The 456633-nt window shown below is 65.8% G+C and carries 427 protein-coding genes, 4 tRNA genes, 5 pseudogenes and 1 riboswitch (1 of these 437 only partly in view); of the genes and pseudogenes, 190 read left to right on the top strand and 246 right to left on the bottom strand.

The genetic code is table 11. From position 1 onward, the window contains the following. The 4 genes from G3545_RS02180 to G3545_RS02165 all read right to left on the bottom strand — a co-directional run. Positions 1-833 carry the 5' portion of a GGDEF domain-containing protein gene (locus tag G3545_RS02180; RefSeq protein WP_170009426.1) on the bottom strand. The gene continues 358 nt to the left of window position 1, outside the view, so 833 of the gene's 1191 nt are visible here — the first part of the coding sequence; it begins with the start codon at positions 831-833; its stop codon lies off the left edge, out of view. Between the two features lie 161 nt (positions 834-994). Continuing rightward, positions 995-1471 carry a 30S ribosomal protein S9 gene (rpsI, locus tag G3545_RS02175; RefSeq protein WP_170009424.1) on the bottom strand — a complete coding sequence of 159 codons (477 nt, stop codon included), beginning with the start codon at positions 1469-1471 and terminating at the stop codon, positions 995-997. A gap of 1 nt (position 1472) precedes the next feature. Further along, on the bottom strand, positions 1473-1934 hold the full coding sequence (gene rplM, locus G3545_RS02170; RefSeq protein WP_170009422.1) for a 50S ribosomal protein L13: 462 nt from the start codon (positions 1932-1934) through the stop codon (positions 1473-1475). A 162-nt stretch (positions 1935-2096) separates the two neighbouring features. Next, the gene (locus tag G3545_RS02165) at positions 2097-2516 is read right to left on the bottom strand and encodes a PaaI family thioesterase (protein WP_170009420.1); all 420 of its coding nucleotides are present in this window, start codon (positions 2514-2516) and stop codon (positions 2097-2099) included. A 116-nt stretch (positions 2517-2632) separates the two neighbouring features. On the opposite strand from G3545_RS02165, the gene G3545_RS02160 reads away from it, so the two are divergent. The 7 genes from G3545_RS02160 (at position 2633) to G3545_RS02130 (ending at position 9056) form a co-directional block, all read left to right on the top strand. Further along, positions 2633-2884: a cysteine rich repeat-containing protein gene (locus G3545_RS02160; RefSeq protein ID WP_246702655.1), complete on the top strand. Its 252-nt coding sequence runs from the start codon at positions 2633-2635 to the stop codon at positions 2882-2884. 211 nt (positions 2885-3095) lie between these two features. Continuing rightward, a complete protein-coding gene (locus G3545_RS02155; RefSeq protein ID WP_170009418.1) occupies positions 3096-3932 on the top strand; it encodes a hypothetical protein in 837 nt (278 codons plus the stop codon). Beyond that, complete coding sequence (locus tag G3545_RS02150) at positions 3929-4372, top strand: CoA-binding protein (RefSeq protein ID WP_170009416.1); 444 nt, start codon at positions 3929-3931, stop codon at positions 4370-4372. Before G3545_RS02155 ends, G3545_RS02150 begins: the two co-directional genes overlap by 4 nt. A 235-nt stretch (positions 4373-4607) precedes the next feature. Then, positions 4608-5903 carry an O-acetylhomoserine aminocarboxypropyltransferase gene (locus tag G3545_RS02145; protein ID WP_170009414.1) on the top strand — a complete coding sequence of 432 codons (1296 nt, stop codon included), beginning with the start codon at positions 4608-4610 and terminating at the stop codon, positions 5901-5903. Positions 5904-6301: 398 nt separating this feature from the next. Next, a complete protein-coding gene (locus tag G3545_RS02140; RefSeq protein ID WP_170009412.1) occupies positions 6302-6466 on the top strand; it encodes a DUF1127 domain-containing protein in 165 nt (54 codons plus the stop codon). A 107-nt stretch (positions 6467-6573) separates the two neighbouring features. Then, the gene (gene trmFO, locus G3545_RS02135) at positions 6574-8004 is read left to right on the top strand and encodes a methylenetetrahydrofolate--tRNA-(uracil(54)-C(5))-methyltransferase (FADH(2)-oxidizing) TrmFO (protein WP_170009410.1); all 1431 of its coding nucleotides are present in this window, start codon (positions 6574-6576) and stop codon (positions 8002-8004) included. Then, positions 8001-9056, top strand: coding sequence for a serine/threonine protein kinase (locus G3545_RS02130; protein WP_170009408.1), 1056 nt, complete (start codon positions 8001-8003; stop codon positions 9054-9056). The genes trmFO and G3545_RS02130 overlap by 4 nt, the downstream gene beginning before the upstream one ends. A 10-nt stretch (positions 9057-9066) precedes the next feature. Here the strand turns inward: G3545_RS02130 and G3545_RS02125 are convergent, their stop codons facing one another. From G3545_RS02125 to yajC, 6 genes are all read right to left on the bottom strand, one after another. After that, positions 9067-9864, bottom strand: coding sequence for a peptidoglycan-binding domain 1 protein (locus G3545_RS02125; protein WP_170009406.1), 798 nt, complete (start codon positions 9862-9864; stop codon positions 9067-9069). A gap of 76 nt (positions 9865-9940) precedes the next feature. Then, complete coding sequence (locus G3545_RS02120; protein WP_170009404.1) at positions 9941-10786, bottom strand: phytoene/squalene synthase family protein; 846 nt, start codon at positions 10784-10786, stop codon at positions 9941-9943. A gap of 147 nt (positions 10787-10933) precedes the next feature. After that, positions 10934-11311, bottom strand: coding sequence for an Mth938-like domain-containing protein (locus G3545_RS02115; protein ID WP_170009402.1), 378 nt, complete (start codon positions 11309-11311; stop codon positions 10934-10936). Between the two features lie 14 nt (positions 11312-11325). Continuing rightward, positions 11326-12285: a protein translocase subunit SecF gene (secF, locus tag G3545_RS02110; protein WP_170009400.1), complete on the bottom strand. Its 960-nt coding sequence runs from the start codon at positions 12283-12285 to the stop codon at positions 11326-11328. Between the two features lie 17 nt (positions 12286-12302). Next, the gene (gene secD / locus G3545_RS02105; protein ID WP_170009398.1) at positions 12303-13901 is read right to left on the bottom strand and encodes a protein translocase subunit SecD; all 1599 of its coding nucleotides are present in this window, start codon (positions 13899-13901) and stop codon (positions 12303-12305) included. Positions 13902-14053: 152 nt separating this feature from the next. Beyond that, positions 14054-14392: a preprotein translocase subunit YajC gene (yajC, locus tag G3545_RS02100; protein ID WP_170009396.1), complete on the bottom strand. Its 339-nt coding sequence runs from the start codon at positions 14390-14392 to the stop codon at positions 14054-14056. Between the two features lie 186 nt (positions 14393-14578). On the opposite strand from yajC, the gene G3545_RS02095 reads away from it, so the two are divergent. Then, positions 14579-15484, top strand: a complete 906-nt coding sequence (locus G3545_RS02095) for an ATP-binding protein (RefSeq protein ID WP_170009394.1) — start codon at positions 14579-14581, stop codon at positions 15482-15484. Between the two features lie 110 nt (positions 15485-15594). On the opposite strand, the gene G3545_RS02090 is transcribed toward G3545_RS02095, so the two are convergent. From G3545_RS02090 to G3545_RS02025, 14 genes and pseudogenes are all read right to left on the bottom strand, one after another. Next, entirely contained in the window at positions 15595-16818 is a 1224-nt protein-coding gene (locus G3545_RS02090; protein ID WP_246702654.1) for a M23 family metallopeptidase, read from the bottom strand. 296 nt (positions 16819-17114) lie between these two features. Beyond that, positions 17115-17786 (bottom strand): protein-L-isoaspartate(D-aspartate) O-methyltransferase, encoded by a 672-nt coding sequence (locus G3545_RS02085; protein WP_170009392.1) that lies wholly within the window; start codon positions 17784-17786, stop codon positions 17115-17117. 159 nt (positions 17787-17945) lie between these two features. Then, the gene (gene surE, locus G3545_RS02080) at positions 17946-18710 is read right to left on the bottom strand and encodes a 5'/3'-nucleotidase SurE (protein WP_170009390.1); all 765 of its coding nucleotides are present in this window, start codon (positions 18708-18710) and stop codon (positions 17946-17948) included. After that, positions 18710-20068 (bottom strand): serine--tRNA ligase, encoded by a 1359-nt coding sequence (gene serS, locus G3545_RS02075; RefSeq protein ID WP_170009388.1) that lies wholly within the window; start codon positions 20066-20068, stop codon positions 18710-18712. The genes surE and serS overlap by 1 nt, the downstream gene beginning before the upstream one ends. A 28-nt stretch (positions 20069-20096) precedes the next feature. After that, entirely contained in the window at positions 20097-20894 is a 798-nt protein-coding gene (tatC, locus tag G3545_RS02070; protein WP_170009386.1) for a twin-arginine translocase subunit TatC, read from the bottom strand. 527 nt (positions 20895-21421) lie between these two features. Further along, positions 21422-21727, bottom strand: a pseudogene (gene tatB, locus G3545_RS02065) (Sec-independent protein translocase protein TatB); the annotation flags it as partial. A 60-nt stretch (positions 21728-21787) separates the two neighbouring features. After that, entirely contained in the window at positions 21788-22015 is a 228-nt protein-coding gene (locus G3545_RS02060; RefSeq protein ID WP_170009384.1) for a twin-arginine translocase TatA/TatE family subunit, read from the bottom strand. Positions 22016-22204: 189 nt separating this feature from the next. Further along, complete coding sequence (locus G3545_RS02055; protein ID WP_170009382.1) at positions 22205-23293, bottom strand: ABC transporter ATP-binding protein; 1089 nt, start codon at positions 23291-23293, stop codon at positions 22205-22207. Between the two features lie 140 nt (positions 23294-23433). Continuing rightward, the gene (scpB, locus tag G3545_RS02050; RefSeq protein WP_246702653.1) at positions 23434-24126 is read right to left on the bottom strand and encodes an SMC-Scp complex subunit ScpB; all 693 of its coding nucleotides are present in this window, start codon (positions 24124-24126) and stop codon (positions 23434-23436) included. Continuing rightward, entirely contained in the window at positions 24123-24926 is an 804-nt protein-coding gene (locus G3545_RS02045; RefSeq protein ID WP_170009380.1) for a ScpA family protein, read from the bottom strand. Before G3545_RS02045 ends, scpB begins: the two co-directional genes overlap by 4 nt. Before the next feature lie 20 nt (positions 24927-24946). After that, positions 24947-25969: a beta-N-acetylhexosaminidase gene (nagZ, locus tag G3545_RS02040; protein WP_170009378.1), complete on the bottom strand. Its 1023-nt coding sequence runs from the start codon at positions 25967-25969 to the stop codon at positions 24947-24949. Between the two features lie 196 nt (positions 25970-26165). Next, on the bottom strand, positions 26166-28010 hold the full coding sequence (locus tag G3545_RS02035) for an SPOR domain-containing protein (protein ID WP_170009376.1): 1845 nt from the start codon (positions 28008-28010) through the stop codon (positions 26166-26168). Positions 28011-28124: 114 nt separating this feature from the next. Next, positions 28125-29891 (bottom strand): arginine--tRNA ligase, encoded by a 1767-nt coding sequence (gene argS / locus G3545_RS02030; RefSeq protein ID WP_170009374.1) that lies wholly within the window; start codon positions 29889-29891, stop codon positions 28125-28127. Positions 29892-29954: 63 nt separating this feature from the next. Further along, positions 29955-31127: a deoxyguanosinetriphosphate triphosphohydrolase gene (locus G3545_RS02025; RefSeq protein WP_170009372.1), complete on the bottom strand. Its 1173-nt coding sequence runs from the start codon at positions 31125-31127 to the stop codon at positions 29955-29957. 114 nt (positions 31128-31241) lie between these two features. On the opposite strand from G3545_RS02025, the gene erpA reads away from it, so the two are divergent. The 3 genes from erpA to xth are packed head-to-tail and all read left to right on the top strand — an operon-like array spanning position 31242 to position 33161. Further along, a complete protein-coding gene (gene erpA / locus G3545_RS02020; protein WP_170009370.1) occupies positions 31242-31595 on the top strand; it encodes an iron-sulfur cluster insertion protein ErpA in 354 nt (117 codons plus the stop codon). Then, positions 31595-32350 (top strand): 5'-methylthioadenosine/adenosylhomocysteine nucleosidase, encoded by a 756-nt coding sequence (locus tag G3545_RS02015; RefSeq protein ID WP_170009368.1) that lies wholly within the window; start codon positions 31595-31597, stop codon positions 32348-32350. The genes erpA and G3545_RS02015 overlap by 1 nt, the downstream gene beginning before the upstream one ends. 25 nt (positions 32351-32375) lie before the next feature. Next, positions 32376-33161, top strand: coding sequence for an exodeoxyribonuclease III (gene xth / locus G3545_RS02010; protein ID WP_170009366.1), 786 nt, complete (start codon positions 32376-32378; stop codon positions 33159-33161). Between the two features lie 149 nt (positions 33162-33310). Here the strand turns inward: xth and G3545_RS02005 are convergent, their stop codons facing one another. From G3545_RS02005 to G3545_RS01990, 4 genes are all read right to left on the bottom strand, one after another. After that, the gene (locus G3545_RS02005) at positions 33311-34159 is read right to left on the bottom strand and encodes a tetratricopeptide repeat protein (protein ID WP_170009364.1); all 849 of its coding nucleotides are present in this window, start codon (positions 34157-34159) and stop codon (positions 33311-33313) included. After that, on the bottom strand, positions 34146-35873 hold the full coding sequence (gene ilvD / locus G3545_RS02000; protein ID WP_170009362.1) for a dihydroxy-acid dehydratase: 1728 nt from the start codon (positions 35871-35873) through the stop codon (positions 34146-34148). Before ilvD ends, G3545_RS02005 begins: the two co-directional genes overlap by 14 nt. A 190-nt stretch (positions 35874-36063) precedes the next feature. Continuing rightward, positions 36064-36780 carry an MgtC/SapB family protein gene (locus G3545_RS01995; RefSeq protein ID WP_170009360.1) on the bottom strand — a complete coding sequence of 239 codons (717 nt, stop codon included), beginning with the start codon at positions 36778-36780 and terminating at the stop codon, positions 36064-36066. 10 nt (positions 36781-36790) lie between these two features. Further along, positions 36791-39544, bottom strand: a complete 2754-nt coding sequence (locus tag G3545_RS01990; protein WP_170009358.1) for a valine--tRNA ligase — start codon at positions 39542-39544, stop codon at positions 36791-36793. A 262-nt stretch (positions 39545-39806) separates the two neighbouring features. On the opposite strand from G3545_RS01990, the gene G3545_RS01985 reads away from it, so the two are divergent. Further along, on the top strand, positions 39807-40880 hold the full coding sequence (locus G3545_RS01985) for an aldo/keto reductase (RefSeq protein ID WP_246702652.1): 1074 nt from the start codon (positions 39807-39809) through the stop codon (positions 40878-40880). Between the two features lie 45 nt (positions 40881-40925). Here G3545_RS01985 and G3545_RS01980 read toward each other — a convergent pair whose 3' ends face one another. The 3 genes from G3545_RS01980 to G3545_RS01970 all read right to left on the bottom strand — a co-directional run bounded on the left by G3545_RS01980 (position 40926) and on the right by G3545_RS01970 (position 44350). Beyond that, positions 40926-41678: a DUF2497 domain-containing protein gene (locus G3545_RS01980; protein WP_170009356.1), complete on the bottom strand. Its 753-nt coding sequence runs from the start codon at positions 41676-41678 to the stop codon at positions 40926-40928. 419 nt (positions 41679-42097) lie between these two features. Next, positions 42098-43507, bottom strand: coding sequence for a TolC family outer membrane protein (locus G3545_RS01975; protein WP_170009354.1), 1410 nt, complete (start codon positions 43505-43507; stop codon positions 42098-42100). A gap of 180 nt (positions 43508-43687) precedes the next feature. After that, a complete protein-coding gene (locus tag G3545_RS01970; protein ID WP_170009352.1) occupies positions 43688-44350 on the bottom strand; it encodes a protein-L-isoaspartate O-methyltransferase in 663 nt (220 codons plus the stop codon). 217 nt (positions 44351-44567) lie between these two features. On the opposite strand from G3545_RS01970, the gene G3545_RS01965 reads away from it, so the two are divergent. The 7 genes from G3545_RS01965 to G3545_RS01935 all read left to right on the top strand — a co-directional run bounded on the left by G3545_RS01965 (position 44568) and on the right by G3545_RS01935 (position 50972). Then, a tRNA-Cys gene (locus G3545_RS01965) sits at positions 44568-44641 on the top strand. A gap of 242 nt (positions 44642-44883) precedes the next feature. Continuing rightward, on the top strand, positions 44884-46683 hold the full coding sequence (locus G3545_RS01960) for an ABC transporter ATP-binding protein (RefSeq protein WP_170009350.1): 1800 nt from the start codon (positions 44884-44886) through the stop codon (positions 46681-46683). A 165-nt stretch (positions 46684-46848) separates the two neighbouring features. Then, positions 46849-46924: transfer RNA gene (locus G3545_RS01955), tRNA-Asn, on the top strand. 395 nt (positions 46925-47319) lie between these two features. After that, positions 47320-49260, top strand: coding sequence for a PAS domain-containing protein (locus G3545_RS01950; RefSeq protein ID WP_170009348.1), 1941 nt, complete (start codon positions 47320-47322; stop codon positions 49258-49260). After that, positions 49257-49904, top strand: coding sequence for a response regulator (locus G3545_RS01945; RefSeq protein ID WP_170009346.1), 648 nt, complete (start codon positions 49257-49259; stop codon positions 49902-49904). The genes G3545_RS01950 and G3545_RS01945 overlap by 4 nt, the downstream gene beginning before the upstream one ends. Then, a complete protein-coding gene (locus G3545_RS01940; RefSeq protein WP_170009344.1) occupies positions 49901-50290 on the top strand; it encodes a response regulator in 390 nt (129 codons plus the stop codon). Before G3545_RS01945 ends, G3545_RS01940 begins: the two co-directional genes overlap by 4 nt. Next, complete coding sequence (locus G3545_RS01935; protein WP_170009342.1) at positions 50280-50972, top strand: response regulator transcription factor; 693 nt, start codon at positions 50280-50282, stop codon at positions 50970-50972. The genes G3545_RS01940 and G3545_RS01935 overlap by 11 nt, the downstream gene beginning before the upstream one ends. A 35-nt stretch (positions 50973-51007) precedes the next feature. Here the strand turns inward: G3545_RS01935 and G3545_RS01930 are convergent, their stop codons facing one another. The 5 genes from G3545_RS01930 to G3545_RS01910 all read right to left on the bottom strand — a co-directional run bounded on the left by G3545_RS01930 (position 51008) and on the right by G3545_RS01910 (position 56826). Continuing rightward, the gene (locus G3545_RS01930) at positions 51008-52204 is read right to left on the bottom strand and encodes an MFS transporter (RefSeq protein WP_170009340.1); all 1197 of its coding nucleotides are present in this window, start codon (positions 52202-52204) and stop codon (positions 51008-51010) included. A gap of 318 nt (positions 52205-52522) precedes the next feature. Beyond that, positions 52523-53359 carry an alpha/beta hydrolase gene (locus tag G3545_RS01925; protein WP_170017857.1) on the bottom strand — a complete coding sequence of 279 codons (837 nt, stop codon included), beginning with the start codon at positions 53357-53359 and terminating at the stop codon, positions 52523-52525. A 288-nt stretch (positions 53360-53647) separates the two neighbouring features. After that, positions 53648-54067: a cupin domain-containing protein gene (locus G3545_RS01920; protein ID WP_170017856.1), complete on the bottom strand. Its 420-nt coding sequence runs from the start codon at positions 54065-54067 to the stop codon at positions 53648-53650. An 89-nt stretch (positions 54068-54156) separates the two neighbouring features. Continuing rightward, the gene (locus tag G3545_RS01915) at positions 54157-54912 is read right to left on the bottom strand and encodes an SDR family oxidoreductase (protein WP_170009338.1); all 756 of its coding nucleotides are present in this window, start codon (positions 54910-54912) and stop codon (positions 54157-54159) included. A 444-nt stretch (positions 54913-55356) separates the two neighbouring features. Next, a complete protein-coding gene (locus tag G3545_RS01910) occupies positions 55357-56826 on the bottom strand; it encodes a mechanosensitive ion channel family protein (RefSeq protein ID WP_170009336.1) in 1470 nt (489 codons plus the stop codon). Between the two features lie 253 nt (positions 56827-57079). Here G3545_RS01910 and G3545_RS01905 point away from each other — a divergent pair, with 253 nt between their 5' ends. From G3545_RS01905 to G3545_RS01870, 8 genes are all read left to right on the top strand, one after another. Continuing rightward, the gene (locus tag G3545_RS01905; protein ID WP_170009334.1) at positions 57080-57289 is read left to right on the top strand and encodes a hypothetical protein; all 210 of its coding nucleotides are present in this window, start codon (positions 57080-57082) and stop codon (positions 57287-57289) included. Positions 57290-57332: 43 nt separating this feature from the next. After that, complete coding sequence (locus tag G3545_RS01900; RefSeq protein ID WP_170009332.1) at positions 57333-58250, top strand: MBL fold metallo-hydrolase; 918 nt, start codon at positions 57333-57335, stop codon at positions 58248-58250. A 180-nt stretch (positions 58251-58430) separates the two neighbouring features. After that, entirely contained in the window at positions 58431-58964 is a 534-nt protein-coding gene (locus tag G3545_RS01895; RefSeq protein ID WP_170009330.1) for an Rrf2 family transcriptional regulator, read from the top strand. A gap of 220 nt (positions 58965-59184) precedes the next feature. Continuing rightward, the gene (locus G3545_RS01890) at positions 59185-59835 is read left to right on the top strand and encodes a response regulator transcription factor (RefSeq protein WP_170017855.1); all 651 of its coding nucleotides are present in this window, start codon (positions 59185-59187) and stop codon (positions 59833-59835) included. A gap of 86 nt (positions 59836-59921) precedes the next feature. Next, on the top strand, positions 59922-60329 hold the full coding sequence (locus G3545_RS01885; protein ID WP_206151372.1) for a response regulator: 408 nt from the start codon (positions 59922-59924) through the stop codon (positions 60327-60329). Beyond that, positions 60310-62391 (top strand): ATP-binding protein, encoded by a 2082-nt coding sequence (locus G3545_RS01880; RefSeq protein ID WP_348644615.1) that lies wholly within the window; start codon positions 60310-60312, stop codon positions 62389-62391. Before G3545_RS01885 ends, G3545_RS01880 begins: the two co-directional genes overlap by 20 nt. 298 nt (positions 62392-62689) lie before the next feature. Next, entirely contained in the window at positions 62690-63097 is a 408-nt protein-coding gene (locus G3545_RS01875) for a cupin domain-containing protein (protein ID WP_170009326.1), read from the top strand. 68 nt (positions 63098-63165) lie between these two features. After that, a complete protein-coding gene (locus tag G3545_RS01870; RefSeq protein ID WP_170009324.1) occupies positions 63166-63627 on the top strand; it encodes a carboxymuconolactone decarboxylase family protein in 462 nt (153 codons plus the stop codon). Positions 63628-64186: 559 nt separating this feature from the next. On the opposite strand, the gene G3545_RS01865 is transcribed toward G3545_RS01870, so the two are convergent. The 3 genes from G3545_RS01865 to G3545_RS01855 all read right to left on the bottom strand — a co-directional run bounded on the left by G3545_RS01865 (position 64187) and on the right by G3545_RS01855 (position 68183). Beyond that, complete coding sequence (locus tag G3545_RS01865) at positions 64187-65806, bottom strand: gamma-glutamyltransferase family protein (RefSeq protein ID WP_170009322.1); 1620 nt, start codon at positions 65804-65806, stop codon at positions 64187-64189. Beyond that, entirely contained in the window at positions 65803-66225 is a 423-nt protein-coding gene (locus tag G3545_RS01860; protein ID WP_170009320.1) for a DUF2059 domain-containing protein, read from the bottom strand. The genes G3545_RS01865 and G3545_RS01860 overlap by 4 nt, the downstream gene beginning before the upstream one ends. Positions 66226-66356: 131 nt before the next feature. Beyond that, entirely contained in the window at positions 66357-68183 is a 1827-nt protein-coding gene (locus tag G3545_RS01855; RefSeq protein ID WP_170009318.1) for a glycoside hydrolase family 15 protein, read from the bottom strand. A gap of 259 nt (positions 68184-68442) precedes the next feature. Between G3545_RS01855 and G3545_RS01850 the strand changes: the two genes are divergently transcribed. Continuing rightward, entirely contained in the window at positions 68443-69123 is a 681-nt protein-coding gene (locus G3545_RS01850; RefSeq protein ID WP_170009316.1) for a hypothetical protein, read from the top strand. Here the strand turns inward: G3545_RS01850 and G3545_RS01845 are convergent. The 10 genes from G3545_RS01845 to G3545_RS01800 all read right to left on the bottom strand — a co-directional run bounded on the left by G3545_RS01845 (position 69120) and on the right by G3545_RS01800 (position 80475). After that, the gene (locus tag G3545_RS01845; protein WP_348644614.1) at positions 69120-69770 is read right to left on the bottom strand and encodes a carbon monoxide dehydrogenase subunit G; all 651 of its coding nucleotides are present in this window, start codon (positions 69768-69770) and stop codon (positions 69120-69122) included. The two genes, G3545_RS01850 and G3545_RS01845, sit on opposite strands and share 4 nt — an antisense overlap. A gap of 16 nt (positions 69771-69786) precedes the next feature. Then, positions 69787-70614 (bottom strand): XdhC/CoxI family protein, encoded by an 828-nt coding sequence (locus tag G3545_RS01840; RefSeq protein WP_170009312.1) that lies wholly within the window; start codon positions 70612-70614, stop codon positions 69787-69789. A gap of 11 nt (positions 70615-70625) precedes the next feature. Then, a complete protein-coding gene (locus G3545_RS01835; RefSeq protein WP_170009310.1) occupies positions 70626-71810 on the bottom strand; it encodes a VWA domain-containing protein in 1185 nt (394 codons plus the stop codon). Position 71811: 1 nt separating this feature from the next. Beyond that, complete coding sequence (locus tag G3545_RS01830) at positions 71812-72690, bottom strand: MoxR family ATPase (RefSeq protein ID WP_170009308.1); 879 nt, start codon at positions 72688-72690, stop codon at positions 71812-71814. A 20-nt stretch (positions 72691-72710) separates the two neighbouring features. Beyond that, positions 72711-75125, bottom strand: a complete 2415-nt coding sequence (locus G3545_RS01825) for an aerobic carbon-monoxide dehydrogenase large subunit (RefSeq protein WP_170009306.1) — start codon at positions 75123-75125, stop codon at positions 72711-72713. Continuing rightward, positions 75122-75643 (bottom strand): (2Fe-2S)-binding protein, encoded by a 522-nt coding sequence (locus G3545_RS01820; protein ID WP_170009304.1) that lies wholly within the window; start codon positions 75641-75643, stop codon positions 75122-75124. The genes G3545_RS01825 and G3545_RS01820 overlap by 4 nt, the downstream gene beginning before the upstream one ends. A 2-nt stretch (positions 75644-75645) precedes the next feature. Then, entirely contained in the window at positions 75646-76515 is an 870-nt protein-coding gene (locus G3545_RS01815) for a xanthine dehydrogenase family protein subunit M (RefSeq protein ID WP_170009302.1), read from the bottom strand. Between the two features lie 249 nt (positions 76516-76764). Further along, positions 76765-77892, bottom strand: coding sequence for an MHYT domain-containing protein (locus G3545_RS01810; protein WP_170009300.1), 1128 nt, complete (start codon positions 77890-77892; stop codon positions 76765-76767). A 368-nt stretch (positions 77893-78260) separates the two neighbouring features. Continuing rightward, positions 78261-79271 carry a FecR domain-containing protein gene (locus G3545_RS01805; protein WP_170009298.1) on the bottom strand — a complete coding sequence of 337 codons (1011 nt, stop codon included), beginning with the start codon at positions 79269-79271 and terminating at the stop codon, positions 78261-78263. Between the two features lie 454 nt (positions 79272-79725). After that, the gene (locus tag G3545_RS01800; protein ID WP_170009296.1) at positions 79726-80475 is read right to left on the bottom strand and encodes a FecR domain-containing protein; all 750 of its coding nucleotides are present in this window, start codon (positions 80473-80475) and stop codon (positions 79726-79728) included. Positions 80476-80686: 211 nt separating this feature from the next. On the opposite strand from G3545_RS01800, the gene G3545_RS01795 reads away from it, so the two are divergent. The 4 genes from G3545_RS01795 (at position 80687) to G3545_RS01780 (ending at position 88546) form a co-directional block, all read left to right on the top strand. Next, a complete protein-coding gene (locus G3545_RS01795) occupies positions 80687-81994 on the top strand; it encodes a hypothetical protein (protein WP_170009294.1) in 1308 nt (435 codons plus the stop codon). Between the two features lie 138 nt (positions 81995-82132). After that, positions 82133-84358 (top strand): adenylate/guanylate cyclase domain-containing protein, encoded by a 2226-nt coding sequence (locus G3545_RS01790; protein ID WP_170009292.1) that lies wholly within the window; start codon positions 82133-82135, stop codon positions 84356-84358. 24 nt (positions 84359-84382) lie between these two features. Next, positions 84383-85231 carry an MBL fold metallo-hydrolase gene (locus tag G3545_RS01785; protein ID WP_246702650.1) on the top strand — a complete coding sequence of 283 codons (849 nt, stop codon included), beginning with the start codon at positions 84383-84385 and terminating at the stop codon, positions 85229-85231. Between the two features lie 291 nt (positions 85232-85522). After that, entirely contained in the window at positions 85523-88546 is a 3024-nt protein-coding gene (locus tag G3545_RS01780; RefSeq protein WP_170009290.1) for a cyclic nucleotide-binding domain-containing protein, read from the top strand. 9 nt (positions 88547-88555) lie between these two features. Here the strand turns inward: G3545_RS01780 and G3545_RS01775 are convergent, their stop codons facing one another. The 6 genes from G3545_RS01775 to G3545_RS01750 form a co-directional block, all read right to left on the bottom strand. Next, entirely contained in the window at positions 88556-88765 is a 210-nt protein-coding gene (locus G3545_RS01775) for a hypothetical protein (protein ID WP_170009288.1), read from the bottom strand. Further along, a complete protein-coding gene (locus G3545_RS01770; protein ID WP_170009286.1) occupies positions 88762-89517 on the bottom strand; it encodes a COG4280 domain-containing protein in 756 nt (251 codons plus the stop codon). Before G3545_RS01770 ends, G3545_RS01775 begins: the two co-directional genes overlap by 4 nt. A gap of 28 nt (positions 89518-89545) precedes the next feature. Further along, entirely contained in the window at positions 89546-90589 is a 1044-nt protein-coding gene (locus tag G3545_RS01765; protein WP_170009284.1) for an ABC transporter ATP-binding protein, read from the bottom strand. Then, positions 90586-92415 (bottom strand): ABC transporter permease subunit, encoded by a 1830-nt coding sequence (locus G3545_RS01760; RefSeq protein WP_170009282.1) that lies wholly within the window; start codon positions 92413-92415, stop codon positions 90586-90588. The genes G3545_RS01765 and G3545_RS01760 overlap by 4 nt, the downstream gene beginning before the upstream one ends. A 34-nt stretch (positions 92416-92449) precedes the next feature. Next, complete coding sequence (locus G3545_RS01755; RefSeq protein WP_170009280.1) at positions 92450-93454, bottom strand: extracellular solute-binding protein; 1005 nt, start codon at positions 93452-93454, stop codon at positions 92450-92452. A gap of 95 nt (positions 93455-93549) precedes the next feature. Further along, positions 93550-94461, bottom strand: a complete 912-nt coding sequence (locus G3545_RS01750) for a MurR/RpiR family transcriptional regulator (RefSeq protein ID WP_170009278.1) — start codon at positions 94459-94461, stop codon at positions 93550-93552. A 210-nt stretch (positions 94462-94671) separates the two neighbouring features. Between G3545_RS01750 and G3545_RS01745 the strand changes: the two genes are divergently transcribed. From G3545_RS01745 to G3545_RS01730, 4 genes are all read left to right on the top strand, one after another. After that, positions 94672-95286 carry a hypothetical protein gene (locus tag G3545_RS01745; RefSeq protein WP_170009276.1) on the top strand — a complete coding sequence of 205 codons (615 nt, stop codon included), beginning with the start codon at positions 94672-94674 and terminating at the stop codon, positions 95284-95286. 1 nt (position 95287) lies between these two features. After that, positions 95288-96088: a hypothetical protein gene (locus tag G3545_RS01740; RefSeq protein ID WP_170009274.1), complete on the top strand. Its 801-nt coding sequence runs from the start codon at positions 95288-95290 to the stop codon at positions 96086-96088. A gap of 84 nt (positions 96089-96172) precedes the next feature. Continuing rightward, positions 96173-96844, top strand: coding sequence for a response regulator transcription factor (locus G3545_RS01735; RefSeq protein ID WP_170009272.1), 672 nt, complete (start codon positions 96173-96175; stop codon positions 96842-96844). A 37-nt stretch (positions 96845-96881) separates the two neighbouring features. Next, the gene (locus G3545_RS01730) at positions 96882-98243 is read left to right on the top strand and encodes a HAMP domain-containing sensor histidine kinase (protein ID WP_246702649.1); all 1362 of its coding nucleotides are present in this window, start codon (positions 96882-96884) and stop codon (positions 98241-98243) included. 13 nt (positions 98244-98256) lie between these two features. On the opposite strand, the gene G3545_RS01725 is transcribed toward G3545_RS01730, so the two are convergent. The 4 genes from G3545_RS01725 to G3545_RS01710 all read right to left on the bottom strand — a co-directional run bounded on the left by G3545_RS01725 (position 98257) and on the right by G3545_RS01710 (position 102158). Further along, complete coding sequence (locus G3545_RS01725) at positions 98257-98880, bottom strand: tyrosine-protein phosphatase (RefSeq protein ID WP_246702648.1); 624 nt, start codon at positions 98878-98880, stop codon at positions 98257-98259. A gap of 204 nt (positions 98881-99084) precedes the next feature. Beyond that, positions 99085-99867: a GntR family transcriptional regulator gene (locus G3545_RS01720; RefSeq protein WP_170009270.1), complete on the bottom strand. Its 783-nt coding sequence runs from the start codon at positions 99865-99867 to the stop codon at positions 99085-99087. A 136-nt stretch (positions 99868-100003) separates the two neighbouring features. Then, positions 100004-101089: a Gfo/Idh/MocA family oxidoreductase gene (locus G3545_RS01715; RefSeq protein WP_170009268.1), complete on the bottom strand. Its 1086-nt coding sequence runs from the start codon at positions 101087-101089 to the stop codon at positions 100004-100006. A 190-nt stretch (positions 101090-101279) separates the two neighbouring features. Then, entirely contained in the window at positions 101280-102158 is an 879-nt protein-coding gene (locus tag G3545_RS01710; RefSeq protein ID WP_170009266.1) for an outer membrane protein, read from the bottom strand. A 322-nt stretch (positions 102159-102480) separates the two neighbouring features. Between G3545_RS01710 and G3545_RS01705 the strand changes: the two genes are divergently transcribed. Further along, on the top strand, positions 102481-102801 hold the full coding sequence (locus G3545_RS01705) for a hypothetical protein (protein WP_246702647.1): 321 nt from the start codon (positions 102481-102483) through the stop codon (positions 102799-102801). A 90-nt stretch (positions 102802-102891) separates the two neighbouring features. Here the strand turns inward: G3545_RS01705 and G3545_RS01700 are convergent, their stop codons facing one another. Further along, positions 102892-106413: an autotransporter outer membrane beta-barrel domain-containing protein gene (locus G3545_RS01700; protein WP_170009264.1), complete on the bottom strand. Its 3522-nt coding sequence runs from the start codon at positions 106411-106413 to the stop codon at positions 102892-102894. Between the two features lie 671 nt (positions 106414-107084). Between G3545_RS01700 and G3545_RS01695 the strand changes: the two genes are divergently transcribed. After that, entirely contained in the window at positions 107085-107675 is a 591-nt protein-coding gene (locus G3545_RS01695) for a hypothetical protein (protein WP_170009262.1), read from the top strand. 36 nt (positions 107676-107711) lie between these two features. Here G3545_RS01695 and G3545_RS01690 read toward each other — a convergent pair whose 3' ends face one another. Further along, positions 107712-108395 (bottom strand): sulfite oxidase-like oxidoreductase, encoded by a 684-nt coding sequence (locus G3545_RS01690; protein WP_170009260.1) that lies wholly within the window; start codon positions 108393-108395, stop codon positions 107712-107714. Positions 108396-108494: 99 nt separating this feature from the next. Next, positions 108495-109232 (bottom strand): TerC family protein, encoded by a 738-nt coding sequence (locus tag G3545_RS01685; RefSeq protein ID WP_170009258.1) that lies wholly within the window; start codon positions 109230-109232, stop codon positions 108495-108497. A 279-nt stretch (positions 109233-109511) separates the two neighbouring features. Between G3545_RS01685 and G3545_RS01680 the strand changes: the two genes are divergently transcribed. The 3 genes from G3545_RS01680 (at position 109512) to G3545_RS01670 (ending at position 111881) form a co-directional block, all read left to right on the top strand. Further along, complete coding sequence (locus G3545_RS01680; RefSeq protein ID WP_348644611.1) at positions 109512-110450, top strand: transglycosylase SLT domain-containing protein; 939 nt, start codon at positions 109512-109514, stop codon at positions 110448-110450. Positions 110451-110542: 92 nt separating this feature from the next. Then, entirely contained in the window at positions 110543-111541 is a 999-nt protein-coding gene (locus G3545_RS01675) for an MBL fold metallo-hydrolase (protein WP_170009256.1), read from the top strand. Positions 111542-111629: 88 nt separating this feature from the next. Continuing rightward, a complete protein-coding gene (locus tag G3545_RS01670; protein ID WP_170009254.1) occupies positions 111630-111881 on the top strand; it encodes a DUF3297 family protein in 252 nt (83 codons plus the stop codon). A 10-nt stretch (positions 111882-111891) separates the two neighbouring features. On the opposite strand, the gene cutA is transcribed toward G3545_RS01670, so the two are convergent. Next, positions 111892-112227: a divalent-cation tolerance protein CutA gene (gene cutA / locus G3545_RS01665; protein ID WP_170009252.1), complete on the bottom strand. Its 336-nt coding sequence runs from the start codon at positions 112225-112227 to the stop codon at positions 111892-111894. A gap of 29 nt (positions 112228-112256) precedes the next feature. On the opposite strand from cutA, the gene G3545_RS01660 reads away from it, so the two are divergent. Further along, positions 112257-113099, top strand: coding sequence for an NAD kinase (locus G3545_RS01660; protein ID WP_170009250.1), 843 nt, complete (start codon positions 112257-112259; stop codon positions 113097-113099). Between the two features lie 129 nt (positions 113100-113228). Here the strand turns inward: G3545_RS01660 and G3545_RS01655 are convergent, their stop codons facing one another. After that, complete coding sequence (locus tag G3545_RS01655) at positions 113229-114380, bottom strand: DUF2336 domain-containing protein (protein ID WP_170009248.1); 1152 nt, start codon at positions 114378-114380, stop codon at positions 113229-113231. A gap of 86 nt (positions 114381-114466) precedes the next feature. Further along, positions 114467-115537 (bottom strand): hypothetical protein, encoded by a 1071-nt coding sequence (locus G3545_RS01650; protein WP_246702646.1) that lies wholly within the window; start codon positions 115535-115537, stop codon positions 114467-114469. Between the two features lie 113 nt (positions 115538-115650). On the opposite strand from G3545_RS01650, the gene G3545_RS01645 reads away from it, so the two are divergent. The 4 genes from G3545_RS01645 to parA all read left to right on the top strand — a co-directional run bounded on the left by G3545_RS01645 (position 115651) and on the right by parA (position 118496). Further along, complete coding sequence (locus G3545_RS01645) at positions 115651-116214, top strand: nitroreductase (protein WP_170009246.1); 564 nt, start codon at positions 115651-115653, stop codon at positions 116212-116214. Further along, positions 116214-116816 carry a flavin reductase family protein gene (locus tag G3545_RS01640; RefSeq protein WP_170009244.1) on the top strand — a complete coding sequence of 201 codons (603 nt, stop codon included), beginning with the start codon at positions 116214-116216 and terminating at the stop codon, positions 116814-116816. Before G3545_RS01645 ends, G3545_RS01640 begins: the two co-directional genes overlap by 1 nt. A gap of 246 nt (positions 116817-117062) precedes the next feature. After that, positions 117063-117785: a L,D-transpeptidase gene (locus G3545_RS01635; RefSeq protein WP_170009242.1), complete on the top strand. Its 723-nt coding sequence runs from the start codon at positions 117063-117065 to the stop codon at positions 117783-117785. Positions 117786-117854: 69 nt separating this feature from the next. Next, positions 117855-118496 (top strand): ParA family partition ATPase, encoded by a 642-nt coding sequence (gene parA / locus G3545_RS01630; RefSeq protein WP_170009240.1) that lies wholly within the window; start codon positions 117855-117857, stop codon positions 118494-118496. Between the two features lie 182 nt (positions 118497-118678). On the opposite strand, the gene thrS is transcribed toward parA, so the two are convergent. Both thrS and yidD read right to left on the bottom strand, forming a co-directional pair. Further along, on the bottom strand, positions 118679-120643 hold the full coding sequence (gene thrS, locus G3545_RS01625) for a threonine--tRNA ligase (RefSeq protein ID WP_170009238.1): 1965 nt from the start codon (positions 120641-120643) through the stop codon (positions 118679-118681). 59 nt (positions 120644-120702) lie between these two features. After that, entirely contained in the window at positions 120703-121044 is a 342-nt protein-coding gene (gene yidD / locus G3545_RS01620) for a membrane protein insertion efficiency factor YidD (RefSeq protein ID WP_170009236.1), read from the bottom strand. 108 nt (positions 121045-121152) lie between these two features. On the opposite strand from yidD, the gene G3545_RS01615 reads away from it, so the two are divergent. After that, positions 121153-121848 carry a phosphatase PAP2 family protein gene (locus tag G3545_RS01615; RefSeq protein ID WP_170009234.1) on the top strand — a complete coding sequence of 232 codons (696 nt, stop codon included), beginning with the start codon at positions 121153-121155 and terminating at the stop codon, positions 121846-121848. A gap of 133 nt (positions 121849-121981) precedes the next feature. After that, complete coding sequence (locus tag G3545_RS01610; protein ID WP_170009233.1) at positions 121982-122437, top strand: hypothetical protein; 456 nt, start codon at positions 121982-121984, stop codon at positions 122435-122437. 14 nt (positions 122438-122451) lie between these two features. On the opposite strand, the gene G3545_RS01605 is transcribed toward G3545_RS01610, so the two are convergent. Continuing rightward, positions 122452-122910, bottom strand: coding sequence for an iron-sulfur cluster assembly scaffold protein (locus G3545_RS01605; protein ID WP_170009231.1), 459 nt, complete (start codon positions 122908-122910; stop codon positions 122452-122454). Positions 122911-123144: 234 nt separating this feature from the next. On the opposite strand from G3545_RS01605, the gene folE reads away from it, so the two are divergent. Both folE and hisI read left to right on the top strand, forming a co-directional pair. Next, on the top strand, positions 123145-123774 hold the full coding sequence (gene folE, locus G3545_RS01600) for a GTP cyclohydrolase I FolE (RefSeq protein ID WP_170009229.1): 630 nt from the start codon (positions 123145-123147) through the stop codon (positions 123772-123774). Positions 123775-123788: 14 nt separating this feature from the next. Beyond that, the gene (gene hisI, locus G3545_RS01595; RefSeq protein WP_246702645.1) at positions 123789-124256 is read left to right on the top strand and encodes a phosphoribosyl-AMP cyclohydrolase; all 468 of its coding nucleotides are present in this window, start codon (positions 123789-123791) and stop codon (positions 124254-124256) included. 122 nt (positions 124257-124378) lie between these two features. Here hisI and G3545_RS01590 read toward each other — a convergent pair whose 3' ends face one another. Continuing rightward, positions 124379-124810 carry a CBS domain-containing protein gene (locus G3545_RS01590; RefSeq protein WP_170009225.1) on the bottom strand — a complete coding sequence of 144 codons (432 nt, stop codon included), beginning with the start codon at positions 124808-124810 and terminating at the stop codon, positions 124379-124381. A gap of 153 nt (positions 124811-124963) precedes the next feature. Then, positions 124964-125743 carry a rhomboid family intramembrane serine protease gene (locus G3545_RS01585; protein ID WP_170009223.1) on the bottom strand — a complete coding sequence of 260 codons (780 nt, stop codon included), beginning with the start codon at positions 125741-125743 and terminating at the stop codon, positions 124964-124966. Positions 125744-126166: 423 nt separating this feature from the next. On the opposite strand from G3545_RS01585, the gene G3545_RS01580 reads away from it, so the two are divergent. Further along, positions 126167-126778, top strand: coding sequence for a PilZ domain-containing protein (locus G3545_RS01580; RefSeq protein WP_170009221.1), 612 nt, complete (start codon positions 126167-126169; stop codon positions 126776-126778). A gap of 301 nt (positions 126779-127079) precedes the next feature. After that, on the top strand, positions 127080-127727 hold the full coding sequence (locus G3545_RS01575) for a transglutaminase-like cysteine peptidase (protein ID WP_170009219.1): 648 nt from the start codon (positions 127080-127082) through the stop codon (positions 127725-127727). 108 nt (positions 127728-127835) lie between these two features. On the opposite strand, the gene G3545_RS01570 is transcribed toward G3545_RS01575, so the two are convergent. The 5 genes from G3545_RS01570 to G3545_RS01550 all read right to left on the bottom strand — a co-directional run bounded on the left by G3545_RS01570 (position 127836) and on the right by G3545_RS01550 (position 131823). Further along, positions 127836-128366, bottom strand: coding sequence for a gamma carbonic anhydrase family protein (locus tag G3545_RS01570; protein WP_170009217.1), 531 nt, complete (start codon positions 128364-128366; stop codon positions 127836-127838). 7 nt (positions 128367-128373) lie between these two features. Next, the gene (locus G3545_RS01565; RefSeq protein WP_170009214.1) at positions 128374-128586 is read right to left on the bottom strand and encodes a DUF3126 family protein; all 213 of its coding nucleotides are present in this window, start codon (positions 128584-128586) and stop codon (positions 128374-128376) included. A gap of 117 nt (positions 128587-128703) precedes the next feature. After that, the gene (cysE, locus tag G3545_RS01560) at positions 128704-129552 is read right to left on the bottom strand and encodes a serine O-acetyltransferase (protein WP_170009212.1); all 849 of its coding nucleotides are present in this window, start codon (positions 129550-129552) and stop codon (positions 128704-128706) included. Between the two features lie 475 nt (positions 129553-130027). Then, positions 130028-130780 (bottom strand): alpha/beta hydrolase, encoded by a 753-nt coding sequence (locus G3545_RS01555; protein ID WP_170009210.1) that lies wholly within the window; start codon positions 130778-130780, stop codon positions 130028-130030. Positions 130781-130815: 35 nt separating this feature from the next. Continuing rightward, positions 130816-131823, bottom strand: coding sequence for a hypothetical protein (locus G3545_RS01550; protein WP_170009208.1), 1008 nt, complete (start codon positions 131821-131823; stop codon positions 130816-130818). A gap of 138 nt (positions 131824-131961) precedes the next feature. Here G3545_RS01550 and G3545_RS01545 point away from each other — a divergent pair, with 138 nt between their 5' ends. The 4 genes from G3545_RS01545 to G3545_RS01530 all read left to right on the top strand — a co-directional run bounded on the left by G3545_RS01545 (position 131962) and on the right by G3545_RS01530 (position 134657). Then, a complete protein-coding gene (locus tag G3545_RS01545; RefSeq protein ID WP_170009206.1) occupies positions 131962-132210 on the top strand; it encodes a zinc-finger domain-containing protein in 249 nt (82 codons plus the stop codon). A gap of 11 nt (positions 132211-132221) precedes the next feature. Beyond that, complete coding sequence (locus tag G3545_RS01540) at positions 132222-133406, top strand: FAD-dependent monooxygenase (RefSeq protein WP_170009204.1); 1185 nt, start codon at positions 132222-132224, stop codon at positions 133404-133406. Then, positions 133403-134038 carry a YoaK family protein gene (locus G3545_RS01535; protein ID WP_246702644.1) on the top strand — a complete coding sequence of 212 codons (636 nt, stop codon included), beginning with the start codon at positions 133403-133405 and terminating at the stop codon, positions 134036-134038. Before G3545_RS01540 ends, G3545_RS01535 begins: the two co-directional genes overlap by 4 nt. A gap of 103 nt (positions 134039-134141) precedes the next feature. Further along, complete coding sequence (locus tag G3545_RS01530) at positions 134142-134657, top strand: VOC family protein (protein ID WP_170009200.1); 516 nt, start codon at positions 134142-134144, stop codon at positions 134655-134657. A gap of 232 nt (positions 134658-134889) precedes the next feature. On the opposite strand, the gene eutC is transcribed toward G3545_RS01530, so the two are convergent. Next, positions 134890-135690, bottom strand: a complete 801-nt coding sequence (gene eutC / locus G3545_RS01525) for an ethanolamine ammonia-lyase subunit EutC (RefSeq protein WP_170009198.1) — start codon at positions 135688-135690, stop codon at positions 134890-134892. Next, on the bottom strand, positions 135687-137075 hold the full coding sequence (locus G3545_RS01520) for an ethanolamine ammonia-lyase subunit EutB (protein ID WP_170009196.1): 1389 nt from the start codon (positions 137073-137075) through the stop codon (positions 135687-135689). The genes eutC and G3545_RS01520 overlap by 4 nt, the downstream gene beginning before the upstream one ends. Before the next feature lie 215 nt (positions 137076-137290). Between G3545_RS01520 and G3545_RS01515 the strand changes: the two genes are divergently transcribed. Both G3545_RS01515 and G3545_RS01510 read left to right on the top strand, forming a co-directional pair. Next, positions 137291-138034 carry an alpha/beta fold hydrolase gene (locus G3545_RS01515; protein ID WP_170009194.1) on the top strand — a complete coding sequence of 248 codons (744 nt, stop codon included), beginning with the start codon at positions 137291-137293 and terminating at the stop codon, positions 138032-138034. A gap of 14 nt (positions 138035-138048) precedes the next feature. Next, entirely contained in the window at positions 138049-138747 is a 699-nt protein-coding gene (locus G3545_RS01510) for an aspartate/glutamate racemase family protein (RefSeq protein WP_170009192.1), read from the top strand. Between the two features lie 24 nt (positions 138748-138771). On the opposite strand, the gene G3545_RS01505 is transcribed toward G3545_RS01510, so the two are convergent. Further along, on the bottom strand, positions 138772-139788 hold the full coding sequence (locus G3545_RS01505; RefSeq protein WP_206151370.1) for a hypothetical protein: 1017 nt from the start codon (positions 139786-139788) through the stop codon (positions 138772-138774). A gap of 348 nt (positions 139789-140136) precedes the next feature. Here G3545_RS01505 and G3545_RS01500 point away from each other — a divergent pair, with 348 nt between their 5' ends. Continuing rightward, positions 140137-141096, top strand: a complete 960-nt coding sequence (locus G3545_RS01500) for a DMT family transporter (RefSeq protein WP_170009190.1) — start codon at positions 140137-140139, stop codon at positions 141094-141096. Here G3545_RS01500 and G3545_RS01495 read toward each other — a convergent pair. After that, positions 141048-142079 carry an LLM class flavin-dependent oxidoreductase gene (locus G3545_RS01495; RefSeq protein ID WP_170009188.1) on the bottom strand — a complete coding sequence of 344 codons (1032 nt, stop codon included), beginning with the start codon at positions 142077-142079 and terminating at the stop codon, positions 141048-141050. The genes G3545_RS01500 and G3545_RS01495 overlap by 49 nt on opposite strands. Before the next feature lie 147 nt (positions 142080-142226). Between G3545_RS01495 and putA the strand changes: the two genes are divergently transcribed. Beyond that, on the top strand, positions 142227-146087 hold the full coding sequence (putA, locus tag G3545_RS01490) for a trifunctional transcriptional regulator/proline dehydrogenase/L-glutamate gamma-semialdehyde dehydrogenase (RefSeq protein ID WP_170009186.1): 3861 nt from the start codon (positions 142227-142229) through the stop codon (positions 146085-146087). Positions 146088-146242: 155 nt separating this feature from the next. Here putA and G3545_RS01485 read toward each other — a convergent pair whose 3' ends face one another. From G3545_RS01485 to G3545_RS01455, 7 genes are all read right to left on the bottom strand, one after another. Then, positions 146243-146701 carry a tetratricopeptide repeat protein gene (locus G3545_RS01485; protein ID WP_170009184.1) on the bottom strand — a complete coding sequence of 153 codons (459 nt, stop codon included), beginning with the start codon at positions 146699-146701 and terminating at the stop codon, positions 146243-146245. Positions 146702-146703: 2 nt separating this feature from the next. After that, entirely contained in the window at positions 146704-147540 is an 837-nt protein-coding gene (locus G3545_RS01480) for a S1/P1 nuclease (protein WP_170009182.1), read from the bottom strand. Between the two features lie 108 nt (positions 147541-147648). Next, positions 147649-147735, bottom strand: a tRNA-Leu gene (locus G3545_RS01475). 99 nt (positions 147736-147834) lie between these two features. Then, positions 147835-149529, bottom strand: coding sequence for a formate--tetrahydrofolate ligase (locus G3545_RS01470; protein WP_170009180.1), 1695 nt, complete (start codon positions 149527-149529; stop codon positions 147835-147837). A gap of 65 nt (positions 149530-149594) precedes the next feature. Continuing rightward, positions 149595-150101: a xanthine phosphoribosyltransferase gene (gpt, locus tag G3545_RS01465; protein WP_170009178.1), complete on the bottom strand. Its 507-nt coding sequence runs from the start codon at positions 150099-150101 to the stop codon at positions 149595-149597. 109 nt (positions 150102-150210) lie between these two features. Then, a complete protein-coding gene (locus tag G3545_RS01460; RefSeq protein WP_170009175.1) occupies positions 150211-150402 on the bottom strand; it encodes a hypothetical protein in 192 nt (63 codons plus the stop codon). 108 nt (positions 150403-150510) lie between these two features. Continuing rightward, complete coding sequence (locus G3545_RS01455; protein ID WP_170009173.1) at positions 150511-151254, bottom strand: molybdopterin-binding protein; 744 nt, start codon at positions 151252-151254, stop codon at positions 150511-150513. A 204-nt stretch (positions 151255-151458) separates the two neighbouring features. Here G3545_RS01455 and G3545_RS01450 point away from each other — a divergent pair, with 204 nt between their 5' ends. The 6 genes from G3545_RS01450 to G3545_RS01425 all read left to right on the top strand — a co-directional run bounded on the left by G3545_RS01450 (position 151459) and on the right by G3545_RS01425 (position 157507). Next, positions 151459-152880, top strand: a complete 1422-nt coding sequence (locus G3545_RS01450) for a circularly permuted type 2 ATP-grasp protein (RefSeq protein ID WP_170009171.1) — start codon at positions 151459-151461, stop codon at positions 152878-152880. A 142-nt stretch (positions 152881-153022) separates the two neighbouring features. Continuing rightward, positions 153023-153646, top strand: a complete 624-nt coding sequence (locus tag G3545_RS01445) for a LysE family translocator (protein WP_170009169.1) — start codon at positions 153023-153025, stop codon at positions 153644-153646. Positions 153647-153655: 9 nt separating this feature from the next. Continuing rightward, positions 153656-154600 (top strand): alpha-E domain-containing protein, encoded by a 945-nt coding sequence (locus tag G3545_RS01440; protein ID WP_170009167.1) that lies wholly within the window; start codon positions 153656-153658, stop codon positions 154598-154600. A gap of 21 nt (positions 154601-154621) precedes the next feature. After that, the gene (locus G3545_RS01435) at positions 154622-155458 is read left to right on the top strand and encodes a transglutaminase family protein (protein WP_170009165.1); all 837 of its coding nucleotides are present in this window, start codon (positions 154622-154624) and stop codon (positions 155456-155458) included. Between the two features lie 423 nt (positions 155459-155881). Continuing rightward, positions 155882-156628: a DUF930 domain-containing protein gene (locus tag G3545_RS29550; RefSeq protein ID WP_246702643.1), complete on the top strand. Its 747-nt coding sequence runs from the start codon at positions 155882-155884 to the stop codon at positions 156626-156628. A 132-nt stretch (positions 156629-156760) separates the two neighbouring features. Beyond that, a complete protein-coding gene (locus tag G3545_RS01425) occupies positions 156761-157507 on the top strand; it encodes a peptidase (RefSeq protein WP_170009163.1) in 747 nt (248 codons plus the stop codon). A gap of 63 nt (positions 157508-157570) precedes the next feature. Here the strand turns inward: G3545_RS01425 and G3545_RS01420 are convergent, their stop codons facing one another. Beyond that, on the bottom strand, positions 157571-157777 hold the full coding sequence (locus tag G3545_RS01420) for a hypothetical protein (protein ID WP_170009161.1): 207 nt from the start codon (positions 157775-157777) through the stop codon (positions 157571-157573). A 26-nt stretch (positions 157778-157803) separates the two neighbouring features. On the opposite strand from G3545_RS01420, the gene G3545_RS01415 reads away from it, so the two are divergent. Then, complete coding sequence (locus G3545_RS01415; protein WP_170009159.1) at positions 157804-158553, top strand: SDR family oxidoreductase; 750 nt, start codon at positions 157804-157806, stop codon at positions 158551-158553. 182 nt (positions 158554-158735) lie between these two features. Here G3545_RS01415 and G3545_RS01410 read toward each other — a convergent pair whose 3' ends face one another. The 3 genes from G3545_RS01410 to G3545_RS01400 form a co-directional block, all read right to left on the bottom strand. Beyond that, positions 158736-159338, bottom strand: coding sequence for an exopolysaccharide biosynthesis protein (locus G3545_RS01410; RefSeq protein ID WP_170009157.1), 603 nt, complete (start codon positions 159336-159338; stop codon positions 158736-158738). Positions 159339-159646: 308 nt separating this feature from the next. Then, complete coding sequence (locus G3545_RS01405; protein WP_170009154.1) at positions 159647-159931, bottom strand: usg protein; 285 nt, start codon at positions 159929-159931, stop codon at positions 159647-159649. Between the two features lie 169 nt (positions 159932-160100). Continuing rightward, complete coding sequence (locus G3545_RS01400; RefSeq protein WP_170009152.1) at positions 160101-160589, bottom strand: hypothetical protein; 489 nt, start codon at positions 160587-160589, stop codon at positions 160101-160103. 312 nt (positions 160590-160901) lie between these two features. Between G3545_RS01400 and groES the strand changes: the two genes are divergently transcribed. Further along, positions 160902-161216: a co-chaperone GroES gene (gene groES / locus G3545_RS01395; protein ID WP_170009150.1), complete on the top strand. Its 315-nt coding sequence runs from the start codon at positions 160902-160904 to the stop codon at positions 161214-161216. Between the two features lie 63 nt (positions 161217-161279). Further along, positions 161280-162920, top strand: coding sequence for a chaperonin GroEL (gene groL, locus G3545_RS01390; RefSeq protein ID WP_170009148.1), 1641 nt, complete (start codon positions 161280-161282; stop codon positions 162918-162920). Between the two features lie 176 nt (positions 162921-163096). On the opposite strand, the gene G3545_RS01385 is transcribed toward groL, so the two are convergent. Genes G3545_RS01385 through G3545_RS01370 form a run of 4 tightly spaced genes read right to left on the bottom strand, consistent with a single transcriptional unit; the run spans position 163097 to position 166825 of the window. Further along, on the bottom strand, positions 163097-164242 hold the full coding sequence (locus G3545_RS01385; protein ID WP_170009146.1) for an ABC transporter permease: 1146 nt from the start codon (positions 164240-164242) through the stop codon (positions 163097-163099). Next, a complete protein-coding gene (locus tag G3545_RS01380; protein ID WP_170009144.1) occupies positions 164239-165174 on the bottom strand; it encodes an ABC transporter ATP-binding protein in 936 nt (311 codons plus the stop codon). Before G3545_RS01380 ends, G3545_RS01385 begins: the two co-directional genes overlap by 4 nt. Further along, complete coding sequence (locus tag G3545_RS01375; RefSeq protein ID WP_170009142.1) at positions 165171-166136, bottom strand: HlyD family efflux transporter periplasmic adaptor subunit; 966 nt, start codon at positions 166134-166136, stop codon at positions 165171-165173. The genes G3545_RS01380 and G3545_RS01375 overlap by 4 nt, the downstream gene beginning before the upstream one ends. Beyond that, on the bottom strand, positions 166133-166825 hold the full coding sequence (locus G3545_RS01370) for a TetR/AcrR family transcriptional regulator (RefSeq protein WP_170009140.1): 693 nt from the start codon (positions 166823-166825) through the stop codon (positions 166133-166135). Before G3545_RS01370 ends, G3545_RS01375 begins: the two co-directional genes overlap by 4 nt. Positions 166826-167001: 176 nt before the next feature. On the opposite strand from G3545_RS01370, the gene G3545_RS01365 reads away from it, so the two are divergent. The 3 genes from G3545_RS01365 to G3545_RS01355 all read left to right on the top strand — a co-directional run bounded on the left by G3545_RS01365 (position 167002) and on the right by G3545_RS01355 (position 170329). Then, complete coding sequence (locus G3545_RS01365; protein WP_170009138.1) at positions 167002-167517, top strand: hypothetical protein; 516 nt, start codon at positions 167002-167004, stop codon at positions 167515-167517. A gap of 222 nt (positions 167518-167739) precedes the next feature. Beyond that, the gene (locus G3545_RS01360) at positions 167740-168765 is read left to right on the top strand and encodes an extracellular solute-binding protein (RefSeq protein WP_170009137.1); all 1026 of its coding nucleotides are present in this window, start codon (positions 167740-167742) and stop codon (positions 168763-168765) included. Between the two features lie 10 nt (positions 168766-168775). After that, complete coding sequence (locus G3545_RS01355; protein ID WP_170009136.1) at positions 168776-170329, top strand: iron ABC transporter permease; 1554 nt, start codon at positions 168776-168778, stop codon at positions 170327-170329. Between the two features lie 207 nt (positions 170330-170536). Here the strand turns inward: G3545_RS01355 and G3545_RS01350 are convergent, their stop codons facing one another. Beyond that, the gene (locus tag G3545_RS01350) at positions 170537-172750 is read right to left on the bottom strand and encodes an esterase-like activity of phytase family protein (protein WP_170009135.1); all 2214 of its coding nucleotides are present in this window, start codon (positions 172748-172750) and stop codon (positions 170537-170539) included. A 309-nt stretch (positions 172751-173059) separates the two neighbouring features. Between G3545_RS01350 and G3545_RS01345 the strand changes: the two genes are divergently transcribed. From G3545_RS01345 to G3545_RS01335, 3 genes are all read left to right on the top strand, one after another. Beyond that, complete coding sequence (locus tag G3545_RS01345) at positions 173060-174187, top strand: TRAP transporter substrate-binding protein (protein WP_170009134.1); 1128 nt, start codon at positions 173060-173062, stop codon at positions 174185-174187. A gap of 181 nt (positions 174188-174368) precedes the next feature. Further along, the gene (locus G3545_RS01340; protein WP_170009133.1) at positions 174369-174971 is read left to right on the top strand and encodes a TRAP transporter small permease subunit; all 603 of its coding nucleotides are present in this window, start codon (positions 174369-174371) and stop codon (positions 174969-174971) included. Beyond that, positions 174971-176296, top strand: a complete 1326-nt coding sequence (locus G3545_RS01335; RefSeq protein WP_170009132.1) for a TRAP transporter large permease subunit — start codon at positions 174971-174973, stop codon at positions 176294-176296. Before G3545_RS01340 ends, G3545_RS01335 begins: the two co-directional genes overlap by 1 nt. A 13-nt stretch (positions 176297-176309) precedes the next feature. On the opposite strand, the gene G3545_RS01330 is transcribed toward G3545_RS01335, so the two are convergent. Further along, positions 176310-177788 (bottom strand): ATP-binding protein, encoded by a 1479-nt coding sequence (locus G3545_RS01330; RefSeq protein ID WP_170009131.1) that lies wholly within the window; start codon positions 177786-177788, stop codon positions 176310-176312. 129 nt (positions 177789-177917) lie between these two features. On the opposite strand from G3545_RS01330, the gene G3545_RS01325 reads away from it, so the two are divergent. Then, positions 177918-178379, top strand: coding sequence for a DUF488 domain-containing protein (locus G3545_RS01325; protein WP_170009130.1), 462 nt, complete (start codon positions 177918-177920; stop codon positions 178377-178379). Here G3545_RS01325 and G3545_RS01320 read toward each other — a convergent pair whose 3' ends face one another. The 4 genes from G3545_RS01320 to G3545_RS01305 all read right to left on the bottom strand — a co-directional run bounded on the left by G3545_RS01320 (position 178380) and on the right by G3545_RS01305 (position 182481). Beyond that, entirely contained in the window at positions 178380-179606 is a 1227-nt protein-coding gene (locus G3545_RS01320) for an MFS transporter (RefSeq protein ID WP_170009129.1), read from the bottom strand. A gap of 186 nt (positions 179607-179792) precedes the next feature. Next, the gene (locus G3545_RS01315) at positions 179793-181460 is read right to left on the bottom strand and encodes a molybdopterin-binding/glycosyltransferase family 2 protein (RefSeq protein ID WP_170009128.1); all 1668 of its coding nucleotides are present in this window, start codon (positions 181458-181460) and stop codon (positions 179793-179795) included. After that, positions 181457-182158 (bottom strand): XdhC family protein, encoded by a 702-nt coding sequence (locus G3545_RS01310; protein ID WP_170009127.1) that lies wholly within the window; start codon positions 182156-182158, stop codon positions 181457-181459. Before G3545_RS01310 ends, G3545_RS01315 begins: the two co-directional genes overlap by 4 nt. Continuing rightward, on the bottom strand, positions 182158-182481 hold the full coding sequence (locus G3545_RS01305; protein WP_170009126.1) for an XdhC family protein: 324 nt from the start codon (positions 182479-182481) through the stop codon (positions 182158-182160). The genes G3545_RS01310 and G3545_RS01305 overlap by 1 nt, the downstream gene beginning before the upstream one ends. A 98-nt stretch (positions 182482-182579) precedes the next feature. Between G3545_RS01305 and G3545_RS01300 the strand changes: the two genes are divergently transcribed. After that, positions 182580-183644, top strand: a complete 1065-nt coding sequence (locus G3545_RS01300) for a lysine-2,3-aminomutase-like protein (protein WP_170009125.1) — start codon at positions 182580-182582, stop codon at positions 183642-183644. 139 nt (positions 183645-183783) lie between these two features. Here G3545_RS01300 and G3545_RS01295 read toward each other — a convergent pair whose 3' ends face one another. The 13 genes from G3545_RS01295 to G3545_RS01235 form a co-directional block, all read right to left on the bottom strand. Further along, positions 183784-184551 carry a CHAP domain-containing protein gene (locus G3545_RS01295; protein WP_170009124.1) on the bottom strand — a complete coding sequence of 256 codons (768 nt, stop codon included), beginning with the start codon at positions 184549-184551 and terminating at the stop codon, positions 183784-183786. Positions 184552-184758: 207 nt separating this feature from the next. Continuing rightward, positions 184759-185934 carry a VWA domain-containing protein gene (locus G3545_RS01290; protein WP_170009123.1) on the bottom strand — a complete coding sequence of 392 codons (1176 nt, stop codon included), beginning with the start codon at positions 185932-185934 and terminating at the stop codon, positions 184759-184761. Beyond that, positions 185934-186863, bottom strand: coding sequence for a MoxR family ATPase (locus tag G3545_RS01285; RefSeq protein ID WP_170009122.1), 930 nt, complete (start codon positions 186861-186863; stop codon positions 185934-185936). The genes G3545_RS01290 and G3545_RS01285 overlap by 1 nt, the downstream gene beginning before the upstream one ends. Before the next feature lie 184 nt (positions 186864-187047). Then, the gene (locus G3545_RS01280) at positions 187048-187851 is read right to left on the bottom strand and encodes a xanthine dehydrogenase family protein subunit M (protein ID WP_170009121.1); all 804 of its coding nucleotides are present in this window, start codon (positions 187849-187851) and stop codon (positions 187048-187050) included. Between the two features lie 20 nt (positions 187852-187871). Beyond that, entirely contained in the window at positions 187872-190241 is a 2370-nt protein-coding gene (locus tag G3545_RS01275) for a xanthine dehydrogenase family protein molybdopterin-binding subunit (protein ID WP_170009120.1), read from the bottom strand. Between the two features lie 176 nt (positions 190242-190417). Next, entirely contained in the window at positions 190418-190912 is a 495-nt protein-coding gene (locus G3545_RS01270) for a (2Fe-2S)-binding protein (RefSeq protein WP_170009119.1), read from the bottom strand. A gap of 226 nt (positions 190913-191138) precedes the next feature. After that, positions 191139-191897, bottom strand: coding sequence for an ABC transporter permease (locus tag G3545_RS01265; RefSeq protein WP_170009118.1), 759 nt, complete (start codon positions 191895-191897; stop codon positions 191139-191141). Positions 191898-191907: 10 nt separating this feature from the next. Continuing rightward, positions 191908-192669, bottom strand: coding sequence for an ABC transporter permease subunit (locus tag G3545_RS01260; RefSeq protein WP_170009117.1), 762 nt, complete (start codon positions 192667-192669; stop codon positions 191908-191910). Continuing rightward, the gene (locus G3545_RS01255; protein WP_170009116.1) at positions 192666-193481 is read right to left on the bottom strand and encodes an ABC transporter ATP-binding protein; all 816 of its coding nucleotides are present in this window, start codon (positions 193479-193481) and stop codon (positions 192666-192668) included. The genes G3545_RS01260 and G3545_RS01255 overlap by 4 nt, the downstream gene beginning before the upstream one ends. A 95-nt stretch (positions 193482-193576) precedes the next feature. Next, positions 193577-194530 (bottom strand): ABC transporter substrate-binding protein, encoded by a 954-nt coding sequence (locus G3545_RS01250; protein WP_170009115.1) that lies wholly within the window; start codon positions 194528-194530, stop codon positions 193577-193579. Positions 194531-194611: 81 nt separating this feature from the next. Next, entirely contained in the window at positions 194612-195490 is an 879-nt protein-coding gene (locus tag G3545_RS01245; RefSeq protein WP_170009114.1) for a kelch repeat-containing protein, read from the bottom strand. Between the two features lie 518 nt (positions 195491-196008). Then, a complete protein-coding gene (locus G3545_RS01240) occupies positions 196009-196479 on the bottom strand; it encodes a carbon monoxide dehydrogenase subunit G (protein WP_170009113.1) in 471 nt (156 codons plus the stop codon). 96 nt (positions 196480-196575) lie between these two features. Beyond that, the gene (locus G3545_RS01235; RefSeq protein WP_246702642.1) at positions 196576-197076 is read right to left on the bottom strand and encodes a flavin reductase; all 501 of its coding nucleotides are present in this window, start codon (positions 197074-197076) and stop codon (positions 196576-196578) included. 312 nt (positions 197077-197388) lie between these two features. On the opposite strand from G3545_RS01235, the gene G3545_RS01230 reads away from it, so the two are divergent. The 6 genes from G3545_RS01230 (at position 197389) to G3545_RS01205 (ending at position 203272) form a co-directional block, all read left to right on the top strand. Beyond that, the gene (locus G3545_RS01230) at positions 197389-198306 is read left to right on the top strand and encodes a branched-chain amino acid ABC transporter permease LivH (RefSeq protein ID WP_170009111.1); all 918 of its coding nucleotides are present in this window, start codon (positions 197389-197391) and stop codon (positions 198304-198306) included. A 7-nt stretch (positions 198307-198313) separates the two neighbouring features. Further along, a complete protein-coding gene (livM, locus tag G3545_RS01225) occupies positions 198314-199774 on the top strand; it encodes a high-affinity branched-chain amino acid ABC transporter permease LivM (RefSeq protein ID WP_170009110.1) in 1461 nt (486 codons plus the stop codon). After that, positions 199774-200781 carry an ABC transporter ATP-binding protein gene (locus G3545_RS01220; protein ID WP_246702641.1) on the top strand — a complete coding sequence of 336 codons (1008 nt, stop codon included), beginning with the start codon at positions 199774-199776 and terminating at the stop codon, positions 200779-200781. The genes livM and G3545_RS01220 overlap by 1 nt, the downstream gene beginning before the upstream one ends. Before the next feature lie 68 nt (positions 200782-200849). Continuing rightward, positions 200850-201563, top strand: coding sequence for an ABC transporter ATP-binding protein (locus G3545_RS01215; RefSeq protein ID WP_170017846.1), 714 nt, complete (start codon positions 200850-200852; stop codon positions 201561-201563). 100 nt (positions 201564-201663) lie between these two features. After that, a complete protein-coding gene (locus G3545_RS01210) occupies positions 201664-202035 on the top strand; it encodes a DUF6867 family protein (RefSeq protein ID WP_170017845.1) in 372 nt (123 codons plus the stop codon). A 136-nt stretch (positions 202036-202171) separates the two neighbouring features. After that, entirely contained in the window at positions 202172-203272 is a 1101-nt protein-coding gene (locus tag G3545_RS01205; protein ID WP_170009109.1) for a branched-chain amino acid ABC transporter substrate-binding protein, read from the top strand. 255 nt (positions 203273-203527) lie between these two features. Here the strand turns inward: G3545_RS01205 and G3545_RS01200 are convergent, their stop codons facing one another. Continuing rightward, a complete protein-coding gene (locus tag G3545_RS01200) occupies positions 203528-204259 on the bottom strand; it encodes a cytochrome c biogenesis protein CcdA (RefSeq protein ID WP_170009108.1) in 732 nt (243 codons plus the stop codon). Positions 204260-204378: 119 nt separating this feature from the next. Here G3545_RS01200 and G3545_RS01195 point away from each other — a divergent pair, with 119 nt between their 5' ends. From G3545_RS01195 to G3545_RS01180, 4 genes are all read left to right on the top strand, one after another. After that, the gene (locus tag G3545_RS01195) at positions 204379-205383 is read left to right on the top strand and encodes a P1 family peptidase (RefSeq protein WP_170009107.1); all 1005 of its coding nucleotides are present in this window, start codon (positions 204379-204381) and stop codon (positions 205381-205383) included. A 98-nt stretch (positions 205384-205481) separates the two neighbouring features. After that, positions 205482-206687, top strand: a complete 1206-nt coding sequence (locus tag G3545_RS01190; protein ID WP_170009106.1) for a glycine betaine/L-proline ABC transporter ATP-binding protein — start codon at positions 205482-205484, stop codon at positions 206685-206687. Between the two features lie 11 nt (positions 206688-206698). Further along, entirely contained in the window at positions 206699-207553 is an 855-nt protein-coding gene (locus G3545_RS01185) for a proline/glycine betaine ABC transporter permease (protein ID WP_170009105.1), read from the top strand. Positions 207554-207607: 54 nt separating this feature from the next. Further along, the gene (locus tag G3545_RS01180; RefSeq protein WP_170009104.1) at positions 207608-208462 is read left to right on the top strand and encodes a glycine betaine ABC transporter substrate-binding protein; all 855 of its coding nucleotides are present in this window, start codon (positions 207608-207610) and stop codon (positions 208460-208462) included. A 135-nt stretch (positions 208463-208597) separates the two neighbouring features. Here the strand turns inward: G3545_RS01180 and G3545_RS01175 are convergent, their stop codons facing one another. Continuing rightward, the gene (locus G3545_RS01175) at positions 208598-208975 is read right to left on the bottom strand and encodes a hypothetical protein (RefSeq protein WP_170009103.1); all 378 of its coding nucleotides are present in this window, start codon (positions 208973-208975) and stop codon (positions 208598-208600) included. Between the two features lie 173 nt (positions 208976-209148). Here G3545_RS01175 and rpe point away from each other — a divergent pair, with 173 nt between their 5' ends. After that, complete coding sequence (gene rpe, locus G3545_RS01170) at positions 209149-209844, top strand: ribulose-phosphate 3-epimerase (RefSeq protein ID WP_170009102.1); 696 nt, start codon at positions 209149-209151, stop codon at positions 209842-209844. An 82-nt stretch (positions 209845-209926) separates the two neighbouring features. Continuing rightward, a complete protein-coding gene (gene purB, locus G3545_RS01165; RefSeq protein WP_170009101.1) occupies positions 209927-211234 on the top strand; it encodes an adenylosuccinate lyase in 1308 nt (435 codons plus the stop codon). A gap of 195 nt (positions 211235-211429) precedes the next feature. Here the strand turns inward: purB and G3545_RS01160 are convergent, their stop codons facing one another. The 3 genes from G3545_RS01160 to G3545_RS01150 all read right to left on the bottom strand — a co-directional run bounded on the left by G3545_RS01160 (position 211430) and on the right by G3545_RS01150 (position 213466). Beyond that, a complete protein-coding gene (locus tag G3545_RS01160; RefSeq protein ID WP_170009100.1) occupies positions 211430-212098 on the bottom strand; it encodes an SH3 domain-containing protein in 669 nt (222 codons plus the stop codon). A 217-nt stretch (positions 212099-212315) separates the two neighbouring features. Continuing rightward, complete coding sequence (locus G3545_RS01155) at positions 212316-213110, bottom strand: aldolase/citrate lyase family protein (RefSeq protein WP_170009099.1); 795 nt, start codon at positions 213108-213110, stop codon at positions 212316-212318. A gap of 32 nt (positions 213111-213142) precedes the next feature. Continuing rightward, a complete protein-coding gene (locus tag G3545_RS01150) occupies positions 213143-213466 on the bottom strand; it encodes a DUF1476 domain-containing protein (protein WP_170009098.1) in 324 nt (107 codons plus the stop codon). 428 nt (positions 213467-213894) lie between these two features. Between G3545_RS01150 and purC the strand changes: the two genes are divergently transcribed. The 8 genes from purC to G3545_RS01110 all read left to right on the top strand — a co-directional run bounded on the left by purC (position 213895) and on the right by G3545_RS01110 (position 219594). Then, positions 213895-214689: a phosphoribosylaminoimidazolesuccinocarboxamide synthase gene (gene purC / locus G3545_RS01145; protein WP_170009097.1), complete on the top strand. Its 795-nt coding sequence runs from the start codon at positions 213895-213897 to the stop codon at positions 214687-214689. 98 nt (positions 214690-214787) lie between these two features. Beyond that, positions 214788-215030 carry a phosphoribosylformylglycinamidine synthase subunit PurS gene (gene purS / locus G3545_RS01140; protein WP_170009096.1) on the top strand — a complete coding sequence of 81 codons (243 nt, stop codon included), beginning with the start codon at positions 214788-214790 and terminating at the stop codon, positions 215028-215030. Positions 215031-215039: 9 nt separating this feature from the next. Then, positions 215040-215738, top strand: coding sequence for a phosphoribosylformylglycinamidine synthase subunit PurQ (gene purQ / locus G3545_RS01135; protein ID WP_170009095.1), 699 nt, complete (start codon positions 215040-215042; stop codon positions 215736-215738). Positions 215739-215764: 26 nt separating this feature from the next. Continuing rightward, the gene (gene purL / locus G3545_RS01130) at positions 215765-217972 is read left to right on the top strand and encodes a phosphoribosylformylglycinamidine synthase subunit PurL (RefSeq protein WP_170017844.1); all 2208 of its coding nucleotides are present in this window, start codon (positions 215765-215767) and stop codon (positions 217970-217972) included. A 16-nt stretch (positions 217973-217988) separates the two neighbouring features. Continuing rightward, positions 217989-218222, top strand: coding sequence for a BolA family transcriptional regulator (locus tag G3545_RS01125; RefSeq protein ID WP_170009094.1), 234 nt, complete (start codon positions 217989-217991; stop codon positions 218220-218222). 47 nt (positions 218223-218269) lie between these two features. Next, positions 218270-218608 (top strand): Grx4 family monothiol glutaredoxin, encoded by a 339-nt coding sequence (grxD, locus tag G3545_RS01120; RefSeq protein ID WP_170009093.1) that lies wholly within the window; start codon positions 218270-218272, stop codon positions 218606-218608. A 27-nt stretch (positions 218609-218635) separates the two neighbouring features. After that, entirely contained in the window at positions 218636-218923 is a 288-nt protein-coding gene (locus tag G3545_RS01115) for a hypothetical protein (RefSeq protein WP_170009092.1), read from the top strand. A gap of 287 nt (positions 218924-219210) precedes the next feature. After that, positions 219211-219594, top strand: coding sequence for a DUF1232 domain-containing protein (locus G3545_RS01110; RefSeq protein ID WP_170009091.1), 384 nt, complete (start codon positions 219211-219213; stop codon positions 219592-219594). A gap of 73 nt (positions 219595-219667) precedes the next feature. Here the strand turns inward: G3545_RS01110 and rpsD are convergent, their stop codons facing one another. From rpsD to G3545_RS01085, 5 genes are all read right to left on the bottom strand, one after another. Further along, positions 219668-220285, bottom strand: a complete 618-nt coding sequence (gene rpsD / locus G3545_RS01105) for a 30S ribosomal protein S4 (RefSeq protein ID WP_170009090.1) — start codon at positions 220283-220285, stop codon at positions 219668-219670. 191 nt (positions 220286-220476) lie between these two features. Next, entirely contained in the window at positions 220477-221715 is a 1239-nt protein-coding gene (locus tag G3545_RS01100; protein WP_170009089.1) for a lytic murein transglycosylase, read from the bottom strand. Between the two features lie 94 nt (positions 221716-221809). After that, on the bottom strand, positions 221810-222679 hold the full coding sequence (gene murI, locus G3545_RS01095; protein WP_170017843.1) for a glutamate racemase: 870 nt from the start codon (positions 222677-222679) through the stop codon (positions 221810-221812). 251 nt (positions 222680-222930) lie between these two features. Beyond that, complete coding sequence (locus G3545_RS01090) at positions 222931-223770, bottom strand: cycloisomerase (RefSeq protein WP_170009088.1); 840 nt, start codon at positions 223768-223770, stop codon at positions 222931-222933. 87 nt (positions 223771-223857) lie between these two features. After that, positions 223858-224667, bottom strand: a complete 810-nt coding sequence (locus G3545_RS01085; RefSeq protein ID WP_170009087.1) for an RNA methyltransferase — start codon at positions 224665-224667, stop codon at positions 223858-223860. Positions 224668-224872: 205 nt separating this feature from the next. On the opposite strand from G3545_RS01085, the gene G3545_RS01080 reads away from it, so the two are divergent. After that, positions 224873-226084 carry an NADP-dependent isocitrate dehydrogenase gene (locus G3545_RS01080; RefSeq protein WP_170009086.1) on the top strand — a complete coding sequence of 404 codons (1212 nt, stop codon included), beginning with the start codon at positions 224873-224875 and terminating at the stop codon, positions 226082-226084. Between the two features lie 88 nt (positions 226085-226172). Here the strand turns inward: G3545_RS01080 and G3545_RS01075 are convergent, their stop codons facing one another. The 4 genes from G3545_RS01075 to recA form a co-directional block, all read right to left on the bottom strand. Then, complete coding sequence (locus tag G3545_RS01075; protein ID WP_170009085.1) at positions 226173-227456, bottom strand: cyclic nucleotide-gated ion channel; 1284 nt, start codon at positions 227454-227456, stop codon at positions 226173-226175. Between the two features lie 124 nt (positions 227457-227580). Continuing rightward, a protein-coding gene (locus G3545_RS01070; protein ID WP_170009084.1) for an IS5 family transposase occupies positions 227581-228350 on the bottom strand; the annotation gives its coding sequence in 2 pieces (ribosomal slippage) (positions 227581-228033 and positions 228036-228350; 768 coding nt in all). A 71-nt stretch (positions 228351-228421) separates the two neighbouring features. Beyond that, on the bottom strand, positions 228422-231076 hold the full coding sequence (gene alaS, locus G3545_RS01065) for an alanine--tRNA ligase (RefSeq protein WP_170009083.1): 2655 nt from the start codon (positions 231074-231076) through the stop codon (positions 228422-228424). A gap of 150 nt (positions 231077-231226) precedes the next feature. Next, positions 231227-232309 (bottom strand): recombinase RecA, encoded by a 1083-nt coding sequence (recA, locus tag G3545_RS01060; RefSeq protein ID WP_170009082.1) that lies wholly within the window; start codon positions 232307-232309, stop codon positions 231227-231229. A gap of 332 nt (positions 232310-232641) precedes the next feature. On the opposite strand from recA, the gene G3545_RS01055 reads away from it, so the two are divergent. Together G3545_RS01055 and G3545_RS01050 are read left to right on the top strand one after the other, a co-directional pair. After that, entirely contained in the window at positions 232642-232896 is a 255-nt protein-coding gene (locus G3545_RS01055) for a hypothetical protein (protein ID WP_170009081.1), read from the top strand. A gap of 21 nt (positions 232897-232917) precedes the next feature. Further along, positions 232918-233274: a hypothetical protein gene (locus G3545_RS01050; RefSeq protein ID WP_170009080.1), complete on the top strand. Its 357-nt coding sequence runs from the start codon at positions 232918-232920 to the stop codon at positions 233272-233274. A 327-nt stretch (positions 233275-233601) separates the two neighbouring features. Here G3545_RS01050 and G3545_RS01040 read toward each other — a convergent pair whose 3' ends face one another. Beyond that, entirely contained in the window at positions 233602-234498 is an 897-nt protein-coding gene (locus tag G3545_RS01040; protein ID WP_170009078.1) for a LysR family transcriptional regulator, read from the bottom strand. Positions 234499-234619: 121 nt separating this feature from the next. Between G3545_RS01040 and G3545_RS01035 the strand changes: the two genes are divergently transcribed. Together G3545_RS01035 and G3545_RS01030 are read left to right on the top strand one after the other, a co-directional pair. After that, complete coding sequence (locus G3545_RS01035; protein WP_170009077.1) at positions 234620-235789, top strand: MFS transporter; 1170 nt, start codon at positions 234620-234622, stop codon at positions 235787-235789. An 8-nt stretch (positions 235790-235797) separates the two neighbouring features. Beyond that, on the top strand, positions 235798-235971 hold the full coding sequence (locus tag G3545_RS01030) for a hypothetical protein (RefSeq protein WP_170009076.1): 174 nt from the start codon (positions 235798-235800) through the stop codon (positions 235969-235971). A gap of 9 nt (positions 235972-235980) precedes the next feature. On the opposite strand, the gene G3545_RS01025 is transcribed toward G3545_RS01030, so the two are convergent. The 6 genes from G3545_RS01025 to G3545_RS01000 all read right to left on the bottom strand — a co-directional run bounded on the left by G3545_RS01025 (position 235981) and on the right by G3545_RS01000 (position 240423). Next, the gene (locus G3545_RS01025; protein ID WP_170009075.1) at positions 235981-236835 is read right to left on the bottom strand and encodes an IclR family transcriptional regulator; all 855 of its coding nucleotides are present in this window, start codon (positions 236833-236835) and stop codon (positions 235981-235983) included. Between the two features lie 154 nt (positions 236836-236989). Next, positions 236990-237379 carry a RidA family protein gene (locus G3545_RS01020; RefSeq protein WP_170009074.1) on the bottom strand — a complete coding sequence of 130 codons (390 nt, stop codon included), beginning with the start codon at positions 237377-237379 and terminating at the stop codon, positions 236990-236992. Between the two features lie 14 nt (positions 237380-237393). Then, complete coding sequence (locus G3545_RS01015) at positions 237394-238164, bottom strand: amino acid ABC transporter ATP-binding protein (RefSeq protein WP_170009073.1); 771 nt, start codon at positions 238162-238164, stop codon at positions 237394-237396. Positions 238165-238175: 11 nt separating this feature from the next. Next, the gene (locus tag G3545_RS01010) at positions 238176-238841 is read right to left on the bottom strand and encodes an amino acid ABC transporter permease (protein ID WP_170009072.1); all 666 of its coding nucleotides are present in this window, start codon (positions 238839-238841) and stop codon (positions 238176-238178) included. A gap of 4 nt (positions 238842-238845) precedes the next feature. Then, entirely contained in the window at positions 238846-239508 is a 663-nt protein-coding gene (locus G3545_RS01005; protein ID WP_170009071.1) for an amino acid ABC transporter permease, read from the bottom strand. 63 nt (positions 239509-239571) lie between these two features. Next, positions 239572-240423 (bottom strand): transporter substrate-binding domain-containing protein, encoded by an 852-nt coding sequence (locus G3545_RS01000; protein ID WP_170009070.1) that lies wholly within the window; start codon positions 240421-240423, stop codon positions 239572-239574. Positions 240424-240603: 180 nt separating this feature from the next. Here G3545_RS01000 and G3545_RS00995 point away from each other — a divergent pair, with 180 nt between their 5' ends. The 3 genes from G3545_RS00995 (at position 240604) to G3545_RS00985 (ending at position 244341) form a co-directional block, all read left to right on the top strand. Continuing rightward, the gene (locus G3545_RS00995) at positions 240604-241680 is read left to right on the top strand and encodes a D-TA family PLP-dependent enzyme (RefSeq protein ID WP_170009069.1); all 1077 of its coding nucleotides are present in this window, start codon (positions 240604-240606) and stop codon (positions 241678-241680) included. A gap of 1709 nt (positions 241681-243389) precedes the next feature. Then, entirely contained in the window at positions 243390-243704 is a 315-nt protein-coding gene (locus tag G3545_RS00990; protein WP_170009068.1) for a PepSY domain-containing protein, read from the top strand. Between the two features lie 31 nt (positions 243705-243735). Beyond that, positions 243736-244341, top strand: a complete 606-nt coding sequence (locus G3545_RS00985; RefSeq protein ID WP_170009067.1) for a hypothetical protein — start codon at positions 243736-243738, stop codon at positions 244339-244341. 422 nt (positions 244342-244763) lie between these two features. Here the strand turns inward: G3545_RS00985 and G3545_RS00980 are convergent, their stop codons facing one another. The 4 genes from G3545_RS00980 to G3545_RS00965 form a co-directional block, all read right to left on the bottom strand. Next, entirely contained in the window at positions 244764-245258 is a 495-nt protein-coding gene (locus G3545_RS00980) for a DoxX family protein (protein WP_170009066.1), read from the bottom strand. 2 nt (positions 245259-245260) lie between these two features. Then, positions 245261-246025: a DNA-binding domain-containing protein gene (locus tag G3545_RS00975; RefSeq protein ID WP_170009065.1), complete on the bottom strand. Its 765-nt coding sequence runs from the start codon at positions 246023-246025 to the stop codon at positions 245261-245263. 8 nt (positions 246026-246033) lie between these two features. Beyond that, complete coding sequence (locus G3545_RS00970) at positions 246034-246921, bottom strand: DUF692 domain-containing protein (protein ID WP_170009064.1); 888 nt, start codon at positions 246919-246921, stop codon at positions 246034-246036. A 67-nt stretch (positions 246922-246988) separates the two neighbouring features. Beyond that, positions 246989-247276 (bottom strand): DUF2282 domain-containing protein, encoded by a 288-nt coding sequence (locus G3545_RS00965; RefSeq protein ID WP_170009063.1) that lies wholly within the window; start codon positions 247274-247276, stop codon positions 246989-246991. A gap of 171 nt (positions 247277-247447) precedes the next feature. Here G3545_RS00965 and G3545_RS00960 point away from each other — a divergent pair, with 171 nt between their 5' ends. After that, positions 247448-248341, top strand: a complete 894-nt coding sequence (locus G3545_RS00960) for a LysR family transcriptional regulator (protein ID WP_170009062.1) — start codon at positions 247448-247450, stop codon at positions 248339-248341. A gap of 5 nt (positions 248342-248346) precedes the next feature. Here G3545_RS00960 and G3545_RS00955 read toward each other — a convergent pair whose 3' ends face one another. Beyond that, complete coding sequence (locus G3545_RS00955) at positions 248347-249216, bottom strand: peroxiredoxin-like family protein (RefSeq protein ID WP_170009061.1); 870 nt, start codon at positions 249214-249216, stop codon at positions 248347-248349. On the opposite strand from G3545_RS00955, the gene G3545_RS00950 reads away from it, so the two are divergent. From G3545_RS00950 to G3545_RS00890, 13 genes and pseudogenes are all read left to right on the top strand, one after another. Then, positions 249215-250039: a 3-hydroxybutyrate dehydrogenase gene (locus G3545_RS00950; RefSeq protein ID WP_170009060.1), complete on the top strand. Its 825-nt coding sequence runs from the start codon at positions 249215-249217 to the stop codon at positions 250037-250039. The two genes, G3545_RS00955 and G3545_RS00950, sit on opposite strands and share 2 nt — an antisense overlap. A gap of 22 nt (positions 250040-250061) precedes the next feature. Next, on the top strand, positions 250062-251252 hold the full coding sequence (locus tag G3545_RS00945) for a patatin-like phospholipase family protein (RefSeq protein WP_170009059.1): 1191 nt from the start codon (positions 250062-250064) through the stop codon (positions 251250-251252). 189 nt (positions 251253-251441) lie between these two features. Then, a complete protein-coding gene (locus tag G3545_RS00940; RefSeq protein WP_170009058.1) occupies positions 251442-251663 on the top strand; it encodes a hypothetical protein in 222 nt (73 codons plus the stop codon). A 123-nt stretch (positions 251664-251786) separates the two neighbouring features. Beyond that, positions 251787-252260: a DUF302 domain-containing protein gene (locus G3545_RS00935; RefSeq protein ID WP_246702640.1), complete on the top strand. Its 474-nt coding sequence runs from the start codon at positions 251787-251789 to the stop codon at positions 252258-252260. 205 nt (positions 252261-252465) lie between these two features. Beyond that, positions 252466-252966: a cupin domain-containing protein gene (locus G3545_RS00930; protein ID WP_170009056.1), complete on the top strand. Its 501-nt coding sequence runs from the start codon at positions 252466-252468 to the stop codon at positions 252964-252966. Between the two features lie 80 nt (positions 252967-253046). Beyond that, a pseudogene (locus tag G3545_RS00925) lies at positions 253047-254275 on the top strand (MFS transporter). 632 nt (positions 254276-254907) lie between these two features. Then, positions 254908-256323: an APC family permease gene (locus G3545_RS00920; protein WP_170009055.1), complete on the top strand. Its 1416-nt coding sequence runs from the start codon at positions 254908-254910 to the stop codon at positions 256321-256323. 99 nt (positions 256324-256422) lie between these two features. After that, the gene (locus G3545_RS00915) at positions 256423-257160 is read left to right on the top strand and encodes a 3-oxoacyl-ACP reductase family protein (RefSeq protein WP_206151369.1); all 738 of its coding nucleotides are present in this window, start codon (positions 256423-256425) and stop codon (positions 257158-257160) included. Between the two features lie 128 nt (positions 257161-257288). Continuing rightward, positions 257289-258116, top strand: a complete 828-nt coding sequence (locus tag G3545_RS00910) for an IclR family transcriptional regulator (RefSeq protein ID WP_170009054.1) — start codon at positions 257289-257291, stop codon at positions 258114-258116. Beyond that, positions 258113-259021, top strand: a complete 909-nt coding sequence (locus G3545_RS00905; protein WP_170009053.1) for an NAD(P)-dependent oxidoreductase — start codon at positions 258113-258115, stop codon at positions 259019-259021. The genes G3545_RS00910 and G3545_RS00905 overlap by 4 nt, the downstream gene beginning before the upstream one ends. Then, the gene (locus G3545_RS00900) at positions 259011-259568 is read left to right on the top strand and encodes an ureidoglycolate lyase (RefSeq protein ID WP_170009052.1); all 558 of its coding nucleotides are present in this window, start codon (positions 259011-259013) and stop codon (positions 259566-259568) included. The genes G3545_RS00905 and G3545_RS00900 overlap by 11 nt, the downstream gene beginning before the upstream one ends. A 48-nt stretch (positions 259569-259616) precedes the next feature. After that, complete coding sequence (locus G3545_RS00895) at positions 259617-260525, top strand: polysaccharide deacetylase (RefSeq protein WP_170017841.1); 909 nt, start codon at positions 259617-259619, stop codon at positions 260523-260525. 23 nt (positions 260526-260548) lie between these two features. Continuing rightward, a complete protein-coding gene (locus G3545_RS00890) occupies positions 260549-261226 on the top strand; it encodes a DUF2848 family protein (protein WP_170009051.1) in 678 nt (225 codons plus the stop codon). 2 nt (positions 261227-261228) lie between these two features. Here G3545_RS00890 and speB read toward each other — a convergent pair whose 3' ends face one another. The 8 genes from speB to G3545_RS00850 all read right to left on the bottom strand — a co-directional run bounded on the left by speB (position 261229) and on the right by G3545_RS00850 (position 270739). After that, positions 261229-262212 carry an agmatinase gene (speB, locus tag G3545_RS00885; protein WP_170009050.1) on the bottom strand — a complete coding sequence of 328 codons (984 nt, stop codon included), beginning with the start codon at positions 262210-262212 and terminating at the stop codon, positions 261229-261231. Between the two features lie 106 nt (positions 262213-262318). After that, positions 262319-263263: an ABC transporter permease gene (locus G3545_RS00880; RefSeq protein WP_170009049.1), complete on the bottom strand. Its 945-nt coding sequence runs from the start codon at positions 263261-263263 to the stop codon at positions 262319-262321. Then, positions 263256-264350 (bottom strand): ABC transporter permease, encoded by a 1095-nt coding sequence (locus G3545_RS00875; RefSeq protein WP_170009048.1) that lies wholly within the window; start codon positions 264348-264350, stop codon positions 263256-263258. The genes G3545_RS00880 and G3545_RS00875 overlap by 8 nt, the downstream gene beginning before the upstream one ends. Continuing rightward, a complete protein-coding gene (locus G3545_RS00870; protein ID WP_170009047.1) occupies positions 264350-265861 on the bottom strand; it encodes an ABC transporter ATP-binding protein in 1512 nt (503 codons plus the stop codon). Before G3545_RS00870 ends, G3545_RS00875 begins: the two co-directional genes overlap by 1 nt. Positions 265862-265928: 67 nt before the next feature. Next, positions 265929-266888 (bottom strand): BMP family protein, encoded by a 960-nt coding sequence (locus G3545_RS00865; RefSeq protein ID WP_170009046.1) that lies wholly within the window; start codon positions 266886-266888, stop codon positions 265929-265931. 257 nt (positions 266889-267145) lie between these two features. Then, a complete protein-coding gene (locus G3545_RS00860) occupies positions 267146-267889 on the bottom strand; it encodes a substrate-binding domain-containing protein (RefSeq protein ID WP_246702639.1) in 744 nt (247 codons plus the stop codon). Between the two features lie 330 nt (positions 267890-268219). Next, the gene (gene hutH / locus G3545_RS00855) at positions 268220-269737 is read right to left on the bottom strand and encodes a histidine ammonia-lyase (protein ID WP_170009044.1); all 1518 of its coding nucleotides are present in this window, start codon (positions 269735-269737) and stop codon (positions 268220-268222) included. 9 nt (positions 269738-269746) lie between these two features. Continuing rightward, positions 269747-270739, bottom strand: coding sequence for a zinc-binding dehydrogenase (locus tag G3545_RS00850; RefSeq protein ID WP_170009043.1), 993 nt, complete (start codon positions 270737-270739; stop codon positions 269747-269749). 187 nt (positions 270740-270926) lie between these two features. Here G3545_RS00850 and G3545_RS00845 point away from each other — a divergent pair, with 187 nt between their 5' ends. The 3 genes from G3545_RS00845 (at position 270927) to G3545_RS00835 (ending at position 274134) form a co-directional block, all read left to right on the top strand. Beyond that, positions 270927-272318, top strand: coding sequence for an amidohydrolase (locus G3545_RS00845; protein ID WP_170009042.1), 1392 nt, complete (start codon positions 270927-270929; stop codon positions 272316-272318). Positions 272319-272340: 22 nt separating this feature from the next. Next, a complete protein-coding gene (locus G3545_RS00840; protein WP_206151368.1) occupies positions 272341-273114 on the top strand; it encodes a creatininase in 774 nt (257 codons plus the stop codon). 78 nt (positions 273115-273192) lie between these two features. Beyond that, the gene (locus tag G3545_RS00835; protein WP_246702842.1) at positions 273193-274134 is read left to right on the top strand and encodes an agmatinase; all 942 of its coding nucleotides are present in this window, start codon (positions 273193-273195) and stop codon (positions 274132-274134) included. On the opposite strand, the gene G3545_RS00830 is transcribed toward G3545_RS00835, so the two are convergent. Further along, the gene (locus G3545_RS00830) at positions 274106-274372 is read right to left on the bottom strand and encodes an aldehyde dehydrogenase family protein (protein WP_246702638.1); all 267 of its coding nucleotides are present in this window, start codon (positions 274370-274372) and stop codon (positions 274106-274108) included. The two genes, G3545_RS00835 and G3545_RS00830, sit on opposite strands and share 29 nt — an antisense overlap. 124 nt (positions 274373-274496) lie before the next feature. Here G3545_RS00830 and G3545_RS00825 point away from each other — a divergent pair, with 124 nt between their 5' ends. Then, the gene (locus G3545_RS00825; protein ID WP_170009040.1) at positions 274497-275141 is read left to right on the top strand and encodes a cysteine hydrolase; all 645 of its coding nucleotides are present in this window, start codon (positions 274497-274499) and stop codon (positions 275139-275141) included. A 51-nt stretch (positions 275142-275192) separates the two neighbouring features. Here the strand turns inward: G3545_RS00825 and msrB are convergent, their stop codons facing one another. The 7 genes from msrB to G3545_RS00790 all read right to left on the bottom strand — a co-directional run bounded on the left by msrB (position 275193) and on the right by G3545_RS00790 (position 281305). Next, complete coding sequence (msrB, locus tag G3545_RS00820; RefSeq protein ID WP_170009039.1) at positions 275193-275594, bottom strand: peptide-methionine (R)-S-oxide reductase MsrB; 402 nt, start codon at positions 275592-275594, stop codon at positions 275193-275195. 236 nt (positions 275595-275830) lie between these two features. Next, positions 275831-276010: a Myb-like DNA-binding domain-containing protein gene (locus tag G3545_RS00815; protein ID WP_138397655.1), complete on the bottom strand. Its 180-nt coding sequence runs from the start codon at positions 276008-276010 to the stop codon at positions 275831-275833. 377 nt (positions 276011-276387) lie between these two features. Further along, entirely contained in the window at positions 276388-277008 is a 621-nt protein-coding gene (locus G3545_RS00810) for a DJ-1/PfpI family protein (protein WP_170009038.1), read from the bottom strand. 66 nt (positions 277009-277074) lie between these two features. Continuing rightward, complete coding sequence (locus tag G3545_RS00805; protein ID WP_170009037.1) at positions 277075-278025, bottom strand: substrate-binding domain-containing protein; 951 nt, start codon at positions 278023-278025, stop codon at positions 277075-277077. 82 nt (positions 278026-278107) lie between these two features. Then, complete coding sequence (locus G3545_RS00800) at positions 278108-279100, bottom strand: ABC transporter permease (RefSeq protein WP_170009036.1); 993 nt, start codon at positions 279098-279100, stop codon at positions 278108-278110. Further along, a complete protein-coding gene (locus tag G3545_RS00795) occupies positions 279093-280658 on the bottom strand; it encodes a sugar ABC transporter ATP-binding protein (protein ID WP_170009035.1) in 1566 nt (521 codons plus the stop codon). The genes G3545_RS00800 and G3545_RS00795 overlap by 8 nt, the downstream gene beginning before the upstream one ends. Next, on the bottom strand, positions 280655-281305 hold the full coding sequence (locus G3545_RS00790) for a GntR family transcriptional regulator (RefSeq protein WP_170017839.1): 651 nt from the start codon (positions 281303-281305) through the stop codon (positions 280655-280657). Before G3545_RS00790 ends, G3545_RS00795 begins: the two co-directional genes overlap by 4 nt. A gap of 197 nt (positions 281306-281502) precedes the next feature. Here G3545_RS00790 and G3545_RS00785 point away from each other — a divergent pair, with 197 nt between their 5' ends. From G3545_RS00785 to G3545_RS00775, 3 genes are read left to right on the top strand one after another with little or no spacing between them, the layout of a single operon-like run. Further along, on the top strand, positions 281503-282759 hold the full coding sequence (locus G3545_RS00785; RefSeq protein ID WP_170009034.1) for an iron-containing alcohol dehydrogenase: 1257 nt from the start codon (positions 281503-281505) through the stop codon (positions 282757-282759). After that, a complete protein-coding gene (locus G3545_RS00780) occupies positions 282756-284246 on the top strand; it encodes an NAD-dependent succinate-semialdehyde dehydrogenase (RefSeq protein ID WP_170009033.1) in 1491 nt (496 codons plus the stop codon). Before G3545_RS00785 ends, G3545_RS00780 begins: the two co-directional genes overlap by 4 nt. A gap of 4 nt (positions 284247-284250) precedes the next feature. Further along, complete coding sequence (locus G3545_RS00775; RefSeq protein WP_170009032.1) at positions 284251-285147, top strand: alpha/beta hydrolase; 897 nt, start codon at positions 284251-284253, stop codon at positions 285145-285147. 52 nt (positions 285148-285199) lie between these two features. Here the strand turns inward: G3545_RS00775 and G3545_RS00770 are convergent, their stop codons facing one another. Both G3545_RS00770 and G3545_RS00765 read right to left on the bottom strand, forming a co-directional pair. After that, complete coding sequence (locus tag G3545_RS00770; protein WP_170009031.1) at positions 285200-286285, bottom strand: tripartite tricarboxylate transporter substrate-binding protein; 1086 nt, start codon at positions 286283-286285, stop codon at positions 285200-285202. Positions 286286-286327: 42 nt separating this feature from the next. Beyond that, complete coding sequence (locus tag G3545_RS00765) at positions 286328-288295, bottom strand: tripartite tricarboxylate transporter permease (protein ID WP_170009030.1); 1968 nt, start codon at positions 288293-288295, stop codon at positions 286328-286330. Between the two features lie 521 nt (positions 288296-288816). Between G3545_RS00765 and G3545_RS00760 the strand changes: the two genes are divergently transcribed. The 5 genes from G3545_RS00760 (at position 288817) to G3545_RS00740 (ending at position 296843) form a co-directional block, all read left to right on the top strand. Further along, on the top strand, positions 288817-290166 hold the full coding sequence (locus G3545_RS00760) for an MmgE/PrpD family protein (RefSeq protein ID WP_170009029.1): 1350 nt from the start codon (positions 288817-288819) through the stop codon (positions 290164-290166). Between the two features lie 284 nt (positions 290167-290450). Beyond that, positions 290451-292049 (top strand): hypothetical protein, encoded by a 1599-nt coding sequence (locus G3545_RS00755; protein ID WP_170009028.1) that lies wholly within the window; start codon positions 290451-290453, stop codon positions 292047-292049. A gap of 37 nt (positions 292050-292086) precedes the next feature. Then, positions 292087-292842, top strand: coding sequence for a GntR family transcriptional regulator (locus G3545_RS00750; RefSeq protein WP_170009027.1), 756 nt, complete (start codon positions 292087-292089; stop codon positions 292840-292842). A gap of 556 nt (positions 292843-293398) precedes the next feature. After that, positions 293399-294376 (top strand): tricarboxylate transporter, encoded by a 978-nt coding sequence (locus G3545_RS00745; RefSeq protein ID WP_170009026.1) that lies wholly within the window; start codon positions 293399-293401, stop codon positions 294374-294376. Between the two features lie 184 nt (positions 294377-294560). Continuing rightward, positions 294561-296843 carry a xanthine dehydrogenase family protein molybdopterin-binding subunit gene (locus G3545_RS00740; protein WP_170009025.1) on the top strand — a complete coding sequence of 761 codons (2283 nt, stop codon included), beginning with the start codon at positions 294561-294563 and terminating at the stop codon, positions 296841-296843. A gap of 36 nt (positions 296844-296879) precedes the next feature. Here G3545_RS00740 and G3545_RS00735 read toward each other — a convergent pair whose 3' ends face one another. After that, positions 296880-298202, bottom strand: a complete 1323-nt coding sequence (locus tag G3545_RS00735) for an NAD(P)/FAD-dependent oxidoreductase (protein WP_170009024.1) — start codon at positions 298200-298202, stop codon at positions 296880-296882. A 430-nt stretch (positions 298203-298632) separates the two neighbouring features. On the opposite strand from G3545_RS00735, the gene G3545_RS00730 reads away from it, so the two are divergent. Further along, complete coding sequence (locus tag G3545_RS00730; protein WP_170009023.1) at positions 298633-299088, top strand: acyltransferase; 456 nt, start codon at positions 298633-298635, stop codon at positions 299086-299088. A 71-nt stretch (positions 299089-299159) separates the two neighbouring features. Here the strand turns inward: G3545_RS00730 and G3545_RS00725 are convergent, their stop codons facing one another. Then, positions 299160-300023 carry a glycosyltransferase family 92 protein gene (locus G3545_RS00725; protein WP_246702637.1) on the bottom strand — a complete coding sequence of 288 codons (864 nt, stop codon included), beginning with the start codon at positions 300021-300023 and terminating at the stop codon, positions 299160-299162. Positions 300024-300593: 570 nt separating this feature from the next. Here G3545_RS00725 and G3545_RS00720 point away from each other — a divergent pair. Continuing rightward, on the top strand, positions 300594-301295 hold the full coding sequence (locus tag G3545_RS00720; protein WP_170009021.1) for a glycosyltransferase: 702 nt from the start codon (positions 300594-300596) through the stop codon (positions 301293-301295). A 196-nt stretch (positions 301296-301491) separates the two neighbouring features. Here the strand turns inward: G3545_RS00720 and G3545_RS00715 are convergent, their stop codons facing one another. The 3 genes from G3545_RS00715 to G3545_RS00705 form a co-directional block, all read right to left on the bottom strand. After that, a complete protein-coding gene (locus G3545_RS00715; protein ID WP_170009020.1) occupies positions 301492-302211 on the bottom strand; it encodes a membrane-anchored protein in 720 nt (239 codons plus the stop codon). A gap of 33 nt (positions 302212-302244) precedes the next feature. After that, positions 302245-303078, bottom strand: a complete 834-nt coding sequence (locus G3545_RS00710) for a 3-deoxy-manno-octulosonate cytidylyltransferase (RefSeq protein WP_170009019.1) — start codon at positions 303076-303078, stop codon at positions 302245-302247. A gap of 286 nt (positions 303079-303364) precedes the next feature. Then, the gene (locus tag G3545_RS00705; RefSeq protein ID WP_170009018.1) at positions 303365-304069 is read right to left on the bottom strand and encodes an FCD domain-containing protein; all 705 of its coding nucleotides are present in this window, start codon (positions 304067-304069) and stop codon (positions 303365-303367) included. A 187-nt stretch (positions 304070-304256) separates the two neighbouring features. Here G3545_RS00705 and G3545_RS00700 point away from each other — a divergent pair, with 187 nt between their 5' ends. The 7 genes from G3545_RS00700 to G3545_RS00670 all read left to right on the top strand — a co-directional run bounded on the left by G3545_RS00700 (position 304257) and on the right by G3545_RS00670 (position 310181). After that, positions 304257-305261, top strand: a complete 1005-nt coding sequence (locus tag G3545_RS00700) for an ABC transporter substrate-binding protein (RefSeq protein WP_170009017.1) — start codon at positions 304257-304259, stop codon at positions 305259-305261. A 26-nt stretch (positions 305262-305287) separates the two neighbouring features. Further along, positions 305288-306121 carry an ABC transporter permease gene (locus G3545_RS00695; protein ID WP_170009016.1) on the top strand — a complete coding sequence of 278 codons (834 nt, stop codon included), beginning with the start codon at positions 305288-305290 and terminating at the stop codon, positions 306119-306121. Position 306122: 1 nt separating this feature from the next. Next, entirely contained in the window at positions 306123-306932 is an 810-nt protein-coding gene (locus tag G3545_RS00690; RefSeq protein WP_170009015.1) for an ABC transporter ATP-binding protein, read from the top strand. 10 nt (positions 306933-306942) lie between these two features. Further along, a complete protein-coding gene (locus G3545_RS00685) occupies positions 306943-307695 on the top strand; it encodes an ABC transporter permease subunit (protein ID WP_170009014.1) in 753 nt (250 codons plus the stop codon). Next, complete coding sequence (locus G3545_RS00680; protein WP_170009013.1) at positions 307695-308399, top strand: fumarylacetoacetate hydrolase family protein; 705 nt, start codon at positions 307695-307697, stop codon at positions 308397-308399. The genes G3545_RS00685 and G3545_RS00680 overlap by 1 nt, the downstream gene beginning before the upstream one ends. A 240-nt stretch (positions 308400-308639) precedes the next feature. Further along, positions 308640-309155 carry a DNA starvation/stationary phase protection protein Dps gene (dps, locus tag G3545_RS00675; protein ID WP_281411726.1) on the top strand — a complete coding sequence of 172 codons (516 nt, stop codon included), beginning with the start codon at positions 308640-308642 and terminating at the stop codon, positions 309153-309155. 453 nt (positions 309156-309608) lie between these two features. Next, positions 309609-310181 carry a MarR family transcriptional regulator gene (locus G3545_RS00670; protein ID WP_246702636.1) on the top strand — a complete coding sequence of 191 codons (573 nt, stop codon included), beginning with the start codon at positions 309609-309611 and terminating at the stop codon, positions 310179-310181. Positions 310182-310433: 252 nt separating this feature from the next. Here G3545_RS00670 and G3545_RS00665 read toward each other — a convergent pair whose 3' ends face one another. The 3 genes from G3545_RS00665 to G3545_RS00655 form a co-directional block, all read right to left on the bottom strand. After that, positions 310434-312062 carry an alpha-D-glucose phosphate-specific phosphoglucomutase gene (locus G3545_RS00665; RefSeq protein ID WP_170009011.1) on the bottom strand — a complete coding sequence of 543 codons (1629 nt, stop codon included), beginning with the start codon at positions 312060-312062 and terminating at the stop codon, positions 310434-310436. A 129-nt stretch (positions 312063-312191) separates the two neighbouring features. Further along, the gene (pgi, locus tag G3545_RS00660) at positions 312192-313835 is read right to left on the bottom strand and encodes a glucose-6-phosphate isomerase (RefSeq protein WP_170009010.1); all 1644 of its coding nucleotides are present in this window, start codon (positions 313833-313835) and stop codon (positions 312192-312194) included. Positions 313836-313864: 29 nt separating this feature from the next. Continuing rightward, complete coding sequence (locus G3545_RS00655) at positions 313865-316396, bottom strand: ATP-binding protein (protein ID WP_170009009.1); 2532 nt, start codon at positions 316394-316396, stop codon at positions 313865-313867. A 211-nt stretch (positions 316397-316607) separates the two neighbouring features. On the opposite strand from G3545_RS00655, the gene G3545_RS00650 reads away from it, so the two are divergent. Continuing rightward, positions 316608-318158 carry a flagellar biosynthetic protein FliO gene (locus G3545_RS00650; RefSeq protein ID WP_170009008.1) on the top strand — a complete coding sequence of 517 codons (1551 nt, stop codon included), beginning with the start codon at positions 316608-316610 and terminating at the stop codon, positions 318156-318158. Positions 318159-318373: 215 nt separating this feature from the next. Here the strand turns inward: G3545_RS00650 and dksA are convergent, their stop codons facing one another. From dksA to G3545_RS00635, 3 genes are all read right to left on the bottom strand, one after another. Beyond that, entirely contained in the window at positions 318374-318790 is a 417-nt protein-coding gene (dksA, locus tag G3545_RS00645; protein WP_170009007.1) for an RNA polymerase-binding protein DksA, read from the bottom strand. A gap of 516 nt (positions 318791-319306) precedes the next feature. Next, positions 319307-320167 (bottom strand): MipA/OmpV family protein, encoded by an 861-nt coding sequence (locus tag G3545_RS00640; RefSeq protein WP_170009006.1) that lies wholly within the window; start codon positions 320165-320167, stop codon positions 319307-319309. 72 nt (positions 320168-320239) lie between these two features. Further along, positions 320240-321568, bottom strand: coding sequence for an FAD-binding oxidoreductase (locus tag G3545_RS00635; protein WP_170009005.1), 1329 nt, complete (start codon positions 321566-321568; stop codon positions 320240-320242). Between the two features lie 106 nt (positions 321569-321674). On the opposite strand from G3545_RS00635, the gene G3545_RS00630 reads away from it, so the two are divergent. From G3545_RS00630 to G3545_RS00620, 3 genes are read left to right on the top strand one after another with little or no spacing between them, the layout of a single operon-like run. Continuing rightward, entirely contained in the window at positions 321675-322193 is a 519-nt protein-coding gene (locus tag G3545_RS00630) for a histidine phosphatase family protein (protein WP_170009004.1), read from the top strand. Continuing rightward, positions 322193-323656 (top strand): YcjX family protein, encoded by a 1464-nt coding sequence (locus tag G3545_RS00625; RefSeq protein ID WP_170009003.1) that lies wholly within the window; start codon positions 322193-322195, stop codon positions 323654-323656. Before G3545_RS00630 ends, G3545_RS00625 begins: the two co-directional genes overlap by 1 nt. Before the next feature lie 2 nt (positions 323657-323658). Further along, positions 323659-324699, top strand: coding sequence for a TIGR01620 family protein (locus G3545_RS00620; protein ID WP_170009002.1), 1041 nt, complete (start codon positions 323659-323661; stop codon positions 324697-324699). Positions 324700-324708: 9 nt separating this feature from the next. Here G3545_RS00620 and G3545_RS00615 read toward each other — a convergent pair whose 3' ends face one another. From G3545_RS00615 to G3545_RS00605, 3 genes are all read right to left on the bottom strand, one after another. Further along, on the bottom strand, positions 324709-325350 hold the full coding sequence (locus tag G3545_RS00615; protein WP_170009001.1) for an FMN-binding negative transcriptional regulator: 642 nt from the start codon (positions 325348-325350) through the stop codon (positions 324709-324711). A 126-nt stretch (positions 325351-325476) separates the two neighbouring features. After that, the gene (locus G3545_RS00610) at positions 325477-325857 is read right to left on the bottom strand and encodes a DUF427 domain-containing protein (RefSeq protein WP_170009000.1); all 381 of its coding nucleotides are present in this window, start codon (positions 325855-325857) and stop codon (positions 325477-325479) included. Between the two features lie 55 nt (positions 325858-325912). Next, positions 325913-326233 carry a 2Fe-2S iron-sulfur cluster-binding protein gene (locus G3545_RS00605; protein WP_170008999.1) on the bottom strand — a complete coding sequence of 107 codons (321 nt, stop codon included), beginning with the start codon at positions 326231-326233 and terminating at the stop codon, positions 325913-325915. 184 nt (positions 326234-326417) lie between these two features. Here G3545_RS00605 and G3545_RS00600 point away from each other — a divergent pair, with 184 nt between their 5' ends. After that, positions 326418-326711, top strand: a complete 294-nt coding sequence (locus G3545_RS00600; RefSeq protein WP_170008998.1) for a hypothetical protein — start codon at positions 326418-326420, stop codon at positions 326709-326711. A 13-nt stretch (positions 326712-326724) separates the two neighbouring features. Here the strand turns inward: G3545_RS00600 and G3545_RS29545 are convergent, their stop codons facing one another. Further along, positions 326725-327996 carry a S8 family serine peptidase gene (locus tag G3545_RS29545; RefSeq protein ID WP_170008997.1) on the bottom strand — a complete coding sequence of 424 codons (1272 nt, stop codon included), beginning with the start codon at positions 327994-327996 and terminating at the stop codon, positions 326725-326727. A 96-nt stretch (positions 327997-328092) separates the two neighbouring features. Between G3545_RS29545 and G3545_RS29540 the strand changes: the two genes are divergently transcribed. Both G3545_RS29540 and G3545_RS00585 read left to right on the top strand, forming a co-directional pair. Next, entirely contained in the window at positions 328093-328611 is a 519-nt protein-coding gene (locus tag G3545_RS29540) for an RNA polymerase sigma factor (protein ID WP_170008996.1), read from the top strand. Next, positions 328608-329297, top strand: coding sequence for a hypothetical protein (locus G3545_RS00585; RefSeq protein WP_170008995.1), 690 nt, complete (start codon positions 328608-328610; stop codon positions 329295-329297). The genes G3545_RS29540 and G3545_RS00585 overlap by 4 nt, the downstream gene beginning before the upstream one ends. 104 nt (positions 329298-329401) lie before the next feature. Here G3545_RS00585 and G3545_RS00580 read toward each other — a convergent pair whose 3' ends face one another. Beyond that, positions 329402-329647 carry a hypothetical protein gene (locus G3545_RS00580; protein ID WP_170008994.1) on the bottom strand — a complete coding sequence of 82 codons (246 nt, stop codon included), beginning with the start codon at positions 329645-329647 and terminating at the stop codon, positions 329402-329404. 242 nt (positions 329648-329889) lie between these two features. Between G3545_RS00580 and G3545_RS00575 the strand changes: the two genes are divergently transcribed. Both G3545_RS00575 and G3545_RS00570 read left to right on the top strand, forming a co-directional pair. After that, positions 329890-336597 (top strand): hypothetical protein, encoded by a 6708-nt coding sequence (locus G3545_RS00575; protein WP_170008993.1) that lies wholly within the window; start codon positions 329890-329892, stop codon positions 336595-336597. A 101-nt stretch (positions 336598-336698) separates the two neighbouring features. Further along, complete coding sequence (locus G3545_RS00570; protein WP_170008992.1) at positions 336699-337145, top strand: nuclear transport factor 2 family protein; 447 nt, start codon at positions 336699-336701, stop codon at positions 337143-337145. Positions 337146-337156: 11 nt separating this feature from the next. Here G3545_RS00570 and G3545_RS00565 read toward each other — a convergent pair whose 3' ends face one another. The 6 genes from G3545_RS00565 to G3545_RS00540 form a co-directional block, all read right to left on the bottom strand. Continuing rightward, a complete protein-coding gene (locus G3545_RS00565; RefSeq protein WP_206151365.1) occupies positions 337157-337648 on the bottom strand; it encodes a hypothetical protein in 492 nt (163 codons plus the stop codon). A 26-nt stretch (positions 337649-337674) separates the two neighbouring features. Further along, the gene (locus tag G3545_RS00560) at positions 337675-338061 is read right to left on the bottom strand and encodes a DUF6152 family protein (protein ID WP_246702635.1); all 387 of its coding nucleotides are present in this window, start codon (positions 338059-338061) and stop codon (positions 337675-337677) included. 107 nt (positions 338062-338168) lie between these two features. Next, a complete protein-coding gene (locus G3545_RS00555; protein WP_170008991.1) occupies positions 338169-338798 on the bottom strand; it encodes an ABC-type transport auxiliary lipoprotein family protein in 630 nt (209 codons plus the stop codon). 47 nt (positions 338799-338845) lie between these two features. Then, positions 338846-340138, bottom strand: coding sequence for an MlaD family protein (locus tag G3545_RS00550; RefSeq protein WP_170008990.1), 1293 nt, complete (start codon positions 340136-340138; stop codon positions 338846-338848). 10 nt (positions 340139-340148) lie between these two features. Beyond that, on the bottom strand, positions 340149-340964 hold the full coding sequence (locus tag G3545_RS00545; protein ID WP_170017835.1) for an ATP-binding cassette domain-containing protein: 816 nt from the start codon (positions 340962-340964) through the stop codon (positions 340149-340151). Between the two features lie 19 nt (positions 340965-340983). After that, positions 340984-342138: an ABC transporter permease gene (locus tag G3545_RS00540; RefSeq protein ID WP_170008989.1), complete on the bottom strand. Its 1155-nt coding sequence runs from the start codon at positions 342136-342138 to the stop codon at positions 340984-340986. 248 nt (positions 342139-342386) lie between these two features. On the opposite strand from G3545_RS00540, the gene dgcA reads away from it, so the two are divergent. Next, complete coding sequence (gene dgcA, locus G3545_RS00535; RefSeq protein ID WP_170008988.1) at positions 342387-343364, top strand: N-acetyl-D-Glu racemase DgcA; 978 nt, start codon at positions 342387-342389, stop codon at positions 343362-343364. Positions 343365-343507: 143 nt separating this feature from the next. Here dgcA and thiD read toward each other — a convergent pair whose 3' ends face one another. After that, positions 343508-344311: a bifunctional hydroxymethylpyrimidine kinase/phosphomethylpyrimidine kinase gene (gene thiD, locus G3545_RS00530; protein WP_170008987.1), complete on the bottom strand. Its 804-nt coding sequence runs from the start codon at positions 344309-344311 to the stop codon at positions 343508-343510. Between the two features lie 58 nt (positions 344312-344369). Further along, a riboswitch (TPP riboswitch) is annotated at positions 344370-344469 on the bottom strand. Positions 344470-344589: 120 nt separating this feature from the next. Between thiD and G3545_RS00525 the strand changes: the two genes are divergently transcribed. Next, a complete protein-coding gene (locus G3545_RS00525; RefSeq protein WP_170008986.1) occupies positions 344590-344826 on the top strand; it encodes an Lrp/AsnC ligand binding domain-containing protein in 237 nt (78 codons plus the stop codon). A 2-nt stretch (positions 344827-344828) separates the two neighbouring features. Here G3545_RS00525 and G3545_RS00520 read toward each other — a convergent pair whose 3' ends face one another. The 5 genes from G3545_RS00520 to G3545_RS00500 form a co-directional block, all read right to left on the bottom strand. Continuing rightward, positions 344829-345749 carry a DMT family transporter gene (locus G3545_RS00520; RefSeq protein ID WP_170008985.1) on the bottom strand — a complete coding sequence of 307 codons (921 nt, stop codon included), beginning with the start codon at positions 345747-345749 and terminating at the stop codon, positions 344829-344831. A gap of 80 nt (positions 345750-345829) precedes the next feature. Next, positions 345830-346465: a cytochrome b/b6 domain-containing protein gene (locus tag G3545_RS00515; protein WP_246702634.1), complete on the bottom strand. Its 636-nt coding sequence runs from the start codon at positions 346463-346465 to the stop codon at positions 345830-345832. Between the two features lie 95 nt (positions 346466-346560). Beyond that, on the bottom strand, positions 346561-346992 hold the full coding sequence (locus tag G3545_RS00510) for a cytochrome c (RefSeq protein ID WP_170008984.1): 432 nt from the start codon (positions 346990-346992) through the stop codon (positions 346561-346563). 140 nt (positions 346993-347132) lie between these two features. Then, on the bottom strand, positions 347133-347981 hold the full coding sequence (locus G3545_RS00505) for a fumarylacetoacetate hydrolase family protein (RefSeq protein WP_170008983.1): 849 nt from the start codon (positions 347979-347981) through the stop codon (positions 347133-347135). A gap of 64 nt (positions 347982-348045) precedes the next feature. Next, positions 348046-348447 carry a YciI family protein gene (locus G3545_RS00500; protein WP_170008982.1) on the bottom strand — a complete coding sequence of 134 codons (402 nt, stop codon included), beginning with the start codon at positions 348445-348447 and terminating at the stop codon, positions 348046-348048. A gap of 205 nt (positions 348448-348652) precedes the next feature. Here G3545_RS00500 and G3545_RS00495 point away from each other — a divergent pair, with 205 nt between their 5' ends. The 3 genes from G3545_RS00495 (at position 348653) to G3545_RS00485 (ending at position 351225) form a co-directional block, all read left to right on the top strand. After that, positions 348653-349246: a LysE family translocator gene (locus G3545_RS00495; RefSeq protein WP_170008981.1), complete on the top strand. Its 594-nt coding sequence runs from the start codon at positions 348653-348655 to the stop codon at positions 349244-349246. Between the two features lie 108 nt (positions 349247-349354). Beyond that, entirely contained in the window at positions 349355-350161 is an 807-nt protein-coding gene (locus G3545_RS00490; protein WP_246702633.1) for a UDP-2,3-diacylglucosamine diphosphatase, read from the top strand. Continuing rightward, a complete protein-coding gene (locus G3545_RS00485; protein WP_170008979.1) occupies positions 350161-351225 on the top strand; it encodes a glycosyltransferase family 1 protein in 1065 nt (354 codons plus the stop codon). Before G3545_RS00490 ends, G3545_RS00485 begins: the two co-directional genes overlap by 1 nt. 118 nt (positions 351226-351343) lie before the next feature. Here the strand turns inward: G3545_RS00485 and G3545_RS00480 are convergent, their stop codons facing one another. Together G3545_RS00480 and G3545_RS00475 are read right to left on the bottom strand one after the other, a co-directional pair. After that, entirely contained in the window at positions 351344-352348 is a 1005-nt protein-coding gene (locus G3545_RS00480) for a threonine/serine dehydratase (RefSeq protein WP_170008978.1), read from the bottom strand. A 57-nt stretch (positions 352349-352405) separates the two neighbouring features. Then, positions 352406-352879 (bottom strand): SRPBCC family protein, encoded by a 474-nt coding sequence (locus G3545_RS00475; RefSeq protein WP_170008977.1) that lies wholly within the window; start codon positions 352877-352879, stop codon positions 352406-352408. A gap of 284 nt (positions 352880-353163) precedes the next feature. Here G3545_RS00475 and G3545_RS00470 point away from each other — a divergent pair, with 284 nt between their 5' ends. Further along, a complete protein-coding gene (locus tag G3545_RS00470) occupies positions 353164-353784 on the top strand; it encodes an XRE family transcriptional regulator (protein WP_170008976.1) in 621 nt (206 codons plus the stop codon). A gap of 152 nt (positions 353785-353936) precedes the next feature. Here G3545_RS00470 and G3545_RS00465 read toward each other — a convergent pair whose 3' ends face one another. The 6 genes from G3545_RS00465 to G3545_RS00440 all read right to left on the bottom strand — a co-directional run bounded on the left by G3545_RS00465 (position 353937) and on the right by G3545_RS00440 (position 364548). After that, complete coding sequence (locus tag G3545_RS00465; protein WP_170008975.1) at positions 353937-357128, bottom strand: multidrug efflux RND transporter permease subunit; 3192 nt, start codon at positions 357126-357128, stop codon at positions 353937-353939. A gap of 17 nt (positions 357129-357145) precedes the next feature. Continuing rightward, positions 357146-358372 (bottom strand): efflux RND transporter periplasmic adaptor subunit, encoded by a 1227-nt coding sequence (locus G3545_RS00460; RefSeq protein ID WP_170008974.1) that lies wholly within the window; start codon positions 358370-358372, stop codon positions 357146-357148. A 153-nt stretch (positions 358373-358525) separates the two neighbouring features. Then, positions 358526-360058, bottom strand: coding sequence for a murein biosynthesis integral membrane protein MurJ (gene murJ, locus G3545_RS00455; protein ID WP_170008973.1), 1533 nt, complete (start codon positions 360056-360058; stop codon positions 358526-358528). A gap of 223 nt (positions 360059-360281) precedes the next feature. Further along, positions 360282-361436 (bottom strand): DegT/DnrJ/EryC1/StrS family aminotransferase, encoded by a 1155-nt coding sequence (locus G3545_RS00450; protein ID WP_170008972.1) that lies wholly within the window; start codon positions 361434-361436, stop codon positions 360282-360284. 12 nt (positions 361437-361448) lie between these two features. Beyond that, positions 361449-362441, bottom strand: coding sequence for a Gfo/Idh/MocA family oxidoreductase (locus G3545_RS00445; protein ID WP_170008971.1), 993 nt, complete (start codon positions 362439-362441; stop codon positions 361449-361451). Positions 362442-362607: 166 nt separating this feature from the next. Beyond that, positions 362608-364548, bottom strand: a complete 1941-nt coding sequence (locus tag G3545_RS00440) for an SH3 domain-containing protein (protein WP_170008970.1) — start codon at positions 364546-364548, stop codon at positions 362608-362610. Positions 364549-365155: 607 nt separating this feature from the next. Here G3545_RS00440 and G3545_RS00435 point away from each other — a divergent pair. After that, positions 365156-365925, top strand: a protein-coding gene (locus G3545_RS00435) for an IS5 family transposase (protein WP_170008969.1) whose coding sequence is annotated in 2 segments (ribosomal slippage) — positions 365156-365470 and positions 365473-365925 — 768 coding nt in all. Because the reading frame shifts where the segments join, the coding sequence is not laid out codon by codon here. Here the strand turns inward: G3545_RS00435 and pncB are convergent. The 7 genes from pncB to G3545_RS00400 all read right to left on the bottom strand — a co-directional run bounded on the left by pncB (position 365922) and on the right by G3545_RS00400 (position 372244). Beyond that, the gene (gene pncB / locus G3545_RS00430; protein ID WP_170008968.1) at positions 365922-367214 is read right to left on the bottom strand and encodes a nicotinate phosphoribosyltransferase; all 1293 of its coding nucleotides are present in this window, start codon (positions 367212-367214) and stop codon (positions 365922-365924) included. The genes G3545_RS00435 and pncB overlap by 4 nt on opposite strands. Before the next feature lie 89 nt (positions 367215-367303). Beyond that, positions 367304-367483: a hypothetical protein gene (locus tag G3545_RS00425; RefSeq protein ID WP_170008967.1), complete on the bottom strand. Its 180-nt coding sequence runs from the start codon at positions 367481-367483 to the stop codon at positions 367304-367306. Positions 367484-367493: 10 nt separating this feature from the next. Next, the gene (locus tag G3545_RS00420) at positions 367494-368405 is read right to left on the bottom strand and encodes a dihydrodipicolinate synthase family protein (protein ID WP_170008966.1); all 912 of its coding nucleotides are present in this window, start codon (positions 368403-368405) and stop codon (positions 367494-367496) included. Between the two features lie 35 nt (positions 368406-368440). Next, positions 368441-368758 carry a hypothetical protein gene (locus tag G3545_RS00415; RefSeq protein ID WP_348644610.1) on the bottom strand — a complete coding sequence of 106 codons (318 nt, stop codon included), beginning with the start codon at positions 368756-368758 and terminating at the stop codon, positions 368441-368443. A gap of 155 nt (positions 368759-368913) precedes the next feature. Then, a complete protein-coding gene (locus G3545_RS00410; protein WP_170008965.1) occupies positions 368914-370473 on the bottom strand; it encodes a DHA2 family efflux MFS transporter permease subunit in 1560 nt (519 codons plus the stop codon). 114 nt (positions 370474-370587) lie between these two features. After that, entirely contained in the window at positions 370588-371763 is a 1176-nt protein-coding gene (locus tag G3545_RS00405) for an HlyD family secretion protein (RefSeq protein WP_170008964.1), read from the bottom strand. A gap of 10 nt (positions 371764-371773) precedes the next feature. After that, the gene (locus G3545_RS00400; RefSeq protein ID WP_170008963.1) at positions 371774-372244 is read right to left on the bottom strand and encodes a MarR family transcriptional regulator; all 471 of its coding nucleotides are present in this window, start codon (positions 372242-372244) and stop codon (positions 371774-371776) included. A 169-nt stretch (positions 372245-372413) separates the two neighbouring features. Between G3545_RS00400 and G3545_RS00395 the strand changes: the two genes are divergently transcribed. Next, positions 372414-373514 carry an alkene reductase gene (locus G3545_RS00395; protein WP_170008962.1) on the top strand — a complete coding sequence of 367 codons (1101 nt, stop codon included), beginning with the start codon at positions 372414-372416 and terminating at the stop codon, positions 373512-373514. 34 nt (positions 373515-373548) lie between these two features. Here the strand turns inward: G3545_RS00395 and G3545_RS00390 are convergent, their stop codons facing one another. The 7 genes from G3545_RS00390 to G3545_RS00360 form a co-directional block, all read right to left on the bottom strand. Next, a complete protein-coding gene (locus tag G3545_RS00390; RefSeq protein WP_170008961.1) occupies positions 373549-374445 on the bottom strand; it encodes a transglutaminase family protein in 897 nt (298 codons plus the stop codon). A 37-nt stretch (positions 374446-374482) separates the two neighbouring features. After that, entirely contained in the window at positions 374483-374710 is a 228-nt protein-coding gene (locus tag G3545_RS00385; protein WP_170008960.1) for a hypothetical protein, read from the bottom strand. An 89-nt stretch (positions 374711-374799) separates the two neighbouring features. After that, entirely contained in the window at positions 374800-374997 is a 198-nt protein-coding gene (locus G3545_RS00380) for a hypothetical protein (protein WP_170008959.1), read from the bottom strand. A 101-nt stretch (positions 374998-375098) separates the two neighbouring features. Then, positions 375099-375174 (bottom strand) — tRNA-Lys (locus G3545_RS00375). 86 nt (positions 375175-375260) lie between these two features. Continuing rightward, on the bottom strand, positions 375261-376760 hold the full coding sequence (locus G3545_RS00370) for a tripartite tricarboxylate transporter permease (protein WP_170008958.1): 1500 nt from the start codon (positions 376758-376760) through the stop codon (positions 375261-375263). Positions 376761-376775: 15 nt separating this feature from the next. Beyond that, positions 376776-377249 (bottom strand): tripartite tricarboxylate transporter TctB family protein, encoded by a 474-nt coding sequence (locus G3545_RS00365; protein ID WP_170008956.1) that lies wholly within the window; start codon positions 377247-377249, stop codon positions 376776-376778. Between the two features lie 203 nt (positions 377250-377452). After that, positions 377453-378433: a tripartite tricarboxylate transporter substrate binding protein BugD gene (locus G3545_RS00360; RefSeq protein WP_170008954.1), complete on the bottom strand. Its 981-nt coding sequence runs from the start codon at positions 378431-378433 to the stop codon at positions 377453-377455. Between the two features lie 203 nt (positions 378434-378636). Between G3545_RS00360 and pabB the strand changes: the two genes are divergently transcribed. From pabB to G3545_RS00345, 3 genes and pseudogenes are all read left to right on the top strand, one after another. Further along, positions 378637-380043 carry an aminodeoxychorismate synthase component I gene (gene pabB / locus G3545_RS00355; RefSeq protein WP_170008952.1) on the top strand — a complete coding sequence of 469 codons (1407 nt, stop codon included), beginning with the start codon at positions 378637-378639 and terminating at the stop codon, positions 380041-380043. Next, positions 380040-380603, top strand: a pseudogene (locus tag G3545_RS00350) (aminodeoxychorismate/anthranilate synthase component II); the annotation flags it as partial. The gene pabB and the pseudogene G3545_RS00350, both read left to right, overlap by 4 nt. A 131-nt stretch (positions 380604-380734) precedes the next feature. Next, complete coding sequence (locus G3545_RS00345) at positions 380735-381550, top strand: aminotransferase class IV (RefSeq protein ID WP_246702632.1); 816 nt, start codon at positions 380735-380737, stop codon at positions 381548-381550. On the opposite strand, the gene G3545_RS00340 is transcribed toward G3545_RS00345, so the two are convergent. The 4 genes from G3545_RS00340 to G3545_RS00325 form a co-directional block, all read right to left on the bottom strand. Further along, a complete protein-coding gene (locus tag G3545_RS00340; protein ID WP_246702631.1) occupies positions 381543-382580 on the bottom strand; it encodes a serine hydrolase in 1038 nt (345 codons plus the stop codon). The two genes, G3545_RS00345 and G3545_RS00340, sit on opposite strands and share 8 nt — an antisense overlap. Before the next feature lie 11 nt (positions 382581-382591). Continuing rightward, on the bottom strand, positions 382592-384142 hold the full coding sequence (locus G3545_RS00335) for a 2-isopropylmalate synthase (protein WP_170008949.1): 1551 nt from the start codon (positions 384140-384142) through the stop codon (positions 382592-382594). 382 nt (positions 384143-384524) lie between these two features. After that, the gene (locus tag G3545_RS00330; protein WP_246702630.1) at positions 384525-386081 is read right to left on the bottom strand and encodes a DHA2 family efflux MFS transporter permease subunit; all 1557 of its coding nucleotides are present in this window, start codon (positions 386079-386081) and stop codon (positions 384525-384527) included. 228 nt (positions 386082-386309) lie between these two features. Next, a complete protein-coding gene (locus G3545_RS00325) occupies positions 386310-387542 on the bottom strand; it encodes an HlyD family secretion protein (protein WP_170008945.1) in 1233 nt (410 codons plus the stop codon). 141 nt (positions 387543-387683) lie between these two features. Here G3545_RS00325 and G3545_RS00320 point away from each other — a divergent pair, with 141 nt between their 5' ends. After that, on the top strand, positions 387684-388340 hold the full coding sequence (locus tag G3545_RS00320) for a TetR/AcrR family transcriptional regulator (protein WP_170008944.1): 657 nt from the start codon (positions 387684-387686) through the stop codon (positions 388338-388340). A gap of 43 nt (positions 388341-388383) precedes the next feature. On the opposite strand, the gene G3545_RS00315 is transcribed toward G3545_RS00320, so the two are convergent. From G3545_RS00315 to G3545_RS00305, 3 genes are all read right to left on the bottom strand, one after another. Further along, complete coding sequence (locus G3545_RS00315; protein ID WP_170008942.1) at positions 388384-389634, bottom strand: cyclopropane-fatty-acyl-phospholipid synthase family protein; 1251 nt, start codon at positions 389632-389634, stop codon at positions 388384-388386. Between the two features lie 81 nt (positions 389635-389715). Beyond that, complete coding sequence (locus tag G3545_RS00310) at positions 389716-390510, bottom strand: lytic murein transglycosylase (RefSeq protein ID WP_170017831.1); 795 nt, start codon at positions 390508-390510, stop codon at positions 389716-389718. 151 nt (positions 390511-390661) lie between these two features. After that, the gene (locus G3545_RS00305) at positions 390662-391405 is read right to left on the bottom strand and encodes a DUF3750 domain-containing protein (RefSeq protein WP_170008941.1); all 744 of its coding nucleotides are present in this window, start codon (positions 391403-391405) and stop codon (positions 390662-390664) included. Between the two features lie 157 nt (positions 391406-391562). On the opposite strand from G3545_RS00305, the gene G3545_RS00300 reads away from it, so the two are divergent. The 4 genes from G3545_RS00300 (at position 391563) to G3545_RS00285 (ending at position 396741) form a co-directional block, all read left to right on the top strand. After that, the gene (locus G3545_RS00300; protein ID WP_170008939.1) at positions 391563-392903 is read left to right on the top strand and encodes an Nramp family divalent metal transporter; all 1341 of its coding nucleotides are present in this window, start codon (positions 391563-391565) and stop codon (positions 392901-392903) included. 112 nt (positions 392904-393015) lie between these two features. Further along, positions 393016-394398, top strand: coding sequence for a malonyl-CoA decarboxylase (locus G3545_RS00295; RefSeq protein WP_170008937.1), 1383 nt, complete (start codon positions 393016-393018; stop codon positions 394396-394398). Between the two features lie 4 nt (positions 394399-394402). Next, positions 394403-396034 (top strand): GMC family oxidoreductase N-terminal domain-containing protein, encoded by a 1632-nt coding sequence (locus G3545_RS00290; RefSeq protein WP_170008935.1) that lies wholly within the window; start codon positions 394403-394405, stop codon positions 396032-396034. After that, positions 396031-396741: a substrate-binding domain-containing protein gene (locus G3545_RS00285; protein ID WP_170008933.1), complete on the top strand. Its 711-nt coding sequence runs from the start codon at positions 396031-396033 to the stop codon at positions 396739-396741. The genes G3545_RS00290 and G3545_RS00285 overlap by 4 nt, the downstream gene beginning before the upstream one ends. Here G3545_RS00285 and G3545_RS00280 read toward each other — a convergent pair. The 3 genes from G3545_RS00280 to G3545_RS00270 all read right to left on the bottom strand — a co-directional run bounded on the left by G3545_RS00280 (position 396738) and on the right by G3545_RS00270 (position 399531). Further along, positions 396738-397502, bottom strand: a complete 765-nt coding sequence (locus G3545_RS00280) for an FCD domain-containing protein (RefSeq protein WP_170008932.1) — start codon at positions 397500-397502, stop codon at positions 396738-396740. The two genes, G3545_RS00285 and G3545_RS00280, sit on opposite strands and share 4 nt — an antisense overlap. Next, a complete protein-coding gene (locus G3545_RS00275) occupies positions 397492-398778 on the bottom strand; it encodes a sigma-70 domain-containing protein (RefSeq protein WP_170008930.1) in 1287 nt (428 codons plus the stop codon). The genes G3545_RS00280 and G3545_RS00275 overlap by 11 nt, the downstream gene beginning before the upstream one ends. Before the next feature lie 63 nt (positions 398779-398841). Then, on the bottom strand, positions 398842-399531 hold the full coding sequence (locus G3545_RS00270) for a fumarylacetoacetate hydrolase family protein (RefSeq protein ID WP_170008929.1): 690 nt from the start codon (positions 399529-399531) through the stop codon (positions 398842-398844). Between the two features lie 353 nt (positions 399532-399884). On the opposite strand from G3545_RS00270, the gene G3545_RS00265 reads away from it, so the two are divergent. The 3 genes from G3545_RS00265 to G3545_RS00255 are packed head-to-tail and all read left to right on the top strand — an operon-like array spanning position 399885 to position 403808. Further along, the gene (locus G3545_RS00265) at positions 399885-401603 is read left to right on the top strand and encodes an iron ABC transporter permease (protein ID WP_170008927.1); all 1719 of its coding nucleotides are present in this window, start codon (positions 399885-399887) and stop codon (positions 401601-401603) included. Further along, positions 401603-402709, top strand: a complete 1107-nt coding sequence (locus G3545_RS00260) for an ABC transporter ATP-binding protein (protein WP_170008926.1) — start codon at positions 401603-401605, stop codon at positions 402707-402709. Before G3545_RS00265 ends, G3545_RS00260 begins: the two co-directional genes overlap by 1 nt. Before the next feature lie 58 nt (positions 402710-402767). Next, positions 402768-403808, top strand: coding sequence for an extracellular solute-binding protein (locus tag G3545_RS00255; RefSeq protein ID WP_170008924.1), 1041 nt, complete (start codon positions 402768-402770; stop codon positions 403806-403808). Positions 403809-404094: 286 nt separating this feature from the next. On the opposite strand, the gene mepA is transcribed toward G3545_RS00255, so the two are convergent. Further along, positions 404095-404994, bottom strand: a complete 900-nt coding sequence (gene mepA / locus G3545_RS00250) for a penicillin-insensitive murein endopeptidase (RefSeq protein ID WP_170008922.1) — start codon at positions 404992-404994, stop codon at positions 404095-404097. Further along, positions 404991-406031, bottom strand: coding sequence for a L,D-transpeptidase (locus tag G3545_RS00245; protein ID WP_246702629.1), 1041 nt, complete (start codon positions 406029-406031; stop codon positions 404991-404993). Before G3545_RS00245 ends, mepA begins: the two co-directional genes overlap by 4 nt. 147 nt (positions 406032-406178) lie before the next feature. Between G3545_RS00245 and G3545_RS00240 the strand changes: the two genes are divergently transcribed. Then, positions 406179-407360, top strand: coding sequence for a hypothetical protein (locus G3545_RS00240; protein ID WP_170008920.1), 1182 nt, complete (start codon positions 406179-406181; stop codon positions 407358-407360). Between the two features lie 203 nt (positions 407361-407563). Here the strand turns inward: G3545_RS00240 and G3545_RS00235 are convergent, their stop codons facing one another. Then, complete coding sequence (locus G3545_RS00235) at positions 407564-407899, bottom strand: hypothetical protein (RefSeq protein WP_170008918.1); 336 nt, start codon at positions 407897-407899, stop codon at positions 407564-407566. A gap of 129 nt (positions 407900-408028) precedes the next feature. On the opposite strand from G3545_RS00235, the gene G3545_RS00230 reads away from it, so the two are divergent. Then, positions 408029-408412: a PRC-barrel domain-containing protein gene (locus tag G3545_RS00230; RefSeq protein ID WP_170008916.1), complete on the top strand. Its 384-nt coding sequence runs from the start codon at positions 408029-408031 to the stop codon at positions 408410-408412. Between the two features lie 78 nt (positions 408413-408490). Here G3545_RS00230 and G3545_RS00225 read toward each other — a convergent pair whose 3' ends face one another. Together G3545_RS00225 and lepA are read right to left on the bottom strand one after the other, a co-directional pair. Next, positions 408491-408685 (bottom strand): YegP family protein, encoded by a 195-nt coding sequence (locus G3545_RS00225; RefSeq protein ID WP_170008914.1) that lies wholly within the window; start codon positions 408683-408685, stop codon positions 408491-408493. Between the two features lie 87 nt (positions 408686-408772). Next, positions 408773-410578: a translation elongation factor 4 gene (lepA, locus tag G3545_RS00220; RefSeq protein ID WP_170008913.1), complete on the bottom strand. Its 1806-nt coding sequence runs from the start codon at positions 410576-410578 to the stop codon at positions 408773-408775. A gap of 113 nt (positions 410579-410691) precedes the next feature. On the opposite strand from lepA, the gene G3545_RS00215 reads away from it, so the two are divergent. Together G3545_RS00215 and G3545_RS00210 are read left to right on the top strand one after the other, a co-directional pair. Further along, positions 410692-411330 (top strand): MBL fold metallo-hydrolase, encoded by a 639-nt coding sequence (locus G3545_RS00215; RefSeq protein ID WP_170008911.1) that lies wholly within the window; start codon positions 410692-410694, stop codon positions 411328-411330. A 212-nt stretch (positions 411331-411542) separates the two neighbouring features. Beyond that, on the top strand, positions 411543-412358 hold the full coding sequence (locus G3545_RS00210; RefSeq protein ID WP_170008909.1) for an MBL fold metallo-hydrolase: 816 nt from the start codon (positions 411543-411545) through the stop codon (positions 412356-412358). A 137-nt stretch (positions 412359-412495) separates the two neighbouring features. On the opposite strand, the gene G3545_RS00205 is transcribed toward G3545_RS00210, so the two are convergent. From G3545_RS00205 to pdxY, 5 genes are all read right to left on the bottom strand, one after another. Further along, the gene (locus G3545_RS00205; protein WP_170008907.1) at positions 412496-413788 is read right to left on the bottom strand and encodes an amidohydrolase family protein; all 1293 of its coding nucleotides are present in this window, start codon (positions 413786-413788) and stop codon (positions 412496-412498) included. 81 nt (positions 413789-413869) lie between these two features. Beyond that, complete coding sequence (locus G3545_RS00200) at positions 413870-414901, bottom strand: BMP family protein (protein WP_170008906.1); 1032 nt, start codon at positions 414899-414901, stop codon at positions 413870-413872. Positions 414902-415090: 189 nt separating this feature from the next. Next, a complete protein-coding gene (locus G3545_RS00195) occupies positions 415091-415813 on the bottom strand; it encodes an NUDIX hydrolase (protein ID WP_246702628.1) in 723 nt (240 codons plus the stop codon). Continuing rightward, on the bottom strand, positions 415813-416721 hold the full coding sequence (locus G3545_RS00190; RefSeq protein ID WP_170008904.1) for a PhzF family phenazine biosynthesis protein: 909 nt from the start codon (positions 416719-416721) through the stop codon (positions 415813-415815). Before G3545_RS00190 ends, G3545_RS00195 begins: the two co-directional genes overlap by 1 nt. 5 nt (positions 416722-416726) lie before the next feature. Further along, positions 416727-417575 (bottom strand): pyridoxal kinase PdxY, encoded by an 849-nt coding sequence (gene pdxY, locus G3545_RS00185; RefSeq protein WP_170008903.1) that lies wholly within the window; start codon positions 417573-417575, stop codon positions 416727-416729. A gap of 182 nt (positions 417576-417757) precedes the next feature. On the opposite strand from pdxY, the gene G3545_RS00180 reads away from it, so the two are divergent. Next, positions 417758-419026 carry an amidase gene (locus G3545_RS00180; RefSeq protein WP_170008901.1) on the top strand — a complete coding sequence of 423 codons (1269 nt, stop codon included), beginning with the start codon at positions 417758-417760 and terminating at the stop codon, positions 419024-419026. Between the two features lie 10 nt (positions 419027-419036). Here the strand turns inward: G3545_RS00180 and G3545_RS00175 are convergent, their stop codons facing one another. The 5 genes from G3545_RS00175 to G3545_RS00155 form a co-directional block, all read right to left on the bottom strand. Further along, complete coding sequence (locus tag G3545_RS00175) at positions 419037-419840, bottom strand: LssY C-terminal domain-containing protein (RefSeq protein ID WP_170008900.1); 804 nt, start codon at positions 419838-419840, stop codon at positions 419037-419039. A gap of 2 nt (positions 419841-419842) precedes the next feature. Continuing rightward, on the bottom strand, positions 419843-423583 hold the full coding sequence (gene metH, locus G3545_RS00170; protein ID WP_170008899.1) for a methionine synthase: 3741 nt from the start codon (positions 423581-423583) through the stop codon (positions 419843-419845). A 13-nt stretch (positions 423584-423596) separates the two neighbouring features. Beyond that, positions 423597-423968: an endonuclease domain-containing protein gene (locus G3545_RS00165; RefSeq protein WP_170017828.1), complete on the bottom strand. Its 372-nt coding sequence runs from the start codon at positions 423966-423968 to the stop codon at positions 423597-423599. 113 nt (positions 423969-424081) lie between these two features. Beyond that, entirely contained in the window at positions 424082-425005 is a 924-nt protein-coding gene (gene metF, locus G3545_RS00160; protein WP_170008897.1) for a methylenetetrahydrofolate reductase [NAD(P)H], read from the bottom strand. Next, entirely contained in the window at positions 425005-426015 is a 1011-nt protein-coding gene (locus G3545_RS00155; RefSeq protein WP_170008895.1) for a metalloregulator ArsR/SmtB family transcription factor, read from the bottom strand. Before G3545_RS00155 ends, metF begins: the two co-directional genes overlap by 1 nt. 108 nt (positions 426016-426123) lie before the next feature. Here G3545_RS00155 and tsaA point away from each other — a divergent pair, with 108 nt between their 5' ends. The 4 genes from tsaA to G3545_RS00135 all read left to right on the top strand — a co-directional run bounded on the left by tsaA (position 426124) and on the right by G3545_RS00135 (position 429608). Next, positions 426124-426672 (top strand): tRNA (N6-threonylcarbamoyladenosine(37)-N6)-methyltransferase TrmO, encoded by a 549-nt coding sequence (gene tsaA, locus G3545_RS00150; protein WP_246702627.1) that lies wholly within the window; start codon positions 426124-426126, stop codon positions 426670-426672. A 152-nt stretch (positions 426673-426824) separates the two neighbouring features. After that, positions 426825-428090 carry a L,D-transpeptidase gene (locus G3545_RS00145; RefSeq protein WP_170008894.1) on the top strand — a complete coding sequence of 422 codons (1266 nt, stop codon included), beginning with the start codon at positions 426825-426827 and terminating at the stop codon, positions 428088-428090. Between the two features lie 347 nt (positions 428091-428437). Beyond that, positions 428438-429238: a methyltransferase domain-containing protein gene (locus tag G3545_RS00140; protein ID WP_170008892.1), complete on the top strand. Its 801-nt coding sequence runs from the start codon at positions 428438-428440 to the stop codon at positions 429236-429238. A gap of 40 nt (positions 429239-429278) precedes the next feature. Further along, positions 429279-429608: an antibiotic biosynthesis monooxygenase family protein gene (locus G3545_RS00135; RefSeq protein WP_246702626.1), complete on the top strand. Its 330-nt coding sequence runs from the start codon at positions 429279-429281 to the stop codon at positions 429606-429608. A gap of 443 nt (positions 429609-430051) precedes the next feature. On the opposite strand, the gene G3545_RS00130 is transcribed toward G3545_RS00135, so the two are convergent. Together G3545_RS00130 and G3545_RS00125 are read right to left on the bottom strand one after the other, a co-directional pair. After that, positions 430052-430375, bottom strand: coding sequence for a hypothetical protein (locus G3545_RS00130; protein ID WP_170008891.1), 324 nt, complete (start codon positions 430373-430375; stop codon positions 430052-430054). 77 nt (positions 430376-430452) lie between these two features. Then, the gene (locus tag G3545_RS00125; protein WP_170008890.1) at positions 430453-431076 is read right to left on the bottom strand and encodes an MOSC domain-containing protein; all 624 of its coding nucleotides are present in this window, start codon (positions 431074-431076) and stop codon (positions 430453-430455) included. 222 nt (positions 431077-431298) lie between these two features. Between G3545_RS00125 and G3545_RS00120 the strand changes: the two genes are divergently transcribed. Genes G3545_RS00120 through G3545_RS00105 form a run of 4 tightly spaced genes read left to right on the top strand, consistent with a single transcriptional unit; the run spans position 431299 to position 434765 of the window. Next, complete coding sequence (locus G3545_RS00120; protein ID WP_246702958.1) at positions 431299-431811, top strand: HdeD family acid-resistance protein; 513 nt, start codon at positions 431299-431301, stop codon at positions 431809-431811. A 34-nt stretch (positions 431812-431845) separates the two neighbouring features. Beyond that, on the top strand, positions 431846-433096 hold the full coding sequence (locus G3545_RS00115) for an OpgC domain-containing protein (protein ID WP_170008887.1): 1251 nt from the start codon (positions 431846-431848) through the stop codon (positions 433094-433096). A gap of 44 nt (positions 433097-433140) precedes the next feature. Continuing rightward, on the top strand, positions 433141-433887 hold the full coding sequence (locus G3545_RS00110) for an SGNH/GDSL hydrolase family protein (RefSeq protein ID WP_246702957.1): 747 nt from the start codon (positions 433141-433143) through the stop codon (positions 433885-433887). A gap of 2 nt (positions 433888-433889) precedes the next feature. Further along, a complete protein-coding gene (locus G3545_RS00105; RefSeq protein ID WP_170008886.1) occupies positions 433890-434765 on the top strand; it encodes an SGNH/GDSL hydrolase family protein in 876 nt (291 codons plus the stop codon). Positions 434766-434814: 49 nt separating this feature from the next. Here the strand turns inward: G3545_RS00105 and G3545_RS00100 are convergent, their stop codons facing one another. Both G3545_RS00100 and G3545_RS00095 read right to left on the bottom strand, forming a co-directional pair. Next, entirely contained in the window at positions 434815-435495 is a 681-nt protein-coding gene (locus G3545_RS00100; protein ID WP_170008885.1) for an O-methyltransferase, read from the bottom strand. Further along, the gene (locus G3545_RS00095) at positions 435495-435791 is read right to left on the bottom strand and encodes a hypothetical protein (protein ID WP_170008884.1); all 297 of its coding nucleotides are present in this window, start codon (positions 435789-435791) and stop codon (positions 435495-435497) included. Before G3545_RS00095 ends, G3545_RS00100 begins: the two co-directional genes overlap by 1 nt. Positions 435792-435969: 178 nt before the next feature. Here G3545_RS00095 and prmB point away from each other — a divergent pair, with 178 nt between their 5' ends. Then, on the top strand, positions 435970-436878 hold the full coding sequence (prmB, locus tag G3545_RS00090; RefSeq protein WP_170008883.1) for a 50S ribosomal protein L3 N(5)-glutamine methyltransferase: 909 nt from the start codon (positions 435970-435972) through the stop codon (positions 436876-436878). Positions 436879-436884: 6 nt separating this feature from the next. Here the strand turns inward: prmB and G3545_RS00085 are convergent, their stop codons facing one another. From G3545_RS00085 to G3545_RS00075, 3 genes are all read right to left on the bottom strand, one after another. After that, positions 436885-437259: a type II toxin-antitoxin system VapC family toxin gene (locus G3545_RS00085; protein ID WP_170008881.1), complete on the bottom strand. Its 375-nt coding sequence runs from the start codon at positions 437257-437259 to the stop codon at positions 436885-436887. Then, complete coding sequence (locus G3545_RS00080) at positions 437243-437536, bottom strand: type II toxin-antitoxin system prevent-host-death family antitoxin (protein ID WP_170008879.1); 294 nt, start codon at positions 437534-437536, stop codon at positions 437243-437245. Before G3545_RS00080 ends, G3545_RS00085 begins: the two co-directional genes overlap by 17 nt. Positions 437537-437765: 229 nt before the next feature. After that, on the bottom strand, positions 437766-438986 hold the full coding sequence (locus tag G3545_RS00075; protein WP_170008877.1) for a lytic murein transglycosylase: 1221 nt from the start codon (positions 438984-438986) through the stop codon (positions 437766-437768). A 141-nt stretch (positions 438987-439127) separates the two neighbouring features. Between G3545_RS00075 and G3545_RS00070 the strand changes: the two genes are divergently transcribed. After that, the gene (locus G3545_RS00070) at positions 439128-439610 is read left to right on the top strand and encodes a VOC family protein (protein ID WP_170008875.1); all 483 of its coding nucleotides are present in this window, start codon (positions 439128-439130) and stop codon (positions 439608-439610) included. A gap of 54 nt (positions 439611-439664) precedes the next feature. On the opposite strand, the gene ettA is transcribed toward G3545_RS00070, so the two are convergent. After that, the gene (ettA, locus tag G3545_RS00065; RefSeq protein WP_170008874.1) at positions 439665-441320 is read right to left on the bottom strand and encodes an energy-dependent translational throttle protein EttA; all 1656 of its coding nucleotides are present in this window, start codon (positions 441318-441320) and stop codon (positions 439665-439667) included. A gap of 314 nt (positions 441321-441634) precedes the next feature. Between ettA and otsB the strand changes: the two genes are divergently transcribed. The 4 genes from otsB to G3545_RS00045 all read left to right on the top strand — a co-directional run bounded on the left by otsB (position 441635) and on the right by G3545_RS00045 (position 446783). Continuing rightward, positions 441635-442381, top strand: coding sequence for a trehalose-phosphatase (gene otsB, locus G3545_RS00060; protein ID WP_246702625.1), 747 nt, complete (start codon positions 441635-441637; stop codon positions 442379-442381). Beyond that, positions 442378-444174 (top strand): glycoside hydrolase family 15 protein, encoded by a 1797-nt coding sequence (locus G3545_RS00055; RefSeq protein WP_170008871.1) that lies wholly within the window; start codon positions 442378-442380, stop codon positions 444172-444174. The genes otsB and G3545_RS00055 overlap by 4 nt, the downstream gene beginning before the upstream one ends. After that, the gene (locus G3545_RS00050; RefSeq protein ID WP_281411697.1) at positions 444144-445589 is read left to right on the top strand and encodes a trehalose-6-phosphate synthase; all 1446 of its coding nucleotides are present in this window, start codon (positions 444144-444146) and stop codon (positions 445587-445589) included. Before G3545_RS00055 ends, G3545_RS00050 begins: the two co-directional genes overlap by 31 nt. Before the next feature lie 243 nt (positions 445590-445832). Next, positions 445833-446783, top strand: a complete 951-nt coding sequence (locus G3545_RS00045; protein ID WP_170008870.1) for a diguanylate cyclase — start codon at positions 445833-445835, stop codon at positions 446781-446783. Between the two features lie 42 nt (positions 446784-446825). Here G3545_RS00045 and G3545_RS00040 read toward each other — a convergent pair whose 3' ends face one another. Beyond that, a complete protein-coding gene (locus tag G3545_RS00040) occupies positions 446826-447713 on the bottom strand; it encodes an aldose 1-epimerase family protein (RefSeq protein ID WP_170008869.1) in 888 nt (295 codons plus the stop codon). 95 nt (positions 447714-447808) lie between these two features. Here G3545_RS00040 and G3545_RS00035 point away from each other — a divergent pair, with 95 nt between their 5' ends. Together G3545_RS00035 and G3545_RS00030 are read left to right on the top strand one after the other, a co-directional pair. Continuing rightward, positions 447809-449122: an MFS transporter gene (locus G3545_RS00035; RefSeq protein WP_170008868.1), complete on the top strand. Its 1314-nt coding sequence runs from the start codon at positions 447809-447811 to the stop codon at positions 449120-449122. A 207-nt stretch (positions 449123-449329) separates the two neighbouring features. Then, positions 449330-449482, top strand: a pseudogene (locus tag G3545_RS00030) (DUF1328 family protein); the annotation flags it as partial. Positions 449483-449602: 120 nt separating this feature from the next. Here G3545_RS00030 and G3545_RS00025 read toward each other — a convergent pair. Beyond that, positions 449603-450780, bottom strand: a pseudogene (locus G3545_RS00025) (IS481 family transposase). Between the two features lie 187 nt (positions 450781-450967). Beyond that, positions 450968-451645: a superoxide dismutase gene (locus G3545_RS00020; protein WP_246702623.1), complete on the bottom strand. Its 678-nt coding sequence runs from the start codon at positions 451643-451645 to the stop codon at positions 450968-450970. Between the two features lie 152 nt (positions 451646-451797). Here G3545_RS00020 and G3545_RS29840 point away from each other — a divergent pair, with 152 nt between their 5' ends. Then, complete coding sequence (locus tag G3545_RS29840; protein ID WP_281411696.1) at positions 451798-451929, top strand: hypothetical protein; 132 nt, start codon at positions 451798-451800, stop codon at positions 451927-451929. Positions 451930-451950: 21 nt separating this feature from the next. On the opposite strand, the gene G3545_RS00015 is transcribed toward G3545_RS29840, so the two are convergent. The 3 genes from G3545_RS00015 to dnaG form a co-directional block, all read right to left on the bottom strand. Next, on the bottom strand, positions 451951-452382 hold the full coding sequence (locus G3545_RS00015; RefSeq protein WP_170008865.1) for a hypothetical protein: 432 nt from the start codon (positions 452380-452382) through the stop codon (positions 451951-451953). Between the two features lie 19 nt (positions 452383-452401). Next, positions 452402-454405: an RNA polymerase sigma factor RpoD gene (rpoD, locus tag G3545_RS00010; RefSeq protein WP_170008864.1), complete on the bottom strand. Its 2004-nt coding sequence runs from the start codon at positions 454403-454405 to the stop codon at positions 452402-452404. Between the two features lie 256 nt (positions 454406-454661). Further along, complete coding sequence (dnaG, locus tag G3545_RS00005) at positions 454662-456569, bottom strand: DNA primase (RefSeq protein ID WP_170008863.1); 1908 nt, start codon at positions 456567-456569, stop codon at positions 454662-454664. Between the last annotated feature and the right edge of the window lie 64 nt (positions 456570-456633).

The raw sequence follows: 456633 nt of genomic DNA, 5'->3' as shown, positions 1-456633 counted from the left end.
GCGAGCAGGTCGTCGCCGGCGGCATGGCCGTGACGGTCGTTCACTTCCTTGAAACGGTCGAGATCGAGCGCCAGCACCGCGAACGGCCGGCCCGGCTCGCAGCCCCCTGTAGCGCTGCCCATGAAGCCGCGCCGGTTCAGGAGGCCGGTCAGTTCGTCGATCATCGAGGCCTGCTTGTAGGCCAGTTCCCGCCGCTCGCGCACCAGGGCGACCATGGTGAACGCCATGACCACCAGGAAAGCCAGGCCAGCAAGGCCGTACCAGGCGAAGACCGGATCGGTGCGCAGGATGAAGCCGCTGCCGCTGTCGAGATCCAGGGTCTGCACCACGAGGATACGGCTCGCCAGCACCGCTACCTGCACCGCCAGCACGACGATGGCCATGGTGCGCGCGACGATGCCCTCATAGGCGCCACGCCGGAGCTCCCGGATGCAGGCCAACAGGATCACGATGAGCATGATCGATGCGAGCACGACGCGGTTGGTGGTGGAGCTCTGGAATAGCGGGAGCTGGCAAGCGGCGATCCAGGCGATCGGCGGGATGAAGACGACCGGGAGATGCAGCGGACGCCGGTCGAAGCGCCGGAATCCGGTCCACATCAACCCGCCGCCGAGGAAGGTGGCGGCATTGGCGAGTTCGATGGAGACGAAGTTCGGGATGTAGCCGCGCGCGGCGATGCCCGCCACGCTGACCCCGCTGAGCAGCAGCGCCGCGGCCCAATGGCTCAGCGCGCTCGAATCCGGTGTCGTGGCCCAGGTGAGCAACAGGATACCGGACGTCAGCATTGTGATGAAGACGACGAGCAGCCAGAGGGTCAAAGGATCGTAAGGCATGGCGCCCTGTCGGATCGCGGGAGGCGTGTATGTCCCGGCCCTCTATCGACCTCAGGGCGTGAAGGATTATTGAATCGAATAGTCGAAAATTCGAGGTATCCGGCTCCCTAAACGAAAAAGGCGGGCCAGGGGCCCGCCTTCCGTATCGGATGCACCGAGGATCAGCGCTTCGAGAACTGGAAGCTGCGGCGAGCCTTGGCCCGGCCGTACTTCTTGCGCTCGACCACGCGGCTGTCGCGGGTCAGGAAGCCGCCCTTCTTCAAGGGACCGCGCAGCTCCGGCTCATAATAGGTGAGCGCGCGGGAGATGCCGTGGCGCAGCGCGCCGGCCTGGCCGGAAAGGCCGCCGCCGGAGACGGTGCAGACCACGTCATACTGGCCACTGCGGGCCGCGGCCGCGAACGGCTGCTGGATGATCATGCGCAGCACCGGACGAGCGAAATACACCTCGAGGGTGCGCTCATTGACGGTGATCTTGCCGGTGCCGGGACGCACCCAAACGCGGGCGACAGCGTCCTTGCGCTTGCCGGTGGCATAGGCGCGGCCGAACTTGTCGAGCTTCTGGACGTGCTTCGGCGCTTCCGGAGCCTGCGGCTTCAGGGATTCGAGACCCCCGAGGGACTGGAGAACCTCGGCCATGTCAGTTCCTCGCATTCTTCGGGTTCAGGGCGGCGACATCGAGCGCGACGGGCTGCTGCGCCTCGTGCGGATGGGTCGGGCCCTTATAGACGCGCAGATTGCCCATCAGCTTGCGGCCGAGCGGGCCGCGGGCGAGCATGCGCTCAACCGCCTTCTCGACGACGCGCTCCGGGAAGCGACCGTCCAGCAGGAACTTCGCGGTGCGCTCCTTGATCCCGCCGGGGAAGCCGGTGTGGTGGTAATAGACCTTCTGGTCGCGCTTGCGACCGGTCAGGACCACCTTCTCGGCATTCACCACGACGACATTGTCGCCGCAATCGACATGCGGGGTATAGATGGGCTTGTGCTTGCCCTTGAGGCGGGTAGCGATGATCGTCGCGAGGCGGCCGACCACGAGGCCGGAAGCGTCGATCACCACCCACTTCTTCTCGATGTCGGCGGGCTTGGCCGAAAACGTCTTCATGGGATTGATCCGTGGGATTCAGGAACGTGCAGGCCGCAAACGAGCAACCCTTTCACTTGAGCGCGGCTTGTAACCGAGCAGCGATACAAAATCAATGTGCGAGTGGGCGAATTTCGCAATGAAAATCAGCGCCTTATCGTTTAGGTATTATATTGCCTCTCGCTAAGTGCCGCTCCCCGGGATGGAATAGGTCGCCACCGCGTGGGCGCAGAGCTCGTCCCCGCCATCGGCCCGCAGATCCACCTCGCACACCGCGAGCCGCTTGCCCAGTTTCAGCAGGCGGGCTTCTGCGAGGACGGCACCGGGCGCCGGCTTGCGCAGGAAATTGATGGAAAAGCTTGTGGTTACCGCCAGCGGCACCTCGCCGATGGCGGTGAGGATGGCGACATAGGCGGCAATGTCGGCAAGCCCCATCAGTGCCGGGCCGGACACCGTGCCGCCGGGCCGCAGATGCTGGTCGTCCGCCTCCAGCCGCACCAATGCCGCCCCCTCGCCCGCCGCCTCGACGCGATGCGCCTGTCCCGGGCCGAACGCCTGTGGAAACTCCGTGACGAGATAGGCCTGAAGTTCGTCCGCCGTCATGCGCGCTCCCCGTCCCGGTCTTGTCGGGCCTTCCGCTCCGCTGTAGCACTGATCGGCATCGACGCATCATCTCGACCTTCTGGTCTTATCGGGCAGGTCTTATCGGGGACGTCTCCATGCGCATGATCCACGCCATTCCGCTCGCTTTCTCCATTATGCTGCCGCTGCTCGGCACCGGCGCATTGGCCCAGCAGCAGCCACAGCAGCAGGAGAACGGGACCGCCGCCGAACGCATGGCCTGCACGGCGGACTACCAGAAATTCTGCGCTGGCGTGTCGCCAGGCGACGGACGGGCGCTCGCCTGCCTCTCCAAGCAGAAGGCCAAGCTTTCCCCCGCGTGCCGCGCCGTGATCGATAAGCGCAGCTAGGCGCATGCTCCGCAGGAGCTGAATGAGCTCCTGCGCTCGGAACACGCACCAACACCTTGAATCGAGGGCACTTTCATTTCGCTCGGATAATTTATCCGGACGGTGAGGCTCGATACTTCCGCACGGCGCCATGCCTGCCTATGTTGCACAGCGAAACCGGGTGGTTCATGCCGCCCGGAACTTTGCGATTCCGGGGTGGATAATGCGTCCAATGCGGTGGACCGTCGGCGTGCTCGGCACGATCGGCGTGGTTTGTTCGATGTGCGTGGCAGCCGGCGCGCAGGATCGGCCGCTGCGCCGCTACAAGCCGGCGATCATCAGCTACGACCTCAAGGGCGCGGACGATCCCGGCCTCGTCGCGCTGCTCGACCAGCTCCGCGCCGCCGCCACCGCGAAGAACGTCGCCGTCATCCGCGACGCCGCCGCTGCCGACCTCGCCATCATCACCCCGCCGATCGGCTTCCCGCCGGCAGGAGCGCAGAAGCCGCTGAAGCTGGAGCCCGCCATTGCCGGCCCCGAGCGGCTGGACAAGGCGGTGGGCCTGCTCGCCACCGGCGATGCGGAGCCGAACCGCAAGATGCTCGATGGCCTGATCCTGATGACGGTCTCGGATGCGCTGGGCAAGGGCTCGGTCAGCCGCTCGCGCCAGGTGCCCGGCGCCTTCTGCGCCCCGGCCGAGCCGCGCTTCGATCGTGGCCAGGTGCTCGCCATCGCCGAGGCCGCCGACGAGGTGCCGGACAACCTGGTCTTCCTCGCCGAGGAGACCCCCTTCCTCGAGCAGCCGGACCGTGCCGCCGCCACTGCCGCGACCTTGAAGCAGGGCGCCGTGGTGCCCTTCATCGAGGGGGCGGTCGAGGGCAAGGACGGCCAGCGCGACTGGTATGCCGTGGCGCTGCCGAACGGCAAGCGTGGCTTTGCCAAGGGCGACCGCACCTTGTCCTTCGAGGCGACGCGTTTGTGCTTCGCCAAATCCGGCAAGGGCGAAGAGGCGAAATGGTCGCTTTCCGCCGTGGTGGTGCCGACCCTGACAACGATAACGACCCGATGAACCACGACCACTATGACGACGCCTTCATCGTCGGCTGGCTGGAGCGGGTCCGTACCATCGCCGTGGTTGGGGCGAGTCCCAATCCGGCACGGCCGAGCCACGGCGTGGCGCGCTATCTCGCCGGCAGGGGCTACAAGGTGTTCGCGGTCAATCCCGGACAGGCCGGCCGCGACATTGCCGGACTGCCGACCTATGCCCGGCTCGCCGATATCCCCGAGCCGATCGACATGATCGATGTGTTCCGCGCCCCGATCTATCTGCCGGGGGTCGTTACTGAGGCGCTGGCCATGGCCCCCAGGCCGAAGCTGATCTGGGGCCAGCTCGGCGTGCGCGACGATTCGGCAGCCGCGACCGCGGAGGCCGCCGGTGTCGCCGTCATCATGGACCGCTGCCCGGCGATCGAGATTCCCCGGCTCGGGCTGAAGCCAATCGGCGCCTGAACCCATTTCACTCTTGAGGCGCGCCGCTGCATCAGTCGGCTCGCATTCATATTTGCACGGATAGCGTGCCGGCGGGCCTGACTGGAGACACCGCCGACGGCGGACAAATGACCGCGGCAACTAATTCCACGCACAAATCACGCGATTAATTTCTCTCACACAACGATATTGCGTTTTTTCCGGCCGGCGCGCGACACTGGCGCCGAGGGCCTGCGAAACGCCACAGGAGACGCCTATGACCGACAGCGCCGACGCCCATACCCCCGGCTTTGCCACGCTCGCCATCCATGCCGGCGCGCAGCCCGACCCGACCACCAAGGCCCGGGTGACACCGATCTACCAGACCACCTCCTTTGTGTTCGACGATGTCGACCATGCCGCGGCACTGTTCGGGCTGCAGGCGTTCGGCAATATCTACAGCCGCATCGGCAACCCGACCAATGGCGTGCTGGAGGAGCGCGTCGCCGCGCTGGAAGGCGGCACCGCGGCGCTCGCCGTCGGCTCCGGCCATGCCGCGCAGCTCATCACCTTCCAGACCCTGCTGGCACCGGGCGACGAATTCATTGCCGCGCGCACGCTCTATGGCGGCTCGATCAACCAGTTCAACCACGCCTTCAAGAGCTTCGGCTGGAATGTGGTGTGGGCCGATTCCGACGACATTGCCTCCTTCGAGCGCGCCGTCTCGCCGCGCACCAAGGCGATCTTCGTCGAATCGATCGCCAATCCGGGCGGCATCGTCACCGACATCGCCGCGATCTCGAAGGTGGCGAAGCGCGCCGGCGTGCCGCTTATCGTCGACAACACGCTGGCGACGCCCTACCTCATGCGCCCGATCGAGCACGGCGCTGACATCATCATCCATTCAGCGACCAAGTATCTTGGCGGCCACGGCAATTCCATCGGCGGCGTGATCGTCGATTGCGGCACCTTCAACTGGATGCGCGATGGCCGCTATCCGTTCCTGTCACAGCCGCGCCCCGAGTATCAGGGCGTCGTGCTTGGCGAGACCTTCGGCAATTTCGCCTTCGCCATTGCTGCCCGCGTGCTCGGACTGCGCGATCTCGGGCCGGCGCTCGCGCCCTTCAACGCCTTCCTGATTCTCACCGGCATCGAGACGCTGCCGCTGCGCATCCAGCGCCATTGCGACAATGCGCTGGCGGTTGCCGAATATCTGGCGGCGCATCCGAAAGTGGACTGGGTGAGCTATCCGGGCCTTGCCGGCGACCGGTACCACAACCTCGCCAAGCGCTATGCGCCGAAGGGCGCCGGCGGCGTCTTCACCTTTGGTCTGGCCGGCGGCTATGAGGCCGGCGTGGCGGTGGTGTCGAACGTCAAGCTGTTCTCCCACCTCGCTAATATCGGAGACACCCGCTCGCTGATCATCCACCCGGCCTCGACCACGCACCGCCAGCTTTCCGACGAGCAGAAGACGCTCGCCGGCGCCGGGCCGGACGTGGTGCGGCTCTCGGTCGGGCTGGAGGATGTGGCGGACATCATCGCCGACCTGGAGCAGGCGCTGGCAGCGGCGTAGCGCGCTTTCGACGCCATCACCATTTGTATCCTCGACATCGCTATCGACGTCATCCCGCCGGAGGCGAAACCGGAGAACCGGGATTGTGCGACGAGAGGCACCCAGTCCTGCCCACGATCCCGGATCGGCCTGCGGCCGTCCGGGATGACGGCCATTGGACCGGAATGACGGCAAACCGGAAATATCTTCCGCAGCGCACCATCCTGGATGCGGCCGGACCGTGGCAAACGTCTCAGAAAGTGAATGGAATATGAACTTCGCATGCGCAGCATGCAGGGCTGGAATGCCACATGCCAGCTACCGGATGAGCAGGGTGTCGAATATATAGGCAGCAACATGCTTAGCGAGTGTGCAGCCGAACCGGCCGTCACCCCCGCTGTCTGATAGGAGAATGAACCATGCTGCTCTTCGGCTTTATCGCCAAGCAGATCCGTCGCTGGCAGGCTTACCGCCGCACGATGATCGAGCTTTCGGTGCTGGACGATCGCACGCTGGCCGACATCAACGTGTCGCGCAGCGAGATCGCCAACGTCGCCCGCCGGGCCGCCGCTTCCGCGGCCTGAACGGACCTGCAAATAAGACCAAAACGGCCCCGGCTTTCCGGGGCCGTTTTGTTTTGGCCGGCTTCATTCCGTGCTAACAGGCCCCTCCAATATTCGGACGGAGCGGAATGACAGCAACGATGCGCCCGGTTCATGTGATCGGTGGGGGGCTTGCGGGCTCGGAAGCGGCCTGGCAGCTCGCCCGGCGCAGCGTGCCTGTGGTGCTGCACGAGATGCGGCCCGAACGCGGCACCGACGCCCACAAGACCGACGGGCTCGCCGAGTTGGTCTGCTCCAATTCCTTCCGCTCCGATGATTCGACGTCGAATGCAGTCGGCGTGCTGCACGCCGAGATGCGCCGGCTCGGCTCCCTGATCATGAGCTGCGCCGATCGCCACCAATTGCCCGCCGGTGGCGCATTGGCCGTGGATCGCGACGGCTTCTCGCAGGCGGTGACCGCCGCGCTCGAAGCTTCCCCGCTGATCGAGATCGCCCGCGGCGAGGTCGCCGGCCTGCCGCCGGAGGACTGGGACAGCGTGATCGTGGCCACCGGCCCCCTCACCTCGCCCGCGCTCGCCGAGGCCGTCCGCGCCCGCACCGATGAGACCGCGCTCGCCTTTTTCGATGCCATCGCGCCGATCGTGCATTTCGATTCGATCAATATGGACATCGCCTGGTTCCAGTCGCGCTACGACAAGCCGGGACCGGGCGGCACCGGCGCCGACTACATCAATTGCCCGATGGACAAGGCGCAGTACGAGGCCTTCGTTGCCGCCCTGATCGCCAGCGACACCGTGCCGTTCCGCGAATTCGAAGCCGCCACGCCTTATTTCGACGGCTGCCTGCCGATCGAGGTGATGGCCTCGCGCGGGCCCGAGACGCTGCGCTACGGCCCGATGAAGCCGGTCGGCCTGACCAATCCGCGCTCGCCGGACGTGAAGTCGCACGCCATCGTCCAGCTACGGCAGGACAACGCGCTGGGCACGCTGTTCAACATTGTCGGCTTCCAGACCAAGGCCCGCCATGCCGAACAGGTGCGCATTTTCCGCATGATCCCGGGACTGGAGAATGCCGAGTTCGCCCGGCTAGGCGGCCTGCACCGCAACACTTATCTCAATTCGCCGAAGCTGCTCGACGGCACTCTGCGCCTGAAAGCCGAGCCGCGACTGCGCTTCGCCGGCCAGATCACCGGCTGCGAGGGCTATGTGGAGAGTGCGTCGATGGGCCTGCTCGCCGGCCTGTTCGCCGCTGCCGAGCGTCGCGGCGAGGCGCTCACTCCGCCGCCATCGACCACAGCGCATGGCGCACTGCTCGGCCACATCACCGGTGGACATATCGAGACTGTGGAAGCGGGTCCGCGTTCCTTCCAGCCCATGAACATCAATTTCGGCCTGTTCCCGCCGCTCGACGCGGTGCCGACCCGCGATGCCGAAGGCAATCGCCTGCGCGGCAACTCCAAGACGGTCGCCAAGAAGCAGGAAATGGCGCGCCGCGCGCTGCGCGATATGGATGCCTATGCGACCAATATCGCCGGCGTTCCGCACGAGGCCGCCGCGTGACATCAGGTGCGTTCATCCTGGATTCGGTGCTGAAGCGCGACATCTTCAGCACCATCGAGCGCGGCATCTGGCGCGATGCCACGGGTGAGCATCCGGCGGTGCGCCGGCGCTATGACGACGTGAAATGGTGGGTGAAGCCGCTCGCCCGCAGCTTCGCCCGGCGCGAGGCCAGGGCGTTGCGCCGCGCCGAGGGGTCCGGCCACACCGTGCCGGTCTATGAACTGGCCGAAGGCTATCTGGTCCGCGGCTTCGTCGACGGGGTGCCGCTGCAGCTGGCCCGTCCCCATGGCGACCTGGCCTGGTTCCGCTCGGCGCGGGCGGGCCTGCGCGAAGTGCACCGCCGCAACATCGCCCATAACGACCTCGCCAAGCAGCAGAACTGGCTGCGCGCGGCGGACGGCTCGGCGGTGCTGATGGATTTCCAGCTCGCGGTCTGCTTCCGGGGCCGCTCGAAGCTGTTCCGCATCGCCGCCTATGAAGACATCCGCCACCTCCTCAAGCACAAGCGCAGCTATTGCCCCGAGGCGCTGACGCCGCGCGAGAAGAGGATTCTCGCCCGCAAGAGCGTCTTCAACCGGGTGTGGATGGCGACCGGCAAGAAGCTCTACATCTTCGTCACCCGCCGCCTGCTGTCCTATCAGGACACCGAGGGCCGCGGCCCGCGCGCCATGCAGGAAGGCCCGCGCATCGCCCCCGAGATCGCCGGGTTCGCGGGCGTACGGGACGTGCACATCACCGATTTCCCCACCGCCGGCGGCAGTTTCGGCCTCTATGCCTTCGTGGAGGCGGACCCGGCGGTCACCGCCGAGGCGCTGCACGCTCATGTGGCGGGTCGACTGCCCGGCCAGCTTCCGCCCGAGCACATCCAGGTCGTCGCCGCCCTGCCACGCAGTGCGGACGGCACCGTGCGCGACGACTTGCTGCGCCTCGTCGCGCTCAACCAGATCGATCAGATGGCGCTCTTGCCGAAGTCCGACGCCGAGGCCGCGGCGCTGGAGCCGATTGTGCGCGGACGGCTGAACCTCACCGACCGCCTGCGGCGCGGGATCTGACGGTGCGCTTTTACAAGCCGAAGCGCGAAAAGTCCCACGCGCCGGAATTCACCCAGCCGTCGCCCATGGCGATCGTGCCTTTTCGATTGAGCACGACATGGCGCCAGGCGCTCGAAGCGGTCTTGGAGCGCAGATAGCTCATGGCGAGGATCTCCAGCTTGTCGCCGTCCGCCTTGTTGCGCCAGGCGTCGGCATTTTTGCGGGCGTCGCGCACATGGCCGCTATTGCCCCGCTGGGATTTCAGGAAGTCGCAGATCAGGTCGTCGGTGCGCTGCGGCCCGGTCGCCGCGATGAAATCGGTCACTTCCTTGCGGGATAGCCCGTCGAGTCCGCCATTCTGCGTCACCAGATCGAAGAACCAGCAGAACAGCCGTTTGCCGGGCTCGACATTCTTGTTCCAGGCCTTGGCCTGATCCATCGCGGTCTGCGCCACTCGGCCAATCTTGGCGTCCTGCTGGGCGCGCATCTTGGCGGTGTCCATGAGCGCGCGCAGTTCCGCCTTGGCCTTGGGCTTCAGCGCCGAACCGTTCTGCCAGCTGCGCACGATGGAGAGGCCGCGCGAGATCGGGGAATTGCACGCCTCCCACATCGCAGCACCGAAAGTGGGCATGGCGCCGAGCACCGCCGTCTTGCCGGCGGCCTTCACCATGGGCTGCAGCGAGTTCTGCCCGATATTCCATTGCAGCGCGCCGCAGGAGATCCCCATGCCGTCGAAGTCGCCCGAGACCCCGAGATAAGGATCCCCCTTCACCTCGAATCCCGGCGTGATCGCGACGGCGGCTTGTACCCATCCATCCGGTATCGCCATGACACGGCCCCCCGTTGCTGGCTTCACGAGAATGTCGCAAATCCGCCACTTAGGCGAGCGTCTTTTGAGGGCCGGCTCAGATACTCCGCGACGCCCGCCACAGCCGCCACAGCCGCGCCAGCGGCGGCAGCGAGGGCACCGCGACGAAGGGATCATGCTCGCGCCGCTCCATGCGCGCGAGATCGCCCGGTACCAGAGCGAGCGGCAGGAAGGCCGGCAGGTTCTCGCGTGCCACCCCGCGCAGCGCCGCCTGCGCCTGCTCATAATGCCGGCGAGCCAGGTTGAGCATGTCGGCAAGCGCGGCGCGCAGGCCCGGCGTGACGGTGCCGGACACCGCCTCCTCCCGGCCGACGCCATGGGCTTTCAGCAGATCCAGCGGCACGAAGCATTGGCCGCGCCTTGCATGCAGCGGGAAGGCGCGCAGCAGGCCGGTCACCGCATAGGCGACGCCGGCATGGCCGGCCGCCTCGGCGGAGGCCTTGTCGGTGGCGCCGGTCAGCACCAGCGTTGCCAGCCGGATGAGAGCTGAGGAGGTCTCGCCGGCATAGCCTTCGAGATCGTTCACGTTCGGCATCGGATCGTCATAGAGATCGAAGATGCGGGCATCGACCAGTGCGAACAGCGCCTCTTTCGGCAAATGATAGGTGGTGATGGCATCGAGCAGCGCCGCCGCCACCGGATTGGCAGCAACGTCGCCGCGCGCCTCGCCGATCAGCGCGTCGCTCCACCATTGCAGGCGCACCTCGCCGGCCATCGGATTGGTGATGGCTTCGCGTACCCGCGACACTTCGATGTTGAACGCATGCAGCGCGAACAACGCGTCGCGCCGCTCCGCCGGGGCGAACAGGTCGGCGACATAGCGGTCGCGATCGAGCGTGCGGACCAGCTCGGTGACGTGCGCGATGGCGGTGGGATCGGTCATGGGTCCGTTGAATCGTGTTCGGCTTCAGCATCCTTCGAGGCTCGCTGCGCGAGCACCTCAGGATGACGTGGTTCTATAAGCAACGTCATCCTGAGGTGCGAGCCAAAGGCGAGCCTCGAAGGATACTCAAGCGATGCCACGTCACTGCTACGGCAATGCCAGCAGCGCCGCCGCCACCAGCCGGCCCTCGCCCAGCAGCACATTGTAGGTCGAGGCGGCGGCACGGGTCGGCATGGCGTCGACGGAGAGGCCGGCATCGCGCAGTCGCCAGCGCAGGGCGTCGGAGATCGCCCAGGGGTCGGTGCCGGTGCCGATAATCAGCAGTTCCAGCGCCCTCGCCTCTGCGAACACCAGGGAAAGCGCGGCAGCGTCGATCTCCGCCGTGGTGCGGGGCGCCCAGCCATGGATGCCGGAGGGCAGCGCGAGGATCGAACCTTCCGAGGCCATACCGGCGAAATGGAAGAAGCCGTGGCCATAGCCTTCGATCGGCACCTGTCGCGGCAGATGGGCGTCAGGAGTGGCCATGGGAATTCGGGCGATCAGGTCGTCGCCCGCTCCGCCTTGGGGTTCGGCCCCTTCACGTCGGCCTTGGCCTCCATCGTGCGCGTCGTCACGCCGAGATAGATCAGAAGCGGCGAGGCGATGAAGATGGAGGTGTAGGTGCCGACCAGCACCACGCCGAACATCATGACCACCGAGAAGGAGTGGATCGCCCGCCCGCCGAACAGCACCAGGGCAAGCAGCGCCAGCGTGACGGTGACATGGGTGATGACCGAGCGCGACAGCGTCGAGTTCACCGAATGGTTCAGCAGCTCGTCCGTCGGCATCTTCTTGTAGCGCCGCAACATTTCGCGGATGCGGTCATAGATGACGATGGTGTCGTTCAGCGAGTAGCCGAGGATGGTCAATAGCGCGGCGACGCTGGTCAGGTCGAAGTCGATCTGGAAGATCGACATGAAGCCGATGGTCAGCACGATATCGTGGAAGTTGGCGATCGAGGCGCCGAGCGCGAACTGCCATTCGAAGCGGAACCACAGATAGATCAGGATCGCCACCACGGCGAGCATCAGGCCGATGATGCCGTAGCTGAGCAGCTCCTGCGAGACGCGCGGCCCCACCACCTCGACGCGGCGATACTCCACCTGGTCGCCGAGCGTGGCGCGCACCTTGCCGACCACGGCCTGCTGCGCCTGCTCGCCGCCGGGCTGCTGGGCGACGCGGATCAGCACCTCGCCGTCATTGCCGATCTCCTGGATCTGTACCTCGCCGAGGTTCAGGTTCTCGAGCTTGGAGCGGACATCGGAGATGTTCAGCGTGTTGTTCGGCCAGCGCACCTCGAGCAGCGTGCCGCCCTTGAAATCGATGCCGAAATTCAGGCCGAACGTCAGGAAGGCGACCAGCGCGACGATGGAAAGCACCGCCGAGATCGGAAACGAGATGCGCCGGAAGCGCATGAAGTCGAAATTTGTGTCGTCCGGTACGATGCGGAGCAAGCGCATTTTTCTCTCCGCCCTTGTCAGATCGGTACGTGCTGCGGGCGCTTCCAGCGCACCCACATCGCGACCATGAGGCGCGTCAGCGTGAAGGCAGTGAACACCGTGGTGATGATGCCGATGCCGAAGGTGATGGCGAAGCCGCGCACCGGACCCGAGCCGATATAGAACAGCACCGCCGCCGCGATGAAGGTGGTGATGTTCGAATCGAGGATGGTGGCCAGCGCCCGGGTGAAGCCGTGGTCGATGGCAGAGATCGCCGAGCGTCCGGCACGGGCTTCCTCGCGGATGCGCTCATAGATCAGCACGTTCGAATCCACCGCGATGCCGACGGTGAGCACGATGCCGGCGATGCCGGGCAAGGTGAGCGTGGCGCCGAGCATGGCGAGCAGGCCGAGGATCATGCCGACGTTCACCGCCACCGCGAACACCGCAATGACGCCGAACAGGCCGTAGGTGGCGATCATGAAGGCGGCGACCAGGGCGGCGCCGACATAGGAAGCCAGCATGCCCGCCGCGATCGAATCGGCACCGAGGCCGGGACCGACGGTGCGCTCTTCCACCACCTGCAGCGGCACCGGCAAGGCACCGGCGCGCAGCAGGATGGCGAGGTCGTTGGCCTGCTGCACAGTGAAATTGCCGCTGATCTGGCCGGAGCCGCCGGTGATCGGCTCGCGGATCACCGGCGCCGAGATCACATGGTTGTCGAGCACGATCGCGAAGGGCCGCCCGACATTGGCCTGCGTCGCCTCGGCAAAGCGACGTGCGCCATTGGTGTTGAAGCGGAAATTGACGACCGGCTCGCGGGTGTTGGAATCGAAGCCGGGCTGGGCATCGACGAGATCCTGGCCTGCGACCAGCACGCGCTGCTCGATCAGATAGGGCGTCGGCGGATTGTCCTGCGACATCAGCACTTCGGAACCAGCAGGCGGGCGCGTCTGCTGCGCCTGCTGCGCGCTCATGGTGCTGTCGACCATGCGGAAGGCGAGTTGCGCGGTCTGGCCGAGCAGCGCCTTCAGGCGCGAGGGGTCCTGCAAGCCCGGCACCTGCACCTGGATGCGGTCAGCGCCCTGGCGCTGGATCGAGGGCTCGGTGGTGCCGAGCTGGTCGATACGCTTGCGAATGATCTCGATCGACTGCGACACCGCCTGGATGGTGCGCGACTGGACACCGGCAGAGGTCGGCGCCAGCGTGATGGTGTTGCCGCTCTGGGTGACGTCGGTGTCGAGCTGCCCGGCACCGGACATCACCCCACCGATCGGCTGCGCCAGTTCGCGCAGCTTGGTGAAGGCGGCCGAGGAATCCTGGCCGTCGCGGATCGTCACCACCACCGCATTGCCCTGGATGGCGAGGCCGCTATAGCCGACGCGGGCATCGCGCAGCAGACGGCGGGCGTCGTCGCGAAGCGTCTCCAGCCGGCCTTTGCGCACATCGTCGGCGCTGACCTGCAGCACGATGTAGGAGCCGCCCTGGAGATCGAGACCGAGCACGATCTTGCGCTGCAGGAAGCCCGGCAGCTCGGCAAAATGCGCGGGCGCCAGCAGGCTCGGCACCGCCATGAGGCAGATGATCGCGCAAACCGCGGCGATCGCCAGAGCCTTCCATCGGGAAAAATAAAGCATGTACGTCTTTCCGGGGCGGCGCTTTTGCCCTTATCGTTCGGATGGCAATCCGAACGATAAGAAAGTGCTCTAGATTCAATAAGCTAGAGCATATTCTTGTCGCAAGGGTCATTCAACTTTTGCGGAATATGCTCTCAGGCGCCGCCAATGCGTCAGGCCGCGCCTTCGTCCTTGGCCGGCTCACCCTTGGCGCGCACGTCCGAGATCATCGAACGGAGCTGGCGGATCTTCACATTGTCCGCGAGCTGAAGTTCGATCTCATTGTCGTCGATGACGCGCGACACCTTGCCGATGAGGCCACCCGAGGTGACGACGGTGTCGCCGCGGCGGACCCCCTTCACCATCTCCCCGTGCGCCTTCACCTTGCGCTGCTGCGGACGCAGGATCAGGAAATACATGATCACGAAGATCAGCACGAAGGGAATGATGGACGTGATGAAACTGGTGGCGTCCGGGCCGGCGGCCTGCGCATAGGCGGGCGTAATGAACATGGAAGTCCCTTGTCCGTCGAAATACGTGACGGGCGCGAACCGCCCGGCGAAGCGGCGCGGACTATACTGACGCGCCTGCGGTTTGCAAACGCAGATAAAGCCGGACAGATCACGTTACGGAAGATGGCGCCTTCACTTGCAGGCAAACGCCGCGCCCGGTATCTCCCGGCCGGCAAGGAGCCTCACATGACCACCGCTTCCCCGGATGCCGCCGATCTCAGCCTTCTGCTCGTCCGTATCGCCGACGCGCTCGACCGTCTCGCCCCGCCGCGCGCGGCGAATGTCGACTTAGCCGCCGCCGATGCGTTTGTCTGGCACGCCGATTCCGGCCGCCCGGAGCCGGTAGCGAAGGTCAACCGGGTCGACATGGAGCTGTTGAAGGGCATCGACCGCACCCGCGACGTGCTGGTGGACAACACCACCCGCTTCGCCCGCGGCCTGCCCGCCAACAACGCCCTACTGTGGGGCGCGCGCGGCATGGGCAAGAGCTCGCTGGTCAAGGCCGCCCATGCGGCGGTCAACGCCGACCTCGGCAAGGACGGCAAGGCACCGCTCAAGCTGGTGGAAATCCACCGCGAGGACATCGAGACCCTGCCGGCCCTGATGGCGCTGATGCGCCCTTCGGCCTTCCGCTTCATCGTGTTCTGCGACGACCTCTCCTTCGACGCCGACGACACCTCCTACAAGTCGCTGAAGGCGGTGCTGGAAGGCGGCATCGAAGGGCGGCCGGAGAACGTCATCTTCTACGCCACGTCGAACCGCCGGCATTTGCTGCCGCGCGACATGATGGAAAATGAGCGCTCGACCGCCATCAATCCCGGCGAAGCGGTGGAGGAAAAGGTCTCCCTTTCAGATCGTTTCGGCCTGTGGCTCGGCTTCCACAAATGCAGCCAGGACGAATATCTGGCGATGGTGAACGGCTATATCGCGCATTTCGGCATCCGGATCGATGCCGACGAACTGCGCCGCGAGGCGCTGGAATGGGCGACCACGCGTGGCGCGCGCTCGGGCCGCACCGCGTTCCAATATGTGCAGGATGTGGCGGGGCGGCTCGGCGTGGCCCTGACGGAGAAGCCGGCCGCCCCGCAGTGACCGGCGCCAAGGTCCAGACGTCGCGCCGGTGTCCACTCGCCAGCGCCACAAGGCACTGACGAAAAAGGGCTCGGTGTTCCGAGCCCTTTCTTTTTTAATCCTCGTTCGGCTCAGAGCCCGGCGAGGTGGGAGCTCGGATCGACCGGCTGCGAGCCCTTGCGGATCTCGAAATGCACCTGCGGCGAGGTCACCGAGCCGGTCTGGCCGGCCTTGGCGATGGTTTGGCCGCGCTTCACCGTCTCGCCCTTCTTCACGTCGATCTCGCTGTTGTGGGCATAAGCCGTCACCCAGCCGTCGGCGTGCTTGATGAGCACGAGATTGCCGTAGCCCTTCAGCTCATTGCCGGCATAGGCGACGACGCCGTCCTCGGCGGCCTTGACCGACGTGCCTTCCGGCACCGAGACATTGATGCCTTCATTCTGCTGGCCGCCCGGCTTCGGGCCGAAGCCGGAGATGATGCGACCACGCACCGGCCAGCGGAACTGCATGCCGGCCTGCTTGTCGTCATCCTTCACCGCGTCTTCGGCGGGCTCCGCCGGCTTCACCGCGGCGATGAGCTGGGCATTCTTGTCGGCGGCGCCGGCCGCTGCGACCTGCCCCACCGCCTTGTTGTCGCCCGGCTTCGGCTTGGCCGGAGCTGCAGCCACCACCGGAGCGGTCGTGGCAGGCTTGGCAGCCACGTGCGCGGCAGGAGCAGCCGTCGTTGCTGCCGGCTTGGCAGCATTCGCCGCCAGCGAGCCGGAACCCGGGATGGTGATGCGCTGGCCGATGCGGACCGAGCCGTTGACGTCCATCTTGTTGGTCTGGGCGAGCGTCGTGCGCGGCACGCCATAGAGACGGGCGATGGAGGTCAGGCTCTCGCCGGACGTCACCACATGAGTGCCGCCGCCGGCCGAGGCCACGGGCGTCCGCGCGGGGGCGGCGGATGCATGGGGCGCAGACAAGGTCTGCGGGCGGGCGCCGTAGATCGGCTGCGCCGCCGGCGGCGGATTGGAAGCGTAGGAAGCCGGAGCCGCCGGGGCTGCCGCGCCATAGGGCGAGCCGCCATACGGCTGGCCGCCCTGCGGAGAGATCTGCGCCGGCGCGCCGTAGGACGGAGCCGGCTGGTAGCCGCCCGGAGCGCTCATCGGCGCGCTCTGCACCGCCGCGGTCGGCGCCGAGCCCACCGAGCCGGTATAGGCCGGAGCCATGCGGTCGCTGGCGGCGAACGGGTTGGAATTGGGATCACTGAACCGGTTGGTATCGGCGCTGCACGCGGCGGCCGTACCGGCCAGAAGGGCTACTGCGGCAAGCCGCACCAAGGGCGCCGAACCCGACATTGGAAAGCTACGCATCGCACCACACCCGAACGCTACACACGTCCGCATTAAGGGGGCGTATAGGTAAACACGGGTTTAAACGACGCAGCGGCGGGAAAAGATTCGGGCGGATTCGCGGCGACTTGCGGATTGACGGTTGCGAAAAAGACACAGTCGCGACGTGAGTCGACGGAGGCGGGTCGCTCGGCTTCAGCATCCTTCGAGGCCGGCCGTTGGCCGGCACCTCAGGATGAGGTCGCTCTAAAAACCACGTCATCCTGAGGCGTGAGCGAAGCGAACCTCGAAGGATGCTCAAACCGAGCGCCCTGCCCTCACAGCACCTGCGCCACGCCCTTCAGCAGCGGCACGAAGCGCACCGGCACCATCTCGCGCTTGACGATGCCGTCGGCGGTGAGCGCGAAGCGGGTGAGCATCTGCGTGTCCTGTGGCGGACCCACCGGGGCGACCAGCACCCCACCCTGCCGCAACTGGTCGAACAGCGCGGGCGGCACCTCATTCACTGCGGCCGTGATGATGATCCGGTCATAGGGCGCGCGCGGCGCGTAGCCGGCCGAGCCATCGGCCACGACCACCTCGATATTGGTATAGCCGAGCCGCCTCAGCCGCTCCGCCGCAGCCTGCGCCAGGGTGCGGAAGCGCTCCAGCGTCACAACCCGCTCGGCGATCTGGCCGAGGATGGCGGCGTGGTAGCCGCTGCCGGTACCGATCTCCAGCACTGAATGCGACGGCTTGAGGTCGAGCGCCTCGGTCATCAGCGCCACCACCGCCGGCTGGCTGATGGTCTGGCCGCAGGAGATCGGTAGCGCCTGGTCGACCCAGGCCAGCGAGCGGCAGGCAGGATCGACGAAGCGTTCGCGCGGCACCTGTTCAAAGGCGCGCATCAGCAGCGGATCGCGTATGCCGCGCTTGCGCAACGTCAGCAACAGCTCGGCACGCTCCAGCGCATCGTCCGCCTCGGGATCGGGCACGAAGGTCACTCGCATTACGGATCGGCCTTATAGTTAATCTCTGCGGCCGGCGATGCCAGCGAATAGAGGTGCTCTGCTGCAACATCCTTCGAGGCTCGCTGACGCTCGCACCTCAGGACGACGTAGGAGGTGCTCGGGCAATGTCCGAGCCTCGAAGGAGGCTCAAGCCAAGCGCTACCTTCCGAAGCGCTGGGCCAGCTTCGTCATCATCGGCTCGTCGGTCATGTCGAGCCGTAGCGGTGTCACAGAGATGCGGCCCTGGTCGAGGGCATGCAGGTCGGAGCCGTTCACCGTCTCGAACCGACGCTTCTCGAAGGCGATCCAGTAATAGGGATTGCCGCGCCCGTCATTGCGCTGGTCGATGCGCAACAGGTCCTGGTTGCGCGTGCCCTGCGCGGTCACCGCAACGCCGGCGACCTGGTCGACCGGCCGGTTGGGGAAGTTGATATTGACCAGGATGCCGGGCGGCAGCCCCTCCTCCAGCAAGGTGCGGATCACGCCGGGGCCGAAATGCTCGGCGACGGTGTAGGGCGGGGCGCTCCTGGTCTCCAGCCCGTAGGCCTGCGACAGCGCCATGGAGGGGATGCCGAGCACCGTGCCTTCGATGGCGCCGGCGACCGTGCCGGAATAGCCGACGTCCTCGGCGACGTTCTGCCCGCGATTGACGCCGGACAGCACCAGGTCGGGCCGCACATCGGTCATGATGTGCCGCACCGCCATGATCACGCAGTCGGTCGGCGTGCCCTTCACCGCGAAGCGCCGCTCCTCGACCTGGCGCAGCCGCAGCGGGTCGGACAGCGACAGCGAATGCGAGACGCCGGACTGGTCGAACTCCGGCGCCACCACCCACACATCGTCCGAGAGCGAGCGCGCGATGCGCGCGCAAGCCTCGAGGCCGGGCGCGTGAATACCGTCGTCATTGGTGACAAGGATGCGCATCAGCCGATTTTCTCGATCCGGTTCAGCCCACCCATATAAGGCTTCAAAGCCTCCGGAATTGCGACGGAGCCGTCGGCATTCTGGTAGGTCTCGAGGATCGCCACCATGGCGCGGCCGACGGCGACGCCAGAGCCGTTCAGCGTGTGCACGAAGCGCGGCTGCTTGCCCTCTTTCGGGCGGTAGCGCGCATTCATGCGCCGCGCCTGGAAGTCGGTGCAGGTCGAGCAGGAGGAGATCTCGCGATAGGCTTTCTGCCCCGGCAACCACACCTCGATGTCGTGGGTCTTGGCCGAGGCGAAGCCCATGTCGCCGGTGCACAGCGTCTGCACCCGGAAATGCAGGCCAAGCTTCTTCAGCACCGCCTGCGCGCAGGCCAGCATGCGCTCATGCTCGAACGCCGACTGCTCGGGCGTGGTGATGGAGACCAGCTCGACCTTGGAGAACTGGTGCTGCCGGATCATGCCGCGGGTATCGCGCCCTGCCGCGCCCGCCTCGGCGCGGAAGCACGGCGTGAGCGCGGTGAGCCGCAGCGGCAGCTCTTCCTCCGAGAGGATCGATTCGCGCACGAGATTGGTGAGCGGAACCTCGGCGGTGGGGATGAGCCAATAGTCATCGCCAGCGCGGAACTGGTCGTCGCGGAACTTCGGCAGTTGCGCCGTGCCGAACATCACCTCGTCCTTCACCAGCAGCGGCGGCGACACTTCGGTGTAGCCGTGCTCGCTCGTGTGGGTGTCGAGGAAGAACTGGCCGATGGCGCGCTCCAGCCGCGCAAGCTGGCCCCGCAGCACCACGAAGCGAGCGCCGGAGAGCTTGGCCGCCGCCTCGAAATCCATCATCCCCAGCGCTTCGCCGATCTCGAAGTGCTGTTCGGGCTTGAACAGATAGGCGTCCGGCGTGTCGTCCATCACGCCACGCCACATCGGCACCGGAACATCACCGGAAGGCAGATCGGGCCGCGGCACAAGTTCGTAGGAGACGTTCTCGCTCTCGTCCTTGCCATCCGGCACGTCATCGAGCGGGACGTTGGGAATGCCGGCGAGCGTGTCGTGCAACTCGGCCTCGACCGCCTTCACCTCGGCTTCGAGCGCCGGGATGCCGTCCTTGAGGCTCGCGACCTCGGCCATCAGCGCTTCGGCCGTCGCCTCGTCCTTCGCCTTCTTGGCGGCGCCGATCTCCCTGGAGGCGGCATTGCGGCGAGCCTGCAGCTCTTCCAGTTTCACGATGCCGGCCCGGCGGCGCTCGTCCAGCGAGACCAGAGCGTCCACCAGCGCCTGCGCTTCGGAAGCGTCCGTCCCGCGCCGAACCAGTGCGCGCACGAGCCCCTGCGGCTCCTCGCGGATCCATTTGATGTCGTGCATGGACGTCTCGCCTTAGCCTCGATCCCGTTTATGCGGCGGGGCTCGACGCCTCGCCATTCTCTGCCGCCGCGCGCCTGCGCTCGACGATGCGCACGAGGTAGACCGAGACCTCATAGAGAAGCAAGGTCGGGATGGCGAGTGCGAGCTGGCTGATGACGTCAGGTGGCGTGAGCACCGCCGCGGCAATGAACACGCCGACGATGGCATAGCGGCGGGCTTTCTTGAGCTGCTCGGAGGTCACCAGCCCGATCTGCGCCAGCAGCGTCAGGATCACCGGCAGCTGGAAGCAGATGCCGAAGGCGAAGATCAGCGTCATGATCAGCGAGAGATATTCGCTCACCTGCGGCAGCATGGAGATTTCCGCCGAGCCCGGCCCGGCCGCCTGCTGCATGGAGAGGAAATAGGTCATCGCCAGCGGCATGGCGACGAAATAGACGAACGATGCCCCCAGCAGAAAGCATACCGGCGTCGCGATCAGATACGGCCGGAAGGCACCGCGCTCGTGCTTGTAGAGGCCCGGCGCCACGAACATGTAGATCTGCGTCGCCACCACCGGAAAGGAGATGAAGGCAGCGCCGAACATGCCGAGCTTGATCTGGGTGAACAGGAATTCCTGCGGCGCGGTGTAGATGAGCTTCACGTGCTCGGTGCCGCCGGCTGCGAACTCATACGGCCACAGCAGGATGTTGTAGATCACCTTGCCCAGCATGAAGCAGGCGAAGAAGGCCACGAAGAAAGCGATGAGCGACTTGATGAGCCGCGAGCGCAGCTCGATCAGATGCTCGATCAGCGGTGCCTTCGAGGCATCGATATCTTCCTGGCTCATGCTGCGTCCGGCCCTTCATCGCCGGCAGTCGTTGTCGTGTCGGTTGATGTCTCGGTAGTCGGCGTCTTGACCCGCGCCCGCGGCTTGCGCTTCGGCTTCTCCGCCGTGCTCGCGGTGTCGTCCAGCGCCGCGACCGCCTCGCTCAGCTCCGGCTCGGCCGGCGCCGTCGCCACGCGGGGCTTGCGCTTTGGCTTGGCAGGCACTGCCGCGGGCAGATCGTCGGCAAACAGATCGGCCGGCGCACCCTCGATGGCCACCCGCGCCGCGGCGGCATCCGGTTCGACGGTCGCGGGCTTCACGTCATCAAGTTTGGAATCCAGCGGCCTGGCTTCGACCGGCGTTGTCGTGGCCGCTGGCAGCGCTTCGGGTTTCGCCCCGCCCGAAACGATGTCCTCGAACGCATAGGGCTCCAGCGGCGGCGGCTCTTCCGGCTTTGGCAACTGCGCCTCGACGGCGGCGGTCGCCGGATCGATGCCGGTCGCCTGGGCAGCGGCGTCCTCGATCTTGGTCGCCGGCTCGCCCTTGCGGCCCTCGATAGCGTCCTTGGCGGCTTTCACCTCATTCTCGAGGTCAAGCAGCGGATTGCTCGGCAGCGCGCCGGCAATGCTCTTGTTCGCGTCTTCGGTGAAGTCGGTGAAGCTCTTCTTCAGGCCGTCAAGTTCGGCCTCGCGCAGCGCTTCCTGGAATTGTCCCTGGAATTCGCCTGCCATACGGCGCAGCTTGCCCACCATCTGCCCGACAGTGCGCAGGACTCCCGGCAGCTCCTTCGGCCCGATAACGACGAGCGCGACGATGCCGATGACGAGAAGCTCGGACCAGCCGATATCAAACATAGATCATGCTGGGGCCGCGCGGCGCGGCCCCTCCCCGTTCCGTTCGGGCCGAGGATCGGATCAGCCGACCTTGCTGCGCTCGGCTTCGACGCCGGGCTGATGGTCGATGGTGCGCGTCGGCTCGGCCGGCTTGGTCGCCGCCGTGTCCTCGTCGTCCGCCATGCCCTTCTTGAACGCCTTGATGCCCTTGGCAGCGTCACCCATCAGCTCGGACAGCTTGCCACGGCCGAACAGCAGGAGCACGACCACCAGCACGATGATCCAGTGCCAGATGCTCAAACCACCCATAACATTACTCCTCTACGGTATGCGGCCGGCCCCTTGCGGCGGCGTACCTGAAATCAGTTGGGACACTAGAGCACGATCGTTTTTCAGGGAAGCGCCATCGCTTTCCCCACAAACGTAAATTGTCCTCTAGCATTTTAAAGGGAGGCAGATTCAGGCGCTTCGCGGAAACCCTTCACGTTTCGCGTAGCGTCATCCGGCTCCCGCCTCTCCCGCGGCGAAAACAAGGACCTCTGCCGGGTCTATGTGCACGCCCACATCATGGCCACGCGCGAGTCCGGCGGTAGCGCGGCGCCTTGATACCAGCGGCTCGTCCAGCCCATCGACGGCGATCTCGTAGAGGTCAAGTTCCCCGAGGAAACGGTGTGCGACGATGCGCCCCGCACGCCCGGAGCCCGGCGCACGCAATTCCACGCCCTGCGGGCGGATGGCGGCAACGGCGGCCGCTCCCTCGCCCAGCCCGCTGGCAGCGAAGCTGCCGAACGGCGTCTCGAGCCGCCCGGCCGCGACCTTCCCCGCGATCTCGTTGATCTCGCAGAAAAAGCGCGCGGTCGCGAGATCGGACGGCGTGCGATAGAGTTCCTCCGGCGTACCAACCTGGGCGAGGCGTCCGCCGCGCATCAGCGCGATGCGATCACCGAGCCGCATCGCCTCCTCCGGATCATGGGTGACGATGATGCAGGTGGCGCGGGCCTCCCGCAGCACGTTCAGCGTCTCGGTGCGCACCGTGTCGCGCAGCCGCCGGTCGAGGCCCGAGAACGGCTCGTCCATCAGCAATATGCCCGGCCGCGGCACCAGCGCGCGGGCCAGCGCAACGCGCTGCTGCTCGCCGCCGGAGAGCGCGTGGGGATACTCCTCGGCATAGCGTTCCAGCCGCACGCGGGCGAGCGCCCGGCGCGCCTCGTCCTCTGCCTGGGCGCGGCTGAGGCTGCGCAGGCCGAAAGTGACGTTCTCCAGATTGGTGAGATGCGGGAACAGCGCATAATCCTGGAACACCAGGCCGATATTGCGCTTCTCCGGCGGCACGAACGCGTCGGGTCCGGCGACCACCATGCGGTCGAGGGCGATGCGCCCGCCGGTGGGGCGCTCGATACCGGCGACGAGGCGCAGCAGCGTGGTCTTGCCGCAGCCGGAGTGGCCGAGCAGGCAGACGATCTCGCCCGGCTCCACCGTCAACGAGACGCCGCGCACCGCTTCCACCGTGCCGTAGCTGTGGCGCACATCATCGATGGTGAGGCGGCTGGCGAGCGAGACCGGGGTGCGGGCGGTGGCGGCAGACATAGGCGGCTCCAGTGCGGGTGCCGCGTCGGCGGCTCGAGCATCTGCCTGTCGTTCCATCGAAACGGCAGGCAGATGCTCTAGTTTCAATGGGCTGGAGCAGGTTCTGATCGCAAAAGTCATTCAACTTTTGCGGAACATGCTCAGTCCTCGTCGTCCTCCGGCACCGCGCGCGGCACCAGACCGAGGTCGATCACGTCAGGCTCGAGGGGGTCCTCGTCATCCTGGAGCGTCACATCGTCATTGGGTATGGGCACCGTCAAGCCCGCCGGCACCCGCGCGTCGATTAGGCCGGTGCCCTTCAACTCTTCGATGCCCGGCAGATCCTGGATCGAATCGAGGCCGAAATGCACGAGAAACCCCTCGGCCGTGCCGTAGGTGACCGGCCGCCCGGGGCTGCGGCGGCGCCCGCGCATGCGGATCCAGCCGGCCTCCAGCAGCACGTCGAGCGTGCCCTTGTTGGCGGCGACGCCGCGTATCTCCTCGATCTCGGCACGGGTGGCCGGCTGGTGATAGGCAATGATGGCCAGCGTCTCCAGCGCCGCGCGGGAGAGCTTGCGCGGCTCCGGCTTGTCGCGGGCGAGCAGGAAGCCGAGATCCGGCGCGGTGCGGAACATCCATTTGCCGGCAACACGCGTGAGGTTCACGCCGCGCGGCGCATACTCGGTGGCAAGCTCGGCGAGCAGGGCTGGCAGGTCGGCGCCCTCCGGCAGGCGCGCCAGCAGCGTCGCCTCGTCCAGCGGCTCGCCCGCGGCGAACAGCATGGCCTCCAGCAGGCGCAGGGCCGGTGCGCGACGGGGCTCCTCGGTGCGCTCGCGGACGGGCTGCATGTTCATGCCCCGTCCTCGTCACCGGAACCGAGCGGTCGGATCCAGATTGGCGCGAAGGCGCCATCCTGCTGCAGCTCGATCATCCCCTCGCGCACCATCTCAAGGGTCGCGGAGAAGCCTGAGGCGAGCGCGGTGGCGCGCATCTTCGGATCGGCCATCCAGTTGAGCAGGAAGCCGTCGAGCCGCGCCCAGTCGCCACCCGGCGGCAGCCGGCCGATCAGCCGCTCCAGCCGCTCGCGGGCGTCCGCCAGCGAGAGCACGTGACGGGGCGCGAAGCGCACCTGGGAGAGCGCAATCCTTTGCCGATGCGCGCCATAGGCAGCGAGCAGGTCATAGAGGCCCGCCTCATAGACCACGGCCCCTGCGCTGTGCAGCGGCTCGGCATGGCCGCGCGGGAACACGTCCTGCCCCATCCGGTCACGGGTAGCGAGATGCGCGGCGGCGCTGCGAATACGCTCCAGCCGGCGCAGCCGCTCGGCGAGATCGGCGGCCAACTCGGCGGCGCTCGGCCCATCCTCCTTTGGCGGCTCCGGCAGTAGCAGGCGCGACTTCAGAAACGCGAGCCACGCCGCCATGACCAGATAATCGGCGGCGAGCTCGAGGCGCACCTTGCGCGCTTCCTCGACGAAGGTGAGGTACTGCTCGGCAAGCTGGAGAATGGAGATGCGGTGGAGATCCACCTTCTGGGTGCGGGCGAGCGCCAGCAGCAGGTCGAGCGGACCTTCGAAGCCGTCGACATCGACGACGAGCGCGGGCTCGCTCGCGCCGCGCTCAGCCGTTTCGAAGGCGAATTCGTTCTGCTCCATCTATACCGGCAGCGTCCTGTTCACGTCGCCGCGATCATAGCGGAAAATTGCGCGCGCGCCTGCGAAACCTCGAAGGCGCCGGGGCTGCGGAGCCGGTCGAGCGCCGCCGCACAACGCCGCGCCGCCTCGCCGGAAAGCTGCGGCGTCTGGGACGCCACCTGCACCATCTCCTCCATCTTGCCGTTGCAATGGAGCGCGAGATCGCAGCCCGCGATGAAGGCGGCTTCGGTCCGGCTCGCCAGCGTGCCGGAGAGCGCACCCATTGAGAGATCGTCGCTCATCAGTGCACCATCGAAGCCGATATGGCCGCGAATGATCTCCTCGATCACCCGCTTCGAAGTGGTCGCAGGGTTCTCCGTGTCGATCGCGGAATAGACGACGTGCGCGGTCATGCCGAGCGGCAGGTCGGCGAGCAGGCGGAACGGCGCGAAGTCGGTCGCCTCCAATTCCTTGCGCGAGGTCTCGACGACCGGCAGGCTCTCATGGCTGTCGGCGCGGGCGCGGCCATGGCCGGGGATATGCTTGAGCACCGGAAGCACGCCGCCCTCGATCAGACCTTCCGCGGCAGCGCGGGCGAGGCTCGCCACTTGTGCCGGGGTGTCGCCATAGGCGCGGTCGCCGATGATGCCGTGACCTTCCGGCAGGCGCAGGTCGGCGCACGGCACGCAATCGACATTGATGCCGAGGCTCGCGAGATCGTCCGCCATCAGCCGCGCGCCGAGCTTGGCCGTCGCCTTGGCGCCCGCCATGTCGCCGGCCTCCGCTATGGCAGCGAACCCCGCAGCCGGCGGATAGGCCGGCCAATGCGGCGGCGCCAGCCGCTGCACGCGTCCACCCTCCTGGTCGACCAGCACCGGCGCGTCAGCGCGCCCGACGATGGAACGGAAGGCGGCGACCAGCGCCCTCACCTGCCCCGGCGTCTCGATATTGCGGCGGAACACGATCAGCCCCCACGGATCGCTCTCCGCGAAGAAGCGCTCTTCCTCAGGAGTGAGGACCGGGCCGGCGCAGCCGGTGATGAAGGCGCGGGGCGTCGTCGGCATGGATGAACCGTAGGTTGCTCGGGCTGATTGCGGGTAGCGGCGTGACGACCTTAGGTCAAGCGAGCATCCTTCGAGGCCCGGCTATGCCGGGCACCTCAGGATGAGGTTGTGCTTTTAAGAAGAACCTCATCCTGAGGTGCTCGCGCAGCGAGCCTCGAAGGATGCTCAAGCAGGACTTGGCCCTAAGCGCAGCGGATCAGTTCCGCTGCACCATGCAGTCGCCGCCCTGGGCGCGCAGGCTCTGGCACAGCTCATTGGCCTGGTCCTTCGAATTAAAGGGACCGACCTGCGCGCGGTAATAGATGCCGCGATCGCCGAGATCGGCGCGGCGGATATTGGCGCTGTAGCTGCCGAGGATGCCGGGATACTTGCCCTGCGTGGCGCGCCAGGCAGACTGCGCCTCACCCTGGGTGCGCTGCGCTGCTATCTGCACGAAATAGCCGTTAGACCCCGCCGCGTCGGTTGCCGCGGGCGCGGCCGGCGCTGCGGTGGTCGGGCTCGCTACCGGAGCTGCAGCGACGCGGGTCGGCGGCAGCGGCACGTTCGCCGGCATCGCCGAGGATGACGCATCATCCTGCGCGTAGGAGCTGACCTGCATCGGCGCACCAACCGGGGCCGGAGCCGGCGAGAGCGACGCGCTTGGCGCCTGGAGCACCGGCGCGGACGAACCGTCCACCACCGTGCCATCGGCGCGCACGGTAAGGGTGCGCACGCGCTTCGGCTCGGTCGGATTGGCGGAACCGGAGCTGGGCTGCTGTGCCTGGGGCGGGCTCGCCGACGGCATCGCGCCGAGCGGAGCCGGCGCGGAAGGCGACGGCACCGGGCCGCTGCCGCCGGTGGGCGGCAGGATCACGCGCGGCTGGGCCGCCTGCGGCTGCGCCGCCTGCGAAGGATCGACCGGCTCTTCCTGGCTCGATACCACCCGCTCATTGCCGGAGGGATCACCGCCGACGCGGTCATAGATCAGCTTCTGGCCGTCGGCGCTCTGGTCGCCGCCAGCCTGCTGGGGCGGCGCGACCTTGTTCGGCCCATGATCGGCCTTGATGACCGGCGGCTGACCGGATGCGACCAGCGTGCCGCCGCCCCCGTTCATGGCACGCAGGCCGAAATATCCACCTGCGATCAGCAGGATGGCGCAGCCAATGGCGGTGCCGAGCAGGGCCAGCCGGCGGCTGCGCGGTGGGCGCTCTTCCTCATACGCCTCGTACTCGTAGCCATCGTCGGCCTCGCCGGAGGCCTCGCTTTCATAGCCGTCGCGCTCGATGGCGGTACGGCCATAATCATAGGCATCGTCGTCCAGCGTATAGCCGCCGCGCGACTGCGGTTCGGTGCGTGCGGTCGGCCGCGCGGCAGCATTGCTGGCCGGCGCGTCGAAGCCAGGCAAGGAAGCGGGCGCGGCGCGGCTGGTGGTCGCATCGCGGAAATTGGCGTCGCGCGCCGGTGCAGCGGACTGCGTCCGCGCGGTCGGCGCACTGGTCGGCTGAGCCTTGCTGGACGGCGCCGGCGTTGCGAACAACGCCTCGGCGACCGCCGCCTCCGCACGATCGGAGATGCGCGGCGCGCGCTCGGCAGCTCGCGGCGCTTCAGGCTCGCGGACCGGACGGCTGGTGGGCCGGGCCGGCTCCTGGTGATCGCGCGGCTCGCTGCGGCTCTGGCGGGGGATCGGCTCTGCATAGGCTTCCGCGGCAAGCGCAGAGAACGGACCGGGCGCCGGACGCGAGGGTTCCTGACGTACAGGTTCGTGACGGGCCGGCTCCGGACGAACCGGCGGCTGCTGACGAGCCTGCGGCTCCTGACGGGCCGGCTCGGAGCGCGCCGGCTCCGCATGGGCCGGGCGCGGCGCTGGAGCGGCGGGACGCGCCGAACGCGCGGCAGGTGCTGCATGGGACGCCGGCTGGCCGGCGTCGGCATTCTCGCGGAAGAATTCGGCGAAGGGATCTTCCTGGCCGATCAGCCGGGCCAGCTCGGCAAGCGGGTCATCCGCGGACGGCCGTGCTCCGGCGGAGCGCTGCCCATAGGCTGCATCGTCCCGCGTGCGCATCCTGCTCTCGTTACCCATTGCACCGAACCCGTTCTACTAACCGCAAGAATGCCGGTCCGTGCGAACCGGCATCAGAACGGCGGCGGTCGGCCCAGATCGGCTAACGCGACACACTCACCGCATTTCTTCGGGGGCATCGACTCCGAGGATGGAGAGTCCTGAAGCGATAACCAGCGCGATGGCATGCACAAGTGCCAGCCGCGCGTAGGTCAAGACTCGATCATCTTCGATAATGAAGCGTAAATGAGGCGATTCCTTCCCTCGATTCCATTGTCCATGCAAGGCACTGGCCAGATCGTAGAGGTAGAATGCCACCCGGTGCGGCTCTTTGGCGAGGGCCGCCTGCTCGATCAGCCGCGGATAGCCTGCAATGAGTTTAGCAAGCGCAATCTCGCCTTCGTCGTCGAGCCGGTCAAGCGCCGAATCAACGAAGCCCACCGGTTCCGACGCTAGGCCGGGGAACGCTTCCCGCGCATTGCGCAGGATGGAGCGCGCCCGGGCATGGGCGTACTGCACATAGAAGACAGGATTGTCACGGCTCTGCTCGATTACCTTCGCAAGATCGAAATCGAGCACCGCATCGTTCTTGCGGTGGATCATCATGAAGCGCACCGCGTCGCGGCCCACCTCGTCGACCACGTCGCGCAGCGTCACAAAGTCGCCGGCGCGCTTCGACATCTTCACCGGCTCACCATTGCGCAGCAGCCGTACCAGCTGGCACAGCTCGACCTCGAGCGCGCCCTCCCCGCCGGTCGCCGCCTTCACCGCCGCCGTCATGCGCTTGACGTAGCCGCCATGGTCGGCCCCCCAGATGTCGATCATCCGGGAGAAGCCGCGGTCGAACTTGTCCTTGTGATACGCGATGTCGGCAGCGAAATAGGTGTAGCTGCCGTCCGATTTCATCAGCGGGCGGTCGACATCGTCGCCGAATTCGGTGGCGCGGAACAGCGTCTGCTCGCGATCCTCCCAATCCTCCACCGGTGCGCCCTTGGGGGGTGCCAGCCGTCCTTCATAGACGAGGCCACGACGGCGCAGATCGTCCAGCAGGAAATCGATGATGCTCGGCCCATTGTCCGCGCGGACATGCAAAGTGCGCTCGGAGAAGAATACGCCGTGCCGGATGTTCAGTGCCTCGAGGTCGGTGCGGATCATCACCATCATCGCGGCGATGGAGGCGTCGCGTACGATCGGCAGCCATTCGGCTTCCTGCATCTCCGTGAGCGCCGGTCCATGCTCGGCGGCGAGGGCCTGGCCGACCGGGACCAGATAGTCACCGGGATAGAGCCCTTCCGGAATGGTGATGGCCTCGCCCAGTGCCTCGCGGTAGCGCAGATAGGACGAGCGGGCGAGCACATCGACCTGCGCCCCGGCATCGTTGATGTAATATTCGCGGACCACATCCCAGCCGGCGAACGCCAGCAGGTTGGCCAGCGCATCGCCGAACACCGCGCCGCGGCAATGGCCGACATGCATCGGCCCGGTCGGGTTGGCGGAGACATACTCGACATTGACCGGCCGCCCGGCGCCGAGATCGGCACGGCCATAGGCGCCGCCCTGGCGGAGCGCGTTCGCCATGGCGCCGCGCCACAGCGAGGGATCAAGCGCGATATTGATGAAGCCCGGTCCGGCAACCTCGATCCCGGTGACGCCCTCGATCGCCTTCAGCTTGACCGCGAGCTTCTCGGCGAGGTCGCGCGGCTTCATGCCGGCTTCCTTCGCCAGCACCATCGCCGCATTGGTGGCGAGGTCGCCATGGCTCACCTCGCGCGGCGGCTCGACCACGACGCGGGCGGCATCGATCCCGGCAGGCAAGGCGCCCTCGCCGGCGAGATCGGCAAGGGCGGCGCGGACGTGATCGGCGAAGATCGCGTAGAGATTCATGCGTGGCTCCGGAACGGCGTTGCCGGCGAGGTAAGTCGATTGGAATGCCGGGGGCGGCTGCCGCTAGCGCAGTTCCGGGGTCGAGTCAAAGAGCCGGGCATGCTCGGCAAGCGCATAGCGGTCGGTCTGGCCGGCAATGAAATCGGCGATGCGCCGGGCCCGGCGCTCCTCTTCGGCGCCTTCGATCGTTACCTGCCATTCCGGCGGCAGCGCGGCGCTGTCCGCCATGTAGCGGGTGAAAAGATCGCGCACCACTTCGCCGGCATCCGTCATCACCCGCATCAGCCAGGGGTGGCGGTACATGTGCGGATAAAGGAAAGCCTTCATCCCCCGCTCGGCCTCCGCGACCGGCGCCGAGAAGCCGACCAGCGCGCCGCCGAGCCGGCGCACCGCGTCGGCCGACTGCGGTTCATGCTGACTGACGCGGCGGCTTGTCTCCGCCACCACGTCTTCGATCAGCAAGGTGATGAGCCGGCGGCCGACCTCGTGCACCGTGCGCGAGGCATCGAGCGTCGGCCATTGCGCGCGGATCTCCGCGATCACCGGGCCGACCAGCGGCAATCCCGTGAGATCACCGACGCCGAACATGCCGGCACGCAGGCCGTCATCCATGTCGTGGACGTCATAGGCGATATCGTCGGCGATGGCGGCGACCTGCGCCTCCGCCGAGGGCCAGCTCCACAGCCACAGATCCTGCCGGCCGGCATGGGCGGCGACGGCATGCGGCAGCGGGGCCAAGAGGGGTCCATTGTGCTTGACGATGCCCTCATGGGTCTCCCAGCTGAGGTTCAGACCGTCGAAGCCCGGGTAGCGGTTCTCCAGCCGCGTCACCACGCGCAGCGCCTGCGCATTGTGGTCGAAGCCCCCATAGGCGGCCATGCAGGCGTCGAGCACGCGCTCCCCGGCATGGGCGAAGGGCGGGTGCCCGAGATCATGGGCCAGCGCCAGCGCCTCGGCGAGATCCTCGTCCAGCCCCAAAGCGCGAGCGATGGAGCGGGCCACCTGAACCACCTCTAGCGTATGGGTGAGCCGGGTGCGGAAATGATCGCCCTCGTGATAGACGAAGACCTGCGTCTTGTAGGCCAGCCGCCGGAATGCGGAGGAATGGATGATGCGGTCGGCATCACGACGGAAGGCGCTACGCGTACCGCTCGCGGGCTCGTCGACGAGACGGCCGCGACTTTCCTCGGCCTTCGACGCCCATTCCACACGCGGCTGCGCCAGCGCGACCGCCATATTTCCCCTCCCCGCACATTATTCGTTCGCTGCCCCGTGCAGCACACCCCTTTGACTCGGGCGCGGCAGCACTTAACTATCGGGGTAGTTCATATTCAACCTGAAGGCTGCGACATGAGCGCAACCGAATTGAGTGCGGAATCAGCAGGGGTGGCCGTCACTGGTCGCGCCGCCCGCCGCATCGCCCAGATCCTCGCCACCGAGCCGCCCACCAGCGTGCTGCGGGTGAGCGTGGAGGGTGGTGGCTGTTCCGGCTTCCAATACAAGTTCGACATCACCCGCGAACGGGCCGACGACGACATCGTCATCGACAATGACGGCGCCACCGTCGTCATCGATCCGGTCTCGCTGGAATATATGTCCGGCTCGCATATCGACTTCGTCGACGACCTGATCGGCGCTTCCTTCAAGATCGAGAATCCGCACGCCATCGCCTCGTGCGGCTGCGGCACCAGCTTCGCGCTCTGATGCGTCCGGTCGGGGTGCTCTGCGCCCTGCCGCAGGAACTCGCCGTCCTCACCGACAATCTCGAAGGTCAGGAGACCAGCGAGCGCGCCGGCATGCGCTTTCATGCCGGCGCGCTCGACGGCCATGACGTGGTTCTGGCGCAGGCCGGCATGGGCAAGGTCAATGCCGGCATCGCCACGACGCTGCTGATCGAGCGCTTCGAGGCGCGCACCGTGGTGTTCTCCGGCATCGCCGGCGGCCTCGATCCGGAACTCTCCATCGGCGACGTCGTGATTGCCGAGCATGTGGTGCAGCACGACACCGGATGGCACGGCGCAGAGGGCTTCAACGCCTATCAGGCCGGGCATCTGCCCTTCTTCAACCCGGTCGACGACCACGGCCACCACGCCGATGCCACGCTGATCGCGCGCAGCCGCGAGGCGCTGGCCGAACTGGCGCTGGCGCCGCTCTCCCGCGCCGCCGGTGGCGAGGAGCGCCCGCCGCTGGTCCATTTCGCCCGGGTGCTTACCGGCGACCAGTTCGTCAACAGCGAAGCCGTCCGCGACCGGCTGTTCCGCCAGTTCGGTGGCGCCGCGGTGGAGATGGAGGGCGGCGCCATGGCGCAGACCTGCGCCGCCTTCGGCGTGCCGTGGCTGGTGATCCGCGCGCTGTCGGACCTTGCCGGCCACGATTCCCATTTCGACTTCGCGCGCTTCGCCGACGAGGTCTCGCGCTCTTCCGCACTGATCGTGCGGCGGCTGCTGCCGGTGCTATAAGCCCTGATCGACAGCGGGGATTCCGATGCGCATCGCCACCTGGAACGTCAATTCGATCAAGCAGCGGCTCGACCATGCGGCGATCTGGTTGAAGGAACGCCAGCCGGATCTGGTCTGCCTCCAGGAGATCAAATGCGTCGACGAGGCTTTCCCGCGCGAGGCGTTCGAGGCGCTCGGCTATAATGTGGCGGTGCATGGCCAGAAGGGCTTCAACGGCGTCGCCGTGCTCTCCAAGCTGCCGTTCGACGAGGTGACGACCGGTCTGCCCGGCGACGAGGCCGATGTGCAGTCGCGCTTCATCGAGGTGGTGGTGTCGACGCCGAAGGGTGCGGTGCGGGTCTGTGGCATCTATCTGCCGAATGGCAATCCGCCCGACACCGAGAAATACCCCTACAAGCTCGGCTGGATGGCGCGGCTGAAGACACTGATCGCCCAGCGCCTCACCTATGAGGAGCCGCTGGTGATCGCCGGCGACTACAATGTCATCCCGGCGCCGGAGGACGTGCACGACCCCGCCTTGTGGGTGGGCGACGCGCTGTTCCTGCCGAAGACCCGCGCCGCCTTCCGCGAACTGCTCAATCTCGGCCTGACGGAAGCGGTGCGCGCCACCACCGACGAGGCCAAGCTCTATACGTTCTGGGATTACCAGGCCGGCGCCTGGCAAAAGAACAACGGCATCCGCATCGACCACCTGCTGCTGTCGCCGCAGGCCGCCGACCGCCTCAAGGGCGTCGGCATCGACAAGCACACCCGCACCTGGGAGAAGCCTTCCGACCACGTGCCGGTCTGGGCGGACTTCGATCTCGGATGACGCTGGATAGACGTGCCGTTCCCGTAATCGTCGCCCCGGACGGCCTTTAGGCCGATCCGGGATCGCGAAAACATTCTTCACCTTCCAACGATCCCGGCTCTGCGGCTTCGCCTTCGGCCGGGATGACGTCGCTGGCTTGAATCAAATACTTACCGGTCAACCTTCAGGTGCTGCTCGAGATAGAGCAGCGCCATCGCCCGCTCGTCCGAGGTCGCCGAGGCGAAGGCGTCGTCATAGAGCTTGACGATCCACTTGTCGTCGCCGGTCGCGGCGGCGTCGCGCGCCAGCGTCAGCCACATCAGGCCGCGTGCGGCCTGGCGCGGAATACCCTCGTCGCCTTTGAACAGCAGGCCGCCGAGCAGCGCCTGGGCCTTGTACTGCCCCTTCTGCGCGGCAAGGCCGAGCCAGCGGGCGGCGAAACGCGGGTCGCGCTTGACGCCGCTGCCGTCGATATAGAGCCGGGCCAGCTGGTACTGCGCATCCGGATCGCCGAAGTAAGAGGCGGCATAAGCGAACATGTCGCGCGCGCGGCCGAGGTCGCGGCGCACCTGGCTGTTCGGGATGCCGCTCAGATAATAGCCGCCCAGCGCCACGAAGGCGTCGGCGACGAAGCGGGCCTGCGGTGCCGACGGGTTGTCGTCGGCATGCATGTTGGCGATCTGGGTGAAATATTCGAACGCCTTGATGTCGTCGCGCTGCACGCCCTCGCCGTCCGCATACATGCGGCCGAGCTTCCACTGCGCGCCCGGATGGCCCTGGTCGGCGGCGTAGCGCAGCGAGTCGATGCCCTTCTCGGTTTCACCGGAGCGCAGTGCCTTGGTGCCGAGCCGCACCGCCTCCTCCAGCGGGCGCGAACCGGCGCCCGGCGGCGCCACCGCGCCGGGGACCCGGCCGGGCGCCGGCGGGGAATCGGTGTTGCCGTCGAAAGCCGACGCCGTCACCGGCGCCAGGCTGATCGCCAGCGCGACCGCAAGTGCGAGAGCCTCAGATATCCGCATAGCACGATGTCTCGGCTGCGCCGCCCGGATGGGTCACAGCGCCCTTGCGGGCGGACCCAACGGTCTGCGCGAACTTCCAGATGGCCCCCGAGCCAAAAGTGGTGGGACGCGGCTTCCATTCCTTGAGCCGCTCGGCAAGCTCCTCGTCGGAGAGCTCGACCTCGAGCGTGCCCTCGACAGCATCGATGGCAATGATGTCGCCGTCGCGAATGAGCCCGATCGGGCCGCCGACCGCTGCTTCCGGGCCGACATGGCCGATGCAGAAGCCGCGGGTCGCGCCGGAGAAGCGTCCATCTGTGATGAGCGCGACCTTGTCGCCCATGCCCTGGCCATAGAGCGCCGCGGTGGTGGACAGCATCTCGCGCATGCCGGGGCCGCCCTTCGGCCCCTCATAGCGGATCACCAGCACCTCGCCTTCTTCATAGGCGCGGTTGGTCACCGCCTCGAAGCAGGCCTCCTCGCCATCGAAGCAGCGTGCGGGACCGGTGAACTTCTGGTTCTTCAGGCCCGCCACCTTCACGATGGCGCCATCGGGCGCGAGATTGCCCTTGAGGCCAACCACGCCGCCGGTCACGGTGATCGGATCGTTGGCCGGGCGCACCACATCCTGGTCCGGGTTCCACTTCACCGAAGCGAGGTTCTCGGCAATGGTGCGGCCGGTCACGGTGAGGCAGTCGCCGTGCAGAAAGCCATGGTCGAGCAGCGTCTTCATCAGCAGCGGGATGCCGCCGACCTCGAACATATCCTTCGCCACATAGCGCCCGCCCGGCTTCAGGTCGGCGATATAGGGCGTGCGCTTGAAGATCTCGGCGACGTCGAACAGGTCGAACTCGATGCCCACCTCGTGCGCGATGGCCGGCAAATGCAGCGCCGCATTGGTCGAGCCGCCCGAGGCGGCGACCACGGTTGCGGCATTCTCCAGCGCCTTCAGGGTGACGATGTCGCGCGGCCGGATCTGGCGGGCGACCAGTTCCATCACCTGCTCGCCGGCGGTCATGCAGAACCGGTCGCGGATCTCGTAAGGCGCCGGCGCGCCGGCCGAGTAGGGCAGCGCAAGGCCGATCGCCTCGGAAACGGTCGCCATGGTGTTGGCGGTGAACTGCGCGCCGCAGGCGCCGGCCGACGGGCACGCCACCTGCTCGAGTTCGTCGAGATCCTCGTCCGACATCAGGCCGACGGAATGCTTGCCGACCGCCTCGAACATGTCCTGCACGGTGACCGGCTGGCCGCGGAACGAACCCGGCAGGATCGAGCCGCCATAGATGAAGATGGACGGTATGTTGAGGCGCACCATCGCCATCATCATGCCCGGCAGCGACTTGTCGCAGCCGGCGAGACCGACCAGCGCGTCATAGGCATGGCCACGAATGGTGAGTTCGACCGAGTCCGCGATGACGTCGCGCGACGCCAGCGAGGCCTTCATGCCCTCGTGGCCCATGGCGATGCCGTCGGTGACGGTGATGGTGCAGAATTCGCGCGGCGTGCCATTGGCGGCGGCGACGCCCTTCTTCACCGCCTGCGCCTGGCGCATCAGCGAGATGTTGCACGGCGCGGCCTCGTTCCAGCACGAGGCGACGCCGACCAGCGGCTGGTGGATCTGCTCGCGGGTGAGACCCATCGCATAAAGATACGAGCGATGCGGCGCACGCGACGGACCTTCCGTCACGTGGCGGCTCGGAAGCTTCCTTTTGTCGATGATCGTCCTGGCGTCCATTGTACGCACGCTTCCCGGCGTCGGCGGATCTCGCGGGCAACTGCGCCCGGACGCTACTCTCCACCGCGTAAGGGACGGATTTCGTGCCGGTTTGTGGCGGCATCGCGGCACCTAGCGTCAGCACCTCCCAACAGGGTTGCGAATGCGTGACACTGTGACGTGAATGACACAAATTTGAGAGGGATTGCGGTTAATCCGAACCGCTTCGCGTCCAGTTCGCCGCCAATATTCCGGGCATCCGTTTCAGCTCGGCAATCACGGCGTCGAGCTCCCTCGGACGCACCGAAGTATTGACGAGCGTAGCCCGCAATTCCGTGCGGCCTTCGGCCCGCTCCAGGGTCTCGATGTCATCGACCGGGAATTGCGCCGCATCGAGCCGGGCGACGAGTATCCCCTGCGCCTCTGGCGCCCCGGCCGCCGGCACGACGATGCCGACCTCGTAGGTGGCCTCGGTTGCCGCCTCGTCGCGCGGCAGGCGCTCCAGCGCATCGATGAGCGGCCGCAGCATTGTATTGCCGGCGAGCACGAAGACGGTGAGCAGGACCGCCTGCGCCACCAGGTCGGCACCGGCGCAAGCGCCGACCGCCGCCGAACACCAGAGCGTCGCCGCGGTGTTTAGCCCGCGAATATTGGTGCCTTCCTTCATGATGACGCCGGCGCCGAGGAAGCCGATGCCGGTCACCACATTGGCGATGATGCGCACCGCGCTGTCGGCACCACCGAGATGGATGCCCATGTCGACGAACTGGCAGGCGCCGACGGCGACGAGCACATTGGTCCGCAGGCCGGCGGTGCGCTGGCGGTATTGCCGTTCCGCGCCGATCGCCGTCCCCAGGACAAAGGCGACCACGAGGCTCACGACACTGTCGAGGAAGTCCAGGGCGTGGAAGGTAGCGAGGAACTGCATGGCACCAGCGTCACGCCTTGCCGAGACGCGCCAGCGCCTCGCGGATCTTCGCCGCGCGGGCCTCCGCAGCATCGCGGCGCTCGCGCTGCTCTTCGATCACCTCTTCCTTGGCGCGGGCGAGGAAATCCGGATTGCCTAGCTTGACGTCGACCCTCGCAACATCGTCCGCCGCCTTGGCCAGTTCCTTGGAAAGCCGCACCGCCTCCGCGTCCATGTCGATGATGCCGGCCAGCGGCAGCGCCGCGGTCTCGCCGCGCACCACCAGTTGCACCGCGCCGGCCGGCGCCTCGCTCGCGAACGCGATGGAGGAGAGCCGGGCAAGGCGCACCAGCGCGTCGTTCCAAAGCTTGGCGCGCGCCGTGGTCTCGTCCGACGCGCCGACCAGCGCCAGCGGGATCTGCGCGCCCGCGGGCACGTTCATCTCGGCCCGCACCGAGCGCACCTCGGTGATCAGATCGACCAGCCAGCCGAGCTCGGCCTCCGCATCCGGCGCATCCAGCCCTTCAAGCGCCGGCCAGGACGCAAGCGTCAGCAGGCCGTCGCCGCCGGTGCGCTCCCACAGCTCTTCGGTGAGGAAGGGCATGAAGGGGTGCAGCAGCCTCAATGTCTCGTCGAGCACGAAAGCGGTGGTGGCGCGTGTCTCCGCCTTCCAGGGGCTGTCGGCGCTCATGAACACCGGCTTGGCGAGTTCCAGGTACCAGTCGCAGAAGATGTTCCAGACGAAGCGGTAGGCCGCGCCGGCCGCCTCGTTGAACCTGTAGGCCTCGATCGCCTCGGTCACTTCGGTGATGGCGCGCTGCGTCTCAGAGAGGATCCAGCGGTTGAGCGTCGAGGACGCAGCCGCAGGCACGAAGGCCGGATCGCGCCGGCATTCGTTCATCTCGGCAAAGCGGGCGGCGTTCCAGAGCTTGGTCGAAAAATTACGGTAGCCCTCGACACGGTTGGTCGACAGCTTGATGTCGCGGCCCTGCGCCGCCATCGCCGCGAGCGTGAAGCGCAGCGCATCGGCGCCATACTCGTCGATCAGCGAGAGCGGGTCGATGACGTTGCCCTTGGACTTCGACATCTTGGCGCCCTTCTCGTCACGGACGAGGGCGTGGATATAGACGTCCTTGAACGGCACTTCGTCATCCATGAAGTGCAGGCCCATCATCATCATCCGGGCAACCCAGAAGAAGATGATGTCGAAGCCGGTGATCAGCACCGAGGTCGGGTAGAAGCGCTTCAGCTCCGCCGTCTCGTCCGGCCAGCCGAGCGTCGAGAACGGCCACAGCGCCGAGGAGAACCAGGTGTCGAGCACGTCCTCGTCGCGGGTGATGAACGCGGCAAGCTTGTCCGGATCCTCGGCAAGCGCCCTCGCCTCCTCGTCGGTGATGATGCGCGCCTCGACGCAGTGCGCCAGCGCCGCCGCCATCGCCTCCTCTTCCGTCTCCTCGACGAAGACAGTGCCGTCCGGTCCATACCAGGCCGGGATCTGATGGCCCCACCACAGCTGGCGCGAGACGCACCAGGGCTGGATGTTCTCCAGCCACTCGAAATAGGTCTTCTCCCAGTTCTTAGGCACGAACGAGGTCCGCCCCTCGCGCACCGCTTTCAACGCCGGCTGGGCCAGCGTATGGGCGTCGACATACCACTGGTCGGTCAGCCAGGGCTCGATCACGACGTTCGAGCGGTCGCCATGCGGCACGGTGTGGACGTTCGGCGTGATCTGGTCGAGCAGGCCGCGCTCCTCCATCAGCGCGACGATCGCCTTGCGTGCCGCCTCGCGGCTCTGGCCATGCAAGGCGAGCACGGCGTCGAGGTCCGGACCCGGGGCGGCGCCGTCGAGGAAATCCTCATTGCCGGCGAGCAGCATGCGCGCCTCGGCATCGAGCACGTTGATCATCGGCAGGTCGTGACGCTTGCCGACCTCGAAATCGTTGAAGTCGTGCGCCGGGGTGATCTTCACCGCGCCGGTGCCCTTCTCGGGATCGGAATACTCGTCCGCGACGATCGGGATGCGGCGGCCAACCAGCGGCAGCACGGCGAACTTGCCGACGAGGTGCGTGTAGCGCTCATCGTCCGGATGCACCGCGACCGCGGTGTCGCCGAGCATGGTCTCCGGCCGCGTGGTGGCGACCGTGATGAACTCGTCGGTGCCCTCGATCGGATAGCGGAAGTGCCAGAGGTGGCCCTTCACCTCGACCTGCACGACCTCCAAGTCGGAGATGGCGGACTGGAACTTCGGGTCCCAGTTCACCAGCCGCTTGTCCTTGTAGATCAGCCCTTCCTTGTAGAGCCGGACGAACACCTTGAGGACGGCGCGCGAGAGCCCCTCATCCATGGTGAAGCGCTCGCGCGACCAGTCGCACGATGCGCCGAGGCGCTTCAGCTGATTGATGATGGCGCCGCCGGATTCCTCCTTCCACGCCCAGACCTTCTCGACGAAGGCCTCGCGCCCGAGTTCGCGGCGTCCCGGCTGCTGGCGCTCGGCGAGCTGGCGCTCGACCACCATCTGGGTCGCGATGCCGGCATGGTCGGTGCCGACCTGCCACAGCACGTCGCGCCCGCGCATGCGCTGGAAGCGGCAGAGGATGTCCTGCAGCGTGTTGTTGAGCGCGTGCCCCATATGGAGCGAGCCGGTGACGTTCGGCGGGGGGATGACGATGCAATAGGGATCGGCCCCTGCCCGCTCCGGCCGCCCGGCCTTGAAGGCGCCGGCGTTCTCCCACGCCTGATAGATGCGGCCTTCGACGGCGGCGGGATCGAACCTGTTGTCGAGCATGACGGCTCCGGGCACTCGGCTTGATAAGGAGCGCGAGAGAAAGCGGAGGCGGCGTTGGGAGTCAATGATGACATCCGGCGAGCGCGTGGCTCGGCATCGCCGGTGGCGGGATCTGTATCAGATCGTCTCACCGACCGCGCCTTTCGACGGATCACGACAAACGGCCTGCCGGCGGGGACAACCCCGCGACGTTCGCGCTCTATAGCGTCCCGCACCGAGCGGCTGCCCTACCGGCAGCGGATCGCATGGCGAGGGAGCGGATATGAGCGACGGGCAGAAGCAAATCGAGCCGGGCATGAACCGGCGAGACCTGATGGCGGGACTGGGCGCCGGGCTGGCGGCGGTCGCCGCGGCGCCGGGCGGCGCGCTGGCCCAGCAGGCCGCGACGGGCACGCCGGCCGGCGCGCCGAATGTCCGCCCCTTGCCGCGCGGCGGCGAACTCCCGCTCATCGGCCTCGGCACCTTCCTGACCTTTGACCTCCTGCCCGGCCGGCCGCGCGACCATTTGCGGGAGGTGGTGAAGACGTATTGGGATGGCGGCGCCCGCGTGATCGACACCTCGCCGCTCTACGGCACCGCCGAATACACGGTCGGTGTGTCGGCGGCGGAGCTCGGCATCACCGATCAGGTCTTCCTCTCCGACAAGATCTGGTCGACCGGCGAATTCGTCGCCGACGAGAGCCACGCCGCGCGCAGCCTGGAGCAAACGCAGGGACGGCTCTGGCGTGAGCGCATCGACGTCATGCATTGCCACAGCCTGACCAATGTCGATGCCGTCCTGCCCATCCTGCGGGCCTGGAAGAAGGAGGGCCGTATCCGCTATGTCGGCGTGACCCACCATGAGAACGACTACCATGTGCCGCTGACGAGCTGGATCGAACGCGGCGGCGTCGATTTCATCCAGGTGAATTATTCGATCTTCAACCGTGCGGCGGAGAATCGCGTGCTGCCGGCGGCGCAGGAACGCGGCGTTGCGGTACTGGTCAACATGCCGTTGGAGAAGGCCCGGCTGCACAAGGCGGTAGAGGGCCACCCCCTGCCCGATTTCGCCCGCGAGATCGGTGCCGAGAGCTGGGCCCAGTTCTTCCTCAAATGGGTGATCTCGAACCCGGCGGTGAATTGCGCGCTGCCTTCGACCTCGAATCCGGCGCACGCCCGCGAGAACATCGGTGCGTTGCGCGGGCCGTTGCCTGACGCCGCCATGCGGCGGCGCATGGTCCAGCACATGGAGACGATCCCGGCATTCAGCCGCATCGCCCAGATGCCCTGGTATCCGGACAAGACATATGAAGGCGTCATTCGCCGCGCGCAGGCGCAGATGCGCGCCCGCTCATAGCGGAACCGTATCTTGAAGCATGACCCTTATCGCGCTGCCGCGCCCTTACCGGCCGCCGCGCGAGACCCGCTCGATCTCGGCTTTGACCAGACGCTCGACGATGGTCGGCAGATTGTCGTCGAGCCAGGAGCGCAGCATCGGCTTTAACAGCTCCGCCACCACATCCTCCAGCGACCGGCTGTTATTGGACATGATGGTACGGGCCAACGTGCCGAAGGACGCGCTGACCGCCGCATTGGTCGGCGCCGAAACCAGGCGATCCGGCTCCGGCGCGCGCGACGGCGTGACAGGCGGCCGCGGCGGCTGGCCGAAATTGAAGGTCGGGCGGTGCGGCAGGCCGTGAGCCGGAGTGACGGGCGGCGACGGCGGCGCCATGGGCGTGCGCAGCGGATCGGCGGGCGTCGGCGGTTGCGCTGCGGCGAACGCGCTAACCGGCGCCGCAGGCGCGGCCGCGACAGGCGCGGCTTGCGCCGTGGCCGCAGCACGCGGCTCGCCCGGAAGGGAGCCGCGCAGCGCCATCGCAACCTCGGCCTGCACCTGGTCCTCGACTGCGGCAAGGTCGACCAGACGACGCACCGGATCGGGCAGCGGCAGATCGGCGGCGCCCATCAGCGAGGGTTCCGGAGCGCGGCGCGTAGCCGCGACGGGTGGCGGCGTCACCACCTCCTCCCGCACGTAGTCCTCAAGGGAGAAATCATCCCGCGGCGCGCTCGCCACTTCGAGAGCAGGACGCAGCTCACGGCGCGACGGCAGGTCATCGGCAATGATGCGGCGGATGGAGGCGAGAATCTCCTCCATCGAGGGGTCGGCCGCCCTCGCATTCATCGACATACGCTTCACCCGATCGCTGCGCCGGCCCACGCCCGCTCGCCGCCACCCCGCGACGAATCAATGCTTTGAGCCCGAATAATATGACATCGGACCGCTCCGGGCGCCAAGCGAGGCTGGGATTTCCATTGTGGATGGGAAGACGCGCCGACCCAACATGTTGTGGAACGTAGTTCCCGCGTACCGCGAAGCGGCCTCTAAGGATACCTGCCCGCCCTGTCATCCTCCGGCTTGTTCCGAGAACCCACGTCCTTGACGAGCGAACAACCGTGGATCGCCGGGACAAGCCCGGCCATGACGGTGCGATTACGGCGGCCCGAGAATCGAAATGGCCGGCACGAGGCCGGCCATCACGTTGTAAAGCACTGTCGCTCTGAGCGGTCTGCCGCTCAGCGCCCGTCGGGCGTACGCACCCCGAACCAAGCATCGCGCACCTGGTCGTAATGGACCTTGGGATTGTACTGCTGCACCTTCAGGCCGAGCTTGGAAGCGCTGAGCTGGCCGGTCGCGGAGAGCAGCGAGTAGGAAGCCACCACGCGGTCGCGCTGTGCGATGACCAGGCTGGCGCGGGCATCGAACAGCGCGGTCTGCGCATTCAGCACGTCGAGCGTTGTGCGCTGGCCGACGCGCCATTCCTCGCGGACGCCCTTCAGCGCGATCTCGTTGGCGGCAACAGAGGCCTGCGCGGATTCGATGGCCGCCTTCGCAGCGACGAGCGCACCCCAGAACTGCACGACATTGGCGCGCACCTGCTCGCGATTTACGTCGACCTCGATACGCGACTGGCCGAGCAATTCCTTGTTCTGCCGAATCGTCGCGTACTCGCCGCCGCCTTGGTAGATCGGCACCGAGAGGTTCAGCGTCAGCGATGCCGAAGACTGGCGCTCGATCTGATCCGAGGAGGCGTAGTCTGAAGCGGCCGAGCCGTTGAGGCTGACTGAAGGCGACAGCGCACCTTCGGCAACCTTCACGTTCGCCATCGCAGCATCCACCGAGAACTGCGCGGCCTTGACGGCCGGATGGTTGGCAAGACCGATATCGACCGCGGTGTTCTGCACCTTGGGCAGCAGATTGTCGATCGGCCGGCCCGGAGAGAGCTTGACCGGCTTCAGGCCGATCACCTGGAAGAAGGTAGCCCGGGCCGAATTGAGGTTGGATTCGGCGAGTGCCAGTTCGCTCTGTGCATTGGCGACGCTCGCCTCTGCCTGCGCGACGTCGGTGCGTGTCACTTCGCCGACCGAGAAGCGGTCGCGCGTGGCGCGCAGTTCTTCCTGCAACGCTTCGAGGTTCTGCCGCTGGAGTTCGACCAGCGCCGAATTCTGCAGCACATTCATATAGGCGGTCGCGGCGTCCAGCAGGACGAGCTGCTCGGTGTTGCGCAGCAGCTCGCGCTGGCCGCGCACCTGGAACTCCGCGCCGCGCACCGAATTCGCCGTGCGCAGGCCATCATAGATGGTCTGGCTGATGGTGACGCCGAAGCCGTACGGCTGGGTCTGGCTCTGCGTGGTGGTGGTGCCGGACAATGGGAAATTGGAGATCTTGGTCTCCGTCCATTGCGTGCCGACATAGGCACTGCCGAAAACCTGCGGGCGGTAGCCCGACAGCGCGATCGGCACATATTCGTCGGTGGCGCGGGTCGCCGCCCGCTGTGAATTCAAAGTTGGATTGTTGGAATAAGCCGCCGAGAGCGACTGATCCAGCGTCTGGGCACCGGCCGGAACCGCAGACGCCGCGGCTCCAACAAATATTGCGATCGCCGCATACGCGACGACCCTGCCCCCGGCAGCGAAATGCCACATGGTTCAAACCCCTGCATACGCAAGCTTCTCGGCGGAGCCGCCTCGTCGTGCGACTCTCATCTCTGTCCGACGTGAAGGTCAGAATAGGTGCTCGATAGGGGGCTGTGAACCGCTCGGTTCGATTCACCCGCTACTTTGCGGCAGCGCGCGGCAGAAGGGCCACAGCTGGAGGGAAGAATCTCAGAATACGAAGCCCGGGCGAGCCTCGAAGCCGAGCAGCACCGGCACCGCGGCGTCGAAAACAACGCGCGAACCTACGCCGCCTGACGTGTTCGTGAACACGGTGGCTCTCCCCGCCCGGCCACGGCCGACTACGGCAACGAGACGCCCGCCCGGCTTCAACTGGCTGAGCAGCACTTCGGGTGGCGAATCGACCGCACCATTCAGCAGAATCACATCATAAGGTGATTCGCCCGGCCAACCGGCGGTAAGCGGGCCCTGCACGAAGGCGGCATTGAGCAGGCCGAGTTCAACGAGCAGGTTCGAGCCCTGCGCGGCGAGTTCGGCATCTTCCTCCAGCGCCACGACTTGTCCGGCGAGCCGCGCCAGCACGGCGGTGGAATAGCCGGTCGCCGCGCCGACATCGAGCACCAGCGCATCCGGGCCGATTTCCGCCGCCTGCAGCAGCTTGGCGAGCACCATCGGCTCCATCAGATAGCGCGCCGGCGCGCCTTCCTTCACCAGGAGGTCGTCATCGATATAGGCAAAGCTCGAGAGGCTGGCGGGCACGAAGCGCTCCCGCGGCGTCTCCAGCATGCTCGCGACGATTCGCAGGTCGGTCACGTCGTTGGCGCGCACCTGCGCGTCGACCATGGCGCGGCGCATCTCAGCGAAATCGATCATGCGGGGGCAACCTCTAGGGGTGAAGGCAACGGCGCAGGATTGCGGCAGCTGCCGCGTTATTGCAAGGGCTCGCGGCGCATTCCAGTGCGCCGGTGCCGCACCTTGGCTCCCTCCTGCTTCGCGCATCGCCATGCTTCGGACGATGATGCGTTGCCGACCCCGGCGCGCTCTGTTATGAGGCCCGCCTGCCCGGCCGGTTTTACCGGCCACGCCTTTTGGCCACGTGGCGGAGTGGTTACGCAGCGGACTGCAAATCCGCGTACGGGGGTTCGATTCCCTCCGTGGCCTCCAGAATCGCACATGCGCCGCCGACCGCTAAGTACCGGGTCGGCGGCGCATGGCGCGGCTCCTCGGAGTGTGCGTCCCGAACGTCGCCGGCCTTGCGGCACGGCCGGACCACGGCTCCGCCGCGGCGGTGTGCCGGTTTGACATGCCCGGGTGATCGCGGTTCATGGACGCCAGCGCTCGTCCGGCGCGCCCAGGGGGCACAGGTCGGATCATGAACGCGCCTAAAGTCTCGAAGGATCCGCTTGATGCTGCCAGAGAAGTTGCGTGCCGCCCTCAACAAGGCGATCGGCCCGGAAAGCCTGGATGCGATCCGTCGCCTCTTCCTCGATGACGGTCGTCGCCACTGGAAGGGCTATGCGATCGCTTTCGTCTTCATGGGTCTGGTAGCGGGCACCACCGCCGGCCTCGCCTATCTGATGGGCGACGTGATCAACCGCATCTTCGTCGAGCAGAGCTCCGGCGCCATCTGGCTGCTGTCGGGCGCGGTGATCGCGCTCAGCGTCATCAAGGGCCTCGCCGGCTACGGCCAGGCAGTGGTGCTCGGCTCCATCGGTAACCGCATCGTCGCCGACAACCAGAAGCGCGTCATCGACCAGTTGCTGCGGCAGGATGTCAGCTATTTCGCCCAGCGCCACACCGCCGAGATCTCGCTGCGCATCAATCAGGGCGCGCAGGCGGCGCGCAACGTGCTGAACCTCGTCATCACCAGCCTCGGGCGCGACCTGTTCTCGGTGATCGGCCTTACCGCGGTGATGATCATCCAGGACGCCGGCATGGCGATGGTCGGCCTCGTCGCCATGCCGATCGCGGTCGTCGGGGTGCGCGGCCTGATCCGCAAGGTGAAGCGCGTCTTCAAGAAGCAGTACAGCGACGCCGCCCAGATCATGTCCGGCTCGGTGGAGGCCTTCCAGGGCATACGCACCGTGAAGTCCTTCAACATGGAGGATGCGCTGCGCACGCGGATCTTCGGCAAGGTCGACGAGTTGGAGAAGGCGTCGAACCGCATGGTGCGTGCGCAGTCGCAATCCGGCCCGATGATGGAGGCGCTCGCCGGCGTCGCCATCGGCGCCGTCATCATGTATGCGGGCTACGGCGTGCTGCACATGGGGCGCACGCCGGGCGAGTTCTTCTCCGTCATCACCGCGCTACTGCTGTGCTACGAGCCGGCCAAGCGCCTGGCCCGGCTCAATATCGACCTCGCCACCAACCTGCTTGGCGCGCGCATGCTGTTCGAGGTGCTGGATTCGGTGCCGGCCGAACAGGAAAGCGCCAACCTGCCGCGCATTGCGGTCGACAAGGGCCGCATCGTCTTCGAGGACGTGGTGTTCGGCTATCGTCAGGGCGAGCCGGTGCTGCGCGGCCTCAGCTTCGTCGCCGAGCCGGGCGAGACCACGGCGCTGGTCGGCCCCTCCGGCGGCGGCAAGACCACGGTGATGAACCTCATCGAGCGGTTCTACGACGTCGAATCCGGCACCATCACCATCGATGGCCAGCCCATCGCCGCGGTGTCGCGGCACTCGGTGCGCGCAAGCGTGGCCATGGTGAGCCAGGATGTCTTCCTGTTCTCCGGCACCGTTCGCGACAACATCGCCTATGGGCGACCCGGTGCGAGCGCGGCCGAGATCGAGGCGGCGGCGCGCGCCGCCCACGCCCATGATTTCATCATGGGCTTTGCGAAAGGCTATGAGAGCCTGGTCGGCGAGCATGGCGCCCAGCTCTCCGGTGGCCAGCGCCAGCGCATCGCCATCGCCCGCGCCTTCCTGAAGGACGCGCCGATCCTGCTGCTCGACGAGGCGACCGCCGCGCTCGATTCGGAATCCGAGGCCGAGGTGCAGCGCGCCCTGCGCGACCTCCAGGCCAACCGCACCACGCTGGTCATCGCCCATCGCCTGCAGACCGTGGTGAATGCCGACCGCATCTGCGTGATCGATGCCGGCCGCGTGGTGGAGAGCGGGCGCCACGAGGAACTGCTGGCGCGGCGCGGGCGCTACTACAATTTCCACCAGCTTCAGTTCGCCGACCAGCGCGAGCGGCTGCTGGCCTGAGCCCGAAGGCTACCGGGCACCGTCCGCCCTTTCCGGCCGGTGCCCCTTTCCGAACGATCCCTGAGGACTAAATTCACTTTAAGGCGCAAGCGACTTCACAAACCCGTCGGGCGTTGCTATACGCCGCCCCCAACAGGTGACGCGCCCACCGGATGGGTGCCCTGTTCCCTGATAGCTCAGTTGGTAGAGCGTTCGACTGTTAATCGAATGGTCGCAGGTTCGAGTCCTGCTCAGGGAGCCATCCTTCCCCCTCCGTGGGAATTTTCCGATTTCGTCTCGGTAGCGATATCAATGGCTTGGTGGATTCGACGTCCGCAGCCATCATCGAGCAGATCGACGTCCCCGGCCTTCGCCCAACGCCTCGGCACACGTTCCAAGATCGGACCGGGAACGCGGGCGCGTCCGATCGCATGCAGGCCGATCTGACGGGGCACGAATTCATCAGGCCACCCCACGGCGACGGCAGGAGGCCACAGCGGCCATATCTCCGGGCAATGCATGGATTTCCATGACGTGCGGCTTAGGCATGGCGGGATTAGGATGAAATGCGATTTCGCCAGCCCGGATATCGAGGCCAAGTGCCGGACGTAGCGTCGACAGTCCAAGGCATTCTTGGTGCGGGAGGAGCAGCCGATCATGACAGCAGTGCTTCCCCAACACGGCCTGGCCCTCGCGCTTGCGACATCCGTCGTCGGGCTCGCCGCGTCCTGGCTGACGGCGACACCGTTTGGCCTGCTGGCCCCGGTTGCCGCGCTGTTCCTTTATGCGCCCGGCCGCACGGTCCCGCTGCTCAATGTGACATTGGCGATCGCATTCGCCGGCTCGCTACTGGCCGCCATCTTTTCTGCGGGCGGCACGCGCGACCTGGGATTGTCGTGGGCGGCGTTCTCTGCCCTGGCGCTTTGCATCGGGGCAATCGTCGCCGCCGGTGTCTCTGCGTCTACGGCGTCCTCCTTCATCAGTCGGTTCACGGACGTGGCCAGTGCTCCTCTCAAGGCGAGAACCGCCTCAGAACAGCCGCCTGTCCCGAGCGGCGTTGACATCGACGCCTACAGGAAAACCGTGGCGGCGTTGCGCGACCGGGAGCAGGAGCTCTCGCAACTCGTGGACATGGTTCCGAGCCACCTCTGGCGACTGAGCCCGGACGGTGAGCCGACCTTCTTCAACCGGCGCATGGTCGATTTCCTCGGCCTGGAGGTAGCGGATACCGACAAGCCCGGCATGAGCCGGCTGGAGATGCTCATAGAGACCGTCCATCCGGACGACGCTCCGGAGTTCAGGGACGCGCTCAGCCGCTGCCTCGTCACCGGCGAGAGCTTTTCCATGAGGTATCGCCTGCGCCGCGCCGATGGTGTCTATCGCTGGATGTCGAGCCGCGCGGAGCCGATGCGCGATCACGCGGGACGCATCGTCCAGTGGTATGGCCTCTGTCACGACATTGACGATCAGATGCACGCCGAAGAGGCGTTGCGAAGCCGGGAGCGGGAGCTCTCGCTGCTCGTGGACATGGTCCCGAGCAACCTCTGGCGCTTGAGCCCGGACGGCGAGACCACCCTCGCCAACAAGCACATGGCCGACTTTCTCGGCATGGACCTCAGGGACAAGCGCCAGTTGGAAGTGATGTTCGACACCATCTTCCACCCGGACGATGTGGGTGCGGTGTGGGACGTCTTCAGTCATTGCCTCGCGACGGGCGAGCGCTTCGCCATGAAGTACCGCCTGCGTCGTGCAGATGGCGTGTATCGCTGGATGTCAGGCCGCGCCGAGCCGATGCGGGATGAGAATGGCCGCATTGTCCAGTGGTTCGGCCTCTGTCACGACATTGACGATCAGGTGCACGCCGAAGACGCGCTGAGGCGCGCATCCGACAGGCTCGCACAGGCGACCCAGGCCGCAAGCCTGGCCGAGCTTTCCGCCTCGATCGCGCACGAAGTGAATCAGCCGCTGGCCGCGATCGTCGCCAATTCCCACGCATGCCACCGTTGGCTGTCCGCCGAGCCTCCGAATGTCGAGCGCGCGAAGATCACGGCCGAGCGCATCACCCGCGACGCCAACTCGGCTGCGGATGTCGTCAGCCGCATCCGCGCCCTCTTCCGTCAGGCGCCGCAAGCCAGGTCGCCTGAAGACGTCAACCGCCTGATTAGTGAAGTTTGCCGACTGATGGCCGACGAGATCGCGGCGAAGGACATCCGTATCAAGACGGCTCTCGAACCGGATCTGCCTTCGGTCGCGCTCGATCGCGTCCAGGTGCAGCAGGTAATCGTGAACCTGATCCGGAATGGAATCGAGGCGATGGGCGCCGTGGTCGGCGACGCACGCGCACTCCATATCCGCTCATTTCGCGACGGCCTCGGCGCGATCCGCGTCGAGGTTCGCGACGGTGGAACGGGTTTCAAGGACGCCGATCGCGCCTTCGAGCCATTCTTCACGACCAAGCAGCATGGGATGGGCATGGGGCTCGCCGTCTGCCGTTCGATCGTCGAATCGCATGGCGGCCGCCTCTGGATGGCCAACAACGAGGCATGCGGGGCGACCGTCGCCTTCACGCTTCCTTTGGCGGTGGGTGAAGCGCCATGAGCCAGCGCGAGGAAATCGTCTTCGTGGTGGATGACGACGCCAGAGTGCGCGAGGCGGTCGGCGAGCTATTGGAGTCCCTGGGGTGGCGGTCCCAGGCGTTCGCTGCCGCCGCGGACTATGTCGCCCATGCGAAGCCTGATCTTCCGGCGTGCCTGATCCTCGATGTCGAACTGCCGGACATCAACGGCCTGGAGTTCCAGAAGCAGCTGTCGGGCGACGTCCATCCCCCGATCGTTTTCATCACGGGGCATGGCGATATTCCATCCTCGGTGAGCGCCATCAAGCTCGGCGCCGTGGACTTCCTGACCAAGCCCTTCAGCGATGCGGACCTTATGGCCGCAGTCCAGGCGGCGATCGCTCAGGATCGGGAAAGGCGATCGGAGCGCGCCGAACTCGGTGTCTTGAGGCAACGCTACCTCGACCTGACGCCGCGCGAACGTGAGGTGCTTCCGCTCGTGGTGAGCGGTCTTCTCAACAAGCAGGCCGCTGCTGAATTGGGGATCAGCGAGGTCACTCTGCAAATCCACAGAAGGAACGTGATGCAGAAAATGGCGGCGGCATCGCTCGCCGATCTCGTGCGCGCCGCCGAGAAACTGGAAATTCCGGTCACCCACTCGCGCCGAGTGGGAGGGAGTCGCGCGTGAACAAGCCAAGACCTGTCGTGGCGATTGTTGATGATGATCCAAGGTTGCTCGAGTCGCTGGAGGAACTCCTGGAGTCAGCTGGCTATGTGACCCGTAGCTTCTCGTCGGCAGGGTTGCTGCTCATCAGCGGGCTGTCGGGCCTGGACCTGCTCATCACCGACATTGGAATGCCCGGCATGAACGGCTTTGAGCTTCGTGACCTGGTGAAGAAGGCGCGTCCCGAGTTGCCGGTGTTCCTGATCACCGGCCGCCACGAAATAACGGATCAGGACCGTGCCCAGGGCATAAGCGGATTCTTCCGCAAGCCCTTTGATGCCAAGGCCCTGCTTGCGGCTATAGGCGACGTCTTACGCGGTCGAGAGATGGAGGGTGATCATGCAAGTTGACCAGCAGCTTCAGCGAAGATCGACACCGTTGTCACCGCAATGGCGGAGTGAAGCGGAACAGCCGCTCGTCATTATTGTCGATGACGATACATGTGTCCGGGAGGCACTGTTCGAGTTGATCCTGTCCGCCGGGCTCCAGCCCGCCTGCTTTGCCTCGATCAACGAATTGCTGCACGCCGACGTCATGGACAGCCCCGGCTGCATGATCCTCGATGTGCGCTTGCCAGGAGCGAGCGGTCTCGATCTACAGCATCATCTGGCGAAAAACGGCAATCCCAAACCGATCATTTTCCTCACCGGCCACGGCGACATCCCGATGACGGTCCAGGCCATGAAGGCCGGCGCCATCGATTTTCTGACCAAGCCGGCACGCGACCAGGCCTTGCTGGACGCCGTCCTGATCGGCATCGAGCGCGATGTCGCGCGGCGAGCCACGGCCCGGATCGCCCGGCTGCATCTCGGCCGTTACAAGACCCTGACCCCGCGCGAACGGCAAGTGATGGGCGCCGTGGCACTGGGGCGGCTCAACAAGCAGATCGCCTTCGACCTCAACATCAGCGAGGTCACCGTCAAGCTCCACCGCAGCAACGTCATGCGCAAGATGGAGTTGACCTCCGTCGGCGAACTCATCCGCCTGTGGGAGGCGCTGCCTGCCGAGGTGCGCGAGAGGGTGGAAGCCTGACCGCACGTCGACCGAGGTCAGGTTCCATGGCCGCTTCACGCCGGAGCACCGGCGCGGCGCACGGCGCGAGCCGTCCCACCGAGACGCCGATTGACGACCATGGCGAGCACCCAGGCGGCGGCCGTGATTGCGACGCAGGCCGCGGCGAGGCCACCATAGCCCGTCGTCGAGATCGCCAAGCCCGCGACCAGGGGGCCGGCGGCAAAACCGAGCAAATAGGCCGACCCCGCCGCGGCGGCCCAGCGACCGCTGCGGTCGAGCGCGGCGGCGAGGCCGAACAAATAGGGCATCGAGAAGTAGAAAATGACGACCGACGCCACGAGGGCGACGACCCAGGCGGTCGGGTTGCGCCAGAGACAGAGCGCGAGCACGACCAGTATGAAGCTGACGAAGAAGCCCGAGATGGGAATCGCCCGTCCCCAGCGCACGTTGAGCGCAGTGGCGGCTCCCGCGCCCGCGAGACCGACCAGCGACGCGATGGTCAGCACATAGCCGACCGTGCCGGTGTCGAGGCCCGCGCGCTCGCCCAGGGGAGCGCTGAACGCGTAGACTGCGGCGGAGGCGGTCAGATAGAGCACGATCGCCGCGAAAGTCATGGCGCCGAGCCGCAGTGAGGCCTGGGCCGCGCCCGCCGTCGCTCCCTCGTCGCTTCTGGCGCGAGTGTCCGGAATGAGGAGCAGGAGCGGCGCGAGCGCGAGCGTCACACCCGCGATCAGCGCGAGGATGCCGCGATGCGCGTGGGCGGCGGTGAGCTGGCCGCCGATCGCAAAGAGCGCGACGCTGCCCAAGGCCCAGACCACCTGAAAGTAGCCGTAGATCTTGTCCGGATTGCTGGAGCGCGAGGCGACGAGGGAGAGCGAAACCGCATAAAGCGCCCCCTCGCCGACCCCTGCGAGGCCGCGCAGCGCGGTGAGCGACGCCAGCGAACCGCTGAAGATCGATGCGCCTTGCGCGAGCAACGCCACCGCGACGGCGATGAGGCCGACGCGCCGATAGGAAATCCGCGGCATGACGGGCGCGATTGCGATCGCGGTTACCGCGAGGGCGAGGAACTCGACGAAGACGACGAAGCCGGCGTCGCGTTCCGAGAGCGAAAGACCGTCCATGAACCCGCCGATCATGAAGGGCGACATCTGCGCGACCAGTCCGCCGATCACCTGCGCGGCGATCGCGCCGATCACGAGGGAGGCAGGATCGCGAGGCGTCGAGGGATGGCGCGGAGTTGCGGTCATGGATCGACGGCGCTCCTCGTTCGCCCGCCGGAGCGTCCTGGCCTACCGCCGGCACGCCCTGGGCCGATGGCCAGGTCACCGGCACTCAAGCAATTCGGATCTTGCTGATCAGCTGTATCCTATCTCGATGCGCTCGCTTCCGTCACGGCCTGCGGACCGGTCACCTCGACGCCAAGTGCCGCATCCCACGCGACATGGCTGGGGCATGTCCATGATCTTCAATTCCTATGAGCCGGCTGCATGGTCCGGCCCACACCGTTCATGTGAGAGTCGCCCGCCCACGGTTCCGGGCCGAACTCGGCGTCTGGAGCCGCCGCTTCAGGCCTTGATGAACGCCAGAAGGTCCGGGTTCACCACCTCGGCATGGGTGGTGCACATCCCGTGCGGGAATTTCTCATAGACCTTGAGCGTCGCCTTCTTCAGCAGCTTTGCCGATAGCAGCGCGGAGTCCGCGATCGGCACGATCTGATCGTCATCGCCGTGCATGACGAGCGTGGGGACATCGATGGTCCTCAGATCTCCGGTGAAGTCGGTTTCCGAGAAGGCCTTGATGCCTTCATAGTGAGCCTTGACGCTGCCCATCATGCCTTGCCGCCACCAGTTCTGGATGACACCCTGGATCGGCATCGCGCCCGGCCGATTGAAGCCGTAGAAGGGGCCTGACGGGAAATCCAGATAGAATTGCGGCCGGTTGTCGGCGAGCGCCTTGCGCAGGCCGTCGAACACCTCGAGCGGAAGGCCGCCGGGATTGGCCTCGGTCTTCACCATGATCGGCGGCACGGCGCCGATGATGATCAGCTTGGCGACACGGCCCTTGGGCTGACCGTGACGGGCCACATAGCGCGTTGCCTCGCCACCTCCGGTCGAGTGGCCGATGTGAATAGCGTTCCTGAGATCGAGATGCTCGACCACGGCAGCTGCGTCCGCGGCGTAGTGGTCCATGTCGTGACCGTCACTGACCTGCGCCGAGCGGCCGTGACCACGCCTGTCGTGAGCGACGACACGATAGCCCTTGTTGACGAAGTAAAGCATCTGAGCGTCCCAATCGTCGGAGCTCAACGGCCAGCCGTGATGGAAGACGATCGGCTGGCTATTCTTGGAACCCCAGTCCTTGTAGAAGATTTCGACGCCGTCCTTTGTGGTGATGGTGCCCACGTTCTTATCTCCGCTTTGTGAATGAGTTGATTGAGTACCCTGCGCGGACGGTGGAAACGCGGGCAGGCCGGCAAGCAGCCCCGAACTCAGGGCGAGGGCGAGGATATCGCGGCGAGCCGGGCCCGACGGACCAGGCAATTCTGGTTCGGCCATTTACTGCTCCGATTTTGGGTGATGTCTTTTCGCGACGTGGACTGGTCGCTCAGCAGAGGCTCATGGACCACGGTCGCCGGCGTCCGCTGTCCGTGCGGTTGGCAGCGTACGCCGGCTGCCGTGGCGATTGACGTCTCACTTGATGGGAAACGTCAGTTCCTTCTCCTTCGTATCGACGACGAAGACCGCAAGGAGCCGGGCGGGCTCGGCCTTGCTGGCGTTCTCACTCACGCCATGGCGGTCGCCGGGATACTCCGAGAAGCTCTCGCCGGCCCGATACGTCTTGACCGGTCCCTCATTGACCTGGCTGCGGATCGCTCCTTCCAGGACAGTCGCGTAGATGAAGGCCGAGTCAGGGTGGGTATGTGCGGCGTCGACACCACCAGGTTCGTACTCGACGAGAACACCCTTCATGCTCTTGCCGGGCACATTGGGAAGCTCATGCTCATAGACGAGGCTGACTTTGGAAGGGGGACCGCTGGCAGCGACGTCGTGGGCACTCGCGACGCCCAGGGTTACCAGAAGAGCGACGAGTGCACTGACGCTCACAAACACTACGCCGGCGGCATTTTTCGGTTCACTGGTCATTTGACTGCCTCTCGAAATAACGGCGTTTGTCGAACGATCTTCGCTTTGTGCTCCTGTCAGGCAGGAACGGCGCGCGCTGCGAACCACTGGTCGAAGTTGATCTTTCCGAGGCGCGGAGTGTTGTGCGAAACGAGCGCCGTCTCATCGAGCTTCACGCCGAAATAGAGCGCCTCCGGTGAGGCCTCGACGGGCCGCTTGTCACCGGTCGCCGTTAGGTACCTGGTGAGCAGGTCACTCATCCGCAGGCGTTCCGGGCCCGAGATCTCGATGATGCCGTTTCGCGGCGACGCCAATGCCACCTCCGCCATGATGTCCGCCACATCGTCGGAGGCGATGGGCTGTATCAGGGTCGCAGGCACCAGCACCTTGTCGCCCGCCGCCGCCGATTTCGCGATGGCGCCCAGGAATTCGAGGAACTGCGTGGAATGAATGATCGTATAGGGGATGCCGGACTCGCCGATCAGCGTTTCCTGCAACAGCTTCGCCCGGAAATAACCGCTGCCCTGGAGGCGCTCGGTGCCGACCACCGACAGCGCGACATAGTGCTTGATGCCATGTGCTTTCGCAGAAGCGATCAGGTTTCCGGTCGACTTGCGGAAGAAATCGAGGGCCGGTTCGTCTTCGAACGACGGGGAGTTCGAGAGGTCGATGAGGACTTGAGCTCCATTGAGCGCCTCATCCAGCCCCTCTCCGGTGAGCGAGTTGAGCCCGGTCTGCGGCGAGCCGGCGACAACCTCGTGTCCGGCGCGACGCAGGCGTTCCACAGTCTTTGATCCGATAAGGCCGGTGCCGCCATTCACAACGATCTTCATGAAGTGCCTCCTTTGATTTCTCTGGCCAGCCATTGGTGGAGAAGCGGACGCGACGACGCCCGATGGAAACGTCAATCGGGACGCCTGCAGTGACGAATGAGCGCGTTCCCGCCAATAATTTCGAAGTATCGACGTGTTTTGTGACGTCCGTAGTCGTCACACAGGGACCACTTCGTCGCTGAACTTCTGCTCAGCGAGAATGGATACCATTGAGAGCAACGAGCCAGAGTATCGCATCGCGGACGGCTGCCGGGCTATTACGCCAACGAACGGCCCACCTAGTGTCAGGGTCTAGGAAAGCACGACCTGGGTCTAGGTTCGGGACAGGGCTCCAGAGCCCTTTCCGCTCGGATGGAACCATCCAAACGACAAGAAAGGGCTCTAAATTCAATAGCCTGGAGCATTTTTCATCGCAAAAGTCATTCAACTTTTGCAGAAAATGCTCTAGGCGCGAAGTATCGTCTGGATCGCGTTCAGAAACACGCGTGCGCCGCCTTCATGCTTATGATCCTGAGCATCGGCAGCAGCACCGGGCCGTTCACGCTCCGTGAACGTCTCTGCCAATTTCTCGGCAATGATCGGTCGGCGGCCAAGCACACTGCTGATCATATTGTCGTCGATCTCGTAAGCCGCGACGTCGGTCAACGTTTTCAAGGTTCCCGGCTCGACACTGGCCCAGAGACGTGTTCGCCCGAAATAGTCTCCCGGCGCGAGCCGTCCCGCGTCGCGCCCGTCAATGGATATGGCGACGACACCGCGACCAACCAGCATCAGTGTCGCCAGGGCATCGCCCTGCTGAACGATCACCTGCCCCTTCCGAAACTCCCGGAGAACCGCGGCACCAGCAAGCTCCTGCCGTTCCTCTGTCGTCAGCGACCCAAATGCGGGTATCGCCTTCAGCAGTTCGAGCGGTGTCATCGGCGCCGCTGGCTCATCCGCTGGCATGTGCGCCAGATAGGACACGGACGTGAGCGGCGCAGCAAAAGCGAGGCCCATCGACTTCGCGTGACGATATACGAGATCGAGGACCTCGTTTCGCGCCGCCATCGTCTGCGATGGAGTGGCCACCCAGAACTGCAGCTCGATCTCGATGGCCACGGCGTCCAGTGACTTGAGAACGACGAGCGGCTGGGGTTCGGTCAGGATCGAGGCAGAATTCAACAATGCGTTCCGCATGATCTCGGTCACGATCGAGGGCATGCGCGTTGGCGCAATTCGAACGGACAGGCTCACGCGATGGCGTTCGTCCGGCCGGCTGACATTGGTCAGATCCAGCTTGGCCAGGGAACTGTTCGGCACGACGACAAGGTTGCTCTCGGCTGTCAGTATATGGGTCGAGCGCCAGGTGCTTTCGATCACCCGACCCTGAACGCCATTGTTGAGGAGGATCCAATCTCCCAACGTGTACGGTCTGCCTAGCGTGAGCGCGATGCCCGAGAACACATCGCTCAGCGTATTCTGAAGCGCCAGGCCGACGATGATCGCAACGGCGCCGGATGTCGCGATCAATGCTCCGATGGGTACTCCGAACACGAATGCAAGCATCGACAGCGCCACGCCGAGATAGACAATGCCGACAACGAGGTCCTGAAGGAGTCTGGCCTCCCGCGGCTTGCCCTCCAGCACGAGATAGATCCGCACCACGCCGATGATCGCCCAGGCGAGATGAAGCCACCAAAGCAGTTTGGCTGCGCTCCAAAGCAATGCGCTGGTGTCCGTGGCCTCACCATCGTAGCTGAACGGGACCAGGTTCGCGGAGACCAGGATCGCCGACATGACGCCGAAGAACGCAAGTTGCGCCAGCATTCTGGCATTGGCCCGATACGCCGGCATCAGATGCCAGACGATGATTCCCACGAGGCCGACGAGGATCAATTGCCAGGTCGGCGACCAAACGAGTGAGCTCAGCATCATCCTGGACGGCTCTGATCATCTTGACGGGCGAGACGCAATTTGCACGATCTCGTGGAGGGTGAATCCTCTCCGTCCGGCCTCGACAAACAATATATCCGCAAGTCGTGGTTCGAGCTTGAGGTTCTATCCGAAGGTGTAGCCGGAGTACTGCCGCAGGAGTAGTACTGTCCTCTTCGATCGTGGCTCGTCGCGACAGCAGCGGGGATTTGTCCCGCTCTGCGAGGGATCAAGCCCAAGGTGCCGCAGCTCTTGGATGATCCACCGCGCAGGGCGGCCCGACCGCCGAAGCGGGTGGAAGAACCAGAAAGCTTTGCGTCTCTCGCCAATGCGGTTTGGCGGCGAGCTGGGTCATGACAAGTTCGTCGGCTATTCGACACCCCGCAACCTGAACGACAGAACCTATACCGTGGTCTGGCTCGCCCTCTCCCTCGACCCAATCGACCCCAAACACGCCTCAAACTAGCGTCGTCGATGCCGTGCCGAGCGGCGGTCAGCAGGAGGCAAACATGAGCCTGGACATTACCTCTCATACCGATGCAACGGGACCCGAGGAGTTGGTTCCGTCGCGCTACGCGGTGCGCGTCGGCGAGATTGACGTGCTGGTGATCAGCGATGGTGTACTGCCGCTCCCAACCAAGATGTTGGGACACAACGCGACCGCCGATGTGCGGGCGGCCTGGCTGAAAGACATGTTCCTGCCGCCGGACGCTTTCGATTGGTCGCTGAACGTGGTCCTGGTGCGCAGCGGCGATCAGACCATACTTGTCGACGCCGGTCTCGGGCTGGACCCGAACTTGAACCTGCCACGGGCCGGGCAGCTGGTGAGGCGACTGGCGGCCGCCGGAATCGATCTGGCGTCCGTGACCGACCTGGTGCTTACCCACATGCACATGGACCACATCGGCGGGCTCCTCGTCGACGGGGTCAAGGACCGGCTGCGTCCGGACCTGCGGATCCACGTGGCGGCCGCCGAGGTCAAGTTCTGGGAATCGCCCGACTTCACCCACGTCAACATGCCGCCGGGCTTCCCGGACGCGCTTCGGTCCGCCGCCAAGCAGTTCGCGAAGGAGTATCGCAGCCATTTGCGGCTGTTCGACGAGGAGCATGAGGTGGCACCGGGAGTGGTCGTCTGTCGCACCGGCGGCCACACCCCCGGGCACAGCATCGTCCGCCTGGCATCCGGGGGCGACCGGCTGACGTTCGCCGGCGACGCCGTGTTCGCCGTCGGATTCGAGCACCCCGACTGGTACAATGGTTTCGAACACGACCCTGAGGAGGCAGCCCGCGTTCGGGTGCGGCTCTTGACGGAGTTGGCGGCGAGCGGCGAACAACTGGTGGCCACTCACCTGCCGTTCCCATCCGTCGGCCGGGTGGCAGTCGACGGCGACGCCTTCCGTTGGGTGCCGGCCTTCTGGGACTACTGACCGCTCGTCGCGTCAGGTTGAGCCAGGGTGCGTACTCGTAAGCGACGTCCCCTGCCCCACGCTACGTGGATAACCATGCGCCCGGGCCAAAATCGGCAATAATTGGCAGCCATGAAACCCGGACCGTTCTGGTCCGGGTTTCGCTTGCGTGCCAAAACGCGGACTGATATTGTCTGAGTTATGGCGCATATCACCGCAAGCGTAGAGTATGGCATCCACAGCCTGTTATGGCTGGCCGCATTCGATGCGGCCCCGGTGAGCAGCCGTGACCTGGCGGAGTTTCAGGGGCTCTCCCCGAGCTTCATCGCCAAGATATTTCCCAAGCTTGAAAAGGCAGGGATTGTAAAGGCGTCGGAGGGAGTGCGTGGAGGATATGTCCTCGCCAAGGCCCCCGAGGAGATCAGCGTACTTGAGATCGTCGATGCGATCGAAGGACGCAAACCGCTTTTCGACTGTCTCGACATCCGTGGGCGATGTGCGGTCTTCGGGGATAGCCCCCCGGCTTGGGCGACCGCGGGCGTCTGTTCAATACATGCGGTGATGTTGCGGGCTGAGAAAGCGATGCGGGAAGCCCTCGCGAGCCAGTCATTGGCCAGCATTTCACGGGCGGTGGATCGCAAGGCGCCCGCTGATTTTTCTGATGAGGCGCGCAATTGGCTCGAGTCCAGGGTCGTCGCGCGTACCGGCAGAACGAAAGCCGGGATTTCCTCCTGAATCGCGGGGGGCTTTGTGTGTTGCAACATCAAAGCCCGGCTGCGCCGAGACGAGTATCGCAGCCGGGCAGATGAAAGATGCAAAGCGAAGCGAGTTGTCATCGCCATGCATGGCGGCAACGGGCGCAACGCGGGTTCAAGGGAGCTGGAACATGGAAGGACTGGAACGGCGACAGGCGATCGGATCGTCTTCCCGCCTGGCCGACCTCGGAGATAGATTCATGCCTGCGTCCCGTGCGGAGGCGAACAGGCCAGTCGTGCTCATCGTTGACGATGACGAGGAAGTACGGACTTCGCTTCAGGAACTGATGCTGTCGGTCGATATCGAGACGAGTTGTTTCGCCTCATCCCGTGAGTTTTTGGAAGCCAGGCTGCCGGAGCGACCCGGGTGCCTGTTGCTCGACGTGCGCATGCCCGGCACCAGCGGGCTAGATGTCCAGCAGCAACTCGCCTTGAGAGGGAATGCAAAGCCGATCATCTTCCTCACCGGCTACGGCGACATTCCCATGACGGTCCAAGCAATGAAGGCTGGGGCGGTCGACTTCTTGACCAAACCATTCCGAGAGCAAACCGTCCTTGATGCCGTGGTGATGGCGATCGAACTGGATGTCGCACGGCAAGCCGAAACCCGGACCGCCCGGCGCAATATTACGCAGTTCGCAACACTCACACGGCGTGAGCAGCAAGTAATGCGGGAGGTTGCGCTTGGTCGGCTGAACAAACAGATCGCCCACGACCTCGGCATTACCGAGGTCACCGTCAAGCTCCACCGCGGCAATGTCATGCGCAAGATGCAGGCAGCTTCAATCGGCGAGCTCATACGAGCGTGGGAATCCTTGCCGGGGGAAGTCCGGGACAAGGAACTAGCCTAGACGTTGGTATGGTTCAAATGCTGGGGCATTTAAGCGAGACCTTGGTGCGACGGCCCGATCGGGCCGAAATAGCAAAGGCTGCGCCCTTGTTCGATCCGCTTACCATCGCGATCGTGGATGACGACGATGCCATGCGAGAGGCCCTGTCGGAGCTCCTTCAGGTGTTCGGCTTCACCTGTCGCGCCTTCGACCGGGCCGAATCGTTTCTTTCGGCTCACGGCTCGGGGAGCTTTGATTGCCTCATCACCGATATCCGTATGCCTGGTATCGGTGGACTGGAGCTGCTCCGGCGCCTCAGGTCGGCGGGCTCGACCATGCCGGTGATCGTCGTCACGTCTTACACCGATCCAGCAGTCCGCGAACGCGCCATGGACTGTGGCGCACGCGCATATCTGACGAAGCCATTGGCGGACGAGATCCTCCTTCACAGCCTTGAATCCGCGTTGGGCGAAGGGGGCGGCCGGTTCGACGGAGATGGGCAACCCAATGGTTGAGAGTGCTGCGAGGCACCTTTCCCATACTCGGGGCGACGCTGCTCCCGGCTCGTCTGATCCGGAGCTTGCGGACCACGCATCCGAAAGCATCATCGTGTTCGATCTTGCGGGAAAGATCCGGTACTGGAATCCCGCGTCAGAGCGCCTCTATGGCTGGACGGCCATTGGCGCGGTCGGTCGCAACATCGAGGATCTCTATTCGAACGAAGCGTTTCACAGCAAGGATTGGCGCTCGCTGCTCCAGGAAGGCCGATGGCAGGGAGTGATCCGCCGGCGCACCTCGTGGGGAGGCCACATCACCGTTGCGGTCAGGCAGATCGTAAGGTGCAATCCTGAAGGCCAGCCGCGAGACGTAGTCGAGTATGGTGCAAGTGACGGCACCGGCGCGGGCACCTTGCAAGATCCCGCCCCACATCGTCTTGCCGCCGCCAGTTGGGAGCTCGACACATCGGGTGCCCGCTCTCTCCTGGAGGCGATTTCACTCACTCCGAGACAGGCAATGTCTGAACGCTTGGAGCAGCCGGATTGGACCGACCAGCTCCTGGCTCATACCCGCATTGTCGACGTCAATGAACGCGCGGCGCATCTCGTCGGCGCCTATGCAGGCCGGGCGCGAATGATTGGCCAGGCAGTTCGCACATTCTGGCCCCCCGAAAGCCGCGGCGTCCTGGCCGAACTTATCGCCGACGTGGCCACAGATCGCCTGGGCGACATGCCCCGCACGCGCAGACCTGCTTCGGATGGCATCCTGCGCGACCCGATCGTCACCGTATGGCGCGGCAAGGCGTTGGAGCGTTCACACACAGTCTTTGTTGCCGTAAATGGCGAGGCCGACGATGATCGCTCGTTCTGGTATCTCCGAGCCAGCGAACAGCGATATCGCAATCTCATACATCACCTGCCCACAGCCCTGCTGCAAGTGGACGCAAGCCGAATCGGGCTCGTGCTCGCCGAGTTGAAGGATAGTGGGGTTCGTGATCTTAACGCCTATATCGATACGCACCCTGAATTGGTCGATTTCGCCAACAATGTGGTTCGCATTACCGAAGTGAATCAAAAGGCAGTGACGCTCCTTGGCGGAGCCGCGCCGGCAGACCTCATAAGACCGATCAGCTTCTTGTTCGCAGCTTCTCCGGACATGGCCCGACGGGTGATGGTCGCTCGCTTTGAAGGAAAGCGAAATTTTGCAGAGATCTTGAAAGTCAGGACTCTGGGCGGGGAGACGCTCGACGTTCAGTTGTCAGCGACCTTCCCGGCGCCGCCGGAGATGCTCGATAGAACGCTGATTGCCTTGGAGGACGTCACAGAGACGTTGCGCACGGAGAGGCGCCTTCGCCAGCTGGAAGCAGACTTTGCCCATGCTGCTCGTATATCGACACTCGGGGAGCTCGCGACTTCGATCGCCCATGAGGTCAATCAGCCGCTTTCCGCCATCGTGACGAATGGTGAAACAAGTCTCCGCTGGCTAACGCGGGACATCCCCAATCTGGCAAAGGTCGAGCAGCTCACCGCGCGGATCGTCGCGAGCGCTCGTCGCGCAAGCGAAATCATCCATCGCCTGCGAGCCATGGCGGTACGAGACGCACCGGAACGGACGACACTCCACCTCAACGAAGTTGTCGAGGAGGCATTGTTGTTCGTTCGCCATGACCTCGAGGCCAGGTCGATCGAACTCTCGCTCAAGCCCGACGCAGGGCTTTCCCCGATCGTTGCCGATCGCGTGCAATTGCAGCAGGTAATCGTCAATCTGCTCGTCAATAGTATCCAGGCGATTTCAAACGGCGATCGCGCCGTCCGAAAACTGGACATTGTGACGCGCGACGATGGCGCCGGTTCGGTGTCCTTCGCGATTCACGATAGTGGGCCGGGGATTGCCGATGAAGACCTGGATCGGATCTTCGATAGTTTCTTCAGTACAAAGAGTGCCGGGATGGGCATTGGCTTGACCATCTGCAAATCAATCGTCACGTCGCATGGCGGCAGCATCGTAGCCTCGAACCATCCTGATGGCGGAGCGCAGTTCGAGTTCGCGCTTCCCGCCGCGTTACCAGAAGCGGCGTAAAATCCCCTCGCCTCACTTGGCGGCATCGGCCGGCGCTGTTGGCAGCGTCAGTTAGGATCAGACTTTTGGGGAGGTTTTGTCCCCCCATCCTAGACCTCAAGCACAGAAGCCTAGACCAACTCCGTAAGCGCCCGCGTCACCAGCACAATGGCGCCATCTCAGCACGCCATGCAATGCTTCGTATGCAATGAAGCTGCGATGCAAACAACGCGATAGCTCATGAATACCGAATTCGTGGCGCGCGCAACTTAAAGTTAGAGCTAGCGTCTGACGTTTCCTTTTTTCAGGGAGATAATCGATGAAATTACTTCTCTGCGCGCTGGCGTTTGCGCTTTTCGGTGCGACCACCGCCCGAGCTGATGACGGCAATGCCAAGGTAACCCTTGTCTACGAGCACGCGCTCCCGAACGTTCCCGGCAAGAGCATCAAGGGCGTGCTGGTGGAGTATGGACCGGGAGGCTCGTCGGCGGCTCACACGCATCCAACCTCGGCCTTCATCTATGCCACCGTGCTCGAAGGGGCGATCCGAAGCCAGGTGAATGACGGGCCGGAACGCACTTATCGCGCCGGCGAGAGCTTCTCCGAACTGCCTGGGGACCGGCACGGGGTGAGCGCCAATGCGAGCACCACCGAAAAGGCCAAGCTTCTCGCCGTGTTCGTCGTGGACAGCGGCGAGCGGGAAATCGTCTTGCCGTACCACAAGTGACGCTGCCGAGCGCAGGACCACGAACCACACGCGGTACCGCGTTTGGCTTTCCTCCCACGGAGACGATTATGACCCCGCGCCTGAACGAACCCTTCAAAGCCGCCCCTGCCGCCATCAAGGCGTTGATGTCGCTGGAAGCCGCGCTCGGCGCCAGCGGCCTCGAGCAACGCCTGATCGAACTGGTGAAGATGCGCGCCTCGCAGATCAACGGCTGTGCCTTCTGTATCCATCTGCACGCTACCGACCTGCGCAAGCAGGGTGAAAGCGAGATGCGCATCTATATGCTCAATGGCTGGCGGGAATCCTCACTCTACACCCCGCGCGAGCGGGCGGCGCTCGCCTGGACCGAGGCGCTGACCCGGCTCGCCGACACCCACGCCCCGGATGCCGACTACGAATTGGTGAAGGTTGTATTCACCGAGTCGGAACAGGTGAACCTGACGCTCGCCATCGGCGCCATCAATGTCTGGAACCGGCTCCAGGTCGGCTTCCGGGTGGCCCCGCCGGAACGAGCCAGCAACGCGGCCTGACTTCTCGGCATCGCGGATCGCCGAAGTGCTTCCAGCAAGCCTTCAGAAGCTAGTATCCTCGGCGGCCGCCACTAAAGCGGCCGGCGACGCCTCGGTATGCAAGCGCAGCGGCCGCGTATGAGAGCCGGGCTTTTTCGTGGACCGTTCTGCTGGTACCATTTCGCTCGCACGAGAGCTGACAGCGAGGACCCTATGAAAAAGATCTTGGCGTCTTTCCTTCTGGCCGCACTCTTGGGGATGCCAACCGTGGGCGCCCCGGCACTTGCTCAGAATGCGGACGGCACGCCGGGAGGCACGAACAGTCCGCCGTCGCAGCAGATCGCCCCTAACCTGGGCCAGGACGCTCCTTCGCCTGTGACTGGGGAGTTGGTGCCGCCGCCCGGCCCACCGCCGGAAGGGGCGGCGGCAAATATCAAGCTGCCGGATTGCACGCCGGGAAAGTGCGGCGTGCCCCAGATCATGAGCCAGTAGGCGCGACAACGCCGGATGAGTTGGGCGTGGACATCGCCGGGTTGATCGGCCTTGTTGAAGCCGTGGGCGCAACCTCGAGGCGTTGCGTTCAATAGCCGACGGCGATGCCGTCCAGGCGTGGATCGGAAGCTCCGCAAAGCGCGGATCCGGAAATCGCGATGGCTTGCGCGCTGCCCTCGAAGGACCGCATGAAGTCGTGCGGCGCCTCCCAATCCTGTGGAATCTCGTCTCCCACCGAAACCTGATGGCCCATGGCCGCGAGCTTGTGGGCGACCCTCGGATCTGCGTGTGCCTCCGCCGAGATGCGCCGGCCATCGAGAACGCGCACGCGGGGTGCGTCCAGCGCTTCCTGGAGGTTCATGCCCCGATCCAGCAGATTGACCAGGATCTGCACCTGCCCCTGCGGCTGCATGTTGGCGCCCATGCAGCCGAAGGTCATCGTGAATTCACCAGCGGGGTCCAGCAGCATGGCGGGCAGGATGGTGTGGCGCACGCGCTTGCCGGGCGCGGCAACGTTCGGGTGATCGTCCTCCAGTTCGAAGTCGGCACCGCGATTGTGCAGCACGATGCCGGCACCGGGCACGATCAGGCCGGAGCCGAACACGTCGGAAATGCTGGTGATGAGCGAGACCGCATTGCGATCCTTGTCCATCACGGTGAGGTAAGTCGTGTCGCCATAGACCCGCCCGGCGCACGGATTGTCGAGGGCGCGCGCGGGATCGATGAGCGAGCGGCGGGTGGCGATGTAGTCGTCCGACAGCATCCGCTCGACCGGCGCCTGGCGAAAACGTGGGTCGGCCACATGGCGCTCGGCATCCGCGAAGGCGATCTTCAGCGCTTCCAGGATAAGGTGCGAGGCCACCGCCTCGTCGCTCGCAAACGACGCCTTGAGGTCATGGTCCTCAAGGATGCGCAGGGCTTCCAGCACGACGATGCCCTGGCCGTTGGGCGGCAGTTCAAGCACCGTGTGATCACGGTACTTGGCGCGAATGGGCTCGACCCACTCGGCCTGAACGGTGTCGAAATCGACAGCCTCGAGAAAGCCGCCGCGTGAATTGACGATATCCAGGATCGCGTCCCTTACCGGCCCGCCATAGAAGGCTGCCCGTCCGTGGCGGCCGATGCGCCGCCACGTGGCGGCGAGGTCCGCCTGCTGGAATATGTCGCCGGCGATCGGCGGGCGGCCGCCGGGCAGATAGGCTTCGGGCATCGTGTTGAAATGCTGGAGCTTGGACGCGCCCCAGTGCCAGACTTGGGCGATTTTCAGCCCAACGGGATAGCCCTCCTCCGCATAGTCGACGGCAGGGGCGACGAGGTCGGCAAGGTCCATGGAGCCGAAACGCTCGTGGAGCGCCAGATAGCCGTCGAGGGCACCCGGTACGGTCACGGTCGCAGCGCCGGCCTTCGGCATCCTGCTGTGGCCTTGCGCCCGGATGGCCTCCGCCGTGCAGCGCGACCCGGATCGCCCGCTGCCGTTAAGGGCGAAGATCTCGCCGTCGAAGCGCACCAGTGCGAAGCAGTCCCCGCCGAGCCCGTTCATCATCGGCTCGGTAAGGTTTACCATTGCCGCCATCGCCACGGCTGCGTCCACGGCATTGCCGCCGGCACGCAGAATATCCCGCCCGACCGCCGCGGCGAGGGGTTGGCTCGAACAGGCGAGCCCGTGACGGGCATAGACCGGTGCGCGGCCCGCGTTGAAGGGCTTCATGGGGCGGGTCGAATAGCGTTCAGCAGGGTCACCAGTTTCATGATCTGCTGCTCGATCTGGGCGTTCACCGCCGCCGGCTTCTGCTCCTCGACGCGCAGCGCCTTCTGTCCGAGCGGGCCTTGATAGAAGGCGAGAAGTTCCTTCAACTCGGCGCTCGAAAAGGATCCTGCATAGTATCCCGCGAAGACCTTGAGGAGGTCCTCGCGGATCCCCGTCGCCGCGGTGGAGAGGCTGGTTCGCACCTCTGCCTGCTTGTCGGCCGGCTGCTTCGCAACGGCATCGCCGATCATCCGTTCGATGCGCCCGTCGATGCCGGGCGCAACCGAGAGGCTCACCACCTGGCGCGCGAGTGCCGACGTTTCGGCACCATCATCCGCCGCGGCCGCAACTGGCATAAGAAGAGCCGCGACCACGAGCATTCTGCACGCATACCGCATCAACAAGCCTCCCCCGACGCGCCCATTGCGCCCAACACGCAAGAGCTTCCGTCGCTTCAAGATACTACATCCAACCTGGTCAGCGGTGACGCGTTGAAGTAATCGCGCGGCAGTCAAGCGTGAGCCTGGTCAGGCGCTTCATCAGCACCTTCCGCACGCTCCTCCGCCGGGCCGCTGGCGCGGGCAAGATTGAGTGCGGTGTTGATGAGCCCGACATGGCTAAACGCCTGCGGGAAATTTCCCAGCATCCTGCCAGCGACAGGATCATATTCCTCTGCCAGCAAACCGACGTCATTGCACAGGCCTGTAAGCCGGTCGAAGAGCCGCCGCGCATCTTCAAATCGCTCTTGCAGCACCAGGACGTCCGCCAGCCAGAAGCTGCACGCCAGAAAGGCGCCCTCCCCGGGCGGCAGGCCGTCGTCGGTTAGCTCGGTGCGATAGCGCAGCACGAGCCCGTCGCGCACCAGCCATTTTTCAACCGCGGCCACGGTGCCGACGACGCGCGGATCATCCGCAGGCAGGAAGCCAACCAGCGGAATCTGCAGCACGCTGGCATCAATGGTTTTCGAACCATAGGCCTGGACAAAACTGGCCAGTTCCTGGTCATAGGCCTTCGCACAGACGTCGGCGTGGATCGCGTCGGCGACGCTTCGCCAGCGGGCGGCGACCTCGCTGCCGCCTTCGGCATTCGTGGCAAGCGTGGCTGCGCGATCGAAAGCTACCCATGCCATCACCTTGGAATGGGTGAAGTGCTGGCGCCCTCCTCTCACCTCCCATATGCCCTCGTCGGGCTGGCGCCAGGCCTGCTCCAGGAACGGCAGGGTCACGCTCCTGATCGCCTGCGAGCGCGGGTGCGGCGGCAGCCCGCCCTTGAGCGCCTGCGCCATGGCGTCCGCCACTTCGCCGAAGACATCGAGCTGGAGCTGGTCCGCGGCAGCGTTCCCGATGCGGACCGGCCGTGAGTCGCCAAATCCCCGCAGCCACGGCACCTCCCATTCGAGCAATTGGCGCTCGCCGGCGACGCCGTACATGATCTGGATCTGGTCCGGAGCTCCCGCGATTGCCCGCATCAGCCATTCTCGCCACGCGGATGCTTCCTCGTAGTAGCCAAGCTTCATGAAGGCCATCAGCGTCATGGTGGCATCGCGCAGCCAGCAATAGCGGTAGTCCCAGTTTCGCTCGCCGCCGAGTTGCTCGGGCAAGGATGTGGTGGCGGCGGCAACGATGCCCCCCGTCGGAGCGTAGGTCAGAGCCTTGAGGGTGATGAGCGAGCGCTTGACCGCCGCCGTCCAGGGGCCGACCGGCGGGCAGCGAGCGGCAAAGTCCCGCCAGTAAGCCTCCGTGTCGGCCAGCACCGCCTCCACGTCCTGATGCGCAGGACGAGGTCCATTCGACGGCCCGTAGGTGAGTACGAACGGGATACGCTCGCCGGCAGAGACACGGAATGTTCCACCGGTATGCAGGTCCTCGCCATCGAGCGCGACGGGGGTCACCAGAGTGAGCCGGTCCGGCCCCGCTACCGCGCAGATCGAGCCGTCCTGATCCCGCGTCACCCAGGGAACAGTGCGGCCATAGTCGAAGCGCACGACGAAATCGGTATCGAACTCGACGTGTCCGCGCTCCCCGACGACCAGGCGCACGAGGTCGCTGGCACCGTCGCGCGGCGGCATGAAGTCGATCAGGGTCGCGACACCGTCGGCGGTCTCGAACGTGGTCTCGAGAATGAGCGTATCCGGCCGATAGCGGCGGGTTACGCGTGCATCGGGATCCCTCGGGGCGATGTACCAGCGCCCATTCTCGGCAGTGCCGAGCAGCGCGGCGAAGCAGGCCCCGGAGTCGAAACGGGGGAAACAGAGCCAATCGATCGAGCCGGTGCGCGATACCAGCGCGGCGGTCTCGCAATCGCCGATCAGCGCGTAGTCTTCGATACGGGATGTCAAAACCTGCCTCCCTTGGCCGACCTGGCGCGGCAACTCAGCCCGACCTCATCGGTCTTGTCCAGCGCGTATGATCGGCCGCGTGCCGGGCGGGCAGCGCGCCAGGTGGGCAACCCATCACCGAGCCGCGCCGTCTCGCGGCGGAATATTCCGTCGGGTCGGCTACCGCAGCCGTAGGAGATAAATACGCCCCGGCAATGGCTGCCCCGACTTGGCCGAAGTCGTGCCGGATGAGAATGTTATCGATCAGGAGTCGCGACGCATGGAAGACGAGTTCGGATATTCGCGCCCCCGCACGACAGTTGCGCTGGTGGTCGGCTTGATGGCTCTCGCGCTCGTCACTCTGCTGGGTGTGGCGACCGTCTATATGGCCATGTGGCTCGCGATACTCGACAAGGATAATGCACGGCTGCAGGCGACCCAGACGGAGCTGAAGGACGCTGTCCGGGCGCTGCAGGCGAGCGCGTCTGCCACGCCGGCCGCGCCAACCGTGCCCACGATACCCGATGTACCGGCCTCTGCGCCGGCTCCGCCACCCCCGGCTGCGAATGCAGCTCCTCCGCCACCGACGGCGGTTCCGGCAACCGGCGCCGCGCCCACGCCACAACAGCCGGGCCAGCCGCAACCGGCGCCCGCTGCTGACCGCTACAGCGTACGCATCTTCGCCGCCGCGGCCGGCACCTCGAACAAGAACAAGCTCGAGCGCTTCGTCAATGTGATCCGGTCTCTTGGCTTCGACGTCGATGTTTCCGAGACCAACATCTCGGATTCGATGAATTCATCGATCCTCTACCAGCCATCGGCGCTCAATACGGCGAACAAGCTGGCGAACTCGCTCAAGGCGAGGTACCCGGCCTTGAATTTCGAGATGAACACCGGCGCTGTGAATGACAACCTCAAGCGCGTCCTGATCCTTTCCCTGAACCAGGACGCGCTCAACTAGACCGTTCCCGCCAGCCCGGTGCAGATCGGAAACCCATTCGCCATCCCGGCCTGTGCCGGATGGAAGAGGCAGCAGGCGTGGCCGAGGAGCGCGCCGGCAACGATCAGCGCGATCAGTGTCGTCGCGGTGCCCGGCTTCGAGAACAGGCCGCCGAGCCAGCCTTTCTTGACCGCGCCCTCCCCCGCTTCCTCGGACACCGGCTCCGGCGCTGCGGGGGCCAGGATGCCGGCGAGATTGTCGAAGAATTCGGCAGCGAGCTTCTTCGCGGTGGAATCGATCAGCCGCCCGCCAAGCTGGGCCAGCTTGCCACCGATCTGCGCATCGACCTCGTAGTGAAGGATGGTGGCGGCAGGGCCGTCCTCCTCCAGCCGCACCGTGGCGCCGCCCTTGGCAAAGCCGGCGACGCCGCCCGAGCCCTCCCCGGTGATGCGGTAGCCGTTCGGCGGGTCGAGGTCGGACAGCGTGACCTTGCCGGCGAACTTCGCCTTCACCGGCCCGACCTTGAGCACCACGCTCGCGGTCATCTCATTGGGCGAGGTCATCTCCAGGCTCTCGCAGCCGGGAATGCAGCGCTTCAGCACCTCGGGATCATTGAGCGCGGTCCAGACCTGCTCGCGCGGAGCGGCGATGCGTTGGCTGTCGGTCATCTGCATGGCGTGTCCCTCAATGATTGGCGGCGATCTGCCGGCCCTGCCGGCGCACGGCGAGAATCTCGGCAAGGATGGAAAGCGCGATCTCTTCCGGGGTGACGGCGCCGAGGTCGAGCCCGGCCGGGCCCTTGAGCCGGTCGAAGCGCTCCGCCGGCAGGCCGTTGGCGAGGATCTTCTCGCGCAGCGCCGCAACCTTGCGACGGCTGCCGACAAAGGCGACATGGTCGGCCTCCGCCGACAGCGCGGCAGTGAGCGCGGCCTCGTCGCCGCGCCCCTGCGTCGAGACGATGAGGAAGCGATGCCCCTCCTCGGTCGCCGGCAAGGCGTAGCCCTCGATGCGCCGGTCGGCTTCCGCGAACAGCGGCTGATCCTCGGGCGGGGCGCAGACGGTGACGCGGTAGCCGAAGCGCGGCGCGATGTCCGACAGCGCCACCGCCACCGGGCTGGCGCCGAAGATCACCAGCGAAGGCGCGAGCAGCATCGGCTCCACGAAGATATCCATGGTTCCCTGGCTCGGGCACATGTTGCGGGCGAAGCGCACGCCCTCACGCTCCTCGCCCTGCTGCAGTTCGCGCTCGGTGAAGAGGTCCTTGGGCAGCAGCGAGACGAGGCGGGAGCGTCCGTCGGCAATGGCCTCGCGGGCAGCGGAAAGCACCGCGGCGCGGGCACAGCCGCCGCCGATCCACCCCTCGGAGACGGTGCCGTCCGGCCGGATCACCGCCTTCGCCCCGGCTTTCGCGGCGGTGACGGAGACGGTGCGCACCACGGTGGCAAGGGCGAACGGCTCGCCACGAGCCTTCAGATTGGCGATGAGATCGATGACATCGGGCTGAGGTCTCATGTGAGCCTCCTTCACAACCGGGCGAGATAGGGTTCGAGCGCCGCGAGGCTCTCGAGATTATGGGCGGGGGCGAACAGCGCGACGTGCGGCAGCGCGGCGGCCATGCCGCGGGCAACCGGCTCGTAGCCGTCCCAGCCGATCAGCGGATTGAGCCAGACGATGCGCCGGCAGCGGCGGCGCAGCGCCGCCATTTCAGTGCCAAGACGTTCCGGCTCGCCGGTGTCGTAGCCGTCGGACAGGATCATCACGCAGGTGCGCGAATGAATGACCCGCGCCGCGTGCCCGCGATTGAAGGCGTTGAGGCTCTCGCCGATCCGCGTGCCGCCACCGACGCCTTCCGCCATCAGGCTCATGCGGTCGAGCGCACGGGCGGCGTCCCGCTCGCGCATGGCATCGGACACATGGACCAGGCGGGTATGGAACAGGAAGGCTTCGGCCTCGCGGAAGGCGTCGAGCACGCCGTGCACGAAGCGGAAGAACACGCCGGTATAGAGGCTCATCGAGCCGGAAGCATCGAGCAGCACGACGAGCCGCAGCGGCCGCGTGCGGCGGCGCTTCATGACGAGGTCGAGCGGCACGCCGCCGGTCGGCAGGCTGGCGCGGATGGTGCGGCGCAGATCGATACGCCGGCCGCGCCGGGCGATGCGCTCGCGCCGGGTGAGGCGGGCGCGCATGGAGCGGGCCAGCCGTTCCGCCAGCGCATGGGCCTCGGCCAGTGCCTCCGGGTCGGCGATCTTGCGGAAATCAGTACGGGCGAGGCTTTCGACCCGGCTGGCGCCTTCGCGGCGGCCCGAGGGCTCGGCCTCGATCTCCATCTCGCCGCCACGTTCCACATCGCTGGCGGGCCCGTGAGTACCGTTCGGCCCTGCCGCCGGGGCCTTGAGCGAAGGCTTGGCGGCGCCGGCAGTGCCGGAGGCGGTCACCCGGGACTTCACGCCGCGCCCGAGCCAGAAGGCCTCGAACAGCGCGTCGAACGCTTCCCAGTCCGAGCGGCGCCCGCACAGCAGCGCGCGCAAAGCCGGCCTTAGGATGGAGGGACGCTCCATGCCCGGCGCGGCGAGGACGGCGAGCGCGTCGCCGGCCTCGGCGTGACCGAGCTTGAAGCCGTTGTCGCGCAAGGTGCGCACGAACCCGGCGAGCCGGGTGCGGACCGCAGGTCCGATGTCATCGGGGGAGCGGAAAGCCAAAGCAGCCATCTCACGCCACCTTCCCGATCAGCCGGTCGCTCACTTCGCGGGTAAGGCGGGAGCGGTCCTCTCGGGTCTTCAGCACGCAGGCCAGCGTTTCGAACACCGCCTCGCGGTCGGCATCCAGCCGCGACACGCCGAGGCCGACCAGCGCCGCCGCCCAGTCCAGCGTCTCCGCGACGCCGGGTGTCTTGGACAAGTCCTGCTTGCGCATCTCGCCCATCAGCCGGGCGATCTGGAGGGCCAGCGCGGTGTCGATCCCAGGAGTGCGGGCGAGCAATATGCGCGCCTCGCGATCGACGTCGGGGAAGTCGATGGCGTGGTAGAGGCAGCGCCGGCGCAGCGCATCGGACAGTTCGCGAGTGCCGTTGGAAGTCAGCACCACGCGAGGGATCGCGACGGCGCGCACCGTGCCGAGTTCCGGGATCGACACCTGGAAGTCGGAAAGCAGTTCCAGCAGGAAGGCCTCGAACTCCTCGTCGGCACGGTCGATCTCGTCGATCAACAGTACCGGCGCCTGCGTCCGGCGGATCGCCGCCAGCAGCGGGCGCTCCAGCAGATAGTCCTCCGAGAAGATATGCGCCTCGACTGTGTCGGGGTCAGCGCCCTCGCGCGCCTTGATGGCAAGGAGCTGGCGCTGGTAGTTCCACTCATAGAGCGCGTCGGCGCGGTCCAGCCCCTCATAGCATTGCAGCCGGATCAGCTCGGCGCCGTGGATGGCGGCAAGCGCCTTGGCGACCTCGGTCTTGCCGACGCCCGCCTCGCCTTCCAGCAGCAGCGGGCGCTTCAGCATGTCCATCAGGGTGAGCGCGGTGGCGAGGCCGGCGTCGGCGATATAGCCGACGTCGGCAAGACGTTCCGCGATGCGGGTGCGGTCCGCGATGCTCATGGTGCTCAAGCCTCGCGGCGTCAGACGCCGAGTGTCTTCGCCAATTGCCAGAGCCGCCACGGGTGGTGCGGCATCTGCATGTGCGTCGACCCCAGGAACCCGAAGGCGTCGTTGACCGCGTTGGAGAAAGCCGGCACTCCGCCGACATTCGGGCTCTCGCCCACCCCCTTGGCGCCGATCGGATGGTGCGGCGAGGGCGTGACGGTGAAGTCGGTCTCCCATTTCGGGGTCTCGACCGCCGTAGGCAGGAAGAAGTCCATGAAGGACGCGCCCATCACATTGCCGGTCTCGTCGTATTTGATCTCCTGCCCCATGGCGATGGCAAAGGCCTCGGTGAGGCCGCCATGCACCTGGCCCTCGATGATCATCGGGTTGATGCGGGTGCCGCAATCGTCGAGCGCGTAGAAGCGCCGGATCTTGGCGACGCCGGTATCGACGTCGATGTCCATCACGCAGAAATAAGCGCCGAACGGATAGGTCATGTTGGGCGGGTCGTAGTAGTTCACCGCCTCAAGCCCCGGCTCCAGGCCCGGAGGCGGCGAATTATAGGCCGCCCAGGCGATCTCCTTCATGGTCTTGGAGCGCTCGGGAACACCCTTCACCCGGAAGCCGTCAATATCCCATTCGAGATCGTATTCCGAGACTTCGAGCAGGTGCGCGGCGATCATCTGCGCCTTCGCCCGGATCTTGCGGGCGCACAGCGCGATCGCCGCGCCGGCCACCGGCGTCGAGCGCGAGCCATAGGTGCCGAGGCCGTAAGGCGCGGTGTCGGTGTTGCCTTCCTCGATCATGATGTCGTCGGCGGGGATGCCGAGCTCGGTGGCGATGATCTGCGCCCAGGTGGTCTCGTGGCCCTGGCCTTGGCTCTTGGTGCCCATGCGGGCGATGATCGAGCCAGTGGGGTGGATGCGGATCTCGGCGCTGTCGAACATGGCGACGCCGAGGATGTCGCAATTTTTGGAAGGCCCGGCGCCGACGATCTCGGTGAAGAAGGAGACACCGAGCCCCATGATCTCGCGGGTCTCGCCGCGCCTGAAGGCTTCCTGTTTCGCTTTCTGCTCAGCGCGCAGGCCGCGATAGTCGATGGCATCCATCGCCTTCTGCATGGCGAGGTGGTAGTCGCCGGAATCGTATTCCCAGCCAAGTGCCGAGTGGTAGGGAAACTGCTCGCGGCGGATGAAGTTCTTCATCCTGAGGTCCGCCGGATCCATGCCGAGCTTTTGCGCGAGGATGTCCATCGCCCGCTCGATGCAATAGGCCGCCTCGGTCACCCGGAACGAGCAGCGATAGGCGACGCCGCCTGGTGCCTTGTTGGTGTAGACGCCGTCGACCTCCAGATGCGCCACCGGGAAATCATAGGAACCGGTGACGATGTTGAAGAAGCCGGCCGGCCATTTCGAAGGATCGGCGCAGGCGTCGAACGCGCCGTGATCGGCCAGCACATGCACGCGCAGGCCGGTGACGCGGCCTTCCCGCGTCGCCGCGATCTCGGTGGTCATGTGATAGTCGCGGGCAAACGAGGTGGTGGAGAGGTTCTCCATCCGATCCTCGACCCATTTCACCGGCAGGCCAGTGACGATGGAGGCGACGATCGAGCAGATATAGCCGGCATAGGCGCCGACCTTGTTGCCGAAGCCGCCGCCAATATCCGGCGCGATCACATGGATCTTGTGTTCCGGGATCTTGGACAACAGAGAGGCCACGGTGCGGATGACGTGCGGCGCCTGGAAGGTGCCGTAGAGCGTCAGTTCACCCTTCACCTTGTCGAAGGACGCCAGGCACTGGCAGGTCTCCAGTGGCGAGGGATGGGTGCGGTGATAGGAGATCAGTTCCTTGATCGTCACCTCGGCGCCGTTGAATGCCTCGTCGGTAGCCGCGCGATCGCCGACCGCCCAGTTGAAGATGTGGTTCGGGTGCTTGCGCGGGCCGTGAGCGCCGACGGTCTTGCCGTCGAGGTCGGGGCGCAGGATGGGCGCGTCCGGGTCCATCGAATGGAACGGATCGACCAGCACCGGCAGCGCCTCATACTCCACCTCGACCAGCTGGATGGCGTCGTCGGCAATGTAGCGGTTCTCGGCGACGACGAAGGCGACCTCCTGGTTCTGGAAGCACACCTTGCCGTCCGCCAGCACCGCCTGCACGTCGCCCGCGAGCGTCGGCATCCAGTGCAGGCCGAGTGGCTTCAGTTCCTCGGCGGTGATGACCGCGATCACCCCCGGCAGCGCCGCCGCCTTCGAGGTGTTGATGCGGGTGATTTTTGCGTGGGCATAGGGCGAGCGCACGAAGTCGCCGTGCAGCATGCCCGGCAGCTTGATGTCGTCGACATAATTGCCCCGGCCTTGCGTGAAGCGGATGTCCTCGACCCGCTTGCGCTTGCAGCCCATGCCTTCCAGGCGCGCCTCGCGCTGCTCGCGCGTGATGACCATCTCGTTCATTCCGCGGCCTCCTGGAAAGCATGCCCATTGAGCTTGGCCGCGGCGTACTGGATTGCCTTGACGATGTTCTGGTAGCCGGTACAGCGGCACAAATTCCCGGCAATGCCGAAGCGGATCTCCTCTTCGCTCGGGTCAGGGTTCTCCTTCAGCAGCACATGCGCCCGCATGATCATTCCGGGCGTACAGAAGCCGCATTGCAGGCCGTGCATCTGGCGGAAGCCTTCCTGCAGGGCGGAGAGCGTGCCGTCCGGCGCCGCCATGCCCTCGATGGTGGTGATGGTGCCGCCATCGGCCTGTACGGCGAACACGGTGCAGGACTTCACCGACATGCCGTCGAGCTCGACGGTGCAGGCCCCGCAATGCGAGGTGTCGCAGCCAATATGCGCGCCGGTGAGATTCAGTTGCTCGCGCAGGAAATGGATCAGCAGCGTGCGCGGCTCGACAAAGCCGCGCTGGCGCTTGCCATTGACGGTGAGGGAGACGGCGACCTCCTCGATCGCCTCGGATGCATCAGCCATGTTCAGGCTCCTTTGGCGCGAGAGGCGGCTTTGAGAAGGGCGCGGGCGACCATCACGCCGGCCATCTCGCGGCGATAATCCGCCGGGCCGCGGCCGTCCGCGGCGGGGTCGGTGATGGCCTTCGCGAGTTCGGCAACACGCTTTACCGTGGCGGTATCGAGCGTGGCGCCGATGGCGGCGGCGCTGGCGTCCTCGGCGAACAGCGGCCGGTCGGCGACATTGGTGAGCGCAATGGCGCAGCCGGCGACGGCGTCGCCTTTCAGCGTCAGCACCACCGCGGCAGCGGCCGTGGCGTAGTCGCCGATCTTGCGCTTCAGCTTCTCATAGGCGGCACCCTGCCCGGCGGGCGGGATGGGAATGCGCACGCTGGCGAGGATCTCGCCTGGCCCCAGCGCGGTGTCATAGGCGCCGTTATAGAAGTCACGCGCGGCGATGCGGCGCTCTCCCGCGACGCCCTCCAGCACATAGGCGGCATCCAGCGCCATCATCAGCGCCGGCATGTCATTGCCGGGATCGCCATTAGCGACATTGCCGCCAAGCGTACCCATGTAGCGCACCTGCGGATCGGCGATCAGCAGCGAGGTCTCGCGGATGACCGGCAGCTTCGTAGCAAGCAGTTCGGAGCGGACCATCTCGGCCTGCGTCACGCCGGCGCCGATGACGATGGCGTCGCCATCCTCTCTCACGCCCTTCAACTCGGCGATACCGGCTAGGTCGATAAGGTGCTCCGGCGCGGCCATGCGCAGCTTCATCATCGGGATGAGGCTGTGGCCGCCGGCCAGCGGGCGGGCATCGTCGCCGAGCGCAGCGAGCAGCGTGACCGCATCGGTCAGGCTCGACGGCCGGTGAAAGGTAAATGGACCCGGGATCACGGGGGCACTCCTCCTCGGTTTCACGCCGTGGCTTCGCGCCACTTTTGGGACGGTTCCAGGGTGAGGATGCGAGGCAGTGCGCCGCACAACAACGCGACATGCACAAGCGAGCGGGCGCGCGCACGAACGCAGGCTTTTTGCACGAATTGCGTCAGCATTGCTGGCGCACTTGGTGGGAGCGTGTCTGTTATTCCAGATGCACGCTCATGAATTCCGGCCTAGCGCGCCGCAGTGCAGCACCGCGCTGAATCACTCGGCGAGATGCAGCCTTTCCTCCAGCCGCTGCCTCAGCCAGCGCCGGCGCGAGCGGCTGACCGGCGCGCGGTAGGGCGTGTGCGCCATCATCGCCACGGCCGCGGCATCGGCGACATTCTTCAGCGAGGACACCCGATCGAGATTGACGATATGGCTGCGGTGAACCCGGACGAACACCGCCGGGTCGAGCCCGGCCTCCACCTCGGAGATGGAGAGCGGGCAGAACCACGTCGTGTCGCCGTCGAACAGCTGGCTGTAATGCGCCTGTGCCTGCACGGCGACGAGATGCCCGACATCGAGATGGCGGTGCAGTCCGTCCCGTTCCACCGGCAGGGTGCGGACATAGCTCCCGCTCGCGGGCGGGACGGGTGCGATCTCAGTGGCGGGATTGGGTTCGATTGCCGCCGCGTGTGCTCCCTGTCCTTCGGGGATCAGCGTCAGCAGGAACAGGCCCGACACCACGAACGCCACCACCGAGACCACGATAGCGAGCAGGCCCGGCGAGAACGCCGGCATCTCCATCGGCATCGCCATCTCGTGAGTCTGAAAGGTCACGCCGGCCATGGCGGAATAGTGCATGGCAGAGATGGCAAGGCCCATCAGCACGGCGGGGACCAGCACTGGCCCTTTGGCCCCCTCCCCGAAGCCGAGCCACAGCGCGATGCCTGACGAGGCGACGCCGACCAGGATGCTCGCCGCCACCCAGCGCGGATCGTGCGTCATGTGCAGGCTGGCATGCAGCGCATACATGCCGAGATAATGCATGGCGACGATGCCGGCGCCCATGAAGACGGCGGCCAACGCAATGCGCGTTCGGCTCGGTGCGCCGGCGCTGACTGCAAACACGGCGAAGCCGACCACCAGCACGCAGATCAGGAAAGAGAGCAGCGTCGGCAGCACCAGGAAATCGACGGCGACCGGTAGCCTGACCGCCAGTATGCCGACGAAATGCATGGTCCAGATGCCAAGCGCCAGCGATAGCGCGGATGCGCCGATCAGCGCACGGCGACGCAGGCCACCCGCAGCTTCCACCTGCCGTGCCAGATGCAGCCCGACATAGCTGCCCTGGAACGCCACAAACAGCGAAAGCGCAACGAGCCAGGGCTCGTGCGACGGGTTCATGAGGGCGCCTCCTTCACCCTGCCGCGCGCCTTGACGGCGTCTTCGGCTTCAGCCGCTCAGGCTAGCGGAACATTTCGACCAATTCCACAATGAGTACATGGGCGGGAGACTGTTCACACACTCATGCGCGGTTCGAAGCGGCAGTGGCCCAAGCCTCGGGATCCGGCCCGACTTGTGTTCGGCTTCGATCTAACTGCGAATGAACGCAGGGTTGGGACCTTGGAGCCTGGCCGGCCGCGAGCAACTCGGCAGTGAACGGTTGATGCACGAAATATCGAAAGGCGGCGTCGATCCGACGCCGCCTTTCCCGTAATCACTATCGAGCCGGCGCGGCTTTGGGCGGCTAACGCCGTCCACGGTCCACCCGGCTATTTGCCGTTGGGGCCATTGCTGCGGCCGGATCGCGAACCGCCGAAGCTGCTGCCGGTCTTTTGGCCCTTGCCGTCGCGTGATCCGAAGGCACCCCCAAAGCCTCCGAAGCTCCGGGCACCCCCGCTGATGGTCGAGTCTGCGGTCGAGAAGGTACCTGTACGCTGGGCCTCGCCACCATACCCGCCCTCTTCACCACCATATCCGCAATGCGGATCGTGCTCATGGTCGGGCGGGTCCGGCTGAGGTGGGGAACTCGCGCGCGCCCGCGGGCTTGTCCGCCCCAAGTCGGCATCAGTGGCGCGCTCGCGTGCGCCGCTACGGCCATTGCATCCCGCCGTGTTCACCCGGAACGCGGGAAGCAAGCTGTCCTGCGATTCGACATAGGGGAACTTGGTGGCAACGGGTGCGCCCCAGTTTGCCGGCTGGACGCCGCCGCCCGGCGGCGTAATCACCACCTCGCAGCCGCCGCGCACATCCCGGCAGACGCCGCTGCGGTCGCAGACCCGCGCCTGGCCCTCGAAAATGGCGAAGGTCATTTCGCCGTTGCCCGCCACCGTGAAATCGAAGCGCGTGCCGCGGACGCCGATCGTCGCGGTCGGCGTGTTGATCGTATAGGCCTGCTTCGCGCTGCTACCGGTGATGAAGCGGAACGCGCCCTTGGTCGCGTTCATGGTGACCTTGCGCGCCGTGTTGCTCTCGTCGAACACGAAAGCGTCGATCGTCATCGAGGAATTCGGGCCGACCACCAGCTTGGTCGAGTCCTTGAACTGGATCTGGGCTTCACCGCCCGGTCCAGTCTGGACCTTGTCACCCATGAAGACATCGCCATCCACCTGAAGCGTACGACGCCCCGTGGTGCCGGCCGCAGCCGCTGCGGGCACCACCGAAACGGCGACGCCGCTCGCCGTGATGGCGTGTGCGGGATCCACCGCAGTGAAAGCCAATACGAATGCGAACAAACAAACGCTCGCACATCTTCCCAAGTACTCGTGATATCGAAAGCGCATGACGGAGCCCCCCGTTCTGTTCACGCTCATGAAGGAGCCGACCGCGTTCAGACGCTCGGCGCGTCAGCTCACGCTTGGCCAAGTAAACATCATAGCAAAGCTTCGACCTTATAGCGAGTTTCGAAACTTCTCTACTTTCCGTAGGGTTTACGGGCGGCCCGCGCTCGATAGCGCAATCGTGACCGGGCCCGGTCGAGACGTGCTCGCGTGCAGCGGTTCGTCATGCTGCCGATCAGCATGACGTTCCCATTTCGTCTCGCGCATTGAACTTGGTCGTGACGAAGCCGAAACAATCGGCGATCACTTCATGATATCGCAGCGGTCAGGATCGCACGTCCTGCGCGTTGCAGCGATCACTGGAAAAGATTCGCAGGAAACTAGAAAATCTTTGCGATCAGAGCATGCCTTGAATACTTCCATTCGCTGGGATGAATCCATCCAGGCGAATGGAACTCTAGCCGCCCTCGCCGCCCGAAGGCAGGGATTGTGTCTGTCCCCGGAGAATGCCGCCCGACCGCAGGCCGGGAGCCACCGTGTCGCGCGTGCGGTCGTTCTCGAAGCGATAGCCGAACAGCGGCCAGGACGTCAGGCCAGCCTTCTGGTAGATGCGCCCATCCCACACCTTCGGCCCGTCGATGGTGCCGCCCTGCCCGATCACCACGGCGTCCCCGGGCTTCGTCACCGACACGCAGCGCCCGCCCTTGACGCACACGTCGGTCGCGCCCTCGGTAAGGATCACATAGACCTTGCCGTCGACGTAGCGCACATCGATGACCGTGCCGCGCACGCCGATGACGGCGAGCGGGGTCTTGACCTCGTAGCGGCGCGGATCGGAAGCGCCGGAGACGAAGCGCAGCGCGCCCTTCGACAGATTGACGGCGACGCTGGTGGCGCTTCCTGAGGGATCGAACACGAAACGATCGAGCGTCACTTCCGACGACGGGCCGATCGAGAGCGCGGTCTCGTCGCGGAACAGCAACTGCGTCGAGGCATCGCCAGCGGTGCGGATGACCTCGTTCTGGCGAACCCCGTCACCCGTGGAAAGCCGGCGCTGGTCGCCCGGCAGCGCCCCGGTGACCTCGTTGAGCACCGCCGCTGCGACACCAATGCGGCTCTGTGCGCCAGCCGGCGTTGCGGCGACAATCGAAGCGGCGGCCAGCGAGGCGGCAACGACCGCGCAAAGCGGAGAAAACAGGCGCGGCATTGATGGGCCTCCCCGCAGGCACGAGTCACGTCGATGTGGAGAGAAAAGCACATTACCCGGGAAGTTGCGACTCAGCCGCATTTCGACGGTCGTCAACGGGGTACGGATGATCCTATCGTAGCCGGCAACCGGTCCAGGCGGGGAATCGGCTGTCTCTGACGAAAGGGAATGATGCATGCGGGCGTCAGGGGCGATGGAGGCGGAGCGGCAAATGAAAAGGCCGCTCCCCGCCGGGCGTACGCTTTGTCTGTGCATATTGGCGGTGGTCGCCTCGGTAAGCGCACGGGCCGACGAATTGTCGGATTTGTCGACCCGGATCATGGCCGATCCCGGCAACGTCTCCACCAGCCTGGAATATGGCAAGCTCGCCGAGACGAAAGGCAAGCCGCGATGGGCGCTCGCCGCCTATGAGCGCGTGCTGATGCTCGATCCCACCAATATGGAAGCCTGGGAGGGACTGAGCCGGGTACGCTGGCACATGGAGCCGGCAACCACCGTCTGGACGCTCGACGGCGGCGTGTTCGTCGACACCAATCCCTATCGGACCGGCACGTTCGACGTTTATGGCTATTCGCCCAACCCCTATCTGAACATCTTCTCCTCCTATCCCGAGAAGACCGACACCTTCTTCACGGCGGGCGTGTCGATGCGCGACGACCGGCCGGCCGGCGACCTGCGCTGGCGCACCACCGCCCGCGTCGAGCAGCAGATGTGGGTCAATAATTCCCAGCTCGACGGCGGCTACGTCACCGCGGCATCGGGCCCGATGTTCCAGATCACGCCGCAGATTGCCATGCGCCTTGCGCCGATGGCGACGTTCTCATGGCTGAACAACGGGCTCGACAGCGTCGAGATGGCCAATCCCTGGTACGATCCCGTCTGGTATCCCGAGAAGACCATCAAATACGGCCCGGGCGGAGACGATCGGGTTCGCTTCTGGGAGGTCGGCGGGCTGATCGGCTTCGAAGGCTATCTCAACGGCGCGATGCAGCGCGTCGACATCAGTGTCGGCTATCGCACCTATGGCGAGGCCTACAGCGCCAGCGAGGGCTTGGTGGTCGGCGTGGTCGGGCGTTTCACCCGCCCGGGCGTGTTCGCGCAGGATGACGCCTTTACCATGCAGCCCTGGTTCCGCTGGGCTGATCTCGGCGAGCCGGAGGACAAGGACGACTATATTTACTGGGACGGCGCCCGCGCGGGCTCGATCACCGAAGCGGGGATGAAGCTCGGCTATTCCAAGCCCGTCGCGCCGTGGCTTACCGTGGTCGGGACGATGGATGTCACTTACCGCGAGACCCAATTCTCCTGGGAGAATGCTCCTTATAGCTATAGCGACCGGCCCAGGAACGAATTGCAGGAAGTCGTGTTCGCACCCGGCGTGGCACTTGTGCTGCCGAACTTCTTCCGGGACGGGCTCGACCTGCGTTTCGAATATTCCTACGAGTTTACCGACACCAACGTCGATAGTGGCGAGATCGACGCACAGCTGTTCGGCACCAGCTTCGCCTATCGCTTCTAGGGGATGTTCCGCAGCGCCCGGCTGAGATTTGCGGCGGAACAGGCTCCAGTATAGTGAATCCGGAGCACTTTCTCGTTGCCCGGATGATTCCATCCGAAAGCAAAAGGCCCTGGTAGCGCGGCGCGCTTTGGAGGCACGATGATCCGCCGGCATGCGCTCTACGCAGCGGCCGTCTCCATTCCCCTCCTCGCGGCGCTCGCGCTCACCCTCTGGCAGCCGCGCTATTACGTCGTCATTCGCAACAACCTGTTCGACCTCTACCAGCAGGCCCAGCCTCGTGCCTGGACACCGGACCTGCCGGTGCGCATCGTCGACATCGACGACGCCTCGCTGGCGGAGTTCGGCCAGTGGCCATGGCCGCGCACCCGCATCGCCGAGATCATCTCACGACTGACCGAGGACGGCGCCGCGGCGATCGCCTTCGACGTGATGTTCGCCGAATCGGACCGCACCAACCCGGAAGCGCTCGCGGCGCTGCTGCCGGAGGGCCCGGTGCGCGAAACCGTGGCCAAGGCCATCGAGGGACTGCCGGGCAATGACGCGCAATTCGCCGATGTGCTGAAGTCCTCGCCGGTGGTTCTCGGCATGGTACTGACGCCCAATCCGGCCGACGCCCCGCCGGAGGTTCCGATGAAGTTCGGCGTCGCCGCCGCCGGCGACAATCCGCTGCTGTTCGCCCCGAAGCTGGCCGGCGCTGTCTTGCCGCTGCCGCCGTTCGTTGCGGCGGCCTCCGGCCTCGGCGCGCTGAACTGGCTGCCGGACGGCGACCAGATCGTGCGCCATGTGCCGATCTTCCTGCGCTACCGCGACCAGCTGGTGCCGAGCCTCGGGGCGGAAGCGCTGCGCGTCGCGCAAGGCGCCTCGACCTATGTGGTGCGTTCCTCCAATGCCAGCGGCGACGAAGCCTATGGCACGCATACCGGCATGCTGGCCGTGCGGATCGGCGCCATCGAGACCCCGACCGACGCCACCGGCGAGGTGCGGCTGCGGGTCGGCCCGACCGAACCGGGCCGCTTCATGTCCGCCGCCAAGCTGCTGGCCGGGAAGGTCCCGCGCGAGGAGATCGAAGGCCGCATCATCCTGGTCGGCTCCAGCGCTGCGGGCCTGCTCGACCTGCGTGCCACCCCGATCGACGACGCCGTGCCGGGCGTCGAGATCCAGGCGCAATTCATCGAGCATCTGGTAAGCGGCGCGCGGCTGGCACGCCCGGATTGGGCGACCGGCGCCGAACTGGTGCTGGCGGCCCTGCTCGGCATCGCCATGGCCGTGGCGCTGCCGTTCGCCGGCGCGGTGGGCGGCGCGATCGCCGGCGGCCTCGTCGTCGCAGCGCTGTTCTTCGCCAGCTGGTGGGCCTTCGGGAACTGGAATCTGCTGCTCGACCCGTTCGGGCCGGTGGCATCGGCAAGCGGGGTCTATGTCGCCGGCACCATGCTGCTCTACAGCGCCGAGCAGCGGCAGAAGCGCTGGGTACGCGACGCCTTCGGCCGCTTCGTCTCGCCGGCGGTGATCGAGCAGCTCGCCTCCGATCCGGCCCGGCTGGTGCTCGGCGGCGAGACCCGCACCCTCACCGTGATGTTCACCGACGTGCGCAACTTCACCTCCATCTCGGAGCGCATGGACGCGCAGGAACTGACGCGCTTCATGAACCGCTATCTGACGCCGATGACCGACGTCGTGCTGGCACAAGGCGGCACGCTCGACAAATATATTGGCGACGCCATCATGGCGTTCTGGAACGCGCCGCTCGACGATCCGGCTCACGGCGCCCACGCCGCGGGTGCAGCACTGGCCATGCTGAACGAACTGGAAGGCTTCAACCGTGCCCTGCGCGAGGAGGCGGACGCTGCCGGCAGCACCGCCATAGAGGTGCGCAACGGCATCGGCCTCGCGACCGGGGATTGCTGCGTCGGCAATCTGGGCTCAACTAAGCGTTTCGATTATTCGGCCCTCGGCGACACCGTCAACCTCGCCTCCCGGCTTGAGGGGGCGACCAAATTCTACGGCGTCGACGTGCTGGCAACGCAGACCACCCGCGACCTCGCCGATGGCCTTGCCTGGCTTGAAGTCGATGTCACCCGGGTGAAGGGACGCGCTCAACCCCAGCGGCTGTTCACCCTGGCGGGTGACGCCGCTTTCGCCCGGTCGCCGGACTTCGAACGGTTGAACGCGCGGCACCAGGCCATGCTCGATGCCTATCGTCGGGCGGACTTCGTGAAAGCAGAGGCACAAGCGGTGCGTGCCGGGCGTGTCGCCCCGCGCGGCATTGCGCGGTTGTATAACGTCTATGCCGAGCGTTGCCGGCTTCGCGCGGGCCAGCCCGTGGAGGAGACCTGGGACGCGGTGACGACGCTCGATGAGAAATGAGCATGTTCAGGCGAGGATCCAGCTGTGGCTAACAAGGGACATGGCACGGTGCTGAGCATGACGTTCTGGGGCGTGCGGGGCTCGGCCGTCATGCCGGGGCCGACGACGCTGAAATATGGCGGCAACACCACCTGCATCGAGCTCATGGCGGGGCGGCGGCGCGTCATCGTCGATGCCGGCAGCGGCATCACCAATCTAGGCATGGCGATGCGCGAGGAGCCGCCCGGCCCGATCGACATCCTGCTTACCCATCTCCACCACGATCACATCGAGGGACTGTTCTTCTTCGCTCCGATGTTCACGCCCGGCACCGAGATCACGCTCCATTGCGGCAATCTGGGTGGAGAGAGCCCGGAAGCAGGGCTGCGGCAATGCTACTCCCCGCCCCTGTTCCCGCTCAGCTTCGACGACGTGCCGGCGCGCGTGCGCTTCCGTGGGTTCAAGGCGGGAGAGACACTCGACCTTGGCGGGCTCGCGGTGCGCACCCATCCGCTCAATCATCCCGGCGGGGCGACCGGCTACCGCATCGACCATGGGGGCGCCGCGGCGGCGGTGCTGACCGACAATGAGCACACCGAGCCGTGGCCTGACCCGGCGCTGGTGGATTTCGTGGCTGGTGCCGACCTCGTCGCCTATGATGCGATGTGGGAACAGGGCGAGTATCCGAAGTATCGCGGCTGGGGACATTCCACGCCGCAAATGGGCGCGGCGCTGGTCCGAGCCGCCGGCGCCAAACGTCTCGCCTGCATCCATCACGCACCGCACTGCGACGACGAGCGGCTGGCACGAATCGAAACCGAGATCGCGGCGATCTCGCCCGGAGCTTTCCTCGCCCGCGAGGGCATGCGCGTCGCGCTTCCCGCCACGCAATAGCGGCGGACGCTCCCCGCATGAGGTCATCGGTCAATTTGTTCGAAAATCCCTAAGTCTCCGGAACAAATGAGCCGCATAAGCTTGCTTTGACCGACGGCAGCCGCCAATGTCCGTACGTGGCGGCCGGGGGCCGCCATCTGTCTACTTATTGTGAATCTTGGGTCGGAGGACTGCGATCCTCAGAACGACATGCCGCAATGGCGTGTCAGCCAACGGATCGTTGTGATTGGTGTAGTCACCGTGGGGACGGGGCTTTTCTCTTATATCTGGCGGAACAGCCGGCGCGAACAGGTGACGATACTCGTCGTCGTCGTGCTGTCGTTCCCATTTTACTATCTTTCGCTCGACTTGCCGAAATACATCGTCTCCGACGCCTTGCAGGGGCGGGCTTTCCCGAGCGGTGCCGACACCGCCCGCCTGTTCCACATTGCGCTCGATCTGCCGAGCTGGCTGGGCGGCCCGCGCGTCTTCTTCGAGGGCCTGCAGTTCGAGCGCCTGTCCTATCTGTTCATGCTGTCGGCGCTGTTCCTGCTGCTCGTCCTCATCAATAACGTCTTCAAGTACGTCATCAACATGCGCAAGGGCGCGCTTGGCGAGCGCGTGCTGCAACGGCTGCGTTTCGACCTCTTCTCGACGCTGCTGAGCTTCAAGCCCGAGGCGATGCACCGGCTGAAGCCATCGGAAGCGGCAACCATCATCAAGGACGAGGTCGAGCCGATCGGCGGCTTCGTCGGCGATGCATTCGTGCTGCCGGCCTTCCTCGGCGGACAGGCCTTGACGGCGCTGGCCTTCATTCTCATCCAGAACCTCGCGCTCGGGCTGATCGTGATGGTCATGGTCCTGATCCAGGGCGCCATCATCCCGCGCCTGCGGCGCGAGCAGATCCGCCTCGGCAGGCAGCGCCAGATCGTCTCGCGTGCCTTCGCCGGCAAGATCGGCGAGGTGGTGGAGACCATCAGCGAGGTGTCGAACCACGGCACCGCGGCGGTGGAGAAGAGCCTGGTCGCGGAGCGGCTGGAGGCGCTTTTCGGCATTCGCTACCAGCTTTACGGCCGCAAATTCGCGGTCAAGGCGCTGAATAACCTGCTGGCCCAGCTCACCCCGTTTCTGTTCTACGCGGTCGGCGGCTACTTCGCGCTTACCGGGCATCTCGATCTCGGCCAGCTCGTCGCCGTGATCGCCGCCTATCGCGATCTGCCGCCGCCGATCAAGGAACTGATCGACTGGGACCAGCAGCGCCTCGACGTCGAAGCCAAGTTCCATCAGGTGGTCGAGCAGTTCTCGCTGATCGAGGATCCGGAGGAGCAGGAGCCGCGGATCCACCTCCACGCCGCCGGCAGCGAGATCCCGACGACCGGCACCATCGCCGCGCAAGCTCTCACCGTGGTCAGCAACACCGGCGACAATCTGCTCGACCGGCTGTCGCTCACCTTGCCGCTCGGCGGGCACATTGCGATGCTCGGCGGCGCCGGCGAGGGTGCCGGGTGCTTCGCGCAGATCCTCGGCGGGCGCATCACCGCCTTTGACGGCAGCCTGACGATCGCGGGCGCTCCGCTGGCCGACTTGCCCGCGGGCGTGCGCGGACGCGAACTTGCTTATGCCGGCCCGGAGCCGGTCGTGCTCGAAGGCACGCTGCGCGACAATATCCTCTACGGCCTGCGCCTGCCTGGACGGAACGGCGAATGGACCATCGACCATCCGAGGGCCGGCGCCGCCTCTCCGCTCGAGCTGGAATCGAGGCTCGCGGACGTACTGAACACGGTCGGCCTCGCCGAGAGCGTGTTCCGCTTCGGCCTGGCGCGCCGGCTCGACCCTGACGAGCCGACGGACCTTGTCGCGCGGGTCGCCGAACTACGCGCCGGCATCAGGGCGAAGCTTGCGGCCAGTGGAGCCGAGGACGCGGTCGAGCCCTACGATCCGGATCGGTACACGAAGAACGCGACCATCGGCGAGAATGTGCTGTTCGGCGTGCCGATCGACGAGGCCCTGGCCGGCGCAAGCCTCGCCAGCCATGCCTTGACGCGCCGGGTGCTCGACCGGTGCGGGCTGACGGAACCGCTGATCCGGATGGGACGGCTCATCGCGGCGACGATGCTCGAAATCTTCAGCGATCTCACCCCCGATCACGTGCTGTTCGAACAGTTCGCCTTTGTCGCGGCGGAAGAGTTTCCGGAATATCGCGAGATCCTTGCCCGCGCCAATACAGGAACGATCGACGAGGAGGATCGCTCCCGGCTGCTGGGGCTTGCCATGCTCTATGTCGAGCCACGCCACCGGCTGGGACTGCTCGACGCCGACCTCCAGCAGCGTATCCTGGCGGCGCGCCACGCCTTCCACGACCAGGCGACGGCCGCCATGGCGGATGCGATCGCCTTCTATGACCCGCAACTTTATTGCAGCGCCGCGCCGCTGCGCGACAATCTGCTGTTCGGATTGGTCGCCCAGGGCGCGGCCATGGCGGCGGAGCGCGTCACGGATGCCATACGTGAGACCCTGGGAGAGTTCGAACTCGACCGAGAGGTCTACTCCTGGGGCCTTGAACAGCCGGCCGGCTATGGCGGCCGTCTGCTGTTCCCGGCGGAAAAAGCCCAATTGGCGCTGGCGCGTTGCCTGATCAAGCAGCCAAGCGTTCTCATCCTCAACAATGCGCTGGCCGCCTTCAGCCCCGCCGAAGCGGGCGCGCTGCTCGCGCGCATCAAGACCGCGATGGCCGGGCGAACCTTGATCGTGGTGGCGCGCGAAGTCGGCCTGGAGCACAGGTTCGATGTGCGGGTCGCCTTCCAGGGCCCGAAGCTGGCGCCGATGACCGATGCGCTCGCCGGATCGGTCGGCCGGACCGAACCGACGGTTGGAACTGATGCGGGCCCGGAGAATGAGGAACTCACAGCGCTGGGGGCGGTCCCGATCTTCGCCAATCTCGACGTGCCTCGATTGAAGCTGCTGGCCTTCACCAGCGAGCGCATGAACTTCGCCCCCGGAGACGTGCTGTTCCGCCAGGGCGACGATTCAGACGCGGCCTATGTCCTCGTCAGCGGTTCCGCCGATGTGCTGATCGATGCGCCGGACGGGCCGGTCGTGGTCTCGACGGTCGGGGCCAATGCCATCGTCGGCGAGATGGGCATCGTCACCGGCGATCCCCGTTCCGCGACCATCATCGCGAAAACACCGCTTGGGGCGCTGCGCCTGCGCAAGGAGGTGTTCCTGTCCCTCCTCGCCGAGTTCCCCGACATGGCCTTGTCGGTGACGCGCCTGATGGTCAAGCGCCTGCAGGACAATCTGACCACCGTCAGCCGCCGCAGCCGCGACACGCACTGACCGAAAGATCTAGCGCCGGCGCGCGGCGCGATGGACACTTTCCGTCAGGATGACGAGGCAGCCCGCCAGCAGCAGCAGGCCGCCCGGAAATGGCGGCAGGCCGAACAGCTTCACCGCCGCCGTCACGGCGACGATCAGGATCATCGCGAACAGCGCCAGGCTGCCGTCGTCGATGAACATGCCTAGAAATTCCCTCACGATCAGACGAAGCGTACTCATCGGGCGAGATCTCCGGTCGATACGGGAAAGGCGTTACGCAGCCAGCGAGCCAGCGCCAGCGACACGGCGGTGACGACCACGAAGATGGCAAGGAGCGCAAGGTCGGCGCCCGGCCAGTCGGCGCCGAGGCCTTCACCGGTCCAGAAGATGCCGAAGCTGGTGAGCATCAGTCCGACGGTGAATTTGAGCGCGTTCTCCGGCACCCGCGCCAGCGGGCGGTGCACGACGAGGCCGATGATCATCACCAGCAGGAACGCCGCCAGAGCGCCGAGGCTCGCATAGAAGGTCTGGCCGTGGGCGGCGCCGACCGCGATGACGATGAACACCACCTCGATGCCTTCGAGCAGCACCGCCTTGAACGACGCCACCCCCGCCAGATAATCGGCGCGGCGGTCGCCGACCTGGCGTTGCAACAGCTCGGTCTCCTTGGAGAAGGCCGCCTCCTCGTCGTGCAGCGCGATGACGCCCGCCGAGCGCAGGATCGCCTTGCGCAGCCACCGCATGCCGAACAGGATCAGCAGCACGCCGACGACAAATTGCAACGCCTCGATCGGCACTAGCGCCAGCAGCGGCCCAAAGACGGCGACGATGGCCGCCAGCACGGCGAGCGCCAACGCCGCGCCGATGAGCGCCGGCCGCCAACTGCGCGTCACGCCCACGGCAAGCACGATGGTGAAAGCTTCGACGACTTCCACGAAGGAGCCGAGGAAGGCGGCGGTGATCGTCGAGAGGATGGGTGTCAGACTGCTCATCTAGGCGCCTTTGTAACGTGCGAAGCTTCTAGGCTGCGAGGACCACGCAGCGCTCGGGTGGCAGGGAAAACGCGAACGGCGCGCCGACCGGCGGAGCCTCCGGCCAGTCCAGCCGGATGCGGTGCGGCCCGAGATCGACTGACAGCCGCCAGCATCGGCCCTGGAAGGCGCGCGACTGCACTGTTCCCTCCAGCCGGTTGGTGGGGTGGACGTCAGCCGGGCGTGCATCCTCGGGGCGGACCACCAGCATGCCCTCGCCGGAGCGGGCGCCGGGCGTACGCAGCGGCTGCGCATCGGTGCTGCCGATCCTGAACAAGCCGTCCCTCACCTCCCCGCGCACCACGGAGAATCCGCCGATGAAGCTGGCGACGAAGGAATCCGCCGGCGCCTCATAGATCGCCTGCGGGGTGTCGAACTGGGCAATGATGCCGGCGCGCATGACGGCGATGCGATCGGAAACTGCCATGGCCTCTGCCTGATCGTGCGTGACATAGACCACGGTGATGGCCTCGCGGCGTACCAGTTCCATCATCTCGATCCGCATATCCTCGCGCAGTGCCGCGTCGAGATTGCTGAGCGGCTCGTCGAGCAACATCAGGGCGGGCCGCGCTGCGAGGCAGCGCGCGATCGCCACGCGCTGCTGCTGCCCGCCGGACAATTCGCTCGGATGGCGGTTGCGATAGGCGGTCAGGCGGGTCACCTCGAGCGCATGATCGAGCCGCGCCGCGATCTCCGCCTCCGGCAGGCGCTGCGACTGCAGCCCGAAGCCGAGATTCTGCGCGACCGTCATGTGCGGCCACAGTGCATAGTCCTGGAACACCATGCCGATGCCGCGGCGCTCGGCCGGCACAACGGTCCGCGCGCTCCACACCACGCCGCCATCGAGCGTGATGATGCCGCGCTCCGGATGCGCGAGGCCGGCGATGATGCGCAGCAGCGTGGTCTTGCCGGAGCCACTCGCCCCCAGCAGCGAGACCACCTCGCCAGCCTCGATCTTGAGATCGAGGTCGCGGAGCACGGCACGGCCGCCGAGCGATTTGCAGACATTGGCGCACTGCAGGGAGGCCGTCATGGCGCGTGCTCCGTGACCAGATTGCCTGTCCCGGAAACGACCGCACCCCGCGGGCGCGCGAAGCGCCGTGCCAGTATCCAGACCAGCGCCGCACTACCCCCCGCGGCCACCATGGCGACCAGCGCGATGGCGGAAGCCAGGCCATCGCGATCATGGCTGAACAGTTTCAGGATCAGCGTCGGCGCCGGCGGACCGCTTTGCGGGATGAGCATCTGCGACATCGGCAGCTCGAACACGGTGCGGATGAAGGTCAGCAGGAACGCCGTCACCACGCTGAGGAACACCAATGGCAGCGTGATGGCGAGGAGGCGCCGCATGCTGCCGACCCCGTGCAGTCGCGCCGCGTCAGTGAGGCTCGGCGCCAACTGGCCGATCGCCGCCATGATGACGACGAGGCAATAAGGCAGCGCCGCGGCGACATAGCCCATGACCAGCAAAGAGCTGTCGCCATAATGCGGGAACGGCCAATCCCGAAATCCCGGTAGCCGGTTCCACAGCAGTATGTAGCCGAACCCGAGGACGATGCCGGGAATGGCGACGGCGCCCAGCGACAGTCCGATGACGATGGTGCGCAGCACCGGGTTGGAGCGGTCGAGCTGGGCCGACAGCAGCAGCGCGATGCCGCTCGCGACCAGCGCAGTAAGGCCGGCGAAGCCAAGGCTGCGCAGCAGGCCCTCATTCGCCTGCGTGCCTAGGCTTAGCGCAGTGGCGACATTCGCCGAAGTGAGATTGCTCCATTCGAGCCCGTGGCCGAGCGTGCGGCTGAGCGCCCGCGCGGCGATGGCGGCCAGTGGCAGCAGCAGCGCAAGGGTGGCGATGGCGAGGGCCACGGCCGCAGCCGGCCAGCGCCAGCCACCGAGATCATAGGGCCGCGAGGGCCTGGAACGGCCCGAAATCAGGCGCGGATCGGCCCGGCGTCGCAACAGCCGGTCAGCCAGCACGACGAGTACCACGAGCAGCAGCAGCACCAGCGCCTGCGCCCCCGCCGCGGGAAAATCAACCGGATAGTCGCTGGCGGCGGCATAGATGCCGTAGGTCAAGACGCCGAAATCCGACACCCGTGCAATGGTCGAGGCCAGGCCGAAATCCGACAGCACTTCGGCGAAGGCGGCGATAACGCTTAGGGCGATGGCCGGGGCCAGCAAGGGTCCGTTGATCCTGAGCCAGATCCGAACCGGGGACGCGCCGGACAGCCGCGCCGCGTCCTCGAGCTCGCCGCCGAGCCCGGTCAACGCGCTGCCGATGATGAAGCCGGCAAGCGGGAACAGGCTGAGGGTATGGACGAACACCAGGCCTGCGAGCCCGAAGAAGGCCGAGCCCAGCGCCGGCGGCAGCACGCCGAGTTGCGCCAGATAGCCGCCCGGCGACATCAGCAGCACCCAGGCCAGCGCCTTCAGATAGGACGGCGTCAGGAACACCAGCCAGGGCACCATCGCGATCGCCCCGCGCAGCGGAATTTCGCAGCGCTGCACCAGCAACGCGAAGGCACCGCCCAGGACCGTGGTGGTGACGGCAACGGTTGCGGCGAGTTCGAGCGAATGCAGGATCGATTGTGTAACGCGCGGCTCGGCAAGAGCGTGCGCCAGCGGCGCGAGGCTCAGCGCAGCGCTGGCGTCGCGCGTGTCGAACAGCCCGGGCATGATCGCCTGGATCAGCACCAGCGCCAGCGGCAAGCCGATCAGCAACGCGAACACGGCATAGATGGCGAGCGGCCCGCCGGCACGGCACAGGAGCGCCAACGCTCCCTCGCCTGCCAGCCGCACCCCACCAAGACTGCTGGCGCCGCGGGAAAAAGCCGCGGCACCGTGCTGCTGGAGAATGGCCATCGTCAGACGTTCCGGCCTGTGGAAACGCGCCGGATCACGGGACGAACGTGTTCTTGTACCACTGCTTCCACTCGCTCTCGTGGGCGGAAGCAGTGGCGTCGTCGAGACGAACGAAAGCGATCTGAGTCTCGCGGCCGGGCTTGGCTTTGACCCCGGCAATGATCGGGATGAAGAAGAAGTCGGTGTCGTCGCCATTCTGCATCGCCGCCTGCCCTTCCGGGCTGGTGACGAACGCAGCGAACTTTCTCGCCGCGTCCATGTGCTGGGTCCTGGCGCTGATGCCGAGCCCCTGCGGCAGCGCGATCGAGCCTTCGCTCGGATAGACCGCGACCACCGGCTCGCCGCTGGCGATCTTGGCGAAGATCGCGCTGTCCTGGTTGATGCCGACCTTGGCATTGCCGGTCAGCACCGCGGCATTGACCTTGCCGCCGCTGGAGAGGCCGGACAAGGATTTTGTGGTGAGCACCTTCGCCAGCAGCGCCTTGCCGTCCGCGGTGCCATTGGTCTGGAAGAAGCCGGCGAGCCATTGATAGGCCGGACCCGACAAATTGGGATCCTTGGCCGCCACCGCGCCGGCGAAGGCCTGCAGGTCGCTCCACGACTTCGGCATCTTGTCGGCGGGCACCTTCCTGGTGTTCACCTCGATGGCGGTGGTGCTGGTGCCGGTCGGCAGGAAGGCGTGGCTCGCCGGGATCAGCGACTTGCCGAGATCGGTGAAGGCCACCTCGGCATAGGTGTCGGCCGGGATCGGCTGCAGCACGTGGTCGGCGGCCATGCGCTCCATCACCGCCGAGCCGTCGAGCCAGACGATGTCGAACTGCGGATTATTGCCCTCGGCGGCGATCTTGCCGAGCGTCTCGCCGGTGCTGCCGGGCTCGACCACGTCGACCGTCAGACCGGTCTTGGCCTGGAAGGCCTTGGCGACCGGCCCAGCGAAGTCGAGCGCATCATAGAGCACCAGGTCGGCGGCCAAAGCCGGCACCGAGATAGAGGCCACCGTCATGCACAGAGCGATTCCGAAGGCGGTTCGGATCCTCATTTCATTCTCCCGTATATACTAAATGAAGACAGAATAATTGCCTCCACATTGTACATTATTACTTTGAACTATTTATGTATCTGATGCATGCATTTCTATTTCGAGCGCGTCTTCTTCGTTCCGCGCTTGACCCAGGCCTTGTCGATCGAACCGCGCAGCACGCTCAGCCGGTCGAGACTGTCGAAGGCGGTCTGGCTGGCACTGCCCGCTAGGCCGATGATCAGCGCCTCGATCAGCACCATGGTGCCGCCATGCATGGCGAGGTGATCGGCCTTGCCGCGCGGCACCGGGAGCACCTCGGCGACCTTGTCGGCGACCAGCGGGCCGAGGTTGTCGCTGATGAGGACCACCGGCGCGCCGTATTCTCGGGCCTGGTCGAGCACGATCTCGACCTCGCGATAGAGCGGCGCATAGGCCAGCATCAGCACCGCATCGTCCTTGCCGAGCCACAGCAGACGATCGGCCAGGGCGACCCCGGAGGCGGAAAGCGCGCAGGTCGGCAGGCCGATCCGGTTGAACTGGAGGCTGGCATAGTCGGCCATGGCGCCGGACGGGCCGATGCCGAATACGTGGCGGCGCTTGGCGCCGGCCAGGATGGCGACGGCACGGGCGAAGCTTGCCGCGATCTCCGGACGCTTGAGCACCTCGAGCACGCCCTCATGGAGCTCGATGACGTGCCGCAGCGCACCGGCGGCGCCCTCGCCGGTCTGCTCCAGCGTCCGCGCTAGGCGTTTGCCGGGCGAAGGCGCGCCGGTCAGGTCGGCGAGCAGCACTTCGCGCAGTGCCGAGAGCCCGTCGAACCCAAGCGAGCGGGCGGTGCGCACTACGGTCGCATCGCTGGTGCCGGCCAGTTGGGCGATCTCGGCGGCCGAGTTCAGCAGCACTGCCTGCTTCTGGTCGATGAAGAACCGCGCCATGCGCTGCTCGGCCGGTGGCAGGCTTTCGAGCGCCTGCCGAACCTGCACGTCGAATGTCGCCAGCGGCGCCCTGGATGCGGTTTCCGTCATGAACGACGCTCTCACTCAATCATCGATTCCGTAGCAGACGCTACAATGACGAATGTGAGTAGTGTTCATTACATCAATGTGACGGGTCGGCTTCGGGACAACCGCCGCGGGCCTTACAAATCCGTAAAGCGGCGGACAGCTCAGCGTATAGCGGGCGAAGCATTCTCCGGCCTGCGCGGCTCGTCCCGCGTCCAGTTCCGGAGAATCCTCATGAAAAGGCTATTGCTCGCCTTCACCTTCGTCTCGCTGGCGATCGCCGCCACGTCCGCACTCATGACGCCGGCCTATCCCGCAACGGCCGGCGAGTTGGGCGATCTGTCGCCCTATCAGGCCATCGTCGCCAATGTGCTCGATCTCACCAATGCCGACGATATCCCGGCCGCGAGGAAGCGCATCACCGATTTCGAGACCGCCTGGGACGACGCCACCACCCAGATGCGCCCGCTCAATCCCGAGAAATGGACCGCGATCGATCACGCCGCGGACGCGGCCATCGATGCCCTGCGGACCACATGGCCCAACAACCAAAAGATACTGCTCAAGCTGAACGCCCTGCTCGCTGTACTCGACAGCAAGGGAGCGACACCAGGGGCTGCACCGGCGGTGAACGCCAAATTCTCGGTGACGAACCCCGATGGCAGCCCGATACCTTGCGAGGTGACGCTGCAGAAACTGCGGGACATCACCGCTTCGGTTGCGCCGGCAAGCGTCGACCAGGCCAGGTTCGACACCCTGAAGAATAAGGGCATCGAACGTTGCAATGCCGATGACGACAAGCGCGCCAATGGCTTCTTCATGGAAGCGCTCGCTCTGGTGGGGCACTGACATGAAGCAGGATCTCGCAACCCGGACCGCGGATGATCGCCGCGCGACGCCCAACCGCGTCCCCCAGGTCACCGTCGACTTCTGGCTCATCAAGCTCTTGGCGGTGACGGTCGGCGAGACTGCCGCCGACTATCTGGCGGTCAATCTGGGCGTCGGGCTTTCGCTCACCTCCGCCATCATGACGGCGGTGCTCGCCGTGGCGCTGGTGCTCCAGTTCGTGCAGAAGCGGTATGTGCCGTGGATTTATTGGCTGGCAGTGGTGCTGATCAGCGTCGTCGGGACCCTCCTCACCGACAATCTGGTCGACAATTTCGGCGTGCCGCTGGAGGTGACGACGATCGCGTGCGCCATCCTGTTGGCGCTGACTTTCATGGTCTGGTACGCCAGCGAACGCACGCTTTCGATCCACACCATCATCACGACGAAGCGCGAGGCCTTCTATTGGCTGGCGATCCTGCTGACCTTCGCGCTCGGCACCGCCGCCGGCGATCTGGTCGCGGAGAAGCTCGACGTCGGCTACCTGATGACGAGCCTTCTCTTTGCCGTCATCATCGCGATCATCGCCACCAGCTACTTCGTCTTCGACCTGAACGGCATCCTCGCCTTCTGGCTGGCCTATATACTGACCCGGCCGATGGGCGCCTCATTTGGCGACCTGCTCTCCCAGCCGGTAGAATATGGCGGGCTTGGGCTGGGTACGATCGTCACGAGCGTGCTGTTCCTCGGCACCATCTGCGCGACTGTTCTCTATGCCAGCATGATGAACGGCGGCCGCGAGTACGCTACCGCCGACGCGGATTAGAGCCCGGTACGCTCAAGACGGGCAGTGACGGCGTACATATCCTCCGTCACTGCCGCGCAACAGGCCGGCCAAGGATCGTACAGCATGCGCATACTGGTGGTGGAAGACGACAAGCGCACCTCTGACTATATGAGGAAAGGCTTCACCGAGCGTGGCCATGTCACGGACACGCTGGCCGACGGGCGCGATGCGCTCGCCCACGCCTCGCGCGAATTCTATGACGTCCTTGTCGTCGACCGGATGCTTCCGGGGCTGGACGGGCTGGCGCTGGTCAAGGCCCTGCGGGCGTCGGGCATCACTACGCCCGTGCTTTTCCTCACCGCTGTCGGTGGTGTCGATGATCGCGTCGATGGGCTCGAAGCCGGTGGCGACGACTATCTGGTCAAGCCCTTCGCGTTCTCCGAACTGATGGCACGATTGAACGCCCTCGCCCGTCGTCCGCCGGCGCAGACCGAAAAAACCAAACTCGAAGTCTTCGACCTCGAGCTCGATCTGGTGCGGCGACATTGCCGGCGCGCCGGCCACCCGATCGATCTGGTGCCGCGCGAGTTCGCGCTGCTCGAATTCCTGATGCGCAATGAGGGACGCGTCGTCACCCGCACCATGCTGCTGGAGCGGGTCTGGGAATTGCATTTCGATCCGCAGACCAGTGTCGTCGAGACTCACATCAGCCGCTTGCGCACCAAGATCGACAAGCCGTTCGACCACCAATTGCTGCATACGGTCCGGAACACGGGCTACAGCCTGCATGCTTGACAGGTTCCTACGCAGCACGCCGTTCCGCCTGACGGTCGTGCTGGCCGTCGCCTTCATCGTGGCGCTGCTCATCGGGGGCGGTGCGGTCTATCTGTTGATCCAGCGGGAACTCAACGCGCGGGTCGACGGCAACGTGCTCGACACCTACGGCGTCATCAAGGAGGCCTATGGCGAAGGCGATCTCACCGATCTGGTGGATTCGGTGGCGAGCCACGTCCGCGGCACCTTCCAGGACGACCGTGTCTATCTGCTGATCGACCGCGAGGGCAAGCCACTCGCCGGCAACGCGACGATCATGCCGCCGGGAGATGGCCTCTCGACGATCAGCGGCCGGGAGCTGGGCCTCACGGATGAGGAAGACGACGAGTATCGCGTCAATATCGGCTCTGTCGACGGCCTGCGTCTCATGGTCGGCGCCAGCTACAGCGAGACCCGGGAGATCGGCTGGCTGATCCTGACCAGCCTCGGCTGGGCCGGCGCGCTTTTCCTGCTGCTGGTATTGGCGACCGGCCTGCTCCTCGCCAGCCGCGGGCAGCGGCGGCTCGACAGCATCGCCGAGACCATGCGCCGCGTCGGACGCGGCGAATTGCAGGCACGCATCGCCTCAAGCGGGCGAGGCGACGACGTCGATGCACTGATCCGGGATGTAAATGCCGCTTTGGACCGCCTCGCTTCGCTGGTCGAAGGCATGCGTCAAGTGAGCGTGGACATCGCCCATGATCTCAAGACGCCGTTGAACCGCCTTGCTATCACCGTTGAAAGTGCGATCGAGGCCGACGGGGCTGGGAAACCCGTCACCGAGTTGCTGGCGCAGGCGCAGGAGGAAACCTTGCGCATCAATGCGATCTTCGATGCACTGCTACGTATCGCCCAAATCGAATCCGGGGCTCGACGCTCTCGTTTCACCAGCCTCAGGCTGGCTGGGGTGATCGAGACCCTGGTCGATATCTATGGTGAGGTCGCAAAGGACCACGGCCAGAACCTGATCGTCGTCTCCGGCGACCCGTTTCCGGAGATCATCGGCGACAGGGATCTGCTCACACAGATGCTGGCAAACCTCATCGAGAACGCCATCCGCCACTGTCCGCAGGGCTCGCGCATCGCCATCGAGTCGCAGGTGTCGCCGCTGCATATTTCCGTCATCGTCGCCGATGACGGCCCCGGCATCAGCGACGATGAGCGAGGCAAGGTATTTCAGCGGCTCTATCGCACCGAGAAAAGCCGGACCTCGCCGGGGAACGGGCTCGGACTGAGCCTCGTCAAGGCGATTGCCGAGTTGCACGGTGGGACGGTATCCCTCGCCGACAACCGCCCGGGCCTGCGGGTCGTCGTCACCTTGCCCCTGCCGGCATTCCGAGCCGATACCGGCAGCAATGGCGCTCTCTCCGTGCCCGGTTAACCATGGCGCTCGCTCAGGAGTTGGGAAAGCCGAGCCAGGGCTCGATCCGCTCCCAGGTCTCGTCCATGGCCCAGGCCGGCGCGAACGGCAGCGGAATGTGGCCATAGAAGGGGGAGAGCTGCCATTCCGCAGCATATTCCCCGGCCTTGGCGATGGCGCCGAGATAGAGCGCGGCGGCAATGCCCGACCGGTCGGCGCCGCCGGTGCAGTGCACCAGGATCGGCTTCGGCGCGTCCCGCATCATGGCGATGAGCGCCTCCACCTGGCTTTGCGTCAGTTCCTTCGACGCCGATAGACGAAAATCAAGGTGGGCAATGCCGAGCGCCTCGCTCTGCGCGATTTGCTGCTTGTACCAGTCGGAGCTATCGGCGCCGCGCAGATTGATAATGGTGCGGATGCCGTAGTCTTTCTGGAAGCCCGCAATCTCCGAGGCGTCGAAACGCGCGGCGCGATACAACTGGCCCGCTACCACGGTGTGGAAATTGCCGATGAGCTGCTGCACCCCCATCCAGATCCCGCACAGCAGAAGCAACGCCAGGAAGCCGCGCACGGCATATATACATAGCCGGCGAACTTTACCCGCCCGCCGCGTCTCGCTTGTGACGGCTGTCGGCGCGTCGCCCGTGCGAAATGTCATGAAGATGGCTCCCAACGTCCCGGCCGGGATATGCCGCTGGAGTGTGTCGGTATTTGGCCGGCAGCCGTGCGATTTTGAGCACTGGACTTCCTAGAGCTCTTTCCGTTCGGATGGAAACATCCAAACGATAAGAAAGCGCTCTAGATTCAATAAGCTGGAGCAATTCCTCTTCGATCAGATGATTCCATCTGATCGGGAAATGCTCTAGCGCCGTTCGAACTCGATGTTCAGCGAGAACCGCCTCTCCGGATGGACCGAATAGGTGACGAGGAAGATCGCCCCGTCGGCGCCGCGATAACGCCGGATGATGATGAGCGCCGGATCGTTCTCCTGCGCCATCAGCGGCTCCGCCAGTTCAGCGGTGACGTGGCCGACCAGGATCTCGATCTGCGCATGCGCGGCGCGATGGCCCAAATGCTCCTCGATCTGCCGCACCACCGGCGCTCCGGTGGAATTGGGCAAGTCCAGCACGCCGGCGAATTCCGGCAGCACATAGACGTCGAGATAGGAGATCGGCGCGCTGGAGGTGCGCGTCAGCCGCATCGCCTTCATCCGAACCCAGGATTCTCCCACCTTGCCCTTGAGCAGCACCGCCAGTTCGGGCGAGGCCTTGATGCGATCGATCTTCAGCGGCCGGCGATAGGTCTCGGAGGGATATTGCAGCAGCTCTTCCATCGAGCTCAGCGTCTGCACGAAGCCTTCGGGTTTGCGGCTGGCGATGACGACTGTGCCGACGCCGGGCGTCGCCTCGATCAGCCCCTGGTCACGCAGGTTGGAGAGCGCCTGGCGCACGGTGAAGCGGCTGACATCGAAGCGAGCGCATAATTCATGTTCAGTCGGCAAGCGAGCGCCGAGCTTGTGCACGCCGGTCTCGATCTCGTGGCGCAGCACGCCCTCGATCTCCAGATAGCGCGCGCCCTGCCCTCCCGAGGCGGGTCGTCCAGAGGAAGTCCTCGCACCGGCACCGCCTGACTTCACCGCCGTCATCGGCCCTCACCCGCACTGCGCCGTCCCGCAGCGCCGAGAATCGCGCTGCCGGTCACCACGATAACGCGAAGTTGCGCCGCGGACGCGATGGCATCTCGAGCTGTTATTTGTCTGGACAAAATACGCGAACGCCGGTTCAAACCGCCGCCAGCACGCCGCTCTTCAGGTCGTTGATCTGCGCGATCGACTGGTTGGACAGCGGCAGGTCGACCGGCTCGTTGATGGCCGCGGACAGGTCCGCCGCGGTGTAAGTCTCCATCACCATCCGGGCATGCTCGGGCGCCACCATCACCGGCGTGTCGCGTAGCACCGATTCCAGGAAATGGATGGTCTCCGGACCCATCTGGCCGGCAAACACATGGTCCACCTGCTCGCCCGGCATGGTCGACATCGGAAAGCGCGTGCCCTCGCTCACCGTGCTCAGCCAATTGTCGCGCTGGGTGTCGTCGAGGATCAGCGCGCCCTCGGTTCCGGTGATCTCGATCCAGGTGCCGCAATAATTCGGGTAGGCCGGCGGCAGGTTCCAGCCGCCGCCGATCACCACCAGCATGCCATTGTCCATGGTGACGGTGGACCACATGCAGTCATAGGAGCCGTTGATCTCCTGCATGTAGCCATAGGAGCCCTGCGAATAGACCCGAACCGGCTTGGCCGGCTCCAGCATCCAGAACACGAAGTCGAGATCGTGGGTGGATTCCATCGCCGCGGGGGACAGCTTCACCCGCGAGGCGATCTTCTTGCCGAGGCTGCGCGAGAGATGGCGGCTGACCATGACGCTGACGATCCGGCCGAGCGTGCCGTCGGTGATCTTCTTCCTGGCGTAGGCGATCTTCGGATTGAAGCGCTGCGAATAGCCGATGGTGAACTTCACCCAGTTGCGCTTCGCGATCTCGATGAGTTCGCCCGCCTCCCACATTTCCAGCGCGATCGGCTTCTCCAGCAGCACATGCTTGCCGGCGCGCAGGCAGTCCCGGGCGATCGGGAAATGGGTGTGCTCCGGCGTGGTCGAGATATAGACCACCTTGATGGCATCGTTGCTGACGATGTCCTGGTAGTCGAGCGTCGCGGTCGCCGGCCTGGTGAGCTGGCGCACCTCTTCGAGGCGCTCGGGGCGGATCTCGCAAATGTGCAGTTTGTCGACCAGCGCCGAGCGCGACAGCGTCTCCGCGCGAATCCCGCCGCACCAGCCGGTGCCAATCACCGCCACCTCGACCTGCCGCATATCCTTAAAGCTCCCTGCCCTCTTGTCAGCGACGCCTATCGATCGCGTGGCTGGATCATTTGTCCGGACATATACGGGAGTTGGCGGCACGTGTCCATGTGGGCGGGGCCCTGCCCGGCCAGGCGGTACCATGAATCAAAAGCGCCGGCCTCGCGGCCGGCGCTTCCAATATCGGTGATGTCCGGTCAGACTACCACTTGTAGTTAATGCCGGCCTTGATGGTGTGGAACGTGGTCTCGACGTCGACCTTGGCGCCCACGACGAGGTAATCGTTGCCGACATACCCTTCCGTTCCGTCATCGAACAAGGTCTGGCTGCCGAGATCGACATAGAGGTATTCGGTCTTGAAGGTCCAGTGATCGGTGATGGCGTATTCGATGCCCGCGCCGACAGTCCAGCCCCACTGGGTGTCGGAGGTCGAAACCGAGTCGCCGAACAGCTCTCCCATGTCGTCGAAAACGGAGATGCTGCCGTGCGACTTCACCTTGCCGTAGGCCGCGCCGCCGGTGCCATACAGGAACACGCGATCCCATGCGTAACCCAGGCGGGCCCGGATGGTGCCGAACCATTCGACTTCGGAGCCGGCGCTGAAGTTGGCGCCGCCAAGCAGATCATCATTGAGGAAGAGATTGCCGTTGCCGCTGATCTCGCCCTCGATGCCCGACCATTGGAAGTCCGTCTCGACGCCGATCACCCAGTTATTGTAGAACTGGTAATTATAGCCGATCTGGCCACCCCCGAAGAAACCGCTGGAATTGAGTTTGAATTCTCCACTGAGATCCAGCGAATTCTCGAGTACGTAATCGTCCGGAATAGCTGCGACCGCCACCTCGGACTGCGGGTTGCATTCGCCCCGACACTCACGCTCATATTGATCCGCGAAAGCGCTGAACGGATAGCGGAACCTGTCGCCGCCATAGCCGCCGTTCGCGCCGATATAGAAGCCGGTCCAGGAGAAGGCCGGAATTATTACCGGCGGCGGCGCCTTCACCGGATACGACATGTCCGCCGCGAGCGCCGGAGCTGCCAGCGCCGCGAGACTAACCAGACCGAGTGCAAGTGACTTCATATCCCGACCCCCAGGGTAACTAGCCCAGTTTGAATGTTGCTTTGAGTCCGAACGTTGGGGAAGTGTTTTTAAGCAACACTCATACATTACTTGAGCCGATTATACGCGCACATTCAATGACTTAGGTATCCGGATGCAGTATTCGCAATATTCATTTTGCATTAACCGGAATAAATAGTTCGCACAGCAACAATATCGCTCGCGGCATAACGTATTGCAGCGAAGGCCGAGAAACCCGCGCCGCTTGCGAAGAATCCAACGACGCCTCGCGCCAGCCAGGCTGCAACCAATACCGCCCCGGTAGCGTTACACGCAGGCCATGATGCCGCGCGTCGCATTGAGCTTTCCGGTGCTTTTCCTACTGGCGGCCCAGGTTCCGCTCGCGGCCCGCGCGCTCGCGCATGACGCGCCGTCCGGCTGGACCTATCCGTCATCATGCTGCTCGGGCCATGATTGTTACCCGGTCAGCGGACCGGCGCTGGAGACCACCGCCGACGGCTATCACATCAAGGCGACCGGCGAGGTCATCCCCTTCACCTCGCGCCGGATCAAGCCCAGCGGGGACGGCTCCTACCACCGCTGTTCCTGGGGCGGCGACGTGAATTCGTCGACCATCTGCCTGTTCATTCCATCGGGGTCGTGAAACGAAAACGGCCGGCCCCGCATCGCGCGAAGCCGGCCGTCCAAGATCTCAAGAAAAAGGGGCGGCGCCGCCGCCCCTCTCAACTCCTGCTTACCAGCGGACCTTGATGCCGCCGGTGCCGGCCCAACCCTCGACGTCACCGAAATTGTACTCGCCGCTGCCATAGAGCGCGACGTTCTCGGTGATTGCGGCGTTGAAGCCGAGGCCGGCATTGTACCAGGTGCCGCCGATGTCGCTGGTCAGCACCGTGCCCGCGACATTGGTGTCGTTGTCGCCCATGAACTCGGACAGCACGTTGAATACCGCCCAGGGCGTGAAGCTCTGGCCGTTGATGCCGGGGATCGTCGTCTGCAGCTGGATGCCGAGGCGGCCGATCAGCGAGTCCGCATCTTCGGGCCGGATGCGCAGGCCGTAGGAGTCGGTGTAGTCGTCCTGGCTCACATTGGCATAGGTCAACTGTGCCTGCGGCTGGATCACGAAGCCACTGCCGACATCGAAGCCATAGCCGACTTCGCCGGAGCCGCCCCACACCGAAGCATTGGTGTTGGCCGTGATCGAGAGCGCGTTCTCGAGCTGGCGGTCCGCATTGATATCGACGTCGAGGCTGTCGTACTTGAAGACGAAGTCCGCATAGCCGCCGACGCCGGGAGCACTGCCGCCGACCTGGCGGATGGTGGCATAGGCACCAGCGTTCCAGCCGTCGAGCTTCAGGCGCGAGCGCGAGCCGAAGTCGCCATACACATCGGCATCCGACCAGCCATAGCCGCCGAAGGCACCAATGCTGACCCGGGCGTCGGTCAGATCGAAGGTGTAGTCACCGCCGATCTGGAAGCCGTAGGTCTGCTGGTCGAAGTTCCAGCCCTTGTTGACCTCATAGGACAGGTCCGCACCACCGCCCCGGCCCCACACTTGGAATTGCGGCGCGGGGGCCGGCACGTAGGCCGGCGCCTTGGTCGGCATGGCGAGGTCGGCATTGCGGCCTTCCAGCGCGTCCTGCTGCTTCAGTTCGCCGATGCGCTTATAGAGCGTGTCGACGCCGGCGTAGAAATGCCGCTGCGCCGCGGACGAGGCCGTCACGTAGCCCGGCACGGATTCCAGCAGGCTCGACTGCAGGAACTCGTCGCCGGCAGTCGGGCCGGACTGCGACTGCACCAGCTGATAGCTGAAGGCGCCGACCAGCAATTCGCGCCCGCCGGAGAACTGGTTCTGCGCCAGCTGGAAGCCGTCGGCCGGCGAGGCGCCATTGACATCCACCAGGCGGATGCCGTCACCATCGGCATGGCCGGTGAAGGTGCCTGCCCCTTCATTCAGGTTGTTGACGTAGATCGTCGTGGTGCCGCTGACATTGCCGTTGATGGTCAGCAGGTCGGTCGACGAGGCCGCGTTATAGACAAAGGTGTCGAGCAGCAGGTTGCCGCCGCCGCCGTTCGGCCCGCCGAAGGTGGCACCGCCGAAATAATTGCCCACGATGGTGTGCTGATCGTCGGCAAAGCCGTCGGTCAGCAGGATCGTGCCGTTATTGAGATAGGTGCTGGGGCCCTGCGCCGTGATCGTGGTGTTGCTGCCAAGCCCGCCACCGGACACGTCCAGCAAGCCACCATAATCGGCGAGCAGGCCGGCATCATTGCCGGTGAACAGGGGTGCATAGTAGCCGGTGCCTGCCTGCAGCTCGAAATGATCAGTCGTCAGGCTCGCACCGGTGAAGGCGAGCGACAGTGCCGAGTCGCCGCCGACCGTTACATTGCCATCAGGGACGCCGTTGGTCAGGTGCCGGAAATCATAGGTCGTGGCGGTCAGCGAGACCGCCGAATGCCCGCTGATGTTCAGGTGATCGATGCCGAGAATTTGGCCGAACGCGACGTTCGAGCCGCCATTCACGTTCATCGTGTCGTTGCCGGCATCGGCAAGGCCGGTAGCGGCACCATCGCCGCGCACGTCGCCGCCGAGTGCGAAATTGTTGCCGTTGACGCCGGTAAAGGTGAGCGTGTCGTCACCGTCGCCGCCGTCAATATTGCCATCGATGTCGACGAGCGCGGTCGAGGCCGGGCTGAAGAGCAGCGTGTCGTTGCCGGCCCCGCCAAGGACATTGCCGCCGATCAGCACCTGGCCGGAGCCGGTCGGCGAGAAAGTCAGGTTGTCGCCGTCAGCTCCGCCATCGACATTGCCGGTCACGGTGACGCGGCCCTGCTGGGACGGCACGAAGTTCAGCGTGTCCACGCCGGCCCCGCCATCGACGTTGCCATTGATGGTGAGGATCTTCTGCGTGGCGTTACTGACGAAACCATTGCCGTTGAAGGTCAGCGTATCGCCGCCGTCGCCGCCGAACACGCCATTGCCGGCCACGCCGGTGCCGACCGTGCCGGAGGTGAGCGTGATGTTGTCGGCCTCGGTACCGCCGTCGATGAGGGAGCCGATGGTCGCGCCGTTCAGGGTGATGATGTCGGCGCCGGCACCGCCGAGCGCTTGCGCCGCCGAGCCCTTGAGCAGATCGATCGTGTCGACGTCCGCGCCGCCGTCGATATTGCCCGAGATCGTCGCGCCGTTCAGCGTGATGTGGTCGGCGCCGGCTTCGCCGAGCACCGCCGCCGCGGAGCCGGACGTCAGGTTGATCGTATCACCGTCGTCGCCGCCTTCGATATTGCCGGCGATCGTCGCGCCCTTCAGCGTGATGATGTCCACGCCGGCACCGCCCAGCACGGCCGCGGCCGAACCGGAGGTCAGATCGATCGTGTCGCCCTCGGTGCCGCCGTCGATATTGCCCGAGATCGTCGCGCCATTCAGCGTGATGTGGTCGGCGCCGGCGCCGCCGAGCACCGCCGCCGCGGAGCCGGAGGTCAGATTGATCGTGTCGGCCTCGGTGCCACCGTCGATATTGCCTGCGATCGTCGCGCCCTTCAGCGTGATGATGTCGATGCCGCCGCTGCCCAGTACCGCCGCGGCCGAACCGGACGTCAGATTGATGGTGTCGCCGTCCGCGCCGCCGTCGATATTGCCGGTGATCGTGGCGCCGTTCAGCGTGATGCTGTCAGCACCGGCGCCGCCGAGCGCTTGCGCCGCCGAGCCCGAGAGCAGGTTGATCGTATCGGCGTCGTCACCACCGTCGACATTGCCGGTAACCGTGGCGCCGTTCAGCGTGATGTTGTCCACGCCGAGGCCGCCCAGCACGTTGCCACCAATGGTGGTCGCGACATTGGGGTTGCCGCCGACGACGATCGTGTCGCCACCCGAGCCGCCATCAACGTCGCCATTGACCTGCACGGTGCTGCCGGCCGGCGGGGTGCCGACCACGGTGCCGATATTGAGCGTGTCCGCATCATCGCCGCCGAGCACACTGCCACCGATGACGATATTGCCGGAATTGATGCCGCCGGTCGGGGTGATGGTGATGTTGTCGGCGCCGGCGAGACCTTCGACATTGCCGGTACCGGTGGTGACCGAGCCGCCGATGACGCGGATCGTGTCGGCCCCTGCCGTGCCGGCGACCGGGCCATACGGGTTCGGAGCAGCGTTGTCGCAGGTCAGGTTGTCGGCGGGACCGCTGCACCCGGCGAGCGCGGCGTTCGGTCCATAGGTGAGGGCCAGAAGCCCTGTCGCCAGCGCGCTGCATAGCATCAGCGCACCGCGGCGGTTCTTTACGGTCGAAACGGGAAGCCGCGCCGGCCTCGAACCAACCCGAACCGCCGACGTTTGGCGTTCCTCAACTCTTATCGACATTCTGGAGCCCCCAAAAGATGCCCGTCGGGATTACTGTCCCGTGTGTACAAACAAAGGAGAGCACTTGCCGATCTCGACTGAAAGGTATCTGGGAAATATATGCGGTATTCAATAATACAACCATGGATATGCAAATCCGCCATATCCTACCTTCGCGAGATTTACGCATTAAACGAGAAGGATATAATCACGATTTCGATGCAAATAAATATGTTCAATATCAATAGGTTATGCTGAAATGGTACTGCAGTGATGCTTCATGTTTATTTAACTTTACGAGCAAGAGTCGGAATTGTTGGAGTCGCCTTCCGAGTCACGTGTGGCTTTCGTGCAACGAAAATGGGTCAGGAATTTAAGTATTTTGTAACCCGGATGTGGCTGCGGATAGTAATTTCTGCCACACCGCAGCAACCAGATCATCGGGCGAATATAAATGAACAGTTAAGATCGCCTCCGGAGCATTCCTCAAAAATTGCCGACGGACCCGGACGCGACAACGCGCGCATCAGACAAAGCGCGGCGGAAGCCCGCGAATCGCCTATCCTCTCGCCGGATCGGCGGAGGGATGAATGCCGCACACTTGGCGTGCCCCGGCTTGCTATGTCAGCGTGGCACTTATCTGCATGCTCTATATCTGGATCATGCCCTTTGTCGGCCTGACCGACCTGTTCGCCGGTGCCGGCATCGGCGCCGCGCTGATGTGGGCGTTGAATGATTGGGAAGTCCGGCAGCAGGCAAAACAGCACCACAATGAAACGCGCATTGAGCCGGCTTCCGTGGTGATGTCCCGCCTCCGGGCTATGGCGCGTGCCGCGCGCGGTCTTGAAGGCGCCGGGCGATCCACCGAGGCTCCTCCCGACAATGAGGAGATGCGACGCCTCGCCCGCGCGGCTGGAGCGCTCGATGGCGACGCCGTCACCTCCGAGGCGCCACGACCGGACCCGAAGCCGACGGCCAGGCGCGAAACCCCGATCGAGGCCTGGCGCCGCGAGGTGCGTAATCGCGATATCGACAAGATGGAAGCGCAGCTGCGCGCGCTCGCCGAGCAACCGGAAGCCGAACCCTACGGGGCGCCCGACCGCAAGCCGGCGGACGCTTCGCACCGGGACGTACCGGATCGCTGGCAACGCCCTGCCCGCTCCCGCTCATTCCCGCGCTAACGGCCCTGCGCTTACCGTCCGGTCGCTCGTCGCCACTCACTCATCGTCGGAATAGCGCTCTTCCCTCCACGGGTCGGCATGGTTGTGATAGCCGCGCTCCTCCCAGAAGCCACGCCGGTCCGCGGCGATGAACTCGATGCGCTGCAGCCACTTGGCGCTCTTCCAGAAATACAAATGCGGCACCACCAGGCGCATCGGCCCGCCATGCTCGCGGGTCAGCGGCGCGCCTTCCCAGCTATGGGCGAGGATGGCGTCCTCCGCCGCGAAATCCTCCAGCGCGAGATTGGTGGTGTAGCTGTCGCGGCTGTACAGCACGACGAAATGTGCTTCCGGCTTCGGCATGACGACATCGAGCAGGTCGCGCACCCGCACGCCCTCCCAGCCATTGTCGTAGCGCGACCAGGTGGTGACGCAGTGGATGTCGGTCACTTCCCGGGCCTGCGGCAGCGCGAGGAAGGCGTCCCAATCCAGCACGACCGGGTTCTCGACCAGGCCGAACACGTCGAGCTTCCACACCCGCGTCGGGATATGGGGCTGGATGCCGAGATCGAGCACCGGCCAGTCGCGCACCAGATGCTGGCCGGGCGGCAGCCGGTCCTCTTCCGGCCGCGTAACCTTGCCGGTGAGGAATTTGCCCTCGCGCGCCCATTTCTGCTTTGTCGTGGTCAGCTTGCTGTCGGGCGGCAAATCCTCGTCGCGAGGCGCGCTGTCATCGGCCATGTCCAAACTCCGGAGCTGTCAGCGCGCAGCATAGCATCGCGACCAGCCGCGGCACCGCCGAATTGCTCGGCGACGCCGCGGCACAGCTTCACGTCACCGTCACGCCTGTGCCTTGGCCTTGCGGCGGCGCGACAGCATGTTGAGCGCTTCCACGCCGGCGGAGAACGCCATGGCGGTGTAGATATAGCCCTTCGACACATGGGCGCCGAAGCCTTCGGCGATCAGCACCGTGCCGATCATCAGCAGGAAGCCCAGCGCCAGCATCACGATGGACGGGTTGTGGTGGATGAAATTGGCGAGCGGATTCGCCGCCAGCAGCATCGTCAGAACCGCCACGATGACAGCGATCACCATGATCGGAATGTGGTCGGTCATGCCGACCGCGGTGATGATGCTGTCGACCGAGAACACCAGGTCAAGCACGAGAATCTGCGCGATGGCGGCGGTAAAGCCGATCTGCAATGCACTGCCGGCTGCCCCGTCCTCCTCGGGAGCCTCCATGGTCTGATGGATTTCCTTGGTCGCCTTCCACACCAGGAACAGGCCGCCGCCCATCAGGATGAAGTCGCGCCAGGAAAAGGCGTGACCGAACAGCGTGACCACCGGCTCGGTAAGTTGCACGATGTAGGCGACCATGCTGAGCAGTCCGAGCCGCATAACCAGCGCCAGACTGATGCCGATGCGTCGCGCCCGCGGGCGCATCTCTTCCGGTAGCTTGTTGGTCAGGATGGAGATGAAGAGCAGGTTGTCGATGCCCAGGATCACTTCCATGGCGATGAGCGTGACCAGCGCCGCCCAGGCAGCGGGACTGGCGGCGAGCTGCATCAGATAATCCATGGGTATCACTCCGATCCGGACGTGGAGGGGAGCCCGCATGCGGACGCACGCGAGTCGCGGGTGGCGGTGAGATGATACATGTCTGGTCGAGCCTCGCAGCCGGCGATGACGTCGGGAAAGATCCGACATCACGCGATCGCCGGCATGGCTCGCGTCAGAGGGGCCCGGATCAGGGGTTGCCGCAATGTAGTGCACCCCTCGCCGTGGGGACAGCCGCGCAATGGAATGACAGAATGTCGCACTACAGCTAAGTCATGCCCGGTCGATTTGAACCGAACGATGCCGATGCCGCCTCATCTGTTCCTCGCCGCTCTGTTGCTGTTGGCCGGCGTGGGCATCGCCCTCGGCGAGCCCTCGCGCGTGCCAGCCGAGGCGCCGCCGGATCCGCCGGCCACCGCGCCGGCGCCGCGAACCGAGAGCGTCGAGGACACGCTGTGCCGGCTGATCGAGCGGTCGGCGCGGGCGAACGGATTGCCGGTCGAGTTCTTCACCCGGCTGATCTGGCGCGAGAGCAGTTTCCGCTCGGATGCCGTCAGCCCCAAGGGCGCGCAGGGCATCGCCCAGTTCATGCCCGGCACCGCAGCGGACCACGGCCTCGCCGATCCGTTCGATCCCGAGACCGCTTTGCCCGCCTCGGCCGCGCTGCTCGCCGACCTTCGCGCGCAATTCGGCAGCCTCGGCCTCGCCGCCGCCGCCTACAATGCCGGCCCTGCCCGCGTCGAGAAATGGCTCGCCGGTCAAGGCGGGCTGCCGCTGGAGACGCAGGCGTACCTGCTCTTCATCACCGGACGCGAGGCCGAGGACTGGGCAGCGGAGCGCCGCCCGCCGGCCAAGGGCGCGCCCGCCGAACCGCCAGCGGTGGCACCCCCCGATCCGCCGTCGGCGGCAGCTCTCGACTGCCATTCCACGACGGTGGCGATCCGTAAGCGCGGTGGGCCGGTGGCGCAGGAGATTGCCACCATCACCGCGCCATGGGGCGTCCAGCTCTCCGGCAATTTCTCCAAGGCGCGGGCGCTCGCCTCCTACCAGCGGGCGCAGAAGCAATATGCCAAGCTGCTGGAGGGCACCCAGCCGATGATCATCGGCTCACGCCTGCGCTTCCGCGGCAGCCGGGCGTTCTACCGGGTGCGCGTTGCGCAGCAGACCCGCAAGGCGGCGGATGCGCTATGCAATCGGCTGAGAGCGGTCGGCGGCGCCTGCGTGGTGTTCCCGAGCTGATCTCACCCGAACGTGAAGCCACACGTCGTGACCCTGCGTGACGCGACAACTAGCTTGCCCATCCAACCAGTACCGACGAGGAGTAGAGCGCCATGACTGAACCTTCCCGCCGCGGCCTGATCGCCGGGGCTGCTGCTTTCGGCGCCACTTTGCCCCTCACCGGTGCTCTGTCCACCTTCTCGCCGGATTCGGCGCAGGCGGCCGTGCAGCCGATGGGTCAGCAGGTTCCCAGCATCTATCGCTACAAGGTCGGCAGCATCGAGCTCACCGCGGTCAATGACGGCGTGCGCACCTTCCCGCTCGCCGAGAACTTCGTGAAGAACGCCAAGCCCGACGAGATCAATGCCGCCCTCGAGGCCGGCTTCATGCCGAAGGGCCAGATCACCGCGCAGTTCAACCCGCTGCTGCTGAACACCGGCGGCAAGCTGGTGCTGATCGACACCGGCAACGGGCCGCAGGCCGGCACTGCCACGGTCGGCCGCCTCAATGCCAATCTCGGCTGGGCCGGGGTGAAGCCGGCGGATGTCGACATCGTCATCATCTCGCATTTCCACGGCGACCACATCAACGGCCTGCGCACCGATGACGGCGTTCTCGCCTTCCCGAATGCCGAGATACTGGTGCCGGCGCCGGAATGGGCGTTCTGGATGGATGAGGGCGAGATGAGCCGCGCCCCCGAGGGCATGAAGCCGGCATTCGCCAATGTCCGCCGCGTCTTCAAGGACCTCGACAGCCGCGTTCGCCGCTATGAGTGGGACAAGGAGATCGCCCCCGGGATCACCACGGTGGCGGCGCCTGGCCATACCCCCGGCCACACCGCCTATGTCGTTGCTTCGGGCAAGGACAAGCTGTTCGTGCAGTCCGACGTCACCAATACGCCGGTGCTGTTCGTCCCGCATCCGGACTGGCAGGTGCAGTACGACATGGACGGCGCTAAGGCCGCCGAGACCCGCCGCAAGGTCTATGACATGCTGGCAGCTGAGCGCCTGCAGCTGACCGGGTACCATTACCCGTTCCCGGCGACCGGTTTCATCGCCAAGGACGGATCCGGCTATCGCTTCGTCCCGGCAATGTGGAATCCGGCGCTCTGACCACGCGCCGATGGATTTACGTGCGGGAGACCGCTATCACTCGCGGCTTCCCGCACGATTCCGGACACTGCCATGACTGAGCACTGCCATGACTGAGCTCTTGCCCGACCGCCTCTCCTCCGACCCGAACAGCCCGTTCTACGACGCGGAACTGCTGGAGCGTGGCGTCGGCATCCGCTTCAAGGGCGCCGAGAAGACCAATGTCGAGGAATATTGCGTCAGCGAAGGCTGGATCCGCGTCGCCGTCGGCAAGGCCAAGGACCGCGCCGGCAACCCGATGACGGTCAAGCTCAAGGGCGATGTCGTGCCCTATCTGAAGGACGCGCCGGAAGCGGAGTGAAGATCCGGGATCACTCCTCCGTCTCCTCCTCGATCCAGCCGAGATATTCCGCGTCGCCGCCGGCAACCGGGATGAACAGTATCGCCGGCGTGTCATAGGCATGGCGCGCGCGAACCGCCTGCGCCACCGGCTCGGCGAGGTCGGAGCGGGTCTTCAGGATCATCACCACTTCCTCGGCGCGCTCAATCTCGCCTTGCCAGCGATAGAGCGAGATCATGCCGGGCATGATGTTCACGCAGGCGGCCAATCCGTCGGCGACGATAGCGCGGCCGGCCGCTTCCGCCTCGACGAGCGAAGGCCACGTCGTATAGACAAGCACTGTGCTATACGCGTCATCCGGCGCCATTCCCTCGTCTCCCGCGCATCGGCCGTCCCATGAACGAAGCCGCCCGTCCTTCCCACGATGCCGAGACCGCGGCGGCAACCGCCTCCCGCACCATCGAACCATATCGAGCATATGGCCGAATCGCCTTTGTCGCGAGCGAGGCCCCGGACGCCGTGGACGCGCGCGCCGCGCTCATCGCCCGCTACGGTTCGGCAACGCCCGAAGAGGCCGACATTGTGGTGGCGCTCGGCGGCGACGGTTTCATGCTGCAGACGCTGCACCGCTTCCGCGACACCGGCATCCCGATCTACGGCATGAATCGCGGCTCGGTCGGCTTCCTGATGAACGCCTTTTATCTCGACGACCTGCGCGAGCGCATGGCGGCCGCCGAGCGCGTGGTCATCCATCCCCTGATGATGGAAGCCGTTGACGCCGCCGGACACCATTATCGCGCCCCGGCGATCAATGAGGTCTCGCTGATCCGCCAATCCTACCAGGCCTCGAAGCTGCGCATCTCGATCGACGGCAAGCTCAGGCTGGAGGAGCTGATCTGCGACGGCGTGCTGGTGGCGACCCCGGCGGGCTCCACCGCCTATAATCTCTCGGCGCAGGGGCCGATCCTGCCGGTGGGCACGCCGCTGCTGGCGGTCACCCCGATCTCCGCTTTCCGGCCGCGGCGCTGGCGTGGCGCGCTGGTGCCGGATACGGCCGAGGTCGAGATCGCGGTGCTGGAAGCCGAGAAGCGCCCGGTCAACGCCACCGCCGACCACTTCCAGGTGCTGAACGTCGTCAAGGTGAGCGCGCGGCTCGATCCCGGCTCGTCGATGATCATGCTTTTCGACCCCGATCATTCGATCGAGGAGCGCATTCTGCGCGAGCAGTTCACGTACTGAACGCGCTCTTGCGAGCATCCTTCGAGGCTCGCTGACGCTCGCACCTCAGGATGACGTCGTATCTTTGGGCTTGAACAAACTACGTCATGCTGAGGTGCCGCCCGGAGGGCGGCCTCGAAGCACGCAGGCTTACGCCGCCAGTCCGCCTTCCAGCGCCCGCGCCTCGTCGCGCGCGGCTTCCACCTGCCAACGGCGCAACTGGTTGAGGATCTGGTCGACTTCCTCGCCGGCGGGCATGTTGCGGTGCTGTTCCAGCACGCGCTCGACGATGCGCCGCTTGAGACCGCGCGGTTCGGCGAGACCATCCTTGCCGGCATCGACATAGCTCGCCTTCTGCACCACTTCGAGCGCGGTGCGGAAGGCGACGAAGGCGCCGCGCGGCAGCCCGGCGCGGTCGTAGAGCGCGCGGAAGGCGCTGCCCGTGCGGTCGGCGGCGAGCGCCGCGACCTTGGCGGTGGGAAGGCCGGAGAGCAGCGACACCGCCTCGAAGAACAACCGCACCTGGCCGGAGAGCAGCGAGCGCAGCACCAGGGCAGAGGTCAGCTCGCCCTTGGCGCGCAGATGCTCGACGAAAGCGCGCACATCTTCGGCGGGTCGACCGTGAGCGATGGCGACGGTGGCCTTCTCGCATGCTTCCTTGGTGAGGCGCGCGGCCTGCTCCGGCGGCAGCCACTCCTTCTGCACCACGAAGGCGGAGAGCGTGTCGGCGACCGAGCGGATCAGGGCCTGGTGCGCTTCCGCCGGCAGGCCGTCGCGGCGCAGCAGCGCCTCGCGCACCGCGGGCAAATGGCCGAAGCGTGAGACGATGCGTCCGAGCGCGAAGCCCGGCACATCCGATCCGTCATTCTCGATCAGGGTCAGGCAGGCATTGGCCTCGCCGACCTCGGCGATGGCGGCGGCAACCGGCGCCGGCACCACGTCACGCGAGGCAATGGCGGTCTGGCGCCAGCCGTCGCCCTCGCCCACCACCTCGACCAGTTCGCCGACGCTGATGACCGGCGAGCGTGCCAGCACCAGTTCGCCGATCTCGCCCGGCTCGGAGGCGAGCGCCAGCACGATGCCGACCGGCGCCTGCCGATGCGAGGCCAATGACTCGGCGATGGCGAGACGGACCAGCGGCGACGGGTCATCCAGCAGCAGCAGCAGCGCAGCCTCGGCGGCGCGGCGATCCTCAGCGGAGAGGTCGGAATGGAGATACGCCCGCGCCAGCGCGCTGGTAGCATCCGCTCGTTCAGCGGCAGGCGCAGTCTTCACCCATTTCAGGAATTGACGGACGATCATGGCAGCGGCCCACGCGATCATTACACGGGGGTATCATGCGCCCGTCAGATTTAAGAAAGCGTTGACCATAAGACGGCGCCGCCATCTTACTGGGCCGTCACCTCGATATCGCTGTTCTTGCCCGGTTCGACGTTGAATTCCTTGGTGTAGGTCTTGCCGTCATTGCGCGCGATGGCGACATAATCGCCTTCGGCCAGCACGAAGACCGGGAAGGCGCCGATCGACTCCTTGATGGTATCGCCGCCGGGTGTCAGCACCGACCATTGCGTATCCGGCAAAGCATCGCCGCCGGCATTCTTCACCAGCTTCAAAGTGATTTCCGCGGCGCGGTGATGGATGGTGGCGTCGGTGAGCTTGCCCGGCTGCACGTTCACGTCGGCCTGGATCACCGCATTGGCGTCGCCATAGGTGGAGACGACATAATAATTGCCGGCCGGCAGCACGATCAGGTCGCCGGTATTGGCACCGCGGAAGAATGGGCGGCTCGAAGTCTTGCCCTGCAGGAAGCTGCCTTCGAAGATGTCGAAGGTGACCTTCTGCGCCGGGATCGGCTTGTCGATGACGTCGCTCTGCAACTTCACGCCGCCGGCCGGGATCACCATCTGCTCGCGCCGCGAATTGGCCCCGACCACGATGCGCTTCGCCGTGCTGGCGAGCCCGTAGGAGACATGGACCACATAGCCGCCGGGCGAGAGGAAGAACACCGGCGCCGGCTCCACCGCCTCCGCCACCAGCGGATAGGCGCCCGAAGATTCCGGCTTGTCGGCGAAGACGCGCCAGACCAGGCCGCGCGGAATAAAGGGATCTGCGTCGCCGAAGCGGGCGCTGACGCCGATCGCCGCCTTGCCGGCGGGGGGCTGCGGCAGCACGGCGTGCGGATCGCCCGCACTGGGTGCGGCCGGCGCTCCGCCCGGATTGAGCAGTGTCTGCGGCGTGAAGCCGGGCGGTCCCGGGCGCGGCGAAGCGGGCGAGCCGGTGAAGGGCAGCGCCTGCGCCAACAGCGGCTGCTGATTCTGCGTCACCGCCTGCTGGGCGGCTGCCGGCATCGCGCCGAGAATGGCCGCAAGGCCCAGTGCCGCCGCAAGAAAGCCGCGCGCTGCCGCGAGCCGGGGCGGCGAACGAAGTGGCGACGGAACGGTGGCGGCGGTCACTGGCATGGTAGCCTTGTCGTGCCTCCAAACCGGGGCGAATTCAAGTCATTGCGATTGCCGTCCGGCTTGGACCACTGTCGGCGCCGTGCTACCGCGGGTGCGCTTCAAGGAAACCGCTCATGATCGATGCACTGACCCTGCTCCGCACCCGCAAAAGCCCGAAAATCTTCGACATCGCCGCCCCAGGCCCGAGCCCCGCCGATATCGACGCCATGCTCGCCATCGCCTCGCGCGTGCCGGACCACGGCAAGCTCGCACCGTGGCGCTTCGTGGTGTTCGAGGGCGAGGCCCGCGAGCGCGCCGGCGAGGCCATCGCCAGCGTCTTCCGGCAAGACAATCCGGACGCCGACGACGACCGTGTGAATATCGAGCGCACTCGGCTCTCCCGCGCCCCGGTGGTGATCGCGGTGGTCTCCAGGGCCGGCCCGCACGTCAAGATCCCGGAATGGGAGCAGCTGATGTCCGGCGCTGCCGCCTCGACGCTGCTGGTGCTCGCCGCCCATGCCCACGGCTATGCCGCGACCTGGCTCACCGAATGGTACGCCTACGACCCGCGCACCCGCGCCGCGTTCGGCCTTGCCGAGAATGAGCGCATCGTCGGCTTCGTCCATATCGGCACGCTCGCCAAGGCGCAGGAAGACCGTCCGCGCCCCGCGCTCTCCGACATCGTCACGAGGTTCTGATGTTCTACGAGCCGGGAAAGCGAGACCGCGATCGCCTGCCGCACAATCCGCTGAAGGCCATCGTCACGCCGCGCCCGATCGGCTGGATATCGAGCCTGGCACCGGACGGCACCGCCAATCTCGCCCCCTATTCCTTCTTCAATCTGGTGAGCGAGGCGCCGGATGTCGTCGCCTTCTCCAGCGATGGACGCAAGCACTCGGTCGAGAACATCGAGGCCACCGGCGAGTTTGTCTGCAATCTCGCCACGCTGGCGTTGATCGAGCAGGTGAATTTGACCTCCAAGCCGGTCGCCTCGCATGAAAGCGAGTTTGAACTCGCGGGGCTGGAGCGCGCCCGCTCGCATCTGGTGAAGCCGCCCCGCGTCGCCGCCTCGCCCTGCGCACTGGAGTGCGTCTGGACCGAGACCATTGAAGTAAAGGCGCGCGGCGGCGTGCCCTCAGGCCGCTTCCTGGTGTTCGGCGAAGTCGTTGGCATCCATATCGATGACAGCTTCATCGAGAACGGCCTGCTGCGCACCGAGCTTTTGCAGCCGCTCGCCCGCCTCGGCTATTTCGACTATTCCTGGGTCGACGGAGTGAAAACGCTGCCGCGGCCGAGATAACGGTACGGCATTCGGCGCATACAGCCTTCGTTCATGACAGAGTGTTTATCTGGAGCTGTGAGGCTGGCGGTGTAGCGTATTCGCGGCCTCGGCGAGGAACTCGGCACGGCGCTCCAAGCTTCCCTATCGTAAGCTTGGAACTCCTTGAAAGCAAATCAGTTTCCTTGCGTGTCCTGCCTGCAATATCGAAAGCGCGCGCTCGCCGGTAACATCGAATCGACCGCTCCCCCAGAGGCTTTTCCCTCCATGTCCGACGTCAATCGCCGTTCCTTCCTCGCCGGCCTGCCCATTGCCGGCCTTGCTCTCGGCCTGGGTGCCTGCAGCCAGACCTCAACGTCGGCCAACCGCACGTCGCTCATGGAGCCGATCACCCCGGCGCCGCTGGCCGCCATGCCCAGCAACGCTTCCATGTACGGCCCGGTGCAGGATCGCTTTCCCATCGCCGCGGTCGACACCTCGAACATCAATCCGGTGTTCCTGCGCCGCGAAGTCGACTACAGCGGCCGCGAAGCGCCCGGCACCATCGTGATCGATCCCAGCGCGCACTTCCTCTACTACATCATGCCGGGCGGCCGTGCGATGCGCTACGGCGTCGGCGTCGGCAAGGAAGGGTTCGCCTGGTCCGGCTCCGCGACCATCAATTCCAAGCAGGAATGGCCGGACTGGTATCCGCCGAAGGAAATGATCGCCCGCCGCCCCGACATCAAGTCGCAGCTCACCCAGCTGCAGAGCGGCATCGGCATGCATGGCGGCCCCGGCAACCCGCTCGGCGCCCGTGCCATGTATCTGTGGCAGAACAACAAGGACACGCTCTACCGCATCCACGGCACGGTGGAGCCGAACACCATCGGCACCAATGTGTCGTCGGGCTGCATCCGCATGATCAACCAGGACGCCATCGACCTCTACAGCCGCGTCGCGGTGGGCACCAAGGTCGTGGTGCTCGGCAGCGGGGCGAAAACCTCCTGACCGCAACCGATAAGGGTTGCAGCCAGTCTGTTGCGATGCAAACCTGCCCCGCACGGGGCAGGTTTTATTATGAGCGGGCGAATCATCACGCTGGCCCAGCAGAAGGGCGGCTCGGGCAAGACGACGGTCGCTGCGCATCTGGCAGTGGCCCTATCCCGCAATGGCGAGCGTGTGGCACTGCTGGATTGCGATCCGCAGGGCAGCCTCGGGGAATGGTTCGAGGCGCGTGAGGCGAACCTCGGCGAGGACCATACCGGCCTCGATTTCCGCACCGCCAGCGGCTGGGGTGCCCGGCGCGAGGCGCGCAGCCTCGCCCGCGACTACGACATCGTCGTCATCGACACCCCGCCGAAATCGGACATCGAATCCCGCCCGGCCATCGAAGCCGCCGCGCTGGTCGCGGTGCCGGTGCAGCCGACCCCGATCGATCTGTGGGCCACGCAGCCGACGCTGGAGATGATCGCCAAGGAGGGCGTCACCTCGCTGCTCATCATCAACCGCGCACTGTCGCGGGTGGCGCTCACCGAGGAGATCAGCGCCGCGATCCGCGCGCTCGGCCATCCGGCAGCGGAAACCCGGCTCGGCAACCGCGTCGCCTTCGCCGCCAGCATGGGCGACGGCCGGACCATCCTGGAGACCGCGCCCGGCAGCAAGGGCGCGCTGGAGATCGAGGCGCTGGCCGCCGAAATCAGGCGGCACATGGGGGCGTAAGGCCCCTCTCTTCACATTTCGCCGTCATCCCGGACGGCCGCAGGCCGAGCCGGGATCGCGAACGACCGGGATCGCCTCCTTCGCCGTGAAAAAGCAGAAGGCGCTCCCAACCTTCACGCGATCCCGGCTCTACGCACCTCGGTGCTTCGGCCGGGATGACGACTTGTGTAGAGGCGAAGCCGTCAGGCCGCCGCCTTATCCCTCACCACGTCCGGCGCCGTCGCCTCGTCGACCAGCGACGCCAGCGCCTCCTCAAGCGTCATCGAGGTCTGGTTCTGCGAGCCGAGCCGGCGGATGGAGACGGTGCGCTCCGCCGCCTCCTTGCGCCCGACCACGATCAGCGCCGGCACCTTGGCCAGCGAGTGCTCGCGGACCTTGTAGTTGATCTTCTCGTTGCGCACGTCGAGCTCGACCCGCAGGCCGGCTTTCTTCGCCAGCGCGACGATCTCCTGCGCGTACTCGTCACCCTCGGAGGTGATGGTCGCCACCACCGCCTGGATCGGCGCCAGCCACAGCGGGAAGTGCCCGGCGAAATGCTCGATGAGGATGCCGGTAAAGCGCTCCATCGAGCCGCAAATGGCACGGTGGATCATCACCGGGGTCTTCTTGGTGCCGTCGGCATCGACATAGAAGGCGCCGAAGCGCTCCGGCAGATTGAAGTCGATCTGCGTGGTGCCGCACTGCCATTCGCGGCCGATGGCGTCGCGCAGCGTGTATTCGAACTTCGGCCCGTAGAAGGCGCCCTCGCCCGGCAATATGCCGGTCTTGATGCGGTTGGACTGCGCCGCGATCTGCTCCAGCACCCGGCCCATCACCTCCTCGGCGTGGTCCCACACCTCGTCGGAGCCGACCCGCTTGTCGGGTCGGGTGGAGAGCTTCACGATGATCTCGTCGAAGCCGAAATCGGCATAGGTCGAGAGGATCAGATCGTTGATCTTCAGGCACTCCGCCGCCATCTGCTCCTCGGTGCAGAAGATGTGGGCATCGTCCTGGGTGAAGCCGCGCACCCGCATCAGCCCGTGCAGCGCGCCGGACGGCTCGTAGCGGTGCACCGCGCCGAACTCGGCGAGGCGCATCGGCAGGTCGCGATAGCTCTTCAGGCCGTGCTTGAAGATCTGCACATGGCCGGGGCAGTTCATCGGCTTCAGCGCGAACACGCGCTCGTCCTCGGTGCCGTCGCCCGCGGACTGCACCTTGAACATGTTCTCCTTGTACCAGCCCCAATGGCCGGAGGTCTCCCACAGCGACTTGTCGAGCACCTGCGGGGCATTGACCTCGGCATAGTCGGCGGCGAGCCGCCGGCGCATATAGGAGACGAGGCCCTGGAACAGGGTCCAGCCCTTCGGGTGCCAGAACACGACGCCCGGCCCTTCCTCCTGGAAGTGGAACAGGTCCATCTCCCTCCCGAGCCGGCGGTGGTCGCGCTTCTCGGCTTCCTCGAGCTGGTGGATATAGTTGTCGAGCTCTTCCTGGGTGCGCCAGGCGGTACCGTAGATGCGGGTCAGCATCGGATTGTTGGAATCGCCGCGCCAATAGGCGCCGGCCACCTTCATCAGCTTGAAGGCATTGCCGATCTTGCCGACGCTCGGCATGTGTGGGCCGCGGCAGAGATCGAACCAGGTGCCCTGCTTGTAGATCTTGATCGACTGGTCGGCAGGGATCGCATCCACCAGCTCGACCTTGAACGCCTCGCCCTTCTCGGCGAAGACGCGCTTGGTCTCGTCGCGGCTCCACACTTCCTTGGTGAAGGGCGCGTCGCGGGCGATGATCTCGCGCATCTTCTTCTCGATCGCAGCGAAATCCTCCAGCGAGAACGGTTCGTTGCGGAAGAAGTCGTAATAGAAGCCGTTCTCGATCACCGGGCCGATGGTCACCTGGGTACCCGGCCACAGCTCCTGCACCGCCTCCGCCAGCACGTGCGCGGCGTCGTGGCGGATCAGTTCCAGCGCTTCCGGGCTCTCGCGGGTGACGAGCTCGAACTTCGCATCGGTGGTGATCGGATCGGACAGGTCGGCCAGCGTGCCGTCGAGCTTCATGGCCAGCGACTTCTTGGCCAGTGACTTGGCAATCGACGAGGCGACCTCGGCGCCCGTGGTGCCGGGAGCAAACTCACGCACAGCGCCATCGGGGAAGGTGAGATGGATCATCGGCTTTTCTCCTGCCCACTCCTGCGAACCACGCAGGTAGGCTTGTTGGTCAGCGGTAATCAGTCGACTTTACGCACCCAGCTCGAAGGCCGGCGCGCATAGCGCCACGGCATATACCACACGCCATTTGGCGGCAATTCGACAGGCACCGCCTCGAATCCGGAGCCGCCCCAGGGGTGGCAGCGGCAGATGCGCCCCGCCGCCATCCAGCCGCCCGCCCAGGCGCCGTGGGTGGCGATTGCCGTATCGGCATATTCGGAACACGTCGGCAAATATCGGCACTGACGCCCCATGAAGGAGGACAGTGTATAACGATAGGTAAGTATCGGAATGCGCAGAATCGTGCGCGGTACGGCGCTGACGTAACGAAATATAACCTTTGGTAACTCACGATCGCTCATATTATTCACTTACAAATCAGACCGATGACCTGGCAGCTGACACGTTCTCGTCACATGCCGTTTCCTATTTTCGGCCGCGTTCAATTCCAACATTTCAGGTGAAATCCCATGCGCCGGATTGCGGTCCTTCCCACGCTCCTCGTCCTGTTCACTGCCGTGCCCGCTTTTGCCGAGGGCGGCAATTACATCACCCATGAGCAGCTCGACCTCTTGAAGGTGCTCGCGCCGCCGCCCGCCAATGATTCCGCCACCAGCAAGGCCGAGATCGAAGAGCTTCTGGTCATCCAGCAGAACAATACGCCCGAGCAGGTCGCCGCCGCCCAGGCGGACGTGCAGGAGAACGTGTTCCGCTTCGCCAATGTCTTCGGCCCCGACTTCACCCCGGAGAAGCTGCCCCTCGCCAAGGCGTTCTTCGCCAAGGTGGCCGAGGACGAGGGTTTTATCGTGGACCCCGCCAAGGACGTCTGGAAGCGCCCGCGCCCGCACAAGGCCGACAGCCGGGTCAAGCCGGGCATCACCATCTCCAACAGCGGCGCATATCCCAGCGGCCATGCCTCCTTCGCCTATCTCACCGCCGTGGTGCTCGCCAATATGGTGCCGGAGAAGCGCGCCGAGATCTTCGCCCGCGCCGCGGATTTCGCGCATAACCGCATGGTCGGCGGCCTGCACTACAAGACCGACATCGAGGCCGGCCGCATCGCTGGCACCCTGATCGCCGCCCAGGAACTGCAGAATCCGCAGTTCAAAGCCGATTTCGAGCAGGCTAAGGCCGAAGTCCGCCACGCCCTCGGCTACGGCAGCTGATCGCTTCGTAGCAGCGACTTGCGGCCGGCGGAAAGCGCCGGCCGCCATTCCGGCTTCACCGCGCATCGGGAACATCGCACCGTCCCCTGCATTATCGCAGGCCGTAGACGGAGCGTTGTCAGGGAGATACCCGATGCCAGCCACCCCACATCGTCTCCTCATACCGCTCGTGCTGTCGGCGCTTCTTGCCGCCGGCAGTGCCGGCGCACAAACCGCACCACCCCCGCCCGCCAAGCCGGCCGAGCCTGTCCCGGTTCCCAAGCCGCCGGAAGCCCCCCCGGCGACCGAGGCACCCGCGGACGAGCCGAGCGTCGACGCCGGCGACAAGGACATGCAGCGCGTGGCCGCGTGCAAGGAGCGTGCCCTCGCCCGGCTGAAGCAGCAATCACCTTCGGTCGAGGATATATTCATCGATGTCGACGGCCTCACCATCGCCGACGCCGACGGCAAGCTCGGCGACACCGCGGTGAAGGGCGTGCTGATGGGCGAGGCCTATATAAGGCGCGATCGCACCGATCGGGCGAACCGCTTCCTCTGCCTCACCGGCGCCGATGGCGAGGTGCTGTTCACCTTCTTCACCGAGCGATGAGGGCTCGGCGCGACTCACTCGGCGGCGGCAACCTGCCGGTTGGCGGCCTTGGCCTCGATCTGGCCGACCGCGTCGACCACCGCGTCGAAGGTCAGCATGGTCGAGGCGTGGCGCGCCTTGTAGTCGCGCACCGGCTCAAGTACCGCGAGCTCGGCCCAGCGCCCGTCGGGCGGCGCGCCGTTCTCCTTCAACATGCGGCGCATCGTCTCGCGCACCGCGCGCAATTCGTCGGCGGTCGAGCCGACCACCAACCCTGCCATGATGGAAGACGACGCTTGCCCGAGTGCGCAGGCGCGCACCTCATGGGCGAAATCCGTCACCTTGCCGTCATGCATTGCCAGGTCGATCGTCACCGTCGAACCGCAAAGCTTGGAATGCGCCGTTGCACTGGCGTCCGGCGTCGCGAGCCGGCCGAGGCGTGGTATGTCCGCCGCCAGCTCGATGATGCGCCTGTTATAGACCTCGTTCAGCATGCCGTGACCGTCCTGCGCGCCGGAACATCGGCGCGAAATATTGCGGGCCTTCGTCACTCCCCTATATAGGAGGGACTGTTCGCGGACGAAAGAAGCCGAAAGGCGACAAAGGCTGCGGACAAAGTCACGGTACATGATCGAGCGGCCAGACGCCGCCACGTCGTGGACATGGCGACAAAAACCGGTGACACCCCGGCGCTCCGGTAAGAAACGCGCCGTCGAACGGAGTTCGTCATGGATGCCGTGCTGAGATCCCTGATGCATCGTGCCCAGAGCGAGGCGGAAGCCAAGAAGCGCCCGTCGCGCGAAGACGCCGAAGCCGCCGTGCGTACCCTCATTGCCTGGGCCGGCGATGATCCGAACCGCGAGGGCCTGGTCGATACGCCCAAGCGCGTGGTTCGCGCCTATGAGGAGCTCTATTCCGGCTACCACATCCCGGAAGCGGCGATTCTCGACCGTACCTTCGGCGAGATCGGCAATTTCGACGACATGGTGCTGGTGCGCGACATCACCTTCTATTCGCACTGCGAGCACCACATGGTGCCGTTCAGCGGCAAGGTGCACATCGGCTATTTCCCGGTGGAACGCGTCGTCGGCCTGTCCAAGATGGCCCGGGTGGTGGAGCTCTATGCCCGCCGCCTGCAGACGCAAGAGCACCTCACCTCGCAGATCATTACCGCCATCGACGACACGCTGAAGCCGCGTGGCGTCGCCGTGATGATCGAGGCCGAGCACATGTGCATGGCGATGCGCGGCGTGCAGAAGCCCGGCACCTCGACGGTGACGACACAGTTCACCGGAGTGTTCCGCGACGACCCTCAGGAGCAGGTGCGCTTCATGAGCATGCTCCGCGCCGGCCGATGATCCGCGATGCTGCCGTGAGCGACCCGCTTTACGCCACCCTCAGGGACAAGGCCGAGATCGAGGAAGGCGACCGCCTGGCGCCGCGATTCGACGCGGCCGGTCTGGTGACCGCGGTGACGGTCGATGCGGATGCGGGCGACGTGCTGATGGTCGCGCATATGGATGCGCAGGCGCTGGCGCTCACCATCGAGACCGGCGAGGCGCATTATTTCAGCCGCTCGCGCGGGCGGCTGTGGAAGAAGGGCGAGGAGAGCGGCCACATCCAGCGCGTGGTCGAGCTTCGCGTAGATTGCGACCAGGATGCCCTGGTGCTGCGCGTGCGCATGGAGGGCCCGGGCGCCGCCTGCCACACCGGTCACCGCTCCTGCTTCTTCCGCTCGGTGCCGCTCGGCTCAGCCCCGTCACCGGAGCTGAAGCTCACCGCCAACGATGCCGGCAAGGTCTTCGACCCGAAGACGGTTTACGGGAAGCCGCACTTCTGAAGGCGCCATCCCGGCCACAGGCGAAGCCGGAGAGCCGGGATCGCGTGAAGTCCCGCGCGTCACCTTCCAGCGATCCCGGATACGGCCTGACGGCCGTTCCGGGATGACAACTTTTCCGAATCTCACGTCGACATGATGTATTCGCGCATGGTCTGGCTCTCGCGCTCCATCTCCGCGACGCGGTACTTCACCACGTCGCCGATCGAGATGATGCCGACGAGGCGACCGCGCTCCACCACCGGGATATGACGGAACCGTCCACCGGTCATCAGTTCCATCACCTCGTGCACCGTCTCGGTGCCGTTGCAGGTGATCACCTTGGCCGTCATCACGGTGGAGATCGCATCGTCGAGCCGGCCCGGCCCGTCCTTGCCGATCACGCGCACCACATCGCGCTCGGAAAGAATGCCGGCCACCTGCCCGACGCCGTCCGTCACCACCACGGCACCGATGCGGTGCTCGGCAAGCAACTGCACGGCATCGCGCAGGCTGGAATCCGGGCGGATGGTCAGAACGTCATGGCCCTTGCTGTCGAGAATGGCCCGAACCGTCATGTCTTCCTCCTTTCCCGAACGACGCGGCCCTAACGATCGAGGCCACGTTCGCTTCTGGGTCCACGCCTTTGCGGCGCATGTGGAGGAATGATCCGCCCTTGCGTCATCTTGTGCAAGAGCCGGATTCAGTAGGCCGGTTTCGAGGGGCTGGCTTCAGTAGCCCTCGCCGCGCGGAAACGGCTCAGTGCGCCGCGCCACCGGATCGAACAGCGGGAACAGCAGCAGCCCGGCAAGGAATCCGCCAATGTGCGCCTGCCAGGCAATGGTCCCGGTCTCCGCGCCCACCGGGGCGCCGAGACCGAAGGCGAGGTTGATGACGAACCACACCGCGACGAATCCGATCACCCGGCGATCGCGCAGCACCACCGAGAGCGGCGCCGCGGGGCGGCGCACCACCGCCTCGAAGCCGTCCGGGCGCAGTCCCTCGAAGCCGTGCGTAGCGAACACGAACCGAATCGCCGCCGCCATGCAGCCGGAGATTGCCGCCGAGGCGCCGATCATCGGGACCAGTTCGTTCGGATGGGTGACGAGATGCGCCGCCGCCCCTGCCGCCGCGGTGATGGCGAAGAAGGCGAGGAAGCGCAGCGTGCCGAAACGGCGCGCCACCGGGCTGCCGAAAGCCAGCATCCACAACAGATTCACGCCGATATGGGTGATGTCGCCATGCAGCAGCGCATAGGTGACGAAGGTCCAGATATCCGCGCCGGTGCCGCCGGGCAGCACGCCGTCGGTGATGATGGACGGATCGTAGCGCGCCGGGATGAAGGCGAAGAGCGCCAGCGTCTCGATGTCGGCGTCCTGGCTCATCAGCGCCCGCACGCCATGGATCACGAGCATCAACGCCGCCAATGCGGTGATCACCGCAGGAACGTTGAATAACGGCTGGCGCTTCAGCGCTGCTGGGTGAACCGGATCGAGCACGGCCGTTGACATAGGCGCGCCGGGAGCGCGCGGCAAGCGGCATCGCGTCGCTGCTCCCGTCCCATGCCGGTAAAAAGAAAGGGGGAGAGCTGAGCTCTCCCCCGGTTTGTACGGAACGCGTCCGGCGTTGCCGCCGGCTCCTGTCGCGTGCCGCCTCCCCTTATCCGGGGCGCCCTCGAAGGAAGGCGCCGACAGTGCAATCAGTGGATGACCGCAAGCTAGGCCATCGCCGCCGGCACGCCAAGGCAGCGAATCGTCAACCAGTCATTAACCTTAATTGTCCGCTAACGGTATCATGGGAGTGAAACTGTTTGCGATTCGTCGTGTTGTGGCCGAAGAGCGGCGAATTGCGGCGAGATTTGGTGGTCGACGTTAGAAGACGTTAAACTGCCTATGCCAGCTTCGCAGCATTCGTAGAGGGATTTTTGCCGCCTCATGATTGAGAGCCCGCGAGCGCTCCTGCTGCCGCTGTCGGATGAGCGCCGTCGCCACCAGCGCGTGCGGGTCGCCCTGCTCGGCCGTTTCATGCTGGAGGACCGCCGGGAGTTCCCGTGCCAGACGCTCAACATGTCGCCGGGCGGCGTTGCCATCACCGCGCCGGTCATGGCCCGCGTCGGCGAGCGCGTGGTCGCCTATCTCGATCATGTCGGGCGCATCGAGGGCGTCGTGGTGCGCCAGTTCGACCGCGGCTTTGCCATGTCGATCTGGGCGACGCTGCGCCGGCGCGACAAGCTTGCCGACCAGCTCACCTGGCTCGCCAACCGCCAGTTGCTCGGCCTGCCCGAGGATCGCCGCCACGAGCGCGCCACGCCGCGCGATACGCTCACCACCGTCAGCTTCCCAGATGGCAGCGAGATCAATTGCCGTGTCATCGACGTCTCGCTGTCTGGCGCCGCCGTCGCTACCGACCTGCGCCCGGCGATCGGCACCAGCGTGATGCTCGGCAAGACGCATGGCACGGTGGTCCGCCACATCGACCAGGGCTTCGCCATCGAGTTCGCACGTGGTGGCACCGACGACAGCGACGGCGACCTGCCGCGCTACTGAGCGCCCTGCCCGTCCCACTGCTTGAACATCCTTGGAGTCTCGCTGGCGCTCGCACCTCAGGATGAGGTCGTTTTTAAAGCGACCTCATCCTGAGGTGCTCGGGCATGGCTCGAGCCTCGAAGGATGTTGAAGCAGAGCACATCCGTCACACATGAATCCTTCCTCTCCGCGAGTGGTTAACGGCAAGCAAAACAGCCGTTAACAATTCATGTCGAATGTATCTCTGAATGATGTTGTCAGCTTAGATCGGGATAAAAAGCTTTGTGTCAGTATCCACCCATCGACAGGGGATGGGTACGCGATGATAAAGAGGCTCGAACGAGCCCTGGTCGCGGCGATGCTGGCAACGGTTCTGGGCTTTGGCCTGGCCGGCACCGCTCAGGCGCAGGCGAATAACCGGTTGGCGATGCTGACCGAAGGCACCGGCAACATCACGGTGGGCCGGACGACATCGGCGCCGATCGGCTATGTGCAGTTCTGTGCACAGAACCCGGCGGATTGCGGCCACGGCAATGGCCGCGGCGGGCGCATCCAGCTCGACGCCGCCGACTATGCGCAGCTGCGCAAGGTCAATGACGACATCAATGCCCGCATCCAGCCGCTGACCGATCTCGAACATTATGGCGAGGTCGAGCGCTGGACCTATCCGGATGACGGCTATGGCGACTGCGAGGACTATGTGCTGCTGAAGCGCCGCACGCTGATCTCGCTCGGTTGGCCGGCGGAAACCCTGCTGATCGCCGTGGTGCGCGACAAGAAGGGCGACGGCCACTCGGTGCTGATGGTCGCCACCGACCATGGCGACCTCGTGCTCGACAATCAGGAAGCCGAGATCCTGCCCTGGTACGACACCGGCTATCGCTATGTGAAGCGCCAGAAGCAGGGCGATCCCGATGCCTGGGTCTCGCTCGGCGATGTCGGCGCCCCGGCGACCGTCGGGCGCAACTGACCTCTTACGTCCGGTCGCATCCCAACCCCGTCCCCGAGACCGGACGCGTGAAGCCGGCTCCCTTCCCCAGGGGGCCGGCTCTTTTTATCGAGATGGTTGCCGTAAGGTTCAGCCGACCGGCACGAGCCCGGCGGCGAAACGCCGCCAGTTGCGCACATAATGCGCGGCGGTACCGCGGATGCGCGCCACCATGTCGTCGTCGAGCGGGCGGACCACCTTGGCCGGCACGCCGACGATCAGCGAATTGTCGGGGAATTCCTTGCCCTCGGTGATCAGCGCCCCGGCGCCGACCAGGCTGTTGGCGCCGATCTTCGCCCCGTTCAGCACGGTGGCGCCCATGCCGATCAGGCTGTTCGGGCCGATGGTGCAGCCATGCAGCATCGCCTTGTGCCCGATGGTGCAGTCGGCAGCGATGGTCATGGGGTATCCGGGATCGGTGTGCAGCACGCACAGTTCCTGGATGTTCACCCGCGCGCCGACATCGATCAGCTCATTGTCGCCGCGTATGACGGTGCCGAACCAGACGCTCGCCTCGTCGCCGAGCCGCACCTTGCCGATCACCGTTGCATCGGGCGCGATCCAGTAGCGCCCGGCCTCCGGGAATTCCGGCGTATTGCCGTCGAGCTGATAGACCGGCATGCCCGCCTCAATCCTCGAGGTCGGTATCGAGAATGGCCATCTGGAAATTATAGGAGAGGTCGCCATCCTCCTTGTCCTCGAACAGGACGCCGACGAACTCGTCGCCGATATAGACCTCGGCGGAATCCTTCTTCTTCGGACGGGCGACGACCTTGATCTGCGCATTGCCGAACAGCCGGCGCATATAGGTCTGGACGCGCTCGAGGTCTTTCTTTTCCAAGGCCATGCTCCTGCCAGCGTGTGCGAACCGATCGTGTGAACGATGCCCGCACGCTTGCCACGGCAGCCGCGCGGGCGCAACCGCCCGCGTCAGCCTCTCCTCAAGAACGGCTGTGGTTTAGATCGCCTCGCCGATGAAAGGCAGGTCGAACATCTGGTTCATCGAGCGGGCGGGCTCGGCACAGCCCGCCTCCCCGACCACCTTGGCCGGGACGCCGGCAACGGTGGAGTTCGGCGGCACCGGCTTCAGCACCACCGAGCCGGCGGCGATGCGCGCGCAGCGGCCGACTTCGATATTGCCGAGCACCTTGGCGCCGGCGCCGATCAGCACGCCGCGGCGGATCTTCGGATGACGGTCGCCGGTTTCCTTGCCGGTGCCGCCCAGCGTGACGCCCTGCAGGATCGAAACGTCATCTTCGATCACCGCGGTCTCGCCGACCACGATGCCGGTGGCGTGGTCGAAGAAGATGCCACGCCCGAACGGCGCCGCCGGATTGATGTCGACCTGGTTCACCGCCGAGGAGCGGCTCTGCAGATAGGCGGCGAAGTCGCGGCGCCCGTTCTGCCACAGCCAATGCGCCAGGCGATGGGTCTGGATGGCGTGGAAGCCCTTGTAATAGAGCACCGGCTCGATCGCTCGCGCAGTGGCGGGGTCGCGGTCACACACCGCCATGATATCGGCCCGGATGGCGGCGCCGATCGTCGGATCAGCGGAGAAGGCATCGTCGAATGCCTGGCGGATCAGTTCGCCCGGCACGTCCATATGGTCGAGCCGCTGCGAGATGCGATGCGCCACGGCGCGCTCCAGCGAATGGTGATAGAGCACGGTGGAGAAGATGAAGCTGACAAGCGCCGGCTCATTGGCCGCGATCTCCTCGGCCTCCGCGCGGATGCGCGACCAGACCGGGTCGAGCTTCTCGACGGAACGTGCGGCCGTATCGACCAGATGGAAGCTGTTCTGCGCCATTATGCGATGTCCCGAGCGTTCGGCCCTGATTGGATTTGGGGCCGGATTTTGGCGGCATATGTAACATAGCTGGGGAGGAGCGCCTATTCCGTCCAGCCCAAGGCGGCCGTGCACCTCACGCAGTGCTGAACGAGGCGTGTAGCGAGGCCAAAACCAGCCCGCTGAATCGTCACATGAGCCGCCAAACCGTCACATCAGGGCGCGCGGCACCCGGTACCAGTCGCTTGGGGATAGCACGCCAAGTCGATATGCGGCCTCTCACTTTGAGCAGCCGTCATCCCGGCCGCAGCGAAGCGGAGAGCCGGGATCGCAAGAAGGTGGTGCACAACACCTCCCTACGATCCCGGATCGGACTTCGGCCGTCGGGGATGACGCCGCTATAGCGGATTCATTTTATGAGTACCCACCGACAATACACTGTCATACCAATGTTTTCGGCCACTCTTGATTCATTTTCTCAAGAACGCCATACCGCTCACGGCCGCTCTTCCAGAAACTCCAGCACCGCCTGCTTGAACACCTTGTCGCCGACCGCGAGCATGTGGTCGCGGCCGGGGATATCGACCGCTTGCGCCCACGGTATCAGTGCCGCGAGCTTGAGGCCGTCGCCGGCGATCTCGTCCTTGGTGCCGACAGCAATGAGCGTCGGCACCGCGATGCGCGCCACGTCCTCGGCGTCCAGCTGCTGGCGCGTGCCATAGATGCAGGCGGCGAGCGCCTGCCGGTCGCTCCTGGTCTGCTCGGCGAAGGCCCGGAACATCCGTCCCGTGGGATCGGTGACATCGTCGAGAGAGGGCGCCAGCAGCGCCTCGGCGATGGTGACAGGCAGCCCGACACCCTCGACCAGATTGATGCCGATGCCGCCGAGGATGAGCGAGCGAACCCGCTCCGGCGCGGCGAGCGCCGCATAGGCGCCGATCCGCCCGCCCATCGAATAGCCCATGACATCGGCGCGCCGCAGCCCGAGATGGTCGAGCAGCCCCAGCGCATCGCCGGCCATCAGCCGGGGTTCGTAGAGTGCACGGTCATAGAGCTTGCCCGAGGCACCATGACCGCGATTGTCGATCGCGACCACCCGCCGGCCGGCCCGCGTCAGCGTCGAGACCCAGCCTGGGCCGACCCAGTTGATCTCCTTGGTGGAGCCGAAGCCATGAATGAGGAGGATCGGTTCGCCCTCCCCCTCGTCGAGGAATGCGAACTCGATGCCGTCGTGCTGGAAGGTGGGCATGGGTCTCGTGCGGCCGTTGAAAGGACGGTGGCACGCTAGACAGGGATGAGTGCTCCGCCTAGCCCCAGCAATTCACCACCGAGCCGCCTACGCCGCCACAACGGCCGCACCATCTCAACGACGGCGGAATTGAACGCGGCGATCAGGCCGAACAGGTTGAACACCGCCGCCAGGATCCACCAGGCGAGCTTGGCGAAGGTCTTGGTCACGAACAGTGCGCCGCGCCCCAGCATCTTGACGGTGGCCAGCGTCTGTCCGCCCTTTACCTCGGCAAGCCGGCGCAGCCGCGCGGCGCCGGCGGCATCGTCGACCTGGCGCAGGCCGAGCAGCGTCGCCCGGGTTCCGGCCTTGCCCTGCACCGTGCCGATATCGCCGATGAGCCGCAGCGCCGGCCCCTTGGCGCCGCGCCGCACCAGCCCGGCGAGATCCTCCGCCAGCCGCACGCCGAGCACGCCGGCGCGCCGCGCGCCTTTCAGCGCGCTGAGGCCGGCCCGCACCGGAAGCGAGGCGCCGAAGGTCGCGTAGGTGGCACCGGTGGCGACGATGCCGGCCGCAGAGAGGCCGAGGACCAGTTGGTCAACGTCCTCGCCCTTGGCCCAATGGATCGCCTCGCGCCCGGCATCGCGCAGGTCACCCCATACGGTGAGGTCGGCGGCGGTGGCGCCCGCCAGCCCGGCGAGATCCTCGGCCTGCCCGCTGACGAAGCCGCGGCTGAAGCGCCCGGCGCCATTCACCGCCTGCGCCGTCGTGCTGGATTCCACTGCCACCCGCGCCCGCAGAGTGGCGGCAACCGGGATGTGTCGCGCGTCCGCCAGCGCCACGAAGCTCTGCGCCAGCTCGGCATCATTGGCGGCCAGCGCCGATTCGATCTCGCTGGCGACGCGCGGTTCGGTCAGCACCTGATCCAGTTCCAGATCGGCGATCCGCGCCGCATCGTCCCGCGCCATGGCATAGGCCAGCGCGTGCCGGCCCATGGGCACGACCCAATGGGCCGCGCCGGCAAAAGCCAGGAGGAAACCGAGGGCAGCGATAAGGCGGGACATCTGGAGCGCAAATCCTGCGAAGCCCGCGAGATATGATGCGGCATTGTGGCGAACGGAAGAGCTTGCTTGCGCTTTGATCCGGCACGCGGAACGGCTATGTTCCGCGCAACAAGTAGCAAGGCACGGGACAATAAGACCATGGCGGGCCACGTCGTTCCCCATTTCCACAATTCCGCGGGCGTGCCGGCGATCCGCATCGGCGCCAGGGAATTCATGTGCGTCGGCGCCAGGCCGCCTTACGACCACCCGCATGTCTTCCTCGACATGGGCTCGGACGACGAGATCATCTGTCCCTATTGCTCGACGCTGTACCGTTTCGATGCCAGCCTCCACGGCACCGATACCAACCCGCCGGGGTGCCTCTATGAGACGCCTGCCGCCGCCTGAGCGGTGAGGACTTGCCCACACGTGCCATCGTCGTCGCAGGTGCCGGGATAGGCGGGCTAGCCACCGCGCTCGCCGCGGCACGCGCCGGCTATATCGTCACCGTGCTGGAGCGCGCCATCGAACTGGAAGAAGCCGGCGCCGGCGTCCAGCTCGCCGCCAATGCCACGCGCTGCCTCGCCTTTCTCGGCGTGCTGGATCGCCTGCGCACGACCGCCGTGCGCCCGGAAGCCTTCCAGGTCATTGACGGGCGCAGCGGCAGCCAATTGGCCGAGGCCCGCATGGGCCGCGAGGCGCAGACCCGCTTCGGCGCCCCCTTCCTCGTCATCCACCGCGCCGACCTGCAGGCCGCGCTGCTGGCCGCGGTGCGCGACGAGCCGACGATCGACCTCAGGCTCGGGCGCACGGTAGAGGAATTCGCCGTCCATGCCGGCATCGTCACCGTGCTCGCCAATCGCGGCGGCGACACCGAGGAGCACCGGGCGCATGCGCTGATCGGTGCCGACGGCATCCGCTCCACGGTGCGCGACCGGCTGGGCGGGCGCGGCAGCCCGGTGTTCCGCCATCGCGCCGCATGGCGGGCGACCGTCGCCACCGGGCACTTGCCAGGCCGCTTCAACGAGCCGGTGGTACGCCTGTTCCTCGGTCCGGACGCGCACATGGTGAGCTATCCGGTGCGCGGCGGCGGCGCGGTCAATCTCGTCGCCATCACCAATGACCGGAGACCCTCGCACGGCTGGGGCATCGGCGCCGGGCCGGAGGAACTCGCTGCCGTCTTCGGCAAATGGCATGGCGACGTTCGCGCCCTGATCGGCGCGCCGGAGCGCTGGCTGCGCTGGGCGCTGTTCGATCTCGAGCCGCTGACGAAGAACTGGGGCACCGGCCCGATAACGCTGCTCGGCGATGCCGCCCACGCCATGCTGCCCTTCCTCGCCCAGGGCGCGGCGCAGGCGCTGGAAGATGCCTGCGTGCTCGGCGTGACGCTGGCCGAGGCCGGCGATGACATGGCGGCCGCTTTGCGGGTGTTCGAGCAGCGCCGCATCGGCCGCGTCACCCGGGTGCAGACCGCCGCCCGCGCCGCCGACCGCATCTATCATCTCGGCGGCCCCGCCCGCCTCGCCCGCGACGCCGTGCTGCGCGCCCGCTCCGGCGCCGCGCTGCTGGAGCGCTATGGCTGGATCTATCGGTGGGGCCCGTGAAGGAACGCCCTGCCTTCGTCCTGGCCACGGTGACGACACTGACGGCCGGCTTCGTCGATGCCATCGGCTATACTCATATCGGCAAGCTCTACCTCTCCTTCATGAGCGGCAACACCACCCGCTTCGGCATCGCCGTGGCCGAATGGGACCACGCGACGATCGTGCTCGCCGGAGCCGTGATCGCGCTGTTCGTGGTCGGCGCCGGGATCGGCGCACTGCTGACTGACGTCTCCCCGCGCTTCGCCATGACCCGGGTGCTCGGCGCCGAGGTGGCACTATTCGCTTTCGCGCTCGTTCTGGTGCTGGCCTCGGGAAGCACGTTCGCGCTGCTGCCGGTCGCCACTGCCATGGGCATGCAGAACAGCGTGCACCAGGTCGTGCTGAAGGCTGATATCGGCAAGAGCTTCGTCACCGGCGCTCTGTTCAGCCTCGGGCAGTCGCTGGCCCGTACCTTGCGCGACGGCACGCGCTCGGCCGAATGGCTGGTCTATGCCGTCTCATGGCTGAGCTTCGTCGCCGGCGTCGTGCTCGGCAGCCTGGTGCTGATGCAGGTGGAGCTTGCCGTGGCGCTCACCATCGCCATGGTCGTCCTCGCCGCGCTCGCCCTTCTTGCACTGCTTCGGGGCGCGTGAGGGATGAGAACATTTAGTGAACATTCTTCTTGCACCCTATCCGGAATCGTTCTTTCATCCGCGTCCCGCATTGCGGAGCGGATGTCGTTTCGGAGAGAGTGCCATGGCGATCAGAGGCGGACTGCGCGCTGGTGAACTCGGCGTGACCTTGATTGTGCGTGACGTAGCGGTGGCGGCGGAATTCTACCGGATCGTGCTCGGCGCGCAGGAAATCCGGCGGCATGGATCGGCTTCCGAGGTAGATGCGATCGAGATGAAGCTCGGCGAGGCAGCCCTCGTCGTGACCCGCGAGAACCCATGCTGGCGCGAGGCGCCGCGCGCGGACTGGCCGCGCTCCCCGGCCTCGGCCGGTGCAGCGACGTCCTTCTTCACCGTCCATGTCGCGGACGTCGACGCCGTGCTGTCACGCGCCATCGCCATGGGCGCCTCGCCCCAGGCCCGTGGCGCACGGCCGGAGGACGTCTATTGGGGCGATCGGGTCGCGCAGTTCCGTGATCCGTCGGGCCATGTCTGGCGCATCCAGACGAGGCTCGAGGATATCGATCCCGACGATCTGCCGGCGCGCCTCGCAGCGGCGCGGACGGCGCCGCGCGGCAACAGCGCCGCGCCGTGCTGCTAAAATTCACCACGTCGTCTTCCGAGGCTCGCTGTGGTCGCACCTCAGAGCCTGACTCAAAATTCGACTCATCCATTGAAGGAGCCACCTTTCCACCCTCATCCCCGGACCTGATCCGGGGATCCAGACTTCGACCGGGTGCATGCGGACGCGCTGGATCCCCGGATCAAGTCCGGGGATGAGGGCGATTTGGAGTTTTCGGTCAGGCTCTCAGGATGACGTCGCTCGGATAGCGTCACGTAAGACGCGGCACGGGCGCCCTGCCCTCCACCAGCAGCAGGTCGCTCTCATCCTTGAGGTTCACCCCGGTCAGCTGCCGCGCCAGCGCCTGCCGCAGCAGCCAGGCCAGCTTGAAAGCAGCGTGCTCGTGGGGAAGCCCCTCGCCGCGCACATTCGAGATGCAGTTGCGCTCGGCATCGGTGCGCCCGACCTTTGGTGCGAAGGTGAGATAGAGCCCGAGACTGTCCGGCGAGGACAACCCCGGCCGCTCGCCAATCAGCACCACGACGGCGCGCGCCTTGATGAGTTCGCCGACCTCGTCACCCAGCGCCACCCGCGCCTGGCTGGCGACCACCACCGGCGCCAGGCTCCAGCCGGCTTCCGTGATCCAACGCTTGAAGGCGGCAAGGAACGGCACCGCCTGCACATGCACGGCGGTGGAGGATAGCCCGTCCGCCACCACGAGCGCGAGGTCGAACGGCCCGCCGTCCCGCGCCTGAAGCACGGCCCGGCTCTCCTCCGACAGCTTCCGCCCGAGATCGGGCCGGCGCAGATAGGAATCGCGCGCCGGCGCGGCGGAGGCGACGTGCAGCGTCTCGAAGCCGAGCGCGGCGACGCCCGCCTCGACACTGCCGGCATCGAACGGCGTATGCACCGCGTCGCGGGCCTGCGCGTGGGCCAACGCGAAACGCAGCACCTCGCTGGTCGGCAGGCCGGAACCCACCCGCCCGAGCGCGATGCGCGCCGGCGTGATGGCCGCAAGCTTCCGCCAGGAATCCTTGAGGACGTAAGTGACGGCGGGCGTGTCGTCGCTCATGCCGCAAGCCCCTTCGCCGCGGCGAGCAGCGGGTGGCCGCCGGTCTGCGGGCGCAACCGCCCGTCCGGCCCGGTGATGCCCATCTCCAATAGCCACGCCGCGAATTCCGGCGCCCGCTTCAGGCCGAGCACGTCGCGCATGTAAAGCTGATCGTGGAACGAGGTGGACTGGTAGTTCAGCATCACGTCGTCCGAGCCGGGAATGCCCATGATGTAGGTGACGCCGGCCGCGCCGAGCAGCGTCATCAGCGTGTCCATGTCGTCCTGGTCGGCCTCGGCGTGGTTGGTGTAGCAGACGTCGCAGCCAAGCGGCACGCCCATCAGCTTGCCGCAGAAATGATCCTCCAGCCCGGCACGGATGATCTGCTTGCCGTCATAGAGATATTCCGGCCCGATGAAGCCGACCACGGTATTCACCAGCAAGGGCTTGAACGGCCGGCACACGGCGTAGGCGCGCGCCTCGATGGTCTGCTGGTCGACGCCGTGATGGGCGTTCGCCGAGAGCGCCGAGCCCTGCCCGGTCTCGAAATACATCACATTGTCGCCGACCGTTCCGCGCTTGAGCGAGAGCGCTGCCTCGTGCCCTTCCTTCAGGACGGCGAGGTCGATGCCGAACGAGGCGTTGGCCGCCTGCGTCCCCGCCACCGACTGGAACACCAGGTCCACCGGCACGCCGCGATTGATCACCTCCACCGAGGTGGTGACATGGGTGAGCAGGCAGCCCTGCGTGGGAATAGCGAAGCGGGCGATGATGTCGTCGACCAGTTTCAGCAGGTCGGTCAGCACCGGGATGCTGTCGGAGGCCGGGTTGATGCCGATCACCGCATCGCCGCAGCCATAGAGCAGCCCGTCGAGGATCGAGGCGGTGATGCCGGCGGGATCGTCGGTCGGGTGGTTGGGCTGCAGCCGCACCCCCATGGTGCCCGGCAAGCCGATGGTGTCGCGGAACCGCGTGACCACCCGGCACTTCTTGGCGACCGCGATCAGGTCCTGGTTGCGCATGATCTTGGAGACCGCCGCCGCGATCTCCGGGGTGACGGCGGGCGCCAATGCGGAGAGTGCCTTCGGCGTTGCGGCATCGGATAGCAGGAAGTCGCGAAAGTCGCCGACATTCATGTGCGACACCGGCCGGAAAGCCGTCGCATCATGGGTGTCGATGATGAGCCGCGTCACCTCGTCGGTCTCATAGGGCACCAGCACCTCGGTGAGGAAAGTCTTCAGCGGCACCTCGGCGAGGCACATGCGGGCAGCGACGTTCTCCTCGGCCGAGGTCGCGGCGATCCCCGCCAGCATGTCGCCGGAGCGCAGCGGCGTCGCCTTCGCCATCAACTCCTTCAGGTCGGCGAAGACATAAGCGTGCGATCCGATCATATGGCGGTAGGACATGACACGCTCCCTGCAGCCGCCTGCCCGAAGTTCCGGCATGCCGCGATGTTGGCATTCTAGGACAGGCACGGCATGTGCCAAGCCTACCTTTAGCGAAGCTCCAGCTTTGTCAGAGCAATGCTCCGGCTTTGCCGTAGCCATGCCGCAGCCCGGCTTGCCGCCGCTGCCGCTGCCCGCTACCAAGCCGGCCGATCTTGAGCGGCGCGGAGCGAGCAATGGCCACCTTCATCCTCATCCATGGTTCCTGGCACTGGGGCGGCTGCTTCGTGAAGGTGGCGAACATCCTGGCCGCCAATGGCCATGCCGTCATCACGCCCGACCTCGCCAGCCATGGCTTCGACCCGACGCCGACCCATTCGGTCCATGACCTGCCGACCTATGCCGCCCCGGTGCGCGCCGCGCTGGAACAGGTGAAGGGCAAGGCAATCCTGGTCGGCCACAGCGTCGGCGGCGCCACCTGCACCTGGCTCGGCGAGGAATTGCCGGCAAAGATCTCGGCGCTGGTGTATCTCACCGGCTTCATGGCGCCGGCCGGCAAGACCGCGCGCGATTTCGTCATGACCCCGACCTATCTGAAGGACCCGGCCATCGTCGAGAGCCAGGGCATGCTGCGCCTCGGCAAGGAAGGCCTCGGCCTCGACCTTTCCAAGCACGAGTTGATCGCTCGCTCGCTATTCTCCGACTGCACCGCGCACGACATCAAGGTGGCGCTGGCGAACCTCGTGCGCGTCACACCGCACGCCCCCTTCACCGCCATCTCGCCGATCACCAATGGGCGCTATGGCAAGCTGCCCCGGCACTATATCGAGTGCCTGGAGGATCGCGGCCTGCCGCTTGCCGTGCAGCGCGAAATGCAGGCCGCGGTGCCGGGCGCCACGGTGCATCAATTGAAGGCCGGGCACTCGCCTTTCTTCAGCGCACCCGACAAGGTGGCGGAGATATTGATGGCGATCGCGTAACGCGGAGAGCGCTCTTGAAGGTCATCGGGCTGATCGGCGGCTTGAGCTGGGAAAGCTCGGCGCATTATTACCGCATCATCAACCAGGAGACGCGCGAGCGGCTCGGCGGCGTGCATTCGGCGCGCAGCCTGATGTGGTCGGTCGATTTCGGCGAGATCGAGCGCCTGCAGCATGACGGCCAATGGGACGCGCTGACGCTGGAGATGATCGACGCCGCCCGCCGGCTGGAGCGCGGCGGCGCCGATTTCATCGTGCTCTGCACCAACACCATGCACCGCATGGCGAGCGATATTGAGGGCGCGGTCGCCATTCCGCTGCTGCACATCGCCGACCCCACCGCCGAGCGCATCAAGGCCGCCGACTTCACCAAAATCGGCCTGCTCGGCACCGCCTTCACCATGGAGCAGGATTTCTACAAGGGCCGGCTCACCGACAAGTTCGGCCTCGACGTGCTGGTGCCGGATGCCGAGGACCGGCGTACGGTGCACGAGATCATCTACAAGGAGCTGGTGGCCGGCGTGGTGCGCGACGAATCCCGCGACGCCTATCGCGGCGTGATTGCCCGCCTCATAGAGCGCGGGGCGCAGGCCGTCATCCTCGGCTGCACCGAGATCATGATCCTGGTGCACCCGGAAGACAGCGCCGTGCCACTGTTCGACACCACGGAAATCCATGCGGTGGCGGCGGTGGAGCGGGCTTTAGCAATTGCCTAGATTCAGATAGCAGATTGGAATTAGCTAGAGTGTGACAGACAGATTTGGAAAGTACGTCGAGATGGGAGTATCTACAATATGGTCGGCCTCCAAGGCACGACGCACCTGATTGGCAATCTCTGCTCGGTAGGATTCAATCTTCGGTACGAGAGCATAAATATCAGACGTATCAATGTGTATTGTTCTCATCTGATTTACGTCAAACGGCACGCGGTCGTTAGCTCTGATAATTTGAACAATTGGCAACTTAACGGCGTGGCGGAGAGCCAATTCATAAAATACATTCGGATTATGAAATGATAAATCTGCTACTACTAAGCGCGATCTCATTATATAATCAATAATTTGACGAGTAATTATACCTGGCTTATCAATTGCGTCCGCCCTAACAACATTTAGCTTGAAAGCTTCCAAAGCAGGCTCAACAAACGACCCTAAGAATAAATCAGAGTGCTTCCGAGCCTCTGACCCCTCCTCTCCGATAGGCGCGATATAGAAGCACGTCCCCTCATATTGCGCATGCTCTGAAGTAATCACGCTCGTGGATTGCGGAGCAACCTGGACAGGCGAATTAATCAACCTGTTCGAAGCAGGAAGTTCGTCTAACAGCATTTCAACGGGGATTATGCGCTCGGCGCCAGAGAGAGTTTTTAAAAGCCCTACAAATCTAAGATTAACGACGAAGGTATCAATTGCTTCTGCTGCGTGAGCGGCATCGATTCCTACATCTTTTGCAGCATCAACTAAAACAGCGTGCGCCGGCAGTTTGTTTCCTACAAATTTCTGGTAAAGCTTCTCAAATGGATCGATTCGCTGAATTGCCAACTCTGCACGAACACGAGCTTGCTCCCTCGCAGTTACTTGTTCGTCAATTGCCTTTAAGCCTTCGGACGTAAGCTCAATATTATCTGCCTGAACACCGCCTTTTGTCAGTCCATAGCGGCCTGAGTTAACAATCAGCTGGCGTGACCCGCTGCTTTCAGGAGACTTCCCCAATTGATCGAAGAGCGTTAGTCGCTTTACTGACTGGCCGCCACCCATCTGGAAAATCGCTTTTGCGAAAGATAAGGGCTCCTCAAAAGTTCAGGCAGGAAAGGGCCGTTGCGACCGTCTCTTCTTCAATGCGGCTTCGACAGCCGACGAAGATTCAGCACCAGCAGCCTTCTTGTCCAACATCTTGTCCTTCGACAATACAGGCTCCTACCGGCTGACCGCAGACGCTGTGACTTTTGTAGCAACCAAAAACTGCAAAAGACAAATTCGCACGCCAGTCGGTCCACAATTTGTGGAGCGTGATCAGCTTTTCTCATGTATGCCATAAAAACATCTCGTTTCCCGATCGATAGCTGAGAGCCTAAAGAGCCCGCGCTGTAACCCGGGAGCGAGCCGATGCCCGCCGCCACATCAAGCGCCTCGCGCACCTTCCTGCCGCTGCCCGTGCTGGTGGCGGTGTTTTGCGTGCTGTGGTCCTCGGCGTTCGCGGGCGCGAAGCTCGCTCTGCTGGACTGCCCGCCCTTGTTGCTGCTCAGCTTCCGGCTGCTGCTCGCCGGCGGCATCATGCTGGGGCTGGCATGGATCGTCGACGGGCGCCCCACCTTGCGCCGGCGCGACCTCGTGGCGCTGATCTTCATCGGCATACTGAACAACGCGGTCTATCTCGGCTTCAACTGGACCGCGCTCACCTTCACCTCGTCCGCCTACACCGCGGTGCTGACCAGCTGCCTGCCGCTAATCGTCGCCTTCTTCGCCGGCCCGGTGCTGGGCGAGCGGATGAGCATGCCGAAATGGTTCGGCATCGGGCTGGGACTGGTGGGCGTCATCATCGTGCTGCGCTCGCGGCTCGAGGGCGGACATGAAAGCCTCGCCGGCACCATGCTGGTCGGCCTCGGTGTCACTGCGCTTTCGGCGGGCACTCTGGCGTTCAAGTACTTCGCGCCGCGCGGCGGGGTGTGGACCGGCACCGCCATCCAGGGCCTCGCCGGCGGCATTGTCCTTGCGCCCTTCGCGCTCGGCACCGAGAGCCTAGGTGACGTGCATGTCACATCGAACCTGATCGGCGGGCTGGCCTTCCTCGTGGTCGGCGTCTCGATCGGCGGCTATGGGCTGTGGTTCTATCTGCTCACCCGCTCCAGCGCGACCGCGGCCTCCAGCCTGCACTTCCTGATGCCGCCGCTCGGCCTGTTCTTCGGCTGGCTGCTGCTGGGCGAGGCGGTGCCGTTGCTCGACATACTCGGCATCGTGCCGATCGCCATTGGCATCTGGCTGGTGACGCGACCGAGCCGAACCGCGCCAAAGCCGGTTCAGGTGGAGCCGGCAGTGACGCCCCGCATCTCGGCGAGCAATTCGTAGGAGCGCCGCTTCGCTGCCGGGTCGTGGATGTGCGACGTGATCATCAACTCGTCCGCCTGCGTCGCCTCTATCATCCGCTCCAGCGCCTCGGCGACGCGGGCCTTTGAGCCGACGAACAGCCGGTTGCGGTTGCGGCGGATATAGACGCGGTCGGTCTCGGTATAGGGATAGGCCGCGGCCTCCTCCGGCGACGGGATCGGGCCGTATTCGCCCCGCGCCCGCCGAAGATGCGCGAGATCGGCGCTCGCGGCCAGCCGCTCGGCCTCCTCATCGGTCTCGGCGCAGATGACGGCGAGCGCCAATATGGCGTGCGGCTTTGCCAGCCGGTCGGACGGCTGGAACTCGTTGCGATAGGCCAGCATCGCGTCGACCACGTCATGCGTGGCGAAATGGTGGGCGAAGGCAAAGCCGACCCCGATCTCCGCTGCCAGCCGCCCGCCATACCCGCTGGAGCCGAGAATCCAGATCGGCGGCAGCTTCACATCGACCGGCATCACCTTGATGTTGCGGAACGGATGGTCGGCCGGCCAATTGCCTGTGTCGAACGCCATCAGTTCCTTCAGCCGGTCGATAAAATCCTCGCCGGGATCGGCATCCTGGCGGCGGCGCAGCGCGATGGAGGCGAGTTGGTCGGTGCCCGGCGCTCGGCCGAGCCCGAGATCGATGCGCCCCGGAAACAGCGCCTCCAGCACCTTGAAGCGCTCGGCCACCATCAGCGGCGCATGATTGGGCAGCATCACGCCGCCGGCGCCGACCCGCATGCGGCTGGTCGCCGCCGCGATCTGGCCGATCATGATGTCCGGCGCGCCGGAGGCGACCGAAGGCAGATTATGATGCTCCGCCACCCAGAAGCGGGTGTAGCCCAGCCGGTCGGTGAGGCGCGCAAGTTCTATGGTGTTGCGCAGCGCCTGCGGGCCGCTGCTGCCGGACGAGACGAAGGAGAGGTCGAGGACGGAGAGCGGAATGGGACGGAGCGCTGTCATCGTCCAGAGGTAATGCTCGCCACGGACCGCGCAAGGCAGCGCGTCGGGTTGCGACAATCGCATTGACGGGTTGCACCTTTACCGAATATGGGTTGCTCCCATATGATCGATCGATAGGCATCAAGCGCAACCTGGCGGGAGACGGGCATGGCGACGACCACAATCGGCGTGAAGGTCGACGAGGATCTCCGCAACCGCCTGAAGCTCGCCGCCGAGAAGCACGGCCGCACCCCGCACGCCGTCATCAAGCAGGCCATCGTGACCGCGCTGGAGCGCATGGAGCAGGGCTTGCCGCCCGACACTGGCGAGGACGCCCTTGCCCCGCTCGCCGTCACCCCCGCCGGCAACCCGTTCCTCGAATTCGCCAGCGGTGTGCGCCCGCAGACCGTGCTGCGCGCCCGCATCACCGCGGCCTACCGCACGCCCGAGCCGGAATGCGTGCCGCAGCTGCTTTCCGAGGCGACGCTCTCCAAGGAAGAAGCCGCGAGCATGAACGCCCGCGCCCGCAAGCTGGTGGGCGCGCTGCGCGCCAAGGGCCAGCAGGGCGCAGTTGAAGGGCTGATCCACGAATATTCGCTCTCCTCCCAGGAGGGCGTCGCGCTGATGTGCCTTGCCGAGGCCCTGCTGCGCATTCCCGACCGCGCCACCCGCGACGCGCTGATCCGCGACAAGATCGGCCATGGCGACTGGCAGTCCCATGTCGGCCAGAGCCCGTCGCTGTTCGTCAATGCCGCGACCTGGGGCCTCGTCGTCACCGGCAAGCTCACCGGCACCACCAGCGAGAGTGGCCTCTCCGGGGCGCTGACCCGGCTTATCGGCCGCGGTGGCGAGCCGCTGATCCGCAAGGGCGTGGATGTCGCCATGCGGATGATGGGCGAGCAGTTCGTCACCGGCCAGACCATCTCCGAGGCACTGGCCAATTCCCGGCGCATGGAGGCCAAGGGCTTCCGCTATTCCTTCGACATGCTGGGCGAGGCCGCCACCACCGCGGCCGACGCGGCGCGCTACTATGCCGAGTATGAGCAGGCGATCCACGCCATCGGCAAGGCCTCCGGTGGGCGCGGCATCTATGAGGGGCCGGGCATCTCGATCAAGCTCTCGGCGCTGCACCCGCGCTATGCCCGCGCCAAATATGATCGTGTCATCAATGAATTGCTGCCGAAGGTGGCGGCGCTAGCCCGCCTCGCCCGGCAGTACGATATCGGCCTCAACATCGATGCCGAGGAGGCCGACCGGCTGGAGATCTCGCTGGACCTCCTGGAAGCGCTCTGCTTCGACGAGGCGCTGAGCGGCTGGAACGGCATCGGCTTCGTCATCCAGGCCTATCAGAAGCGCTGCCCCACCGTGATCGACTTCCTGATCGATCTCGCCCGCCGCAGTGGCCGGCGCATCATGGTGCGGCTGGTGAAGGGCGCCTATTGGGACAGCGAGATCAAGCGCGCGCAGGTCGACGGGCTGGAGGGCTTCCCGGTCTATACCCGCAAGGTGCACACCGATGTGTCGTACCTCGCCTGCGCCCGCAAGCTGCTGGGCGCACCCGATGCGGTGTTCCCGCAATTCGCCACCCACAATGCGCAGACGCTGTCCGCCGTGATGGAGATGGCGGGCGCCAATTATTATGGCGGCCAGTACGAGTTCCAGTGCCTGCACGGCATGGGCGAGCCGCTTTATGAGGAAGTGGTCGGCAAGGAGAAGCTGAACCGCCCGTGCCGCATCTATGCCCCGGTCGGCACCCATGAGACGCTGCTCGCCTATCTGGTGCGGCGCCTTTTGGAGAACGGCGCCAATTCCTCCTTTGTCAACCGCATCGCCGACGAGGCGGTATCGATCGACGAACTGATCGCCGATCCGGTGCACGTCGCCCGCGGCATCGAGCCGCTGGGCTCGCCGCACCCGCGCATCGCCGCGCCGGCCGACCTGTTCGGCACCGAGCGGCGCAACTCGGCCGGGCTCGACCTTTCCAACGAGCAGCGCCTCGCCTCCCTCGCCGCCGCCTTGCTCGCCGCCTCCGCCGCCCCGGTGAAGGCGGTGCCGCTGCTCGGCGACGGCGAGTCCGGCAGCAAATCTGCCACCGGCACGCCGCGCACCATCCTCAACCCCGCCGACCATCGCGACGAGGTCGGCACGGTGGAGGATGCCACGCCCGAGATCGTCACCCGTGCCATGGAACTAGCCGCCGGCGCGCTGCCGATCTGGCAGTCGACCCAGCCGGCCGACCGTGCCCAGTGCCTCTTCCGCGCCGCCGACATCATGGAAGCCCGGCTGCCCTCGCTGCTCGGCGTGATTGTGCGAGAAGCCGGCAAATCATTGCCGAACGCCATTGGCGAGGTGCGTGAGGCGGTCGATTTCCTGCGCTATTACGGCGCGCAGGTGCGCGACGGCTTTTCCAACGACACCCACCGCCCGCTCGGCCCGGTGGTGTGCATCAGCCCGTGGAACTTCCCGCTCGCCATCTTCACCGGCCAGGTTGCCGCGGCGCTCGCCGCCGGCAATACGGTGCTTGCCAAGCCCGCCGAGGAGACCCCGCTGATCGCCAGCCTTGCGGTCGGCATATTGCGCGAGGCCGGCGTACCGCCGGGCGCGGTGCAATTGCTGCCCGGCGCCGGCGATGTCGGCGCGGCGCTGGTGGGCGATGCCCGCACCCGCGGCGTCATGTTCACCGGCTCCACCGAAGTGGCCCGGCTGATCCAGCGCCAGCTCGCCTCCCGCCTCAGCCCGGAAGGCCGCGTGATCCCGTTCATCGCCGAGACCGGCGGGCAGAATGCGATGATCGTGGATTCCTCCGCGCTCGCCGAGCAGGTGGTCGGCGACGTCATCACCTCCGCCTTCGATTCCGCCGGCCAGCGCTGCTCGGCGCTGCGCGTGCTGTGCCTGCAGGAGGATGTCGCCGACCGCATCCTCGCCATGCTGAAAGGCGCGCTGAACGAGCTGGCGCTGGGCAACCCGGTGCATCTCGCCACCGACACCGGCCCGGTCATCACCGCAGAAGCGAAAGGGGCCATCGAGGAGCACATTGCCCGCATGCGCGAGGCCGGCCGCACCGTCGAGCAGCTCGACATGCCGGCCGAGTGTGCGCAGGGCACCTTCGTGCCGCCGACCCTGATCGAGATCGGCTCGCTCTCCGAGCTGAAGCGCGAAGTGTTCGGCCCGGTGCTGCATGTGCTGCGCTTCAAGCGCGCGCGGCTCGATGCGGTGATCGACGAGATCAACGCCACCGGCTACGGCCTCACCTTCGGCCTGCACACCCGGATCGACGAAACCATCGCCCATGTCACCTCGAAGGTGGAAGCGGGCAATCTTTATGTGAACCGGAACATCATCGGCGCCGTGGTCGGGGTCCAGCCGTTCGGCGGGCGCGGCCTCTCCGGCACCGGGCCGAAGGCCGGCGGCCCGCTCTATCTGCGCCGCCTGCTTGCGATGCGCCCCGACCAGCCGCCGCTGCCGCGTGTGGAAGTTCCGGCACCGGTGCGGCAGTGGCTGGACATCATCGGCAACGCCATGGAGGCGCGTGAGGTGGAACACGTGTTCACCTGCACCCGCGTCGGCGCCACGATCGAGCTGGCCGGGCCGGTTGGCGAGCGCAACGTCTATACGCTCGCCCCGCGCGGCGCCGTGCTGTGCCACGCCCGCACCGAGTGCGGCCTCGCCATACAGGTCGCCGCGGCGCTGGCGACCGGCAATCGCGCCCTGATCGACGCCGCGGCGCCGGCCGGCAACACGCCCTTCAACCTGCCGCGCGGCCTGCGTGGTCACGTCTCCGTGGTGCGCAACCGCAACGCCGCCAATTTCGACGTCGCGCTATTCGAGGGCGATGGCGACGGCCTGCAGGCGCTGAACGAGGAGATGGCCGGGCGGCCCGGCGGCATTGTGCTGTTGCATGGCGCCAGCTCCGCCGGGCTGGCGGACGGCAGCGAGAGCTATCCGCTGGAGCTGCTGGTGGAAGAACGCTCGGTGAGCACCAACACCGCGGCAGCCGGCGGCAATGCGAGCCTGATGACCATCGGGTGAGGTTGCCCGTACCCTTTGTCGTCACGCCTTCCCACAAGTCGTCATCCCGGACGGCCGCAGGCCGATCCGGGATCGTAAGAAGGTTTTGATCGGCACCTGCACGCGATCCCGACTCTCCGCTTCGCTCCGGCCGGGATGACGATTTATGGGGAGGCCTAATTCCCGGCCTTCGCCGCGATCGCCTGCTGCAGATCTTCAAGCTCCTCGCAGCCGGTCGGACAGAGCCTCGTCAACACGACGAGCTGTTCCTTCGCCTTGTCGAGCTGGCCGGTCTCGACATAGAGCTCGCCGAGATATTCCCGCGCGCCCTTGTGGTCCGGATCGAGCGCCAGCGCCTTGGTGTAATAGATCAGCGCGTTGGTATAGTCGCCCGTCTTGCGCAAGGTGAAGCCGAGCAGATTATAGACGTCGGCGTCCTCATTATCCTTGGCCAGCTCGCGCAGTTCCTGCAGCGCCGCCTGATAATCCTTCGCCCGGATCTTGGCGCGCACCCAGCCGAGGTCGGTCTCGGTGACGGATTTCCAGGCATCGACCGCCAGGGTGGGCGCTGCCGGCAATGCGAGGGCCAGGCCCAGCACGGTTGCGAACAGGCTGGCGACGCTCGCTCTGGTCATGGTCACGGCGCCGGACACCGGCCGGCGGCAAAAGCGGTGTTCAGCATGGTCGCCAGCCTCAGCCCGGCGAGCCCGAGACGCTGGTCGACAAGCGCCAGGTTCGCCTTCCGATAGGCGTCGTCGAGCACGATATTGGACGGCACCGATTTCATCAGCCCGATCGCCAGGCGGTGGCTGTCATTGGCCCAGTCGATGGTGGTGCCGGTGTTCACCGTCGCCATATCGGCGGTCTTGAGCCAGCCGGCCTCCAGCCGGTCGACATAGCCGCCCCACGACCATGTCGTCTTGTCGATCAGGGTCTCGTCCCAGGCCTGGTGCAGATTGGCGTTGAACGGCAGGTCGCCATGCACGCCCTCCTGCGTCACGATGGTGACCTCGACGCCATTGGCGCCGCGCTCATCCTCCATTGCGTGCAAAGGCTGATGCAGGTCGCCGACGAGGTGCACCAGGAATTTCAGCGCCCGCGCCCGCTGCTCCAGCGTCAGCGTGGGACAAGCCACGCTCGCCATGTCGCGGTCGATGGCGGCGATGATGCAGTCGCCCTGCCCCTCAATCAGCTTGCAATCGCGCGCAGCGTCATAGGTCTGCGCGCTTCCGGGGATGGAGACGAAGTGCCAGCGCGTCGTCGTCGGGTCACTGGCGCGCACATCATCCGCCCAGCTGGCGATCGAGGCCAGCGACGCGCCTGGTCCGAGCAACTCCGCGACGCCCTTCTGCGCGGCCGGGTCGAGCCGCCGCTGCGCGATCTCGCCGACGATGGAATGCCCGGAGCTACCCCAGGCGAAGGCGGCGTTGCAGGCGGCGATGAGAAATGCCGTGGCGAGCACGATCCGGCGCATGGTCGAAGCCCTCCGATGGGAAAACCTGAGCCGAGGTTTCAGCAAACAGGTGTCAGGCTTAAGACAATTGCGAGTTGCAAGTTTTGGAGCAGATCACATGCGGGCCATTGGTGCGGACGACGGGACTCGAACCCGTAAGCCTTTAAGGGCGCAAGATTTTAAGTCTCGTGCGTCTACCAGTTTCGCCACGTCCGCGAGCCGCGCGCACCATGACGCGCCGGCAGGATTCCGGCAAGCGCCGGGCGCCGGCTGTCCTCAGGGAGTTCGGACCCGCGGGACGGCATCCCGACGCGGTCAGCTCAACCCGCCGATGAACCCATCCTCGTCCACGAAAATATGCTCGGCAGCCGGGCGCGACGGCAGCCCGGGCATGGTCATCACGTCGCCGCACAGCGCCACCACAAAGCCGGCGCCGGCGGAGAGGCGCACTTCGCGCACCGGCAGCACGAAACCTTGCGGCGTGCCGCGCTGGGTGGGGTCGGCGGTGAAGCTGTATTGCGTCTTCGCCATGCACACCGGCAAATCGCCGAAGCCCTGCGCCTCGAAATCCGCGAGCCGCGCCAGCGCAACAGGCTCGAACGCCACCGAGCCAGCGCGATAGATGCGCCGCGCAATGGTCTCGATCTTCTGCACCAGCGGCAGCTCGTCGGCATAAAGCGGGCGATAGGCACTGGGCAGCTCGGCGAGACGGATCACGTCGGCGGCGAGCGCCGCCGCGCCCTTGGAGCCGTCGGCCCAGTGCGTGCACAGATGCACGTCGGCGCCGACCGCGACGCAGGCGGCCTCGACCGCCGCGATCTCCGCCGGCGTGTCGCCGGTGAAGCGGTTGATGGCGACCACCACCGGCACGCCGAACGCCTTCATGTTCTCGATGTGCCGCACCAGATTGGCTGAGCCGTTGCTCACCGCGCCGACATTCTCCGGACCGAGATCCTTCTGCGCGACGCCGCCATGCATCTTGAGCGCACGCACGGTGGCGACGATTACCACCGCGGAGGGATGCAGCCCGGCCTGCCGGCACTTGATGTCGAGGAACTTCTCCGCCCCGAGATCGGCGCCGAAGCCGGCCTCGGTCACCACGAAATCGGCGAGGCCGAGCGCGGTGCGGGTGGCGATCACCGAATTGCAGCCATGGGCGATATTGGCAAACGGCCCGCCATGGACGAGCGCCGGCGTGCCCTCCAGCGTCTGCACCAGATTGGGCTGGAAGGCGTCGCGCAGCAGCGCGACCAGCGAGCCGGTGATGTTGAGCTGGCTGGCGGTGACGGGTTTGCGACCCCTTGTCTGCGCCACCACCATGCGCCCGAGCCGCTCCTCGAGATTGGCCAGCGAGCGGGCGAGGCAGAAGATTGCCATCACTTCGCTGGCGACCGTGATGTCGAAGCCGTCCTCGCGCGGAAAGCCGTTGGCGACTCCGCCAAGGCCGACGGTGACATGGCGCAGCGCCCGGTCGTTCAGGTCGACCACGCGGCGCCACGAGATGCGGCGCACATCGATGTCGAGCGCGTTGCCCCAATAGATGTGGTTGTCGATGGCCGCGGCGAGCAGATTATTTGCCGCGGTTATGGCGTGCAGGTCGCCGGTGAAGTGCAGGTTGATCTCCTGCATCGGCACGATCTGCGCATGCCCGCCGCCGGTCGCCCCGCCCTTGGAACCGAACACCGGCCCGAGGCTCGGCTCGCGCAGCGCGATCGCCACCCGCTTGCCGGCGGCTTTCAGCGCGTCGCCGAGGCCGATCGTGGTCGTGGTCTTGCCCTCGCCCGCCGGGGTCGGATTGATGGCGGTGACGAGGATCAGCTTGCCCTTCGGATGAGCTTCGGCGTTGCGCGCGAAATCCAGCGCGATCTTGGCCTTGTAGGGGCCATAGCGGTACAGCGCCGACGCCGGAATGCCGAGCGCGGCGCCGATCTCCTCGATCGGGCGGGGCGTGATGGAGGCCGCAATGGCGGCGTCGCTGCCGGGATCGACCGTGCGTGCCGCCAGATTCATGATTGCTGCTCTCCGTTTGGCATCGGCATCAACTAGCGGTCGCCTGCTCCCGGTTCAAGTCGGGGTTACGCGACACCGTCGCGGATCGGAGGCTGGAAGGACAGGCCCATGTCCCAGGGGAAATAGATCCAGGTGTCCTGGCTGACCTCGGTGATGAAGGTGTCGATCATCGGGCGGCCGAGCGGCTTGGCATAGACCGTGGCGAAATGCGCCTTGGGCAGCATGGCCCGCACCATGCTGGCAGTCTTGCCGGTGTCGACCAGGTCGTCGATCACCAGCAGCCCCTGCCCGCCCTCGCCGGCGGCCTTCGTCACCACCTCGGCGATCGGCTTCAGCACCTGCATCTCGCCCTGCGTCGTGTAGTCGTGGTAGCTGGCGATGCACACCGTCTCGATCAGCCGGATGCCCAGTTCGCGGGAGACGATGGCGGCCGGCACCAGTCCGCCGCGGGTGATGCACACGAGCCCCTCGAACGGCCCGGCGCCGGCGAGGCGCCAGGCGAGCGCGCGAGCGTCACGGTGGAACTGGTCCCAGGAGACGGGGAAGGCTTTCTGCTGGCGGGGATCGGACATGAAGACGCTCCTCGGCGCCGGATCCGCCGGGCCGTGCGGCGATCAATAGCCGGTGCCGCCGCTGCGCTCCAGAGGCACGCGTCGATACCCCCATCGTCCTGCGTCACGGCTAGTCACCAGGATGGATGTAATCGTGCGCGAGGCACATGCGACGGATGATGGCCCGCAACGGGGCTTTCGCCTCGCCACGCTCGGCAGCGGCAAGGTCACGCCGGCGCGCAGCAATGCGGGCCTCCACCAAGGCATCGAGGGAAGCGGCGAGCGCGGAGGCGGCGATGGGACGTCTGGAACTCTCGGGCATGATCGGCTCCCTTCCGAAGATGGTGCCAACCTCTAACGCCTGCCCGCCCCGGTGGCTGTGACCGCGATCACGCTCCGGCGGAATCCGCGATCAGCCCCGGCCCGCAGGTCAGCGCCGTGGCAGCGCCGCCAGCATCTCCTTCACCGCCGCCAGCGCCGCGGCGAGCTTGCCCTCGTCACGAGCCCGCACCACGAGATTGGCGTTAGGCCGCCCCTCCTCGTCCTGGAACGGATAGCTGCCGATCGACACCTCCGGATGCGCCGCCGCGATGGCGGCGAGCGGGCCGCCAATGTCGCCTTCCTTGGCGTCGGCCCGCACCGTCTCTGCGAGCATGCGCACCCCGGTCTTCAGCTTCGGAGCCACCTCGTCGAGCATGGCCTGCATGATGGTCGGCACCCCGGCCATGACGATGACATTGCCGATCCAGAAGCCCGGCGCCTTCGACACCTTGTTCGCCACCAGCTCGGCGCCGGCCGGGATGCGGGCCATGCGCAGGCGCGCCTCGTTGAGGTCGGCCTCGGGAATGCGCTCCAGCAGCATGGCGCGGGCGCGCGGATCGACATCGATTGAGACGCCGAACGCCTTGGCCACCGAATCCGCGGTGATGTCGTCATGCGTCGGCCCGATGCCGCCGGTCGTGAAGACATAAGTATAACGCGCGCGCATGGCGTTCAGCGCGGCGACGATCTCGTCCTCGATGTCCGGCACCACCCGGACCTCGGAGAGATCGATGCCGATCGCGGTGAGATACTCGGCGATGTAGCCGATGTTCCTGTCCTTGGTCCGCCCGGAGAGGATCTCGTCCCCGATCACCAGCAGCGCGGCGCTCACCAGCTTGGTCGTATCGTTCATGCGATTCCCTCCCCCTCATCCGTCGCCTACCCATTCCCACCGCCGCAAATGAACGCAAGCCGCGCAGCAAGCAAGGGCAACCCGCCTCACAAATGGGCAATCAGTGGTCTGCACCGCGAATATCGTTCCCCACGCCGGCCTGCCTCTTCCGCTGGCACGCGGTTTGTAGCTAACTAGCTGGCGCTGGGGAGTAGATGTGCACCGATGACCGTCGCGTTCGACGAAATGACCAATACGGACGGTTCCATCCGTTCCGCCTATGCCGCCCTCTCGCGCTGGCTTCGTGATGTCCCGCCCGACGTGCTCGACTATCGCCGCAAGGAGGCGGAGTTCATCTTCCGCCGCATCGGCATCACCTTCGCGGTCTATGGCGACACCGACGCGCAGGAACGGCTGATCCCGTTCGACATCATCCCGCGCATCCTCACCAGTGAGGAATGGAAGCGCCTGTCGCGGGGCCTCGAGCAGCGCACCAAGGCGCTGAACCTCTACATCAAGGACGTCTATTCCAAGCGCGAGATCCTGAAAGCCGGGATCGTTCCGGAGGATCTGGTCTACCAGAACCCGGTGTTCCGCCCGGAGATGAACGGCCAGAAGGTGCCGCACGATCTCTATGTGCACATAGCCGGCATCGATGTGGTGCGCATCGACGCCGAGACCTTCTATGTGCTGGAAGACAATGCCCGCACCCCCTCCGGCGTCTCCTACATGCTGGAGAACCGCGAGATCATGATGCGGCTGTTCCCCGAGCTGTTCGCGGACAACCGCGTGGCGCCGGTGGAGAACTACACCGACGAATTGCTGGCGACACTGAAATCGCTCGCCCCGGTGACCGCGACCTCCGACCCGAATGTCGTGGTGCTCACCCCGGGCATCTATAATTCGGCCTATTACGAGCACTCCTTCCTCGCCGACAAGCTCGGCGTCGAACTGGTGGAAGGGCGCGACCTCTTCATCCGCAACGATGTCGTCTACATGCGCACCACCGAGGGGCCGAAGCGCGTCGACGTCATCTATCGCCGCCTCGATGATGATTTCATCGATCCCCTCGCCTTCCGCCCGGACAGCGTGCTCGGCGTGCCCGGCCTGATGAGCGCCTATCATGCCGGCAATGTCACGCTGACCAATGCGGTCGGCACCGGCGTCGCCGACGACAAGGCGGTCTACAGCTACATGCCGGAGATCGTGCGCTTCTATCTCGGCGAGGAGCCCCTCTTGAAGAACGTGCCGACCTGGCGCTGCCGCGAGGCCGACCATCTGAAGTATGTGCTCGACCATCTGGACGAGCTGGTGGTGAAGGAAGTCCACGGCTCCGGCGGCTACGGCATGCTGATCGGCCCGCGCGCGGACAAGGCACAGATCGAGCTGTTCCGCGCCAAGCTGAAGCAGGATCCGAGCAACTTCATCGCCCAGCCGACGCTGGCTCTCTCCACCTGCCCGACCTTCGTCGAGGAAGGCATCGCGCCGCGCCATGTCGACCTGCGCCCCTTCGTGCTGACGGGGCGCGACCGCGTGCGCATCGTGCCGGGTGGACTGACGCGGGTGGCGCTGGAGGCGGGATCGCTGGTGGTCAATTCGAGCCAGGGCGGTGGGACCAAGGACACCTGGGTGCTGGAGGAGAGTTAGACGAGCAGGACCACGTCATCCTGAGGTGCCCGGCGCAGCCGGGCCTCGAAGGATACCCACCCCGGATGAGCATCCTTCGAGGTTCGCTTCGCTCGCACCTCAGGATGACGGTGCTCTCCGGTAGAAAATGAGGGGGTAAACAATGCCGATCGAAACCTGGCTGGCCTTCGTCGCCGCCTCCGCCGTGCTGCTGCTGATCCCCGGCCCGACCATCCTTCTGGTGGTCTCGTACGCGCTCGGCCAGGGCCGCCGCGTCGCGCTGCCGGTAGCGACCGGGGTCGCGCTCGGCGACTTCACCGCGATGACGCTCTCCATGCTTGGCCTCGGGGCGCTGCTCGCCGCCTCAGCCACGCTGTTCACCGTGCTGAAATGGGCCGGCGCGCTCTACCTTATCTGGCTCGGCATCAAGCTGTGGCGCGCTGCCGGCACCGGCGCCATCCCCGAGGCGCGGGCCGACGGCTCACCCCTGAAGATGATGGCGCATGCCTGGCTGGTCACCGCGCTGAACCCGAAGAGCCTCACCTTCTTCGTCGCCTTCCTGCCGCAGTTCCTCGATCCCGCGGGTGACTGGCTGACGCAGATGGCGATCTTCGAGGCGACCTTCCTGACGCTGGCCGCCGCCAATGCCTTTGGCTACGCGCTGGTCGCCGGCCGGCTGCGCGGCGCCATTGGCAGCCCGCGCATCATCGCCGCCATCAACCGCACCGGCGGCACCCTCCTGATCGGCGCTGGGCTTGCCACCCTCGCCTGGCGCAACGCGAAATAGAAGCGAGCCATGCTGTCACGCACCGCCGACAACCTCTACTGGCTGGCCCGCTACATGGAGCGGGCGGAATGCCTCGCCCGCATCCTCGACGTCACCCAGCGCCTCGCCCAATTGCCGGCGGCCTATGGTGGCTCGACAAATGAATGGACCTCGGCGCTGCTCACCGCCGGCTGTGAGGACCTCTTCAGCCAGGTCCACGGCGACGAGGTGAATGAGAAGAACGTCGTCTCCTTCCTCGCCTTCGCGCCTGAAAATCCCTCCTCGATCCGCAACTGCTTCGAGATTGCCCGCACCAATGCGCGCTCGGTGCGCACCGCGCTGACCATGGAAATGTGGGAGACCATCAACTCCGCCTGGCTGGAGCTGAAGCGCTATTCCACCAAGAACATGACGCGCGAGGAACTGGCGCGCTTCCTCACCTTCGTGAAGGAGACCTCGCTGCGCTTCGACGGCGCCGCCTACCGCACCATGCTGCGCAACGACGCCTTCTGGTTCGCCCGCATCGGCATGTATGTCGAGCGTGCCGACAACACCGCGCGCATCCTCGATGTGAAGTACCATGTGCTGCTGCCGGAATCCGAGCATGTCGGCGGGCCGCTCGATTACTTCCAATGGGCCTCGATCCTGCGCTCGGTCTCGGCGCTGACCTCGTTCCACTGGGTCTATCGCGAGAGCGTGAAGCCCTGGCTGGTGGCGGACCTCTTGATCCTGAACGCGCAGATGCCGCGCTCATTGACCAGTTGCTACCAGAACATCTCGCGCTATCTCGATGATATCGCCGCATATTATGGCCGGCAAGGCACCTCCCAGCGGCTTGCCCGGTCGAACCTTACCCGGCTCGGTAACAGCCGCATGGACGAGATCTTCCAGATGGGCCTGCACCAATATATCGACGCCTTCATCAATGATAATAATCGGCTCGGCGGCAGCATCACCGAGCAGTATCTGGTCTGATTTCAGGTTACGGTCCTGCGCATGCGCATCCATGTGAATCACGCGACCGTCTATCGCTACGATCCGCCGGCCAACGGCGCGATCCAGATCCTGCGCCTCACCCCGCGCAGCCATGACGGGCAATATGTCGTGTCCTGGCGCATCGACGTCTCGGAAAGCTGCCGGCTCGCGGCGCACGAGGACGCCTTCGGCAACCTCACCCACACCTTCGCCGTCGATGGCCCGCTGACCGAACTGCGCGTCACCGTCGAGGGCGAGGTGGAGACGCAGGACACCGCCGGCGTGGTGCGCGGCATGGTCGAGCGCTTTCCGCCCTCGCTCTACATGCGCTCGACCGAACTCACCGAGGCCGACGAGGCGATCCGCGCTTTCGCTGATGCGGCCGTCGCCGGCGTCAATGATCCGCTGGCCAAGCTTCATGCGCTGATGGCCGAGCTCCACGAAGGCTTGACCTACGACCCCGACCCGACCCATGCCTCGACCACGGCGAAGCAGGCGTTCGAGCTGAAGCGCGGCGTGTGCCAGGACTTCGCGCACATCATGGTCGCCGGGGCCCGCCACCTCGGCATTCCCGCGCGCTATGTCAGCGGCTATCTGGTCGGCGATGGTGCCGCGCCCGGTCAACATGCCGGCCACCAGGCGGGCCATGCCTGGGCCGAAACCTATGTCGAGGGCTTCGGCTGGATCGGTTTCGACGCCGCCAACAAATTGTGCCCCACCGAAGCCTATGTGCGGCTCGCGGTCGGCCTCGACTATCTCGGCGCCGCCCCGGTACGCGGCAATCGCTATGGCGGCGGCGAGGAAAATCTCACGGTCGCGATCACCGTGGACCAGTCCAGCCGCCAGGTTCAGGGTTAGTTTTTCAGGCATCCAACTACCAGAAATGGTAATTGGATGTAGCAGATTGGGTGCTCTGACACCGATTCCGACTGAGTAGTATTTCAATACTTATAGGCGCACCAACGATATCCCGGTTGCTGTGTCCTCGATGCATCAGCCGGGCGCACTCCCGTGCGTTATTCTGCTGGCACTGGGTTGGGAGAACGCCATGAACCCAGGCAATTGCCTCGCGGTCGCGCTCGCCCCGTCCTCCTCATCGCCGGTCCTGCGGTGGCTGCAGCGCCGATTGAGTTACAGATTCTGACCGTCCACCTTCGAGCGGACCCTGCCCGCTCCTGGGGCCGCCTCATGCGGCCCCTTTTTTCTTTTGATGGGCGTTCGCGCGCCACGCCGCTAAACTCCGGTCGCGGCCGTCGGGCGCCGCGTGCCTCCATTGGAACCGTGAACGCGACGACGACCCTCGCCCCTCCCATCCCCGACATCACGCTCCGCCTGGGGCGCGTCGAGGGCGCGCCGGACAAGGCGCTGCTGATAGCGCTCATCGTCGCCCTCGCCTTGCATCTCGCCATCTTCGCCTGGCTGTTCGAACAGCCGCAGCCAGCGCCGCAGCCGGGCCTGCCCTCCGACGCCATCGCGGTGGAGATACTGCCGCCTTCCGAACTGCCACAGGCAGCACCCACGCCCCAGCCCCAGCCCCAGCCGACGCCCCAAATCACGCCCGAGGCCGTGCTTCCCGGGCCACCGGCCACCGCCGCCCCTCCCTCACAGCGTACGTCACGCCCTGCGCCCCCGCCGGAACCGGATATGATCCGCCCGTCCGTGATGCTGTCGGCACGGAACCTCGCATCCGCCAGCAGCCGGCAGGCGCGGCTCGCCATGCGCACGCTGTCCGACGACACCCGCATCGAGCAACTGTGCGGGCTGGAGGCGATGGAGCAGGTCCATGCCTGGCGCCACGAACTTCAGCCCGATCGTCTGGTCGCCTATGCGATGGGCGAGCCGAAGACCATTACCGGCGGCATCGAGGCCGACGGCGCCGCGTTCCGCAATCATTCCAGCTGGTACCGCATCAGGTTCCGCTGCGAGCTCACGCCGGATCGGGAGAAGGTCGCCACCTTCGCCTTCGCGGTCGGCGATCCGATACCCCGCGACGAATGGGAGGAGCACGGCCTGCCGGCGGTACATTGATTTCCATGCATCGGGTGTTGCCGCTGCGAGACTCGCCGCGCGCCCGTATGCAATTCTGGCGCAACTTGGTTGCCCGCGTGGAAACCACGTCGCTATAACGGCGCCGGGAAGCGTGGACTGGGGCGTGCATCTATGACTTATTGTTGCGGAATTCTCGTTCGCGACGGACTCGTGATGATGGCGGACACCCGCACCAATGCGGGTCTCGACAACGTGTCGACGTTCCGCAAGCTGAATGTCTTCGAGGAACCCGGCCGGCATGTGATGGCGCTCGCCACCGCCGGCAATCTCTCCATTTCACAGGCGGTGATCTCGACCCTGCAGGAAGGGATGAAGAATCCCGAGACTGGCCGCAAGGAAACGCTGATCGAGGCCACCAGCATGTTCCGCGGGGCGGAGATGGTGGGGCGCGCCATACGCCACGTCCACGATCTCTATGCGGAGGGCTTGAAGGAGCAGGATATCAGCTTCTCGGTCTCCTTCCTGTTCGGCGGCCAGGTGAATGGCGGGCGCATGCGGCTGTTCATGATGTATGCCGCCGGCAACTTCATCGAATGCACCAATGACACGCCGTTCCTGCAGATCGGCGAGCACAAATACGGCAAGCCGGTGCTGGACCGGTCCGTCTCCTACGACATGGACCTTTATGACGCGCTGAAATCCGGCCTGATCTCGATGGATTCGACCATGCGCTCCAACATCGGCGTCGGCATGCCGCTGGACGTGCTGATCGCCCGCCGCGACGCCGGCAATGCCGAACTCAATTTCCGCATCGAGCCGGGCGAGCCCTATTTCCACGATCTGCGCGAGCGATGGTCGGCTGCGTTGCGCGCCGCCCATATGGGTATTCCCCGCCCGCCCTATGGACGTACCCGGTAAAACGCAGAGAGCCGAAGACGACATCTAGTCGTCTTCGGCTCTCTCCTCGATCATCATGTCTACTCAGTCGCCCATCATCAGGTGAGCAGATAGAGCAGGATGATGATCGGAATCGGAATACCAATGAGCCACATAAGAACAGCGGGCATTTGCCTTCCCTTTCATCGCTTGCGCAAATTCCAGATGCTCCGTCAACGCTAAAGATCGATGTAGGTTCCCGACCGTTACGATAAGAGGCGCGAGCTTGCCGGTCTTGCTGGCCTCGTCCATGGTCGCGCCCGCAGGAGGAAATCCCGATGAGTGAGAACAGGAAGATCGCCCTCGTCACCGGCGCCGGCACCGGCATCGGCAAGGCGGCAGCACAGGCGCTCAGCGAAGCCGGCTTCACGCTGGTGCTGAGCGGGCGGCGACGCGAGCCGCTGGAAGCGGTGGCCGCCCACCTTGCCGGCGCCAGCCTGGTGGTGCCGGCGGACGTGTCGCAGCCGGAATCGGTCGCCGCGCTGTTCGGAGACATCGCCGACACCTATGGCCGGCTCGACGTGCTGTTCAACAATGCCGGCGGCTGGTCGCCCGCGGCCCCGCTCGAGGACATCACGTTCGAGCAATGGCAGCACGTGGTGAATGTGAATCTTTCCGGCGTGTTCCTCTGCACGCAGGCCGCCATTCGCATGATGAAGGCGCAATCGCCCAAAGGCGGCCGCATCATCAATAATGGCTCGATCTCGGCGCACGCGCCGCGCCCGCTCACCGGGCCCTACACCGCGACCAAGCACGCGGTCTCCGGCCTCACCAAGCAGGTCGCGCTGGAAGGGCGCGCGCATTCCATCGCCTGCGGCCAGATCGACATCGGCAATGCCGACACCGACATGGCGGCCAAGATGAAGACCGGCATCCTGCAGCCAAACGGGCAGATCGCCATCGAACCGACCTTCGATCCCGCCCATGCCGGCAAGGCGGTGGCCTATATGGCGAGCCTGCCGCTCGATGCCAATGTGCTGTTCATGACCATCATGGCGACCAACGCACCCTTCGTCGGGCGCGGGTGAGCCGCCCCAGGAGATCGCCCAAATGGCGACGTCATCCTGAGGTGCGAGCACCAGCGAGCCTCGAAGGATGGTCACGCAGAGCGACCGTCACGGATGACGAGCATCCTTCGAGACTCGGGCGCTGCCCGAGCACCTCAGGATGACGTGGCTCTGGTATCGAAGCGAAGTTGCCGGCCAGCGTTTCAGAAGATGGCCAGCGCGCCCTGGAACAGCAGCCAGCTCAGGAAGCCCATCACGCCGAGGCTGATGAGCGTGGCGACGATGCCGGCGATGATGAAGGCGCCGTCGCGCTCGACCAGGCCGAGGCCGAGAATGCAGACCGCGACACCCGGCGGCAGGTTGCCGAAGATCGGGATGGGCAGCATCAGTTCGAGGCCGAGCACCACGACCAGCAGGCCGATGACGCGCCGCGCCGTCGGCCCGGTGAACAGAACCTGCCGGGGCCGCGAATAGGCCTCGAAGCGCTGCACCCAGGGCAGCGCACGGCCGATGATCCGCTCCAGCAGGTCGCGCGAGAAACTGCGGGCGGCGAGCCAGCCCGGCAGCCACAGTTCGTCGCGGCCCATCGCCATCTGCACGCCGACCAGGCAGAGGATGACGCCGCAAATGACCGGGATGCCCGGCGGCATCGGCAGGCAATTCGGGATACCAAACAACAGGATGGTGAGGCCGAAGGCGCGGTTGCGCAAGGCATGGACCAACTCGCCGAGCTCGATCCGGTCCGCCGAATGGGCGGTGACGAGCGCCGACAAGAGTTCCGAGGTACGCGGCGAACGATGGTCCACGGAAGCTTCCAAGATGCCTCGATCAAGCGGCGGGAGCCGGTCGGCATCCCGTTACGCCGCCCCCTATAGCACGGCGAAAGCGGCAGGGTGAGGGCATCTCAAAAATCAGTTGACGGTGCGAATTCCGTAATTTTCTCGAATCATCACATTGCGCTGGCGCGTCGTCTGACGGCAGACAGATTCCACGAGTGTTGCTTCAGCAAGCCCGAGGGCAGGCTCCGGCGCAACCATAGAGCCGGGATCACTCCCAATGTTTGCGCGATCCCGGATCGGCCTGCGGCCGTCCGGGATGACGATGGCGGCTCGCTCTAATTGAGCTGGTAGACGCCGCCGACCGCCCGCAGCTCCGCCGGCTTGATCAGCCTGGCATGTGCCACGGTGACGGAATGCAGCGGCCCTTCCAGCTCGCGCGTCCAGAATTCGAGGAACTTGTTCAGTTCGGGAAAGTGCGGGCAGAGATCATAGTGCTGCCAGAGATAGGTTTGCAGCAGCGCCGGGTGGTCCGGCATGCGGTAGAAAATCTGGGCCGTGGTGAGCCCATAGCCTGCCAGCTGCTTCACGAAATCCGACGACGCCGACACAGATGAGGCCATCTGGAACCTCCTTATCCGACTCATCAAATTTTGAGAGCCGAACCCGGTTCCAGGCAAGTACAAAAATTAGATTTGCCGTTGAATATCAAGGCACTGGCAGCATATGCAACAGAGTGCTGACAAAGCTTTGCGACGGCGGGCGCGTTTCGCTCCGCCGCCGCTCGGATTGTCAGTTGGCGGGCGCGTAGCGGCCCTTCTTGCCGGCCTCGCAATCCTGGCGCTGATCGTCCTTCGACGGCAGGCCGCCGGGGCCGGCATAATAGTTCACAGTCGTCTCGAGCCCGTCATAGGCGGCGAGCGCCGCACCGGCCTCGTTCATGTTGGCGCGGATCTGGTCGGCCATGTCTTTCGGCATGTTGGCGAAATATTCCGGCGGGATGGACGCGGCGGACGGCGCCGAAAGCTTGGCGCCGACGCATTGCCCCGAGCGCTTGGCTGGACAGGACGCGACCATGCGCGCCTGCGCACCCTCGCCCTCCGAGCCCAGCGAGGAGCAGAAGGACTGCGCCTTGTCGGCGGGCCATTTGGACAGGTCCCAGCATTCATGGATCTTCATCTGCTGGGCGCCCATGGCGGCGGTCAGCTGATAGTCGCAAGAGGCAGCCTGGGCATTGGCGGCGACGAACAGAAAGCTGAAGCTCAAGGCCAGTTTAAGCACGCGGATCTCCTTCCTTCATGGCGCCGACCATGACGGCATCGTGCGCACGCGAATATTTACCGGCGGTGACAGATCGTGGATTTACCGTTCGCAAAGCCGCGCTCGCGCCGGACCCCTCTTCAGATACCGCTTAAGGGACGGCAGACCGGGCTCTTTGGCCTTTGCTGGCACTCCGATGGCGAGACTGCCAGAATTTTCGCCTCCCGCACTTGCGCGGGCGCACGGTGCCGCCTAGATGTCGCCGGCCCGTCACCCATCACGGCGGCGTGACGGCATGAGCCATTGAAATTCAAGACTTTCTGGAGAGATGCGATGAAGTTCCGTCCTCTGCATGACCGGGTCGTGGTCAAGCGCGTCGACGCTGAAGAGAAGACCGCGGGCGGCATCATCATTCCCGATACCGCCAAGGAAAAGCCCCAGCAGGGCGAAGTGGTTGCCGTCGGCCCCGGCGGGCGCGACGAGGCCGGCAAGCTGATCCCGCTGGACGTCAAGGCGGGTGATCGCGTGCTGTTCGGCAAGTGGTCCGGCACCGAGGTGAAGCTCGACGGCGTCGAATACCTCATCATGAAGGAAGCGGACATTCTCGGCGTGCTCGCCGTCACCGCTTCGGCCAAAAAGGCCGCGTGAATTCAGGCAGCGTGATCCGCGAGGCCGCGATCACGCCATCCGACAATCTCGGGAGACAGATAAATGGCCGCCAAGGACGTTAAGTTTTCTACCGATGCGCGCGACAAGATGCTGCGCGGCGTCGACATCCTCGCCAATGCGGTGAAGGTCACGCTCGGCCCCAAGGGCCGCAACGTCGTCATCGAGAAGAGCTTCGGCGCTCCGCGCATCACCAAGGACGGCGTCACCGTCGCCAAGGAGATCGAGCTCGAGGACAAGTTCGAGAACATGGGCGCGCAGATGGTGCGCGAAGTGGCCTCGCGGACCAACGACCTCGCCGGCGACGGCACCACCACCGCCACCGTGCTCGCCCAGTCCATCGTGAAGGAAGGCGTCAAGTCGGTCGCCGCCGGCATGAACCCGATGGACCTGAAGCGCGGCATCGACCTCGCGGTCGAAGCCATCGTGGCGAACCTCAAGAAGCACGCCAAGAAGGTCACCTCCAACGACGAGATCGCCCAGGTCGGCACCATCTCAGCCAACGGCGATGCCGACATCGGCAAGTTCCTCGCCGAGGCGATGCAGAAGGTCGGCAATGAGGGTGTCATCACCGTCGAGGAAGCCAAGACCGCAGAGACCGAGCTCGACGTCGTCGAGGGCATGCAGTTCGACCGTGGCTATCTCTCGCCCTATTTCGTGACCAACGCCGAGAAGATGCGCGTCGAGTTCGAGGATCCCTACATCCTCATCCACGAGAAGAAGCTCTCCGGCCTCCAGGAACTGCTCCCGGTGCTCGAAGCCGTGGTGCAGACCTCCAAGCCGCTCCTGATCATCGCCGAGGACGTCGAGGGCGAGGCCCTGGCCACGCTGGTCGTCAACAAGCTGCGCGGCGGCCTGAAGGTCGCGGCGGTGAAGGCTCCGGGCTTCGGCGATCGCCGCAAGGCCATGCTGCAGGACATCGCCATCCTCACCGGCGGCGAGGCCATCTCCGAAGACCTCGGCATCAAGCTTGACGCCGTGACCCTGCAGATGCTGGGCCGCGCCAAGAAGGTGGTGATCGAGAAGGAGAACACCACCATCGTCGACGGCGCCGGCAAGAAGGCTGACATCAATGGCCGCATTGCCCAGATCAAGGCGCAGATCGAGGAGACCACCTCGGACTACGACCGCGAGAAGCTCCAGGAGCGTCTGGCCAAGCTCGCCGGCGGCGTCGCGGTGATCCGCGTCGGCGGCGCGACCGAGGTCGAGGTGAAGGAGAAGAAGGATCGCGTCGACGACGCGCTGCACGCCACCCGCGCTGCGGTCGAAGAAGGCATCCTGCCGGGCGGCGGCGTCGCCTTCCTGCGCGCGCTGAAGTCGCTCGAGGGTGTCGTCACCGCCAATGCCGACCAGAAGACCGGTGTCGAGATCGTCCGCAAGGCGCTTCAGTCCCCGGCCCGCCAGATCGCCAGCAATGCCGGCGAAGACGGCTCGCTGATCGTCGGCAAGATCCTGGAGAAGGACACCTACGCCTACGGCTTCAACGCCCAGACCGGCGAATATGTCGACATGTTCAAGGCGGGCGTGATCGATCCGGCCAAGGTGCTGCGCTCCTCGATCCAGAACGCCGCGTCGGTGGCCTCCCTGCTCATCACCACCGAGGCGATGATCGCGGAAGTGCCGAAGAAGGGCTCGGCCGGTCCGGCGATGCCGGGCGGCGGCGGCATGGGCGGCATGGACTTCTGAGGAAGTCTTTTCCGGACTTTATTGAAAGGGCGCGGAGCAATCCGCGCCCTTTTCCTTGGCGCCAGCTTCGAGCCTTTCCCGATCAGATAGAATCATCTGATCGAAGAGGAATCGCTCCAGCGTATTGAATCTAGAGCCCTTTCCGTTCGGATGGTTCCATCCGAACGGAAAGGGCTCTAGTCCAGCGTCTGCCGGAAGCGCCGGACCGCTATGAACATCGCCACCAGCATGATGACGCCGAGCGCGGCAATATCGCGCGCGAGGTCGCCGGCGTCGGCGCCCTTCAGCAAGATGCCACGCACCATGCGCAGATAGTGCGTCAGCGGCAGCGTCTCGGAGATCCATTGCGCCCACACCGGCATGCCGGCAAAGGGGAACATGAAGCCGGATAACAGGATGTTCGGCAGGAAGTACATGAAGCTCATCTGCACCGCTTGCAGCTGGTTCTGCGCCAGCGTCGAGAAGGTGTAGCCGATCGACAAATTGGTGACGATGAACAGCCCGGTGAGACCGGTGAGCAAGGCAAGATTGCCCACCACCGGCACCCCGAAGATGAAGACGCCGGCCGAGAGGATCATGGTGGCCTGGATGGCGCCGACCATGACATAGGGCGCGATCTTGCCGAGCATCACCTCCACCGGGCGAATCGGCATGGCGAGCAGCGTCTCCATCGTGCCGCGCTCGATCTCGCGTGTCACCGAGAGCGCGGTGAAGATCAGCATGGTCATGGTGAGGATGGTGCCGAGCAGGCCTGGCACGATGTTGAGCTGCGTCACCGCCGCCGGATTGTAGCGCGGATGGATGCGGATCTCGAAGGGTGGCGGCGCATCCTCGAGCCCACTGCCCGCAGGCCCGCCCTCGGTGGCGAAGCGCTCGCGCACCGTCGCGCTCTCCACCAATTGGCCGAGCGTCGCGATCGCGCTCCCCGCGGCCACCGGATCGGTGGCGTCCGCCGCCACCAGCATCGCCGGGCTCTCGCCGCGGCGTACCGCCCGCTCGAAGCCGGCCGGGATCTCGACCACGAACAGCACCTCGCCGGAGCGCAGCAGCGCCTCCGCCTCGTGCTCTGTAGTGGGATGCCGGGTGACGGCGAAATATTTGGTGTTCTCCAGCGCCGCCAGGATGGCGCGGGTCAGCGAGGTGTTCTCATAAGCGAGCACGGCGGTGGGCAGATGCCGCGGCTGGGTGTTGATGGCATAGCCGAACAGCACCAGTTGCAGGAGCGGGATCATGATCATGGTGGCGAAGGAGACCCGGTCCCGCAGCAATTGCAGGAACTCCTTGCGCACCATGGCGATGACGCGACGCAGGAAGCCCCTCATCGGAAATTGTCCTTTGAGCGGCCCATCAGGTCGATGAACACGTCTTCCAGCGTCGGCTCGTCGCGCCGGACGCTGAGATCGTTGCGCTCCCGCAAGTGCGCGAGCGTCGCCTCCAGGGCCGCTTCGTCGCGCCCGCCGACATGCACGCTGGCGCCGAACGGCGCCACCATGTCGACGCCTGGCTTGTCCGTCAGTTCCGCTGCAAGCACCGCCGGATCGTTGCCGGAAACGGTGAAGGTGACGAGGCCGGAACCGGCGATCACCTCCTCCACCGTACCCTGCGCCAGCAGGTCGCCATAGGCGATGTATGCGATCTCGTGGCAGCGTTCGGCCTCGTCCATGTAATGGGTCGAGACAAGCACGGTTAGGCCGTCGGCGGAGAGCGCATGGATCTGCGACCAGAAATCGCGGCGCGCCTTGGGATCGACGCCGGCGGTCGGCTCGTCCAGCAGCAGCAATTGCGGCTCCGGCAATATGCAGGCGCCGAGTGCAAGCCGCTGCTTCCAGCCGCCGGAGAGTTCGCCGGCAAGCTGGCGATCACGGCCCTCGAGGCCGAGGCGAACCACCGCGGCCTTCGCCGCCTTCTCGGGCTCCGGCACCCCGTAGATACGCGCGACGAATTCGAGGTTCTCGCGCACCGAGAGATCGCCATAGAGGCTGAAGCGCTGCGTCATGTAGCCGACGTGGCGGCGGATCTCGCGGCCCTGGGTAAGGATGTCCATGCCGAGGCAAGTGCCGCGGCCGGCATCCGGGGTGAGCAGGCCGCACAGCATGCGGATGGTGGTGGTCTTGCCGGAGCCGTTGGGACCGAGGAAGCCGTAGATCTGGCCGCGCTTCACCCGCATGGTGAGGTCCCGTACCACCACGCGATCGCCGAACTTCTTGCTCAGCCCCTCCACCTCGATGGCATATTCGGGGCCGTTGCCGTTCATGGCGCCCCTCCCGGCGCCACTTCCACCGTCACCGGCTGGCCGGGGCGCAGCGCATTGGCATCATCGGGCCGCGCCTCCAGCATGAAGACCAGCTTGGCGCGTTCGTCGAGGCTGTAGATCACCGGCGGCGTATATTCGGCGCTGGCGGCGATGAAGCTGACCGTCGCCGGAATCGGCTTGCTGCAGCCGTCGCAGGTGACGCTCACTTTCGTGCCCATGCGAAAGCGCGGCAGGTCCGGCTCCGGCGCGAAGAAGCGCACCTTTATGAGGTTCGGCGGCAGGATCGACACCACCGGCCGGCCGGCCGGCACCAATTCGCCGGGGCGGAAATAGACGGTCTCGACCGAGCCTTCGACCTTGGCCGCCAGTTTGCGCCGGTCAAGCCGGGTCTGCGCCGCGGCCAGATTTGCCTGCGCCATGCCGACCGCGTGCTCCGCAGCCGCGATCTGCTGGTCGCGCGCGGCGAGATTGCCGACATCGATCTGCCGACGGATCTCGTCTAGCGCCGCCTGGTTCTGGTCGAAGGTGTGCTGGGCGTCATCGAGCGCGGCCTGCGAGCCGACCTTCTTTGCGGTGAGTTCGGCCTGCCGCCCGAGCTCGATACGCGACATGTCGAGCGCGGTGGCGGCGCGCCGCTCGCTCGCCTTCAGCACCGCGATCTCCTCGGGACGCTGCGTGGCGGCCTGCAGATTGTCGAGCTGCGCCTGCGCCTGGGCGAGATTGGCCTTGGCAGAGGCGACATCGGCCTCCTGCATGTCGGCCTCCACCTCGAACAGCTTGTCGCCGGGCTTCACTTGCGCACCTTCATCGACGTAGAGCGCGATGACTCGCCCTGCCTCGTCGGGCCCGACAAAGATCAGGTCGCTCTCGGCATAGCCCTGGAAGCGCGGCGGGCCGCTTTCCCCGCAGGCCGCGAGCGCGAGCGCTGCGGCAATGGCGAGCGCGCGAACCGGCCGCATCATGGCTCCCTCCAGCCGAGGCCGCGCAGCACCAGGTCGACATGCGTCATCAGCATGTCCGAAGTGTCGAGCGGCTCGTTGCGCGCGAACAGGCTCTCCCACATCACGGCGACCAGCAGCGGCGCCATGATGAGCTGGGGAAAGCGCAGACCGGCATCGGAGGTGATTTCGCCGCGCGCCAGTGCGCGCGCATTGATGGAGCGCAATACCGCGATGCCGCGGGAGACAACCTCGCGATAATAGAAGTCGGCGAGTTCCGGAAAGCGTTCGCCCTCCCCCATCATCAGCTTGATGAGGTGGCGGCGGGGCGAGTGCACCGCCTGCGCCGCAAGATGCGCGAACACCGTGGCGAGCAATTCGCGCGTGTTGCCCTCGAAGCTGGCGACGCGCTGTTCGATCACCCCGAGGATCGGGTCGGCGGCGTCGTGGACCAGGCCTTCGAACAGCGCCTTCTTGTCCTCGAAATAGAGATAGAGCGTGCCCTTGGCGACACCGGCGCGCGCGGCGACATCATCCATCCGGGCGCCGGCATAGCCGTTCTCGGCGAACACGATCAATGCCGCGTCGAGGATCCCCCGCCGTCGCGCTTCCGGGGCGAGCCGCCGGGCGCGCGGACGCGACGCCGCCGCCGGCCGTCCGCGTTCGGCAGCCGTGCCGGCCTGGTCTGATCTGGTCGTGCCACGCTTCACCATGCGTCACTCATAATAATGACTGACCAGTCAGTCAACGACTGTTCGAAGGAATGGTTCCACTCCCGCCAGCACCGATGCATCGGATGGCCTATGGTCCGCGTTGAAGCCGCCGGATGGGCGAGACAACGCCCGCCATCGAGGACCGCTCAGGGACGGAACGCTTTGGGAACGCTTCGATGCGCAGACTATTGCTCGCCACCCTTCTTCTCGTCTCGGTCCAGCAAGCGACCGCCCATGCTGGCGGCTGCTTTCGCGCCTGCCTCTCCGAGCGCATTACCAGTTCGGACGACGATGTCGTGATGCGCGACGCCATGCGCGCTTGCCGCGACCAATGCACCCGGGAGGAGACTGCCGCGCTCAAGGCCGAAGGCCTCTATGACGACTACGCGACCTGCAAGCCGCAACCGCTCACGGAGGACGAATTCCGCCGCGTCCGCTCCGCCAATCCGTCCTTCACCGTGCAGATCAATGTGCTGGTGTGGGAGCTGAGCAATCCGCTGCCCGACAAGGTGATCCGTGCCGTCGAAGTCAGCACCCAGAGCATGAGCCTGTCCGACGCCGCCTTCACCACGCGCACCGTCATCCCGCCCCGGCATACCGCCACCATCGTGGTGATGGATTTCTTCGACGGCTATCCCGGCGCACGCTTCGCCAACAAGCTCACCCGCATCGAGGCTTGCCCGGTAAAGTAGGCGTCCTGCTTCACTCTCCTTCGAGGCTCGCTGCGCTCGCACCTCAGTATGAGGCTGTCCTTATAAACACGACCTCATCCTGAGGTGCTCGGCAAAGCCGAGCCTCGAAGGATGCTCACGCAAAGCACCCCCTTCCCCATCGCAAGCATTGACAAGCCGGCCGCGGAGGCGTTTGCCTGCGAGCGAAAATGATCAGGCGATCAATAGCTTAGAGGAATTCCAATGTACCGGACGTCCCGTCGCGCGCTGCTGCGTGCCGGCGCCGCGCTCGGCAGCGCGGTGCTTCTCGGCAAGCCGGCCTTGCTGCGTGCGGCCTCCGCCGAGGAGCTGACCCTCTATAATGGCCAGCACCGCCAGACCACGGACGCCGTGGTCGCCGCCTTCACCAGGAAGACCGGCATCGACGTGCTGGTCCGCAACGGTTCCAGCCCGCAAATCGCCAACCAGTTGCTGGAGGAAGGCGCGCTCTCGCCGGCCGACGTGTTCTATTCCGAAGGCAGCCCACCGGTCGCGGCGCTAGCCAAGCGCGGCATGCTCGCCGCCATCGCGCCCGACACGCTCAATCAGGTGCCGAAGGACTATGTCTCGCCGGAAGGGCTGTGGCTCGGCGTCAGTGCCCGTGCCCGCGTCGTCGCCTTCAATCGCGACCTCGTGAAGGAAGCGGACCTGCCCGCCTCGCTGCTCGGCTTCGCGGATCCGAAATGGAAGGACCGCATCGGCTACGCCCCGACCAGCGATGCCTTCCAGGAGCAGATCGTCGCCATTCTCCGCTTGAGGGGCCGCGACGCCGTGCTCGACTGGCTGAAGGGCATGAAGCAGGTCGGGCGGGTCTACAACAACAATATCGGCGCCATGCAGGCGGTGGAGCGTGCGGAGATCCCCGCCGCGCTCATCAACAACTATTACTGGTTCACGGTGGCCCGCGAGGTCGGCGCCGCCAAGATGCGCTCGTCGCTCCACTATATCCGCCACCAGGATCCCGGCGCGCTCATCACCGTCTCCGCCGCCGGCATGCTGAAAACCGGCCGCAATCCGGAAGCGGCGCAGGCCTTCCTCGCCTTCCTTGTCAGCGCCGAGGGCCAGCAGGTGGTGGTGGATTCCATGGCGGAGTATCCGCTGCGCGCCGGCATCAAGTCGCCCTTCGCGCTGGAGCCCTGGGACAAGCTCGATCCGCCGCCGATCAAGCCGGCCGCCCTTGGCGACGCTTCCGAGGCGATCCCGCTCGCCCGCGAGGCGGGGCTCGCCTGAGCGGAGCGCCATGGATCAAGCGCGTGCAAGGCGACGGGCGCCGCTCTGGCTGCTGCTGGCTGCGGCGATCCCCGTCGCGCTGACGATCCTGCCCGTCATCTATGTGGTGCTGCGCGGCTTCGAGGCGGGGCTCGCCCCGGCCTGGGAAACGCTGGTGCGCCCGCGTACCGCCGAGTTGCTCGGAAATACGCTGGCACTGGCGCTGGCAGTGACATTCGCCTCGACCCTGATCGGCCTCGCCTGCGCCTGGGTGATCGAGCGCTGCGACCTGCCGGGACGGCGCTGGTGGCGCACGCTCGTCTGCCTGCCGCTCGCCGTGCCGGCCTTCGTGTCCAGCTATGCCTGGGCCTCGCTCGGGCCCTCCTTCCAGGCGCTCGGCGGCGCCATACTGATCCTCACGCTCTCGCACTTCCCGCTGATCTATCTGCCCGCGGCCGCCGCGCTGCGCCGCATGGATACGCGGCTGGAGGATGTCGCGCGCTCGCTCGGCGACACCGCGCCCCGTGCCTTCTTCCGGGTGGTGCTGCCGCAGCTTCGCCCTGCGCTCGGCGGCGGCGCGCTGCTGGTGCTGGCGCACATGCTGGCGGAGTTCGGCGCGCTGTCGCTGCTGCGGGTGCAGACCTTCACCACCGCGATCTTTGCCGAGTACGAATTGCAGTTCAACAGCGCCAATGCGGCGCTGCTCTCCGGCATGCTGATGGCGCTCTGCCTGCCGGTGGCGTTCGGCGAGGCCAAGCTGCGCGGCGTCAACCGGCTGTCCCGTACCGATCGCCGCAGCCGCCGCCACCCTCCCCTCAGTCGGCTCGGACTCTGGATGTGGCCGGTGCAGATCGCGCTGGCGGTGCTCAGCGCGGCAGCGCTCGGCGTGCCGCTGTTCATGCTGGCCTATTGGCTGAGCGTCGGCCTCTCCATCGGCGCCGGCGCGGGTGATGTCGGCGCGGCCATGCTCGGCTCGCTGCAGCTCTCCATCGGCGGCGCCGTGGTGACGACGCTGCTCGCTCTGCCGCTGGTGCTGCTCGCCATGCGCCACCACAGCCGGATTGCCCGCCTCGCCGAGCGCCTGCCCTATGTAGTGCACGGCCTGCCGGGGCTGGTGGTGGCGCTGGCGCTCATCTTCGTCGCCATAAGGTGGGTGCCGGTGCTCTACCAGTCGACCATGCTGGTGCTGGTCGCTTATGCCATCCTGTTCCTGCCGCTGGCCCAGTCGGCATTGCGCGCCACCGCCGAACTGGTGCCGCCCGAGCTGGAACAGGCCGCCCGCACCCTCGGCCGCGGCCCGGTCGAGGCCTTCATGGCGGTGACGCTGCCGGCGCTGGCGCCCGGTGTCGGCGCGGCGCTGGCGCTGATCGTGCTTGAACTGATGCGCGAACTCACCGCGACGCTGCTGCTGGCGCCGAACGGCGTGACGACGCTGGCGACCGAGGTCTGGTCCTACACCAATGACGGCTCCTACGCCGCCGCCGCCCCCTTCGCCGCGCTGCTGGTGCTGGTCTCCGGCGTGCCGGTCTACGTCTTCACCATGCGCACGCTGAAGTCCGGCCGGCGGGAGATCGTGGAAGCCTGACCACCCGACGTCATCGCGTTTGTCCGGGTGTCATGCCGGACGGCCGCAGGCCGATCCGGGATCGCAGGGAGGTGCCGAGCGGGACTTCACGCGATCCCGGCTCTCCGCTGCGCTCCGGCCGGGATGACGTCTTATCTTCCAAGAATCGAAATGGCCGGGGACGAGCCCCGGCCATCGCTTCGTTCAGCCAGATACGAGCCTCTCAGCTCACATCTTCACTTCGATCTTGCCGATCTTGATGAACTGCGTCGCGCCGGAGGAGCCGTCGACGCCGTCATTGTCGGTGACGATGTAGCCGTCGCCATTCACGTCGACGGTGAAGCTCTCCACCTTCTCGATGACATAGCCGTGCGGCGCGGCGAGGACGGGGATCAGGTCGCGGACCGTGGTCTTGGTCACCACCGGCGCGTCCTTCTTGTCGAGGCCGACCGGCGTCACGCCCTTCAGCGAGACATAGGTCAGCTTCTTCAGCTTGGCGTTCGAGCCGACCTGGTTGTCGCGCTCGATCAGGATCAGGCCGCCATTGGAGGCGCTGATCTCCGACAGGCCGACCCAGCCCTTGCCGGCGCTATCGAGCGGGTAGCGCACATAGCCCCAGCTCTTGGTCGCCGGCTTGTAGGCCAGCAGCTTCACCTGGCCCTTCGGATCGTCCTTCCACTCGCGCTGCACCGCGAGCCACACGGTCTCGTCGGCGCCGCTGCCGGTCACGGTCACGCCCTCGAAGCCGTAGCGGGTCGCCTGCGCGGCCAGTTCGGCCGGAAGCGTGATCTCTTCCTCGATGGCGCCGGTGGCGGAAACCTTGAGCAGCAGGTTCTGCGTCGGGTTCTCCTTCTTCTCCGGATTGCCTTCGGAAGCGAGCCAGAAGCCGCCGTCGGCACGCACCGCGATGCCCTCGAGGTCGAGACCCTTGGCCGGCTGGCCGTCGCGGGTGACGATGGTGGCGGCGGTGATCTTGGCCGGCAGCGAGGTGGCGTCCACGGTCAGGATGCGGCCCTGCGCATAGGCGCTGTCATTGACGGTGTAGAGCTTGCCCGGGGTCTTGGCATCCGCCGCGAAACCGGAGAGCGCGCTCCACCAGATCGGCAGGCCGTCCGGACCGTCGACCGAAGAGATGGTCGGATAGGCCGGCTTCTCGTTGCCGCGCTTGTAGATGGTGACGACCGAACCGATGCCGCCGTCTTCACGCAGGTCGGTCTCGCTCGCCGTCACGAGCAGGTCGCGCGCGGGGATGGCGAGCAGGCCTTCCGGACCGATGCCGCCCGGCAGCGCCTGCAGGAATTCGGGGGCATTGGCGCCGCCCTTGTCGCGATAGACGAAGACCAGCGAGCCGCGCTCGGAGCCGAGGAATAGCAGCTTGTCGCCGCCGAAGGTCGCGGCTTCCGCGCCCTCCATCTCGATGCCCTTCTTGTTGCGCTTGTCCGGATAGTGGCCGAGGCGCACCGCCATGTGCTCCGGCGCCGAACCGCTCTCGAACAGCACCTTGCCGGTCTTGTCATAGATGGTGAAGCCGCGGGTGCCGCCCTTCCAGTCGCCTTCATTGGCGGTGACGAAGCGGTCATTGTCGATCCAGTGCACCGCGTCCGGCTCGCGCGGGGTTTCCTTCTGCGAGCCCGAGAGATCGATGATGCCGTCCTTCTTGGTATCGACATGATCGAGCGCGGTGGAGCCGGCGGAGAAGTTCGCGACGATCTTGCCGGTGGCGAGATCGGCGACCACGATGTGGTTATTCTCCTGCAGCGTCAGCACGACTTGGTTCAGGCCGTTGATGCTGACATATTCCGGCTCCGGATCTTCCGGAGCGACGGCGGCGATGCCGCTGACGTCGATGATCTTCTTGTCCGCGCAGGCGACCGCGCCGTCCTTCACCGGGAAATAGGTGAGGTTGCCGCCGGGCAGCTGCGGAATGGCGCCCTCGTTGATCTCTTCATCGCGCTCATTCTCGATGGCGATGGCGAGGAAGGAACCGTCGTCGCTGCGGGCGAGCGAATCCGGCTGGCCACCGAGGTCGCAGGTGGCGACCACTTTCTTGGTGGCGAGATCGACCACCGCGAGGTGACCCGAGGGCTTCGCCTTGGATTCGGAGGTGACGACGCCGACGAACGCCTTGTCCTTGATGATGACGGTTGAGGTCGGCTCGCCGCCGAGCGCCACGACGCCGGCCGCCTTCGGCGCCGCCGGGTCGTTGATATCGACGAAGCCGATGCGATTGCCCGGGCTGTCGGTATAGACCAGCGTCTTGCCGTCCTCGCTGGAGGTGATGATTTCGGCGACCGTGCCCTTCTTGGGATCGGCATCGGCCGGCAGGTTGTCGACGACATTGAAGGTGGCGATGCGGTTGAACGCCGGGGTCGTCTGCGCGTGCGCGGCGGAAATGCCGAGCAGCACGGCGAGTGAAACGCCGGAAAGAAGCGTCGGGCGCATGAAATCCCTCCCATGAAAAAGCAGCCATGGCTGCCGGTGCGGCACTTCCACCGCGCTTACGTGACAGACGGATGACATGCCCATGCGGCAACCGGTAACCATAGGAGGCCACGGCCTGCCGCGGCGGCAGCGGCGCGTGCATTTTCCAACGTCTACTACTTTTGTAGAGGCGGATTCGCCCCATACGCGATGTTTTTGGGCTTGCGCTTGACGAAACGGCATCGTCTCCTTCCCCTAGAGACAAGGTGAGTAAATCACCGTCCAACGGGCTACGTCCCGTAGAGGAAAACGCCACAGGAGGAACCATCCATGACCGAAACGTCAGGGAAGCGCGCCGGAGCGCGCACCAGTCGCCGCAATTTCATCGCGACCGCCGCTGCCGCCGCTGCCGGCGCTACCGTCGCCGCCCCCGCCGTTCACGCGCAGGCGCCGATCAAGCTGAAGTTCCAGTCGACCTGGCCGAACAAGGACATCTTCCACGAGTTCGCCGGCGACTACGTCAAGCGGGTCAATGCCATGACCGGCGGGCGCGTCGAGCTCGAAATCCTTGCTGCCGGCTCTGTCGTTCCCGCCTTCCAGATGGCGGACGCGGTTTCGGCCGGCATCCTCGATGGCGGCCACGGCGTCTCCGCCTATTGGTACGGCAAGAACAAGGCCTTCTCGCTGTTCGGAACGGCGCCTGCCTTTGGCTGGGACGCCGACGAACTGCTCGGCTGGGTACGCTATGGCGGCGGCCAGGAGCTCTATGACGACCTGATCACCAATGTGCTGAAGCTCAATGTCGTCGGCATGCTCTACGGGCCGATGCCGACCCAGCCGCTCGGCTGGTTCAAGAAGGACATCAAGAGCGCGGATGATCTCAAGGGGCTGAAGTACCGTACCGTCGGCCTCGGCGCCGATCTCAACAAGGAACTCGGCGCGGCGGTCACCATCATGCCCGGCGGCGAGATCGTCCCGGCGATCGACCGCGGCCTGCTCGACGGCGCGGAGTTCAACAACCCCTCTTCCGACCTGGTGCTTGGCTTCCCGGACGTCTCGAAGATCTACATGATCCAGAGCTACCATCAGGCGCTGGAATGCTTCGAGATCTTGTTCAACAAGACAAAGTTCAGCGGACTGCCGGCGGACGTGCAGGCCATCCTCAAGGCCGCGGGCGATGCGTCGTCCTCTGACATGATGTGGAAGGCGCAGGATCGCTATTCCAAGGACCTCGAGGCCATCAAGGCGCGCGGTGTCAAGGTCATCCCGACGCCGAAGCCGGTGCTGGAAGCACAGCTCGCCGCCTGGGACAAGGTGATCGCCAACCTCTCCGCCGATCCGTTCTTCAAGAAGGTCATCGACAGCCAGAAGGCCTGGGCGCAGCGCGTCGTCGGTTTCCGCCTCCAGTACGAGGTGGATTCCCGCACTGCTTACGATCACTTCTTCAGCAAGGCCTGAGATCAGGCGGGCGCCGCGCAGGCGGCGCCCGCCATTTTTACGAGCATCCTTCGAGGCCGCCTCCGGCGGCACCTCAGGATGCGTGGTTCTTTCAAATGCGACGTCATCCTGAGGCGCGAGTGCAGCGCGCCTCGAAGGATGTTCGTCACCCCTGCGCCCCGCCGCCCTTCCCGAGGCCCATATGCAATCCGTTCTGCTCGCCGTCGACCGGTTGAACGCGTTCATCGGCAAGCTGTTCGCCTGGTGCATCGTCATACTGATGCTGGCCATCACCTATGAAGTTTTCTGCCGCTATGTGCTGAGGGACCCGACCAGTTGGGCCTACGACGTCAGCCTGATGCTGTACGGCACGCTGTTCATGATGGCCGGCGCCTACACGCTCTCGCGCAACGGCCATGTGCGCGGCGATTTCCTCTACCGCAAATGGGCGCCGACGACGCAGGCCAAGAGCGATCTCGTGCTCTACTTCCTGTTCTACTTTCCCGGCATTCTGGCGCTGATCTATTCCGGCTGGGGTTACTTCCAGCTCTCCTACATGCTCAACGAGCATTCCGCTTTCAGCCCGGACGGCCCGATCATCTGGCCATTCAAGGGGCTGATCCCGATCACCGGCGTGATGATGCTGCTGCAGGGCGTGGTCGAGGTGGTGCGCTGCATCATCTGCATCCGCACCGGCGACTGGCCGCAGCGCCTGCATGACGTCGAGGAGATGGAGAAGATCATCCTCGAAGAAGCCGCCGCCAATCTGGCCGAGCGCGAAGCCACCACACGAGGATCGCTGTGATGTTTCTCTCCGATCCCGCCCTCGGCGTGTTGATGCTGTTTCTCTTCCTCATTTTCCTGATGCTCGGCTTCCCGATCGCCTTCACGCTGATGGCGCTGGGCGTCGGCTTTGGCTACTTCACGCAAGGGCCGAGCATCTTCAATCTGTTCGTGCAGCGCACCTATTCAGTGATGGCGAACGACGTGCTGATCTCGATCCCGCTGTTCCTGTTCATGGGCTACGTGGTCGAGCGCGCCAACATCCTCGACCGGCTATTCCGATCGATCCAGCTCGCCGCCGGCTGGCTGCCCGGCTCGCTCGCGGTGGCGACGCTCGCCACCTGCGCGCTGTTCGCCACTGCCACCGGCATCGTCGGCGCGGTGGTGACGCTAATGGGCCTGCTCGCCTTCCCGGCCATGCTGCGCGCCGGCTACGACACCAAGCTCGCGGCGGGTGTGGTCTGCGCCGGCGGCTGCCTCGGCATTCTCATTCCGCCGAGTGTGATGCTCATTCTCTATGGCGCCACCGCCGGCGTCTCGGTGGTGAAGCTTTACGCCGCCGCCTTCATACCCGGGCTGATGCTGGCGGGCATGTATATGGTGTACGTGATCATCCGCGCCATCCTCAATCCGAGCCTCGCGCCCAAGCTGCCCGCCGCCGAGCGCAACGTGCCGATCCTCACCATCGTCATGGCGCTGCTGACGTCATTCTTCCCGCTGGTGCTGCTGATCGTGTCGGTGCTCGGCGCCATCATCCTCGGCCTCGCCACGCCGTCGGAAGCCGCCGCCATCGGCGCGCTCGGCGCGGTGCTGCTGGCGCTGGCCTACCGCACCTTCAGCTTCGAGAAGCTGAAGGATTCGGTGTTCCTCACCGCCCGCGCCTCGGCCATGGTGTGCTGGCTGTTCGTCGGCTCCGCGGTGTTCTCGGCGGTGTTCGCGCTGCTCGGCGGCCAGCATGTGGTCGAGCAGTTCATCCTGTCGCTGAACCTCGGCCCTATCGGCTTCCTGATCCTCACCCAGATCATCATCTTCATCCTGGGCTGGCCGCTGGAGTGGACCGAGATCATCGTGATCTTCCTGCCCATCTTCCTGCCGCTACTGGACAATTTCGGCATCGACCCGATCTTCTTCGGCGTGCTGGTGGCGCTGAACCTGCAGACCTCGTTCCTCTCGCCGCCGGTGGCGATGGCGCCTTTCTATCTGAAGGGCGTGGCGCCGAAGCACGTCTCGATCGACGAGATATTCTCCGGCGTCATGCCGTTCCTGGCGATCGTCATCGTCGCTATGGTGTTGCTCTATGTCTTCCCCGGCATCGCGCTTTGGCTGCCGAGCGCGCTCTACAATTGAGCGCGTCCAACGGCTAGCCCCGCGCCGCTTCCATGGCGCGAGGGTTGGCGGGCGTGGTCTTCCAGCCGAAGGCGGGGAAGCGCACCACCCGGTTGCCGCGGAAATCCGCCTCGCAGGCGAGATAGCCGCGCTCTTCCATATAGGTGAGCAGCCAGCGCCCGCGTGACGGCGAGCGGCTGCCATAGGCGCGGGCGAGCGCGTCGTCACCGGGCGACGGCGCGCCCTCCATCGCCGCGCGGGCGAGCATCAGGAACACGCCCTGCATCTCCTCCGGCAGTTCGCCGGCCTGCGCCACCGCCTGCTGCCATTCCTCGCCAACCGAGCCGGCATCAACCCCCGCTCGGACGATGGCGACACGCCGGGTGAAATCGCCGAGGTCCGGCACCTTGGAGCCGACTCTGCGCACCCGGCAATGCACCAGGAAGTCCGAATAGAGCGCACTTGCCGAGCGGAACGGCGCCTCCCCCTCCCCGACCAGGTGGCGGACGATCTCGTCCAGCAACGCCTCGCGCTCGGCCTCGAAGGCAAGCGCCACAGCCGGGTCGACGGGCACCGGCGCGGGCGCGGTGGTCTCCCCCAGCGTGTCGAGGATCTCGGCGGTCGGCCGCGGCGGCGGGCGGCGCACCGGCGCAGGCTCGTCATCGCCGCCATCCTCAAAGATCAGCCCGTGCAGCGTCTCGGAGGCTTCCGGCAGCGGCATCAGCTCCGGCCGGCCATTGCGCCCGGCGGTCTCGACCACGCCGATCTTCACCGGGAGCGGGCGCCGCGACAGCGCCGGCCCCAATGCCACGAAGGAGCCGGTGTTGAGATCGCGGAAGCTCTCCGCCTGCCGCTTCTCCATACCGAGCAGGTCCGCGGCGCGGGCCATGTCGATGTCGAGGAAGGTGCGGCCCATCAGAAAGTTGGAGGCCTCCGCCGCGACGTTCTTGGCGAGCTTGGCGAGGCGCTGGGTGGCGATGACGCCCGCGAGCCCGCGCTTGCGGCCGCGGCACATCAGATTGGTCATGGCCGAGAGCGAGACGCGGCGCGTCTCGTCGGAGATCTCGCCGCCGCCGCTCGGGGCGAACAGCTGCGCCTCGTCGACGATCACCAGCATCGGGAACCAGTGCTCGCGCTCGGCGTCGAACAGCCCATTGAGGAAGGCGGCGGCCGAGCGCATCTGCGCATCGGCATCGAGCCCTTCGAGATTGAACACCACGGAGGCGCGGTGCCGGCGGATGCGGCTGGCTATGCGCTGGATCTCGCCTTGGGTGCGCTCGGCGTCGATGACGACGTGACCGTAGCGCTCGGCGAGGCCGACGAAGTCGCCCTCGGGATCGATGATCGCCTGCTGCACATGGCCGGCGCTCTGCTCCAGCAGGCGGCGCAGCAGATGCGACTTTCCCGAACCCGAATTGCCCTGCACCAGCAGGCGCGTCGAGAGCAGCTCCTCGAGATCGAGCCGCACCGGCTGGCCGGCGGTATTGGTCCCGAGATCGATACCGACCTTCATTCCGTCCTGTCGCCCTTCGCTGCAACGGCCTCTCTAGCATGCGCCGCACGCAGGCCGATGACGTCCCCCGAGAACTCCACAGATTCGGGCCGCCTCGACAAGGTGGCATTGCTCTGCCAATGCTCTGGCATGGCCAAAGCACCGCCACTTTTCACCATCGGCTACGAGCAGGTCTCCTCGAACGCCGTGCTCGACACGCTGTCGAATGCGGGCATCGGGCTGCTGGTCGATGTGCGGGCGGTGGCCGCCTCGCGTCGCGCTGGCTTCTCCAAGACCGCGCTCGCCGCCGGCGTCGCGAGCCGGGACATCGGCTATCTGCACCTGCGCGGCCTCGGCACGCCGGCCGATGGGCGTCACGCCGCGCGGACCGGCCATTACGACGATATGCGCCGCATCTATGAGGCCCATCTCGCCACGCCGACGGCGCAGGAGCAGCTCGAGGAACTCACCCAATTGGTGAAGTCCGGCCAGCCCATCTGCCTGCTCTGCTTCGAGCGCCACCCGGAGCATTGCCACCGCATGATCATCGCAGAGCTGATCTGCGAGCGGGTCGGTGTCGATGTGGAACACCTCGCCGCCGATCCGATCTGATCACTCCGCCGGCAGCGCCTCGGCGCGGGCCTCCATGCGGTAGGCCATCATTGCGATCCAGGCGATCACCACGACGAACGCCGCCGCCATGCCGATCATAGCCTGGAACACCGGCTCGAAGCCGCCATGCTCGTGAAGATAGCCGATGACGGCGACCGCGAGCCCCGCCGTGCCGAAGCCGAGGAAGAAGCGCACCGCATAGACCTTGCCGCGCCAGGCATCCGCCGTGAAGCGCGCCACCACCACGTCGTTGACGGTGATCTGCCCATAGATGCCGGCCATGGCAACGGCGAGCCCGGCCAGCATCGGCAAGCCCGTAGCTCCCCAGGCGATGGCCAGCCCGATCAGTTGCAATATCGCGGTGCCGACGAACACGCCGACCGGCTTGTAGCGCTCGACCAGGCGTCCGACCACGAGCTGCGTCGCCGCCCCGCAGATGAACACCGCGGTGGCCAGCGAGCCGATCAGCGTGATCGGCAGGCTGGCTCCGCCCATGCGCTCATCGACAATCTTCGGCAGCGAGACCGTGACCGCGGTGAACAGCAGGCCCCCGAGCAGCACGGCGAGCGCGAACAGCGAGATGAACAGCACCATCAGCTTCGGATCGATCGGCACTTCCGGCTTGCTGACCCGCTCGGATTTGGCGTTGCGCGGCTCCGATACCGCCTGGAGGAAGGCGAAGCCCGAGATCACGCAGATGATGCCCGGAACGATGAACGCGGCGCGCCAGCCGAAGAAGGCGGCGATGGCCGCGGTGCCGGCAGCCGCCAGCGCCGCGCCGAGATTGCCGGCGACGCCGTTCATCGCCAGCGACTTGCCACGCCGCGTCGCCACCGCGATCAGCATGGTTGTGCCGACCGGATGATAGATCGCCGCGAACACGCCGAGCGACAGCATCGATATGGTGAGCGCGAGCTGGCTATGAGCGAAGCCGGTGGCGATGAGTGACAGGCCGCAGCCGATGAAGAACAGCGCGATCATGTAGCGCCGGCTCCAATGGTCGCCGAGCCAGCCCGCCGGCAGCGCGAAAATGCCGAAGGCGACGAAGCAGGCGGTGGAGAGCTGGATCATCTCGCCATAAGCGAGCCCCAGCTCCGGCCCGATGGCGAGCACCGCGGTCGGGAAGATGAGGATCACATAGTGGTCGAGTGCGTGCGCCCAGTTGATGAAGCCGGCGATGACGCGCGGATCGGTGACGGGCGCCCCGCCGGGCGCGGTATCGGACATGGCAAGCCTTCCAGGATCTGCTTGCGTGCATACACCCGTTGCATGGACTGCAACAGCCCGGCGGAGTACGTGCAGCCGAAGCATGATGCCGAAAAGTGCGAAGCGGTTTTCGGGCGACATCATGCTCCGCAGAATTGGAAGCGATCACGATGAACTTGGATCGCTGCGATCCAGGTTCATCGTGATCTACGCATCCTCCGACTGCATGCCGTCGAGCGCCGCCGAGGCGTCCACGTCCGAGCGCTCGGCGATCATGTGCAGTTCCAGCAGTTCCAGCGCATCGCGGGTGTCGACATCGATGAAGGCACCGTCCTCATCGACCGGCACCTCCACCACCGCCTCGGCATTGGCGCCAATGAGATGACGGGCGCCGACATCGCCATCGAGCGTCGTCAGTTCGGGAAAGAAGCGCCGCGACCACACCACCGGGTTGCCGCGCCGTCCCTCGCGCACCGGCACGGCGATCAGCCCGCCGGCCTCGGGATTCAGCGCATGGGCGAGCCGATCGATCAGATCGGGCGAGACACGCGGCATGTCGCCGAGCAGCACCGCGGCGGCAGCGACATCCTCCGGCAGCGCCTTGATGCCGGCGGCGAGCGAGGTTGAAATGCCGTCGGCATAGTCCGGATTGTGCACGAAGGTGACGTCGAGCCCGTCGAGCACCGCCTTGGCCCGCTCCGGCTCATGCCCGGTCACCACCACGACCGGACGCAGGCTCGAGGCAAGCGCGGAGGCGACCACGCGGCGCAGCAGCGGTTCGCCGTCGAGCGGGCTGGCGAGCTTGTTGGCGCCGCCCATGCGGGTGCCACGCCCGGCTGCCAGCACCACGGCGGCAATACGCGGAGGCGCTGGTACCTCCACAGGGTCGCGCGGTTGCGGACGTGTCGCGATCTCCATCAGCAATCCTCCGACCCCCATGCCCACAATATCGGCCCGCGTCACCGGCAGCCCGGCGAGCAGCCGGTGCAGCACCCAGTCGAAACCGTTCTCCTTCGGGCTGCGGGCACAGCCCGGCGCACCGAGCACCGGCATGTCGCCGACGCGCCCGACCAGCATCAGGTTGCCGGGATCGACCGGCATGCCGAAATGCTCGACCACCCCACCCGCCGCCTCGATTCCCGCCGGGATCACGTCGCGACGGTCGGCAATGGCCGAGGCGCCAAAGACCAGAGCGAGTTCCGCGCCCTCGGAAGCCGCCTTGCGCAAGGCGCCCGCCACCGCTTCCGTGGTGTGCGGCACCCTCGCCTCACCCGTGAGCTCGGCACCGGCGGAGGCCAGCCGCGCCGCGGTGACGCGGCGGGTCTTGGCCATCACCTTTTCCGGAAGGCCCGGCAGCAATGTCGCGATGAGAGTGGCGCGGCGGATGCGGTATGGCACCACTTCGACCAGCGGCGCGGCCGCATCCAGCGCCGCGCCGAACGCGTCACCCGCCACGGCGAACGGGATGATCTTGACTGTCGCCACCATCTCGCCGGCCTGGACCGAACGATATTGGGCGAGCGTCGCCACTGTGACCGCCTCATCCACCGCGTTCAGCGCGTCGATACGGGCGCGGTCGACCTGCACCACGCCGGCGCAGGCGGCGAACAGATTGGAACGGCCGGTGAAGGCGCGCTCCACCGTCACCTGCGGCCCGGCGATGGCAATGGCGAGAGCGGCCGCGGCGGCATCCTCGGCAACGTCGTCCGAATCCGGCCGGGCGACGACGATCTCGCAGATGCCCGCCCGCCGCAGCGCATCGAGCGCACCGGCATCGACCCGCGCGCCCTTGCGCAGTTCGAGCCCGGGAATGCGGATGGAATGCGCCGCGATGGCGCCTTCCGCCTCATCAAGCGGCGCCGGCCCGAATTTCACGCTGCACGCTCCCGCGCCGCCGCCCGCTGGCGCAGTGCGGCGATCAACTCAGCGAGGATGGCGACGGCGATCTCCGCCGGGCTTGCCGCCCCAATGTCGAGCCCGATCGGCGCGCGGATCGAGGCCAGCGCCTCGCGCGACACGCCGCGTGCCGCCAGCCGCTCGACGCGGGTGCCGTGGGTTTTCCGCGAGCCGAGGGAGCCGACATAGAAGCAGCCGCGCACCAGCGCTTCGGTCAGTGCGGGATCGTCGATCTTCGGATCATGGGTCAGCGCCGCCAGCGCGGTGAAGGGATCGAGCGCAAGGCCGGGCAACACGATATCCGGCCATTCGGCATAGAGATCGACATCCGGAAAGCGCTCCGGCGTGGCGAAGGCCGTGCGGGGATCGACGATGACGACGTCGAAGCCTGCGGTTCGGGCCATCGGCGCCAGCGCCTGCGAGATATGCACCGCGCCGGTGATGACGAGGCGAGGCGCCGGCACCTGGGCGGTAAGGAACACCCGCTCATTGCCGAGCGCGACCATGCCGCTCTTCGCGGTGCGCAGCGCCTCTGCGAGTTGCTCGGCGAGCGGATCGGCAGCGACATCGCTCGCCGTGACCAGGCGTTGCCGACCGCTGCCCATCTCCGTCACCAGCACGCAAGCGCGGCGGGCGGCACGTTCCGCATTCAGCGCTTCAAGAACGGACAGCTCCATCAGGCGACCTTCTCGACATAAACGGCGATGCGCCCGCCACAGGACAGCCCGACCTGCCAGGCGGTCTCGTCGGCGACGCCGAACTCCAGCAGGCGTGGCTTGCCGTCGGCGATCACCTCGGCGGCCTCGGCGACCACCGCGCCTTCCACGCAGCCACCGGAGACCGAGCCGAGGAAATCGCCGGCCTCGTCGATGGCGAGGTGGCTGCCGACCGGGCGCGGCGCCGAGCCCCAGGTCTCCACCACCGTGGCCAGCGCCACGCCGCGTCCCTCGCGCCGCCAGCGGGCGGCGGCGTCAAGCACATCATCCTCACGTGCGAACATTCGGCATCCTCCTGAGGCAATCATAGTTTTGTGTCTTATAGCGCGCCCGCAACCCCGCTGGCTTGCCGACAATGTCGCAAACGGTCACAAGAGCGCGCATGAAGACGAATTTTGCGACATTGGGCACGTTGCCCCGCACCTTGCGCAGCATTGACGAGCTCGATTCCGCCGGCCTTGTCACCGAGCGCGCCGGGCTCGATGCGGTGGCGGAGCGCTATGCGGTGGCGCTGACGCCGACCCTCGCCAGCCTGATCGATCGCGACGATGCCGCCGACCCGATCGCGCTGCAGTTCGTGCCGGACGCGCGCGAGCTGGAGAGCCGCCCATACGAGCACGCCGACCCGATCGGCGACGACGTGCACAGCCCGGTGCCGGGCATCGTCCATCGCTATCCCGACCGCGTGCTCATGAAGCTGGTCGGGGTCTGCGCGGTCTATTGCCGTTTCTGCTTCCGCCGCGAAATGGTCGGCCCCGGCGCCGAGGCGAGCCTTTCCGACGAGGCGCTGGACCGTGCCCTCGCCTATATCGCCGGCCGCCCGGAGATCTGGGAAGTGGTGCTCACCGGCGGCGACCCCTTCATGGTGGCGCCGCGCCGGCTGGAAGCGCTGATGCGCCGGCTGGCGGCGATCCCGCACGTGAAGATCGTGCGCTTCCACAGCCGCGTGCCGGTGGCTGCGCCGGAGCGGGTGACCGGTGCGCTGGTCGCGGCGCTGAAGGCGGAAGGCGTCACAACTTACGTCGCCGTGCATGCCAACCATGCCCGCGAACTCGGGCCGGAGGCGCGCACGGCGCTGGCCCGTCTGGCCGATGCCGGCATTCCGCTGGTGAGCCAGAGCGTGCTGCTGCGCGGGGTCAATGATAATGCCGAGACACTCGCCGCGCTTTTCCGCGCGCTCGTCGAGTGCCGGGTGAAGCCCTACTATCTGCACCATCCCGACCTCGCGCCGGGCACCGCGCATTTCCGCCTGCCGATAGAGGCGGGACAGCAGCTGATGCAGGCACTGCGCGGCCGGCTCTCCGGCCTCGCTCTACCGACCTATGTGCTCGATATCCCCGGCGGCCACGGCAAGGTGCCGATCGGTCCCGGCTATCTGGAGCCGACGCCGGAAGGCTGGCACGTCACCGACTATTGCGGCGACGTGCACGCGTATCGGGAGGATTGAGGCCAATAGGACAACCTCAGCCTGAGGTGCCCGGCGGTAGCCGGGCCTCGAAGGATGCCCGCCCGCGAGCACCATCTGCTTGAACATCCTTCGAGGCTCGGGCTCTGCCCGAGCACCTCAGGATGAGGTCGCAGTCCGCTCAAGGGACGATGATGAAGCCCTTGAGATTGCTGTCCATGATGGTGCGGCGGTTGAGCTGGAACACGCCGATGCCGTTATTGCTGCCGTCATTATTGGTGTTGCCCTCGATGGTGCGCAGCGCACCATTGGCGGAGGACAGCACGAAGCCGGTATGCCCGGCGCCGCCGCCGTAATCGAGGATGAACACCGAGCCCGGCACCACCAGCGAGGGCTTCTGCTTGGCTTCCGCCTTGGTGATGCGGAAATCCTTGGCCTTGTTCCAGGCGTCGATGCAGCTTGCGGTCTTGGGGAACGGATTGTCGCCGCCGGCCGCAGCCTCCCGGAAACACCAATAGACGAAGGCCATGCACCAGAAATAGCCGCCGCCGAGACCGGTCGATTTCAGATAGGCCTCGACCTCCTTGCCCTTGTTCGAGCCGAGCGGTTTTTCCCGCACGCCGTCCTGGGTGAGCGCGGTGGCCAGCGCCTTGTCGCGCAGCTTCTTGCCGGTCGGCGTCGGCGAGCCGACCTCGCGCACGTTGAAGATCGCGCCCCAGGTGATCGGGCCGATCTCGCCATCGGCTTTCAAGGGCCGGCCCAGCGCATCGACATGCTGCGACTGGAACAGCTTGACCAGTGATTTGAACTGCGCGTCGAACTTGCCGGGCTGCAAGGCAAAATCGCCCTGCGCCGGCGGATAGCCGAGTTTCTTCAGGCCTTTGGCGACGGCGTCCACAAGCGCGGAATCCGTCTCGCCCATCTTTATGACATGCCCGGGATAGTCCATTGGCGTTGCCCCCCATTGGATCGCATCGGATGAAATTGAGCTGAACCAGGCGGAGACAGTGTCCACCTAGAAAGCGACACGTCGAAAGCCGCCCGCTCACCCGCATGAGCGTTCGGCTAAGCCAATTAGGCCATAATTTCTACTGATTGAATAGTCGGCATCTGACCTTCATGTCAGGGGACGACATGCCGACTTCTGAACGACTACCTATTCCGAAACGGAAAGCGCCTTCACCAGTATCTCGATACTGGCGAGGTTATGCACCGGGCGGAAATCGTCGACATGCGGCAGCATCGCCCTGACGCCTGCCGCGCGTGGCTCGAAGCCCTCATAGCGCAGCAGCGGGTTCAGCCAGATCAGCCGGCGGCAGGAGCGGTGCAGCCGGTCCATCTCGAAGGCGAGATGTTCACCTGCCTCGCGCTCCAGCCCATCGGTGATGAGCAGCACCACCGCCCCCTGCCCCAGCACCCGGCGCGACCAGTGCCGGTTGAAGGCGCGCAGCGAGGAGGCGATGCGGGTGCCGCCGGACCAGTCCTTTGCGCTCTCGCCGGCCAGCGCAAGCGCCTCGTCCGGATCGCGATGGGCCAGCGCGCGCGAGACATTGGTGAGCCGCGTGCCGAACAGGAAGGTCGAGACGCGGCGGCGCTGTGCGGTGAGCGCGTGCAGGAACTGCAGCACGAGGCGCGAATAATCCGCCATCGAGCCGGATATATCGAGCAGCGCCACCAGTGGCGGGCGCCGCTCGCCGGGGCCGCGACGGTGCAGGTCGACCAGTTCGCCGCCGCTGCGCAGGCTGGCGCGCAGCGTGGCACGCAGATCGAGCTGCTTGCCCGAGCGGTCCGCAATGAGCCGGCGCGTCGCGACCCGCTCGTCCGGCAGTCGCAGCAAGGCGATGCGCCGGCGCGCTTCAACGATCTCCTCCGCGCTCATCTGCGCGAAATCCTTGGTGCGAAACACCTCTTCGGTGGAGACGGCAAGCCGGGTCTCCACCTCGATGCGCGGCTTCTCCTCGGTGCGCGGCTCGCCGACACCAGCGAAGAAGGCGTCCTCGACCCGCTTCAAGGGCGGCGGGCCCTTGCGCTCCGGGCGCGCCGGGGCGTTCGGCGAAAGCATGGCGAGCATCTTCTCCAGCATCTGGCGTTTGCGCCAGAACACGTGGAATGCCTGGTCGAAGACCAGATGATGCTCGCGCCGGGTCACGAAGACGGCGTGCAGCGTCCAGTAGAAATCCTCGCGGCGCCCAATGCCGGCAGTCTCCACCGCGCGGATCGCGTCGAGCACCGAACCCGGCCCGACCGGCAAACCGGCGGCGCGCAAGGCGCGGCCGAAATAGGCGATGTTGTCGGGAAGCCGGCCACCCGCGGCCGGCGCCGCGCCGTCCATCACCCCATCGCCTTGGCGGCGACGCGGGCATCCTGGATCAGCGCCTCGATGCGGCCGGCGTCGGTCTTGGCGATGTCGTCCTGGTACTTCAGCAGCACGCCGAGCGTATCGCCGACCACCGCCGGATCGAGCGCCGCAGCGTCGAGTTCGACCAGCGCCGAGGCCCAGTCCAGTGTCTCGGCGACGCCCGGAGCCTTGAACAGATCCTCGCGCCGGATCGCCTGCACGAAGCCGACCACCTCGCGCGACAGCCGCTTCGGCGCTTCCGGCACGCGGGCGCGCAGGATCGCCAGCTCGCGCGCCGCATTGGGATAATCGACCCAATGATAGAGGCAGCGTCGCTTCAAGGCGTCGTGCACCTCGCGGGTGCGGTTCGAGGTGACGACGACGATCGGCGGATGCTCGGCGCGCACCGTGCCGAGCTCCGGCACCGTCACCTGGAAGTCGGACAGCACTTCGAGCAGGAACGCCTCGAACGCCTCGTCGGTGCGGTCGAGTTCGTCGACCAGCAACACCGGCGCGCCCGCGGGATCGGGCTCCAGCGCCTGCAGCAGCGGCCGGCGGATCAGGTAGCGCTCGGAGAACACGTCCTCGACCAGGCGGTCACGATCCACCGAGCCGGCCGCCTCGGTCGCCCGGATGGCGATCATCTGCGCCGCGTAGTTCCACTCATAGACCGCGGAGGCGAGATCGAGCCCCTCATAGCATTGCAGGCGGATCAGCCGCCGGCCGAGCACGCTCGCCAGCACCTTAGCGATCTCGGTCTTGCCGACGCCGGCCTCGCCCTCAAGGAATAGCGGCCGGCCCATGCGCAGCGCCAGGAACACCACGGTCGCCAACGCCCGGTCGGCGACATAGCCGCCGGCCTCAAGCAGCGCCAGCGTGGCGTCGATGGAATCGGGGGCACCGGGAAGGCGTTGGCCGGACATGGAGTTCTCCTCGGCCTACGGTTTTCCCATGCGGGGACGGCGGGACGCAAGGCGGTGCTCGGCGTGAGCATCCTTCGAGGCTCGCGTTGCTCGCTGACGTGGTTCTTTCAAAAGCAACGTCATCCTGAGGTGCCGCCGCAGGCGGCCTCGAAGGATGCTCACGCCGAGCAGACCTAACCCAGTCTCACTCCGCCGCCTTCTCCACCGCGCGCTTCGCCATCACGCCGACGAGGTGCGAGCGGTAGGCGCCGCTGCCGTGGATGTCGTCGATCATGTCCTCGGCCGGCGGGGTCGGCACGCCCTCCAGCGACTTGGCGGCGAAGCGCTTCTTCAGCGCCTCCTCGGCCTCGCGCCAGCGGAACACGCCGCTCTGCGAAGCCCCGGTCACCGCGACACGGATATCCGCCGTGCGCCGCGCCACGAACACCCCGACCATGGCATAGCGCGAGGCCGGGTTCGGGAACTTCTCGTAGGCCGCCTTGCGCACCGCCGGAAAGGCGATGCGGGTGATGATCTCGCCCGGCTCCAGCGCGGTCTCGAACAGTCCGAGGAAGAAATCGTCGGCCTCGATGCGCCGCTGGTTGGTGATGATGGTCGCCCCCAGCCCGAGGCACGCCGCCGGATAGTCGGCCGAGGGGTCGTCATTGGCGACCGAGCCGCCGATGGTGCCGCGATTGCGCACCGCCGGATCGCCGATCAGGGAGGCGAGATGCGCGAGCGCCGGCACCGCTTCCTTTACGATCGCCGAGGCCGCCACTTCGGCGTGCCGCGTCATGGCGCCGATCGAGAGTGTGCGTCCGGACAGCGAGATGCCGGAGAGCTCCGGAATGCCGCCGAGATCGATGAGGTCGCCCGGACTGGCGAGGCGCTGCTTCAGCGTCGGGATCAGCGTGTGGCCGCCGGCGAGCAGCTTGCCGTCCTCGACGGAAGCGAGCAGCGAGGCGGCTTTGCGCAAGGACGACGGGCGATGATAGTTGAAGGCGAACATGGGGTTCTCCCGTTTTCTCGTTATTCCGCCGCCGTCCGCGCGGCACCCGTCTGCTGCACCACCTGCCACACCGTCGAGGGCCTCGCCGGCATCGGCACCGCCTCGGTGCCGAGCGCATCGGTGATGGCGTTGATCACCGCTGCCGGCGCCGCAATGGCACCCGCCTCGCCGCAGCCCTTGATGCCGAGCGGGTTGGAGGGGCACCGCGTCTCGGTGAAGGCCATCTTGAAGCTCGGCAGGTCGTCGGCCCGCGGCATGGTGTAGTCCATGTAGGAGCCGGTCATGAGCTGGCCGTCCTTGTCGTAGGTCGCGCCTTCCAGCAGCGCCTGGCCGACGCCCTGGGCGATGCCGCCATGGACCTGGCCCTCGACGATCATCGGATTGATGACGACGCCGAAATCATCCACCGCCGTCCAGTTGGCGATGGTGGTCTTGCCGGTATCGGGATCGACCTCGACCTCGCAAATGTGCGTGCCGGCCGGGAAGGTGAAGTTGGTCGGGTCGTAGAACGCCCCTTCCTTCAGTCCCGGCTCGATCTCCGAGGTCGGGAATTTGTGCGCCACGTAGGCGTTGAGCGCCACCGAGGCGAAGTCGATCGAGCGGTCGGTGCCGGCGACGGTGAACTTGCCGTCGGCGAACTCGACGTCGCCCTCAGCGGCTTCGAGGATATGCGCGGCGATCTTCTTGGCCTTGGCCTCGACCTTGTCGAGCGCCTTGACGATGGCGGACATGCCGACCGCACCGGAGCGCGAGCCATAGGTGCCCATGCCGAACTGCACCTTGTCGGTATCGCCATGGACGACCACGACATTCTCGATCGGGATGCCGAGACGCGAGGAAACGAGCTGGGCGAAGGTGGTCTCGTGTCCCTGGCCGTGGCTGTGCGAGCCGGTGAGCACCTCGACATTGCCGGTCGGGTTCACGCGCACCTCGGCGCTCTCCCACAGCCCGACGCCGGCGCCGAGCGAGCCGACCGCCTGGCTGGGCGCAATACCGCACGCCTCGATGTAGCAGCTATAGCCGAGCCCGCGCAGCTTGCCGTGGCGGGCGGATTCGCGCCGGCGCTTGCCGAAGCCCTTAACGTCGGCGATCTCCATCGCCTTGTCGAGCGAGGCGCGGTAGTTGCCGGCGTCATAGGTCATGATGACCGGCGTGGTGTGCGGGAACTTCTTGACGAAGTTGCGCTTGCGGAAATCCGCCGGATCGAGGCTCAGCTCGCGCGCCGCGACCTCGGCGAGGCGCTCGACCACGAAGGTCGCTTCCGGCCGCCCGGCGCCGCGATAGGCATCGACCGGCGTCGTGGTGGTGTAGACCGCATCCACCTCGCAATAGATCGCCGGGATGTCGTACTGGCCGGAGAGCAGCGTCGCATAGAGATAGGTCGGGATCGACGAGGCAAAGGTCGACAGATACGCGCCCATATTGGCGCGGGTCGCGACCTTCATTCCGAGGATCTTGCCCTTGTCGTCCAGCGCCAGTTCGGCATGGGTGATGTGATCGCGGCCATGCGCGTCGGAGAGAAATGCCTCCGAGCGGTCCGACGTCCATTTCACCGGACGCCCCACCCGCTTCGAGGCCCAGGCACACACCGTCTCCTCGGCATAGATAAAGATCTTCGAGCCGAAGCCGCCGCCGACATCCGGCGCGATCACGCGCAGTTTGTGCTCGGGAGCAATGCCGACAAAGGCCGAGAGCACGAGGCGGGCGACATGCGGGTTCTGGCTGGTGGTCCAGAGCGTGAAGGCGTCATTACCCGAATCATAGTCGCCGATCGCCGCGCGCGGCTCCATCGGGTTGGGCACGAGGCGCTGATTGACGATGTCGAGCTTCGTCACATGGTGGGCGCGGGCGAAGGCGGCGTCCGTCGCCGCCTTGTCGCCGAGGTGCCAGGCGAAGGCCGTATTGGCCGGGATCTCGTCATGGACCAGCGGCGTCTTCGCGTCCTGCGCGGTGGCAAGTTCCGCCACCGCCGGCAGCAATTCGTAATCGACCTCGATGGCGCTGGCAGCATCCTTGGCCTGGTCGAGGCTCTCGGCAATGACGACGGCGACATGATCGCCGACATAACGCACCTTGCCTTTGGCCAAGGCCGGATGCGAGCCCATCTTCATCGGGCTGCCATCCTTGGAATGGATCATCCAGCCGCAGATCAAATCGCCGATCTTGTCCTCGGCGAGTTCCGCGCCGGTGAGGATGCCCACCACGCCGGGCATTGCCGCCGCCGCGCTGGTGTCGATCTTGCGAATGCGGGCATGGGCATGCGGCGAGCGCAGGAAATAGGCGTGCGCCTGGCCGGGCCGGCTGATGTCGTCGGTGTACTGGCCTTTGCCGGTGATGAAGCGGTGGTCTTCCTTGCGGCGCACCGCCTCGCCGATCCTGGTGACGGTCATTGGCGTTTCTCCCGGAGTCGATGCGGCATGCCGCCATCGCTTTCTTGTTCTAGCTAGGCCGTCATCCTGAGGTGCCGCGCAGCGGCCTCGAAGGATGTTCGTGGCTCGGGATTGGGCATCCCTCAAAGCTCGCCTACAGCAAGCACCTCAGGATGACGTTCCTCGGAGAACCGGAGCTATTCCGCCGCCGCGCGCAGCGGCGGCGTGGCCATGGCACGCGCGCCATCGGCAATGGCGGCGACGATGTTGTGATAGCCGGTGCAACGGCAGATGTTGCCCTCGAGTTCCTCGCGGATCACGTGCTCGTCGAGCACGTTGCCATTGCGGTGCACGATGTCGACAGCGGCCATGATCATGCCGGGAGTGCAGAAGCCGCACTGCAGGCCATGATTCTGGCGGAACGCCTCCTGCATCGGATGCAGCGTGCCGGCCGTGGCCAGCCCCTCGATGGTCGTCACCTGGCAGCCCTCGGCCTGCAGCGCGAGCACGGTGCAGGATTTCACCGCATGGCCGTCGAGATGCACGGTGCAGGCGCCGCACTGGCTGGTGTCGCAGCCGACATGGGTACCGGTGAGCAGCAGATTCTCGCGGATGAACTGCACGAGCAGCGTGCGGGGATCGACATCCGCGCTCACGGCCCGGCCATTGACGGTCATGGAGACGATTGGCATTCGGTTTCCTCCTGGGCGGGGACCTTATGGCCCTCCTTCGACCGTCGGGTGCGGATTTCGCTCCGTCCGGCCGCTCGTTGTGGGGCTTTTCGCCCGCTTTTTCATTTTTCCAGTGTGAAACCTGTTCGGAACGCCGGTCAAGCGCTCCGATCGTAGCGTTAGGCATAAATTTTTTCGTGACGCTACGTTAGGGAAGCCGACAAGTCCGGACGCGCCAGTGCTGCCTTCACGCCGTTCTGCGATAGGCCAGCAGCCGGCGCTCGGCATATTGCAGCGCGCTGTTGCTGACGAAGCCGATCAGCGACAGGATCACCAGGCCGCCGAACAGGCCCGCCATGTCGAACATCCGCGAAGCGAGCACGACGAGGCTGCCGAGCCCGATCTGGCCGGTGATCATGTCGGTGATGACGGCGAGCACCAGCGAGATGACCATCGACAGGCGCATGCCGGCGATGATGTCCGGGGTCGCATTCGGCAGCGCGATCTTCCAGATGAACTGCAAGGGCGACAGCCGAAGCGCCTGCCCGACCTCGACCAGCCGCGGCTCGATCGACAGGAAGCCATGGACCGTCGCCAGCAGCGCCGGCCAGATCGCGCCGAAGATGATGACGGCGATCGACATTTCCCGCGTGAGGCCGAGGATCGCGATAGCAACCGGGATCACGGCGGCCGGCGGCATGGGCCGGAAGATCTCCAGCACCGGCGACACCGACTGCCGGATCCATGGGAAAATGCCGATGATGCTGCCGAGGATGACGCCGAGAATGCTGCAGGCGAACCAGCCGACGAACATCGACGCCACGGTGTTCGTGGTCTGCTCGACCAGCAAGCCCTCGGTGAAGCCGTCGACGAGCTTCTGGTAGACCGCATCCGGCGAGGGAACGAACACGCGCGGCGCCCATCCATTGTGGGTCACCACGAACCAGGCGGCGATGATGACGCCTATGGACGCGATGTTCGTCAGCAGGCTCGAAAAGCGCGACATCGTCGATCTTTCAGTTCGCGGGCTTGCGCGCGCCGGGCCCGTAGCGCCGCTCGGCGGCGACCAGCACCCAGTTCAGGCACCAGCCCAGGACGGTGATGGCGACGAGGAAGGCGAGCATCTTGTCGGGAACGAAGGCCTCCGACGCCATCATCATCTCGTGGCCGAGCCCGCGCGGATTGGAGACCAGTTCGACCGTGACGGCGATCAGCAGCGCGATGGCGGCGGTGAAGCGCAGCATCACGACCAGCCGCGGAACGATGGCCGGAAGCACGATCTTCTGGATCGCCGCCAGGCGCGAGAGCTCCAGCGCCTGGGCGACCTCGAGCAGTTGGCGCTCGACATTGACGACGGCGTTCTGCGACAGGATCACCGCCGGCCAGAACACCGCGAACGAGATGATGAAGACTTCCATCTTCAGCCCGAGGCCGAACGCGATGGTCATCAGCGGAACCAGGGCAATCGCCGGCAAGGGGCGCAGCAATTCGACCGGTGCCCGGATCGCGGCGGCGATCGGCCTCGCGAGGCCGCTGACGATGCCCAGCGCCGTCCCCGCCCCTGCCCCCAGCGCGAGGCCCAGCAGCGTCGAGGCCAGTGTCTGCAGACTGGCCTGCAGGATGGTGCCGTCCGCAAGCAGCTTGAACAGCGCGACCGCGACGGGGATCGGCGGCGCCAGCGTGTCCGACACCACCTTGCCGCCGCCGAGCGCGAACTGCCACGCGAGCAGCAGCACGGCGATGACGACGATCGGCTTGTAGTCGAGCTTCGCCCTCATACCTTGTGCCCGTGGGTGAGGCTGAAGAGGTCACGCCGCAGATGCAGGAAGTCGGGATGCTCGCGGGTCGTCAGCTGGTTGCGCGGCAGCGGCAGCGGCACCTCCACCAGGCGCGCGATCCGTCCCGGATTCGCCGAGAGCGCGACCACCTGGTTGCCCAGGTACAGCGCCTCCTCGAGATCGTGCGTGACGAACAGCACGGTGACCTTGCGCTCCTCCTGGATGCGCAGCAGCTCGTCCTGGAGGATGCCGCGGGTCATCGCGTCGAGCGCGCCGAATGGCTCGTCCATCAGCAGGATGGTGGGATCCTGCGCGAGGCAGCGGGCGATCTGCACGCGCTGCTGCATGCCGCCGGAAAGCTGCGAGGGATACTTCGCCGCGTGGTCCTTGAGGCCGACCAGTTCCAGCATGCTCTCGATGCGCTCGCGGCGCTCGCCGCGCGGCACCCTGGCGGCCTCCAGCGCCAGCGAGACATTCGCATACACGTCGCGCCAGGGCAGCAGCGCGCGGCTGTAATCCTGGAACACCACGGCGACGTCGCGCGTGGGGTGGATGCGGGGCTTGCCGGCGACGGAAACCGAGCCGGATGTGGCCAGGATGAAGCCGCCGATCAGCCTCAGCACCGTTGTCTTGCCGCAGCCGGAGGGACCGATCACGCAGTTCACGGTGCCAGGCGCGACGGAGAAGCTGACCTGGTCAAGCACCGGCAGGGTGCCGTACTGAAAGCTCACGCGATCGAAGACAATGATCGGCGTCACGGGGGACTCGGCCGCGATCTGGAAGGCGGACCTGTCCCGCGCAATGGCATGCATGATCGACTCCGGTGCGATGTACGCGTCTTTTGAGTGCGCTCCGAACCGCGAACTGCGGTTCGGAGGCTGTCGCGGCCGACGGGCGGCGCAGGCGCTCAGGGGGTCCAGACGACCTTCTTCGGGTCCATCGGCTTCTTGGCGAGGCCGAGATCCAGCATGATGGTGTTGAGTTCGCCCACATGCTTGGTCAGGTCCGGCGTGCAGAATTGCTGCTTGCCGGCGGCCTGCACGATGGCGACATCCTGCTTGAGGAACTTGGCGGTGTTCTCGCTGGTCTCCGCCGGGTTGGCATCGGCGAACGCGACGCCTTCCTTGAGCGCGGCCTGGAACGCCTTCACGCCATCGGGGTGGGCATCAGCCCAGGCCCGCGTCGTCATGAAGAAGGCATCGGGCAGGTTCCGCTTGGTGTCGTTCATGTAGGAGACGACGACGCCGAGATCGTTCTTCAGGATGCGGGCGACGTTGGGCTCCGCGGTGACCACGGCGTCGACCGTCTTGCCGCGCAGCACGTCGCCCTGCTGCGCATGCGCCACTTCCAGGAAGGTGATCTTCTTCGAATCGGCGCCATTCTCCCGCAGCCATTCGAGGAACATGATGTGGTGCCCGCCATTGATGCCCGGCACCGCAACGCGCTTGCCTTCGAAGTCCTTGGCGGTCTTGATGTCGATGTCCTTGCGGGCGATCACCGCCAGAACCTTGGTGCCGGGACCGAATAGCGACTGGCAACCGATGGCGACGTAGTCGAGGCCGTTCTCGATGGCGCCGAAGAACACGCCCGCGGCCACCGAGCCGATCTGCGCCGAGCCCGACTGCACCGCCGCGACGACGCCCACGCCGTTTTGCTGGCTCATCAGCTCGGTATTGGCGAGCCCGTCTTTGGCGAAGAAACCTTCCGCCTGGGCATTGAAGATGCCGCCGGCCGCGGCCGTCGGCGTGAACGCGATCTTGACCGGCTCCTGCGCCGCCGCAAGACCCGGGAGCACAAGTACCGCAGCGACCAATGCCGCCAGGCCCAGCCCTCTACGTGTTCGGGCCACGTCGTTCGTCATATATTCCTCCCACTACTGTTTTTTTACTGTTTTCGTTCTTGGAATTTCGGCACGCGTCGAACGTTATGTTGCGAACTCCTTTCAGCCGAAGGTGAACGCATCGTGGTAGGCGCCCTGCACGCCGCCGCCGGTGATGGGCGCGCCGCCGGGCACATAGACGGTGCTGCCGACGACCGCGGCGGTGGCGCCGTGCAGCCCATGGCGGGGCACCGGCATGGGCGCCACGGTCTCCCAGGTGTCGGAGGCCGGGTCGTAGGCTTCGTTGGCGGCGAAGACGATGCCCGGGGCCTCACCGCCGAACGCGATGATCTTGCCGTCGACATAGGCGGCGGAGAGACCGCTGCGCGGCGTCGGCAGCAGCGCGCGGAAGGACCAGCTGTCGGCTGCCGGGCTGTAGACCGCATGCAGCGACGTGTTGAAATCGTAGGAGTCCTTGCGTCCGCCGATGGCGTGGATGTTGCCGTCCACCAGCACCACGCCCATGTGGCAGCGCTGGCCGGCGAAGGGCTGGGTCGGCGTCGAGCCGCGCATGCCTTCGAGGATCGAGTATTTCGCGGTGGCGGGATCGAACACCTCGTGCCAGTCCAGCGATCGCACATCGCGCCCGCCGAGCAGGTGGATCTTGCCGTCCAGCGCTATTGCGGAAATCGCGCCGCGCGGGCGGAGCAGATTGGGCAGCGGCTCCCAGCGATCCTCGTCGGCATCGTAGACGAAGCACTTCGAGTGCGGGCAGCGATTCTGCTCGATGAACCCGCCGAAGCTGTAGATGCGCCGCCCCACGACGGCGAGCGAGAGGTGATTGCACGGGAAGGGAATGGGCGCCTTCATGGTCCATTCCCCGCTCTGCGGGTCGAAGACCTGATGGTAGTCGCTATTGACGTTATGGCGGGCATAGCCGCCAACGACATGCACCTTGCCGCCGCATTCGATGACGCCCATCTCGGCCGTCGGGATCGGCATCCGAGGCATCTCGATCCAGCGGCCCGGATTGCTTGCGACCCTCACGGCTTCTGCCGCGTACTTCGAGACACCTTGGGGAATGCTTGTTATCGTACGGTCAACAAGGCCGCAGAACAGCGGATCGCTATAGACGACTTCCGGCATTAGTCTTCCTACCTTCCAGCCTGTATATATTATTATGTATACTTCAGAAGGTTCTGGCGCGGCCCTCGGCACATCGCGGCCATCTGAAGCTGCAAGCTGGCTGATCTTGATCTCAACAATGTCGGGTTAAAAGCCGCAAATCCTCACCAATTAATCGATTGGTTTGAGCGGCGCGGGCTTCATGCGTGTGCTGAAGCGCTACTTGCGACAAGTATTATCGAACCTCCATCCGCACCCTGGAGTACGCGGATCAAGCCAATGCCGGCTGTCGGAGGGGAATGGTGCGGGCCACTGCCGAACTCTATCGTTCGACGGGGCGCACGGGATCGCAACAGGTAGCCCCGGCCGGCTTTGACGCAAGCCGGGGCTGGATTTCACGCCGCGGCGGCGGACCCGTCCCCGGCCACCGCCTTGGCGAAATTCGCGAAGAACTCGTCGGCGATCTTCTTCGCGGTGCCGGCGACGAGGCGCTGGCCGATCTGCGCCAGCTTGCCGCCGATCTGCGCCTCCGCCTCATAATGCAGATTGGTGCCGCCGGCCTCGGTCGCCTCCAGCCGCACCAAAGCGCCGCCCTTGGCGAAGCCGGCGATGCCGCCGTCGCCCTGCCCGGAGATGCGGTAGCTCACCGGCGCATCGAAATCCGAGAGCGTCACGTTGCCCTTGAAGCGCGCCTTCACCGGGCCGACCTTGGCGACCGCCACGGCGCGGAACTCGGTGTCCGAGGTCTTCTCCAACTCCTCGCAACCGGGAATGCAGCGCTTCAGCATCTCGGGGTCGTTCAGCGCCGCCCACACCCGCTCGCGCGGCACCGGCAGCTCATAGTCGCCGCTCATCTCCAGGGCCATGTGATTCCTCCAGATGCGTTTCTTATCCGTGGAACATCATAGACGCGGGAACCCTGGCTTCGTCCAGCCCGACAGGCGGGCCATCGAATCCGCAGCTCAGAGCACGCAGAACCCGCGCCCGACATAGATGAGGCCCGGCCCCTCATGGCCGAGCGCGATCGCCTCGACCCGGCCGACCAGCACATCATGGGTGGCGATGGTGCGCAGTTCGACGAGGCGGCACTCGAAGCTCGCCAGCGCCCCGGCAAGGCACGGCACACCGAGCCGCCCCTCGTGCCATTCGCCGACGCCGAAGCGTTGTTCGCCATTGAGCGAAAGACGCCCGCCGAAAGCCTGCGCCACCGATTCATGGTCGCCGCGCAACGTGTTCACCGCGAACACCCCGCTGGCCCGGAACGCCGCCGCCGAGCGGATGCTCCGATTGAGGCAGACAAGCAGCGTCGGCGGCGCGTCGGACACCGAGACCACGGCGGTGGCGGTGAAGCCGGCACGGCCTTCCTCGCCCTTCGTCGTCACCACATGGACGGCGCTGGCGAGACGGCTCATCGCCTCGCGATAGAGCCCGGCTTCCGCCTTGGCATCGGTCACGCTGTCCACTTTTCTACATCCACTGGCCAACCCCACCGGTATGCATTGCCGCCCATTTAGATGGGGTCGGATGTGCATAAAGCCTGCCGACGCGGCGCAAAACCCCGCAATTGAGCGTGGGGCCGCGGGCAGAGGTATTATAGTGACGACATATCACTGCTATCGATCCATTGCATTTCGTCTTTCGATCGAATTGTATCCTCTCGCAGGCCACGCTAAGACTCGACGGCAACGCCTATGTCCCGATCACGAACATAATATGGGCATGAGCCCGGCGTGACGGGATGGCACTGCAACCGGCTGAGGGGAGCCGACGGCTAAATGGAAGTCTTCATTCAGCAGCTCATCAATGGGCTGACGCTCGGGTCTATCTACGGTCTCATCGCCATCGGCTACACCATGGTCTTTGGCATCATCGGCATGGTGAACTTCGCCCACGGCGACGTCTTCATGGTGGCGACCTTCATCGCGCTGATCTGTTTCCTGCTGCTGACGACAGTGCTCGGCATCACCTCCATCTTCCTGGCGCTGGCTATCGTGCTGGTGGTGGCGATGTTCTTCACCTCGCTCACCAGCTGGGCGATCGAGCGCGTCGCCTATCGGCCGTTGCGCGGCTCGTTCCGCCTGGCCCCGATGATCTCGGCGATCGGCATGTCGATCCTGCTGGCGAACTTCGTGCAGGTGGCGCAGGGCCCGCGCAACAAGCCGGTGCCGCCGATGATCACCGATGTGATCGTCTTGATGGACAACGGTAATTACCAGGTCACGCTGGCCTGGAAGCAGGTCATCATCATGGTGATGACCACGGCTCTGCTCGCCGGCTTCTGGTACCTGGTGCAGAAAACCTCGCTCGGCCGGGCGCAACGCGCCTGCGAGCAGGACCGCAAGATGGCGGCGCTGCTCGGCATCAATGTCGACCACACCATCTCTCTCACCTTCGTCATCGGCGCCGCGCTCGCCGCCGTCGCCGGGGTTATGTACTTGATGTATTATGGCGTGGCGAACTTTGCCGACGGCTTCGTGCCCGGCGTGAAGGCCTTCACCGCCGCGGTGCTGGGCGGCATCGGTTCGCTGCCGGGCGCGGTGCTGGGCGGACTGCTGATTGGCCTTATCGAGACTTTCTGGTCGGCCTATTTCTCCATCGAGTACAAGGACGTGGCCGCCTTCTCGATCCTCGCCGTCACCCTCATCTTCCTGCCGCAGGGCCTGCTCGGCCGGCCGGAAGTCGAGAAGGTGTGAGATAACCATGGCGATCCAGACCGTCGACGTCGCGCCTGCTACCGCGCAGGCTTCCGCCGCCTCTCCCTCCCTGCTCAGCCATGCCTTGAAGGATGCCTTGATCACCGGCCTGATCACGCTCGGCCTGCTCGGCCCGCTGATCGGCTTCTTGACCGTGGTGCACGACACCGACAGCGGCAGCGCGCTTGGCCTTGCCTATCGGCCGGTCGAGCTTGCGGTGATGGTCGGTATCGTCTTCGCAGGCCGGCTGCTGCTGAACCTCACCATCTGGTCGCCGAATCGGGTCAAGCCAGCGAAGGTGGGCCCCAGCGTGGCGGCCCGCACCGCGCTCGCCATCGCTCCGGCGCTGAAGCCGGCGCTCCTCCTATTCGCCATCACCTTCCCGGCCATCGCCACCTTCGTGTCCGGCGGCCTGAGCCCGGCCCGCTATCTGATCGACCTCGGCATCCTGATTCTCACTTATGTGATGCTCGGCTGGGGCCTCAACATCGTGGTCGGCCTCGCCGGCCTGCTCGACCTTGGCTACGTCGCGTTCTATGCGGTCGGCGCCTACACTTATGCGCTGCTCGCCACCTCGGCGCCGATCAACGACTTCTTCACCGCCATCTTCGGTGCGACCTTCTGGGCCAATTGGGCGTTCTGGTTCTGCCTGCCCATGGCCGGCCTGTTCTCCGGGCTCTGGGGCATGATCCTTGGCTTCCCGGTGCTGCGCCTGCGCGGTGACTACCTCGCCATCGTCACCCTGGCGTTCGGCGAGATCATCCGCCTGGTGCTGATCAACTGGACCGATTTCACCGGCGGCGGCGCGGGCATCGCCTCGATCCCGCGCGCCACCTTCTTCGGCATACCGTTCAATTCGGAAGAGAATGGTTTCGCCGCGCTGTTCGGGCTGCAGTTCGACCCGATGCACCGCATCGTCTTCCTGTATTTCGTCATCCTGGTGCTTGCCCTGATCACTGCCTTCGCCACGGTGCGGCTGCGCAAGCTCCCGGTCGGGCGGGCGTGGGAAGCGCTGCGCGAGGACGAGATCGCCTGTCGCTCGCTCGGCATCAACACCACCAACACCAAGCTCACGGCGTTTGCCACCGGCGCCATGTTCGGCGGCTTTGCCGGCTGCTTCTTCGCGGTGCGCGCCGGCTTCGTCAGCCCGGAGAGCTTCACCTTCGACATCTCGGCGATGATCCTCGCCATCGTCGTGCTGGGCGGCATGGGCTCGCAGATCGGCGTCGCCGTCGCCGCCGCGGTGATGCTGGGCGGCATGGAGATGCTGCGGAACCTCGGCTTCCTCAAGCAGATCTTCGGCGAGAGCTTCGATCCGAGCCTCTACCGCATGCTGATCTTCGGCTTCGCCATGGTCGCCATCATGGTCTGGAAGCCCCGCGGCCTGGTCTCCAGCCGCGAGCCGACCATCTTCCTGAAGGAGAAGAAGGCGGTCTCGGGTGATCTCGTGAAGGAGGGCCACGGCTGATGAGCGCCTCCCTGATGGAAACCTCCAACGGCAACGCTGCCCACCGCTGGGAAGCCGATCCGATCCTTTCCGTCGAGCATCTCTATATGCGCTTCGGCGGACTGATCGCGGTCAATGACCTCAGCTTCAATGTGGGGCGCGGCGACATCACCGCGCTGATCGGCCCGAACGGCGCCGGCAAGACCACGGTGTTCAACTGCATCACCGGCTTCTACAAGCCGAGCGAGGGTCGCCTCGTGCTCGGCCATGGCCGCGCCCCGACCGCCGACGAACTCGCCAAGGTGACGCTCATCGGCGAGCGCGCTCTGGTCGGCCCGGAGTCCGCCGTCTATCTGCTGGAGCGCATGCCGGACTACCGCGTCTCCGGCGAAGCGCGGGTCGCCCGCACCTTCCAGAACATCCGGCTCTTCAGCGGCATGACCGTGCTGGAGAACCTCATGGTCGCCCAGCACAATGCGCTGATGACGGCCTCCGGCTACTCGATCAAGGGCCTGTTCGGCCTGCCGAGCTGGAACGCCGCCCAGCGCAGCGCCACCGCCAAGGCGGAATACTGGCTGCACAAGATCGGGCTGATGGACCGTGCCGACGATCCGGCCGGCGACCTGCCCTATGGCGCGCAGCGGCGCCTGGAGATCGCCCGCGCCATGTGCTCGGAGCCGATCCTGCTCTGCCTCGACGAGCCCGCCGCCGGTCTCAATCCGCGCGAAAGCCTCGAACTCAACACGCTGCTGCGCGCTATCCGCGCCGAGCACGGCACTTCGATCCTGTTGATCGAGCACGACATGAGCGTCGTCATGGAGATTTCCGACCACGTCGTGGTCCTCGACTACGGCACCAAGATCTCCGACGGCACGCCGGAAGCGGTGCGCAACGACCCGCGCGTCATCGCCGCCTATCTCGGCGTCGACGAGGATGCGGTCGAGGATGTCGCCGACGTCGATGCCGTCATCGACGCCGGGATCGAGGCCGAGATTGAGGCCGACACTCCGACGGGAGCCTCATCATGAGCGACCTCGCCATCGCCCCCGCCCCCGACGCGCCGGTTACCACGGCGCCGGCTCCCGCCGCCGAGCCGATGCTCGCGGTTCGTGGCGTGAAGACCTTCTACGGAAACATCATGGCGCTGAAGGGCGTCGACGTGGACGTCCATCGCGGCGAGATCGTCACGCTGATCGGCTCCAACGGCGCCGGCAAGTCGACGCTGATGATGACCATCTTCGGCCAGCCGCGCGCCCGCGAAGGCGCCATCCTGTTCGAGGGCCGCGACATCACGAAGCTGCCGACCCACGAGATCGCGCAGCTCCGGATCGCGCAGTCGCCCGAGGGCCGGCGCATCTTCCCGCGCATGACGGTGTTCGAGAATCTGCAGATGGGCGCCTCCATCGATGGCTTCGCCCATTTCGACGAGGACCTGCTGCGGGTGTTCTCGATGTTCCCGCGCCTCAAGGAGCGCATCAACCAGCGCGGCGGCACGCTCTCCGGCGGCGAGCAGCAGATGCTCGCCATCGGCCGCGCGTTGATGAGCCGCCCGCGCCTCCTGATGCTGGACGAGCCCTCGCTCGGCCTCGCCCCGCTGATCGTGCGGCAGATCTTCGACGCCATACGCGAACTCAACAGGTCCGAGGGGCTCACGGTGTTCCTGGTCGAGCAGAACGCGTTCCATGCGCTGAAGCTCGCCCATCGCGGCTATGTGCTGGTGAATGGCACCGTCACCATGTCCGGCGAAGGGCGCGAATTGCTGGATCGGCCGGAAGTGCGTGCCGCCTATCTCGAAGGCGGGAGGCACTGAGATGGCAACCGACAACACCACCATCATCGCGCAGGGCGCCCCCTCCAGCCTCGCAGTCTCGGTTCCGGCGATCCTGATCATCCTCGTGCTGCTGGGGGCGATGTTCCTGCCGGACGTGGTGATCCAGGGCTCGCGTGGCGAGTTCCTGCTGATTACGCTGTTCCTCGGCGGCGGAGCCGCCTGGCTTTCCGGCCGCGCCATCGCCTCGACGTGGCGCCCCTATCGGCAGGCGGTGCTCTATTCTCTGCTGCTGGCCTGCGTGGTGCGCTTCTTCCACTTCGCGCTGTTCGAGGGCGAACTGCTCTCGCTCAGCCATTTCATCCTCGAGGCCATTTTCCTGCTCTCGATCGCCACGCTCGGCTTCCGCGCGGAACGCGCCGCACAGATGTCGACCCGCTACGGCTGGCTCTATCGGCAGGCCGGTCCGTTCGGCTGGTTAGCCGGTGGACGTGATTCCACGGACGCGGCGTGAAGGCCGCTTTCACCATGATTCGGTTCGCCGTCGACTCTTGCTCGGAAAACGGCATGATAGCGCCACGAGGCGAATGCACGCGCCGGGCGGCGGCGACGCAAAACGTTCAGCCTCCAAACCACTCAGGGGAAATTCCATGAAGAAACTTCTGTTTGCCGGTCTAGCGCTCGGCGCCGCCATGGCGCTCGCCGCTCCGGCCTCGGCTCAGGTGAAGGTCGGCGTCGGCGGCCCGATCACCGGTCCGAACGCGACCTTCGGCGCGCAGCTGAAGAACGGCGCCGACCAGTGGGCTGCCGATGTGAATGCCGCCGGCGGCATCCTCGGCCAGAAGGTCGAGCTCTCGGTCGGTGACGACGCCTCGAAGCCCGAGCAGGGCGTCTCGGTCGCCAACAAGTTCATCTCCGACGGCGTGAAGATGGTGATCGGCCACTTCAACTCCGGCGTCTCGATCCCGGCTTCCGAGCAGTATGCCGAAGGCGGCATCCTGCAGATCAGCCCGGCCTCGACCAACCCGAAGTTCACTGACCGCGGCCTGTGGAACACCTTCCGCACCTGCGGCCGGGACGACCAGCAGGGCACCGTCGCCGGCGAGTACATCGTCAAGAACCTGAAGGGCAAGAAGATCGGGATCGTCCACGACAAGACCCCCTACGGCAAGGGTCTCGCCGACGAGACGCAGAAGGCCATGAACAAGGGCGGCGTGAAGGAAGTCATCTACGAGGGTATCAACCCCGGCGAGAAGGACTACTCCGCGCTGGTCTCCAAGCTGAAGGCCGCGAACGTCGACATCCTGTACTATGGTGGCCTGCACACCGAAGCCGGCCTGCTGGTGCGCCAGATGCGCGACCAGGGCATGAAGACCGTGCTGTTCTCGGGTGACGGCATCACCGACAAGGAATTCTGGACCATCGCCGGCCCCGGCGCCGCGGGCACGCTGATGACCTTCGGTCCGGATCCGCGCAAGAACCCGGCTGCCGCCAAGGTGGTTGCCGCCTTCAAGGCCAAGGGCATCGATCCGGAAGGCTACGTGCTCTACAGCTACGCCGCCGGCCAGGTGATCCAGCAGGCTGCGGAAGCGATCAAGTCGCTCGACCCGAAGAAGATCGCCGAGTACGCCCACTCGGGTAAGGTCTTCAACACCGTGCTCGGCCCGCTCGCCTTCGACAAGAAGGGCGACCTGACCAAGCTCGACTACGTCCTCTACGTCTGGAAGGACGGCGGCTACTCCGAGATGTGAGCAGCCGCGCTTCATAGCGCGTGACGAGACAGAGCCCGTCGGAGGAAACTCCGGCGGGCTTTTTCGTTGGCGCATTTGAGACTGAACGAACTCGGCCTGAGTGGCTCATCAAGATAGCCACGTCATCCTGAGGTACGAGCGACTGCGAGCCTCGAACGATGCTGAAGCAGAAGGCCATCGGCGAGCGTCCTTCGAGGCTCGGGCTACGCCCGAGTACTCAGGATGACGTGGCTCGGATGTGGCTGCGGTTCCTGATCAGCCCAGCTTCGCCAGCAGCGGAAACGTCTCCAGCAGCCAGAAGCTTGCGGTCGCGATCCAGCCGGACAGGAAGCCGATGCCGGTGAGCACGAGGAGCGCGCCCATGCCCTTCTCCACCGCCGGCAGCCAGCGCCGTGCACGGCCCAGCAATCCCAGCGCCGGCCGCGCCATGGCGGCGACCAGCAGGAACGGCACGCCGAGCCCGGCGGAATAGATTGCGAGCAAACCGGCGCCGTGCGCCAGCGTCTGTTCGGAGGCCGCCACAGCCAGGATCGCCGCCAGCACCGGGCCGATGCACGGCGTCCAGCCGAAGGCGAAGGCAAGGCCCATGATGTAGGCGCCCGCCAGCCCGACCGGCGCATCGACATGCACCCGCTTGGTGCGGGTCAGCCAGTCGAAGCGTAGGACCCCCAGGAAATGCAGCCCCATCAGCAGGATGGAGATGCCGGCGATGATGGCGAGTTCCTGCGAATAGAGCCTGAGATAGCCGCCGACAACCGACGCCCCCGCCCCCAGCGCCACGAACACCGTGGAGAAGCCGGCGACGAACAGCAGCGCGGCGCCGAGCGTGCGGCGCGCGGCGGCGTCGGTCGGCGCCTTGTGGGTGATCTGGTCGAGGCTGGTGCCGGCGAGATAGCACAGATAGGGCGGCACCAAAGGCAGCACACACGGCGAGGCGAAGCTCGCAAGGCCCGCGACGAAGGCGGCCGGTAACGTGACGTCTGCCATGGAGATACGCATCCACTCAAGATCGGAGGCACTCCCAATGCACGGCCGCGTTGCGCGATGCAATGCGTCCGCTTGGCGTCTAGCGGCGTTGTGATACGCCTGAGGCACGGGAGGTATCCATGCGCAACCTGATCACCGATGTTCCGGGCATCAAGGTCGGCAATGCCGGCAATCTCGCACTGGGGTCCGGCGTGACCGTGATCGTGTTCGACGAGCCGACCGTCGCCTCGGTCGATGTGCGCGGCGGCGGGCCGGGCACGCGCGAGACCGACCTGCTGGCGCCCGACGAAACCGTCGGCGCCATCCATGCCATCACCCTCTCGGGCGGCTCGGCCTTCGGGCTGGACGCCGCCGCGGGAGTGATGGCCTCGCTCGCCGAACGCGGCATCGGCTTCCCGGTCGGCAATGCTTTGGTGCCGATTGTACCGGGCGCCGTGCTGTTCGATCTCAATAATGGCGGCGACAAGAAGTGGGGCCGCTTCCCGCCTTATCGCGATCTGGGCCATGGAGCGGCGAACGCGGCCGGCCTCGATTTTCCGCTCGGCACGGTCGGCGCCGGCACCGGCGCGACCACGGTGAACCTCAAGGGCGGGCTCGGCTCGGCCTCCATGGTCGCTGCCTCCGGCCACATCGTCGGCGCCATCGTCGCGGTGAATGCCTGCGGCGCGACCAATATCGGTGACGGCCCGCATTTCTGGTCGGCGCCGTTCGAGCGCGACGCCGAGTTCGGCAGCCTCGGCTACCCGCACCCCTTCCCGCTTGTGCCCGACCGGCCCTTGCTGAAGGGCCTGCCACCCGGGGCCAATACGACAATCGCCATGGTCGCCACCGACGCCATCCTGACCAAGGCGCAATGCAAGCGCCTCGCCGTGATGGCCCATGACGGCTATGCCCGCGCCATCTGGCCGGTGCACACCCCGCTCGACGGCGACACCATCTTCGCCGCCGCGACGGGCAAGCAGCCGCTCAAGGATCCGGTGTTCGACCTCGCCTTGATCGGCTCGGCGGTAGTGGCGACGCTCGCCCGTGCCTGTGCCCGCGCGGTCTTCGAGGCGAGCGCGCTTCCCTACCCTGCTGCCTTGCCGGCGTGGCGCGACCGCTGGCCGGAGTTGTCGGAAGCCTGACTAGCGCCCGAGGTGTCGCCTCGCTGGTGCCGGCCGTCGCATATGTACAATGCGCAACCACCTGACGGAGCGGACACTTCCTCTCAATGAGGGGAAACATGAGCGACAGCCAGCCGCGCATCCGCGTTCGCGGACTGACCAAGATATTCGGCGATGAGCCAAGCCGTGCTCTGGCATTGCTGGAGCAAGGCCAGGGACGTGCCGAGATCGTGAAGGAGACCGGCTGCGTCGTCGGCCTCCAGGATGTCACCTTCGACATCAATGAGGGCGAGATCCTCGTCGTCATGGGGCTGTCCGGTTCGGGCAAGTCGACCTGCCTGCGCTGCATCAACCGGCTGATCGAGCCGACTGCCGGCAAGGTGTTCGTCGACGAGGTCGACGTCACCGCGCTGAGCGAGAAGGAGCTGCTCGCCTTCCGGCGCACCCGGTTCGGCATGGTGTTCCAGCAGTTCGCGCTGTTCCCCCACCGCACCATCCTGAAGAATGTCGAGTATGGCCTCGAGATCCAGGGCGTCGCGCAGGACGAGCGCACACGGCGCGCCCTCGCCGCGATCGAACAGGTCGGGCTAAAGGGCTGGGACCGGCATTTCCCCTCCCAGCTCTCCGGCGGCATGCAGCAGCGCGCCGGCCTCGCCCGCGCGCTGGCGCTCGACCCCGATGTGTTGCTGATGGACGAGGCCTTCAGCGCGCTCGATCCGCTGATCCGCCGCGACATGCAGCAGGAACTGGTGGCGCTGCAGAAGCGCGTGAAGAAGACCATCGTCTTCGTATCCCACGATCTCGACGAAGCCATCGCTCTCGGCGGGCGCATCGTGCTGATGAAGGATGGCCGCGTGGTGCAGCAGGGCACCGCGGCGGACTTCCTCGCCTCGCCGGCCGACGACTATGTGCGCCGCTTCGTCGAGCATATCGATGTGCTGGGCGTCGTGACCGCAGGCGATGCCATGCGGCCGCCGGCCTATATCGCGCCGTGGGACACCCCCGCCGCCGAGGCGCTGGCGCGGCTCGAACAATCCGGCGAGCCGGTCGCCACCGTGGTGTGCGAGCAGGGCCGCTTCCAGGGCACCGTCGACACCGCGACGCTGCGCGGCGCCGGCGAGACTGCATTGCGGCTGCTGCTGGTCGATCAGAACGCCTTTGTCGCCGAACGCGCCACCCTCACCTCGGCGGTGGCGGCGCTGGCCGGCGGTCGCGGCGAGATCGCGGTGGTCGGCGAGGACGGCCATCTGCGCGGCGTGATCACCAATGCCGATCTGGTGGCGACCCTGGCACGGCGCAGCCGGGCCAATGGCGCGGTTCAGTAGGAGCGGGCAAGATGGCGTTCGAAATCCCGCAGATCCCGCTTGCCGAATGGTGCGATCTCGCCCTCGACTGGGCGACCGAGCATTTCTCCGGCGTCACCCGTGCCATCAGCGCCGTGATCGGCACCGGCATCGAATCCACCACCGACTTCCTGGTCGACCTGCCGCCTTGGCTGGTCATCGTCCTGATCGGCCTCGGCGTGTGGCGGCTCACCACCTGGCGCATCGCCTTCTTCTCGGCGGTCGGCTTCGCCTTCCTGTGGAATCTGGGGCTGTGGAACGCGACCGTGCAGTCGCTGGTGCTGGTGCTGGTCTCCACCATATTCGCGCTGCTGATCGGGGTGCCGATCGGCATTTCCGCGGCGCTCAGCAAGCGTTTCTGGCGGGTCGTCGGGCCGCTGCTCGACATGATGCAGACCATGCCGAGCTTCGTCTATCTGATCCCGGCGATCCCGTTCTTCGGGCTGGGGGCGGTCTCGGCCTGTTTCGCCACGATCGTCTTCGCCATGCCGCCGACCATACGCCTCACCGCGCTCGGCATCATGCAGACGCCGCCAGAACTGGTGGAGGCGGCGGATGCCTTCGGCTCCAGCCGCTGGCAGAAGCTGTTCAAGGTGCAGCTTCCCCTCGCCATCCCCACCATCATGGCCGGCATCAACCAGACCATCATGCTCGCGCTCTCCATGGTGGTCATCGCCGCCATGATCGGCGCCGGCGGCCTCGGCGGCGAAGTGTGGAAGGCGATCCAGCGGCTCGAGGCCGGCGCCGGCTTCCAGGCCGGCATCGCCATCGTCGTGCTCGCCATCATCCTCGACCGCATCACCCAGCATGTCGCCAGGCGCATGCGGCTCGACAAGAACAACGCGTGACCAACAACGCCCCAAGAAACTTTGAGACAAAGCTTCCAGACAGGAGAACCCGGAATGTCGACGCTCACCCGCTTCCTGCGCACCGCCACGGCGGCCGCGCTCACCCTCGGCCTCGCCGCCGGCGCCGCGCAGGCCGAGAAGAAGGACATCACCATCGCCTATGTCGAATGGTCGGACGCCGTGGTGGCGACCAACATCGTCAAGACCGCGCTGGAGGACAAAGGCTACAAGGTGAAGATCGTGCCGCTCTCCGGCGCCGCCATGTGGCAGGCGGTGGCGACCGGCGAGGCCGACGCCATGGTCGCCGCCTGGCTGCCCGCCACCCACGCCGCCTACAATGACAAGCTGAAGGACAAGGTCGAGAATCTCGGTCCGAACGTCACCGGCGCCAAGATCGGCTGGGCGGTGCCGACCTATGTCGACATCACCTCGATCGAGGACATCAAGGGCAAGGCCGCGATGTTCGACGGCAAGGTCATCGGCATCGATCCTGGCGCCGGCCTGATGAAGGCGTCGGAGAAGGCCGTCAAGGAATACGGCCTGCCGGTGAAGCTGGTCGAAGGCTCGGACGCCACCATGGTGGCGGCGCTGAAGGATGCCTATTCCAAGAAGCAGCCCATCGTCATCACCACCTGGACCCCGCACTGGATGTTCGCGACCTGGGACCTGAAGTACCTCAACGATCCCAAGGGCGTGTTCGGCGGCGAGGAGACGGTGAACACCGTGGTCTCGAAGAAACTGAAGGCAGAGGCGCCCGAGGCGTACAAGATCCTCGACAATTTCGCCCTCTCGCTCGCCGACGAGCAGAAGGTGATGGTCGACAACGAGAAGCCCGGCGCCAACCCGGCCGAGACCGCGAAGGCCTGGGTCGCCGCCAACAAGGACAAGGTGGACGCCTGGTCGAAGTGAAGTCTGCTCGATAAAGACACGTCATCCCGGAACGGCCGTCAGGCCGTATCCGGGATCGCGAAAACGCTCTCTACCTTCTTGCGATCCCGGCTCTCGGCCCTGGGGGCTGCGGCCGGGATGACGCCTGGCTAAAGCTCACCGCGGGCATGGCTCCCAGAAGCCGGTCGTGCGCGCCGGGTTGGTGTAGTACCAGCAATAATTCGGCTTCGGCGGGGAGCCGGCAACGGCGACCGCGGTAGCTCCGGCAACGAAGCCGATGGCCGCGCCGGCGGCAACGGCACCGCCCGGAACCCAGTAGCGGCGCGGATTGACCACGACGACGCCGCGCGGCGGGCCGTAATAGCGGGCGGCCGGCGCGCGATATGGTCCGCGATACACGCCGGGGCCGGCCGCGCCGACGCAGCCGTTCGGCCCGCAGGCGCCGGCGCGCCAGGCCTTCGCTTCCTGGGTGGGCGCGAGGAGGCAGGCGGCCGAGAGAAGCGCAACGACCGCGGATACGCTCGCCTTGCTCATGGGTGCTCCTTGGGTTTGATGTCGCCGTACGGAATCGCACGGTCGTTTGATTGTGGCAAATTCAAACTATCCTTGATTGACGGCGCCGAAAATCCATACCGTAACGGCACAGAGCGTCGATGGACGCCCGGGCGGCGGACATGCTAGGCGACGGGATCTCCGGAGACGCCGCAATGACCTCATCGCCCCCTCGCCCGCTCCTGATCGCTCCCTCGATCCTCGCCAGCGACTTTGCCCGCTTCGGCGACGAGGTGAAGGCCGTCGATGCCGCGGGCGCCGACTGGATCCATGTCGATGTCATGGACGGGCATTTCGTGCCGAACATCTCCTTCGGCCCCGAAGTGGTGCGCGCGATCCGCCCGCTCACCGACAAGCCGCTCGACGTGCATCTGATGATTGCCCCGGCTGATCCCTATCTCGAAGCCTTCGCCCATGCCGGCGCCGACCATATCAGCGTCCATGCCGAGGCCGGCCCGCATCTGCACCGCTCGCTGCAGGCGATCCGCGCGCTCGGCAAGAAGGCGGGTGTCGCCATCAATCCGGCAACGCCGGCCGAGGCGATCGAATACGTGCTGGAGATCGTCGACATCGTGCTGGTGATGACGGTCAATCCCGGCTTCGGCGGCCAGGCTTTTCTCGCGCCGATGATGGACAAGGTGCGCCGCATCCGCTCGATGATCGGCGACCGCCCGATCGACATCATCATCGATGGCGGCGTCGCCCGTGACACCGCGGCGGCCTGCGTCGAGGCCGGCGGCAATGTGCTGGTCGCCGGCTCCGCCGTCTTCAAGGGCGGCGCCTCCGCCTACGCGTCGAACATCGAGGCGATCCGCACCGCAGCGGCGCGCGCGCGCGGGGAATTGGTCTGACGCGTCGACATTTGTCGGTGCCGCGTTCATCTGCTAGAGCGCGGCTTTCCTTGCCAAGCCGCCGTCCGAAAGGGAGCCGCCCGTGATCCCGCGCTATACACGTCCTGAGATGGCCGCCATCTGGGAGCCGCAGACCCGCTTCCGCATCTGGTTCGAGATCGAGGCGCACGCCACCGATGCGCTGGCCGAGCTCGGCGTGGTGCCGAAGGAGGCGGCGGCGAAGATCTGGGCGATGGCCAGGGATGCCGAGTTCGACGTCGGCCGCATCGACGCCATCGAGGCCGAGGTGAAGCACGACGTCATCGCCTTCCTGACCCATCTCGCCGAGATCGTCGGGCCGGAAGCGCGCTTCGTCCATCAGGGCATGACCTCCTCCGACGTGCTCGACACCTGCCTCTCTGTGCAGCTTGCCCGCGCCGCCGACATCCTCCTCAAGGATATCGATCGGCTGCTGACGGCGCTTGAGAAGCGGGCCTTCGAGCACAAGATGACGCCGACCATCGGCCGCTCGCACGGCATCCATGCCGAGCCGACCACATTCGGCCTCAAGCTGGCGCAGGCCTATGCCGAGTTTCAGCGCAACCGCGCCCGCCTAGTCGCGGCGCGTGCCGACATCGCCACCTGCGCGATCTCCGGCGCGGTCGGCACCTTTGCGCAGATCGAACCCTTCGTTGAGAAGCATGTTGCGGAGAAAATGGGGCTCACCGTCGAGCCGGTCTCGACCCAGGTGATTCCGCGCGACCGCCACGCCATGTTCTTCGCCACGCTGGGCGTCATCGCCTCATCGATGGAGCGCGTGGCCACCGAGATCCGCCATCTCCAGCGCACCGAGGTTTTGGAGGCGGAGGAATTTTTCTCGGAGGGCCAGAAGGGCTCCTCCGCCATGCCGCACAAGCGCAACCCGGTGCTCACCGAGAACATCACCGGCCTCGCCCGACTGGTGCGCGGCATGGTCACGCCGGCGCTGGAGAATGTCGCGCTCTGGCACGAGCGTGACATCTCGCACTCCTCCGTCGAGCGGATGATCGGACCGGATGCCACGGTAACGCTCGACTTCGCACTGAACCGGCTTGCCGGTGTCATCGAGAAGCTGGTGGTCTATCCCGCCAATATGCAGAAGAACCTCGACCGGCTCGGCGGCCTCGTGCACTCGCAGCGCGTGCTGCTGGCGCTGACGCAGAAGGGCGCCTCGCGCGAGGACGCCTATCGGCTGGTGCAGCGCAACGCCATGCCGGTCTGGCGCGGCGAAGGCGAATTCCAGGCATTGCTGACCGCCGACCCGGACGTACGCAAATACCTGAGCGCCGAGGAGATCGCCGAGAAGTTCGACCTCGGCTATCACCTCAAGCACGTCGACACCATCTTCCGCCGGGTGTTCGGGCGAAGCTAAACGCTTTCCATCCCCGGGCTTGTCCCGGGGATCCACGTTTGTGATGAGTGAGCAATCGTGGATGGCCGGGGAAAGCCGAGGCTGTCGCCTCGGCATCTCTCGGGAGACGGCGACCGGAGGTCGCCTTTGCCCGGCCATGACGCGGGAATGGACCTGCCGGCGACATCGCGCCGCCCGGCTGCCCAGGGCGGGCGATCAGCGGAACCGGCCGCCACCGCCACCCATGCCACCGCCACCCATGCGGCCACCACCGCCGAAGCCGCCGCCGCCGCTCGGCCGATAGACCATCTGGCCACCGCCACCGAAGCGCTGGCCGCCTCCCCCGCCATAGCTCATCCGCGGCCCGCGGTTGCCCGACCAGCCGCCCGGCCTCGGACCGCCGCCCGGCCGGTTCACCCAGTTGGGCGGCCTGCCGCCACCAGCCCAATGCGGAGGCCTGCCGCCACCGCCCCACTGCGGAGGCCTACCGCCCGGGGGCTTGCCGCCCCAATGCGGCGGCCTGCCACCCCAGTGCGGCGGGCGGTTATTGTTCCACCACCACCGACGGCCTGGTCCCCAGCCGGGGCCCCAATAGCCCCCACCGGCCCAGCCACCGCCATAGAAGCCGTCGTCGTAAAAATCGTCGCCGTAATAGTCGTCGCCATAGTAGTTGTCAGCATAGGGCTGCACCACGACCCGGGTCCCGCCGCCGCCCTGCGCGAGCAGGCTTGCGGCGATAAAGCCTTCCTGGGTTTGGCACCAGCTGCCGGGACACGACGAGACGTCGATGACGGAGCCCGCGGGCAAGGTGGTGATGACGGCATAGCCGGTTCCCGGACCCGAGCGCACATTCGCCGCGGTCGTGGTCGTGGCTGTCCAGGCCATCGCGCCGGCGGTGCCAGCGAGCAGGAATCCAGCTGCAAATAGGGATGCTCTAACGAAGCGCATGAGAGTGACCTCCACACGGCACGGCGCTCATGCTCCGTGCTCCCGAACGCGACGAGCGCGCCGGGTAAACTAACGCAACGAGACTAGGCGCGAATGGTTGCGGGGCGGTGTCAGAAATCTGTGACTCTGTAACCAACAAGACGATACCAGCGCATCAGCCGGTCACGTTTGCGCGGGCAGCCGACAGCGCGGCGGCCGCGGCCGTGGCGGCGAGGCTGATCTCATTGCCCATGGCGACCAGCCGATAGCCGCGGCCGGCATAGTCGCGGGCGAGTTCCGGCGTATTGGCATAGATGCCGGCGATCTTGCCGCGCCGCACGCATTGCAGCCGCACCTTCTCCACCGCCTGCATGACCAGCGGGTTGGCGGGATCGGCATTGTGTCCGCGGGTCAGCGAAACCGCGAGATCGTTCGGCCCGACGAACAGGCCGTCTATGCCCTCCACCGCGGCGATGGCATCGAGGTTGCGCAGCGCGGTCTCGGTCTCGACCATGGCGAACAGCGTCGTGATGTGATTGGCGCGATGGACATAGTCCGTGCGCTCCAGCCCGGAATAGGCGAGCCCGCGCAACGGACCATAGCTCCGCGCGCCCATCGGCGGATACTTCATCGCGGCAACGGCGGCCTTGGCCTCGTCGGTGGTGTTCACCATCGGCACGATCACCGCGGCGCAACCGACATCGAGCGCGCGGGCGCCGAGCGCGAGGTCGCCGAGCGGCAGGCGCACCAGCGCATTCGCTCCGCAGGAGACGATGGACGGCACCAGGCGCTCGATGCTGGCGAAATCGTGCAGGCCATGCTGGGCATCGATCACGATGCCGCCATAGCCGCTTCGCGTCACCGCCTCGACAAGGTGCTGGTTCGGCACCACCGACCAGAAGGCGAAAACGGTCTCCGAGCGGAGCCGCTGGCCAAGGGAAAGCGGCCCGGCCTGCCCGGCATCGACCATGTCAGCCGCCTTCTCTTGTCAGTGTAGAGGGATCAGCCCTCGGACTTGATCGAGGCGATGGCCTCGGTCATCAGATCGTCCATGGTGCGGCGCAGCCGGTGCTCGGACACATCGACGCCCTTGGCGTCCAGATCGGCCTTCACCTTGCGGTAGACGTCATGGTCGCCAGCCTCGTCGAAATCCGATTCGACCACGGTCTTGGCATAGGCGACGGCCGCATCGCCATCGAGCCCGAGCTTCTCGGCCGCCCATAGCCCGAGCGCCTTGTTGCGGCGCGCATTGGCCTTGAAGCGCAGCGTCTCGTCGTGGGCGAATTTGGATTCAAACCCTTCTTCGCGCTTGTCGAACGTGCTCATGCGGCTTGGGCCCCTGCATTGTCCAAAAGGTTCGCGGCTTGATTATCGCGAGCCCGTCCCCAAATCAACGCCAACACCCTCCCCTGCGGCATGATGCCGAAAAGTGCGAAGCGATTTTCGGCATCATGCCTGGTCCATAAACATCGATCACGTTTCATGAACTTGGATCGAGTCGATCCAATTCATCGTGATCGAGATCACTGTGACGCCGCTTGCGCGTGGCGCACGTCAACGTGATCGAGTTGCGCCCCCGATACAATGCGGATAAAGGCGCGGCGAGGGCTCGCGTTGTATCCCGTTCACCGATCGGATAGTGTCCGGACGTGAGCGCTTGTGCAATGCGACACGAATCGACGGAGCACGTCACGCCGCGTGAAACACAATCGCCACAGCCGTGGACCAGCCAGTAACCGGAGCCCCGGCACCCGATGGATTTCCTCAATCGACGGTACCCACCCATGAGCCGCCGCCGCCGCATTTACGAAGGTAAGGCGAAGGTCCTTTACGAAGGCCCCGAGCCCGGCACTTTGATTCAGCATTTCAAGGATGACGCCACCGCCTTCAATAACAAGAAACACGACGTCATTGACGGCAAGGGTGTGCTGAACAACCGCATCTCGGAATATGTATTCCAGAAGCTGAACGACATCGGCGTGCCGACTCACTTCATCCGCCGGCTGAACATGCGCGAGCAGCTCATCCGCGAGGTGGAGATCATCCCGCTCGAAGTCGTGGTGCGCAATGTCGCCGCAGGCTCGCTGTCGACCCGCCTCGGCATCGAGGAAGGCACCCAGCTGCCGCGCTCGATCATCGAATTCTATTACAAGAATGACCAGCTCAACGACCCGATGGTCTCGGAAGAGCACATCACCGCGTTCGGCTGGGCCACCACCCAGGAAATCGACGACATCATCGCCCTGGCGATTCGGGTCAACGACTTCCTGTCCGGCCTCTTCCTCGGCGTCGGCATCCGTCTCGTCGACTTCAAGATGGAATGCGGCCGGCTGTGGGAGAACGACATGATGCGCATCGTCGTCGCCGACGAGATCAGCCCGGATTCGTGCCGGCTGTGGGACATCAAGTCGAACGACAAGCTGGACAAGGACCGCTTCCGCCGCGACATGGGCGGCCTCGTCGAGGCCTATTCCGAAGTGGCGCGCCGGCTCGGCATCATGTCCGAGGGCGAGCGCCCGCAAGGCACCGGGCCGGTCCTCGTCAAATAGGGCCTGGCACATGAGGCGTTGAGCCTCGTCCACACTGATGCTAGGCGGGGGCGCGAGTGCCCCCGCTTCCATTTCGTAACATCGCTCACGAGATTTCCATGAAGGCGCGCGTCCTCGTCACCCTGAAATCCGCGGTTCTCGATCCGCAGGGCAAGGCGATCGAAGGCGCCCTGCGCTCGCTCGGCGTGCCCGGCATCGCCAGCGTCCGGCAGGGCAAGGTGTTCGACGTCGAACTCGACGGCGGCGATCCGGCCAAGGCTGAGGCGACGCTGAAGGACGCCTGCGAGAAGCTGCTCGCCAACACCGTGATAGAGACCTACCGCATCGAAGTCGTAGGCTGAGGCGGCGCGATGAAATCAGCCGTCCTGCTCTTCCCCGGCTCCAATCGCGAAGGCGACGCCGCACGCGCCATCGAGCTCGTCACCGGGAAAAAGTCGTCCATCGTCTGGCACGGTGACAACGAGCTGCCCGCCGGCACCGATCTCGTGGTGATTCCCGGCGGCTTCTCCTATGGCGACTATCTGCGCTGCGGAGCCATCGCCGCCCGCGCCAACATCATGGAGGCGGTGCGCGCCCATGCCGCCCGCGGCGGCCTGGTGCTGGGCATATGCAACGGCTTCCAGATCCTGTGCGAGAGCGGGCTGCTGCCCGGCGTGCTGGTGCGCAATGCCCGCCTGCGCTTCATCTGCCGCGAGGCGCTGCTGCGCGTCGAGCGCACCGACACCCCGTATACAAGGCGCTATTCCAAGGGCGCGCTGGTGCATTTCCCGGTGGCCCATGGCGAGGGCAACTACACCGCCGACGTCGAGACCTTGAAGCGGCTCGAAGGCGATGGCCGCGTGGTGTTCCGCTATGTGACGCCGGCCGGGCAGCGCGATGACGAGCAGGTGCTCAACGGCGCCGCCAATTCCATCGCCGGCATCGTCTCCGAGAAGCTGAACGTGCTCGGCCTGATGCCGCACCCCGAGAACCATACCGACCCGGTCGTCGGCCCGACGGACGGGCGCCCGTTGTTCGAGAGCATTGCCGGCGTGCTGGAGCGCGCGTGACCTTTTACGAAAATGAAGTCGGCCACATGATCCCCAACGAACCGAAGATCACGCCCGAGCTCGTCGCCGAGCATGGCCTGAAGCCGGATGAATATGAGCGCATCCTGCAGCTCATTGGCCGCGAGCCGTCGATCACCGAGCTCGGCATCTTCTCGGCGATGTGGAACGAGCACTGTTCCTACAAGTCCTCGCGCCTGCATCTGCGCGGCCTTCCGACCAAGGCGCCGTGGGTGATCCAGGGCCCGGGCGAGAATGCCGGCGTCATCGACATCGGCGACGGCCTCGCCGCCGTCTTCAAGATGGAGAGCCACAACCACCCCTCCTATATCGAGCCCTATCAGGGCGCGGGGACCGGGGTCGGCGGCATTCTGCGCGACGTCTTCACCATGGGGGCGCGCCCCATCGCCTGCCTGAACGCGCTGCGCTTCGGCGATCCGACCCATCCGCGCACCCGCCATCTGGTCGGTGGCGTGGTCGCCGGCATCGGCGGCTACGGCAATTCCTTCGGCGTGCCGACCGTTGGCGGCCTCGTCGGCTTCCACACCCGCTATGACGGCAATTGCCTGGTCAACGCCATGGCGGTCGGCCTCGCCCGGGCGGACTCCATCTTCTATGCGAAGGCCAGCGGCGTCGGCCTGCCCGTGGTCTATCTCGGCTCCAAGACCGGCCGCGACGGCATCCACGGCGCCACGATGGCGTCCGCGGAATTCGGCGAGGGTGCCGAGGAGAAGCGCCCGACCGTGCAGGTCGGCGATCCCTTTGCCGAGAAGCTGCTGCTGGAAGCCTGCCTCGAGATCATGGCGGCCGGCTGCGTCGTCGCCATCCAGGACATGGGCGCGGCCGGGCTCACCTGCTCGGCGGTGGAGATGGGTGCCAAGGGCGACCTCGGGATCGAGCTGAACCTCGACAATGTGCCCTGCCGCGAAGAAGGCATGAGCGCCTATGAGATGATGCTGTCGGAGAGCCAGGAGCGCATGCTCATGGTGATCGCGCCGGGCAAGGAAGAGCAGGCCGAGGCCATCTTCCGCAAATGGGGGCTCGACTTCGCCATTGTCGGCTACACCACCGACAATCTGCGCTTCGTGGTGAAGCACAAGGGCGAGACCGTCGCCGACCTGCCGATCAAGGAGCTAGGCGACGAGGCCCCGCTCTATGACCGCCCGCACGTGCCGACGCCGAAGAAGGCGCCGATCGACGCCGCCGCGCTCGACATCACCGCCACCGTGCACGGCGCGCTGGAGCGCCTCGTCGGCTCGCCGGACTTCGCCTCCAAGCGCTGGGTGTGGGAGCAGTACGACCACATCATTCTCAACAACACCGTCCAGCGCCCCGGCGGCGACGCCGCCGTGGTGCGCATCGAGAACGGCCCCAAGGCCCTGGCCATGGCCACCGACGTGACGCCGCGCTATTGCGAGGCGGACCCGTTCGAAGGCGGCAAGCAGGCGGTTGCGGAAGTCTGGCGCAATATCACAGCCGTTGGCGCCAAGCCCTTGGCATTGACCGACAATCTGAACTTCGGCAATCCCGAGAAGCCGGAGATCATGGGCCAGTTGGTCGGCTGCATCAAAGGCATCGCCGAGGCCGCCCGCGAGCTCGACTTCCCGGTCGTGTCCGGCAATGTCAGCCTCTATAACGAGACCAATGGCCGGGCCATCCTGCCGACCCCGACCATTGGCGGTGTCGGCGTGCTCGATGATATCGAGCAGATGGCGACCCTCGCCTTCAAGGACACCGGCGAGGTCATCTTCGTCATTGGCGAGACCACCGGGTGGCTCGGCCAGTCGGCGTTCCTCACCGAGATCCTCGACCGCGAGGACGGCGCACCGCCGCCGGTCGATCTCGCCAAGGAGCGCAAGCATGGCGAATTCGTCCGCGGCCTGATCGCCGACGGCCTGGTCACCGCGGTGCACGACGTCTCCGACGGCGGCCTGCTGGTGGCGGTCGCCGAGATGGCGATGGCCTCGGGCATCGGCGCCAGCCTCGTTGCGCCGCCGGCGGACATTCGGGCGCACGCCTACTGGTTCGGCGAGGACCAGGCTCGCTACATCGTCACCACCGGGTCGAAGTCGGCGGTGCTGAAGCGCGCCGAGGCGGCGGGAATTCCCATCGCCAAGCTCGGCGTCACCGGCGGCGACCGATTGAATCTGCCGGGCGAACGCCCAATTATAGTCGAAGCGCTGCGCGAGCGGCATGAAGCCTGGCTGCCCATCTATATGGGCGCGGGCCGGATGTGAGGGGGAGAGCCCGGGAATGGCGATGGAAGCGGCGGAAATCGAACGGCTGATTCGGGAAGGTCTTCCCGGGGCGGATGTGTCGATCCGCGATCTCGCCGGTGACGGCAATCATTATTCCGCGACCGTGGTGTCCGAGAGTTTCCGCGGCAAGAGCCGGGTGCAGCAGCACCAGATGGTTTATGCGGCGCTGCAGGGCCATATGGGCGGCATCTTGCACGCGCTGGCATTGCAGACGACTGTACCGGAATGAACGCGGCCTTGGTGCCGTATCTCGATTATCCCCCAGGGAACACGACCATGAGCATCCATGATTTCATCGACAGCCAGGTGAAGAGCAACGACGTCGTCGTCTTCATGAAGGGTACGCCGCAATTCCCGATGTGCGGCTTCTCCGGCCAGGTCGCGCAGATCCTCAATCACCTCGGGGTCGACTTCAAGGGCGTCAACGTCCTAGATTCCGACGAGATCCGTACGGGCATCAAGGAATACACCAACTGGCCGACCATCCCGCAGGTGTTCGTGAAGGGTGAGTTCGTCGGCGGTTGCGACATCATCCGCGAGATGTTCCAGGCCGGCGAGCTGCAGACCCTGCTCGAGGAAAAGGGCGTGCCGGTGATGGGCCGCGCCACCGCCTGATATCCAGCCGGACCCGGCGCTTCCGCCATGGCACGCGTGCTGCTGGCCTTCGGGCTGTTGGCGGACGGCGCCTGTCTTGCCTTGCTGATCGGTGTCGCCGGCTTCGTCTTCGAGGGGCCGGAGGGCGCGCGGGGCGATCCAAGCGCAGTGGCGGTCTGGGTGTCCGGCGTTGTCGTGACCATCGGGGCGGCAATCGCCGCCTTGGTGCTGGCGCGGCGCGGACCACCGGGTCGTGGCGCCCTGGTTGCCTGGATTCCGCCGCTCCTCGGCATCGCTTTGACCTTCGGCCTCGGCGAGATGATCCTGCCGCCGTAAGGCGCATGCCGGTCGCGCTGCAACTATCGAACTCGATGTCGTAACACGACGATGCGTTGATCCGGCCCTTCGTCCGCGGGCGGCTTTGTGATGACGCGCATCTATTCGCATCCGCCCCGAGGTGCTGGCGGATGTGAAGCAGGTCATGGCCGGCAAGGGCCCGGACCAGATCACCAACCGCACGCCGATCCGCGCCGGCCGCCAATAGCGCATCAAGGCCCGCAATCCGATGCCCGCCGCGCCGCAAGTCTGAACCCGAGCCTGGCGGATTGGGCTAGAGTGAGCGGATGTCGTGGTTGGCGAACAGCAAGGCGTGGGCGCGTGGCATCAAGCGGGATGTGCACGCGCTCTATTTGTCGGCGCGCGATCCGCGCACGCCCTGGCACGCGAAAGCCGTCGCCGCGGCGGTCGCGGCCTATGCGCTTTCGCCGATCGACCTGATCCCCGACTTCATCCCGATCCTCGGCTATCTCGACGATATCGTTATCGTGCCGCTGGGCATCCTGCTGGCGATCCGGCTGATCCCCGAGGAGATCATGGCGGAGCATCGCGCCACGGCCGCTGCGGCGGCGCAACGCCCCGTCAGCCGCGCCGCCGCAGCGGCGATCATCGGCCTGTGGAGCCTGACCGTCGCACTGCTGTGCCTCTGGGCTTGGCGGCGCATGGGCTGAGAGGATTTCGGCGCAACAAAAAAGCCGCCCTTCCGGGCGGCTTTTCGTATTGGGCGGCGATGATCGGTGTCGATCAGCGCGAATAATATTCGACGACGAGGTTGGGCTCCATCACCACCGGATAGGGCACCTCGTTGAGCTCCGGGATGCGGGCGAACTTCGCCGTCATCTTGGAGTGGTCGACTTCGAGATAGTCGGGAGTGTCGCGCTCGCCCGAGGCGACCGCCTCCAGCACCAGCACCAGCTGGCGGGACGCTTCCTTCACCTCGACCACATCGCCGACCTTGACCTGGTAGCTCGGGATGTTGACGCGGCGGCCGTTCACCTTGATGTGGCCGTGGCTCACGAACTGGCGAGCGGCGAACACGGTCGGGACGAACTTGGCGCGGTAGATGACGGCGTCGAGGCGACGCTCCAGCAGGCCGATCAGGTTGGCGCCGGTGTCGCCCTTCAGGCGCGCGGCTTCCACATAGACCGCATAGAACTGCTTCTCGCCGATCGAGGCGTAGTAGCCCTTCAGCTTCTGCTTGGCGCGCAGCTGCACGCCGAAGTCGGAAAGCTTGCCCTTGCGGCGCTGGCCGTGCTGGCCGGGGCCGTATTCACGCTTGTTGATGGGGCTCTTCGGGCGGCCCCAAATGTTCTCGCCCATGCGGCGATCGAGTTTATGCTTCGCCGAGACGCGCTTGCTCATGCGCTGGTCCTCTCGCAAGTGTTGCGGTTTGGATCGCGCCCCCTCCTCTGTGGCCCTTGCGGGCCGCTGACAGGTCTTGTCCGAACGCGCCGGACACGGCCACGGGTGCGTGAAACGTGACGCGGGACCGTCACCGATCCCGCGAGGCGGCGTGCATAGGCGCAAAGCGGCGGAACGTCAAGTGTTGGCGCCTATCGGCCCTTCCTCAGTGCCGACAACACGTCGAGCCCGGCATAGCCGTTGGCCTCCAGACCGACCTTCTGCTGGAAGCCGGCGACCGCGCGCATCGTCATGTTGCCGACCCGGCCATCGGTGCCGCCGGTGTCGAAGCCGGCACCGGTGAGACGCTTCTGCACCTCCTGCACCTCGGCCAGCGTCAAGGCGCGCTCGCCGCCGGGGAACTGAGTCTTGAATGGCCCCTCCCCCAGCACCCGGTCGCCGAGATGGCAGACCGCGAGCGCGTAGTTCATCGACGGGTTGTAGGAGCGCACGGCGTAGAAATTCTGTGTCAGCAGGAAGCACGGCCCATTGGTGCCGGCCGGCGCCCATAGCCGCGTCGCCGCCTTCGGATAGGCGAAGCGCCTGCCATCGGCCGGCTTGATGCCGAGCGCCGCCCATTGCTCCACCGCGCGCACCGTCTTGGCGTCGGCGAGGTTGTCGGCCATGCCGGGCACCACCTCGAAACCCCACGGCACGCCGCGCTGGTAGCGCCCGCGCACCAGCAGGTAGCGCGAGGAGCCGGCCAGCGCATCGCCGACGCTATAGGGCGAAGGCTTGCCGTCGCCGTCGAAATCGACGCCGAGATGCAGCCACACCTCGGGCATCCACTGGGTGTGGCCCATGGCGCCGGCCCAGGAGCCGAGCATCTCGGACGGCTGTCCCCAACCCTTCTGCACCACGGCGAGGGCGTTGAGGAATTCGGTTTCCCAATATTTGCGCCGCCGCGGCTCGCCCCAGGCGAGAGCGCCGAGCGAGGCGAACACCGGCTTCATATGGTCCGGGTCTTTCACCAGCTCGCCGAATGCGCTCTCCATGCCCCACAGGCCGAGCAGCACGTCTGGCGCGACACCGTAGTCGGCTTCCAGCCGCTTCAGCAGGTTCGCATTCTTGGCGGCTGCGGCATTGCCGGTGACGATGCGCCATTCGGAGACGCGGCGATTGAGATATTGCCAGAGCTCCTCGCGGAATTCCGGCTGGGCGTCGTCCTTGGCATAGACCGAAATGTCGGGCTTCAGTCCGCGCGTCACGTGGTCATAGACCGTATCGGAAATGCCCTTGGCCTGCGCGCGGGCGCGGAAGCTCGCCACCCATTGCGGGAAAGTCTGCTTGGCGACCTGCGCCCCCGCCTCGCCCGCCACGAGCGATGCACCGGCACCGGCGAGCAGCGCGCGCCGCGTCAGGCTGAAGATCTTCACATCATTTGCAACCACGGCACGATTCCCGGCGCCGCCCCATGACGCTCGGGCAGCGTGGCCGCGGATCGTGACGTATGCAAGGCACTTGTCGGTTAGGCGGTATGGTGTGTCAGGCTTCCAGCGGAACCGGGGACAGCACTTCGCCGGCGCGCGCCTTGCGCCCGACGATCCGCTCGATCAGCGCGGCATCGAGCGGCGTGGCAGTGGAGAACAGCCGCAGCGGCGCCGGGCTGGCCGCAAAGGCGACCGGGCCGATCAGCGAGGAGAGCCGGCGCGCAATCGCCGCCGCCGGATCGATCCACCGCACCGGCCAGGGCGCGTTCCGCTGCAGCCGCTCGAGGATCAGCGGGTAATGCGTGCAGGCCAGCACGACGGTGTCCGTCCGGGCCTTACCCTCGCGCACAAAGGCGGGGGCGATCTCCGCGGCGATGTCGGCATCCGACACCTCTTCGCCCGCCATCGCGGCTTCCGCGATCGAGGCGAGCCGCAGCGAGCCGACCAGCGTGACCTGACACGCGCCGGCGAAATCGCGGATCAGCGCCTGGGTATAGTCGCGCTTCACCGTGCCGGGCGTCGCCAGCACGCTGACCTGCTTGGTCACCGAGCCTTCGCAGGCCGGTTTGATCGCCGGCACGGTGCCGACGAAGGGAATGGAATAGCGCGCGCGCAGCGCCGGCAGCACCAAAGTCGAGGCGGTGTTGCAGGCGATCACTACGGCATCCGGGGCCAGCCGGGCGATCAACGCCTCCATGACGGAGAGCACCCGCCCCACCAGCTCGGTCTCGCCGAGGCGGCCATAGGGAAAGCCGGCATCGTCGGCCGCGTAGACGAAGCGCGCATCCGGCCTCGCCCGCGCCAGTTCGCGGAACACCGAGAGCCCGCCGAGGCCGGAATCGAACACCAATATGGTTGGCGCGTGAAGCGCTGCGCCCGCGGATTGATAGGACACGTAGGACGGCCTGCTTGATCCGCCGGACATCGACCCGCCGGCGCCGGAAACGGAAGGAGTCTCGATACGCATCGTCATGTCCCTCATCCCCGGCGGGATTGTGGCGCATTTTGGTGAATCAAAGGTGAGCGGCGCCCAGCTTGCGTGCTTCGAGGCCGGCCTTGCGGCCGGCGCCTCAGCATGACGTGGACCTGTTTCCGCACAAGAACCACGTCATCCTGAGGTGCGAGCGAAGCGAGCCTCGAAGGATGCTCACACGGAGCGCCGCTTTGATGCAGGCTTCAGTTCACCCCCGGCGGGATGATGCGGTTTACCGTCACCTGGTTGGTCTTGCGGATGATGCCGTAGACCACGTCCGGCTTGGTGCGGTCGAAGGCGAAGCCCTGGCCGGCGATCTGCAGCGGGATGGTGGCGGTCCAGCGCAGCACCGAGCCCATCTCGGGCAGTTCCATCACATAGAGCTCGGCATTGTCGTGGCCGGTGAGGTACAGCTTGCCGTCCGGGCCGAAGGAGCCGCCCGAATTGCTCATGTCGGCGAAGCGATCAACCAGGTTGTCCGGCAGCACATAGGCCTCGGCCACCCGCCAATCCTTGTCGAAGCGCACGATCTGGGTGTTGTACTTGTTGCTGTAAGCGAGCGGGCTCTTGTCGAACACTCGGTTGTAATTGGCGAAGCCGCCCCAGAACTGGCCCTTGGCGTCGCGGTCGATCCAGGTGAGCGAACCCCGATCGATGCCGAAGCTGTGGCTCTCCACGTGCTTCAGCGTGGCGGCGTCCCACACTTCCAGCGAGGAGGTCATCGGCCATTCGGGATAGTTGGAATGGGCAGTGTAGATCCTGCCGTCGATCACTGCGGCGCTGTCGAGATGGATGATCGGGCCGCCCGATGGGCCCTCCCACCGCGCCAGCGGCTTGCCGGAGGCCTTCTCGAACTTGGCGATGACGGTGTTGTCGATGGCGTAGAACGCCTCCGCATCCACACCAACCGCCTGGCGGGCGTCCTTGATGGCGAAGGTGGCGAGCACTTCCGAGCGCCCGACCGGGACGGGCGAAGCCTCCTCCGCCTGCGCCGCGGGGAGCAGGACGGCGAGCGAGAGCGCGACCATGAGAGCGGTTTTCATGATGGCCGATTCCTCCGTTGGGGACTGGAGGCCGAACCATTCGACGTGGCCGTGACGCCGCAATGACGTCAGGAATGCTTCACCCGCTCAGCGCTCCTTGCGCGCCGTGTGCTCGGCCTTGCGGCGCGCCCGCCCTTCCCGCCCCTCGACCAGCGCCGTCACCATGCCGTGCAGCGTCGCCAGATCCTGCCGTGTGAGGCCGATGCGGTGGAAGATGTTGCGGATGTTGCGCGTAGTGGAGGGCTGCTTCTCCGGCGAGCGGAAGAATGCTGCCTCCTGCAGCTCGCGCTCCATATGATCGAAGAAGGCCAGCAGGTCGCCCTTGTCGGCCAGAGGCGAGCGCTCCGGTGGCGCGAATGGCAGCGCGCCGGAGGAGGCACGCTTGAACCACTCATAGCCGACGATGGCGACCGCCATGCCGAGATTGAGCGAGGCGAAGGCGGGATTGACCGGCAGCGTCAGGATCACATCCGCCAGCGAGACCTCTTCCGTATAGAGGCCGGTACGCTCGCGCCCGAACAGCAGGCCGACATCCTCGCCCGCCGCAAGCCGCACCGCGGTCTGCTCGGCGATGGCGTCGGCGCCGAACACCGGCTTTGCCATGCCACGCTCGCGCGCCGTGGTGGCGGCGACGAACTTCAGGTCGGCGATCGCCGAGCGCACATCCGGGAAGAGCTGCGCGCCCTCCAGTATGCGGTCCGCCCCCGAGGCGAAGGTCACCGACTTCGGGTTCGGCCAAGCCTCGCGCGGATTGACGAGGCGCAGCCGCGACAGCCCGAAATTGCCCATGGCGCGCGCCGCCGCGCCGATGTTCTCGCCGAGCTGCGGCTCGACCAGGATCACCACCGGCCCGCCTTCCGCCCATGGTTTGGTGCTGTCGGTACCCGAACCTGGCATTGCGCGTGCTTCTCCCTCAAAGCCCGCGGGTATAGCCGCCCTGCGCGGCGTTGCGAAGCCGGACCACAATTTTCCCGCAGGGCGGAAAAATGGCGCGCCTCGTGCTTTCCAGTGCGGCTGAGCCGGGGTATCACCCCGATGCCGGCGAGCGAGGCGCGGACGCCCGCCGAGTCCTCATTAAGATACCGCCGCGCGAGGGATACCCATGGCGAAGATCAAGGTCGCAAATCCTGTCGTCGAACTCGACGGCGACGAGATGACCCGTATCATCTGGCAGTATATCAAGGACAAGCTGATCCACCCCTACCTCGACATCGACCTGGAATATTACGATCTGGGCGTCGAGAATCGTGACCTCACCGAAGACCAGGTCACAGTGGATGCGGCCGAGGCGATCAAGCGGGTCGGCGTCGGCGTGAAGTGCGCCACCATCACGCCGGACGTCGGCCGGGTGAAGGAATTCAACCTCAAGAAGATGTGGCGCTCGCCGAACGGCACCATCCGCAACATCCTCGGCGGTGTGATCTTCCGCGAGCCGATCATCTGCAAGAACGTGCCGCGCCTGGTCCCCGGCTGGACCCAGCCCATCATCGTCGGCCGCCATGCCTTCGGCGACCAGTACCGCGCCACCGACTTCGTGGTGCCCGGCTCGGGCAAGCTGACCATCAAGTTCGTCGGCGACAATGGCGAGACCATCGAGCACGAGGTCTATAACTACCCCGGCGGCGGCGTCGCCATGGCGATGTACAACATCGACGAATCCATCGCCGAATTCGCCCGCGCCTCGCTGAATTACGGACTGCAGCGCAGCTACCCGGTGTACCTCTCCACCAAGGACACCATCCTGAAGCAGTATGACGGCCGCTTCCGCAAGATCTTCCAGGAGATCTACGACGCCGAGTTCAAGGCCGAGTTCGAGAAGCGCAAGATCTGGTACGAGCACCGCCTGATTGACGACATGGTGGCCTCGGCGCTGAAGTGGTCCGGCGGCTATGTCTGGGCGTGCAAGAACTATGATGGCGACGTGCAGTCCGACATCGTGGCGCAGGGCTTCGGCTCGCTCGGCCTGATGACCTCGGTGCTGATGACGCCGGACGGCAAGACCGTGGAAGCCGAAGCCGCCCACGGCACCGTCACCCGCCACTATCGCGAGCACCAGAAGGGCAAGGAGACCTCGACCAACTCCATCGCCTCGATCTTCGCTTGGACCCGCGGTCTCTCCCACCGCGCCAAGCTCGACGACAATGCCGATCTCGCCGCCTTCGCCGCCACGCTGGAGAAGGTGTGCGTCGACACGGTGGAGAGCGGCTACATGACCAAGGACCTCGCGCTCCTGGTCGGTGCCGACCAGAAGTGGCTCTCCACCACCGGCTTCCTCGACAAGATCTCCGAGAATCTCAGCAAGGCGCTCGCCTAAGATTGCACTCCGCCGCCTGCCTGGCGGCGAGAGACCTGAACACGTCGGCCCGCGTTCGCGCGGGCCGATTCATGTTCGCGGGTTGGAATCAGCCTTTGGCCTCCTGCGGCGACGATGATTCCACGACGACAGCCGACTCCATCTCGACGGCGGCGATATCTCCCTTCGGCGCGACCGGCTCCGGCGCATCCGCCCGCCTGGCGTGGGCGCGGATGCGGTGGCCGATCTCCGGACGGTTGTGCATCAACTCGTCGAGATGCGCGCCGTCCAGCACCAGCAGCATGCAGCGGCCGCGCGCCCGGACTGTCGCGGTGCGCAAGGTGTGCCGGATCAGCGCGAGCTCACCGAAGAAATCGCCCTCCCCGATCATCAGCGGGCCGCCCGGCAATTCGATCTCGACCTCGCCGGAGGCGATGAAATACATGCAGCGGCCGACATCGCCCTTGCGCACGATCACGTCGTTATTCTCCGCAATATGGGAGGAGAGCAGCCGATGGATTTCGCCGATACCGGCGGCATCGAGGTCGGCGAACAGCGGCACCCGGGCGACCATGCCCCAGGTGACGATGAAATCACGCCGCTTGATCACCTCGACGAAGGCGGTGGCGGTGATGCCGACCGGCAGCGCGATCATGATGATGCCGGTAAGCATGGTGCAGGCGCCGATCATGCGGCCGATCACCGTTACCGGAAAGGCATCGCCGTAGCCGACCGTGGTCACGGTGGTGATCGCCCACCACATGGCGGCCGGGATCGAGCCGAACTTGTCCGGTTGCACCGTGCCTTCCGCCAGATACATGGCGGAGGCGAAAACCAGCACTGCCCCCGCGACCAGCCACAGGCAGGCAACCAGCGACTGGCGCTCGCTGCGCAGCACCTCCAGCAGCGACTGCAGGCCCGGCGAATACCGCACCAGCTTCACGAAGCGCAGCAGCCGCAATATAGCGAGGGTGCGCAAGTCGAAGCCCAGGAGCGGGCCGAGTACGAAGGGCAGCCAGGCGACGAGATCGATCAGCGCCGTCGGCGTCACCACATAGCGGCGGCGCGCCGCTCGCTTGGACAGGCCGCGATAGCGCGGGTTTTCCGGCGCCACCCAGATCCGCAGCGCATACTCCACGGCGAATACGACCAGTGACACCAGCTCAAGCGCATGGAATTCCGGCCGGTCGCGCAGGAACAGTTCCGGCACCGTTTCCAGCACCGCGGCAGCCACATTGGCGACGATGAGCGCGATGAGCGCGAGATTGATCCGCTCGGCGAGCTTGTCGCGCGCGGAATCCCGTTCCAGCACCTCGTAGCAGCGCCGCCGCAGCCGGCCGACCGGCCAATTCTTGACGAACGTCCGGACGACATGCCGGAGCCTCGCGCCCATACTTTGCCGCCGAGACCCGCTACGCGTCATGGCCGCTCCCCTGCGGCAACTAGGACCTGCTCCAGCCTGTTGAATCTAGAGCACTTTCTATCGTTCGCACGATTCCGCGCGGACGGAAAGGGCCCTAGGTGACCGACTCATAACTTCGCAGCCAGATGCGAATTGAAGCGAGCTGGATTGAGGCGAGGAAATTGTCGTCTCGCTTGTCGTAGCGGGTGGCGACGGCCCTGAAGTGTTTGAGTTTGTTGAAGAAGCGCTCGACAGCGTTGCGTTGGCGGTAGAGCCAGGCGTTGAAGGCGAGGGTTTTGACCCTGTTGGGCATGGCGCGAACATTGGCCCATGCGCCGCGCCCAGCCATCTCGTCTCGCAAGGCGTCGCTGTCATAGGCCCTGTCGGCGAGAAGGATGTTTCCCGGCTCGACCGCGTCCAGCATGTCGGTGGCCGAGCGCCCGTCGTGAGCTTGGCCCTCGGTGAGCTTCAGGCGGATCGGGCGGCCTTCGGCGTCGACGAGCGCGTGGATCTTGGTGGTCAGGCCGCCGCGCGAGCGACCCATGCAACGGGATCGCTCGTCTTTTTTTGGCCGTTGGCGGCATGCTGGTGAACGCGGATCGACGAGGCGTCGATCATCTGGATATCGCCATCGTAAGCAGCTGATACGGCTTTCAGAATGCGCGCCCAGTGGCCGGCCTTGCGCCACCGGTTGAAGCGGTTCACGCAGGTCGTATGAGGGCCATAGCGCGAAGGGATATCGGCCCATGGCGCCCCGGTGCGCAGGCGCCAGAAGATGCCGTTCAGAACGCGACGGTCATCCACGCGTGCAACCCCGCGCACCTTCGTCGGCAGAAGTGGCTCGATCACCGACCACTCGAAATCCGTCAGGTCAAATCGCGCCATCTCAACCTCCAAGGCTGAGATCAATGAATCAGAACACCGAGCCGCAGGGAATCCCTTTATGGGTATGTGACCTAGACTTCCGCCACCGCAGCTTCGATCGCCGCCAGCGCTTCGGCGGCACGCGCGCCGTCCGGGCCGCCGGCCTGCGCCATGTCCGCGCGCCCGCCGCCACCCTTGCCGCCGAGCGCCTCGGCGCCGCGGCGTACCAGCGCCACCGCGTCGTAACGGCCGGCGAGATCATCGGTAACACCGACCACCAGGCCCGCCCGGCCCTCCTCCGTCACCGCGACGATGGCGACGACGCCGGAGCCGATGCGCTTCTTGCCCTCATCGGCGAGGCTCTTCAGATCCTTGAGGTCGATACCGGAGACCTGCCGCGCCAGCAGCTTGACCGCACCCGCGGTGCGCACCGGCTCTTCCGCCGCCTCGCCACCGCCCATGGCAAGCCGGCGCTTGGCATCGCCGAGCTCGCGCTCCAGACGTCGGCGCTCCTCGACGAGCTGGGCGACGCGCGCCTCGAGCTCACCAACCGGCGCCTTGAGCTGCGCCGCCGCGGCGTGCAGTGCCCGGCTCTCGGCATTGAGGTGGCGGCGCGCGCCGTTGCCGGTCATCGCCTCGATGCGACGCACCCCGGCGCCAACCGCGCTCTCGCCGAGCACGGTGACGATGCCGATGTCGCCGGTGCGGCTCACATGGGTGCCGCCGCACAGCTCCACCGAGAACGGCGCGCCATTGCCGGGATCGGTGCCCATCGAGACGACGCGAACCTCGTCGCCATATTTCTCGCCGAACAGCGCCCGCGCCCCGGAGGTAACGGCATCGTCGACCGCCATCAGCCGGGTCTCGACCGGCTCGTTGCGCAGCACCATGCGGTTGGCGATGTCCTCCACCGCGGCGAGTTCGGCCTCGTCCAGAGGCTTGGGATGGCTGAAGTCGAAACGCAGCCGCTCCGGCGCGACCAGCGAGCCTTTCTGCGCGACATGGTCGCCCAGCACGCGACGCAGCGCCTCGTGCAGCAGATGCGTCGCGGAATGGTTGGCGCGGATCGCGCCGCGCCGCTCGGCGTCGACGGTGAGAGCCAGCGGATCACCGAGCTTCAGCGTGCCGCTCTCCACCTCGACCTCGTGGACGAAGATGTCGCCGAGCTTCTTCTGGGTGTCGAGCACACGCACCTCGACGCCGTTCTCGCCGACCATGCGGCCACTGTCGCCGACCTGGCCACCGGATTCGCCATAGAACGGCGTCTGGTTCAGCACCACGAGGCCGCGCGTGCCGGCCGCCAGCACCTCGACCGGGGCGCCGTCGAAGATCAGCGCCGTCACCGTGCCTTCGGCGCTCTCGGTGCCATAGCCGAGGAACTCGGTCGCACCCACCTTCTCGCGCACGCCGAACCACACCGTGTCGGTCGCCGCCTCGCCCGAACCCGCCCAGGAAGCGCGCGCTTCGGTGCGCTGGCGCTCCATGGCGGTGTCGAAGGCCGGCAAGTCGACGGTGATGCCACGGGCACGCAGCGCGTCCTGGGTCAGATCGAGCGGGAAGCCATAGGTGTCATAGAGCTTGAAGGCGGTCTCGCCGGAGAAGCTCGCCCCCTCGCCGAGGCCTTCGCTCTCGCTTTCGAGGATGGCGAGGCCACGCTCCAGCGTCTTGCGGAATCGGGTCTCCTCCAGCCTCAGCGTCTCGGTGACCAGCGATTCCGCCCGCACGATCTCCGGGTAGGCGCGGCCCATCTCGCGCACCAGCACCGGCACCAGACGGTACATCAGGGGATCGCGGGCGCCGAGCAGCTCGGCATGGCGCATGGCGCGGCGCATGATCCGGCGCAGCACATAGCCGCGCCCCTCATTGGACGGCAGTACACCGTCCGCGACCAGGAAGGTCGCGGCGCGCAGATGGTCGGCGATGACGCGATGGCTCGCCTTCATCGGGCCGTCATCCTCGACATTGGTGAGGTCGGCCACCGCGCCGGTGAGCGCGCGCATCAGGTCGGTCTGGTAATTGTCGTGGGTGCCCTGCAGCACCGCCGAGATGCGCTCCAGCCCCATGCCGGTATCGATCGAGGGCCGCGGCAGGTTAATGCGCTCGCCGCCCGGCAGTTGCTCGAACTGCATGAAGACGAGGTTCCAGATCTCGATGAAGCGGTCGCCATCGGCGTCCGCCGAGCCGGGCGGGCCGCCGGGAATGTGCGGGCCGTGGTCGTAGAAGATCTCCGAGCACGGGCCACAGGGGCCGGTATCGCCCATCTGCCAGAAATTGTCGGAGGTGGCGATGCGGATGATCTTGGATTCCGGCAGGCCGGCAATGCGCCGCCACAGATCGAACGCCTCGTCATCCTCGTGATAGACCGTCACCAGCAGGCGATCGACCGGCAGCTCGAATTCGCGGGTGATCAGGTTCCAGGCGAACTCGATCGCATTCTCCTTGAAATAGTCGCCGAAGGAGAAATTGCCGAGCATCTCGAAGAAGGTGTGGTGCCGCGCGGTGTAGCCCACATTGTCGAGGTCGTTGTGCTTGCCGCCGGCGCGCACGCACTTCTGCGACGTCGCCGCGCGCGAATAGGGACGCTTTTCGATGCCGGTGAAGACGTTCTTGAACTGCACCATCCCGGCATTGGTGAACATCAATGTCGGGTCGTTGCGCGGCACGAGCGGCGAAGATTCAACGACCTGATGGCCGTTCTTCGCAAAATAGTCGAGGAAGGTCGATCGAATCTCGTTGACGCCGCTCATCGAACCCAAGTCCGCCGGTTACCAGATAACCGGCGAGGAACGACCACCGGCCCGCGCACGAGGCGCGAGCCCCGGTTCTAACGACGCGTCAAAAGCTTGTCCAGAAAGGCGGCGTCGCTCACCCCACCGATCCGTCGCCCCGCCCGCCCTTCATTCGCCGTCGCCGTCGCTGTCATCCTCTTCGCCGCTGCCGGCGAGGATCTGCTCGGCGATGAGGCCGGCATTCTGGCGGATGGTCGCTTCGATACGGCCGGAGACGTCGGGATTCTGACGCAGGAAGTTCTTGGCGTTCTCGCGGCCCTGGCCGAGGCGCTGGCTGTCATAGGAGAACCAGGCGCCGGACTTCTCGACCACGCCGGCCTTCACGCCGAGGTCGATCAGTTCGCCCATCTTGGAGACGCCCTCGCCATACATGATGTCGAACTCGACCTGCTTGAACGGCGGCGCCAGCTTGTTCTTCACCACCTTGACTCGGGTCTGGTTGCCGACCACCTCGTCGCGCTCCTTGATCGAGCCGATGCGGCGGATATCGAGCCGGACCGAGGCATAGAATTTCAGCGCGTTGCCGCCCGTCGTGGTCTCCGGGCTGCCGTACATCACCCCGATCTTCATGCGGATCTGGTTGATGAAGATCACCATGGTGTTGGACTTGGAGATCGAGGCGGTGAGCTTGCGCAGTGCCTGGCTCATCAGCCGCGCCTGCATGCCGGGCTGGCTGTCGCCCATCTCGCCGTCGAGCTCGGCGCGCGGAGTGAGCGCGGCCACCGAATCCACCACCAGCACATCGACCGCGCCGGAGCGCACCAGAGTGTCGGCGATCTCCAGCGCCTGCTCACCGGCATCCGGCTGGGAGATCAAGAGATTGTCGAGATCGACCCCGAGCTTGCGGGCATAGATCGGATCGAGCGCGTGCTCGGCGTCGATGAAGGCGCAGATGCCGCCCTTCTTCTGGGCCTCGGCAATGGTGTGCAGCGCCAGCGTGGTCTTGCCGGAAGATTCCGGTCCAAAGATCTCGACCACGCGCCCGCGCGGCAGGCCGCCGACGCCGAGCGCGATATCAAGCCCGAGCGAGCCGGTCGAGACCGTCTCGATCTCCATGACCTTGTCGTTTTTGCCGAGCCGCATGATCGAGCCTTTGCCGAAATGCCGCTCGATCTGGGTGAGCGCTGCATCCAGCGCCTTGGCCTTGTCCATGGAAGATCCTTCGACGAGTCGCAACGTCGCTTGAGTCATTGCTGGGCTCCGTGTCGCATGCAAGGGGGCGTTGAAAATGAGCTGTTCAGGGATTGAGATACCTGTACCCTTTTTGTTCTCAGTTCGCAATATGTTCTTATGCGACACGGTCGAAATGGCGATGATGGAGGCGCAAACGATTGTTGTCGTTCTGATCACCAACGCTTTTTGTCGTTCCGCGACACGAAGCCATTGAAAATGAAGAGGATGGGCCTTCGTCAAACGGACAACAGGAAGCGCAGTTCCGTGCTGTCGCCGTCATCAATCGCGACGGTAAGGCATATGAAGATGCGCGGCCGCGCATTCGGCGGACACGGGTCGGCATGGAGCCCATGCAGCTCGTCGTCGGCGATGTCCATCACCTCGATATGGTAATGCTCCGCGAAGACGGTTCGGAGGCTTGGCCGAAAGCCATTGCATGGCTGGATCAGGCGACAAACCGGATACGCCTCGATCTCCTCCTTCTCGGCAAGGGCGAGGGCATTCGCAATGCCGACGTGATCGCCAGCTTCATCCGAATGACGCAGGATCCGGCGTGGGGCATGCCACGTGGCCTCTATCTGGACAACGAATCGGAATACGGTTGAGCGGATTTCGCCGACGACGCCATGAAGCTTGTGGAACGCGTTGAGTATGGCGGTGGCGAGCGCTCGTCCCAGATCGTACGCGCCCGCCCTTGCAACGCCTCTGCAAAGGCCATTGAAGGCATCTTCGGCATCCTGGAACAACGCTACTTCTGCGCCCTCCTCGGCTGGGCAGGCGGCGACCGCACGAACAAAAAGACCGCCAAGGTCGAGTGCCCGACCGAGCCGTTCCCCGGAACGCTCCAGGATTTGCGTATTCAGATAGCCGCGTGCCTGACGCTCTATGAGCACAAGCCTCAGCGCGGCGACCTCAACAGCCGCTCGCCGCTCACCTCTTTACGGTCACGCAAGTGCTCAGCGGGTCGCTCCAAGCCCTCCTGAGAGCCCTATGTGATGAACTCGGCGTCGTTCCCGGTGGCAGCATCCACGACGTTGAAAGCCGGCTCCTCAAATTTTACTACAGCACGCCAGTTGTCATTCTCGATGAAGCACAGAACCTACCTCTGAAATCGCTTCGACAATTGCTTCACCTGAGCGTCGCCGATGAGGGCGATATAGTCTTCATCTTTTGCGGCAACAGCGAAGTCCGCGACTTCATTCTAGTTAGCCGCCCGTCGCCCACCAATCGTGCGGGTAGAGTGGAAGATGGAATGCCGCGCAATGACGCCTTCCCAGCTTTGGCAAGAATGATGGTTCAGATGGACGACTTCAGCGTAGGCGTTCGGCCAGATAGTCGACGAAGACGCGCACGCGCGCGGGCATGTTGGCGCCGCCAACAAAGACGGCATGGATCGGCTCAACGTCGCCCGGATTGAAGGCTTCCAGGAGGGATACGAGACGGCCGGCCGCGATGTCGTTGGCGACGCCGAAATTGCCGACGCGCGTTATTCCCACGCCGTCCAATGCAAGCTGTCCCAGTGTCTCGCCATTATTGGCTTCGATGGTCCCGGTCACGGTCAGTGCATAATCGCGCCCTTCCCGGCGGAACGGCCATCCCGGCTCGGCACGGCGGAAATTGAAGTTCAGGCAATTGTGCTGGAGCAGGTCCTCCGGCACCCGCGGTGTGCCGTGCCGCGTCAGATAGGCGGGCGAGGCCACGACGCAGCGACCGGTCTCGCCGATCCGCCGCGCCGTCAACGCGCTGTCCGCCAGCGGACCGAACCTGATCGCAACATCCGCTTGGCCCGCTGCGACGTTGACGACCGTGTCCGTCAGGCTCAGATCGACGAGGATATGCGGATACTGGCGGACGAAATCGCCCAGCAAAGGCACGACGCAAAGACGGCCATGCGAGAGGGCAGCGCTCACCCGCAGCCGTCCGCGCGGTGCGCCCTGATCAGCGACGACCCGCTCCGCCTCGTCGAGGTCCGCCAGGATGCGCCGGGCGGCGCTGAGATAGCTCTGGCCCTCCGCCGTCAGGGTCAGCGCGCGGGTCGTCCTGATAAGTAATCGCACGCCCAGACGCGCCTCGATTCGGTCAATGGTCCGGCTGACCGCTGATGGCGTGAGGCCAAGCGAGCGGCCAGCGGCGGAGAAGCTGCCCGTGCGCGCAATCGTGGAGAAGACTGCGAGCTCCCGTGCGCGGTCCGCACCCTCCATCACCATCTTTGCACCCAGATCAAAAATACTTGGCCTGTGACAGGCCTACTCTGTGACGAGGGGACCGTCCATCTCACTGGGGAAATGCAATCCCAAGTGCCCCTCAATCCCCTTGAGCGATCTCGCCATGAAACTCAATCCACCTCTTCTCGCGCTGGCCGCGGGCGCATTCGGCATCGGCGTGACTGAATTCGCGCCGATGGGCCTGCTGCCGGTGATCGCCGGCGATCTTGGCGTGTCGATCCCCAGTGCCGGACTGCTGATCAGCGCCTATGCCGTCGGCGTCATGCTGGGTGCGCCACTGATGACGCTCACGACCGGCCGGGTGCCGCGCCGTGCTTTGCTGATCAGCCTCATGGCGATCTTCACCATCGGCAACCTCATGGCGGCGCTGTCGACCAGCTACGAGATGCTGTTGGCGGCGCGGCTGATCACCTCGCTGAACCACGGCGCCTTCTTCGGTGTCGGCTCAATCGTCGCGGCCAGCCTGGTGCCGGAAAACAGGCGTGCCGGCGCGGTCGCCGCCATGTTCATGGGCCTGACCACTGCCAATGTCGTCGGCGTGCCGTTGGCCACCTGGGCCGGCGACCTGATCGGTTGGCGCGCGGCGTTCTGGGGCATCGCAGTGCTCGGCGTTGTCGCCATGACATCGCTGCGGCTGACGCTTCCCAATACTCCAGCTGAAGCGGCCGGCGACATGATCTCGGAACTGAAGGTGCTCGGCCGCCCCCCGGTGCTGCTGGCGCTGGCTCTCACCGTGCTGAGCTCTACCGCCATGTTCACGGTGTTCACCTATATCGCACCGATCCTGCAGCAGGAGACGCAGGCTTCCATCGGCTTCGTCACGGCTATGCTGGTGACCTATGGTGTCGGTCTCACTTTCGGCAACTGGCTGGGTGGCCGGTTCGCCGACCGCTCGGTGGACCGTACGCTTATCGTCACACTGGCCGCGCTGATCGCTCTGCTGGTGGCCTTCGCCGCGGCGATGCCGTTCGCCGCGCCCAGCGCCGTCCTGATCTTCCTGTGGGGGGTGGCGAGCTTCGCGCTGGTGCCACCGCTGCAGATGCGAGTGATGGCCGCCGCATCGGATGCGCCGAACCTCGCCTCATCGGTAAATATCGGCGCCTTCAACCTTGGCAACGCCGTGGGCGCGGCGCTGGGTGGCGCGGTCATCGCCGGCGGGCTGGGCTACCCCGCCGTCGCCGTCGCAGGCGCCGTGGCGGCCGCGTCCGGTCTGTCGCTGGTGCTGTTCACGGCTGGCCGCAAGGCAGCGGTCCCGGTCTGCGGCCTTCCCTGACCCGCGGGATGCGCCGTTTCCTGACGTTCGAACAATGCCCACAAGCAGACATTCAACGAACGGTGACGCCGGGGCCGACCATCGTGCTGCTGCTCAGCATGGTCTTCATCGCCGCCTTCGTCGCCGCGGCCCGCAGGACCGCGCGCATCGAGGCGCGCCTTGGCGAACATCCGGGCGGGTGAGCCGTTCCGTCAAAGCTTGCGGCGGGCCGGCTCCCCGGCCGGGCGCAGCGCTCCGGCGCCAGCCGGGCGGCGTGATCCCTTGTCCGCGGCAAGGTAGCCGAGCTGCTCCGACAACTCGCCGGCTGCCGTGAGCAGGCTGCCGAGATAGGGGTCGCGATGCCGCAATCCGTCTTCCCTGGGGGTGACGAGGCACAATGTGGCGATGCAGACGCCGTCCGCCTGGAACACCGGAACAGCGAAGCAATAGGTGAAGTTCTCCACCGTGCTGTTGAAGGTGAAATAGCCGTCCGCCATCGCCCGCCGGACCTCGGCGATGAACTGGGCCGGATCGAGTTCTCGGCCATTGGGCAGGATGAAATCCCCCGGCGGGATGAAATCGAGGATCTCCGCGTCGCTCATATGGCTGACGAGCAGGCGGCCGGACGCCGTCCACGGGATCGGAACGAGCTCGCCGACATCGGACGAGATACGGAAGGTGCGCACGCCCTCGCGCATCATGGCGACGGTGTATTTGTTGCCGTCCAGCATGCACATCTGGGAGGTCTCGCGAGTCTCCTCGGCGAGGCGCTCCAGCAGCGCGGCGCATTCGCGCATCAGGTCGAACTGCGCGGAATAGGCCGTGCCGAGGAAATAGAGCCTGCGGCCGAGGAAGACCCGCCCGTCCCCGCCCGAATATTCGAGCATGCCGTGGCGCAGCAGCAGATTGACGAGCTCATAGACCGAGGAGCGCGGCGCGCCGATCGCGCTCGCGATCTCGTTCGGCCGCATCGGCTGGCGCCGGCCGCGCAGGAATTCGAGGATCTCGAAGGCACGGTCGAGGCCGCGCGTGCGCTTCGCGACAGGATCCGCGGCCACACCCTTCATCATCGTCTCCGTCATTCACAGGGCCGGGGAAACTCCCCGACGGGCTGGAGCACGATCAGCAAAAACGGGAAGGCTTTTGCGACGAGATCTTATTCCAACATATTGAACATAGAGCACGATCCGCTCGGATGATCTCACCCGGGCGGATCGTGTTTCAGACCTTGTCCGCGCGGTAGGCGACGCAGTCGATTTCGACCTTGCAATCGACCATCATGCTGGACTGGACGCAAGCGCGTGCCGGCGGATGGTTCCCGAAATACTCGGCATAGACGCCATTGAAGCTCCAGAAGTCGCGTGGGTCGTCGAGCCAGACCCCGATCCGCACGATGTCCTCGATCCCGTAGCCCGCCTCCTTGAGGATGGCGATCATGTTCTCGATCGCCTTGCGGCTCTCGGGGATGATGCCGCCGGAGACGATCTCGCCCTTCTTCATCGCCACCTGGCCGGACACATAGAGCCAGCCATTGGCCTGGACGGCTCGGGCGAAGGGCAGCGCCTGGCCGCCCGCACCGGTCTCGCCGGCGCCGTATCGTGTGATGGTCATGCGAACCTGCTCATTCAGTTGAAACTCGAAGACTTCAGGAATTCCGCCAGCCGTTCGGTCTTCGGCCTGACGAACATGTCTTTCGGATCGCCCTCCTCGCCGATCACCCCCTTGTTCATGAAGATGACCCGGCTGGAGACCTCGAAGGCGAAGCGCATCTCGTGGGTGACGAGCAGCATGCTCATGCCGTCCGCGGCCAGCGCCTTGATGACCTGAAGCACCTCGCCGACCAGTTCCGGGTCGAGCGCGGAGGTCACCTCGTCGAACAGCATGAGGCGCGGGTTCATGGCGATGGCGCGGGCGATGGCCACACGCTGCTGCTGGCCGCCGGAGAGCTGGCCCGGATAGCGGTCGGCACGCTCGGCGAGCCCGACGCGGGCGAGCCAGGTCTCGGCCAGCGCTCGGGCCTCTTCGCGAGCCATCTTCTTCACCTTGACGAGGCCGAGCATGATATTGCCGGCCGCCGTCAGATGCGGGAACAGGTTGAACTGCTGGAAGGCCATGCCGGTGAGCGCGCGCTGGCGGGCGATGTGCTTCTCGCTCTTGCGGCGGCGCCCCGCGGGCGTCTCCTCGTAGCCGATCTCCTCGCCTTCCAGCAGGATGCGCCCGCCCTGGAACTCCTCGAGCATGTTGATGCAGCGCAGCAGCGTGGTCTTGCCCGAGCCTGACGAGCCGATGATGGAGATCACCTCGCCCTGGTGCATGGTGCAGTCGACGCCCTTCAGCACCTCGACCGCGCCATAGCGCTTGTGCAGGTTCTGGATTTCGAGAAGCGGCTTGCCCATCGCGGCTGCCCTCATGACGGAACGGCGGTCTTGCGCTCGACATATTTGCCGAGGCGCTCGATGCCATAATTGATGACGAAATAGAGGAAGCCGGCGAGGAAATAGAACTGCAGGCTCAGGAAGTTGCGCGAGATGATCTCCTGCGTGCGCAGCAATAGCTCCGCCACCCCGATGACCGAGAGCAGGGTCGAGGCCTTCACCATCTCGGCGGCGGTGTTGACCCAGGTCGGCAGCACCTGCCGCAGCGCCTGCGGCCACAGCACGGAGGTGAAGGTCTGGCCGAAGGTCAGACCGATCGCCTTCGCCGCCTCGGTCTGCCCGTGCGGGACCGCCTGCAGCGCGCCGCGCACGATCTCGCCGACATGCGAGGAGCAGAACACCGAGAGGGCCAGCACACCGGCCTGGAACGGCCCGAGATCGATGCCGACGGTGGAGAGGATGTAGTAGCTCGCCAGCACCAGGACGAGCACCGGCGTGCCGCGCACGAAATCGGTGTACGCACGCACGATGAGGCGGACCACGGGGTGGCCGTAGGTGAGGCAGAGCCCGACCAGCACGCCGAGGGCGGAGCCGACTAGGATCGACAGCAGCGAGATCGAAACGGTCACGCCCAGGCCCTTCAGCAGGGCGAACCGCGCGATCCAGACCTCGTCGAGGAAGATGGAGAGATCGCTCATCGGCTCACCTCGGCACCGAGAGCCGGCGCTCGACCAGCCGCATCAGGGCGGCGAGCACGGCGCAGGTCGCGACGTAGAGGCCGGAGGCGACGATCCACACCTCGACAACGCGGAAGCTTTCGACATTGATCTTGCGTGCCTCGAAGGTGAGCTCCGGCACGGCGATGGCCGCAGCCAGCGAGGTGTCCTTGAACAGCGAGATCATCGTCGAGGACAGCGACGGCAGCACGTTGCGGAACATTAGCGGCATCACGATGGAGAAGCGGATCTGCATCGGCGTGAGGCCGATGGCGAGCCCCGCCTCGCGCAGGCCGTTGGGCACCATCAGCAATCCAGCACGGAACACCTCCGCGAGGTATGCGCCGGAATAGATCGAGAGCGTCGCCACGAAGCTCGATATCTTGTCGAGCCGCAGGCCGAGCTGAGGCAGGGCGAAATAGGTGAAGAGCACCAGCACGAGGATCGGCAGGTTGCGGATCAGCGTGACGTAGAAGCCGGCCGGGCGGCGGACCCACACCGGCCCGCCGGTCAGCGCGAACGCCACGGCGAGCCCGATGACGGCACCGATAAGCAACGAGACGATCGCCAGCTGGAGGCTGAGCAGCAGTCCGAGCAGAAGATCGTCGAAGCTGCGCCAGACCGCGGCGAAATTGAGCGTATACCCCATCGAGGGATCCTGACACCGGGTAGGGGCGGAGGAAGGGGCGGCATGCCCTTCCTCCGGGACGCATCACTTGAACTCGATCGGGAAGCCGATCTGCGGCGGCGGCAGGTCCTTGCCGAACCAGGTCTTGAAGGACTTGGCGTAGGTGTCGAACTCGACGCCCGTCATCGCCTCATGCAGCGCCGTGTTGACGAAGTTCAGCCAGTCCTGGTCGCCGCGCTTGACCGCGCAGGCATAGGTCTGCGGGTTCCAGCCATAGCCGGCGTCGACATAGCGACCCTGGTTCTGCGTCATGAACCAGGCGATGGAGGACTGGTCGGTGGCGACCGCGTCGGCGCGGCCGGAATTCAGCGCCTGATAGATGAGGTCCTGGGAGTCGTACTGGTCGACCTTCGCCTCGGGCAGCGCCGCGTGCACCATGGCCTCGGCATAGACGTTCTGCAGCACCGCGATGGTGACCTTGGCGCCCGCCGCCTTCAGCGCGGCGAAGTCTGCATAGGGACCGCCCGCCTTCATCATCAGGCCGACGCCTTCCCGGTAATAGGGAATCGTGAAGGCGACCTGCTGGGCGCGCGCGCCGGTCACCGTCATGAACTGGCAGGTGATGTCGACCTTGCCGGTGGTGATGTTGGGGATGCGGGCGTCCGAGGACTGGTTGACGTACTCGACCTTGTTCGGGTCGTCGAACAGCGCCTTGGCGATGATGTGGCCCATGTCGATGTCGAAGCCCTGCAGCTTGTCGTCCGCGCCCTTGAAGTGCCAGGGCGGGTTGGTGCTGCCGCTGCCGACGATCAGGTGGCCGCGGGCCAGGATCTTGTCGAGCGTGCTCCCGGACTGCTGCTGCGCGAAGCCCGGTGTGGCGGAGAGAAGGATTGCCGAGGCCAGCGCGATGGCGCCGGCGCGAAGAGTCATGCTCATGCAGATTCCCCTTTGGTTGTCCTTGTTGTCCAATATACTGGATATATGTCCAAATTATCGGATTGACGTATTCAGTCGCACGGCACATAGCCTTGTCAAGGCGGAACTTGGGCAGCGCGCCCCACGCCGCGTCGTCCCCGCCGCGCCACTTCCTGCCCGCCTTCCTGACCGAGGATGTCCATGGCCGACCCGACGCAGCGCCCCGCCGGCCCGAGCACCCCGGCGGTGCTGATCGACCTCGATATTGCCCGCCGCAACATCCGGCGGTTCCAGGACTATGCCGATGCGCATGGGTTGACGGTCCGCCCGCACATCAAGACGCACAAGCTGCCGGCCATCGCTCGGATGCAGCTTGCGGCCGGTGCGGTCGGCATCACCTGCCAGAAGGTCTCCGAGGCGGAGGCGATGGTCGCCGGCGCGCCGGACCTCTCCGACGTACTGATCACCTACAATATCGTCGGCGCGGAGAAGCTTTCCCGCCTCGCGGCGCTGGCGCGGCGCGTTACGCTCGGTGTGGTCGCGGACAGCGCGGCGGTGGTCGAGGGGCTGTCTTCGGCTTTCGCCGCCGAGCCTTCGCCGCTGAGGGTTCTCGTCGAGTGCAATACCGGCGCCGACCGCTGCGGCGTGGCGACGCCGGAGGAGGCGGCCGCGCTCGCCCGCCGCATCGCTGCATCGCCCGGGCTCCGCTTCGGCGGGCTGATGACCTATCCCCCCGCCAATGGCGTGGCGGCAGTCGAGACCTTCATGACGAAGGCGAAGATGCTGATCGAGGCGGAAGGCTTGCCGGTCGAGGTGATCACCTCAGGCGGCACGCCCTCGATGATGTCGGCCGCGCAGGCCCCGGTGACGACGGAGTACCGCCCAGGGACCTATGTCTATAATGACCGCTCGCTGGTCGCGCGCGGCGTCTGCGGCTGGGAGGACTGCGCGCTCACCGTGCTCGCCACCGTCGTTTCCGTCCCGGCGGCCAACCGTGCCATCATCGATGCCGGCAGCAAGACGCTGACCTCCGACCTCCTGGGCCTTACCGGCTACGGCCATGTGCTCGGCCGGCCGGACATCGCCATCGACCAGTTGTCCGAGGAGCACGGCCGGCTGGTCAGCGAGGGGCCGATCGGCCTCATCGTGAGCGAGACGGTCCGCGTCGTGCCGAACCATGCCTGTGTAGTCACCAACATGGTCGACGAGGTCCATGTCGTGGAAGGCGGCCGGCTCACCGGCACCTGGGCGGTCGTGGCGCGCGGGCACATCACCTGACGGAGCCGCCTACACTCGGTAGCCCTCACGGCTTCCGGGTGTCCTGCATCACAGCGAGCTGCGAGGCTCGCTGAAAGCGTTACTTCAGTTCGTCACCCTCGCCACCAGTTTCGCCGTAGCGGGCGAAGCCCCTCGGCTGATCGCCGGCCCATGCAACGGCCGGCATCCCAGCCCAGTCGGATTGCATCGAGCCGGCCACTTCGATGGCCGCAGGCGCGCTGGCGACCGCAATCGGAGTGCGGGGTAAGAGCGAGCTTGCTGCGCGCTCTATCGGAATGACAAAATAGGAGGGAGCCGAATGCGGCGCTTTCGCCAGGCTTCCACGGCCCGGCGTATGACACGCCATGTCTCCGAAAACATCGTTGCGCCCGACAATCGCATGACGGGCACCCAGGATAGGTACCCCGATCGATTTTGGGCGCGGGCATTCATGCTGCCGCGGATCGTTGATAATACCTCGGCCCACGAGGGCCGTCGCGGACATGGTCGGACAGCAGCTCACCCGGCCGCTCGGCCGGGTGAGCCATGTTGGCTACATCTCATCGATGACTTTGCCCTTCTTGCCGGAGAAGTTGGCGCCAGCGGTGACAGAGGAGAGCTTGCCGGCTTTCACCAGGCGAGGTGCAGTGTAGGCTTTCATTGGCAGGCCCCCAAATCGATTGCAACCTTAGCCTGCTAAGGTTGCGGAATGGAAACATTTGGGTCAACGAGGATCCGACTGCCGTTACGCGAACCGTCTTTAAGTGTTGCAGAACCGCCGCAGTCATCGTGCTTCTGATACCGTCGGCGAACGCTTATCGTCCGACCCATCTTTCTTTTCGTCAGGGGGTGACGCCGACGACCGTGAGACGGGCGCAGGCGTGACCGAGGACAATGCCATCACCTTCTTGAAGGTTGGCGGCATGTAGGGCTTCACGAGCAGAATTCCATCGCCTTGTGCTCTGCAAATCGCGCGATGCACTACCGCATGGCGCCGCGCAGAAAGCAGTGTGCGGTGGCTAGATTTCCCTGGAATGTCGAAGTGTTTCCGAGAATTGCTCGCGTGCGTAATTTTGTTTCCGAAGTTGTCAACGATTCGAGCGTCACCACCGAGTGGCGCCGTTCGTTGGCGAATTGGGGATTGAAGGAAGTCGAGGAGGTCGTGGACGGGAGTGCACGAGCCACCCAGAATCCAAGAAAAAAGCCCCGAGGCGGGGACCTCGGGACTTATGGGGTATTTGGGGCGCCGCCGCGGATGAGGCGGCTGCATCACACAAACGCGTAGCCCCTTTTGTTGTTCCATGCCTCGTTGGCGCTTCCACCGCCGAGCCCATCACCGCCCGATGTGTCCCGGTAGTGTGATACTGTACCTCTCCGGATCAGGCGCAAGGATCTGCGCCCGGTCGGCTGCTTTGATGAATGCGGCCCGGAACGCCTCCGGGCGCCCTCGCCTTCACGTGCCCCAAGGCCGCCTAGCGGGCAGCTAGGTGAAGCCTCAACATCATGTCGGCTTCCGGCCACTTGTTGAGCGGGAATTTGGCGGCCTCAAACGAAACTTCCGGGAAGATAAATCGTGAATATGATCTGCGACCCTGTCGGTTAAATCCGTCTCTGACGGTATTGCGACAAATAATGCCCCCACCCCGTCCCGAAAACAAATCAGCACGCAGGAACTATTCTGCTTAGCGATGGTTCAATCTGTACATTTTCTGAACAATCGGATGGAAGATATGAAACGCGTCTTCATTGCCGCGGCCGCCCTTGCCATGTCTGGCGTCGCGGCTCTTGCGCAGGCTCCTGCGGCTAATCCGGATCCTGCAACTCCGGCGACGAACAATCCGGACACCAATAGACCCGCGATGCCCGCGAAGGGGGCTAACAGCTTCACCGAAAGCCAGGCGAAGACACGAATTGAGGCCAAGGGGTTCACCAACGTGAACGGTCTCGCGAAAGACAACGATGGTGTCTGGCGAGGCAAAGGCATGAAGGCCGGCGCCGCCGTCGATGTCGCGCTCGATTACCAGGGCAACGTGTTCCCGAATTGAGGACACCAACATGTTGATGGGAGAGAATGACATGACCACAGTTTCAGGACTATTTGACACTTACGACGATGCGCTTTCCGCCGCTAATCGGCTGCAGAGCCTTGGCATCGACCGCGCCAACATCAGCGTCATGGCAAATAACGCCGACGGCACTCGCATCGACAGTTCAGGCCGCGCGAGCGAAGCCGGAGAAGATGCGGCTATGGGCGTGGGGGTGGGTGCCGCTGTGGGCGGAGCCGGCGGCCTTCTCGCCGGACTTGGAGTGCTCGCTATTCCCGGAATCGGACCGGTGGTGGCAGCCGGTTGGCTGGCCGCCACCGCAGCAGGCGCCGTCGCCGGCGCGGTCGCTGGCGGCGCAGTGGGCGGCGTCGTTGGTGCAATGACCTCGGAAGGCGTTCCGGAAAACGAAGCCAATGTCTACGCCGAAGGCGTCCGACGCGGGGGCACCCTTGTATCCGCGCGCGTCGACGACGATAGGGCCGCGGAGGCGCAGGCTATACTGCACAGCGATGGCGCCGCTGATGTCTCCGATCGGGAGCGCACCTATCGCGAAGAGGGGTGGACGCGGTTCAATCCCGACTCGCCCGCCTACACTGCCGATGAAGTGACGCGAGAGAGAGACCGCTATAGCGTTTGAGCCGATATTCACAATTGGGATGCTCGCTCATTCAAAGTTTTCGGGCGAGTATCCCGCCGGCACCGCGCCTACCGCCGCCGAATGGTGTGGCTTGGGAACCGAACCATCAGCCCTTCCGTTTCCCTCCCATCACAATCATTAGGAGAGAGGACCATGGTTCGCGATCCGCGCCGTCAATACTCTCCGCGAAAAGGGCTTGTCTATCCCGACGAAACCGAACCACCTGTGCGCGCAGGCGCCGAGGCAGATATCGGCTGACGTAAAATCATCACCCGTTGCATGACGGCGACCGGATAGATTTGCCTCGACAATCCGCCAGACGTTCACGGAATTGGCGCGGCCCCATATGGTGAGAGCCAGTTGGGCCGGTTGCTCCGACATCGACGACCTGTCGTCGCTGCCCCATGAACACATAAACCGTCCTACCTGCCCTCTTCGACGCGTCGGGAAATCAGGTAGTCAAGGGACACGCCGCCCGCACCGTACTTCATCAGATAGAGCAGGCACACCGCCCACGGGCCGTGCACACTATAGGCGTCCGGATAGACGAAGAGCTGGATCACCAGGGTCATTGCAAGCAGTACGGCGGCCGCGAAGCGGCTGGCGAGGCCAAGCACCAGCAGGATCGGCATGGCGTGCTCGTTGAAGAGAGCAAGTTGCGCGGCAATCTCTGGCGGCAACAATGGCAGCCGATATTCCTCACGGAACAGATAGACGGCATTGTCGGACAGGGTGAACAGCGTCCCCTCCTCGACCTTGGTGCGCGCCGAGGCCCAGAATGCCGACGCGATCGAGAGTCGGGCGATCAGTGCCAGCAGCGAATGCGGAATGCGCTCGAAGAGTCGCGAGACGCCCCCGAAAAGGCGCAGCGCGAGTCGTGCCGGATCGAACACCCGGCTCGTCGAAACGAGGCTCATGGTCAACTCCTGTTCTGGACGAGGGACGTCGCAAGGCCGAAGCCGACGAGATCGGCAACAGCTGCTGACGCATCGAATTGGTCAGAGACGGCGAAGGCGGCCATCATCGCGGCTTCCAGCGCCACTCCGTCCCGGAGTGCCTGAAGAAAGGTGAAGCCGCCCGGCGGCAGGCGATGCACCAGGACGCGATGCGCCGGCCGGGCGACCACGGCGTCCTCGGCGCTCCAGTCGTCGATCGCAGCCGGGGTCTGCTCACCGGCATTCATCGCCCAGAGCGTGACCATCGGATAAGCCGAGCGGATCAGGCGCACCGCCGGGTGGATCCCGACACGGACGCCCGGACGGTGTGGATCGAGCGCCGCCAAGGCCTCGGCCGTGACCGGGGCAGCATCCGCGGCGTGATGAGCCTGCCCGCGCGCGATTTCCAGCCGGGCGACGTCGGCGAGATACGGCAGTCCGGCGACCGGCGCGAAGCTTTCGAGGAAATCCGGAAAGGCCTCCCCATAGCTCAACAGCACCGGCGAGCGCGGCGGCGAGGCGAACACGAAACTCCGCGCCATCGCCCGGAAAAACTCGTCGCCGACGATGGCGCAGACCGCCGGGAAGCGCTGGACCATCGCCTCGATGAGGCTCGCCGCGACATTGTTTCGATACACCGCGAAGCGTCGGTCGAGAGCCGGCTCCGCGTAAGGGCCGATTCCCGCGGGCACCGGCGCGGCGGGGTCCAGCAAGGCGCGCCGCATGTGAACCTGGACGTCGCTCTGCATGGCGCGCCTCACAGCGTGCCGGCCGGCAAGGCGGCCAGCATCACGGCGTCCGCCAGGGCCGCTTCCTCCGCCAGCACTGGCCAGGATGGCAGCTCGGCATCCCATTCGATCAGAGTCGGCCGTGCCCCGGCGCGACGGATCGCCCGCGCATAGAGCTGCCAGACCACGTCCGCGACCGGCCGGTCATGCGTGTCGATCAGCAAGGGCCGACCAGCACCGTCCTCCGCCACCTCATGGCCGGCCAGATGAATTTCGCCGACCCGCTCCAGTGGGAAGTGGTCGATATAGTCCTCTGGCGAGGTGTCGTGATTGGCCGCCGAGATGAGAACGTTGGAAACATCGAGCAGCAGTCCGCAGCCCGTGCGCTCCGAAATCTCCCGCAGGAAGTTGGTTTCAATGATGTCGCTCTCCTCGAACACCAGATAGGTCGAGGGGTTCTCCAGCAGCATCGGCCGCCCCAACGTCTCCTGGACCTCGTCGACATGGTCGGCGACGCATTTCAGTGTCCGCCGTGTATAGGGCAGCGGCAGCAGGTCGTTGAGGAAGATGTCGCCATGGCTCGACCAGGCGAGATGCTCGGAGAACGTCTCGGGCTGATAGCGGTCGATGAGCCGGCGCAGACGCCGCAAATGCTCCCTGTCGAGGCGTCCCGGGCTCCCGATCGAAAGACCGACGCCGTGCAGGGATAGCGGGTAGCGCTCGCGGATGGCGGCGAGCTGGGCATGGGGCAGACCGCCCTCACCCATATAGTTCTCGGCATGGACCTCGAAGAAGCCGATGTCCGCGCCGCGGCTCAATATGTGGTCGACGTGCTCCGGCTTCAGGCTGGCGCCAGCCCGGTTCGGCAACCGGCGGCGGGCGCGGTTCGTGCTCAAGGGATCAAGGACGGGAATCATGTCCGTGTCTCCGCATTATCGTGGGAAGCACGCGGACCCGGCCCGGCGGCCGGGTCCGCGAGGGCGATCAGCTCGGCCGCTTGATGGCGGTCAGGGAGCCCGGTCCAAAGGGGGTGGCCATGGTCAGGCAAGTACCCTTGGGCACCAGCTTCCAGGACACCCCGTTATAGTCGACCTTGTTGGTGCCGGCGCAGCTCGTGCCGGGCCCGGCGGCGCAGTCGTTCTTGCCAGCAAGCGACACGCCGAAGCACTTCTCCTTGGAAGCGTCATCGGCCTTGGCAGGCTGCGCGAGCAGCGTAACCGCGCCGGCGAGCACGCCGGCGAGGGCAAGGGAGGTGGTGAGTTTCGTGGTCATGGCTCTGTCCGTGGTTGCCCGGGAATGTCCCGAGGGGGTCATGGTTCACAGCCAGGACGATGCGGGATTGCGCGAGCGGGCGGAAATACCGGTACGCTGCCAATTCCATAGTGATCGGCTATAGTGACGGCCCGCCGGATTTGACATCGGATGGCTCCGGGAGGGTTCCCGATGGAAATGCACCAGATCCGATACTTCCTGGCGGTGTCGCGCACGCTGAACTTCACGCGGGCGGCGGAAGACTGCCACGTCGCGCAGCCCTCGCTCACCCGGGCTATCAAGCTCCTGGAAGCCGAACTCGGCGGCGACCTGTTTCGGCGTGAACGCAACCTCACGCACCTCACCGAGTTCGGCAAACGCATGCTGCCGTTGCTCGGCCAGTGCTATGAAAGCGCGATGGCGGCGAAGAAGCTGGCAACCTCCATCCGCAGCGGCTCGCTGGTGTCGCTGACGCTTGCGCTATCACATACGGTGAGCATGGCGCTGCTGATCCCTGCCCTGACCGAGCTGCTGCGACTGTTTCCGCAGCTTGAGCTGCGCTTCCTGCGCGGCACCGCCGCGGAGATCGCGGAGCATCTCAAGAAGGGCGACGCCGCGCTCGCTGTGGCCGGGCCGCTTGGCGAAAGCTGGGAGCGGCTCGACAGCTGGCCGCTGTTCTCCGAGGCGATGGAGATCGTGGTCAGCGCCGCAGACGACTCGGCGCTGCCGGATGAGCCTGCCAGCCTGCGCGAGCTGGCGCGCAAGCGCCTGCTGTACCGTCCCTATTGCGAAATGGCCGGGCTGGTGGACGAACATCTGCTGGAGGGTCAGGTGTCCTGGACCGACCGCTATGAGGTGGTGAGCGAACAGGATCTGCTTCAGTTGGTCCGGTCCGGCCTCGGCGTCGGCATCCTGCCGAAAAGCACGGCCTCCGGGACCGAGGGCCTTCGCTGGCTTCATGTCGACGGCTTCGAAATCCAGCGCACCATATCGCTCTACGGCGTCTCGGGGCGCGAGAGATCGGCTCCGGCGGCCGCGCTGCTCAAGCTGCTTCGAGCGCGGGACTGGTCGGCAGAGGTGAACTGAAGTCGCTATTCCGAGCGCAGCGCCCGTACGATGTCCGCGATTTCCATGCGCGTGCGGAAGTCAGCATCCACATAGCGCGCCCGCACGTGGCCGTCGCGGCCGACAACGAAGGTCGCGGGCAGCGGCAGGAACCAGGTGTCATTGCCCTGGAACTCGTCCAGCCGAGGGCCCCAGCCAATCATCAGGTCACGAATGGCGTCGCCCACCCAGATGACGAGGCCGAGCGACAGCGCATACTCATTGTCCATGTCCGTCAGGATGAGCACCCTATCGCCCAGGCTGGCCTGAAGCGGACCGGTGAAGGGCTGCCGCTCGGGCATGATGGAGATCGTCCGGGCACCCAGTTCGTCGAAGTCGCGGCGGGCGGCGGCAAGCGCAGTGAGCTCGATCTTGCAGAACGGGCACCAATGGCCACGGTTGAAGCTGACGACGAGCGGGCCTTCTGCCAGCAATTCGTCAAGGCCGACCATGCGCCCGGACGAATCCAGAAGCAGGAAAGGCGGCATCACGTCGCCGGGCTCGGGCGCGTCGGCACCGACCAGGCCGCGGCGAACCCGTTCGACGAGGCGATCATATTCTTCAGCGAAGGGAGATTCGACCTCCCGCAGTGCCTTGGCATAGGCGGCTAGCCGCTCGCCCAGCGGCGCATTCATGGCGATGATCTCGGCCAGAGCTTCGGCCAAGGTTCTGGTCGATGTCACGTCACACCTCGTGCCGTCGCCGGCAGTCGTCAAAGCCGGATGATGCACGAGCCGCACGGTGACAGCCAATAGCGGCCCTCTATCGAATCCGGAGGCAGGCAGCATTTCCGCCGCGCGAGCCGAGGCGGGACAGTGGGCCCACGAACCCACCCAAGCCCAGGAGAAGCGCGCCATGCGCATGACCCCCACGGAAAGCGCCTACGCGCCGGCCGGCTCGCTGCACGGCAAGGTCGCCCTCATAACCGGCTCGACCAGTGGCATCGGGCTCGGTATCGCCCATGCCTTCGCGCAAGCCGGCACCCGCCTCGTGCTGAACGGGCTGGGGCCGGCCGACGAGATGGAGCGACTGCGCGCGGGCATCGAGGAACAATACGGCGCCCAAGTCCTCTATTCGGCGGCCGACATGTCGAGCCCCTCGTCGATCGAGCAGATGATCGGGATGACGCGGGAGACATTCGGGCGGATCGACATTCTCGTAAACAACGCGGGCATCCAGCATGTGGCGCCGCTGGAGAGCTTCCCGGTCGAAAAATGGGATCTCATCCTGGCAATCAATCTGTCCTCGGCCTTCCACACCACCCGACTGGCGCTGAAGTCGATGCGGGAGAATGGCTGGGGGCGCATCATCAATGTCGCCTCCGCGCACGGCCTCGTCGCATCGCCCTTTAAATCAGCCTACGTCGCAGCCAAGCACGCCATTGTCGGGCTGACCAAGGTCACCGCGCTCGAGGCTGCCGAAGATGGCGTCACCTGCAACGCGATCTGCCCAGGCTACGTCTACACGCCTCTGGTCGAGGCGCAGATCGAGGGCCAGGCGGCGGCCCACAATCTGCCGCGCGAGCGCGTGGTGCGCGAGGTGCTGCTGGCGCAGCAGCCGAACAAGCGGTTTGCCACGGTCGAGCAGATGGGCGCGATCGCGGTGTTCCTTGCCGGCGAAGGCGCCGCCTCCATCACCGGAGCGGCGCTGCCCGCAGACGGCGGCTGGACCGCTCATTAGAGCCAGGGCACAGGAGCGCGACATGAATGCCAATGATAAAAGCCTCCACCGCACATCCGCGAGAATCCCGGACGTCCTTGCTCCTGCGAGCCGCCGCAAGGGCCGGCCGGACGCCGGTCAGGTGGTGCTCGTACTGCAAGGCGGCGGCGCGCTGGGCGCCTATCAGGCCGGCGTCTATCAGGCGATGCACGAGGCTGGCATCGAGCCGGACTGGGTCATCGGCACCTCGATCGGAGCCATCAATGCCAGCCTGATCGCTGGAAACGAGCCGGCCGAGCGGTTGCCACGGCTCAAGGAGTTCTGGGACCGGATCGCCCATACTCCCTTGTTCGACGTCGCCGCCGGGGTTCCCTGGTTTGGCCGAACCCTGCCGAACTGGAGCACCCTGACCAACGGCATTGCCGGCTTCTTCAAACCCAACCCCCTCGCCTTCCTCGGCCTGCACGTGCCGCTCTCGGCGGACGCCGCCAGCTATTATTCGACCAAGCCACTGGAACAAACCCTCGGTGAGCTGGTCGATTTCTCGCGGCTCTCGAAATGCGCGCCGCGGCTGACAGTCGGGGCAGCGAACCTGCACACCAGCGAGATGCGCTATTTCGACAGCCGCGACAGCGAACTGACGGCGCGGCACATCATGGCGTCCGGCGCCCTGCCCCCGGCCTTCCCGGCGATCCGGATCGACGGCGAGCTCTATTGGGACGGCGGCATCCTCTCGAATACGCCGGTTGAAGCGGTATTCGACGACAATCCGCGCCGCAGCTCGCTGATCTTCGCAGTTCACATCTGGAACCCGCAGGGCGACGAGCCGGAGAGCATCTGGCAGGTCATGCACCGCCAGAAGGAGATCCAGTATTCGAGCCGCGCGCTCAGCCACATCATGCGGCAGAAGCAGATCCACCGACTGCGCCACATCATAGCCGAGCTTGCCGCCAAGCTGCCGGAGGAAGAGCGGGGAGCCGATGCCGCCCGCGAACTCGCGGCATATGGCTGCCTGACCCAGATGCACGTGGTCCGGCTGCTCGCGCCGCGCCTCGACCATGAGGACCACACCAAGGACATTGATTTCAGCCATTCCGGCATAAGCAGCCGCTGGAAGGCCGGCTATGAGGACACCATGGGCGTCCTCGACGAGACGCCCTGGGAGAAGCCGTTCGATCCGCTGGAGGGCTTCCATCTGCACGAACTGCGGCGGTTGGGCGTGTCGTCGACCTGAAGCCGGATCGCATGCCAACTGCCGAAGAAACGTAGAAAAGGGGCCGGCCGGCCCCTTTTCTACGCCCACCGCCATAGCACAGCTCTATCAACTCAGGAGGCATCCGGCATTTCAACCGGAGACGGGGAAGTCCGATCCTGCTCTTGCAGCAACCGGCGTCAGTGCCCGGAAAACATCGGAGAAACGACCATGTTGGCCCTCTTGAACACTCTCGTGCTCGACGATCCGCCCCAGACCGCACGCATTGCGGACCACGGCCCTGTCGACGAATTGCAAAGCCACTACCGGAAGATCGGGATCGCGGCGGTCGCCGGTGCGCTGGCCGCGTCGCGGCAGGAGCCGAAGCCGCATTCGCAGCCATCGAGATTTCCCGAGGCAGGCTTCTATCGCGCCGCCTGGCGGAAGTGCTGAGCACCCAAGCCCGCCGCTATGGACTTCGGAGCCAACCGGCATTTCAACGCCGGCGGCTCACCTCGCATTCTTCATGACGTTGGCTGGGCATGAAGCCCGGTCTGAAGTCAAATGGAGGGTTTCATGTTGCTCAGGGCAGGAAAGATCTTCACGGCGCTCGCGTTCGTCTTCACCCTCGCGGCCGGCGCGGCATCCGCCGGCGACGGAAATGGCGTGGTGAAGGTCAAGAGCGCCTACTCCATCGAAGAGACGGTGGCGCGTGTGAAGCAGGACGTGGCGACCAAGGGGATTCCCTTCCTCGCCGAGATCGACCAGTCCGGCCTTGCCGCCGCGGCTGGCATCGGCTTGCAACCTTCCCGATTGCTGATCTTCGGCAACCCGCCGCTCGGCGCGCAGTTCCTGACCTCGAACCCGGATGCCGGGCTCGACTGGCCGGTGCGGCTCTTGGTGCGCCAGGACGAAGACGGATCGGTCTGGCTTGCCTATTCCGACTTCGCCTGGATCGCCGATCGCTACGCCATCCGCGACCGGCAAGCGCAGTTCGAAATGGCCGCTTCGGTGATCGGCTCGGTCACCTCCAGCGTCGCGTCGAAATAGATCTCGCTTCACGCCTCCAGGGCTCGCCTCCGACCCAAGGTCGCGGCGGGCCCTGTCGCGTTCGCCGGTACCCGAACGATCAGGATAGTCGAACGCTATCGAACCAAGAGCCAGCCGATATTTCAGAACGCTGCGCGCAGGCCCGATCCTGCTCCCCATAGCCGAGGCCGACACCCGGACTTGGTCATCCAAAGGAGAAGGATCAATGACGAAGACACTCTCGCTGGCCCAGAGACACTCGGATTTCGCCCGCTCGGGTCTCGCTATCGTGGCGCTACTCGGCGCTTTCCTGGTTCCCAGCATCGCCGACGCCGGCCAATGCCCTACGGGCAAGCAGGTCACCGACGCGATCAAGCCGGTCGACCACGCTGCCAAGGGCGTGACCGACACCGTGTTGTCCTCGATCGACCTCGCCAAGGAGCCCGCGGCGATCCAGGACCGCAAGCTGCGCCTGCGCAAGCTGGTGATCCAGCCGAACGGCGTCGTTCCCTGGCACAGCCACGGCGACCGCCCGGCCATCATCTACGTCGTCCAGGGCGACGTGACCGAATATGCCAGCAATTGCGCGGTGCCGATCATGCACAAGGCTGGCGAGTCGACCGCCGAGACCCATGCGACGTCGCACTGGTGGAAGAACACCGGGCGCGAGACGGCCATCCTTCTCTCCGCGGACGTCCTCCACGACGAGAGCGACCACAATATGTGATCGGCGCTCGGGCTTATCCGCGAACCGGGCGCCCCGGCCAGTGCCGAGGGCGCCCACTCTTCTGGAGCCGATTGATGACCATGACCGCGCCATCCGCTGCCCACCCCGAACAAAGCATTACCGATGGCGCCGCCAGTCCCGCCACGGGATCGCTGCGCGGTGCGGCAGTGGTTGCCCTGATTGCCTTCCTGACCCTGGTCGATCTGTTCGCGACACAGGCGATCCTGCCGCCGCTCACCCATGCCTATGGGGTGACGCCGGCCGCCATGGGCCTCGCGGTCAATGCAAGTACGCTCGGAATGGTGGTTGCAAGCCTCCTCGTCGCCTTGCTGAGCCGCCGCATCGACCGACGCCTTGGAGTGGTAGCGAGCCTCGCACACTCGGCGTGCCGACCCTGCTACTCGCCGTGGCGCCGAACCTTGCGGTCTTCGCGCTGCTGCGCATCCTGCAGGGCCTGCTCATGGCCTCGGCTTTCACCTTGACCCTTGCCTATCTGGGAGAAACCTTCCGGGAACGAGACGCGTCGAAGGTGTTTGCCGCCTACATCACTGGCAATGTCGCCTCGAACTTGTTCGGCCGGCTGATGGCCGCCGGCATTTCCGACCATTTCGGCCTCGCCACCAACTTCGTCGTCTTCGCCGGCCTCAATCTGCTCGGTGCGGGGCTCGCCTGCATCGCCCTTCGGCCGAACGCCCCAACCGCGACGCCGACGCCCCGGCCGTCCTTCCGCGAAGCCTTTGCCGCGCATCTCGCCGATCCGGCACTGCGTGCCGCCTTCGCCATCGGATTCTGCATTCTGTTCGCCTTCATCGGCACCTTCACCTTCGTGAATTTCGTGCTGGTGAGGCCACCAATCGGCGTCGGCATGATGGCGGTCGGCTTCGTCTATCTCGTGTTCCTGCCGTCCATCGTCACCACGCCGCTCGCCGGGCGACTCGCAGTGCGGTTCGGCGCCCGCGGCGCGCTGTGGATCGGGCTCGCAATCGCTGGCCTGGGGCTGCCGATGCTGCTGGCACCCAGCTTGCCCGTGCTCGTGCTGGGCCTTGGTTTGGTCGCCGTCGGCACCTTTCTGGCGCAAGCGGTCGCCACCGGCTTTGTCGGCCGGACTGCCACCTCGGATCGCGGAGCCGCCAGCGGCATCTATCTGGCAAGCTATTTTCTCGGCGGACTGAGCGGAAGCGCCCTGCTCGGCTGGATCTTCGACAGCTTTGGGTGGATTCCCTGCGTCGGCGGCGTGGCTGCGGCGCTGATGGCGGGGGCGATACTCGGACTAAGGCTGCAATCGCCCGATCTCCCGAGCGCAACTTGATCTGTGGTGAAGCTCGATCCCGCCAAATCCCACCTTATCCCGGCAAAGATCGACAAAGAGCGCTGGAGAGCGACAAAGAGCGATTACGCAACCAAAACGCTCGCTGTCGTTCGCTTTACCAGCGCTTTTTGTCGTTACGTGGCTGCAAACACTTGGAAACTTTGAGGTTCCAGATTGCCAATGCGCATAGCGCTGTGGCGCATATTTCCGATATCGACACCGAAGTATGGAAAGGCTTGATTGAAATACGGTTTTTAGCCAGCTCACTACCCGCTTTGGCCTTGTGACCTTGCGATTGGCCAACCCTCCGCCTCTGCCCAAGATAGCCCTCGGTTGTCAGCCGCGGACGCCCTGGCGTTGGTGGTGTCGAGATCCCGTGGCCTATCGCGGGCGCCATCATGGATCTCGCTCGCGTGCGTATTGGAACAGCACGAAGGTTTCAACGAGCAGGCCTCACGGTCCAGCTAGCTGAAGCGGTGCGGCTCTCGCACTGCGACGAGACGGCAGCATGACCAACGACATGCCGCGCCGCGTCACGGAAAAATCACGGCGCATTCCACAATGCGGAATCCAAATCTTGAAAAGGAGGTGGGGTGGTCTGACCCTCGGATGAACTTTCCAGGGAGGATAGGATGTCGACTAGCGCAGATGGCCCGTTCGAAGGCGGCGGCGCGCTCCAAGGCGCTGCGGAACTAATTGCGGATCCGCAACAGCATAGATTCCGCAAGTCATTGGGTGTGTGGCACGTCGTCGGCCTCGCCATGGCAGACGTTTCACCCACCATGGCGGTGCTTTTGCTTACCGCCGGCGTCGTCTCTCTTAGTGGGACCTTCACCATCGGTGCCTGTCTGCTCTTGAGCGGCATTGTTGTTCTTATCGCGCTGTGCCTTGGCGAGCTCTCATCGCGAAACCCCTCGGCTGGCGGTATGTATTCGATCGTCAGGGAAACGCTGCCGGCGCCGATCGCCTGGATCACCCTGCTGAACTACGTGCTGCAGGGCGTATTCATACCGGCGAGCCTGACGCTCGGCATCGCTATCTTCGTCAAGGACCTCTTCCCGCAGCTTCCCATCGGCAATGAGGTAATCGCCCTGGTCGCCCTCGGCGGCGCGGGCCTCATCGCGCTAACCCGTGTCGAGGTTGGAGCCTGGACCACGGCGGCTATGGTTGTCGTCGAAGTCGCCGTACTCGGCTTGATCACCATCGCGGCGCTTCTCAACTGGAACCAGAATCTAGTCGAAGTCACGATGGCGCCAGTCCATCTTGTCGACGGCGCGCTGATCCCGGTGACTTTCGCAGTCGCCATCACTGCGCTAGCGCCAGCGTTCAACATCATCAATGGCTACGATGCCGCGCTCGGCTTCTCCGAGGAGATGCATGACGGGGCGCGGACCATCGGCAAGGCCGTGGTCATCGCCGCGCTCCTCGCCAGCATCCTAATCACCGTGCCGTTCACTGCCGCGGTGGTCGCGGCGCCGGACCTCAAGGAATTCCTGTCGAGCGCCACGCCCGTGGTCTATTCCGTCGAAAAGGCGCTTGGACCCTATGCGAAGGCGATCGTCGACATCGGTGTCATCATCGCGCTGTTTAATGGTGCCTTGTCCTTGATCATGTATTTCGCACGCGGCGTGTTCGCCACCGGCCGCGACCGGCTTTGGCCGGCGGCGGTCAATGCGCGCGTAGGCTCCCTCAACAATCATGGCGTCCCGGCTTGGGGCGTGATCGCCTTGGTCATCCCGGCGGTCCCGCTGCTGTTCGTGAATCAGCTCGATTGGCTGATCATCTTCTCGGGCACAATGATCACGGCGGTCTATTTCTGCATCGGTCTTGCGGCCTTGTGGAGCCGTATCAAGGACAAGACCAGCCCGCGACCATTCCGTATGCCCCTCTGGCCGCTGCCGGCATTGATCGTGACCTTGTTCACGGGCTTCGCGCTGGCGCAGCAGGAGACACAATTCATCGTCGGTGAGTTGGTCCTCGCGGCTGTCGCCCTGATGCTGTTCGCACTCTCCAAGGCGTGGTCGACCCGCCCCACCCGTGGCGCGTGAAGTTCGACGATGTCGCTCGCCTGCCACCCCAATGGCGTCATCCGCGTAGATCGCGCCAGGGATGGCAGGCAGCCCGTCTTTTTAGTCACTGGATGAATCATGATGCAGAGAGTTATCGTCCTCACCGGCGCCGGGCGCGGAATTGGTCTCGCAGCGGCCAGACGGTTCGCGCTCGCCGGTGATCTGCTCGTCCTCAACGACGTTAAATTCAGCGACGAGGCACTCGCGTTGGAGACCACGGCACGCGAGTACGGCGGCGACGTGATCTTCCTTGCCGGAGACGTCTCCGACCCCAGCGAGGTTACGACTCTTGTCGCCACCGCCGAGGGCCGGCATGGGCGGGTCGATGTGCTGGTCAACAATGCCGGCGTACTGCTGTCGAAGCCCACCATCGAGACCACGATGGAGGATTGGATACGCATCATATCAATCAATCTTACCGGCACTTGGAATTGCCTGCATGCGGTGCTTCCGGGAATGGTGGCGCGGCGAGCGGGACGAATCATCAACGTCTCCTCCGAGCTCGGCCTGATCGGCTTTCCAACCTACGCCGCCTATTGCGCTTCAAAGGGCGGCGTCATCGCCATGACCAAGGCCCTGGCGAAGGAGGTCGCGCCACTCGGTGTACTGGTCAATTCGGTTGCTCCCGGCCCGATCGAGACGGACATGCTGAAATTCGACACCATCGAGTTCAACGACGAGACCCGCGAACAGATTCCGCTGCGCCGCTTCGGCCAACCGGACGAGATCGCCGCCGCGATCGAGTTTCTCGCCGGTCCAGGCGGCAGCTACATGGTGGGGCAGATCCTCAGTCCGAATGGTGGAACCGCCATCTAGGGGCCCGCGAGCGGGGACTATCTAAGCGATATCATCGTGCACCAGATTCAACCGGCCGCGGATGTTCGACACGTACAGGTTTGCCAGCCTTGCGGAACATGCCCGGCCCGCGGCCGAAGGAGGCGCACATGTCCGGCGAGGTGCAGTCACTCACACGCGGCCTTGCGATACTGGAGGCGCTGACGGAATTCGACGTCGACGGCGCAAGCCTTGCCGACATCGTCTCGCGTACCGGCTTGTCGCCGAGCACCGTACATCGCCTGCTCGCCACCTTCGTCGAGGGCGACTATGTGCTGCGAGGCAAGGACCGCAATTCCTATGTGCTGGGCCACCGCATTATCAGCGTCGCTGGCTCGGTACAACTTCGCACGGCGCACCTGCGTGTCCTCGCCCGGCCGCATCTCGAGGAGATCGCCGAGCAGAGCGGGGAGACTGCTAATCTCGTCGCACTCGATGGCCGCACGTCGGTCTATATCGACCAGGCGGAAGGCACACGTGTACTGCGCATGTCAATTCGCGTCGGCAGCACATTTCCGGCGAACACCTCGGCGTCCGCCAAGGCCATACTTGCCTTCCAGAAATCCGACGATGCGCTGCGGCTGATCTTCGACGAGCGCCGTGCGAGGCGCTACACCAGGCGGACCATCATCGATCCGGACACCTTTCGCGCCGACCTGAAAAGTACCCGCGACCGCGGCTTCGCGATCGAACGCGAGGAGGTTGAAGAGGGGGTGAGTTGCATCGCCGCGCCAATTCTCGGACCGAACGCCGTGGCCATCGCCGCCATCAGCGTGCCGGGGCCGACGACGCGCATCCTTAGCCCGACGCCGGAACGGCTGGGCGCGCTGGTCATGGACCATGCAGCGAGAATATCGCGCGCCTTGCAGACGCGCGCGCCGACGAAACCTGCGGGTGCGCGCGCCAAGGCAGAAAACACAGGGAGAACCAAAGAATGACAGCCACGCTCGTCACTGGCGGCATGGGCTATAGCGGCCGCGCCATCGTACGCCAACTCGCAAAACAGGGCGTCCGCGTCGTCAACTACAATCGCGACTATTCAGAGCTGGCGACCGACCTGATCACCCCTGTGCAAGGCGAATTGTACGATATCCCCCGTCTGGTCCGGACCATTCAGACATACGGCGTCGATCGCATCATCCATACCGCTGCGATGTCCCACCCGGACCTGTCGATCGACCTCCCGATCACCACCGTCGCCGCAAACATCGACGGCACCGTAAGTCTGATGGAAGCAATGCGGCTCGCGGGGATCACTCGACTGGTAAATTTTTCGTCCGAAACAGTCTACGGAAACCATGCCGGGCCGATCTACGAGACCTCTCCAGCAAAACCTACCACGCCCTATGGCGTAACCAAGGTAGCCGTCGAGCATTTCGGCAGGGTATACAATGAGCTTTACGGATTGCAGACGCTCGCCTTGCGCTTCACCGAAGTGTACGGCCCAGGAAATCGCATGCCGCAAATACTACGCGATATCGTCAAAACGGTATTGCGCGGAAAGCCCTATCGGATGGAAAGTGGTGCTGACCACCTGTTCCATTTCATCCATGTCGAGGACGTCGCCAAGGCGGCGATTCTCGCGGCAAAGGCCGACAAGCCCAACGGTTATGTCTTCAACGTCTTCGGCGACCGCTGCTGGACATTGGCCGAGACAGCGGTCCTGCTCCGCAAGCTGATCCCGGACGCACAAATCGACATCGGGCCCGGCTATTGCCATCTCGATCGCCAAGGCCCCTGGGACCAGTCCGCAGCGAAGCGGGAATTTGGCTATGCGGCCACATTTGCGCTCGAGGACGGCCTCACGAGCTATATCGAGTGGTTGCGCGATAATGAATACTGACAGCGAACGTCCGGCGTCGCGTAAGTCGGAAATGCATGCCGGCCGGAGAAAAATCCGCGCCGAATCCTTGGCAAGGGATGCTTTCGCCCCCTTTGGCGACGTCATCGATGACACCGGCCCGACTCGCTTTCCGACCAACGGAGGCGACGCCATGCGCATCCATCAGCTCGCGATCGCGGATTGTGCGGCGGAGCGGGGCCGGACGCTTCTGAGCCTATTCCGTGTCGCTCGACCAACCTTTCACGATCCGCTCCGGCTTATGGAGCGGCACCCGATTTCAAGCCAGGCGTTCGTGCCACTCGGCCACATGCGGTTCATCGCCGTCGTGGCCGAAGCAAGCAAGGATCCGCAGGTGACCAATCTGCGAGCTTTCATCAGTAACGGCCGGCAGGGCGTCAACTATCGTCGAGCGACGTGGCATCATCCGTTGATCACGCTTGATGCGGGCGACTTCCTTGTCGTCGACCGGGCCGCACCAGGGGTGGAATTCATTCAGGATTATGAGGAGGTCGTGTTGACCGACGAAGTCAGCGTGATCCTTCCATAAGTGAACAGCCGCGAATTCTGCAGCAAGTCCCGATAGATGGTAGTGAACATGATTTCCAATGCGATCAAGTGGCCGAATGGCGCCAAATGCGCGGCCTGCCTGACCTTCGACATGGATGCTGACAGCCTGATCCACGTGGATTACCCCCATGACGGCAACAGGCGCGTGGCAGCCATATCCATGCTACGCTACGGCCCGCTCATCGCGGTTCCGCGGATCGTAGAGAGCTACGAGCGTCTTGGTATCAAGCAGACGTTCTTCATTCCTGCCTGGTGCATCGAGCAGTATCCCGACGCGGTGGATACGGTTTTGCGCGGCGGACACGAGATCGCCCACCATAGCTATATCCACGAAAACCCGTTGGAGCAGACTCGCGCCGACGAAGCCCATTGGCTCGATGTTGGTATCGAAGTGATTAAACGCGCCACCGGCAAAGCGCCGCGTGGTTGGCGCGCTCCACTCTACAATTTCTCGGATAACTCACTCGACCTGCTGCTCGAGCGCGACTTCAAATATGACGCCTCGCTGATGGGCGCCGACATCCCCTATATCATCCGCAGCCGGAAGAACGGCGGCGAACTCATCGAGCTGCCGAGCCATTGGGGGCTAGACGACTGGCCGCAGTATGTCCAGTCCATGGACCTGAACTACATGATGCCCATCCGCAGCGCCCGCAATGGCTTCGATCTCTACCTGCGCGAATTCGAAGCTGCCTATGCGTACGGTGCTCTGTGGGTGCCGGTGCTCCATCCGTTCGTCACGGGCCGCCTGGCCCGCTGGCACGTATTTGCCGAGTTTCTGGAAAAGGTGGTGGCGCAAGGCGACGTGTGGTTCGCGCCGATGGAAGAGATTGCGGCGTATGTGCGAGGCGAGACCGACGCCGGACGCTATCTCCCGATGGTTGATCTCATCCCGCAATATGAGGAGCCGATCGGACGCGTCCTGCCACGTCCCTGACCCTGCCCGATTGCGAGACCGACATGGCACGCCTTGAATTCTTGTTACCGGGCGGCGAGCGGATTTCTCCGCTCGTCCGGACGCTGCTGCTTGGAAGCTTCACCGGCCGGTCCCAAGCCGATGTGTCTCGCCACGTCGAGGAAATGGAGCTTCTCGGGGTGACAGTGCCGTCGCGGCTGCCGATATTTTATCCCGCCATGTCCTGCCTGCTGACACAGGAGGCGCAAGTTGAGGCCGTCGGGTCCGACAGCCGACCTGAGGTGGAGTTTGTGCTGTTCGCCCATCGAGGACAGTGGTTCGTCACCGTGGGAAACGACCAGTTCGACCTGGATCTCGAAAAGCGCTCTCTAGTGTCGAAGTCGAAGAACCTCTGCCAGAAGCTAGTCGCCGGCATGGCGTGGCCGCTCGACGAAGTGTCGGGACATTGGGACGCGCTGACGCTTTCCCTGAGTAGCAATGACAGGTTGCTCCAGCACGGCAGGCTGGAGCAACTGCTTCAGCCTGCCGTGCTGCTCGACTCCGTCAAGCAGGATTTTGGCAAGCGCGAGATCGACATGCTGTTCTCGGGTACGATCCCGTTCCTGCCGGATGTCCAGATAGATTCGGGCGATCTTCGGATCGCGCTGCACGATCCGGTGCTGTCCCGCGAACTGTCCGCCCGCTTCGCCATCAAGGAGCTGAGTGCGATCGGCACCGCGTAATCCTATTTGCTCCGCTCGTGGAATATGCGCCCGATCAGGTTCATCAAGATTTGCGCCGCTAGGATCGCGGTGGTTCCGGTGTGGTCATATTCCGGCGCGACTTCCACCAGGTCCACGCCCACCACTTCGCCGCGCTTGGCGAGGCCGGCGAGCAGTTCCAGCACCTCGTAATAGAGGAAGCCGCCATGGGACGGCGTGCCGGTACCGGGAGCGATCGACGGATCGAAACCGTCAATGTCGATCGTCAGGTAATAGCGCTTGCCGGCGGGAATGCGCGCGAGGAGGCCCTCTACACCGAGCTTGCGCGCCTGGCGCACGGAGAGGATGTCCGAGCCCATGCTGCGCGCCGCGTCATAGCCCTCCTTCGCGGTGGAGGAAACGTTGCGGATGCCGATCTGCGAGAGACCCGTGACATAGGACTTCTCGGCGGCACGGCGCATCGGGTTGCCGTGGCCGTAACGCACGCCGTGGCGCTCGTCGACGAAATCGAGATGGGCGTCGATCTGTACGAGATGGATGTCGCCATGCCCCTCGAAGGCGTTGATGCAGGGGATATTGATTGAATGGTCGCCGCCGAGCACCACCGGCAGGGCGCCGGCTTCGAGGCATTTCCTCACGCCATACTCGATGTTGGCATGACTTTTCATCGTGTCGGTATGCACGATATCAGCGTCGCCGAGATCGACGATGCGCAGGCTTGAAGGCAGGTAGGTGACGTCGTCCTCGTGATCGTAGGCGCCGCCATGGCCAAACGAGAAGAGCGTCGAGGCCTCGCGTATCGCGCGCGGGCCGCCACGCGCACCGGCACGCCATTGCGTACCGAAATCATAGGGCGCGCCGAGCACGGCGACATCGGCGCCGATGTCGTTCCAGTCGGCGACATAGGGCGCCTTGGCAAAGGTGCAGATGCCAACGAAGGGCAAGTTCAACCGTCCGGCCTCGTAGCCGTGGCCGACATTGTCACCAGGCGGGTCGCTGCGGGTCATTTCGGGGGTCTCCTATTGACGGTGAGCGCCGCGGCGGCGCTGTCGCGTGCATGGCCGGCGATTTAACGGGCATCGGCCGGCCATCGGTCGAAAGGCGGGAGTGCGGTCAGACCTTGGTCTCGCGGCTATATGGCAACCCGACAGCGGCAGGCGGCCTTACCCGGCCGTAGAGGCCGACCAAGGCCAGCACCGACGCGACATAGGGAAGCGCGATGAAGATCTGATAGGGAATGGTCGGGTTGGCGAATTGCAGCCGCAGTTGCAGGGCGTCGCAGAATCCGAAGAACAGGGCGGCGAGCACGGCGCCGATTGGGTCCCAGCGTCCGAGGATCACCGCGGCGAGCGCGATGAATCCCTTGCCGGCGCTCATGTGCTCGGTGAAGACGAAGACCTGCGACAGCACGATGTAGGCGCCGCCCAGGCCGGCAAGGCCGCCACTGGCCAGTACGCAGCAGAAACGCACCCGGTAGACCGGCACGCCCGCCGAATCCGCCGCCGCCGGGTTCTGGCCGGTGGCGCGTATGTTCAGTCCCCAGGCCGTACGGTAGAGAATCCAGTAGCTCACCGGTATGATGATGTAGAGCAGATAGACGAGTGCGTCCTGGTCGAAGAACGACTCGCCGATGAGCGGGATCGAGGACAGGCCGGGGATGGCGAAGGGCTTGAATCCCTGCAGCGTCTTGGTGGTCGCGTCCATGCCGAAGATGAGGCGGGCGAGGAAGGCGGTCAGACCGATCGCCACGAGATTGATGGCGATGCCGCAGACGATCTGGTTGACGTTCAATCGGATCGCCAGCACCGCAAGAACGCCACCGGCCGCGGCGCCGCAGGCCACGCCGACCAGCGCACCCGCCACAGGATTGCCGGTCAGGAACACGCCGAGCGCGCCGCCGAAGGCGCCGAACAGCATCATGCCTTCGAGCCCGACATTATAGATGCCGCCGCGCTCGGCGATCACCCCGCCGATGGCAGCAAAGGCGATCGGCACGGTGAGCCGCAAGCTCGTGCGCAGCAGGTCGGTGGAAGAAGCGATGTCCAGCCAATCAAGCATTCTGCTTCTCCCGCGAAGCAAGCACGGCGTCCATGGAGCGCCGGCGCGCCAGCATCTGCCCCCAGCGTGAATCGCTGAAGCGGATCGACAGGCTGGCGGCGACGAATATGACGATCAGGCCCTGGATGGCGTCGATGACCGTGCTGTCGACGCCGACGGCACGCTGCATGAACTGGGCGCCCGAGCGCAGGCCGGCGAAGAACAGTGCGCACACCACCACGAGTATCGGGCTTGCCGCAGCCATGAACGCCACCACGATGCCGTCGAAGCCATAGCCAGGGCTGAAATTCTGGAACAGGCGGTACTTCACGCCCAGCACTTCGAACGCACCGGCAAGGCCCGCCAGCGCACCGCCGATCATCATGGTCACGACGATCTGCCGCCGGACATTGATGCCGGCATACCGGGCGGCCTGCGCATTGTAGCCGGCGGTGACGACGGAAAACCCGAAGGTGGTGTATTTCAGCCCGAAGGCGAGGACGATGGCGAGCAGGACGCCAAAGATCGCGCCGGCATGGGCATCGGTCGGCGGCATGATGTAGGGCAGGAACAGCGAGGGCGGGATCTCCCGCGAATAGGGATAGGGAGCCCCCTCCTCCATCATCGGGCCGCTGGCGGCATAGCTGACGAGGTTCATCGCCACGTAGTTCAGCAGCAGCGTGACGATGACCTCGTTGATTCCGCGATAGGCCTTGAGCACGCCTGCGATCGCGGCCCAGAGGGCTCCGCCCAGCGCGCCGGCCAGGATGCAGACGCTGAGGTGCACCGGCCAGTACATCTCCGGCAAATAGAGCGCGGCGATCGTGCAGAACAGCGCGCCGAGATAGATCTGGCCCTCCGCGCCCACATTGAACAGGCCGCCGCGCAAGGGGATGGCGACCGCGAGCCCGGCCAGCACGATGGGCGAGAACTTCACCAGCGTGGCACCGAAGCCGAAATAGTCGAAGAACGCTTCGCCGAACAACGAGCGATACGCTGCGATCGGGCTGGCGCCGGCGGAGAGGATCAGCACGGAGCCGACCAGGAGGGCGATGATGACGGCCCAGATGGTCCGCATCGCGAAGATGACACGCATGACCTCCGCCATCACGCCGCACTCCTCACGCCGGCCATGAGTTCGCCGAGGCGTTCGGGGCTCGCTTCCTCCGGCGCCAGAATGCCGGTGATCGCGCCCCGGCACATCACGGCGATGCGGTCCGACACGTCGAGCACGTGCTCGAGTTCGGTGGAGATATAAAGCACGGCGACGCCGGTCTTCTTGAGGTCGAAGATCATGTTCTGGACGAACTCTATGGCGCCGACATCGAGACCCTTGCAGGCCTGCATGATCACCAATATGCGGGGGCCAGCCTCGATCTCTCGGGCGAGGATGACCTTTTGCTGGTTGCCTCCCGACAGGAAGCGCGCCGGCTGCTGCGGCGAGCGCAGGCGCACGTCGTAACGCCGGACGAGATCGGCCGCGTTGCGCGCGACATATTTGAAGTCGAGGATGCCGTGGTGCGATACCGGCGGCTTGTCGTATTCGCGCAGCACGAAATTAGTCGCCACGGGATAGTCGAGCACGAGCCCGGTGTGCTGGCGATCCTCGGGTATGAAGCCGATCCCAACTTCGTCCTTGCGTGCCCTCACGTCCAGCGGGCCGATGTCCCGGCCATTCACCGTAATGGCACCGTGGCTCAGCGGCCGCAGCCCGGCGATGACCTCGCCGAGCTCGCGCTGGCCGTTGCCGTCGACGCCGGTGACGCCGAGCACCTCGCCGGCGCGCAGGCCGAACGTCACGCGGTCGAGAGCGCCCACGCCCTGGTCGTTGTCGGCAACGAGATCGTTCGCCTGCATCACCGTCTCGCCGGGCGTCGACTTCGTGCGCTTCAGGTTCATCACGATGTCGCGTCCGACCATGCGCCTTGCCATCTCGCGCGGATTGGTGTCCCTGGCGTCGAGTTCGTCCGTCACCTTGCCATGGCGCATGACGGTCACGCGGTCGGCCACCTGCATCACCTCGTCGAGCTTGTGGGTGATGAACAGGATGGTGTGGTTGGCGGCGCGAAGGGCGCGCAGGCTGTCGAGAAAGGAATCGATTTCGGTGGGCGCCAGCACGCTGGTCGGCTCGTCCAGAATCAGCACCTCGGCCTTGCGATACAGTGCCTTGAGTATCTCCACGCGCTGGCGCATGCCCATCGGCAGCGTCCAGATCTCGGCGGAGGGATCGATCTCGAAGCCGAGCTTGCGGCTCAGCTCGCGGATGTTGCGATCATGGACGTCGAAGTTCACCGGCTTCAGGCCACGCTCGAACCCGAGCACGATGTTCTCGGTGACGGTGAGCGAGTCCACCAGCATGAAATGCTGATGGATCATGCCGATGCCATTGGCGATCGCATCCTGCGGGGAGGCCATCTTCAACGGCCTGCCGTCGAGCACGATCTCACCCTCGTCGGGCTGATAGAGCCCGTAGAGGATATTCATCAGCGTCGTCTTGCCCGCTCCGTTCTCGCCGAGAATGGCGTGGATCGCGCCCTTGGCGATCCCGATGCGCACGTTGTCGAGGGCCCTGAAGCCGCCAAACGACTTCGAGATCCCATCAATGAGGATATGATCCATTCGCCTCGCCCGATAGATGCCGCCGATACGGGAAAGCCGCCAGGCGGCTTTCCCGTCGCGATGTGGCTCAAGGCTTGAGCGCGCCCGATTTCATCTTGTCGACGAGGCCGGCGACTTCCGTCTTCACGGCTTCCGGTATCGCCGGATTGAACGAGCCGATGCGGCAAGCTTCGGGCTGGCTGAGGTTGAAATTATAGTTCTTGCCTTCCAGCTTGCCTTCCTTGGCGTAGCCGACATAGTCGAGCATCGCGCCCTTGATGTCGAAGATGGCCGATTGCAAGATTGTCTCCGGCCAGTCGCTGATCGCATCGTAATAAAGGCCGAAGCCATACACGCCCTTTTCCTTGCAGGCCTGCAGGCTTCCGATCACCGCGTTGTCCATGGTCGGAAAGATGACGTCGGCGCCCTGGGCGATCTGGTTGAGCGCCGCCTCCTTGCCCTTGGCGATGTCGTCCCAGTCATTGGTGTAGGCCGTGAAGACCTCCTTGCCGCCGGCGGCCTTGAAGCCCTCTTCGTAGCTGGAGTTGAGATCGAGCGAGAACTTGATCTTCTGGCCGCCGATCCAGCCGGCCTTTCCGGTCTTTGACATCTTGCCGGCGATGTAGCCCATCAAATAGCCGGGCTGCTTGTAGTTGAAATCCGCCGAGGCGAGGTTTCCACCGCCCTGCTGGCCATTGTTCACCATGAAGATGGACTTGGGATAGCGCGGCGCCACACGCTTGGCGGCATCCTGGAACTCGCCGCCATGGCCGATGACAAGCTGGAAGCCGCGGCGCGCATAGTCCGCCATGGCCTCGGCCTGGTCTGCCTGCACCACCTTCTCGCTATAGGCGATGTCGACGCCGAGCTTTTCCTTGACGGCCTGGATGCTCTCATACCCGGCCTGGTTCCAGGATTTGTCGGTGATGTTTCCGGGCATGACGATCGCGACCTTGAGCGGCGTCTGCTGTGCCCAGGCGGGACGGAGAGCGACAAGAGTGGCGCTGGTTCCGCAGAGTGCGACGAAGGACCTTCTGCTTATATTCATGATCGATCCCATCTGGTGATTTTTGCTTTGTGCGCGCACGTATTAGGCAGCGTCTCCACATTGTCTTGAAGACATGCGCTTCCCGGTATCCTCGATCAGCTAATTCCCCTGTTCGATCTAAATTAAATGAACTTTGTTTCGTGTATGGCCGAGGTAAGTGCGCGGCGGTCGCGTAGCGGCAATGCCATCGCACGCCGGTCGCCAGTGACGGCCCGCGCCAGCGTCGAGATATTCTATAATCAGTTGATTCTACAGCGCTATCTAGCCACCGGGATCGCCGCGTCCACGCGGGCCGGCGCGGGCTGCCCGGCCGCGGGCTGCGAAAGCAGCTCCTCGAGAAACGCCCTGATCAGGCGTTCCTGCTTGCGCTCGCGCTTGGTCGCCACCTCGAAGCGCGAAATATGGGTCAGCTGTGCCGGCAGCAGGGGCCGAAGGCGCCCAGCCTCGGTCCAGATCCGCGCATAGTGAACCGGCAGGAATCCGATGAACCTGCCGGAGAGAATGAGGTGCGCCATGGCCTCCATATCGCTGACCGATGCCGAGTCGACGGCCCGGTCGGTCGGCAGTTCGATCTTGCTCGGCACGTGGCTGCGCAGCACATACTTGCTGTCGAGCAAGGATGACAACTCCACGTCATCCGGCGCTTTCTCGAACAGCGGATGGCCCTTGGCGCAATAAAGCTGATGCCGCTCCTCGAACAGCGGCGTGTAAACAAGGCCGGGCACATGCTGGTAGAAAGGTGCGATGCCGAGATGCATGCCGCCTTCGAGGATAGCTCTTTCGAGCTGCGCGGGCTCCTGGACATGTAGCGAGATATAGACGTCGCCGTGCTTGTCGTGGAACCGGCCGATGGCCGCCGACAATGGCATGTTCGGATTCGTCACCGTCGAATCGACCGCCCCGACATTGATGCGGCCAGTGAGCTTCTTGCGGAGCTGATTTACGTCGCGCACGAAGGAATGGTGCGCGTAGAAGATCGAGGCCGCGGCCTCATAGACCATCTCACCCTCGCGGGTGAGCTTGAAGCCCGCTCGCCCGCGCTGGCACAGCCTGAGACCAAGCCGGGCTTCCAGTGTCGCCATCTTGCTGCTGATCGAAGCCGCACTGATGTTGGCCTGCGCCTGCGCCGCAGAGAAGCCGTTGCACTCGACGATCATGCAGAACAGACGCAACAGGTTGACGTCGAGTCCATCGAGCGAGAATTGCGATCTGCGCAGCGCCATACTTGACAGGATCCGGAAGCGAACTCCGATCGCTTTATCTGCGCTAAACAATTGAACCGGTCAACGCACCAGCCGTGCGGGGCGTGCCCGCTATCGACCTCGCAGCCCCTATGGCGAGGAAGGCAGAGCGAACTCTGCGTGCGGCAGTCCTGTGCGAACCATCTGGACGGCCATGTCGAGATCGGGCGCGAAGAAGCGATCGACCGTCCATGCGGCGACGCCGGTACGCAGATGCGCGTGAACGTCCTCGATCGCGGGGCTCGAACGCGCCGGCCGGCGCAGGTCCAGTCCCTGCGCCGCAGCCAGCAACTCGATTGCGAGGATGGCCCGCAGGTTCGCCGCCATGTCGCCGAGCCGGCGCGCCGCGTGCGTCGCCATGCTCACATAATCCTCAAGGTTCGCGGCCGTGGGAATGCTGTCGATGCTCGCCGGCGAAGCCAGGAATTTGTTCTCGCTCGCCAGCGCGGCTGCGGTGACCTGGGCGACCATGAAGCCGGAATTCAATCCGCCCTGCGCGACCAGGAAGGCCGGCAGGCCGCTCATCGCCGGATCGACCAGGAAGGCGGTGCGCCGCTCCGACATCGAGCCCATCTCGGCGTAGGCCAGCGCCAGCCCGTCGGCGGCGAGGCCGATCGGCTGTGCATGGAAATTGCCGCCATAAAGCACGTCTCCGCTTGCCGGATCGATCAAGGGATTGTCGGAAACGCCGTTTATCTCGCGCGCCAGTGTGCCGGCGGCGCTGGTCATCTGGTCATGGACAGCCCCCATCACCTGGGGCAGGCAGCGAAGGCAATACGGGTCCTGCACGCGCTTGACCGGACGGTCCGCCTGCAACGCGCTGGATGCCAGCAAGTCGCGCAGCCGCGCGGCGACGTGGACCTGGCCGTCCTGGTTCCGCAGCGCATGAATGCGCGGGTCGAACGCCGCGGCAGTGCCGCTGCCGGCTTCGACCGACAGTGCCGCGATCGGCAGCATCGTCCGGAAGAGATCCTCAAGACCGAACAGACCCTCGACGGCCAGGGCCGTCGAGACCTGGGTCCCGTTCACCAACGCCAGCCCCTCCTTCGGCTGGAGCGCAAGGGGTTCCGCGCCTTCCGCCTGCACCGCGGCCGCCGCGGGCTTGCGGACACCGCGATGGAATACGTCGCCCTCCCCGATCAGGGCGGCAGCGATGTGCGCCAACGGCGCCAGATCCCCGGAGGCGCCCACCGATCCCTTCTCGGGAACGACGGGCGTGATCCCCGCATTGAGGAAAAACACCAGCGCGTCTGCCAGTGCCTCGCTGATTCCGGAAGCACCGATGGCGAATGTCGCGAGCTTCAACGCCATGGCACGGCGCACGATGCCGATGGCCAGTGGGGCGCCGGTGCCTGCGGCGTTGGAGAGCACGACACGCCGCTGCAATTCGCCGAGCGCGCCGTCATCGATCCGCTGGCCCGAGAGCGGTCCAAAGCCGGTGTTGACGCCATAGATTGTGGCGCCCTCGCCGATGAGCCGGTGCAATTGCCGGTTCGATGCGGCAATGCGCTGGCGCGCGGCAACCGAGAGCTGCACATGTCCGTCGTCGGCGAATGCGCGCAGATCGGCCAGCCGCAAGGCGCCGGGTTCAATGGTGAGGTCGGACATGAGGCCTGCCTATCGCTCGCCGCGCACGCGGATCAGGACCTTGCCGATGGTCCTGCGGCTCTCCAGCAGAGCCTGTGCATCGCGGATCTCCTCCAGCGGGAACTCGGCAGCGATCGGCATCTCCAGCGTTCCCGCCTCCAGCGCCTGCATCACATGGCGCACACCGGCATTCCATCGCGGCGAACCGGGTACAGCATGCATGAGTTCGAAGCCGGCCATCGAGGTCGAGCGCCTGTAAAGCGCTTTGCGCACGTCGAATTCGGGGTCCCCCGCGGCTTCGCCGATATTGATGAGCCGGCCGAACGGGCGCAGCACGTCGAAGCTGCGCTCCAGTATATCGGCCCCCAGGGAGTCGATGACGAGGTCGATGCCCGCTCCATCGGTCATCCGCATGATCACCTCGACGAAATCCTCGACGTCGCGAGCGATGACCCGCTCGGCGCCCAGCGCGAGGGCCTGCGCCGCCTTGTCCCCCGTGCCGACCGTGCCGAGCACGATCGCGCCGGCATCCCGGACCAGTTGAGTCAAGGCGAGCCCGACGCCGCCACTGATGGCGTGGACCAGAATCCGGTCGCCTGCACGCAGATGATGCGCCGTGTGGAGCAGGTGATAGGCCGTCAGCGCCGCGACCGGTAGCGCCGCTGCCTTGGCCCGGTCGAAACCGGGTGGCAACGGCACGACCAATTCCGCCGGGATAGCGACCTCGTCGGCGAAGGCCCGCAGCATGTCCCTCCCGCTGATGAATGCCACCGGCTGCCCGATGGCGAGGGTCTCGACGCCGGTGCCGACGGCAATCACGGTGCCGGCACCTTCGCCGCCAAGCACCAGCGGATAGGTCATCGGATCCGGATAGATCCCCTGGCGCTTCTGGATGTCGCCCCAGTTGCATGCCGCATAATCGACCGCGACCAGCACCTCGCCGGAGCGTGGCTGCGGATCGGCGAGTTCGACGACGGCCAGGGCGTCCAGATTTCCAGGCTGCTCGACGGTGACGGCGCGCATATCCGAATCTTCATCGCGGTGCTTCCGCCCGCCGGATCACCTTGCCCAACGGTCACAGCAAGTCCGCGCGGTGTACATCGGGAATATACGAAACTTAGTTCAGCGAATTCCTCATTAAGTGCGCTCCGTTTGGCGCTAAGATTTACCCATTGCACCACGCGAAAAGGCGTTTCGGGAGAAAGAAGAAATGGGGGTGATCCTCGCCGACGCATGGTTGATCACCATGAATGATCGTCGCGAGGTGCTTGACAGCGCCAGCATCTACATCGAAGGCCAGCGTATCGCCGCGATCGGTACCCGCCGGCAGCTGTGCGAGGCGCACCCTGATGCAGAAACCATCGACTGCCGTGGCAGGATCGTCATGCCCGGCATGGTCAACACGCACACCCATCTGTTCCAGACCCTGCTCAAGGGTCTCGGCGATGACATGGTCCTGAAGAAATGGTTCACCTGCATGACGCTGCCCGCGGCATGCGAACTCACCAGCGACGACAGCTACATCGCGGCGCTGCACGGCTGCGTGGAATCGTTGCGCTCGGGCGTCACGACGCTGGTCGATTTCCAGTACATCAATTCGCGGCCCGGCATGACCGAGAATGTGGTGAAGGCGTTCCACGAAACCGGGATACGGGGCTTCGTCTGCCGCGGGTTCCTGAGCGCCGGCCAGGAATTCGGCGTTCCCGAACATCTCATCGAGGATTCGGCGGCAGCGACGGCCCATGCCCGCAGCCTGATCCGCACGCACAACACACCCGATGCGCGGGTGCAGGTCGGGCTGGCGCCCTGCATGATCTGGACGGTGGAAGCCGAGGGCTTCCGACGCGTTCGCCAGGTTGCCAGCGAAGAGGGAGCACTTGTCACCACGCATCTGGCAGAGACCGACTTCGAGATTCAGCGTGCGTTCTCGCAATATTCTTGCACCGATGCCGAACTGCTCAGCGAGATCGGCTTCCTCGGCCCCGATGTGCTGGCCGTGCACTGCGTGCAGTGCAACAAGCACGATTTGCGCGTCCTGCGTCATCACGACGTGAAGGTCTCGCACAATCCCTGCAGCAACCTCTATCTCGCGTCCGGCTACCCCGCGATCCCGGAGATGCTCATGGCCGGCATCACGGTCGGCCTTGCTTCCGACGGCCCAGCCAGCAGCAATAATCACAGCCTGTTCCAGGCGCTGAAATTCGCCGCGCTGGTGCCCAAGGGCCTGACTCGCGACGCCACCGTCATCACCGCGGAGAAGGTGCTGGAGATGGCGACCATCGATGGCGCGCGAGCGGTCGGACTGGATAGGGAGATCGGCTCGGTCGAGGTCGGCAAGAAGGCCGACCTGATCGTCATCGACTACGAGAACGCCTTCATGACGCCGATCCACAATCCGGTGTCGGCCATCGTCTACTCGGCCCTCGGACATGAGGTCAGCGACGTCATGGTCGACGGCGCATTCGTGGTGCGGAAGGGCGTGGTGACCAGCGTGGACGAGAAGGCCGTCCGCGAGCGCGCGCAGGCCGCGGCGAATTCATTGGCCGAGCGCTCGGGAATTGATCGCTTCAAGCGCCGGCCGTGGCGGTCCACGGCGATCTGAGCGCACAGGGAAGGAGACCCAAGTGAACGACAGCGCATTGATGGCCGAACTCAGCTGGCCGGAATTCGCCGAGAAAGTCCGCCAGGGCGCGACGGTTTTCCTGCCGCTCGGCGCAACCGAGCAGCACGGCCCGCATATGGCGCTCGGCGTCGACGTCATCCTGCCGACCTCCGTGTGCGAGCGGGTGGCGCGCAACATCGGCGGTGTGGTCGCGCCCGCCGTGCCCTATGGCTACAAGTCGCAACCGCGCTCGGGCGGCGGCGAGTCGTTTCCCGGCACCATCAGCCTCGACGCACACACGCTTTCCTTGGTCGTGCGCGACGTGATCCGCGGTCTCGGCCATGATGGCGTACGACGCGTGGTCGTGGCCTGCGGTCACTTCGAGAACATGTGGCCGGCCATCGAAGGGATCGACCTCGCCTTGCGCGAATTGCGCCGCGACGGCATCACCGACATGCAGATATTGCGGCTGGAGTACTGGGACTTCGTGCGCCGCGAGACGCTCGACCGGCTTTTTCCGGAGGGGTTTCCCGGCACCGAGCTCGAGCACGCCTCCCTGCTCGAGACCTCCTTCATGCTACTGCTGCGCCCGGACCTCGTCGACATGGGCAAGGTGCCGAGCGATGGGCCGGCGCGCGTGCCTGCCTATGACCGCTATCCGCAGCCTTCGGGCTTCATTCCGGCATCGGGCGTGCTCGCGCGCGCCGAGCGCGCCGCTTCCGAAAAGGGCCAATGGCTGCTCGACGACCATGTCGAACTGGTCACGCAAGCCGTTCGACAGGGCTTCGAGCTCTGACCTATCCCAGGCACTCCAGCATCGATGGCACCCATGTCCAAGCTTACGACCGCACCGCGTGGCGTCTTCCAGACCTTCATGAACTTCCCGTTCGCCGCCGATCTCGACAGCCTCAGGGCGGACGTCGCCATCATCGGCATGCCCTATGGCGATCCCTACGCCATCGATGAATTGATCAACGACCAGACCAATGCTCCGACCGCGGTTCGGCGGGCTTCGAGCCGAATCAGCCAGTCCCTGGATCGCCATGACTTCGACATCGGCGGACCGGTGTTCGACGGCAAGGACATCAAGGTCGTCGACGTCGGCGACGTTCCGGGCGACGCGAACCGGCTTGGCGAGCATTACAGGCTCGCGGAAGCGGCGATCCGCAAGATCCTCGCTGCCGGAGCCCTGCCGATCTCGATCGGCGGCGACCACGGCATTCCGATCCCGATTTTCCGCGCTCTCGACGACCAGGGCCCGATCACGCTGGTTCATCTCGACGCGCATCTCGACTGGCGCCACGACGTCAACGGCGTGACGCAGGGCTATTCCAGCACGATCCGGCGCGCTTCGGAGATGGCCCATATCGACAAAATCTTCCAGGTCGGCATACGCGGGCAAGGCAGTGCCCGGCCCGGCGAGGTCGCGGACGCAAAAGCCTATGGCGCGACCATCGTCACCCATGCCGAGTGGGAGGACATGGGGACCAAGTCCTTGCTCGACCTCATTCCCGATGGAGGCCGTTATTATCTCACCATCGATGCGGACGGCTTCGATCCAGCCGTGATGCCCGCCGTCGCCTTTCCGCAGCCCGGCGGGGTGACCTATCGCCAGGCGATCGATCTCGTCAAAGGTCTGGTGAAGAAAGGGCGGGTTGTCGGCATGGACTTCGTTGAAATCACCCCCGCGCGCGACATCAATGACCTTACCTCGATCACGGCTGGGCACATCATTTTGAACTTCATTGGCGCCGCGGTGCGGGCCGGCTATTTCCAGTCGGGGGAATCTACAGGGTCACCCACTTCACCTCGGTGAGTTTCTCCAGCGAGTAGCGCCGGCCCTCGCGGGCGATGCCGCTGTTCTTGACGCCGCCGAAGGGAACGTGAGGCTCGTCGGAGACGGTGGTGTCGCTGACATGCACCATGCCGGTTTCGAGGCGCAGCGAGGGATCGAGCGCCTGCTGCATGTCATTGGTGATGGATATCCAGGCTTTCACGCTGCAGAAGGCCTTGGGTGGAACCTGGGCGCCGGCATCGACAGCCGGCGGCGCCATAGACGCGACGGCCGTCGCGGCAGGTTCTTGCGCCTGTCTCACATGCGGGCGCAGTATTCGCCGGTATATCGCGTCTCTGTGACATTCCAGGCTCTGCGCAGCCTTTGCGACAAGGGAGAAAGCAATGGATCCGAAGTCCACCGCGCTTGTGCTTATCGAATATCAGAACGACTTCACGACCGAGGGCGGCACGCTGCACCAGGCGGTCAAGCCGGTCATGGACCAGACGCAGATGCTGCCGAACTCCGTCGAGACGGTGAAGCAGGCCCGCGCGCTCGGCGCCACCATCGTCTTTGCGCCCATCACCTTCACGGACGACTATCACGAGCTTAGCCAGAACCCTTATGGCATCCTCAAGGGGGTGGTCGACAGCCGCTCGTTCCGCAAGGGCTCCTGGGGCGCCGAGATCGTCGATGACCTGAAACCGCTGGAAAGCGATATCGTCATCGAGGGCAAGCGTGGCCTATGCGGCTTCGCCAGCACCAATCTCGACTTCATCCTGCGCAGCCGCGGCATCAGGACGATCGCCCTCGGCGGCTTCCTCACCAATTGCTGCGTCGAATCGACGATGCGCACCGGCTATGAGAAGGGCTACGACGTCGTCACCCTCACCGACTGCACGGCAACGCTCAGCGAGGAAGAGCAGCGCATGGCGGTCGAGAAGAACTATCCGATGTTCTCTCGGCCAATGACGCACAACGACTTTCTCGTCGCGCTTGCGGGCTCTGGAGAGGTCACGACAGAGGGGCGCGGCTACGAGGCTGTCTGACCGGTCGTCAGCGCGGGGGGCAATCCCGCGCCAGTGCTGTCCGCGGACGCTTCAGGATCTCGGCTCGAACTTCAGCGCCACGCCATTGATGCAATAGCGCTGATGGCTCGGCGGCGGCCCGTCCGGAAATACATGGCCGAGGTGGCTGCCACACGTCGCGCAGTGCACCTCGGTGCGGACCATGCCGTAGCTGCGGTCGGTGGTGGTCTCCACCGCCCCGTCAATGGGCTCGTTGAAGCTCGGCCACCCGGTGCCGCTCTCGAACTTCACCTTGCCCTCGAACAGCGGCGAGTCACACCCGACGCAATGGAACGTGCCGAGGCGCTTCTCGAACAACAAGGCGCAACTGCCCGGCGCTTCGGTGCCGTGGCCGCGCATGATGTCGTATTGCTCGGGGGTCAGGAGCCGGCGCCATTCCGCCTCGCTGCGGGTGACCGGATATGTCGTCGCCATCTGTTCGCTCCCGGCGTCGTCTCTCGGCATCGGGCGTAAAGGGCCCGGCTCAATATAGTGTGCCGCTGACGTTCGAAAACCCCGTCGATTTGGCTCTGAATGCGCCTCGCTCAGTCGATGGCACGCCGTTGCGTGCCGTTACGGACGCGGTATCATCGCCCATCTGCAGACGTTCGGCTTTGCGCCACGTGGAGACGGTCCTGGCGTAGCACTCAAGACCGTGCCGTGAGCACGACCTAACGGAGCTTGGCGATACCGATGCCATCGAGTTTGGCGCGGTCTTTGATGGATTCCTCGCTTCGGGTCATCGCTTTTGAAATCGCCTTCAGTGCCATGCCCTTCTTGGCGAGCAGCTTTAGCTTTTCCAGTTCCTCATGTGTCCAGGGTTGGCGGTGCCGTTCAAATCGCTCGGCCATGGTTTGCCCCTATTCTGCCGGGATACATCCAGCATTCGCGGCATCTATAGCAGTGCTGGCGACGAACCGCTCGTTGCCGATTAGCGCCCCGTCGTCCGCATTCGCGCTACGCCGACTAAGCATGCTCAGTTCGCCAATCAACAAGCCGCGCGGCCTCTGTCTGGCTGGACGACACCCGGTACCAGAAATTATTGGCAGAAAAGGAGTTTTTCGCGGCCCGTGAGATCGAGCGCCGTCTTGCACGGCTCGGCGGCTCAAGGCGGATGCCGGCGCTTCGCCCTAGCAGCGACTGGCGTCATCAGAGGCCCTTGCTGACCTCGGGGTGGAGCGGAGCTTCCCGCGCGGCAACGGTTCTGCTGCACGGGAAGCAATTAGCTCTACGCAGCGCGGGTCGATGCGGCGGGCGCGGCTTCCGAATGCCGGATCTCGGTTCCCAGCACCTTCAGGCATTCGCGCATGAAGGCGGCGAGCGCCGTCCACCCTTTGGCGGACACCATATTGCCGTCGACCAGCGCTTCGGTCGGCGACAGGTCTACATAAATGCCGCCGGCGAGGCGCACTTCCGGCTCGCAGGCGCCGAGCGCCCCGACCCGCTTGCCATTCACGACCCCATCCACCGCAATCAGGATCTGCACGCCGTGGCAGATGGTGAAGATCGGCTTGCCGGTCTCGTGGAAATGGCGGACCATCGCCTGGATGCGCTTGTCGGTGCGGATATATTCCGGCCCGCGACCGCCGGCGCAGTACACCGCGTCGTACTCCTCCAGTTTCACCTCGGAGAAGGTCTTGTTGATGTCGGCAAGATGGCCGTATCGCTCGATGTAGGTCTGGTGCCCTTCGAAATCGTGCAGCGAGGTCTGGATCTTCTCGCCGGCCTTCTTGTCCGGGCAGATCACGTGGACGGTGTGGCCGACGGCCTCCATCCCCTGCTGGAATACGAAGATCTCGTATTCCTCGGTGAACTCGCCGGTGAGCATCAGGATTTTCTTGCCTGGCATGGTGGTTTCCTCCGCTTGATCAGTGTCGATACGATTGGACGGGTGGCCCGATTGTGATGGACGCGCTCAGAACGGCGAGTCCGGGAAATAGTATTCGGCGGCGTTCGCCTTGGTGATCAGCGGCGCGTCTAGCTTGAACGAGCCGCGCACCGGCGCATGACCGGCGAAATGCGCCGCGGTGAGGTAGATCGCAGTCTTGATCATGGACGGCGGATAGGGCGTCTCCACCGGCGTCACGGAGTCGCCCGCCATCACCTTCTGGATGATCTCCTTCATGCCGTTGCCGCCAAGCGCGAACTTGATCTCCTTGCGGCCGGATTGCTTGATCGCCTCGAGGACGCCAAGCAGCATGTCGTCGTCGTTGGCCCAAACTGCATCGATCTGCGGATACTTGGCGAGATAGTCCTGCATCAGCTTGAAGGCCTCGTCACTATTCCAGTTCGCATACTGGATATCGAGCACCTTGAGCCCGCTGCCGGCAATGCCGTCCTTGAAGCCCTTGATGCGCTCGTCGTCGATCACCGTGGGGATGCCGCGCAGCACGACGAGATTGCCCTTGCCGCCCATCTTCTCGACCAGGAACTTCGCGGTGTTGAAGCCGACCGCGATGTTGTCGCCGGCAACATAGAGATCCTGGATGCTCGGATCATTCAGGCCGCGATCGACGACGGTGATGAAGCTGCCCTTCTCCTTGATCGTCTTCACCGGCGTCGTCAGTTCCTCGGACGAATGCGGCAGGATGACCAGCGCGTCGAGCTTGCGGGTCGCGGAGAGATCCTCGATGGCGCTGACCTGCGCGCTCGCCGAGGGCGAGGTCTTCACAATTACCTCGATGTCCGGGAAGGCTTTGTTGATCTCTTTGGCGGCGGCGTTGGCATGATAGACCACGCCGGCGGTCCAGCCATGGTCGGCGGCGGGAATGGATACCGCGATCGTCTTCTTCTCGGCGGCGGACGCCGGGCCGGCGGCCAGGACAGCCATGGTGATGCTGGTGGCCAGCAGAATATTCCTGAGCATGCGTTTCCTCCATTGATGCGGCAGTCTTGTTTGAAGCCCGGCGCGTCGCGGCTGCCTTGCCCGCGCCCGCTTTCTGTTCCGGCTAGCTCTTCGACATCCGCTGGATCAGCATGGCGATGATGATGATCACGCCCTGCACCGCGGCGACGAGGTACTCGGAGACGAAGTCGGAAAGGACCATCAGGTTGGCGATGAACTCTAGGATCACCGCGCCGGCGACCGTGCCCCAGATGCGTCCCCGACCGCCGCGCAACGCCGTCCCGCCGATGACGACAGCGGTGATCACCTGCAGTTCCCACAGCAATCCGGTGGTCGGCGTGGCCGCGCCGAGCCGGGGGACGTAGCAGATGGCAGCGATCGCGACGCAGGCGCCCTGGATGACGAACGCCATGGTCCGCACCCGGGTGACCGATATGCCGGAGTAGCGCGCCACGTCCTCATTGGCGCCCACCGCCACGCAGCGGCGGCCGTAGCGGGTGCGGTAGAGGACATAGGCGGCCACCAGCGCCACCGCGAGCGAGACCAGGATTGGGATCGGCACGCCCAGCACGTCGCCGAAATAGACCGGCCGGTAGGCATCGCGAAGGCTGCGGTCGATCGCCACCGTGCCGCCATCGGTCATGTAGGTGATGAGCGCGCGGAAGATGCCCATCGTGCCGAGCGTGGCGATGAAGGGCTCGATGCGGCCGACCGTCACGATGGTCCCGTTCAGCAGCCCGCAGGCGATGCCGGTGACCAGAGCCACCGCCATGCCGAGTGGGATCGCCGCCGTGCCGACGCTCGGCGTCACCCAGTTCATGAACAGGATCATCACGCCGGTGATGAAGGCGGCCATGGAGCCGACCGACAGGTCGAGCCCGCCCGAGGAAATGACGAAGGTGGCGCCGATGGCGATGATGCCGATGAAGGCGCTTCGGGTGACGACGTTGGCGATGTTGTTGGCCGACAGGAAATCGGGATTGATGAGAAAGCCGATCAACACCAGCGCGGCGAGCGCCAGGAAGGGGCCGGCATCGCCCCAGCCGATGGACCGGTTCCGTTGGGCGCGCGGCGGCGCGGCTGCGACATCAGCCATGTGCGTTTTCCTCAAATGGTTTTTCGCTCGCCACGCTGCTGGTGGCGTAAAGCGCGACATTGCTCTCCGACATGGCGTCGCCGGTGAGTTCCCCATTGATCCGGCCGGCGCGCATGACGAGGATGCGATCGCACAGGCCGATCAGTTCCTGCATTTCCGAGGAGATGACGATGCAGGATCTGCCCTCGCGCGCCAGCGACTGGATGAAAGCGTAGATCTGACTCTTGTTGGCGATGTCGATCCCGCGCGTCGGCTCGTCGATGACGATGACCGTGGGATCGTTCAGCATCACCTTGGCGAGCAGCAGCTTCTGCTGGTTGCCGCCGGAGAGCTGGCCCGCTTTGGCATCGCGGCTGCGCAGGCGGATGTCGTAGCTGCGCACGGCCTGGTCGAGCAGGCGCGCCTCGCCGGCGAGGTCGAGGCCGGCGAGCGGATGCACTTTGTCGAGCGCGGCGAGGGTGAGATTGGGCGCGAGGCGCTCGCCGAGCAGCAGGCCCTTGCCCTTGCGATCCTCGGTCAGATATCCCAAGCCGGCGGCCGCCGCCTGCGCGGGGGATGCGAAATGAACCGGCCTGCCGTGCAGGCGCACCGCGCCGAAGCTGGCCGGGCGCAGGCCCAGCAACCCTTCGAACAGCTCCGTCCGCCCGGCGCCGATCATGCCGGCGAGGCCGAGGATCTCGCCCTTACACAGGGTGAACGACACGTCCCGTACAAAGCCAGGGACATGAGCGTGCGCGATCTCGAGCGCCGGCTCCGCCAGCTCGCGCTCCAGTCGCGGCGGATACAGGCTGGCGAATTCCCGCCCGACCATAAGGCTCGCCATACGCTGCGGCGTCAGGCCCGCCGCGTCGTAGGTGCCGACCTTGCGTCCGTCGCGCAGAACGGTGACGCGATCGGCCAGCCGCTCCACCTCGTCGAGCCGGTGGCTGATATAAAGGATGGCGACGCCGCGCTGCTTCAGCCTGACGATGATGTCGAGCAGCGGGTCGACCTCGTCATGGGTCAGCACGGCTGTCGGCTCGTCGAAGATCACCACGCGGTGGGTCCCGAGCAGAGCCTTGGCGATCTGCACGAGCTGCCGGTTGGCGAGCGAGATGTCGCCGACTCGTGCGCGCGGCGAGACCTTGCAGCCGATCTCGGCCAGCTGCGCGGCCGCGGCTTCGCGCATGGCGCGCTCGTCGAGGGTGCCGAAGCGGGTGATCTCGCGGCCGATGAAGATGTTCTCGGTGACGGTCAGCGCTTCGGCGAGGAGGATCTCCTGGTGCACCAGCGCGATGCCGGCGGCCTGCGCATCCGAGGGCGCATGGAAGGCGATCGGCTCGCCATCCATCAGCAACTCGCCTTCGCTCGGCCGGAGATAGCCGGAGAGCAGGCGCATCAGCGTCGACTTGCCCGCGCCGTTCTCGCCGATCACCGCATGGATCTCGCCCGGCCGGACGTCCAGCGACGCGTCGGAAAGCACCGTGACGCCACCAAACTCCTTGCCGAGCCGTTCGGCGCGAAGCACGGGCGCGACCGTGCCGTCCGTTGCGGGGGAACGCGCCAGCGCCGCCGTCATGAATCGAATGCCGGGAGAAGCCGGTCGCGCGAGCGCTCGACATGCATGCGCATCGCCCGCCTGGCGGCTTCGGCATCGCGCGCGGCGAAGGCGGCGAGGATAGCCTCGTGTTCGTCGAGTGCCTCCTCGGTGACGCGCGCATGGAACATCAGGCGGAAGATGTGGAAGTGGGTGTGCTGGTGCGCCAGCGTCTCCCTCACCAGCTCGTTGCCGGCGACTTCCAGTATCTGGTCGTGGAACACGGCATCCTGGCGGGCAAACTGCGAATAGCGCACGCGCTCGTCCGCCCCGCCGCTGCGCGACATGACGCCTGCGGCGGCGGTCAGCTCGGCGAGCCCGGCATCGGTCATCGTGGCCGCCGCTCGGCTGGCCATTTCCGGCTCCAGCAACAGGCGCAGATCATAGAGCTCCTCGAAGCGCCGACGGGTGATCTGCGGCGCCGCGCTGTAGCCGACGAGATGTGTCTTGACGACCAGCCCCTCGCCCTCAAGCCGCCCCAGCGCCTCGCGGATCGGCGTCTGCGACACGGCCAGCTCGCGCACCAGATTATCGACGGTGATGCGCGCGCCCGGCGGTATCCGCAGCGCCATCAGGCGCGCGAAGATCGCTTCGTAAACCTCCTCGGCGAGGCTCGCGGCGCGATGGATAGCCGGCGGCGGTTCGCCGGGCTCCGGCAGATGGTGTGAGGCGGCGAGAGGTTTCGGACTGCGCACGGTTTTGCCCCTTGACAATGATCGAGAGCTAGCACGATCCTTTGCATCACTCAATACGATATCCTATACGATTTTGTGTAGGGATCACGCCATCAGCTGATTTGTTCAGCTATGCCAATTGGATAACCGCCGTGACATGCTTCTCCGCAATCCGGCTGCCGGCCGAAATTCTCTTCGGCAAGGGGCAGCGCCTGGCCTTGCCCGCCGTCGCCAAGCGTCTCGGCCAGCGGGCGCTGATCTGCACGGACGAGCGGCTTGCCGCGTCGGCCGACTTCGCGCAGCTGCTCGATGGGCTGCACGCCGCCGGGCTCGCGGTGCTGGTGCATGATCGCGTCCTGCCGGATGTTCCGCGTGACAGTGCGGCAGAATGCGCGGAGGCGGCGCGCCCCTTCGCGCCCGATGTCGTCATCGGCATTGGCGGCGGCAGCTGCCTCGACATGGCCAAATGCGCGGCGCTGCTCCTGACGCATGGCGGCCGGCTCCCCAACTATTATGGCGAGTACAAGGTCCCTGGACCCGTGCTGCCCATCATCGCCGTGCCCACCACCGCCGGTACCGGCTCGGAGGCAACGCCGGTCGCGGTGATCTCGGACCCGGACCGAACCCTGAAGGTCGGCATTTCCAGTCCACATCTCATTCCGAAGACCGCGATCTGCGATCCCGACCTCACGCTTTCCTGCCCGCCCACCCTCACCGCCATCGCCGGCGCGGACGCGCTCACCCACGCCGTCGAGGCCTTCACGGCGGGGCGGCGTGCGGCTTCGCCCGAACTGGCACAGAAGCATGTCTTCATCGGCAAGAGCGCGCTGACCGACCATTTCGCGCTGCTCGCCATCCGCCTTCTCGGCCGCAGCCTGGAGCGCGCGTGGCGCGACGGATCCGATGAGGAGGCGCGGGCCGAGGTGATGATGGCGGCGCTGGCGGCCGGCTGCGCCTTCGGTACGGCAGGGACGGCCGCCGCGCACGCCATCCAGTATCCAGTCGGCGCGCTGACCCATACCGCCCATGGCCTCGGCGTCGCGACGATGCTGCCCTATGTGATGCGCTTCAACCGCAGCGCAGCGAGAGCCGAGATGGCCGAGATCGCGCTCGCGCTGGGCCTTCCCGGCGAGGGCCGCTCTCAGGAAGCGCTGGCGGACGCCACAATCGACGAGGTGACGAGACTGCTTGCCGCCATCGGCATCCCGCCGACACTCGCTGGACTCGGCCTGCCTGCCGACAAGCTCATATGGACCGGCGAGCAGGCACTGGGCATCGAGCGTCTCATCAAAAACAACCCGCGCCCCATCGGACCGGCCGAGATGACCCGCCTGCTCGACGCGGCCTATCGCGGCGATGTCGACGCGGCGGCCTGCGATCTCCTTCTTGAACAGGAATCCCAGCCATGAACATCGCAACCCCCACCCTCCCCGCTTCCAGCGCCCTGCCGGCCATCGATCCGGCAGCCGGCGCGCGTGGGCTCTACATCGGCGGACATTGGGTGCGGCCGGCGGGACGGCAGTCCATCCCCGTGGTCGACCCCTCTTCCGGGGCGGTACTGGCCGATGTGCCTGACGCCACGATCGAGGATGCCAAGGCGGCGGTCGACGCGGCAGCCGCGGCAGCCCGGGGCTGGCGGGCCACGCCACCGCGCCGCCGTTCGGAAATCCTGAGCCGCTGCTTCGAACTGATGACGGCGCGCACTGAAGAGCTCGCCCACCTGATTTCGCTGGAGAACGGCAAGGCGCTGCGCGACGCGCGCGGCGAGGTCGCCTATGCCGCCGAGTTCTTTCGCTGGAACGCGGAGGAAGCCGTGCGCATACGTGGCGAATTCACCCTCTCGCCCACCGGGGCCAACCACATCGTCGTCGACTACGAGCCGATCGGCATCTGTGTCCTCATCACGCCGTGGAACTTCCCGGCGGCGATGGCGACCCGCAAGATCGCCCCGGCTCTCGCCGCCGGCTGCACCGTGGTGCTCAAGCCCGCGAGCGAGACGCCGCTCACCGCCTATGCCCTCGCCGCGCTCTATGAAGAAGCCGGCGTGCCGCCCGGGGTCGTCAATGTGCTGACCACCACGACACCCGGTCCGGTCACAGCGGCGATGCTGGCCGACCCGAGGGTTCGCAAGCTTTCCTTCACCGGCTCCACCCAGATCGGCCGGGTGCTGCTCGCCGAGGCGGCCAGGCACGTGCTGAGCTGTTCGATGGAACTTGGCGGCAACGCGCCGCTCATCGTCTTCGACGACGCCGATCTCGACGTGGCGGTGGAAGGCGCCATGCTGGCCAAGATGCGCAATGCCGGGGAGGCCTGCACCGCGGCCAACCGGATCTATGCCCAGGCCGGAATTTATGATCGCTTCGCCGAGGCGCTGACGGCGCGCATGTCCGCGCTCAAGGTGGGCCCCGGCACCGATGCCTCGACGGAGTGCGGCCCGATGATCACGCCGGCGGCAGTCGGCAAGATTGAGCGGCTGGTGGACGACGCCGTGTCGCGTGGCGCGACGCTGCTGTGCGGCGGCCGGCGCCCCGAGGGTGCCGGCTTCTTCTACCCGCCGACGGTGCTGAGTAAGGTTCCGCACGATGCCGCAATGGCGCATGAGGAGATCTTCGGGCCTGTCGCCGCGCTGGCCCGTTTCGAGACGGAGGACGAGGCCGTCGCCTTCGCCAACGCGACCGAGTACGGTCTCGCGGCCTATGTGTTCACGCAGGACCTGGCGCGCGGGCTGAGGGTAGCGCGCCGGATCGATACCGGGATGGTCGGGCTCAATCGCGGGCTCGTCTCCGATCCCGCGGCGCCGTTCGGCGGCACCAAGCAGAGCGGCCTCGGCCGGGAAGGCGGCGCGCATGGCGTGCTCGAATTCCTCGAGGCCAAATACATCGCGACCCGGTTGTGAGACCATGGCCGATCCGTTCCGTACACGGGACCATGTGCCCGGCTTCGACACTCACGTCCGCGCCTTTGCCGAGCGCAGTGCGGCGACACGGGCGCGGCTGCCTATGCTGGCGGACGTGCCCTACGGTCCCTGGCCAGAGGAGAGGCTTGACCTGTTCTTCCCCGCGCCGGGCGCGGCGACTGGCGCCGTGCACATGTTCGTCCATGGCGGTTATTGGCGAATGTTCTCCAAGAATGACTTCTCCTTTGTCGCCGAGACGGTGACGAGGGCCGGCGCTATTGCCGCGATCATCGACTACGCCCTGATGCCGGCGGTACGAATGGATGTCATCGTCGATCAGGTCCGCCGCGCAAAAAGCTGGATTGGCGCTCACATCGCCGAGTATGGCGGAGATCCGTGCCGGCTGACACTCAGCGGGCATTCCGCAGGCGCCCACTTATGCTCGCTGATCATGGGCGCGCGCGGGGTGCCCACAGGCGTGGAGGCAGCCTTCCTGCTGAGCGGGCTTTATGATCTCGCGCCCTTGCAAGGCTCCTTCTTGCAGAACGAAATCGCCCTCACGAACGCGGAGGTCGAGCGCTTCAGCCCACTCCGGCTGCCGCACGACCCAGCCGTGCGAGTCTCGCTGCTCGTGGGAGAGAAGGAGACGACGCCTTTCCACGAGCAGGCTGCAGCGTTCGCCAGCCACTTGACGACACAGGGGCTTGCCGTCGGGACCTCGATCCTCGCTGATGGTGACCATATGAGTGTGGTGGCCGACTTGGGTATGCCGGAAAGTAACACCGGACATTTATTGGCGATGCTTATCGCTGGGCCGAGCGGATCAGCCGCATCGCCGGGTGGATACCAACACGGCCCGCGGCGCGACGGAGATCGAGCGCGGGCGCTGCCTCGGCCATGACCGGGGCAGCGCCCGGGTGTGACGGGCCACCTGCCACAGGGTCAGTCAGCGATCACAGGCTGACCTGATAGTTCTTGTTCAGCCACCCCTTCAGCCAGTTGAACGTCTCGTCATCGAAGGTGGCGGCGCCGCGAAGGGCGCGGCCGGCGGCTTCGCCGAGCGCCTGCGGATAGGGCCCGACAATGTCGTCGGCCTGCGACTTGTATTTCGGGTTGCTGAATTCCGCGACGACTTCGCTGATCGCCTTGTTATAGGTATCGACGATGTCCTTCGGGGTACCCGCAGGCAATGCCAGCCCCTTCGCCGTCATGATGTTCAGGTTGAACATGGCGAGCCAGGCCTTCTGCTCGGGACCCTCGGGATCCTTGCCGTTCAAGGCCTTGTAGACTTCGATATAGGTCGGCACGTCCGGCACCAGGGGATCGCGGACGATGGCGCCGGTATTGTCGGTGATGCCGAGCGTGAACAACGGAACCGCGACCCCGGACTGCACCATGGGCAGGACCTGGATCTGGTAGGCCGCCGTCGAATCGAAGTTCAGGTTGAACTCGCCGCGTTCGAAGGACGGCCGTGCATCGCCACGGTTCAGGCCGAACACCTCCTTGGCCTTGAGGCCCAGCCCATCGAGGCTCAGCAGCACGCGCAAGTCGCCGCCGGTGGCGTTGTTGGCGCCCATGACGAGCGCCTTCTGCTTGAGGCCCGCTATATCCGCGCCGCTCTTCACGCCCAGTGCCGAGTTGGCATAGACCACCGTCCCGTTCGGCGAACTGATGATCGGGATCCAGTTGGCAAGCTTGTACTTCACGCGCTTGTCGCGGAAGACATAGTTCGCGGTGAGCGAAGTGCCGATGCCGATCAGGGTGAGGCCGTCGGGCTTCGCCCTCTGCTCGAACTGATTGCCCCCGGCGATGGCACCTGCGCCGGCCACATTGTTGACGATGACCGTCGGTTTGCCGGGAAGGTGTTCCGAGAGGATGGGGGCCAGGAAGCGGGCATAGATGTCGGTTCCGCCGCCGGCTTCATAGGGCACCAGGATCTCGATACGCTGGCCGCTGAAGTCGGCAGCAGAAGCGCCGGTTGCAGCGCCCGCGAGCGCGACGGCGAGAAGCGGTAACCTCCACAGGTTTCGCAGTTCCATGTTTCATCTCCCAGTTCGGATTTTTATAGTTGAATGAGACTGTTAGCGGAGCCACCAGGGCAAGCTGACATATTGTTCGAGCACGCCTGCCGGGTATTGCAGATAGAGGAAGAAGGCGAGGATCGAGAGCACCCCCGTCGTGGCCGCGCCAAAGCCGGCATTGCGCCAGATCGGCCCGCGGCATTCCGCGGTGATGAACGCGCCGACGAAGATCGCCGAGGCGATGCTGAAGCCGACGAGCCACATCAGGCAGATGAAGCCGAAGAACCACGACATGTACAAAAGCTGGCTCGCGATCGGCTTTTCTTCGTCGGGACCGTAAGCATTCTCGTCGGCGAGCGCCGGGTGGGCCGCACTGCCGAAGCTCTGCTGTGCGATTACGATCAGCAGCAGGATCAGGGTCAGGCCGCCGACCCCGAGCGGGAACACCAGGGTCAGGTAGGAATCCTGAGAAACCGAGACTATGGCGCAGGCCACGGCGATCGCCATCACCGTAGAGAACAGGATCTGCGGAAGGCGGCTCGCCGTGAACTCCCGAGCCGTCCCGTCGGCGGAGGCACGCGAGCGCATCGCTCTCAAAGCGAGGACAAGCGAGGCGATGACCAGGATAAGGATGATGATGGACTGGGGCCGGGCCAGGAAGGTGAAGCCGTAGACCTGGACGGTCTGGTAGATGCTGGCCTCGAGACCGGAGGACAGCACGAAGCCGACGATCAAAGCGGGCCGCGACCAGCCGAAGCGCTTCAACAGCAAGCCTACGATGGTCAGGGCGAACAGCGCCACGACATCGCCCCAGTCCCGGGTCGCCTGATAGGCCGTGAAGAACATCAGCACGGTGATGAAGGGCGCGAGGTAGGAATATTTGACGAGGGTCAGCTTGGCGATCGGGCCGGCCAGAATGATGCAGAGCAGCGCGCCGATGATGCTGGCGATTGCGAGCGACCAGATGATCAGGAAGGTCAGATCGAGGTTCTGGGTCACCATCCGGGCGCCCGGCTCGATGCCGATCAGGATGAAGCCGCCGAGCAGCAGCGCCATGGATCCGGAGCCGGGAATGCCGAAGAACAATGTCGGCACCAGATCGCCGCCGCGTACCGCGTGATTGGCAGCCTCGGGCGCAATGACGCCGCGAATGTCGCCTTTGCCGAACTGGTCGCGCTGGCGGGAGGACTGGACGACGTGGCCATAGGCCAGCCAGTCCGCGGTCGACGCACCGACGCCCGGAAGGACGCCGACGATGGCTCCGATCACCGAGACCCGCAACACGAGCCACCAGTTCCGGAACGTATCCTCCACGCCCTCACGCCAGCCGCTACCGAGGGTCGGCGTGTCGGCGATGGTCGATCGCTGCCGCATGAGGTCGACGATCTCCGGCATCGCAAAGATGCCGAGCGCAAGCACGATCAGGGGAATGCCATCGCTCAGATAAACCGTGTCGAATGCGAAGCGCAGTTCACCCGTCGCCGGCGCGCTACCGACGGTACCGATCAGCAGGCCAAGGCCGCACGAGGCGAGCCCTTTGATCGGGCTGGCACCGGTAAGGCAGCCGACCATGGTCAGCGCCAGCACCAGCAGCAGCAGTTGCTCTCCCATGCCGATCGCCAGAATGAGCGGGCGGGCGATGAAGACGCATCCGACGAGGACCACCGAACCGAACAGGCCGCCGAGCATCGAGGCGGAGAACGCCGCCGAAAGCGCCCGCGCGGCATGTCCCTTTCGCGCCAGCTGGAACCCGTCGAGCACCGTCGCCGACGAGGATCCGCCGGGAATGCCCATGAGGATGGAAGGAAAGGTATCGCCGGTGGCCGTCGTCGCGAGCATGCCGATCATCAGGGCCAGCGCCGACTCCTTCTCCATTCCGTAGACGAACGGAAGCAGCAGGGCCATGCCGGCGGTGCCGCCCATCCCCGGCAGCACGCCGACGATCATTCCGACGAGAATGCCTCCCATCAGATACAAGAAATGATGCAGCGAAAGCAGCTCGTGCAGAGCTTGTATGACGATGGCCATTGGGCGTTTCCCGATATTTATTTTATGGATCCAAATTCATCCGACTACATCCAGCTGTCAACCCACACCGACAGTGCACGACGGTTGCCGACGATGTTTTTTGCCGTCGGGGCGGCTGATCCGTGGTTCCGGAAAATCGCTTGTCTGCATGTGATTTTCGTTGAAGACGCTGGATTTTGCACACGTCCTTGTCCGTCATAGCTGTTGGCCGTGCCAGCACGGGCGAACCGCCGTTTGACAAGCGGATTTGTAAGGATCATTCTGGATCCAAGGAAATGCCCGGACTTGGTTGGCTCGAACGCCGCCCTGGAGGAAATGTTGTAATCAGGCGCCCTCCGCCTTCGTGAGAGAAGCGCGCCCAACACGCTCCCCTACCTCGGAAAGCTAGCACGTCGACGGCTCGGTCGGCGGCGGAACGCTCGTCGGCTGGTGCCTACGCGCGGGCGCGACGAGCCGGCAGACCGACCAACAAATACGATTTTACGGCTCGATCATAAGAAATTTCGGGAGATCATGAGACGATGACTGAGGGCGCGTTTGTAACGGAAAGCCTGGCGAAGTGGCTGTGCGAACAAAGCTTCGACAGCCTGCCACAGGAGGTCGTCGCCAAGACGATCGACGTCGTCTACGACTCCATAGGGGGCATGGTCGCCTGCTCCACCCTCCCCGAGGTCAGGGCGGTCGTCGAACTCGTCGATCAGCAGGGCAGCCGCCCGGAATGCACCATAATCGGACACAGGCAGCAGGCGTCGCTGGTTAATGCCGCGATGGCCAATGGCGGCATGGCGCACGGCAATGAGGTCGATCCGGTGCACACCACCTCGGTTGGCGGCCACGTGGCCGCCGGCCCGGTTCCGACGGCGCTCGCCGTGGGTGAATGGCTGAATTCGAGCGGCAAGGACGTGCTGCGCGCCGTCGCACTCGGCTACGAGATTGGCGGCCGCTTGATGACGATTTTCTACCGCGATCGCGACTATGTCGCTCGCCGGTTCTATCACACGGCGATTGCCGCGAATATTTCCTCGGCGGTGACGGCGGCGTTGCTGTTCGGCCTCGACCGACAGGCAGTGCAGGTCGCGCTTTGTCTTGCCACCTACCAGGCGGCTGGCCCCGACAACATGACCACCGACCCCAATCACATGGGCAAGACCTTCCAGGTCGCCGCAGCCAATCGCAACGGCGTGACCGCCGCCCTGCTGGCCCGCCAGGGATGCTTTGCCCCGCTCGACGTCCTCGACAACACGCGCGGCCTGTTCGACGCGTATCTCGACAAGCCCGACGTCGGCAAGGACATGCTGGAGAAGCTCGGCGAGTATTACTCCATCATGGATGTGATGCATAAGCGCTACTCGGCCGGAACGCCGAACCAGGCGTACCTCCAGGGCCTGTTCAAGATCATCCAGGAAAACGCGATCACGCCGGATGACGTGGACGAGATCGAGATCCACGTGCCGAAGCGCGGGATCCACAGGGTTCCGACCACGCGGCATGCGTCCATTTCCGCGGAGAAGGTCAGTGCCATCGCCGTCGCGACCGGCAAGCTGGATTTCTATTTCCTCCACGGCCCTATCGAGGCTGTCGAGGCCACGATCAAGACCATGCAGTCCCGCATCAAGTTTGTCGGGCGCGAGGACTGGACCGGCATGAACCAGGGCCGCCACGCCATCGTCATCGTGCGCACGCGGGACGGACGAGTCTTCAATGAGGATGTGTGGCATCAGCCGCTGGACCGGGCGGCGCTCGAGGACAAGTTCCGCGGGCTCGTCACACCCATGTTCGGCGAAGACCGAAGCGCGCAGTTGAAGACGTTCTGCGATCAGCTCACGACGGCCGAAAGCATTCGCCCCTTGATGAAGGCACTCCAAGCCTGAGCGCTTGGCCGCGCCAACCAGGCACGGGACGTGCGGCGGCGTTTCTGTACACGCGCCGCCGCACGCCGGCATCGGGCTCGATAGCCGGTGGCCGTTCGAAGACGGCGATTCCGGGACGAATCCAGCACGCCTTCGGCCGACCCGCGGGTTCCGGCGCCGAGCAGCCGACAAATAGCCGGTTTTTGCGCCCTCCCCGGACTTCGCCCACAGGAACGGACTTGCCACAAGGGACTTACTCGGATATTTCTGGATCCAGAATGATCCACCGATAGGAGTTAGCAGACATGAGCATGGCCTCCGAACTGACCCCCATTGCCAGCGAGCCGGTGCAGATCGGCAAGCTGGCCAGCCGTCTCGGCACCCTCGCTGGCAAGCGAATTGGCTTCGTCGACAACAGCAAGCTGAACGCCGACCGCTTCTTGGTGGAAGTTCGCAAGAACCTTGTGGCCGAGTACGGCATCATCGAGGGCCCGAGCATCCGCAAGCTGGCTCCGAAGGATCGCCTGAAGCCGGCCGACTTCGAGGCACTGGCTGCCTGCGATGGTGTCATTCAGTGCTTCGGCGACTGCGGCACCTCGACCTCGATCACCGTGGCAGACGCCGTCGAACTCGAGACCAAAGGCATCCCGACGGTGACGGTGTTCAGCACCGCCTTCGTCGAAGCAGCCAAGTCGCAGGCCGGCGGCCGCGGCCTGCCGAACCTTCACGTCGTGGCCATTCCGCATCCGATGCACACCGCACGCCAGTTCGAGGTCAATAATCGTGCCGCCGCGGCGGTGCCCGACCTCGTGGACCGGCTGACCGTCGACGGCATGCACGCCGACCCGCAGGCCGAGACCGCGAAGGCCGCGGCAGCGGCGCATGAAGACGATCAGGAAATGTTCTTCGAACGCGGCTGGACCGATGGCCTGCCGGTGGTGATCCCCACCTCCGAGAAAGTGGCTGCCATGCTGGCGGGCGTGAACCGCGACCCGCGTGAGTTGGTCGGCCCGATCCCGCCGGGCATGAAGACGGCAAGCATCGAGAAGCTGGCCGTGAATGCCGTGATGGCCGGATGCAAGCCGGCATATTTCCCGGTCGTGCTCGCCGCGCTCGAAGCGGCGCTCGAGAACAAGTTCCAGCTCTACGCCATCCAGACGGCGACCAACACCACCGCGCCGATGATCATCGTCAATGGCCCCGTGGTCGACGAACTCGGCATCAATGCCCGCAGCAACGTCCTCGGACAGGGCAATCGCGCCAACGCCTCGATCGGCCGCGCCCTGCAACTCATCCTGCGCAATGTCGGCGGCGATTATCCTGGTATCACCGACATGTCGACCCACGGCCAGGCGGGCAAGTTCACGACTTGCATTGCCGAAGCCGAGGCCGACAGCCCCTGGGATCCGCTCCATGTCGAAGCCGGCTTCAGCCGTGATGACAGCACCGTTACCCTGATCGGCGCCTCGGCGCCGCAGAACGTGTTCACCTATGGCTGCGAAAACGGCGCCGAGATCATGGAACACTTCATCGGTGCGATGACCGGCCTCGGGCACAACAACATCCTGTTCCCGAGCGGCCCGCTGCTGATCATCAGCCCCGAGCATGCCTCGACCCTGGCGCGCGACGGCTTCACCAAGGCCATCATTCGCCAGATGATCTTCGAGCGCGCGCGCATCCCGCTCTCGCGCTTCGCCGAACGCTCGGTAAAGGGCCTTCACCATCGCCGCTCGCGCTGGTTCGAGACGGTGGGCGACCACAGCCATATCGGGGTTGCGGACCGTGCGGAAGATGTCCACATCGTGGTAGCCGGCGGCGCGGGCATCCACTCGCTTTTCGTTCCCACCGGTTTCAGCCATGGTATGGTCACACGCGATATATCAGGCCGTAAATCCGCTACTTAGCTGATGGACGCCGCCGATGGGCTAATGGGAATTGGGGATGACCGAAACGACGGACATGCAGAACATCCTTGCGCGGTTCAGCAATGAGGCGACGACGGCGGACGCCGTGTGCGCAGCGTTGCGGCACTGCATCATCGAGGGTGTACTGCGCCCCGGTAAGCGCCTGCTGAGCGACGAACTCGCCACTCAGCTGGGCGTGAGCCGGACCCCGGTTCGCGAAGCGCTACGCAAGCTTGAGGCGGAGGGCCACGTCTCCCCCGCCTCGGGCAGCAAGGGGCTGGTCGTTCGCGAATACAGCGAGAAGGATCTCGAGGAGGTCTTTTTCATTCGCGAGTTGCTGGAAGGCGCCGCAGCCCGGCTTGCCGCCGATAGCGTGTCGGCCTCGGACCTCGCCCGCATGGGCGAATTCATCGAGGATATGGAATTCGCCAGCGAGCGGGGAAAAGCGGACGTGTTCCGGCAGCTCGCCGGCGAGTTCCACTCCCTGGTGCATCAGGCAAGCCGTAACAAGCGGCTTTCCGCGATGCTGCAGGATCTTCAGGAGAACATTCGCCGGTTCAATACCAGCACGCTCTATACGGCCGGCCGGATGGCGGATGCCCTGCACGAGCACCGCGCACTTTACGAGGCACTGAAGGCGCGCGACGGCGACAAGGCTGAACAGCTTGCCCGGGAGCACCGACGCAAGACGCTGGCAATGCGCCGGCAACTCATTCGCTCGGAGACGCGCGGCGACATCGTCGAGGAGATGTCTTCGCAGCGTTCCCGCCGGAAACCTTCTCTGCCGGCGTAGGAAGACGGCGGCGATTGCCGGCACGTGCCGAATATCAATCGACCAGCCGCCCTTCCCGACCATGCCCTCCTCCAGTTTCCCCATCGCCGAGATGGAGAAATTGGAGCGCTCAAGTGCGTCGATGAGCGGCCTGGCACCAGCATTCTTTTCGCGACGCCAGCACTGGGGCAGGTTCGGCCAAGCTTGACATTGGGATTTACTCGCATAATCTTGGATCCAACTGGACGCGCTAGTGGATTGCCAGATCCGAGTCTCAGCCCCACCCAAGCGTGATCGAACACCCATGCTCGACGGTCGTTGCGCCAACATCGACTAGTCGTGCCGGCCAACCGACAGGCGGGCAAACAGCTTCGTGCAGCTCAGTGCTCCGGCAAAGATATTCGATCAATCTCGAAATCCCGGAAGCACCGATCAAATAAGAAACAATAAATTCTAGAAGGAGGACAGAATGAACATCACGAAATTTCTTTCAATACCGCTGATGTGCGGAGCGTTGATCGCATCTGCATCGGCGGCGTCCGCTGTGGACTTTAGCGGTCAGCGCATCGAGATCCTGGTGCCCACCGAACCCGGTGGCGGCACCGACATCTATGCCCGCTTCCTCGGCCCGCTGCTGAGCGAAAAGCTTCCGGGCAAGCCGACCATCATCATCAACAATGTTCCCGGGGCCGGTTCGATCGCCGGCGGCAATCAGTTCCAGAAGCGCGCGCGGCCGGATGGCCTCTCCCTCATTGCCATCGGCACCTCGATAACGACGAACTACGTGTTCCGTGACAAGCGCGTGCAATTCAAGCTCGAGGACTGGATTCCCATCATCAGTTCGCCGCAGGGCACGGTGGTGTATTCGAGCAAGTCGCTCAGCGCCAAGAAGCCCGACGACATCGCCAAGCTGCGCGGCGAAAAGCTCGTAATGGGCGCCAACAATGCGACTGGCGGCGACATGCGGGTGCTATTGAGCCTCGACAGCCTTGGCATGACCGTCAATCCGGTGTTCGGCCTGAATCGGGGCGAGGTCAGGCCCGGCTTTGAGCGCGGCGAATTCAACATCAATTGGGAGACCACCGCCGGCTATCAGGTCCAGGTGCTGCCGATGGTCGAGTCCGGCGAGGCGGTGCCGCTCTTCACCTTCGGCGTCGCCGATGACAGCGGCAAGATCCTGCGCGATCCGGTCGTGCCCACTCTTCCGACCTATATCGAGGTGTACCACTCGCTCTATGGGAAGGATCCGGAGGGACCACCCTTCAAGGCGTGGCTGGCGATGTTCGACCTGAACGTCATGGCGGCGAAGGCCCTGGCCCTGCCGGCCGGTACGCCGAAGGAGATCGTCGACACCTACAATGAAGCGATCAAGGCCGTCGTCGCCGAGTTCAACAACCCGCAATACAAGAAGCAGGCAGACGACATTGTCGGCCCCTACCCCCAGGCCCTCGGCACCGCTGCCGGGCGTGCGCTGAAGGGAGCCGTCACGCTGGACGACGAGACGTTCTCCTGGCTGAAAGGTTGGCTGGCGTCGAAATATCAGGTCAAGCTCTGAAGCGACTCGGGATCAGGATGGCAGCCGCTCAGCAGCCTTCGTGCCGGCGCCTGCCGGATCGGACAGAAGCAGTCGAGAGAACTCCGTGACTTCATTTGCCAAGGTCCGGCCAGCCGCAGGCACGACCACGTCTACGATCCCAGGCTACGGAGAGTCGCTGCGGCGGCGCGAGGACCTCGCTCTCGTGCAAGGTCGGGGACGTTATGCGGACGACCTGAAGCCGGAAGGCCTGCTGCACGCGGGCGTCGTGCGTTCCATCTACGCGCACGCCCGCATCCTCTCGGTCGATACCTCCGCCGCTCTGGCGGTGCCGGGCGTGATGGCCGTTCTCACGGCGCGGGACGCCGCTGCGGACGGCCTTGCGAGCATCGCCTCCCCGGTGCATTTCTCCACCATCGAAGGTCCGATGGACGCCGGAACGCCGCGCCCGGTCCTCTGCGGCGACATATGCCGCCACGTCGGTGAGCCGGTCGCCCTGGTGGTCGCGGAGACCGCGGCTATCGCGCAGGAAGCGGCCGAACTCGTGCAGGTCGCCTATCAGGAACTTGCCGCAGTACCTCGGATCGAGGATGCGCTTGCGGCTGGGGCGCCGGCCGTGTGGGAGGAGTTTCCCGACAACGTCATGCTGACCTGGCGACAGGGGAGCGAAAACGCCGTGCAAGCGGCGATCCGGTCCGCCGCCCATGTAAGCCGTCATGTCATCAAGATCAGCCGCGTCGTGGCCGCGCCGCTGGAGCCGCGCATCGTCACGGGTTCGGTGGAGGATGGAAGGCTGGTGTTGCGGACCAGTTGCCAGAGTCCGCACATCCTGCGGAATGCCCTGGCGGCGAACGTCTTCAAGGTTCATCCCTCCGAAATCCGCGTGATCGCCGACGACGTCGGCGGCTCTTTCGGCATGAAGACCGGCCCCTACCGGGAAGACGTTCTGGTGCTGTGGGCAGCCCGCCGCCTCGCACGCCCGGTGCGCTGGAAAAGCACGCGCAGCGAGGCGTTCCTGTCGGACGACCACGCCCGCGACACCCATCTCAAGACCGAGCTCGCGCTGGATGAGGCGGGTAATTTTCTCGCCTTCTCGGTCCATTGCGATGTCAATGTGGGCGGCTATCTCACTGCGCGGTCGCTGTCGCTGCTGCGCAATATCGGCGGCGCCGCCGGTGTCTACCGGACCCCTGCCCTGTTCGCCGAAATCCGCGGCGTCTTCACCCATTCGGTCCAGACCTCGGCCTATCGCGGCGCCGGTCGCCCAGAGGCCACCTACGCCATCGAGCGGACCATCGACCTCGCGGCGCGCGAGCACGGCTTCGACCCCTTCGAGCTGCGCATGCGCAATCTGGTCCCGCCGGAGGCAATGCCGTTCCGCACCGACCTCGTCTACACCTATGATTGCGGGGACTTCCCCGGCAACATGAGGCGTGTCGCCGAGCTGATCGATCGCGCCGGCTTTCCGGCACGCCAGGCCATCGCGAAATCCAAGGGCAAACTTCGCGGCATCGGCTTCGCCAATCCCATCGAGGTCGCCGGCGGCCCGGTTGAGCGGCCGGGCAAGGACATGTCGCGAATAACCGCCCATCCCGATGGCACGTTCAGCCTTGAATGCGGGATCATGTCGGCCGGCCAGGGGCTTGAAACGGCGATGACGCACATCGCCGCGCTCAAGCTGGGGATCACTCCGGATCGCATCTTCTATGCGCAAGGCGATACCGACCGGCTGCCCATCGGACGCGGCAGCGGCGGGTCGAGCTCCGTGGTGGTTGGAGGCTCGGCAGTATCCGTCGTGGTGGACCGGCTGATCAAGACGGCGCGCGAGCGGGCGGCCGACATGCTCGAAGCCGCGGCTGCAGACCTGGAATTCAGCGCCGCCGCGTTCCGCATCGTCGGGACCGATCGCACGGTCACGCTGGCGGAGCTTGCCGCCCTCGGGGAAGACAGACCGGAGGGTGCCAATCATGACCGACGGCTATTCGCCGAGGCCGAGTTCCAGTCAAGCGGCGTCACCTATCCGAACGGCTCCCACGCCTGCGAGGTCGAGATCGACCCCGAAACCGGCGAGGTGAAGCTCTTGAACTACGCCGCGGTCGAAGATATCGGGCGCGTGCTCAATCCGATGCTTGCCGACGGCCAGATGCATGGCGGCATCGCGCAGGGCTTCGGCCAGGCGGTAAAGGAAGCCATCATCTATGACGAGAGCGGGGAATTGCTGACCGGCTCCTTCAGCGACTATGGACTGCCGCTCGCTTCCGACCTGCCGAGCTTCGATCTGGATTTCCGTGAGATACCCACGGCGGTTAACCCACTTGGTGCCAAGGGCATTGGCGAAGCGGGAACGGTGGGGGCGCTCTCCGCCGTCATGAACGCGGTGTGCGACGCCCTGAATGCGGTCGGCGTGCCAGATCTTGAGATGCCGGCAACTCCGCTGAGGGTTTGGTCTGCGATCCAGGCCGCAGCGAATTCCGGCAACGACCGATAAAGAGTGACGGCGCAGCCCACTTGGTTCGAAAATGCTCTAAGCCATCGACGGGCCGCTCCTCGGCGCAACCGCGCGAACCGCCTGCTTCGCCGCCCGCTCGCCGGAGAGCCACGCGCCCCCCACCGTACCCCACAACCCTTCGTGGGTATGCTCGCCAGCGAAGAACAGGCGGTCGTCGATGGGCTTGGCCAGCGCACGGCGCAGATGCGCCGTGCCCGGTTCCGCGCAGGAGAACGCACCAAGGGCGAAGGGCTCCCTGCTCCAGGCCGTGGCGCGAACCTTTGCGATCCGCCGGGCGGCCGACCGGCCGCATTCCCGCGCGATGACCTCACGGGCGAAGGCTCCGGCAGCGGCGGGCGAGCCGGCAAGCTCCACCGCCAAGTCCCCACCCACCTCGATGCTGTGGAGATCGGTGCCCCCGATGCGCCCCAGGAGGGCGCAGCCGCGCCGCCCGTCCGAGCGGAAGAAGACCAGTTCGTCCGCCTTCAGGTCGAAGGGGTTCTTGGGCAAAAGGAACGCGATGTGGTCATAGGCACCCAGAGAAATGCCCTCGATGGCGGCGCGATGGCCGGTGTCGAGTTCGGGGAGGATGCGCAGGCGCTCCCGAACCAGGAGGCTGGGTGGAACCGCGATGATCACCGCCGCGCAGCGCAGGATGCCGCGGCTGGTCTCCACTGCCACCTCGTCTCGCCCCCGCAAGTCCACGGCGGTGACCTGCGTATCAAGATGGACGCTGAGCGGTGCCGCCAGATGCGTGATCAGCGTGCCGAAGCCCTGGCGGCAGAAATCGTCCACCTCCTCTTCTTCCGAGCGAGCGAAATCGAGGGTGGAAATGTGGTTCAACTCCTTGGCGCAGGAGAGCGGGCCGACGATCAGTTCGGCAGTGCTTCCCCAGGGGCCGCCGAGCTTCGGCAGGACGTTGGAAGCCGGCACATCCCGCGCTGCGCTGCCCGCCGCCGTGATCGCCTGCTCCACCCGCGCGATGGCGTCGTCGAAAGCCTTATACTCGCCGTCCGATCCTTCGCGGCCATTGATGAACAGCCGCGGCTCGTCGGGAGCGCGGTAGATGTCGAAACCCGCTTTCTTGCCGAGGCGCGACAAGGGATGCAGGCCTGGCATGTGGATCCAGTGGGCACCCATGTCGAAGGGCACGCCGAAGGTCTGCATGTCCGTGACGGCGCGCCCACCGACCCGTGAGGAGGCTTCCAGGAGCGCATAGGGGCGACCCATCGCCGCAACGCTTCGCGCCGCCGCAATGCCTGCAGCTCCAGCACCAATGATGACGATATCGACCCGCCCTGACGGGGCGGCCCGGCCGCCCCACAGCCCGAAGCTTTCGGCGGCGACAGCACCGGCCATGACGGACGATCCGATGATTACTTCCCTACGTCTCATGGGAGTACCGGATATTCTTATTATGTAACTTTCATAGTACCATCATCGCCTTGTCACGGCAACGCTGGGTTGGACCGCGCTGCCGGGCATCCACAAGGACGCCACCGGCAAGCGCCGGTTGGTAAGCGGTGGCTGCGAAATCCCCGATTGATGGACCCGAGTGGACGTAAGGGCACTTGAATGGGACGGTTCCCGAACCTAGTCTGCAGACAGGCGCGGTGATCACGCGACCGATGATGAGTTCGATCGTCCAATTGCTGTTGACCATGATCACCATGGCGGGGCGCGACGTGTCCACAATAGGTGATCTCCGCCGATGCTGAATTTTGGCTTTCTGATGCGCCTGCGAGCTGTGTTGTCGGGCGGATCCCTAACCATCGGAAGGCGCCCAAAGATGCTGTACCTTCCCCGCTTCCGCTGGCGAGAGGGCAAGATACGCATCGGTGACAAGATATCGACCCGCTGCGGCGTAGTAATCGATGCGCAGAGTGGCAGCATAGAGATCGGGCGAAACGTCTCTCTTAACGACTATACAGTCCTGCTCGGGCACGGTGGCATCCGTATCGGCAACGACGTACGTATAGCCGCCCATGTCGTCATAACCTCTTTCGACCATGGCTTCGATGATGTGACTATCCCGATCCGCCGCCAGTCGCTTCAAAAGAAACCCGTCACGATCGAAGATGATGTCTGGATCGGGGCTGGCGCAAAAATCCTCGGCAACACGCATATAGCGCGTGGGTGCGTCATCGGCGCCAATAGCGTGGTCAGGGGCAAGACTGTTCCGAATGGAATCTACGTTGGCGTGCCAGCGCGACTTTTGAGGCTGCGGGGCGAAACTGCGGCCTGAAGGCGCAAGGCACCATATATCTCTGTAGACTCGTTGCTCGTGGACGGAAGAAGGCACGGCTCCCAGCGTGGTCAATCTTCGTCGGCAAGGACGATTTTATTTCGGGCCACGAACTCTATCATTGCCCGATCCTCGATCACCGAGGCCTCTATGGTTCGCGTCGTCTTCTCCATCTTTTCAATCAGCTTTTCCTTCGACGCGATGTAGTTTGAACCGCGCTCCATCTTCATGCGCATTTCTTCCACGGATTTGCTGTAATAGTGGTTGAGCTGGAGAAAAGCGTTCGAATAGAAGCGCGGCTTCTTGCGGCCGTCACGCGTCGTGCGGTATCCCGCATCGTTCATGGTGAGTTCGCCGAACTCCCGTGTCTTGAACTGATGGATGGTCACCTCGGTGACTTCGCACGGATCCACGATGCATTTGAAGTTGGTCACGTGCTCCTCGTCGCTCATGGGGTCGGCGCTGCGCATCGTGTAGTTCAGCGCCACCGGACCGAACGGCTTTGTCTTGTGTCCGCTGGATCCGAACATGTGCCAGGGCAGCGAGACATTCGGGAAATCGCCAGTCTCCGCCAGCGCTTGCTCAATGGTCGCGCCGTTGCGAGGCAGCAGGAATTCATCCGCGTCGATAAAAGCCATGCGGCGATAATCTGCGCCGAAGTTCAATATGGCGTGGGCGAAGGCGAGCACCTGCCCGTCGATCAGCTGCGCCGAACGGCTCGCGGATACCTGGCCGGCCCAGGGGATGACCGTCAGCTCACCCGGGTGAAGAATCCGGTCCAGCACACTGCATGTGACATCCTTGGAGCCATTATCGTAGACGATGAAGTGGCGCACGCCGACGGCGCGGTGGAAGCGCGCCCACTCGCCAATATACTGGGCCTCATCCTTTACGCAGATCGCAATCGCTATCCCGTGTCTGTCAGGGTGTGGCACGGGAGGTTGAATCGAAAGGCTTTTAATGCTCGACTTCTTTCGTCCAAACCACACTACGCACACTCCAAAATTCACCCACTCGACCGGACGCAGGGCGCCGGTTGCGAATGTCGCGCACCATATTATTCACAATTGAACGCCGTGCAATAATGTGTGGTGGCAGTATCATAATACATGACAGGCAATACGATTGCCGATTGCCGGAACACGCGCCCACCGCAGCCCGCAACTGACTGTCGGCTGATGATCGATGAGGAGTGGCCGCGCATCTCCCTCCTCATATGGCATTGCCGGCCTTCAGGTAGCGGCGACGCCTAAATGATCCGATCGCTGTCGGTTGGCTTCACCAGTCGGCCGGAAAAGCCGATAGAGCTGCCGCATGGGCAATGCTTCATTGTTAGACAGCAGCCTTGGTGATCGTCTCGGGAATTGACCCGGATCAAAGCGGCCACGTTTATAATGATACAAATCTGACGCCCCAGCATTCGGCTGCGCACCACGATATGCTAATAGCGCCGCAGGCCGCCCACGAGCGAACTGACACATCGAGTTGAAGCAGAAAGACAGGGCATGACCAAGTCGCTGGATATCTATATCGGCTGGGATTCACGCGAGCCGATCGCATACGACGTCGCCAGGCAATCGATATTGGAGAATGCGAGCATTCCGGTACGCGTATTCCCGATCCGTCTTGCCGACTTGGTCGAGCAGAAGGCCTACACCCGCGACATCGACCCCCTCGCCTCCACCGAATTCACCTATTCGCGGTTCTTCACGCCCTGGCTGGCTGGCTACAAGGGTTGGGCGCTGTTCTGCGATTGCGATTTCCTGTTCTTCTCCGATGTCGCCCAGTTGCTCGCCTATCAGGACGAGAGCAAGGCGGTCGCGTGCGTCCATCACGATTACACCCCGAAAGAGGGGTTCAAGATGGACGGCAAGGTGCAGACGTCCTATCCGCGCAAGAACTGGTCCTCCTTCATGCTCTTCAATTGCGAGCATCCCTCGACGCGGAAGCTGACCCCGGAGCTCATCAATCGGGAGAGCGGCGCGTATCTCCATCGCATGCAATGGGCCGCCGACAACGAGATCGGCGAGATTCCCACCGAATGGAACTGGCTCGAAGGCTGGAACGAGAAGCCGGCCTCCGGCACGCCCAATGCCGTGCATTTCACCAATGGCGGCCCATGGTTCAAAGACTGGCAGAATGTCGACTATGGCGAGCAATGGACCGCCAAGGCGCTCGCCATCGATCCGGACTTCAAGCCGATCTGAGCCGGGATCCGATCCATCCGGGCGGAAACGGCCGCGCCGTCAGGCCTTGCCGTTGACGCCCGGATCAATGCGGCGGCATCAACCTCGATCAGCGACTTCACGCGGGGGAAGCGGCGCGAATGCTCGCTGAACGGGGTATGGATCCTCGCGCAGCTTACCGACGTCAAAGTGCGCGTGTGGTTCGACCGCGGGGCAGCTATTGCCCTGTCCACAACGCAATGCCCAGTTCTTCCGCCACATGGGGATCGGCTGTGAAGATCGGCCGGCCGGCTTCGATCAGCTTATCGAGCACCATTTTATCCATCTGCACGTGCAGGCGCGACAAACCCACCTTGTTGTAGGCATGGCCAGCCGAGTTGGGATTTATTCCCGTGATGATGACGGCGGGCGCGCCATTGTAGAGCGCGAAGAGAACCGCGTTCATGCCGTTCGAGCATTTGGAATCGGCGTCCATCTCGAGTGAGCGCATGCCCACCACGCGATCGAGCAGGGCCATCCGCTCATACCGATCGACGATTTGCAGCCGGTCATACTTGTAGTCAAACGCCTGCAGGCCTTTTTCCAGCCGCTCACGATCGTTCTTTCGCCAGAGCAACACATACAGCGTTCCGGTCTTCCCTCCTCTCAGAACGCGCCTGACCTCGATCGCGTTCGTCGTGGTTCCCTCGACCTGGTTGAACATCATCATCGTCACATCGGGCGCGTCGACGCCCCATGCGGCGATCACCGATTGGGACCCATTCACAGTCACGACCGAGAAGGTATCGTCGAAGCCAGCCGGCTTGTGGGACGTAGGCGCCGACCCGACCACGACAACCGGACCCGCAAATCGAGATGGTGCCGTCGGCGGGGTTGGGCGGATCAGGCGATACTTCAAGCTGCGGTACAATCGCTTGCGCGTATCTGAAAATCCCATATCAACCTCGGAGTGTCGCTGCAGAATCCGGCACTAATTGCGATTTTTCTTCTTCAGGAACTCTGGCTTCAGCCCTCGGAAAAATTCATCAATTGCCCGCAATACATTGGTAAGCGAGATCAACTTGTCCACGCGTGTGTCGGTTTGACTAAGTCGCGAGGACAGCACTTCCGCCATCGTCGCGGATATCTCGGCCGCGGGCAATTCCGGAAAGCGGGAAGTAAGGGAGGAGTAGCTGCCGCCTGCGATACCCCCATGGATGGCAAGCTTGCCCACCCGCGCAAAGAGCCGCAGAAAGATTTGCTCGAACGTCCAATCATGCACGTTGACCGCCCGCCACTTGTCGCTGCGGTTGGCGGAGAACCCCGCCAGGACGATCTCAGGCGGGAGTTTCTGATCCACCAGCCACAACGCCATGGCGAAGCCGGACGTGGGAACCTTGTCATCGGGATAGAAATCAGCGCAGAACCCTACCAGGTCCAGATGTCCGGTAGGCGTCCCAAGATAATCGGAGCTGGTATTCAGCTTCTCGTTCGTCGCCAGCCTAAGGTTCAGTATACCCAGAAATCGCTCTGGCAAGAACAGCTTGACAACGTCAGCCACCTCCTGCCGGTACACGATGTTGGCACCCTGCGGTTGGCCCCGCGAAATCAACAGGGAGTGTCCGGTAAACTGCCTGTCGAGAATTTTATATACTTTGTTGAAAAATACAAAGAGCGCAGTATCCGGATAATACTTCCTCAGTTCATTGACGTTTACATCATCACTATTGGCTACAAGTATAATGTGCGTGAACGCCGAGAATAGATCGCGCCATTGCTCTGTCGTCGTCACATTTTCCGTCGCTCCGGCGTCAGGCAGAGTCATAGTCGGGTTGTCCTACGCTAGTGCTGTCTTTCTCTGCCGGCGGCGGGGCTTGGCGCTCAAACCCAGCGGGTGCCCTCTATAGGAGGATTTCTTTTTCAAATCAAAATGGCCAAGCTTGATAAACCGGAAAAATGGCGTTCTCCGTTCAGACATTCCGGTATGGCCGCGTGGCCAGGCGTCCGCAACGGGTAACAGGGTTGTGACGCTACGTCAGGATTGCTCGAAAGCGCGCTTTAGCGCAACCAATCTTCGAATGGTTGCCGTCACGCCGGTCGTAATTCGACCCTCAACCTTCGGCGAGCTGTTGCTGCTTTTCGAGCAGCTTGCGCTCCACCGTCTGCAGATGGGCGCGCATCGCCGCGGCGGCGCCGACCATGTCGCGGACCTCGATGGCGTCGACGATCCGCTCATGCTCCTCGAAGCTGTGATGGTCTGGCGCCGGCTTCACCGGGATCGCCCGCAGCCGTCCCCAGGTGACGGCGCGACGCACCGCGTTCAGCGTGTCGAACAGGCCGAGCAGCAGGCTATTGTGCGTGGCCTCCGCAATCGTGCGGTGCAGCCGGGTGTCCCATCCCTCATATTGCCGCCAGGTATCAGCCTGGCGTGAGCGGGTGAGGCAGAGCCGCATCTCGGAAATATCCGCCGGCGTCGCCATGAAGGCGGCGGTACGCGCCAGTTCCGGCTCCATGGCGAGACGCGCCCGCATCACTTCCGCTGGATTGCTGCGCCGCGCCAAGGCGGTGATGTCGGCGAAGGTGTCGAGCGGGCGCCCGCCGATGAAGGTGCCTTTGCCGACATGGCGCCAGAGCTGGCCTTCGGACTCCAGCACCTCGAGCGCCTTGCGCAACTCGGCTCGCGAGACTCCAAGCGCGGCAGAAAGCTCGCGCTCCGGCGGCAGGCGGCCGTCGTCGGGCAGCTTGGCCTGCGCCAGATAAGCGCGGAGCTGGGTGACGAGGCCGGTCTCCGGTGCCGGACCATTGGTTGCGAGCATGCGGCGGCGTTCCGACCAAATTACGATTGGTCCAATCTATGAAGCCACGAAAGCGTGTGGTCAAGCGGACCTTGCGTTAGGTCGCCTTGACTCGGCTGACGCAGCCAATATAAACCAAGAGCGAATTGGTTTTGCATTGCCCACGTACTTCGAAGGCGGACAACCGCCCACACCCAGGGAGCTGAACATGCCCAGAACCACCACCCAATCCGTTACCCGTTTTGCCGCCGGCATCGGCGCTCTGGCGCTCGCCGCCACCTTCGGTCTCGCCGGCACGGCCGAGGCCAAGGTCCGCGTCGCCTTCGGCGACATTGCCAGCGTCGAGACGCTGCATCTTCTCGTCGCGCTGGAACGCGCCAAGGAGAAGGGCGTCGACATCGAGATGACGTACCTGAAGTCCGAGGACATCGCCGCCCAGGCGGTGGTCAGCGGCCAGGCCGATATCGGCGTCGGCGGCCCCTATGCGCTGATCCAGAAGGTGAAGGTGCCGGTGCGCATCTTCCTCCAGCTCTCCACGCTGCGCTTCTATCCCGTCGTGAACGCCGAGTTCTACAAGACGTGGAAGGACCTCAACGGCCAGGAAATCGCGGTGCATTCGCGCGGCTCCGGCACCGAGGCCATCATGAAGCTGATGGAGCAGAAGCAGGGCATCAAATTCTCCAAGATCAGCTACATCCCCGGCTCGGAAGTGCGCGCCGGCGCCCTGATCCAGGGCAATGTGAAGGCCAGCATCGTCGATGCCGCCGGCCGCCGGCTGCTCGAAGCCAAGGCTCCCGGCAAGTTCATCGTGCTGCCGCTGGAAGGCGTCGCCGCCACCGACGAGGCGCTGTTCGCCCGCGAGGATTTCCTCAAGAGCAACGCCAAGGACATCAACACCATCACCGAGTCGGTGCTGACCACCTGGCGTGAAGTGCAGGGCAACCCGGCCGTGGTCGCCGAATGGCGCACCAAGTACAAGCTGCTGCCCGATCTGCCGGCCGACCAGGTCGCCGAGATCACCCCCTATTTCGCCGAGCAGGCGAAGGGCAAGGCATTCCCGATGAATGGCGGCGGCGAGGCTGCGGCCAAGGATGACTTTGCCTTCTACACCCTCTCCGGCCAGCTCCAGGGCGATCCGGCGAGCCTGAAGACCACGGACTTCTGGGAGCTCGGGCCGCTGAACACCGCGCTCGGCAAAGTCGGTACCAACTGAGGCAATTGGCAAGAGAGGCAATTGGAATGGCGGCTCCCGCTCAGGTGAACGGCACTCCCACCGTCGTTCACCCCGCCGGCGGCTCGCGGAGTTCGCTCCGCAAGCTGCTCGGCGATCGCCCGGTCCTGTGGCGTCTCGCCTCGCTTGGCCTGTTCTTCCTCATCTGGGAGATCGCCGGCCGCATTCCGATCAGCTTCGCCTTCCCGACCTTCCTGGAGACGCTGGAAGCCTTCGTGCGCATGACGCTCGACGGCTCCTTCGTCACCGCCTACGCCTCGACGCTGCAGCCGCTGGTGATCGGCATCGCCATCTCCGCCGTGCTCGGCGTCGGGCTCGGCATCCTGATGGGCCTGTCGCGCGGCGCCGAATGGCTGATCGCGCCGGTCTTCATCGTGCTGCAGGCCGCGCCGATGGCGGCGCTGATCCCGCTCATCACCTTCGTCTACGGCATCGGCCTTTTGGCGAAGACGCTGGCGGTGATCATGCTCGCTCTGCCGGTGATCGTGCTCAACGGCTACAAGGCGGTGCGCAACGTGAACCCGTCGCTGGTCGACATGTGCCGCTCCTTCCAGGGCACGCAGATGCAGCGCATCTTCAAGATCATCATCCCCGATGCCAGCCCGGTGATCTTCGCCGGCCTCCGGCTCGGCCTCGCCGCCGGCTTCATCGGCGTCATCCTGGCCGAGTTGCTCATCACTCCGACCGGCATCGGTGACCTCATCACCTATCACCGCTCGGTGGCCGACTATCCGGAAATGTATGCCGCGGTGGTCTCCATCATCGTGGTGTCGACCCTGACCCTCGCCGCGCTGGAGGCGTTCGAGCTTCGCGTGCTGCGTCCCGAGAAGAGAAGAGGCTGAGATGCGCAACATCACCGCGGCTGCCCAGGCCGCCATCGCCCGCCCCGAGGCAGACGCCACTGTTGCCGTCGAAGTGCGCGGCATTTCCAAGATCTATGGCGAGGTCGAAGCGCTCCGCTCGGTCGATCTCGATTTCCCGGCCGGCAAGCTGACGACGCTGCTCGGCCCCTCCGGGTGCGGCAAGACCACGCTCCTGAAGATCATCGCCGGCCTCAACGTGCCCGACGCCGGCGAGGTCCGGGCCAATGGCAAGGTCGTCACCGGCCCCGGCCCGGAGCGCGCCTTCGTGTTTCAGGATTTCGCGCTGATGCCCTGGGCCACGGTGATGCGCAACGTCGCCTTCGGGCTGGAGCTGCGCGGCATGGGCAAGGACGAGCGCCAGGCGATTGCCGCCAAATACATCAATGAGGTCGGCCTCGCCGGCTTCGAGGACAAATACCCGCACGAGCTCTCCGGCGGCATGCGGCAGCGCGTCGGCCTCGCCCGCGCCTTTGCGGTGAATGCCGATGTGCTCCTGCTCGACGAGCCGTTCTCGGCAGTGGACGAGCAGAACCGCCGCAAGTTCCAGGAGGATCTGCTGCGCCTCGTCGCGATGGAGAACAAGACCTTCATCTTCGTCACCCATTCGATCGAGGAAGCGGTCTATGTCTCCGACCGCATCGTCATCCTGTCCCGCCGGCCCGGCCGGGTCTCGCAGATAATCGAGCCGGAGATTGACCGCGCCGCCTCCCCCGACGCCATCCGCCGCGACCAGTCCTATCTCGATACGGTCGAGGAGATCTGGCAGGGGCTGAAGCGCTACGTGGATTGAGGAGGGCTCGATGACACTGTTCGGCTACAAGATCCCGATGATGGCTTCGCTGCTGGTGTGGTGCGCCATCTGGGAGATCGTCGGCCAGTCCGGCGTGATGTTCCTCATTCCGCCGCTCTCCGACGTGCTGGTCGCCGCCTTCCATCTGGTACAGACCGGCACCTGGCAGGCTGCGGCGATCACAACGCTCTCCAGCTTCTTGATCGGCATGGCCTTCGCCATCGTGGTCGGCGTCGTGCTCGGCGTGCTGATGGGCCGGGTGCCGGCGATCGATAATCTGCTCGGCATCTGGGTGAACATCTTCGTCTCCGCCCCGCTCTCGGCGCTGGTGCCGGTGCTGATGATCCTGTTCGGCATGGGCGAGACCACGGTGATCGTCACTGTGTTCCTGTTCGCGGTGTGGATCGTGGTGCTCGACACCCGGGCCGGCATCCAGCATGTACCGCCCTCGCTGATCGAGATGGCGAGAAGCTATGGCGCCTCGCGCACCGCGCTCTATGGCAAGATCATCCTGCTGGCCGCCCTGCCCGAGATCCTCGCCGGCATCAGGCTCGGCCTGGTGCGCGGCGTGAAGGGCGTGGTGATCGGCCAGTTGCTGGTCGCCATCATCGGCTATGGCGAGTTGTTTGAACTTTTTTCGCGCAATTTCGACATGGACAACTTCTGGGCGCTGACGATCATCCTATTCGCCTTTGCGATGCTGGTCTCCGCGCTCATCGAGAACATCGAGAAACGAGTGGAATATTACGCAGGAGTCCGCTGATGAACGCGCCTACCGACAACTCCGCCTATGTGATCGCGCCGCCGGCGATCCCGACCCTGCCCGTGGTCGGCACCGACAAGCTGTTTCCGATCCACCGCATCTATTGCGTCGGCCGCAATTATGCGGAGCACGCCATCGAGATGGGGCATGATCCGAACAAGGAGCCGCCCTTCTTCTTCCAGAAGAACCCGGACAATGTGATCACCACCGGCCAGTTCCCCTATCCCGACAAGTCCTCCGACGTGCATTTCGAGATCGAGATGCTGGTGGCGCTGTCGAAGGGTGGCGTCAACATCCCGGTCGAGCAGGCGCTGGACCATGTCTATGGCTACGGCATCGGTCTCGACATGACCCGCCGCGACCTGCAGGGCGAGGCCAAGAAGCTCGGCCGCCCGTGGGAAGTCGGCAAGGCGTTCGAGGCCTCCGCCCCCTGCTCCGGCCTGATCCCGGCCAGCGAGATCGGCCATCCCGCCGCTGGCAAGGTGTGGCTCAAGGTCAACGGCGAACTGCGCCAGCAAGGCGACCTCAACCAGATGATCTGGAAGGTGCCGGAGATGATCTCCTATCTGTCCGGCCTGTTCGAGCTGAAGGCCGGCGACGTCATCATGTCCGGCACGCCGGCGGGCGTCGGCGCCATCGTGCGCGGCGACCACATGGAGGGCGCCGTGGACGGCGTCGCCACCCTCGACGTGCGCGTGGTCTGATCCACGCGGCGTCGGTCCACAGCAGGCTCTCAACGGGCTTCAATGCGTGCGGCGGCCGGCACCCCGGCCGCCGTTCTTGCGCGTAGGCACGCTATTCTTCCTGCGACATCCCGCGCGACGGCAACCCGCACCATTCGCCGGCCGCCGGCTTGACGCTCGCGCGCCGCGCCCGATCTATCATCCGCAGCCATTTACCTATCCGGCATCGCGTGATCGCCTGTAGCGTGAGCGCGTGCCAAACTGCGCAACACGGCTTCGGAGAGATCAATGCGCCAGCACGCCACCGTCAACGACGTCCCCTCGAACGCGAAGAACGTCGCGATCGAACTGCTCAACGCCAACCTTGCCAGCGCCATCGACCTCGCGCTTGCCACCAAGCAGGCGCACTGGAATCTCAAGGGTCCGCAATTCATCGCCGTGCACGAGATGCTCGACGGTTTCCGCACCGATCTCGACGAGCACGTCGACACCATGGCGGAGCGCGTCGTCCAGCTCGGCGGCACTGCGATCGGCACGACCCAGTCCGTGGGCCAGGCGACCAAGCTCGCCGCCTATCCCACTGACATCTATAAGGTGAAGGATCACCTCACTGCACTCATCGAGCGTTATGGCGCGGTTGCAAATGCGGTGCGCCACGCCATCGACGAGTCCGCGGAAGCGGGTGACGCGACCACGTCGGACATCTTCACCGCAGCCTCGCGGACCCTCGACAAGTCACTCTGGTTCCTCGAGGCGCACCTTCAGGAAGCAAGCTGACCGAGAACCGCGTTTCGCGGGCTTTCGCCGGCCGCCTGTCATGAAGATGATAGTTGCGATCCGAATCATAATGCATCCTGCCAGTGGCCGCTCACGTGCAGTGTTGCAAGCTGCGGTCGCCTTTGTGCCATGATTTCCCGGTGAAATGCCCGCGGTTTTGCTACGAATCCCTGCCGCCGGTACTCTGCCGGCGGCAGACTTGGCGGAGTATCCTTACGTAAGGCGCTGCATATCCTTCGGGAATAACGGGAAGCCTCCAATTTGCCACTGAATTCTCATGAATACGACACTATTGATACAACGCTATTGCCTTCTTCGAGGACTTACTGAAATATCCTGCCGACGGTCGGCTAGAAGTTGAAAGAAATCGCCGTCTTCAAGAGTCGAGCAGGTTATGCGAAAGCTAATAATAATTCGAGAATCGAACCAATGCGGAACGAAGGACGGTAACGGATGGTGCGCAAACTCGCGGAAATCGACGACGACATCGCGCCTTCGGCAAATCCCTCGTGGGCCCAGCTCTCGGCCGTTCCCATGCGCATGAACGATGCTGACACGGATGTCGCGACCGTTACGCACCTGGAGATTGCCCGGGTCATTGAACGGGCTCACCGCCGCTTCCTCGACCTGCTGCGGATGGAACTGACACGCCTCGGCACCGACGACATCAGCCCCTCGCAGGTCATGCTGCTGTTCACCATCGGCAGCGACGAACTCTCGGTGCGCGACCTGCTCGAGCGTGGCCACTATCTCGGCTCCAACGCCTCCTACAATCTCAAGCAGCTTGTCGACTCCGGCTATGTCGATCGTTCCGCCTCGCCTCGCGACCGGCGCTCGGCGCGGCTGCGGCTGACGGACAAGGCGAATCAGCTTTGCGAGGCGATTCGCACCGTGCATGACAACTTCCACCGGCAGACTGTGCGCGACGAGGGCGAGGCGCAGGAGCTGGTGACGGCGTACAACGTGCTGCGCCGTCTTGAAATCCTGTGGACAAGCTCGCTGCGCTACGGCGGCGAGACCAACTGAACAGGCGCCATTCGCGCCAGTCTTTATGCCCGGGCGAGCCCCGGGCAACGCGGCAACGCTGCCATACGGCTTGAGCTTTGTTTCGCTCGCCGTGCTTGCTTCGACAAACTACAGCGACCTCATCCTGAGGTGCCCGGCATTAGCCGGGCCTCGAAGGATGCTCGCTATCGACGGTGGTGCGCTGCTTGAGCATCCTTCGAGGCTCGCAGCGCTCGCACCTCAGGATGACGTGCGGAAGCTGCATTAGCCCCCTCAGGTGATCACGTCCGGAGCCGAACGCCCGGTGCGGCCGGGAATGTCGGGCAGTGTGCGCGACAGTGCGATGAGGTCCGCCAGCACGCTCTGCGGATCGAGATCCTGCCGGCTGCTGTCACCCTCGAACTGCTCGATATAGACCCGTAGCGTCGCTCCCGCCGTGCCGGTGCCGGACAGCCGGTAGACGATGCGCGAGCCATTGCTGAAGAAGATGCGCAGCCCCTGGCTGGTGGTCACCGAGCCGTCGACCGGGTCGTGATAGGCGAAGTCGTCGGCGCGCTCGACGGTCAGGCCGCCGAAGCTCTGCCCCGGCAGTTCCGCCAGCCGCGCCCTGAGATCGGCGACCAGCGCGTCGGCGGCGCTCGCATCGACTTCCTCATAATCGTGGCGGGTATAGTAGTTGCGGCCATAGGTGGCCCAATGGCCGCGCACGATATCGGCGACGCTCTCGCCGCGCACCGCGATGATGTTCAGCCACATCAGCACCGCCCACAGCCCGTCCTTCTCGCGGACATGGTTGGAGCCGGTGCCGGCGCTCTCCTCGCCGCACACCGTGGCAAAGCCGGCATCCAGCAGATTGCCGAAGAACTTCCAGCCCGTCGGCGTCTCGTAGCATTTGATGCAGAGCTTCTCGGCGACGCGGTCGGCCGCGCCACTGGTCGGCATCGAGCGCGCAATGCCGGCGATGCCGGCCTTGTAGCCCGGCGCCAGGTGCATGTTGGCGGCGATCATGGCGAGCGAATCGGAGGGCGTGACGAAGCGCCCCCGGCCGATGATGAGGTTGCGGTCGCCATCGCCGTCCGACGCCGCGCCGAGATCGGGCGCGCCCTCGGCCATCATGAGGTCGTAGAGGTCCTTGGCATGGACCAGGTTCGGGTCGGGATGGTGGCCGCCGAAATCGGGTAGCGGCTCGCCATGCACCACGGTGCCGGGCGCGGCGCCCAGCGTTCCCTCCAGGATCGCCTTGGCATATGGGCCGGTCACCGCGCTCATGGCGTCGAAGCGCATGGTGAAGCCACCCGTGAACAGCTTGGCGATGGCGCCGAAGTCGAACAGCTGCGCCATCAGTTCGGCATAGTCGGCGACCGGGTCGATCACCTCGACGGTCATACCCGCCAGCGTCGTGGTGCCGAGCGTATCGATATCGACATCCGCCGCCTCGACGATGCGGTACTCATGAATCGTCTTCGTCGCGGCAAAGATGGCGTCGGTGATTTTCTCCGGTGCCGGGCCGCCGGCGCCGATATTGTACTTGATGCCGAAGTCCCCGTGGGGCCCGCCGGGATTGTGGCTGGCGGAGAGGATGATGCCGCCGAACGCCTTGTGCTTGCGGATCACACAGGAGGCGGCGGGCGTCGACAGGATGCCGCCCTTGCCGACCATCACCCGGCCGAAGCCGGCAGCGGCCGCCATCTTCAGCACCACCTGGATCGCCTCGCGATTATAGAAGCGCCCGTCACCGCCGACGACCAGCGTCTTGCCCTCATAGCCCTCCAGCGACGAGAACACCGACTGCACGAAGTTCTCGACATAATGCGGCTGCTGGAACACCGGCACCTTCTTGCGCAGGCCGGAGGTTCCCGGCTTCTGGCCGTCGAAAGGCGTGGTGGCGACGGTGCGGATCATGTTTCCCCCGAGGTCTCGCTTGTCGTCATCCCGGAACGGCCACAAGGCCGTATCCGGGATCGCATGAAATTTGAGAGCGATCCCGGCTCTACGCTGCCCTTCGGCCGGGATGACACCCTTCAGGCGGGTCTACTTCGCCGTCAAATGATGCAAGAGGCCTGCCGCCGAACCGCTTAAGTCCGCCGGCGCCTGGCCGCTTTCCACCGCAGGCAGCAGCGTGTTGGCGAGTTCCTTGCCGAGCTCGACGCCCCATTGGTCGAAGCTGTTGATCCCCCAGATCGCGCCTTCGGTGAACACGCGGTGCTCATAGAGCGCGATGATGCGGCCGAGCGCGTAAGGGTCGAGCTTTTCATAGGCGATGGTGACCGACGGGCGGTCGCCGGGGAAGACGCGGTGCGGGGCGATCAGCGCGATCTGCTCCTCGCTCATGCCCTTCTCGACCAGTTGCGCCCGCGCTTCTTCCAGCGTGCGCCCGCGCATCAGCGCTTCGGATTGCGCCAGGCAATTGGCGATCAGCATGGCATGCTGGCGCTCGAGCCCGGGCAGCGAATTCTCGTCGTGCCCCTTGGCGGCGATCAGGAACTCGACCGGGATCGGGCTGGTGCCCTGGTGGATCAGCTGGAAGAAGGCGTGCTGGCCATTGGTGCCGGGCTCGCCCCACACCACCGGGCCGGTGTCGTGCGCGGGACGCACGCCATCCTTGGTCACCTGCTTGCCGTTGCTCTCCATGTCGAGCTGCTGGAGATAGGCCGGCAGGCGCGACAGGTGCTGGTCGTAGGGGATCACCGCGCGGGTGGCGTAGCCGCACACGTCGCGGTGCCAGATGCCGACGAGGCCGAGCAGCACGGGCAGGTTCCGCTCCAGCGGCGTGGTGCGGAAATGCTCGTCAATGGCGTGGCCGCCATCGAGGAAGCGGCCGAACGCTTTCGAGCCGATCGCGATCATCACCGGCAGGCCGATCGCCGACCACACCGAATAGCGCCCGCCGACCCAATCCCAGAAGCCGAACACGCGGTCGGACGCGATGCCGAAGGCGGCGACCTTGTCGAGCGCGGTGGAGACCGCGGCGAAGTGCGCGCCGACCGCCGCTTCGCCCAGCGCATCGACGATCCAACGCCGGGCCGAGGCAGCGTTCGCCATGGTCTCCTGCGTGGTGAAGGTCTTGGAGGCGACGATGAACAGCGTCGTCTCCGGATCGAGCGGCTTCACCGTGTCATAGAGATGCGCGCCGTCGACATTGGAGACGAAATGCGCACGCGGCCCGTCATGATAGGGCGCCAGCGCCAGCGTCACCATGGCCGGCCCGAGGTCCGAGCCGCCAATGCCGATATTGACGATGTCGGTAATGGGCTTGCCGGTGGAACCCTTCAGCGCGCCGGAGCGGATGCCCTCGGCGAAGGCCGCCATGTCGGCCAGCACCTTGGCGACATCGCCGCGCACATCCTGGCCGTCGACCACGAATGGCGTCGCCGTGCGGTTGCGCAGCGCGGTGTGCAGCACCGCGCGATCCTCTGTGAAATTGATATGGACGCCGGCGAACATGGCGTCGCGCTTCTCCTCGACCTTGACCGCGCGGGCGAGCGCGAGGAGGCTGGCCAGCGTATCCGCGGTCAGCGAGCATTTGGAGAAATCGAGCAGCAAATCCTCAAAACTCGCCGAGAAGCGTTCGAAGCGCTTCGGATCCTCGGCGAACAGGCCAGCGACCCTCTTGCCGGTGCGGGCGGTGCGGTCTTTGGCAAGGGCGGCGAACAGGCTTTCGGTCTCAGCGCTCATGGTCCATCCCCGAACTGTGCGCCGACACCTTATCCGTCTCGGCCCAATGTCGTCTTCACCGTTTCGATTAGCTGCTTCAGGGTGAACGGCTTCGGCAGGAAGCCGAAATCAGCACCCTCCGGCAGGTTCTTGGCGAAGGCTTCTTCCGCATAACCCGACATGAATATCACCTTGATGTCGGGATGCGCGGCCCGCAACTCCTTGAGCAAGGACGGCCCGTCCATTTCCGGCATGACGACGTCGGAGAGCACCAGTTCGACATCGGCGCCGCGCTCCGCCATCACCTCCAGCGCCTCGACGCCGGATGCCGCCTCCAGCACATTGTAGCCGCGCGAGGCCAGCGCACGGGAGGCGAAGGCGCGCACCGCCTCCTCATCCTCGACCAGCAGCAGCGTGCCGCGCCCGGTGAGGTCGGCAGCCTTCGCCGGGGCTTCGGGCGCCTTGGCAACGGGCGCTTCCGGATCGGGGATGTGACGCGGCAGGAACACCCGGAACAGCGTGCCCTTGCCCTGCTCGCTCTCCACCTGCAGCGTGCCGCCGGTCTGCTTGACGATGCCATAGACCGTGGACAAGCCGAGGCCGGTGCCCTTGCCGACTTCCTTGGTCGAGAAGAATGGCTCGAAGATCTTGTCGAGAATGGCCGGGGGAATGCCGGTGCCGGTATCCTCCACCTCCACCAGCACGTGATCGGAGGCCGGCAGTTCGGCACCGGCATAGCGCACGGTCTCGGCCGCGGTGACATTCGCGGTGCGGATGGCGAGCGTGCCGCCCTCGGGCATGGCGTCGCGGGCGTTTACCGCGAGGTTCACGACCACTTGCTCGAACTGGTTGAGGTCGGCCTTCACCGGCCAGAGTTCGCGCCCCTCCTTCACCTCCAGCTTGACCGTCTCGCCGAGCAGGCGGCGCAGCAGCATGGTGAGGTCGCTCATCACGTCGCCGAGGTTCAGCACCTGCGGACGCAGCGTCTGCTGGCGCGAGAAGGCCAGCAATTGGCGCACCAGGCCGGCGGCGCGATTGGCGTTCTGCTTGATCTGCATCACGTCCTGGAAGGACGGATCGGTCGGCCGGCTATTGGCGAGCAGCAGGTCGGAATAGCCGATGATGGCGGTCAGCACATTGTTGAAGTCATGCGCCACGCCGCCGGCGAGCTGGCCGACCGCCTGCATCTTCTGGCTCTGCGCGAACTGCGCCTCCAGCGCCCGCTGCTCGGTGGTCTCCACCGCATAGACGATGGCGGCTTCGCTCGCCGCATCGCCATCCTCGACCGGGGCGACATAGAAGCGCGCTGAGCGCGATCCATCCCCAGTCAGCGCGATATCCACCGCACCGCCCGGTTTGCCTTCCAGCGCGGTCGCCACCGCTCCGGCGAGCGCACCGCGCGACGGCCCGGCGACCAGTTCGGCAATGCGCCTTTTGTCGCCGGCCTCGAAGCCGCCGAACAGCCGGGCGAACATGGCGTTGGCCTGCGCCACCCGGCCCTCGCGATCGATCGTGGCGATGGCGACCGGGGAATTGTGGAAGAAGCGGGCGAAGCGCACCTCCGCCGCACGCAGCGGATCAGCGGCGGCATTGTCCTCGCGGGAGCGGTTCACCACCAATGTGCGCGAGGCGCCCGCGGTGCCGTCGGAGGCGAAGGCAACGCGGTGCCAGAGCCGCACGGGAAGCGTCTGGCCGTTCTTGCGGCGCAGATCGAGATCGATCACCTCGGTGCGCACGCTGCCCGGCGTCGGGATCAGGCCGGTCAGCAAGGCCGCGGCCGGACCGGGCACGAGTTCGGCGACGCTAAGCCCGCCGGGCCCGAACTCGGCAAGGTCATAGCCGAGCCAGTCCACCAGCGTGGCATTGATGTAGTGGATCGCGCCGCCGGGCGAGGCGGAGAAGAAGCCGGCCGGCGCATGATCGAGATAATCGATGGCGTGCTGCAATTCGAGGAAGGCGTTCTCCTGCCGCTCGCGCTCGCGCGTCAGGTCCGCCACCGTCCAGATCGCTGCCTTGGCACCGCGCCCTGCCCCACCCGCCGGGCGCGCGCCGAGCCGCAGCCAACGTACCGGCTCGCCGGCAGCGGTGCCGGGCACCCGCACCTCCTCGGTGAGCCCCTTGCCCTCGCGCACGCCCTGGGCGAGGCGATAGACCGCCTCCGAAGCATCCGGGTCGGAAGTGAACAGCCGCTCCACCGGCCGCAGATCCTCCACGCCGTCGGCGCCGGTGATGTCGCGATAGCGTGGGTTGGAATAGAGGATGCGCCCTAGCGGATCGACGATGGCGACGCCTTCCGCCGCGCTGTCGACGACTCGCCGGGCGAGTTCGTCGCGTGCGTCCGGCACGCCGAACCGCAGCAGTCCGGAGGCGAAGGCGAACAGCGCGAACACGCCGATCACCGCCAGCACGGTCAGCAGGCCGATGATCCAGGGGTCGGCACGGTCGCGGCCGAGCAGCAGCAGCGACACCACGGCGCCGACGAGCGCAAGCGCCACCACCAGCACCAGACGGATGCTGCCGCCACTGCCGGCGCCGGCCAAGGCGGGATCGAGCGTCGGGTCGTCGGGTCTGCTCTCCGCCATTGTCCTTCCGCAAGCCCGCTCATGGGAGACGCGGCGCGAACAACGCGCGAGTCTCTCCTGTAACTTGGTGCCCGAGCCTGCGGTGCGGGGCAAGTCCCGTATTGTTCCCCGCGTGGGTCTCCCCACCTACGAATCCCGCATGACGCCAAGCTTGGTGGCATGTCACGCAAAGCCGGTTATTATGCAGCCACGCAATGTGGAGTAACCGTGCATGCCGGATTTGTCTGCTGGAGCCGCTGGTCTGAGTGGGCTCGCCACCTATGTGCTGGCGGCTGCCGGCGTGCTCGTGCTGCTCGGCATCGTGCTTTGGCTGGCCCGCCGTTCCAATGGCGGCGAGGTGGCCCGCAAGGCACCGCCGGCCCGCCGCCTCGCCGTAGTCGACCAGATCGCGCTCGACGAGAAACGCCGGCTGGTGCTGATCCAGCGCGACGGCGTGGAGCACCTGGTCATTCTCGGTGGCAGCAATGAATTGCTGGTCGAGACCGGCATCGGCGATCCCCGCACGGCTCGATACAACGAGCGGGAGCTGCGCGCCCCGGCGCCGGTGCGCGAGGTGCCCGAATTGCCGGCCTTCCCGGCCGCGCCCGCCCGCGAGGCCATCGCGCGAGACGCCGGTACCCGAGACCTGCCGCCGCTGGCCGCGCCTGTGGTCGAACGCGCGGTGCGGCAGGCCGCGCCTCCCGAGCCGGTACCGCCCGCCTTCGCCGAGCCGGCACTGTCGCGCCGGGCCGTAATGGCCGAAGCGCCGCCACCGATTCGCCCTGCCCCGCCGCGCAGCGAGTCGGCGCGCCCGCAGCCCGCGCCGCCGCCTGCACCGGTCGTTCGCCGCGCCGAGCCGGCACCGCCGGTGATGCAGCAGGCCGCCCCTGCGATCCAGCCGGCGCCGGTGATTCCGCCGATGCCGGAACCGGTGCTGCGCGCCGAGCCGGAGCCGGTCCGCCCGCCCGAGGCGCCATTCGCCGCGCCGGCCCGTGAACCGGCAGTCCTCGACGCGGCGGCTCCCGCGCCGGAGCCGGAAACGGCAGCCCAGGCCGCGGAACTGGCGAGAGCCGGCGGCCTGCTCGCCCGGTTGCGCCGGCCGCGCCAGAGCGAGACGGCGCCGCAAGGCCCTGCCCCGGCGGAGTCCGCGCTTGCGCGACTCCGCGATTCGCAGCCCGCCGCCGTCGAGGCCCATCTTGCCAGCCTCGATCAGTCGGACATGCTGCCGGAAATGCCCTCGCACAGCGTGCCGGAGGTCGTCCTCGATCTGCCGACTGCGCCGGAGCCGGAACCGCAGGTCACCGCAGCCGCCATGCCGGCACGTGCGGAGCCGGACATGTCGAAGCTGCTCGACATGATCATACCGGCTGTAGAGGCATCCACGGCAAACGTGCCCACCGCTCCTGCCACGCCCACCGCTCCTGCTGCTCCTGCCGCTCCCGCTTCGCCTGCGGGTTCTGCCGCGCCCGGCGAGTCTACGGAGCCGCCGCGTGTGGCGGTGAAGATCGATCCGTTCTTCGCCAATATGGCACAGCGGCTCGAGGAGACGCTGCGGCGCCCGATTGCTCCCGGCACGCCGACGGCACCCTCAGCGCCTTCTTCGGCCCGGCCCGCGACCAATGCCGCGGAGATCGAACGGGTGATCGATCTCGCACTCAGCACACCGGTCGAGCCCGGCACGGGCACGCCTGGCGCACCGACGCCGCGCGCACCCGAGGTCGCGCCGCCTACGCGCGACGAACTCGAAGCGGAGATGGCCAATCTCCTTGGTCGCGGCCGCTGAGGCAGCGAGCGGCAACCGCTCGACGACACGCCGCAATGCCAACGGCCGGGACATTGTCCCGGCCGCATCGTTTCTGCCTAAATTTTGACGTGGGTAGCACCCGGCCGTCCGCCTCGGCCGGACGTGTGTCCGGCCCATCGGCCTCGGTTCCCAAGCTCCGGTAACTGGAGCCGCCTTGTGCGCCCGGGCCGATTCGCTCCGGACGCTATCGGTGCCTAGTCGTCGCGATAGACCCGCTCGCGCCGCTCGTGGCGCTCCTGCGCCTCGATGGAGAGCGTCGCGATGGGGCGGGCCTCCAGGCGCTTGAGCGAGATCGGCTCGCCGGTCTCCTCGCAATAGCCGTAGGAGCTGTCCTCGATCCGATCCAGCGCCGCGTCGATCTTGGCGATCAGCTTGCGCTGGCGGTCGCGGGCGCGCAATTCGATGGCGCGATCCGTCTCGGAAGAAGCCCGGTCCGCAAGGTCCGGGTGATTCTGGTTCTCGTCCTGCAGATGCTGAAGCGTTTCCTTCGCCTCGCGCAGGATGTCGTCCTTCCAGTTGAGCAGCTTCAGGCGGAAATACTCGCGCTGCCGCTCATTCATAAAGGGTTCGTCCTCGCGGGGGCGATACTCCTCGTCGATCTCAACCGACATCGGCTCACGTCCTCGTCCTTGGGAGCCCCCGGATTCGCATGGGGTCTCTCGGGCGCACGCTTATAGCCGCACGAAATCGCCCGGACAACTCTTCTGAATGTCATCCGCTTGCCATCAAATGCTGGATTTTTCAGCACTTTGCGCAGCGAAAGCGGGCAAACCCGGTCGCCATTCGCCCTTGGTCGAATTCGGGGCGTCACTTTGCTCCCGAATTGAACCGTCGGAAGACTCTTCCGGAGGGGCGTATTAGGGCGCTGGGTGCAAGCATCCTTCGAGGCTCGCTGAGCGAGCACCTCAGGATGAGGTCGCGCTTTTCGAAGAACCTCATCCTGAGGTGCCCGGCAGAGCCGGGCCTCGAAGGATGCCGAAACCGAGCGCGATCAATATCTTAAGGTCAAACCCGGACTCAATCTCTGAAGCGGCTAGACCCGGCCTCAAACAAAAATCCCAGAGCCGGCCATCGCCGCTCCGGGATTCCAAATCCGTAAAACCTCTCGAATCAGGCGATCGCCCGACTCACTGGATACCGAGGAAGAAGGTGTAGGACAGCGACACGCCGGTCTGGAATTGGTTGCGGTCGCCGTTCTGGATCACGATCGGGCTGTCGGCGGCGTCACCGGTCAGGTAGCGATATTCGCCGAACACGCTGCCGCGGAAGCCGTTGCCGAAATCCTTCTGGATCTGGCCGCCGACGCCGACAGAATAGATGCCGCCGCTCGGATCATACGGCGCGTAGAAATTGCCGTGCGAGATGGCGGCGATCGATTCTTCGTCCGAGACGCCGAAATAGGCATCGACGAAGCCGGAGCTGGTCAGCGTCATGCGCGGGCCGGCGGAGAAGGTCGTGCCGCCCCACCAGTCGCTGTGGTAAATCGCATCGGCGGTGAGGTCCGCCACCACGCCGTCAAAGCCGCCGAAGCCGTAGCGCACTTCGCCGCGCAGGCGCAGCCAATCCACCGGATACCACTGCGCATAGCCGCCGACCTCGACCGCGAAGTCGACGTCGTCGAGGCCCTTCAGCGCCCGGTTGTCGCTCGAATCCCGCTTCCAATCGAGCTTGCCGACGATACCGGCCTCGAAGATACCGGTATCGAACAGCGCGATGCTGGGATTGTCGTTGAAGCCGGTGAAACGGCTCAGCCGGTCGGCGCGGGAGATGCTGATGATCGGCTGAAAGGCGAACTCGTAATCGTCGCTGCCGAAGTAATCCGGCTGCGCCATCACATAGCCGCCGACCGTCAGCGTCCATTCGCGGCTCGCCGCGGCCACTGCCGGCGAGACTTCAGTCCCCAACGGGATATCGGCCGCCTCGGCGAATGTCGGAAGCGCCAGTGCGCCAAGGAGAAGGCCGACACCCGTAATACTCAACGACCGCATGATTCCCGACCCATAGCCCGACGCCTGAGTACCTTCATATAGCACAGCGAGGCCTCTGTGGTTGCCGAAAAGTCACGTTGCCGGCTCACCACGCATTGGCGTGCGGTGTGCGGAGGCGTTGCGAGCCCGACGCTCCTCCATGCGGTCCTTGAATCGCATGTGCCAATAGCTCGCCTGCACGCCGATGCGCCCGAGCGGCCCGCCGATCCGAACCACGCCGAACGGTGCGAACAGCTTCCAGCGCTCGTCGGACTCAGTGATGGCCGAGGCGATGAGTTCGCCGGCGATGGCGCTGGTGTTCAGCCCGTGCCCGCCAAAGGCAGCCGCGAGCCACACGCCGGGCTTGATCTGGCCGATCTGCGGCATGCGGTGCACTGCATAGGCCATGGTTCCGGCCCAGGCATGCTCCACCTTCGCTCCCACCAGATCCGGGAAGGTATCGCCGATCTCGCGCGCCAGCGTCCCCGTAAGGCCGCCGGGCACCGAGCGCCGCGTCGTGATGCCGCTGCCGAACAGCAGCCGGGCCCCGGCGATGCGGCGGAAATAATGCCCGGCGCGGCGCATGTCGGACACGGCGCCGGGAAACTGCACGGCGGCGTAGAGCTTCTCGCCCAACGGCTCGGTGACGCCGATGAAGGTCGAGACCGGAATCACCCCGCGCGTCACCGCCGGCCACACCCGCCCGCTCGGCACGCCGCTCGCCAGCACCACATGCTTGGCCCGGATCCGCCCGCCGCCGGTCGCCACGTGCTTGCGCACGCCGTTGAGATCGGCGCGCAGCGCCTCGGTGTCCTCGAAGATGCGCACGCCGGCGCGCTCCAGTTCCTCGGCAAGGCCGAAGGCGAGCGCCAGCGGATTGATGTGAAAGGCCTCGGGGAAATGCAGCGCCTGGAAATAATGCGGCGAATGCAGCACGCCGCGCACCTCGCGGGTGCGCCATACGTCGACCGGCGTGTCGAACTGGCGGCGCAGCCGGTCGGCCTCGCGATGGGTGGCGCGTTCCTCGTCCTTGCGGCGGACGACGAGATGGCCGCCGACCGGCTCGACACCGGCGATCCGCCCGCCATGCACCGCGGCGCGCACCAGCTCGACACCGTCGCGCGACAGCGCCCAAAGCTCGCGCGCATGATCGAGCCCTACCCGGGCGATCAGCCCGTCCAGCGGCTCGGCATAGCCCGGGCCGACAAAGCCGGCATTGCGGCCGGAGGCGCCGGAACCGACCCGGCCGGCCTCGATCACCACCACCTCGAAGCCGCGCCTGGCCAGCGCGCGGGCGGTCCACAGCCCGGCAAAGCCGCCGCCGATGACGCAGGCTTCGCAATCGAGATCCTGCGCCAGCTTGCGGCGCAGCGGGCGCGGCGCCACCAGTCCCGCATGGAATGTATCGACGCCGACGGCCATGCTTGTCCCCATACGCGATACCAACCGGCGCACCTTAGCCCCGAGGCGTGTATGTTCCGCAAACGCCGTGCCGTCGCCAGAAGAAATCGGGAATCGAAGAAATCACATGCGTCGTCTGATCTTGTTCCGCCACGCCAAGTCCGCCTGGCCGCAAGGCGTGCCCGACAACGAGCGCCCGCTTGCCGAACGCGGCCGGCTGGCAGCCCCGCTGATGGGTGCCTATATCGCCCGCCATGGCCTCGTTCCCGACCTCGCTCTCGTCTCCCCCGCAAGGCGCACTGAACAGACCTGGCATTTCGCCACGGCCGATTGGCCGCGCGCGCCACGCATGGAGTTCGAGCCGGCCATCTATGAAGCCCATGTCGAGCGGCTGCTGCGCGTGGTGAAGGACCAGGAGAAAGCGGTAAAGAGCCTCATGCTGGTCGGCCACAATCCCGGCCTCGCCGACCTGATGACGATGCTGGTCAGCCGCAACCAGCGGAGCGAGCTGCCGGGCAAATACCCCACCGCCGGCCTCTCGGTGATCGATCTGCCGGTCGACGACTGGGGCGACATCACCCCGCGCCTCGGCACGCTGGAGCGCTTCATCACCCCGAAATCGCTGGGCGGTGAGGAAGACGCCTGATGCCGTCCTGGTATGAGGGGTTGGTCGAGGAGGCGCGGCTTGCCGCGCTGACCCTGCTCGACCGGGCGGAAGACCTCGCCTCGCCGACGCTGCGGCTCGGCATCACCGGCCTTTCGCGCGCCGGCAAGACGGTGTTCACCACCGCCTTGATCCATGCGCTGATGCGCGGCGGGCGGCTGCCGGTGTTCGAGGCGATGCATGAGGGGCGCATCGCCCGCGCGGTGCTGGAGCCGCAGCCCGACGACGCGGTGCCGCGCTTTGCCTATGAGGCGCATCTGGAGACGCTGGCGGGCGAGCGCCGCTGGCCGGAATCCACCCGCCGCATCAGCGAGTTGCGGCTCGCCATCGATTACGCCCCGGCGCGCGGCGGCAACCGCACCCTCACCCTCGACATCGTCGATTATCCCGGCGAATGGCTGCTCGACCTGCCATTGCTCAACCAAAGCTACGCCGAGTTCGCCACCACCAGCCTGCAGCTCGCTCGCGCTCCAGCGCGGCATGCCCTGGCCGAACCTTTCCTCGCCGCGCTGCACGCCACCGATGGCACCGCCCCGGCCGACGAGACCGAGGCCCGCCGCCTCGCCAGCCTGTTCACCGACTATCTCGCCGCCTGCCGTGCCGAGGCGGTCTCGATGAGCCTGCTGCCGCCCGGCCGCTTCCTGATGCCTGGCGACCTCGAAGGCTCGCCGGCGCTGACCTTCGCGCCGATCGACGTGCAGGCCGACATGGAGGCGCCCGCCGGCTCGCTGCAGGCGATGATGGAGCGCCGCTACGAGGCCTATAAGGAGCGCGTGGTCCGCCCCTTCTTCCGCGATCATTTCGCCCGGCTCGACCGGCAGATCGTGCTGATCGACGTGCTTGCCGCGCTGAATGCCGGCCCGGCCGCGCTCGCCGATCTGGAGGCTGCACTCGACGGCATCCTCGCCGCCTTCCGCACCGGGCGGAATAGCTGGCTGACCAGCCTGTTCCGCCACAGCATCGACCGCGTGCTGTTTGCCGCCACCAAGGCCGACCATCTCCACCACACCAGCCACGACCCGCTGGAGGCGATCCTGCGCCGTCTCGTCGAGCGCGCACTGGACCGCGCGCAGAGCGCCGGTGCGCAGATCGACGTCGTCGCGCTCGCCGCGGTGCGCGCCACCCGCGAGGCCAGCGTGAAGCGCGGGCGGGCGCAGCTTCCCGCCATCATCGGCGTGCCGGAAGCCGGCCAGCACGGTGCCGACGCATTTGACGGGCTGGCGGAGGCTGCCGTCTTCCCCGGCGACCTGCCCGAAAATCCATCCGCGCTGTTCGACCCCTCCATGGGCTTCAAGGGCCTGTCGGACGCCACGGGCGGCGACTTCCGCTTCCTGCGCTTCCGGCCACCGGTGGTGGAGCGCAATGCCGATGGCGTTCCGCTGCCGTTTCCCCATATCCGGCTCGATCGCGCCTTGCAGTTCCTGCTCGGCGACCGGCTGAGGTAGCCATGCAAGATCCTTCAGCGCCCAAATCCCCTCGCCGCCCGCAAGCCTTCCGGCTCGATGATCCGGATGTCGTGCTCGCAGAGGAAGGCCAGAGCGCGCCGCGCGGCGCCATCGTGGTGACGCCCTCGCTGGTGCTGCCCGACGCGCCCAGCGAGGTGCCGTTGCCGCCTGCCCCGCCCGAGACGTCGCGCTGGGGCACGCTGTTCTGGACCGGGCTCGGCGGCCTGGTCTCGATGGGCGTCAGCCTCGCGGTGTGGCGGCTGATCGACGACATGTTCGCCCGTTCCGACTGGCTCGGCTGGCTGGCGCTCGCCTTCGCCGCCGCACTCGCCTTGGCCACGCTGGTCATTCTCGGGCGCGAAGTGTTTGGGCTGATGCGGCTGCGCACGCTCAACAAGCTGCGCCTGCAGGCCATGGAGGCGCTGGCGAAGGACGATCGCAAGCTGGCGGAGGGCGTGACGCGGGAGTTGCTCACCATCGCCAAATCCTCGCCCCGGCTGTTTCGCGCCCGCACCGAGCTCAACTCCCATCTCGGCGCCATCATCGACGGCGCCGATCTGGTGCGGCTGACCGAGCGGCACCTGATGGCCCCGCTCGATGCCGAGGCGACCGCTTTGGTCTCCGCGGCGGCGAAACGCGTCTCCATCGTCACCGCGGTGAGCCCGCGCGCGGCGGTCGATCTCATCTTCGTGCTGGTCACGGCGATCGCCCTGGTGCGGCGGCTCGCCGTGCTCTATGGCGGGCGGCCCGGCGCGCTCGGCATGTTCCGCCTGTTCCGCCAGGTCATTGCCCATCTTGCCGTCACCGGAGGCATGGCCGCGGGGGATTCGCTGGTCCAGCAGGTGGTCGGCCACGGCATCGCGGCGAAGCTTTCGGCCAAGCTCGGCGAAGGCGTGGTGAACGGCCTGCTGACCGCCCGGCTCGGCCTAGCGGCGATCGAGGTGACGCGCCCGCTCCCCTTCGCCGCGCTGCCCGCCCCGGCGATCCGGGATGTCGCCTCCGGCCTGATCACGAGCAAGGACACGAAGGACACCGAGGGCTGAGCGCCTTTCTCAGTCCTCGCGCTTCGCCGCCATCATCGCGGCCACCGTGCGATCGGTCTCGCTCGCGGAGGCGCCGAGCCCGGCGACCACCCCGGCATAGTCCGCCGGCTTCTGGTTCTGGCTCAGCTTGGCCTTGCCTTCCAGCGCCTCGATCCGCAGCCGCAGGCCGACAATGGCGCGCAACTGGCGCTCCAGATAATCCGCCGGCGCATCGTTCGCCTGCCAGGGCGCGTCGAAGCGCGCCTCGTGGCGATCCGTGAGTGCGGCGACCTGCGCCATCAGCGCCTCGCGGTCGTCGAACAGTTCGAGGCGGCCACGGGCGTGCACGACGCTGTAGTTCCAGGTCGGCACGACGCGGCCATGCTCGGCCTTGGAGGCGTACCAGGACGGCGAGACATAAGCGTCGGCAAGCAGGAACACCGCCAGTGCCGATTGCGAAAGATCGCTGGCCTCGAGCTGCGGATTGGCGCGGGCGAGATGTCCGCTCAGCGTGCCGAACGGCCCGGCGTCCCGGTCAAGTCGCAGCGGCACATGGCTGACCAGCGGCCCGGCGGCGCCGACCGTCACCAGGCAGGCAAGGCCGGTCGCCTCGATGTGCGCATGCATCGCCGCGACATCGTCCTCGCGAAAGGCGGAAGGCGTGTAGAGCATGGCGGCGGTCCTCTCGTCAGCTGCCGGATTGACCTTGCAACCGTCAGGACACAGCGACAAGCCGAGTCTTCGTATCGGTCCGATCAACGCTCGCGATGGATAGGCGCTGAGGTGCCGGCCGCCCGATCACTTCGGCTCTTGCGCCAATTCTTCGATGGCGTCGACGCGGTCGGAATAGAAGGCCAGGCGTCCGGCGATCTCGGCGACCGCCGGGTACGGCACTTCATAGCACCAGGCGACATCGCGCGGCCCACGTCCGACCGAATAGTAGGTCGCATCGCCCTTATAGGGGCAATAGCTGGTGGTTGGGCTCGGCTCCAGCAACGACATGGCCACATCCGCCCGCGGAATGTAGTGGACCGGCGCATATTTCGCCTCGCGCAGGGTCAGGGCATCGGTGGTGTCGGCGATGATCTGGTCCGCCAGCCGGACGATCACGCGCGAACCATTGCGGACGATCGTGATGGGATGATCGTCGCTGGGAATTCTCATACGGGGATCGGTCATCTCTGTGCTTTCCTACCAACGTGAAGAGCCCCGCAGGATGCCCGCGCGGGACACCCTACCCCTGATGGTCCGGCGTGCGCACCACAAGGCCGTCCAGCGCCGGCGTCACCTTGATCTGGCACGACAGGCGCGAGTTCGGCTGCACGTCGGAGGCGAAGTCGAGCATGTCCTCCTCCATCGGCGCCGGCTCGCCGGTCGCCTCCCGCCATGCCGCGTCGACATAGACATGGCAGGTGGCGCAGGCGCAGGCGCCGCCGCATTCGGCGTCGATGCCCGGCACGCCGTTGCGGATGGCCGTCTCCATCACGGTCGCGCCGATCTGGGCCTCCACCGTGCGCGAGGTGCCGGCGGCGTCGATATAGGTAATTTTCGGCATGGGGAGGGCTTCTGCGGTCTCGAAGGATTTTAAGGAGAAGCCTTAGATAGCCTCCGTGTCGCCGGAATGCCAGCACGTGGGAAATGTGCCGCGCCACGGAATAAACCGCCGCACATCCTCGTTCTGCGAGCGTGAGGCCGGGAGGCGCGCCGCCTCGAGCCTCCGCGAGAACGGAGAGCATCCCATGAAAATCCTGGTCATCCCCATGGCGGGCGCGCTGCTGGGCCTTGGCTTACTGGCCGGCCCGGCGCACGCGGGCACACCGATTGCGCTGACCGCACCGCTTCTGCTGGTCGACGACGACGATGATGATGATGACGGCCGGCGCCGCTGGATACGTCAGCGCCACGTCGAGTGGCACCATTACCAGGTCACGCCGCGCAATTATTACCGCGGCCATGATGACGACGATGACGATCGCGGCCGCTATCGCGGCTGGCGCTTTCGCCGGCACGGCGATGATGACGGCGACGACTGAGGCCGCCTGATTGTCACGGCCCGCACGCCGGCATCTTCACCATGCCCCAGCCGAACACCGGGTCGCGCCCGGCCTCGCCGAGATCGCGCGCGCTCCTGGCCAACCGCGCCACCAGATCAGCGGTCGGCACCTCCGGCGCGTCGAGGCGCTGCGTCGCCAGCGCCGCGGTCACGAACGGCACGGCATAGGAGGTGCCGGAGCGCAGCCGGCCCGCTTTGCCCGAGGCGGTCCACAGCTTCACGCCCGGCGCGGCGAAGGCGATGTGCGGTCCACCCGTCGCCTGGCGATAGGCGCGCCCCTGCACATCCGCCGCCGTCACCGCGACGACATCGCGATAGGCGGCCGGAAATTGCGGTGGCGCACGCGGGCCTTCATTGCCGGCGGCTGCCACCAGCACCACGCCGCGCGCCGCCATGGCGGTGATCGCTTCCTCAAGTACCGCATTTTCCGGGCCGGCCAGGCTCAGATTGACGATGTCGACGTCGTGCCCAGCAAGGCGGTCGAGCGCGCGTGCGACATCATAGGCGTCGGCGATCTCTTCGCCTCCGGCACGGTGGAAGGCATCGACTGCAATGATCTCCGCCCGCGGCATGAGACCGGGGGCCGGCCCGTCCGCGGCGCCAGCGAGCAGCGCCGCCACCGCCGTGCCATGCGCATTTCCCGCCGCGGCCCGTCCCTTGCTGCGGGTCGAGAGCTCGGTGATGCGCGCGCTGCGCAGCGCAGGTGCGTCCAGATCGATCCCGGTATCGACCAGGCCGATGCGCGGCGCCAGCCGACAGCCCGCGGCCGGCGGCGGCCAGCCGACCGCGGCGTGAGCAGGGCAGTCATCGGGAGCGCAGGGGAAATCGCTGGGGCGGTAGCGCGTATTGAGATCGAGCGCCGCCTGCGGCACCGCCCCGGCAATGAGGCGACGCGCCTGCGCCAGGCTCAGCCGCCGCAGCGGGCGCAGCCGGGCGGTCTCCCGGCCGGTCAGCGCCAGCCGCTCGCGGGCAATCACCCGGAAACCGAGCGCCGCGATGCGGTCGAGATCGGCGCCCGCCGGCACAGCGACGACGAATTCCGGCAGCGGACGCGGAGCAGGAGGCCGCGCCTGACGCGGCGATGGAGGCGGGGCCACGCGGCGCGGACGCGGGCGATCATCGTCATCGTCATCATCGCCCCAGTCATCGTCATCATCATCGGCAAGCGCTTGCGAGATCGCGAACCCCTCCCCGACCGGCGCGAGCGGGAACGCCCCCAGAAGCGCGGCGAGCAGCAAGACGACGACAGCCCGGGAAAGGTTCATGACACACCAAACGTGACGCGACTGAAAAAATTCCACGCGAGCGGAATAAGCATCCTTACCTTACGTTATGTCGCCGAACGAGACCGGGGACCTGTCTTGAGCGTCGACATAAGACCGCTGCTGATCCGCGCGCTGCCGAAGCTCCGGGCCTTCGCCTGGTCACTGACCCGCTCGCGCGAGGCTGCCGACGACCTGGTGCAGGGCGCCTGCGAGCGGGCGTTGGCCGCCAGCGCCAGCTGGCAGCCAGGCACCAATTTCGACAGCTGGATGTGCCGCATCCTGCGCAATCTCTGGATCGACGCGTTCCGCGCACGCCGCCCCGAGGCGCCGATCGAGGAGTGGCCGGACCTGCCGGGCCAGGACGGCCGCACCACGGTGGAAGCCCGGCTCACCTTGCAGGCGACGCAGGCCGCCATCGCCGCTCTGCCGGAAGAACAGCGCTCGGTGCTGATGCTGGTCTGCGTCGAGGAGATGAGCTACCGCGACGCCGCGAGCACGCTCGATATCCCCGTGGGCACCGTCATGAGCCGCCTCGCCCGGGCGCGGACAGCGGTCGCGACGGCCCTGGAGGGCGCGCCGGAGCCGCGCGCGGCCGGCATGGGAGCACGCAGATGAGCGGCGAGGCCAAAATCACCCGCGACGAGATCACCGACGAAATGCTGATGGCCTATGTGGATGGCGAACTGCCGCCGGAGATCGCGGCTGCGGTGGAGCACGCCGCCGCCGAGCCGGGGATTGCCCGGCGCATCGACGGGTACCGCCGCTCGCGCACTGCGACCCGCGATGCCTTCGCAACCTTGCTCGATGCGCCGCCGCCCGAACGCCTGCTCGCCGCGATCTTGCCGGCACGCCGGCCGGCATGGCGCAGCCGTGCCGCGCTACCGCTCGCCGCCGCGCTGGCACTTGTCCTCGGGCTCGGGAGCTATTGGGTCGGCCGGCTTTCGGCGCCGGAGACACTTACCGGGGTGGCCGGTTCGCCGGCAGTAGCGACGGCGCTGGGCAGGCAGCCGAGCGGCGCCCCGCTCGGTATCGGCCCGGCGCAGCTTGTGCTGAGCGGCACCTACCTGATCAAGGATGGTCTTTGCCGCAGCTTTACCTTGACGAGCGAAAGCGAAGCGCTGCGCGGCGTCGGCTGCGACCATGGTCGCGGCTGGCGGACCGAATTGCTGGTCGCCGCTACCGTCGAAACCGCTCCCGCCTCCGGATCGGCGGCCGAGTTGGTCGAGGGTTTTCTCGAAAGCGCCGGTGCCGGCGCCGCGCTCACGCCGGACGCGGAAGCACAGCACCTCAAAGGCGACTGACCGATCCCGCCTGGCAGACCCTAGATCCCCAAGCTTGTCCCGGAATGAGGATGAAAGGGGTGTTCATTTCCGAACAAACGGAATCTTGAGCACGCTTGCCACCGTTACTTCGCAACGCCTACGGCTGCCCGACCGGCCGTGGTGAGGCGGCAGACCAGCCAGTCCGGCTTGATCGGATTGGCGATCCACGGCTCCGCCCAGCCGGCGGCGAGACAGGATTCCACAGTACGCCGCGGCACCTCGCGGCCCTGCTCATCGAACAGTGGCAGCTTACCGCCGGGTTGCTTCAGGCCACGCTCCAGCCAGCGTCGCTGGGCGACGGTGGGAGCGCTGATTTCCTTTCGAGACATGGTGAACAGCTCGTTAACGATATCGAAAGAGGTTTACGAAACCCCCGTTCCATTTTGAAACTGCACGCGCGTAATATAGGAATGCGGTGGACCGGCATGTCTCTTTAACTTTGCGGAGGATAGCGTCTCGAATCGGGAATGGCACCCTAGCGACCCGCGAAGAGACGTGCTGGACTGTTAAATTCCCCGGCCCGACGGCGGAAGCCGGTGGGGAGTAGCGTACGGACCGGAGGCGACGTCCGATGTCGAAGAGCACGAAGAAAGTTCAGCAAGATCCTACCGAGGCCGCACTTTCGGCCATTCAGGAGGCCCTCAGTCTGGACGCTAAGAAAGAAGCAGAAGCCGCGGGGGAGGCTGTCGACGACGAGTTCGACCTGCCGCCGGCACAGGAGCCGAAAGGGCCGCGCATCGAGATGCGCGCACGCCCGCAATTCGACGATGACGATTTCGCCCCGCCCGAAGAAACTTCCGAGGACGAGCCGCTCGCCCGCAGCATGGAGCGCCCGGTGGACCGCCAGAGCGAACGCGAGCGCCCGATCGAACGCGAGCGGCACGTGGAACGTCCCGTGGAGCGCCCCTTGGAACGTGAAGTTTTTCCCGCCATCGCCCGTCCGGCGCCGGCGTCCGATTTCGTGCCGTTCGACCGCGCTGCCGAGCGCAACGAGCATGCCCCGCCGGTCGAGCGTCCGCAGGAACGCGCTCCCGAGCGCACCCGCCCTGCCCCGCATCCGCGCCACGCCGAAGCCGCGCCGCCCGCGCGCCGTGCTGCCAATGACGATCGCCAGAGCATCGGCCAGTTGCTCGCCGCGCTGCAGCGCCGCCCCTCGCCCATGCCGTACGTGGTTGCCGCCGGCGCCTCGATCGGCTGGCTGATCATTGGCGGCCTGCTGGCCGCCGCGCATCTGCGGGTGGCCGAGCTCGGCGCCAGCGAAATGCTCTCCTCGCCGGCGCTCCTCACCATCATCGCCGGCCTGATCGTGCCGCCGATCTTCTTCTTCGTGCTCGCCGGCATGGTCAGCCGCACCCAGGAAATGCGCATCGTCGCGCATTCCATGGCGCAGGTCGCCGTCCGCCTCGCCGAGCCCGATGCAGTGGCGATGGATTCCGTCGTCACCGTCGGCGAAGCCATCCGTCGCGAGGTCGCCGCCATGGGCGACGGCGTCGAGCGCACCATTGCCCGCGCCGGCGAACTCGAAGCCATGGTGCGCAGCGAAGTCGCCGTGCTCGAGCGCGCCTATGACGAAAACGAGATGCGCGTGCGCAGCCTCATCGAGGAGCTGGTGTCCGAGCGCGAGACCATCCTCTCGCATGCCGACCGCATCCGCGATTCCATCGCCGGCGCCCACGTCTCCTTCTCCCACGAGGTCGAAGGCGTCAGCGAGCGCATCAATGCGAGCGTGATGGAGGCCGCCGACCGCGTCACCCATACGCTGGCGGACAAGGGCGAGCACATCACTCTGGCGCTCGGCCGCGTGGGCGACACCATCATCGATGCGCTCACCGACAAGGGCGGCGACCTGATCGACCGCCTGCACGTCACCGGCACCGAGGTGAACGAGAACCTCACCGGCGCCAGCGAGCACCTCATCACCACCCTGACCTCGAAGACCGACGACATCAGCCGTCGGCTTTCGGGTGTCACCTCCGACCTCGCCGAGACGCTGGCGGCGCGTACCGACGAGATCGGCTCGCATCTGCTGCGTACCGCGACCGAGCTGTCCGACGTCGTCACCAGCCGCACCGACGAGATGGGCGCCAAGCTCACCGCGACCACGCTGACGCTGACCGAGACGCTGACCTCGCGCTCGGACGAGATCACCAACGCCCTGGTCGACACCGGCACCCGCCTCGCCGACGAGATCGCGGTGCGTGCCAACGAGGTCAACCATACCCTCAAGAGCACCGGCGAAGCTCTGGTGCTCGACCTGTCGCTGCGCGGCGGCGACGTCGTGCGCAAGCTCGAGGAGACCGGCACCCGCGTCGCCGAGACCATCACGGTACGTGGCGGCGACCTCGCCGACCGCATCGCCGACACCGGCAACCGCATCTACGACACCGTCGCGGTGCGCGGCGTCGAACTGGAGCGCCTGCTGGCCGAGACCGGCCAGCGCGTTACCGACCAGCTCTCCGACGCCGGCGCGGGCGTGACCCAGTCGCTGGAAAGCGCGGCAGAGCGGTGGGCGATCGACCTGTCGTCGAAGAGCGACATGATGACCGAGCGCATGGAGCAGATCGGCGCCAATGTGGCGCAGGCGATCGGCACCCGCGGCGGCAAGGTCACCGACCAGTTCCGCGAAACCGCGGAAATGCTCTCCTCCACCATCGGCGCCAAGGGCGAGGCGATGAAGGAGATGCTGAACGCCCGCCTCAAGGCGTTCGAGGAGACCATCTCGGTGCGCGGCGGCGAGCTCGCCAACCGCATCGGCAATGATTCCGGCGTGCTCGGCCGCCAGATCACGGATGGGCTGCGCAGCTTCGACGAGACCGTGAAGACCCACGGCGGCGGCCTGGTCAACCAGATCACCCAGCGGGTCGATGCCGTCACCCGGAGCATGGAGGTCAATCTCGCCGGCTTCGACGAACGCGTCTCCAGCAAGACCTCGGAAGTCGCGATCGCGCTCGACCAGCGGCTCGGCATCGTCGAGAACGTGCTCGACACCCGCGTCCTCAGCGTCAGCAACGCGCTCGACGAGCGCCTCGCCAATATCGAGGCCGCGCTCGACCGCCGCGTGCACAGCCTCAACGAGACGCTGGCCAACCGCACCGTCGAGTTCGCCCGCACCGTGACCGACGGCACCAAGCTCGCCAGCGAAACCATGGACGGTTCGCTGCGCACCCTCGACGGCTTCTTCGTCGACCGCACCAAGGTGGTGACCGATGCGCTGACAGAGCGGCTCGACTTCGCCGACCGCACCCTCGGCAACCGCGCGCTGGAAGTCGCCGGCACGCTCGATGCGCGCGTCAGCCGCTTCGAGGAGCTGGTGGTCGGCCGCCTGGAAACCGTCGCCACCTCGATCGAGGTGCGCGGCGCCGGCCTCGCCGACTCGCTCGCCCACCGCATCGAGTCGGTCAGCGGGCAACTGCGCGACGAGACCGGCGCGATGGAGCGCACGCTCAATCTGCTGGCCGACAATGTCAGCCGCCATCTGCTCGATCGCGCCGGCGAAGTCGCCACCCTGTTCGACGCCCGCACCGCCGAACTGGCGCGCCTGGTCGACGACAGCGGCAATGGCTTCCTCGGCGCGCTCAATGACCGCAGCGTCGGCATTGCCAGCGAGATCACCCGCGCCAGTGGCGAAGTGCTCGCCGCGATCGACAATCACCGCGCCGGCCTGCTCCAGGCCCTGGAGCACACCCGCGGCGGCGCCGTCGACGATATCCTGCGTGCCAGCGACACCTTGCTGCACACGCTGGAGACCCGCTCCAACGGCGTCGTCACTGCCTTCGAGGCGGCGACCGCCGGCCGCGCCGACGAGATGCTGCGCGCCAGCGGTGCGATGATCGAGACCATCGAGAGCCGCGCCGCCGGCGTGCTGGAGAGCTTCCAGCGCACCTCTAACGCGACCAATAGCGAGCTCACCCGCGTCGGCGAGACCCTGCTCGATACCATCGAGAGCCGCAGCGCCGGCGTTCTCGAGGCCTTCCAGCGCACCTCCGGCGAGACCAACAGCGAGCTCACCCGCGTCGGCGAGACCCTGCTCGATACCATCGAGAGCCGCAGCGCCGGCGTGCTGGAGGCCTTCCAGCGCACCTCCGGCGAGACCAACAGCGAGCTCGCCCGCATCGGCGAAACTCTGCTCGATACCATCGACAGCCGCAGTGCCGGCGTGCTGCAAACCTTCCAGCGCACCTCGACCGAAACCAATGCCGAGCTCGCCCGCCTCGGCGAGACCTTGCTCGATTCCATCGAGAGCCGCAGTTCCGGCGTGCTGGAGACCTTCCAGCGCACCTCGACTGAAACCAACGGCGAGTTGGCCCGCCTCGGCGAGACCCTGCTCGGCAATATGGAGAACCGCACCGGCGAACTCGTCGCGGCGCTCCAGCGCTCCACCGGCGACGCCGCCGGCGAGGTCGCCCGCTTCAGCGACGACCTGCTTACCAATCTGGAGAGCCGCACCAGCGGGCTGGTGTCCGCCGTGCAGCAGGCCACCGGCTCGGTCGCCGGCGAGATCGCCCGCATCGGCGAGGAGCTGGTGAGCAGCCTCGATGGCCGCACCGGCAGCCTGGTGGCCGCCGTGCAGCAGACCACCGGCGGCACCATCGGCGAGCTGGCGCGCCTCAGCGAAGCCTTCGTCGCCAGCCTTGACGACCGCGCCGGCAACATCGTCACCGCGATCCAGCAGAGCACCGGCGGCGCCTCGGGCGAGATCGCCCGCCTCAGCGAGGCTTTCGTCGCCGACCTCGACAACCGCGCCGGCAACATCGTCGCCGCGATCCAGCAGAGCACCGGCGGCGCTTCCGGCGAGATCGCCCGCCTCAGCGAGGCTTTCGTCGCCGACCTCGACAGCCGCACCGGCAACATCGTCGCCGCCATCCAGCAGAGCACGGGTGGCGCCTCCGGCGAGATCGCCCGTCTCAGCGAGGAATTCGTCAGCAGCCTCGATACCCGTACCGGCAATCTGCTCGCCGTCATGCAGGAGACCACCGGCAACACGACGGGCGAGATCGCCCGCATTGGCGAGGCCTTCATCGCCGAGTTCGACAACCGCGCCGGCAACCTCGTCAGCGCCGTGCAGCAGAGCACGGGCGGCGCTACCGGCGAGCTTGCGCGGCTCAGCGAAGAGTTCGCCGCCGGCCTCGACACCCGCACCAGCAACCTCGTCAGCGTGGTGCGCGACACCGCCGGGGAAGCCTCCGGCGAACTCGCCCGCATCGGCGAAGAGCTGGTCGCCGGCATTGACGGGCGCGCTGGCGCCCTCATCGAGGCGATGCGCCTGACCGCCGGCGAGACTGGTGGCGAGATCGCCCGCATCGGCGAGGAACTGCTCTCCGGCCTCGATGGCCGCGCGGTCAGCCTCGTCGGCGCGGTGCAGCAGACCGCCGGCCAGGCGACGGGCGACATCACCCGCGCCAGCGACGAACTGCTCGGTGCCATCGAGGCCCGGGCCGGCGCGCTGGTCGACACCCTGCGCCTGACCGCGGGCACCACCGCGACCGAGTTCAGCCGCGTCGGCGACGACCTGCTCGGCGCGCTGGAGAATCGCGGTTCCGGCCTGATCGAGGCCATCTCGGAGAGCGGCCGCAACGCCATCGCCGGGATCGCGGCCACCAACGACGCCGTCAAGGGCGACGTCAATGGCGTGCTCGATCGTCTCGGCGAGATGAACGGGCTGCTCCAGCAGGTGCTGGCAGGCGCCGCCGCCAATCTCGCCAGCATCGAGGGCGCCATCTCCGAGCGGCTCGACGTGTTCCGCAACACCGTTGCCCATGTCGAGGACGCCACCCGCCTCACCTCCGACCGCCTCGAAGACCAGATCAAGGATCTGCGCGGCGTCTCGACCGGGGTGCTGGAGGAAGTCGCCGGGCTCACCCAGCGCTTCACCGAGCAGGCCGGGGTGATCTCCGGCGTTGCCGGCGCGCTCAACGACACGCATCTGCGCATCGACTCGACGCTGGTCGACCGCCGCGAGTCGATCACCGGACTGTCCGACGCCCTCGCCGCCAAGGCCGAGGAACTGGACACCCGGCTCGCGCATTTCGCCTCGCTGCTGCAGGACGCCCTGCAGAGCGCCGAGGGCCGCGCGCACGAAATTTCGCGCGTGGTCGCCGACTCCACCGCCCGCTCCACCGAAGCCATCGCCAATCAGCAGGACCAGGTGCGCAAGACTTCGGAGGAGGAGCGCGAGCGCACCGCCGCCGCGCTGCGTGCCGCCTATGAGAAGACGGTCGGCGAGGTCAGCGCGCTGATGGGCAAGGCGACCCAGGGCTTCGGCGAAGCCGCAAAGGAGCTGAAGGACTCGGCCGCCGACGTCCAGCGCGTGCTGGAGACGACGCGCCAGGAACTGAAGCGCGGCGTGCTCGAACTGCCGACCGAGACGGAAGCCAGCGCCGCCACCATGCGTCGCGCCGTCGCCGAGCAGATCAAGGCGCTCGCCGAGCTCAACGAGATCGTGGCCCGCCAGGGTCGCGCGCTCGACATCGCCGAGCCGGCACCGCGCAACCGTCTCGGCGCCACCTCGGCCGCTGTCGCGGAGAGCGGTCCGGTCGCCCCGGCGCGCTTCAGCAGCTACAGCCGCAGCGAGCCTGCTGCGGCACCGGCCCCGCGTCCCGAGCCCGCCGCCCCGGCGCCAGTCGCCGCGCAGCCCGCTCCCACGCAGGCCGCGCCCGCACAGCCGGCTCCGCGTCCGGCGGCTCCGCCGACGCCTGCTCCCACCCCTGCCCCGGCCGCGGCAACCCCGCCCGCCGCATCGGCAGCTGCGGCTCCGCGCACCGCCGCCCCGCCGCTGGCCGATACCCGCGGCGGCTGGCTCTCCGAACTGCTGGCCCGGGCGTCGGGCGACAGCGCGGAGACGGCGCCTGCCGCCCCCGTCGAGCAACCCGCCCCGGCACGCCCGGCGGCGCGCACCGAGGATCCGCTGGCCGGCCAGCCGGAGCGTCCGGTGCACCACACCATCGAGTCGCTCGACTCGCTCTCGGTCGACATCGCCCGCATGATTGATCATGAGGCCGCGGTGGAGCTGTGGGAGCGCTACAAGCGCGGCGAGCGCAACGTCTTCACCCGCCGGCTCTACACCATGCAGGGCCAGCAGACCTTCGAGGAAATCCGCCGCAAATACCGCCGCGATCCGGAGTTCCACGAGACGGTCGACCGCTACATCGCCGAGTTCGAGCGCCTGCTCGACCAGGTGGCACGCGACGATCGTGGCCAGGTGCTGACCAAGACCTACCTGACGTCGGATACCGGCAAGGTCTACACCCTGCTCGCCCACGCCGCCGGCCGCTTCGACTGAGCGGCGCCGGGCTGGACAATGTGAAAGGGCCCCCGACAGGGCCCTTTTTCATTGGTGCCGTTCCGATAGGTTCATGGACGTACCGAGAGGAGCCCTTAGCCGTGTCCGTGCGCCCTGCCCTCGCTCTGATCGCGGCTCTCGCCGCGGCGACGCCTGCCGCCGCAACCCCTGATGCCGAGCAGCAGATCCGCACCGCGCTCAAGACCTGGACCGAGGACTTCAACGCGCGCCGTCCGGAACGCATCTGCGACCTGTTCGCGCCCGAGTTGCGTTACGATTATCGCGGCTTTATGGAGCGCGGCTATCAGGACATCTGCACGCTGCTCAAGCGCTCGCTGACTGATCCGGCACGCCGCTTCCGCTATGCGCTGGACATCAAGGAGGTGCTGGTCGCCCGCGACCTCGCCGTGGTGCGGCTGGTGTGGATCCTCAAGGTCACGCGGGAAGGCGCCGCCGAGGCCACCTCCGAGGAGCCCGGCATGGACGTGTTCCGCCGCCAGTCGGACGGGACTTGGAAGATCATCCGCTACATCGCCTATGAGGAATGACGGCGAGCCGATCAGAGATAGGCGATCATCCGCCCGCAATAGCCCACGCTGAGCCACAGCCCGATCGAGGCCGCCGCCTGCAGCCGCCCGAGCACCGGCGGCATCGCATCCCAACTCCCGAGTTGCCGGCTCCAGAGCAGCCGGAACAGCACGGCGTTCGCCAGCGCCAGCACCACCAGCGCGATCTTGATCTGCATCAGCCCGCTGCCTGCCAGCGAGGCCGCGTCCGCCGCGAACAGCATGGCACCGCTCGGCAGCAGCAAGAGGATGCCGCAGACGGCGAATGGCGTAAGGAAGTGCGACGCCGCCGGCACCGTGATGTTGTGCCGGCCGACGCCCAGGATGCGCAGATCCAGCGCCGCGATCGGGCCGACCAGCATGACCAGGCCGAGCAGATGCACGAGGTTCGCCACCGGATAGATCCAGAGCGAATCCCGGATGAGGGCGCCAAGCCACGATTGCTGGAGCGCGAACGCCCATTCCGGCCCGACGCCGTGCTCCATCGCCCCGCCCCGCCCCTTCCGACCGCTCAGCGCAATTCGATGGTCTTGCCGTCGATGGTGATGCGCTCGGCGCGCATCTCGGTCGGCGTCACCTTGCTCGGATAGCCCTCGACCTTCGCCACCTTGCCGACGGTTAGTTCCTCGCGCGGCAGGCCGCGGGAGTTCATCCGCGAAGGCGGGGCCAGCACCACGTCCCAGCGCTTGCCGCGCCCTTCCATGATGACGTGGCCGTGCGGGAACTCGTAGGCGGCCTGGAGGATCGGCCCTTCGAGCGTGACGACGGTGTTCGCGTCGTAGCTGCCCCAGCCATGATGGGCGAATGCGGCGCCGGTGCCGGCCAAAGCAAGGAAACCCGCGGCGAGCAGCGGACCGGCGCGGTGGATCATGGGGCGGGGAGCGGGATTGCCGGACATGGCGCGAACTCCTGACGAGGCGAGCGTCTCGCCGCGCAGGCTAGCGTGCATTGCCGTTACGGCATTTCACGTCCGCGCGAGCGGGCGTTCAGCGGCGTCGAAGACCATCAGAACCGGGCGGAGGCCCACTTCACCATTTCGACGAACACCTGGTCAGAGGCCTGGTCGAGCGCCCTGGTGGCCTGCGCCCCGGCCGTGCCCTCGGCCGCGACGCGCGCCTTGAACACCTGCGCCGCGGCGATGCGGCCGGTGCGGTCGTTCACGATCTTGGCGGAGACCTCGACCACCGCCTCATTGCCCTGGTAGGCCTGGATGCCGAAGGAGCGCAGGTCGGTCAGCAGCGCATAGTCGGCGGTCACGCCGCTGCCGGGGCGTGATACCGAGCGGGCGCGATTGCCGTTTTCGAAGGATTCGATCAGCCGAGCCTGGAACAGCGCCGGCAGCCGGTCGCTCCATTGCGCGTCGGACAGATAGGTGATCTGGCCCGGCGCCGGCTCGACCAGGATCTTCTCGGTATCGAGCACGGCGAGCGCGGTCGGCGCACCGACCAGAAGCTGGCCGGTGCCGGTGCGCGGCGCGGTGAAATTGCTCGGCGCGGTGAGGTCGAAGGTCGGCACCGCCTTGCTGCCGCCGCCCAGCAAGGCAGCGCAACCGCCCAGCGCGGACGCGAGCGACAACTGGAGCGTAATGACGGCCGCAATGCGCGCCGTCCGCCCGAAACGCTCAAACCCGGTCACGCGTTAAGCTCCCTGCCCCAGATAGACGTCAAGCGCCACCCCATCGCTTACCGCCCACTGTAGCTGGGAACGGATGAGCCGCCAAAGATGAACTGACGGGGATTGCGCTCAAGATTGCGGAAAACCCGCTCGATTTCGGCCAGCGTGCGCCGTCCGTCCGAGGCCAGCGCCTCATATTGACGCAAACCCGGCCCGGCGAACTGGTTGAGGTTCTTGGAGAGCTCGGCGGTGCGCACGTCGAGATTGGCGGCGAGCTTGCGCACTTCCTCGGCCGCGCTGGACACTTGCGCGAACATGCCCTTGCCTTCCTCGCTGGTCGTCATTGAATTGACGTTGTCGAGGATGGTGTCGAGCTTGTTGGCCATGCCGTTGAGCTTGGCGGACAACTCGGAGGCGTTCTTCAGCAGCGAATCGGTATCGGGCGCGCGATTGGCCAGCGTCTGCGAGAAGGTCTCGAAATTGCCGACCGCCTTGCCGATCTTGTTGGGGTCGATGGCCTGGGTGATCTGGTCGACCCGGTTGAAGGTGGTCTCGAGCTGGGCGGAGAAGCCGCGGAAGGTCGACGCAATCGCACTGGCATCGTCGATGAAGGAGCGGATCTTGTCGCTCGAATCGCCAAGCTGCTTGGTGAATTTCTGCACATTGTCGATGGTGTCGCCGACCTTGTTCGGGTCGATGGCGGTGGCGATCTTGTCGAGTGTCTGCGCCAGCGTGTCGATCCGCTTGGCAGCACCGCCGATGTCGGACAGGAAGCCGTTGATGTTGTCGGAATTATTGCCGAGCGCCTGGGAGAATTTATCGAAATTGGTGATGACCGAATTGATCTTGGTCTCGTTGTCGGCGAGCAGATTGTCGACCCGGCGGGCAATGGCGTCGACCCGGCCCATCACCTCCTTGGCACCCTGCATCAGGTCCTGAACGCCCGAGGCGTCGGCCCGCAGCGTCTGCAACTGGCCGTCAGGCGGCGCCGGCAGCGGCGGCGCATTGGGACTGCCGCCGACGAGGCCGACCGAGCCGAGGCCGGTCAGCACCGTCACATTGAGCTCGGCGCGGGTGTCGGCCTTCACCGGCGTGCCCGGCGGCACCGCGATGGTGGCGATCACCCGGCGCGGATCGGCGGCATCGAGCCGCAATCCCGTCACTTCGCCGACCGGTATGCCGTTGAAGGTAACGGCCGAGCCACGCTGCAGGCCGCCCACCGTACCGTCGAAAATGACGTCATAGGAGACGCGCGGGCCGCGATTGCTCGATCCGGTGAACCACCACACGAAGGCGAACGCTCCCGCGACGATGGCGAGGGTGAAAAGGCCGATGATGGTGTAATTGGCGCGTGTTTCCATGCGTTACGTCTCACCGCCGCCCTTCGTTTGCGATACCCACCGCCCGTGCCCGCTTGCCGCGGAAATAGGCGGAGATCCAGGGATGATCGGAGGCCAGCATCGTCTCGATGGGCCCGACCGCGATCACCTTGCCTTCGGCCAGCGCCGCGATGCGGTCGCACACCGTGTGAAGGCTGTCCAGATCGTGGGTTACCATGAATACGGTCAGCCCCAAAGTCTGCTGCAATGTGCCGATAAGTTCGTCGAACTCGCCGGCACCGATCGGATCGAGGCCCGAGGTCGGCTCGTCGAGGAACAATATCTCCGGATCGAGCGCCAGCGCGCGCGCCAGCGCGGCGCGCTTGATCATGCCGCCGGAAAGCTCGGAGGGCGCCTTCTCGGCAACGTCCGGCGAGAGGCCCACCATCTCGATCTTGGCGATGGCGAGTTCGTCCATCAGCCGTGGCGACAAATCGAGATATTCCCGCATCGGGAACTGAATGTTCTGCTTCACGCTCAGCGAGGAGAACAGCGCGCCCTGCTGGAACAGCACGCCCCAGCGCTGCTCCAGCAGGCGCTTTTGCTCAAAGCCGAGCGTATCGAGATCCTCGCTGAACACCTCGACGGTTCCGGCGCGCTTCGGCACCAGGCCGAGAATGGTGCGGGTCAGCACCGACTTGCCGCCGCCCGAAGCGCCGACGAAGCCGAGGATCTCGCCCGGCATCACGTCGAGCGACAAATGATCGAGGATGATGCGGTCGCCGAAGCCGACCACGAGGTCGCGCACGCGGATGATCGGCTCGCCCGGGTGCACGCCCGCGTGATGCGCGCCATTGGTGCCGTTCATGCCCTGCGCCACGCTCGCCTCACAGATTCACGGCGGCGAAGAACATGGCGAACAGTCCGTCCACCACGATCACCAGGAAGATCGACTTCACCACCGCGGCGGTGGTCTTGGCGCCAAGCGATTCCGCGCTGCCGCCGACCCGCATGCCCTCCATGCAGGAGATGAGGCCGATGATGGCCGCCATGAACGGCGCCTTGATCATGCCGACCTCGAAGGTGTTCAGCCCGATGGCTTCCTGCAGCCGGGCCATGAAGATAGTCGGCGTGATGCTGCCGTAGAGCCACGACACCAGGCCACCGCCGAACAGCGCGCACATGTTGCCGATGAAGGTGAGCAGCGGCACCGCAATGATCAGCGCGACCAGTCGCGGCAGCACCAGCACCTCGTTGGGGTCGAACCCCATCACCCGCAGCGCGTCCACCTCCTCGCGCATCTTCATCGAGCCGAGTTCGGCGGTGAAGGCGCTGCCGGAACGGCCGGCGACCATGATGGAGACAATCAGCACGCCGAGTTCGCGCAGCGTGAGGATGCCGACCATGTCGACCACATAGGTGGTCGCACCGAACCTGCGGAAATTGAAGATGCCCTGCTGCGCGATGATGCAGCCGATCAGGAAGGTGATGAGGGCGATGATCGGCACCGCCCTGAGCCCTACCCGCTCCAGATGATAGACCATCGAGGTCCAGCGGAAATTCTGCGGGCGTATCAGCACCCGCAGGAACGCGATCACCACCGCACCGACGAAACCCAGGAACTGGACCGCGTCCTCGTAGCCACCCATCACCGACCGGCCGGTGACATAGAGGCTGCCTACCAGCGGGTTGCGGTGCTGGCGTGGCGGCGGCACCTCGTGGCAGCCCCGCTGCACCTCGTCCAGCAAGGGCTGGAAACGCCGGTCAAGCCCGACCAGTTGCGAGTGCACCCCGTCTTCCTCGAGCGTGCGCAGCACGCGGTCGAGCAGCAACGCGCCGACTGTGTCGATGATGCGGACGCCGGACAGGTCGACCCGCGCGGCGCTTGTCGGCCCGGTGGAGGAACGGGATTCCTCGAGGCACGCATCCACCACGGATTCGAGCGCGTGCGAATGCGCCGCCGTCCATCGGCCGTTGCCGACGAACACCAACTCACGCCCATGGCGGGCCATCGCCAGCAGCGGGGCTTCAGCGGCTCCCAAATCGGGCTCCCAACAACGCCTCCTAATCCAGCTCGCCAAGGCGGTCCGGGGCACTCAACCTCTTATCCGGACGCCTCGATTCCGTCGAGACCATAGGGCAACTTGACGGTATCAAGGTAATGATAGCGCAAACTCTTGGCCATTGTGTGCTTTCCCGGCGACGTTACAGGACAGAAGCTTCGCCGGCATTGCTATGATTGCGCCTCGACCGCCGATTCCCCGGCCAACCAGCCTCGCGGATCCCCGCCATGCCGACACTTTCCGTGCGCATCGAGCGCTTTCCCATAGCGGGCGCCTTCACCATTGCCCGCGGCTCGAAGACCGAGGCGGTGGTGGTAGTGGCGGAACTTGCCGACGGCGCGACGACCGGGCGCGGCGAATGCGTGCCCTATGCCCGTTACGATGAAACCGTCGATGGCGTCGCCGCGCTCATCGCCTCCGTGGCATCGGAGGTCGCAGCCGGCCTCGACCGCGCCGATCTGCAGGAGCGCCTGCCGCCCGGCGCGGCGCGCAACGCGCTTGATTGCGCCTTCTGGGATTTCGAGGCAAAGCGCACCGGGCGCCGCGCTTTCGAACTTGCCGGCCTCCCCGCTCCAGCGCCGGTAACCACCGCCTATACGATCAGCCTCGGCACCGCGCAGGCCATGGCCGAGGCGGCGCGGGTGGCCGGCCGCCCGCTGCTCAAGCTGAAGCTGGGCAAGGAGGGCGACGCCGAGCGGTTGGCCGCGATCCGCGCGGCGGTGCCGGAATGCGAACTCATCATCGATGCCAATGAGGGCTGGACCGCCGCGAATCTCGAGGCAAACCTCGCCGCCTGTGCCAGCGCCGGCGTCACCCTGGTCGAGCAGCCGCTTCCGGCTACCGATGACGGCCTGCTGGAGCGGATCATCCGGCCGGTCCCGGTCTGCGCCGATGAGAGCGCGCATGGGCTGGAGAGCCTCAGCCATCTCGCCGGGCGCTATGACGCCATCAATATCAAGCTCGACAAGACCGGCGGGCTGACCGAGGCGCTCGCTTTGGCCGAGGCGGCGCGCGCCGCCGGGCTCGACATCATGGTCGGCTGCATGGTCGCGACCTCGCTCGCCATGGCCCCGGCGCTGCTGCTGGCGGGCGCGGCGCGCTATGTCGATCTCGACGGCCCGCTGCTGCTCGCCCGCGACCGCGAGCCGGCGCTGCACTATGAAGGCAGCCTGGTCTACCCGCCGAAGCCCGAACTGTGGGGCTGACACACGCGAGACCAACTTTATGTCGTCATCCCGGCCGTAGCCCGAAGGGCGAAGAGCCGGGATCGTAAGACGCTGATGCGCAACACCTTCTTGCCATCCCGGATACGGCCTCACGGCCGTTCCGGAATGGCAATGGATGAATTTCAATCCCAGATGGCGTGGAAATGGTGCACCGGGCCGTGGCCACGACCGATGCTCAGGTCGTCGGCGCGACCGATGGCGCGGGTGAGGTACTGCTTCGCCGCCTCGACCGCGTCCCGCAACGCCAGGCCTTTCGCCAGCCCGGCCGCGATGGCGGAGGATAGCGTGCAGCCGGTGCCATGGGTGTTGCGGGTGGCGACACGCGGGGCCCGCAATTCAACGAAACCCTCAGCATCGAGCAGCACGTCGACGCTCTCCGGCCCCTCGCCATGCCCCCCTTTCACCAGCACCGCCTTGGGCCCGTAGGCCAGGAGCCGCTCCGCCTGCGCCCTTGCCTCGGTGACGCTCGTTGCCGGCGCTGCATCCAGCAGCGCAGCGGCTTCCGGCAGGTTCGGCGTGATCAGCAGCGCCCGCGGCAACAGCAGGCGGCGCAAGGATTCCACCGCTTCCGGCACCAGCAGCCGATCGCCGGACGCGGCCACCATCACCGGGTCGAGCACCACGGTGGTGAGGCGATGGCGGTCGAGCCCGAGGGCAACCGTCTCGATCACCTCGGGACGCGACAGCATGCCGATCTTTACCGCATCGACGTCGAGATCGGAGAACACCGCATCGATTTGCGCCGCGACGAAATCCGGCGGCACGTCGTGGATGCCGGAAACGCCGAGCGTGTTCTGCGCGGTGAGCGCGGTGATGACGCTGGCGCCATAGACGCCGAGTGCGGAGAACGTCTTGAGGTCGGCCTGGATGCCGGCGCCGCCGCCGGAATCCGAGCCTGCAATGGTCACGGCGATGGGGGTCTTCATCAGGCGTCCTCCCCGCCGGGAGGATGCGACGCGCCGGACGCCGGACGCATAAGTCCCGGCATGAGCGCGACCCGTTCCCTCCGCCGGCATGATCCGGATCAGGTTCGTGGGTTGGCGGAACCGCCTCTCAGCCCTTTCGGACACCCCAACGAGATCGTTACCCGTCGAATTAAGCGAAGCGGGACCCGCTTTCAAGTACAGCGCGAACACCGACTATGGGGGTTGCCAGCATCGTGCCCTTCTGTTCCCTTGGCGCGCTGAAAATACGGATGCGCGCCATGATCCCTTTCTTCGTCCAGATCAAATGCCAGCTCGGCCGTTCCTATGAGGTGGCCAACGCCATCGCCGACGCCGAGATCGCCTCCGAGATCTATTCCACCGCGGGCGATTTCGACCTGCTGGTGAAGTTCTATGTCGCGGAAGGCACCGATATCGGTCACTTCATCAATGAGAAGGTACAGACCGTGCCGGGCATCCAGGACACCCGCACCATCGTCACCTACAAGGCGTTCTGATTTCAGGCCGACGGGCCGGAGGGCGACGATGCCGCATCCGCCTCGGCATCCCGCGCCGATCGGCGCTCGCGCCAGATGACGAACATGCCGGCCGTGATGACGATCCCCGCGCCCACCAGCACCAGCAGCGGGGGCGTCTCGGCGAACAGTATGAAGCCCAGCAGCACCGCCCACAGCATCGCCGAGTAGGTGAAGGGCGCCACCAGCGAAGCCGGCGCATAGCGGTAGCTCTCGGTGAGCAGGATCTGCCCGATGCCGCCGAGAATGCCGATGGTGAGCAGCAGCGCCGCATCGCCCGCGCTCGGCAGCGTCCAGCCCCACGCCGCCGTGGCAAGCCCTGCCAGCGACGCCAATGCCTGGAAATAGAACACGATGGCCGGCGTGGTCTCGGTCGCGGTCAGGCGGCGAATCTGCACCATGGCGCTCGCCGTGCACACCGCCGCCATCAGCGCGAATGTGGCGCCGAGCGCACGCTCGCGCGTCTCGAAGCCGCCCTCGAAATGCGGCCACAGCATCACCACCACGCCGCCCAGGCCGACCAGCACCGCGGCCCAGCGATAGAGCTGCACAGTCTCGCGCAGGAAGATCGCGGCGAGGATCACGGTGACCAGCGGCGCGGTGAAGCCGATGGCGGTGGCGTCTGCCAGCGGAATGCGGGCAAGTGCGGAGAATGTCAGGAACATCGAGCACACGCCGATGGTGCCGCGGATGATGTGGCCGACCGGATTGGCGGTGCGCACCGCGGCGCTGATCTCGCGCCGGAACGCCAGCAGCGCCAGCAGCGGGAACAGCGCGAAGAAGGCGCGCGAGAAGATCACTTCGCCGGTCGGAACCCGTTCCGAGACGATGCGCACCAAAGCCGACATGATGGTGAATAGGAAGGTCGCGCCGACCTGCAGCGCGATCCCCTTGAGCGCGTTCATGCGGCGGCTTGGAGCATGTTCGCGCCGTTGCGGCAAGGCACGGCTTTACATGGCTGCCGTGCGCCGCCGCGCGATCTCAGCTAGGGAAACGGATCGCCCCCGGCGAGCGCGATGCCGCCGAACACGATGCCCGCCGAAACGGCGAGGCACGCGATCGCCAGCACGACCGAGCCAGCCGTCGCGGACGCCTGGTCGGCATAGGCCGCGCGCGGCTTGTGACCGGTGAACATGGCGAGGATCAGGTTATCCTTGCCGAACAGCGAATAGGCGAGATTGGCCAGCGCGTGCAGCGCTATCAGACCCAGGAGCCACCAATAGATGTCCTGATGCAGCGCCGAGGCGCGCTTGATCCAGTCTTCTCCCGCCACTCGTACCAGCGGCCCGTCGACGATGATGTCGTCGGTGGTGAACAGCCCGGCCACGCCCTGCGCCGCGACGAGCGCCAGCAGCGCCACCACCATCCAGCCGCCGAGCGGATTGTGGCCGAGATAGCGCGGCGAGCGCCCGCGCACGAGATCGGCCGCATAGCGCAGCGCCGCGGCGGGCCCGGCAAGGAACCAGGCGAAACGAGCGGTCGAGCCGCCGACCAGCCCCCACAACAGGCGGAACACCACGAGTGTGAGGATGGCGAGGCCGTTCCACATGTGCCAGACGAGGCCGACATCGCCATATATTTGCTGGCGAAGGCGAGCCCCACCAGCACCGCGAGCGTCCATTTCGCCAGCCGGGTCGGCAGGTCCCAGGCGAGCACCGCCGGCGCCTGGCCCGCCAGTGCGGTGCCGGAGCGCGCCTTGGACACCGCATCCATGGATCAGCTCTTCTTGCGGAAGGTCTGGTGGCAATTGCCGCAGGCGCGCAGCACATTCGGGAAGTTCGCCTTGAGGCTGGCATCGTCGGTGATCGCGACCTTGGCCTTCGCCGCCTCATCGCCCAGCTTGGCGAACAGCGCCTTGAACTCGTCATTGCGCTCCCACACCACCGGAAGCGCTTCGCTGCCGTCCTGCGAGCCGGCCGGGAACATGGTCGGCAGCACCTGCGCATTCTTGATGACGAGGTCGAGCGCCGCCTGCACCTTGGCAGCATCGAACGCGGTCTCGCCCTTCAGCATGGCGCCGACCGGCCGCACCTCGCGGTTCATTGCCTTGAACAGCGCCTCGCGCTGCTCGACGATGTTGGACTGCGCGGACACCACGGTGATGGCGCTGAGGGCGAGCATGGCGGCAAGCACAAGGCGGCGGATCATGAACAGGCTCCCGGTTACGCGGAAGCACTCCCGACTCCGCTGCGCCGCAACATAGAGAGCTTCCAATAAGCGGAGCAATCGCATCCCGGGCGCTCTCGCGCGCTCGTGATTGACGCTGGAACATGTTCCGGCAGGGTGTGTCAGCCGGGAAACGCCACCACCGTCTGGCGCTGCTCGCCGAGCCCGTCCATGCCGAGCGTCACCACGTCGCCCGGCTTGAGATAGACCGGTGGCTTCATGCCGAGGCCAACGCCCGGCGGCGTGCCGGTGATGATGACATCGCCGACATCGAGCACCATGAAGCGGCTGATGTAGGCGACGAGGAAGTTCACGCCGAAGATCATGGTGCGGGTCGAGCCGCGCTGGCGCTTCTCGTGATTGACGTCGCACCACATGGAGAGGTTCTGCACGTCGGTGATCTCGTCGGGCGTCACCAGCCAGGGGCCGAGTGGGCCGAAGGTCTCGCAGCTCTTGCCCTTGATCCATTGCCCGCCGCGCTCGATCTGGAAGGCGCGCTCGGAGACGTCATTGGCGAGGCAGAAGCCGGCTATATACCGACCGGCGTCGGCTTCCTCGACATAGCGGGCGCGGCTGCCGATGACGATGCCGAGTTCGACCTCCCAATCGAGCTTGGTCGAGCCCATGGGCTGGATGATGTCGTCGTCCGGGCCGACGATGCAGTTCGGCGCCTTGGAGAACAGCACCGGCTCGGTCGGGATCGCCATGCCCGCCTCCTCGGCGTGGTGGGCATAATTGAGCCCGACGGCGATGAAATGCCCGGGCCGCGTGACGCAGGCGCCGAGCCGCACGCCGGCCGGCGCTTCGGGTAACGAAGCTGGGTCGAGCGCGCGCAGCCGGTCGAGACCGGCCGGCGTGAGCGTGTCCCCACCAATGTCTGCAACGATGCCGGAGAGATCGCGCACCACTCCGCTGGCATCGATGAGGCCGGGCTTCTCCATGCCGGCAGCGCCGAAGCGGACGAGCTTCATGGTGTGTCCTCCCCTGATCGGTGCGGATCATGTCCCCGCCGATCAGGGGAGGCAACGCGGCGTATCAGCCTTGCTCGCTCCCGGCCGGCGCTTCGGTGACCGGGAACGGCGCCCCAGGCAGATAGAGCAGGATGGGCCTGATCTCATACACCGCGGTGGGATTGACCCGGCGCAGGTCGCGCGCGACGGCGATCACCTCTTCGCGCGTCTCGCGGTCGACGACATAGAGGCCGAGCAGTTGCTCCTTGGTCTCGGCGAACGGGCCGTCAATGACGACGCCGGCGCCGGGACCACGCAGCGTGCAGGCCCGCCCCGTCGGCCCGAGCCGTGCCGCCGGACCGAGGCAGCCCTCCTTGTCGAGCCGGTCATGGACCTTGAGCAGGCCGTCCATCACCGCCGCGTCCTCCTCCGGCGTCCAGGACGCGACCGTCTCTTCCACATGATAGGCGAGAATGGCGTAGAGCATCGACCTCCCCTTTCCCCGCATCGCTTCAGCGGGCGCCTCAAGGACGCTCCGACAGCAGCGCAGCCGACATCAGCGGACACACTACTGGCGATTTCGGATTGCCGCGATTTCGGATTGCGCCTCGACGCCGGCAGGTCTAGCGAAGAGACAACCGACGATTAGGGCAGGCATACTGCCCTAACGCCTCCTGCAGCGAGTTGCGGCCGTGGTCAGTTCCCTGCTCTCCCTCACGCTGTTCGCCATAGCCGGCGCCTTCACGCCGGGGCCGAACAACATGATCTCGGCGGCATCTGGCGCCGCCTTCGGCTTTCGCCGCACGCTGCCTCAGATCTGGGGCGTCGCGCTTGGTTACCCGGTGATGATCCTTGCCGTCGGCTTCGGCCTCGGCGGCATCTTCACCGCCATCCCCCAGCTCCATGTGATTCTGAAAGTCATCGGCGCCGCCTATCTGCTTTATCTCGCTTGGAAAATCGCCAATGCCGGAGGCCCGCACGGCTCCGATCCGATCGCCCGGCCGCTGACCGTGCTGCAGGCCGCCTTGTTCCAGTGGGTCAATCCCAAGGCGTGGACGCTGGCGCTCGGCGTGGTGCCGGCCTTCACCACCGTCGGCGGCGATCTCGTCGCAGAAGTGTTGCTGATCGCGCTGGTGATGGGCATAGTCACATTTCCGGCGCTTGCTGTGTGGGCCGGATTCGGTGTCGTGCTGGCGCGCACCTTGTCGGATGATCGCCAGCGCCGGATCGTCAATCTCCTAATGGCGGCCCTGGTCGCCGCAAGCGTGCTTATGCTGTTCGTCTAAAAGGCAGTTTCCCCGGCGTCATAAAAGCGTGACCCGACTCGGGCTTATCTGCCCTTCATGAATCATTCTCTGAGCCTGGATCAGGGCCCCGCGGGGAGACCGCCCGAGGTGAACGACGAACCCGACGCGCGACGCTTCCGCAGCCTCTTTATTTCCGATGTTCATCTCGGGACCAAGGGCTGCCAAGCCGAGTTGTTTCTGGATTTCCTGAAACACCATGACGCCGACAATATCTATCTGGTCGGCGACATCATCGACGGCTGGCGCCTGCGCGCCGGCTGGTACTGGCCGCAGACGCACAATGACGTGGTGCAGAAGGTGCTCCGCAAGGCCCGCAAGGGCGCGCGCATCTTCTATCTGCCCGGCAACCATGACGAGTTCCTGCGCGACTATTATGGCAGCCACTTCGGCGGCATCGAGGTGGTCGAGACCGCGATCCACGAAGCGGCGGACGGCAAGAAGTATCTCATCATCCATGGCGACGTGTTCGACGTGGTGGTGCGCCACGCCAAATGGCTCGCCTTCCTCGGCGACGGCGCCTACACCTTCGCGCTCGGCGTCAACACCTACCTCAACTGGGTCCGCCGCAAGCTCGGCTTCCCTTATTGGTCGCTGAGCCAATGGGCCAAGCTCCGGGTGAAGAACGCGGTGAACTTCATCGGCCGCTTCGAGGAAGCCGTGGCCAATGAGGCGCGGCGCCACAAGGTTGACGGCGTCATTTGCGGCCACATCCACCACGCCGTGATGCATGACCGCTTCGGCATCGCCTATCTCAATACCGGCGACTGGGTGGAAAGCTGCACCGCCATTGTCGAGCATGAGGATGGCCGCTTCGAACTGATTGACTGGGCGCGGCGTTTCCGCTCCGGTGCTGATGCTCCGCTCCTGCTCGAACGCCCGCGGGTCGCTGCCTGATGCGCATACTGATCGCGACGGACGCCTGGCATCCGCAAGTCAATGGCGTGGTGCGCTCGCTCGAGCACACCGCGCGCGAGGCGACGCAACTCGGCGCAACAATAGAATTCCTCACCCCGAAGGAATTCCGCACCCTTCCGATGCCGACCTATCCGGAGATCCGGCTGGCGCTGACCACCTCGCGGATGATCGCCCGGCGGCTGCGCCAGCAGGCCCCGGATTTCGTGCACATCGCGACCGAAGGGCCGATCGGCATTATGACGCGCGGCGCCTGCCTCGCGCAGGGGCGGATCTTCACCACCAGCTACCATACCCGCTTCCCGGAATATCTTGCCGCGCGCGCCCCGGTGCCGCAGCGCCTGTCCTATGCGTGGCTGCGCCGCTTCCACAATGCCGCCGCCGGCATGATGGTCTCGACCGACACGCTGGAGACCGAGCTGCGCGGCCGCGGCTTCCGCAACATCATGCGCTGGTCGCGCGGCGTGCATGCCGACCTGTTCCGCCCCCGCACGATGGACGAGATCACCGACCCCGCGCTGCACGATCTGCCGCGCCCGGTCTTCCTCTATGTCGGCCGGGTGTCGGTGGAGAAGAACATCGAGGCGTTCCTCGCGCTCGATCTGCCCGGCACCAAGCTCATCGTCGGCGAAGGCCCGGCGCGCGGCGAATTGCAGGCGCGCTATCCGGCCGCCCGCTTCCTCGGCCTGCGCGAGGGCGAGAGCCTTGCCCAGGCTTACTCCGCCGCCGACGTCTTCGTATTCCCGAGCCTCACCGACACCTTCGGCATCGTGTTGCTGGAAGCGCTGGCGAGCGGCCTCCCGGTCGCTGCCTTCCCGGTCACCGGACCGGTTGACGTGATCGGCCCGACGGCCGAAGGGGCAGACCGGGTCGGCGTGCTCAGCAACGACCTTCGCGCCGCGGCATTGGAAGCGCTCACGCTCGATCGCGACGCCGCACGGCAATTCGCGCTACGCCACAGCTGGCGCGCCTGCACCGAGCAGTTCCTCGCCAATATCAGTGAAGCGCAGAGCCGTGTGCAGCGCCTCGCCGCCGCGGTGGGATAAGGGCGCGTTAAGCCGCAAATGTCGTCATCCCGGACGGCCGAAGGCCGATCCGGGATCGTAGGAAGGTGTTGCGCATCCCCTTCTTACGATCCCGGGTCTTCGGCCGGGATGACGAAACCTAGGCCCGTCCCGCGATCTTCAGGCATTGGAGGAAGGTCGCTGCATCGACATTGCCGCCTGACAGCACGATGGCGGCGGTCATGCCCCTGAGGTCGAGCCGCCCGGCCAGCACTGCCGCAAGCCCGACCGCGCCGCCCGGCTCCACCACGATCTTCAGTTCCTCGAAGGCGAAGGCGACGGCGCGCGCCACTTCCTCGTCACTCGCCACCACGCCCTCGCCGACCAGCTTCGAGCTGATCTCGAAGGTCAGCTTGCCAGGCGTCGGCGCCAGCAGCGCGTCGCAGAACGAGCCGGAGGCCTGCGCGTTGCGCTCGCGATGACCGGCACGGAACGAGCGCGCATGGTCGTCGAAGCCGGCAGGCTCGGCGGTCAGCACATGGGCATGCGGAAAATGCTGCTTCACCGCCAGCGCGATGCCGGACACCAGCCCGCCGCCCGAGGCATTGGCCAGCACGTAGTCCGGGGCGAGGCCGAGACGGGCGAGATCCTCGGCGATCTCCAGCCCGACCGTGCCCTGCCCGGCGATGATGTGGAAATCGTCATAAGGCGGCACATAGATAGCGCCGCGCCGCTGCGCGATATCGAGCGCGATCGCCTCGCGATCCTCGGTAACGCGGTCATACTCGACCACCTCACCGCCGAACGCGATGGTGCGCGCCTTCTTCAGCGCCGGCGCATCCTTCGGCATGACGATGACCGACGGCATGCCGAGCAGCGTCGCCGCCGCGGCGACGCCCTGCGCATGGTTGCCGGAGGAACAGGCGACGACGCCGCCGGCCCGGTCGGCCGCGTCGATGCGGGAGATTCGGTTATAGGCACCGCGGAACTTGAAGGAGCCGGTGCGCTGCAGCGGCTCCGGCTTCACGAAGACGCGCCCGCCGGTCAGCTCGTCGAGCTTGGGAACGGCGAGCAGCGGCGTGCGCACCGCGACCGGCGCAAGGCGCTCGGCCGCGGAGGCGACATCGGCGAAGGTCGGCAGAAGGGGGTGTTGATGTGCGGTCATGGCGACATCCTAATCCGCCGAGGCGGCATCCGCACCCCGCTTCATGGCGAGTGCCGCTTATTTCAGCTTGGCCTTCAGGCCGCCGAGCCCGGCGTCATAGATGCCGGTAATGACTTCGGCCGCCTTGGCATCGCTGGCGCCCTTGGCCTTGAAGTTGCCGGCCCAGGTGATGGTCGAACCGGTGCCGTGCTCCTTCACCGAGATTGTGGACTTGTAGTCTTCGACCGGCAGCGGGCTCTCAAGGATGGCATAGGTATAGCTCATGCCGCGGTCGCTGCGCTCAAGCTCCTCTTCCAGGATGGTGCCGCCGCCCTTCAACGAAAGCGTACGCGCCGCATGCGCCTTCCGCATGCCGAGTTCGCATTTAGCGATGGCGGGATGCCAGACCCCGATGCCGCAGAAGGCGCCGATCGCTTCCCAGGTCTTGGCGGGGTTCGTGGAGACCTCGACCGAGCGGGTGATCTCGACGGCGAAGGCAGGCGTAGCGGCACAGACGAGCAGCCCTGCGGCAAGCAGGTGACGATAGGACATGGGCTTCCTCCCAGGCGTTGGCCTTGTCGGCAGCTCTCCGGCTGCCATGGCGTGAGGCTATCGCAACGCGCAAACCCCGCAAGGCGCGTGGACGTGAGACGTTTTGGCAGCTCACAGCCTTGCGCTGTCGCGCGGGCGCAACCCGGAGCACCATTCGCTCGGACGAATCATCCGAGCGACAAGATAGTGCTCTAGATTCAATATGTTGGAGCATGTTCGGAGCGCAAAAGTCTTCCAACCTTCGCGGAACATGCGCTAATGTCCGGCCAGGCACAGGAGGGTACATGTCGGGCCGCACGCGAATTCTCGACCGGGACGGCATGGATGCCGGTGCGCAGGCCATCACTGGCCAGCTCGGCCGCACCATCCAGCGGCTGCGCAAGGCCTATAATCTCTCGCTGGCTGACCTCTCCGAGCAATCCGGCGTCGCCAAGTCGATCATCAGCCAGATCGAGCGCAACGAGACCAACCCGACGCTCGCCACCGTCTGGCGGCTGTCGCAGGCGCTGGACGTCTCCATCGAGCGCTTCCTCGCCGCCACCGACGACGAGCCGTTCGTCGAGCATCTGAGCCGGGGCGACACGCCGATCCTGGTCTCCGAGGACGGCAAATGCCGCCTCACCATCACCGGCTGGATCAAGACGGTGGAATGGCTGCAATGGTTCGACTTCGTCGCCGAACCGGGCGGCGAGCTGGTCTCCGACGGCCACCAGCGCGGCTCGATCGAGTGCCTGTCGGTGCTGTCGGGCGAACTGGAGGTCGAGTGCGCGGACGTCGTCGAGGTGGCCCGCGCCGGCGAGACGCTGCGCTATCGCTGCGACCGCCGGCACGTCATCCGCAATCTCGGTACCAAGCCGGCTCACGCCACCATGGTGTGCCTGTTGAAGGCGGCCGTCCTGGACTGACGGGCGACGCTTGGCTTTCCTCTCCCCGTTGGGGAGAGGTGGCCCGCGAAGCGGGTCGGTGAGGGGTGACACGATTGCGGAGCGGCGAGCCCCTCACCCCTGCCCTCTCCCCGACGGGGAGAGGCAGAAGGTCAGCATTCGCGAGCCGCCGCTCACGCTGACGGCTGCACTTCCGCCGGCGGCGCTGGCGGCTCGACGTTCGGTGCGGGCCGACGGCGCTCGCCGAGACTGGCCAGCCAACGGCACACCACATAGAAAGTCGGCGTGAACAGCAGGCCGAACACGGTCACGCCGATCATGCCGGAGAACACCGCGGTGCCGAGCGCCTGGCGCAGTTCGGCGCCCGCCCCGGTCGCCCGCACCAGCGGCACCACGCCGAGGATGAAGGCGAGCGACGTCATGATGATCGGCCGCAGTCGCAGCTGCGCAGCATGCGTCGCCGCCTGCTGCCGCGGTTCGCCGCGATCCTCGAGTTGCTTGGCGAACTCGACGATCAGGATGGCGTTCTTGGCCGCGAGCCCGATCAGCACGATGAAGCCGACCTGGCTGAGGATGTTGTTGTCCATCCCGCGTATCAGGATTCCGGTGACGGCGGCGATCAGACACATCGGCACGATGAGGATGACCGCCAGCGGCAATGTCAGGCTCTCATACTGCGCCGCCAGCACCAGGAACACGAACACCACGCCGAGCGCGAAGGCGAAGATGGCGGTGTTGCCGGCATTGATCTGCTGATAGGCCAGCGTCGTCCATTCGAAGGCGAAGCCCTCGGGCAGGGTCTCCTTGGCGATCTGCTGCATCAGCTGGATTGCCTGGCCCTGCGAGGTGCCGGGTGCCGTGTTGCCGTCGAGTTCCGCCGCTGGATAGAGATTGTACCGGGGCACGCGGTACGGCCCGGAAATGTCCCGCACCGTGGTGAAGGAGCCGAACGGCACGGTGTCGCCATTGGTATTTTTTACCCTGAGCCTCAGCACGTCCTCCGGGGTAAGGCGGAATGGCGCGTCCGCCTGGGCCTGGACCCGGTAAGTGCGGCCGAACAGGTTGAAGTCGTTGACATAGGACGAGCCGATATAGATCTGCAGCGCGGCGAACGCGTCGGCCATGTTGATGCCGAGCAGTTGCGCCTTGGTGCGATCGATGTCGAGGAAGAGCTGGGGCGTCGAGGTCTCGAACAGCGAGTAGACCTGGGACAGCCCGGGCGTCTGGTTGGCCCGGCCCATCATCGCATAGACCGCGCCCTGCAAGGCGTCGAAGCCGCGGCCACCACGGTCCTCGATCATCATGCGGAAGCCGCCGGCATTGCCGATGCCGGACACCGGCGGAGGCTGCACCACGATCATGAACGCTTCCTCGATCCCGGCGAGCTGCTGGAACAGCGCCCCCTGGATTGCGGTCGCGGATTGGCGCGGATCCTTCGCCCGATCTTCCGCCGGCCCGAGGATGACGAACATGGCGCCGGCGTTCGGCGCGTTGGTGAAGGTGGCGCCGGAGAAGCCGACGATATTCACCACATGCTCGACGCCGGGAACCTTCAGCGCGATCTCCGCCGCCCGCGTCATCACCGTGTTGGTGCGCTCGAGTGCGGCGCCGCCCGGAAGCTGGGAGGCGACGATCAGGTAGCCGCGGTCCTGCGCCGGGATGAAGCCCTGCGGCGTGTCGCGGAACACCGTGAAGCCATAGGCGAGGATGCCCGCATAGACGATGAGCACGATGACGGCGAAGCGCACCAGCCGGCCGGTGAGCCAGCCATAGCCGCGCGAGACGCCGTCGAAGCCCTTGTTGAAGATGCGGAAGAAGCCAACCACCGGCCAGGCGTACCAGGCCGTCTTGCGTTCGGTGTGATGCGGCTTCAGCAGCAGCGCACACATGGCGGGCGACAGCGTCAGCGACACCAGCAGCGAGATCAGCGTCGAGCCGGCAATGGTCAGTGCGAACTGGCGATAGAACTCACCGGATATGCCGGTGATGAAGGCCGAGGGAATAAAGACCGAGGCCAGCACCAGCGAGATGGCGACGAGCGCGCCGCCCACCTCATCCATGGTCTTGTAGGCGGCGTCACGCGGCGAGAGTCCGGTCGAGATATTGTGCTCGACGCTCTCCACCACGACGATGGCGTCGTCCACCACGATGCCGATGGCGAGCACCAGACCGAACAGCGAGAGGTTGTTCAGCGAGAAGCCGAACAGGCTCATGACGAAGAAGGTGCCGATGAGCGACACCGGTATCGCCAGGATCGGGATGATCGCGGCGCGCCATGTCTGCAGGAACAGCACCACCACGATGATGACGAGGATGATCGCCTCGATGATGGTGTGTTCCACCGCCTCCACCGACTGGGCGATGAAGCGCGTCGGATTATAGGCGGTCGAATAGGCGACGCCGGCAGGGAAGCTCGTGGAGATACGCGCAATCTCGGCCTCGATGGCCTGGCCGGTGGCGAGCGCGTTCGAACCCGGCAGCTGGAAGATGCCAAGCACCACCGCGGGCTTTGAATCGAAATAGGAGTTGGACGAATTGTCCTGCGCCGCGATCTCGATGCGCGCGACGTCGCGCATGCGCACCACGGCATTACCGACCTGCCGCACCACGATGTTGCCGAACTGCTCGGGCGTCGACAGGCGCCCGAGCGTGCGTACCGCCACCTGGAAGGCGAGTTGCTTCGGCACCGGCGGCGCATTCAGCACGCCGGAGGCGACCTGGATGTTCTGCGCCTGCAATGCGGCGACGACGTCAGTCGCGGCGAGGTTCAGCGCCTGCAGCTTGGTCGGGTCGAGCCAGACCTGCATGGCATAGTCGCGGCTGCCGAACACGGTGATCGAGCCGACGCCCTTCACGCGCTGCAGCTGATCCTTGATCTGCAGGTTGGCGTAGTTCGAGATGAACAGCGAGTCGCGGGAATCGTCCGGCGAGTAGAGGCTCACCGCCATCAATATGTCCGGCGAGCTCTTCGCCGTGATGACGCCGATCTGCTGAACTTCCTGCGGCAGGCGCGGCGCCGCAATGGCGACGCGGTTCTGCACCTGGACCTGCGCGATATCGAGATCGGTGCCGACCTCGAAGGTCACGGCGATGGAGAAGCGCCCGTCCGCCGTCGAGTTCGACGACAGATAGATCATCTTCTCGACGCCGTTGATCTGCTGCTCGATCGGCGAGACCACGGTGTCGGCCACCGTCTCGGCGCTGGCGCCGGGATACTGGCCGGTCACGTTGATGACTGGTGGCGCGATATCCGGATACTGCGCGACCGGCAACGAGAAGAACGCCACGCCGCCAAGGATCATCACCACGATGGAAACCACCGAGGCGAAGATCGGGCGATCGATGAAGAAGTGCGAGAAGCGCATGTGCCGACCTCCCGCGATCAGTTCGCTGCAGCGGGTTTGGCGGCAGCGCCAGCCGGCGGAGTCCCGGCCGGCGGCTTGGCCTGCTCTTCCTGGGCGACCACCTTGGCGCCCGGCCGGATGCGGACCAGCCCGTTGACCACCACGCGATCCTCGCCGGTGATACCGGTGGTGATGACGCGCAGCCCGTCAACGACGCGGCCGAGCGTGACGTACTTCATCTGCGGCGCCTGCGGATCGCTGCCGGGGGCCATCACATAGACGAACTTGCGAGTCTGTTCGGTGCCGATGGCGACGTCCGGCACAAGGATCGCTTCGTGCGGATCGGACGACGGCACACGGATGCGGCCGAACATGCCGGGCGTGAACTGGGCGGTGGGGTTGGCGAACTTGGCACGGCCGCGGATGGTGCCCGTGCTCTCCTGGATCACATTGTCGATGAAATCCATCGTGCCCTGATGCGGGAAGCCGGTCTCGTCGATGAGCTCGAGCTGTACCGGGATCGGATCGCCCGGTCCGCCCGCCACGCGGTCCCGCTTGTTGGTCATGCGCTGGTAGCGGATGTAGGAGGCCTCGTCGAAGGTGAACTCGAAATAGATCGGGTCGATCGAGACGACGGTGGCGAGCAACGTATTGGTGTTGGTACCGCCCTGCCCGCCGGTAACGAGATTGCCGACCGCGACGCGGCGGTCACCGATGCGGCCATTGACCGGCGAGCGCAGCTCGGTGAATTCGAGGTCGAGCTGGGCGGCACGTACCGCCGCATCATTCGCAGCGACCTGCGCGCGCGCCGAGCGCTCGACCTGCTGGCGCTGGTCGAAGGTCTGCTTGGAGATGGCGGTCGAGGTCTTGTCCTGGAGCAGGGTCTGCGCGCGCTGCAGGTCGGAGATCGCGAAATCGAGGTCCGCCTGCGACCTGGCGAGGTTGGCCTGCGCCTGCTCGAGCGCCACCTGGAAGGGCCGCTTGTCGATGGTGAAGAGCAGGTCATTCTGCTTGACGATCTGGCCATCGATGAAGCCGATCTTGTCGAGATAACCGGAGACGCGCGCATAGACCTGGATCAGGTCCACCGCGGTGAAGCGCCCGACATATTCGTCATAGTCGGTGATGGTCTTCTTGGTCGGCAGTGCAACGGTGACCGGAGGCGAAGGCGGCGCCTGCTGCGCCTGCTGGTTGTCACCGCAACCGGCGAGCAGCGCGGCCATCGCAAACGCGACAAAGCCGAGACGCGGGAACGCGACTTTCATGGAAGGCCTCCGGACGAACGAACAACATGGCTTTCCGGCTCTAGAGCCGGGAACTCCGCGCATCCGTCCCGCCACGGGTAACGCTTCGGCGAGTGGCGATAGCACAATTTTGCTGCACCGCGTAAGTCGGATCACGGCACCTTCGAGGTGGCGTTAACCGCCGCGTACCAACGCCCGCAGCTGCCGGCGCCCTAAGGTAAGCCAGATTGTCGCGGCATAGACCGCGCCCCCGATGATGAGGCAGAGGAAGAGGCGTGTCTCCTCACGGAACACCGGCAACGCGTTTGTGAACGGCAGCGCCCCCCTGGCGACGCCATAGAGCACGCCCGCCAGCAGCAGCGTCGCCAAGGCGAGCCGCGGCAGCGCGCGCATGAGCGCGGCATCCCCCGCCAATATGCCCTGCCGCCGTGCAAACCAGATCAGCAGCGCCAGATTCACCCAGCCGCCGACCGAGGTGGCGAAGGCCAGCCCGACCTGCGCGAACTGGTCCATCAGCGCGATCTTGAGGGCGATGTTGACGCCGGCCGCCAGCAGCGTGGCGATCACCGGCGTACGAGTGTCGCCGCGCGCGTAGAACGGTGCCATGAAGGCACGCATGATGACGAAGGGCACCAGCCCGACACCATAGGCGGCAAGCGTCATCCCCGCCGCCGCGGCAGCCTCGGCGGTGAAGGCGCCGCGCATGAACAGCGCGCGCATCGTCAGCTCCGGGACAGCAAGTGCGCCGGCCATGAATGGCAGCGCGAGCAGCAGCGTCAGCTCGATTGCCCGTGCCTGCGCGTGCCGGGCGCCGTCATCGTCGCCGGCGGCAAGGCGACGCGACATTTCCGGCAGCAGCACGATGCCGGCAGCTATGCCGACGACGCCGATCGGCAGCTGGTTGATGCGATCGGCGTAAAACAGCGCGGCGATCGCGCCTTGCGGCAGGAACGAAGCGATCAGCGTGTCGGCGAAGATGGCGAGCTGGACGCCTGCCGAGCCGAGAATGGCAGGCCCCAGCGCCTTGAGGAAACGCCGTGTCTCCGGATCGAGCCGAGGCCGGCCGAAACGCAGCCCGAGCCCGTGCGTGCCGGCGTCGAACAACAGCAGCCCGACTTGCAGGAAGCCGGAGATCAGCACGCCCCAGGCCGCCGCGTGGCCTGGGGTCGGGAACAGGCCGACGGCGCTGAGCGTGCCGACCATAGCGACGTTGAGCAGGATCGAGGCCGCCGCCGCGGCCCAGAACCGGTCATTGGCGTTGAGCACGCCGCCGACCAGCGTCACCACCGCGATCAGCCCGAGATAGGGGAAGGTGATGCGGGTAAAGGCGACGGCGAGGTCGAAGCGCTGAGGGTCGTCGGACAGGCCGGGCGCCAGTATGGCGACCACCCAGGGCGTCGCCGCCAGCGCCAGGCCGAGGAAGGCGAACTGCACGACGACGACCGCGGTCAGCATGCGATCGGCGAACAGCCGCGCGCTGACCGGCCCTTCCTGCGTCTTCACCCGTGCATAGGCCGGCACGAACGCCGCGTTGAAAGCGCCCTCGGCGAAGATGGCACGGAAATGGTTCGGCAGGCGGAAGGCGATGTAGAAGGCATCCGCGACCGGCCCGGCGCCGAGCACCGCAGCCATGACGATATCGCGGACGAAGCCGGTAAGCCGGGACACAAGCGTCCAGCCGCCGACGGAGAAGATGGAGCGAATCATGAAAGGTCCGGCTGCCGAACGCGGTGCCGGAACCTACCCAAGCGCGGTCTCGCCCGCCAGCGGGTCGGGAAAGCGCAGGCATGGCCGCCTAACATTCGTGCCTTGCGTCGTCATCCCGGCCGCAGCGCAGCGGAGAGCCGGGATCGCGTGAAGTCCCCTGCATCAGCTTCTTACGATCCCGGATCGACCTGCGGCCGTCCGGGATGACACCATCTCGTTGACTTCAGCCGGCAAGCGCCCGTCGCACCGCGGCGATCACGCGGTCCTGCGTCGCCTCGTCGAGATAGGCGTGCATCGGCAGGCTGATGACCTCGCCGCTGAGCTGCTCGGAGATCGGCAGGCCGTTGCCGGCGGCGGGGAAATGCGCATAGGCCGGCTGGCGGTGCATCGGGATGCGATAGTACACCGCCGTCGGCACGCCTTCCTTCTGCAGCGCGGCGGCGAGCCCGTCGCGCACGCCGTGCGGCAGGCGGATGGTGTATTGCGCCCAGATCGAGGTCGCGCGCGGATCGACCACCGGCACGGTGCACACATCCGCCAGGGCAGCGTTGTAGCGGGTGGCGACAGCATCGCGGGCGGCGATCTCGTCCTCGAAGATAGCGAGCTTCTCCAAGAGGATCGCCGCCTGGATGGTATCGAGCCGCCCGGTCATGCCGATGCGGACATTCTCGTATTTGTCGACGCCCTGGCCGTGCTCGCGCACGCTCTTCAGCACCGGCACCAGATCGTCGTCATCGGTGAGGATGGCGCCGCCGTCGCCGAAGCAGCCCAGCGGCTTGGCAGGGAAAAAGCTTGTCGCGGTGGCGTCGCCGAACGAACCGGTGCGCTTGCCGTTCCAGGTCGCGCCGAAACCCTGCGCGGTGTCGCACAGCACCTTCAGGCCATGCGCCTTGGCAATGGCGAGGATGGCGTCGAGATCCGCCGGCTGGCCGAACAGGTCTACCGGGATCACCGCTTTGGGGTTAAGCCCCTCGCGCTCGGCGACCTTGATGGCAGCTTCCAGGCTCGCCGGGTCCATGTTGAAGGTGTCGGGCAGCACGTCGACGAACACCGGCGTCGCGCCGACCCAAGGCACCACTTCCGCGGTGGCGCAGAAGGTGAAGGCCGGGCAGAACACGGCGTCGCCCGCTTTCACACCCCAAGCCATCAGGATCATGGCGAGCGCATCGGTGCCCGAGGAGCAGGAGATGGCGTGCTTCGCTCCGGCGAAGGCCGCGAGCTTGCCTTCGAACTCGGTAACTTCCGGGCCGTTGAGGAACCGGCAATGGGCCAGCACCCGCGCCACCGCCTCGTCGATCCGGTTGCCGAGCCGGGCGCGCTGAGCGGCGACGTCGATGAAGGGAACCGGAGCGGCGTCGATCTTCACATGCGAGTTCATGAATATGTCCTGTCAGCCGGCGGCGCGCAGCAGTGCCGGCCGATCGCCGGGGCTGCCGTGGTCCGCCAGGCACTTGATCGCGGTGGCGAGGCTCAAGACGCCATCCTCGCCGGTGACGTCCGGCCGTCCGCCGGTGCGGATGGCGTCGAGGAAACGCGTCAGCTCGACCCGCAGCGGTTCGGCATAGGCGACCGAAAGGTGGCGCATCGAGTAGCTGCCATCCGGCTTGTAGTCCGAGCACTCCGTCACCTGACGGGTGAGCAGGTCGCCGATGACGTACTTCTTGCGCGTCGCCACGTGCACGGTGCGAGCTTTGAAGGGGGTCAGCCAGTTGGTGTTGATGTGCGCCAGCACGCCATTGGCGGTGCGGAACTGCAGCAGCGCGATATCCTCGCGGTCCGCCACCGCGGCGCGCACCTGCGGCTGGACGTCGACAATGTGCGAATTGGTGAAATGGCAGATCAGGTCGATGTCGTGGACCGCGAGGTCGATGACCACGCCGACATTGGACATGCGCGGCGGGAACGGACCGACCCGGGTGATGCCGATCGACAGGATATCCTCGCCGCGAATGGCGTTGCGGATCGCCTCGACCGCCGGGTTGAAGCGCTCCACATGGCCGATCATCAGCGTGACGCCGGCAGCCTTGGCGGCACCGACGATGGCCTCGCCCTCCTCCACCGTGGGCGCGATCGGCTTTTCCACGAGCACATGGGCGCCGGCACGGATGGCGGAGAGCGCGATGTCGTGGTGCAGATGCGAGGGCGCGGCGACGATGACCGCATCCAGCTTCAGTGCCAGCAATTCGTCGACATCGGCGACCGCCTTGCAGCCGAGGAATTCCGCGACCTTCTTGCTCTGCGCAAGATCGGGATCGGCGATGCCGATCAGCGAGGCGCCCGGTAGGTCGGCCAGCACGCGGGCATGGTTCGATCCCATGACACCGACGCCGACGACGCCGACACGGATCGGCGCCCTTGCCGCCGGAACTGCGCTCTGAGCCATCTAAGAATCCCTTAACTCATTGGCATTTCCGGCGCGGTCTAGCATGCGCACCGGGCCTGCGCGAGAGTCAGGGATTCGATAAGGCGCGCGGCAAGCTTCAAGAATTGCTTCGCGATGTTACCGATGAAGGCGAGCGGCGGCGGACAAAGGCGCCCGCCGCAACGCTTCATTGTGCCGGTGCGCCGGCTTCGACGAACTTCTTGAAGACGAAGCCGCGCTTGCCGTCGGCGACGATCTCGCACCACACCTTGCAGCTCACCAGATCGACCTTCTGGCCGGTCTTGAGCGTGCCCAGCGAAGCCGCCTTGTTGTCCGGCCCGCCGCGCAGCGTCACGCCGCTCTTGATGGTCGCGCTGCCCTTCGGCGGCGCATTCGAGACTGCTGCCACCGGCAGGCGCGCGGCCGGAGCGGCGGCGGCGAGTACAGGCTTGGCAGCTGCGACTGCAGGCTTGGCAGCGGACTGGGGCTTCGCGGACACCACAGCCACCGGCTGCCGGGGCGCTGGTGCGTCGGCCGACTGGGCGTCGCTCGCCTGGATCTCGTCCGCCGAAACCTCGGGCGCCGCGGTCTCCGGTGCCTGGGCTTCGCCGTTTGACGCGTCGGCGAGTTCGGCACCGGGGGCAGCGCTCTCCGGAGTGGCGACGGACGAGGCATCGAGTCCATCCGCCGACAGCGCCGGGTCCATCGCTTGATTAGCGGGCTGAGCGGTCGCCGCGAGCTCTACCGACGGCGCCACGGAGCCGGTCGCCGCGGGCGCGGAATCGTCCTGCGCAACCTGATCCGCCACCTTGGGGGTCACGGTGCGCACGGCGACAGCCGGCTGCGCGGGCGTCGCCGCGTCGCTCGTGCCACGCAGATCGGCGGTGTCGCCGCTCGGAGCCACACTCGCCACCGCCGCGCTCCCGGCCGCCTCTCCGCCCCCGGAATCATTACGTGCCGCAACGGACTGCAAGGCGACGCCGGCGCCAATCGCGCCGACCACGAACAGGCCGAGCAGCGCAAACCGCTTCCAGGTGAAGCTGTCGGTCCGCACGTGCCGCACCGGCGGAGGCGCAATGGTCGGAGCGGCAGGTTCCCGCGCCTCCGGCTCCCAGCTCTCGAGGGAAAGTGTCGCGAGCGACGGCTGCGGGGCCTTCTCGTCGACCGTCAGGGCCCTGGCGAGCGCCGTATCGACGGCAGGAGCCGCCGCGACCGCCGGGATGGAAGCCTCGGCAGGCGGAGCGGGAGGCGGCAGCGTCTCCCGGGCGTCGAGCTCGGTGCGGCCGCCGGCGAACATGGCTTCGCCATCCTCGCCGCTCCATTCGCGGCCGGCGCTTTCCGCCTCGCGTTCCAGCTCGTCGACGAAGGCGTTGATGTCGAAGGCAAAGCCTTCACCCGTCGCGGTCGCCGCGGGGACGGCTGCGTGGGCCGTCTCCACCGGGCGGTGACGCGCCGGTACGAAGTCCTGGGCGACATACGCCTCGTCGCGGACCGGCTCCGCCAATGGCGAAATCTCGGGCGCAGCGACCGGCGCCGCCGTCTCGCCCGCCCCATAGACATAAGGTTCGTCACTGGGCGGCGCGGCGAGCAGCATCTCGTCGGCTGGTCTATCCATGGCGGCCTCCCGCGAAACCGGCGGGGACGCACCGCGTCGCTCTGCGGCGATGCGGGCGGCCTCCTCGGCGAGCAGGCGTGCACCAGCACCCGAGCTCGTATTGCTGCGTGCGTTGGTCTCGGCGTCGCGGAACGCGCGCAGGGCGGCGGCGGCAACCGTGCCGAGCGGCTGGGCCGCATCGCCCAGGGCCGGCGCAACCGGTTTGGGAGATGCGACGGGGACCGACTCCGCGGACGGCACGTCGCTGCGACGCTGCGCGTCGAGCGAGGCCATGATGCGCTGCAGATCGCTCATCAGCGCGTCGACCGGCTCGGCCGGCGGCTGGACCGCCTCCGCAATATCTTCGGGCACGCTGGCGTCAGCGCCGCGCGCTTTGGTCTCGACGATCCGGGGACGCGCATAGGCGCGCATCGCCTTCGGCAGATTTTCCTGTCCTTCCGCCGAAGCGCCGCCCTCATCAGCCGGCCGCGGAAAGACGTTCTCGTCAAGATCACGTTTGAGGGCGCTTCTCATGACTTAGTATCTAGCTCGCTTTAGCAGATAGCCCCCCATCCGCTTCCAGTCTTGCTTTGTATTCCCCCGCGTCCGACAATCAACGTTGCTTCAATGTACTTTAGTCTATGGCAATAGTTGCATTATGGTCACGGTTAAGTGAATTCATCCTGCCCGTCGAATGCGGCAAGTGTGGGCCGAGAATAAGACGCCGAGCCAAGCGGCAGAATCCAGTACTGGTGCGGCCTTGCGGCGCCTGTCCGATTCGGCGGATAGCGCGTCCGGCGAAAACATGGCAGCGCAGACCATCTCCAAACCGCCCTCGCATAGCCTGGACATGTTCCGCAAAGTTGAATGACTTTCGTAATAGGAACACGCCCTGGCGCTCGAATCCAGAGCGCTCTGATACCGTTCAGATGATTTCGTCCGAACCGAAGGCGCTAGAGCATTTCCCGATCAGATGGAATCATCTGATCGAAGAGGAATTGCTCCAGCTTATTGAATCTAGAGCACTTTCTTGTCGTTCGGATGTTCCATCCGAACGGAAAGGGCTCTAGGTCACATACCCATAAGGGGATTCCCTGCGGCCCGGTGTTCTGATTCACTGATCTCAGCGTTGGAGGTTGAGATGGCGCGATTTGACCTGACGGATTTCGAGTGGTCGGTGATCGAGCCACTTCTGCCGACGAAGGTGCGCGGGGTTGCACGCGTGGATGACCGTCGCGTTCTGAACGGCATCTTCTGGCGCCTGCGCACCGGGGCGCCATGGGCCGATATCCCTTCGCGCTATGGCCCTCATACGACCTGCGTGAACCGCTTCAACCGGTGGCGCAAGGCCGGCCACTGGGCGCGCATTCTGAAAGCCGTATCAGCTGCTTACGATGGCGATATCCAGATGATCGACGCCTCGTCGATCCGCGTTCACCAGCATGCCGCCAACGGCCAAAAAAAGACGAGCGATCCCGTTGCATGGGTCGCTCGCGCGGCGGCCTGACCACCAAGATCCACGCGCTCGTCGACGCCGAAGGCCGCCCGATCCGCCTGAAGCTCACCGAGGGCCAAGCTCACGACGGGCGCTCGGCCACCGACATGCTGGACGCGGTCGAGCCGGGAAACATCCTTCTCGCCGACAGGGCTTATGACAGCGACGCCTTGCGAGACGAGATGGCTGGGCGCGGCGCATGGGCCAACGTTCGCGCCATGCCCAACAGGGTCAAAACCCTCGCCTTCAGCGCCTGGCTCTACCGCCAACGCAACGCTGTCGAGCGCTTCTTCAACAAACTCAAACACTTCAGGGCCGTCGCCACCCGCTACGACAAGCGAGACGACAATTTCCTCGCCTCAATCCAGCTCGCTTCAATTCGCATCTGGCTGCGAAGTTATGAGTCGGTCACCTAGACCAGCACGTCCCGGGGCTGCTGCGCACCGATCTCGAATACCCGCTTGTAACGCGCGATCTCGTCGGGCGGCCCCATCGCCTTGGTCGGGTTGTCGGAGAGCTTCACGGTCGGGTGGCCGTCCGCAGAAATCACCTTGCAGACGATGGAGATCGGATCGAGCGCACCATTCGGCGCGAAGCCGCGGAAGTCGTTCGTCAGCAGCGTACCCCAGCCGAAGCCCATGCGCATGCGGCCGCGGAAATGGCGGTAGATCTGCTCGATGTCGTCGATGTCGAGCCCGTCGGAGAAGATGGCGAGCTTGGTCATCGGGTCCTGCCCGCGCTCCAGCCACCAGGCGATGGCCTCCTCGCCGCCTTCGATCGGCTCCTTGCTGTCGATGCGGATGCCGGTCCAGCGCGCCACCCAGTCCGGCGCATTCTGCAGGAAACCCGAGGTGCCGAAAGTGTCGGGCAGTATGACGCGCAGATTGCCCTCATAGTCCTGCTGCCAATCCGCCAGCACCGTGTAGGGCGCGCTCGCGAGTTCCGCGTCGTCCTTCGCCAGCGCCGCATAGACCATCGGCAGTTCGTGGGCGTTGGTGCCGGTGGCCTCGACCTCGCGGCGCAGCGCGATCAGACAGTTGGAGGTGCCGAGGAAGCTCGGCCCCAATCCTTCCATCATCGCCTGCACGCACCAGTCCTGCCACAGGAAGCCGTGGCGCCGGCGCGTGCCGAAGTCCGCGACATTGACGCCCTCCAGCGCCCGCAGCCGCTCAACTTTCTCCCAAACCCGTGTCATCGCCTTGGCGTAGAGCACCTGGAGGCCGAAGCGGCCCATATCCTTGAGCACGGCGCGCGAGCGCAATTCGTTGATGATGGCGAGCGCCGGGATCTCCCACATGGTGGTCTCGATCCAAGGGCCCTCGAAGGTCAGCTCATATTGGCCGTCGCGCTTCTCGAGGTGATAGGCCGGGAAGCGGAAACCCTCGAGCCAGGCGATGAAGTCCGGCGAGAACATCTGGCGCTTGCCGTAGAACATGTTGCCGCGCAGCCAGGTGGATTCGCCCCGCGTCAGCGACAGCGTGCGCACATGGTCAAGCTGTTCGCGCAACTGGCCTTCATCGACGAAGTCGGCGATGCGCACCTGATGGGTGCGGTTGATGATGCCGAATGTCACCCGCGTCTGGAAATGCCGCCGGTAGATGGTCTGCGCCATCAGCAACTTGTAGAAATCCGTGTCGAGCACGGAGCGCACGATGGGATCGATCTTCCAGGTGTGATTATAGACGCGCGTGGCGATATCGATCATCGAGAACGGCCCCAAGCTTGGCCGTTCCTTCTAGATCAAGCTGCATCCAGGCGAAATCACCTGGATGCAGAAAAGCTGATCGATTCCGATTACCTGGATGCAGGCGCCGGAATTGCCGTGCCCATGTGGGTTTGCGGATCGATATCTATGCCTGACGGGAGACTGCGTCCCATCCAGGACAGCGCCATGGCGGTGAGGAACACCAGGCTCAGCACCAGCGCGGCACGCGCCAGGACCTCATGGCCATAATCGTAACGACGACGATGCATGATCTCCTCCTCAGCTTGCCTTACGGGTCATGGCAGGATGCTCGCCGGCAGCCGGCACCGCATCGAGCGCGCCGGCGAGCCGTGCCAGCGCCACCCGCACCATCGCCCCGGTCTCCTCGCTTGCCGCGGTGAGCGGCAGCCGCGGCAGGGGCGAGAAGTTCGGCCATAGCAGCGAGACGGCATATTTCGCCGCCGCCGGTTCGGCCTCCATGTCGAAGGCGCGGTACAGCAGATCGAGCCGCGCCGCAGCGCCGTGGTCGCCGCCTGCGCGGCGCCGCCACGCCTCACGGGCGAAGGACGGCGCGACATTGGCGGCGAGTGAGAACGCGCCGGTCGAGGCCGAATGGAACGGCAGCCGCGCGCATTCCCGCGCCGCGAACCGCGCCAGCCGGGCATCGGTGGCAATATCCGCCATCAGCCGATCCGGATCGGACGCCTCATCCACCACGCCGACTATCGCCGGCAGGCGGGCGAGCCGCTCCATGGTCGCCGGCGCGATCTCGATATTGGTCCGCGCCGGGCAATTATTGATGATGAGGGGCAGGTCGACCGCCCGCGCCACCGCCTCGCAGTGGCGGTAGATGCCCTCTTGGCTGGGTTTGTTGTAATAGGGCGTCATCAGCACCGCTGCCGCCGCTCCCGCCGTCTTGGCGGCGCGGGTGAACTCGACACTGGTGGCGGTTGAGTTGGTGCCTGTCACCGCCAGCACTGGGATGCGCCCGGCGGCCGCTTCAACGGCAAGGCAGGTGAGGCGGTAGCGCTCGGCCGGCGACAGCGTCGGCCCTTCGCCGGCAATGGCACCGGTGACGAGGCCATCGACGCCTTCGCTCATTTGCCATTGCGCGAGCTCGGAAAAGGAATCCTCGTCGATCCCGGTGCCGAGGAACGGCGTGACGAGGGTAGTGAAAAGTCCGCTGAACATGATGTCCTCCCTCAGGTCGCGGCCTTGCGGCCGCGTCAGATGCGGAAGGAAATGGCGCGGCGGGCGAGCCGCACGCCGCCGGGACGGCGGCCGGTCTCTGCGCTCGCATAGTGCAGAGCGGCTTCCTTGCTGGCGAAGATGCCGCCGGCGAGGCCGTGGTCCTCGAGCGCCAGCCAGCGGCCGGCCTCATCGCGGCCCACCAGGAAGCGCAGGCGATTGGCGACCGAGGCGATGCCGTCGGCGGCGGCCCGGCGCAGCGTGCGGCGGCGGACCTTGTTGCGCGCCGAGCGGTCTTCGGGGGCGTGCTTCTCGGAAATACTCGGCTCGTGAGTGCGATTATCGTGAGTGCTCATGGCTCTCTTCGAAGGTTCACGACGCGATGTGTGCGTCGCACCCTGGAAGCTAGGAGCCGCGGCATCTGCTTTCGATTGGGAACGCGGCCCCGCTCCATAAAGAGCGCATAAGGAGGTGGCGGCGCCGACTTGCGATCGCTACGGCAGCCGATGCGTCAGTCGAGTACCTCGACGTGGCTCTCCGCGCCCGGCTTGGCCTTGGGTGTGCTCATCAACAGCAGCAGCAGCGCGGTCGGCAGCGTCACCAGCATCATCAGCTTGAAGTCGTCGACATAGGCGATGATGGTCGACTGCCGGGTGATCTCCGTGTTCAACGCGCCGAGCGTCAGCGGGTTGGCGATGTTCCAGTACTGGTAGGCGCCGCCGAACTGCAGCATGCGATTGAACGGGTTGACGTGCTCGGCGAGCGCGGCATGCATGATCTGGGTGTTCTGCGCCAGCAGGAACGAGGTCACCGAGACGCCGATCGCCGAGCCGACATTGCGCACCAGGCTGAACAGCGCAGTGCCGTCGGTGCGCAAGTCGCTCGTCAGCGTCGCGAAGGCGATGACGGTCAGCGGTGTGAAGACGAATCCAAGTCCAGCACCTTGCACCATGCTGTTCATGATCAGCTGGAAGCGCGAGACGTCCGGCGTCCACCCCGTCATGTCCCACAGGCTCCAGCCGATCATGCCGAGGCCGAACAGCATGATGAGGCGCGGCTCGGCCTTCGAGACGATGCGCCCGGCTACCATCATCGCCAGCAAGGTGCCGAAGCCGCGCGGCGCCATCAGCAAGCCTGCGGTGCGCACCGGATAGCCGCCGAGGTTCTGGAGATACGGCGCGAGCAGCGCCGAGGTCGCCAGCAGCACCATGCCGATGGCGAACATGACGACGAGGCCGGCGACGAAATTGCGATCCTTGAACAGACGCGGGCTGAGGAAGGGCTTTTCCGCCGTCATCATGTGCACGGCGAACAGATAGAGCCCGAGCCCGGCCAGCACGGTCTCGGCGATGATCTCGGTTGAGCCGAACCAGTCTTTCTGCTCGCCGCGGTCGAGCATCATCTGGAAGGCGCCGATGCCGAGAGCGAGCACACCGAAGCCGATCCAGTCGAAGCGCAATTCGGCGTTGCGGTTCTCGTCCTTCAGGAAGATGGCGAGGCCGGCAATGGCGAGGATGCCGAACGGCAGGTTCACATAGAACACGAAGCGCCAATTGTAGACGTCGGTCAGCCAGCCGCCGAGCGTCGGACCCAGGATCGGCCCGAGCATCACGCCCATGCCCCAGATCGCCATCGCCTGGCCGCGCTGTTCGGCGGGATAGAGGTCGAGCATGGTGGCCTGTGACAGCGGCACCAGCGCGGCGCCGAACACGCCCTGCGCCAGGCGGAAGATCACCATCTCCGCCAGCGACTGCGCGATGCCGCACAGCATCGAGGCGACGGTGAAGCCGACCAGGCTGACGATGAAGATGTTCTTGCGCCCGAACCGCGCCGACAGCCAGCCGACCGGCGCCGTCATGATGGCGGCGGCGACGATATAGGAGGTGAGCACCCAGGTGATCTGGTCCGCGGTCGTCGACAGCGAGCCCTGCATGTAAGGCAGCGCGACATTGGCGATGGTGGCGTCCAGCGCCTGCATCAGCGTCGCGATCATCGCGCAGATGGTGATGATGGTGCGGGTCGAACCGGCGGCTGCGGCCGGTGGATCCATGGTGAGCGACGCGGAACTCATGGTCGTTGCCTCGAGAAGTCGGCGGGCGGAAAGCGGCCGGGGTCATTGCCGGCGCCTCCCGCCCGCCTGCCCCAAACCGTCCTGTCAGGGGGGCGAAGACGGACGGTTGGGAAGCTAAAATACGTCGCGCAGCTTGCGGGAATGGCCGGTATCGATATCGACCACCACGCTCATGCCGGAACGCAGCGGCGGATCGTCGGGCTTGGCCTCGACGACGACGCGCACCGGCACGCGCTGCACCACCTTCACCCAGTTGCCGCTGGCATTCTGGGCGGGAAGGATCGAAAACTCGGAGCCGCTGGCGGGAGCGATGCTCTCCACCCTGCCCTTCCAGGTGCGGCCGGGATAGGCATCGACGGTGACGTCCGCCTCGTCGCCCGGCTTCACATAAGTGAGGTCGGTCTCCTTGAGGTTGGCATCGATCCAGACCTTGTCGTTGGAGACGAGGCCGACGGCACCCTGATTGGTCAGCGCCGCGGTGGCGGCGACGAGATAGAGGCCGGGCTGCAGGCTGTCGACCTCGGTGACCACGCCGCCGAACGGCGCGCGCACCACCGCGTGGTCGTACTGGCGCTGCGCTTCGTCGACTGCGGCCTTGCCCTGGAGATATTGCGGGTGGGTCTCGACGACGAGATCCGGCTTGCCGCCGAGCTTGGCGAGCGCGACCTGCGCCTGCTGCTTGAGCGAGTCCAGCTTGCGCTGGTCGGCATCGAGCGTGTAGCGCCCCTGATCGTACTGTGCCCTGGAGAGCGCGGCACTGTCTTTCACCAGCGCGCTGTAGCGGTCGAAGGTTGCCTGGTCGTTGTGCACGACGGCTTCCTGCGAGGCGATGTCGCTCAGCATGCGCTGGTAGTCGACCTTCGCGGCCTCAAGGTTCAGAGCGGTCTCGGCGAGGCTTGCCTTCGCGTTCTGCAGCGCGATCCGGTACTGCAGGGGATCGATGCGGAAAAGAATCTCGCCGGCCTTGACGGTCTGGCCTTCCTTGACGTCGACGTCGGAGACGATGCCGGAGACGTCGGTCGAGACCATCAGCTTGGCGGCACGCACATAGGCGTCGTCGGTTGAGACGTAGCGCCCGCCGGTAAGCCAGAAATAGCCGGAGCCGATGGCCACCGCGGCGATGCCGCCCAGCATCAGCACCAGGCGCAGCCGCCGCTTGCGGGCCGGCTTCGCCTGGACCGCCCGCGCGACATTGCCCGGGGCGGCAACGGGCGCAGCCGGGGGGGCCGCAATGGCCGGCACATCCTCGACAATCTCCGGGTCGCGCGGCTCTTTGGTACGGTCGAGCATTGAGGCCCCCTCAGGAAGCTTTGGCAGCCGGCTGCGGGCACAAGCGTCCATCGGCAGTCAGGTTGGATTTCATCTGGCGCAACGCGGCTTCCGCCGCAGCCGCCTTTTCCGGGCTGACCGTCTCGCCCAGCAGCAGTTCGAGCATCTCGCGCCGCGCGACTTCGATCTCTTCGATCATCGGCTCGGCTTCGGGCCGCAAATGCAGCCGCCAGACCCGCCGGTCCTGCGGATCGTGCCGGCGTTCGACGAGGCCCTTGGCCTCCAGCCGATCGATCAGCCGGGCAACGGTGATGGGTTCGACTTCGACAATGGCCGCCAGTTCGTTCTGGGTGAGACCTGGGCTGCGCTCCAGCTTGTAGAGGATCACCCATTGCGCGCGGGTCATGTCATGCAGGCGGGCACGCTGGTCGAAACGGATGCGCATGAGATGCGCCAGCTCATGGATCACGGTCAGAATGTCGTCGGGAACGGCTCTAGGCATAGCTTATCCTCACGCAGGATAACATAACGTACGTTATGATATGGGTCTATATGATTGGTGATTGCATTTCTGCATGGCAGCCTATGCGCGAATGCGTAGCTATGGCGCCAGTGGTATGCGGCACCTATCTCCTCCCGCGACACAGCAACCCGCCGCGAAGGATCGCAGCATGACAGCAGCCCACTCCTCGCTCTTCGAGCCCTACCGACTTGGCGACATCACCCTGCAGAACCGCATCGTGATGGCGCCGCTCACCCGCAACCGCGCCGGTGCCGGCCTGGTGCCGACGCCGCTGATGGCCGAATATTACGGCCAGCGCGCTGGCGCCGGCCTCATCGTCACCGAGGCGACGCAGATCTCCGACACCGCGCAGGGCTATCAGGACACGCCCGGCGTCTACACGTCCGAGCAGGTCGAAGGCTGGCGCCGGGTGACCGATGCGGTTCACGCCAAGGGTGGGCGGATCTTCGTGCAGATCTGGCATGTCGGTCGCATCTCGGTGCGCTCGCTCCAGCCCGGCGGCGCGGCTCCCCTCGCCCCGTCCGCGGTGCTCGCCAACGCCAAGACCTTCGCGAACAACAGCTTCGTCGCCACCGACGCGCCACGCGCCCTCGAACTCGCCGAGATCCCGGGCATCGTCGATGATTTCCGCCATGCCGCGAACCAGGCAATGAAGGCCGGCTTCGACGGCGTCGAGATTCATGGCGCCAATGGCTACCTGATCGACCAGTTCCTTCGCGACGGCGCCAACAAGCGCACCGACGCCTATGGCGGCTCGATCGAGAACCGCACCCGCTTCATGAAGGAAGTGGTCGAGGCGGTCACCAAGGAGGTCGGTGCCAGCCGCACCGGGATACGGATCTCGCCGGTCACCCCGGCGGGCGACCTCTCCGACAGCAATCCGCAGAAGCTGTTCGAGCATGCGGTCGAGGTGCTGGACTCCTTGAAGCCGGTCTATATCCACATGATCGAGGGCGCCACGGGCGGGGCGCGCGACATCGTACCGGACTTCGATTTCGAGGCCTTGCACAAGCGCTTCCGCGGCACCTGGCTGGTCAATAACGGCTATGACCTGCCGAGCGCGGCGAAGGCAGTCGACGAGCACAAGGCCGACCTCGTCGCCTTCGGCAAACTGTTCATCTCGAACCCGGACCTGGTCACTCGGCTCAAGGCGGGCGCCCCGCTTAACGAACTCGACCGCGACCGCCTCTATGGCGGCGGCGCCAAGGGCTACACCGACTATCCGGCGCTCGAAGGCGTCGGAGCCTGATACCAAACGGCGCCCTTCGGGGCGCCGTTTTCATTTAAGCCGCCAGAGCCGGCTCGGGATCGTGGGCGCGAACCGAAACATCGACGCTCATGCCGAGATAGTCGCCGAGCATGCCGGTGAAGCCGCCGGCCACAGGCACCGCCTGCGACGGGTCGCGGGTCACCGCGACACGGATGAGATTGTCGGCGGCGATGGTGCCGTTGGTCGGGTCGAACTCGATCCAGCCGGCGCCAGGCAGATAGATATCAGCCCAGGCATGCGTCGCCCCAGCCCCGACCACGGCAGGCCTCTCGCCATCGAGCGCCGGGTCATAAAGATAGCCGGTGACGAAACGGGCGCCGAAGCCGAGCGCGCGCACCGCCTCGATCAGCAGCAGCGCGAAGTCCCGGCACGAGCCTGAGCCGAGCCGCAGCGTCTCCAGAGGAGGCTGCGTGCCCTGCTCATAGCGCACCTGGTAGGCGAAGCCGTTGCGGATGCCGTTATTGAGGTCGGTCAGCAGTGCCATGGTGTCGGTCGGCCGCGCCGCCACGAAGCCTTGCGCCCAGGCGGAAAGCTCGCCCTGCGGATCGGGATAGTGGCATTCGAGCATGCGACCGAGATCGGTACGGTCATCGGTCGAATAGACGAACGGATAGATTTGCGCCGCTTCCTCGATGTCGAACACCTGAGAGCCCATGCCGTAGCGCTCAAGCGTCAAAACGCTCTCCACGATCAGCTCATTGCCGGGCTCGAGGAATTCAACGGTGGCGACGGAATTGCCGAACACGTCGTGCATCCAGCGCAACTCGCCATGCGGCGACAATGCGAGTTCGGCGCGCACCAGCCGCAGATCATGGCTGTCGCGCGGCCGCAGCATCAGCCGGTGCGGGTGGAAGATGACGGGGTTGGCGTAGGTGTAGCGCGTCGCGTGGCGCACGGTCAGGGTCTGCATATCGCTCTACTCTCTCCCCCGTGGCCATTCAGCTCGCTCAGCGACTGAACAGGCGCCCCAGCACGAAGCCGACCACACCCGCCGCGATGAGTGCGTTCAGCGAGTATTTGCGCTCCGGCAACGTCGAATCGGCGAATTCGTCGAGCTCGGCCTCGGCACTCGCCGCAAGGTCTTCCTTGATGGTGTTCTCGACGGTCTTGGCGGCGCGGCTCGCCGGCTTGCCGGTGCCGAGATCGGTGACATTGGTTTTCGGTTCGATGGCCATGACGTCGCTCCTCGCGCGAGACTCGGGATCTGGACTGTCCTCGCGCCCCTAACGCCCCAGCACGGGTTTCGTTCGCGACCAGCCCTCGCTCACGTCCGTCCGGCGATGAAAGCAATCATCGCCGTGGGACTCTCAGTGCGCACCAGTCGCACCCGGCGTCCGCCGCACATGTCGCAGCGCAGCCGCTCGGCCGGGGCCGGGGTCGGCTGTTCGCGCTCGTCGGCGAGCGTATTGCCACGGCCAATAATCGACCGGCGCCCGCAGCGCAGGCATTCGGCACACAGCATCTGGAATCTCCCGACCGCACGCCCCCAGGATGAGGGTCAACCGCATCGCGATCGCTTGCAAGGAAGGTTCGGGAAAACCGGCCCATGTAGATGGGGCGGAATGGTGGGCGCACAAGGACTCGAACCTTGGACCCGCTGATTAAGAGTCAGCTGCTCTACCAACTGAGCTATGCGCCCGAACGCTGCGAAAGGCCTCAGCCCTGCGAGCCGCGGTCGTGTAGCAGAGGTGTTCCGGCCTGTCCATAGGCCGGTCACCCAGTTTGCTATTCCTTGAACGCCTCCTCCCGCGTCTTTCGCACCGAAGGCAGCAAAACCACCACCAAAGCGACGGCCGCGATGGCGAGCAGCGTGGCCGACAGCGGGCGGGTGAAGAACACCGTCGGATCGCCGCGCGAGATCAGCATGGCGCGGCGCAGATACTCCTCCAGCATCGGCCCGATGATAAAGCCGAGCAGCAGCGGCGCCGGCTCGCAATCGAGCTTCACCAGCACGTAGCCGATCACCCCGAAGAGCCCCATCGCATAGACGTCGAAGGTGTTGTTGTTCACGCTGTAGACGCCGATGCAGCAGAAGCCGACGATGAGCGGAAACAGCACGTGGTACGGCACGGTGAGCAGGCGCACCCATATGCCGATCAGCGGCAGGTTCAGCAGCACCAGCATCAGGTTGCCGATCCACATCGAGGCGATGATGCCCCAGAACAGGTCGGGCTGTTCCTTCACCACATTCGGCCCCGGCACGATGCCCTGGATGATGAGCGCGCCGATCATCAGCGCCATCACCGGGTTGGAGGGGATGCCGAGGGTGAGCATGGGGATGAAGGAGGTCTGCGCGCCGGCATTGTTGGCGCTCTCCGGACCGGCGACGCCCTCGATGGCGCCCTTGCCGAATCGCTGCGGCTCCTTCGACATCTTCTTTTCGATGGAATAGGCGGCGAAGGACGAGAGCATCGCCCCGCCTCCCGGCAATATGCCGAGGAAGGAGCCGAGCGTGGTGCCACGCAGCACCGGCCAGATGATTCGCCGGAAATCGTCCCTGCTCAGCATCAGGCTCTTGATCTTCTGCACCAGCACAGTGCGCGTATGCTCGTCCTCGAGATTGCGCACGATCTCGCCCAGGCCGAACACGCCCATGGCGAGCGCGACGAACTCGATGCCGTCGGCCAGTTCGACGATGTCGAAAGTGAAGCGCGGCGCGCCGGTATAGACGTCCTGCCCGGAGAGCCCGAGCAGGATGCCGAGCACGACCATGGCCAGCGCCTTCACCACCGAGCCGGAGGCCAGCGTCACCGAGGCGACGAGGCCCAGCACCATCAGCGCGAAATATTCCGGTGCGCCGAACTTCAGGGCGAGATTGGAGAGCGGCGGCGCGAACACCGCGAGCAGGAAGGTTGCGACCGAGCCGGCGAAGAAGGAGCCGAGCGCCGCGGTGGCGAGGGCCGGCCCCGCCCTGCCCTGCCGCGCCATCTGGTAGCCGTCGATGGCGGTGACCACCGAGGAGCTCTCTCCCGGCAGATTGATGAGGATCGCCGTGGTCGAGCCGCCATATTGTGCGCCGTAATAGATGCCGGCGAGCATGATCAGCGCCGAGACCGGCGGCAGGCCGAAGGTGATCGGCAGCAGCATGGCGATGGTGGCGACCGGGCCAAGGCCGGGCAGCACCCCGATCAGGGTGCCGAGCAGCACGCCGATGAAGCAATAGAGGAGGTTCTGGAAGGTGAGCGCGACCGAAAAGCCGAGCTCCAGATTATGGATGATGTCCAAGGGTTTCGCTCCTGCTCAATAGCCGCCGAGCCAAGGCCCGAGCATGGGCAGCGGCAGGCCGAGCCCCTTGATGAACACGCCCCAGGCGAACGCCACCATCAGCGCGGTGAGGGCGAGTGCGGTGAGCAAATGGAAGCGCTGGCTCGCCGCAGCGGAGATGAACACCGCGAGCCCGATCGACAGACCGAGCCCCAGCGGACGGATGCCGAACCCGAACACGACCACCGCGAGCGTCACCAGGATCAACGCCCGCCACGGCAGCTCGGCGAGCTTCACCGGCGTGCCCTCATCGGGAAAACGCAGCCCGGTGACGAGGACGATCAGACCGAGCCCGCCGAGAATGCCGGCCAGCACCAGCGGGAAATAGCCCGGCCCCATGCGGATCGCCGAGCCCATCGGCAGATCGGCCGTGAGCAGCGCGAACATGGCCGCGGTCGCGACCAGCAGCAGCCCGGTGATGACGTCTTTCGGGTTCTTGATGAGACTCATGCCACCCCCTCGATTGCCCGCCCTCCCGGAGCCCCATCGCCGGGTGAAATCATCCGTCGATAGATCTCTGGATTCAATAAGTTGGAGCATGTTCCCGGCGCAAAAGCGTTCCACCTTTTGCGGTACATGCCCGAGCGTCTTGTGTGCGCCACCATCGGCCGGCTATGCGTCGCCGGCCGTGGTCTTGATGGCTTGTCGGACAGTCAGTCGGCGTAGACGCCGGCAGCCTCGATGATCGGCTTCCATTTGGCGACTTCGGCCGCCACGAATGCCTTGTGCACCTCGGGCGTGGCGCGGTCCTGCGAGACCGGCTCGGTACCGAGGTCGGCGAAGCGCGAAATCACCTTGGGATCCTGCAGCGCGGTCTTGAGCGCGGCATTCAGTTTGGCGATGACGTCGGCAGGCGTTCCCTTCGGCACGTAGATGCCGTGCCACACGGCGACCTGGAAGTCTTTCAAGCCGCCTTCCTGCAGGGTCGGCAGGTCCGGCATGGACTTCAGCCGGTTCGCCGTCGTCACGCCATAGGCCTTCACCTTTCCGGCCTTGATCTGGCCGGTGGTGTTGGTGGTCTGGTCACACAGCAGGTCGATCTGGCCGCCGACGAGGTCGTTCATCGCCGGGCCGGTGCCCTGATACGGAACCGTGGTCACCTGCGTACCGATTGCCGACATGAACAGCATGCCGCACAGATGCGAGGCCGAACCGACGCCGGCATTGCCGTAGATCACCGCGTCCTTCTTGTCCTTCACATAGGCGACAAGCTCGGTGATGTTCTTGGGCTCGAGGCCGGACTTGCCGATCAGCGTCATCGGCACATCAGTGACGAGGCCGACGGTCTCGAAATCGGTCAGCACGTTGTAGGGCAGCTTGCGATAGAGGCTCGCCGCGGTGGCGTGGCCGATATGGTGCATCAGTATGGTGTAGCCGTCGGGCGCGGCCTTTGCGACCTGGCCGGCGCCGCGGGTGCCGCCGGCGCCGCCGACATTCTCCACCACGATCTGCTGGCCGAGCGTACGCGACATCGATTCCGACACCAGGCGGGCCACCGTGTCGGTCGGCCCGCCGGCGGCGAAGGGCACGACCATGGTGATGGGACGCGACGGATAGGTCTGTGCGTTTGCCGAGGCGAGCGGCAGCGCTGCCAGTGCGAAGGCCGAAATGGCGGCCTTTTTCCAGAAACTCATTACTTCCCTCCCGAGACTGGACGAACGTTTTGGTAGCACGGGCCCGCCCGTTCCCAGCGGCCCGCTTGACGCTCCGCTAAGCGACCATTCGGCTCACCTGCCGTCAAGTCGTTACAACGGCTAGGACACAGGGTCGGCGTGGGTTTCAACGCGGGATTTCGTCACCGCTAGGCATTGCCGCCGCGCCATCCCATATTCGGCTCATGATTCACGAGCCGCCGCCCCTTGCCGTCGAGATCGCCTACCGTGACCCATGGGACGCCGCCCGCCGGCTCGCGGGCAGCGAGCGTGCGACGGGTCTCGTCTTCCTCGACAGCGCCATGGTGCACCCGACGCTCGGCCGCTGGTCCTATGTGATGGCCGAGCCGTTCGGCCGCTTCCGTGTCGAAGGCAGCCGCGCCTTCTGGAACGACGTGGTGGAGCAGGCGCCGCCGATCGAGGCCCTGCGTGCTCGGCTGGCGCGCTACAAGCAGGCGCGGCTGCCGGTCGAAGCCGGCTTCCAGGGCGGCGCCGCCGGCTATGTCGCCTATGAGGCGGGCCGGCTGTTCGATCGCTTCCCGGCCGGCGCCCGGCCCGACGAGGAAGGCCCGGAGATCGACCTAGGTTTCTATGATGTCGTGCTCGCCTTCGACCAGGTGGCGAAGCGCGCTTATGCCATCTCCACCGGCTGGCCCGAAGAGAACGTCGCCCAGCGCCAGGGCCGCGCGCGCGACCGGTTGCTGGCAGTGACCGAGCGGCTGGAGAACGCACCGCCCGCGCTCGACGACGCGGTCATCGAGCCGGCCTGGACCTCGAACTTCACCCCCACAGCCTATGAGGCGGCGGTCGCCCGGGTGATCGAATACATCCGCGCCGGCGACATCTTCCAGGCCAATTTCACCCAGCAATTCCGCGCCGCGGTCGGCGAGATCGACCCACTCGCGCTCTATGACCGGCTGCGCCGCGCCAATCCCGCGACCTTCGCCGCACTGATCCTCACTGACGACCGTGTCGTCGCGTCCTCCTCGCCGGAGCGCTTCGTGCAGTTGGAGGGCAACCTCGTCGAGACCCGCCCGATCAAGGGCACGGTGCCGCGCTCGGTGGAGCCGACGCTCGACGCCTTCCGCGGCCGCGAACTGATCGCCAGCGAGAAGGACCGCGCCGAGAACGTCATGATCGTGGACCTGCTGCGCAACGATCTCTCGCGCGTCTGCAAGCCCGGCACGGTGCAGGTGCCGCGGCTGTGCGGACTGGAGACCTATGCCAATGTCCATCACCTCGTCTCGGTAGTGACCGGCGAACTGGACAACGGCCATGACGGGCTCGACCTGCTGAAGGCGAGCTTCCCTGGCGGCTCCATCACCGGCGCCCCGAAGATCCGCGCCATGGAGATCATCGCCGAGCTGGAAGGCCGTCCGCGCGGGCTTTATTGCGGCTCGATCGGCTATATCGGCTTCGATGGCGCGATGGATCTGAACATCGCCATCCGCACCGTGACGGTGGAGAATGGCGAGGCCAGCTTCGGCGTCGGCGGCGGCATCACGATGCTGTCCGACCCGGCGCAGGAACGCGCCGAGAGCCTGACCAAGGCCGAGCGGCTGTTCCGTGCGTTTCGCGAGGTGACCCGATGATCCTCGTCATCGACAATTATGACAGCTTCGTCTTCAACGTCGCGCGTTACCTGAAAGAACTCGGCGAAGACGTTGAAGTGATTCGCAATGATTCGCTCGACGTCGCCGGCATTGCGGCGCGGGGGGCGCAGGCCCTGGTCATCTCGCCCGGCCCCTGCTCGCCGAACGAGGCGGGCGTCTCGCTGGATGTCATCCGCGAACTGTCCGGCCGTCTCCCGATCCTCGGCATCTGCCTCGGCCATCAATGCATCGGCCAAGCCTTCGGCGGACGCGTGGTGCGGGCGAAGACACCGATGCACGGGCGCGCCTCGCGCATCCGCCATGACGGCACGGATGTGTTCGTCGGCCTGCCCTCGCCCTTCCCTGCCGGGCGCTATCATTCGCTGGCGGTGGAACTTGACGGCGACGAGCCGCTGGTGGCCACAGCCTGGAGCGAGGATGGCGAAATCATGGGCCTCGCCCATGTCGAACATCCGACCTACGGCGTGCAGTTCCACCCCGAGTCCGTGCTGACCGAGCACGGTTACGCCCTGCTGGAGAATTTCCTGCGACTGGCGCGCGGCCTCTCTACCCCCTCTCCCCAATGGGGAGAGGGCTGGGAAGGCACTGAATCACCTATGGCGAAGGCCCCTCACCCGGCGCTACGCGCCGACCTCTCCCCCACGGGGAAAGGTAAGGAAAGCGGTCTTCCGTGACCCGGGCCGTCAGCGTCGAGGACCGCGGCTTCACGCTTGGCGACGGCGTGTTCGACACCGCGCTCGCCCTGAATGGCGTGATGTTCGGCCGCGCGGCGCATCTCGACCGCCTGTGCGCAGCGGCGGTGGCGATCGGCATCAAGGTCGAGCGTGCATCCATCGAGGCGGCGGTCGACACCGCGCTGACGTCCGAACCCTCCATCATCCGCACCACCGTCACCCGCGGCTCGGCTGCACTCGGACTGTGGCCGGCACAGCCCGGCGAACCCACCATCGTCGTCACGAGCGTACCGTGGAGCCCCGCCCTGCTCGGCCAGCCGCTCCGGCTCGTCACCGCGACCGTGCCGCGCAATGAGCGCTCGCCGGTCTCCAACCTGAAGGCGCTGGGCTATCTCGACCATATCCTCGCCGCCCGCGAGGCCGCCGAGCACGGCGCCGACGACGCGCTGATCCTCAACACCGGCGGGCGCGTCGCCTGCACCACCATCGCCAACGTGTTCGTGCTGAAGGATGGCCGTCTCGCCACCCCGCCGCTGCGCGAAGGCTGCCTGCCCGGCATTGTCCGCGCGCTGGTGCTTGAGCTGGCACCGGCGCTCGGGCTCGTGGTCGACGAAACCCCGCTGCTCCCCGGCGATCTGCGCGAGGCGGATGCGGTGTTCGCCACCAACAGCGTGCGTTTCATCCGGCGGGTCACGACGCTCGACGGCATCACCCTGCCCGATCGCGCCCGTGACGTGCTGGAGCAACTGCGGATGGCGCTTCTCGCCCGGGCCGAGGCGGAGTGCGGGTCGGACCCGCGCGCCGTCAATTAGGCGCCGCGTCCGCGATCATCCGCAGCAGTTCAAGGAACACCGACGTACGCACGCGCTTCGCATCCTCATCGCGGTCCACCGTCTGCACCACGACGAGTTGCTTCGCCGGCACGAAGGCGATGATCTCGCCGCCATGGCCGGCCGCATAGGCGGCACCTTCGCCCCACACATCGGCCGGCAACGTCCACCACATATAGCCATAGCCCTGCCGCCCGCGATTGGACCAGGAATAGGTGGAGGTCGATTCCCGCACCCAGGCTTCCGGCACGATCTGCCGGTCCCCCCATCGCCCGCCATCGAGGTAGAGCAGGCCGAACCGCGCGGCGTCGCGCGCACTCAGGCGGAATGGATAGGCGGGATAACTGGATGATGGATCGAACACATAGCGCCCATCGCCGGCATTGAAGTCCTCCATGCCGATCGGTGACGCGATGTGTTTGGCGAAGCTCCAGAAAATGTCCTCGCCGGTAGCCTGCCTGTAGATCGCACCGAGGACGTTGAAGTCCCAATTATTGTAGAACCAGAAGCTGCCCGGCGCGTGGCTGCCGCGCTCCGGCCGGTTGCGTTTGATGGCGGCGGTCTCGTGCGCTGCCTGATGATAGACACCGGAGCGCGCCATCAGGAGGTCGCGCACCGTCGCCTTCTTCTCGGCTGAGGTGAGCGACGGTGGCTTGTCGTCGATGTCGAGTTGCGCCAGCGTACTGTCGAGGTGGATCTTGCCGTCCGCGACCGCGATGCCGTAGAGCGCGCTGAGCAGGCTCTTGCGCACCGAGGCGACATCCACCTTGCGGCGGACATCGCCCCAGGAAGCGACCACCTCGCCCTTCCACACGACCATGTGGGCGGTGACGCCCAGCCGGTCGGCGAACGTCTTCGCCGCGGCAAGGCGCTCGGTCGACCAGCCGGCGCCGGCGGGATCGATGCTGTGCCAGGAAACGCCGGGCACCGAGGCGTTCGGCGCGGTAGTCGGCTCGGCACGCACGCCTGTCACCATAGTGGCGACCAGCAGCACGCCGAGCGCGATCCGCACCGTCGCCCGCCTCACTCCGCGGCCGGCTGGGACTGCGCGTTCATGCTTTGCCGCTTCACCTGCAGCTTGTTGAGCGCGGTAATGTAGGCCTGCGCGGAGGCGACCAGCGTGTCGGGGTCGGAGCCGCGCGCGGTCACCGCCTTGCCGTCCTCTTCCAGCCGCACCGAGACCTCGGCCTGCGCGTCGGTGCCCTCGGTCACGGCGTGCACCTGATAGAGCGCCAGCTTGGCCGCGTGCGGCACGATCGCCTTGATGCAGTTGAAGGTGGCGTCGACCGGACCGTTGCCCTCCGATTCCTCGGTGAACACCTGGCCGTCGACCTCCAGCTTCATGGTGGCACGCTGCGGGCCGCGGGTGCCGGCGATGACCGAGAGCGTGACCAGCTTGATGCGGTCGTGGGCGACTGCGATCTCCTGGTCGACCAGCGCCTCGATGTCCTCGTCATAGACGACCTTCTTGCGGTCGGCCAAATCCTTGAACCGAGTGAAGGCGTCGTTCAGCGCATTCTCGCCCAGTTCGTAGCCGAGCGCCTTCAGCTTGTCGCGGAAGGCAGCGCGCCCGGAATGCTTGCCCATCACCAGCGAGGTCTTGGAGACCCCGACGCTCTCCGGCGTCATGATCTCGTAGGTGGTGTTGTTCTTCAGCATGCCATCCTGGTGGATGCCGCTCTCATGGGCGAAGGCGTTCCGGCCGACGATGGCCTTGTTGTACTGCACCGGGAACGAAGTCACCGCCGAGATCATCTTGGAGGCGCGCACCAGCATGGTGCTCTCGATGCCGGTCTTGTAGGGCAGCACGTCGCCGCGGGTCTTGATCGCCATGACGAGTTCTTCCAGCGCGGCATTGCCGGCACGCTCGCCGAGGCCGTTGATGGTGCATTCGATCTGCCGCGCGCCGCCGGCCAGGGCCGCCAGCGAGTTGGCGACCGCCAGGCCGAGATCATTGTGGCAATGCGCGGAGAAGATCACCTTGTCGGCGCCGGGCACGCGCTCGCGCACCGCGCGGAACATCGCCTCATATTCCGCCGGCGTCGCATAGCCGACGGTGTCCGGCAGGTTGATGGTGGTGGCACCGGCCTTGATGGCGGTGTCGACGCAGCGCACCAGATACTCGATCGGGGTGCGGGTGGCGTCCATCGCCGACCATTCGACATTGTCGACGAGGTTGCGCGCCTGGGTGACGGTGGCGGTGATGATCTCGATCACCTGATCCTGCGACTTGCGCATCTGGTGCTCGAGATGGATCGGCGAGGTCGATACGAAGGTGTGGATGCGCGGGCGCCGCGCATGCTTCACCGCCTCGCCGGCGCGGGCGATATCGGCCGGAATGGCGCGGGCGAGGCCGGCGACCACCGCATTCTTGGTGCGGCGCGCCACTTCGGCCACCGACTCGAAATCGCCATTGGAGGCGATGGGAAAGCCGGCCTCGATGATGTCGACGCCCATCTCGTCGAGCAGATCGGCGACTTCCAGTTTCTCCTCGAAGGTCATGGAGGCGCCGGGGCACTGCTCGCCGTCGCGCAAGGTGGTGTCGAAGATGACGACGCGGTCATTGGTAGACATCAGGCGGTTCCTTCTCGTCGGTCCTGCCGGGTGCCGCCATTGGGCATCGTCCGGCTATCGGTCTGCAATGATGGGCGGTCTGTGCAACGTCCCCTGAGCGCCCAGGCATCAGCCCGGCCGGCCCTCAGGGGCGGCTAAGAAGAAGGAGACCGGAGAAAAGGAGAGCGTGCCCCGAAGACCGCCTGGCGGTCGGGGTCGCGGTGCGGCTCGGCGACAGATGCGTCACGGCTCGGCTCTCGCGAAAGGCTCTCGATGCCGCCGTGTTTAGCGGACGCTGCGGATATCGGCAAGGGGCGGTAGTCGAGGCCCTGCTGAAGCAACGGCAAAGCCCGCCTCGAGCGATGCTCAAGGCGGGCTACAGCAATGCCAGCGCGTTGCTCGCTCAGTGCCCTCCCCCGCCGGCACCCAGCCGCGCCGGGCGGCGCAGCAGCGGCGCGGCGAGCACGAGGCCGAGGAACAGGAAGGTAAGCAGGTAGAACACGTCGGCGAAGGACATCACCAGCGCCTGCGTGCGCACCATCGCCGCCATCTGCTTCAGCGCCACCGTGCCGGCGTCCGAGCCGAACTGCGAGAGGTTCGCCGTCATGTTGGCCAGCCGCTCATTCGCGGTCTGGCTGGCCCACTGCACATTCTCGTGCAGCCGGGCGAGGTGTAGGTCCCAGCGATCGTTCAACACGGTATTGATCAAGGCGAGCCCCACCGCGCCGCCAAGATTGCGCATCAGGTTGAACAGGCCCGAGGCGTTCTTCAACTGCGCCGGCGGCATGGTGCCGAGCGAGAGATTATTGATCGGGATCATCGCCAGCATCAGCGAGGTGCCGCGCAGTATCTGCGGGATCAGCAGCTCCCAGAAATCCCAGTCCTTGGTGATGAAGGTCACCCACCAGGTGCCGAGCGCGAAGCCGGCGAAGCCGATGCCGATCATGATGCGCGGATCGACCTTGGTCATCAGCCGGCCGGCGATCGGCGCGGTGGCGAACATGGCGAGACCGGTGACGAACATGGTCTCGCCGATCATCAGCGCCGAGTAGCCGCGCACCCGGCCGAGATAGATCGGATAGAGATAGGTCAGCCCATAGAGGCCGATACCCAGCACGAAGCTGAAGGCGGAGCCAGTCGAGAAATTGCGGTTCAGGAAGGCGCGGATGTCGACCACCGGCTCCGCCGCCATCAGCACGCGGGCGAAGAAGGCGACCGCGGAGACCGCGCCGACAATGGCGAAGATGAAGATCGCCTGGTCCTCGAACCAGTCATTGGTCGGGCCTTCCTCCAGCACGAATTCGAGGCTGCCGAGGAAGCCTGCCATGAAGATCAGGCCCCACCAGTCGAAGCGGTCGAGCAGCTTGAAGTCCGGCTCGTCGAAATCGATCAGCGCCCAGGAGGTAATGATGACGAAGATGCCCGGCACGATATTGACCAGGAACAGCCAGTGCCAGGAGAACAGGTCTGTGAGATAGCCGCCCACCGTCGGGCCGATGGTCGGCGCCAGCGTTGCCACGAGGCCGATCATCGGGGCGACGATGGGCTGCTTCTCGCGCGGGAAAACCGCATAGGCGGAGGCGAACACGGTCGGGATCATGCCGCCGCCGAGGAAGCCCTGCAGCGCGCGATAGACGATCATCTGCTCGATCGACGTCGCGGTTGCGCACATGAAGCTCATAAAGGTGAAGCCGGTCGCCGAGGCGACGAACAGCCAGCGTGTCGACAACCCGCGCGACAGGAAGCCGGACAGCGGGATCATCACCACCTCGGCGATGAGGTAGCTGGTCTGCACCCAGGAAATCTCGTCGGCGCTGGCGGCAAGTCCGGCCTGGATCTCGGAAAGCGAGGCCGAGACGATCTGGATGTCCAGGATCGCCATGAACATGCCGAACACCATGCAGAGGAAGGCGAACATGCGCCGCCGTTCCACGCCCGGCACCGCTCGGCCGGCAGTCATCGTCGTGTCTGACATCGCCGTTGTCTCAAGGGTTCAAAGCGTCCGGACCCAAGTGGATCCGCGATGTTCCGTCCTCCGGCTCCGGCCGGATGGGTGGCCGCCCCCGGGTCTCGCATTCGGGCGAGCCCGGGGGCAGGCTCCGCGGCGCGGTGGGGGCGGACCGCTGCGGAGCTTGGGTGCCCCTCTCCCGCAGGGAAAGGGGGGTAGCTGTCATTCTTCGCGGCTGCGTCAGGATTTGCCCGCGGTCCTGGTCGGCGCGCCGGTGCGGGTGTCGACGACCGCGGTCACCGACATGCCCGGCCGCAGCTCGCCCTTGGCGAGCGCGCTGGCGTCGAGCTGCACCCGCACCGGCACGCGCTGCACGATCTTGGTGAAATTGCCGGTGGCGTTCTCCGGCGGCAGCATGCTGAACACCGAGCCGGACGCCGGCGCGACGCTGGCGACGGTGCCTTCGAAGTCCTCGCCCGGATAAGCGTCGACCTCGACCCGCACGCGCTGGCCGGGCTTGAGATCGCCGAGCTGGGTCTCCTTGAAATTGGCGTCGACATAGACCGCGCCGAGCGGCACCAGAGCGGCGAGCCGGGTGCCGGCCTGCACCAATTGGCCGACCTGCGCCGCACGGTTGCCGACGACGCCGTCATAGGGTGCGCGGACAACGGTGAAGTCGAGATCGCGCTGCGCCTGGTCACGCGCCGTCTTGTATTCGTCGAGCGTGCGCGCCGCCTCGACCTGCTGCGCCTTCAGCACCGAGATCGCTGCCTTCGCCGACGCCACCGCCGCCTCCCCGGCCTTGACGTTGGCCAAAGCCTTGTCGCGGTCGGCGCGGGCGTTGTCGAGCGTCGAGCGGCTGGAATAGCTCTGGCGGGCCAGTTGATCCTGGCGGTCGAATTCGAGCTGGGCGCGGGTGACGTCGGCCTGGTTGGCAAGCAGTTGCGCCTGCGCCTGGTCAACCGCGGCCTGCCCGGCCTTGATCTGCTCGTCGAAGCGAGCGAGCGAGGCCTGCTGGGTCGCGATCTTGCCCTCGGCGGCGCGCAGCGCCAGCGCGTAATCGCCATCGTCGATACGGGCGATGACATCGCCGGCCTTCACCGCCTGGTTGGCCGTGACATCGATGCTGGTGACGTGGCCGCCGACCTTGGCGGAAAGGACGGAGGTGTCGGCACCGACATAGGCGTCATCGGTCGAGACCTGGAAGCGGCCGACCTGCCACCAGTTCAGCCCGTAATAGCCGGCACCGGCAAACGCTGCCGCGAGCAGCGCACCGAACACCAGCGGCTTGCGCGAGCGCTTCTTCGCCGGAGCGGCGGCGGGCGCTTCCGATGCCGGCGCAGTCGGCGCCTCGGCCTCCGGCTTCTTGAGCAAGGTCAATGCGACCGGTGCCCCACCCTTGTTAAGCTCGCCCTTACCCTGCTGATCCGCATCCGCAGGCTCGGTCGTCTCTATCTTGCTTGCCAGTGCCATCGCTCCGCCCCTTTAGGGAAACGGTCTTGACTAAACCGTTCAGTTCAACGATGTTGCGGACCATACAAAACTAAACGGTTTAGTCAAGAGCTTTGACAGCGCCTCCGGCGCACCCTAAGGAAAAGATCGGAGATTAAGCCCATGTCCAGCGCCAGCATTGCCGCCGCCGCCCCGGTTCCCGAGACCGCGGAGATCGAATCGCGCAAGCGCCGCGACGTCCTTGACGGCGCGCGCCGGGTGTTTTTCGACAAGGGCTTCGACGGCGCCAGCATGGACGAGATCGCCCGCGCCGGCGGCGTCTCCAAGGCGACCATCTATGTCTATTTCGACAGCAAGGAGGACCTTTTCGAGGCCCTCGTGCAGGTCGACCGCCGCCAGTCAGCAGAGCTCATGTTCGAGTTCGAGGGCGACGATCCCGATGTCGCGCGGCAATTGCGGCGCATCGGCGTGTCCTTCATGACGATGATGGTGCGGCCCGACCACATCAAGATGGTGCGCATGGTGATGGGCGTCGCCGAGAAGTTCCCGCGCATCGGCCAGACCTTCTTCGAGACCGGCCCCTGCCTCGGCGGCCGCCGCATCGCCGAACTGCTGGCGCGCCAGGCCGGCCATGGCCGGCTCGAGATCGACGACTATGAAGCCGCCGCCTTCCAGTTCCTGAACCTGTGCCAGGGCAATATCACCAAGGGCCTGCTGTTCGGCAGCGAACACAAGCCGACGACGGCTCAGATCGAGAAGACGGTGGACAGCGCAGTGAAGGTTTTCATGGCGGCGTATGGGGCGAAGGCAGCGCAGTAGCTGGCCCCAGCCCACCTCGCTGCGCTTCTGGCCGCCTGCCCTTTCAGATGTCCGCGCCACCCGCTGTCGTTATCGGGTTCTCCGCCATCGCCCGCTCTTCATCCACGATGTAATCCCGGATCACCGGCACGGCGTCGCGCTCGTTGGCCAGCAGCAGCTGGAACACCATGTTGGAGCCGTGCAGGAAGCCGAGCTCGACAGCGGCGAGATAGAATTCCCACATCCGTGCGAAGCGCTCGCCCATCATCGCAACGGTTTCATCGCGCGTCGCCTCGAAGCGCAGCCGCCACTGGCGGATGGTCCAGTAATAATGCAGCCGCAGGATCTCGCAGTCGGCCACCCACAGCCCGGCGCGTTCGGTCGAGGCGAACACCTCGGACATCGCCGGCACGTAGCCGCCGGGGAAGATGTATTTGCGGATGAAAGGCCCCGTCGTGCCGGGCGGCGACATCCGGCCGATGGCGTGGATCATGGCAAAGCCCTTCGGCGCCAATAGCCGCCTCACCGTGCCGAAATACTCGTCGAAATGATTGACGCCGACATGTTCCATCATGCCGACCGAGACCACGCGGTCAAAGGTGCCGGTCAATTCGCGATAGTCGCGCTCGAAGAAGGTGATGCGGTCCATCACCCCGGCCGCCTCGGCCCGCTTCTTCGATTCGGCGAGCTGTTCGGTGGCGACATTGATCGCTGTGACATGCACCCCGCATTCCTTGGCGAGGTGGATGGCGAGCGCGCCCCAGCCGGAGCCGATCTCCGCCACCGTCATTCCCGGCTCCAGCTTCAGCTTGGCGGCGATGTGGCGCAGCTTGGCGAGCTGAGCCTCCTCCAATGAGGCGTCGGGTTTCGGGAAATAGGCGCAGGAATAGATCATGCCGGGATCGAGCCACAGGGCGTAGAAATCCGGCGGGTGGTCGTAGTGGCTCTGTGCGTTCTTCGCCGCCTTGCCGAGCGGATTCGACTGGTGCCAGCGCTTCAGCGCCCGCCAGCCGCGGCGCAGCGCCTGCTGCACCGGGTGCGCGGCGAGGCCCTTGCGGTTGACCGAGAACAGATAGAGCAGGTCATAAACCGTGGAGCCGTCCTCGAAGGTCAGCCGGCCGTCCATATAGGCTTCGGCTGCGACCAGTTCGGGATTGAAGAACAGCTCGCGCTCCAGCTTCTGGTCATGGAAGCGCATCGTCACGGCCGGCCCGTCAGTGCCGGATCCATAGATGTGGCGGGTGCCGTCGGCGGCGAGGACGACGAGGCGCCCCTTATCGATGAAGCGCTTGAGGAGATTGGAAAGAAGCCGCATGCCACTACCTGTTTGAAGTGGCGGCATCGGGCACGTGCCCGCACCGCCTGTCAAGCGGGGCGGGCGACGCGTAGTGCGTTGCTACTGCGACAGCTTGGTGGCGAACAGCGCGATGGTCTTCTGGTAGACACCCGCCTTGTTCCAGCCGGCCAACGCACCCGCATTGGCGCCGTTCTCCCAGGACCGGCCGCTCCAGCCATACCCCTTCAGGTAATTGGCGGTGGAAGCAAGCACGTCCGGCGTGCTTCGGATCAGGTCGGCACGGCCATTGCCGTCGAAATCGACGGCGAAGCGCACATAGGAGGTCGGCATGAACTGGGTCTGCCCGAGTTCGCCGGCCCAGGCGCCGCGCATCTCGCCGATCGAGAGGTCGCCGCGCTGCGCGATGCGCAGTGCATCGAGCAACTGGCCGGTGAAGAAGGCGCTGCGGCGGCAATCATAGGCGAGCGTGGCCAGCGAGCGGAATATCGGCATCTTGCCCTGGTTGGCGCCGAAATCGGTCTCCATCGCCCAGATGGCCACGAGAACCGGACCCGGCACGCCAAAGCGCTGCTCGATGCGCTGGAACAGCGCGGCCTGGCTCTTCAGTATGGCGCGGCCCTTGCTGAGCCGGCCGGCGGTGATGCGGTTCGCCGCGAACTGCTCGAAGCTCTGGTTGAAGTGCCCCTGGTTGCGGTCGAGGCGGATGACCTGCGTATCATAGCTCACGCCGTCCAGCGCACGCAGCGCGTTGGCCGAGATACCCTGCCCGGCCGCTTCCTGGCGGAAGGCGGTGAGCCAGGCATTGAAGCCGCCGGCATCATTGCCGCAGGTTGCGGCAGCGGCAGGCGCGGCCAAGCCCAGCGCCAGCACGAGAGCGGCGCCGGCGCGCCGCATAACCTTAAAGCCGATAGAAGCGCGCATCATGTTGTCACCCCCCGTGACCGTTGCAAACCTATGCCTCACCGCGATGCCGACGCAAGAGAGCGTCCCCGGCTTACATCTTCACGGTGAACGTCGTGTTGCGGTTGTACGGCAAATGCTTGCCTCATATGCCGATACGCCCGAAACCGGGCAGCTTGATGCCCGGCCGGCGCACATCGAGCCCCGCCACCGCGCCCAATATGTTGAACTCGATGCCCTCCACCCAGGCGAGGGTGAAGCCGCCATAACCGCCGAGCGACAGCCGGATCCCGGTGCGCGACGGCGCGAGGCCGAACCAGTTGCCGTCCACCGGGAAGTCCTTGCCGATCGCGGTCGGCGGCAGGCTGGCGTTTATCTCCGGCACCGCGGCGACCACCGAAGCGATGAAGGTGTTGGAATTCGGCCCGGGCCAGACCCGATAGTCGCCGGCATGGCCATAAGGGTAGTCATCGACCGCCTGCCGGAGCTTCGGGATGAGCGCCCGCGCCTCCTCGCCATCGGCCGCGAACACGATCGTGGGCTCATTTCCGTACCAGCGTCCGTCCGGCGGATAGGCGTTGCGGCGGATAGGCTGGCCCCAGCCGACCTTGTCGAAACGCTCATAGGAGGATGCCCCCTCCCCCTTCACCACGATCCAGGTATGGACGGCGAAAATGCCACGCCAACGCCCGACGCGGGCGGCATAGATGCGCACCATTGCCGGCTTGCTCACCGCGGGCAGCGGCAGCGTGCCGGTGCTGGACCAGTCGGCAGCACTCCAGCTACGCGTCCAGTCAGCCGTATTCCATTGGACCAGTGCATGGCCCCCCAGCGAGAGGGCGAAGAGCAGCATGAATCCAAGGAGCGAGAACCGGGCGGCGCGGAGCATTCTGCGACTGTGCCGGAAATTCCGGCGAAAACACGCCGGGCCAGGCGACTCTCTTCGAAAGTTGGACGATTCAGTTGCGAATGGTTCGCAGTCTCATTGACGCGATGCAACCGCCTCCCTATTAATATTGCGACTAATTCGCAGTTGCGAGGTATCCATGCTGGATCGGGTGGACGAGATGAGCCTTTCGGGCTGGCGGCGCGAGCGTGGCGAACCGCCGCTTTCCGAGGTTCACGGCAGCATCGCGGTACCGAAGCGTCCCGGCCTCTGGCGCCTGTTTGCCTTCATGGGACCGGGCTATCTCGTCGCCACCGGCTATATGGACCCCGGCAATTGGGCGACCTCGCTCGCCGGCGGCTCGAAGTTCGGCTACAGCCTGCTCACCGTCGCCCTGCTTTCCAATCTCATCGCCATATTGCTGCAGGCGCTGTGCTCGCGCCTCGGCGTCGCCTCGGGGCGCGACCTCGCCCAGGCCTGCCGCGACAGCTTTCCGCGCCCGGTCTCCTTCGTTCTCTGGATCCTCGCCGAGGCGGCGATCTGCGCCACCGACCTTGCCGAGGTGATCGGCACCGCCATCGGCCTGAACCTGCTGTTCGGCATTCCGCTGGAAATCGGCGTCATCCTCACCGCGCTCGACGTGTTCCTGATCCTGTGGTTGCAGACGCTTGGCTTCCGCTGGGTCGAGGCGCTGGTGATCGCGCTGCTCGCCGTCATCGCGCTGTGCTTCGGCATCCAGATCGCGCTCGCCGATCCCGATTGGGGCCAGGTGATCCGCGGCTTCGCCCCGACCGTCGAGATCGTCCGCAACCCGGACATGCTCTATCTCGCGCTCGGCATCCTCGGCGCGACGGTGATGCCGCATAATCTCTATCTGCACTCGGCCATCGTGCAGACCCGCCGCCATGACGGCACCATGGACGGCAAGCGCGAGGCGATAAAGCTCGCCACCTTCGATTCCACCTTCGCGCTGATGTTCGCGCTGACCATCAATGCCTCCATCCTCATTCTGGCGGCCTCCGCCTTCCACCATGGCGGCGTTGGCGAAGTGGCCGACCTCGGCAAGGCGCATGAACTCTTGAACCCGCTGCTCGGCAGTGCGCTGGCGCCGACCTTGTTCGCCGTCGCCCTATTGTGCTGCGGCCTCAACTCCACCGTGACCGCCACCATTTCCGGACAGGCGGTGATGGAAGGCTTCCTGCGCATCAAGCTGGCGCCATGGTTGCGGCGGCTCATCACCCGTTCCATCGCCATCGTGCCGGCGGCGGCGGTGACGATCGCCTATGGCGAGAGCGGCGCCGGCTCGCTGCTCATCATGAGCCAGGTGGTTCTCAGCCTGCAGCTGCCCTTCGCCGTGGTGCCGCTGATCATGTTCACGGCGGACTCGCGCAAGATGGGCGGCCTTGCCGCGCCGCGCTGGCAGATCGTGTTGGCCAGCATCGCCGCAGCGCTCATCATCGCGCTGAACATGAAGATGCTGTTCGATGTTGTGACCGGCTGAGGCCTTCCCCGCAGCCGGCCAACCAAGGTACGTCTTGTCACCGCGGTGATTTGCGCCTTCCCATAGGGACGGACTGCATATTCGGGGCAAGAGGCTGAGGGTTGGACGAGGCATGGCGAACGGCGACACCAGCTTCTTCGGCGACCTGCTCGGCACCATAGCCGAGCGCGGCCGCGCCTTGCTGGAGGGGCGCGAGCGCCGCCCTGCCGGAGCGATCCGCGCCGCCAACATCGTCGAACTCTGCGAGCAATTGCTCTCCGGCCGCGGTGAGGCCTCGGGCGTCGCACTCGCCCGCGAGATCCTGATCCTCTACCGCGCTTTGAAGACCGGCGAGCGCGTCGCCTTCTTCGAGGCGCTGGCCGAGACCTTCGGTCCTGACAAGGCGCGGCTCGACAAGGCGATCGCCGCCTATGCCGCCACCTCCTCCGAGCGTAGCCTCGCCGAACTCCACGCCGCCAGCGAGCCGCGCCGGCAGGAGCTGATCCGGCGGCTGAACCTCGCACCCTCCGCCACCGCGACGCTGGTCGCCATGCGCGCCAGCCTACTCGACGTGATGACGCGGCGGCCGGACCTCGGCAACCTCGACCGCGATTTCACCCATCTGTTCACGTCCTGGTTCAATCGGGGGTTCCTCGTGCTGCGCCGGATCGACTGGTCCACCCCTGCGAATGTCCTCGAGAAGATCATCCGCTATGAGGCGGTGCACGAAATCCGTGACTGGAACGACCTGCGCGCCCGCGTCGATAGTCCGGACCGGCGCTGCTACGCGTTCTTCCACCCCGCCCTCGTCGACGAGCCGCTGATCTTCGTCGAGGTGGCGCTGACCCGCGACATTCCCGACGCCATCGCTCCGATCCTCATCGAGAAGCGCGAGGCGCTGGACCCGGCCAATGCCAAGACTGCGGTGTTCTATTCCATATCGAACTGCCAGAAAGGGCTCGGCGGCGTCACCTTCGGCAATTTCCTGATCAAGCAGGTGGTCGAGGAGATCTCCCGCGAATTCCCCAAGCTCACCACTTTCGTGACGCTCTCTCCGGTGCCCGGTTTCCGCGCCTGGCTCGACGGCGAGCGGCGCAACGAGGCCTCGATCGCGCTCACCAACGCCGACCGCACGGCGCTGGAGGGGCTCGACGCGCCCGGCCTTGCCGAGGACGAGGCACGCAAGAAGGCGCTGCGGCCGGTGCTCGGCGCGTTGGCGGCGCATTACTTCCTCATCGCCCGCTCGGCCAAGGGCAAGCCGCTCGATCCGGTGGCGCGCTTCCATCTCGGCAATGGCGCGCGGCTGGAGCGCATCAACCTGTTCGGCGACATGAGCGCCAAGGGCATCAGGCAGGCGGCCGGACTGATGGTGAATTACCGCTATATCCCCGAGGACATCGAGGAGAACCACGAGGCCTTCTTCGACAAGGCCGAGGTGGTGGCGAGCCCGGCGGTGAAGAAGCTGTTGCGCCCCGAGACCCAGCAAAAGGCGCTGACCGTGGCCGCGTCGAACTGAAATCATGCCGGACAGCGAAATCTACGATTACATCGTCGTCGGCGCCGGCTCGGCCGGTTGCGTATTGGCCAATCGCCTTTCCGCCGATCCGAAGAACCGCGTGCTGGTGCTGGAAGCGGGCGGGCGCGACAACTGGATCTGGTTCCACATCCCGGTCGGCTATCTGTTCGCCATCGGCAATCCCCGCGCCGACTGGTGCTTCAGGACTGAACCCGAAGCCGGCCTGAACGGGCGCGCATTGAACTATCCGCGCGGCAAGGCGATTGGCGGCTCCTCGGCCATCAACGCCATGATCTATATGCGCGGCCAAGCCGCCGATTACGACCATTGGCGCCAGCTCGGCCTGAATGGCTGGGGCTGGGACGACGTGCTCCCGGTGTTCAAGGGCCATGAAGACCATTATCTCGGTACCGGCGAATTCCACGGCTCGCGCGGCGAATGGCGGGTGGAATTCCCGCGTCTGACCTGGAAGCTCCTCGACACCGTGCGCCGCGCCGCGCAGGAGGACGGCATCGCCCCGATCCCCGACTTCAACACAGGCGACAACACCGGCTCTTCCTATTTCCAGGTGAACCAGAAGCGCGGCTTCCGCTGGAGCGCGGCGCGGGGCTTCCTCAAGCCGGTGCTCGGCCGGCCAAACCTGCGGCTCGAGACCGGTTGCCTGACCGAGCGCGTACTGGTCGAGAACGGCCGCGCTGTCGGCGTCGCCTATCGCCAGAATGGCGTCGCCAGGATCGCGCGGGCGCGCGGCGAGGTGGTGCTGGCCGCCGGCGCCATCGGCACGCCGCAGATCCTGAAGCTCTCCGGCATCGGGCCTAGCGCGGAACTGGCGGAGCACGGCATTGCCGTGGTCAATGATCGCGCGGGGGTCGGCGCCAATCTGCAGGACCATCTGCAGCTGCGGCTGATCTACAAGATCAGCGGTCTGCCGACGCTCAATGAGCGCTATCATTCGCTGCCGCGCCGGGCGCTGATGGGGCTGGAATTCGCGCTGCTCCAGCGCGGGCCGCTGACCATGGCGCCCTCGCAGCTAGGTATCTTCACCCGCTCCCGCCCGGAGTTGGAGCGGGCCGATCTCGAATTCCATGTGCAGCCGCTCTCGCTGCCGAAATTCGGCGAGCCGCTGCACGCCTTCCCAGCCTTCACCATGAGCGTGTGCAATCTGCGCCCGACCAGCCGGGGCACAGTGACGCTCGGCTCGGTGGATGCCACTGCCCCTCCCCGCATCAGCCCGAACTATCTCGCGACCGAGGAGGATCGCCGCGTCGCCGCCGACAGCATCCGCGTCGCCCGTCGCATCGTCTCCCGCCCGGCGCTCGCGCCTTATCGGCCGGAGGAGATGCTGCCGGGTGCGGCGGTCGGCGATGACGAGACATCGCTCGCCAGGGCCGCCGGCGACATCGGCACCACCATCTTCCATCCCGTCGGCACCGCGAAGATGGGCCTGCCCTCCGATCCGCTGGCCGTGGTCGACGAGCGGCTGCGCCTGTTCGGCTGTTCGGGGCTGCGCGTGGCGGATGCCTCGGTGATGCCGACCATCACCTCCGGCAACACCAACTCCCCGACCATCATGATCGCCGAGAAGGCGGCGAAGATGATGCTGGAGGATGCGCGCCGTACCGCGGGGCTTTCATGACCTCATCCGCCCAACCGGCCATCGACATACTGAGCGCGGGCGCCGTCAAGACACTGCTGGCCGACCTGGCTCGCGCCTTCCTGGACCGGGACGGAACCCGCTCCCGCCTCACCTTCGACACCGCGCCCGCGATCACCAGGCGCATTGAGGATGGCGAGCCTTGCGATGTGCTCGTGGCGCCGCCTGCCGTGCTAGCCGGCCTGTCGGGATCGGGGCGGTTTGCAGTAGGGAGAAAGACCCCGCTGGCGCGGGTCGGCATCGGAATGGTCGGCCGCGTCGGACAGCAGGCCCCCGATATCTCGACGGAAGCCGCCGTCACCGCCGCCCTCCTCGATGCCACGGCGATCATCATCAATCAGGCTTCAACCGGGCTCTATCTGGAGAAAATGCTGAGCCGGCTCGGTATATTCGAGCGGGTCGCGGACCGGTTGGTCCGCCTGCCGACCGGACGCGCGGTGATGGAGCGGATGGCCGATGCGCCGCCGGATCATATTGGCTTCGGTGCCGTCACCGAGATCGAGGTCCACAAGGCGCTGGGGGTGCGGCTCGCCGCCCTGCTGCCGGAACAGCTCCAGAACTACACGAATTATGAAGCGGCATCGTCCGCGGCGCCTCAGGCCCATCGGGCCGCTGACCGCTTCATCGCCTTCATCGGCTCGCCCGACAGCGATGCCTGTTTCACGGCGAGCGGCGTGGAACGGATCTAACCCTTTCCGATGTCACGCAGTTTCGCGCTGACCGATTGCAGATGCTGCCGCATCCCGCGGCTCGCACCGTCCGCGTCGCGGTCCTGCACCGCCGCGACGATCCGGTCGTGCTCGGCGAAGCTGTGGTGCTCCGTGCCGGGTACCGGACCCGTGGCACGCAGCCGCCCCCACACCACCGCGCGCCGCACCGCGTTCAGCGTGTCGAACATGCCGATAAGCAACGTGTTTTGCGTCGCCCGCGCCAGCGCGCGATGGAGGCGATTGTCCCAGGTCTCGTATTGCCGCCAGGTCTGCGCCTCGCGCGAGCGCGACAGACAGAGCGTCATCTCGTCGACATCGGCCGCCGTGGCATTGATCGCGGCCTCACTGGCGATCATCGGCTCGAACAGCATGCGGGCCCGCATCACCTCGTGCGGATTGGCGCGCTGTGCCAGCCCGGCGAGATCATCGACCTCCTCGGACGGCCGTTCGCCGAAGAAGGTGCCCTTGCCGACATGGCGCCAGAGCTGACCCTCGGATTCCAATATGGCGAGCGCCTTGCGCAGCTCGGCCCGCGATACGCCCAGCGTGTCGCAGAGTTCGCGCTCCGGCGGCAGTCGCGCTCCCAGTTGCGCGTCACGCTGTGCGATGAAGGCGCGCAATTGGGTGAGGCCGGCATGAAGGCCTGCGACGTCCCCGTCGGGAGCGCTCGCCTGGGTGGATCCACACTCCGCCAGGAAGTGCGGATCCGTTGCCGGTGCGACCCCTCGCTCACTGGCCATCGAACGCGAGGATGTCGAAGCCGGCATTGCGGTCGAGCAGATACAGCAGGCCACGCTCGTCGATGTCGACGTCGTTGCTCTGCGGGGCGATCTGCCCGGACGGAGCCTCGGGAATGAAGTGCCCCACTTCCACCGGCACCTGCGGATCGGCGAGGTCGATGACGCGCAGCCCGCCGGCGAACCAGGTCGCGAACACCAGGCTGCCGAACTGCTTCTCCTGGAACTGGTGGGCACCGAAACGCGCGCCGGTCTGCGAGAAAGGCGAGGCGAACTCGCTGAGCGCGAAGGTCGAGATCGGCTTGAGGTTCGCCGGGTCGCTCGCGTCCATGATCCACATGAAGCCGTGGAGCTGGCCGGGCACGTGGTCGTGCTCCTCGTCGATCATCAGCGCCAGCTGCCGGCCGCCGATCGGTTCGGGCAGCGGCATCAGCGTGTGCGTCGGCTCGGGGAACGGCGGATGGTAATTATAGCTGCCGAGCGTCTTCGGCCTGGTGATGTCGGAGACGTCGATCACATAGGCGCCGGCATACCAGCAAGCAGCCCACATCTTGTCGCCGACGCGCAATGCATGGTGCAGGCGATAGCGCTGGCCCGGCCAGGTCGGCTTCTCGCCGCCGGCGACATGCTGGCCCGGCAGCCACCAGCGCGCGACCTCGCGCGGATTGGAGGGATCGGCAAGGTCGTAGATGACGAGGATATTGCCGACGAACCCCTCCATCTCGGTGGAGATGTAGGCGTAGTTCTCGTCCATGTCGAAGCGGTGCACGCCGATGCCGCCGGTCTTCACATAGGAGATCAGCTTCGGATTGGCCGGATCTGCAATGTTCCACACCCGGAACCCGCCATCTTCATAGCCGCGGGCATGGCCCTGGCGCAGATCGGCGAGGTCCTTCTCGGCAATGCCGATCGCCGCGGCGACCTCGGCATCGGTCGGCGCGCGGCCGAGCGTCTGCGTCAGCTTGGCGGTGGCGCCGTCGAGTTGCTCACCCTTGCGGTAGAAATGCCGGCGATGACGCTCGACATTGGTGATCATCAGGTTCCCGGCCACCCGCACCTTGTGGGTGTGCGAGTAATGATCCATCGGCGCGATCTGCGCGACGACGCGCGGATTGGCCGGGTCGCGAATGTCGATGATCGAGGTGCCGTCCGGCGGCGACATGTGGCCGACATAGGCATAGCCGCCCTTGACGACCACCTGGCCACCGCCAGGAATGTCGAGATGCCCGATGCGGCGGACATTGCGGGCGACCGGGCCGTTTATTGTTGAAGCGTTCATGGCGTTTCCCCTGCTGCGTTCGGGGCCGCGACGAACGCCGCGGCCCCGTGGCGTCGTGCTTTCTCAGGCAACGGGCGTCTGGATGTCGCCGACCCCGGCGACATGGCCATGCATGGTCTCGCCCTTCTGGACGGCGCCGACACCCGACGGCGTACCGGTCATGATGAGATCGCCCGGAGCGAGCTCGAACAGCGCGGAGAGATGCGCGATGATCTCCGGCACCTTCCAGATCAGCTGGTTGAGATCGCCGGTCTGCCGGCGGGCGCCGTCGACATCCAGCCAGATCGCGCCGTCCGTGGGATGGCCGATCTGCGCGGCGGGAACGATCTCGCTGCACGGCGCGGACAGTTCGAACGCCTTGGAGACCTCCCAGGGACGACGCATGTCCTTGGCTTCGCTCTGCAGGTCGCGGCGCGTCATGTCGATGCCGACGGCATAGCCGTAGATGTAGTCGAGCGCCTGGTCGACCGGAATGTCGCTGCCGCCCTTGCCGAGCGCGACCACCAGCTCGATCTCGAAATGCAAGTCCGAGGTGCGCGGCGGATAGGGAAACGTCTTGCCGCTGTCGAGGATGTTGTTCGGGTTCTTCATGAAGAAGAACGGCGGCTCCTTGTCCGGATCGCCGCCCATTTCCACGGCGTGGGCAGCATAGTTGCGGCCGACGCAATAGATCCGACGCACCGGAAATCGAGCGTCCGAGCCCTTGACGGGCAAGGTCGGAATTGCAGGCGCTTCCACCACGTAATCGGTCATTTTGGCCATGTCCCTGGCAATGAAGTAAAGCGGCGAGGCGCGCTCAATGCGCTACCAATCGTGATTGGTTAGAACTTGGTACGGGCCTCGTCAACGCGCTGGAACGGCCTATTTTAGACCTTTCGTGAGGTAAAGCGTTGAAACCAAACCACACCCAGGATAACCAATTTCAACCAAATTATAAGTGGTTGACATTGGTGGATGCCCATGGGAGCGTCAAAAAAAAGATGCGTTGAGGAAACGCCGATGTCGGGATGCATGGGCGGCCGCACAGGCCGCTTCACGCTGCCATGCCCGGCTCGGCCCTGGCTTGGTGAGTGTCTATGAGCGAACAAAGATTGGCGGCTGGCGCAATGATGGTCAGCCCCGCCAAGCCACGCGGATCATCGCCGCGCTGGGAATATCTCATCCTCGGCAGCGGCGTTGTCGCGCTTCTCGTCCTGATCGTGCTGCCGCTGGCATCGCTGCTGAAGAGCAGCTTCATCTCCGATGTCGGGGTGGGGCTGGCCAACTTCTATGAAGTCCTCACCGAGCCGCTCTATTACAATGCCCTGTTCAACTCGCTGCAGCTCGGCTTCTGGGTGGGCGTCCTTAGCGTCCTGATCGGCGTGCCGTTCGCCTGGGCGGTGAGCCGGACCAACGTGCCCGGCAAGCGCTTCATCCACATGACGGCGATCATTTCCTATTTGTCGCCGGCCTTCCTCACCGCCATCGCCTATGTGAACATGTTCAGCCCGAACTCGGGCCTGATCAACGTCTTCATGCGGGACGTCCTGCACCTGCCCTTCCTCACCTTCAACGTGTTCTCGATGTCCGGCCTCGTCCTAGTGACGACGCTCGGCACCTTCCCGTTCGTCTATCTGCTGGCTTCGAGCGCGCTGCAGTCGGTCGACGCGTCCTATGAGGAGGCCGCGCAGATCCTCGGCTCCGGGCGCCTGCGCACCGCGCTCACCATCACCTTGCCGCTGGTGACCCCGGCGATCGTCGCCGGCACGCTGCTCGCCTTCGTGCATGCCATCGCGCTGTTCGGCTCGCAGGCCATCATCGGCCTGCCCGCACGCATCCCAACCCTGCCGACCCGCATCTATTCGCTGTTCGACTATCCGCCGCAGAACGGCGTCGCCTCGGCGCTGTCGCTGGTGTTCGTTCTCATCACGGTGGCGGCACTCTATCTGCAGCGCCAGTTCCTGGCGCGCCGCTCGTTCGTGACGCTCGGCGGCAAGGGCTCGCGCCCGCAACTCGTCGATCTCGGCCCGGCCCGCTGGTTCCTGCTCGCCTTCTGCGTGCTGGTGTTCCTGATCTCCGTGCTGCTGCCCTTCTCCACGCTGATCGCGGTGTCGTTCTCCAAGACCTGGGGCCTGAATTTCTGGAGCGGACTGACGCTCGCCAACTACAAATACGTGCTGATCGACTACGCCATCACCCGCAAGGCGATCGTCAACAGCCTGATCCTCGCGACCGTGGCGGCGACTGTTACCGTCTTCATCGGCGCCATCGTCAGCTGGATCGACCTGCGCACCAAATTCCCCGGCCGGCGCATCCTCGACTACATCGCGCTGGTACCGTTGGGGCTCCCGGGCATCGTCATGGCGGTCGCGCTGCTGCAATTCTGGCTGTCGACGCCGATCCCGCTCTACGGCACAATGGCGATCCTGCTGCTGGCCTATGTCGGCCGCTACGTGCCGCTCGGCGTGCGCGCCGCCAGCACCTCGCTCCGGCAGATCGACTCCTCGCTGGAGGAGAGCGCCCGCATCCTTGGCGCGCCCTGGGTCACCACGGCCCGCGAGATCACCCTGCCGCTGATGCGACCCGGCCTGTTTGCCGGCTGGCTGCTGGTGTTCGTGCCGGTCATCCAGGAGCTGAGCGCCTCGATCCTGCTGTTCAGCTCCGACACCATCACCCTGGCGGTGGCGGTCTATAATCTGTTCGAGAGCGGCTACACCGAGCCGGTCGCCGCCCTCGCCGTCGTCAACATGGTGATCATCGGCGCTGCGATCTGGCTGGCCACGAAGCTCGGCGGCGGTCGTCTCGGCAAGGCAAACATCGAAAGTCCCAAGGTAGGAGCGGCGTGATGGCTGGCATTTCAATCCGTGGCTTGGCCAAGAACTATGCCGGCAAGACCGACATGGCGGCGCTGTCCAATCTCGATCTGGAGATCGGCGACAGCCAGTTCGTCACCCTGCTCGGCCCGTCCGGCTGCGGCAAGACCACGACCCTGCGCCTGATCGCCGGCTATCTGGTCCCTGACGCCGGCACCATCCACGTCAATGGCAAGCTGCTGTCCTCCCCGGGTTCGGTGGTCTCGCCCGAGAATCGTGGCATGGGCATGGTGTTCCAGAACTACGCGGTGTGGCCGCACAAGACGGTGTTCGAGAACGTCGTCTTCGGCCTGAAGCTGCGCAAGACGCCGGCCGCGCAGATGAAGGACCAGGTCGAGCGCATGCTGGCGCTGGTCAACCTGGCCGGCCTCGAAGGCCGCTTCCCGAACGAACTCTCCGGCGGCCAGCAGCAGCGCGTCGCGCTCGCCCGCAGCCTTGTGGTGGAGCCCGACATCCTCCTGCTCGACGAGCCGCTGTCGAACCTCGACGCCAAGCTGCGCGAGCGCATGCGCACCGAGCTGAAGGAGTTACAGCGCCGCACCGGCATCACCTTCATCTATGTGACGCACGACCAGGCCGAAGCGCTCGCGCTCTCCGATCAGGTCGCGGTGATGCATGGCGGCAAGCTCCAGCAATATGGCTCGCCGCTCGAGGTCTATGCCAAGCCGACCAACCGCACCGTCGCCGACTTCATGGGGCTGGTGAACATCATTCCGGCGGAAGTGCTGGACCGCAGCCATGTGCGCATCGGCGCCGACGCCGTGCTGGAGATGGACACCCCGGAGTGGGCCAAGGCCGGCGTCGCCGCCGACGTCGCGGTGCGCCCGGAAAACGTCCATCTGGAAAGCCTCGGCACGGACGGCACCGGGGAACTGACCGGCACCGTCACCGACCGCACCTTCCTCGGCAATATCGTCGAGTATCTCGTCAAGCTGCCGAGCGGACGCGAATTGCGGGCGCAGGCGCATCCGCTGCTGCTCGCCGAACCCGGCGCGGTGCTGAAGGTGCGGATCGACCACACCCAATGCATGCTGTTCCCTCAGGAAGCGGCCACCAAGCCGCTGGCCCACGCCGCCTGAGGGGTGGCTTTCGACCCAATGATAAGGCCGACCGATCGGCACTAAAGGGAGGAATGCAATGTTCGAACGGAAGTCTCTCACGCGGATGGCGGCGCCGGCTCTGGCGAGCTTGATCCTCGGTGCCTCGCTCACCCTAAGCCCGGCAGCCCATGCCCAGAGCGGGATCGACGAGGCCAAGGCGAAGGAGGAAGGCACCGTCACCTGGTACACTTCCACGCCGATCGCGATCGCGCAGAAGACCGCCGACCTGTTCACCCAGAAGACCGGCATCAAGGTCGACCTGTTCCGCTCCGGCGGCTCGCAGATCATGCGCCGCTTCCAGCAGGAGGCCGCTTCCGGCCGGATGGCAGCGGACGTGCTCACCGCCTCCGACCAGGCGGAGATCACCTCGCTGGCCAAGACCGGCGTGTTCGAGGCGTTCAAGCCGGAGCACTTCGACAAGGTGCCGGAGATGGCCAAGGATCCGAGCGGCGCCTATACCGCCCAGCGCCTGAACATGGTCACGGTGTATTATCGCTCCGACAAGGTCGCGCCGCAGGACGTCCCCAAGACGCTCGCCGACCTGACCGACCCGAAATACAAGGACCAGCTGGTGATGGCTGATCCCTCCTTCTCGGCGATGCAGGTCGCGGTGACCGGCATGATCGCGAAGAATCTCGGCTGGGACTATTACCAGAAGCTGGCCAAGAACGGCGCCATGGTGGTCCAGGGCGGCCAGCAGGTGTCCGACATGGTCAAGCGGGGCGAGCGCCTGATCGCGGTGGCCGCCAGCAACTCCTATGCTGCCGACGCCAAGCTCGCCGGCTTCCCAATCGAGGCGGTGTACCCGAAGGACGGCACCTTCATCGTCCCGGCGCCGACAGCCATCATCAAGGGCGGCCCGCACCCGAACGCCGCCAAGCTGTTCATGAACTTCCTGCTCAGCGATGAAGCCCAGCAGATGTACCCGGCGGCCGGCGGCTATTCCGCCCGCGAGGACATCGCGGCCCCGGCGGGCAGCCCAACCATCGACAGCCTGACCATCACGCCGATCGACCTCGACTACATCGACAAGGAAGGCCCGGCGATCAAGCGCCAGTTCACCAAGATCTTCCAGTAGTCCGCTCGGGCGGCTGCCCTGCATGCACCGGGAGGCGCGCACGTCGCGCCTCTCTATCTTTTTAGTGAATGCTTTCGGCCTTTTGGGGCTTCGCGCGGCGGACGCCTTCGCGAGGCCGACCATCCTCTCGGGCCCTCATCCCCGGACTTGATCCGGGGATCCAGACTTTGACCGGGGGCATGCGGCGTGGCTGGATCCCCGGATCAAGTCCGGGGATGAGGGCGATCTGGAGTTTTCGGTCGGCCTCTCGGGACGAGGTCGTTCCTAATGAGCGACGCCCCGCCCCTCACTGCCCCAGCAGCACCTGCCGGCAAGCTTCCGGCATGTCCTTCAGCATCATCGGCGGCTTGGGCTTCGGCGGGACCGGGGGCTTCGGCGCCGGCTTGGGGTGCAGCACGGCGTCGGAGAACCACCAGTCGAGCTCCTTGCCGCAGCCCTCGCCCGGCACCACCGCGTCCTGCGACTTGCAGGTCGGGCTGCCGGGCTGGCAGCCGATGCGCACATGCATGTGGTAGTCGTGCCCCCAATAGGGCCGCACTTTCTGCAGCCAGGCACGGTCCCTGCCGGCGTCGCGGCACAGCGCCTTCTTGATCGCGGCGTTCACCAGCACGCGCTCGACCTCCGGGTCACTCGCCGCCGCCTTGATCACCGCCACCAGCGAGGGCGTCCACACGTCCGCGTTAACGTCGAGGCGGTCCTTGCGCACGATCATGGTGGCGGAGATGTCCTCGCGCTCCTGCCGGTTGAACTCCCGGTTTGGCATCGGGGTGAGCCAGATATCGGCATCGAGCCCGATCTGGTGCGAGGCATGGCCGCTCGACATCGGGCCGCCGCGCGGCTGGGCCATGTCGCCGACCAGTATGCCCGGCCAGTTCGACACCTTCGGCACCTTCGCCGAGAAACGCTCGAGGAAATTGACCATCTCCGGATGGCCCCAATTGCGATTGCGCGACAGCCGCATCGCCTGCCAGGTCGGCCCGTTGATCGGCAGCATCTCGCCGCCGGCAAGGCAGCCCTTGGAATAGAAGCCGATGGACTGCGGCTTCATGTCGACCGGCCCCTTCACCGCGCCGAACAGTTGCTTGGCGGGGGTGGTGTCGATGGAGGACTGCGCGAAGCCGGGCGCTGCCCACACCAGTGCCGTAAGTGCGGCGGCGACGCCGAACGCAGTCCTCGTCCGGATCATGAGGTGGCCTCATGGTCCATGATGACGAAATCCTCATCGGTACGCGTGCCGGGATGCGCCGGCAGGTCCGTCACCAGCATGGTCGAGCCCGGTACCAGCAGGCTCGCCAGCGTCTTGTTGGCGTCGGGCGCCACGGTGATGCGGTCGATGGCGTTCGCCGGCTTGCCCTGTTGCACGCTGTTGCCCTCATAGGCGAAGGCGGTCCAGGCGATGTCGCCATTGGTGTTCTTCAGCACATAGACGACGTTGCCGAGCGGGGTCTGCGGATCGCGGATCGTCACCGGCGCAGTGAAGGCGACATCGCCGCCCTTCATCACGGTGAGCGTCTTGTCAGCGCCGCTCACCACCATGGCGACGGCTCCGGCACCCAGTTCGGCGGCGTTTGCGCTCTCCTGCGCGGTCGGACCCGGCGTCGCCTTGGCGGTGGCTTCCGCCGCCTGGATCGCCTTGTCCGCATCCGCGGTGAGCAACAGGCCCGGATGCAGCACGTCCATCGGCTGGGAATGGTTGTCGGCGACGATCACCGGCGTGCCGTAATGCGTCACGCCGAACACCAGCTTGGCAAAGGCGATCGGCAGATGGATGCAGCCGTGGGAGGACGGATAGCCCGGCAGCCCGCCGGCATGCAGCGCCACCCCGGACCAGGTAAGGCGCTCGGTATAGGGCATCGACGCCTCGTTATAGATCGAGGAATGGTGCGTCACGTCCTTCTCGAGGATGGTGAACACCCCGACCGGCGTCTGGTGGCCCTCCTTGCCGGTCGACACCGTGGTGGCGCCGATACGAATGCCGTTGCGATAGACATAAGCGCGCTGGTCCGGCAGCGAGACCACGATGGCGACGAAGCCTTCCGGCGCCCGCTCTGGATACCAGACGAATTCGCCGGGCTTCATCGCCGCGATCGCCGCCATGTCGGGGTCGGTCTGCGCCAGCGCCGGCATCAGTCCCGCCAGCGCGAGCCCGCCGAACACGCTTGTGCCGAGCCGCAATGCCGCGCGGCGGCTGAGCATGGGCGTCTTGTCGGTACCCTGAATCATGGCATGGTTCTCCCCCGTCGAGACATAGCAGCAAAGCGGCGGGTATACCGCAAGCACGCCGCCGCCACACTCGGCCCGCCAAAAAGCGCCGATGCAGACGTCATGGGAGGCTGCTAGGCTGCTCTATCCGAAGCGGGATAGCGGCCGATGGCGGACGATCTCGACCATGCGATGACCCGGCTGGAGGAGCTTCAGCTCCATTATGGCCGCAGCTTCGTCAAGACGATGCGCGAGCGCGGCGGGCGTGTCGAGAAGGAGGGCCTCGCCCGGCTGGACGCCCTGCCCCGCCGCACCGGCACGCCGGAATATGAGGACTATGTGCGCCAGCAGATGGCGGACTATCCGCAGCTTCACGCCGAGCGGCGGGTCAGCCGGTTCGAACTGCCTTCAACCGCCGGCACGCTGCTGCGCCTCCACGGCCTGATCGAGGACGCGCACGACACCGCGCGCTGGCCCGGCCCGCGCCCGCTGTTCGGCACCGTGCATTCCGGCCGCGTCAATGCCATGGCGGTGGCCATCGACAGCCCGGCCTATTTCCTCGTGCTGATCGAAAGCGGCGTGTTCGGCTTCGCCAATCTGTTCGCCAAGGCCATCAGCCGAGCCTTTCCGCTCGACCCCGGCCCGGATGGCAGCCGGGTCCATAGCGCGGATTCCAGCCGCGCCGTCGCCCGCATCATGGCGCAGGACACTGAGGGCGAGGAATTGCGCGGGCGCTTCTTCGATCTCGTCACCGCCTATGCCGTCCATGGCGACCCGCATCATGCCGCGGCCTATTTCAACGAGCCGGAACGCGAGGTGCTGCATGCCGGACTGCTCGACGGCATGGAACTGTTCGTGGTCGCCCATGAGCGCGGCCACGCCTTTCTGGAGCATTTCGATCGCTCTGTGACGCGTCCGCTCGCGCGTGAGGACGAAGGCGGCGCGGAGTACCTGCCGTCCTGGCAGCAGGAATTCGAGGCGGACGGCTTCGGCCTCACCATCACCGCCGGCACGCTGGCGCGCTTCGGCTTCGACGCGCCCTTCGCCTTCGCCGCCTGCTGCAGTTTCTTAGCCGGCATGGAAATTTTGCTGCGCGCCGTCGATGTGCTGAACACCGGCGCCACCAACTCCGCCGCGCATGAGACGCCGACCCATCCCTCGCCCTGGATGCGAGCGGAGATGCTGCGGACCTATGTGATGAATGTCACCGGCATCGAGCCGCAGGACGGCTATTTCGCCATCTGCAAGACGCTGCTCAACGTCATCGAGGCCTATTGGCAGGCCGTCGCGCCGAGTCTCGAAGCCCTGCACCACGCCGGCGTGCGCCCGGTGCCGCTGACGCTGAGCTGAACCTCGCACTGTACCGACGCGAGCCATCCCACTCACGCCCTCATCCCCGGACTTGATCCGGGGATCCAGACTTTGGACCGGGTGCATGCGGATGGGCTGGATCCCCGGATCAAGTCCGGGGATGAGGGTGGTCTGGAGTTTTTGGTCTGGCCCTGAGGATGGGGTTGTTCTAGAAGGTCCCAGAGAGAGTCGCCCGGTCGAGGTTAAATCTCGTCACGCTCTTTGGCGATCTTCTCGATCTCGCCGGGCCTGATGAGGCGATCGAGCGGCACCTTCTCGCCATCGATCACGACGACCAGTTCCCTGACCGCGGCGATCGCTTTCTCGGGTGCCGAGCCTTCCGGGGCATAGCGCGCTATGGTGAAGCGCACGATCTCTGCAAGCCCGACGGTCGAGAACGCCAGCATGATCTGGAACAGATGCTCGCCGCCGAACTCGAAATTGCGCCGCTCCGGCGCTGTGGCCGCGAGCCCTTTCTCCTGAAGGTGCGCCAATAATTCCGGACCGATCTCCGGTGGTGCTTCGATGACGATCGCCATGTGCCTTCGCCTCCGCAAAGCTCAGCCGCGCGATCATTGCGCACTCTGGCAGCACCGGCAACGGCCGCATTTTCGCCGGAACCTCGCCATCAGCGGTGCGTTGGTCCTCATGACGCAATGGAGGACCAGATGACGAGCACCCAGCAGAACCTCGAATCCCGCGAGACCACGACACTGATCGGTAGCGACAAAGTGGAAGGCACCGCGGTATATCGCCCCAACGGCGAGCGCATCGGCTCGATCGCACGCGTGATGATCGACAAGCTGACCGGCCAGACCGCCTATGCCGTGATGAGCTTCGGCGGCTTCCTCGGCTTCGGCGAGGACTACTACCCGCTGCCGTGGTCATTGCTGAAATATGACGAGAATCTGGACGGCTATGTCGTCGACATCACCGATGAACAGCTCACCGGCGCGCCGCACCACTCGAGCCTCGACGAGAATAGTTGGACGTCGCGCGACTGGGACAGCAAGGTCGATGATTATTACCGCATCCCGCCTTACGTCATCTGACGAGACGACAAAACGACGACGAAAGGCCGGGCCCATGCCCGGCCTTTTTCATGGCAGGAGTTCAGGGCAGAGCGGCACTCAGGCCTTGGCGTCGGCCGCCGGCAGCTCGACCACCGTGGCGCCGGGCGCGTTCTTCTTGATCGATTCGATCGCACTCAGCGCCGAGGCCTTGGCCTTGTAGCCTTCCGACGAGAACATGGTCTCACCGTTCGAAGCCTTGAAGCGGAAACGGAACTCGCCAGCCTTGTCCTGATACACTTCGAATTTGTACATGGTCCCATCTCCTGCTGAGCCGATCGACCCGCGCGGATGGGAGCATAAATACCGTCGATTCGGAAGCGGCAGCGGACGCGCTGTGCTCTAGTCGTCCACCTTCAGCGCGGCGATGAAGGCTTCCTGCGGGATCTCGACGCGGCCGAACTGGCGCATCTTCTTCTTGCCTTCCTTCTGCTTCTCCAGAAGCTTGCGCTTGCGGGTGATGTCGCCGCCATAACACTTCGCCGTCACATCCTTGCGCAGCGCGCGGATGGTCTCGCGGGCGATGATCTTGGCGCCGATCGCCGCCTGGATCGGGATCTGGAACAGATGCTGCGGGATCAGGTCCTTCAGCTTCTCGCACATCGCCCGGCCGCGATATTCTGCGCGGTTGCGGTGCACCAGCATGGAGAGCGCGTCGACCGGCTCGGCATTGACCAGGATCGACATCTTCACCAGGTCGCCGACGCGATAATCGGTGATCTGGTAGTCGAACGAGGCATAGCCCTTGGAGATCGACTTCAGCCGGTCATAGAAGTCGAACACCACTTCATTCAGCGGCAGGTCGTAGGTGACCATGGCGCGCGAGCCGACATAGGTCAGCTCGACCTGCGTGCCGCGTCGGTCCTGGCAGAGCTTGAGCACCGCGCCGAGATAATCGTCGGGGGTCAGGATGGTCGCGCGGATCCACGGCTCGCGGATCTCCTTGATGCGCACCACGTCCGGCATGTCGGCCGGGTTGTGCAGGTCCAGCACTGTGCCGTCATTCAGCTCGATCTCGTAGATGACCGACGGCGCGGTGGCGATGAGATCGAGATTGAACTCGCGCTCCAGCCGCTCCTGGATGATCTCCAGATGCAGCAGCCCGAGGAAGCCGCAGCGGAAGCCGAAGCCGAGCGCTGCCGAGGTCTCCATCTCGAAGGAGAAGCTGGCATCGTTGAGCCGGAGCTTGCCCATCGCCGCGCGCAGATCCTCGAAATCGGCGGCATCGACCGGGAACAGGCCGCAGAACACCACCGGCTGGGCCGGCTTGAAGCCGGGCAGCGCTTCGGCCGCGGGACGCTTTTCCTCGGTGATGGTGTCGCCGACGCGGGTATCCGCCACTTCCTTGATCGAACCGGTGAGGAAGCCGATCTCGCCGGGACCAAGTTCGGGCATTGCGGTGAGCTTCGGCGTGAACACGCCGACCCGGTCGACCTCATAGGCCGCGCCGGTCTGCATCATCTTGACCCGCTGGCCCTTCTTCATCACGCCGTCGACGATGCGTACCAGCACCACGACGCCGAGATAGACGTCGTACCAAGAGTCCACGAGGAGCGCCTTCAGCGGCGCCTCGCGGTCGCCCTTGGGCGGCGGCAGGCGGGTGACGATGGCTTCCAGCACGTCGGGAATGCCGAGGCCGGTCTTAGCGGAGATCAGGATGGCATCGGAGGCGTCGAGCCCGATCACGTCCTCGATCTGTGCCTTCACCTTGTCCGGCTCGGCCGCCGGCAGGTCGACCTTGTTGAGGACCGGGACGATCTCGTGATTGTTGTCGATCGCCTGATAGACATTCGCCAGCGTCTGGGCCTCGACACCCTGCGAGGCGTCGACCACCAGCAGCGAGCCCTCGACGGCGGCCAACGAGCGGTTCACCTCATAGGCGAAGTCGACATGGCCGGGCGTGTCGATCAGGTTGAGGACATAGGTGTTGCCGTCCTTGGCCTGGTAGGCGAGCCGCACCGTCTGCGCCTTGATGGTGATGCCGCGCTCGCGCTCGATATCCATGCTGTCGAGCACCTGGTCGGTCATCTCGCGCTCCGTCAGCCCACCCGTGGTCTGGATGAGGCGGTCGGCGAGGGTCGACTTGCCATGGTCGATATGGGCGACGATGGAAAAGTTGCGAATGTTGGTGATCGGCGCGGTGCTCATGCCGCGCGGGATAGCATCGGCGTTGCGGTGCCACAAGGCGCGGCTTGCGAAGCGGCATCTTGCGGGAGCCCTCCCGATCCCCCAATCTCCGCCCGCCCAGCCGAGGAGATGACATGCCAGAACTGAAGATCGCCATCGTTCCCGTCACCCCGTTCCAGCAGAACTGCTCCATCGTCTGGGACGAGACGACGAAACGCGGCGCGGTAATCGATCCCGGCGGCGACTTGCCCAACATCCTCGCCGCGCTGGAGGAACTCGAGGTCACGGCCGAGAAGATTGTGCTCACCCACGGCCATATCGACCATGCCGGCGGCGCTGCCGAACTCGCCGAGACGCTGAACATCCCGGTCGAGGGGCCTAACGAGGCCGACAAGTTCCTGCTCGACAACCTGCCTGCGGACGGCCTGCGCACCGGCATTCCCGGCCGGGTGGTGACCCCTGGCCGCTGGCTCAATGAGGGCGACAGCGTCGACATTGCCGGCCTGCCGTTCGAGGTGCTGCAGGTGCCGGGCCACACGCCGGGACATATCGTGCTGGTGAACAAGGACAATTTCATCGCCATCGTGGGCGACACGCTGTTCCAGCGCTCGGTCGGCCGCAGCGATTTCCCTTATGGCGACGGCGCGCTGCTGGTCCAGGGCATCAAGACCAAGCTGCTCACCCTGGGCGACGCCTTCACCATCCTGCCGGGCCACGGCAATGCTACGAACATCGGCATGGAGAAGGTGACGAACCCGTTCCTGAAAGGCTGACCCCTAGGAGTCGTCATCCCGGCCGGAGGCGTAGCCGGAGAGCCGGGATCGCGCGCCGAGAGTGCGCCTGACTTTCCTGCGATCCCGGCTCTTCGCTTTGCTTCGGCCGGGATGACGACGGGTGGGGACGGCAAAGCACGCGAAATCGTTACTCGCGCATCCTCGCCGCATCGCCGACCATTTGCCCTGCGGTCCCGCTGCGGAGCTGTTTGATGGTGCGAATCCCGGCCTTTCTGACGCCGTTTGCCCTCGCGCTGCTGTTCGCAGTCGCCTTCGCCCCAGGCGCCCGCGCCGAGGCGGAGCGCTGTCCCAAGATGGTGGCGGAGGCGCCGCCGCGGCTCATCCCAGCCGCCTTCAAGGCCAGTGCGCTCGACCCCAACCAGGTGAGCCTGACCTATATCGGCCACTCCACCTTCCTGATCGAGACCGCCGGCGGGGTCACGGTGGCGACCGACTACAACGACTATGTCCGCCCCAGTATCGTGCCGCGCGTCGCCACCATGAACCGCGCGCACTCGACGCACTATTCGCTGAACCCGGATCCCGGCATCGAATATGTGCTGAAGGGCTGGAGCGAGGACCGCTCGCCCGTCCACACCAACCTTCAGGTCGGCGACCTGTGGATCGGCAGCCTGTCGACCAATATCCGCGACTGGCAGGGCGGCACCATCAAGAACGGCAATTCCATCTTCATCTTCCGCGCCGCAGACCTGTGCATCGCCCATCTCGGCCACCTGCACCACACGCTCACCGCCGACGATCTCGCCATACTCGGCCGCATCGACGTGGTGCTGGCGCCGGTCGACGGCAGCTACACGCTCGATGTCGAGGGCATGATGGAGGTGCTGAAATCGCTGGAATCGCCGCTGGTGATCCCGATGCACTATTTCAACGAGGGCACGCTGGAGCGCTTCCTCGGCGTGCTCGACAAGAATTACGAGGTGATGCGCAATCCCGGCCCGACCATCGTGCTCTCGCGCGCCACGCTGCCGACCAAGCCGACCGTGCTGGTGCTGCCGGGGCGTTAGGGCGCCCTTCTGTTCCAACATCCTTCGAGGCTCGGGCGGTGCCCGAGCACCTCAGGATGAGGCGCATTTAATGAGATGAACCTCATCCTGAGGTGCCGCCGCAGGCGGCCTCGAAGGATGCTCACGCCGTGCACCCCCTACCCCACCCGCGGCGCATAGGCGCTCGGGTCGACCAACTCCGGCCGCCCCGGCAGATCGAGCGCCGAGACGCGCGGCGTGCCCTCGGCGATCACCTTGCCGCGCCGGACCACGAACAGCCGCGGCGCCTTCAGGCGGATCGCCTCGATCGGATCGGCGGCCTGCAGCACGACGAAATCGGCATTGCAGCCGGGCTCCAGGCCGTAGCCCTCAAGCCCCATGATCTTCGCCGGATTGACCGTCACCGCGTCGAAGCACCAGCGCATGGCCTCGCGTGAGGTCATCATCGCGACATGCAGCGCCATGTGCGCCACTTCGAGCGCATCGCCCGAGCCGAGCGGATACCAGGGGTCCATGACGCAGTCGTGCCCGAAGCCGATATTCACGCCGGCCGCGCGCAATTCCGGCACCCGCGTCATGCCGCGACGCTTCGGATAAGTGTCGTAGCGGCCCTGCAGCGTGATGTTGATCAGCGGGTTGGGAATGGCCTGCACATCCGCCTCGGCGATCAGATCGATCAGCGTCGAGGCGTAGTAATTGTCCATCGAATGCATCGAGGTGAGGTGCGAGCCCGCCACCCTGCCCTGCAAGCCGAGCCGCTGCGTCTCATAGGCCAGCGTCTCGATGTGCCGCGACAGCGGATCGTCACTCTCGTCGCAATGGATATCGACCATCAGGCCGCGCGCCGCCGCGATCTCGCACAGCGCCTTCAGGGACGCAGCGCCGTCCGCCATGGTGCGCTCGAAATGCGGAATGCCGCCCACCACCTCGACGCCCATGTCGAGCGCGCGCCCGAGATTGGCGACAGCGTTCGGTGAACGGCAATAGCCGTCCTGCGGAAAGGCGACGAGCTGAAGGTCGAGATAGTCCTTCACCCGGTTTTTCACATCGAGCAGAGCTTCCACCGCCAGCAGCCGGTCATCGCAAATGTCGACATGGCTGCGGATGGCGAGCAGCCCCTGGCTGACCGCAAGGTCGCAATAGCTGAGCGCGCGCTCGGCCACGGCTTCATGGGTCAGCAGCGGCTTCAGTTCGCCCCACAACGCGATGCCCTCGAGCAGCGTGCCGGACTCGTTCAGCCGCGGGTGCCCGAGCGAGAGCGTCGCGTCCATGTGGAAATGCGGATCGACGAACGGCGGCGCGACCAGCCGCCCATCCGCCTCGATCACCTGCCCCGCCTCGCCCTCGATGTTCGGTTCGACCCCGAGGATCTTGCCGCCTTCGCAGGCGATATCGATGCCGGTCCGCCCGTCGGGCAAGTTGGCGTTGCGCAGCAGCAGGTCGAAGCTCATTGGGATCCTTTGTCTCGTACTTGAGGCGTCTGGTCGGCGTCCCTCTCTTCCCGTTGGGGAGAAGGAATAAGAGTCCAATTCTCACAAGGTCGGCGTCGGCTCTGTCTCGTTCAGGGTCACGCGAAAGACGCCGCCCTTGATCTCCTTTTCCTTGGCCAGCACCTCGTCGATCACTTCCTTCGGCACCAGCTTGGGATCGAGCTGCGCGAGGCTGGCACCGCCCTCGGCCATGTAGCTGTAGGGGCCGTAGTCGGCCGCCGCGAAGCTGCCATCCGCCAACCGCCCGATCGCCGTGTCGATGGTCGGCTCCATGTGCCAAAGCGCGGACGCAATGATCGTGCCGGGATACTGCGCGGCGGTGTCGACGATGTTGCCAACGGCCTTCACGCGCCGTTCCTTGGCGGCCTCGGCAACGCCGGGACGCTCGGCGTAGAGCACGTCCGCGCCCTTGTCGATCTGGGCAATCGCCGCCTCTTTGGCTTTCTCCGGGTCGTTCCAGCCATTGATGAAGGCAATGGCGAACTTCGCTTGCGGATTCACTGACGTCGCGCCGGCCATGAAGGCCTGCATCAGCCGATTTACCTCCGGGATCGGATAGCCGCCGACCAGCCCGATGACGTTCGATGTCGTCACCTGCCCGGCCACCATCCCGGCAAGGTAGGACGGCTCATGGATGAAATCGTCGAACACCGCGAAGTTCGGCTTGGTGGGGCCGAGCGAGGAGCCCATCAGATAGGCGGTCTTCGGATAATCCGCCGCCACTTTGCGCGCCGGACGCTCGACGGCGAACACGTCGCCGACGATCAGCTCGGCGCCCTCCTGCGAATAGTGCCGGATCACCCCTTCATAGTCGGTGCTGCCGACCTTCTCGGAGAAGATATAGGTGATGTCGCCGCGTGCCTCCGCGGCCTTCAGCGCCTTGTGGATGCGCGATATCCAGGGCAGATCGAGCGCCAGCGTATAGATCGCCGAGACCTTGATCGCCTTCGCGGCGAAGGCCGGGCGACCTATCGCACCCAGCGCCAGCGCGCCAGCACCGAGCGCGAGCACCTCGCGTCGGCCGATCGCCGCCGACGAGAAAAGCGGCAGCGATCGAGACGGGCCGCGCACCATGTTCATTCCTCCACACCAGAGCCCTTTCCGTTCGGATGGAATCACCCGAACGACAGGAAAGTGCTCTAGATTCAATAGCCTGGAGCATTTTCTCATCGCAGAAGTCATTCAACTCTTGCGGAAAATGCTCTCGCGAAGCCGCGCCGCCCGGACGACGCGGCATCGCGAATGAAGTTCAATGGTGTGGCATCAATCGGTCAGACCGCCCCAAACCGCGGTCAGATAGGCGCGGATGAAGGGCGGCATCGCCTCGCTGATATCCTGTGGCCCGCGGGCGATCACGACGTCGTCGAGTTCCGGACGCTCCTCGCGGGCCAGATGCGCACGGATGCGCTCGGCCAGTTCCACCGCATCGAGCTGCGCCACCAGCGGCCGCATCAGGGCAATGCGTGGGCCAATGAACACCGCCTGCCAGCCGGGCGCCGCCGTCACGTCGCCCGCGCCGAGCCCGGTCTCCTCGGCAAGCTCGCGCATGACGCTGCCATCGAGGTCGACCGCTCCGGTGGCGGTGACATCCTCAGGATCCGGCGTGCCGGCGGCGAAATAGACGCGCCCGGCATTGGCGGTCCAGCCCGCCATTCGCCCCAGCACGAAGCCGCCGTCAGTGCCGCGCAGCGCCCCCATGGCGAAGGCATTGCGCATGATGGGATCGGGAAAGCCGGTGTCGCGCCACCACATGAACGAGGCGAAGTCGGTCTCCCGGTAGGCGCCCCGCATCACGCCATCGGTCACCTCATGGCGCGCCAGCAGCAGCACCCGGCCGTTCCACAGGCCCGGCTTCTCGGCCTTCAGGGCGGCGAAATGCGCGTCGATGGCGGGACGATTGACCTCGGCGAACGCCCATGGCTCCGCTTCGCGCACCATCTCCAATGCGCGCAGCGGCCGGACTGTCGCTTCGTCCTCGGCAGGCATCAGATATGGATCGTGCCTTCGGAGACGATCACCGCGCCGCCGCCGATGGTGACGCCGATCAGCGCGCCGCCCGCCACTTCGAGCCCGAGCCGCACCAGGCTGGGGCGCCCCATCTCGACGCCCTGCAGGATGTCGAAGGCGTGGAAGCCGTCGTCGGGTTTCTCGCCCGCCATCAGCACCGCCGCCAGCGAGGCCGCCGCCGAGCCGGTGGCCGGGTCCTCGTCGATGCCCATGTTCGCCGCGAACATGCGGGCACGCAGGTCGCCCTCGCCGTCCTCGTCACGGCAGAACACATAGACGGAATCCGCCGCGCCGCCGAAGGTCGCGATCAGCCGTCCGGCGCTCGGGCTGATGCGCGCCAGCGCCGAGCGCGAGGCCAGCGGGATACAGACGAAGGGCACGCCGGCGGATGCCACCACCGGCGTGTAGCCGTCGAAGCCGATGTCGGATTTGTCGAGGCCCAGCGCCTGTGCGCAGGCCTCAACGGTCATCGGCTCCTCTTCCAGGATCTCCGGCAGGCGCGGCACCGCGAAGGTGGCATTGCCGAAGCGCGGGCCCTTCACCGTGACATGGCAAGGCACGGGCCCTACCCCCTCCTCCACGACGAAGTCGGTGCTGGTCGACACCTTGTCGAGCGTGGCGAGCAGCACGGCGGCGCCGACCGTCGGATGGCCGGCGAACGGCAGCTCGTGATTGATGGTGAAGATGCGCAGCCGGGCGCGGTTGAACTCATCCGTCGGCTTCACCACGAACACCGATTCGGACAAATTGAACTCGCGGGCGATGGCTTGCATCTGGTTGCTATCGAGCCCCTCCGCGTCCAGCACCACCGCCAGCGGATTGCCGGCCAGAGCGCGGTCGGTGAAGACGTCGAGCGTGACGAAGCGGCGGGGGGTCGCGGTGGCCATGGGGGTCAGAGCTTCTCCGGAGTGAAGATACGCGACGGCGAGACGAATTCATCCTGGGCCGCCACGGTGAGAATCTCCCGCGAACCGGCCGCTGCTGTTCGTGCAAGCAAACCATAGGCCGATGACGCTGCCTTGGAGAGCGCTTCGGCCGTGGAATGCGTGGTTTTCCAGTGCACGAAGAACAGAGCGGCGATGGCGTCGCCCGCTCCGTTCACCGAAATGTCGAGCTTCGGCGTGCGCACCAGGTAGCGCCCGTCCGGGCCGGAGGCCATCAGGTCGATGGCGTCGGCCGGGGTGTCCTCGGTGTGCAGGCTGGTGACGAGGATGACACGCGGGCCGGTGGCGTGCACCTGGTCGCAGGCAGCGATCGCATCGGTGAGCGTCGCCGTGGTACGGCCGGACAAATATTCCAGTTCGAACTGGTTGGGCGTGATCAGGTCCGCCGCCGGCACCGCCTTGTCGCGCATGAATTCCGGGATGCCCGGCCGCACGAAGATGCCGCGGCCGACATCGCCGATCACCGGATCGCAGCAATAATGCGCGTCGCGGTTCGCCGCCTTCACCCGCCCGACCGTGTCGAGGATGGCGTCGCCGATCTCCGCCGCGCCCATATAGCCGGAGAGCACGCCATCGCAGCGCGGCAGCACATTGCGGTCTTCCATGCCGCCGACCAGCTCGCGGATCAGATTGGCGTCGAACACCTGGCCGCGCCATGCGCCGTAGCCGGTGTGGTTGGAGAACTGCACGGTATGGATCGCCCACACCTCATGGCCGAGCCGCTGCATCGGGAACATCGCCGATGCATTGCCGACATGGCCGTAGGCGACCCAGGACTGGATGGAGAGGATATTCATGCGCACGCGCCCCGAAGGAGAACCAACGATCCGCGCTTAGCGTGGGCGGTGCAAGGGCTCAAACGCATTTAGCTGAAGCAATTCATCAGACTGCGTTACCAACGCCACGGTATCGGCAGCGGGAACCGCGACGTGATCCGCTGGCCCTTGCCAGCCGGCCCGGCGCATGCGAGAGCCGAACCATGACCGAGATGCTCTCAGCCCTTGCTTTGGCCGAGGCCGTCCGCTCCGGGCGGCTCTCCCCTGCCGACATCGCCGATCGCTGCGCCGATACCATCGCCGCGCGCGAGGCCGAGATCGGCGCCTTCGCCGCGATCGATCTCGACGCGCTGCGTCAGGCGGCACGCGCGCCGGGCCTTGCCGATGGCCGGCTCGCCGGCCTGCCGGTCGGTGTCAAGGACATCATCGATACCGCCGATTTCCCCACCGCACGCGGCTCAGCCATCTATGACGGCCACCGGCCGGCGTCCGACGCCGCCATCGTGCGCATGCTGGCCCATGCCGGCGGACTGATCGCGGGCAAGACCGCGACCACCGAGTTCGCCTTCATGAACCCTGCGCTCACCCGCAACCCGCACCATGCCGGCCACACACCGGGCGGCTCATCGGCGGGCTCGGCGGCGGCGGTGGCGGCCGGCATGCTGCCGCTGGCGATCGGTACCCAGACCGGTGGCTCGGTGATCCGGCCAGCCTCATTTTGCGGCGTCGCCGGCTACAAGGCGTCCTACAAGCTGCTGCCGACCATTGGCGTCAAGGCATTCTCCTGGTCGCTCGACACGCTCGGCCTGTTCGCCGCCCGCGTCGCCGACCTTGCCTTCGCCGCCGGCGCCATTACCGGGCGCGATTTCGACCTGCGCGATGCCGGCCAGCCGCCGCGCCTCGCCTTCGTCATCACCGCGCGAGCCGAACAGGCGACGGCCGACGCCCATGCCGCGCTTGATGAAGCCGCGCGCGCTGCCGAGCGTCGCGGTGCCCGCGTGCTCGGCCAGATCCTGCCACCAGAGGTGGAAGCGGCAGACGCCGCGCACAACATCATCCAGTCCTATGAGGTGGCGCTGGCGCTGGCCGACGAATATGACCGCCATCGCGAGCGCCTCTCGCCTGTGCTGCGCGACTATCTCGACGCCGCCCGTGGTGTCTCGCCCGAGCATTATGACGAGGCCCGCCGCACCGCCCGGCGTGCGCGCCATGCGGCGGCCGACGCCTTTGCCAATTTCGACGCCGTGCTCACCTTCTCCGCCACCGGCGAGGCGCCTGAAGGCCTGGGCTCGACCGGCTCGCCGGTGTTCAACCGGCTCTGGACCCTGCTCGGCGCGCCCTGCGTGAACGTCGCCGGCCTGCGCGGCGCCAAGGGCCTGCCCGTGGGCGTCCAGGTGGTCGGCCGCTTCGGCCGCGACAAGGCCACGCTGAACATCGCCCGGTTCCTGGAGCGCGCCATCGCCGCGGAGTGAGCTCCTCCGATTAATTGGCCAGATTGGCGATGCCCTGCCAGATGGCGTCCTTGGCCGCAACGAACGGCGGCGGCGGCAGCATCTGCGGCGGATCGGGATTGGCCTTGCCGCCCGCGACGAGCCGGGCGATCCAGACCTCGCCGTCGGTGTAATAGCGATCACCGCCGCCATTGCGGCCATTGATGGTCGGGCCGACGCCGGTGACCTCGTAGATCGCCTCGACCATCTTCGCCGTCTTGAGATCGTCGATCAGCAGCGCGCGCACCGCATCGACATCCGGCCCGATATGATGCGTCACTTGCCCGGTATAATGGCTGAGGCCGACGCCGCGGTCATAGGTCGCCGCACCGAGCCAGACCGGCCGCCCCTCCTCGCCCTGATCCAGCACCTTCCAGAAGCGCACATGGTCGCGCCGGTCGGCACTGCGGCCGATCTCCTTCTCGAAGGCGAGATCCTCGACGCGACGATCGTAATAAAGCGGGCTCACCGGCGCCTGCGGATCGGGCCGGTCGAGCAGCACCGAGCCGACGATGGCGATGCTGGACTTCAGCGTCACCGGGTCCGCCGGCATCCAGCCCGCCGCATGCATCGCCCGGATGACGTCTTCTTCGGTGCCGACAAGCCCGACATTGATCGGATCGCCGGCAATGCCCTGCTTGGTTCGCGTGACCATCGGCACGGCGGCAAGACGCGGCTGGCGCTGATGATGGGTCCAGCCGATGGGCAGCAGGAAATAGGCGGCAAGCGCCCAGATGGCCAGGAGGACGACGCCCCAGAAGATGAGATGGCGCACATCCGTCCCGAACCAGCTCATTGCTACTCCGCCGCGACCGCCCTGAGGCTTGCCGGATCATAGTTCAACACCGGCGCCAGCCAGCGCTCGGTCTCTTCCACGCTCATGCCCTTGCGCCGGGCATAATCCTCGACCTGGTCGCGCTCGATCCGCCCCACACCGAAATAGGCGGCATCCGGATGGGCGAAATAGAGCCCCGACACCGCCGCACCCGGCCACATGGCGAAGCTCTCGGTAAGCTCGACTCCGGTCTGAGCGGTGGCGTCCAGCAGATTGAAGAGAGTCACTTTTTCGGTGTGGTCGGGCTGCGCGGGATAGCCCGGAGCCGGCCGGATGCCGCGATAGGCCTCCTCGATCAGATTCTGATTATCAAGCGCCTCGTCCGGCGCATAAGCCCAGAACTCCCGGCGCACCCGCTCGTGCATCCGCTCCGCAAGGGCCTCGGCAAGACGGTCCGCCAGCGCCTTCAGGAGAATCGAGGAATAGTCATCGTGTGCCGCCTTGAAGGCCTCGGAGCGCTCATGCTCGCCGAAGCCGGTGGAGACGCAAAAGCCGCCAATATAGTCAGTCACGCCGCTGTCAGCCGGCGCGATGAAATCGCTCAGCGCGTAGCTGGCGCGCCCGGCGCTCTTCGCCATCTGCTGGCGCAGCGTGTGCAGCGTCGCAATCTCGCCGTCCCGTGTGGCATTGCCATGGAGCACGATGTCGTCGCCCACCGCATTGGCCGGCCAGAAGCCGATCACGGCGCGGGCGGTGAGCCACTTCTCGGCGACGATGCGGTCCAGCATGCGCCGCGCATCGTCATAGAGCGCGCGCGCCGCGACGCCGACCTTCGGGTCGTCGAGGATCGCCGGGAACCTGCCGACCAGCTCCCAGGACTGGAAGAACGGCGTCCAGTCGATATAGGGCACCAGTTCGGCGAGGTCGTAATTGTCGAACGCCCGCGTGCCGGTGAAGGTCGGGATCGGCGTCGTGTAGCCGGCAAAGTTTGCCTTGAACGCGTTGGCCCGCGCATCCGCCAGCTTCACCCGGGTCTTGTTGCGGTCGGCCTTGGCGTGGTTCTCCGCGACCTTGGCGTATTCGGCGCGGATGTTGGCGACATAGTCCGGGCGTGCATTGTCGTTGAGCAGGCTGGAGACCACGCCCACGGCACGGCTGGCATCGGTCACATAGACCGCCTGGCCGCGCACATATTGCGGGGCGATCTTCACCGCGGTGTGGACGCGCGAGGTCGTCGCGCCGCCGATCAAGAGCGGCACGCTGAAACCCTCGCGCTCCATCTCGGAGGCGACATGCACCATCTCGTCGAGCGAGGGGGTGATGAGGCCGGAAAGCCCGATCACGTCCACCTTCTCGGTACGTGCCACTTCGAGGATCTTCGCCGTCGGTACCATGACCCCGAGATCGATCACCTCGTAATTGTTGCACTGGAGCACGACGCCGACGATGTTCTTGCCGATGTCATGGACATCGCCCTTCACCGTCGCCATCAACACCTTGCCGGCGTTGGATGCCTCGGTGATCCCCTGCTCCTGCTTCTCCAACTCCATGAAGGGCATGAGATAGGCGACGGCCTGCTTCATCACGCGGGCCGACTTCACCACTTGCGGCAGGAACATCTTGCCGGCGCCGAACAGGTCGCCGACCACGTTCATGCCGGCCATCAGCGGGCCTTCGATGACGTGCAGCGGGCGGGCGACGGACTGGCGTGCCTCCTCGGTGTCGGTCTCGACGAAATCGGTGATGCCGTTGACGAGCGCATGCTCCAGCCGCTTCTCCACCGGCCATGAGCGCCAGGCGAGATCGGCTTCCTTCCTCTCCTTGCCGCCGCCCCGGAAGCGCTCGGCCAGCGTCAGCAGGCGCTCGGTGGCGTCCTCGCGGCGGTTCAGCACCACATCCTCGCAGGCCTCGCGCAGCTCCGGCTCGATCTCGCTATAGAGCGCGAGCTGGCCCGCATTGACGATGCCCATGTCCATGCCGGCGGCGATGGCGTGATAGAGGAACACCGCGTGCATCGCCTCGCGCACCGGCTCATTGCCGCGGAACGAGAAGGACAGGTTCGACACGCCGCCGGAGATATGTGCGTAGGGCAGTTGCTGGCGGATCGCGCGGGTCGCCTCGATGAAGGCGACGCCATAGCCGGAATGCTCCTCGATGCCGGTCGCCACCGCGAAGATGTTCGGATCGAAGATGATATCCTCGGGCGGAAAGCCCACCTCCTCGGTGAGGATGCGGTAGGCCCGCGCGCAGATATTCACCTTGCGCTCATAGGTGTCGGCCTGCCCGGTCTCATCGAACGCCATGACGACGACGGCAGCGCCATAGGCCCGCACCAGCCGCGCATGATGCTTGAACGCCTCCTCGCCTTCCTTCAGCGAGATCGAGTTCACGATGCCCTTGCCCTGGATGCACTTCAGGCCGGCCTCGATGACGCTCCATTTGGAGCTATCGACCATCACCGGCACGCGGGCGATGTCCGGCTCGGCGGCAAGCAGGTTCAGGAAGGTCACCATGGCCTTCTCGGAATCGAGCAGGCCCTCGTCCATATTGATGTCGATGACCTGCGCGCCGTTCTCCACCTGGTCGCGCGCCACCGCCAGCGCGGCCGCGTAGTCGCCATTGGTGATGAGCTTGCGGAAGCGCGCCGACCCGGTGACGTTGGTGCGCTCACCGACATTGACGAACGGGATCTGCGGCGTCAGCTCGAACGGCTCCAGCCCCGACAGCCGCAGCCGCGGCTCGACCTCGACGACCGCGCGCGGACGATGCGGCGCAACGGCCTCCGCCAGCGCGCGGATATGATCCGGCGTGGTGCCGCAGCAGCCGCCGACCACGTTGACGAGGCCCGACGCGGCGAACTCGCCGACCAGCCTGGCCATTGCCTCGGGGCTCTCGTCATAGAGCCCGAACTCGTTCGGCAGGCCGGCATTGGGATAGGCGCAGATCAGCGTGTCGGCGACACGCGACAGATCGTCGATATGGGCGCGCATCTCCTTGGCACCGAGCGCGCAATTCAGCCCGATGGAGAAGGGCTGCGCATGCCGCAGCGAGTTCCAGAACGCCTCCGGCGTCTGGCCGGACAGCGTGCGCCCGGACAGGTCGGTGATGGTGCCGGAGATCATCACCGGCACGCGGATGCCGCGCGCCTCGAACAGCCGCTCGATGGCGAACACCGCTGCCTTGGCGTTCAGCGTGTCGAAGATGGTCTCGATCAGCAGCAGGTCCGCGCCGCCATCCAGCAGCGCGCCGGCCTGCTCGCCATAGGCGGTGGCGAGTTCGTCGAACGAGGTGGCGCGGAAACCGGGATCATTGACGTCCGGCGAGATCGAGGCGGTGCGGTTGGTCGGCCCGATGGCGCCGGCGACGAAGCGGCGGCGGCCATCCTTCGCCTCGGCCAGTTTCGCCGCCTCCTTGGCGAGCTTGGCGCCCTCGAAATTGATCTCGTAGACAATGCTCTCCATGCCGTAATCGGCCATGGCGATGGTGGTGCCGGAGAAGGTGTTGGTCTCGACGATGTCGGCGCCGGCGAGGAAGTAAGCGAGATGGATGTCCCGCACCGCGTCCGGTCGGCTGATGTTCAGGAGGTCGTTATTGCCGCGCACGTCGCGGTTCCACGCCTTGAACCGCTCGCCGCGATAGCCTGCCTCATCCAGCTTGAGCTGCTGGATCATCGTGCCCATCGCCCCGTCGAGCACCAATATGCGCTCGGCGGCGGCAGCCTTGAGGGCTTTGAGGGTGTCGGTATGGATCGGCAACTGGGACATCGCGGGCCACTTTCTACTCCCTCTCCCCGTCGGGGAGAGGGTTGGGGTAAGGGGCCTCGCCGCGCAGGGCTTCAAGAACGCGCAGCAGAACGCCCTCTATGTTCGTCGTAACCTCGTTATTCCAGAAGCGGATGACCAGATAGCCATGCGCTTCGATCATCTGCGTCCGGTCGGCATCGTTCTCGGCGGCATGTTGGCCGCCGTCGAGTTCGACGACCAGTTTCGCGTCGGGGCACAGGAAGTCGACAATGTAGCTCTCGATCGGCCCCTGTCGGCGGAACTTCCAGCCATCCAGGCGACGATCACGCAAGTGGGACCAGAGTTTCCGTTCAACATCAGTCTGGTTCTTCCGCAGTCGCCGCGCTCTCGAAATCCTACCGTCCATCCCCCTCACCCGGCCCTGCGGGCCGACCTCTCCCCCTCGGGGAGAGGTTAAGTACGCCAGCCGTTCCATCGTCTGCTCCCTCTCCCCGTCGGGGAGAGGGCTGGGGTGAGGGGCTAAGCCGCCGCCTGCCCTTCGCCTGCCGCCGCCTGCGGCGGGCGCAGGCCCAGCAGGTGGCAGATGGCATAGACGAGATCGGCGCGGTTCAGCGTGTAGAAATGGAATTCCGTCACGCCGCGGTCGACGAGATCGAACACCTGCTCGGCCGCCACCGCCGCCGCGATCAGCTTGCGGGTCTCCGGATCGCTGTCCAGCCCCTCGAACCGCCCGGCGAGCCAGCCCGGCATATAGGTGCCGGTCTTCTCGGCGAAGTTCTTCGCCTGCTTGAAATTGCTCACCGGCAAGATGCCCGGCACCACCGGCACGTCGATGCCGCGGGCGCGCACCTTGTCGAGATAGCGGAAATACAGGTCATTATCGAAGAAGCACTGGGTGATGGCGCGGCTGGCGCCGGCATCGACCTTGGCTTCCAGTATGTCGAGGTCGGCATCGAAGGACGGGCTCTCCGGATGCTTCTCCGGATAGGCCGAGACCGACACCTCGAAATTGGCGATGCGGCGCAACCCGGCGACGAGGTCAGCCGAGGTCGCGTAGCCTTCCGGGTGCGGTTCATAGGCATGGCCGACACCGCCCGGCGGATCGCCGCGCAGCGCCACGATATGGCGCACGCCGGCATCCCAATAGCCGCGGACGACCTCGTCCACTTCGCCCTTCGCGGCGGCGACGCAGGTGAGGTGCGCGGCCGGCGCGAGCCGGGTCTCCTTGATGATGCGCTCCACCGTGGCGTGGGTGCGCTCGCGGGTCGAACCGCCGGCGCCATAGGTGACCGAGACGAATTTCGGCGCCAGCGGCGCCAGCCGGGTGATCGAGCTCCACAGCGTCGCCTCCATCTCCTCGCTCTTCGGCGGGAAGAACTCGAAGGAGACGGAAATGGGCCGCCCACCGGTGCGCCGGCTGCGGCGCTCGACATCGGACGACATCAGGCGACCTCCTTCTTGTCTTGCTTGTTGTTTTGGCCCGTCGCCAGCGCGATCCGCGGATCGCGCGCGAGCCAGAGGGACACGGTGAGCTTGCCGTCCGCCAGCGGCGCCAGCAGGCGGTGCGCGACCGGATCGAGGCCGGCCTGCGTCAGCCAGCTCTCCATGATCTCGGGCGCAAAGCCGAGCCGGCGATGGGCATGCGCCTCGCGCAGGAATTCGAGATCGTGCGGGGCGAAGTCGATCACCAGCAGCCGCCCGCCGGGACGCAGCACCCGCGCCGCTTCCTTCAGCGCCCGTGGCGCATCCTCGAGGAAATGCAGCACCTGGTGGACCACCACCACGTCGAAGGCGTCGCGCGGCAAGGCAAGGCTGTAGATATCGCCCTGGCGTACCGTGCAGTTCTTCGCCCCTGCCCGCTCCAGATTGGCGCGGGCGACTGCGAGCATGTCGGCGGAGAGGTCAATGCCGACGCCGCGTTCGATCTGCGGCGCGAACAGTTCCAGTATCCGGCCCGTGCCGGTGCCGAGATCGAGCAGGCTACCGATGTGCACGCCGTGCAGCGCCTCGCGGATCGCCGCTTCCACCTGCTCGTCTGGAGCGTGCAGGCGGCGTATGACGTCCCATTCATGGGCGTGGGTGCGGAAATAGGCCTGCGCGCTTTCCGCCCGCGCGGCGCGCACCGCGTCGAGCCGCTCGCGGTCGCGCAGCAGCACGTCATCGTCCGGCGCCATCAACTCCAGCAGCGCGTCGGTCACCGCCGCACCCGGCGTGTCGGTGGCACGCCGATAGAACACCCAGCTTGCCTCGCGGAACCGCTCGACCAGTCCGGCTTCCGCCAACAATTTGAGATGACGGGAGATTCTGGGCTGCGACTGGCCGAGAATATCGGTAAGCTCCGACACCGTCAGTTCGCCCTCGCCCATCAGCGCCAGCAGGCGCAGCCGCGTATCCTCGCCGGCCGCCTTGAGGCCGTCGAGCAGGAGCGCGAAACTGAGCGGCGGAGCCGACACGGCAGACAACCCTTCAAAGCAGATATAAAGATATCTTTATGTCTGATTTCGACACGACGCAAGAGGGCGCGCGCGTCGTGGTCGAGATGGAATCAGCGAGAGCGACACGTGACCGACAGCAATGACAGCGACGCGACCCTGCCCTATCCGGAATTCGGCATCCGCCCCGGCGAGGTCGCGGGCGAACTGCCCGCCACGTTCGATGCCGGCCTCTATTATATAGGCCGCATCCGCACTCCCTGGACGCGCCGCGCCGACTGCCCGAAGAATGCGCGCGAATCAGATGCGCTCTGCACTGTCGAGATTGCGCCCGCCTTCCGCCCGGCGCTGGAGGGACTGGACGGCACGAGCCATGTCTGGTTGCTCTATTTCATGGACCGCGCGCCACGCGACCTGCTGGTCCAGGTGCCGAATACCTATGGCAAGGGCCGCGGCACCTTCGCCTTGCGCAGCCCGGCCCGGCCCAATCCGATCGCCATGAGCGCCGCCCAACTCGTCGCAATCGAGGGCGGAAACCTTATCGTTCGCGGGCTCGACTGCCTCGACGGCACGCCGCTCCTCGACATCAAGCCCTATTTCGCCTCGACCGACGCCATCCCGGACGCCGTGGTCGGCTGGCACATGGCACGGCGCAACGGAGATTCCGGCCCCACCTGACGACAGTGTTGCAGCGATGCATCGGCTCTGTGCCTTACGCATGTCTGACGAGTCCGTGACACATCCGCGGCGCTGGTCGGTCTTGAACCCGCCTTGTTCCTGCGTCATTTCCTGCCTGAAATCTGTTCCGGCAAATCAACACAGGCATGATGATGGCCGTTCGCCTTGGTATCGCTCCCGTCGCCGCCCTTGCCGTCCTGGCATCCATCGGCACCGCCAGCGCGCAATATTACCCACCAGACGCCACCAATCAGACCTATGCGCCACCCGGCACCGCCGAGGCGCCTGCCGGCTACGACCCGTATAACGCCCCGGGCAACAACGGCTATGGCGCTCCGCCTCCCGGCGTGCGCGATCCCTATGCCCAGCAGCAGCGGGCGCCCCAGCAGGGTTATGGCGCGCAGCAGGGTTATGGCGCGCAGCCCGGCTACGGTACCCAGCCGGACTATGCCCAGCAGCCGGTCCAGGCCGAGCCGCCGGTCGCTGCCATCCCGGCGCCTAACAATCCCTATGGCCCGGCCGGCGCAGCACCACAGCAGCAGGCCGGCTATCCCGCGGGCGGATATTCCGCTCCGGCGGGCGGTTATTCCTCGCAGCAGCCGGCGGGCTACGGTCAGGCGCCTCAGCAAGCTGGTCAGCAGGCCGGCTATCCCGCGGGCGCCTATTCCGGTCAGCCGCCGGCCGGCATGGCCTCGCCTTATGGCAACCAGCCGCAGGGCAACTACCAGCAGCAGCAGGCCGCCTATCCGCAGCAGCAACAGCCGGCCGTGACCGGCGCGGTGCCGCCCGGCGCCGTTGGCGGCAGCAGCCAGGCGCAGGGCGCCAATGGTTCCAGCGTCGCCATGCTCCCCCCCGAGGACCAGCCCGAGACCGGGCCGACCAAGGAACTGCCGGCGAACCTGAAGCATCAGGTGGTCGACTATTCGACCAAGGAAGCCCCTGGCACCATCATTATCGATACGCCGAACACCTACCTCTATTACGTGCTGGGCAGCGGCAAGGCCGAGCGCTTCGGCATCGGCGTCGGCCGCGAGGGCTTCACCTGGTCGGGCGCGCAGAAGATCAGCCGCAAGGCGGAGTGGCCGGATTGGCGCCCGCCGGCGGAGATGATCGAGCGCCAGCCCTATCTGCCGCGCTTCATGGCCGGCGGCCCGGGCAACCCGATGGGCGCGCGCGCGCTCTATCTCGGCGGCACGGTCTACCGCATCCATGGCACCAACCAGCCCTCGACCATCGGCCAGTTCATGTCCTCGGGCTGTATCCGCATGCTGAACGAGGATGTCGAGGCGCTGTTCGACAAGGTGAAGGTCGGCACCAAGGTCGTGGTGCTGCCGGGGGATCCGCCGAAGACCGCCTCGAACGCCGTGCCGGACGCCTCCATCGTCCCGGCCAGCGCGCCCGCGGTTTCGGTGCGCTGACGCGACACTGAGCGCCATCGAATGTGACGATCATCCCCGGCCCTACGCCGGGGATTTTCGTTTGGAGCGGTCGTTCTGTCTGAACATCCTTCGAGGCCCGGCTTTGCCGGGCACCTCCGCGGTTGGCCCTTGGCCAACCGCTAGGGATGACGTGGTTATGAAAGCGACGTCATCCTGAGGTGCGAGCGCAGCGAGCCTCGAAGGATGCTCCAACTGAGCGTGTCTCTCCCAACGACACGCGACTTTTCCGGCCGGTCCCGCAAGGTGAGGACCATCGGCAGGTAGTGGCACGGCCCCAGCGAGGAGCTAGTCTGCGCAGCGCACCACCCGCGCCCGAGGACACCGCCATGTCGGCCGCCCCCGATTTCGCCGCCCGCCGCTTCCAGTCCGCCGCCGCGCACTATCTGGCCGGCCGCGCGCCCTACCCGCCGGCGCTGATCGCCCGGGTCGTCGAATTGCTGCAGCTGGAGCCCGATGACCGCGTCATGGATCTCGGCTGCGGTCCGGCGCAGCTGGCCGTCGGCTTCGCGCCCTATGTCGGCGAGGTGCTGGCGCTCGACCCGGAGCCGGCCATGCTGGAGCTGGCTCGCGAGGCGGCCTCACAGGTGCCGAATGTCGAGGTCGTACAAGCCGGTTCCCAGGATATCGGCGCGCATCTCGGCCGCTTCCGTGCCGCGGTGATCGGGCGCGCCTTCCACTGGATGGACCGCGCGGAGACCTTGCGGCGCTTCGACGGCCTGCTGGAGCCCGACGGCGCGGTGGTGCTGTTCGGCGACGAGCGGCCGAAGCTGCCGGAGAATGCCTGGCTCCAGCACTATTCCGAGCTGATCGAGCGCTTTTCCGCCGATGACGAGGACCGGCAACGGCGGCGCTCCGAGGCCTTCGCGCCGCACATGTCCGTGTTGCTCCACTCGCCCTTCAGCCGCCTCGAGCGGGCAAGCGTCGTCACCAGCCGCGAGCTCGGCGTCGACGGGCTGGTCCAGCGCGCGCTGTCGCAATCGAGCACGTCGCGGGCGCGGCTCGGCGCGCAGGCCGACGAGATGGTTGCGGAGTTGCGCGCCAAGGCCCCGGCCTGGAGCCCAACCGGCAGGTTCACCGAAGTGCTGTTCTCGAACGCCCTGATCGCCCGGCGGCCTGTAGCGGATTAGGTCATAGACTTGGCGTTCAGACCGAAACCGGGCATTCCCCATGAGCCAAACGTCGGACAAAAGCAGCATCGTCACCTTGATAAATGTCTTCACGGTCGATCCGGTTAACCAGCAGCGGCTTGTCGATCTGCTTGCTCGTGCCACGGATGACTTCGTCAGCCACGCGCCGGGCTTTATCTCGTCGACGCTCCATCGCAGCGTCGACGGTACAAAAGTGGCGATGTATGCGCAATGGCGCAGCGCTGAAGACTACCAGGCCATGCGCCAGGATCCGGGACCTCTGCCATTCCTCGAAGAGGCGCTCACCATCGCAAAATTTGAACCGGGCATGTACGAGATCGCGCGGACATTCCTGCCTACCGGTGGGTAGTTTCGGGTGCGACCCTCACAGCCCCAACCGAAGGCCGACAGCATGAGGCCCACAACGGGTGGCTAACGGCCCCTCGGGCGGCGCCCTCGCTGGCCGCTGTTATGAGAGATGAGGCGGCCTGGAGGTTCGCCGTGGACGGTGTGCAAGACTGCTCCGCTCTCACGTAGTCGTCGCCGAAAGCGTGAACAGTTCCGAACTCCCCACACGGCGAGAAAATCCTGTCCGGTTGCCTCATCGCGATAGTAAGCAGAGCCGCCAAAGACTGCTTCAAGTTCCTGCTCGCCTCGTCCCTCGCCGCCAAATACTGATGCGACGAGACCAATAGGCGCTGCGGTGACCGCCGTCTCGCTCTTGGCGAATTGAACAGCGCGGAACACATATATCGGAAGGGGCTGCCTCACAGGCCTAAGCTGCCACGGGAGGTCCGCCGTCCGCAACTGAGGTTAGCGGACTATGGTTCCCTCGCCGATCAGGCACGCCTCCCGCAGGTAAAAATGTCCATCTTGTGCGAGTGCCTCGACTGCGTTCTGACCCGACAGGAATACGAAGCCGACGCGTCGCTGCTCGCCTGGCTTCATTTCGCTCTCCAGCAGCGGATAGTCATCCCATCCCTCTTTTAAGCTCTTGTCCTTGCTGCAAGGACAACCCCAGCCGAGATTAATAGGCCAAGCCCTTCCGCCCGCCTCTGCGGGATAGAGATACAGGTCAACGATCAGGTCAGGCTGGCTGAACGCGAAGCGTTCCCGCAATGTCGTTTCGCGCGTCATTGATGTGTTAAAGCACCGACGGACGATGTTCGGTATGGGTTGTCGACAACAGACATTTATAGTTTCACGCCCTCCCCCTATCCCCGCCACAAATGCTGCGCCGGCACTCGCACCTCGATCTCGCCGGTGGTGAGGTCGCCCGCGCGTTCCACCCAGGCAACGAGACCGCGCAGGCCCCGCGCCACTTGCGGGAACCGCAGGTCCAGCCCCTCCTGCTCCGGATAGTGGGCGCCGATCGATACCCCGGCATGCCGGCATGGCCCGTTCTCGCCCTCGATGGCGAGGGCGGCGCCGCTCGGGAAATGCAGCCGCGTGCCGGGCGGCAACCGGGTGAGGCGCGTCACTCCCTCGATCACCAGATTGGCGCCGATCCATTCCGGCTGCACATCGGCAAGCCCGAGCCGACGCGCAATCTCGGCGAGTTCGTCAGGCGCCACCAGCGAGAGCTGCCGCGAATTGCGGATCGGCGCGCCGCGCGGATACCACGGCACGCGGGAACAGGCCGGGCGGGCGTGGCCGTGATGCCGGTCGCTCGCCAGGCCGTCGAGCTCGACCGCAAGCCGCTCCACTTCGCGGGTGACGAAGCCGCCGCCATCGGCGATCAGCAGCCGTGCCGCCTGCGCCTTGAGGCGCCGCGCCGGGATCGTGGGCGCATTGTCGGCAAAAGCATCGGCGGCGAACAGGTCGGCGGTCTCGTTCATATGGGATTCTCCGCACATTGGCCGGACGCATCGCACCTATAGCGTTGCGGCGCTGCGTTGTAATATCGCGCCGCGTGTACGCACGCCGAGTCGACCGGAACGCCCGGCACGCCAGAATCGTTCTTGCACCGTCGGCGCCGGCAAGGGGGTTTGGTCATGTCTCTTCCGTCGGATTCTCTCACGCCCACACCCGCCGGCACCATTGTCGGCCATATCTCCGAGATGCGTGCCAAATGGGGCTGGTTCGTCGCGCTCGGCGCATTGATGATCGTCGCCGGCCTGATCGCCATGGGCAATCTGGTGCTCGGCACCGTGGTCTCGGTGCTTTATGTCGGCGCCATGATGGCTGTGGCCGGCATCGGCGAGATCTTCCATGCCTTCCAGGTGAAGGGCTGGGGCGCGTTCCTGTTCTGGCTGCTGTCCGGCCTGCTCTATCTTGCCGCCGGCATCATCGCCTTCATGAACCCGCTGCTTGCCGCCGCCTGGCTGACCTTGCTGCTCGGCATCGCGCTGATCGTCTCCGGCGTGTTCCGCGGCATCGCCGCCTGGCATGCCCGCCCGCACGCCGGCTGGGGGTGGCTGGCCTTCTCCAGCTTCATCAGCCTGCTGCTCGGCATCGAAATCGTGATCCGCTGGCCAGTGAATTCACTCTGGATTCTTGGCCTGTTTCTCGGCATCGACCTGATCTTCAACGGCGTCGCGGTATTTATGCTCGGATGGCGCCTGAAGAAGTGAGGTAGGTTTGGACGCCCGGACGCCCAAGGATGTAATGCTTGGAACGGAACTGGCACGGCCGGCGGCGCGCGAGGCCGCGGCCGAAAGATTTGCAGTACCAGCTCCTGCCCCGAGGGAATATATCGCATCCGATACGTCCGGCCTCGAAGCCGCGGTCCCGGCCGCCAGCACCGGGCGGGATCTGCGGCTCGACCTGTTTCGCGGTCTCGCGCTGTGGTTCATCTTCCTGAACCACATACCGAACAATGTGGTGAACTGGATCACCACCCGCAATTTCGGCTTCTCGGACGCCACCGAGATCTTCGTCTTCATCTCCGGCTACACCGCCGCCATGGTCTATGGCCGGCAGATGGAGACGAGCGGCGTCCTCGTCACCTCGGCGCGCATATGGCGACGCTCCTGGCAGCTCTATGTCGCCTTCATCTTCCTGTTCGTCGTCTATCTCGCCGAGATTTCCTATGTCATCGGCCGCTTCTCCAATCCGCTCTATGCGGAGGAGATGGGCGCCCTGCAATTCCTCTCCGAGCCCGACGTCGCTTTGGTCCAGGCGCTGCTCTTGAAGTTCCGGCCGGCGAACATGGACGTGCTGCCGCTCTATATCGTGCTGCTCGCCGGTTTCCCTCCGGTGCTGTGGGCGCTGCGCCGCTGGCCGGACGTGACGCTCGCGGCTTCCTTCGCGGTCTATGTCGGCGCGGGGCTGTTCGGCTGGAACCTGCCCGCCTATCCCGACGACAAGATGTGGTTCTTCAACCCGTACGCCTGGCAGTTCCTGTTCGTGTTCGGCGGCTGGTGCGGCATTGGCGGCTCGGACCGGCTCACCCGGCTGGTGCATTCGCGCCTCGTGGTCGGCATTGCCGCGCTCTATCTGCTGGTCTCGCTGGCAGTGGTGGTGAGCTGGTGGTGGCACCCGCTGGACGGGCTGGTTCCCGAAGCGGTCGGCCGCCTCATCTATCCGATCAGCAAGACCGACCTCGCACCCGTGCGCCTGATGCATTTCCTGGCGCTGGCGGTCGTGGTGGTGCGGCTGGTGCCCGAGAACCTCGCCATCCTTCGCTCGCCGATTTTGCGACCGATGATCCTGTGCGGCCAGCACTCGCTGGAGATCTTCTGTTTCGGCGTCTTCCTTTCTTTCGCCGCACATTTCGTGCTCAACGAGATCGTCGGCACGGTTTTCATGCAGCTTGCGCTGAGCCTCGCCGGCATAACCCTGATGGTTGCCCTATCGGCCCTATTGTCGTGGTATTCTCGCGTGGAGCGCGGGTTGGCCGCGCGGAAGAACCTTTGATGCGGTGCGCTTCGCGGGTGGTTCGGATAATCGGCTTGAGCCTGGTGGCGGCGCTCCTCGCGGCGGCGCCCGATCTCGCCTCCGCGGCCGAGGCCGTTCCCTGCGCCGCCCCCTCCGAACTGACGCGCGCCGGCTTCAGCCTGCCGCTGCTGGCAAAGTCGCTGAAGGAAAAGACTCCGACGACGATACTGGTGCTGAACAGCAGCGCCTCGGCATCGAAGAAGCGGGCCGGCGAAGCCGGTACCGAAGTCGTGCCGCGCAGCTTCCCGAGCTTCATCGAGGAGACCTTGAAGGCCCGCTATCCCGAAGGCGGCATCAAGCTGGTGACGCGCAACGAGCCGCGCCACACCGCTGTCGCGGTGGCCGAAGCGCTGCCCAAGCTGCTCCAGGAGGTGAAGCCGGCGCTGCTGATCTGGCAGACCGGCATCTATGACGCCATTTACGGGGCCGACGCGGGTGACTTCTCCGACGCGGTCACCCTCGGCATCAACGAGGCGCACGCCGCCGGCGCCGACGTCATCATGGTCGGCCCGCAATTCAGTCCGCGCACCGATTTCGCCTTCGAGGTCGCGCCCTACAATTCGACCTTGCGCTGGGCCGCCCGTTCGGCCGGCGTACCGTTCTTCGATCGCTACGCCGTGATGCGCTTCTGGGACGAGGATCGTATCTTCGATCTCGACGCCATCCGCCCCGAGCCTTCGCTCTATGAGAATGTCCACCGCTGCATCGGCCGCCTGCTGATCCAGATGATCGGCGACGGCGTCGATACCAAGACCGTCGGATCCCGCTGAAGATGAACGCTGCCAAATTTGCCGCTGCCGGCTTCGCCCTGCTGTTGAGCACGGCCGCCGCGCCCGCCGCCCAACTCATGCCCGCCGCCTGCCCGGCGCGCGCGGCGCTGACCAGGCTTGACGCACCGCTGCCGCGCCTAGCCCTCAAGCTGAGCTCCTCCGACCCCGTGGTGATCGTCGCCATCGGCTCGTCATCGACCGCCGGGACCGGCGCCAGCGCGGCGGACTTCTCCTATCCCGCACGCCTGCAATTCGCGTTGCGGCAGGCCTTCCCCGGCCACGACATCAAGGTGATCAACCGCGGCATCAATGGCCAGGACGGGCCGGAGATGATCGCCCGCTTCGATACCGACGTCGCCGCGCTGAAGCCGACGCTGGTGATCTGGCAGAGCGGCGTCAACGCGCTGTTCCGCGACGACGGGCTGGCTACCGCCGGCGCCATCGTGCGCGAGGCGATCAAGCGCACCCGCGCGCTCGGCGCCGACTTCCTGATGATCGACCCGCAATATGCGCCGCGCGTGGTGGCGGACGCCGACACCAAGCCGATGGTGAGCCTGCTCAACCAGATCGCGGCGGAGGAGAAGGTCGCGATCTTCCACCGCTTCGCTCTGATGCAGGACTGGCACGAACGCGACGGCATGCCGTTCGAGCGGTTCTTGTGGAAGGACAATTTCCACATGAACGACTGGAGCTATGACTGCCTCGGCCGCGACCTCGCCCGCGCCATCGCGGCCAATATCGGCACTGCGAACCGTTCCGCGGAGGTGGCGCCCGACACCAAGCTGAAAGCCGGGGTCGGCACCGCCGGCACGCTGCCCGCCGCTTCGGCGACGAAGCCCGCCACCCTCCCCGCAGGCGCTCCGACGCTGGCGAATTGACCTGACTTGCCCCCTCTCCCCGACGGAGAGAGGTTAAGTGGCGACATGGTCAACCGTTCACCAGCGCGATCGCGAAGCCGTCATAGCCCTTCGAGCCCACCGTCTGGATCGCGGTAGCCGTCAACCGCGGCTCGTCGGCCAGCATGTCGAACATGCCGCGCACGCCCTCGAGGTTCGGGTCATTGTCGGCCGGATCGATGATGGCACCGTCACGCACCACATTGTCGGCGATGATCAGGCTGCCGGGCCGCGTCAGCTGCAACGCCCAGCCGAGATAATGCGGGTTGTTCGCCTTGTCGGCGTCGATGAAGACGACGTCGAACGGCGCCTCCCCCGCCTCCGCCATCCTCGCCAGCGTCTCGCGCGCCGGCCCCAGCCGCACCTCGACAATGTCGGACAGCCCAGCCCGCGCGATATTGGCGCGCGCCACCTCGGCGTGCTTCGGCTCGAATTCGAGCGTGACGAGCCGCCCGTCCGCAGGCAGCGCCTTGGCCAGCCAGATGGTGGAATAGCCGCCCAGCGTGCCGATCTCCAATATGCGCTTCGCGCCGCGCACCATCGCCAGGATCATCAAGAGCTTGCCCTGGTTCGGCGCGACATTGATGGCGCGCAGCCCCGCCGCGTCGCTGGCCTCCAGCGCGCCGTCGAGCGCCGCGTTCGGCGGCACCAGGTGATCGGTGATGTAGCGGTCGACGGCGGTCCACAGACGCTGGTCGGGCGCGCGCGGCATCACTCGCCGTCCTTGTCGGAGAAGGCGTCGCCGAAGCGCTTGGTCACCGCCTCGCGGGCCTTCTCGACACGGCGCTCATAATGCTCCGACGGCTCGCCCAGCACACTCTCCAGGCCGGCGAGCAGCGCCCACAAGGCCGGCACCTCGGACTCGTCCTCGATGAAGTCGAGCAGGGCCTCGCCGTCGCCATCATCGACCGTGCGCGACAGGAACTCGAACAGCACCAGCGCGACATCGCGATCGATGTGCAGGATGACGTCCTCAGAAGGTGTTCCGGTGATCTTGCGCTCGACCATGTGTCGCTCCTCTGCTCTCCGGTCGCTATCTATCAGCATATAGAGGCCGGCGGCATCCGATGTCCCCAATTCCATGGCGCGGTTCCGTGTCGCCTTCATCACGGCGTCACTTGCCGTCGCCCCACTTGCTTTCCACGCCTGCACATGATGGCTGGGGCGCGGAGAATGGGAGACGGCCATGCCGGCGGCGGACGATCTGAGGACGGTGCGCGACTTTTTGCGCCTTGCGGTGAGCCGCTTCAGCGAAGCCGGCCTCGTGTTCGGCCACGGCACCAACACCGCGCTGGACGAAGCCGCGTTCATGGTGCTGGAAAGCCTGCATCTGCCGGTCGACGAGTTGGATCCGTGGCTCGATGCCCGCCTCACCCGCGAGGAGCGCGGCCGGCTTACCAACCTCATCGAGCAGCGGGTGACGACGCGGCGCCCCGCCGCCTATCTGCTGGGCCGCACCTATATTCGCGGCGTGCCGTTCCGCAGCGACGAGCGCGCCATCGTGCCCCGCTCCTATCTCGGCGAACTATTGGCGGGCGACCTGTTCGGCGGCGATGGTTTCGCGCTGGTCGAGCAGCCGGAGCGAGTCGAGCGCGTGCTGGACCTGTGCACCGGCTCCGGCTGCCTCGCCATATTGGCGGCGATGGTGTTTCCCAATGCCAAGGTCGACGCCGTCGACCTCTCCGAGGATGCGCTGGCGCTTGCCGACGAGAATGTCGCCGATCACGATCTCGTCGACCGCATCGAACTGCTGCAGGGCGACCTGTTCGCACCGCTTGAGGGCCGGCGCTACGACCTCATCGTCACCAACCCGCCTTATGTCGACGCCGAGGCGATGGCCGGGCTGCCGGCCGAGTATCGCCACGAGCCGCCGCTAGCCTTCGCCGGCGGGCCGGACGGCCTCGACATCGTGCGGCGTATCATCGACGAAGCACCAGAGCATCTGACGCCATCGGGCGGGATGATCTGCGAGATCGGCACCGGCCGCGAGATACTGGACGACGAGTACCCGCATCTGCCCTTCCTCTGGCTCGACACCGAGGAGAGCGAGGGCGAGGTGTTCTGGCTCTCGGCGAAGGATCTGGGCGTGGCGTGAGGCATCTCACGTCCACAGGATTGGTACGCCGTAGCTCTTGAACGCACGATCACGGGTAGCGACCACGAGCCCGCGATTGAGCGCCTGCGCTATGATCATGCGATCGAATGGATCGCGGTGGTGGAGCGGCAGGCTGCCCGCGCGAACAGCGTCATCTATGTCGGCACCGATGATCTCGATGCCGCGCTCCACGACGCTGTACCAGTCGGCGACGGGTAGCGTGAGCTTGGATAAGCCCCGCTTGATCTCGAGTTCCCAGATCGATGCAATGCTGACAAAGACGCGCGGCGCGACACTGATCTGTTGACGCGCATCGGTACCGATCTGCTGCCCTCCGTCCGCCAGCAGAAACAGCAGAACATGGCTATCGAGCAGCATCATCAGGATCCGGCGGGTAAATCACGCTGTTCTCGAACAGGTCCGCCAGTTCGTCGTCAGGCTTCCACCAGTGGGGATCGTGGATAGTCACCTTGCCGGCCCACATCCCCATGATGCGCTTTGCCGGTGTATCTTTCGTCTCGTCCGGCTTCTCCACCGCCACCAGCTTCACCACCGGCACGCCATTGCGCGCAATGACCACCTCTTCGCCGCGTTGTGCCGCGTCGATGAGCTTGGAGAGATTGGTCTTGGCCTCGTGGATGTTCGCCGTCCTTGTCATCGGAGCCGCCTAGCTAATCTAGCTAAGCTAACATGGAAGACAGCGCCTTTCTATCCACCTTCTACCAACGACTTCAGCCGGCCAAGCGCGCCGTCCCATTGCTCCGACACGCTGCCGAGGTACGACCGCACTTCCGCGATCGGCCCCGGGCAGAGGTTGAAGCGGCTTTCCCGGCCGCCCTGGATGCTGCGCACCAGCCCGGCATGCTCCAGCGTGGGCGAAATGCTGCCTATCCGCCGCGCATATGGTCCAGCAGCGCCTGGGTCGGCCAGCAGTCGAGCGGCAGGCGGTTGGCCTTCTGATAGGCGCCGAGCGCGGCGCGGGTCTTCATGCCGGCCTTGCCGTCGATCTTCTCGCCATAGAAGCCGCGCTGGGTCAGCACCTTCTGCATGAACTCCATGTCGCGCGTCTTCACCAGCCTTATGTCCTCCCAGGGTTGGGCGAACGGCCGGTCATCCTCGATGCGGTCGGCGAGGTGGCCGACGAACAGCACGTAGAGGTCGGCGAAATTGTAGCTCTTCAGCACGAAATAGTTCTTCGGCGTCAGGAAGGCCGGCCCATAGGGCCCAGCCGGCATGATGATGGAGGCCTCGTCCTTCATCGCGGCGGCCGGCACGCGGCGGCCATCGGCGACGGTGACGCCGCGCTTCAGCCAGTCGCCGATGGTCAGCGTCACGTCCGGCTCGGCCTGCGTGCAGTCGAAGCCGCCCGGCAGACGCACCTCATAGGCCCAGCGCTTGCCGGCCTGCCACTCCTTGGAGGCCAGCAGGCTGGCGGTGGCCGCCAGCGCCTCCGGCACCGAGTTCCAGATATCGGCGGTGCCGTCGCCGTCGAGATCGACGCCGTAGCGCATATAGTCGGACGGCAGGAACTGCGTCAGCCCGAGCGCACCGGCCCAGGAGCTCCTCATCTGCGCGCGGGAGACATGGCCCTCGTCGAGGATCTTCAGCGCAGTGAGGAATTCCCCGCGGAACTGGTCCTTGCGGCGCCCGACATAGCCCTGCGTCGCCAGCACCCGCAGCGCGTCGTAATTCAGCTTGGCGGTGCCATAGGCGGTCTCGCGCGCCCAGATCGCCAGCACCACGCTGCCCGGCACGCCGAAGCGCTTCTCGATGCTGCCGAGCTGGGATTTGTACTGCTGCGCCAGTGCCCGCCCACGCACCGCGAGCTTGCCGATGGTGGCGTCCGACACATAGGCGGCGGGCGTCTGCACGAACTCCGCCTGCCCGTCCGGCTTCCTCGGCTTGCCGGGAATGGCGAGGTCGGGCAGCCCGTAATCGGGCTCCAGGCCCTTGGTCTCGCGGTCGAAGGTGGCGCGCGATATCCCCATCTGCTGCGCCGCCGGCCATTGCGCGGCGAGCCAGGCGTCGAAGCCGGCATCGGCATGCGCAAAGCCCGGCCAGGGCGCGAGGGCGAGGAGGAGTACGAGGCGTCTGATGAAGCGGCGCATGCCCCTCGAATAGCGAAATCGCGCCCTGATGTGAACCTCGGACAGGAAACGCGGGTCGCGGTGTCGGTTCGCGCGCGCCCCGTTCGTCCTCGCCAGGACGCCGCCTTGTGCGGTGACTTCAGGAGAGGAAGGACCGGGACCATGGCGCTGAAGCAGAAGATCACCCCGTATCTCTGGTTTGACGGCACCGCCGAGCAGGCCGCGAATTTCTATGTCTCCATCTTCGAGAATTCGCGCATCAACGCGGTGTCGCGCTATTCCGAGGGCGGTCACGGCGAACCCGGCACGGTGATGGTGGTGGCGTTCGAGCTGGAAGGCCAGAAATTCGGCGCCATCAATGGCGGGCCGATCTTCAAGCTCAGCGAGGCGACCTCCTTCTTCATCGACTGCGAGACGCAGCAGGAGATCGACTATTTCTGGGACAAGCTGATCGAGGGCGGCACGCCGCAGCAATGCGGCTGGCTCAAGGACAAGTTCGGACTGTCCTGGCAGATCGGCTCGGCAAACCTCATCGAGAAGGTCCACACCTCCGGCGACAACGCTGCCACCGGTCGCGTGATGGGCGCGATGATGGAGATGGTGAAGATCGATCTCGACCGGCTGAAGCAGGCCTATGCCGGCTGACGCACAACGATCCCTCCCGTTCGCGGGACGGCCCGCGAACGGGAGGGATGTGTCTCAGCGGCTGAACTTCTTGTACTTGATCCGGTGCGGGATGATGCTGTCGATGCCGAGGCGGCGCTTCTTGTCTTCCTCGTAATCCGCGAAATTGCCCTCGAACCATTCCACATGGCTCTCGTCCTCGAAGGCGAGCATGTGGGTGGCGATGCGGTCGAGGAAGAAGCGGTCATGCGAGATGATGACGGCGCAGCCCGCGAAATCCTCCAGCGCCTCTTCCAGGGCACGCAGTGTCTCGACGTCCAGGTCGTTGGTCGGTTCGTCGAGCAGCAGCACGTTGGCGCCCTGCTGCAGGATACGGGCGAGATGCACGCGGTTGCGCTCGCCGCCCGAGAGCATGCCGACCTTCTTCTGCTGGTCGCCGCCCTTGAAGTTGAAGGCGCCGCAATAGGCGCGCGAATTGATCTCGCGCTTGCCGAGATAAAGTATCTCGTTGCCGCCCGAAATCTCCTCCCAGACGGTCTTGCGGTCGTCCAGCGCGTCGCGGCTCTGGTCGACATAGCCGAGCTTCACGCTGTCGCCGATGGCGATGGTGCCGGCGTCCGGCTTGTCCTGCCCGGTGATCATGCGGAACAGCGTGGTCTTGCCCGCGCCGTTCGGCCCGATGACGCCGACGATGCCGCCTGGCGGCAGCTTGAAGGAGAGATCGTCGATCAGCAGCTTGTCGCCGAAGCCCTTGGTGAGGCCCTGGAAATCGATGACGTTCTGGCCGAGGCGCTCGGCCACCGGGATGACGATCTGCGCGGTGGTCGGCGCCTTCTCGGACGCCTTCTTGACGAGATCGTCATAGCGCTGGATGCGCGCCTTGTTCTTGGCCTGGCGCGCCTTGGGCGAAGCCGCGATCCATTCCTGCTCGGAGGCGAGCGCGCGTTGGCGGGCTTCGTCCTCGCGGCTTTCCTGCGCCATGCGCTTGGTCTTCTGCCCAAGCCAGGACGAGTAGTTGCCCTCATAGGGAATGCCGCGGCCGCGATCGAGCTCGAGGATCCAGCCCGTCACATTGTCGAGGAAGTAGCGGTCATGGGTGACGATCAGGATCGCACCCGGATAGTTCCGCAAATGGCCTTCGAGCCAGTTGGTGGTCTCGGCGTCGAGATGGTTGGTCGGTTCGTCGAGCAGCAGCAGTTCCGGCTGCGAGAGCAGCAGCTGGCATAGCGCGACGCGCCGCCGCTCGCCGCCCGAGAGCTTCGAGACATCGGCATCGTCAGGCGGGCAGCGCAGCGCGTCCATCGCCTGGTCGACCTTGCTGTCGAGGTCCCACAGGCCTTGCGCCTCGATCTCGTCCTGGAGCCGGGTCATCTCATCCGCGGTCTCGTCGGAATAGTTCATGGCGAGTTCGTTGTAGCGCTCGAGGATCGCCTGCTGCTTGGCGACGCCCTCCATGACGTTCTCGCGCACGCTCTTGGCCGGATCGAGATACGGCTCCTGCGCGAGATAGCCGACGCGCGCGCCCTCCGCGACCCAGGCCTCGCCCTGGAAGTCCTTGTCGATGCCGGCCATGATCTTGAGCAGCGTCGATTTGCCCGAGCCGTTCGGCCCGAGCACGCCGATCTTGGCGGTCGGGTAGAAGGACAGATGGACATTGTCCAGGATCTTCTTGCCGCCCGGATAGGCCTTGGACATGCCGTGCATGTGGTAGACGTACTGGTAGGAAGCCATGGCGATGGAAAACCTTGCGCGCTGGCGCGGTGGCGAGCCGGAAGTGGCGATGAATTGGTTGGCCGCTATGTAACCTTCGGGGTGGCGGCGGGCAAGGGTAGACCCCTCCTCCGGATCGCTCTCCGATATTTGCGCGGCTCCAGCTCGGCCTTCGGCCGTCCGGAATGACGAAACAGCAGCGGAACGTCCTTTCCCCTCATGCGTTAGGCCATGCTGCATCGCGATACCCGACCCCGCTGCGCCCTTACCTCCGGCGCGGAAGACGATCGGGGTATGACCGGTGCAGTGGGCTCGCGATGGCATCGGGATACGGCATGCTTCCTTCTCCAAGGCCTGATTGGGCCCTGTTCCTCGATATTGACGGCACGCTGATCGAGCACGCCGACCATCCCGAAGGCGTTACCATTCCGAAGGACCTGCCGGACCGCCTGATCGCCGCGCAGACCGCGCTCGACGGCGCGGTGGCGCTGGTCTCCGGCCGCACCATCGACTGGATGGACCGGAAGTTCGCCCCTGCCAGGCTCGCCGCCTCCGGCCAGCACGGCGCCGAAGTGCGCCTCGCGCCCGATGCGCCCGCGGTGCCGATCCCGATGCCGAAATGGCGCGCGCCGCTCGAGGCGGCGCTGAAGCGCGAGCTGGATTCCTGGCCTGGCGTCTTTATCGAGCACAAGCCGCTCTCGCTCGCGGTGCATTTCCGCGCCGTGCCCGAATTCGGCGATGCGGTGATGGAGCGCGTCATGGCGCTCGGCCGCGGCCTCGATGACCGGGTGCAGTTCCTTCACGGGCTCTACGTCATCGAGGTGCGGGAGGCCGGCCACCACAAGGGCACGGCGGTCGCCACCTTGATGAAGAGTGCGTCGTTCGCCGGGCGCACGCCGATCTTCCTCGGCGACGACGTCACCGACGAGGATGGCTTCATGGCGGTGCGCGACATGGGCGGCATCGCCATCGCGGTGGGCCCGCGCGCCACCGGCCACGCCGATTTCCACATGAGCGGACCGACCCGGGTGCGGGCCTGGCTCGCGGCTCTGCCCGCGCAACTCGAAAAGGTGGCCTCTTGAGCGCTGATCTCAACCTTGCCGCCATCGGCAACGGCACCATTGCCGCCCTCATCGACGGCTCGGGCCGGATCAGCTGGTGCTGCTGGCCCCGCATCGACGGCGACCCGATCTTCTCCGCGCTGATCGGCGGCGACGAGCCGGAGGCCGGCTTCTTCGACGTCGTGCTCGACGGCCAGGTGAAGGCGACGCGGCGCTATGTCGAGAACACCGCAATCATCGAGACGGTGCTGGAGAACGACCAGGGCGCGAAACTCCGCATCACCGACTTCGCGCCGCGCTTCAAGCTCTATGACCGCATCTATCGCCCGTCCATGCTGGTTCGCCGGATCGAGCCGCTCTCCGGAATGTGCCGGGTAACGGTGCGGCTGCGCCCGCATTTCAAATGGGGTGCCACCCGCCCGGCCCCGGTGCGTGGCTCCAACCACATGCGCTTTGCCGGCGAGGACTTCGCGCTGCGCGCCACCACCGACCTGCCCATCGTCTATATCGCCGAAGAGCGGCCTTTCGTGCTCAGCCGCTCGGCGACGGTCGTGCTGGGCCCGGACGAACCGTTCGCCTCGGGCCTCATCGAGACCACCCGCGGCTTCGAGGAGAAGACCCGCGAATACTGGTACGAATGGGTGCGTTTCCTCTCCATTCCCTATGAATGGCAGGACGCCGTCATCCGCTCCGCCATCTCGCTGAAATTGTGCGCCTATGAGGAGACCGGCGGCATCGTCGCCGCGCTTACCACTTCGATCCCCGAGGCGTCCGGTTCGATCCGCAACTGGGACTACCGGCACTGCTGGCTCAGGGATTCCTACTTCACCGTGCGCGCGCTGAACCAGCTCGGCGCCACCCGCACCATGGAAGACTACATCCGCTATCTGACGACGGTGATCGCCTCCGACCCGTCCGGCCGGCTGGCACCGGTCTATTCCATCGTGCCCGGCACGCCGCTCGATGAAGGCTTTGCCGAGGCGCTTGCCGGCTATCGCGGCATGGGGCCGGTGCGGGTCGGCAACCAGGCGGCGATGCAGGTGCAGAATGACGGCTACGGCCATGTCGTGCTCGCCGCGGCGCAGATGTTCTTCGACCATCGCCTGCCGAACCGCGGCGATCTCGCGCTGTTTCAGCTGCTGGAGGGTGTCGGCGCCCGGGCCGTCGACTTCGCCTTCGAGCCGGACGCCGGTCTCTGGGAACTGCGCGGCCGGCGCCGCATCCACACCTTCTCCGCGGTGATGGGCTGGGCCGCCTGCGACCGGCTCGCCCGCATCGCCCGCCGGCTGGGCCTGGCGGAGCGCGGTGCCTTCTGGAAGGAACAGGCCAACACCATTCGCGCCCGGGTGCTCAGCTTCGCCTGGGACGAGAAGATGGGCTCGTTCGTCGATGCCGACCGCGAGGGGCAGCTCGACGCCAGCCTGCTGCTGCTGGCCGAGCTCGGCTTCGTGCGACCGGACGATCCGCGCTATGTCGCCACGGTCGACCGCATCGGCCGCGACCTCAAGCGCAACGGCTATTTGATGCGCTACGCCGGTGAGGACGATTTCGGCCTGCCCGAGACCTCCTTCACCATCTGCTCCTTCTGGTACGCCGGCGCGCTCGACCTCATCGGGCGGCGCGACGAGGCGCGCGAGATGTTCGAGAGCCTGCTCGCCCGTCGCAACGATGCCGGCCTGCTCTCCGAGGACATCGACAATCAGACCCTCGAGCTGTGGGGCAACATCCCGCAGACCTATTCGATGGTCGGTCTCATCGACACGGCGATGCGCCTGTCGAAGACATGGGAGGAAGCATTCTGGCGCGGCTCGTAATCGTTTCCAATCGCGTAGCGTCACCGAAAGAGCGTCTGGCCAAGGCCGGCGGACTGGCGGTGGCGCTGCGGGAAGCCTTGAACAGACGCGGTGGCCTGTGGTTCGGCTGGAGCGGGGAGACCGAGGTCAATCCGCCGGCCGAGCCGAAAGTGACCAAGGCCGGCCGCATCACTTACGCCCTGCTCACCCTCGATCCCGAAGAGCAGCGCGCGCATTATGCCGGCTATGCCAACGGCACGCTCTGGCCGCTCTGCCACTACCGGCTCGGCTCGCTCAGCTTCCACCGCTCAGATTGGGAAGCCTATCGCCGCGTCAATGCCGCCTTCGCCAAGGCGCTGATGCCGCTGTTGAAGCCCGACGACGTGGTCTGGGTGCACGACTATCACTTCATCCCGCTGGGCACCGAACTGCGCGCGCTCGGCTTCGAAGGCCGGATCGGCTATTTCCACCACATCCCCTGGCCGACGCCCGAAGTGTTCTATTGCCTGCCTTCGCACGCCGCTTTGGTGCGCGACCTCTCGCATTACGACCTTGTCGGCCTGCAGACCGAGCACGATGTGCGCGCCCTGCTCACCTATATCTCGGCCGAGGCCAAGGGTTGGATCGGGCCGGGCGGCGTGGTCGGCATGCAGGGCCGGCGCTTCCGCGTCGTCGCCTATCCGATCGGCATCGATGTCGACGCCTTCGTGCGTGACGCCACCGCGTCGATCGGCGGTCAGGACAGGAAGCGCCTCGATGCCAGCCTGGCCGGACGCACACTCGCCATAGGAGTCGACCGCCTCGATTACTCGAAAGGGTTGCCAAACAAATTCAGTGCTTTCGAAGACCTTCTTGAACGATATCCTGAGCATCGCTCGAAGGTGACGATGATGCAGATCGCCCCGGTCAGCCGCGGCGAGGTGGCGGAGTATCGGGCGCTGCGCCGCGAGCTGGAGGAGAGCGCCGGCGCCATAAACGGCCGCTACGCCGAGTTCGACTGGGTACCGCTGCGCTATCTCAACAAGCCCTTCCCCCGCCCGACGCTGGCCGCGATCTACCGCGCCGCCCGGCTCGGCCTCGTCACCCCATTGCGCGACGGCATGAACCTCGTCGCCAAGGAATATGTCGCGGCGCAGGATCCCGAGAATCCCGGCGTGCTGGTGCTGTCGCGCTTCGCCGGCGCCGCGGACGAGATGTCCGGAGCGCTCATCATCAATCCCTATGACGTCGAGGGCATGGCCGAGGCGTTCGATCTCGCGCTGCGCATGCCGCGCGAGGAGCGCATCGCCCGCTGGGAGGACAACATGGCCAAGGTGAAGGCGCGAACCATCCATGACTGGTGCGACGGCTTCCTCGCCGACCTCGCCGCCACCGGCGAGATGCTGTCCGGCGAGTCCGAGCAGAGGCCGGTGCCCCGCTCCGTGACCGGGCACTAGCGTCGCCCTGATCCGTGCGAGGCCTGATTTCTCGCGGAGATTGAGTGCACAGTCCGGCATTCTCCACCCGAGGGTGAAACTTCGGGTGGATTTAACCTCGCTGGCCAATCCGGCTTGCGCACCGTCATCCTGCACCGCAGCATGCGGCCGCGTTGATTGCCGGAGCGTGCCGATTTGTGGACCTTGCCGCAGCCGCCTGCCAACGAGACCGAACGTCTCGACGTCTTGTCCGCGTGCAGCATCATGGACACCGGCCGGGATGAGCGCTTCGACCGGCTGACCCGCCTCGCTACACGCTTCTATGGAGCGGACGTCGCGTTCATCGGCCTTGTCGACGCCGACTTCCAATGGATGAAAGCGGTCAGTTCCGACGAGATCGCGCCCTTCATCGCCCGCAAGGACAGCGTCTGCAATCTGATCATCGAAAGCGGCGAGCCCCTCATCGTCGGCGATCTGAAGACCGATCCGCGCCTTGAGGGCCATCCGATCGTACCGCTGCTGACGCTACGCTTCTATGCCGGGGTACCGCTCGTGGTCGCCCCGGACCTCGTCATCGGCTCGATGTGCGTGATGCGCCGCGACGCCGCCGATGCGTCCGGTTTCGATGTCGAACCGCTGCGCGAACTCGCCGCCATCGCCATTGATGAGATCGAACTGCACAAGCTCAATCAGGAGCTGACCCGGCTTTCGCAGATCGACGCGCTTACCGGTATCGCCAACCGCCGCGGCTTCGATGACGCCATCGACCGCGCAGTACGCCGCGCCCACCGCACCGGCGCGCCACTCTCGCTGCTGCTGATCGACCTCGACCGCTTCAAGCCGCTGAACGACATGCTGGGTCACCAGGCTGGCGACGAGGTGCTGCGCCGGCTCGGCGGCCTGCTCGCCGGCGCGGTCTCGCGCCCCTATGACGCCACGTGCCGTTATGGCGGCGAGGAATTCGCCGTCGTGCTGCCCGATACCGACAGCGCCGGCGCCTGCCACGTCGCAGAGCGGCTGCAGCGATGGCTGGCCAAGGCGGCGCTCCCCCACCCGCTCGGCGGCCTCGTCACCGCCAGCATCGGCGTCGCCACGTTGAGCGGACACGAAGTGGAAGCCGGCAAGCTGGTCGCCGCCGCCGATGCCGCGCTCTATGAGGCGAAGCGGCGCGGCCGCGACTGCATCGTGGCCAGCCCCGCGTTCGCTTCCGCATAGGCGGGCGCCGGACACGTACGGCGCACTCCGAGAGGAGGCGACCTAACGCCCGGTGTCCGGCAGCCAGCGCACGCTCATGGCGAAGCGCCGCTCGCCGCCCGGCGCGATCTGCACCAGGCCCGGCTTCTCGCTGAACTCGCCGGCGAAGCCCTCCGGGCTCGCATGGCCATACCAGGGCTCGATGCACACGAAGGGCGCGTCCGGCTTCGACCAGATGCCGAGCTGCGGCATGCCCTCGAAGGCGATCTCCAGCCCCGGCTCACCCGGCGCGCCATAGACGACATGGTGCGAGCGCACATCGGTGAAGATCAGCGCGTCGCGCTCGAAGTCGACCTTGTCGAGCTTGATGGAGCCGCCGACCGCCGGGTTCGGTTCAGTGGCGGCGGAGAGCAGCCCGCCCACCGGCCGATGGATCGGCACCACTTCGGCCTTCTCGAAGGTGATGATGTGGTCGGCGCGACCGCCGCCATAGGGCAGCGGCCAGCGGAAGGCGGGATGGAAGCCGAAGCTCGCCGGCAATTCGGTGACGCCCGGATTGTGCACCCGCGCCTCGATGGTCAGCGTCGCCTCGTTGAGCGTGTAGGTGACGTAGAGGCCGAAGGCGAACGGGTATTGCTTGCGGGTCTCTTCATCGTCGACGAGGCGGAAGGTGGCGCGCGAATCGCTGGCGCTCATCAGCTCGAACGGGCGACGCCGCGCGAAGCCGTGCTGGGTCATCGGGTGGGTGACGCCGTCATGGATCAGCGTGTCGTTCGTCAGCCGCCCGACAATGGGGAAGAGCAGCGGCGCGCGGCCGGTCCAGAAGGCGGCATCGCCGTTCCACAGCAAGTCGCGGCCGTCGGCATCCCGCAGGCTGACCATCTCGGCGCCGAGCGCTCCGATCTCCACAGTGAGGAAGTCCGACCCAAGTGTCGCGGAAACGTCCGTCATCTCACCACCCCACCTCGACAATGCCCCGTTTCAGGTCTAACCGATCGTGAAGCCGCCTGCATCAGCGGCATGCGAAATTCCGTCCGGTTTCAGTCATGGCGAAGACGCTCGGTCCCGTAGCCGCGCTCCTGCTCGGCGTATTTTTCCTGGTTACCGGAAGCGGCCTGCAGAACACGCTGCTGCCGCTGCGGGGCGCGTTCGAGGGCTTCAGCGCGCTGAGCCTCGGTATCCTCGGCTCCTCCTATTATCTCGGCTTCGTGCTCGGCTGCCTCATCGTGCCGCGGCTGGTGCGGCGCGCCGGCCATATACGTGCCTTCGCCGCCCTCACCTCGGCGGCGGTGGCAACCATGCTGGCGCACCCGATCCTGGTCGAGCCGTTCGTCTGGTATGCGCTGCGCACAATTACCGGCTTCTGCTTCGCCGGGCTCTATCTGGTCATCGAGAGCTGGCTGAACGACCGCGCCACCAACCAGACGCGCGGCCTCGTCATGTCGGTCTATGTCATGGTCGACTATGCCGCCTTGACCGCCGGCCAGATGCTGGTGACGGCGTTTCCGGTGCGCGGCTTCGAGCTGTTCGCCATTGCCGCCATCCTGTTCTCGCTGGCGACCTTGCCGGTCACCATCAGCCGCGCCGGCCAGCCGGCGCCGATCGAGGTGGCGCGCATCCGCCCGCTGCGCCTGTTGCGGGCCGCACCCGTCGCCATGGTCGGCTGTTTCGTCATCGGCCTCACCAATGGCTCGCTATGGAGCCTCGGGCCGATCTTCGGCATCGGCCGCGGCCTCACCGCCGACGGCGCAGCGACCTTCATGAGCGCCGTCGTCGTCGCCGGCGCCTTGGCGCAATGGCCGGTCGGCCGGCTGTCGGACAAGATGGACCGCCGCCGCGTGCTCGCCGGCCTGCTGGTGGGAGCGGTGGTGGCCGCTCTCGCGCTCGGCCTGGTCCCGGCGTCACTGACCGGCCTCGCCGCGCTCGGCTTCGCCTATGGCGCGCTGGCGCTGCCGGCCTATTCGCTCACCGCCGCCCATGCCTATGACCGCACCGCACCGGAAGAGGCGGTGGAGACCGCCGCCGGCGTGCTGCTCGCCTATGGCGTCGGCTCCGTGGTCGGCCCGTCCCTCGCCTCGGTCGGCATGACGCATTACGGGCCCGGCGCGCTGTTCCTGTTCAACGCCGCCTGCTACGGGCTTCTGCTGCTGTTCGTGCTGTGGCGGATCGCCGGCCGCGAGGCAGCAACCGGGGAAAAGCCGTCCGACCTCGTTGCCTGCCCGCCGACCGGCACCGTCACCGTACCCGAAAAGGACCGCGATCCGGTTCCGCCGACCCAGCCCAGCTTCCCCCGCGCGCCCGCCGCCGGCGATGTGGAAGATGCGGTGCTGGTCGACGATGTGCGATCGGGCGGCGCGTGATTCCGCCGCGCAATCGCGCCGCATGGTGCATCAGGGAACCACTGCACGGTAGCCGCCGTTTAGAGCATGTTCCGCAAAAGTTGGAAGACTTTTGCGATAAGAACGTGCTCCAGTATATTGAATCTAGAGCACTATTCTGTCGCTCGGATGACTCCATCCGAGCGACAGAATAGTGCTCTAGCGGCGGGCATCGGGGCACTCCAGGACATGCTGAAATACGCGCTGATCTTCCTCGTCATCTCGCTGATCGCCGGCGCTATCGGCTTCACCGGCGTCTCGGATGTGGCGCGGCGCATCTCGCTGGTGCTGTTCGCGCTGTTCTTCCTCGGCTTCCTGTTGCTGGTCGGCTTCGCGATGCTGGTGGATCGCGCCATGCAAAGCTCGCTCACGCTGCCCGCCGTGGCAGCCGGGCTGATCCTGCCGTCGTGAGCTCTCCAGATGGACAAACGCGAGCCCTCCAAACTCCCTCATCCCCGGGCTTCATGTAAAGACCGGAGACATCCCTGACAGGTGTTCGGAGACATGCCTGACAGTCAGGGCGGGTCGTGTGGGGGCTTTTTGAGGTCGATGGTTGTGATTCTGGTGGCGCCGAAGCAGACGGCATAAAGGCCGTCGCGCTTGTGCGGGCGGATGGCGAGGAGTTCGCCGCGGAACGCCTTGGGCACCTTCCAGAGCCGGTTGTTGAAGCCGACATAGGCCTTGGTGGTGCCGACCCGGCGGACGATCTCGGCGCTGTCATAGTGCGGTGTGGGCAGGCGCTCCGGGAAGGGCCGCGGCGAGGGTCGGTAGCGGCTGGCCGGCACGGCGAGGCCGATCCCCTGGTGCGGGCGGACATGGTTGTAGTCCTCGCGCCAGGCTTCGAGCGCGGCCTGGGCCTGATCGAGGCCGCGCAGGATGGCGAGGTCGAACACCTCGTCGGCAAGGCTGCGGTGGAAGCGCTCGTTCTTGCCGCGGCCCTGCGGGTGGTGGGGACGGGCCGGAATGGTGCGGATGCCGAGCTTGAGCAGCCAGACCCGCAGCGGCGTCCACTGCCCCGGGCGGCCGCCGCCCCAGGGCGCGCCATTGTCGACATAGATGGCCTGCGGCAGGCCGTGGCGGCGCAGCGCCGGCTCCAGCCGGGCGCGCACCGTGGCGGTCTGTTCGTCGGCGCACGCCTCCAGCACCACGGCGTAGCGCGAATGATCGTCGATCACCGTCAGCGTATGGCACCACGTGCCGCAGGCGAGTTGCACCCGCCCCTTGAAATCCATCTGCCACAGCTCGTTCGGCGTCGCCCGCTCGAACCGGCCATAGGCCTGCGGCCGGCGCGCGGCCGGCGCGATCCGGTCATGGCGGGCCAGCACCGCATGCACCGTCGAGGGGGCCGCCGCGTCCTCCAGCAGCCGCGCCAGCTTGCGCGCGCCCCACGCCGGATGGGCATCGCGCAGCGCCAGGATCCGGGCCTCCAGATCCGCCGCGCTACGCCGCGGGCTCGCATGCGGGCGCCGCGAGCGCTCCGTCAGCGCCTCGCCGGCGCGGTAGCGGCGCAGCCACACATAGCCGGTCTGCCGGCTGATCCCGAAGCCCGCGCACAGCGCCGAGACGTTTGCCCCCTCAAGGCTCGCCAGCAAACAGAACTCCCGCCGCTGATCCGCCACAGATGCCTCCCGCCAGACCATCCCGACCTCCCAGGGCCAAAAGCCCCAAAAGTGTCAGGCATGTCTCCGAACACCTGTCAGCTATGTATCCAGAACAAACACTTCACCCGGGGATCCAGACTTCGGCCGGAGTACATGCGGAGGGGCTGGATCCCCGGATCAAGCCCGGGGATGAGGGGCCGTTGAGTTTTCGGTCAGGCCCCGAGGCTCAGGCGCTGATCTTGCTGGCGACGAAGGCCCAGTTCACCCGCTGGTCCAGCACCGCGGCGACATGGGCGGTGCGCCGGTTCTCCCAATCGAGATAATAGGCGTGTTCCCACACATCGATGCCGAGCAGCGGCGTCTTGCGCTCGGCGATCGGGTTGCCGGCATCCTTCAGGCCGAGCACCTGGAGCTTGCCGCCATTCTCCACCAGCCAGGCCCAGCCGGTGCCGAACACGCCGTCGGCGGTCTCGACGATCTTCTTCTTGAGCCCATCCATGCCGCCGAAATCGCGCTCGGCGGCCTCGCTGAGCGCAGCCGGCGCCGGGATCGGACCGCCCTTGAACTGCTCCCAATAATAATTGTGGTTCCAGGCCTGTCCGGCATTGTTGAAGATGGCGGCGTCGCCGGCGTCCTTGGCCTTCACGATCACCTCTTCCAGCGACAGCTCGGCATAGGGCTTGCCGACGACCAGCGCGTTCAGCTTGTCGAAATAGGCCTTGTGGTGCTTGCCGTAGTGCAGCCCCACGGTGCGCGCGGAGATGGTCGGGGCCAGCGCGCTTTCATCATAGGGTAGCGGCGGCTGCTGGAACGGGGCAGCGGCGCGGGCGATGTTCGGACGGAACAGCGTCGCGGCGGCGGCAGTGCCGGCGGTTGCGACGAGCAAGGTGCGGCGGTCCATCATGATGGTGCTCCTTAGGGAAAATCACCCCTCGAGCGAACATTCTCTACCCCGGATCGTTCCCGCGGAAGCCGCGCACACCGGGCTTTGATCACGATCAATGTGGGTGTCCGGGCGCCCACCTAGCCTCGTCTCCGTCCAAAGGAGACCAGGCCATGCCAATCGAGACCATCATCGTGCTCTGCGCCGTGATCGGCGTCTTCGTCGCCTTTGCCGCGACGATTGCCGGGGTGGATATTTATTCGCGCGAAGCACGCCGCACCAATCATCCCCTCCCCGGGGAATGAGGCAGCGAGACTATTTGCGCGTCAGTTCTTGTCGTCGGTGTCGACGTGGAAGACGTGCAGCACGTGATGGATGATCGGCGCCAGCACGACGCCGGTCGCGATCACGATGACCAGCCCTGAGAAGATCGCATAGGTGCCGGCGAACACCTTGCCGGCCGTGCTGTGCAGTTCGCTCACCGGTCCCATGCCGGAGAGGATCATCGCCGCATTGAGATAGGCGTCGACGAAGCCCATGCCCTCGGTGATCGCATAGCCGGAAATCCCCACGGCAAGCCCGAACAGCATGATGCCGAACCAGACCAAGATCGACCACGCCATGCGCGCAATGAACACGCGCCGCGTGGCGAGCGGCTGGCTGATGCGCTCGAACGAAAAGAGCGCCCGTCGCCGGGCGCTCTTCTGACTTGGCTGACTGGCAGCAGGAGAGGATTTCGTCTGCGCCGGGCGCGCCATGACTTCCCCTCGCCTCCGCTCAATTATCCAGGAAGCTCCGGAGCTTGCGCGACCGTGACGGATGCTTGAGCTTCCTCAGCGCCTTGGCCTCGATCTGCCGGATGCGTTCGCGGGTGACCGAGAACTGCTGGCCGACCTCTTCAAGCGTGTGGTCGGTGTTCATGCCGATGCCGAAGCGCATGCGCAGCACGCGCTCCTCGCGCGGCGTGAGCGAGGCCAGCACGCGCGTCGTGGTCTCGCGCAGGTTGGACTGGATCGCGGCGTCGATCGGCAGGATGGCGTTCTTGTCCTCGATGAAGTCGCCGAGATGGCTGTCCTCTTCGTCGCCGATCGGAGTCTCCAGCGAGATCGGCTCCTTGGCGATCTTCAGGACCTTGCGTACCTTCTCCAGCGGCATGCCGAGCTTCTCGGCCAGTTCCTCCGGGGTCGGCTCGCGACCGATCTCGTGCAGCATCTGGCGCGAGGTGCGCACGATCTTGTTGATCGTCTCGATCATGTGCACCGGGATGCGGATGGTGCGGGCCTGGTCGGCGATCGAGCGGGTGATGGCCTGCCTGATCCACCAGGTGGCATAGGTCGAGAACTTGTAGCCGCGGCGGTACTCGAACTTGTCGACCGCCTTCATCAGGCCGATGTTCCCCTCCTGGATGAGGTCGAGGAATTGCAGGCCGCGATTGGTGTATTTCTTGGCGATGGAGATGACGAGGCGCAAGTTTGCCTCCACCATTTCCTTCTTCGCCTGCCGGGCTTCCTTCTCGCCCTTTTGCACCATCTGCACGATCTTGCGGAATTCGAGGATCTCCAGCCCGGTCTCGGTGGCGAGCGCGTGGATCTCCGAGCGTAGGTCGCGAATGCCGTCGAGCTCCTGGCCGACAAAGCCCTTCCAGCCGCGCGAGGTGAGGTTCTTCACGCGGTTGACCCATTTCGGGTCGAGTTCGTTGCCCTGGTACTGCTTGAGGAAGTCCTCGCGCGAGACGCCGAAGCTCTCGGCAAGGCGCATCAGTCGGCCCTCGAGCGAGACGAGGCGCTTGTTGATGTCGTAGAGCTGCTCGACGAGGTTATCGATGCGCGCCTGGTTCAGCGACAGCGACTTCACGTCGATGATCAGGTCGTCCTTCAGCTTCTTGTACTTGCGGTCCTGGGACGGCGACAGGCTCTCATTCTTGAGCTTGGATTCGACGTTCTGGTCCTGCAGGCGACGCAACTTCTTGTAGGCGTCGGCGATGCGGTCGAAGGTCTCCAGCACCTTCGGCTTGATCTCGGCCTCCATGGCGGCGAGCGACAGGGAATTCTCCATGTCGTCCTCGTCGTCGGCGGCAATGCTCTCGCCGATGGTCGGCTCGCGCTCCTCCTCGGCCTCGGGTGCCAGCGCGCCGCCCTCGACGATGGGCGCGTTCTTGCCCTCGGGGCCGGCATAGGTGGCTTCGAGATCGATGATGTCGCGCAGGAGGACCTTGCCCTCCACCAGTTCGTCGCGCCAGATGATGATGGCCTGGAAGGTTAGCGGGCTTTCGCACAGGCCCGCGATCATCGCCTCGCGGCCGGCCTCGATGCGCTTGGCGATGGCGATTTCGCCCTCGCGGGACAGCAGTTCGACCGAGCCCATCTCGCGCAGATACATGCGCACCGGATCGTCGGTGCGCTCGCCCGGCTCGGACTTGGTCTCGGAGCGCACCACGGCGCGCGGCGCGGCCTCGGCGATCTCGCCGCCGCTCTCTTCCTCGTCATCCGCCGCTTCAGTGGTGGCGGCGCCTTCCTCAGCCTCCTCGGCCTCGGCCTCCTCGGCCTCGACGACATTGATGCCCATCTCGTTGAGCATCGCGTAGATGTCTTCGATCTGGTCGGAGGTGTTCTGGTCGGAAGGCAGAACCTCGTTCAGCTCGTCATAGGTGACATAGCCACGCTTCTTGGCGAGCTTGATCATCTTCCGGACAGCGGAATCCGAGAGATCGAGCAACGGGCTGTCCGGGGTATCGCCGTCTTTTTCCGGGGCTTCCGTCGCTTCCGCTGCCTGCTTCGCCATGCGTGTGCTCCTAATCCGCCGGGGCCGCCCGCCGCCAGCGCCTGGCGAAACCGCTACCGGCCCCGCCTCATCCGAATCAGTCCGAGAGGATTGATCCTGCTTTTGCTCTAACCGCGCGTTAACCCTGATCGACCGGACCCATTAACCGGTTTCTCGCGTTCAAGACTCGTGCCGTACCAAGCTCTCGAAAGGTACGACGCAAACAGGGCCACACGCACCACGACGCATCTGCGCGCGGGCGAGCGACCCGGAGTTTCTACATAGACCGCGCCGGGCGACCCGACGCAGCGCCGAACCCCTCTACCAAAGCTTCGGTCCCGTCAAGTGCCGCGAGCCGTTTTTGAACATCGAGGAAGCGAGCCCAATTCATCTCGGTCGGATCATCCGCCAACGCTTTCTCGGCTTCTCTCAGTTCCTTAGATAGAGCGTGCGCGCGCCGGTGCAAGGCCGTGCGCTGATGCCACCACAGCTCGACATCGCCGCGACCGGCATCGGCAAAGGCCGGCCAGTCATGGCGCGCGACGGCGCAGGCCCGCACTCTCGTCAGCGCGCCATCAAGATTGCGTGCCTTGAGCCGGACGGCCAGCCGCTCCTCGTCCTCGCTCTCGCCTTCCAAATGCGCATCAAGCAAAACGCGGCGCAGCTCGGCGGCCTCGCGATTGAGGAAAGGCAATTCGGCCAGCTCCTCGGCATGCACATCCAGCAGCCAGGAATGATTGAGCACCGCGAACAGCAGCAATGCCTCGTTTCGCGGCAGTCCGGCGGAGGCGCCGCGTACCACCGCGGAGTGGCGCATGGTTTCGCCGGCGCCGCGCACGGCCTCGCGCACCTCATTGAAGCGCCGCCGCCCCTCCCCCGGCTTGAACCGGCGCTGGCCGCCATTTGACGTGGCCGCAGGCGCAAACATGCGGCGGAAGCGGTCCATAAGTTCGGCGCGGTAGTGCTTGCGCACCGTCTCGTCGCAGATCAGGCCGACGATCTCGCCCACCCGCGCCTCCAGTGCGGCGCGGCGCTCGGGGGTGTCGAAGCTGCCATTCTCGGTCTCGCGCGCCCACAGCACATCGGCGAGCGGGCGCGCCTGCGCGAGCACGGCATCCACCGCTTCGCGCCCGCCGGCGCGCACCAGATCATCCGGGTCCTGGCCATCCGGCAGCATGCCAAAGGACAGGCTGACGCCGGGCTTGAGATGCGGCAGCGCAAGATCGAGCGCGCGATACGCGGCGCGGCGGCCGGCCTTGTCGCCGTCGAACAGCAGCACCGGCTCCTGCGCCATCTTCCACAACAACGCCAGTTGGTCCTCGGTGAGCGCGGTGCCAAGCGGAGCTACAGCACCGCTAAAGCCCGCCTCTACCAATGCTATGACATCGACATAGCCCTCCGCCGCGATCACCGGCGCGCCCTTATGGGCACTCGCGCGGGCATTGAAGCCGTTATAGAGCAGCGAGCCCTTGTGAAAGAGCGAAGTCTCCGGCGAGTTCAGGTACTTGGCCGAGACGTCCTTCTCCAGCGCCCGCCCGCCGAAGGCGACAACCCGCCCGCGCAGATCGGTGATCGGGAACATCACCCGGTCGCGGAAGCGGTCATAGGGCACCGGGATATCGTCGGCGGCGATCAGCAGGCCCGCCTCCACCATGTCCTCGACCGGCACGCCCTGGGCGCCCAGCGCCTCCTTCAGGGCGAAGCGGTCCGGCGTCGCATAGCCGATCCGGAAGCGCGCCTGCGTCGGCGCGCCCAGCCCGCGATCGGCGAGATAGCCGCGCCCCTTGGCGCCGGCGCGGCCCTGCAGCGTCGCCTCGAAATACTTCGTGGCGAGCTCCATCACCTCGTGCAGCGTCTTGCGCCGGCTCTCGCGGACCTCCTCCTCGCGCGAGATGGCCGGCATCGGCACGCCGGCCATCGAGGCGAGCCGCTCCACCGCCTCCGGGAACGGCAGGCCTTCGGTCTCCATCAGGAAGTCGAACTGGTCGCCATGCTTGCCGGAGGAGAAGCAGTGATAGAAGCCCTTCTGGTCATTGACATAGAAGGACGGCGTCTTCTCCGGGTTGAACGGCGATAGCCCGCGCCACTCGCGCCCTTGCTTCTTCAGGGCGACGCGCTTGCCCACAACTTCCGAGACCGGAAGGCGGGTGCGTATCTCGTCTAGGAACGAGGGCGGAAAGCGCATGGGGTGAGTCGGCTCTCAATCGGGCAGGCACCATAGCAGGTCGCCGGTGCCGGCGGCCCGCCTC

Source organism: Starkeya sp. ORNL1 (assembly GCF_012971745.1).
Classification (GTDB): Bacteria; Pseudomonadota; Alphaproteobacteria; order Rhizobiales; family Xanthobacteraceae; genus Ancylobacter.
The sequence above is the reverse complement of the archived record's forward strand: the minus strand, read 5'-3'. Positions and strand labels throughout refer to the sequence as shown.

Coding starts and splice junctions, on each gene's coding strand:
- G3545_RS01550 (WP_170009208.1), bottom strand. CDS start 131,823: ATGTCCCGCCTTATCGCTGCCCTCGGTTTCCTCCTGGCTTTTGCCGGC.
- G3545_RS00235 (WP_170008918.1), bottom strand. CDS start 407,899: ATGGCGATCGTCATCGAAGCACCACCGGAGATCGGTCCGGAATTATTG.
- G3545_RS00870 (WP_170009047.1), bottom strand. CDS start 265,861: ATGGATCATATCCTCATTGATGGGATCTCGAAGTCGTTTGGCGGCTTC.
- G3545_RS01515 (WP_170009194.1), top strand. CDS start 137,291: ATGGCCACCTTCATCCTCATCCATGGTTCCTGGCACTGGGGCGGCTGC.
- G3545_RS00095 (WP_170008884.1), bottom strand. CDS start 435,791: ATGGTCGAGCGCAAGATCACCGGAACACCTTCTGAGGACGTCATCCTG.
- G3545_RS00255 (WP_170008924.1), top strand. CDS start 402,768: ATGTTCGAACGGAAGTCTCTCACGCGGATGGCGGCGCCGGCTCTGGCG.
- G3545_RS00620 (WP_170009002.1), top strand. CDS start 323,659: ATGCAAGATCCTTCAGCGCCCAAATCCCCTCGCCGCCCGCAAGCCTTC.
- G3545_RS01690 (WP_170009260.1), bottom strand. CDS start 108,395: ATGGCCGATGACAGCGCGCCTCGCGACGAGGATTTGCCGCCCGACAGC.
- surE (WP_170009390.1), bottom strand. CDS start 18,710: ATGCGCATCCTTGTCACCAATGACGACGGTATTCACGCGCCCGGCCTC.
- G3545_RS00910 (WP_170009054.1), top strand. CDS start 257,289: ATGTCCGGCGAGGTGCAGTCACTCACACGCGGCCTTGCGATACTGGAG.
- G3545_RS02090 (WP_246702654.1), bottom strand. CDS start 16,818: ATGCGTAGCTTTCCAATGTCGGGTTCGGCGCCCTTGGTGCGGCTTGCC.
- G3545_RS00625 (WP_170009003.1), top strand. CDS start 322,193: ATGCCGTCCTGGTATGAGGGGTTGGTCGAGGAGGCGCGGCTTGCCGCG.
- G3545_RS01985 (WP_246702652.1), top strand. CDS start 39,807: ATGAGCGACGGGCAGAAGCAAATCGAGCCGGGCATGAACCGGCGAGAC.
- G3545_RS01695 (WP_170009262.1), top strand. CDS start 107,085: ATGCCGCACACTTGGCGTGCCCCGGCTTGCTATGTCAGCGTGGCACTT.
- G3545_RS00825 (WP_170009040.1), top strand. CDS start 274,497: ATGGATCCGAAGTCCACCGCGCTTGTGCTTATCGAATATCAGAACGAC.
- G3545_RS01900 (WP_170009332.1), top strand. CDS start 57,333: ATGAGCCTGGACATTACCTCTCATACCGATGCAACGGGACCCGAGGAG.
- G3545_RS01155 (WP_170009099.1), bottom strand. CDS start 213,110: ATGGTCGATGCCGGGCAGGCCGGGCCGCTTTCCCTTGGCCAGCGGCTC.
- G3545_RS01175 (WP_170009103.1), bottom strand. CDS start 208,975: ATGAGCAAGGCGAGCGTATCCGCGGTCGTTGCGCTTCTCTCGGCCGCC.
- G3545_RS01810 (WP_170009300.1), bottom strand. CDS start 77,892: ATGAACCCGTCGCACGAGCCCTGGCTCGTTGCGCTTTCGCTGTTTGTG.
- G3545_RS01230 (WP_170009111.1), top strand. CDS start 197,389: ATGGAAGTCTTCATTCAGCAGCTCATCAATGGGCTGACGCTCGGGTCT.
- G3545_RS00275 (WP_170008930.1), bottom strand. CDS start 398,778: ATGAACGCTTCAACAATAAACGGCCCGGTCGCCCGCAATGTCCGCCGC.
- G3545_RS00650 (WP_170009008.1), top strand. CDS start 316,608: ATGCCGGATTTGTCTGCTGGAGCCGCTGGTCTGAGTGGGCTCGCCACC.
- G3545_RS00230 (WP_170008916.1), top strand. CDS start 408,029: ATGACGAGCACCCAGCAGAACCTCGAATCCCGCGAGACCACGACACTG.
- G3545_RS01035 (WP_170009077.1), top strand. CDS start 234,620: ATGAAACTCAATCCACCTCTTCTCGCGCTGGCCGCGGGCGCATTCGGC.
- G3545_RS00425 (WP_170008967.1), bottom strand. CDS start 367,483: ATGCATCGTCGTCGTTACGATTATGGCCATGAGGTCCTGGCGCGTGCC.
- G3545_RS00200 (WP_170008906.1), bottom strand. CDS start 414,901: ATGGTGCGCGGCCCGTCTCGATCGCTGCCGCTTTTCTCGTCGGCGGCG.
- G3545_RS01460 (WP_170009175.1), bottom strand. CDS start 150,402: ATGCCCGAGAGTTCCAGACGTCCCATCGCCGCCTCCGCGCTCGCCGCT.
- G3545_RS02095 (WP_170009394.1), top strand. CDS start 14,579: ATGACCACCGCTTCCCCGGATGCCGCCGATCTCAGCCTTCTGCTCGTC.
- eutC (WP_170009198.1), bottom strand. CDS start 135,690: ATGAGCGACGACACGCCCGCCGTCACTTACGTCCTCAAGGATTCCTGG.
- G3545_RS00465 (WP_170008975.1), bottom strand. CDS start 357,128: ATGCGCTTCTCGCACTTCTTCATCGATCGCCCGATCTTCGCCTCGGTG.
- G3545_RS01295 (WP_170009124.1), bottom strand. CDS start 184,551: ATGGACTATCCCGGGCATGTCATAAAGATGGGCGAGACGGATTCCGCG.
- G3545_RS01840 (WP_170009312.1), bottom strand. CDS start 70,614: ATGAGACCTCAGCCCGATGTCATCGATCTCATCGCCAATCTGAAGGCT.
- G3545_RS00940 (WP_170009058.1), top strand. CDS start 251,442: ATGTTGGCCCTCTTGAACACTCTCGTGCTCGACGATCCGCCCCAGACC.
- G3545_RS00575 (WP_170008993.1), top strand. CDS start 329,890: ATGTCGAAGAGCACGAAGAAAGTTCAGCAAGATCCTACCGAGGCCGCA.
- G3545_RS00295 (WP_170008937.1), top strand. CDS start 393,016: ATGGCGAACGGCGACACCAGCTTCTTCGGCGACCTGCTCGGCACCATA.
- G3545_RS00035 (WP_170008868.1), top strand. CDS start 447,809: ATGGCGAAGACGCTCGGTCCCGTAGCCGCGCTCCTGCTCGGCGTATTT.
- G3545_RS01865 (WP_170009322.1), bottom strand. CDS start 65,806: ATGAAGCCCTTCAACGCGGGCCGCGCACCGGTCTATGCCCGTCACGGG.
- G3545_RS00120 (WP_246702958.1), top strand. CDS start 431,299: ATGCGTGCCAAATGGGGCTGGTTCGTCGCGCTCGGCGCATTGATGATC.
- murJ (WP_170008973.1), bottom strand. CDS start 360,058: ATGATTCGCTCCATCTTCTCCGTCGGCGGCTGGACGCTTGTGTCCCGG.
- G3545_RS00690 (WP_170009015.1), top strand. CDS start 306,123: ATGCGCAACATCACCGCGGCTGCCCAGGCCGCCATCGCCCGCCCCGAG.
- G3545_RS01590 (WP_170009225.1), bottom strand. CDS start 124,810: ATGACGGTTCGGGCCATTCTCGACAGCAAGGGCCATGACGTTCTGACC.
- G3545_RS00585 (WP_170008995.1), top strand. CDS start 328,608: ATGAGCGGCGAGGCCAAAATCACCCGCGACGAGATCACCGACGAAATG.
- pncB (WP_170008968.1), bottom strand. CDS start 367,214: ATGATCGATATCGCCACGCGCGTCTATAATCACACCTGGAAGATCGAT.
- G3545_RS02025 (WP_170009372.1), bottom strand. CDS start 31,127: ATGGCGGTCGCGCTGGCGCAGCCGCGTGTGGAATGGGCGTCGAAGGCC.
- G3545_RS02055 (WP_170009382.1), bottom strand. CDS start 23,293: ATGTCTGCCGCCACCGCCCGCACCCCGGTCTCGCTCGCCAGCCGCCTC.
- G3545_RS01350 (WP_170009135.1), bottom strand. CDS start 172,750: ATGCGCCCGACGCTTCTTTCCGGCGTTTCACTCGCCGTGCTGCTCGGC.
- G3545_RS00420 (WP_170008966.1), bottom strand. CDS start 368,405: ATGTTCAGCGGACTTTTCACTACCCTCGTCACGCCGTTCCTCGGCACC.
- G3545_RS01870 (WP_170009324.1), top strand. CDS start 63,166: ATGACCCCGCGCCTGAACGAACCCTTCAAAGCCGCCCCTGCCGCCATC.
- G3545_RS01160 (WP_170009100.1), bottom strand. CDS start 212,098: ATGGCCTGGACAGCCACGACCACGACCGCGGCGAATGTGCGCTCGGGT.
- G3545_RS01455 (WP_170009173.1), bottom strand. CDS start 151,254: ATGAACGATACGACCAAGCTGGTGAGCGCCGCGCTGCTGGTGATCGGG.
- G3545_RS00560 (WP_246702635.1), bottom strand. CDS start 338,061: ATGTCCGGCAATCCCGCTCCCCGCCCCATGATCCACCGCGCCGGTCCG.
- G3545_RS00895 (WP_170017841.1), top strand. CDS start 259,617: ATGATTTCCAATGCGATCAAGTGGCCGAATGGCGCCAAATGCGCGGCC.
- G3545_RS00780 (WP_170009033.1), top strand. CDS start 282,756: ATGAACATCGCAACCCCCACCCTCCCCGCTTCCAGCGCCCTGCCGGCC.
- G3545_RS01570 (WP_170009217.1), bottom strand. CDS start 128,366: ATGCCGGTCTATCAGCTCGACGGCAATACGCCGGAATTCCCGGAGGCC.
- G3545_RS00515 (WP_246702634.1), bottom strand. CDS start 346,465: ATGGACGCTCGCGGTGCTGGTGGGGCTCGCCTTCGCCAGCAAATATAT.
- G3545_RS00710 (WP_170009019.1), bottom strand. CDS start 303,078: ATGACTCTGCCTGACGCCGGAGCGACGGAAAATGTGACGACGACAGAG.
- thrS (WP_170009238.1), bottom strand. CDS start 120,643: ATGATCCATCTCACCTTCCCCGATGGCGCTGTGCGTGAGTTTGCTCCC.
- G3545_RS01280 (WP_170009121.1), bottom strand. CDS start 187,851: ATGTTCGCCTTCAACTATCATCGCCCGTCGTCCTTGCGCAAAGCCGCC.
- G3545_RS00265 (WP_170008927.1), top strand. CDS start 399,885: ATGATGGTCAGCCCCGCCAAGCCACGCGGATCATCGCCGCGCTGGGAA.
- G3545_RS00955 (WP_170009061.1), bottom strand. CDS start 249,216: ATGGCGCGCTTCTCCTGGGCTTGGGTGGGTTCGTGGGCCCACTGTCCC.
- G3545_RS02120 (WP_170009404.1), bottom strand. CDS start 10,786: ATGACCGATCCCACCGCCATCGCGCACGTCACCGAGCTGGTCCGCACG.
- G3545_RS01250 (WP_170009115.1), bottom strand. CDS start 194,530: ATGACGAACGACGTGGCCCGAACACGTAGAGGGCTGGGCCTGGCGGCA.
- G3545_RS01405 (WP_170009154.1), bottom strand. CDS start 159,931: ATGGCCTCATCTGTGTCGGCGTCGTCGGATTTCGTGAAGCAGCTGGCA.
- G3545_RS00450 (WP_170008972.1), bottom strand. CDS start 361,436: ATGAACTCGCATGTGAAGATCGACGCCGCTCCGGTTCCCTTCATCGAC.
- G3545_RS01680 (WP_348644611.1), top strand. CDS start 109,512: ATGCCGATGCCGCCTCATCTGTTCCTCGCCGCTCTGTTGCTGTTGGCC.
- G3545_RS00805 (WP_170009037.1), bottom strand. CDS start 278,025: ATGCTCAGGAATATTCTGCTGGCCACCAGCATCACCATGGCTGTCCTG.
- G3545_RS01575 (WP_170009219.1), top strand. CDS start 127,080: ATGATAAAGAGGCTCGAACGAGCCCTGGTCGCGGCGATGCTGGCAACG.
- G3545_RS01275 (WP_170009120.1), bottom strand. CDS start 190,241: ATGACCGTCACCAGGATCGGCGAGGCGGTGCGCCGCAAGGAAGACCAC.
- G3545_RS01770 (WP_170009286.1), bottom strand. CDS start 89,517: ATGAGCAGTCTGACACCCATCCTCTCGACGATCACCGCCGCCTTCCTC.
- G3545_RS01660 (WP_170009250.1), top strand. CDS start 112,257: ATGAACGAAGCCGCCCGTCCTTCCCACGATGCCGAGACCGCGGCGGCA.
- livM (WP_170009110.1), top strand. CDS start 198,314: ATGGCGATCCAGACCGTCGACGTCGCGCCTGCTACCGCGCAGGCTTCC.
- G3545_RS01480 (WP_170009182.1), bottom strand. CDS start 147,540: ATGCGCCGGATCGTGCTCGCCACGGCATTTCTCATCGCCGCCTGCAAC.
- G3545_RS01740 (WP_170009274.1), top strand. CDS start 95,288: ATGAAGCAGGATCTCGCAACCCGGACCGCGGATGATCGCCGCGCGACG.
- G3545_RS02015 (WP_170009368.1), top strand. CDS start 31,595: ATGCGTCCGGTCGGGGTGCTCTGCGCCCTGCCGCAGGAACTCGCCGTC.
- metH (WP_170008899.1), bottom strand. CDS start 423,583: ATGTCCCAGTTGCCGATCCATACCGACACCCTCAAAGCCCTCAAGGCT.
- prmB (WP_170008883.1), top strand. CDS start 435,970: ATGCCGGCGGCGGACGATCTGAGGACGGTGCGCGACTTTTTGCGCCTT.
- G3545_RS00775 (WP_170009032.1), top strand. CDS start 284,251: ATGGCCGATCCGTTCCGTACACGGGACCATGTGCCCGGCTTCGACACT.
- G3545_RS01675 (WP_170009256.1), top strand. CDS start 110,543: ATGACTGAACCTTCCCGCCGCGGCCTGATCGCCGGGGCTGCTGCTTTC.
- putA (WP_170009186.1), top strand. CDS start 142,227: ATGGCGACGACCACAATCGGCGTGAAGGTCGACGAGGATCTCCGCAAC.
- G3545_RS00935 (WP_246702640.1), top strand. CDS start 251,787: ATGTTGCTCAGGGCAGGAAAGATCTTCACGGCGCTCGCGTTCGTCTTC.
- G3545_RS01450 (WP_170009171.1), top strand. CDS start 151,459: ATGACCGTCGCGTTCGACGAAATGACCAATACGGACGGTTCCATCCGT.
- cysE (WP_170009212.1), bottom strand. CDS start 129,552: ATGGCGCAGAACAGCTTCCATCTGGTCGATACGGCCGCACGTTCCGTC.
- G3545_RS01260 (WP_170009117.1), bottom strand. CDS start 192,669: ATGAGGGCGAAGCTCGACTACAAGCCGATCGTCGTCATCGCCGTGCTG.
- G3545_RS00015 (WP_170008865.1), bottom strand. CDS start 452,382: ATGGCGCGCCCGGCGCAGACGAAATCCTCTCCTGCTGCCAGTCAGCCA.
- G3545_RS01825 (WP_170009306.1), bottom strand. CDS start 75,125: ATGAACGAGATGGTCATCACGCGCGAGCAGCGCGAGGCGCGCCTGGAA.
- G3545_RS00175 (WP_170008900.1), bottom strand. CDS start 419,840: ATGAGCTGGTTCGGGACGGATGTGCGCCATCTCATCTTCTGGGGCGTC.
- G3545_RS00685 (WP_170009014.1), top strand. CDS start 306,943: ATGACACTGTTCGGCTACAAGATCCCGATGATGGCTTCGCTGCTGGTG.
- G3545_RS00770 (WP_170009031.1), bottom strand. CDS start 286,285: ATGGAACTGCGAAACCTGTGGAGGTTACCGCTTCTCGCCGTCGCGCTC.
- G3545_RS00510 (WP_170008984.1), bottom strand. CDS start 346,992: ATGATCCGCCGCCTTGTGCTTGCCGCCATGCTCGCCCTCAGCGCCATC.
- G3545_RS00765 (WP_170009030.1), bottom strand. CDS start 288,295: ATGGCCATCGTCATACAAGCTCTGCACGAGCTGCTTTCGCTGCATCAT.
- G3545_RS01020 (WP_170009074.1), bottom strand. CDS start 237,379: ATGACCATCACACGATACGGCGCCGGCGAGACCGGTGCGGGCGGCCAG.
- G3545_RS00980 (WP_170009066.1), bottom strand. CDS start 245,258: ATGAGCCTCGTTTCGACGAGCCGGGTGTTCGATCCGGCACGACTCGCG.
- G3545_RS00360 (WP_170008954.1), bottom strand. CDS start 378,433: ATGAGTTTCTGGAAAAAGGCCGCCATTTCGGCCTTCGCACTGGCAGCG.
- G3545_RS00290 (WP_170008935.1), top strand. CDS start 394,403: ATGCCGGACAGCGAAATCTACGATTACATCGTCGTCGGCGCCGGCTCG.
- G3545_RS01705 (WP_246702647.1), top strand. CDS start 102,481: ATGCCGCGCGTCGCATTGAGCTTTCCGGTGCTTTTCCTACTGGCGGCC.
- G3545_RS01110 (WP_170009091.1), top strand. CDS start 219,211: ATGTCGTGGTTGGCGAACAGCAAGGCGTGGGCGCGTGGCATCAAGCGG.
- hutH (WP_170009044.1), bottom strand. CDS start 269,737: ATGTCCGACCTCACCATTGAACCCGGCGCCTTGCGGCTGGCCGATCTG.
- G3545_RS01215 (WP_170017846.1), top strand. CDS start 200,850: ATGCTCGCGGTTCGTGGCGTGAAGACCTTCTACGGAAACATCATGGCG.
- G3545_RS00140 (WP_170008892.1), top strand. CDS start 428,438: ATGTCGGCCGCCCCCGATTTCGCCGCCCGCCGCTTCCAGTCCGCCGCC.
- G3545_RS00755 (WP_170009028.1), top strand. CDS start 290,451: ATGAGCATGGCCTCCGAACTGACCCCCATTGCCAGCGAGCCGGTGCAG.
- scpB (WP_246702653.1), bottom strand. CDS start 24,126: ATGAACATGCAGCCCGTCCGCGAGCGCACCGAGGAGCCCCGTCGCGCA.
- G3545_RS00105 (WP_170008886.1), top strand. CDS start 433,890: ATGAACGCTGCCAAATTTGCCGCTGCCGGCTTCGCCCTGCTGTTGAGC.
- G3545_RS01300 (WP_170009125.1), top strand. CDS start 182,580: ATGAAGACGAATTTTGCGACATTGGGCACGTTGCCCCGCACCTTGCGC.
- yidD (WP_170009236.1), bottom strand. CDS start 121,044: ATGAGCGATCGTGAGTTACCAAAGGTTATATTTCGTTACGTCAGCGCC.
- G3545_RS01715 (WP_170009268.1), bottom strand. CDS start 101,089: ATGCGGCAGGTCGAGGTGGCGGTGATTGGCACCGGCTGGTGCGGCGGG.
- G3545_RS01505 (WP_206151370.1), bottom strand. CDS start 139,788: ATGGGTGGCGGCCAGTCAGTAAAGCGACTAACGCTCTTCGATCAATTG.
- G3545_RS00075 (WP_170008877.1), bottom strand. CDS start 438,986: ATGCGCCGCTTCATCAGACGCCTCGTACTCCTCCTCGCCCTCGCGCCC.
- G3545_RS00930 (WP_170009056.1), top strand. CDS start 252,466: ATGACGAAGACACTCTCGCTGGCCCAGAGACACTCGGATTTCGCCCGC.
- pdxY (WP_170008903.1), bottom strand. CDS start 417,575: ATGAATATCCTCTCCATCCAGTCCTGGGTCGCCTACGGCCATGTCGGC.
- G3545_RS00020 (WP_246702623.1), bottom strand. CDS start 451,645: ATGATGGACCGCCGCACCTTGCTCGTCGCAACCGCCGGCACTGCCGCC.
- rpe (WP_170009102.1), top strand. CDS start 209,149: ATGACCTCATCGCCCCCTCGCCCGCTCCTGATCGCTCCCTCGATCCTC.
- G3545_RS00880 (WP_170009049.1), bottom strand. CDS start 263,263: ATGCTTGATTGGCTGGACATCGCTTCTTCCACCGACCTGCTGCGCACG.
- G3545_RS00205 (WP_170008907.1), bottom strand. CDS start 413,788: ATGAGCTTCGACCTGCTGCTGCGCAACGCCAACTTGCCCGACGGGCGG.
- G3545_RS01555 (WP_170009210.1), bottom strand. CDS start 130,780: ATGCCCACCTTCCAGCACGACGGCATCGAGTTCGCATTCCTCGACGAG.
- G3545_RS01835 (WP_170009310.1), bottom strand. CDS start 71,810: ATGGCTGCTTTGGCTTTCCGCTCCCCCGATGACATCGGACCTGCGGTC.
- ilvD (WP_170009362.1), bottom strand. CDS start 35,873: ATGGACGCCAGGACGATCATCGACAAAAGGAAGCTTCCGAGCCGCCAC.
- G3545_RS00195 (WP_246702628.1), bottom strand. CDS start 415,813: ATGCCTGCCGAGGACGAAGCGACAGTCCGGCCGCTGCGCGCATTGGAG.
- G3545_RS00500 (WP_170008982.1), bottom strand. CDS start 348,447: ATGCTCTACGCCATTCTCGCCTATCATGTGGAAGAGACGGTCGCGTCC.
- trmFO (WP_170009410.1), top strand. CDS start 6,574: ATGACAGCAACGATGCGCCCGGTTCATGTGATCGGTGGGGGGCTTGCG.
- G3545_RS00720 (WP_170009021.1), top strand. CDS start 300,594: ATGACCAAGTCGCTGGATATCTATATCGGCTGGGATTCACGCGAGCCG.
- G3545_RS00545 (WP_170017835.1), bottom strand. CDS start 340,964: ATGAACGGCACCAATGGCGCGCATCACGCGGGCGTGCACCCGGGCGAG.
- G3545_RS01025 (WP_170009075.1), bottom strand. CDS start 236,835: ATGAAGGGTGTGGCCGCGGATCCTGTCGCGAAGCGCACGCGCGGCCTC.
- G3545_RS00875 (WP_170009048.1), bottom strand. CDS start 264,350: ATGGCGGAGGTCATGCGTGTCATCTTCGCGATGCGGACCATCTGGGCC.
- G3545_RS00945 (WP_170009059.1), top strand. CDS start 250,062: ATGAATGCCAATGATAAAAGCCTCCACCGCACATCCGCGAGAATCCCG.
- G3545_RS01185 (WP_170009105.1), top strand. CDS start 206,699: ATGGCGTTCGAAATCCCGCAGATCCCGCTTGCCGAATGGTGCGATCTC.
- G3545_RS00145 (WP_170008894.1), top strand. CDS start 426,825: ATGGCCGTTCGCCTTGGTATCGCTCCCGTCGCCGCCCTTGCCGTCCTG.
- G3545_RS00410 (WP_170008965.1), bottom strand. CDS start 370,473: ATGAGTTCCGCGTCGCTCACCATGGATCCACCGGCCGCAGCCGCCGGT.
- G3545_RS01960 (WP_170009350.1), top strand. CDS start 44,884: ATGCTGCCAGAGAAGTTGCGTGCCGCCCTCAACAAGGCGATCGGCCCG.
- G3545_RS00480 (WP_170008978.1), bottom strand. CDS start 352,348: ATGACCGCACATCAACACCCCCTTCTGCCGACCTTCGCCGATGTCGCC.
- G3545_RS00400 (WP_170008963.1), bottom strand. CDS start 372,244: ATGCCTAGAGCCGTTCCCGACGACATTCTGACCGTGATCCATGAGCTG.
- G3545_RS01610 (WP_170009233.1), top strand. CDS start 121,982: ATGCCAGCCACCCCACATCGTCTCCTCATACCGCTCGTGCTGTCGGCG.
- G3545_RS00225 (WP_170008914.1), bottom strand. CDS start 408,685: ATGTACAAATTCGAAGTGTATCAGGACAAGGCTGGCGAGTTCCGTTTC.
- G3545_RS02005 (WP_170009364.1), bottom strand. CDS start 34,159: ATGCGGATATCTGAGGCTCTCGCACTTGCGGTCGCGCTGGCGATCAGC.
- G3545_RS00615 (WP_170009001.1), bottom strand. CDS start 325,350: ATGCTCTACACGCCTTCCGCCTTTCGCGAGGACGATGTCGCGGCGATG.
- msrB (WP_170009039.1), bottom strand. CDS start 275,594: ATGGCGACGACATATCCGGTCACCCGCAGCGAGGCGGAATGGCGCCGG.
- G3545_RS00180 (WP_170008901.1), top strand. CDS start 417,758: ATGACCGAGATGCTCTCAGCCCTTGCTTTGGCCGAGGCCGTCCGCTCC.
- argS (WP_170009374.1), bottom strand. CDS start 29,891: ATGAATCTCTACGCGATCTTCGCCGATCACGTCCGCGCCGCCCTTGCC.
- G3545_RS01530 (WP_170009200.1), top strand. CDS start 134,142: ATGGCGATCAGAGGCGGACTGCGCGCTGGTGAACTCGGCGTGACCTTG.
- G3545_RS01200 (WP_170009108.1), bottom strand. CDS start 204,259: ATGGCAGACGTCACGTTACCGGCCGCCTTCGTCGCGGGCCTTGCGAGC.
- G3545_RS00760 (WP_170009029.1), top strand. CDS start 288,817: ATGACTGAGGGCGCGTTTGTAACGGAAAGCCTGGCGAAGTGGCTGTGC.
- G3545_RS00305 (WP_170008941.1), bottom strand. CDS start 391,405: ATGCTCCGCGCCGCCCGGTTCTCGCTCCTTGGATTCATGCTGCTCTTC.
- G3545_RS29840 (WP_281411696.1), top strand. CDS start 451,798: ATGCCAATCGAGACCATCATCGTGCTCTGCGCCGTGATCGGCGTCTTC.
- G3545_RS01180 (WP_170009104.1), top strand. CDS start 207,608: ATGTCGACGCTCACCCGCTTCCTGCGCACCGCCACGGCGGCCGCGCTC.
- G3545_RS00680 (WP_170009013.1), top strand. CDS start 307,695: ATGAACGCGCCTACCGACAACTCCGCCTATGTGATCGCGCCGCCGGCG.
- G3545_RS01220 (WP_246702641.1), top strand. CDS start 199,774: ATGAGCGCCTCCCTGATGGAAACCTCCAACGGCAACGCTGCCCACCGC.
- G3545_RS01355 (WP_170009136.1), top strand. CDS start 168,776: ATGGATCAAGCGCGTGCAAGGCGACGGGCGCCGCTCTGGCTGCTGCTG.
- G3545_RS00865 (WP_170009046.1), bottom strand. CDS start 266,888: ATGAATATAAGCAGAAGGTCCTTCGTCGCACTCTGCGGAACCAGCGCC.
- mepA (WP_170008922.1), bottom strand. CDS start 404,994: ATGATCCGGACGAGGACTGCGTTCGGCGTCGCCGCCGCACTTACGGCA.
- G3545_RS01420 (WP_170009161.1), bottom strand. CDS start 157,777: ATGGACGAGGCCAGCAAGACCGGCAAGCTCGCGCCTCTTATCGTAACG.
- G3545_RS00565 (WP_206151365.1), bottom strand. CDS start 337,648: ATGGAGCACGGCGTCGGGCCGGAATGGGCGTTCGCGCTCCAGCAATCG.
- G3545_RS01285 (WP_170009122.1), bottom strand. CDS start 186,863: ATGTCCGGCCAACGCCTTCCCGGTGCCCCCGATTCCATCGACGCCACG.
- G3545_RS01545 (WP_170009206.1), top strand. CDS start 131,962: ATGGCGGGCCACGTCGTTCCCCATTTCCACAATTCCGCGGGCGTGCCG.
- G3545_RS00310 (WP_170017831.1), bottom strand. CDS start 390,510: ATGCGGCGCGCCGGCGCCGCTCTCGTGCTGGCGCTGGGCTTGGCCGCG.
- G3545_RS01255 (WP_170009116.1), bottom strand. CDS start 193,481: ATGCATGCCATTGCGCGGGACAGGTCCGCCTTCCAGATCGCGGCCGAG.
- G3545_RS01725 (WP_246702648.1), bottom strand. CDS start 98,880: ATGACATTTCGCACGGGCGACGCGCCGACAGCCGTCACAAGCGAGACG.
- G3545_RS00550 (WP_170008990.1), bottom strand. CDS start 340,138: ATGGAAACACGCGCCAATTACACCATCATCGGCCTTTTCACCCTCGCC.
- G3545_RS00860 (WP_246702639.1), bottom strand. CDS start 267,889: ATGGTCTATGAGGCCGCGGCCTCGATCTTCTACGCGCACCATTCCTTC.
- G3545_RS01435 (WP_170009165.1), top strand. CDS start 154,622: ATGCGCATCCATGTGAATCACGCGACCGTCTATCGCTACGATCCGCCG.
- G3545_RS01915 (WP_170009338.1), bottom strand. CDS start 54,912: ATGAAGATCGTTGTGAATGGCGGCACCGGCCTTATCGGATCAAAGACT.
- G3545_RS00245 (WP_246702629.1), bottom strand. CDS start 406,031: ATGATTCAGGGTACCGACAAGACGCCCATGCTCAGCCGCCGCGCGGCA.
- G3545_RS00730 (WP_170009023.1), top strand. CDS start 298,633: ATGCTGTACCTTCCCCGCTTCCGCTGGCGAGAGGGCAAGATACGCATC.
- G3545_RS02165 (WP_170009420.1), bottom strand. CDS start 2,516: ATGACGGCGGACGAACTTCAGGCCTATCTCGTCACGGAGTTTCCACAG.
- G3545_RS00915 (WP_206151369.1), top strand. CDS start 256,423: ATGATGCAGAGAGTTATCGTCCTCACCGGCGCCGGGCGCGGAATTGGT.
- G3545_RS00985 (WP_170009067.1), top strand. CDS start 243,736: ATGACCACAGTTTCAGGACTATTTGACACTTACGACGATGCGCTTTCC.
- G3545_RS00415 (WP_348644610.1), bottom strand. CDS start 368,758: ATGAGCACTCACGATAATCGCACTCACGAGCCGAGTATTTCCGAGAAG.
- G3545_RS00715 (WP_170009020.1), bottom strand. CDS start 302,211: ATGGGATTTTCAGATACGCGCAAGCGATTGTACCGCAGCTTGAAGTAT.
- G3545_RS00665 (WP_170009011.1), bottom strand. CDS start 312,062: ATGATCCGCACCGTCGCCACCACGCCTTTCGACGGCCAGAAGCCGGGA.
- purQ (WP_170009095.1), top strand. CDS start 215,040: ATGAAATCAGCCGTCCTGCTCTTCCCCGGCTCCAATCGCGAAGGCGAC.
- G3545_RS01635 (WP_170009242.1), top strand. CDS start 117,063: ATGTCCGACGTCAATCGCCGTTCCTTCCTCGCCGGCCTGCCCATTGCC.
- G3545_RS01805 (WP_170009298.1), bottom strand. CDS start 79,271: ATGCGCTTTCGATATCACGAGTACTTGGGAAGATGTGCGAGCGTTTGT.
- G3545_RS00215 (WP_170008911.1), top strand. CDS start 410,692: ATGCCAGAACTGAAGATCGCCATCGTTCCCGTCACCCCGTTCCAGCAG.
- G3545_RS01750 (WP_170009278.1), bottom strand. CDS start 94,461: ATGACGGAAACCGCATCCAGGGCGCCGCTGGCGACATTCGACGTGCAG.
- G3545_RS01485 (WP_170009184.1), bottom strand. CDS start 146,701: ATGACCAGAGCGAGCGTCGCCAGCCTGTTCGCAACCGTGCTGGGCCTG.
- G3545_RS01860 (WP_170009320.1), bottom strand. CDS start 66,225: ATGCTCGTGGTCGCGGCTCTTCTTATGCCAGTTGCGGCCGCGGCGGAT.
- G3545_RS00795 (WP_170009035.1), bottom strand. CDS start 280,658: ATGACGGCGGCGCTGGCGCGTTCCCCCGCAACGGACGGCACGGTCGCG.
- G3545_RS01010 (WP_170009072.1), bottom strand. CDS start 238,841: ATGAGCGATCTCTCCATCTTCCTCGACGAGGTCTGGATCGCGCGGTTC.
- G3545_RS00325 (WP_170008945.1), bottom strand. CDS start 387,542: ATGGCACTGGCAAGCAAGATAGAGACGACCGAGCCTGCGGATGCGGAT.
- G3545_RS01710 (WP_170009266.1), bottom strand. CDS start 102,158: ATGAAGTCACTTGCACTCGGTCTGGTTAGTCTCGCGGCGCTGGCAGCT.
- G3545_RS01845 (WP_348644614.1), bottom strand. CDS start 69,770: ATGACCGACAGCCAACGCATCGCCGCTCCGCGCGAGCAGGTCTGGACC.
- G3545_RS01760 (WP_170009282.1), bottom strand. CDS start 92,415: ATGGCCATTCTCCAGCAGCACGGTGCCGCGGCTTTTTCCCGCGGCGCC.
- G3545_RS01320 (WP_170009129.1), bottom strand. CDS start 179,606: ATGTCCGATACCGCGCCCGGCGGGGCGCCCGTCACCGATCCGCGCGTC.
- G3545_RS01030 (WP_170009076.1), top strand. CDS start 235,798: ATGCGCCGTTTCCTGACGTTCGAACAATGCCCACAAGCAGACATTCAA.
- otsB (WP_246702625.1), top strand. CDS start 441,635: ATGCTTCCTTCTCCAAGGCCTGATTGGGCCCTGTTCCTCGATATTGAC.
- G3545_RS02145 (WP_170009414.1), top strand. CDS start 4,608: ATGACCGACAGCGCCGACGCCCATACCCCCGGCTTTGCCACGCTCGCC.
- G3545_RS00700 (WP_170009017.1), top strand. CDS start 304,257: ATGCCCAGAACCACCACCCAATCCGTTACCCGTTTTGCCGCCGGCATC.
- G3545_RS01115 (WP_170009092.1), top strand. CDS start 218,636: ATGGCACGCGTGCTGCTGGCCTTCGGGCTGTTGGCGGACGGCGCCTGT.
- G3545_RS01380 (WP_170009144.1), bottom strand. CDS start 165,174: ATGAACGGCAACGGCCCCGAATATGCCATCGAGGTGGAGGGGCTGAGC.
- G3545_RS01055 (WP_170009081.1), top strand. CDS start 232,642: ATGCAGCTCGTCGTCGGCGATGTCCATCACCTCGATATGGTAATGCTC.
- xth (WP_170009366.1), top strand. CDS start 32,376: ATGCGCATCGCCACCTGGAACGTCAATTCGATCAAGCAGCGGCTCGAC.
- G3545_RS01975 (WP_170009354.1), bottom strand. CDS start 43,507: ATGTGGCATTTCGCTGCCGGGGGCAGGGTCGTCGCGTATGCGGCGATC.
- G3545_RS00485 (WP_170008979.1), top strand. CDS start 350,161: ATGCGCATACTGATCGCGACGGACGCCTGGCATCCGCAAGTCAATGGC.
- G3545_RS00965 (WP_170009063.1), bottom strand. CDS start 247,276: ATGACCACGAAACTCACCACCTCCCTTGCCCTCGCCGGCGTGCTCGCC.
- dksA (WP_170009007.1), bottom strand. CDS start 318,790: ATGTCGGTTGAGATCGACGAGGAGTATCGCCCCCGCGAGGACGAACCC.
- murI (WP_170017843.1), bottom strand. CDS start 222,679: ATGTCCGGCGGATCAAGCAGGCCGTCCTACGTGTCCTATCAATCCGCG.
- G3545_RS00705 (WP_170009018.1), bottom strand. CDS start 304,069: ATGCTCGCAACCAATGGTCCGGCACCGGAGACCGGCCTCGTCACCCAG.
- G3545_RS01005 (WP_170009071.1), bottom strand. CDS start 239,508: ATGGGGTATACGCTCAATTTCGCCGCGGTCTGGCGCAGCTTCGACGAT.
- G3545_RS01500 (WP_170009190.1), top strand. CDS start 140,137: ATGCCCGCCGCCACATCAAGCGCCTCGCGCACCTTCCTGCCGCTGCCC.
- G3545_RS01080 (WP_170009086.1), top strand. CDS start 224,873: ATGGCGAAGATCAAGGTCGCAAATCCTGTCGTCGAACTCGACGGCGAC.
- G3545_RS00115 (WP_170008887.1), top strand. CDS start 431,846: ATGCTTGGAACGGAACTGGCACGGCCGGCGGCGCGCGAGGCCGCGGCC.
- G3545_RS00670 (WP_246702636.1), top strand. CDS start 309,609: ATGGTGCGCAAACTCGCGGAAATCGACGACGACATCGCGCCTTCGGCA.
- G3545_RS01445 (WP_170009169.1), top strand. CDS start 153,023: ATGCCGATCGAAACCTGGCTGGCCTTCGTCGCCGCCTCCGCCGTGCTG.
- G3545_RS00280 (WP_170008932.1), bottom strand. CDS start 397,502: ATGGCCAGTGAGCGAGGGGTCGCACCGGCAACGGATCCGCACTTCCTG.
- G3545_RS01820 (WP_170009304.1), bottom strand. CDS start 75,643: ATGGCTGATGCATCCGAGGCGATCGAGGAGGTCGCCGTCTCCCTCACC.
- G3545_RS01950 (WP_170009348.1), top strand. CDS start 47,320: ATGACAGCAGTGCTTCCCCAACACGGCCTGGCCCTCGCGCTTGCGACA.
- alaS (WP_170009083.1), bottom strand. CDS start 231,076: ATGAGCGGCGTCAACGAGATTCGATCGACCTTCCTCGACTATTTTGCG.
- G3545_RS00470 (WP_170008976.1), top strand. CDS start 353,164: ATGTCGGGCCGCACGCGAATTCTCGACCGGGACGGCATGGATGCCGGT.
- rplM (WP_170009422.1), bottom strand. CDS start 1,934: ATGAAGACGTTTTCGGCCAAGCCCGCCGACATCGAGAAGAAGTGGGTG.
- G3545_RS01745 (WP_170009276.1), top strand. CDS start 94,672: ATGAAAAGGCTATTGCTCGCCTTCACCTTCGTCTCGCTGGCGATCGCC.
- erpA (WP_170009370.1), top strand. CDS start 31,242: ATGAGCGCAACCGAATTGAGTGCGGAATCAGCAGGGGTGGCCGTCACT.
- gpt (WP_170009178.1), bottom strand. CDS start 150,101: ATGTCCGATCCCCGCCAGCAGAAAGCCTTCCCCGTCTCCTGGGACCAG.
- G3545_RS00320 (WP_170008944.1), top strand. CDS start 387,684: ATGTCCAGCGCCAGCATTGCCGCCGCCGCCCCGGTTCCCGAGACCGCG.
- G3545_RS00525 (WP_170008986.1), top strand. CDS start 344,590: ATGATCCCTTTCTTCGTCCAGATCAAATGCCAGCTCGGCCGTTCCTAT.
- G3545_RS00475 (WP_170008977.1), bottom strand. CDS start 352,879: ATGTCCTATCGTCACCTGCTTGCCGCAGGGCTGCTCGTCTGTGCCGCT.
- grxD (WP_170009093.1), top strand. CDS start 218,270: ATGAGCATCCATGATTTCATCGACAGCCAGGTGAAGAGCAACGACGTC.
- G3545_RS00800 (WP_170009036.1), bottom strand. CDS start 279,100: ATGGCTGATGTCGCAGCCGCGCCGCCGCGCGCCCAACGGAACCGGTCC.
- G3545_RS00390 (WP_170008961.1), bottom strand. CDS start 374,445: ATGCAGACCCTGACCGTGCGCCACGCGACGCGCTACACCTACGCCAAC.
- G3545_RS01440 (WP_170009167.1), top strand. CDS start 153,656: ATGCTGTCACGCACCGCCGACAACCTCTACTGGCTGGCCCGCTACATG.
- G3545_RS01425 (WP_170009163.1), top strand. CDS start 156,761: ATGACTTATTGTTGCGGAATTCTCGTTCGCGACGGACTCGTGATGATG.
- G3545_RS01890 (WP_170017855.1), top strand. CDS start 59,185: ATGCCTGCGTCCCGTGCGGAGGCGAACAGGCCAGTCGTGCTCATCGTT.
- G3545_RS01050 (WP_170009080.1), top strand. CDS start 232,918: ATGAAGCTTGTGGAACGCGTTGAGTATGGCGGTGGCGAGCGCTCGTCC.
- G3545_RS01470 (WP_170009180.1), bottom strand. CDS start 149,529: ATGAATCTGGCGGCACGCACGGTCGATCCCGGCAGCGACGCCGCCATT.
- G3545_RS01360 (WP_170009137.1), top strand. CDS start 167,740: ATGTACCGGACGTCCCGTCGCGCGCTGCTGCGTGCCGGCGCCGCGCTC.
- G3545_RS01875 (WP_170009326.1), top strand. CDS start 62,690: ATGAAATTACTTCTCTGCGCGCTGGCGTTTGCGCTTTTCGGTGCGACC.
- G3545_RS01075 (WP_170009085.1), bottom strand. CDS start 227,456: ATGGGCGCGAGGCTCCGGCATGTCGTCCGGACGTTCGTCAAGAATTGG.
- G3545_RS01210 (WP_170017845.1), top strand. CDS start 201,664: ATGTTCCTGCCGGACGTGGTGATCCAGGGCTCGCGTGGCGAGTTCCTG.
- purL (WP_170017844.1), top strand. CDS start 215,765: ATGATCCCCAACGAACCGAAGATCACGCCCGAGCTCGTCGCCGAGCAT.
- pgi (WP_170009010.1), bottom strand. CDS start 313,835: ATGAGCGCTGAGACCGAAAGCCTGTTCGCCGCCCTTGCCAAAGACCGC.
- G3545_RS01995 (WP_170009360.1), bottom strand. CDS start 36,780: ATGCAGTTCCTCGCTACCTTCCACGCCCTGGACTTCCTCGACAGTGTC.
- G3545_RS01240 (WP_170009113.1), bottom strand. CDS start 196,479: ATGGCCCTGGAGATGAGCGGCGACTATGAGCTGCCGGTGCCGCGCGAG.
- G3545_RS00960 (WP_170009062.1), top strand. CDS start 247,448: ATGGAAATGCACCAGATCCGATACTTCCTGGCGGTGTCGCGCACGCTG.
- G3545_RS00580 (WP_170008994.1), bottom strand. CDS start 329,647: ATGTCTCGAAAGGAAATCAGCGCTCCCACCGTCGCCCAGCGACGCTGG.
- G3545_RS00045 (WP_170008870.1), top strand. CDS start 445,833: ATGGACACCGGCCGGGATGAGCGCTTCGACCGGCTGACCCGCCTCGCT.
- G3545_RS01310 (WP_170009127.1), bottom strand. CDS start 182,158: ATGGAGCTGTCCGTTCTTGAAGCGCTGAATGCGGAACGTGCCGCCCGC.
- G3545_RS02085 (WP_170009392.1), bottom strand. CDS start 17,786: ATGCGAGTGACCTTCGTGCCCGATCCCGAGGCGGACGATGCGCTGGAG.
- G3545_RS01655 (WP_170009248.1), bottom strand. CDS start 114,380: ATGATCGTCCGTCAATTCCTGAAATGGGTGAAGACTGCGCCTGCCGCT.
- ettA (WP_170008874.1), bottom strand. CDS start 441,320: ATGGCTTCCTACCAGTACGTCTACCACATGCACGGCATGTCCAAGGCC.
- G3545_RS00845 (WP_170009042.1), top strand. CDS start 270,927: ATGGGGGTGATCCTCGCCGACGCATGGTTGATCACCATGAATGATCGT.
- G3545_RS00975 (WP_170009065.1), bottom strand. CDS start 246,025: ATGCAGAGCGACGTCCAGGTTCACATGCGGCGCGCCTTGCTGGACCCC.
- G3545_RS01880 (WP_348644615.1), top strand. CDS start 60,310: ATGGGCAACCCAATGGTTGAGAGTGCTGCGAGGCACCTTTCCCATACT.
- G3545_RS01935 (WP_170009342.1), top strand. CDS start 50,280: ATGCAAGTTGACCAGCAGCTTCAGCGAAGATCGACACCGTTGTCACCG.
- G3545_RS01970 (WP_170009352.1), bottom strand. CDS start 44,350: ATGATCGATTTCGCTGAGATGCGCCGCGCCATGGTCGACGCGCAGGTG.
- G3545_RS00385 (WP_170008960.1), bottom strand. CDS start 374,710: ATGGCCATCGAACCGAAAACCAATGTCACCGATCTCGGCACCGGCAAG.
- G3545_RS29545 (WP_170008997.1), bottom strand. CDS start 327,996: ATGAACCTTTCCCGGGCTGTCGTCGTCTTGCTGCTCGCCGCGCTTCTG.
- G3545_RS00125 (WP_170008890.1), bottom strand. CDS start 431,076: ATGAACGAGACCGCCGACCTGTTCGCCGCCGATGCTTTTGCCGACAAT.
- G3545_RS01290 (WP_170009123.1), bottom strand. CDS start 185,934: ATGGACGGCGCGGCGCCGGCCGCGGGTGGCCGGCTTCCCGACAACATC.
- G3545_RS02045 (WP_170009380.1), bottom strand. CDS start 24,926: ATGGAGCAGAACGAATTCGCCTTCGAAACGGCTGAGCGCGGCGCGAGC.
- G3545_RS00210 (WP_170008909.1), top strand. CDS start 411,543: ATGGTGCGAATCCCGGCCTTTCTGACGCCGTTTGCCCTCGCGCTGCTG.
- G3545_RS01365 (WP_170009138.1), top strand. CDS start 167,002: ATGCGCAGACTATTGCTCGCCACCCTTCTTCTCGTCTCGGTCCAGCAA.
- G3545_RS01640 (WP_170009244.1), top strand. CDS start 116,214: ATGTTCTACGAGCCGGGAAAGCGAGACCGCGATCGCCTGCCGCACAAT.
- G3545_RS01345 (WP_170009134.1), top strand. CDS start 173,060: ATGACCGAAACGTCAGGGAAGCGCGCCGGAGCGCGCACCAGTCGCCGC.
- G3545_RS00990 (WP_170009068.1), top strand. CDS start 243,390: ATGAAACGCGTCTTCATTGCCGCGGCCGCCCTTGCCATGTCTGGCGTC.
- rpoD (WP_170008864.1), bottom strand. CDS start 454,405: ATGGCGAAGCAGGCAGCGGAAGCGACGGAAGCCCCGGAAAAAGACGGC.
- G3545_RS01700 (WP_170009264.1), bottom strand. CDS start 106,413: ATGCTATGCAGCGCGCTGGCGACAGGGCTTCTGGCCCTCACCTATGGA.
- G3545_RS00190 (WP_170008904.1), bottom strand. CDS start 416,721: ATGGCCACCGCGACCCCCCGCCGCTTCGTCACGCTCGACGTCTTCACC.
- yajC (WP_170009396.1), bottom strand. CDS start 14,392: ATGTTCATTACGCCCGCCTATGCGCAGGCCGCCGGCCCGGACGCCACC.
- thiD (WP_170008987.1), bottom strand. CDS start 344,311: ATGAAGACCCCCATCGCCGTGACCATTGCAGGCTCGGATTCCGGCGGC.
- G3545_RS00520 (WP_170008985.1), bottom strand. CDS start 345,749: ATGAACGCGCTCAAGGGGATCGCGCTGCAGGTCGGCGCGACCTTCCTA.
- G3545_RS01775 (WP_170009288.1), bottom strand. CDS start 88,765: ATGAGTACGCTTCGTCTGATCGTGAGGGAATTTCTAGGCATGTTCATC.
- G3545_RS01850 (WP_170009316.1), top strand. CDS start 68,443: ATGGAAGACGAGTTCGGATATTCGCGCCCCCGCACGACAGTTGCGCTG.
- G3545_RS00830 (WP_246702638.1), bottom strand. CDS start 274,372: ATGGCGCCGCCGGCTGTCGATGCCGGCGCCCAGGTTCCACCCAAGGCC.
- nagZ (WP_170009378.1), bottom strand. CDS start 25,969: ATGCCGACGACGCCCCGCGCCTTCATCACCGGCTGCGCCGGCCCGGTC.
- G3545_RS00810 (WP_170009038.1), bottom strand. CDS start 277,008: ATGCCAGGCAAGAAAATCCTGATGCTCACCGGCGAGTTCACCGAGGAA.
- rpsD (WP_170009090.1), bottom strand. CDS start 220,285: ATGAGCAAGCGCGTCTCGGCGAAGCATAAACTCGATCGCCGCATGGGC.
- G3545_RS01735 (WP_170009272.1), top strand. CDS start 96,173: ATGCGCATACTGGTGGTGGAAGACGACAAGCGCACCTCTGACTATATG.
- G3545_RS00050 (WP_281411697.1), top strand. CDS start 444,144: ATGGGAGGAAGCATTCTGGCGCGGCTCGTAATCGTTTCCAATCGCGTA.
- G3545_RS00165 (WP_170017828.1), bottom strand. CDS start 423,968: ATGGACGGTAGGATTTCGAGAGCGCGGCGACTGCGGAAGAACCAGACT.
- G3545_RS01585 (WP_170009223.1), bottom strand. CDS start 125,743: ATGTCAACGGCCGTGCTCGATCCGGTTCACCCAGCAGCGCTGAAGCGC.
- G3545_RS01650 (WP_246702646.1), bottom strand. CDS start 115,537: ATGCCAGTGACCGCCGCCACCGTTCCGTCGCCACTTCGTTCGCCGCCC.
- G3545_RS00315 (WP_170008942.1), bottom strand. CDS start 389,634: ATGCGGCTTCTTTCCAATCTCCTCAAGCGCTTCATCGATAAGGGGCGC.
- G3545_RS00300 (WP_170008939.1), top strand. CDS start 391,563: ATGCTGGATCGGGTGGACGAGATGAGCCTTTCGGGCTGGCGGCGCGAG.
- lepA (WP_170008913.1), bottom strand. CDS start 410,578: ATGAGCACCGCGCCGATCACCAACATTCGCAACTTTTCCATCGTCGCC.
- G3545_RS01330 (WP_170009131.1), bottom strand. CDS start 177,788: ATGAAGGTCGGTATCGATCTCGGGACCAATACCGCCGGCCAGCCGGTG.
- G3545_RS01905 (WP_170009334.1), top strand. CDS start 57,080: ATGATCCACCGCGCAGGGCGGCCCGACCGCCGAAGCGGGTGGAAGAAC.
- G3545_RS00900 (WP_170009052.1), top strand. CDS start 259,011: ATGAATACTGACAGCGAACGTCCGGCGTCGCGTAAGTCGGAAATGCAT.
- G3545_RS00085 (WP_170008881.1), bottom strand. CDS start 437,259: ATGATGCTGCTCGATAGCCATGTTCTGCTGTTTCTGCTGGCGGACGGA.
- G3545_RS01305 (WP_170009126.1), bottom strand. CDS start 182,481: ATGTTCGCACGTGAGGATGATGTGCTTGACGCCGCCGCCCGCTGGCGG.
- G3545_RS01520 (WP_170009196.1), bottom strand. CDS start 137,075: ATGTCCTACCGCCATATGATCGGATCGCACGCTTATGTCTTCGCCGAC.
- G3545_RS00600 (WP_170008998.1), top strand. CDS start 326,418: ATGAAAATCCTGGTCATCCCCATGGCGGGCGCGCTGCTGGGCCTTGGC.
- G3545_RS01090 (WP_170009088.1), bottom strand. CDS start 223,770: ATGAAAACCGCTCTCATGGTCGCGCTCTCGCTCGCCGTCCTGCTCCCC.
- serS (WP_170009388.1), bottom strand. CDS start 20,068: ATGCACGACATCAAATGGATCCGCGAGGAGCCGCAGGGGCTCGTGCGC.
- groL (WP_170009148.1), top strand. CDS start 161,280: ATGGCCGCCAAGGACGTTAAGTTTTCTACCGATGCGCGCGACAAGATG.
- G3545_RS01980 (WP_170009356.1), bottom strand. CDS start 41,678: ATGGAGGAGATTCTCGCCTCCATCCGCCGCATCATTGCCGATGACCTG.
- secD (WP_170009398.1), bottom strand. CDS start 13,901: ATGCTTTATTTTTCCCGATGGAAGGCTCTGGCGATCGCCGCGGTTTGC.
- recA (WP_170009082.1), bottom strand. CDS start 232,309: ATGACTCAAGCGACGTTGCGACTCGTCGAAGGATCTTCCATGGACAAG.
- G3545_RS00695 (WP_170009016.1), top strand. CDS start 305,288: ATGGCGGCTCCCGCTCAGGTGAACGGCACTCCCACCGTCGTTCACCCC.
- folE (WP_170009229.1), top strand. CDS start 123,145: ATGGATGCCGTGCTGAGATCCCTGATGCATCGTGCCCAGAGCGAGGCG.
- G3545_RS00240 (WP_170008920.1), top strand. CDS start 406,179: ATGGCGGACGATCTCGACCATGCGATGACCCGGCTGGAGGAGCTTCAG.
- G3545_RS00970 (WP_170009064.1), bottom strand. CDS start 246,921: ATGATTCCCGTCCTTGATCCCTTGAGCACGAACCGCGCCCGCCGCCGG.
- G3545_RS02155 (WP_170009418.1), top strand. CDS start 3,096: ATGCGGTGGACCGTCGGCGTGCTCGGCACGATCGGCGTGGTTTGTTCG.
- G3545_RS01495 (WP_170009188.1), bottom strand. CDS start 142,079: ATGACAGCGCTCCGTCCCATTCCGCTCTCCGTCCTCGACCTCTCCTTC.
- secF (WP_170009400.1), bottom strand. CDS start 12,285: ATGCGCTTGCTCCGCATCGTACCGGACGACACAAATTTCGACTTCATG.
- G3545_RS01325 (WP_170009130.1), top strand. CDS start 177,918: ATGGCCAAAGCACCGCCACTTTTCACCATCGGCTACGAGCAGGTCTCC.
- G3545_RS00070 (WP_170008875.1), top strand. CDS start 439,128: ATGGCGCTGAAGCAGAAGATCACCCCGTATCTCTGGTTTGACGGCACC.
- G3545_RS00460 (WP_170008974.1), bottom strand. CDS start 358,372: ATGAAAGTCGCGTTCCCGCGTCTCGGCTTTGTCGCGTTTGCGATGGCC.
- G3545_RS01040 (WP_170009078.1), bottom strand. CDS start 234,498: ATGGTGATGGAGGGTGCGGACCGCGCACGGGAGCTCGCAGTCTTCTCC.
- G3545_RS00950 (WP_170009060.1), top strand. CDS start 249,215: ATGCGCATGACCCCCACGGAAAGCGCCTACGCGCCGGCCGGCTCGCTG.
- G3545_RS01685 (WP_170009258.1), bottom strand. CDS start 109,232: ATGGATTATCTGATGCAGCTCGCCGCCAGTCCCGCTGCCTGGGCGGCG.
- G3545_RS02125 (WP_170009406.1), bottom strand. CDS start 9,864: ATGGCGATACCGGATGGATGGGTACAAGCCGCCGTCGCGATCACGCCG.
- G3545_RS02140 (WP_170009412.1), top strand. CDS start 6,302: ATGCTGCTCTTCGGCTTTATCGCCAAGCAGATCCGTCGCTGGCAGGCT.
- G3545_RS01580 (WP_170009221.1), top strand. CDS start 126,167: ATGATTGAGAGCCCGCGAGCGCTCCTGCTGCCGCTGTCGGATGAGCGC.
- G3545_RS01340 (WP_170009133.1), top strand. CDS start 174,369: ATGCAATCCGTTCTGCTCGCCGTCGACCGGTTGAACGCGTTCATCGGC.
- G3545_RS00330 (WP_246702630.1), bottom strand. CDS start 386,081: ATGACTGCCGGCCGAGCGGTGCCGGGCGTGGAACGGCGGCGCATGTTC.
- G3545_RS00440 (WP_170008970.1), bottom strand. CDS start 364,548: ATGAGAAGCGCCCTCAAACGTGATCTTGACGAGAACGTCTTTCCGCGG.
- G3545_RS00130 (WP_170008891.1), bottom strand. CDS start 430,375: ATGACGCGCGAAACGACATTGCGGGAACGCTTCGCGTTCAGCCAGCCT.
- G3545_RS00920 (WP_170009055.1), top strand. CDS start 254,908: ATGTCGACTAGCGCAGATGGCCCGTTCGAAGGCGGCGGCGCGCTCCAA.
- cutA (WP_170009252.1), bottom strand. CDS start 112,227: ATGGCGCCGGATGACGCGTATAGCACAGTGCTTGTCTATACGACGTGG.
- G3545_RS00260 (WP_170008926.1), top strand. CDS start 401,603: ATGGCTGGCATTTCAATCCGTGGCTTGGCCAAGAACTATGCCGGCAAG.
- G3545_RS01205 (WP_170009109.1), top strand. CDS start 202,172: ATGAAGAAACTTCTGTTTGCCGGTCTAGCGCTCGGCGCCGCCATGGCG.
- G3545_RS01615 (WP_170009234.1), top strand. CDS start 121,153: ATGCGCCGGATTGCGGTCCTTCCCACGCTCCTCGTCCTGTTCACTGCC.
- G3545_RS00605 (WP_170008999.1), bottom strand. CDS start 326,233: ATGCCGAAAATTACCTATATCGACGCCGCCGGCACCTCGCGCACGGTG.
- G3545_RS00635 (WP_170009005.1), bottom strand. CDS start 321,568: ATGGCCGTCGGCGTCGATACATTCCATGCGGGACTGGTGGCGCCGCGC.
- G3545_RS01335 (WP_170009132.1), top strand. CDS start 174,971: ATGTTTCTCTCCGATCCCGCCCTCGGCGTGTTGATGCTGTTTCTCTTC.
- G3545_RS01385 (WP_170009146.1), bottom strand. CDS start 164,242: ATGAGGGGCTTCCTGCGTCGCGTCATCGCCATGGTGCGCAAGGAGTTC.
- G3545_RS01000 (WP_170009070.1), bottom strand. CDS start 240,423: ATGAGCATGACTCTTCGCGCCGGCGCCATCGCGCTGGCCTCGGCAATC.
- rpsI (WP_170009424.1), bottom strand. CDS start 1,471: ATGGCCGAGGTTCTCCAGTCCCTCGGGGGTCTCGAATCCCTGAAGCCG.
- G3545_RS00270 (WP_170008929.1), bottom strand. CDS start 399,531: ATGACCGATTACGTGGTGGAAGCGCCTGCAATTCCGACCTTGCCCGTC.
- G3545_RS00080 (WP_170008879.1), bottom strand. CDS start 437,536: ATGACAAGGACGGCGAACATCCACGAGGCCAAGACCAATCTCTCCAAG.
- G3545_RS01720 (WP_170009270.1), bottom strand. CDS start 99,867: ATGACGGCGGTGAAGTCAGGCGGTGCCGGTGCGAGGACTTCCTCTGGA.
- G3545_RS00995 (WP_170009069.1), top strand. CDS start 240,604: ATGGCCGACCCGACGCAGCGCCCCGCCGGCCCGAGCACCCCGGCGGTG.
- G3545_RS00630 (WP_170009004.1), top strand. CDS start 321,675: ATGCGTCGTCTGATCTTGTTCCGCCACGCCAAGTCCGCCTGGCCGCAA.
- G3545_RS01910 (WP_170009336.1), bottom strand. CDS start 56,826: ATGATGCTGAGCTCACTCGTTTGGTCGCCGACCTGGCAATTGATCCTC.
- G3545_RS00335 (WP_170008949.1), bottom strand. CDS start 384,142: ATGTCTACCAATGACCGCGTCGTCATCTTCGACACCACCTTGCGCGAC.
- G3545_RS01605 (WP_170009231.1), bottom strand. CDS start 122,910: ATGCTGAACGAGGTCTATAACAGGCGCATCATCGAGCTGGCGGCGGAC.
- G3545_RS01265 (WP_170009118.1), bottom strand. CDS start 191,897: ATGTCGCGCTTTTCGAGCCTGCTGACGAACATCGCGTCCATAGGCGTC.
- G3545_RS01125 (WP_170009094.1), top strand. CDS start 217,989: ATGGCGATGGAAGCGGCGGAAATCGAACGGCTGATTCGGGAAGGTCTT.
- G3545_RS01245 (WP_170009114.1), bottom strand. CDS start 195,490: ATGCCGATCCCGACGGCCGAGATGGGCGTCATCGAATGCGGCGGCAAG.
- G3545_RS01415 (WP_170009159.1), top strand. CDS start 157,804: ATGAGTGAGAACAGGAAGATCGCCCTCGTCACCGGCGCCGGCACCGGC.
- G3545_RS02160 (WP_246702655.1), top strand. CDS start 2,633: ATGCGCATGATCCACGCCATTCCGCTCGCTTTCTCCATTATGCTGCCG.
- G3545_RS01375 (WP_170009142.1), bottom strand. CDS start 166,136: ATGATGCGGCCGGTTCGCGCGCTCGCCATTGCCGCAGCGCTCGCGCTC.
- metF (WP_170008897.1), bottom strand. CDS start 425,005: ATGTCGTCCGATGTCGAGCGCCGCAGCCGGCGCACCGGTGGGCGGCCC.
- groES (WP_170009150.1), top strand. CDS start 160,902: ATGAAGTTCCGTCCTCTGCATGACCGGGTCGTGGTCAAGCGCGTCGAC.
- G3545_RS01195 (WP_170009107.1), top strand. CDS start 204,379: ATGCGCAACCTGATCACCGATGTTCCGGGCATCAAGGTCGGCAATGCC.
- G3545_RS01645 (WP_170009246.1), top strand. CDS start 115,651: ATGATCGATGCACTGACCCTGCTCCGCACCCGCAAAAGCCCGAAAATC.
- G3545_RS00505 (WP_170008983.1), bottom strand. CDS start 347,981: ATGAAGCTCGTCCGCTTCGGCGCTGCCGGCATGGAGAAGCCCGGCCTC.
- parA (WP_170009240.1), top strand. CDS start 117,855: ATGAGCGGGCGAATCATCACGCTGGCCCAGCAGAAGGGCGGCTCGGGC.
- purC (WP_170009097.1), top strand. CDS start 213,895: ATGGATTTCCTCAATCGACGGTACCCACCCATGAGCCGCCGCCGCCGC.
- G3545_RS00135 (WP_246702626.1), top strand. CDS start 429,279: ATGAGCCAAACGTCGGACAAAAGCAGCATCGTCACCTTGATAAATGTC.
- G3545_RS00380 (WP_170008959.1), bottom strand. CDS start 374,997: ATGCTGTGTGCCGAATGCCTGCGCTGCGGGCGCCGGTCGATTATTGGC.
- G3545_RS00445 (WP_170008971.1), bottom strand. CDS start 362,441: ATGGCTCAGAGCGCAGTTCCGGCGGCAAGGGCGCCGATCCGTGTCGGC.
- G3545_RS00640 (WP_170009006.1), bottom strand. CDS start 320,167: ATGCGGTCGTTGAGTATTACGGGTGTCGGCCTTCTCCTTGGCGCACTG.
- G3545_RS00285 (WP_170008933.1), top strand. CDS start 396,031: ATGACCTCATCCGCCCAACCGGCCATCGACATACTGAGCGCGGGCGCC.
- G3545_RS01150 (WP_170009098.1), bottom strand. CDS start 213,466: ATGAGCACGTTCGACAAGCGCGAAGAAGGGTTTGAATCCAAATTCGCC.
- G3545_RS01085 (WP_170009087.1), bottom strand. CDS start 224,667: ATGCCAGGTTCGGGTACCGACAGCACCAAACCATGGGCGGAAGGCGGG.
- G3545_RS01895 (WP_170009330.1), top strand. CDS start 58,431: ATGGCGCATATCACCGCAAGCGTAGAGTATGGCATCCACAGCCTGTTA.
- G3545_RS00395 (WP_170008962.1), top strand. CDS start 372,414: ATGACAGCAGCCCACTCCTCGCTCTTCGAGCCCTACCGACTTGGCGAC.
- G3545_RS00405 (WP_170008964.1), bottom strand. CDS start 371,763: ATGCTCGACCGTACCAAAGAGCCGCGCGACCCGGAGATTGTCGAGGAT.
- G3545_RS01800 (WP_170009296.1), bottom strand. CDS start 80,475: ATGCCGCGCCTGTTTTCTCCGCTTTGCGCGGTCGTTGCCGCCTCGCTG.
- G3545_RS01670 (WP_170009254.1), top strand. CDS start 111,630: ATGACTGAGCTCTTGCCCGACCGCCTCTCCTCCGACCCGAACAGCCCG.
- G3545_RS01790 (WP_170009292.1), top strand. CDS start 82,133: ATGATCCGCCGGCATGCGCTCTACGCAGCGGCCGTCTCCATTCCCCTC.
- G3545_RS01795 (WP_170009294.1), top strand. CDS start 80,687: ATGAAAAGGCCGCTCCCCGCCGGGCGTACGCTTTGTCTGTGCATATTG.
- G3545_RS01830 (WP_170009308.1), bottom strand. CDS start 72,690: ATGAGCATCGCGGACCGCACCCGCATCGCGGAACGTCTTGCCGACGTC.
- tatC (WP_170009386.1), bottom strand. CDS start 20,894: ATGAGCCAGGAAGATATCGATGCCTCGAAGGCACCGCTGATCGAGCAT.
- dgcA (WP_170008988.1), top strand. CDS start 342,387: ATGCCGACACTTTCCGTGCGCATCGAGCGCTTTCCCATAGCGGGCGCC.
- G3545_RS01270 (WP_170009119.1), bottom strand. CDS start 190,912: ATGCCAATCGTCTCCATGACCGTCAATGGCCGGGCCGTGAGCGCGGAT.
- dnaG (WP_170008863.1), bottom strand. CDS start 456,569: ATGCGCTTTCCGCCCTCGTTCCTAGACGAGATACGCACCCGCCTTCCG.
- G3545_RS01370 (WP_170009140.1), bottom strand. CDS start 166,825: ATGGTGAAGCGTGGCACGACCAGATCAGACCAGGCCGGCACGGCTGCC.
- G3545_RS00100 (WP_170008885.1), bottom strand. CDS start 435,495: ATGCCGCGCGCGCCCGACCAGCGTCTGTGGACCGCCGTCGACCGCTAC.
- G3545_RS01990 (WP_170009358.1), bottom strand. CDS start 39,544: ATGCTCGACAACAGGTTCGATCCCGCCGCCGTCGAAGGCCGCATCTAT.
- G3545_RS01945 (WP_170009346.1), top strand. CDS start 49,257: ATGAGCCAGCGCGAGGAAATCGTCTTCGTGGTGGATGACGACGCCAGA.
- G3545_RS00815 (WP_138397655.1), bottom strand. CDS start 276,010: ATGGCCGAGCGATTTGAACGGCACCGCCAACCCTGGACACATGAGGAA.
- G3545_RS00040 (WP_170008869.1), bottom strand. CDS start 447,713: ATGACGGACGTTTCCGCGACACTTGGGTCGGACTTCCTCACTGTGGAG.
- G3545_RS00850 (WP_170009043.1), bottom strand. CDS start 270,739: ATGCGCGCCGTCACCGTCGAGCAGCCTGGAAATCTGGACGCCCTGGCC.
- G3545_RS00610 (WP_170009000.1), bottom strand. CDS start 325,857: ATGACCGATCCCCGTATGAGAATTCCCAGCGACGATCATCCCATCACG.
- purS (WP_170009096.1), top strand. CDS start 214,788: ATGAAGGCGCGCGTCCTCGTCACCCTGAAATCCGCGGTTCTCGATCCG.
- G3545_RS00905 (WP_170009053.1), top strand. CDS start 258,113: ATGACAGCCACGCTCGTCACTGGCGGCATGGGCTATAGCGGCCGCGCC.
- G3545_RS01765 (WP_170009284.1), bottom strand. CDS start 90,589: ATGACGGCCTCCCTGCAGTGCGCCAATGTCTGCAAATCGCTCGGCGGC.
- G3545_RS01930 (WP_170009340.1), bottom strand. CDS start 52,204: ATGACCGCAACTCCGCGCCATCCCTCGACGCCTCGCGATCCTGCCTCC.
- G3545_RS01015 (WP_170009073.1), bottom strand. CDS start 238,164: ATGGGCAAGCCGCTTCTCGAAATCCAGAACCTGCACAAGCGCTATGGC.
- G3545_RS02035 (WP_170009376.1), bottom strand. CDS start 28,010: ATGCGCACGCGGGACGATGCAGCCTATGGGCAGCGCTCCGCCGGAGCA.
- speB (WP_170009050.1), bottom strand. CDS start 262,212: ATGACCCGCAGCGACCCGCCTGGTGACAATGTCGGCCACGGCTACGAG.
- pabB (WP_170008952.1), top strand. CDS start 378,637: ATGATTCACGAGCCGCCGCCCCTTGCCGTCGAGATCGCCTACCGTGAC.
- G3545_RS02115 (WP_170009402.1), bottom strand. CDS start 11,311: ATGGCCACTCCTGACGCCCATCTGCCGCGACAGGTGCCGATCGAAGGC.
- G3545_RS00365 (WP_170008956.1), bottom strand. CDS start 377,249: ATGAGTCTCATCAAGAACCCGAAAGACGTCATCACCGGGCTGCTGCTG.
- G3545_RS01755 (WP_170009280.1), bottom strand. CDS start 93,454: ATGAGGATCCGAACCGCCTTCGGAATCGCTCTGTGCATGACGGTGGCC.
- G3545_RS00835 (WP_246702842.1), top strand. CDS start 273,193: ATGAACTTCCCGTTCGCCGCCGATCTCGACAGCCTCAGGGCGGACGTC.
- G3545_RS00735 (WP_170009024.1), bottom strand. CDS start 298,202: ATGGCCGGTGCTGTCGCCGCCGAAAGCTTCGGGCTGTGGGGCGGCCGG.
- G3545_RS01190 (WP_170009106.1), top strand. CDS start 205,482: ATGAGCGACAGCCAGCCGCGCATCCGCGTTCGCGGACTGACCAAGATA.
- G3545_RS00655 (WP_170009009.1), bottom strand. CDS start 316,396: ATGGCGGAGAGCAGACCCGACGACCCGACGCTCGATCCCGCCTTGGCC.
- G3545_RS00890 (WP_170009051.1), top strand. CDS start 260,549: ATGGCACGCCTTGAATTCTTGTTACCGGGCGGCGAGCGGATTTCTCCG.
- G3545_RS02060 (WP_170009384.1), bottom strand. CDS start 22,015: ATGGGTGGTTTGAGCATCTGGCACTGGATCATCGTGCTGGTGGTCGTG.
- G3545_RS02150 (WP_170009416.1), top strand. CDS start 3,929: ATGAACCACGACCACTATGACGACGCCTTCATCGTCGGCTGGCTGGAG.
- G3545_RS00750 (WP_170009027.1), top strand. CDS start 292,087: ATGACCGAAACGACGGACATGCAGAACATCCTTGCGCGGTTCAGCAAT.